The organism is Lacrimispora sphenoides JCM 1415 (assembly GCF_900105615.1).
Classification (GTDB): domain Bacteria; phylum Bacillota; class Clostridia; order Lachnospirales; family Lachnospiraceae; genus Lacrimispora; species Lacrimispora sphenoides.
Genome location: NZ_LT630003.1, coordinates 2,941,015 through 3,402,387 on the forward strand (window position 1 = coordinate 2,941,015; position 461,373 = coordinate 3,402,387).

Here is a 461,373-nt window from a genome sequence, read left to right on the forward strand (position 1 = left end):
ATATGATTATCATTATGTAGAAAATTGGCAATTAATAGCTCCATTCCCTGTTCTAGTCCTTTTTCAAGTCCCTTTTCCATACCTTGCTCCAGTCCCTTTTCTATTCCTTGCTCTATCCCTTGCTCTATCCCCTTTTCCAGTCCTTCTTTCCAGCCCCTTTCAATCGCTTCATCCACAATCGCTTCGCTTAAATTACACATAATATTGATCCTCCTTTCCAAATCAGGTTCCATTGGTATATTAAATTCTTCTGATAAAATCTTCCCTTTTTCTTTTGCTGATAAACGGGAGGAAAATAAAGTTCCTAAGAGTCTATGCAGCTTTGATCCGTCGTTTTCCCCTGCAAGTTCCTTCGGCAGACCCACGATTATAACGCAGAGCAGATCATACCTTCCCATATCACCAGACTTTCCTACAATCTCTCTCTTATTCATTCCAAACTCCGTAATGGTGTTGCCGACTCTTTCTGACGAGTTCATGCAAATCCAAATGGAGTACACCTTTTTAATATCTTCATAATTAGGAATTTTAAATTCTGTATCCAGCTGAGCTGAAATCATACGGGACGTATAGAAAACTCCTCTAGTGACAATTGGGTAACCTGGATAAAAATTTTTCTGAGCCTCAACATCCAGTATCATCTTCATCTTTCCCCTTTTTCCCGGGGCCCAGACAAAGAAATGAACATCATAATTAACCCTGCCTTCATAAGGAATCTGGCTCTCTGTGTTAATCCCGGAGATAGCAGGCATAACTCCCTTTTCTCCATTGCTCAACTTTTCTTTCAGAGAGTTTGTTTCTCCTGGATTTACGGGAACCATTGATACTTCCGGTACCCCTTCAATAAGAGGAACAACATGTTCAGGCTCCATTTCTGCAAATTCAGAAACCGTGCTTACAAGAATGTGAGCCAGTATAATCTTCTGAGCCAATAGTTTTTTCGCATGTTCATCATACTCTGCATTTATGCCGGCTGCATATAATTCTCTTATGAGACTTTCCTCCACTTGTAAAACCTCCTCTTATTGTTCTTAAAATTCTATATCAACAACAGGAGGCATTATTTATGATATCCTGCTGAAAAATGGATTCCGCAGAACATCACCTGTGAGGTCACAACGAAGCTTGTATTTTTGTTTTTGCACGTCAGATACTGTATAACCTGTACACACATAAATTCATAATGATATTGCCGCAAAGCAGATCAATACTAAAAGCCGGCTCATTACATATATCCGTGGGTACGGGTTATAAGAATTATAACATTTCAGGTATTTGGTTGCAAGAATGGAATACAGCGATGATGACTTGGAAATCAGATATTATATGATATGGGATTTTAAAATGATTTATTTGATATTTGAAAATGATAAAATAATGAATTAGAATAAAAGACAAGTACTTTAGAAAAAAATTATATCTGTCATTATAAACCAGGAAATCAAGGATGTAAATATAAAAATCAACCTTTCCATCAAAAATAATTTTCAACTTAATTTGACATGGAGCCAACGGCATTATGGCATTTATCCTTACCATGTAAGGTATGAATAGAAAAAAGAGGATGCAATTTAGCAGACACCCAATGAAGAAGTAAATTGGACAGTCGTCAAGCGGAAATACATTATTTCAAAGCAGCTTTATATTTCATTACGGTAAATAAGTCCTCCAACTGATACTCTTCGCTCATATCACAAATAAGTGGTATGAGTTTTCCGACCATGGCGGCATTTTGCAACTGCATTTTTAATTCTTCTGCGATCTCCAAATCCATTACGCCAGAGCATGTCTTCTCAGTGAAGAAAAAAGATAACTTGAAAAAGCCTTCCCAAACAGAAAGCCAAAATATAGTCTTTTTCCGTTTGCTGCCTTTGCAAAGCCATGCCTTTCCATCCTTGTAATACCGCCAGTCAAGTGACATTTCGGGAAAAGACACTGACAGCCTGTACAGAAACTGTTCATATGATACGGAGGCTTCCCCCAATGCTTCATGGATAACTTCAAAAGTAGGGAAAATATTTACATCTCTTAATAATTGCTTTGGCATAATATACATCCTTTCTCTAAGTGAACAAATCTTTTATTTGCTGATACCATTCACGATTATTGTGGTTCTCCAAGTCTGATGAGTAATCAAGAATGATTTTTCAGACCAACCTACGCGCAGGATATCAATGCCATGAGCACGGTTTTTAATGCCATGAATTTGTGTTTTGAAAGTAAATGAGATAAATGAATGTGATAAGTGAGATTATCCAAATGACCATTTGAGGCTTCAGTGCGTACATTTAAGCCTTGACGTACTTTTTTTGAGGATATACTCTACATCTATAGCGGAGTAACCGGGTCGCACCATACCAATTTATTTCTGCTGCTGCAAATATTTACTGACCGTCCTCTGAAAAATTTTCATACTGCTGTCAACATTTTTATTTTCCTGCAGAATCTTGGATACCTCCCCATCGGCCAGATTCATGATCTGCTGGTACTGCAATAGCTTAGACTCAATGATACCATCCTCAATGACATTATACAGCAGGGTACTGCTGATTACCTGTTCTCCCTCATCCATGTCCTCCTGTATGATATTTGCCCCTTCTTTAGAGGAAGCTACACTCTTTAAGGCTGGAACTCCCTGGGAATATAAGTATACATCCATCTGCATTTCCGGACTACAGGTCAGCTGTTTCAAAAATTCCCATGCCAGTCTTTCATGCTTTGTCTTGCTGTTGATCCCCATCAATAGTGCATCTACCTTCGATATGTTTTTTCCTTCCCTTCCCGCCGGGAACGTGATACAGTCCCACTGAAACCTGGTGTACTTTTTGATCCGGTAAGGATAGGTCTTATAGGTACGGTATTCCGCAAAGGTCAGTGGCATGAACGCAACCCTTCCTTCATTAAAATCTTCCTGGGTAACGCTCTGTCCCTGGTTTAGGTCATTCAGCCGTTTGATATATTTGATTGCGTCCAGGACCCGGCTGTCGGTAAAGGAAATCTGATCCTGGTTTTCGTCATACAGTTTTCCTCCGCTGGTGTAAAACGCATCCCGCCAGCTGTAATTATAAGTGCCGAACTGATCCAAAAGTCCGTCCTTATCCGTATCTTTTGTCACCTTCCTGCATATTTCGTACATATCCTCCCAGGTCCAGTCCTCCCTCGGCATCTGGATCTTCTCCTTTGCCAGCAGAGATTTATTTACAAACATGAGAGTTGGTACTATTTCATAGGGAAGAGCATACTGACGTCCATTGCGTTGCCCCGTATTCAAGGCCGTGGTAAAAAAATCCTCTTTATGAAAGGTATTATCTCCTGTCATCAGCTCGTCTAAATCCTTCATAACTCCCAGCGAAGTGAACTTGTCAAAGTCCGAATCCAGAACCATGAACACATCCGGCATCTCCCCTTCCAAAAGCTTGCGGGCGCACCATTCCGAATAATCCTCTTTCGCGATTCCGCTGTAATAATGGATCTTCACATTGGGGTGAGATTCCTCAAAGCGTTTCACCGCTTTGTCTATGATCTTAAAGCTGTTGGCACTGGCCACATCCCAGTTGCTCCCTGTAAACATGCCGAATTCCAGAACTGTTTCCCTATGCTGATCGCGGTAAATCAAGGCCGCTGCAGTCAGCACCCCTATGAAGGCACTCATGCAAAGGCGCTTTCTCCACTTCCCCATTCCTGTTTCCCCTTTGTTCTTCTATTTATATATTAAGTTTCTATCCGCTTCCTTACATTGGTCTGGACAGCCCAGATCGCCAGCTGGGTGCGGTCCCTTAAATCCAGCTTGTTTAAAATCGTACTCAAGTAATTGCGGACAGTTCCCTCAGAAAGGTTCAAGGCCTTTGCTATTTCCTTATTGCTGGCCCCCTTCTCCACCTGGGCAATGATCTTCCATTCCGTTCTGGTCAGTTCATCCATATTTTTCTCCCGGACAGAAATGGTATCATCCGCCTGGGCCATCTGAGAAAAGAAACGCAGTACTTTTGTTGCAATATCCGGATTGATCATTGCCCAGCCATTGTAAACCGTTGTAATGGCTCCTACCAGCTCATCCATGGAAACCCCTTTCAGCATGTACCCGCTAGCCCCGTATTTTAACGCGTTATACACGTATTCGTCATCATCAAAGGTGGTCAGTATAATGATCTTGATCTGGGGATAGCTTTCCTTAATGATCTTTGTGCACTGCACTCCGTCCATCTTTGGCATCCGCACATCCATTAAAATCACATCCGGCACGTTCTTCCTCACGCACCGGATCACCTCCTGGCCGTCTGCGGCCACATCGGTCACCGTCATGTCCTGCCTGCTGTTTAATACGATCTGCAGGCTCTGACGAATCAATTCCTGATCATCCGCAATCAATACTTTAATCATAAGTCTCTCCCCTCCGAATCGGTATTCTTGCATTGACGATGAACCCATCGCTTCCGTCAAACGTCACAACTCCGCTTAACATTCGGATCCGCTCTTTCATGTGCTTTGTTCCGAAACCGTTTTTCATTTCCTTACAGCCGATCCCATTGTCCTTAATCTGAATCAGGATGTCCTGATTTTCTCTTTTCATGGTGATCCAGATCTCCCTGGCATGTCCGTGGCGCATGGCATTGGTGATCCCTTCCTGAACCACACGGTAGATGGCATTTTCCTCATCTTCATCAAACTTTAGGTTCTGGACCCTGCAATCAAAATAGATCCTGGTTTCTGAGACTGCATTAATATCCGTAACCATTTTGTTAATCGCATATTCCAGGCTGAAACGCTCCAAGGCATCCGGCCTTAATTCGCTCACCGAACGGCGGATATCCTTTATCCCGTCTCTGGTGACCTTGGAGATCAGCTCCAGCTGCTTCTTTGTTTGCTCCGGGGAAGTCCCGATGATGGCAAGACAGGCATCGATCCCTGCTGCGATCCCGGTCAGAGTATGGCCCAGAGTATCATGTATTTCCCTGGCCAGACGGTTCCTCTCCCTTGTTTCAGCCATTTTTTCAGCCATAAGGGAATACTTTTGAAGCTGCTCATTGACCTCCTGAAGTTTTTCATTGAGTCCGTGAATCTCATCTAAGTTTCCCTGCTGTTCGTTGATGATATTAACACAGTATACAACAAACACAATGACATTTAAGGATATTAAAATGTTGTATGCACTTAAAAGGTACTGCTGCACCGATGCGCTGTAATAAGAGATGTAATCCTGTATGGAATACAGACGGTAGGAAATGGATAAAAGCTCATAGTCAGCCAATATAAAGCTTCCGATGGCAACGGCAGCCAGGATATATCTGGATTTCCCGTTCTTCACATACATGATGACATTGGAAAACACCAGAAGCAGGATTCCGTTATAGTTAAAATTTAAAAGAATGATGATCATAAAGCAAATGATGAATTCTGTAACCAGGCTGGTAAGGATGACCTTGCTGTTATTGGGAAACAAACGGTCGCGAATCACCATGCTTAAGGTCAGCAGTCCTAAAAGAAAGGCACAGAGCCAGATTTTTGCATAAGGATACCATACGATCGCCTGGATCCCGTTTAAGAATTCCCTTGCGGCGTACGCCCTGCGGATTTTTTCAATAGTCCGGTAAATAAATATGCTGATCCCCATGACCGATATCATGTTTAAGGCCAGAATCCCCACCTGAAGGAGGCCGATCCGGCTGTTAATTTTTTCTGCTTCCATCTCTTCTACCTACTGCCAACCGTCAATTTCGTAATTATCAAGATTGTCCTTTGTAATTAATGTGGTGGGCAGGCTTATGTATTTTTCCACCGGTTCTCCTGCCAGATACCGGTAAGCAGTTTCCGCCGCTACCCTGCCGATGGACTTAGGGCTTTGGGCGCTGGTTCCGGTTACATAGCCCATATCCAGGATCGATTTAAAATCAGGGGAACCGTCGATCCCGTAGATCAGGATTCCTTCCTCCCGCTTTGCCTGCTGCAAAGCCGCGAGAGCTCCCAGGGCCGTTGGATCGTTGCCGCCCAGGATGACATCAAAATCAATGTTTTTACGCAAAATTTCCTCCATCACTTTGGAAGACACCTCAATTTCCCCGGCAGCTGCATGACGGTATACCACCCGGTAATTGTCATTGCCTGCAATTGCATCGGTAAATCCCTGGGAACGGTAGGTGATGGACATTTGTATGGGGTTGTCCAGGATTATTATATTGGCGGATTTCTTCCTCTTCATCATATCCAGGGCGCAAATCTGCCCTGCCTGATAATTATCCGTTTCTATGATGGATATGACAGAATCCCGGTCCTTTACCGCGGTATCCACATTGATGACGGCAACTCCTGCTTCTTTGCAAGCGTCAAGAGCAGGGGTAACAGCCTCCCAGTCCACAGGATTTAAAAACAGCATACAGATTCCCTCATGAATCAATTCCAAAATCTGCTCATTCTGTTTTTCCTGGTCCTGTAGGGGGTCCCTGGTGAGAAGAATATCTCCGTTGGCTACAACCACTTCTTCGATTCCCTGGTTCAAGACGTCAAAATAAGGGTTGTTCCTTGTCATATAGGTCGCCCCAAAAAGGAGGGCCTCGTGTTGTCTGGGATCTATCTCATTTCTTCTGCATCCGGGCAAAAGGGCCAATATTGCCAATATTGCTATGATCAGAATGAATCGTCCTGTCCTCATCTTCATGTGTTTCACTCCTCAAATGCGGTTTTTTTCATTATATCATACATCCGCAGTGCAGCGAACGAATCCTGAGGATTCATTCGCTCACGGGCATTCGCCCTATGAAATAGGACAGGGAAAGATTTTCTTATGTGCAGGCAAAACAAAAATCTTTCCCTGTCCTATTTCGCACTGCTCATTGCTTTCGTGGATATCACAAAAAGCGTCTCTCCGTTAAGGAAACGCTTCTTGTAAGGATGTGGTTTCAATCCTTCTTTTTATTTCTTAAATAGTCGATGAATACAGCCAGGAGTATGACGATTCCTTTTACTACATATTGCCAGAAGGAATTGACATTCATCAGATTCAGCCCGTTGTTCAGAACACCGATAATAAGGCCGCCGATAATGGTTCCGCCGATCTTTCCGGAACCGCCTGCCATGGAAGTACCTCCTACCACTACTGCTGCAATGGCATCCATTTCCGCTCCGTCACCTGCAGTCGGCTGCCCGGAGTACATGCGGGAGGCCAATACCACGCCGGCAAGACCTGCCATAATACCGGAATATGTATGAACCAGAAGCTTTACCCTGGCTGTGCTGATGCCGGAAAATTTCGCCGCCTGGGCGTTGCCGCCCACTGCGTAGATATGGCGCCCCAGCTTTGTCTTGTTCATAATAACCGCAGTTATGATCAGGACAAATACCAGAAGTATGACTGGAGTTGGAACTCCTCCGATGTAACCGGCACCGAGGAACTGCCATTCCTTTGTAACCACCCGCACCGGTGAACCGCCGGTATAGACATATGCCAGACCCTTTGCCACGTTCATGGTAGCAAGAGTCACGATAAACGGCGGAATCGTGGTTTTGGATATGACCACACCATTCATCATGCCCACTGCCATGCCGATGAGGATGCCAATGATGACAGCAGCAAATATGGGAAGGTTATAGCGGGCCACACAGCCGGCAGCCACACAGCCGGACAAAGCGATGATAGAACCGACGGAAAGGTCGATGCCTCCCAAAATGATGACCATGGTCATGCCGCATGCCAGGAATAAGTTCGATGAAATCTGTCTCAGCACATTGAACATATTCTTATGTGTCAGGAAGGCTCCGCTGGTCTTTGGAAATACGGATAAGAAAATACACAGGATCAGCAATGCCCCGATGATACCGATATTGTCTTTTAAGTATTGTTTTATATTTTTTTGAAGTCTTGTTGTCATTTGATTTTCCCCTCTTTCCTACTTTGCTGCCAGCTTCATGATCTCTTCCTGAGTGACGCTCTCCTCATGGCTGAAACAGCCTGTGATCCTGCCGTCGCACATGACATAAACCCGGTCGCTCATGTTTAAGATCTCCGGCAGCTCGGAGGAAATCATGATGATCGACATGCCGTCTTTTACCAGCTCGTTCATGATCCCGTAGATTTCTGATTTTGCCCCAACGTCCACGCCTCTGGTAGGTTCGTCAAGAATCAGGATTTTAGGAGAAGTGGCAAGCCATCTGCCGATCATGACCTTCTGTTGGTTTCCGCCGGACAAGTTTCCCATTAACTGCTCCTGAGACGGAGTTCTGGTGTCCATCAAATCGATATATTCCTGAGTGATCTTTTCTTCCTTTTTTGAATCCACCCAGATTCCTTTTATAAAGGATTTAAGCACTTCAATGGTAGAGTTAAAGCGGACGGTCTGCACCTTGTAAATTCCCTCCTGCTTCCTGTCCTCCGGCACCAGAGCGATTCCGTATTTCATGGCATCAACGGGAGATTTGATTTTCACTTCCCTGCCTTCCACGTATATCGTTCCGGTAGAACCCGCGGTAAGGCCGAAGATGCATTTTATGGCTTCACTGCGCCCTGCCCCCACAAGTCCTGCAAATCCTATGATTTCTCCTTTGCGCAGCTCAAAGCTGGCTCCCTTTACCATGTTTCCGTCTGCAATATTTTCACATTTTAATACTACTTCGCCTGGTTCCAGATAATCACGGGTATAGTACTTGGTCAGCTCCCGGCCGACCATCATGGCGATCAGCTTATCTCTCGTCGTATCCTTAACAACTTCCGTTCCTACAAAAGCACCATCCCGCAATACGGTCACCCTGTCACAGATCTGCTCCAGTTCATCCATTTTGTGGGAAATGTAAATGATGCCTACGCCTTTCTTTGTCAGCGCCCGCATGGTCTTAAAAAGGAACTCCACTTCTTTATCCGAAATAGAAGAGGTCGGTTCATCCATAACCAGGATCTTTGAATGATAGGAGATCGCTTTTACGATCTCCACCATCTGCTGCTGGGCGATCGTCAAATTCTTAACGAGTGCATCTGCATGAATGTTCATATGATAGTCATCAAGTAATTCCTGGGCGTCCTTTTCCATGGCTTCATGGTTGATCCAGCCGCCCTTCCCCGGCTCCCGTCCCAGAAAGATATTTTCCGCTACGGTCATATGAGGTACCAGTACCAGCTCCTGATGAATGATGGAGATACCGTTTTCATGGGAGGTGTTTACCCCGTCAATAATCACCTTCTGGCCATCAATGAAAATCTCTCCCTCTTCCGCTATATAAATGCCGCCCAAAACCTTTATCAGCGTAGACTTTCCGGCTCCGTTCTCCCCAAGAAGCGCATGGACTTCACCGGTACGGAGTTCTAAATCCACTCCTAGAAGCGCCTTTACTCCCGGAAAGGATTTATGGATATTTTTCATCTGAAGCAGAATCTTTTCGCTCATAAATTCACCTGCCTGTTCTAATGATTGTTTTGTCTTCTGGGATTTACCGTTTTAAAGCGCCCGGAGGGCGTCCCAAACCCAATGTTTCTCCTGTTTTGAGACACCCTCCTACAGCACTTTCCATATTTCTTTTACTGCCAGCCGTCTGTTCCGAAATCCTTTACATTATCAGATGTGATCAGGAAGGTTTCTACCGGATAACGGTCATCTACTTTATCACCATTTAAATAGGAATACATAATATTGACTGCAGATTGTGCGATCTTAACCGGAGACTGTGCGCCGCTTCCTTCAATAAGGGAATCGCCGGAAGCCATCTCTGCCTTGATATCAGGAGAACCGTCTACGCCGTAGATCTTGCAGTCCTTGATTCCTGCTGCATTCGCTGCTGCCAGAGCTCCAAGTGCTGTCGGATCGTTGCCGCCGAAGATGGCAACTACATCGCCGTGTGCCTGGAGAAGGTCTTCTGCTATGCCCATGGCAACCTGTAAGTTGCCCTTTGCATCCTGCTGGGCTACGATGTTAAAGTTATGTCCTTTAATTGCTTCCAGGAAACCGTTGGTTCTGTCGGTTACAGAATTCATGGTAGGGGAATCAAGAACAATGATATCTCCGCCCTCCGGACATTTCTTAACCAGGTCTTCGCCGCATACGAAACCGGCATTATAGTTATCGGATCCTGTGTAGGAAATCAGATAAGACAAATCAGCCACTTCCGTATCAAAACCTACGATGGGAACATTTGCCGTCTTTAACTGATCCAGGGCCGGCAGTATGCCTTCCGCTTCCGCCGGGTTCATGAACATGGCATCAATACTCTGGGAAATCAAATCCTCCACCTGAGTGATCTGAAGGGTTACATCATTAGCAGGGTCCACAGAAATAAGCTCATCGCCCTGGGCCTCAACCATTTCCCGCATGGTCTTCTCAATGGTAACGAAAAAGGGGTTTGTACCATCCATACAGGTATATCCGAATTTGTAGTGTTTGCTAGAATCCTTTTTCTTCACATTGGCATCAGCCATATTGACGCCGGATTCGGATTTTACCGCTGCCTTTGTCTCTGCAGCTGCTTTTGTCTCTGCTGCCGTAGTGGCAGCTGCCGTAGTCTCAGGCGCTTTCGTCTCTGGCTCCCCATTGCTGCACCCTGCCAGAGAGATTCCTGCAAGAGCTGCACAAATCAACATTGCCGTTAATTTTTTTGTGCTTTTTTTCATGTTACTTCCTCCTTGTACACAATATGTTTGTTGTATTTGCTACATTTTTATCATATCATGAGTTTATTTTTAAAACATGTGCACAATGTAATGAGTTTTATATGACAAATGTAACATTCTTATGCTGCTCTCTTGAGAATCCGGGTTTTCCAACGCCTTATTCCGCTGCCGGATATTCGTTACAAAGAAGACGGTAGGGAGGCTCATCCTCTTCAATTTCCGGGAAACGCCCGGCAGGCAGGTAAAACCGGTTATCCCCGTTGTCGTCGTTGCACATGGAAACCTCTCCCAAAAGTACAGGACCGGTTCCCGGCTCCAGTTCAAAATCATGGTACAGTCCCGGATAGATGGTAATGCTTTCTCCCGGACACAGCTTTACCTGGGTCCCTGCAGCCACCTTGTATTCCCGCCCGTCACTGTGAACGGTCACATCCGTATCCGCAAATTCCCCATCTGATGTGGACTCATAGACACGGATGAGCACATTTCCTCCGCCCCGGTTGATAATGTCCTCCATTTTCGTCCAGTGAAAATGCATGGCTGCGGATTGCCCTTCCTTAATATAAAGCAGCTTTTCCGCATATGGCTTTGTATATTTCTCCATGTTCACATTTCCGTTTCGCAGTGTGATCAGAGAAAATCCCACCTTATCAAAGTCGCCCATTCCAAAATCCGTAATATCCCAGCCCAGCATGTTGTCACGGATCTCATCATAGTCATGGCCTGTTTTCTTCCACTCTTCCGGCGTAAAATGGCAAAATGGGGGAAGGGCAAAACCGCATGCCTTAGCCATCTCTTCCATATCCCTTAATGCTTTGTTAATTTCTGAACGTTTCATCGGAAACCTCCTTATTTCAAATTGGAAAATACTTTTATGGTATGAAGCACATCCTTCTTCATGGCTTCAATTCCCCATAAGGTCACATCATGATAATATACATATCCTTCCGACTCCATGGCCTTTTCTTTTACATGCATTCCGCCTGCCTTCGCTAAGTATGTATAATAATTGATCTTGCGGACGCCGTTATTGATGCACTTACGGAAGTCCTGGTCACTGACACCGGAGCCTCCATGCATGACAATGGGAAGTCCGATCCTGTTTTTTATCTGACTGATCCGGTCAAAATCCAGCTTTGGTTCCGTAATGTAAAGTCCGTGAACCGTTCCAAAGGAGCATGCCAGGGCATCGGTTCCCGTGGTTTTTACAAATCTCTCCGCCTGCTCCGGGTCCGTGTAGCAGCCTTCCGTTGCTTCTCCCTCTTCTCCCTCCCCTATACTGGAGAATTCCTGTCTTCCCATGGCGCCGATTTCCGCTTCCACAGATGCCCCGTATGTCCCTGCCATCTCGACTGCGATCCGTGTGTTGGCTGCATTCTCCTCAAAGGACAGGGCAGAGCCGTCATACATGACTGAAGTAAATCCCATATCCAGGGCCTTCTTCAGTATGCTTAAATCATCGCCGTGATCCAGATGCACTGCTACCGGTACGGAAGCTCTTTCTGCCATCATGAGCATAATAGGACCTATGACCTTCATGGGGATGATGGCCTCATGTACCGGGGCAAATTGCAGGATTACCGGCTGGTTTAATTCTTCCGAGGCTTCAAGCACCGCCTGGATCCCTTCCAGGGAAGTAATGTTAAATGCCCCAATTGCTATGTTTTTTACTTCCGCCAGCTCTAAAATTGCCTTCATTGTGATCAGCATATCTTTTTCCTCCTGTTTCATAATTTTTATTATGGGTGTATGATGTTCTGTTGTTCCCACCCGTTTTCAATCTTTTCCCTAAGAGCCTCAAAGGGCAGAAGTCCGCTGATGGCATCATAAGCCGTCACACAGGAGGCTCCTGTTGCCGCTGCAAGCTCCAGACATTCCTCCGGTCTTGATCCATCTAACATTGCCTTTATAAACGCAGCAATGCTCGTATCCCCTGCCCCGGTGGCTGAAAGGATCCGGTCAGGAACAAAGCTGTTCTGGAAACAGGCAATTGAACCCCAGCCTTCCAGAAAATGCTCCGGTGCGGTTTTTAAATACATGCCGGCCGCTCCACATTTTAGCAATACGGTTTTTGCTCCCAGATTAAGCGCCCGGTCCGCAAGGATCTCCACATCCTCGCTTAAGGAAAGTATGGATGTAACGTCTTCTCCGCCTGCCCTTTCCTGCCATTTGTCATACAACTTTTTATCCAGCATATACCCCAGCTCTTCAATGCTTGGAACAAAGAAATCCACGTAAGGAAGTACAGATGCCAGGATCCTCTCCCAGTCACAGCCAGCCGCCTCAGAATCAGGATCAACTGCCGTTAAATCCAGGGATGTGGTAAGGGAAAGCTCCTTGATCTTTCTAAAAAGGCTGACCAGTTCTTCCCCGTTGTTCTCGTAAAATCTGCGCATCAGCGTGGGATATCCAAAATGAAAATGGGAAGCCCCTGACACCTGCTCAAAATCCACGTCCATGCAGCAAAACGTATCATTGCACCCGGGATCGTGGATAAAAAACCGGTCAAAACCCTTTGGAGCTATCACCACCGTGTAGGATGTGGATTCCCCCTCCACTGCCGGAATGCTGCTCTCACATCCGCTCTGCCTGATCTTTTCTTTTAATATCAGGCCGAAGTCATCATTTCCGACCTTTGCCATCAAAAGCACGTCAGCTCCTAAGGCATGAAGACCCAGCCCCGTATTGGAAACAGCCCCGCCTGTGGATATCTGTGCCTTTCCCACACGCAAAAGCTTTCCCGGACGCAAAAGAGCAGAAAACTTCTGATCACCGCTGTTGTTAAATACCGGCGTAATGTCCAGGGAAATATGTCCGGCCACTATAACTTTTTTCTTCCCTTCCTGATATTTCATGTTTAACCCCCTTTCTCTGTAATCATCATAACAACTTCAAGGAAAAAGTCAATATTTTTTATGCATTAATTACTAATGTAATTAGATATATGACATTTGTCATGTGTATATTGCACAATTATTTTAAATAGTCAATCGGATATTCGCAATCCGCAGCGCTAAATTGCTCATCAAAATTAAATGTTCAAAATTTTATAAAAAATACCTTTTATTTTCCACGAAAATAATTTTATATTCTATCATTAATACTATTTTTCTTTAGATTGACAAACAATAATCTTGTATTATATAATGAACAATGTCGATATTTGTCTAAAAATGGATGGCAGAAATCTGGTAAAACCACTGCCATAGGATGTTCACAAAATATTGATTCATATTGTATACCGAAGACGGAGCCTCAGACGTTGTATGTATACACCAATACATGTTTTGAGGAACATATCAACCAAATGGAAACGATCATACATAAGAAAATGATGAAAAACTAGGAGGTATCAGTATGAAGAAATTCAAAGACTACAGTATTACCAAAAAATTGCTTACAGCCTTTCTCAGCATGGTATTTATTATGCTTGTAATCGGCATCACAGGGGTTTGGGGCATGTCCCAAATCAACAAGAAGGACACCTTTTTGTACAAAGAGCAGACGGTTCCCATGAAGGACTTAATCATTGCCACCAAAAATCTGTATCAGCTTCGTGCAGATGCCAACGCTATGGCCAGCCATGCCGGTGATACCATGGAACTGGAATCTCTGGAGAAAAGCTATGTGGAAGCAAAGAACAACTTTCTTAGTAGTTCCGCCGAGTACCGGACAAGTATCAAGAATTCAGAAGCTCTCGCTTTAATAGACGAGGCAACTCAATTATTTACGGATTCCTTTGATCCCTCCATCCAAAAATGCTTAAACGTAGCCAAACAAGGGTCTAAGGACACGGCATTACACGCTTTCGATAATGAGAAGGACAACATCCAAAGGATGTTTGATAACTTTGACAAGCTGGTGGATGTCCGGATGAGGGTGGCTAGCGAGACCAGTGAAAACAACGATTCTACTGCGTTCATCCTGACGGCTGTTCTTTGCCTCATCATTTTAGCAGGAACAGCCATTGCCATATACCTGGGCTTGAGAATTTCCCGTATGATCAGCCTGCCGATCGGACAGATTGTACAGGCTGCCGATAAAATCGCTCTTGGGCATGTGGCTGTTGACTTAAAGGATGTTAACTCCAAAGATGAGACCGGTCAGCTTGCCGCCTCTTTTACCACTATGCTGGCTGGCATCCGGGATCAGGTGCTCATTGCCGAAAAAATCAGCAACGGAGATTTTACACAGGAAGTTCCCCTTCGTTCTGAGGATGATGTGCTCGGACTTGCCCTCCGAAAGATCGAGAAGGATCTCAACCGGACTCTGCTTCTTATAAACACAGCAGCCGATCAGGTAAACTCCGGCGCAGGACAGGTATCCTCCGCAGCACAGGCCCTGGCTTCCGGTTCTACGGAACAAGCCGCAACCGTGGAAGAGCTTAACGCTGCCATAGCCACAGTAGCAAAACAGGCCAGCCAGAATGCGGATAATGTCCGTTTGGCATCTGAGTACGTAGAACAGAATGCAGCCGGAGTCAACGAAAGCAATATACGCATGCAAAGCCTGAATGCATCTATGAATAAGATCAACGCAACTTCCGAAGAAATTTCCAGCATCACAAAAGTGATTGAGGACATCGCCTTCCAGACAAATATTCTTGCATTAAATGCCGCCATTGAGGCCGCCCGTGCCGGCAGCGCCGGAAAGGGGTTTGCAGTGGTAGCGGATGAGGTTCGGAACCTTGCAACCAAATCTGCGGATGCGGCAAAGGAAACGGCAAACCTCATCGTTCATTCCGTAGAAGCAGTTACCGAGGGCAGACAGATGACAGCTGATTCCGCTAAAATCCTTCAGGAAGTAGAAGAAAAATCAAAGTTTTTGGAACAGGCGATCCGGGAAATTGAATCCGCTTCTTCCCAGCAGGTGGTGGCAATCGACCAGATCAACCAGGGCCTGTCACAGGTTTCTGCAGTCATACAGACAAATGCAGCAACCGCAGAAGAAAGCTCCGCTTCCAGTGAAGAGCTGGCCGCACAGTCTGAGACATTGCAGCAGGAAGTTGGAAAATTCAAATTAAACGGGGAACAAACGGATTTTCATAAGGAATACATTCCTTCCTTTGAGAGCGCAGAACCGGAATTTTATACTAACACTTCAACACTCTATGATTACTCCGGTAAATATTGATCAAGAATACATTCTCAGATTACATAGGGCACCATAAAATAGCCTCACAACAAAATTGTAAATAAAAAATGAGCTTTGATTGGTCTAATTGCCACACTCAAAGCTCATTTTTTTATTCCGACTCTTATGCAAACTTATATATTAACAGGCTTTTACATACCTTCTTCATATGCCGTATCAAACCATTCCAGGCACAGCTCATGCCAGTCCTCCCATGCTTTTTGCTGCTCTTCCTTTAGTCCCTCGTAGCGGCCGGACTCTTTCCACGTTTCTTCCTTCCAGAAATCTTCCGATCCCAGCCACCTTTCTTTCATCTCCTCCATGGCAGCCGTCAATTCCATCACCCTGTCTCTTGCCGGCAAAAGACGTTCCAGAACCAGGCCAAGCTTCCAGTCCATGTAGGCTTCTTCCGCCGGTATCTCTCTTAACCTGTGTTTTTCTGCCTTGGGGACTGCGCGCATTCCGGCAATCAGAGCCTGCTCCTCCGCCCTGATCTGTGCCGCAAGACCTTCCCCCTTCACTGCCCTTCTGCGACCTTCCAGATAATGCTCATAACCGAAAGGATAGTAAAAGGCGGACTGATTCTCAAAGATGAGAACCGATTCTGCCACCCGGCTTAAAAAATAACGGTCATGGGATACAAACAAAATGGTGCCCGTATAAGCCCGGAATGCAGATTCCAGGGTTTCTTTTGCCCTGATGTCCATGTGGTTGGTCGGCTCATCCAGGATCAGAAAATTCGGTCTGCTCTGCAAAAGCTCTGCCAGAACAAGCCTTGCCTTTTCTCCTCCCGAGAGGAGGCTCACCCGTTTTCCAGCCTCTTTTCCACCAAATAAATATGCCCCCAATATACTCCTGACCTCTTTTTCTGTCAGGGAAGGGAACAAATCATGAAAATGCTGGGCAACGGATTTATCAGAGTCTATCTCAGAAGAATGCTGGTCAAAATAGCCGATGGTAATCTGGTTTCCCAGAGAAAACTCCCCGGACACCGGGGGAATAAGGCCTGCCGCCGTTTTTAAAAAGGTACTTTTTCCGGCTCCGTTTGGACCCAGGATTCCTATCTTCTGTCCCCTTCGGATCCTCATGGTGAGTTCCATGAGAGGATGGTCATAACCGATTTTCAGGTGTTCCGCTTCAAAGACCCATTTACTCCCTAAAAAGGCCGGCTCCAAAGGCCCTGTGAACATGTGGATATCATCTTCCACCGGTTTCACTGCCGGACCCATCCGTTCCATCGCCTTCCTTTTTGCCCTGGCAAATGAGGCTTTCCGGGGCTTATTCTTAAACCGTTCCACCAAATCATTTAAGCGTTTGATCTCTTCCTGCTGCCGTTCATAGGCCTTCGTCTGTATCCTGACCGCTTTCCTCTTTTCTTCCCGGTAATGGGTATAGTTTCCAGGGTAACGGGTAAGCCTCTTTCCCGATAATTCATATACCACAGTTGCCGTCTGGTCCAGAAAAAAGCGGTCATGGGATACCATTACCACTGATTTTTCATACTGCTTCATATACTGCTCCAGCCATTCCGTAGCCTGAACATCCAGATGATTGGTCGGTTCATCCAGAAGCAGGATATCCGGTTTTAACAGCAGATAACGGATAAGGGCAATCTTTGTCTGTTCTCCGCCGGAGAACTGGGAAATCCTTTTTTTCTTATCTTCTTTTGTAAATCCAAACCCGGTAAACAGCGTATCATATTCCCGCTCATATTCAAACCGTTCCCTGGCAAAGGGATCCCAGGCAGGACAGGAGGACAGCAGTTCTTCCTCTACTGTCCTGTCCTTATCATCAAATGCCTGTTGCTTTAAGTATCCGACCGTCAGTTTTCTGGAACTGATGATTCCAGGGCCTTGCCGTTTATCATCCCGGTCCAGATCCACTTCCCCGGCTATCAGTTTTAAAAGTGTGGTTTTTCCAGCTCCATTATTACCTACCACCGCTATTTTTTCTCTGCCGTGTATTTCAAAGTCAATATGTGACAGAATCAGGCTGCCTCCGGCAATGACTGTCCCATCCTTTATCTGATACAACATCTTCAAATTTTCCTGTTCTTAAATTAATTTTATTCTGGCTTTCGTTTCTCATGAAGCTATAAGGAATCATGGACCTTAGCCCGCGCGCTTCTGTCCCGGACAGACTGGTACACCGGTACCAGGAAGGTGGCTATGAGACCTCCTGCAAAGCCATTGTTATAAAGGTTCATTCCGCCGTAAACAATGCCTACATTAAACGCAGCGGCAGAGTGTAAAAATCCGGCTATAATACCCGCTATAATGCCGAACTCACCGGCAATCGGTGCAAGGGTTGTAGACAATAAAAGTGCAAGAAGAGCGTTGGGATCCGTAATGCTCCAGTTCTGGATCGCTCCTCCAAGTACCACTCCCAACATGATAGGAAGAATGTTTCGCAGATGCTTTCCTGTTGCACTGAAGCCTACAATGGTGAATATTCCTCCAATCGTAGGTCCGTTTAACGCACCTCCTGACATAACAAGGAACAAGGTTGCTACAATTCCGTTAATTCCCATATTAAGGAGTGTAGGCCCAAATCCCTCACTCTTTACATAATCGGTTCCGCTGAGACCATAGGTTTTCAGTATTTCCAGATAACGCTTTCCAACATTCTCTGATAACAGGAATGCAAATATTATCATACCAAAAAACAAAAACAGAAGCAACCTTGCAAATAGCTCATTATTGCCCTCAGACCAGATCAGTCTTGACTCTATGGAAATTCCAAAGGATTTCATCAGTGATACAATCACCGTGGCTATGATGCCGGCGGAAAATCCCACATTATAGAGAGAATATCCCTTGTGGGCGTAGTGCGTATGAGTGGACAGGGGCGGAAGTACAAATCCAATTCCCAATCCAACAAAAATGCTCAAAATCAGCCTGGACGCCAAATGTAAATTTCCGATCTGCATGATCTGAGTGATGATCGGAGACAATGAGGTCCCGTAAAAGCCAATATAAATATAACGTGTAATGGAAGTTTTGTGATAATAAGAATACAGGCAGATGCCCAGCATGATAGCCCATATGTTCATGATATTTTTCCCAAACAAAGAAAAACCAAACATAAGAAAGCATGAGGTTATAGTATGGCCGCTCATCTCCATACCAAGAAAATATACAATTGCAATACTTAATAAGGTTAATACACCCGCATTAACAAAAGCAGCTCCTACGCCGCCAATGGCAAAATAATCCGTAATCAGGAAATCTGGCTCCCTGACAATCGTAATGATACCCCTCCAGATTTCATCGAACGGCTGCAGTAAGAGGCCTGCAACAATAAAATAAATCGGCACCAGGGCAAGAATTTGGAATTTCGTCCGCCTGGACAGCGGTCCGCAATTTCTCACTTTTAGTGAAAGTTGTCCTGTCATGTGTCGTTCCTTTCTCCTATATTTAATTTTATGTACTGAAATATTTTAACATTTTTAAAAAAGAGGTTCAACACTTTTTTTACGGTTGAACCTCTTTTTTAGAAGTAATTATTTCCTGTTTTCTTTTATGATTTTTGCAAACTGTATGATGATCGTAGGAATGACTGCAAGACCATATATGATGCCAATCTGGCTGGCTGTTAGAGGAGCTACGGAAAACAGCTTTTCAAGGACGGGCACAAACATAACAAGGCTTAACAGGAAAACTCCTGCAAGGAATGCTCCAAGACTGTACCAGTTGCTTGCAAAACCCAGCCGGAAAATAGACTGGCGGCTTCTGCAGTTAAATCCGTGGAACAACCGGGAAAGGGTCAGGGTACAAAAGGCCATGGTGCTGGCTGTGGCTGCACTGCCCTGCTTTAATCCGATATGGAAAGCCGTCATGGTACATACAGCAATCAGCGCACCCTGCACCAGTATCTTAAGCATAAATTCTTTGGACAGGATTCCCTCCTTTGGATCTCTTGGCTTCCTGTTAAGCAGTCCGTGCTCCGCAGGCTCCATGCCAATAGCGATTGCCGGAAGGGAATCAGTCAACAGGTTAATGAACAGCAGATGGACCGGTGCAAAGGGGACAGGAAGAGCCATAATCGATGTATACAGGACGGAAAGGATTCCCGCCATGTTTCCGGACAGCAAAAACTGAATGGCGTTTTTTATGTTCCGGTAAACATTACGGCCGTTGGCAACTGCCTTAATAATGGTTGCAAAGTTATCATCTGCCAGAATCATGGATGCAGCATCCTTGGAAACCTCCGTACCGGTGATTCCCATAGCCACTCCGATGTCGGCCTTCTTTAAGGCAGGCGCATCATTGACTCCGTCTCCTGTCATAGAAACAACATTTCCCCGCCTCTGCCATGCGTCCACAATTCGGATCTTATTTTCCGGCGAAACTCTGGCATATACGGAAGTCTTAGTAATATTTAAGTCAAGCTCTTCATCGGTCATAGCGTCTAATTCCGCGCCGGTAACAGCCATATCTCCCTTTTCGAAAATACCGATCTGTTTTGCTATGGCAGTTGCCGTGATCTTATGATCTCCGGTGATCATTACCGGCCGGATTCCTGCCCGTTTGGCATCGGCTACCGCATCCTTAGACTCTTCTCTCGGCGGGTCAACCATCGAGATAAGCCCAATAAAGATAAAGTCGTTTTCTGATTTTAAGGAAAGCACATGGTCTTCTTCCACTTCCTTATAGGCAAAAGCAAGCACCCGAAGTCCATTCTCTGAAAATCTCATATTCTGCTCCAGGATATTCTCCCGGTCTTTTTCTGTCAGTTCCCTGACTCCTTCCGAGGTACGGATGTGGGTGGTCCGGTACAGCAATACATCCACCGCACCCTTTGTCAGTATGGTAGGAACTCCATGAAGCTGGTATTTGGTGCTCATCAGCTTCCGGTCGGAATCAAAGGGAATCTCTTCCAGGCGGTGCATCATTTCCCTGATGAGATCATGACTTAAGCTGACTTTTCCTGCCATTTCAAGAAGGGCATACTCCGTAGGATCTCCGATCCCCTTTCCTTCTACAAGAGAGGAATCGTTGGTCAGCAGCGCATCGTAAAGAAGATACCTGTGGAGCTGGCTGCGAAGGTCTAACTCATCCGGCTGACAGACTTTGCCATCCACATAGATATCCTTTACTGTCATCTTATTTTGGGTCAGGGTTCCTGTCTTATCAGAACAGATGACGGAAACGCAGCCAAGGCTTTCCACCGCCTTTAATTCCTTAATAATGGCATTTTCTTTTGCCATCCGCTGTGTTCCCATTGCCTGTACAATAGTTACTATGGAGCTTAAGGCCTCCGGAATCGCAGCAACTGCAAGAGCCACAGCAAACATCAGGGAGTCTAAAAGTGGCATTTTACGGTAAATACTTAACAGGAACACCAGGCCGCAGATCACCATAATGACCATGGCAAGCCGGCTGGAAAACTGATCCAGACTGACCTGCAAAGGTGTTTTTTTCTCCTTTGTCGCATTCATCAGGCTGGCGATCTTTCCGATCTCCGTATCCATTCCTGTTCCGGTGACAGCGACTACCGCTCTGCCGTAAGTAACCAGGCTTCCGGAATAAACCATGTTGGTCCGGTCTGCCAGAGGTGCTTCTGTATCAAGAGTCCCTTCTTCCTTATCCACATTGGTAGATTCGCCGGTTAAGGAGCTTTCGTTTACCTGCAGGGAATAATTATTAAGGATTCGTCCATCAGCCACTACCATATCTCCGGCTTCCAGAAGCAGGATATCTCCGGGAACCACGCCTTTTGAAGCGATCTCAACCTTTTGTCCATCCCGGATCACCTTGGCAGTTGGTGACGATAAGGACTTTAAGCTTGCCAGAGACTTCTGGGCCTTTTCATGCTGCACGGTTCCAAGAACTGCATTCAGCACAATAACCGCTACGATAACGATGGTACTTTCTGCATTTCCTGAAAGCATGGAAATAACAGCCGCTGCAATCAGAATGACCACCAGCAGATCACGGAACTGCTCGGCAAATACTTGAAGGGTGCTTTTTTTCTTTCCCTCCTCCAGAATATTTTCTCCCTTGCTGGCAAGAAGTCCGGCTGCTTCTGTTGCACTTAAGCCTTCCTTTGATGTGTGAAGCGCTTCTAAAACTTCTTCTTCTGTTTTCTGATACCAGTCTTTCAAACTTTCCTCCGTTCTGCTGCCCATTCGGACAGCCTGCATCAACATGTACTGTTTGATCTCTCTGATTTATTATTGCCCCAAAAAGAAAAAGAAAAAGACTTTTAATGCACTTATTCTGAAAAATATTAAATGTTCAGAATAAATACATTAAAAGTCTGGTAACCATTGTCTGGCATGCACCACCAGACTGGCCTTTGTCAGTCAGGATGTTGATGATGCATTTAAACTACTCCCTCTTAATGAAGCATATTTAATTGTAAATCAGATACTTATATCTTCGATCCAGACAATTATACGTTCTAATGCTTTATTTGTCAATCATCATTTTTTCTGTATGACTTTTCGCCTGTCATCTGTTACAGAATTACGTTTACTTTCATATAGTTACCGGAATTCCGTTCAATATCAGCGATCACTGCCGGGGTTTCTTCCATCGTAACGGTTTTGGTCAGTATTTTTCTCACATCTACCCTGCCTGAATGGATCAGCTCAATGGCTTCTTCAAATTCATTGGCACTGGTACGGGCACCGCGGATATCAATTTCCTTTCTGGTGATCATATCGGTAGGAAGCGGAGTCTCTTTTTTCGGCCATCCGGTCAGCGTAATCCTGCCTGCGTTCGCTGTAATGTCAAGGGCAGAACGGACTGCCGGGTTTGCGCCGGAACATTCCATAACAAGCTCTGCCAAACGGCCATTGGTATATTCCAATACCTTTTCTGTCAGGTTTTCTTCTGCTGAATGAATGGTATATTTTACTCCCAGCTCTTTTGCAAAAGAAAGGCGCTCAGCAACAACGTCAATAACAATAGGCTCTGCCTCATAAGCCAGAGCTGACATGGCTGCCAGAAGACCGATGGGGCCTGCCCCTATGATCGCCACATGCTCCCCTTTCTTTAAACCGCCTCTGTGAATGCCATGTAAGGCAATGGTAAGAGGCTCTGCCATCGGTGCAATATCCCATGGCATATCTTCCGGAAGCTTCCAGAGCATATCTGCCGGATGTACCATATAGTCGGACATCCCTCCCTCCACATGGACGCCAAGTACCTTTAAATCGGTACAGCAATTGGTTCGTCCAATGGAACAGGGGTAGCACTCTCCGCAAAAGAGATAGGGATCTACGATCACATGGTCTCCTGCTTTAATTCCTTTCCCGTTGTCTTCCGGAATGGATATTACCTCTCCCACTACCTCATGGCCGATAATCCTTGGATAGGATACCAGAGGATTGGTACCCCGGTAAGCACCGATGTCACTTCCGCAGATACCTGCTGCCCGTACTTTTATAAGGGCCTGACCTTCCTTTGGCTCTGGTTTCTCGTTGTCAATACATGCAACCTTCCACGGTTCTTCTAAATAAATAGCGCGCAATTTCTTTTACCTCCATTCATTATGTAAACAGTGGGAGGCCGTCAGCCTCCCAGATAAGCTTTTTTAATTTCATCAGAATCCATCAGTGCCTTGCTTTCTCCATGGGTAACAAGGTTACCCACTTCCAATACATAGGTCCTGTCAGATATGGACATGGCCATAAATGCATTCTGCTCCACGATGGCGATCGGTATATTTCTCACCTTATTTACGCGGACAATTACATCAAACATGTCATCAACAATGACTGGGGCAAGACCAAGGCTTGGCTCATCAAGCATCAAAAGCTCCGGATCTGACATAAGCCCTCTTGCTATGGCTAACATCTGCTGCTCGCCTCCTGACATGGAACCGGCTTTTTGTTTTGCCCGTTCCTCAAGCCTCGGAAAAATATCGTACTGTTCTTCCAGATGACGCTCCATCTCCGCCTTTGATAACTTTACAGAATAAGCACCCATTTCCAGATTTTCCTGAACCGTCATATTGGGGAAAATTTCCCGGCCCTCAGGGATATAAACAATCTTTTTACTTACCACCTTATGGGGAGGGAGACCGCTTATAACCTGGCCGTTGTATTCGATCGTGCCGCTTTTCGGTTTATTGATTCCCATAATGGATTTCATCAGGGTAGTCTTTCCTGCTCCGTTGGCTCCGATGATGGATACGATTTCCCGGTCACCCACTTCAATGGATACGTCAAACAGAGCCTGAACCTTGCCATAATATACGTCAATGCCATTTACTTTAAGCATTTGAAGCCCCCCTTGCCATATTCTGTTTATACCGGTCGCCTAAATACGCCTTAATTACCAACGGATCCTGCTGTATCTCTTCCGGTGTGCCTTCGGCAATTTTAGCTCCAAAGTTAATAACGGTGATATAATTGCTGATATTCATGATAACATCCATATTGTGCTCAATGAGGAAAATATCGATGCCGGAATCAAATACCTTCAGCATAATATTTACGAATTCCACGCGCTCGGAGGGATTGAGTCCTGCGGCAGGTTCATCTAAGAACAGAAGTCTTGGATCTGACATGAGAGACCTGGCAAGCTCCGTAAGTTTCTGTTTTCCATAAGGCATATTGGACGGATACTCTTCTGCCAGATCCTTTAATCCCATAAACTCCAGGATCTGATCTGCTTTTTCATTCATAAGCTTCTCTTCCCTGTATGCGTTCTTAATATCAAACAGAAAAGGTACAAAGCCCTGCTTCCGGTCTGTCATATTTCCCATCATTAAGTTTTCTTTCACTGTCATGGAACGATATAACTTTAAATTCTGGAAGGTCCGGCTGCAGCTGGTCTGGGCGATCTGATGGGCACTCATACCGCTTATTTTCGTATCCTCATGGTAAATCTCACCCTCTGTTAACGGCAGAAGGCCGGTGATCATATTGATAGCAGTTGACTTGCCTGCTCCGTTTGGTCCGATCAAAGCATGAATGGTACGTTCTTTCATATCCAGAGACAGATCATTTACCGCAACCAGCCCGGAAAAGCGTTTTGTTACATGTTTCAGGGTTAAAATAGATTTTCCTTCTCTGTTATCTGCCATTTGCCTGCGCTCCTTTCCCTGCTTTTGCTGCCCTCTTCTTACCCTTAAATAGAGAAACGATCCCATTTGGCATAAAGATGACAAACAGCAGAGTGATGATTGAAAATACCAGCCAGTAGTAATTTTCCATGAATCTTAAAAATTCCGGCACTAAAGTAACCAGAATCGCCCCGAGCACATTGCCTGGCACAGAGCCGATTCCTCCGATAACCAACATGACAACGTAGTTAATGGAATACTCCAGGTTATATGCACTTGGATTGATGAAACCAACGTAATGGGCATAAAGGCTTCCTGCCACGGTTGCATAAACGGATGCAAGGGTAAACGCTAAAATCTTAATGGACGCAATGTTGATCCCTCCTGCTTCCACCGCATCCGGATTATCCTTAACTGCCAGGAAAGCCCGTCCCCATTTGGAGTTAACAATCCGGTACGCGTTAAAGATAAGAATGACCGCTATGACCAGATAGAGATAGTAAATCTCTTTATTGGTCTGGAACTTATGGCCCAGGATAGAAAATGGAGGAATTCCCGTTACGCCCAATGCTCCTCCTGTCAGGCCTGTTAAATTCGTCATCAGAATACGGACGATTTCAGAAAAACCAATGGTAGTAAGGGCCAGATATACTCCGGATACCCTTAAGGAAGGATAGCCAAGACCCATTCCGATTAAAAATCCCATGCCCACGGCTGCGATTAAGCAAATCCATGGATTGACCCCAAGTCTTGTTGCCAGCAGGGAAGACGTATATGCTCCCATAGAGAATATACCGGCAGTTCCCAGATTCATCTGACCGGTAAGGCCGGTTATGAAATTAAGACCCACTACTATAATGATATTAATTAATACCTGGATCATCAGATTCAGATGATAGTTATTGGAAATAAACATGGGTAGGATCGCTGCCAGAGCAATGGCTGCTGCTGCAATTAATGCCGATGTTTTGTTTATTTTCATTGCTTTCCTCCTCCCTTATCTCTTATTTCCCAGAATTCCTGACGGTCTCACCAACAAGAAGATGATTAACAGTACAAATGACAAACAGTCTTTATAAACAGACGGAATCAGCATACTTCCAAAGATTTCAACCACTCCAAGTAGGATACCGCCCACAATTGCCCCTGGAAGGTAGCCAAAGCCGCCGATGACACCGGAGGCAAATCCTTTTAATCCGATCATGGATGACATCTGAAGTTCCACATTGAAGATAGGAATTACCAGGATTCCGATGGTGGCGCAGACAATCGCCGATAAACCAATGGTAAAAGCGATGTTCATGGGAACATTGATTCCCATTAAGGATGCTGCCGTTTTATTTTCCGATACACAACGCATGGCTTTTCCGGTCTTGGTTGCTTTAAAGAAAACCTGAAGGCCAGCGGTAATTAAGGAACATACCACAATAATCACCAAATGAGCTTTTGAGACTACCACAGAACCAAAGTGAATGGATCCTCTCATGAAATTATCCAGTGTAAAGGGAAGAGGCCCCCAGATCAGGCGAACCGACTCTATCATAATCCTGCCAAGGATAACGGTTCCGATCACTGCGAATAAATTGGTGGAAAGCTTGCTTAGCGGATTAAAAATTACAAACGCGCTGACAATACCTAATAAAAACATGGTAAAAATTGTGAAAAGAATTGCTAGTATCGGCGGAAGCCCAAGACCCAGCACATAGGTACCGGCAAACATATAAGCTCCAAATAAGATGAACTTATCATGGCTGAAATTGAGTAATCCTGTTGCGTTCCAGATAAGAGTGTACTCAATACCTACCAGAGCATAGATAAAACCCATGGCAATACCGGTAATGAGCAGCTGTACAAATACCTGCATATGTAGTACCTCCTCGTTATTTGCACCCGGCAGCTGTTTTAAGCCGCCGGGTGCCGTTCATTCCCTTTTTATAATCAGTCTAAGGATACCTGTTTGGATACAGACATATTCTTTTCTCCGTTAAACTCCAGAATATAAAGGTTCGTATTCATCTCTCCCTGCTCAGAGCAGTTAAGCTTTCCAAATACAGCATTAAAATCTTTTGTTTCAGAAAGAGCCTTGCGAATATCTTCCGGTTTATCGGAGCCTGCCCGCTCAATGGCATCGGCTGTTAAATAAGCTGCAGTATAATACATCGCTGCATAACGTTCCACATCAGCTCCCCAGCGTGTCTTAAAATCATCTAAGAATTTCTTCATGGTCTCATTGGTCTGGTCTGCGTAGAAATCTGTAGATGCATAAGTACCTTCCAGCTGTTTTGCATCGCATAAATCATAGGTCTGGGACTGTGCCAGAGCATTAGGCCCAACATGAGGAAGATCTCCCATACCAAGCTCGTCCAGCTGACGTACAATCAAAGCCGCCTCTGCGTCATGGGAAAAATCAAAGATAACATCAGGTCCCCAGCCTTTTATTTTGGAAAGCTGTGATGTTAAGTCCTTATCACCGGATGTAAATCCTTCTGAGTAATATTCAATTCCATTCTTTTCGCAATACAGTTTTGTGGCATTGTCGGCCGCTACACCGTAATCATCTGTATCATAGAGAGCTCCAACCTTTGCAGCACCAAACTGGTCCTTGGCAAACTCCACCATAGCCGGTCCAACGGCTCCGTCAGAAACGGATATACGGAAAAAGTATGGATTCTGTGCTTCTAAAAGCTTTGGTGAGGTAGCAGCGCTGATGAACGGTACTCCTGCCTTCCGATATAATTCCTGAGTTGCAGATGCCATAGGAGAAGTATGAGGTCCGATTGACACCGAAACATTCTCACCCAGAATCTTATTGACTGCATTTACCGCACCTGTGGGAGTCCCTGTGTCATCAACCAGAACCATCTCCAAAGGTCTTCCCCCCAGCACTCCGCCTTTGGCGTTGATTTCTTCAAACGCCATGGTTACGGCCTGCTTCATACGAAGCCCACCGGCCGCCATAGGGCCGGTTACCATGTTGGATACTCCCACCTTGATCGGAGCACCGGTAGCCGTTGACTGGGCTCCTGCCTGCGTTTCACCTGAAGCCGGAGCTTTCGCTGCGCCTGATGTACTGCTGCCGCAGCCAGCCAGGGATGAGACAGTCATACCAACCGCCATTGCCATGCATAAAACTTTTTTCATCCTTCTCATGTTGTAATCCTCCTCTTACGAATTATGAGTTCAATTAAATTGTTTAAGAAATATATTAATTCAGCAGTAATATATTTTCATGGCGTTAGTATACTATAGCAGTGTTTGAAAAGCAATAATAAATATTTTTTTAACAAGGATTTTGTTTCTTTTATCCATTTAAAACCTCTATTTTTTGTGCACTTTAACGATAATAATCATTTTTCATGTGATAATTGTATAATTTTTTATTTATATTTATTATTTTCATCCATGGTAAAAACATTACTTGTACCGTATACTGTATCTATTGTGCTAATTTTTCTTGAAAGTAATATATTGATTACAATTAAAAATATCCATGTCCGAATCTTTCCGTGACATAGCTATAACACAAAGGAGCGCTGAAATGACTAAAAAGTTTACCCAAAACCCGGGAGAGTCCGCACGTGAATATGCCCTTCGGTTTCTTCTGGACCAGATTATTAACCTGGAATTCACGCCAGGACAAAAAATCTCTGATATAGAAATCTCAAAAGAATTAAACATCAGCCGGACTCCGGTCAGAGAAGCCATTCTTTCACTGACCAATGGCCATTTGATCGAAAGCTATCCTCAAAAGGGGATTTTTGTTTCTTTGATTGATAGTAATATCGTGGAACAGGTATGTACCATGAGGAAAATGATTGAGGGGCCGCTGGCAGAAATGAGCTGTGATTTTATCACCCAGGAGCACCTGGATAACTTATATGACTATATAACGCTCCAAAAAGATTACGCATCCAACGGACCGAGGGAGAACTTCGAGAAATTTCTGACTCTGGATATTGCTTTCCACAAAGAATTTTATGATATATGCGGTATGGCTTTTATCTATGACACCATGCAGACCATCATGCCTCACTTTGACAGGCAGCGAAAGCTGAGTTATCAGATCAATGTATCAGACCGTGTCATCAGCGATCACTCCGCCATCTGCAAAGCCATCATGGACAAGGATAAGAAAAAGGCTTCTGAAGCCATGATCCGGCACATATCCACCGCATTGGCAGATCAGACCATACTCAAAAAAGAATTTCCCGATTACTTCATTTAACGGATTGGTACCATATTTTGATACGATAAGGAGCCGTAAAACAGAACTGTTTTACGGCTGCTATCAATTGCCGGATCTTAATTATTTCTGCAGTTCGCCTGCCGGCACAGATTTTGTCACAATCACATCTGCATCATATCCAAGAATATTTTCCACGATAACCGTACCGGCTGTCACAGGTGCTGTCAGACTGCACTTCTTTATCTCTTCCATGGCATCAAAGATTCTGGCTTTTGGGATCGGGTTCGTCAGACGTACGCTGGCTAATGGCAGAATTCCTCCTTTTACCAGAACTGAAGTTGCAATATTACGGCGGGGATCAATCAGTTCCTGCTTCACATAAATCTCTCCTCTTGGACAGAGGGCGCCATCTATGGACCGTATCAAGCCGCCGCCTTCTTTTATTTCTATATCTGCACTTATTTCGCACCCGTTCGGGCAGATAATACAGGTAAATTCCTTCATCATTCTACGCACACCTCCAAATCTGAGCCGGATACCAGCTTTTCATGAGAAATGACAACGCGGATCATTTCTGCAGGTATTGCTTTTTTCATCTTTTTAGCTGCCACTTCCTTCCCGGCCTGGCGCACAACAATGCGGCAGTCCTTCATCGGTCTTTTTACCCTTAAGGACAACGTAAATTCTTTCGTTCCGCTGACTCTTTGAGGTACCGTATACCCGATATTGCAGTCGGTTTTAATCGCAATGGCAGCTGGTCTGAGACTTCCCTCTTTTACGTATTCCGCCACTGAATCGGCCAGACTCTCCGCCTCGATCGAGACAAAATCAACCAGGTCATGTACATGAAGGACGTTTCCTGCGGCAAAGATCCCTTCTGCGTCAGTCTGGAAATATTCGTCTACAAAAGCGCCCCTGGTCCGTTCATCTAAGATAACTCCCGCATCCAGGGATAGTTCATTCTCCGGAATCAGGCCGACGGAAAGAATGAGCGTATCACACTGGTACTCTTTTTCTGTTCCTGGGATGGGCATAAAATTCTCATCTACCTGAGAGACAGTGACGCCGGTAAGCCTGGTATTTCCATGAATTGCAGTTATTCCATGGCTTAAATACAGTGGTATGTCATAATCATTAAGACACTGTTGGATATTGCGCGGCAATCCGCTGGGATAAGGCTGGATATCAAATACAGCCTTTACATGAGCCCCTTCCAGAGTAAGCCGGCGGGCCATAATCATGCCGATATCTCCGGAGCCCAGTATTACCGCTTCCTTAGCCGGCATGGTATTAAACAGATTCATATAAGCCTGGGCAACACCTGCTGTAAATACGCCCGCAGGCCGCTCACCCGGAATCCCAATGGCTCCCCTTGTCCGCTCGCGGCAGCCCATGGTCAGGATCACTGCCTTTGCCTGCCAGGTTCTCATGCCTTCCCTGGAAACTGCCGTCACCTGTCTTTCACGGGTCACCTCCAGTACCGTTGCATCTGTTAGGTAAGGAATATTCAGCTCTTCTATTGTGTCAATGAAACGCTGTGCATATTCAGGACCGCTTAAGGCAGTCTGAAAGCGGGTCAATCCGAATCCGTCGTGAATGCATTGGCGCAGGATGCCTCCCAGCTGCTTTTCCCGCTCAATGATCAGCAGGTTACGAATTCCGCGGCGGTAAAGTTCTGCTGCTGCTGCAAGCCCGGCAGGTCCTCCGCCTATAATTACAACATCCACCTGTTCTACCTGGATCTCTTTTCGTTCTGCATTCATGACTCCACCTCCTGCCGTACTTTGCCAAAGAACATATTAGAACCTTTTCTGGCATATTGGATTTGATCTTCTTTTTTCCCCAGTTCCTGCTCTATCAGCTGTGCAATGCGCATCTGGCAGTAACCGCCCTGGCAGCGCCCCATCATCGAGCGTGTTCTATACTTAATCCCTGTTAAGGTGTCAACTCCCAGGGGATTATGGATTGCCTGTAGAATTTCTGCCTTAGTCACCTTTTCACAACGGCAGATCACCTCTCCGTATTCCGGATTTTCCAGGATTTTAAGGTTCTGCTCTTCGTTTGAAAGCTCCGCAAACCGCACCACGCCTTTGCGCATGGGATTAAAGGAGGAGTTAAGGGTAAGCGTTTCCCTCTCCGCCATGAGCCCGGCCGCATAACGGGCAATCGGGACAGCCGCAGTCAGTCCGGGAGATTCTATGCCCACCAGATTGATAGCTCTCGGCGCTGTCATATCCTGCACCTCAATTTTAAAATCCTGGATTGCTCCATTCTCATCTACCCATTTGGGAAGGATTCCGGAATAGTTACGGATATAATCCTTCTTATGGATACAGGGCCATAAGTCAGAGGCACTCCTTGCTAAATAGTCCATATTTTCCTGGGATACGCCATAATATGTAAAATTCTCTGTCAGATCCGCATTGGGCCCGACGATCACATTGCCATCTGTCGTGTTGGTCACGTGGATCCCCATATAGGTATTGCTGGGAACCGGATATACCGGCATGGGAAGCAAAGGACCGGTCCTTTTATCCAGAATGATGTAATCTCCCTTGGAACCTATGATCTTATAACTGCCCATACCAAGCAGCTCCGATATTTTTCCGCAGCCTAAGCCTGCACTGTTCACTACCCAGCGGCTGTAAAAGGTTCCGCCGGATGCGGTGATCACATAATTGGAATCCGCATCTCTTTCAATGGCTGTCACCTCCCGGTCAAAGAAATAATCCACACCATTTTCTGCTGCATTCTCAGCCAGGGCAATGGTATATCCGAAAGGATCTACGATTCCGCTTTCAGCGGAGTACATGGCAAAATCCCCAACCACAGCAGGAACCAGTTCATGAAGCCGTTCTTTTCCGATCAGCTCCATCCCGTTTACTCCATTGGCTTTGCCCTGCTTCATGGTCCGTTCCAGTGCTTCCTGATCTTCCGGTGTATTACCTACCAGAACCTTTCCGCAACGTTTAAAAGGAAAATCCAGTTCTTCAGAAAGTTGTCCCATGATTTGGTTGCCTTCTACACACAGTTTTGCTTTTAAAGAACCGGTGTCATACGCGAATCCTCCGTGGACCACCCCGGAATTTCGCCCGCTCGTCTCACAGCAGACATCCAGATTTTTTTCCAAAACGCCTATTTTTAAGCGATATCTGGACATTTCCCTCGCAATTGCGCTTCCAATGACCCCGCCTCCGATAATAAGTACATCATATAATTGTTTCAATATTTTTGACCTCCAGAAATAAATGAACACTATAGGGTGAATATTCATCCTATAAATATATTCTATTTTTATCACATTCGATGGAATAAGTCAAGAAAAAGTAAAAAATAAGGCATATACTCATCCCATGAATATATGCCTTATCTCTTCCTGCATGATTTCAGACCATGATTTAATCAGGTTCTATCCCGGTCTTCTTCCTTATAGCGGTTTTCGTTGTACATTAAGTGGAAATACATTGCCTGCTGTGCCTCTACAGGCTTCCGGTCCCTGATCGCCTCATAAATCCTGCGATGTGACAATAACGTCTGGGCATATTCAGTCTCCCGGACCGAACCGGCAAAGACCCTGACCCCGTCGGTAATGACAGGTACCAGGTTTGCTATGACCAGATTATGGCTGCAGTTGGCAATCTGGGCATGGAACTGGGAATCCTTTTCCGAATAATCCTCCCGGTTCTCCATCATCTTTTCTAACTCCAGAAGTATCTGTTCCAGGCAAAGGATTTCCTCCAAATCTGCGTTCTGGGCCGCCAGGGCTGCAATCGGGGGCTCCAGCATAACCCGGATCTGGATCAAATCCTCTGTCAGCTTTCTTCTGTCTTCTATCATGGTAAATCCCAGAGGATCATCGGCCACACCATTTTTATCCGACAGAAAGGTCCCCGATCCCTGGCGGATGGTGACAATATTCCGGGACATCAGGATCCTTAAGGCTTCACGGACCGTATTACGCCCTACCCCCAGAACTTCAGACAGTTCCGCCTCGGTGGGCAGTTTGTCTCCTGCAGTGTATCCTTCTTCCTGTATGATCTGCAATAATTTTTGGGCGGCAATTTCTGCCAGTGTCTGTTTTTCCATGATATACTCCTTCCCCGTTCCTAACCTGCATTTACATAATAAAACAGACAGCAGACGGATATTGGCCTATCTGCTGTCTGCCACAGGGCATAGCTGTTTTATTCTGTTTCTTTTGATCCTGTTTCTTTTTCAGCTTTTTTCTCTTCTGTCTTTCCAGCCAGATCTCCCGGCTTCATGCTTAAGTTGATTCTGCCCATTTTGTCGACTTCCATTACCTTAACGGTTACTTCGTCACCGATGTTGACAACATCCTCAACCTTTGCCACCCTCTTATCTGACAGCTTGGAAATGTGAACCATACCATCCTTGTTTGGAGCCAGTTCAACGAAAGCACCAAAGTTCATGATTCTGACAACCTTGCCTTTGAAAATCTGTCCTGCTTCGATTTCCGTAACAATGCTCTTAATGATCTGGATTGCACGGTCGATCATGGCCTGATCGGTTCCGCATACGGATACATTTCCGTCATCGTTAATATCGATCTTTACGCCGGTTTCTTCAATGATCTTATTGATCACTTTCCCCTGCTTGCCTACCACATCACCGATCTTCTGAGGATCAATGGAAATCTGGTCGATCTTCGGAGCATACTTGCCTACTTCCTTACGTGGCTCTGCAATGGCTTTTGCCATAACCTCATCAAGAATGTAAAGCCTTGCCTCTCTGGTGGTGCGGATGGCTTCCTCAATGATCGGTCTTGTAAGGCCGTGGATCTTAATATCCATCTGGATTGCAGTGATACCCTTGTGGGTGCCTCCTACCTTAAAGTCCATATCGCCGAAGAAATCTTCCAGACCCTGAATATCGGTTAAGACGATGTAATCATCATCGGAATCTCCGGTAACAAGTCCGCAGGAAATGCCTGCAACAGCCGATTTAATAGGAACACCGGCAGCCATTAAGGACATGGATGAGGAACAGATGCTTGCCTGGGAGGTAGATCCATTGGATTCCATGGTCTCGGAAACGGTACGGATCGCATATGGGAATTCTTCCTCAGACGGAAGAACCGGAATCAATGCTCTCTCTGCCAGGGCACCATGGCCGATTTCACGGCGTCCCGGTCCTCTGGAAGGTCTTGTCTCTCCTACGGAGAAGGACGGGAAATTATAGTGGTGCATGTATCTCTTGGAGGTTTCCATATCATCAATGCCGTCTAATCTCTGGCTTTCTGATAATGGAGCCAAGGTACAAATATTTAAAATCTGGGTCTGGCCGCGGGTGAACATGGCGGAACCATGAACTCTTGGAAGCATATCGATTTCTGCTGCCAGATGACGGATCTGATCCATGGCACGGCCATCAGGACGCTTATGGTCTTTTAAGATCATCTTGCGGACAGTCTTTTTCTGGTACTGGTAAATGGCTTCTCCAAGCACTGACAGCCATTCTTCCTTATCTGCAAAGGCTTCTTCCAGTTTTGCGGTGATATTACGGATGTTTTCTTCTCTTATCTGCTTTTCATCGGTAAATACGGCAACTTCCATCTCCTCAGGAGTAACGATTTCCCTGATGGCAGCAAATAATTCTTCCGGCACTGCACAGCTGGTGTACTGGTGCTTCGGCTTTCCGCACTCTGCTACGATGGTGTCAATGAATTTGATGATTTCCTGGTTTACTTCATGGGCCCTAAAAATGGCCTCGATCATCTTATCTTCCGGAACCTCATTGGCTCCGGCCTCGATCATGATCACTTTTTCTCTTGTAGATGCAACCGTAAGCGCCATGTCGGAAACCTGCTTCTGAGCCTGGGTAGGGTTGATGACGAATTCTCCGTCTACAAGTCCCACCTGGGTGGAAGCGCATGGTCCGTGAAAAGGAATATCGGAAATGCAGGTTGAAATGGCTGAGCCTAACATCGCTGTCAGCTCCGGACTGCAATCCTGGTCTACGGACATAACGATGTTATCTAAAGTCACATCGTTGCGGTAATCTTTTGGAAACAGAGGTCTCATTGGACGGTCAATGACACGGGAGGTCAAAATTGCATTCTCAGATGCTTTTCCTTCTCTTTTGTTGAAGCCGCCTGGGATCTTTCCTACGGCGTATAATTTTTCTTCGTATTCTACGCTCAGTGGGAAGAAATCGATTCCGTCTCTTGGTTTGTCAGAAGCAGTTGCGGTAGCTAATACTACGGTATCGCCATAGTGCATAAGTGCTGCGCCGTTTGCCTGCTTTGCTACTCTGCCGACATCAACGGTTAATGTTCTGCCGGCCAGTTCCATACTATAACTCTTGTACATACTGGTATCTCCTTTTACTGGATTGATATTTATATTAACAGTAGAAGACGCCGAAACTACTGATCTGCGCGCAATAATGAAAAAATGAGTTTGATTATGCGGCCCGCTGGGGGCATAAGCAGATTCTGCCTTGGGCAGAATCCGCAGCCGCAAATTCGGGACTTTCAGTCCCTCATTCGCGGTTACTCGCCAAGAGACTGGAAGGGGGCACGGATATGCTTGCATATCCGTGCCCCCTTCCCGCCTCTTGGCTCTGCTTATTACGCACACATCAGCGGTCTCGGGGAATGCTTCTACTTTTAATATTCTTTTCCTAATAGACAGATAGGGTGGAGATGTCCTCCACCCTAAATGGTTTATTATTTTCTGATTCCTAACTTCTCGATCAATGAACGATAGCCTTCTAAGTCTGACTTCTTTAAGTAATCAAGAAGACCCCTTCTCTGTCCAACCATCATCAGAAGTCCTCTTCTGGAATGATGATCTTTTGGGTTCTTCTGAAGATGATCCGTTAATTCTGTAATTCTTTCTGTCAGAATTGCGATCTGTACTTCCGGTGAACCTGTGTCTCCGGCTTTTCTGCCAAATTCAGCGATGATAGCTGCTTTCTTTTCCTTTGAAATCATGTTGATTTCCTCCTTTAGTCTTAAAGTCTCACCTCATACCAAGTATTGGTTGGAGTATCCGAAATACCAAGTATCGGCGCGTATTTGTACTGATACAGTTTACCACAGGGCAATATGGTTGTCAATTATTTCTAATAAATAACAACCGGCGAATTAATAATTAAAACCTCTGTTTATAATATACCTCAGATCGATTTATTATAATCACCCTGCAAACCCTTTCTTCAATAAATATTCCCCATTTTTTCCATATAAATTCCAAAATCCGTTTTTTTCATCTTCTTTATAAGCATTTTCTTTATTTCTGCCATATCTGCCTTTACAAGCTTCTTCTCCTTCACCACACATTCCCCTGCAACGTATACGGCCTCCACATTGGAAGGATTGGCGCTGTAAACAAGGGCAGAATAGGGATTGTAAACCGGAAACATGTTGGCAGAACAGGTTTCAACTAAAACAAGATCCGCCTGCTTTCCCGGTTCCAGGGAACCTGTATGGTCATAAAGGCCAAGGGCCTTTGTTCCCAGATCCGTAGCCATTGACACAATGGTTTCCGCCGGAAATGCGCTCCGGTCTCTGGTTTCATTTTTATGAAAATCGGCACAAAGCTTCATTTGCGTAAAAATATCAAGAGTGTTTCCGCTTGCAGGGCCATCCGTTCCAAGGCCTACCTGGATTCCCATCCGAAGCATGGAGCTTACCGGTGCCACGCCCTTTGCCGCCTTTGTATTGGAGCCGATGCAGTGAGCCACCCTTGCTTCCCGTTCCTTTAAAAGCAAAAGATCCTCTTCCTCCATATGAATGCAGTGGGCTGCCAGAGTCTCTTTTCCCAATACACCGATGCTGTCCAAATACTGAACCGGGGACATGCCGTATTCCTTCCGGAAATAATCCATTTCATAATCCATTTCCGCCGTATGTAAAGTAAAAGGAACCTTTAAAGACGAATCCAGACGGTAGGCTTCCAAAAGCAGTGTTTTCCCGCAGGTATTAGTTCCATGAGGAGCAATGCAGGCTGATATACGGGGATTGGACTGATATTTTTTTATCAATTCTTCCCCATAAGCCAATGCCTGATAAGGATCACTGAAATCGCAGGCACCTTCTTCCATCACTGTCTGCCCTGCAATCCCTCTCATTCCCATCTCATCCATGGCCCTTGCCGCTTCTTCCTCAAAATAATACATATCAAGGGCTGTGGTCACGCCGCCAAGGAGCATCTCCCCTGCCGCGTAGCGGGAAGACAGGTATACAAGCTCTTCATCCATGGCCTTTTGCTCCATTGGCAGCAAAAATACCCGGAGCCGGTCCTTGCAGTCATCCCCAAGACCACGGAAAGGAATCATCCCCATATGCGTGTGAAGATTCACCATTCCCGGCATCAGGATGCCGTTCTTTCCGTCCACTGTCACCGTATCCAAATGCCAGGCTTCTTCCGGTAAATCCTTCATGCCTCCTACCGCTGTGATGATATCATTTTCAAACATCACAAAACCCGGATCGTGAATTTCCCTCTGTTCATTCATTGTTACCACAGTTACATTAATGATTATTGTTCTCACATTTATCAACCTTTTCCTTATTACTGCCCGTTTTTTTGGCATAAAGGGATACCCGGCAGGTGTTTCCTGATTACTGCCCATGATTGTGGCATAAAGGTACATCCGACGGGTCTTCCTGATTACTGCCCATAATTTTGGTACAACGGTACACCCGACGGGTGATACCTTATTTTTGCCCAAATTGAGGAGACATAAAGGCACACCCATTGGCTGTCTCTGTATTATTTTTTAAGACTCGTATTTTTCTACCAAAGGAACCCTTTGCTTCGTCATTACATCAAACAGGCCCTTATCGCTTATCTTTAATTCCGGGGAAACCAGCAGTGTCAGGGTGGAAATGGACATGATGACATTGCTGTTCACATACCCCATGGCCTCGATTTCCTCCCGCACCTCAGCCAGTTCCTCTGAAAGCTTTGGGAGACTTCCGTCGGAGAGGATTCCTCCTACGGGAAGGGCTGCAGAAGCTGTGATTTTACCGCCCCGGGCTGTTACATAACCGCCCTGCATATGAACCACCCGGTTCTGGGCAAGCACCATATCCTCCACTGAATTTCCAAGCACAAGCAGATTATGGCTGTCATGACTCCAGGTGGTTGCCACCGCTCCGGGAGACTTTAAGGCATGCTCCACAAGCCCATAGGAAACATTTCCTGTCTTTCCGTAGCGTTCAAATACCATTGCCAGGGAAAGCCCTGCCTCCTGCCAGCATATGCAGCGGTTCCTGACAGGAATTTCCCTTTTCACATGCTTAACCCTTGTTCCAAAATCCTGAATCTCCATGACATTTACGGTTGCTGTTCCCTCCCGTATCTCGCACCGGTTCAGTTTAAAATCGGAAGCCAGAGCCAGGCGGCATTTTACAGACTGGTAAAAATGGTCCGGGAAAACTGCTTTTGGAGAATCCGGACTTTTTATATGCTGTTTTCCGTTTTTATAAACCGCAGAAGGGCAAAAGCTTACCAGATCATCAAGTACAACGAAATCCGCCAGCTTTCCGGGCGCAATCATTCCCCTGTCATCAAGGCCCATTCTCCGTGCAGGTGTAAGGGTCCCACAGTAAATAGCCTTCTCTGCCGGCATTCCCTGCTCCACAGCCAATTTAAGGATCTGGTTTAAATGGCCCTTTGCCAGATGATCCGGCATGGTATCATCTGTTACAAGAGCCACATTTTCATAAAGACCATGGGATACCACCGTTTCAACCACATCAGGTGTCAGGGATTTTGCCTGAAGTTCCAGAAACATGCCCATGTCCGTCTTTTCCAGAACTGACTCTGGGGTCTGCTGGGTATGGTCTGCATCCACACCGCCCCGGATAAAGCCTGCCAGCGCTTCTCCTGACAGGGCAGGGCAATGCCCCTCGATCTTCAGCCTGCGGTCCCCGTTTTGACACAGCCTGATAATGCGTTTGATCAGGGTATCTTCCCCGGAAACTAAGTCTGAATCATTCATCACCTCTCCAAGGCAGATGACTTTATCCTCTTTTAGAAGCTCCCGGACCTCTTCTTCCCTGATTTGCCCGCCTGAGGTTTCTAAGCTGCTTCCGGTGGAAGGAACACTTGATGGAATCCCGTAATAAATATCCAGCTCCGTATCCTGTTCCATAAAGCTTTTTATTCCTTCTAACCCGAATACATTGGCGATCTCGTGAGGGTCAGCCACCACACAGGTAACTCCCCAGGGCAGGGCCGCCCTGGAAAACTCTCCCGGATATGTCATGGAGCTTTCGATATGCATATGAATATCGATCAGTCCCGGTATAAAATATTTTCCTGTACCATCCACCACACATTCAGCCTCATAAGGAATTTTGTTCCCATAATAGGAGGAAGGGGAAATGTCGTAAAACCTTTCCCCTACAACCGCAATGTCCATTTTTTCAAAGCATTGCCTGTATGTCCGGTAGACCCATCCATTTTGAACAAGTAAGTCAACCTTCATTTTCCCTCTGTCCTTAATTATTGATTGTTCGGTTCCACTGATCAATCCAATCACTTAAGACCGGATTGACAAAGGAATAATCTAACACCTTTGCACTCTCTGCCGCAGGGCCATATGTCATATTTGCCGAATCTTCCTTGGAAACCTCCACCTGGTTATTGGTAGGTGCTTCATTTAAAGCCTTGGTGGTTTTATCCTGAAGCTCTTTGCTTAAACGGTAATTGATGTATGCGTAAGCCAGTTCCTTGTCTTTGCAGTTCTTGGTAATGCTGATGGTATTGAAATTTGCATAAGTAACGTCAGGAGTCACATACACCAGATCCGGGTTTGCCTCATTAATGGTAGGAACACCGAAGTCGCCTACGATGGCAGCCTTGATTTCCCCGGAAGTAAACATATTGATTAAGTCCGAAGACTTTGCATAGGTCTTTACAAGGTTTGGCTTTAATTCCTCCAATGCCTCAAATGCGGCCGCTCCATTGTCACTGGTCACATCAACGCCCTTGTAATCGCTTGCCATATAAACCATGGCAGGACCAAAGGTAGTCGTGATATCCGGAATGGCAACGCTTCCTTCCAGCTCTGCCTTCCATAAATCATCAAAGCTCTTAATCTCAAAGCCCACTGCTTCCGGATCATACATAATGCCGATGCTGTTGATGGTATAGGCAATTCCCTGTCCGGCGTCCGCCATGGTCTTTGCCGCTTTGATCAGATACTGGCTGTTCTCGATCTTACTTAAATCCAGAGGCTCAAATAAGTCCTCTTCGATTCCCTTTGCCGTCATGGCCTGGGACAGCTCGATTACGTCAATGGTGGTTTGTGCGTCAGCAGAAAGCTTTGTATAACGCTCATTGGTACTACCTGTCTCTGTAACGATCTTGCAGTTGTACTGGTCCTCAAAGGGCTTGTACACCTCTTCCTCAGAAATATCTTCGCTTAAACCGTAAGTGGATAACACCAGTTTCTTTTCTTCTGAACCGCTCTTTTTCTCTCCTGCCGTTCCCGTAGATCCGGCACCGCCGCAGCCCGTAAGTACAATGGCTGCACACAGGGATAATGCCAATACTTTCTTCATAATCATGATCCTCTCTTTTTTATAATTGACCGGCTGTATCAGCCGCAGTTACCTTATTACTGTCCATGTCCTCTGGCATATTGCTTTTAATTCACAAGAATCAGCTTTGATTCCGGCAGATAAAGGCGGATCCGGCTGCCCTCTTCATAAGCTTCTTCTGCCGGCCTGTTTACCAGGAACTTTCCGGCAGCGGTAAGAACCTCATACTGATAACCCTTACCAAGAAATGTGCGGACACCTACCGTACCTTCCAGGATATTGTTATCCTGTCCTTCTTCTGCCACCCGGATATCCTCCGGACGAATGGTGCCGGTACAGGTGCCATCCCTGTGTGTATTTTCTACGTTAAATACTGCGCCGGTCTCCGTTTTATATACATCTCCCTGTCTCTTTAAAGGAAGAAAATTCTCAAAACCAATAAATCTTGCAACAAATTCCGTATTTGGCCTTTGATAAATATTTTCCGGCGTGTCAAACTGTTCGATCACTCCCTGATTCATAACCGCCACCTTATCTGAGATGGAGAAGCACTCCTCCTGGTCATGGGTGACAAATAAGGTGGTAATGCCAAGCTTTTTCTGGATCCTCTTAATCTCCATACGCATATTGATGCGCAGCTTTGCATCTAAGTTGCTTAAAGGCTCATCAAGGAGAAGAAGCTTCGGTTCAATTACTAACGCCCTGGCAAGGGCCACCCTCTGTCTCTGCCCGCCGGACATCTGCTGGGGAAAGCGCCCGCGAAGTTCCGTAAGACCGCAGACCTCCAGGATCTGATCCACTTTTTTATCAATTTCCGCTTTATCAAGCTTTCTCATCTTAAGCCCAAATGCCACATTGTCATATACGCTTAAATGGGGAAACAGGGCATAGCTTTGAAATACAATTCCAAAATTCCTCTTGTGGACCGGAACCTTGGTAAGGTCCGCGCCATCCAGAGCGAAAACTCCATTCTGGGGCTCAATAAACCCTGCTACCACCCGAAGGGTCGTAGTCTTTCCGCAGCCGCTTGGCCCCAAAAGGGAAACCAGCTCCCCTTCCTGCACTTCCAAATTCAATCCCTTTAAAATCTGTTTCTTCTTATCATAGCAGACATCAATATCCTGCAGTGTCATATACGCCATGGTTTCTCCTCCTATTTTGCCAAAGCTGCAATTCCCAGTGTCTTATCAACAATTACCATAATAAGGACCGTTACGGCCATTAAAAGCACGGATACCGCCGATACGGTGGGATCATAATTATATTCGATGTAACCCATGAGAGTCGCCGGGAAGGTAGACACACCGGGACCGGAGAGAAACATGGAAACCGGAATGTTATTAAAGGAGTTAATAAAAGCCAGCATAAAGGCAGCGGAGATTCCCGATGTGATATTAGGCAGTACCACACGGAAAAATGCCCCCGTCTTTGTGCACCCCAGACTCCAGGCCGCCTCTTCCACCGAAAAATCGAACTGGTCCAGACTGGAGCCGACCACCCGGATCACATAGGGCAGTGTCACCATAAAATGCCCGGCCAAAAGTCCGGCAAACACTGGAACTCTTAAAGTCAGAACCAGAAACTGATAGAGCACGAAGCCGATTACGATTCCAGGCACAATGGTCGGGGAAAGGAACACGGATTTTAGAATCCCCTTTCCTTTTATGCCGGACCTTGCCAGCGCATAAGCAGCCGGAATCCCTGCAATCAGGGCGGCCACGGTCGCAAGCAGAGCGATTTCCAAACTGGTCAGGAAGGAAACCCGGAAGGACTTTAATGCAAATACATTGACAAACCACCGAAAAGAGAAAGAGTCAATGGGAAAGGTGATGGCACTGCCCTCCCCAAAAGCGGTCACAGTAATGATGACAAGCGGCAGAACCAAAAACAGAAACACGATCACAGCAAAAGCAGTCAGCATTTTATTCTTACGCATGATTTCCTCCTCTTCTGTCCAGTCTGGCTGACAGGGCATTTAAACCTTTGATCACAGCCAGGGTCGTGGCGATCATGATCAGGGAAATAACTGCGGCCCCATTCCAGTCTCCCACACTCATAGCCCTCTGGTAGATGAAGGTGGCAAGAACCATATGTTTATTGCCGCCAAGCAGCTGAGGCGTCGTATAGGCCGTCAAGGTTCCGGTAAATACCAGAATGCCTCCAACGATAATTCCTGGAAGACTTATGGGGAAAATCACCTTCATAAAGGCCTTGAACCGGTCCGCCCCCAGGCTGAGTGCCGCTTCCATCATGTCATCCTCAATATTTTCCATAATACCGGCCACTGTAACGATCATCAGGGGAAGAAATAAATAAACGGAACCAATGATAATGGCAAAATCCGTGTATAGCAGTTTCGCAGGCTTTTCCACAAGACCGGCCGCCATAAGAAACCGGTTAATAATACCGTTGCTTCCTAAAATATTAATCCAGGCAAAGCTTCTGATGACAGAATTGGTCATCAGGGGAAAAATGGAAACAGACAGCAAAATCCCTCTCCACTTCTTCTGGCACCGGCTGATAAAATATGCAGTCGGTACTCCTGCTGCCATGCAGACAGCCGTAGTGATGAACGCAACCTTAACCGTTCTCATAAAAATCTTAAGATAATACTCATCCTGAAAAAACTCCACATAGGCGCTGAACGGATAGTCTCCGGTATGAAAAGACGGAATCAGTACCCTTAAAAGCGGTAAAAACAGACACACTGCCAGCATTACAAGCCCTGGCACCACCATGATAAATGCACTACTTTTCTTCATCTGGACCTCCCCATGCTTTTTACGTCAATGATTATGAACTTATTATTACTTATAAGTTCTGTTAATTTATGTCTATACTTTTATTATAATTTATGATATACTGTACGTCAAATACATATAATCTATATTTTCTATGCATTAAAGCTATAAGAGAACGCCATCACCTGCACAAAGGGGGAATATTTATGGAATTAAAGGAAGCAAGATACATTCTGGCAATCGCCAGACAGAAAAACATCAGCAAAGCTGCAGAAACCCTTTTCATCTCCCAGCCATCCTTAAGCAAATATTTGAAAAACTTGGAGCATCAGCTTGGGGCCCGTCTTTTTGACCGTGTTGGAAGCTGCTATTCTCCGACCTATATCGGAGAACGTTACATCCACTATGCCGAACGGATCGTAGAATTCGGAATCGAATGGGACATGGAGTTTGACGATATTATGCACCAAAACCACGGACGTTTAAATATCGCCATTCCCATCATGCTTGGAAACAGCCTGATCGGTCCCACTCTTTCAAACTTCCACAAGCTATATCCCCATGTCACAGTCAACATGATGGAGGAAGTCAACTTTGTAGCAGAACATACCCTGACCGACCATACCGTGGACGTGACCATATACAATGTCCATGAATTTCCCACCGGCCTGGATTATCAGGTAATCGGAAAGGAAGAAATGGTTCTCGTCCTATCCGGATCTAATCCACTGGTAAAAATGGCTGAAAAAAAAGATGGCTTTCAATATCCCTGGATCGATCTTGGCCTTCTTGCAGACGAGCCCTTTATTCTTCTCTATCCTGACCAGAATACAGGCGGCCTTGCTTTAAAGCTCTTTAAGGATTACGGACTGGAACCAAATATTCTCCTTCATACCAGAAACAGCGAAATGTCGATCCGCCTCGCCATGGAAGGCCTGGGAGCCGCCTTTGCCCCTGAAAGCTACTATCATTATCTAAAAGACAGAGAACTTAAATCTTCAGTCTGCCTGTCCATTGGGAAAGAAAAGATTGAAAACACCCTTATAGCCGCCTATCAGAAAAACCGCTACCTGCCAAAATATGCCAAGGCTTATCTTGATATCCTGACAGAATATTATCAGACAAAGCAAACATAATAACCGGTCCCCTTCCTATTCTTTGCTTTTTTAGGAACTTATGGTAATATAGATTAAAAAAAGAGGTTTCCTATGAATAGAAAAATACAAAGAATCTTTTTCCTTTTTGTCATTCTTATCTTATCTCTTACCGCATGCCAAAGCCAGAAAAAAGAGGCAAAGAACCTTACCGGTATTCCTATTGACACAGAAAAAACCGAATCCGTTTCCATTTATTATGGTTCCATCTGTTATTCCTTCTATGACGAGAGCAAGGAAACCATAGAAAGGACCGCTGATCTCTTTCACGGCTTTTCTTTAGAAGAAGTCTCTGACGGAGCTCTTGACAGCGCCACCACCTACCAGATTTATTTTTCTAACACCAACGGTCAGACTGCCGCTATTAATGTGGACGAAAACAGCATGTTCTATCTGGCAGATACGAAAAAATTCTATAAAGTTTCTGAAGGAGTTTTTCATCTGGAGGAATTGAAAAAAATATATCAGGACAGCATGAATGCAGGAGGCTTTGATAAGAACCAGTGCCTCATTCCGTAGATAAGTCTTAGTTGAAAGGAAATTTTATGTGCGATCAAGCTAAAACAACTGCAATTGTAGGGCTGGCCTTTGAAACCAATTATGGCGGAGTACTTGCTCCCGGAGAGGCTTATGACGCCCTGATCGGGGCCATGAAGGAAGTGATCGGACCTTCCCAAAAAAAAGGGGTTGGCTTATCGGAAGAAGATATGGATTTTTACATAAATTTATTCAAAACTCTTTCTCCGGAAAGCGCTCCCTCCATGCGGCAGGATGGAATGGCCCGCCGGTATTCTGAAGTGGAAATGTTTTCCGGAGTTGTCCGCCGTCTGGCGGCAAAACACGGATTCATGATTCCGGTCAATGATATGCTTTACGAGAAGATCAAAGGAATAGAAGCAGCTTATCCTTCCCTGCCTAACGGTTAATAATGTTCATAATCAGATTCTCTCTGCATAAATATGTATAGCACCAGAATGCAAAGAGGGGGCTTGATTTTGGAAAGAATACTTGACAATAATTATTACGATCTGTTCGTAAATAATGTTCTCATTCCACAACATCAAAAGGACAGTGATATTACCTACCTCAATGAAAAACTTTCTTTGGAACATGTCCCGGCAGAATCTATGAACCCCTGTAATTTGGGGCTGTATTCTTACAACAGTTTTCCGTCACTTTACACTCTAAATTCACTAGTAAGCTTAGACATATCCGGAATTACAGCGGTTCAGAACAATCCTGATTTAAACCTGCTTGGAAAAGATGTATTAATAGGAATTATAGATACCGGTATTGACTACCGGCATCAGGCTTTTAAAAACACTGACGGAACCACCCGCATTCAGTCAATCTGGGATCAGAGCGAACAAAGCGGCGTCCCCCCGGATAGCTTTACTTTTGGTTCCGAATACGACACCGATCTGATAAACAAAGCCTTACAGTCGGATAACCCTTTATCGATTGTTCCCTCGGTTGATACCAATGGCCATGGTACGGCAATTTCCAGTATTGCGGCCGGTTCCCCAACCAATGACCAAAGTTTCCGCGGAGTTGCCCCGGAAGCTGATCTGGTAGTCGTAAAATTGAAAGATGCCAAAAAGAATTTAAAGGATCTTTTTTTTGTACCGGATGGACTTCTGTGTTTTCAGGAATCCGATATTATGCTTGCCGCACGTTACCTGGTTACTGTCTCCATAGAATTAAATAAGCCAATAGTTATTTGTATTGCCCTTGGTACAAGTATGGGAGGACATGACGGAAATGGGCCTTTAAGCAGCTATTTAGATAACCTGGCACAGCTTCCTGGTATTGGGGTTTCAGTCTCAGCAGGAAATGAAGGAAATAAAAAAAGACATTATTTTTATTCTACTTCACCCGAAGTCTTTTCTAGTGATTTTAGTTTAAATGCAGGAAACGATGACAGCATGTTCTTCATAGAAATTTGGGCCGCTTCCCCTGCTCAGCTGTCCATCAGCATAACCTCCCCTACCCGGGAGGTTACAAGATTAATCCCTCCATCAATCAATGGCTGCATAAATTATAATTTCAATATAAGCCTGACAAACGCCTGGATAAACAATATTATTTACGAGCAGAATACCGGGGACCAGCTTATCCTGCTGCGTTTCACAAACACATTTCCTGGAACCTGGCAATTTCACTTAGAAAATAGTAATAATGATTCATTCTCCTTTCATGCATGGCTCCCATCAGGAAATCTGATAACAGACGAAACATACTTTATAAATCCGGATCCAAACGTTACTATTACTTCTCCGGGAAACGCAGTAAGCCCGCTGACCGTTACTGCCTATAATCAGCTAGACAACAGCATCCTGGAAGAATCCAGCAGAGGCTACACAAGAATTGGAGTGGTTAAGCCTGACATTGCAGCTCCGGGCTATCTTATCCCGTGTGCGGTTCCGGGTGATAAATACGGCACTGCTACAGGAACGGGAGCCGCATCGGCTCATACGGCAGGAATCATGGCAATGATTTTTGAATGGGGGATTGTCAAAGAGAATTATATCCAGATGACTGGTGGTATTGTTAACCGGCAGCTGATTTTGTATGCAACCCGCGACAGCGCCTACACTTATCCAAATAATATATGGGGTTATGGCCAGGTGGAAATTAATAATTTTTTTAAAGCAGTTGATGATGCTTGATAAAACATTTTGATGATAAAAAAAGTGCGTTTCCCAATCATGGAACCGCACTTTTTTTATATCGCTAAATGGTACAAACGTTATGGCAGTATGGATCACTGCAATAAGCCTAATTTAAGCTTCCAGACCAGTATCCTGATTACGGAAGTGTCAATCTGTTCTTCTTTCAGGGTCCCCTTATTTATAGCATCTAAAACAGCCGGAATCTGTACGTCAAAGTCAGTCGCAACCAGTAAGTCATTCCCGGCGTCAATGGCCAGAACAGCCGCCTCCGATGTACTGTTCTTAATGGCATCCATACTTAGGTCATCCGTCATAATCACTCCCTTGAAGTTTAAGGATTCCCTTAATTTATCATGAACCACACGGGAAAGGGAGGCAGGATGTTTCTCATCCATGGAAGTTACGATATTATGAGAAACCAGAACACTGTCGGCTCCGGCTTTAATCCCAGCCTCAAATGGCAGGAAGTCACTCTGGACAAATTGTTGGTAATCTCTGGTATCAACCGCGGATCCCGTATGGGTATCCCCATTGCTGCCATAGCCGGGAAAATGTTTCAGTGTGCTGCCGATTCCCGCTTTTTCCATTTCCCGGACAACTGTCCTGACATAATCAGACGTCTCCCTGGCTTCCCGGCCAAAAGACCTGCGGTTAATAAAATCATCCGGATTAACAGAGATATCACAGACAGGAGCCAGATTAACATTGATCCCAAGTCCAAGCAGAAAGGCTGCCTTTTCCTTTGTATCTGCCTGAATGGCTTCAAAGCCGCCCTGTTTATACAAATCCTGAGGAGACTTAAACGGTTCAGAACGGAAAGCCGCGTATTTGCTGATACGGCACACCGTTCCGCCTTCCTCATCCACTCCCATGAGCAAGGGGATGGAGGAGGCATTCTGACAGCTCTTAATAAAATCCTGGATGCCGGTTTGCGTCTCATCCTTAAAATCGTCTCCGAACAGGATATAACCGCCTAAATGATACTTCTCAATATCCTGAAGGGCACTTGCTTTGCGCAGGCGGACAAAAAACATCTGACCCACCTTTTCCTCAAGGGACATGCTCAAGAGCAGCTCTCCTGCTTTAGCATTATAGGAATCACTGCCATGGGAAGAATCCGTCTGTCCGGCTGTATCTTCTATCGCCGAAGACTCTGTGGTTGAGATATGGATTGTGGGTTCTGTAGGATCTGCAATGTGATCATCTGTTTCGTTTGCAGCCGTTTTTGATTCCTCAGTGCCCGGACTGCCGGATTGACTGATATAATCCGGGTAATGCCTCCCGCAGCCTGATAAAAGAAGCGGCAGGAGTAAGAACACAAAGAAAAACATATATTTATTTGGTTTCATCAAAGTCCTTTCTGACCAGTCGGTAAAAGAATTTAATGACAATTATATCGTTCATGCCAGCAGCGGTCAAGAGTTACACAAAAAGAGATCGGTGCCAGGACTTAATTCCCGGCACCGATCTGCCTGCTTTGCAGTTTCTTTCTTACACCTTGCTGGTATTTTCGATATAGTGGAATTGCTGTTCTAAGTGACTGACGAATAACAGCAGTCTTTCATATAGCGGCTCTACCTTGTCACCATACGTTTCTTCAAGGCTTTTTCCAATTTCCCTAATGGTCTTACTGCCGTCAATTTGAAGAAAGACGCAGCTTCCATACTCATCCATTGCAATCCTTTTATATTCCGGAATTTTGAAACCGAGTTTTCTAAAAACCCGTTGAATCTTGTGATCCTGTTTTATAAGCATAGTCACAATGCCGTTTTTATCAACCTCGTATTCCAGTTTATCGGAAATCTTAAATATTAAATTTAAAACCTCATCCTTGTCATTTAGCATTCTTCACTTCACTCTTAAAAAGCGGTATAGCGGTCGCTACCACAAGAATGATCAATAAGATAAATGCCATTCCATTTGAATTTGCAAATCCGCTTGGGCCTTCACCACTGATAACTCCAGTTACCTGTAAAACGATTCCGATAAGTCCAATGATAGATCCGCCGGCAACAAGTCCTGATGACAGGCTTACACCGTTAGAAACTTTCGCTTCCTTTTCTTTTTCATTTTTGGAATATTTCTCAACTAAGAAACGAACCAGGGCTCCTATCAAAATAATAGAAGTTGTGGATATCGGCAAATAAAAACCGATTGCAACTGTCATTACAGGGAGTCCCAGCAAAAACAAAACGATTCCCATCATAATGCCGCAAATGATCATAACCCAGGGCAGCTGACCCGACATGATTCCGGCTGTCAATGTTGCCATTAAATTCGCCTGAGGCAATGCAAACGGAACATTATCTCCTGTCATTGAGAGCTGATTGGAAAGCAATAATATAACGCAGGTAACTACCACAACGCCTACCACAGAAGAAATTGCAAAATATTTCTGCATTTCATTCTTGCTTCCGCCAATGATAAAAGAAACTTTTTGTGATTGGCAGTAGCCGCCTGCTGCAGCGATTGCAGTAACAATAAAGGAACCGAATAACAACAGAGCCTTATTATCATCTACGCTCTTCCAGCCTAATCCCACAAACAGTAATGTGACGATAACGATGGAAGCAATTGTCATACCGGATACAGGAAGGTTTGAAGTTCCGATGGTACCGGTTAAGCGGCCGGAAACAATAACAAACATCAAAGAAAGTACCATGGATAAAACTGCACCCAGTACCGCCATGGCAATGTTGCCGCCAGATACCAGGAAACCTCCGATGAAGCCTACGATGATACCTGACAGTAAGATAACAGTTTCAACAGAAGATCCAGCGCCGCTGGAGCCTTTACCTCTGGCATTCATGGTTTCCTTTATGGAAGCGATAACCGTTGGAATCAGCTTTACCGCACCGATCAGACCGCCGGAAAGCATCATGCCTGCACCGATATATTTTACGTAGCTGCCTGCTATATCGCCGACTCCCATAGCGTTTACGCTGACAGAAGGATTATTCCATACGGCCGGGCCGCCACTTCCTAAAGTAGCAAAATAACCGATGAGAGGTGTAATGGCAAAGTTAGATAATATAGAACCGGCAAACATGGTCAAGGATACTTCCATCCCCACGATGAATCCAATTCCCAGCAGCAATGGGTTCACTTCCAGCTGGAATTTCCATTTGTAAAAGGGCTCATGCACAAAGCTGATCACGCTGTTGGTGATATTTAAGAATGAGCTGGTTACCGCGGTTATTAAACCGCCTATTCCAAATCCGATTCCCATAAACTTCAGAGAATCTTTGGCGCCTTCCGAAGCAACTAAGGTTTCCGAAATAGCCATTGACTCAGGATACATTAATTTTCCATGTTCTTCCACGATCAAATAATTGTAGACCAGGGAAGCTGCGCCTATACCAAATAATGCACCGCCGACACCGATCACAAGGCCTTCCAGAAATGTAACCTGGGAACCGATCAAGAGAATTGCCGGAAAAACAAATATCATACCGCTGGCAATGGATTCACCGCCGCTGGCCATTCCCTGAAGAAGTGTCTTTCCAAGGATTCCTTTTTCTCTTGCAAACATGGCAATAAATACAGAACCTAATATGGAGCCCGGTATTCCGGCTGCAACTGTAAGACCTGCTTTCATGCCTGAGTAAGCAGTTGATGCTGCAAACAATGCAGACAGAGCAATACCAATGATTAATACCGCAGCATTTCCACCCGATCCGGAGTTTTTAGGGACATATGGTACGTAGTCTTTGCCGGCTATACCGCCATATGCGCCTTTAGATAATTTCTGATTCATACATAGTACTCCCTTAAATTCATTATAGTTTGATCAATCATTGACACAAATTAAATATAAATTATCAGCGGTATTCCTGCTGCTATTTGAGGGCTTTCAACACTTCGGTCAAATATTTCCATGTCCTCTGGGTGGATGGGATGCTTAAATGCTCTTCTGCAGTATGTACCCCAACGATTGTCGGTCCAACGGATATCATATCCATCTTTCCTTCAAACTTTTTATCAAAAATTGCGCATTCTAATCCGGCATGAATTGCGCTTATCAGCGGCTTTTCGCCAAATAATTTCTCGTATAATTCTATAAACAGCAGTCTTACTTTTGAATCGGGATTGTATTTCCATTCCGGGTAATCCGATTCAGCGGTCACCTTCCCGTTTGTAAGTTCGGCAATGGTGGCTACGGTATGGAAAATATTATCCTTTATCGTACCAACAGAGCTTCTGATAGAACTTATGATTTCAATGCTTTCTTCCCCGGTCTCAACTACCCCCAGATTAAGGGAGCTCTCTACAAGGCCTTCAATATCCATGCTAACGCTCTGGACTCCGTTTGGAATCAGGTACATAAAATTAATGATATTATCCCTTGTGTCTTTCGACATGATTCGCTTCGGCATATTTTCCACAGGATTTAGTTCGACCTTTATATCCGGATCTGCAACTTTGAATTCATCCCTGAATATTTGTTCCAAACTGGAAATCTTCTCTTTCAGCATTGGGACAGCCTCTAAATTTACACACACAACAGCTCGTGCATCACGGGCAATGGCGTTGTGCTTGGAACCTCCGCTAATGGAGCATAAATTTAAATCTGTCTCTAAGCTTACACTTTTCAAAAACCGGGCCATCAATTTATTGGCGTTTGCCCTGCCCGTATGTATTTCCACTCCAGAGTGGCCGCCCTTTAAACCAGAAATATCAATGATATAAGCAGCCCTGCTGCTATCTGCATCTTCCCATGTGATGGGAATATTGATCTTGGAGGAGCATCCGCCTGCACAGCTTACCGTCAGGATTCCCTCTTCCTCTGAATCGATATTAATAAGGGTTTTACCTAATATGTTTTTTGGATCCAGCGCATGGGCGCCATCCATTCCGGTCTCTTCAGAGGTGGTAACCAACAATTCGACAGGAGGGTGTTCCAATGTATCCGATGCCAGAACCGCTAACCCCATGGCAACCGCAATGCCGTCGTCTCCCCCAAGAGTTGTTCCGTTTGCGTAAAGCATATCTCCAACGATTTTCATTTGGATGGGGTCAGTCATGAAATCATGCATTACATCAGGCCTTTTCTCACAGACCATATCCATATGCCCCTGAATTACGACACCTGGACTTTCTTCATAGCCCTTGGAACCTGGCTTCCTGATGATCACATTCAGCGCTTTATCCTGTATGACCTCCAGATTGTGTTCCTTTGCAAAAGAAACTAGATAATCGCTGATTCTTTTTTCATTCCCTGAACCTCTCGGAATACTGTTAATTTCCTCAAAATAGTGAAACACTTCCACCGGTTCCATGTTTTCCATTGCATTGTTACCCACGGTATATTTTCTCCTTTACTAATTTATTTGTCCTCCTTATGTTAAAAAACAGGATTACGGACAAAAAACCTAAATGTGTGTTTTCATATTAGCACAAACAAAGTCAAAATACAATAGACTTTATTGTACAATTTCACATAATATTTCTGTGCTAAATGTTTAATTCATATTCAAATATTATATTATTTTTTAATTAATATTCATTTTTTAGGTTATTGTTAATAAATCCACATTTGTCGTGTTGTCGAATCCTGACGGTACTGCGCTATCCCGCTCGACCGCTATCGGGGATTTGTTTATAGGGTCAGCGGAATATGCAGAAAAAGTGCGTTTCCTGTCGGGGAAACGCACTTTTTACGTATCGGTATGAATTTTTACTCAATGGGGTTGATCCCCACATCCATGCTTCCGGACCGGAATCCTTCCAGATCCATGGTGATATAGATAAAGCCCAATTCTTTTAAATAAGCAATGATCTCTCTGCTCTTCTCCACCAGATTTCCCATCGCTTCCTTGTCCACCTCGATTCGGACAATGTCTTTATGAAGTCTCAGGCGTACATTTCCTTTCACAAGAGAACTTACAAATTCCTCTCCTTTTCCAATAAGATTCAGGATATCATAATCAATTTCCGTACCATAGGGAAGACGGGTCGCCATACAGGGAGCGGAAGGCCTGGACGCCACAGAGATCCCGTACCATGAGGCCAGCTCTTTTACCTGGGCCTTTGTGATGTGAAGCTCTGCCAGAGGACTGATGATTCCCAGTTCTCTTAAGGCTTTGATTCCCGGACGGTAGACATGCAGGTCATCTTCGTTGGTTCCATCCATGATATAAGGGATGTCCATTTCCCCCGCATAATCCTTCAAAGACTGGAACAGCTTCTTTTTGCATAGATAACAACGGTTTACAGGATTAAAACGTATCTCCTCCTGTTCCAGTTCATTTACGGAAACCACCTTATGTATTCCTCCCAGCTCCTTTGCTACCCTGGCTGCGATTTCCAGATCACAGGAGGGATGAAGACGGCTGTCAAAAGTTACCGCATAAACAGTTTTTCCCGTCTTTCCTGCGGCATCTGCTGCTGCTTTCAGCAACAAACTGGAATCCACTCCTCCGGAAAAAGCCAGGCAGATATCCTCTTTGGCGTACTCTGCCATCATCTGTTCCAGTCTCATTTTTATTTCTAACATGTTCTGTTCCATTATTTCTCCACCTCCATGCGTATGATACTGTATACCGTCTGATAATCCAGTCCATTTTGTCTGCAAATACTTCTTACACTTTCAAATTCCGGGTAGCAGAAGGTCCTGTCTTTGTAGGTGCAGATTTTTACCTCCGCCTCCCCGAATTCCGTCATAACCTTCCTTTTTTTTCGGTTTAAAATGGTTCTGGCTACCGGGTATCTTCTCACTCCGATGGTAGTGGTTTGAATGAACAGGATATCTTCCATTCTGCTTATCTCTTCTTCCCGGCAGATCAGGCTAAGCATATAGGCTGGACGGTTCTTTTTCATGAATACAGGCGTATACCAGACATCAGCCGCTCCGGCTTCCAATAAGGATTCCATAGCAAAACCAAAGGATTCCCCGCTGCAATCGTCAATATTGGCCTCTAAAACCCACATATTTTCTCCTGCCCCTTCTTCCTCTTCCAGAAGCAGCATGGCCCGCAGAACGTTTGCCTGTTTAAAGTCCTTTTTCCCTGCACCAAGCCCTGTCTTTAAGATCTGAAAGGAGGAAGGAAGATTCGTTCTTGTCCCAAGGGCGGCAGCTATGGCAGCTCCGGTAGGAGTCACCATCTCCCCTTCATTGTCCGTAAGACGAAGCTTCAGACCATGGGCCGATACAATGTTAGCTGTTGCCGGAACAGGAACCGGGATAACACCATGCTGGCAGCGGATGCTGCCATACCCTTCTGACAAAGGAGATACCACGATCTCATCCACGCCCAGGCTGTCCACACAAACCGCCACACCGATGATGTCCACAATGGAATCAATGGCTCCAACCTCATGAAAATGGACCTCTTCCACAGGGATTCCATGAGCTTTTGACTCCGCCTCTGCCACGATATCAAACATCCGCTTCGCCATTGCCTTTACCCTGCTGTTGGAATCCAGCCGGTCAATGATTGCGTATATATCCTGGAGATTCCGGTGAACTTGGGGATGATCATGGCTTTGGTTATGGTCATGATCGTGGTCATGGCTGTGGTCGTGGTCATGGCTATGATCGTGATTATGCGCATGGTCGTGGCTTTGGTCATGGCTATAATCGAGATCATGGTCATTGTCGTGATCACGCTTATGGCCATGCTTTTCATTTTCCAAATGAACATCAAAATCATAAGCATCCAGTCCGCATTTCCTGGTCCTGCCAAAGTGTAAATGATAGCCGTCCACTCCCAGGCTTTGCAGAGCCTTTGTAAAAGCCTGCTTATCTGCTCCCAGGTCTAAAAGAGCGCCTACCGTCATATCACCGCTGATTCCTGAGTTACATTCCAAATACAGTATTTTTCCCATCTTATTTCACCGCCAGTCGATTGATTTGTGTCGCAAGATACCCCGCCCCATATCCATTATCAATATTTACAACAGAAATTCCATTTGCACAGGAATTAAGCATTGTAAGAAGAGCAGAGAGCCCATGAAAGCTGGCTCCGTAGCCTACCGAAGTAGGAACCGCGATGACCGGGCAGTCCGCCAGCCCTGCGATCACCGTTCCCAAAGCCCCCTCCATTCCTGCCACTGCAATAATGCAGCTGGCATTCCGGATCCTGTCTCTCTGGGACAGAAGACGGTGGATTCCGGCTACTCCCACATCGTATATCCGGTCCACGTGACAGCCGAAATATTCCGCAGTCTGTGCCGCCTCCTCCGCTACCGGGATGTCTGCCGTACCTCCTGTACAGACCGCCACGCATCCCTTCCTATCTTTTTCCGTCCGCTCTACCTTTAAGATCCTGGATATGGGATCATACTGAACCTCCGGCACAACAGATTTCACCAGTTCAAATTGCTCCTCTGAAGCCCTGGTTCCCAGCACTTCACCGTCTCTTTCATAGAATTTCCTATAAATCTCCACCAGGTATGGATCCGGCTTTCCCTGGCAAAAGACCGTCTCTCCAAAGCCGGAACGAAGCGCCCTGTGATGGTCCAGCTTTGCATAACCCAGGTCCTCATAGGGAAGATCCTTTAACAGCTGTTCTGCTTCCTGAATTTCCATTTCTCCTGATTTAACCAGGTTAAGCATATCTCTAATATCCATGATCCCGACTTCCTCCTCTTACGATGTTCCGTTTGTGCTAGGGAAAACACACTCTGTGCGTTTTAGTCTAGCTCATTGCCCGCGCAGATCAAGTCTCCTTGTGCATACACGTTCTAAAAGGCCCTGGGAATGACTGACTACCAAAAGGCCGATGTTACGTCTCTCCACTTCTGACATGAGAAAATTCCAGATCTGGCTCTGGGTGATCAAATCAAGCATGGTACTGATCTCATCCGCAAGGAGAAACATGGTTCCGCCGCCAAGCGCCCGGGCAATGCAGAAACGCTGAAGCTCACCTCCCGAAACCTCAGCCGGGTACCGGTTTAACCATTCCGGTTCGATACCCAGACCTTCGATCACCCGGTCTTCTACTCCATCTCCCTCCTTTAAAACCTCTTTAAGCTTAAGCCTTGGGTTTACAGAGTTTTCCGGATGCTGCCAGATCATCTGGACCGGACAATATCCCTTGCAGGAAGAAAGGGGCTTTCCGTCTAAAAGCACCTCTCCATGATCCGGTTTTTCATATCCGGCAAGAATTTTGCAGCAAGTGGTCTTCCCAAAACCGCTGGGAGCAATCAGCCCCACACGTTCCCCGCTGTCCATGTACATGGTCAGATTATTTAATATCTGCCTATTCCCATTATCATATCGGAATGATATGTCTTTTGCTTCCAGTCTCACTTATCTCTCCTCTGCTTTAACGCACCGGACCATTTCACCAGCCAGGCCGACGTAATCCACTTCCTTTAAACACCTTGCCTCCCGGTATTCACACCTGGGGGCATAGGGACAGCCTGAGGGGCGGTCCTTTAAATAAGGCTGGGCTCCCGGTGCAGCCCGGAATCCATGTTCCGGCATAGCCCTGTAAAGGGCCTTTGAGTATGGATGACGTAGGAGTCTTTCCTCTCTGAAATCAGCGGCATATGCTTCCTCAACGCTGGTACCGGCATAGAATACCACAATCCGGTCAGCGACCTCCAGCGCTAACTCCAGGTCATGGGTGATGAGAAGAACACCGGCTCCTTCATCGGCCATTTCCCTAAAATGGGACAGCACCCGTTTTGCCGCCTCCAGATGCAGGCCCGGTGTAGGCTCATCCGCTATCACCAGCTTAGGTTTTTCCATGACAGCAGTGGAAATTAAGATCCTTCTGGTCATTCCTCCTGACAGCTCAAAGGGATAAAGCTTTTCCACAGTCTCATCAAGCCCATACCGCTTAAGGATTTTATAGCTTTCGCCCATGCTTCCCTGATCCCGTTTCCCTTTCCTGATCTGAGCCCCCGCCTTCATTAGGGGATCCAGATAAGAAACGCTTTGAGGGACCAGAACGATCTCCTTCCCCCGAAGCTGTCCCAGCCGTTTTTCCGTAAGCTTCTCCCCATAATAAGATATCTCCCCGGACCATGCCGCATTATAAGGCAGGATTCCCAGCACTCCATGGGCCAGAAGGCTTTTTCCCGAACCGCTGGAACCCACCACTGCCACCAGTTCTCCTTCTCTTACGGTAAGGCTTACGTCCTTGACAGCCAAAAGAGTGGTTTTTTTGATCCATCGCTCATATTGGGTAAATGATACTGACAGGTTTTTTACCGCCAGAACCGTTTTCTTCTCTTCCAATCCATTCCCTCCTACTGATGCAGGGCGCCCGGGTCTATAAGCCTGCCCACCATCTCTCCAGTTAGATGAAACAGCATAACAACAGCAACCAGAAATGCTCCTGGAAACAGCGCCAGCCACCATTTCCCCATTGACAGATATTTCATGCTCTCTGACAGGATCACGCCGATGGCAGGCTGCTCTGAGGAAAGCCCGAAGCCCAGAAACGTGATGCTGGCCTCATGAAGGATGGCATGGGGAAATAACAGCACAAGCCCAACAAGAAGCTGAGGAATCAAATGAGGCGTCATATGCTTAAGGGCTGTTTCAAACCCGCCGCGGCCAAGCTTACGGGAGATTTTTATGTACTGGCTCTCCTTAAGCTGAAGAACCTCTCCCCTGATCAGCCTGGCAAGGGAAGTCCAGTGGGTCAAAGAAATTCCCACTACAACTCCTTTAAAGCCTTTCCCCAAGGCAAAGGAGATCAAAACCAGCAGGAGGATATGAGGGATCCCCATGACAAGATCAATGAGCCCGACCACAAACCCGTCCGCCACTCTTCCCATGGACGCCGCAAAAAGTCCCAGGAAAAAGGCAATCACTGTGCTGACCACTGCTGTGAGAAGGCCAATGCGGATGCTCATGGAAAGACCGGTCATGGTCCTGGCAAACATATCACGGCCCATCCAGTCCGTCCCAAAGGGATGAGAAAAGCAGGGCGGCATATTTTTTCTGGAAAAATCAGTAACAAGGGCCTCTGTCCTGTAAAGCTGCCCTGCTATGGTCACAGCTGCCAAAAGAGTGATGAAAAGCACCAGGAGGCATACCATGGACTTCCGGCCATTCCATTGTTTCATATGACCTTCCTCCCTTTCCTCATTCTTGGGTCCACCACGCCGTAAAGTACGTTAGCAATAAAATTTCCTGTAAATACAATAGCCGCACTGATGACCGTGATCCCCAGAAGCAACGGAATATCACCGCCAAGTCCGGCCGTCACAGCCGCCTGGCCCAGTCCCGGATAGGAAAATACCTGTTCCACCAAAACCGAACCTCCAAAGATTTCGCTGACCGAAGCCAGCTGAAGGGTCAGGGCAGGAAGGAGAATATTTCTGATTCCGTGACGAAAGACAATCTGGCTTTTGGACTCTCCCCTTGCTCTTGCAAAGAGGACATAATCACTTTCCATAACTTGGATCATCTTCTCTCTTGTATGGAGAAGGATATTGGACATTCCGGTAATGGAAAGGGTCAGGCAGGGCAAGATCCCATGCACTGCCCTGTCCTTAATAGTGACCTCTGCCGCTTCCATGCCAATGGGGACGCTTAGCCCAATGGGAAGTATCTTAAGCCAGACAGCAAATACCATCAAAAGCACCAGCGCCAGCCAGAAAGCCGGAGTGCTTGCGGTCATAAGAGCATAAGCGGAGATCAACTTATCCACCGCTTTTCCCCTGTTAGCACCAGCCAGGGTTCCCAGGGCAAAGCCGGCTCCTCCGGAAACCAGCCAGGAAACTGCCATCAGCCACAGGGAATTTGACAGCTTCAGTCCAATCACATGAGAAACCGGCTGTCGGTATAAAAGAGAGGTTCCCATATCCCCCTTTAGAAAATCGCCGGCCCAGGAAAGAAACCGTTCTGCCGGCGGTAAGCCGGTTCCCCAGTATTCCGAAAGCTTTGCGATCTGCTCCTGGCTCATAGAGCCAAGAGCTGCCTGGCCAATATTGACCTTTAACGGATCAATAGGGGAAACCGATACCAGAAAAAAAGCTGCTGCGCTTACCAGAAAAAGGAGGACAGCCATCCGTATGAGCTGTTTTAGTAAAAACCAAAAGACTTTCCTTTGGGGCCGGCCGCTATTCATTATTCCCAGCTCCACTGATCCACGTTATTTACAATGGACCAGCCGTGGCCATGAGGGTGAAGCTTCTGGTCCGCAACCTTTAACCCATCCCTTACCCAATACAAATGATCAATATTCACAAGCCAGATCCATGGAATATCCCCGTCTTGGGTAATGCCTGTTTCTCCATCCCACTGGGCTTTTTTCCACAGCTCATAGGATTTTTCCAGATCACTTTCTGCAAGAGCCTCATCCATGTACTGGTCCAGCGTTTGATTGGCATAAGGAGAATAGGCTGCAATCCCGGTTTCCTTCATGGTATGGTAAATATTATAAAGCTCCATGGGAGTATGAGCACCCCAGCCCCAGATCAAAGGCTGTGACAAGGCTCTGTCATAGGCAGTATCCCAGCTTGCACCTTCCATCTGTCCGTCAATTCCCAGCTTTTTAAGCTGATTGATGGTGTCTGCCGCAATGGCCTGCCTTACAGAATCTCCTGCCGGATAAAGGAACTGGAGCTCCGCCCGTTTGCCATCCTTTTCCCTGATTCCGTCGCTGCCCAGTTTCCAGCCTGCTTCGTCAAGCAATGCCTCTGCCCCTTCCGGGTCATATTCTGTCTTTGCCGAAGGCTCATACCATGGCATTTTATCACAAACGCTGTAAGCGGGACTGCCGTATCCGTTCAGCACGTTATTTATCATTTCTTCCCGGTCAATTCCAATGTTGATCGCTCTTCTGACCTTTACATCACTGGTAAAGTCATTTCCCAAAGGAATTCCCTCTTCCGATACGCTTCCGGAGGGAATAGCCGGAAGGTTAAATCCACGGTTATCCACGGTTTTGCAGTCTAAAAGGCCATATCCGGGTACCGTAAGGTCCGAGTAGGAAGCAGCCGTATATGCAATATCTGCCTGTCCGGACTGGACCGCTGCCAAAGCACCATCCTCTTCCATGAAGAGTACCGTAACCCGTTTCATCTTCGGCGCTTCTCCATAATAGTCCGGATTGGCTTCCAGGATCACCTGCTGCCCTCTGTCCCATTGCTTTAATATGTACCTGCCGGATCCGATGGGGTGTTCCCCGTAATCCGGTCCATACGCATGTTCCGGCACAATTCCTGTCACGGCCATGGTGTATGGCCAGATGGAATAGGGATGCTTCATATGGAATTCCACGGTCGTGTCATCCACTGCCTCTGCCCTGTCAAGCATTGTGAAATCATTCACAGAACTGGTATCTCTCAAGGTATTATAAGTAAATGCCACATCCTGCCCGGTCAGCTTTTTCCCATCCGTAAAGAACACGTCATCCCGGATCTTTGCGGTCCAGGTCATGCCGTCGCTGCTGACCTTTAAGTCCGTTGCCAGATCATAACCAATGTTTAAATCCTTATCAGTGACCGTAAGCGTACTTTGTATCAAAGGTTCATGGACATGCTCCCCGGCTCCCCAGCCATAAGCCGGATCGAATCCTGATTCAGGCTCTGAACTGACCCCCATTACCACAACGACTCTGTCGTTTTTCCCGGTATTGTCTGCATCGGCTGACTCCGAAACCGCCTGTGTCTGTGTCTCTCCGGCCTTTCCGCAGCCGTTCATAACCATGGCAGACAGTACCAATGCTGCGGCAATCCCCCATCTATACTTTCTCATCGTTTTTCCCCTCCATAAATGTTTTCATCGAGTCCGGTATTTCTGCAAAAAAACAGATACCAGAAACAGTCATACGTATTCCTTGGGAATACCCATACCTTCCTGGTATCTGTTTTTAAATATTGTTTATTTATGTATTCTTTCCGTTGGCGACTTCTGTCTGCCCTTAGGAAAAAGTATACGTAAAAATCACCCAAACGTCAACGACTTTTTAAGCAAACGTTTGTAAAACTCCGGCATTTTAAGAAAGCTTCTTTAATAAGATATCTCTTACATATCCGCCGTACTTTTCTTTGGTCAGGACAACCTCATAACCCTGTTTGATTATGTTGTTTTTGCTGTAACTGTTTTCCGGATGAACCGTACACATCAGATACCGATAGCCCTGTTTCCTAAGCTCTTCCTCAGCGGCCTTCATCATGGAATACTGAAGGCCGTTCCCCCGGTATTCAGGAAGAATGGCGATCGACTCCATATGGGCGACTTTTCCAAGTTCCATTTCGGGAAGGCCGATGTCCCGGCCAAGGTTTTCTGCACTGCTTCCCGGCAAAGCAGCAAGAAAAACACCTGCCAGGGCACCGGAATCCATATCAAAAGCCTTAAAACCGATTCCGTTTCCCTCTTTAAGCGTATGGCAGGTGTATTCCGAATCATCGGCAACAAACCAGTCCTTCTGCTGGATTTGCCGCCACACCGATTGTATCACGTCAGCAACAGTCTGATAATCCGCAGGGACCGCCCTTTCAATTAAAAATTGCATATTCCGCCTTCCTCCAAAATGACAGACTCCGGAAGCCTTTCCGGCTCCCGGAATTCAAATTGAAGGACCTGGACCTTTTCCCGGGGCACTTCCAATTCCGGTGCAGCACTCCCTTCATGGAACCAGCTGTACATACCGGCACAAAGCAAAATCATGATCAGACAAAGTACAATCAGCATGATCTTATTATATAAATTTTTATCCTCCATACCGTTTCCCCTTTCTTCCATTATGTAATAAGTCTATGCATCCTTCGGATGCCTGCATTCCTGCGCCCGGCTCATTGTTTGCAGAAATAACACTTCGAGCCTGCAGCTTAAACATTCCTTGTAAAACGGCACTGCGGAAAATTAGTACAGCCATAAAATTCCCCGAATTTTCCGCTGCGGCGCTTAAGCACTCCGCCGCATTGGGGGCAGATCTCGGCCTCTTCATTATGATGCAGCTTACCCATCTGCTCATAGCATCTCTGGTTCATGACACAATCATTAAGTGCCCGGTGGGCTCCATCTGTATCAATATGGAAATACGCCGAAATATCCGTCAGGCGGTAGCGGTTTAGCTGGGGTAAGCAGGCTTTTGCCATGAAAAGGGTGTCAACGTAATCATTTGCCACCTCTCTTCTCAAAAGTTCCTCTGCAGCCCTGTACAGGAAAAGCAGGTCAAAGGACTGAATATTATGCCCTACCAGAATTTCCCCTTCAATAAAGGAAAGAAACTCCGGTAAAACCTCCTTTAGTCCAGGTGCCGACCTTACCATATCATCTGTAATTCCATTAACATTGGTAGCACCGGCCGGAATATGGGTCCCAGGATTAACCAGTGTATTAAACTCGGCAACAGGCTCATGTCCCTTCACCTTGATCGCAGAAATCTCTATAATGGAATCTTCTTCGGCACTGATGCCTGTTGTTTCCAAATCAAATACCACGTAATTCTCTGCATATTCGTTTAAACGTCTGCCTGTGAACTGTCTGATGGACATAGATTCCTCCATTCTTTTGTATGTGAAAAAATATATGTAACACCTCCATTATACTCTCTGCCCCTTCATTCATCAAGCAAAAATCATCGAACGGCCACCATCTGCTCCGCTACAGTCTCCGCCTCTTGTGCAGAAAAATATCCGCACTTCTCCATTCTTTGAAGAACCTTCATCTGTCTTTTCTCTGCCAGAGCAGGATTTTTTGACGGAGCGTATTTGGAAGGGGCATTGGGAACACCGGCTAAGAGAGTACTCTCATACTCCGTCATTTCCTCCGGCCCTTTTTTAAAGTAGCCCTCACTGGCAGCGCCCACACTGTAATATCCGTCTCCAAAATAAATGCAGTTTACATACAGTTCAAAAATTTCATCCTTGGTATAGTTTTTCTCAATATTATAGGCCATGAACACCTCCGCCGCTTTTCTGGCGATCTCTTTGTCCTGGTCAAAATATAAGTTTTTAGCAAGCTGCTGGGTTATGGTGCTTCCGCCTTCCACAAACCGCCCGGCTCTGATATCGTTTACAGCGGCCCTGGCTATGGCAATAAAGTCGATCCCGTTATGGCGGTAAAAACGGTGATCCTCAACGGATATGACCGCATTCACATAAATCTGGGGCAGGTTTTCGTATTCCGTATACCCTTCTTTATCCCGAATCGCCTCCACCCGGTCCTGAAGCCCGGTTTCCAAAATAGCTTCCCGGTACATCTCATATCCTTTATATGCCACAGTGAATCCGGCTAAAAGACATACCGTCATCAGCAAAAACAAAATTCTTCTTATAAATGTACCAATTCTCATAGATTCACTGTCTCCTTTCCTCTTATCCGCCCATGCTTTTTGGGCATAAAGGTATACCCGCAGGGTGTTTCCTCTTATCCGCCCGTAGTCTTAGGGCATAAAGGTATCCCTCAATGGGGTTCTCGTTATATGATATGTTATAATTCTGATTAAATTGTATCATAGAGTTCCACTAAAAATAGGAATAATTCCTTATATTTCCCTAAAGCTTTCGGACAAGTTCTGACAAAACCCTTACCAGTTCTTACAAATTAATGAAAGGATGGAAAAAACCAGCACTCCCAGGCTGACAAAACGCCTGTAAAATGCTGATTTTTCCTTTTATTATCTCATATTATTCTTCCAGTCAAATACCGGACCATGATCTCCCCAGCCAACCTTCATCATATAAGTATGCCGATTGGGATCGTAGAGGGGGTCTCCGGTGATTTCATCGTACTGCCTAGCATGATATACCATGATATCCTGAAGACCGTCTTCATCTTTTACAAAACAATTATGTCCCGGACCAAATATTCCGGCTTCCCCCACGGACTTAAATACAGGCCCCCGGCCCTTTTTCCATGCATTCCGGTCCAGTAAATCTGCACCTGCATCTATGCTCAAAAGCCCCATGCAGTAGCAAGCCCCTGTAGCACCGGCAGAATAAGTGACATAGATCCTGTCTCCATGCTTTATAACCGCCGGTCCTTCATTGACCCAGAACCCTACTCTTTCCCAGGCATAGTCAGGAGTGGAAAGAGTCACCTGTTCCGATGAAAGCTTCCACGGCGTCTCCATTCTGGCTATGTACAGGTTTGAAATCTTCTTTCCCACGCTGACCTTTTCCGCCCAGATGCAGTACCAGTTCCCGTTCTGGTTAAAAACCGTCATATCCAGGGAAAAATCCTGAAATGAATAATCATCAAAGGGCTGCATCATGCCTAACTCCCTCCAGGTCCCTGTCATTGGGTCTTGTTCCCTGCATTCCAGTACATAAGGACGGATCGCCCAGACGTCATCCGAATCCCCTGCTGCAAAATAAACGTACCACCTGTCTTCCATATAATGAAGCTCCGGGGCCCAGATATGGGCGCTCATGATCCCTTTCTCATGCTTTTCCCAGATGGTCACTTCCTTTTCAGACTTTAATCCCAGGATCGTATCCGAACGGCGAAGGATGATCCGGTCGTATTCCGGCACTGATGCGGTAAAATAATAGCTTCCGTCTCCATGACGGTATACATAAGGATCTGCTCTCCGGGCAATGAAAGGTTCATTATAAGGGGTCTTAATAAAATTACGGCTGTCCATTTCCTGCCACCCCTACCCTTTCACAGCCCCTGCCATCATACCTTCAATAAAGTATTTCTGGAAAGTCACAAACAGGAGGAATATAGGTACTACAGAAAAAACAGAGCCCACGATTAAAAGGCTGTAATTGTCTCCATAAGGATTGATAAGTGTATTTAAGCCCAGGGTCAGGGGATACTTTTCAGAAGACCGGATCACCAGAAGAGGCCACAGGTAATTGTTCCAGGCATTCATTCCATTGAGAATGGCCATGGCGGAAAATGCAGGCTTCATCAGAGGAACGATCAGTCTGTAAAAAATCCCGTACTCGGTGGCGCCGTCGATCCTTCCTGCCTCTAAAAGAGACCCCGGAATGCTCACCAGATACTGCCGGAAGAAAAAGATCGTGGAGGCATGGGCAACAAAGGGAAGAATGATGGCGGCATAGCTGTCCATCATCTTCCAGCCGGACATCTGTTTATAAAGAGGAAGCATGACTACCTCCAAGGGAATGGAGAGGATCAGAAGAACGATGACGAACATAACCTTCTTCCCTTTGAATTCATAAGCCGCAAATCCGTATCCCACAAAGGAGCTAACAAGCAACGTGCTCACCACCGTGACAACGGTAAGGCAGATGCTGTTAAAGAACCATTTCCAGTAATCATGCTGCCCTGCAAACAAAAGGATATAGTTATCCAAGCTCATTCTTGAAAAGCGGATATCCAGGTTAAGGCCGTATTGCAGCAGATCACTGCCCGGTTTAAAGCTGGCTACAAACAGCACCCAGATGGGAAGAATGATCAATACGGCAAGGATGGCAAACAAAAGGATCAGTGCGGCGGTGGCCGCCTTTCTTCTGCCCTGCATGTTTGCTGTGTTTCTTTCATCCATATCATTCCCTCCCTTCTTCAAATGTACCTGTGATCTTCAGTTGAATGATATTTACCAGCATAACAACCAATAAAAGAATAAGGCCAACCGCACAGGCATAACCCAGAGCCCTTTTTTCAACCCCCTGCCTGTAAAGGTACCCGACGATGGTAAGACCGATGTTATTGGGGGAGTTATTCCCCTTAAACAGCATATTGCTTTCAAGAAACATGGAAAGGCCCGCATAGATACTGATCGTAAGAACGTAAACCGTGGTAGGTTTGACCAGCGGCACGGATATTTTAGAAAACTGCTGCCATTTGGAGGCACCGTCAATGGCAGCCGCTTCATATAGATCAGAAGGAATGCTCTGAAGACCTGAAAGGAAGTACAGGATATTCACTCCGGTCCATCTCCAGCAGGCCAAAAGCAGAAGGGCAAAATAACTCGTTCCTGCCCCCTTCAGCCATTTTATTGGGGCCGCTCCGAAAGAGCCCAGCACCTGGTTTAAAAGAGAGGTGGATGACTCCCCGAACATAAGACGGAAAATTGTACCTGCCACCACAACAGAAGTAAGCGCCGGTATAAAATAAACAGATTTAAAAAAATCTGCCTTTTTCATTAATCTGCTGTTTAACAGGGTCGCAAACAGCATTGGAAAAGGAATCAGAAGGAGCAACGTTCCTGCCATATACTTAAAGCTGTTCCACAACGCTTTCATAAATATTTTATCAGACAGCAGCCGCGTATAATTGTCAAATCCAACCCATTGCTCTTTTAATACATCCTGAAAGCTTAAAAGGACCCCATTGCAGATGGGCACAAGCCAGAACAATAATACCGTGATCACAAACGGGCAGATAAATACATAAGGAGCTATCTTTTTCGAGTAAAAGAATTTCTTCATTTCGCATACCCCTTTTCTCATAGGAACTTAGTTACCGGCTGCAGGAGATATGCCTTCCTCCTGCAGCCCGCATCCTTACCTATTCTTTAAATTCATTATTCAGGGTTTCCTGGGAGGATTGAAGAGCCTCTGTCACATCCACCCCATCTTCAAAGATACTGTTTAGAGTCACATTGCAGAATTCATTGTTGATAGAGGGATACTTTTCATCCGTATAAGCCCGTAAGGCTCCAATGCTGTCCTTTGTTTTAAGCAGGATATCAAAGGGATAATTGGTAAAATACTGGACAAACTGGTTATCCGGGTTCTGTGTCAGGGAGGTATCAGACCATACCGCAGTATTGACCGGATCAAAGCCCAGCACATTCCATACTTCCTTGTTGGCCTCCTCGGAAAGCTTGATATAAGCCATTACTTCCGCCGCAAGCTGTGCATGTTTCCCTGATTTTACAATGGCAGTACCAGTACCGCCTCCGCCGATGGTGGCTACCTCTTTGTCGCTTTCATTCCACACCGGTACCGTGGCAATGGCTACCTGCTTCTTTAAATCCTTCATATAATTTACGTATCTGGAAGTCTGCCAGAACGGCATAATCTGCACGGCATAATCTCCTGAGTTATAGAATGGGTATGCTTCTTCATTATCCGGCTGCCCGCCTGGTATCGTTGCAAATGCGCCGGTTTCCTGCAATCCCTTTATGTATTCCAGCACTTCCGCCATTTCCTTGCTTGCCAGATTGAGTTTCCCGTTTTCATCTACATAATCCCCGCCCTTCTGAGCCAGCATCAGATTGACCATCCACTGGGCAGAGGTTTCCACGCAAGCGAAATATTTTCCGGTAGTCTCATAGTATTTTACACCTGCTTCCTTAAACTGATCCCAGGTCTTAATATCTTCATAATTTATTCCTGCGTCACTTAACAGCTTTTCATTGTAGAATGCCACCGTTGTCCCTACATGGGTCGGAAAACCGTATTCCTTCCCGTCTTTCGTGTAAATATCCAGCCTCGATTTTACGATATTCTTCCTGTAAGGTTCAATCGCATCATTAAGCTCCATGAGGCCGATCTTTCCTGTCATAAATGCAGGGAATTTGCCGAGCTCGATATCCACAATATCCGGCGCCCCTTCCCCTGATTCCAGCGCGAGGGACAGTTTATTGTGCATGTCATCATAGGGCATATTGCTCAGCACAAGCTTCACCTTTTTATCGGGATGAGCTTCGTTCCACTTCTCCGCCATTGCTACATAGAAGTTCTGATGCAGTTCAATAAAGGTCCACACGTTCAAGGTGGTCACATCATTGCCGCCTACCTCCATCTCCTTTTTCCCTGCCGAAGATACGCCTTTGGTGGTTTCCCCGGAAACTCCCTTGGCGCTGTTGCATCCAGTGATCATGGATGCTGCCATCGCTACACACAGTAGCCCGGCTAATACCCGCTTTTTCATGATAAATCCTCCTTTTTATTATCCTGCTTTATCAAATCAGATGATACCATCTGTATGACTCCCACCGGATGAGCTTTTTTATCCATACCGTCATCTTTCCTGCTTTCCGGATCCCCCATTTACTGTACGGAACTGCTTTCTCCATCTGCTGGTCAATCGGATATTCGCAATCCACTTCGCTGCCTGATGAGATTAAATCGTTTAATATATCCATTGATAAGATATCACCACTTCCTTCACGGAAGTCATTTGCCGATTCCATGATTTATTATTGATAGTAACCGCTTTCAGCGGAATGCTCATAAACTTTATTATCCATCATGATTGTTTCAATTACTTTATTTTTTATTAAACGTTTAATTTAAAAAATATAAGGAAAGGCGATTTATCTGTTAATAATCGCCATCAATTCATATAATTTCATACTAGCACACGGGTTTTATTCTGTAAAGTACTTTTGCACAATTTTACAAATATTTAAATCGTTTAACTATGTGACTTTTACTTATTTTTTTGTTGTAAAATGTAGAACAATATCATTTTACCTGATTTTTCCTTACAATCATCTGAAAACAGCCGATATCAGGCAGCTCATTCTCCATTATTTCTCTACAAAAAAAGGAACATTTACACATCCTGTCCCATGTAAAATGTTCCTTTTCGTAATTTGATCTATGAACCGGCTCTATTCAATACTCTTTATCGATTTACGGATCAGAAGCCTGCATCCAACGGAGCAGACGTTTTCAGCATCAGTCTCAAGCTCCTGCCCGTTTATAAGGCCGATTACCAGCTCACTGGCTTTGTGTCCGATATCATGAAGAGGAAGCCTTACTGTGGTAAGCGGGGGCCGGTAATATCCTGATAATTCCCGGTCATCGTATCCTGCCACCGATAAGTCAGTACCCACGTTCATGCCAAGTTCCTCCAGGCGGTCATACACCCCTCCTGCCATTAAGTCATTCATGCAGAATATGGCAGTCACTCCCCTTTCAAGGAGCTGGCAGGCACACCGGTACCCGGATTCTCTGGTCCAGTCCCCTTCGATCACAAGGCTTGGATCGTACAAAATCCTGTTTTGAAAAAGAGCCTGCTGATATCCCACCAGTCTGGCTTGTGCATGAAGGCTGTCCGGCTTTCCTGTAATCACCCCGACTCTCTTATGGCCGTGGTTCAGCAGATACTGCATGATTTCAGCAGCGCCATGGACGTCATCCACCACAACAGAAGGTACCTTCATACTTTTGGAATATCCGTAAGCCATTACGGCAGGGATCGGCAGTGTATCAGGGATGCACCGGATGACCCGCTCATGGGCAGCCACATATATAATCCCTTCCACCTGTTTTTCCATCAGCTTTTTTATCTCAAGTCCTACCTGCCCATAATAATCGTCCCGGTTATAATAAGTATCATCGTATTTTTTAAACAGCCTTAGATTGGTAAGAAGTATCTGGTAATCCAGCTCCTGGCAGTAGTCCGTAATGCCGTCTATGACGTCAGGGATGCTGAATATGGTCATATCCTCCGCAATGACCCCAATACTTCTCGTCTTTTGCAGCTTTAAGTTCTTTGCAACAACGTTAGGGGTATAATCCAGCTTTTCAGCCATTTCTAAAACCAGTTTTCTAGTCTTATCACTTGCACCAGGTTTGTTGTTTAATATATTTGAAACTGTGGCCACTGATACACCGCAGCATTTTGCCACTTCCTTTATGGTTGCCATCGCCTGCCTCCAGAACCTTTTGATTTAATTAACTCAGATTTTTATGTAATTGTCAATAGGACAGGAGAAAATATTAAACGTTTCAGTTAATAACCTCTTTTTTCAAATGTTTTTTTCACAAACCCATGGAAGTTTCCTTTTTTATTTAGTATACTTATCGTAAAGCAAGCTTGGCTATCTAAGGGATAAAAACAACTGAGAAACGAGGTAAATTAAAATGCTGGTTACACTTCATGATTCCAAAACAACTGCTGTCATCGATTCCATCGGTGCCCAGCTCATTTCATTCAAAGATTCTGACGGTACAGAATACATATGGCAGAGAGATCCCCAGTTCTGGAGCAAATGCTCTCCTCTTCTTTTTCCCATTGTGGGAAACTGCCGCAACGACCGGACCATTCTGGAAGGCCAGACATGGGAAATCCCTAAGCACGGTTTTTGCCGTGAAGTGGATTTTTCCGCCACTGAACAGACAAGCACTTCCGTGACCTTTGAAATCCGGGATACAGAAGAAACAAAGAAGATTTATCCCTATTCCTTCCATTTAAGTCTTGTCTATACTCTCACAGACGGTACCATATTCATGGAATACCGGGTGACAAACACCGATGACCGGACCATACACTACTGTCTGGGCGCTCATCCTGGTTTTAACTGCCCGATGGAGGATAATGCCGTATTTGAGGATTATGATCTGGTGTTTGAAAAGGAGGAAACCATATCCAGCATGGTATATGATTCTGAACATCTGGAATTTAATCCTGGAAACCGGATCGATCAGCTGAATGGAAGCCGTTCCCTTTCTTTAACCCGTGAATTATTTAAAGATGATGCCATTTATTTTGATGATTTACAGTCCAGAAAAGTTTCAATCGTAAACAGAAATACCGGCCGGGGTGTGGAAGTTTCCTATCCAGGCTTTGAAACCGTAGCTTTCTGGACGCCATATCCTGCGAAAGCGCCCTTCGTCTGCGTGGAGCCATGGAATGGTTCTGCAATCTATGCAACGGAAGATGACGAATTCATTCATAAGAATCATGTGCAGACCTTAAGTCCCGGAAATACAAAAAGCTATGGCCTTTCCATAGGAGTTCTATAACCATAAGAAAACAGGCAGCGATATCGGCTGATTATCGCTGCCTGCCCTGATGTTACAGATGATAGAAATGTGTTTCGATGTGAACTGCCGATTAATGAAACATACAATACCATGGTCTTTTATCCAAGGCAAGCCAGTTTGCACTTTTTAACCTAATTATTGCGTTTTTTAAATCTTTAAAATATCATACTATGATCCTTTAGAAAATCCCTGTAACTCTTTTCAAACTTCTTTCTTCTCCCGCCATTTACATACAGAACCTCTCCGTTCTGCATTTCAACTGCTTCTCCTTTTACACTCCTTACATATTGCATATTGATGATGTTATGCCTGTTGATTCTGACAAACCGGTCTTTTGGAAGCTTTTCTTCCTCTTCATCTAGCCTTGCCCGGATCCGCATCCTGCCGCTGCCTGCCACCACGCTTGTTTTCCGGTAATAGGATTCCAGATAAAGAATATCCGTGATATCAAGAATGCAGTACTGGCCGTTAAAGAACACAGAATATTTTGCCTGGTATAAGGTTATATTCCCTTTTGGACTAATTACAATCATATCATATAAGGCACGTTCCAACGTAGAAAGACGTCCTTCCTTTATAGAAAAATAATCAATCTGTAAGCGGTTGTTCTGCCTGCACGGACAGGCCTTTATTAATTCCGGCATTTGTTCTTCATTTGTAAAAATGGCAATTCTCATTTCCAGTTCCCCCCTGTAATCAATCATACTCTTGGACGATGCTGTCCGGCATCTTATATAACGATTTTCAATAAAATTTATAACGCAAAAAGAGATCACACAGGCAACGAATAATTACGCTGTTTTTCCTCAAACTAAAAGAAACGGTTCCCATAAGAATTCCGGAAGGAGAAAATGAAATGAAATCAGAAAAAAAGGAAACAAAAAAAGGAACGACAGAATCAACAACCTCTAATAATAATTATGATATCGATATTCAGACTTGTTCCACCATGGACTGTACGGGACTTATTCCCGCGGCTCCGCAGTCAGAAGCTGAACTGGAAGCATATGAAGATCTTTATCCCTACATGCCCCATGCAAAGAATGTAGATAAAGAATGAGGAAATGAGTCAAAAAAAGAAGGCCCCTAAGAGACCTTCTTTTTTTCTTAAATCATCGGCAAATTTTAACGAAGCCGAAATCTGCTCATTAATTCCCGTAACCCTTCCGCCTGGCCAGAAAGTTCCTCGCTGGCCGCAGCACTTTCCTCTGCAGTCGCAGAGTTATTCTGAACTACGGAAGAAATCTGCTCAATTCCATAAGTTACCTGAGTAACCTTTTCACTTTGCTCTTTCAGTTCCTCTGCGGATCTGCGAATAGCGGAAACCATGTTCTTGGTTTCTGAAAGAACACCGTTTAATGTTTCCCCTGTAGATGCTGCAATACCGGTTCCCGTATTAACGGCTGCAATGGTATCTGCAACCAGACTGGAGGTATCCTTTGCTGCGTTGGCACTCTTTCCTGCCAGATTGCGGACCTCATCTGCAACAACTGCAAAGCCTTTTCCGGCCTCGCCTGCCCTGGCTGCCTCTACAGCGGCATTGAGCGCAAGAATGTTAGTTTGGAAGGCAATGTCTTCGATAAGCTTATTGACCTTCTCAATTTCCTTGGACTTTTTATTGATCTGATCCATGGACTGCATCATTTCATGCATCTGGGCATTGCCGCTTTCCATGGCTTCTCCTACCCGTCCTGCCTGCTTATTTACATCTTCCACAGCCTTAGCCGTGCTCATAAGGCTGCTGGATATCTCATTTACTGAGGAAGATAACTCTTCTACAGAAGCTGCCTGCTCCACAGCACCCTGGCTTAAATTCTGTGCTCCCTGAGACACCTGAGAACTGCCCTTTGCTACTTCATCTGCAGAAATGCTGATGGTATCCATGGTTTTTGAAAGTAAGTCTTCTGCAATGTCAATGGATTGCTGTATTACCTTAAAATCTCCCTGGAATTCCATTCCAACAGACCGGCTGAAATCTCCGGAAGCGATATTTTCCAATACCGCTGCGATTTCAGTGATATAGGATTTAACACTATGTACGGAACTGGTGATTTCATCGGCAAGCTGTCCGATCTCATCCCTGCGCTTTACAACCGGAACTTCGCTGGTTAAATCTCCTTCTGTAAAGAGCTTCATTCTTGCTGCAATGGCTGATACCGGACCTGCAATGGATCCTGCAAACCAGAATGCCAGGAAACAACCGATAACGATTGATACAATGGCAAACACACCCATTGCAAAAACTACTAAGTAGATGGAAACAGTGGTTTCCTTAACCGATGCTGCCACACCCAAAGCCCAGCCGTCACTGCCTGTTACCGGGCTGTAATAGCAAAAACGGTTATCTCCATTGTATTCGTAATTACCAGTTCCCGATTTTCCACCCAGCATGGTCTGGAACATACGGCCTACTGAAACATAGGATTTATCGGACTTTGAAAGCTCGATAAAGTTCTGGCGGTTATTAACCAGATCCGGTGATATATTGGCGATCATGGTCCCTGTATTGTCGATAATAAAGGCATTGCCGCTTTCCCCAATCCGGAGGTCACTGATCAGATCACTTAAAACGGAGCCATTATAAGTTCCCAAAAGAACTCCATATTCATAAGGAGCCGCAACGCGGATCACAAGTTCGTTGTTGTTATCATATTCCGTGGTGGAGATGGTGGTCTCACCATTTAAGGCTTTTTCCAGATAACCGGTGACTTCGTATTTCTCACCGATATTCTGTCCGCTTGCGCTGCGGGTAACGGTACCATCCATGCTGATTACTTCAAGTTCTTTGTATCCGTAAAGCTTACACTGGTTGGAAAGGTATTCCGTCACAACCCTGGAATTTATGGATTTCAAGCTTCCACCCTGTGAACTGGCTTCAATGCTTAGTTTCATCTGATTTAAGTTCTGTACTACCAGACTGTTCACAAGTTTACCCGTTGATTCCAAATCATTTTTCACAACATCTGTAATCCCTTTGTAACTGACTGTAATACTGATCACCATGTTGGTCACAGCCAATCCCAAAATAATTGCGATAATGAATGCCAGCATCTTCATCTTCAATGATTTCAGGAATGTACTCTTACTTCCGTTTTTTTCCGGCTTCACTTTCTTCGTCCCTAGTAATGCTTTCAGGTTTCGTTTCTTATCCCCCGATGTCTTCATTGCCTTATGCTCCTCGTCTCGTCTTTGGTAATTGTAAACCATAACACTTTGTTCATGGTTTTATCCATTATACAATATTTTGTAACCATTTGTCAACGCTTCCAGAAAATGGAAACGAATTTTGTCGAATTTTCTCTAAAAAGAAATTACAACTAGGTGTGTTTTCTATTTTCTTCTGTGAAAAATCCATTAAAAAACAGCCCCTTCCCGGTCTGAGTGCTGCTCACTGCAATCCCAAGGAAGTGGCTGATATTTATTAATATTCTGTTATACGCCGGAATAAGCTGAGAATCCGCCGTCAATAGGCAGAACCACGCCGGTGATGAAGCCTGCTGCTGCATGATTCAAAAGGAATAACAGAGCGCCATTTAATTCCTCTGCTTCCCCAAAACGTCCCATGGGAGTTGCAGACAGAATCTTGTTGGTTCTTGGTGTGGGAGAACCATCTTCGTTAAACAGGAGCTTCTCATTCTGCGCTGTAACGAAAAAGCCTGGTGCAATTGCATTCACACGGATACCCACCTTGGAAAAATGAACGGCAAGCCACTGGGTAAAGTTGCTGATCGCAGCTTTTGCACCGCTGTATGCCGGAATCTTCGTAAGTGGGGTAAAGGCATTCATGGAGGAAATATTCAAAATACTGCAGCCTTCCCTGCCAATCATATCCTTTGCAAAAATCTGGCATGGAAGCAGAGTTCCAAGGAAGTTTAAGTTAAAAACGAATTCAACGCCTGACTGGTCTAAATCAAAGAAGGTCTTTGTATCCGCCTCAATGTCACCCATCTCAAAATATTCCTTGTCCGTATTGGCTCTTGCGTTATTACCGCCTGCGCCGTTAATCAGGATGTCGCAGGGACCAAGCTCTGCCAAAACCTTTGCATGAACTTCCTCAAGGCTTGCCCGTTCCAGAACGTTTGCTTTGTAAGCCTTTGCCTTATAGCCTGCCTCATTAATAGAAGCTGCAATTCCCTCTGCAGCACTTTCGTTTAAATCCAGAACCGCAACCTTTGCGCCTGCTTCTGCAAGAGTCTTTGCGAACATACCGCATAATACTCCGCCTGCTCCTGTTACAACTGCTACCTTACCGCTTAAATCTGTACCAAATGTTAAAGCCATATGATTTCCCTCTTTCCTATTTGCTCGTTTTTTCAATCGCTTCCCAAAGACCGTTTAAATAGGTTGCGCCAAGTGCCCGGTCATAAAGTCCGTAACCGGCTCTGCCTGTTTCACCCCAGATCATACGGCCGTGGTCCGGACGCATATACCCGTCAAAACCATTGTCATGAAGAGCTTTTAAGATGGCAAACATGTCCAGGGAACCGCATGATGATAAATGAGCACGCTCTTCAAAGCCCTGGTTATCTTCCAAAACCGCCACATTTCTTGCATGGACAAAGTGAATACGTCCCATTGCCGCATATTTTGCAGCCATCTTCACTACGTCATTTTTATTGGAACAGCCTAAAGAACCGGTACAGAGAGTGATTCCATTGTGCTTATCATCCACGAGCTTTAAGAAACGGTCTAAGTTCTCCTCACAGGTAATGATTCTTGGAAGTCCAAAGATGCTCCAGCATGGGTCATCCTCATGGATCGCCATATTCACGTTACATTCTGCTGCAACAGGAATGATCGCCTCTAAGAAATATTTTAAATTATCCCAAAGGTCATCCTCTGACATGGTATTGTATTCGCTTACAATCTGCTTAAGCTCATCTCTTGTATAGCTGGAATCCCAGCCTGGAAGGGTTAAGTCGCTTTCGCTTTCCAGAGGATTCACCTTGTCTACCTGATCCTGATAATAAACCAGAGAGGTAGAGCCATCCTCCAGCACATGATCCAGCTGGGTCCTGGTCCAGTCAAACACCGGCATGAAGTTATAGCAGATGCACTTGATCCCTGCTTCCGCCACCCGCCTGATGTTCTCGCAATAATTTGCAATATACTTGTCTCTGGTTGGCTTTCCTAATTTAATATCCTCATGAACCGGAATGCTCTCAATCACTTCAAAGGCAAGTCCTGCCTTTTCTGTTTCCTCTTTTAAATGGGCGATGCTTTCTCTGCCCCACACTTCCCCTACGGGAACATCATAAACCGCCGTTACAATGGAATACATGCCTGGAATCTGGCGGATATTCTGTAAGGTTACTTTGTCATCGTCTCCGTACCATCTGAATGATAATTTCATAAAATACCTCCTTAGCAATCCTATAATAAGTTTCTTTTCCTACCTTGTGGACTCAGTATAAACAAAATGTCTCCTTATTACCATGGATTTATTTGCCGTTCACATTGCAAAACTTGCGGTCATGGCCTATAATACAACTAAAACCGTCCATCTGATTATCGAAAGTGCTCTTTACTTCCGATACTATTAAAAAGGCATAAGAAAACAGGAAAGGGGATTATCAAATGAGAAAAGAATTGTCCACCGGCTTTAATGAGCGGCAGTATATGAATTCAGGGGAATTTGAAGTGTTTTTTTATAAGGATCTGGACTTGAATCATGTAGTGGACCACAGCCATTCCTATTATGAAGTGTATTTTTTCTTAAACGGAGATGTGACATATGATGTGGAAGGGAAACAGTATTCTTTGCAATACGGGGATTACTTACTCATTCCTCCCGAGGTAAAGCATCACCCCATATTCCATTCCACCGGAAATACCTATCAGCGGATTGTCCTTTGGATCAGCCGGAGCTATTATGAGACCATGTGTTCCTGGTCAGAAGACTTTTCATACAGTTTTAGTTATGTATTAGAGAATAAGCATTACCATTTCCGCACAGATTTTGTCACATTTCAGAATATTCAGGGTCGTCTCCTGGACCTTTTGGAAGAAATCCATGGAAATAAGGCATTCCATAAGATGAATTCAGAGCTGCAGATCCATTCCTTTATGCTCCTGTTGAACCGGATCACTTATGATATGCTCCATCAGGTACCTGCTGCCTATGAAAACGTACTTTATCTGAACCTTTGTGATTATATTAACAACCACTTGGGAGAAAATCTGTCCCTGGACCATCTGGCATCCTTCTTTTATGCCAGCAAATATCACATTTCCCATGTATTTAAGGATAACATGGGGATTTCCCTTCACCAGTACATCCTGAAAAAACGGCTGCAGGCCAGTAAAAACGGAATCCTCTCCGGCATCCCTTTTGGAGAGCTGTACCATCAATACGGCTTTTCGGATTATACCAGCTTTTATAGGGCCTTTAAAAAAGAATTCGGCCTTTCCCCCAAAGAATTCCGGGAGCAGGCCGTTCTGCCAAAAGGGTATTAATACCGCGTCCTGTTACATTAGCGGAATACACCCTGAATGAGTGCCATATAAAGTATCGTTCCTGCACCAATGCTTAACAGGGAATTTCCCTTCCATAAATGAAGCCCTGTAATGGCGCAAATGGAGATAAGCTCTGGTAGTCCATGAGGATAAGAAAGAAATTGAAGCCCTCTTAAACAGTAGACCACCAAGAGACCAATGGTAGCATATGGAAGAGTCCGCCCCAGATAGAGAATGTATTTGGGGGTCTCTTTCCCTGCCGGAAACAAAAGAAAGGGAAGAAAACGGGTGATCACGGTAGCAAGTACCATGACTAATGCGATCAGGCTGTAAACTGCTATATTTTCGTTCAAGACTGTTCCTCCTTTTTCTTTTCCATGAAATAACCTGCTGTAATAATGATCAGAATGAGGATCATGGCCGGAACAATGAAAACACTCTGGCCAAAGACTGCTACGCAAAGGGCAGAGGAACACACGCCCACACATGCGGCCTGGTGTCCTTTTCCTGATTTCCACTGGTCGATAAAGATCACCACAAAAAGAGCCGTCAGCGCAAAGTCCATTCCAGCCGTGCTAAAGGTTATCATGGTTCCGGCTAATGCACCGATTACAGCTCCTGTCACCCAGTAAAGCTGATCCAGAATCGATATAAAAAAATACACCCAGTATTTTGGAAGTCCCTCAGGCGGCTCCTCATTACACAGAACGGAAAATGTTTCATCCGTCAGTGAAAATATCAGATAAGGCTTTAACTTCCCTGCATCCCTATATTTGTCCAGCATGGAAAGCCCGTAAAATAAATGTCTCGCATTGAGCATCAAGGACATAAAAAAGGCGTACCATGGATTCACTGCCGCCACAAAAAATGTGATTCCAAGGTACTGCAGGCTTCCGGCATAGACAAATACACTGATGAGCAGGGCCCACCAGATCCCATACCCGTTTACATTCATAAGTATCCCGTACGCTGCTCCTAAAACCAGATAGCCGGCCATCACCGGCATTGTTCTGGGAAATGCATAACAAAGAGCAGCAAGCTTTTTCTTTTTACTCATTGGCACCGTTCCTTTGTGTGTCATCTTTGTCTTGCAATTTTTCTGTATTTTGTTTAATATATTAATGCACAAAAGTGACTTTGTCAATATTAGGAGTTTCTCAAATGAACCTTGACCATATCTATGAATCCTGCAGCCTCTGTCCCAGGAACTGCAGGGTAAACCGCCATGTAAGTACCGGTTTCTGCGGTTGCAGCGATACCATAAAAGCAGCCCGGGCCGCACTTCATCACTGGGAGGAGCCCTGCATCAGCGGAAGCCGGGGAAGCGGTACCGTATTTTTTTCCGGCTGTACCCTGGGCTGCTGCTTTTGTCAGAATTATGCCATCAGCCAGGAGAATTTCGGAAAGGAACTTACAAGTAAAGAACTTGCCCAGATTTTCTTAAGGCTTCAGGAGGAAGGCGCCCACAACATTAATCTGGTCACAGCCACTCAGTATCTCCCCTCGGTTTTAAAGGCCCTGGATCTTACAAAACCAAAGCTTTCTATTCCTGTGGTTTATAACTGCGGTGGATATGAATCAGAAGATATCATAAAAGCGCTGGCCTCATACATTGATGTGTGGCTTCCTGATTTAAAATATTTCAGTTCTGATCTTTCCTCACGCTACAGCAAAGCTTCTGATTATTTTGATGCAGCTTCTAAGGCTGTAAAACAGATGATTCTCCAGACCGGAGCTCCTCAGTTTGATTCCGATGGGGTCCTTATGAAAAGGGGGGTCATCCTACGCCATATGGTGCTTCCGGGCGCTTACAAAGATTCTATCCGCCTGCTTCACTGGATGAAGGATGAACTGCCGGATGGAATGTATTACATCAGCCTTTTGAGCCAGTATACCCCATTCTACCGGAGTGAAAGTTTTCCGGAAATTAACCGGAGAATTACTTCTTATGAATACGGAAAAGTGGTGGATGAAGCCATCAGACTCGGGTTGGAACAGGGATTTATGCAGGAAAAAAGCAGCGCAAAAGAAGAATACACGCCGCCTTTTGATTTGGAAGGGATCTTTTAATAAAGGCTAAGTATGTAGATTATATTGGAGGAAAGATATGTATAATCATGAACCCGAAGGGTATGTTTGCCCTTTTTGCCTAATAGTTGATGGAGTAGAAAATGAACATATATATACGAAACAGAACGATATAATATACAAAGATGACTATGTTACTGCATTTATTTCTTCTTGTTGGTGGAAAAATAATAAAGGTCATGTCATTATTATTCCTAATAAACATATAGAGAACTTATATGATCTGCCATCTGAATTTTCTTACAGAATACATGATTTAGAAAAAGAAATCGCACTTGCATTAAAAGAAACGTACAAATGTGATGGAGTATCTTCCAGACAGCATAATGAACCTTGTGGAAATCAAGATGTGTGGCATTATCATCTTCATGTATTTCCAAGATATGAGGGTGACAATTTATATAAGACAGACAGGGAAAACTCAAAGCCAGAAGAACGTTTAGAGTACGTCCAAAAATTAAGAGATTATTTTATCAAGAAGAACAATATAAATTTATTTATTTAATTCATATATCAATATATGTGAATAAAGGGAAACTTTGAGAAAGGTTTCCTTTTTTTAATATATAAATTATCAACACCATTCTTAAACATGACCTTAATAAAAAACAGATAGAAACGGATACCGATTTTAAATTTTCATACCATCGATATCCGTTTCTATATTATTGAATCCATTGGTCTTGATACCTCGTTTCTCTCTCATGTCTGTTTCCTTGTACATAGTACACGATCTTCAGCATGATCTATGTTAATTTTTCCGCTCCCCGTTGTTATACACCAGATTCATGGGCTTTACTCTTTAACTGCTTCTCTCCTTACGTGTCCTAAATTTCTTAAGTTGGATCATTTGAATCTAATACAGTCTTTCCTTCTCATGAATTCACTCTTTTTCATAAATGACTTATCATTGCTTCAAAGATTGGCTTTTAACATCGGCAGATTGGTTTTTCTTTTGCTTCACATATTATATAAATGAAGCGTGGCTGCTCTTCCTGGTGGACTGTACCTCCTTCTTTTAGATTTGACTTTCTTTATTTAAATCTTTTTGTTATGGCTTTATTATAACGTACAAGTTTTCTATTGTCAATACTTTTTAATATATTTTTATATATTAATTGTTAATTTTCAAATTGTATATAATTATTTAGAATTTATATGCATTTTTATAATGTTATTATAAAACATCTTGTTGCCTTTATTCGAATATTATATAATGTTTGTATGTCTGCACAAAAAGAAACAGAGTTAAATATCTGTTCGATTTAACTCTGTTTCCACGATCCTTTATGAAATTCATTATGTATCTTTTAGTCTTCTCTTAAGCGGAAGCTCTTTACCAGTTCACGCAAAAGCTGCGCCTGTTGGGATAGTTCCTCACTGGAAGCCGCACTTTCTTCCGCTGCCGCGGCATTGTTCTGAACTACAGAGGATATCCTTCCAAGCTCCTTGGTCACATCTTCCACTGCTCTTGCTTCCTGGGAGGCTATGGTTGAAATGGTATCCACGGAATCCACTGCCAGAGCGGAATCCTCCAACACCTTCATCATGGACTGAACGGTTTCATCCAATATCTCATTGCCCTTTTCCACAGCATTTATGGAATCCCTGATTAATGCTGTGGTATTCTTCGCTGCTTCAGAGCTCTTCGCAGCCAGATTCCGTACCTCACCGGCAACCACTGCGAATCCTCTTCCAGACTCTCCTGCCCTTGCGGCCTCTATTGCAGCATTTAATGCCAGGATATTGGTCTGGAATGCAATATCTTCAATCACCTTGATAATCTTTCCGATCTCACCGGAAGAGACATGAATTTCATTCATGGCATTGGAAAGATTCTGCATGGACATATCGCAGTTTACCACCTCTGTACCGGTCATCTGAACCTGTAAGGAAACTTCTCCGGCTTTTTCTGCCAGACGTCTGACTTTTTCTGCAACCTGGCTGATGGAGCCGGATAGCATTTCAACGGTTCTTTCCTGCTCCTCCGCACCATTTGCTAAAAGCTGGGAACCGCTTGCAACCTGTCCGGAGCTTACCGCTACCTGGGCAGCTGCCTGATTGACTTCATTCATAACCGAATTTAAATTCAAGACGATCTGCTTTACCGCCTTTTCAAGCTGGGAAAAATCTCCCTTAAGGCCCAGTTCCACGTCTAAGTCCAAATGGTTGTTTGCAACTTCATTTAACGTAAAGGAAATTCGGTCTATTACCTCTTTTAAGTTCACTGTCATTCGTTCAAAGGAAGCTGCAACAAGGCCGATCTCATCGTTGGATTCCACATCAATAATGACACTTAAATCCCCTTCTGCGATCTGCCCGGCAGCCGCAACGATCTTATGGATCGGTTTTAACTGCCTTCTTATGATAAATGCAATGATAAAGAGAATAACGATCATGGCTGTGATGGAAATAACGATCATCATGGAAGACATCCGGTCCGCTTCCCGGTTCATATCCCCCGCCTCCACCGCTGTGACGGAATACCAGCTGGAACCATTTAACTGAATTGGCTCAAAGAAATAATAGGTATCTCCTTTTTTGCCTGGATCTACGGCATAAAAGTCGGAGCCAGAGGTAATTCCCGTATTTATCTTCTCTCTGCATGTCCCGCTGTTCACGAAATCAGAAACACTGGTTCCAACGAGACCGCTGCCTGTACTTTCTGAAATGATGGTTCCTGTTTCATTTAAAATGAAGGTTTGCATGCTTGGGTAGGAGGAACCTGCCGTTTTCATCTGGCTGAAGCGGTCCAGATCCACATCAATGGAAACCACACACAGCACCCTGTCGTTAACGATTACAGGCACCGCCATGGTAATGATCATCATTCCATTCGATTCATATGGCAGTGTGATGACCTGAGTCTTTTCTTCCATCACCTTCACAAAATAATCCGCGGAAGAATAATCCTCGTACAGCCCGCAGTCCTTAACCGTCCCATCCTTGCCTGCATACAGGCCATAGCTTCTGGCTGCAGAACTCATGGCATACTGCTCAAACAGAATACCGATTCCTACGATATCTTCGGAATAGAGAACTGAGGACTTGATGGTCGTCATCATATAATCCTCCATTCTCATGCCATAGCTGTCCAGGGTCATATTATCAAATACCTGGCTTTTATACAGCGGCTCAGCCGAAGGGCCTGACTTAATCCTCAGCCCCTGGAGAACCTTTCGGTTAGCCGCTGAATTCTCAAGATAGTACGTAATATTGTCTGATACCTGCCTTGCCTCATCAAGCGTCTGCTGGATCACCTTTCCGTTCTCGGATGCCAGAGTCTTTAACTCCCTGAAAGCGGACTGCTTCATGGCGTTTTTTGTCATTCTGGAGGTAACTCCGATCAAACCCGTAAAAACGACCACCAGCATAATTCCTGCGATGAGTGCAATCCTGGTTGAAAGCTGATATTTTCCTGCCCCTTTCTTCTTTAACCAGGACAACCCTTTGCTACTTAAATCACGACTCCTCCATTTTCTCAAAAACTGTACCTTCATTGCATAATCCCCCTCTGTAAGTTACAACCTTTACGGGAATTATACCATAATCTACCAAAAAGTAAAACGTATTTTCATTTTTTTTGTAACATTTTTACAATTTTTTTTAGCTTTCCTGGGTTCCGGCAGTCTCAAAACCTGCGATCCTCATGAACTCTTCCCCTGTTATGGTTTCCCGTTCCAGGAGATATTCTGCGATCTCATGCAGCTTTGTAACATTTTCCTTAAGAATATGAAAAGCCTTCTGATGCTGTTCCTTTACGATTCTGATCACGGTATCATCGATCTGCTTTGCCGTTTCAGGAGAACAGGCAAGAGTGGTGTCTCCGCCCAGATACTGGTTGGTTACAGTCTCAAGGGCCACCATATCAAACTCATCGCTCATGCCGTAACGGGTCACCATAGCCCTGGCAATTCTGGTAGCCTGTTCGATATCATTGGAAGCGCCGCTGGTGACTGTATCAAATATCAACTCTTCTGCCGCCCTTCCTCCGGTAAAGGTGGCAATCTTGCTTAAGGCAGCCTCCTTTGTCAATAAGTGACGTTCTTCTTCATCCACCTGCATGGTATAGCCGAGGGCGCCGGAAGTTCTTGGAATAATGGTGATCTTATGAACAGGCGCTGAATGGTTCTGGCAGGCAGCAACAAGCGCATGCCCTACCTCATGATAAGCAATGATCTTCCTTTCCCTGGAATTAACAGAAGCATCCTTTTTCTGGTATCCGGCGATTACTACCTCTACGCTTTCCTCCAAGTCTCTCTGAGTTACGGTTTTTCTGCCTAACCGGACTGCCCGGAGCGCCGCCTCATTCACAATATTGGCAAGCTCTGCACCGCTGGACCCGGCCGTGGCAAGTGCGATTCCATGAAAATCCACATCATCGGACAGTTTTACATTTTTACCGTGAACCTTTAATATGGCCTCCCTGCCATTAAGATCGGGAAGCTCCACAGGGATCCTGCGGTCAAAACGGCCCGGCCTTAAAAGAGCTTTATCAAGGGAATCCGGACGGTTGGTGGCTGCCAGTATGACAACGCCTTTTCTTCCGTCAAATCCATCCATCTCAGCCAAGAGCTGGTTTAAGGTCTGTTCCCGTTCGTCGTTTCCTGTGAAGCCGCCACCGTCACGTTTCTTGCCTATGGTATCAATTTCATCGATGAATACAATACAGGGGGCCTTTTCAGTGGCCTGCTTAAATAAGTCCCTGACCTTTGCCGCACCCATACCCACAAACATTTCCACGAATTCAGAGCCAGATATGGAGAAAAACGGCACATGTGCTTCACCTGCTACCGCCCTGGCAAGGAGTGTCTTACCGGTTCCGGGAGGGCCTACTAGAAGGGCACCTTTGGGAAGGGATGCACCGATATCCGCATACTTCTGGGGGTTATGAAGAAAATCCACAATCTCCGTTAAAGCTTCCTTTGCCTCCTCCTGGCCGGCCACATCCCGGAATGTTTTTCCTGTCTCGGATTCCGCATAGATTTTCGGATTGGATTTTCCAAAGCTCATGGCATTGCCGCCGCCCATCTTTTTTTGTATTTGCCCGGATAGAAAATTTCCCAGGAACACAAAGATCAAAATGGGAATGATCCAGGTAAGCAAAATGGAAAGCAAGGGGGACATTTGCTCTACAATCGCCTTTTCAAAAGAAACATCATGGGCTATCAGCCTTTCGGTAAGTGTATCATCCGGCCACAGTCCGGTCTTATATACATCGTACACAGGCTTGCCTTCCCAGTCCTTCTTTCCGGTATCTGATTTAAACTGGATCTCTGTTTCTGTCTTTGCAACTGCCTGAACTTTCCCCTGGTCTACCATCTCCAGAAACGTGCTGTAGGGAACCTCAGTCACGGATTTGGACTGAATCCATGGAACCGTCAATGCATTGAACAATATCATGACTAATAAAACGATTACATAGTAAAAAATAAACGGTTTTTTCTGCTTATTTTGTGTATTATCATCTTTCAAACCCATAATACTCCTCCTTTTCTTTTGTTACTCCTTAAGAACCGATTTTACAAATTCTTCCGCGTCCTTAAAATCCTGTTCATTGGGATGCAGCATCCCATCCTCATATGCGGATATCATGGCTCTGATCTGAGGAGTGTCGTGAATCGCCTGCATTTGCCTGTATTTTTCTAAAATCTGGGGAGCCATCTTTCCTCCGCACATAAAACAGCCAAGATATTCATTATCATCAGGAAGGAATACAGCCACCTGCTTTTCCACCTGTTTATAATATTCTTTATTTCCGGAAAGCCCGCAGGTTCCAAACAAGGCAACCCGTTTGCCGTGGAGATCCGAAAGAAAGTCAAGCACTTCCGTTTTACAGGTTCCCCGGTTATTCCAGAAACCTACAAAATACGTATCCGCTTCTTCTCCATGAAGTTCCTCCAGACTGACAATATCCTTGGATTTTCCAGGAAGGGTTTTAAAAATTTTCATGGCAACCTTCTGGGTATTTCCAGTATTACTTGTATATACAACTAAATAGTCCATACATTCAGCCTCCTATGAGATTAAAATATACCAAATCTAGCTATTTATCAAGAGATTGCGGAAAATGTTAATACAATTTATGTAACTTTTAGAATCTATATGGCAAAATGCACGGTTATTTCCTTAAAATTTGAAAAAGCTTTGGAACTGCTGACACCCAGCCATTCCAAAGCTATATTTTACCATTCTTAAGAAATAATTCCGGCTGCATCCTTTATGATGCTGCAGGTTTTTTCAATATCCTCATCTGTATGTGCCGCAGAAAGAAACAAAATTTCAAACTGGGAAGGAGCCGTGTAAATGCCGTGCTCCAAAAGATAATGAAAATAGGTTCCATACTTAACCGTGTCCGAAGCCAGAGCTGTATCAAAATCCACCACCTGGTCTTTTGTGAAAAATACGCTGAAAAGAGAGCCTGCCTGATTCACCCAGGTTTCCGGAAGCGTTTCCTTAAGAGTTTTCACAAGCTTTCCGGCCTTTTCTTCCAGAGAAGAATAGATTCCCGGCTGCTCCATTAAGGTCCTGATGGTAGCGATTCCAGCTGTCGTTGCAATGGGATTGCCGGAAAGGGTTCCTGCCTGATATACCTTCCCCAAAGGAGAAACCACCTCCATGATCTCTTTCCTTCCACCATACACTCCCATCGGCATTCCACCGCCTGCGATCTTTCCGAGGGCTGTCATATCAGGAGTAACACCGTAATATCCCTGTGCGCCTCCAAGCCCCATACGAAATCCGGTAATGACCTCATCAAAGATGAGAACCGCTCCATACTTTGCCGTAATTTCCCTTAAAAATCCCAAAAAGCCGGGCTTTGGCGGAACGAGCCCCATATTGGCTGCCACCGGCTCCACCACTAGTGCTCCGATGTCATCGGGAAATTCTGAAAACAGCTTTTTGACGGAATCCTCATCATTATATCTGGCTAACAATGTGTGCTGGGTATAGGAAGCCGGTACACCGGCACTGTCCGGTGCAGATTCTGTCAGGGCACCGGAACCAGCCTTAACTAAAAGTCCGTCGGAATGTCCATGATAGCAGCCAATAAACTTTATGATCTTATCCCTTCCCGTATAGCCTCTTGCCGCGCGGATCGCACTCATGACCGCTTCTGTTCCGGAGCTTACCATACGCATCATCTCCATGGAAGGAATACACTCCCTGATCAGTGTACCCAGAACCAGCTCCTTTCTGGTAGGCGCGCCAAAAGATAAGCCGTAAAGACAGGCCTCTCTCACTGCTTCCACCACAGGCCCGCAGGCATGCCCAAGAATGGATGGCCCCCATGAATTCACGTAATCAATGTATTCATTTCCATCCTCATCGAAAATATGAGAGCCTGACGCCCGTTTTACAAAGACCGGTACTCCTCCCACGGAGCCAAAAGCACGAACCGGGCTGTTGACCCCGCCCGGGAAATACTCTCTTGATTTTTCAAATAATGTTTTAGATTCTTCTATTTTCATTCTAACTGACTCCTTTTCAATCCGTAAGATAGCTTCCGTTTCTTGTTAAATTGATCATTTAATACCCAGGCGCATGCGATAACAGAAGTCCGCTTCCATCGTCTCACCGGCGAATACACACTGTATCGTCTCAATGTATTCATCCAGAGCACTCTTAATTAAATCCGGCTTATGTTTGATGATGCTTTGGAGTCCGCTTTGGCTTAACGTCATTCTGATAAATCTTTTGGCATCACAGGATTCCCTGTTTGCAAAAACAATTTCTCTTTGATAACGAAAGTAACCGCTATTTTTGATATTGGACAGATGTTTATTTTTATCCCATCTTATATAATCATCTTTCAAATCCTTATGTTCTTCCTCCAGGCAGCTGACTTTATAAAATAGCTGCTTGTGGGCAAGCTCCGCTTCCCATTTGCAGACAGGCGGCCAGTCGTAATCGACCGCAGCAAATATGCCGCCGGACTTTAGTATGCGGTTTACTTCTGCCAGAGTTAATGCAGGGTTCATCCAATGAAAAGACTGGGAACAGATAACAACATCAGCATAATCGCTGCTTAAACCTGTCTCATGGGCGAACGCTTTCTTAAATGAAATGTTTTTATCTGATTTCTTATTGGCAGCCAGGAACATATCATCACTTGGTTCAATACCGATTATGGCGTTGCAATGGTTTTTCCATGCAGTTGTTGATAAGCCCGAACCGCAGCCTAAGTCAACTACAATATTTGCCTTCTTATTTAAATATCTTGTTATGATCTCGATCGGATATTCTGGCATTTCCGGCCTTGTCTGATCATAGACATCCGCAAATCCTAAAAACCGATCCTTATTCTTCATTTCCACATTCTTTATTGATGGATCCAATGAATCATCTCCTATTCCTATTTCCAATCCCGGCAAATGGCTTCCGTTAACCCCTGGATGCTGTAAACCCCGGCGATGATATCTGCCTTTCTCCCATGCCCTAAAAGGGCTTTCGCTGTTATGTCCCCGATGCAGACCACTTTGAGGCCTGCCAGGGCTTCCTTTATTTCCTCATTTGCCTCCCGGAAAAAAGCCTCTACACCGGAAGCGCTTGAAAAGGTCAGATAGTCCAAATGCGTTAAGGCTTCCGTCCTTTTTTCCGTCTCCAGGCCTGCCAGGGCCACATCATAGAGCACGATGTCATCATAAGAGACTCCGGTTTCATCAAGAATCTCATTCAATTCCTTGGAGCCGCCTGAGGATCTGGGGATCAAAAGCCTGTCTTCACCGGAAATCAAGCCTTTTAAGCCTTCCGCCAGATCCTGTACCTGATATTTCTCTGGTAGGTAATCTGCAGAAAAGCCGTGCCTCAGCAGTTCATCGGCCGTTCCCCTTCCGACCGCGGCAAATTTCACATGACCCACCGACCGGAAATCATGCCCACATTCCAAAAGCCCATGGAAAAATTCTCTTACTCCATTGGCGCTGGTAAATACAATCCATGTGTAGGACGGCATCTTTTCATATGCTTCCATCATTTCTACTCCCTTTCGGTAGGACTCGATCAAAAGGCTCAGTATGCATTCCGAAGCTCCCCCAAGAGATTCCAGCTGTTTCCTCAGCCTTCCTGTAAAGGTGTCCGTTCCTGTTACTCCGATCCGGCACCCCATAAGGGGCTGTTTTGACGTAGAAGAAAAATCAAGGGAAGCCACTTCTCCAACCACAAGGATAGCAGGACTTTCTATTCCAGCCGCCAGCACCTTTTCCTCAATATTTTCTATGGTCCCGCGTATGGTTTTCTCTCCGGGAAGAGTTCCGTTTTGAATAACCGCAGCAGGTGTCTCCCCTGGTTTTCCCTGGTTTAAAAGGCCCTTTACGATGAGAGATAAGTTCCCAAGTCCCATAAGAAAAATCAATGTGCCGGAAAGCCTGGCAAATTCATCAAAATCAGGAGGAAGCGTTCCTTCCTTTGAGAGAGTGTGTCCGGTCATGACGTGAAAGCTTCTGCTAAGCGCCCGGTGGGTCACCGGGATCCCGGCACTTGCAAGGGCGGCGACCGCAGAGGTAACTCCAGAAACCACCTCATAAGGGATCCCTGCCTCAGAAAGAGCCATGATCTCTTCTCCACCCCGTCCAAATACAAAAGGATCACCGCCCTTTAGCCTCACAACTGCAAGACCTTCCCTTGCCAGCTCTACCAGAAGCTGATTAATCTCCTCCTGCTTCATGGAATGGCGCCCGGCCCGTTTTCCTACATAAATCTTCCGGCATTGGTCAGGTACCTCATCAAGAAGGCGTGGAGAAAGAAGGGAATCATAAACCACTGCGTTACACACCCGCAGCCTTGACAACCCTTTTTCCGTAATAAGCCCCGGGTCTCCCGGACCAGCCCCTACCAGATAGACGACTCCTGTTTCCTTCATAGCATCCTCCTTATTACGCAAGGCCATCGGCGGCCTGCCGCGCCAGCCTGTCAAGTTCCCCGGTTCCTCCCCAAAGATGGATCCGCTTGATTTCTTCCCCTCTCCTGCTGATTCCAAGAACCTCCATATCCCCGCCTCTCAGTCTGGAATACACGCCGATGGGTTCATGACAGCCGGCATTTAAATGCCTTAATATGTTCCGTTCTAAAGAAAGGCACATCCTGGCTTCTTCATCCTCAATATGCTTTACCACCGCTTCAAGACCGGAATCCAGCCGTCCTTCCACCGCAAGTATCCCCTGGCCTCCAGCCGGAATAAAGGTCTCACAATCAAAACAATGGTAATCATACCGGCTGTCTTCCCAAAGTCCCAGACGCTTTAATCCGGCAGCCGCCAATAGAATGCCGTCATAAGAGCCTTCCATGAGTTTTGAAAGTCTGGTCTGTACATTTCCCCTTAAATTCTCGCAGCGAACCAAAGCCCTCGGCCACATGGCCGTTCCAATCTCTTCTATCTGAATCTTCCTTCTTAAGCTGGAGGTTCCGATTATGATTTCCTTTTTTCCGGAAAGGTCACTTAAAGCAGGTGTCACCAGAACATCCCTGGGATCTCCCCGCTCCAGAACTGCCACAATTCCCAGCCCTTCTTCCAGCTCCATGGGCAGATCCTTGGCACTGTGAACTGCAAAATCAATCTCTCCCCGCAAAAGGGCCTGCTCAAATTCCGTCACAAATACGCCCTTTCCTCCAAATTCCAAAAGCGGCTTATCAAGAATCCAGTCCCCTTCCGTCTGCTTTAACACCAGTTCTGCCGATAAGCCGTTACCTGCCTTTTTAAGAGCCTCTGCTACCAGATTTGCCTGGGCCACGGCCAAAGCACTTCTTCTTGTTCCAATACGAATGGTATTACTTTTCATGCTCCGCCAGTTTCCTTTCTATCAGTTCATCTGCCTGTTCTCTGGTATAATCTCCCTGGCGGATTCCCTCCTCTGTCATAGTTTTAAATATTGACCTTCTGACAGGGAGGGAGTCCACCCCTTCTCTTACCATATCCCTGTATGAGCCAAGCTGCTTTGCCAGGCCGCCAAGTCCCCCAGGTATGGCTTCTTTAAGGGTTTCTTTTAAATACCGGGCAAGGGCCGGAGAGCTTCCGCCTGTGGTAATCCCCACCGTGATCTCTCCATCTTTAATAAGAGCCGGAAAAATAAAGCTGCATTCCTCCTGGTTGTCCGCCACATTGACCGGAATCTTCTCTTCCCTGCACCAGATGGATATCTGCCTGTTTAATTCTTCATCTGAAGTTGCCGCTATTACAAAATCCATTTTCTCCAGGTCAGATTCTGCAAATTCCCGGCACCACCATGTGAGTCTTCCCTTGCTTTCTTTTATCAGCCGTTCCAATTCGGGAATCACTTGCGGAGCCACAACTATCATATCAGGACCATAATCCATAAGTGTCAGAGCCTTGCGGCAGGCGACCGATCCTCCGCCTGCGATCAGGCATCTTTTCCCTTCAATATCAACAAAAAACGGGAAATAAGCCACGGTCATCCCTCCTTAATCCAGCGTTCTAAACCATCCAGGGTTTTAAGTACCACCTTTAATTCTTCACTGGTAACATGGTCCCTGACCTCAAAGAGAAGGGTATCCAGACGTTTTCCCGCAAATGCTTCCTTAAGTTCTTCCATTCTCCGGATGTATGGATGGAACACCACCTCCTTGATGGCCCCATCTAAGTCCTCTTCCATGATTACGTTTGCCCGGTCCAATTCCTTTCGTTTAATTTCCGTGTTGTTTTTTGAAAGTGTTTCAAAATAGTCGATGTTATAAAGAGTCAGCCCTTCCATTTCTTCAATCTCAGGGTCCATGTCCACAGGAACTGCCACATCCATGAACAGCCGTTTTTTCCCGGGAGTCACTTGCTCTGACAGTTCTTCACAGGTCACGGTGTAATGGGGGCCGGAAGTGGCACTGATGACAATATCCATCTCATCCATATACTGATAGCGGTCCCTGTAATCCACGACCTTCACCCTGTCCCCCTTTACCTCAAAAGTCAGATCGGACTTATGGCTTCTGACCGTGCCGGTGACATGGATTCCGGGCTTGCTTAAAATATTTTTTGTTATAATATTCCCCATTTTACCGGTCATGCCGATCACCATCACATTCTTATCACCGCCCTCTTTTTCAAAGCGGAACACCTCATTGGCTACAAGAGTTGCAACGGATAGGGGCGTTCTGGATAAATTGGTATCCGTCTTGATCCGTTTGGCACAGGCAAACGCCCTTTGGAACAGCACATTCATTTCGTAATCCACTGCCCCCTGGTCTTTCGACATCTCATAGGCGCCCTTTACCTGCCCTAAAATCTCGTCTTCTCCCAGCACCATGGAATCGAACCCACAGGCCACTTTAAACAAGTGCCCTATGGCGCTTTCCCCGCCATAGATATTTAGATATTTCAGCAGTTCTTCCAGTCTGATTCCTTTAAAATCAGCAGCCTCCCGCTGAAGTTCCCCAATTGCATGCTTTGTTCCTGAAACATAAACCTCACTGCGGTTACAGGTGCAAAGCACAACTACACCGGTCACCGCTTTCTTCTTCATAAGCCGTTCTATAAACTCCGTCTTCTCATTTTCATGAAAGGCGAATTGTTCCCGGATATTCACAGTAGCCTTTTTATGGCTTATACTCATACAATACATCATTTTTCCAGCTTTCTTAGCGTTAGAATCAGTTCATAAAAACTCCTATCTATTCTAACATAAGAAGACAGAAAAGAGCAACCGGACATTCCAGGGCTCATAGGATTAAGCGAAAATGCCCCCTTCCAGGCAAACGGGTGTTATTATTACACTCGTCTGCCTGGAAGGGGGCATATCAAAAATGGCAATACTTTTTATTCAAATGGGAACCGGTACTGGCTCAGTGCCAGTTCATCCCTGATCTTAATAAGCTCTTTCTGAACTGCATCATTGATCGGCACACCGCTGTTTTTGCGTTCCTGCCATACCAGATACTCTTTCTCACCTGCCGTATAAATGTGGTCTTCCCCTGGAGCTTTGACAGAACCGCGAAGATCCCGGAGAATATCGCCGCATGTCTTTTTAAAGGAATCCAGGCCCATAAAGGCTTCCGTATCAATGGCAATGAAGAAGTGGCCTAAGTGGAAGGGAATCTTTTCTCCCTGTTCTCCAATGCCGGTTAAGGCTCTTAAGAAATTTCCCTGCTGCAAAGCTGCGGAAAGAATTTCAACTACAGTGGCATAGCCATATCCCTTGTAGCCTGCCAGTTCTTCACCGATTCCGCCTAAAGGTGCAAGGGCTGCTTTTCCTGTATTTAAGTCAGAAAGAATCTGATCTGAATTCGTCTGAGGCTGCCCGTCCCGTCCGATTACCATACCGGAAGGAGTGGACTTTCCGATACGGGAATAGTATTCGATCCTGCCTCTCTGGGTAATGGAAGTCGCACAGTCCAGCACAAAGGGGAATTCCTCATCCGTAGGCATACCAAAGGTAAGAGGATTCGTTCCCAGCATATTTTCCACGCCAAAAGTAGGAGCAATGGAAGGCCTTGCGTTGGTTCCCGTAATTCCGATACAGCCTGCCTGGGAAGCCATGGTTGCATAATAGCCTGCAATGCCGTAATGGGTGGAATTGCGGGCAACCACCATGCCCATGCCATATTCTTTGGCTTTCTCGATGGCCATATTCATGGATTTTACACCGATTACCTGGCCCATGCCGTCATGGCCGTCCACAACCGCTGTGGTTCTTGTTTCCTTTACTATCTCAAAATTTGTCACCGGGTTCTGGATTCCCGCTTTGATACGGTCCAGATAAATGGGTTTAAAGCGGTTTACCCCATGAGATTCAATACCCCTCTTGTCAGACTCCAGCAATACATCCGCACAGACTTTTGCGTCTTCTTCCGGAATCCCATACCCCTTAAATGCATCCACTACAAAATCCGTAATTGTCTTCCAATCCACAATGTTTGTTTTGGTTCCCATAATTACCTCCTGTATTTTATAATTTATTTAAAAACATTGGCTCCCATTTGAGGAAACCGCTGCTTTTTCATCAAAAGGCTGCTGCGTTTCACTCCAATTACTTTCTTGACTTTAAATAAGCATTCTTCCCCTCTTCATAGAGATTATTTCCTTCGCAGTCGATAACAACCACCAAAGGCATTTCTTCTACGTAAAGTCTGCACAAAGCTTCTGCTCCCAAATCCTCATAAGCGATGGGTTCCAGCTTTTTGATGCATTTGGCAAGCAACGCTCCTGCTCCCCCGATGGCGCCAAAGTAAACACCGTCATACTTTTTTATGGCTTCCACCACATCCGGCTGCCTGGCTCCTTTTCCGATCATTCCCCTGGCTCCTACGGACATCATTGTGGGAGCATAGGCGTCCATCCGGCCGCTGGTAGTAGGTCCTGCAGACCCGATTACCTGGCCCGGCTTTGCAGGCGTGGGGCCCACATAGTAAATCGTGGCATCCATGGGATCAAAGGGCAGCTTTTCGCCTTTTGCCAGGGTCTCACACATACGCTTATGCCCGGCGTCCCTGGAAGTGTAGATATCACCGGTCAGATAAACCGTATCTCCTGCGTGAAGGGTTTTAGACAATTCTCTTGTCAAAGGCAGTGTAATATGCTTTATCATTTTTATCTCCAATCCGCCGCTGACGCATACGGCACGAAAAAGTAAGGAAAAGCGGCGTGCGTCTTTCACCGTTTGAGTCTTTCAAAGACATTAGACTACTTCCGTTTTATGGCGTGTCACATGACAGTTGATATTGATGGCACAGGGCATGCCTGCGATATGGGTAGGCATGGTTTCAATGTTCACCCCAATGGCAGTGGTCTTACCGCCAAAGCCCTGAGGGCCGATTCCCAGGAGGTTGATCTTCTCCAGCATTTCTTTTTCCAGATCTGCATAGTAAGGATCCGGATGAGAGGAATCCAAATCTCTCATCAAAGCCTTTTTCGCCAAGAGAGCTGCCTTGTCAAAGCTGCCTCCTATCCCTACACCCACTACGATGGGAGGACAGGGATTGGGGCCTGCTGCGGATACGGTTTCCAGAATAAAATCCTTGATTCCCTGGAGTCCTGCAGAGGGCTTAAACATGCGGAGTGCACTCATATTCTCGCTACCAAAGCCCTTGGGTCCCACCGTAATTTTCACCTGGTCTCCCGGAACGATTTCCGTATAGATTAAAGCCGGAGTGTTATCACCTGTATTTCCCCGCCTTACCGGATCTTTTACAACAGACTTTCTTAAAAATCCCTTTTCGTAGCCTCTGCGCACGCCTTCATTGATTGCTTCGGTCAAATCCCCGCCGGTCAAGTGGACATCCTGGCCGATCTCCAGAAAAACACAGGCCATGCCCGTATCCTGACAGATGGGAACATCTTCCCTTTCTGCGATTTCAAAGTTCTCGATAATATTGTCAAGAACCCCGGCGGCAATGTCCCAGTCCTCACAGGCGCGGCAGGTTTTGATCGCCTTCTTCACGTCTTCCGGTAAGTACTGATTTGCATCAATGCACAGCTTTTCTACTACGTCGATCAATGTCTTTACTGATATTTCTCTCATTTTTCCTCCTTCTTGCCCATGCTTTTTGGGCAGAGCCTGCCCAAGGGTAAGCGCCCCTCTAAAGCGCGAATCCCGAGGGCATATAGGTATCCCCGCAGGGGGCTTCCTCCTCCTTATAGCTGCCCCGCTGTTCTGGCATACTTTGGCAAAAGCAGCGGGGAAATATTATCCGTAACAATACCGGCCCTTCGACACTCCTCTTCCATCTCTCTTATATGTGACAAAGTCAGCTTCCCTGTTTGTATGTTTATCACGCGTCTGGCCGCACATATTCCGGCATTGCGGCCAAAAACAATAATATCCAGAAGAGAATTCCCCATCAGCCGGTTCCTGCCGTGAATCCCTCCCACCGCTTCTCCTGCCACATATAAGTTCTCTATGGTGCTCTGGCAATCCGCTCCGATCTCGATTCCGCCGTTTTGATAGTGGAGGGTAGGATAGATCAATATAGGGGTTTTCCTCATATCGATATCATATTTTAAATACATTCGCAGCATTCCGGGAAGACGCTTTTCCAGAGTTCCTTTCCCATGAATCAAATCGATCATGGGAGTATCCAGCCAGATCCCCTTCCCAAGAGGAGTGACAACCCCTTTCCCGTTTGCGCACTCTCTGATAATGGAGGCTGCGGACACATCTCTGGTCTCCAATGGGTGCATGAAAGCCTCTCCCCCCGCATTGACTAACATGGCGCCTAAGGAACGGACCTTTTCCGTGACCAAAGCCCCATAAATCTGCTCCGGAAAAGCAACCCCCGTGGGATGGTACTGAAGGGTGTCCTGATAGAGAAGCTTTGCCCCTGCCCGGTAAGCTAAAACCAGGCCGTCGGCCGTGGCCCCGTAGTGGTTGGAGGTGGGAAATCCCTGATAGTGGAGCCGTCCGGCTCCCCCTGTGGCCAGGATTACGGTTTTTGCCCTGGCTGTCAGAAGCTCTCCTGTTTCCATATTCATAAGAACTGCTCCCGCCGCTCTTCCCTCCTCATCTAAAATGAGTTCAATGGCAGAGGTATAATCAGCTAAGGAAACCGGGAGGTTTAATACTTCATCCCGGAGCACTCTCATGATTTCCGCACCCGTGTAGTCAGCCGCAGCGTGCATTCGCTTTCTGGAGGTACCGCCGCCGTGTGTGGTGATCATGTTTCCGTCTTTGTCCTTATCAAACATCACTCCCAGCTCATTTAACCATTTAAGGGCTCCCGGAGCTTCCATGACCAGCTTTTTCAAAAGCTGTGGCCGGTTGGCGAAATGTCCCCCTCCCAAGGCGTCTAAGTAGTGGATCTGTGGGGAATCATTCTCTTTGTCTGCAGCCTGGATCCCGCCTTCCGCCATCATGGTGTTGGCATCCCCCAGGCGGAGCTTCGTGACGATCAATACCTCTGCCCCTGCCTTGGAAGCCTCAATGGCAGCTGCACAGCCTGCTCCCCCTCCTCCGATGATCAGAACATCTGTATCGTAATCCGGAGATGATAAATCCACGTCAGTGTCTTTGATCCGGCTCCTGGCCTGCAAAAGGACTCCCAGTTCCCTGGGCACTTTTTCTCCCTTATTGGGGCCTGCCTTCAGTGTGACAAACTCTTCCTCTTTATAATCCGGGTGATAGGCTTTCAGCAGCTTTTCCTTTTCCTCGGCCGTCATTCTCCTGGGCTCAGTCTCCATCCGCTCTTTTCTGGTGGCCTCGACCTTTTTTACGGAATCCATCATCTTGGCTGTAAACATGTCTATTCCTCCTACTTTTCGATTTCCCTGGTATTATAAAGGTTTTTCAGTTCTTCCAGGGGTTTTGCCATGATCGCTTCGATCAGCTCCGTAAAATCACCAGCCTCTACCTCTCTTACCCGGTTGGTTAAGTGCCTTGCCTCCGGAGCCAGATATTTTCCGGTGATCCGTCTGGCTAAAAGTCCCACCTGGGGATGGGAAATTCCGGCCGGGCACCTGGAAGAACAGATTCCGCACATCACACAGTCAAAGGACTCTTCGGCACACTTTTCCAATTCCCCTCTCTGGGCATATGCGATGTACTGCATGGTATCAAGACCCTGGGGACAGCTCTTGGTACAGGCTGCACACCCGATACACTTGTAGATTTCCGGATACAGCTCCATCATGACCTGTTCGTTGACTGAAACCTTGCTTATGTCATAAACCTCTTTTACTAGAGGAAAAAAGGGAAGGGTTGCTACATACATATTTTCCCGGACCTGGGTCTGGCAGGCCAGGCAGGTCTTTAATTCCCTGTCTCCCTTGATACGGTAAATCGTTGCACAGGCTCCGCAGAAACCACACCTGCAGCCGCAACCCCGCACAAGCTGGTATCCTGCGTATTCCATTGCTCCCATTATGGTTAAATTGGACGGAACCATATATTTTTTACCGAACAGATAAACAGTAATCATATCATTCATTGGTCAACCTCCTAATATTCAGAGGGCAGGACGCCCAATTCATCATAACGGAACACCGGTCCATCCTTACAGACGTACTTAGAGCCTATGTTGCAGCGTCCGCATTTTCCCACTCCGCATTTCATCTTAAGTTCCATGGTCGTATAGATTTCAGTACTGGCAAATCCCATTTCTTCCAGTGCCTGAAGCACAAATTTTATCATAACAGGCGGGCCGCAGACCAAAGCGGTTCTGTCGTTTGAAAACTTCAGTTCCCTGACATAATCAGGCACAAAGGCCACGTTTCCTTCCCAGCCTTCTTCCGCACGGTCAATGGTCAGATGCACTCGGAAGCCCTCCACCTTTGACCAGTCTTTCCTCATTTCTTCTAAATCCACCAGATCCTCTGCCGAACGGGCTCCGTAAACAATGTCTACCAAGCCGTAATCCGCCCGGTTATCAATGACGTAATGAATCACAGACCGCAAGGGTGCGATTCCGATCCCTCCGGCGATAAAGAGCAGGTTCTTTCCTTTTAAATCCGTATCAACGGGAAAGTAATTGCCATATGGTCCACGCAGTGCAATTTCCTGCCCCTCTTCCATCTGGTGGAGCCAGTCGGTGAGGCAGCCGCACTTTTTAATGGAAAACTCCATGTAATCCCGGTTGGTTGGTGAGGAAGTGATGGAAAACATGGCTTCCCCAACTCCCGGAATAGAAAGCATGGCACATTGTCCCGGCATATGTTCAAAGGGTTTTCTGCCCTCTGACCCATTTACGCGGAAGGTTTTCACATCCGGTGTATCTCTTCTTACATCTGTAATCACGCCGATTCCCGGGATCAATACATTGGTTCTGTTACTCATCGTTTCCTCCTTCGGCGTCTGACTCTCCAAGAGCTTTTATCACTCTGACAATATTTAAGGAAGACGGACATTTGCGCAGACACCTTCCACAGCCCACACAGGAATATACTCCGCCGTTGTTTTCCGGAAAATATACCAGCTTATGCATGAATCTCTGACGGAACCGCTGCATTTGGCTGTTTCTGTTATTCCCATGGGACATCTCCGTAAAACCCGGATACATGCAGGAATCCCAACAGCGGAACTTCCTGATTTCATGGCCTGCGTCGTAGTCGCATATATCATAGCACTGGCAGGTAGGGCATACAAACGTGCAGATCCCGCAGCCCAGGCAGGTGTCGGATAAGGTTTCCCATTGTTCCGACTCAAACAAATCCATAGAGGAATCCGGATGCTCAAACCGTCCCAGACTCAAATTCTTAAGGGGCAGAGCTTCCAGCTTTTTCCGGATCTTTGCTTTCTGCTCTTCTGCTTTTTTACGGTCCCCCTCCTCAAACAAACCTTCGACTAATTCCGTTAATGCCTCTCCCTTTTCGGTCAGGCTTTTCCAGTAAATTTCTCCGTCTGCGATCCAGACGGACACATCCCCTCCCGGCCAGGCAGGATCGATGCCAAAGGTTTGGCAAAAGCAGGTATCTTCCGGATTCTCACAGGCCAGAGCCACCACATATCCATTCCTTCTTTTGGACTCATAGCAGGAATCGCAGGGCGAGCTTAGGAATACCCGGTCCAGGATCTCAAAGCTTCTCCGGTCGCAGGCTCTTACACCAAAATAAACAGAGCTTATTTCCTCCGCCTCTTCGGGAACGATGGAAAGACTACCCTCTTCTCTCCGGGAGCGGTATAAAGTTTCTGACTGGGGAAAGAAAAAGGACTTGGGGGCATGATCTGTCAAAAGAGTATCAAGACATACGGTATCTCCCTCTTTCCATGGAAAGAACGAGACACTTCCCGCCTTTTCCATGGGAGCAAATACCTGGTGCTCCTTTGAAAGTTCCAGTAAAAGCTGGTCAAGATGTTTCAATGGCATTTTTAACATTCAGACACACCGCCTTTCCCGTATACGGCCGAAACTTCCGGATCAGACTCCTTAAACTCCGTTAACGGAGACTTAGCTTCAGGATTTTCTCCTGCCTGATAGGTTCCGTACCGTTCATTAATTTCCTCTATCATTTTCCGGTTAAGCAGATAGAGAGGAATGTTCTGGGGACAGACCCGGCTGCATTCCCCGCAGTCCGTGCACCTTCCCGCCACGTGGAAGGCTCTTATGATATGAAACAGATTTTCTTCAAAAGCATCGGAATTGGCCTTTGCCTCTATTCCGGAATCCCGGTTGTCAAACACGCATTTGATGCAGCTGCAGGCAGGACATACGTTGCGGCAGGCATTGCAGCGGATGCATTTGGAAAGCTGTCCACGCCAGAATGCAAAACGTTCTTCTGCAGTCATCTGGTTTAATTTCTCTTCTTCACAGGAGGGAACCGGAGCCGGAACGGTCAGATCCGATTCTATGATCTGGTCGAAGGCTTTGAAATCATTGCCCTTGCAGGAAAGGCATTTAAAGAGAAGACCCTTTTCATCCCTCATTCCGCCGCAGGGAACGCCCAGAATGTAAACCTTTTCCCTGTTTACCCGATTCTCCGATAAAAGCTGGTTAAATCCATATGTATCGCAGGGCTTTAAAAGGACCAGTACCTTTCCTTCTTTTTCCATTTCTTTTATCAGGAATTTGCTTAGATTTACGCCGCAGTGCTCATTGTAAACAAGACGGGAAATACGTTCCCGGCTCCGGAACAGGGCGGGAGCCGCGTCATAGTCAAAGAGTCCTTTTTCCCATGCAAGAATCCGGTTTACCTCTCCATGATCCCAGAGCTTTTTACACGTTTCTTTTATGGTCTTTTCTATGGCATGCATCGTAAATCCCTCAGCTTTCTGTTTGGTCCCAGTTCTTTAATCGTCTGGGTGAAGGCATTCATGGTCGCAGAGAACTTGGCACCCTCTGCTGCGGAAATCCATTCCACCCTGGTTCTTTCCCTTTCGATTCCCAGGTAGTCCAACATGTCAAACAAAAGGGCCATCCTTCTTCTGGTATAGTAATTGCCTGTGGAATAATGGCAGTCACCCGGATGGCAGCCGGCTAAGATCACACCATCTGCCCCCTTTTCAAAGGCCCTTAACAGGAATATGGGATTCACCCTGCAGGAACAGGGGACCCGGATAATCTTTACTTCTGCCGGATAGGAAGAGCGGCTGGAACCCGCCAGATCGGCCCCTGCATAGCTGCACCAGTTGCAGCAAAATGCCAGGATGAGAGGCCGGAACTCCTTGTTGCTGTTATCTTCTATCTGCATATCGCATCTACCTCCGCCATAATCTGTTTTGCAGTAAATCCCTTTAAGTCCATGGCTCCGGATGGGCAGGTCACCGTACAGGCTCCGCAGCCCTGGCACACCGCCTCGTTTACCACAGCTATCCTCCGCGTTTGCCTGACCCCATGATCCCAGATCTCTCTCACTTCGTAGTCAATCGCTCCGTAAGGACAGACTTTGGAACAGCCCGAACATCCGCTGCACAAACGTTCCTCTGCCTTTGCCACCTGAGGGTTATTAAGAAGCTTCTTTCTGCTTAAAAGACCGATGACCTTGGCTGCGGCTGCTCCTGCCTGGGCCACTGTCTCCGGAATGTCTTTGGGACCCTGGCACGTTCCTGATAAAAATACTCCGGCAGTGGGACTTTCCACGGGCCTCAGCTTGGGATGGGCCTCCGTAAAAAAGTCATTGGTGTCCATACTGGCCGTGAGCATCGTAGCCAGAGCCCTGGCTGATTTATCCGGCTCTATGGCCGTTGCCAATACCACCATATCCGTATGTAACAGAAGCTGTTCTCCAGTCAGCAAGTCGGAGGCCTGTACTAACAGCTTACCGTCCTTTTGCTCCATGACCTTTCCCACCATTCCCTTCCGGTAATCAACGCCGTAATCTTCCACTGCCCTGCGGTAAAATTCGTCGAAATTCTTTCCCGGTGTGCGAACGTCAATGTAAAATACATGAACATGAATGTCCGGATATTTGTCACGGATCATCATGGCGTGTTTGGCCGTGTACATGCAGCAAATCTTGGAACAGTAGCTCTTTTCCCTGCAGGATTCCCCCCTGGAGCCGACGCACTGGACAAATACCATATCGTTTGGGTGCTTGCGGCTTGAAGGCTTTACCAGTTCTCCCTTTGTGGGGCCGGCGGCGTTCATCAGCCGTTCCAGTTCTAAGGAAGTGATGACGTCGGGACTTTTGGAATACTGGAATTCGTCAAACCGTTCCACGGATATGGGCTGAAACCCTGTGGCAGCCACAATGGCTCCGTATTTCCCGGTGATTATCTCATCCTGCTGGTCAAAGTCAATGGCTCCCACGCCGCAGGCCTTTTGGCATAAGCCGCATTTACCCGTCTTAAAATGAATGCAGGCTTCCCTGTCAATGGACGGTATGTTGGGGATTGCCTGGGCAAAGGGGATATAAATGGCAGGCCGGTTATCCAGTCTTTCATTAAATTCGTTTCCCGTTTTCTTAGAAGGGCATTTTTCCGTACACGCTCCGCAGCCCGTACACTTCTCTTCCCGTATGCTTCTGGCTTTTTTCCGGATATCAACGGTGAAATTCCCCACAAATCCTTTTACCTTCTCCACCTCACTATAGGTAAACAAACGGATCTTCTCGTGGGCTGCTGCGTCCACCATCTTAGGTGTGAGGATACAGGCCGCACAGTCCAAAGTGGGAAACGTCTTATCAAGCTGAGCCATTTTTCCGCCTATGGTAGGTGATTTCTCTACAATGTCAACTTCAAATCCTGCATCCGCAATATCAAGGGCCGTCTGGATTCCCGCAATTCCTCCCCCGATTACCAGAGCCCGTTTTGTCACCGGGGTTTCCCCCGCTGTCAGTGGTTCGTTGAAACGGACCTTGGCAATTGCCGCCTTTGCCAAAAGAATTGCTTTTTTCGTTCCTTCTTCTTTATCTTTATGGATCCAGGAGCATTGCTCCCTGATATTGGCGATTTCTACCATATAAGGATTCAGTCCCGCAGTCTGTGCTGCTTTGCGGAACGTAGCTTCATGCATGCGCGGGGAGCAGGAGCATACCACGATTCCTGTCAGCCCCTTTTCCTTTATGGCATTTTGGATCATAAGCTGGCCGGCTTCCGAACACATGTAGGAATAATCAGATGCAAAAACAACTCCCGGTTTTTCCTTTGCAGCTCCTACGACCTCATTTACATCCACAGTAGCCGCTATGTTGCTTCCGCACCAACAGACAAAAACTCCTATTTTCTGCAAATTCTTCCCCTCCTTTCTTTTGTCACCTGCTGTACTTTCTGAATGCTGCCATTAGGGCCTGCTGGGGAAGCGAAGGATCCAGCCGCTCCGCTATATCCTGGGGTTTCAGCCGGTTCCCCTCCGACGCCCTTAACTTTAAAACCTGGACGGCTTCTATGAGTTTCTGAGGCTTTACCCCTCTGGGGCACCGCTCCTCACAGACCAGACAGGACATACAGTAATACTGGGACTCCGATTCCAAAAGAGGGGTGATATGATTGTTTTGAACCATTTCCACAAATTGATGAGGGTGATATTCCATCTTTTCAAATGCAGGGCAGGAAGCGGTACATTTTCCGCATTTCATGCATTTTAAGGGGTTTACACCGCTGATCCTTAAAATTTCTTCCCTCACGTTTCTTCCTCCTGTTCTTTCACTCCCAAAGCTTCCGCAAAAAGTTCCGTAAAATAGTAGACCGGAATGCCATCTTTCAGACCGCCGTTTTCCAGATTGTATTTACATAGGGGACAGGCTGTAATCATGCCTTCCGCTCCCTGGTCCATAGCAGCTTCCATAATAGAGGAACTTTTTTTAGAAGCAAATTCCTCATCTTCCATGGTCACATATCCGCCGCAGCACTCGTTTTTTAAAGCGTAGTGAACCGGTTTTGCGCCGATTGCAAGGAGAAACTCTTCCATAACCGAAGGATTTTCCGGATCGTCAAATTTCATTACTTCAAAAGGCCTTAAAAGCAGGCAGCCATAATAGGGAGCTATCTTCTTTCCATTAAGAGGTTGTTTTACTTTTTCCCTGATCCGGTCAAAGCCTATCCGGTCGCGAAGCAGTTCTAAGTAGTGGATCACCTTTGTCTCACCTTCATAACCATTCTCAGGTTCCAGATAAGCGTTAATCTTCCTCCTTATTTCTCCGGAGGTCTTTACATCCTCATTCACTCTTTTTATCACGTGGTGACATGCAGAGCATACAGTCACCAGATCCTGCTTTTTATCCCCGGCCTCTCTTAATGCGCGCACAGGAGAAAGGCGTGTAGCCAGTTCGTCTGCCATCCCAGGGTAGACGCCTCCGCAGCATTGCCAGTCTTTTATCTCTTCCAGCTCAATCTCAAATATTTGGGCACAATCCCTGGCATAGCGGTCCAGCTTCTTCGCCTTTGCCTTCAATGTGCAGCCCGGATAATAGCTGTAAACCATTGTATAAAACCTCCCAACCTCTTACATTGATAATAATTTATCATATATCAGAAGTGAGCGGAATCATTGGAAAGTATTGAACACATTATGAAAGTAAAATAAATGGACTTGCGTTTCTTACTTACGTAATTCATTCTTTACTTTCTTATTCTTCTTTTTTCGCCAGGGTTCTCCTATAATGATTAAAAATTAAAGGAAAAGGAGATTTTTTATGGCAAAGTATGTAATGGCATTGGATGCGGGCACAACAAGTAACCGGTGTATTCTGTTCAATGAAAAAGGGGAAATATGCAGCGTTGCTCAAAAGGAATTTACTCAGTATTTTCCAAAACCCGGCTGGGTAGAGCACGATGCAAATGAGATTTGGTCCACGCAATTGGGGGTTGCAGTGGAGGCTATGTCCAAAATAGGTGCTTCTTCAGAAGACATTTCTGCAATCGGAATCACCAACCAGAGAGAAACTACTATCGTATGGGATAAGGCAACCGGCGATCCAGTTTATCACGCAATCGTATGGCAATGCCGCAGAACTTCTGAATATTGCGATTCCTTAAAGGCAAAAGGATTGGTCGACACCTTCCGCTCCAAAACCGGACTGGTCATTGATGCTTATTTTTCCGGAACCAAATTAAAATGGATTCTGGACAACGTAGAGGGGGCAAGAGAAAGGGCCGAAAGAGGAGAACTCTTATTCGGAACCGTAGAAACATGGCTGATTTGGAAACTGACGAAGGGACGGGTTCACGTAACCGATTACTCCAACGCTTCCCGGACCATGATGTTTAATATCAATACCTTAGAATGGGACGATGACATTCTTACAGAACTTAACATTCCAAAGTCCCTGCTGCCCCAGGCAAAACCCTCAAGCTGCATATACGGAGAATCCGACTCTCAGTTCTTTGGCGGTCCTATTCCGGTCAGCGGCGCGGCAGGGGATCAGCAGGCAGCACTTTTCGGGCAGACCTGCTTTACCGCAGGTGAGGCTAAAAATACATACGGAACCGGGTGCTTCTTACTGATGAACACCGGAGAAAAGCCTGTATTCTCCAGCAACGGCCTGGTAACTACCATTGCCTGGGGACTGGATGGAAAAGTGAATTATGCCCTGGAGGGCTCCATCTTCGTAGCAGGAGCCGCCGTCCAGTGGCTTCGGGACGAACTAAAATTCATTGATTCCGCTCAGGATTCCGAATATATGGCACGCAAGGTAAAAGATACCAACGGCTGTTACGTCGTTCCTGCTTTTACAGGACTGGGGGCTCCCCACTGGGATCAGTACGCCAGAGGCACTGTGGTAGGAATTACACGGGGCGTGAACAAGTGCCACATTATCCGCGCCACCCTGGATTCCCTGGCCTATCAGGTCAATGACGTGCTGCAGGCAATGAGATCGGATTCTGGAATCGAACTGGCCTCCTTAAAGGTTGACGGAGGAGCCAGTGCCAACAATTACCTTATGCAGACACAGGCAGATATCATAAATGCACCTGTAAACCGCCCTCAATGTGTGGAAACTACTGCAATGGGCGCCGCTTATCTGGCAGGCCTGGCAGTGGGATATTGGGAAAACAAGGAAGATGTTATAAAGAACTGGGCCATTGACAGGACCTTTGAGCCTGTTATCTGCGGGGAAGAAAGAACCAAGAGGATCAATGGCTGGAACAGAGCTGTGAAATATTCCTTTGATTGGGCAAAAGAAGATTAGAAAACTAAATAAAAGTTTCAGGGAGGAAACGTATGTTAATGTATATAGCAGAATTTTTAGGAACTATGATTTTGATTTTGCTTGGAGATGGCGTGGTCGCCAATGTTAACCTGGATAAGTCCGGTATGAAGGGTGGAGGCTCCGTCCAGGTCTCCTTTGCTTGGGGGTTAGCGGTTATGATACCTGCTTTCATCTTCGGCGCAGCTTCCGGAGCCCATTTTAATCCGGCTCTTACCATTGCCCTGGCGGCAGACGGAAGCCTTCCATGGGACCTTGTTCCGGGATATGTGATCGCACAATTTGCAGGAGCATTTACCGGTGCAATCCTGGTTTACTTATTGTTTAAGGATCAGCTTGATGCAACGGAGAGCCAGGCCACGAAACGAGGTGTTTTCTGTACTTCACCGGCGATTCCCAACACCGGCCGCAACCTGTTAAGTGAAATTATCGGAACATTTGTTCTTGTATTTGCCATTAAAGGCATCGGACAGACAGGAGCGGTTCCTGGACTAGGTAACTTCTTTGTGTTTGGAATCATCGTTTCCATCGGTATGTCCCTTGGAGGTTTGACCGGATACGCCATCAATCCTGCCAGAGATTTAGGCCCCCGGCTTGCTCACGCCGTTCTTCCTATCAAGGATAAAGGCAGCTCCAACTGGAAATATGCTCCCGTCGTGTTATTCGGGCCCCTGATCGGTGCCTTAGCTGCAGTACTTCTCTACAGCGCGATTCCCTGGGCATAAATATACCTTTACTATCCTGTTAATGTGACCAATAAGAAAAGAAAAAGGCCGGAACACCTGCCCAGTGTTTCCGGCACTTTTCTCACTCTGCCAGGCACTCCTCTTCGATTATGTAACGGTAAACAACACTGGGCCTTCCTCCGGTGTTATAATCAATGTCACTGATAACCCTCTGCTTTTCCAACAGATAGTTCATGTACCTTCTGACCGTCACACTGGACAACCGTACCTCTTTGGCTATCATATCGCTTGTCATTGGATCCAGCTGGTGCACTTTCATATAATCCAATATACTGCTTAAGGTAGCTTCCTGGATTCCCTTGCTGTTTTCTTCTGCCTGGGGCAGAGAAGAAATGTAAAAAAGCTTATCTAATTGGGACTGGGAGAAATTACGAGGTTTCAGAAGTTCCTGACTTTTCGTAAACTTCTCCAAAGCATGGTTAAACCTGGTATATTCAAATGGTTTTATCAGATAGTCGATAATTCCAAGCGAAAGAAACTTCTTAACATGCTTTACATCATTGGCGGAACTTACTACTATGACATCCAGATCCTTCTCCTGTCTCCGGATCTCCCGCAGAAGCTCCATTCCATCCATTTTCGGCATATACAGTTCCGTGATGGCCAAATCTACGGAATGCCCCTCTAAGTAGTTCAGAGCATCCTGTCCATTGCTAAAACAACCGCATACTTCCATATCTTTATTTAATTCTACAAAATGACGATTAATAGAAGCAACGATAGGGTCATCTTCAATGATGATTGTCTGATACATATTTTTCAACCCCTCCTGTAAATAATGGCTTCAAATAAGATACCTTTTTTTCATCCAACAAAAAAAGCGCACACAAAAGACAACTTTTCAGTTGTCCTGCTGCGCTCTCTTTCTCTCTGGACCGATATAAACTATTATAACATACCATAATCTCTATTTCAATAACCAATCAGACTGAGATCCTTATATTCCGGCCCTGACTGCCTGAAGCTGCCTGGTCAGTTCCGGAACGATTTTCTTCCAGTCACCGGTAATCCCGTAATCTGCGACCTCAAAAATGGGGGCGCTTTCATCCTTATTGATTGCAATGATCAGATCAGACTCTTCCATACCTGCCACATGCTGGATTGCCCCGGAAATTCCTACGGCAAAATACACATTGGGACGAACGGTCTTTCCGGTCTGCCCCACCTGTAAATCCTTGGGCTTCCAGCCCGCGTCCACAACGGCCCTTGAGCAGCTTACCTCTCCGCCCAGTGCACTTGCAAGTTCTTCCAGCAGGCGGAAGTTTTCCGGACAGCCTATGCCGCGCCCCCCTGACACCAGTATGTTAGCGTCCATAATGTCAGCGGTTTCATTTACAGCTTTCACAATCTCCAGAATCTCTGTATCGTACATGCTATGATGAAAGCCAGGATTTAATTCCTCGATCACAGCCTTTCTGCCCTGAATCTTCCCGGCGGTACGCATCACTCCCGGACGGACCGTAGCCATCTGAGGCCGATGATTGGGGCAGGCGATGGTCGCTATGGTATTGCCGCCGAAAGCGGGGCGCGTCATCAGAAGCTGATCATGCTTCTGCTCCTTACCCGAAACTGGATGTAACGGAAAATCTCCGATTTCCAGCTTTGTGCAATCCGCAGTAAGCCCTGTTGCAATTCTGGCGGACACTTTGGGCCCTAACTCTCTTCCCACAGCAGTTGCGCCTATGAGAACGATTTCAGGCTTGTATTCCCTGATTGCAGAAGCAAGTGCATGGGTATATGGCTCTGCACGGTACTCCTTAAACTCCGGTCCGTCCACGACGATCACCCTGTCGGCACCATATGCGGCAAGTTCATCCGTCAGCCCCATAATCCCATAACCAATGAGCACTGCGGTCACATCTGTATTTAAATCCTTTGCAAGTTCCTTACCTTTTCCAAGCAATTCAAATGCAATGCTGTTTAACCGGTTATCTGTCTGCTGTGCAAAAACGCAGATCCCTTTGTATTCTTCCAAATTCATATTGCCTGCCTCCCCTCTCTTCCGCTAAATAACATGTCTTTCCTTTAACTTTTCTACAATAAATGCTGCAGATTCCCCAGGGGTTCCGTTTATCATCTCTCCCGTCCCTTTTTTCACCTTATCGGAAGCCTTTGCGATCTGGGTGGGAGAGCCTTTTAATCCAATGTCCGTATCCGCTACGTCTTTTAAATCCCCTCTTCCCCATACCGTAATATCCGTATCATACGCATCAAAGATACCGCCCGGTGTCATGTAACGTGGCTCGTTAAGCTCTGAAAGCGCCGTGATCAGGCAGGGAAGCTTTGCCTTTAAAACGTGATACCGGTCCTCAAACTGACGTTCCACAACCACATTATCTCCCTCTACCCGGATCTTCTGGGCATAGGAAATCACCGGAATGCCTAAATGTTCGGAAAGCTGGGGGCCAACCTGGGCGGTATCTCCGTCAATGGCCTGACGTCCTGTTATAATCAGGTCGTATTCTAAGTTTCTGACTGCTCCGGCCAATGTGGAGGAAGTAGCCCAGGTATCGGCCCCTCCCAGCACCCGGTCCGTTATTAAGATTCCCTTATCCGCCCCCATGGCCAGAGCCTCCCGCAATACCTCTTCTGCTTTAGGAAGTCCCATAGTGACAGCAGTCACTTCCCCGCCATGCCGGTCCTTTAGACGAAGGGCTGCTTCCAACCCGGCTTTGTCGTCCGGGTTCATGACACTTGCCATGGCTCCCCGGTCCAAAGTGCCATCCGGCTTGAATTTCACCCCGTTTTTTGTATCAGGTACCTGTTTGATACAGACTACTATTTTCACAACAAGTCCTCCTTATTTTAAAATGTTCCCGGATATGACCATTCGCTGCACCTCCGAGGTTCCCTCGTATATCTCCGTGATTTTGGCATCCCGCATCATGCGTTCCACCTCGTATTCCCTGATATATCCGTAACCGCCATGGAGCTGTACCGCCTTTGTGGTCACATCCATGGCAGCCTCCGCCGCGTACAGCTTTGCCATGGCTGCTTCCACGCTGTAGGACTTTTGCGTGGCTTTTGCCATAGCAGCCTTATATACCAGAAGCCTGGCTGCTTCGATCCTGGCTGCCATATCTGCTAACTGAAACTGGGTATTCTGGAACTGGCCGATGCTGCGGCCAAACTGTTTTCTTTCCTTAACATATTTCACCGTGGAATCAAATGCTCCTTCTGCAATGCCCAGTGCCTGGGCAGCAATACCGATCCTTCCGCCGTCCAGGGTATGCATGGCGATCTGAAATCCCTTTCCCCTACTTCCAAGTAAGTTTTCGTCAGGGATGCGGCAATCCGTGAAAATCAATTCATAGGTAGAAGAACCTCTGATCCCCATTTTCTTTTCCTTTGTCCCGAAAGAAAAGCCCGGGGTTCCCTTTTCCACCAGAAAGGCGGAGATTTCCTTAATCTTTTTCCCACGCTTTTCCACCGTGCCGGTCACAGCAATAATTACATAAACATCGGCTTCTTTTCCATTGGTGATAAAGCATTTGGAGCCATTTATTACCCAGTAGTCTCCATCCAGTACTGCCTTTGTCTGCTGTCCCTGGGCATCGGTTCCTGCCCCGGCCTCCGTCAGTCCAAAGGCGCCAAGCTTCTTGCCGGAAGCCAGGTCAGGGATGTACTTTTGCTTCTGGGCTTCGCTCCCATAGTTAAGTATGGGATCAATACAAAGAGAAGTGTGGGCGGATACAATGACTGCAGTTGCCGCACATACCTTGGCAAGTTCCTCCACGCACATAACGTATGTAAGAGGATCACAGCCCTGGCCGCCGTATTCCTTTGGTACCGGAATACCAAGGAATCCGCATTTTGCCATTTGTTCAACGGTTGATTTTGGAAATTTTTCCGTCTCGTCGGTCTCCTGCGCCAGGGGCTTTGCTTCATTTTCGGCAAATTGCCGGAACAGGCTTCTTGCGAGAAGGTGTTTTTTCGATAAATTGAAATCCATGCTGGTGTTCCTCCATTTTTTTTAAAACCATAGTCCGCACTGCTCATTGCTTTTGTGGACATTGGCCTTCTAACATCTGCTGAAGCTGCTTTGCAGCCGAGCTTAAGGGCCGGCGGCTGTCGCTGACAATGCAGATACTTCGTTCCGGTATTTGTTCATGCAGCTTTATTTCTACGATCTCTCCCTTTTCAAGGGCCGGCCGGGCCAGCTCTTCGGGAACAAATCCAATGCCTAAGTTCTGCACGATTACCGGAAGAATCAAGTCAATTCCTGCCACTTCAATGGCCGGCTGCATGACCAGGCCGCAGGAATGGTAAAATTCCTGAAAAAAGGCAAAGGTAGTTGTGACATTTGACATGGTTATCAGCGGAAGGGTCGAAAGTTCCGAAAGGTAGCTGGTTTTTCCGCCGTATTCCTCATACTTCTTTCCTCCCGCCAGCAGGCTGCGGAAGGTCTTTACCTTGACTGCCTTTATGTTCTCATCACAGTAAAACGGCGTTGTAATAATTCCTAAATCTATTTTTCCTGCCTTCAGTTCGCTTAACGTCTGGGGCGTGTTATAGGTGAAGATGTTTAACCTGACCTGGGGAAATTGTTCTTTAAACTGATGAAGCCCAGTCAGCAGATAGGAATGCATAGCCATCTGTGTGGCTCCCACGTTGATCTGTTCAATCTGTTTGCCCAGTCTCTCCTTTAAGGCTTCCTCGCCCTGCATAAACTGCATACAGGCAGGTGCCACATAGCTGTAAAGCAGTTCCCCTTCACTGGTCAAAACAACGCCTTTTTTCGACCGTATAAACAGCTTACAGCCCAGCACATTTTCAAGGTTCTGTATATAGCAGGTCACAGAAGGCTGACTGGTTAAAAGAGCATTGGCAGCTCTTGTGAAGTTCTTATACTTAGCCACATAATAAAAAACTTTGTAATGTTCAAAATTGGCCGACATACCGATTCCCTCTTTTCTTTTATTGTTTTTTCCTATCTGTATTCATCAGATATTCGTATCAGTATCCGGATTGACAAAGGCTCCTTCCTGCTGTTACACTGTTTCAAAAGGAGGGTTTGCCATGATAGGAACAAGAGAGCAGATTGAAATGATTCTCAATAAGAAGGTGCGCCCGGCTTTGGCCAAACACGAAGGCAACGTCACGGTACTGAGCCTGGAAAACAACATTTTAAAAGTCCGGTTAACCGGCAAATGTTCCGGATGTCCCGCAGCCGGCCGCACCAGCGAAGAACTGATTGCGGCTGAAATCAAAGCCGCTTTTCCCTCTGTCACAGATGTAGTACTGGTAGAGGAAACCAGCCAGGAATTACTGGATGCGGCAAGGAGACTGCTGGGGCTCTCTTCTTAAAGACTAGTGATACCTTCCAGGTCCGGATGATATCTATCCGGACCTGGAACCGGGCATCTCTGCAGGACCCGGTATTTCTTACATACCATATATCCCGTGATAATACAAGGCTTTTCCGCATTAATACGGCTCCGAAAAACGCCTTTCAAATTCTTCTTTAAGTCCTTCTTTAAAATCCGGATGGGAAATCTTAACCAGCGCTCTGGCCCGTTCCCTTAACGTCTTTCCCTTCATACGGGCGATCCCTTGTTCCGTCACAATATAATCCACATCATTTCTGCTGGTCGTCACGGCTGCTCCTTCCGAAAGGAAAGGAACGATTTTCGATACACTTCCCCCTTTTGTGACAGAAGGGAATGCAATAATGGAGCGCCCGCCCTTAGACGCAGCTGCACCTCTCACAAAATCCACCTGTCCTCCCACTGCGGAATATTGCTTTAATCCAATGGCCTCTGCACATACCTGCCCCATCAAGTCGATCTGCAGCGCAGAATTGATGGATACCACGTTATCATTCTGGCTTATGACAAAGGGATCATTTACATAGCTCACAGGCATTAAGGACACGGCCGGATTGTCATTTACAAAGTCATACAGCCTTCTCGTTCCAAGCATAAAGGTAACCACCATTTTCCCTTTGTCAATGTTCTTCTTTTTTCCTGTAATGACTCCTTTCTCATACAAATCCACCACTCCGTCAGATACCATCTCGGAATGGATTCCCAAATCCTTTTTATCGTCCAGACATCTTAAAACCGCATCCGGTATGGCGCCGATTCCAAGCTGGAGGCAGTCTCCATCCCGTACAAGGGAAGCAATGTGCCTTCCGATGGAAGCTTCTGTTTCGCCTATCATGGAATTTCCATGTTCAAGAACCGGCTCGTTACTTTCCACAATGGCCGCCAGTCTGCTGACATGGATAAAATTGTCCCCCATGACCCTTGGCATATTGGGATTCACAGACCCGATCACCCTGGTCTTTGGGTTTTGTCCTGCTTCCTTTGCAAAATCACAGGAAATGCCATAGCTGCAAAAACCATGCTCATCCGGCGGAGATAAGGTGACTAAAAATACATCCGCAGGCTCCACATTTACCACATAATCTGGTATCTGATAAAAGAAGCAGGGCGTATAATCCCCTTTCCCCGCCGCGATGTGGTTTCTGCTGGCAGGGCCTACAAATAAGTTGTTAAAGCTGAAATGCCGCTCCATTCCAGGCCCTAAATACTTACAGGGCCCAAGATCGTGCTGCTGGACAATGCGTATGTTCCTCAAGTCCTGCTCAACCGCATAATCCACCATGGCATTTACAAGAATCCCTGGCTCTGAAGCCGCATGGGCGATCAGAACCGTATCACCGGAATGGATCTCCTTCACAGCCTCTTCCGGCGTTCTTAACTTTGAGGCATATATTTCTCTCCAATCCATATTCCTACACCTCCAGGTATTTTTCAGCAAAACGTTTTTCAAATTCCCTCGCAAGCTCCTCCCGGAACTGAGGAGCAGCGATCCGGATCAATTGACGGGCCCTGTCTCTTAGGGTATGCCCTTTCATCCTGGCAATCCCATATTCCGTCACAACATAGTCCACGTCATTTCTGCACGTGGTTACAGTCGCCCCATAAGTCAAATAGGGGACAATCCTGGAAATAGTACCCTTTTTGGCAGTGGATGAAAATGCAAGGATGGAACGCCCGCCTTTTGAGAACGCGGCTCCGCGGATAAAGTCCACCTGTCCGCCGATACCGGAAAACTGCTTTAGGCCCATAGCCTCAGAACAGGCCTCTCCCATTAGATTCACCTGCAGGGATGAATTGATGGATACCATGTTATCATTGCGTCCAATGATCCCGGGGTTATTGACATAATCCACCGGAGCCATGTAAATGCAGGGATTGTTATCTGCAAAATCATACAACCGCCTGGTTCCCATAAGGAAGGACACCACCATCTTATCCGGATTAAAATTCTTGGCACTGCAATTAACAACGCCTTTCTCATATAAATCCACAATGCCGTCAGAAAGCATTTCCGAATGGATCCCCAGATTTTTCTTGCCTCCCAGGAATTTTAAAACAGCATCAGGAATCCCCCCGATTCCAAGCTGTAAGCAGTCCCCATCCTTTATTAAAGAAGCAATATGCTCTCCAATGGCCAGCTCCACGTCACCGCTCTCGGGGATTAACAGCTCCGTCACCGGCGTATCGTCTTCCACGATCACGTCAATGTCCCTGATATGGATAAAGCAGTCTCCGTGTGTCCTTGGCATGGTTGGATTTAGTACCCCGATCACCTTTACCCCCTCGATCTCCGCAGCCGGCTTGGTATAATCACAGGCCACACCAAAGCTGCAGTAGCCGTGCTCATCCGGCAGGGAGAAGGTTGCTAAAAGCACATCCGGCTTTAAGAAAGAACGGAACAAATCCGGTATTTGGTAAAAGAAACAGGGTGTAAAATCTCCCCGGCCGCTGTTGACACAGTCTCTGGTATTGGCCCCCAGAAAAAAGCTGTTCTGCCTGAAATGTTTTTCCATTCCCGGCCGGGCATAAAGAGAGTGCCCCATATCGATCTGCTGGTTGATCTCAATGTCTCTCAAATCCATTTTTACAACATAGTCCACCATGGCATCCACCAGTTTCACCGGCTCTCCCACCGCATGGCTGATGACCACCCGGTCGCCGGACTTGATGATTTTTACTGCCTCTTCCATCGTCTTAAGCTTTGACGAATATAGTTCTTTCCAATTCACACTCCCAAACCTCCCTGTTGAAATCTATTTAAGCCCCTACTTAATCCCGGATCTTTGCAATTTCTTTCGCAAGCTCTTTCTTCTTTCCAATGTTACCCTGGCGGGAAATCATGATCCTCTGGGCCTGGGGAGAACCGGCTCCATGCATGGATTCTGTCCGGTAACCCACTGCTGCGGTTCCAAGGGTCAAATTCTCGATCAGGCGCAGAATCTTAAGGCGGTTTTCCGTAGAAACTCCAGCCGTTCCCTTTAAGTATTTCTCCACCATCGGGCCGACGACCGGGCTTCTTAAATCCTTTTCTGAAGGTGCTGTCACCATAAAGCCCCCAGCAATATCCTCCGCCAGCCGTGCAATCTCATAGGGATACCTGGTAACATTCTGCTTACAGACGTTGGCAAGCAAAAGGTCGATCAGATAATTTCCGGATTCTGTAGGCGTGCCTTCCGCGGAACAGGCAATTCCGCAGCAATAGAGGGTCTCATTTAAGTGAACCATTTCGATGAGTTTATCCTTAATATGGGAAGCTTTCGGCACTCCGTTATAATCTGCAGCCAGTGCGGCGGCACCGATTAAAACATCTCCCACTCCCACTTTGCATCCGCCATAGGACTGCCTGTGGTAGCCTGCAAAGCGTTCCACCAGCATGCCTGCAAACTCATGTTCCCCATTTAAGAAGATCCTGTCATTGGGCACAAATACATCGTCAAATACAACCAGGGCTTCCACGCCTCCGAATTCACTGTTTCCTACATCCATGGAAGAACCTTCCAGCTTTCTGGTATCGCAGGACTGCCTGCCGATTATCATGGTAATTCCTTCTGCGTCCGTGGGCACAGCAAATGATACGGCAAAATCCTTATCTTCCGGCCCCATGGCTACGGTAGGCATGACAATTACCTCCTGGGAATTGATGATACCAGTCTGATGGGCCTTTGCCCCTCTGACTACGATCCCATCCTCACGCTGCTCCACCACCCGAAGATATAAATCTAAATCCGGCTGGGCATGTGGAGCCAGACTTCTGTCACCCTTTGGGTCGGTCATTGCACCATCCACCGTAAAGTCGCGGTCCTGGACCATGCGGAGGTAACTTTTGAAATTTTCATGGTAATGGGTGGAATACTTCTTATCAATCTCATAGGTGGTGGACCATACTGCATTAAATGCGTCCATTCCCACACACCGCTGAAAACAGGATGCTGTCTTCTGGCCGCAGAGCCTCTGCATCTTTACTTTTTTTATTAAATCATCCGTATTCCTGTGTATGTTGGCAAAACGGTTGATCTTGCGGCCATCCTCCAAGGTCACGGTCATCAGATCCTCGTATTCCGGCATCTGTGCCAGATCATAGGTCGCTTTTACCGAATTAAGGGATGGACGCAAAACCGGGTTGTCAACCACATTGTCAATTTTCTCCCCGAACATATAAACGTTCAGTTTCATTTTGCGCATGCTTTCCACATATTCTTCCCCTGTCATCAATGCCATTGCTTTTTCCTCCTTTAAGATCCGAAATTAATATAATTCCCTATAAATTTTTAAAACCCGCGCTTCGTCCAGAGGTACAAAATTGTTGGCCATAAGCCTCCCCTGACGCTCCATAACGCTCTTTGCAAATACCGGAAGTTCCTCCGGCTTTACTCCGTATTCATGCAGGGATTTCTTAGGAAGGACCGTTCCCAGCAGTTCGTCAAGCTTTTCATAGACCTCTTCCTCCCCGCAACCCAAAAGGCCGGAAATGCACTGGTTTAAGACTGCGATTTCTCCGTCCCTGCGTATTTCCATATAGTTTTTCAGCACTCCGGTAAACATGGCATAATTGCTTTCCCCATGAGCCACATGATAACTCCCTCCCAGAGGATAACTGGTGGCATGAACCGCCGCACATCCGGCAGTCCCAAAAGCAATTCCCGCATAATTACTGGCGATCAGGAAATCTTTCATCAGAGGTTTTAACGCTTCTCTTCCGTCAGCCGCTATTTTCTGATACCCCTTAATGATCATTTCAATGGCTTTGTATCCGAACAGCTTTGAATAAGGCGTGGCCTTAGGAGATAAACTGGATTCCACGGCGTGAACCAGGGCATCAATGGAACTGGCTGCAAATACACCAAAGGGAAGTCCGTGTAAAAGCTCCGGGACCAGTACCGCATCATCCGCATACATAGCGGGCGATACAAGGCCCATTTTCGTTCCCAGCCTGGTCCTGTTGATAATGGAAATATTAGTCACCTCGCTGCCCGTTCCGCAGGTAGTCGGAAGAATCACCAGCTTCCTTCTTTTTATCGCAGAAGCCGGATCCTCGTACAGGGAATCTAAGGAATCTCCTGACGAGACAGCCAGCACTTTGGCTATATCGATCACCGTACCGCCTCCTATGGCAATAATCCTTTGGCACTCCCTTCTCTCCGCTGCCTCAAGGATCTGGTCTACCATAACGTCTGTAGGTTCTCCTCCGCCGTATTCTTCCTGGAAAATCGTCTGCACTTCCAGCCCCAGGGTTCCAAAACAGGGATTATATATGTATTCATTGGTCAATACCAGATCGCCTCTTCCGAGTTTAAATTCCTTTGCAAACTCGGCGCAGGTATCGTAGTAAGAGATTTGTGTTTTTAATATTAATTCTGTCATGACTGCTCTCCCTATAAAAAGATCTCTTCATCCGACGGCTGCTTCCAGTTCTTCTTAACCAGAACGATCCTGCTCTTATTCATCAGATGGGTAAAAAACAGGTTTTCACTGATGGCGTTATTGCCCCAGCTTCCGCAGCCCAGAGTCGTGGTGGGATTTAACGAATTAGCAAACGCCCCGCCTGCCATGCTGGAACTGGTCTGGTTGACCATTACCCGGCTTACTGGAAGCTTTACCCCTGCATATTCGATGTGCCCTCGATTGTCCGACTGAATATCTGCAGAATGGCCTTCCCCTTCCACCAACAGGTTTTGGTAAGCAATCTCAACGGCTTCCTCCCAGGTTTTGTAGCTGTAAGCAGCCATTATGGGACACATTTTCTCTTTGCTCCACACAATCCCCGCTCCATATGTTTCCGGTTTGACAACAATTACCTTCCTGTCCTCAGGAATAGAAATCCCTGCCATTCCAGCTATGGCCTGCACGGACTGGCCCACTACATACTTACTGATGGTTCCACCCGGGAACACCACTTCCGCCAGCTTAGAAGTCACGTTTGGATCATCGATCACATATGCTCCCTGATCCTCGAATTCCTTCATGATCTTTTCATAATCCTTCTCCGGGGCGATAATGCTCTGGGTACCGGAACAGATGATGCCATTGTCAAAGATACGGCTGGCAATCATACGGCCTGCCGCCTCTTTGTAATTGATTCCTTCGTCAATCAATCCCTGCACATTGCCAGGGCCAACGCCATAGCTGGGCTTTCCGCTGGAATATGCGGATTTCACCATAGCCATACCACCGGTTGCAATCACTGCGTCACAGGCTGCCATAAGTTCTGTGGTCAGTTCTACACTGGGTTCCTCCATAACAAGAAAGATATCCCTTGGCACTCCCATCCGGTCTAATTCCTTATAATACAGATCTGCTACTGCAGCCGCGCATTTCCTGCCTCTGGGGTGAGGAGCGATGATAATGGTATTTTGACATTTGATAGCGAACATGGCATTGCACATGGGTGTAACCACCGGATTTGTACAGGGAGTTGCTGCCGCAATGATGCCCATCGGCTTTGCCATCTCAATAATTCCTGCCTCCTCGTCCCTTCCGATGATCCCAACCGATTTCCTGCCTTTCATCGCATTCCAGATAATTCTGGACTTTCCTTTGTTTTTCAAAATCTTGTCTTCATAAACTCCCATGCGGCTTTCCTCCACAGCCAGCTTTGCCAATGGCTCTGCATGGTCGAAAACCACCTTTGCGAACATCTTTACAATCTCATCTGTTTTAGCCTGGTCATAGGTGGCCAGTATCTCCTGCGCTTTTCTGGACCGCTCCACCAATGTTTGAACATACGAACCCATCCTTTGTTACTCCCTTCTAGTTATTTTTTTAACATTCTTGTTTTTATTTTAACACATTTTACATTTGTTGAAAAATACCAATAGTTGATTGCTTATGATAGGATTTTTGAATGAAAAAGCATAATAAAAAAACCGCCACTTTCGTGACGGTTTTAGACTGAACCAGTATTACCTATCCAACCACCCGATAGAATCAGGGGCAGACTCTCATCTGTCTTTTTTTTTAATCAAAAAATGTTTAAAGCACCTTACTCAAAAAAAGCTTCAATCTTTCATTTTGAGGATTGGCAAAGAACTCATTTGGTTCATTTTCTTCCAGGAAATAACCGCCGTCCATGAACATGACCCGGGTCGCCACTTCTCTGGCAAACCCCATTTCGTGAGTAACCACGACCATGGTCATCTTCTCGTCAGCCAACTCCCGCATTACATTTAACACCTCGCCTACCATCTCAGGATCAAGAGCGGAGGTTGGTTCGTCAAACAGCATGACATCCGGATTCATGCACAGGGCCCGAACAATGGCAATACGCTGTTTCTGCCCGCCGGATAACTGATTGGGATAGGAATCTGCCCGGTCTGCAAGGCCCACCTTATGAAGCAGTCCTAATGCCTGCTCTTCCGCTTCCTTCCTGCTGCGTCCCTGAAGTTTCATGGGAGCAAGAGTCAAATTCTTGAGAATCGTCATATGGGGAAACAGATTAAATTGCTGGAACACCATTCCCATCTTCTGACGGTGCTTATCAATGTCGGTTTTCTTATCTACAATGTCCACGCCTTCAAACAGGATATGTCCTCCGGTAGGTTCCTCCAGACGGTTTAAACAGCGGAGAAATGTACTCTTTCCTGAACCCGAAGGCCCGATCACGCATACCACATCGCCTTTATAAATATCAACGGAAATGTCCTTAAGCACTTCTACGTCACCAAACTTTTTCCCCAGATTCTGTACCTGAATCAGGGGATTTTCCATTCTATTAATGCTCACTTCTGTGCAGCCTCCTCTCCAGTAATTTTACGAGATATGAAAATACCATAACCATAACCAGATAAATAACGGCCACTGCAATAAGGGGCATAAACGCAGAATACGTACGGCTCTTAATGATATCGCCGCCCTTGGTCAAATCCTGCAGCCCTATGTATCCTGCTACAGAAGTCTCCTTTAAAAGGACGATAAATTCATTCGCAAGAGTAGGCACCACGTTTTTAAAGGCCTGGGGCATAACGATGAACCACATGGTCTGGGCGTAATTAAAGCCCAGGCTGCGGCCGGCCTCAAACTGACCTTTTTCAATGGAACTGATACCGCTCCGGAAGATTTCTGCCACATAGGCGCCAGAGTTGATTCCAAATGCCAGAATCGCTGTTGGCACCTGGCCCGGATCCGTGGATGCAAAGATGACAAAATACATGATCATCAACTGTACAACCACCGGTGTCCCGCGGATCACCGTCAGATAAACGCTGCAAACCGCATTTAATAGTTTCAGCTTATGGGTATTTTCATAGGTTGAACGTATGATTGCAACCAGAAATCCCAGCACAATACCGATTAAAACTGCAAAAAACGTGATTTTTAACGTGTTTTGCAGGCCGCCGGTAATGTATTTCCAACGGTCATCTACGATAAAATTCTGATAAAAATCATCTCTTAGCTTTTCCCACATAGCACTCTTCCTTTTTCTTATTCTGCGGTGATATATTTATCTACGATCTTCTTTAATTCACCGGATTCCTTTAATTCCTTAATGGCACTGTTCATCTTGTCTAACAGCTCTGCATTGCCCTTTTTAATAGCGATTGCATATTCTTCTTCGGTAAATGCTTCATCAAGGATCGCCAATCCTGCATTTTCCTTTACAAATACCTTAGCCGGCTCACGGTCAATGATAACTGCATCAATTTTATCCTGGGAAAGGGCCATAACTGCTTCCATTCCCTTATTAAAGCGCTGTACGCTTGCTTCCTCAATGTCATCTGCATAAATATCACCTGTAGTTCCGGTCTGTACTCCGATCTTCTTACCCGTTAAATCATCCGGTGTTTTAATCTCACTGCCTTCTTTTACAATGATGACCTGGGCTGCTTCTGCATAGGTATCGGTAAAGTCAACATTTTTCATTCTGTCTTCGTTAACAGTCATACCTGCGGCAGTAAAGTCCGCCTTTCCGGACTGAACAGCCGGGATTAATGAATCAAAGGCCATATCCTGTACATCCAGCTCCACGCCCATCTTATCAGCGATTGCCTTTGCGATATCCACATCGATTCCAACGATTTTATTATTGTCATAATATTCATAGGGCGGAAATTCTGCATTGGTTACCATAACCAGTTTTCCTGCAGCTTCTTTCTGCTCTGCAGCAGTTGTCTCTGTCTTTGTTCCGGAACCTGCACAAGCAGTTAATAAAGCTGCCATACATGCAACACCCACCATAGCAATTACTTTCTTTTTCATAATGATTCCTCCTCTTATATACACAAATATGCATAATTATTAAATAAAGTGCTAGTTATACATTATATAGCATTTTCGGAATTAATCAAGTACTTAATAAGAAGAAGATTCTTATTTTTCCGAAGAATTTTCATTTATCTTGCATGATTTCAGGCAATCCTATATAATATGGTTTATCGGAACTTGCAGAGCAAGCTTCAAAAAAAGGGCTGCTTTTTTGCCCATCAATCCGATTATCGAAAATGCTATTTACGATAATGCAGCTTAATCAGAAGTAAGAAAGGAAGGTCGGTAATCGCTATGAAGGAACTCCTTGAAAAAACAGCATGGCCCATGAATCCACCGGCTCCTTATTCTCTGTTCCACATCATATTTATTGCCGTAGGGCTTGCATCTGTGGTTTTTCTGGCTTATTACACCACCAGAAAAATAAACAGCTCCAGACTTCCGCGGCTGCTTTTTTTCTGCGGCCTTCTTCTGGCTGCCTCCGAATGCTGGAAACAGCTTTTTTTATATTATGTGGTAAATGAACAGACCTACAACTGGTGGTATTTTCCATTTCAGCTTTGCAGCCTTCCCATGTATCTCTGCCTCATTCTTCCGCTGGTCCCATCTAAGAACATTCAAAGAGTGCTATGCACCTTTATGCAGGATTTCAACCTTTTAGGAGGCATCATGGCATTGGCAGAACCATCCGGGCTTTTTCATCCTTACTGGTTCTTAACCCTTCACGGTTTGATCTGGCACCTGCTTTTGATTTTTATAGGGCTGGTCATCGCATTTTCCCGTCTTTCCGATACTTCGATTTTGGGATTCGTGCGGACACTCCCCCTGTTTTTCATCTGCTGCATCATAGCTTCTATTATCAATCGGACGGCAAAGCCTTTGGGTCAGGCAGATATGTTCTACATTTCCCCCTATTACCCGTCGGCTCAGATCGTTTTTCATGAAATTGCGTTAAAATACGGCATATCCATAGGGAATGCTGTTTATCTGTTTGCCACCTGCCTGGGCGGCTTTCTGTTTCACGTAATATTTTTAAAATTTCACTTGTTTTCTGCCCAGACCGAAGCGTAACCGGGCAATACAGTGGATATCATAACTTCAGGAGGAAACATTACATGCCAGACACAACATCAAAAAGAGTGGAAGAAGCTCTAAACAAGCATGCAAAGGGGTATAATTGCGCACAGGCTGTCTCCTGTGCCTTCTGTGATAAAACAAGCATTGACGAGGAAACCATGTTCCGCGTTACGGAAGGCATGGGCCTTGGTATGGGCGGTATGGAAGGTACCTGCGGGGCCATCAGCGCTGCTGCCGTACTTTCCGGACTAAAGAACAGTTCCGTCCACCTGGACCGGCCGGATTCCAAGAGGACCTCTCACGAAGCGTCCAAAAATTGCTTGTCCGAATTTAAGGAGCAAAACAAAAGCGTGATCTGCAAGGATTTAAAGGGCGTGGAAACCGGAAAGGTCCTCCGTTCCTGCAATGACTGCATCGCAGATGCCGTAAGAATCATAGACCATGAATTATTTGGAGAAGAATAATGTACATTGGGAGAATCTCCAATAAGCCTGACACGGCCTATTGGAGGTTCTTTATCTTTATCCTTATCTTTCCCCTTCATCCGGCAGCTTTCGGGCCGCTTTCACATCTGAAAGGAACTTCTTCCACGCATCCTCATGAGCTACAAAGTACCTTGGACAGTCCTTACCTGTGGCATCATAATGCCTTATCACGTCTTTTTCCGTCAATCCCAGATTCCTGCAAAGCCAGGCCGTCAGCTTTACCAGGGAATCATAAGTTTCATCATTAAATTTCCCTGTCTCATCAGGATGGCAGCATTCAATGGATACCGTATCCACATTTTTTTCCTTGGATGTGGCATAAGCTACCTCATAAATAGGAATTCCCTGAAGGATTTCTCCTTCCAGCCCAATCATGAAATGGCTGCTTGCCGAAATCTTCTTGTCTCCTGTCTGGTCCTTCAGACTGTCAAAATAATTCAAGTTCTGTTTGGCCGTAGTACCTGGATTGGCCACATAATGAACCACAATTCCATCCGCTCTTTTCATCTCTGTCCCAGGTCTTGAATAAGGATTTGGCTCAATAAAGTCCTCCTTCACCCAGTCAGGCATGGTAACCCTCTTTAGATCCACATAATTTTTAAAAAACAGCAGACTGATCCCCCATGCAATCCCTGCCAGGGCTATGGACAGAATGATTACTCTGACCACTATGTAGATGATCCGCCTTCTTTTTTGCTGCTTCTTTTGCTTCTGCCGCCTTATTCTGGCGCGGCGGCGGCGTTCCAGTTCGTCATAGCTTTCTTTTGTCTGATTTGTCATATCTCAAACTCCTGATTTTCCCTTTTACTAAGTTTACGTCTTTCCTTAGGATAAAGTCAATCAGAAACAGGCTAAAACTGCAAATTAAATCTCTTGTTGGATTAAACATTATCAAACCGGGTCTTGCCTGGCAGACTGCAGACCGATGTCATGGCAATGGACAGGGAAACAAACAGGGAAAGCCGGTCCCCTTTTCCTTTAAAAGATGGGACCGGCTTCTTCTTTTCTGTTCCTGCCTGATGTTTTAATATTCCAGTATTTAGGCGGCATGGCCTACTAATTCTTCAGGAGAAGCTGCTGCATTATGGCAAACGATCTCAACCTGTTTACCAATGCCGATGAGCATAACTCCCATCAGCGATTTTCCGTCAATAACCAGCTGGTTGTAAATGACATCAATATCAAAGCTGCACCTTTCCGCTCTTACTACAAATGCAATCAGATCTTCCACCGTAGAAAATGTATGTTTCAGATTTCTCATCTCTTGCACCTCCTTTTTTGATATTTTTTTGTGTGTCTTTTTAACAAAAACAAATAGGTTTTTCACAAAAAAAATATGCACTTTTTCATATATGTTCCTATTATTTCCATAGCATTGGTGCTTATACGGGAAAAAATGAAAAATTTACTAAAAGTACTACACAAAATAAGATTTCTCGTGTATAATTGTATCGTTCGTCTTTTTCATAAGGCGGAGCATATACGAAGCGGCTATTACGGACCTGATTTGATATCACGTAATCTCCGCATGCAAACAGCATATTTTCTACATGGAAGCGTATCGAAGTGGTCATAACGAGCCGCACTCGAAATGCGGTTGTCCGCAAGGGCACGTGGGTTCGAATCCCACCGCTTCCGCTAAAAGATTGGTCAAATAGAAACACCCTGCTATTTAGTAAAAAGCAGGGTGTTTCTCATTTTTAGCTGGAGCTACATTAAGTCGTTTTTAGGGGCGTAACTTCTTCATAAGCCTTATCAAATAAGTGGCGGGTTTTGTCCAACCGATCATCTGGCTTTCTTGCCTGAATAAAAATTTCTCCGGTATTTTGCTGGTATCCTGCATGTTCTGTTAAAAAAACTCCACAGCCTTTTGTTAACTCTGAAAGCTGCTCTTTGTAAATTTGTGATGTGCGGGCCGGAATTTTTCCAGTCACTACAATTTCATTATGCCGTGTTTTTATTGACTCAATCATTGCATGATATTTTTTTAAGTCATTATAAACACGAGCATTGCAATCTTGGGGGACATAAAGTTTGAATGACAAACACGGTTCCAATAACTCTGTGCCTGACTGTTTTAAAGCTTGTTCAAGCACGATAGGAGCCAGATGCCTGAAATCAGCCGGTGTACTTACTGGACTATAATACAATCCATATACAAAACAAATTTTAAGATCCGTCAATTCCCATCCGTATAACCCTTGTTCGCAGCCAGACCGAATACCTTCTTCAACGGCATTCTGGAATGACTTATTTAAATACCCATATGACACTTTACTTTCATATTGTACTCCTGCTCCAATAGGAAGAGGTTCTATTGACAATCCGATGGAGGCCCAAAAAGGATTTGGTGGAACTTCAATATGAGCGGTAAAAGCCGCTTTTTTTAAAGGACGTTCTTTATAAATAGTTGTTACATTTTTAATTTTAGCCTGAAGATGGTATCTACTCTGCAATAGAGCAACAATGATTTCCATTTGTACCTTACCAAGAAACTCCATTGTGATATCACTGCTTCTGGAATCCAGTTTATATTGTAAAAGAGGATCTGTTTCAGTCAGTTCCGACAAAGCTTCCAGTAGAATTGCTCTATCGGAAGAAAACATGGGGGAAATATTAGCCTGCATGATCAGGCTGTTATCATGTAAGGCCAAGTTGTTCCGTGGTATTGTACCAATGGTGTCTCCTATTTTTAGCCGGGCTTCATTTGGTAAAATAGCGATATCACCGCATTCAATTTTGTCTGCTTCTACAATTTTGCCATTGCTTGCGGTTTCCAGCTTTTTAATTTTCATACTGTCAGAATGGCCTTCGGGGGTTAGTACATCACGGGTTTTAATTGAGCCTCCAAAAATACGCATATATGTGCGCTTATTCCGATTATCATCTCTTTCAATTTTATAAACCAAAGCAACGAGTTTGGAGTCTGCCGGTAATATAATCGGATTGAATTCTATAAGAATAGCATCCATCAGTTCTTTTGTTCCTATATGTTTCAGAGCACTGCCATGATAAATAGGCAAAAGCTTACCGCTGTTTATATTTTTTCTTCTGCTATTTAACAGCTCCTCCGTTGTAATAGGCTGATCTAGCATATATTTCTTCAGTAAAGTATCATCCATCTCAATCATCGTATCTCTAAACTCTTCTGACAATTCATCAATTTCCGTGGGTAAAAGAGTATTATCATTTGTAATTCTCTGCATTACAAGAATATGGGAAGTTAATTTGTCTTTGATATCTTTATATATTAATTCAAGATCGATATCTGGCTGATCAATTTTATTAATAAAAATCAAAGCAGGAAGCTTCCTTTTTCTTATTGCATCGAAAAGAATACGTGTTTGTGCCTGAATACCGTCTTTGGCTGAGATCAGTAAAACAATACCATCTAATACATTTAAGGAGCGCTCTACTTCTGCATAAAAATCGATATGCCCTGGGGTATCAATTAAATTGATTTTCACATGATTCCATTCATAAGATGCTATTGACGCCTGTATCGTAATTCCTCTCTGTTTTTCAAGTGTCATAGAATCTGTAATAGTCGAACCGCGATCAACACGCCCTGATTCAGCAATTGTACCGCTGGTATAGAGCATGCTCTCTGTTAATGTTGTTTTTCCTGCATCTACGTGAGCCAGGATGCCTATATTCATTATTTTCATAAGTCACACCTCATACAATCGTTATAATACAAAGTCCCCTGTGATTGAAATACTTTCATCACAGGGGACTGCTATCATAACAATTATGAGCACGACTTAAAAAACTGTTAGAAAGAAGATCCTACAGCGCAGCGGCATCAATAAAATATGAAAGTATTCTTAAATTAAGGTACAAAAAACCAAGCCCATTACACCTGTAATAAGGCTAAATCATTCATACCTGCCATCATTCAATTGATTGTTATTTAAGAATACCTTGCCGCATAGTAGTTTATCTCCTTATATTGCTTTTCTCATATTACCTTATAAATACCAGAGTTGTCAAGCTCGCTTGGAGTTATTTGAGCTTCGGCAGGCGATGGAATGTTCTTCTGTTGCATCATATGTTCAATCCCTCATCATTAAAAGAAGATCGTCAGGTTTTTCTAAGTAATAATCTGCCTTTATTTCTCTGGAAAGGCTGCCCCAGCCCGCCAAAGCAAAATCAACCTTGGCACTTTTGGCACATTCCCAGTCATATACACTGTCCCCAATATAAATCAATTCGTTATTGTTCGCATTTGAGACTTCCATGTATTTGAAAAGAGGGTCTGGATCTGGCTTGTGCTCCACCGTATCATCAGCGCAAATAATCGCTGTGAAATATTTGCTAATATCAAATGGTTCAAAATCCTGTTTAAATTCTTCTCTTGTTTTTGATGTGACAATCCCTAATTCACAGCCGTATTGTACAAGGACGTCCAACAACTCACTTATGCCCTGGAAAACACATACCGTATTGCTGTAATTGGACATACATTTTTCCCAATGCCCCAGAATAAGCGAAATTGAACGTTCCGGGACGTTAAGTTTTTTCAATGCGTTCTTTCCGGGAATCCCCAATGCAAATGTCAGCTCGTTGATTTCTCTGTTAATCCCGGTTACGGCAATTAAGGTGTCTTGTAAAGAGTGCAGAACTGCATATTCCGTATCTATTAATGTTCCGTCTATGTCAAAGACAATATGCTTATACCTCATATATGACCTCCTCCGCGCTTCATTCCTATCCTATGTGCAAAAGCATCTCATACTGACTCACAGTAGTTTCAAACCCTAATTTAATCAGAAAATCCTTCATACATTTCGATTCGTCGTCTACGTTAAGGGCATTTATTTTTTGAGATTCCGTATTTTCGATTAAATCAGTAACAATGCTTCTTCCAATTCCTTTCCCTCTATAAACTTTTTTTACTGCAATTTGAGGGATATCTCCTGTCTTTTTATTAATAATACCGTATCCAGCAATTGTATTATCATAATGTACAATAGAATATAGAAATTCTTTTGATACCGCATTCACCGAATTAATCGAATTTTGCCATGAAGGTTCAAAATCCCAGAATTCTCTTAATTGTTCCCACGCCATCTGATCCGTGTGCTCAACTTTATGGTTTTTCACAGGAGCATAACTTTTTTTGTCTATTTTAAAGCAGGAAAAATTCCTTCGAATCTTGAATCCCTCTTTTTTGTACAATTGAAGTGCAGACGTATTGGATTGAATAACCTCAAGTAAATACTGTTCTATTTGATTTTGTTTAAGTACTTCTTTGACATTCAAAAGCATGTTACTTGTGACACCTTGTCTTCTGTAATCAATGATAACGCCTGTTCCAATATCATACACCGTTGTTTTTCCGTTTAAATTTCGAAGTCCATTTAGAACGAAACCAACCAACCGATCATCTTTAAACGCACCTATGGATATCTCCGGAGCATACCCTCTTCTTTGCAGCATTTGTTTGAATGTTTCAATGGGTAAATCCATTTCAACCTGATAATCGGAAAATGCATTCTGAAATGCTTCGTGAAGTGTTTCTATACTTGCATCATTTAAAGTTCTATAAGCTAACATTTGCCCTCCTCAGCTAATTGTTTCACTAATTAAATAAGATGATTACTTTTTTGCTTTTATAACCAGAAACGTAGGCTTAATAAATTCTTTCACCAAATCCGGCTTTTCCTTTATAGCCCATGGCTCAGGTGCCGGCTCTACCATATCTTTAAGAATAAAGCCTGTATGGGCTATTGTTGATATGATTTCTCCCATGGAACGATGGTAGTTGATTACACCATCCACAAACCATGGGCCAACACGCTGGCCGCTTTTCCCATAGTCAGAGAAAGTATAAGAAATAAAGTTTCCGTTCTCATCCATGTTATGATGACCATTACAATCCATGGTGGCTGTTACAATGGGATGTTCCTGTGAATAGATCAAGTACCCGCCCTCATTTAAGAGCGAGTAAATATCTTCCATAAGTTTTTGAAAATTTTCTGCGTAATGAAAGGCAAGTGAACTGTACACCAAATCAAATTTCTGTGTTAAAGCAGATAATTCTGACATGTCCATACGACAGTATTCAACGTTCGGGTGAGAGAATTCCTTTTCTGCTATTTCAAGCATCTTTTGTGAAAGATCAATGCCAACTACTTTTTTAGCCCCATTTTGTGCGAATGAAAAGCTATTATGTCCATATCCGCATCCTATGTCTAAAATTGTTTTCCCCTTGATATCCGGCAATAATTTGTTCATTGCAGGTTGTTCCAATAAATCATTATAGCTTTTTTCGCCCCTTAATTTCATATACTCTTTAAAAAACACTTCATTATCGTATATATTTTGGCTCATGTAAGATTCTCCTTTGTTCTTTCAATTAGTTACATCTCATAATTCCCTATGATACATCATCGTTGCTCTTGCTTTGATTTAATTATGCATGTGATAAAACAGGAAACATCATTTGATGATTCACAAACCAATTGTCCTTTCCTTTAAGAACAAAAAGAGTTGTATCCTCTTCTTCGAGAATACGTGAATGAAAGGCTGCATGTTCTGCAGGAGTGAAGCCAAAAACTACAGTGCGTATTTGAGACTCTGCTGCTCTGGATACCATTTCAATCATAGCATGATTCCCGTCACTAAAAATATCATAACAAGTTAAAATCTCATTTTTATTTGAAGCTATTATTACAGCATCAAAATCTTCCAGAAAGTACACACAATCTTTCATCGATGAAGTACAATAAAACATAAGCAATTCATAGTTATCCTTTATTGCAAGCGCGGAGTATGGGTTGGATTTCGAGTAATACCGCTTTAAGAGCTCACGATCACTTGCAAGGCTCATGTCAAGTTTCCTTAAGCGCCCTTTTGTTGGAGTGATAGGACTGCTGCATTGGTATTCAACGGCTTTTACAAAACCAAATTTGGGGTAAAAATCAAGAACACTGTCATTGGCAAACAGACACATGGTATCGCATGTTTCTTTCCATTCACTTAAAATTCTTTCTATTAAATATCTGGATAACCCCTGGTTTCTATAATCGGAGTCCGTCATAACAGTGCCAATCTGGATGCATCGTTTTTCCTGCCCTTTATAAAGGGATTTTAAAATATTCACAGATGCATTAGCAATTACCTTTCCATCATCAATCAAGGAATATGGAATATATTTATCTGTCCAATATCCATTCTGATAAAATTCTTCAAAAGACAGTCCAAAGGTTTTTTCAGCTAAACTGTTATAACTGCGCCGTAATGCATTATCCTCTTTCATGCTGTTGGTAAAGATATAATTCATATAACCGACTTCCTTCTCTTCCTACTTAAGCTATCATGTTTTTTCAGCATACAAGCTGGTGATTTTTTTACACATCATTGAAAATGCCTGTACTTCCTCTGGCGTTAATGCTTCTTCAATTAAGTTCATGATTTCATTACCAAAATCATCGACACGGTTTAAAAAGGCTTTTCCTTCACTGGTCAGTATAATTTTATAGGAACGGCGGTCATTAAGCTGCCTTTCCTGTACGATATACTTTTTTTCCAACAGCCGTTTCGTTAATTTTGAAATGCCCGACTGCGAGATTCCTTTCATTTCAGCAAGCTCTTTCGTTGTTTTTGGTCCTTGATTGCTCAACGTATCAAGGATATAGTACTGTGCAGTTGAAACACCTTCTACGTTAAATTTGTTTGAATCAGATACAATCATACACTGAAAAGGGACATAATTTTCTTCTAATTCTTTTACTGCCATAAAGCCGATCTCCTATATTTTATTCATATATTTTTTCAGGGATTTTCCTGTCAGGGAATCTTTACAATTCATTAAATCTTCCGGCAGCCCAGTAAACATAATTTTACCGCCATGCTGTCCGGCATATGGGCCTAAGTCAATAATCCAGTCTGCCTGGCAAATAATATCCAAATTATGCTCTATTACAATAAGGGTGGAATTTTGTTCTACAAGACGATTCATGATACCAATCAACTGCTTTATGTCAGCCATATGCAGGCCTGTTGAGGGTTCATCCAAAACATAAGCTTTCCCTCCGTTTAAAAGCTCGGAAGCCAGTTTGATCCGCTGCAATTCCCCTCCTGACAGTGTGTTCAAGGGCTGCCCCAAAGAAATATAGGTAATTCCAACATCTGAAAGCCTGTTCAGTACTGTTCTTATTTCTTCTTCCTGAAAAAATTCCAAGGCCTCCGATACGGTCATTTTAAGTATTTCACCAATATTTTTACCTCTTAGCTTATACCCGAGCACTTCGTCGGTATAACGGTTCCCGTGACATTCTTCACATACTGTAACAATGGTATCCATAAACGCTAAATCTGTATAGGTAACACCTAAGCCTTTACAAGCAGGACATGCGCCTTGGGAATTGAAACTGAACAGGGAGGCGCTGACACCGTTGCTTTTTGCAAATAGTTTTCTGATCATATCAAAGATACCTGTAAAGGTTGCTAAGTTGGAACGCTTTGATGCTTGTATTCCCTTTTGGTCGATAAAAACAGTATCGGGATAAAATCGAGGCAGCACCTGATTAATAAGCGTACTTTTTCCTGAACCGGCAACCCCTGTCACAACCGTCATTACTCCTTTGGGTATTTCAACTGAAAGGTTCTTCAAATTGTGAAGCGTTGCATTGTGAATGGAAAGCCAGCCTTTCGGGGTACGAGTGCCAGCTTTTAATTCCGGCCGGTAAGACAGATACTTCCCTGTCAATGTACCCGATGCTTTTAACCCTTGTAAGCTCCCCTGATATACGATTTCGCCCCCATGGATTCCCGCGCCGGGCCCCATATCAATCACTTGGTCTGCAATTTTTATTATATCAGGGTCATGCTCCACGATAAGTACGGTATTGCCTTTGTCACGCAAAAGTTTCATAAGGTCATTGATCTTGCTTATATCATGAGGGTGAAGTCCTATACTGGGCTCGTCAAAAATATAAGTAAGGTCTGTTAAGCTGCTGCCCAGCTGGCAAACTATTTTGATTCTTTGAGATTCTCCGCCCGATAGAGTGGATGTCTGTCTGCTTAAACTTAAATAGTCCAATCCAATGGATACCATTTGCTGCAGACGATTCACCAATTCTGAAACGATTGCGGCCGCCACTGGAGCATTGATTAACTGGATAAATTCTAATAGTTCGTTTATCTGCATATCCGCGCATTCCGCTATATTTTTACCGTTCACTTTGCAGGATAAAACTCTGTCATTCAGGCGTGTCCCATGGCAGTGGGGACAATCCTGCTTTATGATAAAGCCCTCAATTTCTTTGCTGTATCTAACTTTTTCGCCATCCTCTTTTTTGAGAAAGCTCCGCTCGATCCGTGGAACCACCCCCTCATACAATGATGTTTTAGGCCATTCGGGAAGAGGATCTTTCACCTTAATGCCGTCAGCGTAAAGAAGCAGATCCAGTTCTTCAGCGGAATAGTCTTTTATTTTTTTATCATTATCAAAAAATCCAGAATAGATATATCGGGTCAGCCGCCAGCCGCCGGGTTCAAAAGTAGGGAAACGGATTGCTCCCTCATTTAAAGATTTATTTTTATCTAACAGACGTTCAATATCAACTGCTTCTATCTTTCCTAAGCCCTGACATAAGCTGCACATTCCAGCCGGATTATTGAATGAAAAAACATCGGAATATCCGACAAAAGGTTTTCCAATTCGTGAAAACAACAGACGCAACAAAGAATAAATATCTGTAATCGTGCCGACCGTTGACCGTGCATTACCGCCTAACCGTTTTTGATTGATTATAAAAGCTACCGATAAATTTTCGATCATATCCACATCAGGTTTTCCGTAATGGGGCATACGGTGACGGATAAAACTTGTGTAGGTTTCATTTAATTGCCTTTGGGATTCTGCTGCTATTGTATCAAACACGAGTGACGATTTACCAGAACCGGATACTCCGGTAAAAACCGTAATTTCTTTTTTGGGTATCAGGACATCAATATTTTTTAGATTCCGATCCCTTGCGCCAGATACCCGAATATAATTATCAGACATAATTTTACCTTTCCACTATATATAGTTGACACAGTTAATATATGAGTGTGTCAACTATATCTTATCACCATTTTTACTTCTTTGCAATGATATAGAATAGAACTTTATGGAAATATAGTTACATAATGCTGTTGAATTATAAATCAGATATTAGGCAAAAAAGGCGATCCCCTGCATGGTTCTTCGCCTTTTTCTTATCAACCTGTTACTATTTAACCGTCACTTAATTTAAGATGAAGTATTGGAAATGGTCTGCCTTGTTCATCAAGCTCTGACCTGCTAATGACATGAAAACCCATGTGTTTATAAAATCCTATGCCCTGATCATTCTGTTCATTTACATCAACATATTTTGCATCTAAATTATCAACAGCATAGCGGATAAGCTTCTTTCCAATTCCTTTTCCTCTGGCCTCATCATGGATAAACAGCATCTCAACTTTATCACCGGCTGTACCTATGAAACCATGAGGAGTATCATCTTCAAAATAACAATACAAATGTTCAATTTCTTTTAATCCCTTTATTACTTCCGGTTTGATCGCCTGGATGTCATCTTCTGATAAAAACGTATGAGTAGCTGCAACTGCAGATTCCCATATATTTAGTAAATCATTTATTTCTTTATCATTCCTGTTCTTTACAGTATGAATATTTGACATTTCATTACCTCCTGTTCTTTATTGAGGCACGACAATCAAGGCATTATACGCCTTTCATTCCGGTTGTCGATGAAACTGATATATACGATATGCCTCAAACAATGTTTCATCTACCTTTTCCTTGCTTGAGGCGGAGAAATCATCTTTGTATTTAGTATAAAGCTTCGCACTTAATATCACCGCCCTTTATCTTGCTCTCATTATATTGACTATTTGAGTTCCTGTCAAATAAATACGGAGGTATTGGGTACGTGTCTGATCAGAGCAGTTGCCTCCATTTTTTTCCAGACTGCTATATTGTATTCTGGCGGATTTCTGTTAAAATAAGGTTATAAAAAGTCGTAAAATAGGGGGAATAAAAATGGCAGAGATTATTAACGTCTATAAAGAGCATTTACCCTCATTGCGTTTTATTGGGAAATGCTATACCAACGCTGACAGATCTGGCGGATTTGGCCACAAATGGATGGAATGGTTTCGAAACGGCTGGTTTGAGGAGCTTGAAACGCTTAACCGTGACCCGAATATTGAAAACAGTTATCTGGGTTTTATGCGCTGCAACAGCAACGATATTGAAAACACTTTTGAATACTGGATTGGCATGTTCCTTCCACCTGATACATCTGTCCCCGATGGCTATGATTTTATAGATTTGAATGAGGGCAGCATCGGTGTATGCTGGATAAAAGGCAAAGAGGATGACGGCAGCATCTATGGCATGCACGATGAGTGTATTGCTAAATTCCAGGAACATGGTATGGGTAACTTTCAGGACGATAATGATAAAAGGATTTATTTTTTCGAAAGGTATAACTGTCCGAGATTTTCCGAGAAGGATGAGCATGGCAATGTTATTTTAGACTACTGCATTTACTTGTCAGAACTATAGGCTAACTCTTTTGCTGTTACTTGTCAAAATATAACAAGAGCCATTGCATCTTCTTTCCGATGCAACGGCTCTTGTTCGCTATATTCTTAACTTCTTTCCGGACAGCATTTAATCATTTATAAAAACCTGAGCCATATGAATGAGAAAACTCAATGTACGCAGGATAAACACACATCCTGCAATCACATATACCCAGGGAATGCGCAAAGTTCCAAGCAACCATAAAAGCAGCATTACAACTGCCACATCCCGCATATACCGTCCAAACATTAAACCGATTCTTTCTTCCCTCAGGGACAGGGGCTGGTCAGCGCTCATCAGCCAGCGGCACTTGGGAGAAGTAAAAACAAAGGATAGAAAAGCAAAAAACAGAATCCCATAAATCATGATATCAATCCATTCTCTTTCAGGAAATCCTGGGCGACTGCAGCAGGTGTCTGCTGTAATTCATCCACTTTGTAGTTCAGTTCAATCATAACTTCATTGGTTAAAAACGGTGCCAATTCTTCCATGATTCCGGCAATTTCCGGGTATTTCTCCAAAGCTTCCGCCCGAATAACCGGAATGGCAAAATAGGGCGGGAAAAAGTTTTTATCATCTTCCAGCGTTTTTAAGTCGAATTTTTTTAATAATCCGTCAGTGGAGAAGGCATCAATGATATCCACCTCACCACTTCCCAAAGCCGTATAACGGGGAGCTGAATCTAAGGTAAGGCGTTTTCCTATTTGGAAACCATATGCTTTCTGAAGTCCGGACAGTCCATCCTCCCGGTTGGAGAATTCAAACGTAGTACCGGATGTTAAGGTATCGCTTATTTTGGCAAGATCACTTATTTTATCCAAATGATACTTCTCAGCCATTTCTTTTGTTACAGCCAATGTATAAGTATTATTAAAGCTCATCTGCTTAAGCACTTCCAGATTAAGCTGCTCCTTATACTCTTCCTTTACCGTCTGATACACCTGCTCCATATCACTGATCGGCGGATGTTTGAGGATATCAGTGTATGAGGTACCGCTGTAGTCAATATAAAGATCAATATCTCCAGTCTTCATTGCGGCAAAGCATACCTGTGACCCTCCCAGACTCAGCTTTCTGTTTACTGTGATATCCGTTCTGTCTTCTATTAAATCTGCCACCATATTCCCAAGAATCTCTTGTTCTGTAAAATCTTTTGAGCCAACTGACAGAGTACGGGCATCCCCTGATACACTGCCAACGGATGTGAAAAGAAATATAGCCGCAACCAGCATTGCAGCCGCTCCCAGCATTGCCTTTTGGATATTTCTGCTTTTTTTCTTAACCGAGGCATCTCCCTTTTGAAGGCTGACCGGAGTTACCAGCTTTTCTGTAAGACCAATCAGAAAGTCTACCATCAGTGCCAACAAACAGGCAGGAATGGCACCAGCCAGAATTTGATTGTTGTTCACCGTACGTATGCCGGAAAATACCAGGTATCCCAGGCCCCCGGCACCAATAAACGCAGCCATGGTCATCAGCCCTACTGCTGTTACAGAAGCGATCCGCACTCCTGCCATAATAACAGGAAGAGCAAGGGGAATCTGCACCTTTGTCAGCACCTGAAAGGGCGTCAATCCGATTCCTTTGGCAGCCTCCAGCGTCTGGGGATTAATATTATCAATTCCAGTATAGGTATTCTTAATAATGGGAAGAAGAGAATATAGAACGACTGCAACAATTGCAGGAATGACACCGATTCCCAATAGGGGGATCATGAAACCAAGCAGCGCCATACTGGGAATTGCCTGAATCACATTTGCAACCGCTAATATCGGTTTACTGGCTTTCGCCGCAAAGGATATAAATATGCCAAGGGGCACCCCGATCAGGATAGCCAGACCCACCGATATGGCAGTCAGCTTCAGATGTTCGATCAACAATGAAAGAATCTGGGGATAATTACTGATTATATAATTCCAAAAGTTCATTCTGACTCTCCTCCTTCATAATCAAAGTATTGCTGACTCAGGGTCGTCACCAGACTGCTCCGTGTAATGAGCCCCTTAAGACGCCTTTGATCATCAACCACCGGAACCGTCGACACTTGGTTTTCGGTCACTATTTTCAGTGCATCCAGTATGCATTGATCCGGTAAAAGGGTAGGAAAGTCCTCATACATAAATTGCTCTGCCAACTGGGTTCTGTCCTCAATGCCTCTTAATTTACTGGCCTTGACAATCCCGATCAGGCGCCTGCTGTCCCGATCCACCATGAGCAGGCTGTCGACCTTGTTCCTGCGCATTTTTTCAATGCATTTTAAGACAGATAAGTCTTTGGTTGCAGTGACAGGCTGTTCGATCATAATGTCAGAAACCTTGATGTATTCCGGTGAAGACCAGATCCTGTTTTTTCCTACAAAGTTTGAAACAAACTCATCCACAGGGTTGTTTAAGATATTCTCCGGCGTGTCATATTGCAGAATATCGCCATCCTTCATGATGCAGATCATATCCGCGATCTTAATGGCCTCATCCATGTCATGTGTTACAAAAACGATCGTCTTCTTTAACTTAGCATGCAGCTGCACTAACTCATCCTGAAGATCTGACCGTGTCATGGGATCCAGGGCCGAAAAAGGCTCATCCATCAGGATAATATCCGGATCCGTGGCAAAAGCTCTGGCAACACCGACACGCTGCTGCTGTCCACCGCTAAGCTCCGTCGGATAACGATTCAAAAACTCATCACAGTCAAGTCCTACCATCTGCATCAGCTTCTTTGTATTGTCTTCAACGTCCTTGGGCGGCATCTTTTCAAGCTTTGGAATCAGCTCAATATTTTCCTTAACTGTCATATGGGGAAACAGTCCCGTCTGCTGGATCACATATCCGATTTTCCGCCGCAGGGCTACTTCATCCATGCTGCCGATATTTTTCCCGTCAATGGAGATCGTACCCGATGTGGGCTTGATCAGCCGGTTGATCATTTTTAAGAGTGTGGTCTTTCCGCAACCACTCTCACCAATAATAGCAACCAGACTACCGCTATTTATCGTAAATGTAATTTGATTCAGAACCTGCTTTGTCTTATAACGTTTGGAAATACGTTCAAATTGTATCATATATCTCCCTCCTTTTTAGCAAAGTAACAACTTAATTATATTATAGAGTTGTCACTTTGTCAAATTTCAAAAAAAACGCCTGAAGCGAAATGGCTTCAAGCGTTATGATAAAATTATTATTTGGATGGATATAAAAATTCTCTTACACGATCAGGAGTGTCATCCTGAGTTATGAAGTATATGGTATCATTTTCCGAAAGAGCAACGTATGGTCCGGGGGATTTCATGACAGTATCATTCCTGCTTACTGCAATCACCGTTGCCCCGGTCCGCTGCCAAAATTGGATTTCCGTTACCGTCTTATTTAAATGAACACAGTTGCTGGTGATCCGTATCTCAAACGGCATAAACGGATTCATTGACCGGAAATGAACGGAGGCCTCTATCAGATCCTTCAGGCAGTCATTTAAATTCTCCATTTCCTGTTTTTGGCGGCTGACACTCTTTAAAAGATTCTCTTTGATTGTATCGATGGTCTGCCGCTTACTGTTTTGCTGGATGTACTCTGCTGCTTTTTTCTGGGACCTAATGATGATCCCATTCCCCTTTTCCGAGGTTACGATCCCCAGATCGCTGAGTATGCAGATCGCCCGCCGTGCTGTCTCCGGAGATACGCTGTACTGGCTGGCCAGGGATGAACGGGCGTATATCTTCTCACCTACCTCATATTCCCCATTGGCGATCCGGGCCGCCACCTCTACGGCAATTTGCTGATAGCGGGGAATTGCTGTTTTATGCTTAACCTCTATGTCCATGTAAATCACGTTTCCTTTGCCTGTTATAGTATAAAGCAACACCAGTATAGCCTAAAACGTGATACAAAGCAAGATGAGGTTAATTCCATCCCCTCTTTCCTTTTATGATCTTTTTATAATCATTTTCCTTTTTCAGCATAAGACAAATCATTCACCGTTTCAACTGTATATATGCCGTCTTTGACAACCACTTTCGATACACTGGCATTTTTAAGCCCTGATGTCGGCACTTTAGCATTTGCATCGACTGTAGAAAGAAAAGTTCCGATGCTTAGTCCGTGAGAAACTACAAGAACATCCGCATTGCCTTTGTCCATGGATTCCTTTACGATATCGCTAAATGCCGCATGTAAACGGTCCTGGATTGTGGCAATATCTTCCGCAGGCCAATTGCCCTCTTCCGCTGCCTTATCCTTATCCAGCTGTGCCAGAGTATCTGCAAAAGGTGCAACCGTATCCATGAAGCTTCCTGTCTGCATGGAAGCCATCATATCCTCCAATGACATACCCTGCGCTGCTGCAATTGCTCCCCACATTTCATCATTTGGCATACCTTCGTAAGTACCAAAGTTAAATTCCCTGAGCCTTTTGTCTTTATGAATCTCAAGATTCTGGCCCTTCTCTTTCAGAACAATTTCTGCCGTTTCAATAGCCCGCCCGCTATCGCTTGTATACACAGCGTCAAATTCAATTCCCTCTAATTTTAAGCCTCGTCCCAAAGCGCTTGCCACTTCTATACCGGCGGGTGTGAGCGGTGCATCGATCCAGCCTTGTGATCGGTCTGCAGTATTTAACATGGTCTTGCCGTGACGTGTAATATAAAGTGTCACCGTATCAATCGCTTCCTCAGACTCTTCTGCAGATGCTTTCTCTGTTTCATTCTTTGTTTCTGCCGTTTCATTCTTCGTTACTGCCGTCTCCGGCTTCTTCACAGATGACGTCTGGCAGCCTGTTAAAAGCATGGTTCCCAGTAAAAACGCTGATATATATCCGGTAAATTTTTTCATTCTTTATTCCTCTCCTTATTATTATATACTCCTTTCGATCATTCCCGCCGGATCGCTGCCGGTCCGCCCCCTCTTGACGGGCATGGCAGCATTCCATCCGGTTTTAATAGGTCAGATCCTCCCCATTAGCAGCAATAACTTTCTTATACCAATAAAAAGATTTTTTCCTGAATCGTTTTCCGGTTCCATTTCCCGAATCATCCAGGTCTACATAAATAAAGCCATAGCGTTTGCTCATTTCTCCGGTGGAAGCACTTACTAAATCAATACAGCCCCAGGGCGTATATCCCATTAAATCCACACCATCGATTTCAACCGCATCTTTCATGGCCTCAATGTGGGATTTTAAATAGTCAATGCGGTAGTCGTCTTCCACATATCCATTTACATCAGCCACATCCTTCGCACCTAAACCATTTTCCACGATAAACAGTGGTTTTTGGTAACGGTCATACAAAGCATTGAGAGTAATGCGAAGTCCCAGAGGATCGATCTGCCAGCCCCACTGGCTGGCTTCCAGATAAGGATTTTTCAGGGAAGCAAATACATTGCCTTCGGTAGTCCCTGCAGCCGTTGGATCCCCGCTGGCTACTCTTGACGAATAATAAGAAAAGGAAATGAAGTCAACAGGCGATTCTTTCAATATCTCCAGATCATCTTCTGTAATATCCAGCTTAATTTTCTCTCTTTCAAAGCGCTTCCAGGCATAATCAGGATACTCGCCTCTAGCCTGTACATCAACGAAGAAATATCCCTCTCTGTCGCTTTCAAATGCCGCCCATACATCCTGAGGCTTGCAGGTGAAGGGATAATATTGTCCCGCCGCCAGCATACAGCCCACCTTGTTCTGCGGATCGATCCCGTGAGCCATTCTGACTGCCAAAGCACTGGCAACCAGTTCATGATGGGCTGCCTGGTACTGAATCTGGGTTCTGTCCTCCCCCTCTTCAAAAAATAATCCTGCTGCCATAAAAGGACCATGGAGAATCATGTTGATTTCATTAAAAGTAAGCCAATACTTTACCAGCCCTTTGTAACGGGTAAATACAGTCTTACAGTAATTTACAAAAAAGCCGATGACCTTTCTGTTCCTCCAGCCGCCGTATTCTGTGATCAAGTGCATGGGACAATCAAAATGTACCAAAGTAACTAGCGGTTCAATGCCATACTTGCGGCATTCTTTGAAAATAGCTTCGTAAAATTTCAATCCTTCCTCATTGGGAAATTCGTCGTCCCCGTTAGGAAAGATTCTGCTCCATGCGATGGAAAGACGATAAGTTTTAAAGCCCATTTCTCCAAATAATTTTATATCATCAAGATAATGGTGATACATATCAATCGACTTTTTTGCCGGGTAATAGTGTTCCTCATCAAAGTCGAACATTTTCTTCGCTCCGGTAACGACAGCCCAGCGGTCTTTGCCATGCGGAACCACGTCCACATTGGCAAGTCCCCTGCCTCCCTCTGCATATCCTCCTTCGCATTGGTTGGCAGCAGTTGCACCGCCCCATAAAAAATCCTCTCTAAACGCCATATAATAACTCCTTTCCTATATATTTATCTGCCCATGGTATCTGGACACAAAGATCATGAAAGGGCAGCTGCTCTCTCAATTCCTATCAGACAATCCTCTGTAGTGACCTTCTTGTCTTTCCACAAAATCATACCGTCATGTTCACTTAAATTTGTAATCAATACCGGCGTCACCAATGAATATCCCTTAGAATGTATAAAATCCATATCAAACTCCAATAAGACCTGGCCTTTTTTTACTCTCTGGCCCTGCTCGGCCTTCGCAGTGAAGCCTACGCCCTCTAATCTTGTGGTGTCCATTCCAACGTGAATCAGAATCTCCAAACCATTGTCAGCTTTAATTCCCAACGCATGTTTTGTATGAAAAAAGGCACTGATCACACCGTCTGCCGGAGAAACAACAACTCCTTTTGATGGCTTTACCGCGATCCCCTTTCCCAAAGTACCGCTGGAAAATGCAGCATCTTCCAGATTTTCCAATGGAATAATATCACCTTCTACCGGAGAAAGTACCTCTATGGAAAGAAGCTTTGCAGGACTATCTTGTGTCCCTGCCGATGCATCAGTTCCCTCACCATCCTCTGCCGGAGTCTCCTTATCGTTCCAGAAGAAGAAAGTAAGTAAAAATCCAACCAGGGATGAAACAGCGATACAGATAAAGGAAGTAACCATTCCGCTTGCATCTCCTGTTGCAGTATTAATATAGTTTACCACCCCAAAGATTCCAAGGCCGCCCATGGTATAAGAAGCTGCATTCATAGTAGTCATAATAGCTCCGCCTACCGCACCACCGATCATGGAGTAAATAAAGGGAAGTTTTTTCGGAAGGGTAATACCATAAATCGCAGGCTCCGTCACACCGCAGATACCGGAAACAACGGCAGGAATACAAAGTGATTTTGTTTTCTTATCCTTGAGTTTAAAGTACATGGCAAGCACACAGGCAGTCTGCGCAAAGCTTGCACCATACATTCCGCTTAATACGTTGATATATCCCAGTTCAGCCAACTGAATGAACGCCAAAGGAATCAAAGCCCAATGGAGGCCAAAAATAACCAATACCTGCCAGAAGAATCCCGTCAGAATACCAAATAGGATCGGAGAAGCTGCAAAGAGGGCAGAAAATCCTGAGTTTAAGAAACTTGTCAGGATGGATATTACCGGCCCTATGACCAAAAATCCTGCAACCATGGATACAAGCATAACAACAAACGGAACGAAAAAGTTTTGAAGCATCTCCGGAATTATTTTTTTTGCGAACCTCTGTACATAGCTTGCAAACCAGACCACAATAATAACCGGAATTACACTGCTTAAATAGTCATTCGCTACCCATGGCACCCCAAACGCCTTTAAGTAATAAGCGCTGTGGAAAACGCTTCCCTCAAACAGCACGCCAAGGACGTCTCCTCCTGACAGGGCAGATAACTGGATGCCCGGATAACACAGGGCCGCACCTAGGGCCATGCCCGTCATTCGGTTTACATTAAATTTTCCCGCTGCAGTAAAGCCAATGATGATGGGCATAAACTGGAACACAGAATCACCAATGGCATTAAGCATTGCATAGGTACCTGACGTAGTGGAAAAAACGCCGAGAAATACCAAAAGTGCGCATATACCCTTTATGATACCGCCTGCTGAGAGAATCCCTAAGAATGGCTGGAAGCAGCCACTGATCGTATCAATCAGCTTATCAAACAGCTTTTTACTTCCCGCATCCGCTGCTGCCCCTCCTTCGCTGCTGATTCCCGCCGCCTGGCAAACCTCTTCGTACACGGCAGGCACATGATTGCCGATAACCACCTGGTATTGTCCGCCGCTTTTCATAACCGTAACGACTCCATCCATATTCTTTAAGACTTCATCGTGTGCCTTGCTCTCATCCTTTAACTGAAAACGAAGGCGGGTAATACAATGGGTCAAAGACGCAATGTTTTCTTTCCCTCCTACTTCTTTGACAATTTTCTTTGCCAGTTCCTCATATTTTCCCATGGCAAATCTCCCCTTTCTAGTCTATTTTTATATTGTCATCAAGGATCTTAATGATATGGATCGCCAGATATAATCCTTCCTGCTCTGTAAAGCAATATTGATAATGGATCCAAAAAAAATCCCTGATTTTTTTTACACACTGAAACGTAGCTTCGTACCGTTCGCTTAAGTGGTCTTTTAATATCTCACTCATATCGGCATCATTTAATTGAGACCCCTGGAATATCCGTTGGGCAAGAACACGCAAGTGAGTTACAAAGCGGTAATAGGCATAACTTTCTTCGTCATAATCAATTAAAAAATGATATTTCACTATGTTTAAAATCTCACCAATGAGTTTTGTTATCTTCCCTGCATGTTCCATCCCGGATTCCAATTCTGCATTGACAAAATGCATGGCAAGGGTTGCTGCTTCATGATCGTCATACAAGGTATCATAAATATTATTAAATTCCGCCACCAGCTCCCTGCTTAGCCGGAATTCATCCTGATACATCTTCTTTATATCCCAAAGCATTCTGTTCTCCAGATAAGCCCCCAGTTTCCCACGCGCAACCATGCTGTTTAAATGGTCTGCCAGTGATATGACAAGAGAATTCTGCAAGGTACGGTTCAAGTCCTCTTTGGCTTTTGTAACAAAACGGCCGGCCAATTCAAAAATCGCACCCGGTATTTCCGAAAATAGCTGAGTATACTGAGCAAGCTGAGAGCGATCATCTAAAATGAATATTTTATCAATCATTTCACGTGATATCTCCTCATTTTTATTGGATAAATGAGCGATTCCCTTCCCCATGACAACCAGTTCCCGCTCCTGTCCGTCTAAGACCAGTGCGGCATTATTGTTTAAAAATTTGACAATCTTCATCTTCCTGATCCCCCCAAAAAAGAAAACCCACCTGATTCCGGGGATAAAAATCCCCGGAACCAAGCAGGTTTCGTATATGTTCAAGCCATATTCACGATCCAGCTGTGCTTCCTGATATAATAGTAACTAGATTTCTTCTTTTCACTTTTTGATTTGGGTTTACTGTCTGTTAGCACCCCCTTACTTTTGAATAAATATTAACATGTCATTTTTTTAAAGTCAACAATTTTTTTGCGTTTTTCTTGTTCATTATATTAGTTTTATTTATCTTTTTACGAAACATCATCATCATTTTAACTATTAAACTAGTTTTTTTATGTACTTTTTCATGCGAATTGACTTTTACTATACTGATACAAGTTAAAGTACTTCTCTGTTTATTGTTTGATAGATCCTCATAATTTTTATAAACTTACAATAAAAAATAATTTCAACAAAAAAATTCTCTTTTTAGTTGACAAACCAAAAAACCGTGCATATAATGTTCTGTAATCTCTTTGCACTGCATTACATCCGATTGTGGATGCGAGATCAACGGTACAAACTGAGCAGGCGATGAACCTTTTTGTAAAGGTCATGGGGCCGGGCCGCCTAATAAGTGGCAACAGATTGCAATATTGCACATCTGTGGGACAGTAGTATGGTTTATGAGAAGTTTCTTTCTAACTCCTTATAAAAAGACGCAGCTTTTGCGTCGTCCATCCGGTTATGAGAACAACTTTTTGTTTTCATAATATGTTCCATAGGTGTATTTTTTTACACAAAAATGGAACAGAGACCCCGAAAATGGAGTGCCATAGAGCTATCAAACGAACGCCGAAAGGCTAAAACGGAGGTAACTTTTATGACAAACAACAAAGGTCACATGGCAGGTTTGACATCTGCCGAAGCAAAGCGATTGCAGGAACAATTTGGCAAAAACGAATTGACGCCGCAGAAAATGGAGAGTTTTTTTAAGAAGGTCTTTCACATTATCTGTGAGCCCATGTTTTTGCTGCTGATTGTTGCTGCAATCATCTATTTTATTCTGGGAGAACCCAGAGACGGTGCCATCATGCTTGTTTTTGTAGTGGGTGTCATCAGCATTGATGTTATACAGGAATGGAAAACAGACAAGACGCTACATGCGCTGAAGGATTTATCAGCACCTCATGTAACGGTAATCCGCGATGGCATTGAACAGATCATTGCCAGTATTGATCTTGTTCCCGGCGACTTAATGACGATCTGTGAGGGCGTCAAAATACCTGCAGACGGTATGATAGTTAAGTGCAACGACTTATGCGTAGATGAATCCTCCCTCACCGGCGAAGCTGAGGGTGTTTGGAAGTTATGCGCTGATGAATCCTCCTTTATCTGCGAAGCTGAGGGTGTTTGGAAATTTTCTGCTGATTGTGCTGATTCCGCTGATGACTACTGGCGCCGGGACTATTGTTATGCAGGTACCCTGGTCACCCAGGGCACGGCAACTGTTTATGTCGATAAAATCGGTGCTGCCACGGAATACGGCAAGATCGGTGCAAATGTGGCCGCAGCTCCTGATGAAGATACTCCTTTGCAAAAACAAACCCGAAGTCTTGTTAAGCTATGCGCAGGAATCGCTGCGGTACTGTTTGCCCTTGTGGCCATATTTACATGGTTCAATATTCCGGACCATACGTTTCAGGACCGGTTGATTGAAAGCATTCTATCCGGCATTACCCTTGCTATGGCAATGATACCAGAGGAATTTCCGGTTATTCTTACCGTATTTCTTTCCATGGGCGCCTGGAGGCTTGCAAAAAAACAGTCTTTGGTGCGTAAGCTGCCTTCCGTGGAAACCTTGGGTGCGGTATCAGTCCTTTGCGTAGATAAAACCGGTACCATTACCATGAATCAAATGACAGTGCAGGATGTGTGGGCACTGGATGGAAATGATTATGCATTATGTGAAACCATGGGACTTGGCTGTGAAACAGACGTTTATGATCCCATGGAAAAAGCTATGCTTTCCCATTGCAGCAATCTTGGCATCACCAGGGAACATCTTTTTAACGGAGAGCTGGTCAGCGAGTACGCGTTTACCAATGAGCTGAAAATGATGGGTCATATCTGGCGCAGAAACGGTGAGTTAGTCATTGCTGCGAAAGGTTCCCCTGAACGGATTCTGACCATCTGCAATCTTAAGGAGGAAGAAAGAGAAACCGTCGACAATAAGATCATGGAAATGTCCATGGAAGGTCTTCGTGTCATTGCAGTCGCTGCTGCGAAACTCCAAAGCGAAGCAGAGATACCGGCTGAGATCACGGGCTGCTCCTTGACACTCTGCGGCTTGATCGGGCTTGCCGATCCTCCCCGGGAAAGTGTGAAAGCAGACATTGCCGTCTGCAGCAAGGCCGGTATTCGTGTAGTGATGATTACAGGTGATAATGGCATTACCGCTTCTTCCATTGCTAAAAAAATCAATATGCCCAACAGCGATCATATTATTACAGGCGATATGCTAAACGAAATGAGTGATGAAGAGCTCCGCGATAAAGTAAAAGATGTTTCCATCTTCTCCCGTGTTATACCGGAACACAAAATGCGGATCGTTAAGGCATTTAAGGAAAACGGCGAAATTGTTGCCATGACAGGCGATGGGGTAAATGATGCCCCTGCAATGAAATACGCCGATATTGGTATTGCCATGGGAAAGCGGGGCAGCGAAGTTTCCCGTGAAGCCGCCGGTCTGATCCTGATGGATGACAATTTTACCACGATTGTGGAGACCGTAAAGGATGGCAGACGTATTTATGATAACATCCGCAAGGCGGTAGGCTATGTATTTACCATCCACATCCCGATTGCATTTGCTTCCTTGCTTGCCCCTATGCTTGGCATCGGGCCCACTGCGCTTTTACTGATGCCGCTGCATGTTGTGCTGATGGAGCTGTTCATTGACCCGACCTGTTCCATTGTACTGGAGCGGCAGCCTGCCGAAATGGATATCATGAATCGAAAACCACGTGATCCGAACGAAAAGATGCTCACTCCAACCCTTCTTTTTAAAAGCGTCCTGCAGGGTCTCATTATATTTGCCGTTTCATTCGGCACCTATTATACCTTACTTGACGGAAATGAAGCAAATGCACCCACAGCCCGAGCCATGGGGCTTACCATCATCATGCTTTCCAATCTGTTCCTGGTACAGGTAAACAGCTCTGACCACGATTTTGCAGTACAGTCCATAAAACGTCTTGCAAAAGACAAGGTGATGTGGGCAGCGAACTTTGGAACATTTGCAATGCTTGGAATCATTTTGTATTCTCCGTTAAATACGTTTTTAAAGCTGGCTCCGCTGTCTGCAACCATGCTTTTCACTGCTATAGGCATTGCTGCATTCGCAGTATTCTGGTATGAAGCAGTAAAGCTGATAAAAAAGATGCAAAAAAGTAATGTAACATTAGACCATTAGTGTTAAAATATACAATGCAAAGATAAAAACACAGTTCCGGTTGGTAGTCCGGACGCAGTGAAAGCTGTCAGTAACCTGCCTCCTTGGTTGTCCGTTCTTTGTAAGGCATTTAAAAGGAGGATTTAATCATGAGAAAGACTGGTACCAGGCTGACTGTATTCTTTGAGGAGCCCTTTTGGGTGGGCATCTGTGAGCGTGAATTTGATGGAAGATATGAAGCTTGCAAAATCACCTTTGGAGCAGAACCAAAGGACTACGAAATCTACGATTTCATACTCAAAAACTATAACAGGCTGCGGTTTAGTCCATCTCTGGAAGCGTCACCAATGACTGAACGGCGCATCAACCCCAAGAAAATGCAGAGGGACATCGAAAAGCATCTGCAAAATACCGGGGTTGGAACAAAGGCGCAGCAGGCTTTGAAGCTTCAACAAGAGCAGGTAAAATCGGAGCGCAAATCCCGTTCCCGTGAACAGCGGGAAGCTGAGAAAGAACGCCAATTTGAACTGCGGCAGGAAAAACGCAAGGAAAAGCACAGGGGGCATTGAGTGATATGCCCCCTGTCAAGTAGACAGGATAAATATCTAAAATGAAGTGCCGAAAAACGATCACACATATTTGTGTGGTCGTTTTTCTATGCACACCATTTCTCTTTATATTTCTCAATTCGTTTGTTTTCGGGAATCGGGTATTCTTTTGGCCTTTCGGAAGATAGCGCTTCGGTTCTTACTTCCAACGGTGTTTTACAATGATATCTATCTTGAGGACGCTCTTTCCTATAAAACCTTATATAATCCTTTATTGCATATCTCAATGATGCTTCATCCATGATTTCATACATTTGGTACATCTCTGTTTTAATGATACCCCAAAAGCCTTCTGTAGGACCATTATCAATACAGTGACCAACTCTGGACATTGATTGTTCCATTTCCTGAACTTTTAGTTTATTTTGGAATACTTTACTTGTATATTGAAAGCCTCTATCACTATGAAAAATAGGTTTTGCATGGGGATTTGAAGAGATTGCTTTATCAAATGTTTTAAATACCAGCTTGCTATCATTCCTGCTACTGATTACATATGAAACAGGATACCTGTCATACAGATCTATGATTGCACTTAAATACAATTTCTTTCTTTCGCCGGGTACTTTGAATTCGGTTACATCTGTTGTCCACTTCTCATTTGGAGCTGTTGCATAGAAATCTCTATTAAGCTTATTCTCAGATATTGTTTCAGGTGTAGATGAATTATATTTCTTCTTTTTCTTCCTGATGACTGAATGTATGCTTAACTTCTTCATAATCCTGTGTACTCTGTTTTGGCTATAGTTGGTATGATTGAAGTTATTAATCCATGAAGTCATTCTACGATAGCCCAGGATATGGCGAAAGCGTTCGTCGTATTCTTTGATAAGTTCTGCAAGCTCAATATTTCCTAATTCCTGTTCCGGAGTCTTACGATGTAACCATTTATAATAAGCTGCCCGGGATATTCCAAGCTGTTTACACATCCATTCGATACTCCATTTCTTTGTTTCATGAAAATATCCAACAGCTAAATATTTTGTTTCGTAGCGCAGTTTGCCAAGTCTCACATCCCTTCGAATTCTTTCACTTTTTTTAACAATTCAACTACCATATCTTTTTCTTCAAGTTGGCGTTTGAGCCTGAGATTTTCCCGACGCAAACGTTCTAATTCACCTACCTCATCATCGGTTTTATGGCGACCACGTTTATCTGATAATCCCTCTTCTCCATTAGCGTCGTACTTTTTCACCCAGGAATAGACCTGACTGTATGAAACATCATAGATGCTTGCAGATTCTTTATAATCACGATTATGTTTAAGACAGTATTCAACGATTTCTTTACGTTCTTCAATAGATGTTCTTCTTCTTGCTTCTGCCATATAGACCTCCTTTTTAGGATTATAATCCTTAAGTTCTCTATTGGCATTATAACGCTTTATCCAGTTTCTGAGTACCTCTCTGGAAGATATATTGTATTTAGCAACGATATCATCTACACTTCCTTCGCCTGATAAAACAGCTTTAACACATATAATTTTAAAATCAGATGAATAGGAAGTGTTACCTGATTTGTGAGCGAATGCTGCAATTCCATAAATCGTATATTTTGAAATCCATTGTCTTAAGGTTTTACTTCCAATGTTATATTTAGCAGATATATAATCGTAGGAACCAACTCCATCAAGATACTCCTGTGAAACCTTTGCACGGAATTCAGGAGTATGTGGTGATTTTGCCATAAAATAATCCTCCATAAGTAGATTTTGGTTATTTACCATGTCTACTTATGGAGGATCATATCAGAGCCTCCCTGTGCTTTTCTTCTGCTTTTATTATAAGCGATACGCTGTTTAAACGGTATGCCGACAGTGCTGCCGCTGCCTGCTATGCCGCTTATTTTAACAACTGGTACCGTAATCCATAATCCGTACTGTACCATATCAGCATTCCATATTCTCTTCTGGGAATGCGCACATTTAAATTCCATTCAGGATATTGCTTGATGATCTGGAGGCGGTCGCCGGATGCCAAAGCTACAAAGGAAATGTAATGCTCTTTATCCATAGGGTGTTCACTGGTGATATACCAGTCATCTTCCACCAAGTGTACGGTCAGCCTTTCGCCTTCTTCGGCCTTTTTCAAAGTCTGAGCTGCTAATTTTTTACCGCAGCAAGAGACTTCCGCCTCTCCCGTGCAGAACGTTATATTCTGGCATGTGGGACAAACGAAATATTTTGTATTTTTCATATTACCTCCTGTAAAATCGTTGGGAGTCAAATCTCCGGCCAGTAAATTCATAATATCAATCTCTAAAATACTGGAAAGCTCCGGTATAAGAGAAATATCAGGAAGACCCAGGCCCCTCTCCCACTTGGATATGGTTTTATCGCTAAGGTTCATCTTATCCGCAAGTTCCCTTTGTGTCATACGGTGTTCCTGGCGTAAGGTGCGGATTATGCTGCTTACTCTACTGTTTTCCATGCTTAACCTCCATATCAGGAATTAAGGATCAAGGTTTTGATTCTTTTCCAGCCATAATTCCAGAAGTGTATTAACATCGTCAGAAAATTCACGATCCGTCTGTGTTTCATTTCTTTCTATTTCCTCGATAACTTCAAAGGAAAATCCGGATGCCCCGGACTCCTTCCACGCATCCATCATACTTGGTTCAGGGCATGAATCCGTTGACACAAAAAATTTGAAACGGTTTTTTGCCCCCTGTATATCTTCAGTTGCCCGAAACCATGCTTCATCCCTGTCCTTGCATCTAATACAATATACGCCCCCGACTATTTTTCTATTTTGATACTGCTCTTTTAAAGCTTTCCTTGATGACTTATCCATTTTGTTTCACCATCTTTCTTAAATTCAGAGTTTCTTCTCCGCATATCATTGTAGTTGTTCGTCGTGGGGTTTTCAATCTACGCTCCGTAGAGTTTCTTCTATCAAAATTTCTTCATCACGTAATTTGTCAGAATAACGCCTTTTCGTTCTACCTGCTGTTCCTTGATAACCCTATATCCGCGGGATTCAAAAAACGGCTTTGCAGTTATGGAAGCATGTGTTGTCACCGGACCTGCAGGGAAATCTGCTTCCAGCCGGTTACAAAGGGCGGTTGCAATCCCCTGCCCCTGATAGTCCTTATGGATATAGAGGCGGTCAAGATAACCGGTATTATCCATATCTCCAAATCCGACAATCATACCGTTTTTCTCGGCTACAAGCGTATGATGCTCCAAGAATGAACGGTCCCAGGCAGCCCTGTCAATATCTTTTGATGACCACGCATCAAGCTGCTCCTTTGTATAGTCTCTGGAGCATATTTTATGGACCGTATCATAAAATAATTCTGCCATTTCCTCAATATCTTTTGAATGATATTCCCTGATTGTCATTTTCTCTCCCAATTTATGCCGTTCCTTTGTCTCGATTAGACGCCCGCAGTACCAAAAGAGGCTGCCGCTGTCTTATGGGTATTTTACCATAAACAAGTTCAGTCTGCTATCCAAAAGAAAAAAATGAGGGTATCCCAAAAGACATTCATTGACTTTTGAGATACCCTCGTTTATTTCATTATAACTATCTGAAAAACTGCATGAACTGTTGTACGATTCCCTGTGTCATGACATCGGCCATTTCCAGGGCTCCTCTTTCAATGTCTGCAAATATATCGATGCTGTCTTCATAATTCTGTGTCAGAATATCCGTAGCTTCCGTTTTTGTCATTGCCAGGTGATTATAAAGCATTTCCTGCCATTCATCGACCGACCAATTGGGATTGATATTGGAAAGGAATGTTGCAATCTGGTCTGCATTTTCATACCAGCGTTTTTCCGCATCGGAGGCAGCATCAACGTTGCCTTCCTTCGCTGCTATAACAAGATCATTGGCAATAGTAAGGTGAGTTGTCAGCAGCTCTGCAAATCTTGCGGCTGTATCCTGCCCATAAAACGTAACCAATACTTCTTCGAAATCCTTTGGATTCTGCAGAAGGCGATCTGTTGTAACTTTCAAACTCGGAAGATCAAAAGCTATGCCTTCAATAACCATTCTCGTCCAGTATACATGCTGTAACCATAAAAGCCTCAAATAGTTAGATACGTTTTGCTCTGCCTCGGTGATACACATGGTGATAGGGGGTTGAGGCTGCGGCATTGGTATTGGCTGCGGAGTCGGCATTGGCTGCGGAGCCGGCATTGGCTGCGGAGTCGGCATTGGTCGCGGAGTCGGCATTGGCTGCGGAGTCGGCATTGGCCGCGGAGTCGGCATTGGCTGTGGAGTCGGCATTGGCCGCGGAGTCGGCATTGGCTGCGGAGTCGGCATTGGCTGCGGAGTCGGGCAGATTGGTGGCTGTCTCTGTCCAAATGGGATACAAATCACCTGACCAACAAACAGATTTGTTGGATTAACACCTGGATTTACAGAGATGATCGCTTCAACTGTAGTCTGAAAACGTTGTGCAATAATCCAAAGGGTATCGCCAGCCTCTATGATATAAGAATGTAATCCTCCTGGGCAGAGATTCTCGGTGCGTCCCCTTCGACCTTCTTCAGGGCGCTCTCTTCTGCGTTCTTCTTCAGGACGTTCCCTTCTGCGTTCTTCTTCAGGGCGTTCCCTTCTGCCTTCTTCTTCAGGGCGTTCCCTTCTGCGTTCTTCTTCAGGGCGTTCCCTTCTGCGTTCTTCTTCAGGGCGTTCCCTTCTACGTTCTTCCTCCATGCGTCCCCTTCGACCTTCCTCCTCCATGCGTTCCCTTCTGCGCTCTTCTACCGTGCGTTCCTCTCTCCGTCCTTCTTCATTGCGTGGCCGGTTTTGCGGTCTTTCAGGCGCAGCGCATTCTGCTGACCGAGGAATGCAGATTTCCTGGCCAACAAACAGATTACCAGGAGTTATGCCCGGATTAGACTCCATAATTGCTTCAACTGTAGTGCAATGGCGCTGTGAAATAAGCCATAAGGTATCACCGGCCTGAACTGTATAGGGATGTAAACCTTCCGGACACCTGGTCCTTATGTTTCTGCGCCTCCGGTCTTCCTCTATAAAAGCTTGGGACATAGGCTGATTCATAGGCTGTGTCTGAGGCTGAGTCTGAGGCTGAGTCTGAGGCTGAGTCATCGGCTGAGCTTGTGAAGGCATATTACGATTTCCGCCCGCCTGTGGAATACAGATAACCTGACCAATGAACAGACGATTCGGATTTAGGCCTGGATTCGCCTCCATAATTTCGTCAATGGATATGGAATGACGCCGCGAAATAAGCCACAGGTTATCTCCGGCTTGAATTGTATAAGATTGCATCGTTCCCGAACAATTATTCATACCGCTTTCCGGAACAGATGTCTGTGGCTGAGTCTGGGTCCTGCGCTGAGGCTGAGTCATTGGACCAGTCGTCGGCTGAGTCTGGGGACCAGTCATTGGTTGAGTCTGGGGTTGTGTCATCGGCTGGGTCTGTGGCCCGGTCATCGGCTGGGTCCGGGGCTGAGTCGTAGGCTGTGTCTGTGGTCCGGTCATCGGTTGTGTCTGTGGTCCGGTCATCGGTTGTGTCTGTGGCCCGGTCATAGGTTGTGTCTGTGGCCCGGTCATAGGTTGTGTCTGTGGCCCGGTCATCGGCTGGGTCTGAGGTCCGGTCATCGGCTGGGTCCGGGGCTGAGTCGCAGGCTGTGTCTGTGGCCCAGTCATCGGCTGCGTCTGTGATGGCATATTGCGGTTCCTGCTTCCTTGGGGAACGCAGATCACCTGCCCAATCATCAGATTATTGGGGGTTATTCCAGGATTTACAACCATAATTTCCTCTACGGTAGTACGAAAGCGCTGTGAAATAAGCCATAGTGTATCACCGGATTGAATCGTGTAGGAGAGCAATCCTTCAGGGCAAGGAGTCATAAGATTACTGCCTTTCAATTAAGCAATTTTCCATATTTTATGATTTATAAATCAAAATAGTACCTGTCAGCCCATAAAAAATATATTTTTGTAAAATATTGACAAAACAAAACGCTGGAAAGCAGCATACTCCGGATCTTGGATTCCCCTCCTGTTCATGGCATTTCCCTCTCCCGCTTAACCAAAATCCTGCCGGCAAATTCTGTTAATAAAATTCAGATAAATTAGGCTTTATATGACAAAAGTGAAAATTCTTTCAAGAAAATATAAAATATGAATTGCTTAATAAAAAAACTTTTGATATTATTTTATACATATAGGTGTATTTTAACACCTTACCTATAAAATTGCGTAAAGGGGGTCCTGTTATGGCAAAAGAGGAAAAAGAAAAAATTTTCATGCAGATGCCGTTAGGCTATGCCTACTATGAAATTATCTTTGGAAGTACGAAACACACACGGGAATATGTTCTTTCAGAAGCAAATGATGCCTTTTTTGATCTCTGGGGCCTTGACAAAGAAAAAGCGCTGCAAAAAAACGTATCCCTGCTTTTGAAGAATAAAGCAGAAGCCCCCGCATGGCGTACGTTTCATGAACGCTTAGAAAATGCAGAAAAAGACAAGCATTTCATCGTGATCATTGGGGAGCGCAGCTTTAAGGTTACTATCTACAATCCTACATCAGACGGACTGACGGCTATTTTTGATGATATTACGGAAATCAATGGGGAGCTTGAGTCTCAAAGAGCGAAAAATGAAAGACTAAACCGGGATATTGATGTTTTTTTTAACAGCACCCAGGATGGTTTGTTTTTTCTGGAATATAAAAACGGAGAATTCCGTTATATCCGGAACAATATGGTCCATCAAAGATTGACCGGATTGACCATTCCTCTTATGGAAGGAAAAACGCCCATAGAAGCAATGGGTGATGATGTGGGGAGTATATTGCAGGTGGGATATAAGAAATGTATCGCTTCCGGAGAAACCATAATGTACGAGGAAACCGTAGAGTTTAAGGGAACCCCCAGGAATTGGCTGGTTCGGCTTACCCCTGTTAAGGAAAATCGGAAGGTCTCCTATATTATCGGATCACGAATTGATGTTACAGAATTAAAAAAGCTGCAGGAAGATAAGGAACAGCTTCTTGAAAACTTAAATTCCATGTTTACGGAGCACTCTGCAGTCATGCTGATCATTGATATGAATACCGGGAAAATACTTAATGCCAACCCAGCCGCCCGCAGCTTTTATGGCTATACCAGGGAAGAAATTTTAACCATGCACATACAGGATATCAGTCAAACTCCTAATGACGCCATCAAACTTATGCGTGTTCAGGCCCTCAATAATGAAAGGCCCTACTCCCAGTTTTCCCACCGCTTAAAGGACGGGACTGTCAAAATGGTAGACGTATATTCCAGCCAAATCACCTATGAAGGAAAAAGTCAGCTCTTCTCCATAATCTTTGACGTATCAGACCGGGAAAAATTCAGATACGACCTTTATTGGGACAAAGAATTGTTAAGCGTTACCCTTAACTCCATTGGTGATGGCGTCGTTACCACTGATAACGAAGGAAAAATTACCTATTTAAATCAGGCCGCTCAGGAAATCACCAGCTGGAATAATGAGACTGCAATCGGAAGGCCTTTTGAGGAAATCTTTGATTTAAGAAATGAAACCTCCGGAGAAGCCATCTCAAACCCGATCCGTGCCGTTCTTAAAACGGGAAAGATCGTGGAATTTGCCAATCATACCGTTCTTTTAAACAGGCAGGGAGATTTTATTCCCATTACAGACAGCGCCGCGCCCATTAAGGATCAAACAGGGCATATGTACGGCGTTGTCATGGTCTTTCACGATGTAAGCCACGAAAAAAAGCAGCAAAGAAGGATTATGTACTTAAGCTATCATGATTCATTGACTGAAATCTTCAACCGCAGGTACGTGGAGGAGGAAATGATCCGGATCGACAGGGCCTCTATGCTGCCTATTACGGTAATCATGGGGGATGTAAATGGCCTAAAGGTGACCAATGACGTCTTTGGCCACAAAACAGGGGATCTCCTTTTAAGGGAAGTTGCGAAAATATTGAAACATGCCTTACCGAAAAACGGGATCGCAGGCAGATGGGGCGGAGACGAATTCCTGATCCTGCTGCCGAAAACCGATACCGCTTCTGCCCAGGATCTCATACAGAAGCTAGAGGAGGAATTTAAGCAAAATGACCGCCTTCCCCTGCAGATCAGCATATCCCTGGGATTTGATGTTAAATACAGCGTGTATGAAAATCTTCATCAGGTTCTGCAAAAAGCGGAAGAACAAATGTACCATAAAAAGCTTTTAGAAGGAAAAAGCTACCGCAACCGAATCATAAATACCCTTTTGGCCACTCTGCATGAAAAGAGCATGGAAACGGAAGAACATACCTTAAGGATTGAAACCTACTGTATCGCAATGGCCCAAAAGCTGGACCTGGCTCCTGAAGAAAAAAATGATTTATCCCTTCTGTCCATGCTTCACGATATCGGAAAAGTCGGAATCAGTATGGAGATCTTAAAGAAACCCGGCCCCTTAAGCGATGAGGAATGGAAAGAGATGAAACGCCATCCGGAAATCGGCTACCGCATCGCCCAAAACACTCCTGAGCTCTCTACTGTATCTGATTATATCCTCTCCCATCATGAGAGATGGGATGGGTCCGGCTATCCCAGAGGCTTAAAAGAAACTGAAATTCCACTGCTATGCCGCATTCTTGCAGTTGCCGATGCATTTGATGCCATGACAAGCAATCTGACTTACCGCAAGGCTATGGACAGCCTGGATGCAATGGAAGAAATCAGACGCTGTTCCGGAACACAGTTTGACCCAGAGATCGCCAAACTGTTTCTGGATCTTAACAAAATTTACTGATAAGCTGAGCCCGAACCAAATGTCCTCCTTTTTAATAACATGTTATTAGGAAAGGAGGCAATCCTCATGAACACCTGTAATTTTAACGGGCTTACCGGTCGTGTTGTAACTCCAGACGACCCTTGTTATCATGAACTAAGACAAGTATATAACAGAGCAGTCCAAAAATTCCCCCTGGCCATTGTCTACTGCCAGAATCAGGAAGATGTCAGCAATGCTGTTTTGTGGTCCCGAAGAAACCACATCTGCCTGCGGATCCGAAACGGAGGCCATAATTATGAAGGCTACTCCACCGGAGATGATATACTTGACATTGATATAAGTGAAATGAACCAGCTTGCCATAGATGAAAACGCCCATTTACTTCACGTTCAGGGAGGCGTAACTAACAAACAGCTATACGAATTCGTCTCATCAAAAGGTTACCCCTTCCCTGGCGGGACCTGCCCCACGGTTGGGGTAGGCGGATATGCCTTAGGCGGAGGCTTCGGACTCTCCTGCCGCTACTTTGGACTTGGCTGTGACAATCTTTTGGAAATCCGTATGGTCAATTACGAAGGCTGCATTATAAAAGCCAATTTACAGGAAAATTCCGATTTATTTTGGGCCTGCCGGGGAGCGGGGGGAGGAAACTTTGGCGTAATCGTTTCCATGACATTCCGCCTTCCTCAGAAGGTAAATAAAGTTACACTCATTGACATAAGATATCCCCATGCAAACCAGGAAAAGCAGTCTTCGTTTCTGCTGACCTGGCAGGACTGGCTGAAAGATGCCGATCAGAGAGTAACCTTAATCTCAAGAATTTACAATGACCTAATGGAGGGACTTGCAATTATCGCAAGAGGTATCTTTTATGGACCTCCTGAAGTGGCCCTTGGAATCATTGCTCCCCTCCTTGAGCTTGGAGGTGTAAAATACAGTTTAAAATACGTGACCTTCTTAGAAGCTGTTACAATTATCGGGGATTTTTATCCACCCTTTGAAGCGTTCAAATCAGCAAGCCGTTTTGCTGTGCGGGACTTTAGCAGCTGTGAAAGCTTTAATATTGCCGGGCTTATAAAAGAACGGGCCGAAGGCTCCGTCTATGCCAGCATTTCCTTTTATGCCCTGGGAGGCAGGGTGGCGGAGGTGGATGTGGATGAAACCGCGTTTTTCTTCCGCGATGCCCACTTTATTGTCTGGCTTGACACCGTATTTGAAGACCATCGATGCAAAAATGCTGCCTGGGTAGCTGATAGATTCAGCTATTTGGAATCAGTTACCGACGGCTCCTATGTAAATTTCCCCTATGCATGCCTTCCCTGCTATCTTGAAGAATATTATGGTACCCATGTTTGCAGATTAAAAGAGGTAAAGAAGAAATATGATCCGCTCAACACTTTTACCTTTCCTCAGGGGATCGGCGAGTTTTTCAACATGGACTATACAGCTTCTAAATGCTGTAACCTTTCCTGGTAACCCTTTTAAATGGCAAAGGCATGAATGCAAAAGCACCCTCGCGCAAATCAGGATTCACGCGGGGGTGCTTTTGTGGGGTCGGCCTGGCCTAAAATCTGGTACAGAAGCCGGTATAAGGTTTTAAACTCGTCCTTATTTACAGGTACACATTGAGAGATCCGGTCAGGGATGGTTACAGCCTTGTCTTTTAGCTGTTCTCCCTTTTCCGTCAGTTCAACGATCACACTTCTCTCGTCTTCCTTGGCACGGCTCCGTTTGAGCAGGCCGGCAGCTTCCATTTTTTTTAACAAAGGAGTCAGGGTGCCGCTGTCCAGATACAAAAGCTCTCCCATTTTTTTTATGGTGACCTGTCTTCTCTCCCATAATACCATCATGGCGATATACTGGGTATAGGTCAGACCGATCTCATCAAGGAATGGTTTATACCATTTGATGATCTCACGGGAGCAGGCATAAAGCGGAAAACATAGCTGGTTCTCCAATTTTAATTTTTCATAGTCCATAACTTCTATCCTCTCTCCCATTGCGATCCTCTCTGCATTTTTTTATAATAAACTCTTTACAACTTCTTTTACATACTTCATATCCGCAGTCGGCTCAAAGCGCCTGACCACATTCCCCTGGCGATCCACAAGGAATTTGGTGAAATTCCACTTAATATCCGGTTCATCTTTATAATTGGGATTAAGCGCTTCAAACTTCTGTTCCAGGCGGGACGTCAGCTCGTGTCCCGGGTCAAAGCCTTCAAAGCCCTTTTCATTCACCAGGTAATGGTACAGAGGAATCGCATTCTCTCCATTTACGTCAATCTTTGCAAACTGGGGGAAGGTGACTCCAAAGCGTCCGGTACAAAAGGAATGAATTTCTTCGTTATCGCCAGGCGCCTGGTTTCCAAACTGGTTGCAGGGAAAATCAAGAATCTCAAATCCTTTGACACCATACTCGTCATACATGGCCTGAAGGTCCGTATACTGGGGAGTAAATCCACAAACCGTTGCCGTATTGACGATCAGTAACACTTTGCCTGCAAAATCGGATAAAGGTTTCTCTGTGCCATCCATCTCTTTCACTGTAAAATCATAAACAGACATTTCATGGTCCTCCTTTTTATATTATGCAAAATTATATTTATTAAAATCATACTTATCATAAAACTTTATTTGTCATTTGTCAATGGTGTTATAAAATTAAATTGTGCAAAATCAAAAATTCGCAGGTTTACTTAAATAATACAGCCAGAAAAACGAATGATCCATATCACGAACTGTTATGTGACTCAATCACAGACATCTTTTAAATTCTTGTTTATACTTAACGAAGCAACATGTGACCATTCGTTAATTTAAAAATATAGCAGGAGGCATATTATGAAGAAAATTGTAATTATCGGCGGAGTAGCCGGAGGAGCCAGCTGTGCAGCCAGGCTGCGCAGGCTTGACGAGGAGGCAAATATCATTATGTTTGAACGGGGAGAATACATTTCCTACGCCAACTGCGGCCTTCCTTATCATGTAGGAGATTTGATCAAATCCAGAGATGCATTGCTGCTGCAGTCGCCGGAAGCAATGAAAAATAAATATAATATTGATGTCAGAGTAAAAAATGAAGTCACCTCCATTGACCGGGAGAATAAAAAAGTTACGGTCCGCAGGCTGGATTCCGGAGAAACCTATGAGGAAACCTATGACACCTTAGTCATTTCCACTGGTTCTTCACCGGTCCGCCCGCCCATTCCGGGAATCGGATCTTCCCGTATCCGGACTCTTTGGACGGTTCCTGATACCGACCGCATCCGCGCTCTTATTAAAGAAAACAAAATTAAAACAGCCGCTGTCATCGGCGGAGGCTTTATTGGCCTTGAAATGGCTGAAAACCTCCGTCACGCAGGTCTTTCTGTTTCCCTCATTGAGATGCTGGACCAGGTTATGACGCCTGTTGACTACGAAATGGCTCAGCTGCTCCACGAGCACATCCTGCAAAACGGGGTAGACCTCCATTTAAGTGACGGTGTTGCTGCATTTGAAGATCAGGATGGATCTGTTGCCATTACTTTAAAAAGCGGGAAAACCATTTCTTCAGAACTGGTCATCCTCTCCATCGGTGTACGGCCCAACAGCGAACTGGCAAAGGCAGCCGGCCTTTCTGTCAATGAGCGCGGCGGTATTGTGGTAGATGAATATCTAAGAACTTCGGATCCGGATATCTATGCCGTAGGCGATGTGATTCAGGTCGATGACCTTATATTCCAGGAACCGGCTATGGTCCCACTTGCAGGACCTGCCAATAAACAGGGACGCATTGCAGCCGATAATATTGCAGGAGCCCAGGAAACCTATAAAAAAACCCAGGGAACATCGGTTGCAAAAGTATTTGATTTAGCTGCAGCTTCCACCGGTGCAAATGAAAAGGCACTGATCAAGAGGGGGCTTCAAAAGGGAAGGGACTATGAAAGCATCATCATTACCCAGAATTCCCATGCAGGCTATTATCCCGGCGCCGTGCCCATAACGCTGAAGCTTCTTTTCTCCACCGATGGGAAAAAGATCTTCGGAGCACAGATTGTGGGCCGTGACGGAGTTGATAAGCGGATTGATACTCTGGCGGTGTCCATCCGCCTTGGTGCAGGAATCTCTGATTTAAAGAGCCTGGAGCTTGCTTATGCTCCTCCTTTCTCCTCAGCAAAGGATCCGGTCAACATGGCTGGTTTTGTGGCTGAAAACCTGATTACCGGTAAGGTCGCATTTTCCTCCTGGGATGCTGTGGAGCAAAACCCGGAGACCGTACTGCTTGATGTCAGAGAGGATGCAGAGCTAATGGCCTTTTCCCTGCCAAATGCAAAGCATATTCCTTTAGGACAGTTAAGAAACCGCTTAAAAGAACTGGATCCTTCAAAGAAAATCATCGTCTTCTGCGCCATTGGAGTCCGGGCTTACAATGCTGCCCGCCTCCTGATGCAGAACGGCTTTCATAATGTCAAGCTTTATCCCGGCGGAGCCAGATTCTATCAGTCGACCCATTATACGGCGGAAGGGGTTCTTCCTTCCGAACAAACCGTTTATTCCGACAGCGGCCAGATGGAAACGAAAAATATCCCCACCTCTGCCATGCGCTTAGACTGCAGCGGCATGCAGTGCCCCGGCCCCATCATGAAGGTGTTTGAAACCATGAAGGAGATGCCGGATGGAGCAGTCATGGAAGTGTCTGCCTCTGATCCCGGTTTTACCCGCGACATCGGCGCCTGGTGCAGACGAACCGGTAATGAGCTTATGGCCTGTGAACTCCGCGGAAAAGATTACGTTGCCCTGGTAAAGAAAGGAACCCCTGCTGCCCCTGTAAAAACGGAAGCAGCCGAAGGAAAGACCATCATCGTATTTTCCGGCGATCTTGACAAGGTTTTGGCAAGCTTTATCATTGCTAATGGCGCTGCCGCCATGGGCAGACCTGTTACCATGTTCTTTACCTTCTGGGGATTGACGGCATTAAGAAAGTCAGAAAAACAGCCGGTCCGCAAATCACTGGTGGAATCCATGTTTGGATTCATGCTTCCCAGAGGAAGTAAAAAATTAAAATTATCTAAAATGAATATGGGCGGCATGGGAACCGCCATGATGAAAAAGATTATGAACGATAAAAATGTGGATTCACTGGAAACCCTGATCCAGAAGGCCATGAAATCCGGAGTGAAAATTGTTGCCTGTACCATGAGCATGGATGTCATGGGAATCCGGTCCGAGGAGTTGATCGACGGAGTGGAACTTGGAGGCGTAGGCGCTTATCTGGGGGATGCGGAAGAATCCAATGTGAATTTATTTATTTAGAAAAGATTGCTATGGAATAGATACTGGCAGAAAATGATGAGATTAGTTAATAGGCGGGTCCGGGATATGTACGGGTACCCGCCTATAGTTTTTCTAATAAAGTACTCTTTCCATCTGGTACTGAAAGGTAAGTGAAGGCAAATCTATCACCTCTACAATTGTATGTGAATCACTTATCATATTTTAAGATAATAAAAAACCGCCAGAAATAAACGCTTGACATATTACCTATTATACCTTATTATTACTTTTATAAAGTATTTTAAGGAATAACAAGGAGTGATTAATATGGAGGAAAAATATTATTCAGTGGAGCAAATATCAGAAATGCTCAATATCCACCCAAAGACAATCCAGCGCTACATCAGGGAAGGCAAGCTGAGAGCAGGAAAGATCGGAAAAAGCTGGAGGGTGACCGGACATGACTTAAGTGTTTTTATGGAAAGCACAAAATTACAAAGCGGGAAGGAAACCAGCCATTCTTTTAAAAAATCCGACTATGAAATAAAGGTGTCTTCTGTAATTGATATCGACGTCGAGGGTATGGATGATGCCATTCGTATTATGAATACTGTTACTGCCGCGCTGAATACCAATCTCCCGGAATATGGCCATCCGACCATGCATGCACAATTTCTGGAATCAGAATGCAAAGTTCGTGTCACCATATGGGGGAACATCCAATTTGCACAGGCAATCATTCAGTTAATTATGGAATTGGTTGAAACCATTAGACAGGAGGATTATTAATGAAGCCCATACAAAATAAGGTATAACAGAACCATTTCAGAGAAAGAAGGATTTAGATGAGATGAATATAAAAACAATAAGAAACCAGAATATTGTAATTCTTAATAAGGACGAAAAGATATCCACGGCTCAAGATATACTTGATATAATGGCTTCGTCCCAATACCAATGTGATTGCATCGGCATGACCCTGTATAAAGAAAGCCTTTATGAAAGCTTCTTTGATCTTAAAACAGGTTTAGCAGGGGAAATCCTGCAGAAATTTTCAAACTACCGTTTTAAGCTCGCAATCATAGGGGATTTTTCAAACTATACCAGCAAAAGTCTAAGGGACTTTATTTATGAATGCAACAAAGGAAACCAGATTTACTTTAAGAATGACTTAGATAGCGCCTTATCGGCGCTGGTACCGGAAAAATCCATGGAACGTTAAAACTGGTTCCATGATATACCGTTAGGCATGGAAACGGCGGCTTTGAAATCACAATCAAAGCCGCCGTTTTATGCGTTCCTTTATAGCTCAATTCCTCTAAGCTTAATATAATCCTTAATCAGCTTCGCGGTCTGCTCTAAGTCAATGCTGCTGGTATTGATAATCAGATCATAATTGTTCCAATTTTCCCAGTTTTCGCCGGTATAGTAGCGGTAATACTCCTTCCGCTCCCGGTTAATCTTCTTTACCCGCTTAGCCGCTTCCTTTTCATCAACCTTATCCACTTCCATGGTGCGCTTGATGAGGGTTTCCGTGTCTGCGTAAACAAAGATTTTTACCAGGCCCGGAAATTCTTCCTTTTCACGGCCTAAGATATAATCCCCGCACCGTCCGGCAATAATGCAGGACTCCTCCGAAGCCAGCTCTTTTATGACCTGGGACTGGAAACGGAACAGATTCTCCGGTTTCACAATGTCCGCATCCGTAGAGGGTTTCCCAAGCTGGGGCTTTAAACCGCTTACGATCTTATAAAGCAGATTACTTCCCGCCTTTTCATCCGCCAGACGGAAAAATACCTCTCCAACTGCGCTTTGCTCCGAAGTTATGGACAAAATCTCTTCATCATAAAAATGAATTCCCAGCTCCTCTGCAAGGGCTTTTCCCACGATTCGGCCGCCGCTGCCGTACTGCCTTCCTATGGTGATGACCAGATTTTTCTTTTCTTTCATAATGCCTCCTTCTGCCCACGTTCTTTTCTAACGTTTCTTAATTATATTTTACTCCAATTTGGCAGAATTTACAATTATTATTGATTGATTATCTCATTAAAGCAGATGGCTCCATATGGCCTGATGCTCATTCGGTAAGCATTGCCCTCTCCCATTGCTTTCTCGATATAGGAAATATATTCTTCTACCAGCTCATTAGGCAGCATGGTCATGATAACACCGGCAAATCCGCCTCCATGTATTCTGCATGCACCTGTATTTTTCTCTTTCAGGAAAAGTTCCGTAAGAGCCAGGGCAATGGTGATTCCCTGCTCCTGGAAACTGGTGTTGGTAAAGCAGTTCTGCAGCCATTTCCAGGAGGAATTTCCAGATTCGGTAATTTTCTTTAAAAAGTCCTCAAACCGGTTTTCTTTTAAAGCTGCCACTTCTTCCTCTACTCTCTTATTCTCTTCAAAGAAATGGAGGGCGCGAAGGACAGAACGGTCACCGGCAAAATCCCTGATTTCCTGTAAATTGTCAATGACCTCTTTTTCCGTGATTTCAGCACATACTTCTTTTCCGAAGAATTCTGCGACCTTTTTCATTTCTGCCGGAACCGAGGAATAATCTGCGCTTAAATCCGCATGGCCTTTTCCTGTATTGACAATAATAAGGCTGTGATTCTTAGAGCCAAAATCAAAATCAATCTTCTCTACAACCGGAACTGCCGGGTCCTTAAAATCAATGGTAATAAGTCCCCCTACTGCACATGCCATCTGATCCAAAAGGCCGGAAGCCTTGTCCCAGTACACGTTTTCAGAAAACTTGCCGATATGGGCATATGCCACGGCATCCATGGCGCTATTGTTAAAGAATGTATTTAAAATAGAGCAAAGCAGCATCTCAAAGGAAGCAGAGGAGCTGACACCTGCCGCACTGATGACATTGCTTGTTACGCAGGCATCAAAGCCGCCGATCTCATACCCTTCCTCTAAGAAGCCCTTTAAAAGACCTTTTACCAGGTCAATGGTTCCTGCCTTCTTATCGCTTGGAGCTAAGTCATCCAGATCGATCTCAAAGCTCTGGTTATAAGTTTCACTGATAATATTCACTTTTCTGCTGTTGTTTTTTGCAGCTACTCCCACACAATCCAGATTAATGCTTCCAGCCAGCACTTTTCCATGGTTATGATCGGTATGGTTTCCGCTGATCTCCGTGCGCCCTGGTGAGGAAAACAGCATCACATCATCCTCCGGAAATTTCTTCTGGAAGTTTCCTATAAGGCTCTGATAACGTTCAATGTTCTCCCTGACTGCCTCTTTTCCATATAAAGCAGTCATAAGCTTTTCAGACTCCTTAGACTCCAGCAGCTGAATCGTATCACTTATCTTCATGTCACTTGTTCTCCTTTTCCGATTTACTGCCCATGCTTTTGGGCTGGGCACGCCCAATTTATATAGTAACCTGGAAGGTTTCCCCCATTCATTGACAAAGCATTGTCATTGCTACGAGTATATCATAAATGCCAAAGATTTCACAATATAATATTTTACGAAAACCTATAAAATAATTTGACAGGTCATCCGGGAGACCCGTATAATGAAACAAGCAAAATAAGTGCGAAGGAAATACCCCATTGGCATACCTTCATGCCCAAAAACGTGGGCGGAAAAGAGGAAACCATGTTCTGGAACGAAAAACCTTACCATTCCCTGGACTATGAAATGAAAAAACAATACGGACAAAAAGTCTATAAACTGGCTCTTGACGGCGGCATGACCTGTCCTAACCGGGATGGGACCCTGGGAACCGGGGGATGCATTTTCTGCAGCGGCGGGGGATCAGGAGAATTTGCGGAATCCTTAAACCTCCATCCCTCCGTCACGGAACAGATTGAATCTGCCCGCAAAAGGATCCAGGCTAAAATAAAGACCGAAGAAGGCCTTTTCATCGCCTATTTTCAGTCTTATACCAACACCTATGCTCCCGTTCCCTATCTGGAAGAGCTGTTTACCCAGGCCATCTGCCATCCGGATGTGGCGGTCCTCTCCATTGCCACCCGTCCCGACTGCCTTCCGCCTGATGTCATAAATCTGTTAAAAAGATTAAATAAAATAAAGCCTGTCTGGGTAGAGCTGGGGCTTCAGACCATCCATGAATCCACAGCAGATTATATCCGCAGAGGATATTCCCTTCATACGTTCTATGAAGCCTACCAGAATTTAAAGGAAGCCGGTCTTACGGTCATCGCTCATGTCATTTTAGGGCTTCCAGGAGAAACCAGGGATATGATTTTGGAAACTGTAAACTATCTGGGTCATCTGGGAGAACATGGAATCGATGGAATTAAGCTTCAGCTTCTTCATGTGTTAAAAGGAACTGATCTTGCCTCAGAATATGATAAAGGCCTGGTTCCTGTCTATACCCTGGAAGAATACACAGATCTGGTGATCGACTGCATCGCCCTCCTTCCGACCGGGGTGGTCATACACCGGATCAGCGGAGACGGACCGAAAAAACTTCTTCTTTCGCCTTTATGGAGCGGAAATAAAAAGCTGGTCCTCGGCACTCTGGCTAAACGGCTAAAAGAACGAGGCATCTGCCAGGGTGACAGATACCTCGTCTGAGTTTAATTGTTATGATTGTGAATAACGCCGTTTTCATCAATTGATACATCAAAGGATAAGCTCTGGAAATACTGGTAAAATTCCCGGATCTCGTCTTCCTGGGTCAGCTTCCTGGTATATCCTGCCTTTGATGTCCCCGGGACTAAGGACAATGTGGTGCTTCCCTGGGCAAAATCCACCTGTGCCCTTATAAGGGCTGTCTTTGGGATGCTGCTTCCAAAGATGAAATTTCCCAGGCTGTAGCAGATAGGCTTGCCGTTGTAATATTCAATTCCCTGAAGAACATGAGGATGGCTTCCCATCACTAAGTCAGCTCCTGCGTCGATGATCTGCTTTCCCAAAGCCCTCTGATATTCCTGAGGCTTCTCATCACGCTCCACACCCCAGTGAACATAAACTACCAGATAATCACAGATTTCTTTTGCCTTTTTTATTTCTTCCAGAAGGATGGTGGGATCATAACCGCTTACCATGCCTGGTTTTTTGCTGTTCGCCACCCAGTCAGGATCGGGATAGACCCTGGACGCTCCCAGAAAGCCTATGGCCTTTCCATTCACTTCTATCTTCTCAAGCTGTTTGGCACGGTTCATATCAGGGCCTGCCCCCACGTACTTAATACCGGCTCCATCCAGGGCCGTGCAGGTATCCACAAGGGCATCTGTTCCATAGTCAAGGGAATGGTTATTGGCCAGAGTAACGATGTCAACTCCGATTTCATTCATCAGGGAGACTTTGGAAGGCGGCAGTCGGAATGTAAACTGCTTATCCGGTGCAGCAGAGCCCCTGTCGCTGAAAGGAAACTCCTGGTTGGCCATAAAGATATCCGTATTGCTGATTTCACTTCGATATCCTTCGTCCAGGACACCATTCATGTCCCCCACCTTATCATAAGCTGCCATCACATGACTAGATAGTAATATATCACCTGCAAAGAGGAGCTGAACGGCTGATTTTTGCTCTGTTTCTTCCTCAATTGGAGCGGTTTCTTCCTGAGACTGGGATTCTTCCACCGTCAGGACTTCCGTTTCCCCTGATGTCTCAGGCTCAGAATGGGTCAGGCTTTCCCTTGGAACGGCCTGCTTTCCATTCCATTCACCTACCCCGATCCACCCGACAAGCAAAATAAACAGCACTATGGGTAGGAAAATCAGAATCTTCATCAGCCCATTTTTTTTCTTCATCTACTCCTCCTGATTGTTGACTATTTCCACATGAGTTTTCATTTTTCATTACTTTTTCCACAAAAACCATGGGTTTTTCCATAACTTTTCTTTCATATTTCTCTGGATTATATTCCATTTTTTTATCTTACACTGGTTCCATGGATTTGTCAAATATTCCCTTTTACTTGCATGCCTGAATGGTAGAAACTTTTTATATATTCTCTATTCGATTGAAATTTCATGAAACCTGTTTTCCATATTGAGTTTTTTAATTTTGAAGAGAGTCAAAAAATAACTTGAAATTTAGATAGGAATTGATTATAATAAAGGTGAAAAGAAAGCACTCACTCCAAAAGTGGATGCTCTCGGTTATTGGCTTAAAATGTCCTTACGGACACCGCCCATCCCGTGTGCTGACAGGATGGGCATTTTTTATTTTCTCTTGTTTCTCTTATCGAGAAAGGTGAGAACCGCTATCGTCAGGCCACCAAAGGATATTAGCAAAGCTAATATTCCAATGAATGTCGAAATAATTTCGTATACTGTCATTGGCGTTTCCTCCTTTCTTATGTATTCCGATATCATATATCGGTTTTACAAATCCGGGAGGCTTAGCCACTCCTGTCATGAGTGCTTTCCAATATTTATTTTATCATGAGAACATATGTTTTTCAATCAAATATTTTTGAATCTTTCTGAATGAAAATGGGCTATATTCTTATCTCTGTCAATAGTTTAAAAAATCTTTACGGTCACAGCCCAGCCTGTTGGCAAACAAGATGGACTGTGTCTATTTTCTCTTGTTTCTATAATCGGGAAAGATGAGAACCGCCATAATCAGGACACCAAAGGATATTAAGAAAGCGCCCCACCTTATTCTATTCCTTATTTTGAACGCGTAATACATACCGGAACCTGCAGTCTTCCTGGCACCACATGGAAAAATTAGTTCCCCATTTATTGTTAAACAGGCAATAGGAAAATCCCTTTTTCATATCCGGAAGCTCCAGACAACCGCCATACAGCCGCCTTCCTCCCACACTTACCAGAGGAGAATCAGTATTATGTATTTCTATGGTCCCATCCGCCCCGTCATAGACCAGCTTTTCTATGCAGTGCTGCCTCCGGTTTCCTCCTTTTACTACCTTAAGAGGAGAGATTTCCTGATCCATGATCTTCATCTTCCAGAGATAAGGATTTTCAACATCAAGATTAACATCAAACCAAAGGGCTTCGGGCATTTTATTGGCATCTTTATTTTCCCATAAAAGATCACACAATAATTCTTCTCCAAACCTGTAGGTAATCCACGCCCGCTCAGGGCATCCATATTCCCTTACAGCCGCCGGGTTCCCTGCCAGACAGATCCTCACTACAGAATCAGACCTTCTCATCTCCCGCACTCCAAAGGTATAATTCCGGTTAGTAAGTCCCTCCACAGTTTCCAGTCCGGGCTTTGAAAAATCTGCTTCTGACCAGGCCATATTTTCCTTAAATGCATGATTGTACTCATAATATTCCGATGTCGTATCCGTAGCTCCATAGGTTTCATAAGAAAAACGGCCAAAGCAGCCTGACTGGATCCAGACCTTTCCCTCCTTTTCCAGATATACCATTGAGCCGTTACCATCAAACGCCGCTTTCCAGTCCTGTATGGAAACGATCTCAAACGGATGGACCTCTCCTCCCTCTTCCCATGTCTCCACTTCTGTAACCGGAGTCCAGGTTAGCGCCTGCCTGGCTTCCTCTTTAAGCTCCTCCGGCAGCAGCCGGACCGCTTCGAGTAAGTAGGCCCGCTGTTCCTCATAGGAGCTTTCGTACCGGTCATAGGTGCTCTCCAGATGATCCACACCTTTCTCCTTATATATGGCATGTAATAGAGCTGCATTTCTTTCCGTAAACATATCCTCCGTTACATGATTTTCTTTTCTGGCTCTCTTAAAATCTTCCTTTTCCCAGTTTTTAAAATCAAACAGGTGCTTCTTATAATCCAGCCCCCACGTATGTTCGCATACCATCAGAAGGTTTTCCATAAAACCATGGAATTCCGGCCCTTCATAATCAAACTTCCCCTGTCTTTTCCATTGATCCTTAAGGCCCAGAAGCCGTCTGAAGCCGCTGACCTTGACCGGATCTGAGGCAATGCCGTGAATCCAGGTGTCCCCGATTTCCTCCGTTATTACGGGAAGCTCTTCCCTTCTTTCCCAAAGCTTTCCTGCATAAGCATCCAAAGTGGAGGCTTCCACTGCTGCACCTGGATATTTCTTTTCCAATTCCTCTAATTGACTTAAAACATCTTCCCTGGTGGGAAGGCCCAGATTATCTCCTAAAAAAACAAACTCCAGAACATCCTCCATACCCTCCATATAACAGGTCGAGCCATAAACAGGGGAATACTGGACAAGAATCTCGCTGGTTCCTGACCGCCATACAAAGCTTTTGGGAACCATTGGGTTCATGGATGAGGCATTTACTCCGATATGCAGATATCGCTTCCCATGGCGGGCCATGATTGGCACCATGGCTTTCGTATGACCAGGCACGTCAGTAAGTTTTGCAGCCATGGTCTTTCTTCCAAACTCTCTGTCCAGTCTGTCCCCATAGCTTAAGTTAAAATTCATCAGGTCAGCATCCATCAGTTCCGTATGAGTAGTAAAGGCCAGTCCATGCCAGCTGATATCTCCTCTCATCAATGCATCTTTCAGTTTCTGCGCTTCCGCCTGAGGCGATTTTTTTAAATACCGGTCAATTAAGAATGCCCCTAAGGTCCAGATAAACCGTTTCCTTCCATCCTGGTTTAAATCCATGGCAAGCCTGATGGCTTCAGGAATAAAATCCTGGATATAGCTGGAAAGAACACGGTCTGCAAGATCCGTAAATCCCATATCAAAATGGGTCATGAATACTACATGTACCCTTTTAATTGTTTCATTTGTCACTATTTCATTCTTTGTCATTTTTTTCACCTGTTATATAGTAAGGATTGGAAAGGAGCACCGGAATATAAGGATACCCCTTAAGAAAGCTCCGCCTGATCTCAGCCCTGAGATATCCGGCTTTTCCGGCAGTTCTCTGAATGGAAAGCCGGCCCGATCCGCAGGGGATTTCTTCCCTGCCGTCCTGGGAAACCAGGAACAGGATATCGCCCTCGCGTAAGTTTCCGAAATTAAACATGATTTCGCTTTCTTCCGGGATCTCATCTCCCATGAGAGCCTCCCCGGCCCAGGTTTCCATCATGGGACCTTCCGGAGATATGGTCAGAAAGGAATGGCCTTTTTTAAGTCCTTCTAATATATCCTCGGCGGAATTTGAAAGGGCGTACACGCAGGTACAAGGAGAAGCCGGCATTCTTCCCGGTTCATATTTATGAAAATCGCTGCCCCCTGTTATTGGGATCCTTTTCCCCTCCTTAAGCCTTTCATCCCACCAGGCCAGGCAGGCCTGGTTGCTCTCCGTCATCAAGCCTCCGTTCCAAACCTCCACCCCGTCAAAGGGAACCTTCTCCAGCCCCCACTGCCAGCCGCACCAGGGACAGAAGGGATGGTTTAATACCGTAAAGGCACCGTTTTCCCTTGCTTCCTCTACGATTTCTACGGTCCTTTCCAGGGAATTGGAGAGAAAGCTTTTATATGGACGATTCCTTCCCAGCATTCCCATATGTCCTTTGTAATGGGTCCACTCCACTCCCGGAATCATGGTTACCTGGTCCGTAGAACGAAGCTGGTAATTGTGGGCATAATTGTTATGATCCGTAACAAACAGGAAATCCAGCCCTTCTCTTCCGGCAGCAAGTGCCAGTTCTTCCGGAGTCATATTTCCGTCGGAGCCGCTGGAATGAAGGTGGGTATCTCCCTTATATAGCCGCAGGCCTTTTAAATGGAACGTAATTTTATATGTAATTACCGTTTCCTGTTCTTCTACCTTGTAGGCTCCCAGTAGTATGCTCCATTGTCCCTGCTTTACAGGAACCGACGCAAAGCCAGCCATGCTCCTGTGATCTGAAATAACGATCCGGCTCCGGTCAGAGCCGGACCAGCCGATCAATTCTCCCGTATCATTTAACAGGCCGAAATCAATGATAGTTCCGTTCCTGTCGTAATCGTACGATAGTTCCATGGCCTCAGCCTGATCCGGCACGAAAAACGGTACCTCTAAATACAGCCCTTCTTCCTCTTTTAATACTGTCCTTTGAAATGTGATTGTCTTTTCCTTCATTTCGGTCCTCCTTTAACCCTTAACGGCCCCCATGTTTATGCCCTCCATGAGAAATCTCTGAGCAAACATATAGATGATCAGCAGCGGTATGGTTGAAATCACGATCGCCGCCATTATCGCATTGTCCGGAGTTGCCGCCGTTCCCGATGTGGAATCCACAGACATGATCATCTGCTTTAACATCAGAGGAAGAGTATACTTTTTCTCGTCCGTGATCAAGGTCGCGGGAAGCATGATAGAATTCCATCTGGCTACATACTCCATGAAGAACACAGTCGCAAATCCAGGAAGGGATATGGGCATATAGATACTTCCGAATATTTTCAACTCTCCTGCCCCGTCCATTCTGGCTGATTCCGCAAGAGAATAAGGGACCGTCTCAAAGTAATTTCTCATCATCATGATGCTGAAACCGGACACCAGTCCGTTTAGTACCAACCCCTGATAAGTATTTAACAATGACAGCTGCTTATTGAGCTGGTAAACGGATATCAAAGTTAAGTCCCCCGGCACCATCATGGTGAGCATGATGAAGGAGGAAATAAAATTTTTAAAAGGAAGGCTCTTTTGTATCAGAACATAGCCTGCAAGGGCTGACAAAAGAACCTGGATCACAGTACCCAAGGTGGTTATAAAAAGGGAATTTAGGAACGGTCTTGCCATCTTGGTCACCCGGAACACATAGAAAAAGCCTTCCAAACTGAATGTTGTCCACCACAGCTTGATCCCGCTTTGTGAGGAATCAAGGGCTGTTGAAGTGGAGACTACAAATACATTCCACATGGGAAGAAACATGGTAAGAAAAATGGCGGCCGTCAAAAACAAAAACAGTACTCTCCAGAAACCTGTTAAACCTTTTTTATCTAGATTATTTTTCATATCTCTGCCCTTTCCATCAGGAATAAATCTCATCATATTTCAGCACTTTTCTGACCGCCGAGGTAATCAGCAGGGTTGCGAATAATACGACGGTCGCAGCCGCCGTAGCAGTCCCCACATTAAACTGGATAATGCCCTGTTCGTAAATTAATACCAGCAGGTTTTTTACCTTATCGCTGATGGAGGCATTCATCATAACAAAAATCTGGTCAAAGTTCCGCAGGATTCCCATGACCGACAACACTGCTACCACCTTCATGGTGGGCACAATGACCGGCAGAGTGATGTATCGGATCTGCTTGATTCTTGTAGCACCATCCATTCTGGCGGATTCATACAGGGCCGAATCGATTCCGACCATGGCGGCCAGGAACAGGGCCGCAAAATAGCCGGCCCCTTTCCATGCACCTGTAAAAATCATGATGGATCTGGCGAAACGTCCCTCCGACATAAATACCATGGGAGAATAACTGGTTCCCATGAAAGCCCTCATAATGCCGTTTACCATGCCTGCAGGCGATAAAATGGAGATCCACAAACCTCCTACCACAGACCAGGACAGAAGATACGGTATGTAAGTAACCGTCTGGAACAGGGATTTGGGTGCCTTGCTTCTGATCTCATTCAACAATACAGCGATTAATAGTCCCCAGACAAACTGCAGGAGAAAGGTTCCGCCTCCTACTGTAAGACTGTTAATAAACGCCTGTCTGTACTGCCTATCCCCAAAAATCTCCTTGTAATTGCTAAACCCTACTATTTCATAGCCGCCTAAAAGCTTTACCTTTTGAAAGCTTTTTATGATTCCCAGTACCAGCGGATAATAGGAAAATACAAGGAAGTAGATGAGAACTGGTATCAGCAGCAGATAGATCTCCTTATACCGCAATATCCTTTTCTTAAGCTGTCCTTTCAAACCGATACCTCCTGTCTTTTTTGGGGATTGTGATTACCGGTCAGTCACTTTCCGGTCAACAAGCTCTTTTCTCATGCCGCTAAGCCCCTCCTGGGTGGTAACTTCTCCTTTGATGATCTTGATCCCCCATTTGCCCACGATTTCCTTGTAATCCGCTTCATTAGGAATGATCCTGTCAATGGTTGCATAGCTGCTGTAGCTTAACGCCTCTTCAACTCCGGGATTGAACCCGAAAATCGGCTTGAAATCCTTATAGATCGGGAATGGAGCGCCATGGTCATTGCCGTGCTGAGCTCCTGTTTCCGTCAATTCAAATTTCCCATCTGAGCCAGTATAATCATAGCCTGAAATTCCGGTTGAAAGAAGATTTCCGCCTTCCTGCGTTGCAAAATACTCTAAAACCTTCATGGCTCCGTCTGGATTCTTTGCATTGGCAGGAACTGCAAACAAACTGGCGCTTCCTTTGACCAGCATATAGCTTCCGTCAGGGGTCTTAAGTCCAGGAAGAGAAACGATCTCAAAATCTTCGGGAGAAATCCCCCCTGCCTTAGCATTTGCATTATGTAAACCAACCCATGCTGCCCAGTCTACCGTCAGAGCCGTCTTCTGAGAGGAGGCCCCCATTTTGGCTCTCATATCCTTTGTCTTATCTACAAAGGAGGATGGATCCAGCAGACCATCGTCATACAGCTTTTTAAACCATTCCCATACAGGTGCTGCTCCATCTTCTGAGTATGGCGCAAACCGTTTCCCGGAATCGTCCAGGACCACGCCGTTCTTTAAGCCTGCCGCCGCCATCCAGGGCTGTAAATCATAGGTTTCAGATAAAATGGAATCAAAGGGATAAAAGTCCGGGTCCTGGCTGCTTTCTTTTAATTTTTTCATCACATCATAATATCCATCCATGGTGGGCTCGATCTTCTTATAATCGATTCCGGCCTTTTTAAGAAGCGTGTTGTTTAAAGCCACTACCCTGTGGATCTCCTTTTTGTTGAAACCGGCGTAGATTTTACCGTCAATGGTGATGTCCTTCCACTCAGCCGGATCCACATTGCCGGTGAGAATCTCCGAACCATTTACCCGGTCCGTAATATCCATTAAGGCCCCCTGAGCTACCAGATTGGCATACTGGCTGGCAGTGATATAAATCAGGTCATAGGTCTCGCCGCCGCTTAATTTCTGCATCAGTACCTTGTCATAATCCGATGCCGGCTTTTCAAATTCAACCGTAAGACCTGTAGCCTGAGAAAGGGCTTCTGCAAAAAGCTTCATTTCCGCTTCATCCTTGCCTCCTGTATTGGCTGTCATGATCTTTACGGTGCCCCCTGCTTCTTTCCCCGGCTTGCTGGCTGCTTCTGTCTTACTTTCGTCTGTCTTACTTTCTTCTGCCTTACTTTCCTCTGTCTGGCTGGCTTTTGTGCTGGCGCTCTCCTGTTTTCCGCAGGCGCTTATGGAACACACCATAAGTGCTGCCGCGAGCAGTGACATGACTCTTCTTTTTTTCATTTTTTCTCCTTTCAATCCAACACTCTTTGGGACTACAAAATCATACTATATTATATTTTTGATTTTGTAAACCATATTTACGCAACTTTTACATATATTTTAATTAAAATATATGTTTTATTTATTTATAATACCATATCACACTTTTACTTTCAACTATGTATCGGTATTTTGTTACTAAAACACATAATCAATCAATATTTTTTATGCAATATTTACAAGAAATAAAAAAAGGGTACAGAACAATTATAATCATTGTTCTGTACCCTAATTATCACAGGAGCAAAATATATGTTTTAGTATTCGCAAAATATTCCAGGAACAAGACAATCCATCTGGCTGTAGGACGGATCTTTTTCTATCTGTTTTAACAGGATCCTGATGGCTTCAAAGGCAATTTTCTTTTCATTCTGCTTTATATGAGTGAAATGAGGACCTCCGGGTGATAAATAATCTTCGTCAATGCAGCATACGGTAATTCCCTTCCATTTTCCAAGCCATCTGGCAATTCCATATTCGGCGCAGATTACCGCATCCAAGTCCTTATTATCATCAAGATACCGTTCAATCTTCCCGCTGAGGCCAATATCAAGATCATCTGAATAAATATTTATTTTTTCAGCCCCTTCCAGACAGCATTCCTCCATATTCTCGACCCCGGCAGCCCTTATGGCCTCACGGAATCCCTTTCTTCTGTCCTTAATAGATGAAGTGCCGTTTTCTGAAAATGTAATGAAGCCGATCTTTTTATTTCCTTTATGAACCAGATAATCCACCAGCTCTTTCATGGCAATATAGTTGTCTGTTCTTACGGATGGAACCGGAATCCCCTCCATTTTTTTATCAATCAGTATCATAGGAAATTCTTCAACCACAAGCTTTAAAATTGCCGTATTATAATAAATTCCATGACAGGGCATGACTATGATCCCACTGACGCCAAGCTCCTTTAAAAACTCTATTTCCTCTGTTTCTTTCTCTCTCTCTCCGTAGGAAAACCGGACGCAAAGCTTATAACCGGCCTCAGCCGCCATGGCATCCATTGCATACATCATGTCAAGCCCAAAACAGGAGGATACATGCTCCAGGACCAGGCCCAGCATCTTATCCCGGTCCGGGTTCTCATATCGTTCCGATGCAGCATCAAGGCAGTTTGTTAAAGTCCCTGCGCTCTTTACCGGAAGCTGTATAAAGCTTCCTTTCCCCTTGATCCGGTTTAAGTAGCCTTCCCCTTTCAGGGCATTTAAGGCATTGGTAATGGTTATGGTACTCACTCCATACTCAGCCGCTAATTCTCCTGTCTGGGGCAGACATGTTCCTTCCTCCAGCTCTCCGGCAAGGATCTTATTTTTTAAATCCAGATAAATTTTTTTATATAAAAATTGTTCTTTTTCCATCGGGCCCCTCAAACTTTAGTATTTTTATATATTATATCTTTTACTCTTACTATTTTCAACAAAAATATGTTTTTCCTTTTAATTTTAATAAAATCCATCAAAAAAAGCACCTTTTTAAGTCTGTCCGATCCCAAAAGGTGCTTCTCTTCCTCCACGTATGCTATTTTGCTATCAAGATCCGCTTTCCTTCAAAACAGCACCATTGCTTGCGATTACATTTTTATACCAATCAAAGGATTTTTTCCTGCTGCGTTTTAAGCTTCCATTTCCTTCATTGTCCTTATCAACATAGATAAATCCGTATCGCTTTTTCATTTCACCTGTAGATGCACTGACCAGGTCAATACAGCCCCAGGGGGTATATCCCAATAAATCTACTCCATCCTCATCCACAGCCTCGATCATTGCTTTTATATGCTCTTCCAGATAATTTATCCGGTAGTCGTCTATGATGCTTCCATCCTCTTCCAGCCGGTCCACTGCACCAAGGCCGTTTTCCACGATAAATAACGGTTTCTGGTAACGGTCATACAGAGTATTCAAAGTAACCCTAAGTCCAAGAGGATCGATCTGCCAGCCCCATTCCGATTCCTTTAAGTAGGGATTCTTAACGCTCTTCATCACATTGCCTGATGTGGATTCTGTGATAGCTTCCTCTGCCGTGCTGACACACCGGGATGAGTAATAGCTGAAGGAAATAAAGTCCACCGTGTGCTCTTTTAAGATTTCATCGTCCTCCGGACCTGTTTCAAGCTTTATTCCTTCCCTCTCAAACATTTTCTTTGCATAGGCAGGGTACTCTCCCCTGGCCTGTACATCAATAAAGAAATAATTATCCCTGTCTTTCTTTATGCTTTCCCAGACATCCTTAGGATTGCAGCTAAAGGGGTAGAAATTTCCTGCGGCAAGCATGCAGCCTATTTTAAAATCCGGATTAATCTGATGCGCCAGTCTGGTTGCCATGGCAGAAGCCACTAATTCGTTATGGGCAGCCTGATATTTCACCTGCATTTCATTTTCTCCTTCAGAGAACCGGATTCCTGCACCCATAAACGGCAGGTGAAGAAGCATATTGATCTCATTAAATGTGATCCAGTAAGTCACCTTATCCCTGAAACGGCGGAAAATAGCATCGCAGTATTTTACAAAACAATCAATGACCTTTCGGTTTTTCCAGGAATCATATTTTTCAACAAGAGCCAGCGGCATATCAAAATGGCAGATGGTCACTACCGGTTCGATCCCATACTTTAAAAGCTCATCAATGAAATCCTCATAAAACTTCAGCCCTTCTTCATTCGCCTTCTCTTCTTCCCCAGTTGGAAAAATACGGGACCAGGAAAAGGAAAAGCGATAGCATTTAAATCCCATTTCTGCAAATAAGGCGATGTCCTCCTTATAATGATTGTACATATCAATGGCTTCCCTGGAGGGATAATAGGAATCTTCCGGCAGCTGCCTGTAATCCTTCTCCCCCTGCATAACCGGAAGACGATTCTCTCCCCATGGGATCATATCCACAGTTCCTATTCCCCGGTTTCCTTCCTTCCAGCCGCCTTCGCACTGGTTTGCCGCAGTGGCTCCTCCCCACAAAAAGTTTTCTCTCATAGTTCCCATCCTTTCTTTTTATAATACAGCTTTTGAGAGACTGATTTTCGGCCTCTCATAAAACGTACTGTCTTTGAACCTTATCAGGCAGAAAAGCGGATTACGAATATCCCGTTGACTGCTGTATTCCAGATTCTTTAAAATAAAAAACTGGTCATATTTACGCCTTGCCTGAGCAAAAGTATAAATATAACCAGTTATGCCTGCACATTAATTACAGTTACACCTAGTCAAACTCTCTATTTGTGAGCATTTTAACATATTTTTCCAAACTTGTAAAGTATTTATCAAATATCGCTATAGCGTCAAGATGATTCCGCCGTCATTGGCATATACCGTAGCAACTCCGGCTGTTTCTACAATGAGCACATCCTTAAATACGGCCTGCTTGAGCATCTCCTGCTTTACATGCTCTGCCCGTCCCGGATTATTACAATGAGCAATTGTCAGAACCTTATCTCTGGTTTCTCCTCCGTCCTTAATGGCAATCTCCACCATGCGGGCCAGCGCTTTATTGATTCCCCTTGCCTGGTCCAGCTTGATGATTACGCCTGAGTTAGCACCCATAACCGGCTTAATGTTTAAGGCAGTGGCAAAAAATGCCTGAAGACCGGTAAGTCGTCCATTTTTTCGTAAAGTATCCAGACTTTCCAATACAAAATAGGTCTTCATATTCTTGATGAAGGTCCTTGCCTTCTCTTCAATTTCTTCAAAGGGCAGAGATGCCTGGCAAAGGGACTGGACGTAAAGAGCGATATTTAACTGTCCGGCTGAGGCTGAATCCGAGCCAAGCACAGCGATCTTTTTCCCGTCATTCCCGTGTTCTTCTTCATAGAGCCTTTTTCCCAGAACCGCACTGTTATAGCTGCCGCTTAAATGCTCGGACAGAGTGATAACAAAAATCTGATCCACGTCGCATTCAAAGGCTTCTTTATAAAACTCCGGTGACGGACATGCTGTTTTAGGACACTCGCTGCTGCTTTTTACCAGCTCTAAAAAACTCTTCTGGTCAAAGGTCTCGTCATCGATTACGTGAGTATTTCCCACTTGCAAAGTAAGGGGAATTATCTGAAAGTGAGGATCTTTCTTTAGATCTGCCGTAAGATCCAGGCAGCTGTCCCCAATGATTTTATAGCTCATATCTCTATCCTTCCTCCTGGCGAAAAACTTATCATGTAGTATTCATTACCATATATTATAGAGAAACCAGACTCGGATGTCAATAGAATAATTTTACATGATCCGGCTGTTATGAGAATGAATCTTAATGATGCAAAAATAAATTTTTTTCATAAAAAAGGACTTATACCAGGAAACTTCCAAGGTACAAGTCCTTATCTTATCATCAGATATTATTCCTCTTCCTGCGCATCAAATACTCCTACTGCGCTTATGCTGGAACAAACGACCACTACGACAACAAACAGGATCAGAAGCGTAATTCCCCCGAAAAACCATATGAAAAAGGTCACTCCAAAGTCCTCAGATGTTCCTTCTGCCGGTAGGTTGGCCTCTGAAGCAGCAACTGTCTCTGCGTGAGACACCAGTGCGGCTCCAGGTGCAGCTCCTGCGAATATGCCCAGCATGAGAGCGATCATCAGACGCAGCATCGCCTTTCTCATCTTCATAGTCTTTTCCTTCATTAAAGTTTCTCCTTTCCATGCCCATGCTATCTGGGTATTAGATACATGCCCAATACAGCGGGGGCAGGTTCCCCCCTAAGGTATTTTCCCCTGCCAATTTTAAATCGCTGTATCTAATATAGCACAATCGGACGAAAAAAGATATCCCTAAATCCAAGGATTCCCGTTCTATTCCTCTGCCATCACAAGCATCAGTTCATTGCTTCTGGCAATAAATTTCGTCATGCGCTCCGGTGTCAGAGAACCATGGCTGAGAGCCGCCAGATCATAAAGCTGTTCGCAGATAGAATTTGTGTGGGCTCCGTCTTTGTGTCCCAGTATATATTGCACCAGCTTATTGCTGTAGTTAAGAACCAGGGTCTCACCGCCTGCGCCAAACATGGAAGGATCCATTCCTGGCATGGTATACATCTTCATCATTTCCTGCATGCGGCGGGATTCCTCAGATACGGTAATCATGGATGATACATTTCCGTTCTTTAACTTCTCCACCTTTACTTCCAGATGTTCTTTGTTTAATGCTTTGCGGAACAGTTCGGTCAGGGTCTCTGCATCTGCCTTCATGGCTTCCTTATCTTCTTCCTTTACCTCTTCTTTAAAGATGTCGGATAAGTCAGAATTGATGCATAAGAACTTAACATTCTCATTCTTTTGTTCCAGATAGCCTACAAACGGACTGTCAATATTATGGGTTAAATAAACCGCATCTAAGCCTGCCTCTTTAAACATGTTGATGTACTGGCTCTGCTCTTTTTCATCGGAGATATAGAATACGCTGTTTTCATGCTTCTCCTTATTCTCCTCCAGACAATCGGAAAGAGTTAAATACTTGCCGTCCAGATTCTTAAACAGGAGGGAATCATTGATCTTCTCCGCAAACTTCTCGTCTTTTAAACAGCCGAATTTAATAAATGGATTAATGTCATCCCAGTATTTTTCATAATTTTCACGGTCTGTCTTAAACATACCGGTTAATTTATCCGCAACCTTCTTTGTGATATAGTCAGAAATCTTCTTCACAAAACCATCGTTCTGAAGAGCGCTTCTGGATACGTTAAGCGGCAGATCCGGGCAATCGATCACTCCCTTTAACAGCATCAGGAATTCCGGAATAACTTCCTTGATATTGTCAGCAATAAATACCTGGCTGTTATACAGCTTAATGGTTCCCTCCAGGCTGTCATAATTTAAATTCAGCTTGGGGAAGTAAAGGATTCCTTTTAGGTTAAAAGGATAATCCATATTTAAGTGAATCCAGAATAAAGGTTCCTTGTAGTCATTAAATACCTTGCGGTAGAAGGACTTGTACTCCTCCTCTGTGCAGTCGTTTGGATGCTTGTTCCACAGGGGATTGATATCATTGACAGGTACCGGACGCTTTTTAATCTTATATTTTTCTTTGGCAGGAGATACCTCTACGACTTCCTTCTCACCATTTTCGTTCTCTTTTTCCTCGGTCTCTGCTTCCTCGAGGATGGTTTCGATCACAGTGTCCTTATCGGTCAGCTCATCCTTTTCAATGGTCTCATACTGAGGCTCTGAAGATGAACTGGATAAATAGATTGCCACCGGCATAAAGGAACAGTATTTATCAAGAACCTCTTTTGCTCGGTACTCGTTGCAGAATTCCAGGCTTTCTTCATTGAGATACAGCTTAATGGTAGTACCAAACTCTGCCTTGTCCCCTTCTTCCATCTCATATTCCGTACCGCCGTCAGACTCCCAGTGAACCGCAGAAGCGCCTTCCTTATAGGATAAGGTATCAATCGTAACTCTGTCAGCTACCATGAATGCGGAATAAAAACCAAGTCCGAAATGACCGATGATCTGATCTTCATTGGCCTTGTCCTTATACTTTTCAAGGAAATCCTGGGCGCCTGAGAAAGCGATCTGGTTGATGTACTCATCGACTTCCTCCATGGTCATTCCAAGGCCGTTATCCTTAAAGGTAATGGACTTTTCATTGGAATCTGTAATGATCTCGATCTTAAAATCCAGATCCTCCGGCTTCTGCCATTCTCCCATGATTTCCAGCTTCTTAAGCTTTGTAATAGCATCGCAGCCATTGGAAACAAGCTCGCGGTAGAAAATATCATGGTCGGAATACAACCATTTCTTGATAATCGGGAAAATATTCTCGCTGTTAATTGTTAAACTTCCTGTCTTTGCCATATTAGAACACTCCTTACTCTTTTTTCTATTTCAGTTCCATGTTTCCATGGAATTTTCACAAATTTGTAAACTTATGGATCATACCTGCAAAGAATATTTTAATACGCTGTAATGGAAATGTCAATAGAAAATCAGCACTCAATTAAACTGAGTGCTAATAATTCTATTCCTCCAGAAACGGAATCTCATTTTGTTTTAAAAATCCTTTAAACGCCTGATCCCATTCCTCATCTAAGGTCTTATCAAGGGTAAAGACAGAAACCGAGGTTCCTGTCACGCAGGAAAGCTTATCTTCCTCATAGCGGATATTGAGGTACAGCCCCTTCACCTGATCGGGTGTAAAGGCAATCTGGCGGGAGGCAAGAAAGCGCTCGGTACCTTCCTTTGACATCTGCAGGATGATCCGGAAACTGACAGGAAGTCTTTTTCCTTTAATTAATGAAAAACAAAAGGGCTTCATCATAGCCCAGGTAGAAAGCTGTCCCGTATTCATTTCCTCCAGTTCCTCTTTGGAGTAATAAGCGGAACGGATATTTCCATCGATGGTAAATGTATTAAAGGTAACAATAACAGCTTCCTTTGCAAGGAACTGGTCAAACACTTCCCCTACGAACAGCTTGGAGGTAAAGAGCTTGAGGTCCTCAATTTTCAGTGCGATCATGGCAATTTCTCCCCATTTTATAATCTCTATCCGTTAACTATACACCGGATCCTCCCAGACTGTCAACGCAGGAATTCCCACGATCTTCGCTATTCCAAACAGTTTTTTTCTGTGGTATACTATTTTCACATAAGCAATGAGCAGTGCAAAACAGGGTACAAAAAAATTTTCGTCGTGCCCGCACGTAAGAAAATTTATTTGCACCCTGTTTTATAGGGCGAATGCCCGTGAGCCAGGGAATCCGCAGGATTCCCTGGCTTGCACTGCGGACTTAACCAAACAGCCCGATGCCCTTAAAAACACAGGCAGAAAAGAAGAGCTCCCTTCGGCTATACCATTATACCGAAAAAACACAGTCAGAAAAGAGGAAGCGCCCTTCGGCCATACCATTAAAGCATGGGCAGAAAAGAGGAAACCATATGAATCATATCAAACAGTTAGAGACACTGATCGCCGCATCCGTTTCTCCATACCACTGCATCATGGCGGCAGCGGACCAGTTATTGTCCGCAGGATTTAAGGAACTGTCCCTGGCCGAGCCCTGGAAGTTACAACAGGGCGGGTCATACTACATAAATGTCTTTGATTCCACCCTGGTTGCATTTAGCGTAGGGGAAGAGTTAGGTGAAATACCGGCCCTTAAACTGGCAGCGTCCCATACGGACTGGCCATGTCTGAAGGTAAAACCCTCCCCCGAGGTCACTTCTCTGAAATATGGAAAACTTAACGTGGAGGTATACGGAGGTCCTTTACTGGGAACCTGGTTTGACCGTCCCCTATCCATGGCGGGTAAGGTCTGCGTAGCCGGAACATCTCCCATGAAGCCTGAGACCATTTTTGTGAATTTTTCACGTCCCCTCCTTACGGTCCCCAACCTGGCGATCCACATGAACCGGGACGCCAACGATGGAGTTTCCATCAATGCACAGATAGACATGCTTCCCCTCATAACCCGGATCACGGATGAGTTAAGTAAAGAAGACTTTTTCTTAGAAGCTCTGGCAAAAGAGGCAGGTGTGAAAAAGGAAGATATTCTGGATTATGAAATCTGCATCTATAACTGGGAGCAGGGGACTCTCTTAGGCTTGCAGAATGAGTTCTATTCTTCTCCCCGGCTGGATAACTTAACATCCGTACAGGCCTGCTTAAGCGGGATCATGGCCGGACCATGCAAAAACGGCATTCATGCCATTGCCCTCTACGATAATGAGGAAATCGGAAGCCATACCAAGCAGGGAGCTGCTTCCGCCCTGATGGAACGCATTCTTGAAAAGATCTGCTTATCTCTGGGTTATACCAGGGAAACCTTCCTAAATGTTCTTCTCAGCGGCTTTTTGCTGTCCCTGGACGTGGCTCATGCCATTCACCCCAACCATGGGGAAAAATGTGATATTAAGAACCAGATCCTCATGGGAGACGGAGTTGCCATTAAGCTTGCATCCAGCCAGGCCTACGCAACCGACGCTTCCAGCACCGGGGTCATTGAAGGAATCTGCCGGACAAATAATATTCCTTATAAAAAGTTCTCCAACCGCTCCGATATGAAAGGCGGTTCCACCTTGGGAAGCATTTCTTCTGCCCTTCTTACCATGCGGACGGTAGATGCAGGCGTGCCCATCCTGGCCATGCACTCCGCAAGGGAAGTCATGGGCACGAAAGACCAGGAAGCCCTTGTTCGACTGGCAGAGGCCTTTTTCCAGGCATAATTTTACCGGTCCTGCTTCCAATAGAGAATATCCACCATATCCCCCGGCGAAATAACCGAACCCTGTTTCTGGTCAATGATGCAGTTTGAACGGAGCATTTCGGATAAAACGGAGGAATGGTGGTTTCTGTCAAAGATATGGACGCCCATCTCATCGCTGAATGCCTGGACAAACCGCCTCCTTTTTGCCGCATTGGCGTTTCCCTCTACTACCATACGTCTTATTTTTTTCCAGGAAAGAGAATCATCGCCAACCATCCTGGCCATGACAGGCCAGAAGAACAGCCGGAAATTGACCATGGCTGCAAAGGGATAACCGGATAAGCTGAGGATGAGCTTCTCCTTGTACCGGTTAGCCATGACAGGCGTACCCGGCCGCATATTCACTCCATGAAAAAGCCGCTCGGCACCCATTGTTTCCAATGCCTCCGGAAGAAAATCCTTTTTTCCCACGGAAAGTGCGCCGGTGGTGATAATCACATCTGCCTGGCTGATTCTCTCATCCAGCATACAGGAAAAACCCCTGGCATCGTCAGGGCAGATTTCCATAAAAGGAACCTGGACTCCCTGAGCTTTCAACTGGGCGGCGATGGCATAGGCACTGCTGGGATATACCCCTACCTCTCCCAAGGGACTGGTGAGCGGTACGAGCTCATTTCCCGTTGAGATTATACCCACCTTCGGCTCTTTAAGCACTTCAATTTCCCGGATTCCCATACTGGCTAAAACGCCGATATGCCCTGCTCCCAAGCGGACCCGCCGGGGGATCATGCACGTTCCTGCCTGGAAGTCCTCTCCGATCCTGCAATAGTTCTGCCAGGGTCTTCCCTCCACATAGATCTCCGCCTGTTCCTGGCCATAGTCCGTATCTTCCTGGCGTATCACACAGTCATAGCCTTCCGGCACCACGGCACCGGTCATCACCCGAACCGCTGTACAGGGTTTTGCCTTGATGAAAAGATAATCCCCTGCACATATTTCACCAGCCACTTGAAATTGGATTGGTGTTTCCCTTGAAGCACCTTTTGTATCCTGACTTCTGACTGCATACCCATCCATACCTGATTTGGGGAAATGGGGGACAGAGAAAGGGGCTGTCACATCCTCTGCGCAAATTCTTCCATAGGCTGATAAAATGTCCAGTTTTTCTGTCTTTGTTTCTATTTTAATGCTGTTCACCAATAGGCTAACGGCTTCTTCTAATTCGATCAATCAGGCTCCTCCCTCCTAATATAAAAATAAAGGATAAAGGGGCTGCTGCAAACTAACAGATTTTGCAGCCCCTTTTCTTAAATGACAGGATTAAGCTCGTGTTACAGACACCGCACAAACCTTGTATTCCGGAATGCGGGCGATATCATCGATCACAAAATTCGTGATTTTATTAACATTTCCGTCTGCAAAATGGAAGGTCATAAATACTTCGGAAGGCATCATCTTATCTCCTACCACCGCCCTGGATTCAATTTCACCCCGGCGGGAGGATACTTTGACTTTGTCCCCGTCCTTAATTCCCAGCATGGCTGCATCTCCCTGGTTGATCTCAATATAGGAATCTCCGCAGATTTCATTTAAGCCTTCGGTTCTGCCTGTCATGGCTCTGGTGTTATAATGGTAGAGCATGCGGCCTGTGACCATCATAAACGGATAATCATTGTCAGGAAGCTCCTTGGACGGCCGGTACTTTGCCGGATAAAAATATCCAAGGCCCCGTGAAAATTTTCCAACGTGCATGATATACGTGCCTTTGCTCTCTTTGTCCAGGCAGGGCCACTGAAGTGTCTCCCCCCGGTCCAGCCTCTCAAAGCTGATGCCTCCAAAGGCAGGGGTTACGCTGGCGATTTCATCCATGATCTCAGCCGCTGTTTTTTTCTCGCAGGGATAACCCATACGGTTCATGACATCATAAAAGATGTCCGTATCCAGGCGCATCTCTCCTTCCAGAGTCACCGCTTTGCGTACTCTCTGCACCCGGCGTTCCGTATTGCTGAAGGTTCCCTCCTTTTCCCCATAGCTGGTTCCGGGCAGAATCACATCGGCATACCGGGCCGTTTCTGTCATAAACAGCTCCTGCACCACAAGAAAGTCCAGACTTTCCAGGGACTTGGCAACATGGCCCGTATCCGGATCCGTGACCATGGGGTCTTCTCCGAAAATATAGAGTCCTTTGATCTTCCCTTCTATGGCTTCCGGCAGCACCTGGGTGGACATGAGTCCCGTGGTTTCACTTAAAGGAACTCCCCATGCCCTTTCGAATTTTTCCCGAACCTCTTTGTTTGCCACCTTTTGGTATCCCGGGAAATCATAGGGCATACAACCCATGTCACAGGCGCCCTGTACATTATTTTGCCCTCTGAGCGGGTTGATGCCGCAGCCTGATTTTCCTATTTTCCCGACCACCATGGCAAGATTTGACAGGCTCATAACGCCCTCTGTCCCCGTGGTATGCTCTGTGACTCCCAGGCAGTAAATGATAGGCGCTTTTTTCGCCCTGGCGTACATCCTTGCGGCTTTGCGGATATCCTCTGCATCAATATGGCAGATCTCTGCGACCTTTTCCGGCGTATAATCTTTCACGATTTCCGCCAGCTCCTCAAACCCTTCGGTCCGCTCCCGTATATAGTCCATGTCCGCAAGGCCTTCCTTGATAATGACATGGATCATCGCGTTTGCAAACGCAATATTGGTTCCAGCCTTGATTGGCATATGGATGACCGCATCTTTAACCAGATCGATCTTACGCGGGTCCACCACAATAATCTGCGTGCCCCTCTTAATTGCCTGCCGGATCTGTGTGCCGACCACGGGGTGGGCCTCGGTTGGATTGGAGCCTATGAGTAAAATCAGGTCAACATCCTCCGTAATGTCCCGGATGGGATTTGTCATGGCTCCGGAACCCAGGGTCATAGCAAGGCCATGGACGGAGGCGGAGTGACAGACTCTTGCGCAGTTATCTACATTGTTGGTTCCAAAAGCGGCCCTCATCATTTTCTGGAAAACATAATTGTCCTCATTGGGAGCCCGGGAGCAGGAAAAGCCGGCATTGGCATCCGCTCCATACTTCTTTTTAATTTCTGTAAACCGGCGGGCGATTAAATCCAGGGCTTCATCCCAGCTTGCTTTCTCAAATTTCCCGTCCCGTTTGATAAGCGGATGGGTAAGACGGTCTCCGGAATGAATGAACTTATAGGAACCGAATTTGCCCTTTACACACAAAAGCCCTCTGTTTGACGGTCCGTAAGCCGGGTCAACCCCCACGATCCGGTTATTCTTCACCAAAAGATCCATCTGGCAGCCTGTGGCGCAATGGGGGCAGGTCGTCCGTACCTTTTTAACCTCCCAGGCCCTGTAATGCCTCTGCTGATCCTTAGAGGAAAGAGCTCCTGTGGGACAGTTTGACACACAATTTCCGCAGGATTCACAAATGGACTCTCTCCACGGAAGCTGATAGCTGGGGCTCATGCGGGTATCAAAACCGCGGTTGGAAACGCTGATAACATCACGTCCCTGCAGCTGCTGACATACCCTGGTGCAGCGCCGGCACATAATACATTTTTCAGGATGGAAGGAAAAGAAAGGATTGCTGCTGTCCGTTTCATTGGTCCCTACTCTCTTTCCATAGGGGAAGCTGGTTTTTTCCACACCGTATTCCAGACAGTAATCCTGGAGTCTGCATTCCCCGTTGGAAGCACAGTCAAAGCAGCTGAGCACATGATTACTCAAAAGCAGATCCAGGATAAACCGCCGGGATTCCACCACCCGATCCGACCTGGTGGATACTTTCATTCCAGGAGCACAGTGCTCGGAGCAGGAAGGGACCAGCCCTCCTTTTCGCCCGCCTTCGATTTCCACCACGCACATCCGGCAGGAACCGTCCGGTGCCAGTTCTTTCATATGGCAGAGAGTTGGAATCTCAATATCCAGTGTTTTACAGGCCTCCAGAATGGTGGTTCCCTTTTGTACGGCAATGGCGTGCCCGTCGATTTCCAGTTCAATCATAGAGTTGTTTTTCTCTGTTTCTAACACAGTATCCTCCTCCTTCTCCATTAACAGATACAGGCTTCGAATTCATCTCTGTAGCCGGCTAAGGCAGAATTCACAGAAACTGATACCGATTGGCCAAGTCCGCATGCGGACAAATAAGTAATATGTTCCAGCATCTTTTCAAGTCTTTCCAGATCCCCCGGCCTGCCTTTATGATGCTGAAAATTCTGAAGCAGCTCTAAAAGCCGAGTGGTTCCCAGCCGGCAGGGCGTACATTTGCCGCAGGACTCATGGACAAAAAATTCCATGACACTTGTGATATAGTCCACAACGCTTACGCTGTCATCCAATACCACGATGGCACCGGATCCCACTGCCAGCTTATGGGTCCAGAAATCTCCGTAATCATACAGGCAGCCCTTGATCTGCCCGCTGGTTCCGATGGGGCCGGACTGACCTCCAAAATGGCAGAATTTAATGGGCCTCCCTGTGGAAGTGCCGCCTCCGTATTCCTCGCTGTAGAGAATCTCTTCAAGGGGCGTACCGAGCTGAATCTCATAAATTCCTCTATTTTTAATATGCCCGGATAAACAGATGAGTTTCGTGCCGCCCCCATCCTTTGTGCCAAGCTGTAAAAAAGCTTCTCCGCCCATATTGATAACAGCCGGAACACAGGCGAAGGATTCCACATTGTTTACAAGCGTTGGCTTTAGATAAAGTCCCACATCAGCCAGATGGGGAGGTTTCACCCTTGGACGCCCGGTTTTGCCCTCCACCGAATTAAGAAGCGCCGAGTTCTCACCGCAGACATAAGCACCGCCGCCGGAAACAATGTGGAGCTGAAAGTCAAACCCGTCAATCCCCATAATCTTATTTCCCAGATATCCGGCAGCCAGAGCGTTGCTTACCGCCTGATGGAACACTGCCTGGATGTGGCGGTATTCCCCCCTGATATATATGTAACCGTCGTTGGAACCGAAGACATACCCCGCGATCAGCATGCCTTCCATAATGCTGAGAGGATCCTTTTCTAACAGCAGCTTATCTTTAAAGGTGCCGGGTTCCCCTTCGTCTGCATTGCAGACAATGTATTTGGGAGCATCGGTGCTGCCGTATAAATGGCGCCATTTACGGCCTAATGGATAGGCTGCTCCGCCTCTTCCGCGAAGCAAAGCGGTATCCAGTTCTCCTAAAATATCCTCCCTGTCCATTGTTACGGCTTTTTGCAGTGCCGTAAAGCCGCCGTATTTTATATATTCCTCAACGGAAGTGGAATCCGTCATTTTTCCCAATCGTTTTAAAAGGACCGGTTCTTTCATTGCCATTGTGTTTCCCCCTTTCAGCCTAAACGGCTATTTTGCCTCTGCGCAGGTCATCAATCAAAGCAGATATTTTTTCGTCGCTGAGATTTCCGAATACCGTATCCTTGATCTTAATGACCGGACCAATGTCGCAGGCGCCCACGCACGGAATATAGTGGTAAGCAAAAAGACCGTCATCTGTCGTCTTACCCATGGGTACGCCAAGCTTTTTCTCCAGGGATAAACACACCTCTTCCGAACGGGAGAAATGACAGGGCGAACTGTTGCAGATCTTAAGGACATATTTGGCCTGAGGTTTATCCTTTAGCATCGCATAATAGCTGACAATCTCATACACCCTGGTTTCGGTCATATGCAGCTCTTCTGCAACCATGGCCGCAGTTTCTTTGTCAATACAGCCTTCTTCCGAAGCAAATTGAAGATCAATTAAAATTTCCAAAATGTTTTCCTGCTTAGCTCCATCCTGCCGGATGATCCTCAGCTTTTCTTCCCTTACCCTTGTATCCATTGCAATGATCCTTTCTTTCATTTAATTTTACTTCACATTCCGTTTTGACATTCTCTTTCTGCCCATACATACAGAAGCAGGGTAGGGCGAAAACCAGCACTCCGCCAATGGCGTTGCCGATAAAGACAAACACCGTATTCTGCAGGTAATTAAGCCACGTGATCGAAGACTCACCGGAAAAGATTGCTGCCGGAATGACAAAAGCGTTTGCCACCACATGCTGGAATCCCAAGACCACAAAAATCATAATAGGAAACCACATTCCCGCCATCTTTGCGGTAAAACCCTTTGCGCTGGTCGCAAACCATACAGCCATGCAGACAAAGATGTTGCAGCCGATGGCAGAAACCAGTGCCACCATAGGCGGATCGCTGATCTTAGAGTTAGCTACAGCCATGGTTTTGGCCAAAAAGGCTCCTTCCGTCAGACCCACAAAATGCCCGAACGAATAGGCAACGATTATACTTCCAACCATATTTCCTGCCATGACCACTACCCAGTTATAAGTTAAATCCCAAAATGAGATCTTTTTCTGGAACAAACCGATGGCCATGGTCATCATATTTCCGGTGGCTAATTCTCCCCCAACCAGCACAATCGCCATGAGTCCCATGGGGAAAAGGCAGCCTCCGAGAAATGTTGCAAAGCTCCCCCACTGGGCAGGCATAGTTCCCTGTACACGTATGCAGGCCAAAAAGCCTTCTGCGATAAATGAACCGCCAAGAATAGAAAGTAAAAACAATTTCATAAAAGACAACTTCTTTTTTATTTGGGCCTTATCTCCCAAAATATCCAAAACTTCTGCCGGACTAAAAAATCCCATGTTCCCCCCTATGTAACTTCATTCATTTTTTGTTGTTTTCAGGTTCCAATTTTGCACATCTTCCGGTGTGTTTAAATTTACGATAGCATTTATTTCCGTATCGCTTAAGCAATACAGCCCCACATTCAGGGCCGGAAAAGCACTGCGAGGCTTAAGTTCTCCTATCTCCATTTGCTTTTTAAAAACAGGAAGGCAGGACTTATGGTAAAAGGCGAGCAAAGGCTCTAATTTCCCCTGATGACTGCAGACCAAAACCTGTTCCTCTTTAAGCTTCCGGTACATTCGGCCGATCAGCCCAATATCCGGTAAAGGCATATCGCAGGCCATAATAAAAACGTATTCCGTCTGAACCTGCTCTAAAGCAGTGCTTATCCCGCCCATAGGACCCTTTTCCATGTAGTGATCCTCTAATATGCGAAACTCCGTAAAATCCGTCCGGCCGGCAAACTTGGCTTTTGTATTGCTGACCAAAACCACCTGTTCAAAACGGCTTTGCAGCCTCCCCGCTGTCTGCAGCAGCAAATACTGCTCATCCTCCATCAAAAATGCTTTATCAAAACCCATTCTCCTGCTTTTGCCTCCGCATAAAATGGCGGCTGTTACATTTTCGATTTTTTTATCTGCGCTTTCGAAAGAAATCACCTCCTGTTTTTGTTTTTTATGAAACTCTCCGGACATTGATACCTAAAAAAATTTTTTAGGCAATAAAATATTTTTAGGTTGTTTTTTTATATTAACACTCCATTGGTCATGTGTCAATATGTACAAATTAGTATAACGGTTGTATCTTATTTTGTTTATAATACATAAATGTATATTATTTTAGTTTTTTATCGTTATGTTTTTCTCAATTTCTTCCCGTCGTTTCCAGGACTTTTTTCAGGTAATATTTATAATTGTGTCATTGAAGCGCAGAATGCCTGGCTTTTTACTGGTTCAATAATAAAAATTAAGAAAAAGTTTTCTGCAAAGGCGTAAGCCAAAGGGATGCCGTCCTGAATATCAAAAAGTTTTTTTGTTAAATATATCACGCATTTTCGACGATTTTCCCCGTGTTTTCCATGTTGTGCCCATGTTAGGAACGTGTTATAATAAAAATAATTTTGCACAGAATGATATTGGTTTTACCAAAAAAGTGCAGCAATTTATGAAAACGGAGCATATATGAGTACAGAAAACAAAACGCTTCTGCAAGCCATACATATGGTACTAATCGGATCAACGGGACGGAACAGCGGAAAAACAACCCTGGCACTTCAGATTATCCATGCCTTTAAGGATACATTACCGGTTGTTGCATTCAAGCTGATAACCATAAGAAATCATGGGGATATATGCCCCAGAGGAGGACAGGGCTGCGGGATCTGCCAAGGACTGAAAGGTTCCTTTGACATCACGCTGGAGACCGGTACCGGAACAAAAGATACCATGCTTTTAAAAAAGGCCGGGGCAAATCAGGTTTATCTCATCCGTGCCTATAAGGAGAATTTAAGAGAGGCGTTAGAGGAAGCGCTGAAACTGGTTCCAAAGGACGCCCTTATTCTTTGTGAATCCAACAGCGTACGACTGGTGGCTGAACCTGCTCTCTTTGTTATGATTCAAAGTACTTCTTCCAGCATAAAGCCTACCGCTGAGGCAGTAATGGAGTACGCAGATGTAATTCTTCCACAAGATGAAGTTTGCTTTGATAATTTTGTTCAGGGGGAAATGTATCAGAAAATAAAATCGAATTTTTCAGAACTGAACCAATGAAATGGAGCCGGGCTTTAAAAAGCCCGGCTCCTAAACGTTTTAAATTGAGACCAGCCATAGAACAGGCTCCAAGTCCCAACTTCTCTTAATTGTCCCATACATAACTATTTATTCAAGCAGCTCAGAAATCATTTTTTTATAGTTATTTGTAAAAGCTTTTGTAATAATGTAATGCTCCGTTTCTTCCAGTTTAACAGTTTTAAACCCCTTATCATCAATCTGGTATATCGTTGCATTGGGAAATGCCATTAAAATAGGAGAATGTGTTGCAATGATAAATTGTGAATTTCTCTCAACCAATTGATCGATCAGGCATATCAAACTCATCTGTCTGGAAGGCGAAAGTGCTGCTTCCGGTTCATCCAAAATATAAAGTCCATTTCCGCCAAATCGATTCTTTATTAACGAAAGAAAACCTTCTCCATGGGACTGTTTGTGTAAAGATATTCCTCCATAACTATCTAATAATTGAACATCGCTGTCAAGCTCATCAATATTTGTAGATACATTATAAAAGCTCTCTGCCCGGTAAAAGAAACCATCTCTTGCTTTAACATGGCTTTTTGATAAAACTAAATAATCTGATAATTGAGAATGTGTATCCTTCGTCGAGAAATTAAAGTTCCTTGTTCCACCTTCCGGATTAAATCCAGAAGCAATGGCCAGGCTTTCTAAAAGAGTCGACTTACCTACTCCGTTCTCACCCACAAAAAAAGTAACATCTGTAGAAAATTTCAATTCCTTTTGTTCAATAAGTTGTTTTATTGCAGGTATATTAAACTCATATTTAGAATCATTATATTCCTTTTTCTTATTAAAATAAACAGATTTAATGTATATCATAGTCAACTCACCTATATCGAAACAGAAGATCCTCTGGCAGCTTTCCTAAGTATCCTTTTTCCTCCCCTAACAGTCCAAAAAAGGGAAATCATCTCCCTGATTTCCCCTTCCCTTTAATGCGATTCCCCCATGGTTTCCGGCGCCACTGTCCGGCTGGTTTCCAAAGGAGATTCAGAGGTCTTACTTCCCTCCCAGTACCGGTAGCCAAACACGCCCCCAACCGTAAGGCAAACCAGTAGAAACAAGGCAAGCAGAATCCTGAGAACCCCTATAAGGATCTCCCGTCCCTGGTTTCTTCTGCGCCTCCGGCTGCGGCTGCGTCCTCTCATCCTATCATATTCTTCCGGTTTCATCTGTAGTTTTCCCCATCCTTCCCCTATGGTTAGTCAGAAAAATACTTCTTATAGATTTCAAAAAAGTTCGTGGTAGTTGTCTTGTCATCTTTGGAGAATTTTACATCTTTCCATATCTCATTGCTGAAAGTAATCGGATTATCTTTCTTAAACTGGGAATAGATCTGATCAAAAGATTCCTTTTTCCGTTTGCGGTACAGCCCGGCTTTCCTCTCCTGGGTGGCGTCTTGATCATAATCATTTACACACCGGATTATATAATATTTGCCATTATCTTCCACTACCTGACTGATCTGACCTGCAGAAAGAGAAAAGGCAGCATCTTCATAGGAGCCAGGATTCTCCCCTCTGCCGATTTTGTATGTGGTAACAGGATTCTCAGAATATTCCCTGGCAAGTACAGAAAAATCAGCCCCCTCGGCCTCGGCCTTTAAAAGCACAGCCGAAGCTGCATCCGCATCAGACATAACGATCTGATCCACCTGGATCACTTTGGCCTCGCTGTCGCTGATCTCCAGATTCATATCCTTTGTCAGTTCATCCACTACCTTATTGGACAGGTAATATTCCTCATACATCGTCCGCACATCCGTTTCCGTGGCTCCCATGTAGGAAATATCTTCCTTTGTCAGGGAAGAAAAGTATTCTTCCGACGCTTTACGGACTTCTTCCTTCTCCGCACTAGTCAGGGTGACTCCCTTATTCCTGGCAAGGAGATTCATCATTTTCATTTCCTGAAGAAATTCCTTCACCTGATCCACCAGATAGGTTTCAAAGGTCTGGCCTCCTGGCAGGTCCACTCCCCAGATCTGATTGGTATAAATCTGCTGATACCGGTTCCTCTCCGTAGCCACGATCACCATGGATTGGGACAGCGTATACGCCTTTGTCTCCAAAGATTCAGAAACAAGGGGGATATTAGCCCTGCAACCGGACAGCAGGGCAATTGCCGCTGCAGCAGCGAGAAGGACTTTTCCCATAATCTTAAATTCTCCTTTCATGAGCATCCCTCTTTTCACGCTGCTTAAAGCAGCTTCAGTATTTTCAGGACCCCGTCGTTTACGTTCGTGTCCGTCCGAAATCTGGCTGCCGCCTTTACCTCTTCCCTGGCGTTTCCTACGGCAAAGCTATAATATGCCTGCTTTAACATCTCAATGTCATTTAACTGATCGCCAAATGCCATAGTCTCCTCCGGTTTGATCCCAAGACTATCCTGAAGAAGCTTCACTGCCTGCCCTTTGTTAATTCCCGGTCTCATACAGTCCAGCCACATATCTCCTGCTATGGTCATCTTAAGGCGGTCCGCATATTTTTGCCGTAAGGTTCTGGTATGGGCCTCCACATCGGTCTTGCGGTACACGGAGACCTTGATGAATTCAGATTCCACCTTAGTTATATCCTCTACCTGCTTCACATGGAACTTGTAGCCGTTTATCATCCAGTCCAGGAACTCCTGGTTGTCAGTCTCTGTATAAATCACATCGGGTCCGCAGATCATGATATCAAGTCCAGCCATATTCCTCACATCCTGTACCATATCCATAACCGTCTTACGCTCAATGGGGTTGACGTACAGGCTTCTGCCATGACAGCCCACATAGGCGCCGTTATCCGAAAGATAGAATACCTTTTCCTTGATGGGTTCAAATATGGATTCAATGCTGAGCCACTGGCGTCCGCTGGCCGCGGCGAACTGGATCCCCTTTGCCCGCAGCTTTAAAATCACATCATAAAGCTCAGGATTCAGCTCGTTGCCTCCATCCGGCACAAGAGTTCCGTCAATATCCGATGCAATCAGTTTAATCATTCCTTATCCTCCTGTTCAAACATCTGCTTTATCTCCTGGTACACACGTCCTACAGGCAATCCTACTACATTATTATAATCGCCGTCAATCCCTTTAATAAAAGCTGCGAATATTCCCTGTATCCCATAGGCCCCGGCTTTGTCCATAGGATCTGCACTGTCTGCATAGGCCCTTATCTCCCCGTCAGACATGGGATAGAGATGAACGTCGGTCTTTTCCACAAATGTCCTGACTTTATTTCCACGGTCTCCACAATACACCAGGGTAACCCCTGTGTATACCTGATGGGTCCTTCCTTCCATCAGGGAAATCATCCGGTAAGCGTCCTCGTGGCTGACTGGCTTGCCCAGAATCTCACCGCCTGCAGCAACTACGGTGTCCGCTCCGATGACATAAGTCCCCGGCTGCATGCGGCTGGCCACATCTTCTGCCTTCTGGCGGGACAATTCCATCACCGCCTCCTCAGGCACACTTGTGGTAATCTTCTCCGCTATGGTGCTGGGCACGATTTCCGGCGTTATTCCGATCTGAGCCAGAAGCTCTTTCCTTCTTGGTGAAGCGGAAGCCAATACAAGCCTTTCTATCTTATTCATCCCTAACCTCCAGTCACTTTTTCTGATTAATATATATAGAATAGACACAAGCGTCTATTCTTGTACTGCATTCTCCAAAAGACTCGAAAGCGAATTGGGCCCATTGCTTTTATGCTATAAAATAGCAAATAAGCGGGACCCATATCGAATCCCGCCAATCATCAATAAACCTTCAATCGTCCGATCATGGACGTATCATCATCGTCATAGTCATCCCGAAGCTGCATCCTCATGGTGTATATGAAATCTGCCATATAAAAAATCAAAAGGCCCATTGCCACCAATCGTTCAAAATCATCCGGTATCATCCCTGCCATCTGATTGACAAATCCGTTTAGGAAGCGGAAATAAAAAATTCCCAGGAACCCCCATGCAATGCTGCTTTCCAGACAGATGATCCCTTTGTAATTAAACAGCTTCCGGCTATAATCCCACCAGAAGGAACCGAACAGCCTAATCATCATGTGAGCTGTTAAAAGCTCCATAAAGGTTGCCATAGCCATAGAGGCGAAATAAAGATGAACCGGATTGCCTGCAAGAGGCTTAAGCAGGATCATCGCTCCCGTGGCACCAAATCCATAGATGATACAGAACGGTCCATGTCCGAATCCTCGATTCAGCACAGGCCTTTTATTCTCAAAACTGAGTACGGAACATTCAAGAAGGTATCCAAGTAAACTGAATAGGAAAAAACAGTTTATCCTATGATAAATTGACATATCCATTTTACCTCCAATTTTAACAATTTTTGAACTTGTTAAAGTATATAATGGATATCTTAAGAAATCAAGGACTATTTTCTTACGATTCCCAGAAAATTTTCTTCTTTATTCCCGTAGATGCAACGTATTTGATTAATAGTACTGAGAGATAAACAGCGCCAGCAAGATTCCTAAAATTGCACCTGCCGCCACCTGAAGCGGGGTATGTCCTACATATTCCTTTAATCGTTCCTGTAATATCTCTCCGCTAAGCTCAAATGGGTTTTCCAGCAGGATGCTGTTTAACAGCTTGGCCTGTTTTCCGGTTTCCCTGCGCACCCCCATGGCATCATACATGACAATCATGGATAGGACAAAGCAGACCGCAAACTCAAAAGAACCGACGCCATAGCGGTAAATGGCGGCGGTCGTCAACGCACAGACCGTTGAGGAATGGGAACTGGGCATTCCCCCAGATCCCACAAGCCTCTCCGGATTAAAGTTTTTGTTAAGGGCCAGGTCAATGATCGTTTTTAAAACCTGTGCCACCAGCCAACCGGCAACTGCAGTAATCAAAACCTGATTCCCAAGTATATCTTCCCAAAATGTCATGGTTTCCTCCGTATTATGCAGCGCTTTTCTTTCCAAATCCAAATAAGATCCAACGCTTGATCCTGGCCATTGTTTCAATCAGTCCGCAAAATTTATCAGAATAAATGATCACCATTCCCTCCCGGCTCTTTGGGGGGATGGGTGTCAGCGGCCACATATGGCGTAAAATCATATCTTTTTCTTTTTCTGTTAAATCAAAATATTTTACTGCATTATTGAGTGCAGTCCGGGGATGAGTAAAACCATGGAAATGTTCCCCCGTTTCCTTTGCATGGGTATGCCAATCATACAAAAACAAATCATGAAGCAGACCGGCTCTTGCGACCTCAGCATAATCCCAGCCCATCTTCCTGCAAATACAGTAGCCCATATAGGATACCTTAATGCAATGAGCCTTGCAGCTTGTGTCTCCGTGCTGCATATAATTATCCATGGACTGGAATACCGGACTATCTATAATGTCCCTGACGCAGTCCATATAATCTGTATCTTCACAATAATCTTCCCGTTCTACCCAGGAAGAATCTTCTGCCCATCGAATTGCTTCTTCTTTTTCTTCTCGGGTTAAATGCATGCTGTCCATCCTTATTCAAACGCTTCTTTCCTGATCCATGGCCGGCTTAATCGCCAATCAGCCAATCATAAAGTTCCTGATATTTCATGGCTGAAGTTTTCCATGAGTAATCCTTTGCCATGGCGCGGTCTATGATCTTGTTCCACTCACGCTTCTTATCATAGTAGACCCCCTCCGCGTACCGGATAATCCCTAACATCTCGTGAGCATTATAATTAGAGAACGAGAAACCGGTTCCCCGGTTCTCATATTCATTATACGGCTCAACCGTATCTTTTAAACCACCCGTTTCCCGTACAATGGGTACGGTGCCGTACCGGAGAGCCATAAGCTGGCTCAGACCGCATGGTTCAAACAGGGACGGCATAAGGAATGCATCACAGGCAGCGTAAATCTTATGGGACATTGCCTCTGAATAATAGATATTGGCTGAAACCTTATCCTGGTATTTCCACGCATAATGGCGGAACATATTCTCATACCGTTCTTCTCCGGTACCAAGGACTACCAGCTGGATATCATCACTGCACAGCTCATCAATCACGCACTGGACCAGATCCAGACCTTTTTGGTCTGTCAGTCTGGAAACAATACCGATTACAAACTTCTTCTCATCCTGATTCAGTCCAAGCTCCTGCTGCAAAGCCCGCTTGTTCTTCACCTTTTCCTTACGGAAATTTTTTAAATTATAATTCTTTTCAATATGCGGATCGGTTTCCGGATCGAACTCCTCATAATCAATGCCATTGACAATTCCCCGGAGGCTGCCTGCACGTGCACGCATCAGGCCATCTAACCCTTCCCCGTAAAACGGCATCTTAATTTCTTCCGCATAAGTATCGCTTACCGTAGTTATGGCATCGGCATAAACAATGCCGCCCTTTAACAGATTGCCATCTTTATATGCTTCCAGCTTATCCGGAGTAAAATAATAATCCGGCAGACAGGTAAGCTTCTGTATCGTCTTTGCATCCCATACGCCCTGGAACTTTAAGTTGTGAATCGTGATTACGGATTTCATGTTCCTGTAAAAATCTCCATCATGAAACCGGTCCTTTAATAAAACAGGAATAAGGGCGGTCTGCCAGTCATGACAGTGAACCACATCCGGCTGGAATCCGATAACCGGAAGCGCTGACAAGGCTGCTCTGGAGAAAAAACAAAACTTTTCCAGGTCATGATACCAGTCCCCATAGGGCTTGGAACCATTATAATATTCTTCGTTATCAATAAAGTAAAAGGTAATGCCTTCATGAGCATACTGAAGAATTCCCACATACCTGTTTTGGCCCAGATAGTCCATATAAAAATGGTCAATATAGGTCATCTGGTTCCTCAGCTCTTCTTTGATACATAGGTATTTGGGAATCATGACTCTAACATCGAAATACTTTTTATCGAAACACTTGGGAAGGGATCCCACAACATCTGCGAGACCACCTGTCTTAATAAAAGGTACTGCCTCTGATGCAACAAATAAAATCTTCTTCATCCAAAAACCTCCCTTATCCTTTTCCCGCTGGGGTATTGTCGGTTTTTATTTAGTATACTGCATTTTAAAGAAATAAGGAAGTATCAAAAGTTACAAATTAGGAAAGTTTTTTGTAATCCAGTCTTATCTTATCAGCAATTAAAGCAATAAATTCAGAATTCGTAGGTTTTCCTTTGCCGGTGCTTACCGTATATCCAAACAATTCATTGATGGTATCCATCTTTCCCCTGCTCCAGGCCACCTCTATGGCATGGCGGATCGCACGTTCCACCCTGCTGGGAGTTGTCTGATGTTTCTTTGCAATGGAAGGGTAAAGTATCTTAGTGACAGAGGTGAGCATTTCCTGATCCTGTACGGAGATAACAATGGCATCTCTCAAATACTGGTAACCTTTAATATGCGCAGGAATGCCTATTTCATGAAGCATCTGTGTTACATCATTTTCCAGGTTCTGCTCCATGTATTCCGTTTTATTGACATAAGGTTTTACTTTTTTCATCCCCTGTAAGCTGGGAGTCTTCGACTTTCTCTGTCCTACCCTTCGTACCTTATCGACGATAATATCCTTATTAAACGGCTTCATTATGTAGTAATTTGCTCCCATTCGGAAAGCATCTTCAGTAATATTCTCGCTTCCTGCTGCAGTTACCATAATAAATGACGGAATCTTTGTAACAGCACCATTTCCGCGCACCCGTTCCATAACTGTTATTCCGTCCATTCTCGGCATAATCACATCCAATAAGACAACATCAGGATTTGTTTTGAGGATCATGTTATAAGCGTCTTCGCCATTATCCGCTCTTCCTACTACGTGAAAATCCTCCTCTCCCTCCAGTATATCGTTCAGCAGATTCAATGTCTGCAGGTTATCATCCGCAATCGCAATACTAATTTCTGACATATTGATACTCTCCTTCTGATTCTTCAAAAATAGATTAAAACTAGTGTAAAGCCATTATAGTCTTGCCCTAGCTCATGCCGCAACGGGATTCTATCGCATTATTCGACAAAAGGAACTGATTTTTAAGTTGATTTTAAAAGTATTTTTTTCCTTTGTTACGTCGAAGGTCGAAAAGGCTTACCCCGGTCCAAAACCTTAAAGGTCCTTTGATTCTCCACCGGTGTTGAAAATTGAAACTCCTTGTCGTCAAAAAATTTCCGAAAATTTCCATCCCATGAATCTTATATTAGCACATAATAATTACCTTGAAAAGCACATTCTATAAAACATTCTATTTTTGTAACTTCATTTTCTATATTTCGACTATTAAGAAAAAATATTTAAATGCACTTATTGTGAAATACTTCTGAAAATATTCTCTTTTAGCCAAAATCCGTTGTAATTATTATTATTTAATCAAAAATGTGAAAAGAAAAGAAAAGAACGGCGCCGTAAATTTTTACGATTCTGTTCTTTTCTCTCCTGGCCTTAGGACTCAGTGATTGATCATGTTTTCGATGAATATCCCATACCCTCTTGTTGAGTCCTGGATAAACACATGGGTTACAGCTCCTATCAACTTTCCATCCTGTATAATCGGGCTTCCTGACATGCCCTGCACGATTCCGCCGGTCAAAGCCAAAAGATCCGGGTCTGTGACCTTAATCACCATTCCCTTACTTTTATGAGTGGTGGAATAATCCACACGCTGTATTTCAATCTCATAATCCCTCACCTTTCCGGAAACATCGCTTCGGATGTAGGCCGTTCCCTTCTTCACATCCTGCCTGTAGCCAATGGGAATGGCATCCTGCACCATGCTCTGTTTAAACCTGTCATTCACGTTTCCAAATATTCCTTCTTCTGTATTGGCGGTAATCGTTCCCAGGGTCGATCCTGGTCCATAATAGATGATCCCGCTCATCACTCCCGGCTTTCCAAAGGTTCCCTTTTCAATTCCTAGAATCGCTGTCTCATAAAGGGCTCCATTGGTAATCTGGACCACATTGCCGGTATCACTGTCGCTGATTCCATGACCCAATGCACCGAACTGTCCGTTCATGTCCACATAAGTCATGGTACCAATTCCCTGAGTGTCATCTCTGACCCAGACTCCCAGCTTGTAGGTTCCGTCTTCTGCTTCCGTGGGATTCATTTTTACATCAATGGATTCCCCGTTCCGTCTGATTTTGAGCATTGCTTCTGAGGCGCCTATTTTGCTCAGCTCATTCATCAGAGTTTCTTTGTCCTTAAGAGGTGTTCCATTGATGGCTTCAATATAATCCCCTGATTGCAGTATCCCGAAAGCAGGCTCTACAACCATTCCGTCCTTTTTTGTTACATCTCCGGTACCGATTACCATGATACCGTCGGATTTTAAGTAGATACCAATGGGTGTGCCGCAAGGAATGGCATATTTGGTATCTACTACATTCACCTGTATGTCCTTTAATTGGATCCATCCAAACAGCTTAAGCCCCAGCTTATAGCTTCCCTGGTTTTCCGAATATAAGGAAAATGGCTCATTTACCTGAAGATGGATCTTGTCGGAAGGAATATTTGATCCATTATTTAAGACCACTTCCTCGCTGTCAGAAGACAGCGTCACATCAAAAGGCATGGAGAAATGAAACTGCTCTTCTTCTTGTGCAACGATATTTAACTTGTCGGGAATTACCCGCTTCATATAGAACCAGGAAAATCCGATGCAAAAGATCAGGCTGATCCAGAACGCTCTTACTATAAATTTATGAAATTTATTTTTTCCCATCTCGCATACCTCCTTAGGTGAATGAAAGGAGACAATTTTTTTGCTCCTCTCTTAGTATGTGAGAAATTAACTAAATCACACTGTCATATTTTAGTTGTAACTATTTTCTTTCGGTGGCAGCTATTGCAATAAAATGGATATCTCTATTAGCTTTATCATCAGTCTGAACGATCAATTCAAATTCAATAATTATTTAAAAAAGATGTGATGCATATTCTTTATTTATTCTTATCATCTCCGTTTTTTCATTGATTAAACAATAAAAAATGATTAATAAGCATGCATAACACATTGATGAAGATGGCTAGGATAGAGGACTTTTTGCTGATTTTATTTGTTTTCCTTCCCTTGTTTCCCGAGAGGTATCCCTTAACCCCTATTACTTTTCTGCAAATAGATATTCATTATAAAATTGTGTGGAATTATTGCAGGAATTATTGTATAATTTTATAATAAATAAGAAACTGATACGGAGTGATTTTGTATTTTGCGGTTTTAAAAATAACTGAAAGATGGGATAATTAAGATAGTATGAATGCAGAACAGATGTGGGATAAATTTGTATTGAAAAATCAAATCGAAGGAACGGAATATCAATCATGGGCGTTTGGTGCTGTACCTGATGAACTGGCAGAATTAGTATTAAGAGGCATTAAAACAGGGACAGCTTCTGCGTATCCCATATATGAAGCAGAAAACGAAGCACTGCCAAAAGTAGGAGACTATAGCGTTATCCTCGACTCAAAGGATGATGCGGTTTGTATTATTAAAACAACGAAAATTTCCATCGTCCCATTTCGGGAGGTAAGCGAGGAACATGCCGGGAAAGAAGGCGAAGGCGATGGTTCTTTGGAATACTGGAGAAACGTGCATGTTGAATTTTTCAGCAAAGAGATGTCTGAAACCGGAAAAATTTTTGATGAAGATATGCCAGTCGTATGTGAGGAATTCGAATTAGTGTATAGACCTTAACGTTTGGGTGCTTGAAAAACTAATAAGCGGAATAACTGTTGTGGAGGACTATAAAATGGCGGTGGAAAATCAATACTTATCAGATGTGGAAGCAATATTATCTCACAGGCATGACAATGGGGCTGACCTTTGGGCAACTCCCGACAAACGGCTTTTGAAAGGATCTCCGTTTTCGACTTTTGACAGCGTGCTTTTTTTATCGGAACTTGGAGTGCCGCCGGAAGATCCTGTTTTAAAAGCTGCTGCTGATTTAATTTTCAGCGTATGGCAGGATGACGGGCGTTTTAAAATTTATCCCAAAGGTAGTATTTTACCATGTCAAACGGCAATAGCTGCCAATGTATTGTGTCATTTGGGGTATGTTTCCGATAGCAGAATTCAAACAACCTTTCGCCATTTTTTGGATACACAATACAAAGACGGAGGCTGGCGCTGCAATAAGTTTTCATATGGCCATGGGGAAGAAACGGAGTATTCCAATCCGAAACCTACACTGAATGTGCTTGATGCCTTTCGTTTCAGCGACTATTTAAATAAAGAACAGGCGCTTCATAAAGCAGTAGAATTTCTGCTTGAACATTGGGTCATTCGTAAACCCATCGGTCCTTGTCATTATGGTATTGGAACTCTGTTTATGCAGGTTGAATACCCATTCCGCAATTATAATTTATTTGAATATGTCTATATTCTATCTTTTTATGACCGTGCAAAAAATGATAGCCGTTTCCTGGAAGCATTTGATTGTTTGAAATCAAAAACAGTTGACGGTCAGATCATCGTTGAGCGAGTGGTCCCTAAGTTGGCAAAACTCTCTTTCTGCAAAAAGGGAGCTCCAAGCGCATTGGCAACAAAACGTTATCATGAAATTTTAGAAAACCTCAATAAAAAATAATCATTACAGGCTGTTATTCTGAAAAAAGAGTGTAAGCGAATAAAAAAATGCCGCAATCCTGCAAAAACATAGTGTTCATGCAGTTTACGGCATTACATGTCTGACGATGAAGAAAAATTCGAAAGCGGAAAATGAGCAGGCGAATAGAAAATCTCAGAAAATCATCTTGCTGACGCATACAAAGGATCCGCTGCCCGAACCATATCAGCGTATTCTTTTTTCAAACCCTCAAAAGCATTCTCAACTTCTTTATGTATATCCACATGGGCAATAAACCCTTTTCCTTTCGGTCCATATCCGTCTGCATTGTCTGACAATCGGGGAATCTCGCCCATTAACAGGGTTATATACCTGTCCATATCCCACATTCCCCATATCTCTTCTTCAAAAGCAAGTTCCGAATCCCTCACAATTACATGTGCGCGGTAAATGGCATAATTAATGATAGTCACATCTTCAGCGACATATTTCCGGAGTCCTGCTTCCATTCGATGCTGCATGGATGCATCTTGTGCAAGTATGATACTGTTGAAAGAAATGTTGTTTTCCTTTAGCAGTTCCAGAAGATATGTTATATTGTTTCCGCAATTTGTAGAATTACATTCCAGAAAATCTGCCTTTAATCCATAACTGTGTTCGATATATGCTTCAAATATCTTTGCTTCCGGCAGACCGGCTGTTTCTATATCAGGGAATTCTTCATGCATCTTAAGACGCAGGGTTTCCGTTGTATGACCTGCCCCGCCTGCAATGATGTATTTTTTTGCTATTCCCCTTTTCATTGCATGAGCCAGGATATCCCCGCCGCAGAGAATGCTGCCGCCGAAAAGGACCATTACGTCTGCCTGTTCTATTCCATATTTTTTTCTCAGATACTCTGATGTCAATGCAGGAACATCCCTCTTCCCACAAAAATCACCTAAAATATTTACACATTCCGCAATATATTCTTTCAATGATTTTTCCTTTCAATGCATCAATGGACAGGTTCTAAGGAACAAAAGCAAAAGCCACTGCCAAAAATATGGCCGGTAGCAGATTGGCAACTTTTATCATCTTTCCCCAGATAAGATTCATGCCCACGCAAAAGATCAGGACGGAGCCGGTTAATGACAAATTAGACAGAGCCTGGGCCGTCATAATGGGTTCAATGAGTCTTGCCAGAAGGGTTATGGTTCCCTGAAACAGGGCTACCGGTATAGCCGAAAAGATGCATCCTTTTCCCAGGGAAACAGTCATGACCAGAATAATGATCAAATCAAGGAGAGCCTTTGCAGCTAGAATTGTATAATCACCGGAAATCCCATCCTTGATGGCACCTACCACTGCCATGGCTCCGATGCAGACCGTAAGAGAGGCCGTTACAAATCCGTCTACAAATTTTGCATCGCCGCTGCTGTTTGTTATTCTTTTAAGCCACTCTCCAAACCGCTCCATGGCTGATTCAATGTTCATCCACTCTCCAAGAAGGGATCCTATGAAAAACGATAGGATGAGCATCATTGTTCCCCTGCCGGCAAGCTCTCCCTGCCGGATGACCAGCATTTCTTCCATAACGCCTTCAATGCCAAGAAACAGCACACATATTCCCGCTCCGCTCATCAGCGTGCGCTGGTAACGCTCCTCCATCTTCTTCCCGAAGAGAAGGCCTCCCAAGCCTCCTGCCGCAATCCCCGCCACATTTATCAGTGTTCCAAGTCCAATCATGTTCTCATACTCCCGGGCGTCTGCCTTCTTTTGCCAGCCGCTTCATCTCTCTTGCATTCGCTCTCACTGCCTCGGTTATCTCTGCGCCTCCTAAAAGCCTTGCCAGCTCCTCTACTACCTCTTCCCCGCTTAAAGGGTGTATGGAAGTGGTTGTACGGCCCTCTTCCACCGCCTTTGCAATCTCGTAATGGCTGTCAGCCATGGCAGCGATCTGGGGCAGATGGGTGATGCAGATGACCTGATGGTTCCCGGCAATATAGGCCAGCTTTTCCGATACCTTCTGAGCCGTACGGCCGCTGATTCCGGTATCAATCTCATCAAAAATTAAAGTAGGAATGTCATCGGTATCCGCAAGCACAGTTTTAATGGCCAGCATGATTCTGGACAGCTCGCCGCCGGAAGCTACCATGCCCAAAGGCTTTAAAGGCTCTCCCGGGTTCGTGGAAATCAAAAATTCCGCTTCGTCATAGCCATTGGCTGTATAGTGGCCAAGGCGTGAAAATTCCATGGAAAATTCCACATCAATAAAATTTAAGTCCTTAAGCCCTTCCATTATTTTTTTTGTCAGTTCCTTGGCTGTATTCTTTCTCATTTCGGATAATTGACCGGAAAGAAGCTCCAGACGGTCCAAAACCTTTTGGAGTTCTTCTGCCGTCCTTTTTCTGGCTCCGTCATAATCCTCCAACTCTTCCAGGCGTTTCTGCTTTTCTTCCAGATTAATAAATATCTGACTTAGGCTTCCTCCATATTTTGCTTCAAGATTATGTAAAACATCAAGCCTCTCTTCCATCTGCCTGTATTCATCTTCGTCAAAGGACATATCATCCATGTATGAGGTTATTTCCCGGCTGATATCACTTAAAATGGAATCGGCATCAAATAACTGATCCCTTATGACAGAGAGCCTGTCATCATAGGAGGCTACCGTTTCCACCTCTTTTAAAGCACGGCTGATGAAATCCGTATCCACGGCGGAATAAGCCATGGAAAGGCTTTCGGATATCTTTTTTGCATTCAAAAAAAGACGGTATCTGGAGGTCAGTTCTTCCTTTTCCCCTTCTTTTAGCCCGGCATTTTCGATCTCTTCTATCTCATAGCGGATAAAGTCCATTTCCCTGAGCCTGGCTTCTTCGTCAAGCTGGAAGGCGGAAAGCCGGTCCTTTAACCGGACGTATTCCCGATAAGTGTCTGCAATATTCTCTTTTAGCTTATGGGACTTTTTCTCCTGGTAGCGGTCCAGAATCTCAAGATGTTTTGATTTGTAGAGTAAAGACTGATGTTCATGCTGTCCATGAATATCGATGAGAAGGCCCGTGATTTCCCGCAGCTTTCCTGCGGTTACGGTTTCATCATTGATTTTGCTTAAACTTCTGGAGGGCATGATCTTCTTTGAGATGATCACCGTGCCGTCTCCATCCGGATAGACATCAAACGCCTTTAACAGGCGGACTTTCCCCGGGTCACTGACCGTAAAGATCAGCTCAATATAGGCGTATTCTGTGCCCTTTCGAATGATATCCTTTGGTGTTTTTCCCCCCAGGGCAATGGTAACCGAACCGATAATAATAGATTTACCGGCTCCGGTCTCACCGGTCAGGACATTAAAGCCCTGTCCAAATTCCACATCGGCTTTTTCGATCAGGGCTAAGTTCTTTACGTGTAATTCTGAAAGCATGGCGGCCTCCTTTATCCCGTAATGAGTTTCTTTAGTTTGTCCATCATAAGTATGGTATCATCGGCACTTCGAATGGCACACATGATGGTGTCGTCACCTGCGATGCAGCCCACCATCTCACCGAAATGAAGGGCATCAAGTGCCGCCGCCACTGCCATGGCCATGCCGGATACCGTCTTAATAACCAGAATATTCTGCGCCATGTCCATTGATAAAAAGCCATCCCGCAGGATCCGGATGTATTTGTCACTGAAAGAGCCCTGGTTTTGAAGTACCACATACCTCTGCTTTCCTGACTCAGACTGAACCTTTGTAAGCTTCAGCTCCCTGATGTCTCTGGAAACCGTCGCCTGAGTGACCGCAAAGCCTGCCTGATTCAAATAATCTGCCAGCTCCTCCTGGGTTTCAATCTCGTGTTTTCCAATAAGTTCCACAATTTTGCTGTGTCGTTCCAGTTTCATAGTGCCCCTCCCTATATACCAGCCATCTTGTTGCGCAGGTTATCTAAAAATGATATGTTTTTCAGCTTTATCAGAATGGTTTTAATATCCGACCGGCGTATCTCGATGCAATCGCCTGGATAAAGCTCCGTGGTCGTATCTCCGTCAAATACAGCCGCCTGGCTTATGCCCTTCTTCCCCGTCATTTCGATCTGGATCCAGTCATCTGCGGAAAGGACGATACTCCTTGTTCCCAGGGCATGGGAACAGATGGGAGTCAGGACCACCATTTTGGAATCCGGGACAATGATGGGGCCTCCTGCAGAAAGATTGTAAGCGGTGGAGCCGGTGGGTGTTGCCGCAATAAGCCCATCAGCCCGGTATTCATTTAAAAACTCTTGGTTTACATAAACCTTAAACTGAAGCATCTTTAACTGTTCGCTCCTGGTTATAACGATTTCATTTAAGGCAATATCCTGGCAGACAGCCGTTCCCTTGCGGTAAATACAGCCGTCTAACATCATCCGTTCTTCCAGCTTATAATCATTGGCAAGAAGGGCAGAAAGAGCATCATTGATATCCTCCGTGCGGGATACCTGGGTTAAGTACCCAAGGGTTCCCCGATTGATCCCGATCATGGGGATATTTCGTCCTGCCAAGTCTCTTGCCGCCTGGATCAGGGTCCCGTCGCCTCCCAGGGTGATCAGACACTCCGTCTCTTCCGGTACCATGGAAGCATCGGTATAATGGCTTTTCCCCTGCCGCTTCTCCTGGTCTTCTCCCCCGATCAGACAGACCGCCCCATGACCGGTAAGATAGTCACGAATGGCTTTCGCAGTCTCTCTGGCCCCTTCTTTGTCAGGGTTCATGATTACATAAAAATATTTCATATTAAAACTCCTTACCTGCAAGGATACTTTTAATCCGCTTTGCTGCCTGTTGTAACAGGCCGCTTTTAGTTTCCTGTTAAATTCCCATGGGCCTCTTCCACGATCTGTTCCGGATTAAGACCGCATTCCGGGCAGGCCTCTCCTGATTGATGATTTTTCAAGTGAAGGAGATACTCGATGTTCCCTTCCGGCCCCTTAATGGGGGAGTATTCCAGATGAAGTGCTTCAAAGCCAATGCTTACTGCATGGGAAATGACCATCCGGATCACTTCCAGATGGACGGATTTTTCCCTTACCACGCCCTTTTTCCCCACTTTTTCCCGGCCGGCTTCAAACTGGGGCTTTATAAGGCAGACGACCTCTCCTTCATCCGTAAGAAGGGCTTTTACAGGTCCTAATACCTTTGTCAGGGAAATAAAGGAAACATCAATAGAGGAAAATTCGATTGGGTCGGCCAGATCTCCAGGAGTGACATAGCGGATATTGGTCTTTTCCATACACACCACACGTTCATCGTTCCTCAGCTTCCATGCAAGCTGACCGTGGCCTACATCCACTGCATAAACCTTAACGGCTCCGTTCTGAAGCATGCAGTCTGTAAAACCGCCTGTGGAAGAGCCTACATCCATGCACACTTTTCCTTCCAGAGTCACGTCAAAATGAGTCATGGCTTTTTCAAGCTTTAAACCGCCCCGGCTCACATACCGCAGAGTGCTTCCTCTTACCTCGATGTTCGAAGTTTCCTCAAATGTGGTACCGGCTTTGTCTTCTTTATCCCCGTCTACATAGACGATCCCGGACATAATGACAGCCTTGGCCTTTTCCCTGGATTCAGCCAGTCCCCGTTTTACTAAAAGCACATCCAAACGTTCTTTCATGCCTTTTCCATTTCCCTTGTTTTATCTTTATATTTTTTCCATTCTGCATTCTGGCGCTCCGTATCAAGATATTCCTTTTTGAGCCGCCATATGATAGAATTGCTGTCAATCCCAAGCCCCTTCCGGAGCAGGGATACGTTGCCATGCTCCACATAGGCATCCGGCAAGGCGATATTTATAACCTTTACATGCGGATAGTGCTCGTGGATATAAGCGGTGACCCCGGGGCCAAAACCTCCCTGAAGGACATTTTCTTCCATGACCGCGATAAGCCAGTGCTTCTTTGCCAAACGGTCCACCAAATCCCGGTCAAAAGGCTTCACAAACCGGCCGTTGGCCAAAGAACAGTTCCAGCCTTCTGCCTTCAGTTTTTGCCTTACATGCTCCCCTGTGCTCACCATGCTTCCTACTGCTAAAAGAGCAATATCCTTTTCCTCATAGAGCATCTCTCCCTTGCCATATTCAATGGGAGCACGAAAACTCTTTAAGCCCTGGTAAGCCTCTCCTCTTGGATAGCGCACCGCAAACGGGCCATTGTAGGACAGGGCAAACTCCATCCCATCCATAAGCTCCCATAAGTTTTTCGGCGCAAACACGCTCATATTAGGGATAGCAGTTAAATAGGATAAGTCAAAAATTCCCTGATGGGTCTCCCCATCACTTCCCACAAGCCCTGCCCGGTCTATGGCAAAGACCACAGGCAGATTCTGAATGCAAACATCATGGAGGATCTGATCAAAGCCGCGCTGTAAAAAAGACGAATAAACGGCCACAACCGGCTTTAAGCCGCCTGCCGCCATTCCAGCCGCCGAAGTCACCGCATGCTCTTCTGCAATTCCCACATCAAAAAAACGGTCAGGATACAGACGGGAAAACCGCTTTAAACCTGTTCCATCCGGCATGGCTGCCGTTACCGCAACGATTCGTTTATCCTGCTCAGCCAGACGGCAGATGGTTTTGGAAAACACATCCGTATAGCTGGGATTATTCTTCTTTTTCTTCGGTTCCCCGGTGATGATATCAAAAGGATCAACTCCATGGAATTTAGAAGGATTCCTCTCCGCCAGGGCATATCCCTTGCCTTTCTGGGTGATCACATGGACCAGCACGGTATGGGGAAGCTTCTTTGCTTCCCGCAGGGCCCTGGAAAGGGCCTTTATATTATGGCCATCCACCGGACCAAGATAGGTGATCCCCATATTCTCAAATAGCATTCCAGGTATGAGCAGCTGCTTAATGCCGTTCTTTGTCCTGCTGATCTTATCAATGATCTGATCTCCTACAACCGGAATCCGGGAAAGCACGTTGGTCACGTGTTTCTTTAAGTCCAGATACCCTTCTCCGGTACGGATGCTGTTTAAATAAGTAGACATGCCACCTACATTTTCTGAGATGGACATGTTGTTATCGTTGAGAATAATAATGAAATTCTTGTTCATCCTGGCCGCATTATTTAAAGCTTCATAGGCCATGCCGCCTGTTAAGGCGCCGTCTCCGATTACGGATACCACAAAATGATCCTCTCCCAGCACATCTCTTGCCTGGGCCAGTCCTAGTCCGGCTGAAATGGAAGTAGAGCTGTGACCGGTATCAAAGGCATCACAAGGACTTTCCTTTCTCTTTGGGAAGCCGCTCATGCCGCCGTATTGCCGCAGGTCGTCAAATTCATCTCTCCTGCCGCTTAATATCTTATGGGTGTAGGACTGATGCCCAACATCCCAGATAACCTTATCCTTTGGAAGGTCAAAAGCAAGGTAGATCGCCATGGTTAACTCCACCACTCCTAAATTGGAAGCCAGATGGCCGCCTGTCATGCTTATTTTTCCTACCAAAAAGTCACGGATTTCCTGACTTAAATTATCAAGCTCCTGTTTTGACAGTTTTTTGATATCCTCAGGCCCGTTTATTAATTCCAGCATCATATTCTTATCAGATCCTTTTTTAGCCTTATCGTTAAACGGCTTACTTTTCCCGGTTCACAAGTATCCGAATCAGCGCTTCCAGGAATTCATTCTTCCCTGGGAGCTTATGGAGACAGGAAATCGCCTCTTCTGAAATCCTCTCCACATCCTGCTTCGCCTTTTCAATTCCCTCCAGGGTTACATAGGTAGTCTTATGGTTCTTTTCATCACTGAGCACAGGCTTTCCAAGAACCTCCGCACTGCTGGTTAAATCCAGGATATCATCCTGTATCTGAAATGAAAGTCCCAGACAGGAGGCCATCTTCTCCACCAGCTTCAGCTGTTCTTCATCTGCTCCGCCGAGAACGGCTCCGATCATCATAGCGGCCTCTAAAAGCGCTCCGGTCTTCAACCGGTAAATGAAATCAAGCTTTTCCCTTGGTACAGGCTTTCCTGCCAGCTCCACATCAACGGTCTGACCGCCTATCATCCCAAAAATTCCTGTTTTTTCTGCTAAAATCCCCATGCACCTGGCAACCAGGTCCGGCCGATCCGTCATGGAAAGAGCTTTTGCAGCTGTCTCCATGGAATAAATCAGCAAACCGTCTCCCGCCAGAACCGCCATGTCATAACCGAATTTAACCCATGCTGTAGGAAGTCCCCGTCGCAGGGTATCATTATCCATGCAGGGAAGGTCATCGTGAATCAGGGAGGAGGTGTGAATCATCTCAATCGCCGCCATAAAAGGCTCGATCTCTTTCCCCTTACCGCCGAATAAGCGGTAGGTCTCCTCCATCAGCATAGGACGAAGCCTCTTTCCTCCAGCGCGAACGCTGTAATCCATTGCCGCCAGAACTGTACTCTGATGGCCCTCCACAGGAGGCAGGTATGTTTCTACAACATGCCTTACTTCCTCTGTACGGGCTGAAAACATTTCTTTATCATTCATGTTCCTCACCATTTTCCTCTAACACGATAATCTTTTTTTCCACTTTATCTATTTTTTCATTGCAGAACTTTACCAGCTTCATGCCGGTCTCATAATACTGAAAGGATTCCTCCAGGGAGCATTCTCCGCTTTCCAGTTTTTTAATGAGCTCTTCCAGCTCTCCAAATGTCTCTTCAATCGTTTTTTCTTTTTTTGCCGCCATAAATCCGTTTCTCCTTATTACCTGTCTCCACGAACTTCCTCCCGCTGGCTGCCAAATAAGCCGGATTCCGCCGGGGCAACACGGGAAACCACCGCCTCCATGCTTCCATCCCTAAGCCTCAGCCCAATTTTGTCACCGGCTTTTACCTGCTTCACGGAATCAATCCGCCTGTCTTTTCCATCAGTTACAAAACCATAGCCGCCTCCCATCCTCTTAAGAGGGGATTCTGCTTCCAGGCGGCTGATGAAAATCTCCAGCCTGTGTCTGTCCCTGACCGCCTGCTTTTCTATCAGCTGTTTTATGTGAAGCTTTTCTTCTTCCGCCCTTGCCCGGTATGAGGCCGTTCTGGACAGAATCAGGTTTTTTAGCTTGTCCTCTATGTCCACAAGCCTTTGCCGGCATTCATGGATGCTGCGCTTTGGGTCATGCAGTTTCAGCTTTAAGGCGTACTGGTTTCCATGAAACCGGTAGCGTTCCAGCTTTCTTTCCACGGTCCTTAAGAGCGTATGACCGTACATTTCCACCTGCTCCTCAAACTTGCTGTAATCAAATACAGCAAGCTCTGCGGCTGCAGAAGGTGTGGGGGCACGCATGTCCGCCACATAATCTGCGATTGTCACATCGGTTTCATGGCCTACCGCAGAGATCACAGGAGTGGTGCAGTTAAAAACAGCCCTTGCCACAACTTCCTCATTAAATGCCCATAAATCCTCAATGGAACCGCCGCCCCTCCCAACGATCAGGACATCAAGTCCCATCTGGTCCAGGGTTTCGATCCCCTTTACAATGCTTTCCTTTGCGCTCTCTCCCTGGACAAGAGCAGGGTAGAGATAAAGCTGCACATAAGGATTGCGTCTGGTCGATATATTTATAATATCCTGGATGGCAGCTCCGGTAGGAGCCGTCACGATTCCTACGGTTGTTCCGTACTTTGGAATCGGTTTCTTATATTCAGGAGAAAACATCCCCATTTCTTCCAGTTCATCACGCAGTTTTTGGAACCTTTCAAACAGATCACCGATTCCTTCTTTTGTGATCTCCTGAGCATAGAGCTGGTATCTTCCGTCCCGCTCATAAACCTCCACGCTGCCCTTTACCACCACCTGCTGCCCTTCCTCCAGCTTAAAAGCAAGACCCTTCCTGTGCCCGGCAAACATCACTGACGCCATAGACGATTTCCCGTCCTTTAAGGTAAAGTAAATATGACCGGAGGTATGGTATTTACAGTTGGACACTTCACCCTTAACGGATATCCGGTTCAGGGCGAAATCCTGGGCAAACATATTCTTAATATAGGCATTGACCTGAGTAACGGAATACACACTTGCCATATCTTACACCAGCTTTGCCAGGACTCCGTTAATAAATGCCGGAGCTTCATTCCCGCCGTACTTTTTAGCCAGTTCCACAGCCTCATTGATGGCTACTTTTTCCGGCACATCTTCATCAAATAATATCTCATACAGAGCCAGGCGTAGTATTGTAAGTTCAGCCTTACCCATACGTTTTGTCTTCCAGCCTTCGGCTACTTCGTTGATCTTTGAATCCAGTTCAGGGATTCTGACCATAACGGACTCTGCCCTTTCTCTTAAATAAGCAGCATTTTCTTCACTCATATCCACATCATGGATGATCTCTTCTATGCCCTCGGCGTTTAAATCATCCTCTTTTGGTTCCTCAAAATATTGAATAAGCTGCCCTGTCTTCTCCTCTGCTGGATAAAAATCCGCACAAAAGAGCATTTTAAAGCAGTGTTCGCGCATTTTACTTCTGGTCATTTCCCATGGTCCTCCTATTGGTGATTTTCTGGACATTTGGAATTATTATACCTTACCAGGGTTTTTTATACAATAGAAACTTTGCTATTCGCCAAAAACCTCTGAATATTATCAAGCACTTTTTCGCTTAAAATTCCAAAGGCCTGCCTGGTTCTCCCTGCCGAAGCATTGACACAAAACACCATGGGATGTTTTAAAAGCTCCCCGTCTCCTGCTGCTCCTGCCGTATCGCAGGCAAACCGGTTGTCCCCGGCATCCAGCCAGTTTTTTAAATCTTCCGGTTCAAAGGCAGGTCCAATGGACGTATTAAACAGGATCTTTCCATTTCCCAGCTTCTGGAACTCTTCTTCATGCAAAAGGATCACATTCTTATTTAAGCAGGTAAATACCACTTCGCTGCTCTCTAAAAGCTCTCCTAATGGACGATATCCGATTCCTTTTTCCTCATACTGCGGCTTTCTGCTCCTGCTGTAATAGGAAACATCTGCCCCAAGAAACTTCAAAGCATTGGCGATCATGCCTCCGGAAACACCCATTCCAACGATTCCTATCTTTAATCCGGTAATCTCTACCGGCATATCCTTCCACATGGGCCTGTCATATCCATGAAGAAAGCGCACCAGTTCACAGATCGCATATTCCACCACTCCAACATCGCCGTAATCACGGATTCCCATAACTGTAATCCCATGCTGTTCTGCGTAAGCAATGTCTACATTTGCGCTCTCCTTTGAATAAAGGCTGCAGCACATCCCCACATATTTGATTTTAGGACATCGTTCAAAGACATATTGACTGATCTTTGATGTATAGCTTAAAAGCACTCCATCCGCATCTCCGATCCTCCTTATGATCTCTTCGTCATCACAGGGAATATCCTCGTACATCACCACCTGTTTTGCATATTGGAAAAGCTCTTTCTCTGCTTCTTCTACCAGACTCACCGGCTCTATGGCAACCAACTTCTCAAACATCTTCTTATCCTCCTGTCAAGCTATATTCACAATCCGCGACCCTGCTGCTCACAGTGTGCCCCGCTCTGCCGGGCATAACCGTATAACAGCTATCGTTTAAAATACGATTGGTGACACAATATTCTGCAGGACAGCCACTACACTCCAGCCGGCAATGGCGCTGGTGCTTGAATAAATATCCACAACAGCCTTTACGCCTTCAATTTCCGCAGTGATCTTATGGTCATCCCCAATCATTCCCGGAACGCTGTGAATGTTCACCCTGGTTTTATCCGGTCCCACAGTTGCCAGGGATGACGCTACCGCAACATTCACCTTTGTAGGAAGTAGTCCGATTGCCTCTTTTGCATTGCCGTCAAACACCATGGTGCTTTCCTTATCGGTCATTAAATGTTCCTCAAAAAGAGGTGTATACATTAAGGATTCCGGACCTTTTCTTGTCTCAATCCCTGCTTTCGCCTCTCCCATGAGAGAAACCGTACGAAGCACGTCAAAGCCGCCCACCGCTCCTGAGGCGATGTATACCCTGGTATTATGTTTTACAGCCGTTGCCTTCACTCTCTCATAAAATTCTTTATCCGCAAAGGCGCCAATGGACAGCACGATGAGATTACATCCATTTGCCAGAATCTTCTCCGCCATGTCTCTGACGGAATCCCCAGATGCCGCCTCAGCGATGTAATCCGGTTTTAATTCCAGCAGTTCATCGATCCCTGCGCAGGAGCTGCAGCCACTTTTCTCTGCCAGGGCTTCTGTCTTTTCCTTTGTCCTCCCAACGATTCCCACCAACTCATACTCAGGCAGTAACCCATCGTTCCATGCTCCGGCAATAATTTCTCCAAGATAACCGTTTCCAATAATTCCAAGTCTAAGCTTATTCATGCTTTTCTCCTTTTAGTAGTTTTAAAAACATTAAATTTCATTATACCTGAAATCAAAAGGACTTTCAAGGAGTGCAGGACTCCAAGACTCAAAGCTGGAATGCAAACTGATTTTTCCCTTTTCCCTTTGCCAGATATAATGCCTGATCCGCCCGTCTTAATATGGCATCGTATTCCGTCTCCTGTTCTCCTACCAGGGTGATTCCGATGCTTGCATGTATGGTTCCGGAGGCGTGAAATGCATTTAATATCCGTTTTGCAATGGCTTCCGGATGTTTCCTTCCGCTTAAGCCGTACAGCCAGATGCAGAACTCATCTCCGCCAAAACGGACAATCACATCCTCTTTTCTTGTACAGGCGCTTAAAATCTGTCCTGCCTGGGTTAGAACCAGATCTCCCTTATGATGGCCGAAGGTGTCATTAATTTTCTTGAAATCGTCAATATCAAGGAACATACAGGCATAAAACCTCTTTTTTCCTCCGCCTTTCAGTCTCTGTTCCACCAGCTTTCTAGCTGTTTCTCTGGTATAAACGCCTGTTAAATAATCCTTTTGCGCACGCTTCGCTTCCTTTTTCCGTAAATAAATAATACAAATAATAAGAAGAACGGTACAGGACACCATAGCCGTTGAACCTGCAATAAAGACTTTTGACAGTTTACTGATCTTGTAAAGAGCGCCATCATAGCTTTCTGTTTTCACCATGGAAGCCACCATCCAGTCTTCAACTCCCGCAGGCTGATAATAAAGAAGCTCCCTGCTGCCCTTGGAATAAAAGGAGACATATCCAAAGCCCCCGCTCTCCGCGGTCTTTTTCATCTGTTCCAAAGATTGTCCGTCTCTAAATTCCATGGTTTTGAGTATATCATAAACATTGGCATAAGATTCATACCCAGGGCACGTGGCCACCAGCTCTCCGGACCTTGTGAAAACCAGGCTGGCACCATATGGGCTTAACTCTGTACTGTTTAAATACTTCCCCAGTTCTTCAGCGGTATACTCCATACAGACCGACCCCTTTGCTTGTCCCTCCCTAACCACCGGAACGGACAGAGCGATCCCTGACTGACCGTTAAAGCCATTGGAGGGCAGCCTGGAAATGCTGTTTCCTCCCTTTAACCCCTGGGATTCATGGATCCCGTAATACGTAATTCCCTGCCCGCCTAAAACTCCAATTTCCGATCCTTCCGGCAGATCACCATAAGCAGAGAATGCCTCAAGCACTTCAAACCTTTCCCGGATCATTCCCCGAAAATAGGTAAGTGCTTCGTCATTCTCCCTTTTTAAATCCTGGTAAGTCTGTTCTATCAGACTTTTTTCCACCTCTTTGAAGTAATAAATGTTTAAAGCGAATATCCCTATAATTACCGATACCACCAGACCAAACAATGTCATCACCCTCAGCGAGTAGCGGTCTTTCTCCTTATCAGCCATCATATATGAAAACACCTGTCCCTTTATAAATCCCGAATCATATCCTTACAGCATTTATTCTTTTGTACACAAAGAAAAGCGGGGGCATGAACCTTTTCCCGGTTCGCCCCCGCGATAGACCTTTTCATCTATTTATTCTCTTCCAATGCTACACCGGCAATCCGGATGTTTACATCCAGAACCGTTAAGCCTGTCATGTTCTCAATGGCGTTCTGTACCTTCTCCTGAACCTTCTCACTGACGGCAGGTATGCTGTAACCGTATTTGATGTTTAAGGATAAATCCACCGATACATGTTCTTCTGTCAGCTCCACCTTAACACCCTTGGATAAATTTTTCATGCCCAGCTTTGACACCAACTCATTGGTGATGTTGCCAGCCATGGAATCTACGCCTTCTACCTCGGTTGCTGCAAGACCTGCAATGATGGCCACCACATCGTCCGCAATCTGTACTTCGCCAATTTTATCTTTTTCATATACCTTGTGAGTATTTCTGCTTTCCATTTCTGCCACAGCAATTCCCTCCTGTACTAATATTTATATACTAATGAATCAACTGGATATGCAGGCATATCCGCCTGATTCAAAAGCGGGGGGTTGAAAGATGTTTTTTCTTCCGACCCTTTAGGTTCTGGAATCATTATAGCAAAACTGTCCACAGTTTGCAAAGGCTTTTTACTCTTCCAATTTCATAAGAGTGATTACGATGCTTTCCGCTCCCACTTCTGTTTTTCTCTTTACGATGTCCTCAATTTGAGCCCGCTGAGGATCTGTAATGCTGGAGGCATTGATAACAACATCCACTTTTCCGCTGGAAATGCTGACCACCGGATCTGCAAATCCTTTGGCAAGCAGAAGAGTTTCCGCTGCATTTTCTTTTTCAGCAATAGCCGTCATATCAATCATTTCCTGAATGGCCTGCTGTTTTGCTGCTTCTTCAATGTTTGGATTGTTGATCAGGTTCATTAAGGTTTCCTTATTCTTTGCCCTTACCTGCTCCCGATTTAACTGTACGCTGGATATGTATTCTGATACGTTCATTCCGCTGGTAAGCACCGCTTCTCCAGGGTTGTCAAGGCCGGTTTTTGCCGCCTGTGTCTCATTTGCCGCTAAGTCTACCGATCCATCGCTTTGTAAAGCCGCATCGGTTTCTCCTGCCGCCAGTTTATCAATATCCTCTGCATCCTGGTCAAGGCTTGCAATATCCTGATTTGTATCACTGCCGGTAAGGGACTGGTTTTCCGCTAAAATATCTTCTTCAGAAATATCAGTCATTCCAGCTTCATAGACGTCTTTCCCGGAAGCGGCCTCCTGCTTTCCTGCATAGTTTAAATATCCAGCAGCTGCTATCATAACGGCTAAGGTGGTGATAATAATCTGGTTTCTTCGGAACAGTTTCTTCATATCCATTTTCTTTGGGGTTCTAGGGACTTTGGGCTCATTGCTTGTTTTCCAACTTCTCATACATGACACTCCTTTTTATTCCACCCTCTTTAATACTTTAATTTTATGTGGGGGCAGGTTAAATAATGCTTCCATGGCACCGGAAATTTCAGCTTTTACCGTAGGACTGCCACCGCCCTGGGCACTGATGATGATTCCTTCTATTTCCGGACGTATCTCTTTCTCCACAATGGGAGCTGTATTTTCTCCTGAACCAGTCAGAATAGTGTTTTCCTTGCGATCTGCGCTGGTGATCTTTCTGATTCCCCCGGAGCTGTCCTTTTCCTCAGTAGATGAATCCGAACTGTCTTTATCGACTCGGAGTACCTTCTCCTCTGAGGATTTCAGTACGATCATTACTTCTACCTGACCGACCCCATCCACGGTTTTTAGGATTCTCTTCACCCTCGCCTCCAGTTGTTCCTCATAGGTCCGGTCTGCTCCTGCCGCAACAGCCGCTTCCCCATCTGCCGGCTCTGTCACAATCCCTTTTTGCAGTGCCGTCTGGTTTTTGCTTTCTGCTGTCTTCTCTACCCTGGCAGCCATGCCCGAACCGGAGGGAAATGTAAGGATCAGGATAATCATTCCAACCGCCAGCAGGATCAGCCATTTATCCTTTCCCATCTTCCATTTGAATTTCAATATCCTGTTCCTCCAAATCATAATATTCCGCAATCCGCCTTCTAAGACCAGAAAGCCGTGAATTTTCTTCCTGCTTCTGTTTTCTCACATCCTCCAGTCCCTTATCATCAGTCTTTTCCGGTTCAGAACCGGCTATTTTCACTTCTTCCACTTCCTGTACCTTTTTTACCGGCAGATTTCCATTACCGGAAACTGCAATATCTGTTCCCTCATCTCCGGTTTTTCCCGGTGACAGAAGCAAGGACACCCGCACGACATGGCCAAAGGTACCGCTTGCCTGATCCTGGTTAATCTCCGCCCTGGATTCTCTGCAGGTAAAGCCTTCGGTCTCAGCCATGGATTTTAAATCCGTTCCAACCGCCTCTTCATATCTGGCAATCATGCTTTCCAGCCTTTTCCCTTCCATTTCTGAAAGCTTTCCTGTTAACTCCCCGGCTTCCTTTTTAAGGCTTATTGACTCAAAATAGTAAGCCAGCGTATCATCAAGCCTCAAGCCCCCTGTAATGGGCTTTAATACCAGAAGGATCAGTACCATGCCGGCAAATAATTTTATGTATTTTTCATATTTTTTATTTGGCAGGAGGTTTCCCACCACAGTTATAAAAATCAGGTAATAGGTTATATTGCGTATCCAGCTAAACAATTCTTCCATGCCACTCACCCGGTATAATAGGTCACATTGGTAGAAGCGCATACAAGCGCTATAGTAACAACAAAGAGAATCACTGCAGAAGCCGCTACAGACAGCAGCATTTTGTGGCCTTTGGCCATTTCTGAAATACAGGAAACAATCCTTTTATCACAAACCGGCTGCAATAGGGCTGCAACACATTGGTATAAAACCATCAGCACTGCCAGTTTAATCAGGGGAATCACGGAAAGGATAAGAAGTACGATAATGCCGGCTGCACCAATGGTATTTTTTATAAGTACCCCGGAGCCTAAAACCATTTGGGCAACCGAGTTGACGCCCTGGCCGATTCCCGGAATGGCTCCGATCAGCTTCTGAATGGCTCCCGTTTTCATGGAATCCACGTAGGGCAGAACCATGGACTGTATGAGATGAAACCCAAGCACAACTCCCACCAGGGTCTTTAAGCTCCAGGAAACTACCTGTTCCAACAGTTCCGTAAGCTTTGAAAGCATTTCTTCCTTTGCAATATGGCCTGCCATGACCAAAAGAGCATAGACTCTTATGAGTGCTAAAAGTACCTGTCCAAGAAGCCACTGGGCGGCAACGATGACAAGCAGTGTGAATTCATAGGAAGCCGCCGCCGATGCACTGCTTCCCGCAAATGCCGCCGCCAGGAAATAGGCAGGCATCAATACCTTGGTAAAATCCAGAATCTGCCCCACCACATTTCCCGTAATGGTCACGCTTGTAAAAAAGCTGGCCGCCAGATAGGTAAACAGAAGCAAATAGGTGACAAAAAACCCGGTTTCTGAAATCTGGCTTCCGGTAAATACACTGGAAAAGTTGGAAAACACCGCTCCAATGATTCCCAGCACCATGATTTGCCCCATCATATGCCCGCTGTTTCTTACCTCCCCCACCAATAGATCTTTTAACGCTTTTCCGACTTGTCCCATGACCTCGTTTAATTTTCCATCCATCAGATCTTTCATAAGTTTTTTAAAAGAAAGATTCATGCCCTGGTTCTCCTTCGACCGGTCCAGAAAATTCTGGATATCCGTTAAATCATACTGATCCAGGTCTAAATTTTCCGCCGGGATGGATGCTTCCTTACCTGATGATGTTTCCGCTCCCAGGCTGTCCTTGCAAAAAAGAAGCAGCATTAAACTAATAAGGCACAGCAGGAAAAAGGCGGTTCTTTTCATAGTCCTTAACCCTCCCGTCATGATAAAAATACCTGCAGTGTCTCGATCAGCGCAAGGAGAATGGGCATGCTGACCGCCAGAACGGAAAGCTTTCCAAATATTTCGATCTGAGTCCCTACGGCTCCATATCCGGCATCCTTGCATATCCCAGCGGCAAATTCTGCGATGTAGGTAATTCCTATCATCTTTACCAATGTGGTTAAATAGACGCTGTTAATCTTAATATAGGTCTGGATCTCCTTCATCGTATCCAGAATGGTGGTGAGCTTTCCCATGCCGTAAAAGAAGATAAAAAAGCCCGCCGCCATGACCAGATAGGTCCCATATTCCCCCTTCATCCCCTTTAACGAAACCGCTAAAAGCACTGCAACGATTCCTGTTATGGCTATGGTCACTACGGTCATACACTCACCTACAATGCAAACAGATTTTTAATGGATTCAAATAACTGATAAATATAAGGCACCAGCCAGAACAGTACCAGGATCAGCCCCGCAAGGCTTGTTAAGAATGCCTGTTCTTCCCGTCCGCTGTGTTTTAAAACCTGGCAGATGACGGAAACCAGGATTCCAACTGCTGCAATTTTAAAAATCAAATTGACTCCCATGCGATCCTCCTTAATACATTACGATTGTTAGGAATAAACCGCCCATGATACCCAGACTGGTATAAAGGCGGCTTTTTTCCTGCTTATGTTTTCTCAGATAACCGATTGTTAAGTCCAGCTGTTCCAGATATAAAAGGATATTCCGCTCCTGCATGTCCATGTCCAGGTAACCCAGATGCTCCCCCAGACCTTTTAAATTCTGTTTGTCCTCTTTGGACAAGCAGACCTCCCTGGGAAGCTTGTCAATCTCCTCCTGCCAAATGGTATAAAAGGTCTCTCCCTGTTGTCCGGAAAGTCTTTCCGACACGCTCTCAAACAAAACACCGATCTCGCCCCCAGCCTTTCTGCCGGTCCGTTCAAAGGCCTCAGTCAGCGGGGAATTGGCATAAACAATCTCGCCTTTCAATAAAAAAATCATTTTTCTAAGCTTTTCTACCGTTCTTAAATGCTCGTTCCATTGGGCCGCCATAAAAAATCCAAGGCCTGAGCATGATATAATGACCAGAATAGCTCCTATTATCCGCAGCCATGTATTATCCATAAGCTATGCACTCCTGCCTGTCCCACCGTATTCCCATCTGATGTACCTGCGCCTTGTAGAGCTGCGTTCCCCTGGAATCATAGATCTGGTCGATGTTTCCGATCCTTCCTAAGTTGTTTAAGACCACATACCTCTCAAAGATCCGCTCCTCCACCAACTTTCTAAGAATCGGCTTCTGCTTTAAATCATCTATAGAGTTTCCGTGAACCGTGGCAATCAGCTTGCAGCCGCAGTTCATTACGTATTCCATTGCTTCCAGATCCTCCCGGCTCCCGATCTCGTCCACGGCGATCACTCTTGGGGACATGGTCCGTATCAGCATCATCATTCCTCTTGCCTTGGGACAGCAGTCCAAAATATCGGTACGGATTCCAAGTTCATTCTGAGGGATCCCCTGATAACAGGCCCCAATCTCAGAACGCTCATCAACCACGCCCACGGTAAGGCCTGCATGCTCCTCAGAACCGTTGGAGACCTGACGGATCAAATCTCTCAGCAAAGTGGTCTTTCCGCACCTGGGAGGGGAAATGATCAGCGTGTGATAGATTTCTCTCCCTTCCTCATAAAGATAGGGCAAAACCTCAGAGGCGCAGCCCTTTACCTGATGGGACAGCCTGACGTTGACAAAGGATATGTATTTCATGGCCTTAATTCCAGATTCGTCTAAAATGGTCTTTCCTGCGATTCCGATCCGGTGTCCTCCCTGAATGGTAATGAACCCCTGCTTCATCTCTTCTTCAAAAGCATAAAGAGAATAGTTACTCATGTACTCCATGGTTTCCTTAAGCTCATTTTTCGAGACGATATAGGCATCCTTTCCTTCCTTATTCAGAGAACCCTTAAGAGTCACATAATACTCCTCATTCCGGTATACCATTAAAAGAGGAGCTCCTACCCGGAGCCTGATTTCCTGAACCTCGTCAAAGTTAATTGTTACCCGGTTTAAAATTTCTCTTATGCTCCTGGAAAATATATTGATAAGCTCGTCTTTCCTCTCCACCTTCATCCCTCCTCTTACCTCAATATATGTGTGGTGGGACAAATTATGACTGAAAAACTTCTGACTTCCTGAAAGGCATTCCGGCACGCTGCTGCATAAAAAAAGAGCTTATTCCCGATGATTCTGACGAAGCATCTGAATAAGCTCAAAGATAATCTTATTATTATTTAATTCCCTAATATTCTTCTGACTGAAACAATTGTCATAAAATCCACAGAGGATATTTTAATCCCATCCTTTGGGCCGCTTGCATGGATCAACTGATTCTGCCCTATGTAAATACCGGTATGTCCTATGTAATATACTATATCGCCGGGCCGGGCATTTTCGATTCCGCCCACATCAAATCCAGCTTCTCCCTGGGCTTCAGAGGTCCTTGGGAGGCTTATGCCAAATTGATTATAAACGCTTAGCACAAATCCGGAACAGTCGGCACCTGATGTAAGGCTTGTCCCTCCATATACATAGGGGTTTCCAAGAAACTGTTTTGCAAAAGCCACAACCTGTTCTCCTGTACCTGTGTAAACTTCCGGCGCTGACTGGGAAAAGTCTTTCCCCCCGCCGGCTCCAGGGCCAATCTGCTGCTCAAAGGGCGGCGGAGCCACAATGGGAATTACCGCGTTGGCGGCCATATCTGCTTTGGCAGTAAAACTATTCGCGGCCATAAATACCAGACCTGTAAACAGGGTTGCGATCCACCTTTTTCTCTGCATTGTTTTTTCTCCTGATATGATATCGTTATATGCCCATATCCGCTGCATCTTCGGATAAGAACCTGTGGTATGTGGCGTGATTTCCATGAAATTTAATATAGTACCGGTAATTATCCATTGAGGAATCCTCAAAAAATATAATGTAATCGAAATCTTCTTCCTGGGATTTTATACAGATAACCTTGCCGTCGGCGAATTTATGAAAAACTTTCAGGATCTCCTCCAGGGTCGTATTGGGTTTTTCTACGGTTTCAATGAATTCTTTTAAGAAGCCATTGTCTTTTTTATGGTGATATACGTATTCTATGCCTTCCTGGGGAATCTCAAAGCAAAAGCGTTCCTGACTTTTTGTGATCCTGATGTCTCCCAGACGCTCCTTCACATATTCCTTAAAACCTTCCATGGCTGCTCTTGTTTCCTGTGGAGAGCCTTCGTGGATTTTCAGGATGTTCACCAGAGCACGTTCGGGGTAATAGAAGCGAATAGGTTCTTTTTCGTATCCTAATTTTATCTGTACTTCTTTTATTGAATTAATGAGCATCTGCTCCAGTGCACGATATTGCATTTTTATCACTCCAGTCATTTTCCAATCATGTCCATATAAAATTATACTGTTACAGATGGGACATGTCAAGGTTTCGGGTAGTAACTTTAAACCAACCTGCCCGCTTGACAGGGTTTGGCTTAGGTGCTTCCAATTCCAAGGGCGGGCTTCCGGACAAGCACTCTGATAATATAATATGCGACGGCTAGGCTTAATCCAGCTTTCGGCTCTATGTTTAAGTATATTATATGTCTTCCTGTAACATTTATCAAAAAGCTATTAACCGCAGTGCTAAGCAGTCAAAATGTAACCAGAGAGTAAAATGAAACCCATGAAACACACATAAAAAGTGGGTTTCATGGGTTTCACCTTACTCAAAGTCAATTTCGAATCAAATAATCAAAAGCACTTAAAGCTGCGCTCGCTCCGGATCCCATTGAGATCACTATCTGCTTATAAACGCTGTCCGTGCAGTCTCCTGCTGCAAAAACTCCTGGTAAGCTGGTTGCATTGTGGTTATCAACAATAATCTCACCAATGCGGTTGCGTTCAATCGTATCCCCCAGCCAGTCTGTATTGGCTATAAGACCGATCTGAACAAATACTCCTTGCAAATCCATATGATGGACTGCTCCGGATTCGCGCTCCATATAGGTGATGCCGTTTACCTTATCAGTACCGGTAATTTCTTTCGTTTGTACATTCTTTAATACTGTTACATTAGGAAGACTGTAAAGGCGCTTCTGCAGGATCGCATCTGCCTTCAGCTCAGGCATAAATTCAAACACCGTTACATGACTGGCAATTCCCGCAAGGTCAATAGCGGCTTCTATGCCGGAATTACCGCCTCCGATTACTGCCACCTGCTTTCCTTTATAAAGAGGTCCGTCACAATGGGGACAATAAGCAACCCCCTTGTTCTTAAATTCCTCCTCACCCGGTATCCCGACATTTCTCCAACGGGCACCTGTGGAAAGGATCACTGCCTTGCTTTTTAAGACAGCGCCGTTTTCCAGTTCCACCTCAATGAGTTCTTTTCTTTCCAGGCGCCTGGCGCGCTGTGCACTCATAATATCCACATCATAATTACTAACATGCTGCTCCAGGATTTCTGCTAATCTGGGACCTTCGGTATATCCGACGCTGATCAGATTCTCAATTCCCAGCGTCTCTCTTACCTGACCGCCGAAGCGTTCCGCAACAATCCCTGTGCGTATGCCTTTGCGCGCCGCGTAAATGGCTGCACTGGCTCCCGCGGGACCGCCTCCGATTACAAGTATATCATACGGCTCTTTCTTCTCAAACTCTGACATATCAGGCCCGCTGCCTAATTTTCCAAGAATCTCTTCCAGTGTCATGCGCCCGCTGCCAAAAAACTCACCATTTAGTAAAACCGTTGGTACAGCCATAATATTTTTGCTCTCCGCCTCTTCTTTAAAGGCGGCACCGTCAATCATCGTATGGGTAATGCCAGGATTTAAAATGCTCATTAGGTTAAGGGCCTGAACCACCTCCGGGCAATTATGACAGCTTAAGCTGATGTAGGTTTCAAAATGGTACTCGCCCTTGATACTCTTCACCTGGTCAATTAGTTTACCGTCAACTTTGGGGGCTCTTCCGCTTACCTGTAAAAGAGCCAGTACAAGAGAAGTAAATTCATGGCCCAAAGGGATGCCTGCAAAAGTGACCCCAAAGTCTTCTTCCATTCGGTTAATGGTAAAGCTGGGTGTTCTGGGCAGTTTTACCTGTTCTGTCTTTATTCTCGGTGACAGTGCGGTCAGCTCATCGATCAGAGCCGTCATGTCCTTTGATATACTGTCAGATCCTGCACTGATTTTGATCAGCACATCGTTTTCCAGAAGCTGGAGATACTCAGCCAGTTGTTTCTTTATTTCAGTATCCAGCATCATAATCTTTACTCCTTAAATTTTTCCTACCAGATCAAGGCTTGGTTTCAGTGTGGCTCCGCCCTCTTTCCATTTTGCCGGGCAAACTTCACCGGGATTCTTTCTAACGTACTGGGCAGCCTTGATCTTATCAATAAGAATATTTGCATCACGGCCAATGTTTCCGGCATTGATCTCTACCGACTGAATGATGCCGTCCGGGTCAACGATAAAAGTACCGCGGTCTGCAAGTCCATCTGCTTCGATCAGTACATCAAAATTGCGGGAAATTGTATGAGAAGGGTCTCCAATCATAACATAAGTCAGCTTACGTATAGCCTCTGAATTGTCATGCCAAGCCTTGTGGGTATAATGAGTATCCGTAGATACGGAATAAACTTCCGCTCCCAGATTCTTAAATGTCTCATAATTGTTCTGCAGATCTTCCAGTTCTGTCGGGCAAACAAACGTGAAATCCGCAGGATAAAAGCAGATGATGCTCCACTTGCCCTTAAAATCTTCCTCTGTGACCTCTACAAATTTTCCGTTGTGATAAGCCTGCGCCTTGAATGGTTTTACTTCGGTTCCGATTAATGACATAATGAATTACCTCCTATGATTTTTATATTTTGATTTTATGTTAACTTATCAGGATTTTCCGCTGTTTCTATGGGCGGAAATTGTACTTTTTTCCGTGGAGGCCAGGCCCCCGCGAAAACAGCTGTATGGCTGCGTGTTGGTTCTGATATATGGAAAGCGAAATAAGAATATCCGCTTCACCTTATTGATAAATAATATCAGTAATAATTATCATTATCAACTACGTTTATAATATAATATTATTCCCTGATTGTCAAGAGGCTTTTCCAAAAATATCAATTCTTTTTAATTCTTTAATCAATACATAGGATATGTAATTGCGAAACTTATAAGACCTTTCTTGTTTTATACTTAATTTCTGCTTGACGTTACACACTCTGTAATGTTACAATACATGTAATGATATCACAGGGATAAGGAGAAAAAAGAATATGGAGAAAATTACATTATCTACAAAAAAGGAACTGGAAATCTACATGAATCCTGTTAGGCAGAAGCTTCTTAGATTATTGGGACGGTCCAAAATCCCCATGACACCCAAGCAGCTTTCAGAAAAACTGGAGATATCCCCTTCCAGTGTCCAGCATCATATTAAAAAACTAAGCTCGCTGGGAGTCGTGGAATTGGATCATACAGAAATGATCAACGGAATTACCGCCAGATATTACAAACCTACCTATGTCAATGTCCAGATTGGACTGGATCATCCCGATGAGAACAATATGCAGAAGGAAGTTCTGGTACAGGAACAGATTGCCGGAACCTATGAGGGATTTCTGGCTCAGAAAAAGAAGTATCTGGAACGGTATGATTCTACCGATCCGGAAAGTACATGGAATTTAGGAGATATCTTAACCGGTGTCATACATCTGTCTGAGGGAGAAGGCAAAGAGCTTTTGATGATGATCACGGATTATTTAGACCGGCACGCCTTTCCTTCTGCAGAAAAATCCCCCTGGGAATATGCGTTTATTCTATACAATGCAGAGGAGAATCATTATGAGTAATGGAAAGCAGCTGACTATTTTTCTCAATTATGTATCCTTGGGAATCCTTCTGCCGGTGCTTAATTTAATTCTTTTAAACCGGGGAGCCGATCTAAAGACTCTGCCGCTTTTGATCGCTTCCTATTCTGCTGCGGTACTTTGCTTTGAACTGCCCAGCGGAATCTGCGCAGATTTGTACGGACGGAAGACTGTTTTCCTTATTTCCGGCGCATGCCAGATCCTGTCCCTGATCCTGCTTCTGTTTGCTGACAACTGGATTTGGCTGCTGTTTTACATTCTTCTTAATGGGATCAGCAGAGCCTTTTCTACCGGAAGCCTGGATGCCCTCATCGTGGATCAGGCTCTGCAGGAAAAGGGAGAAGCTTGTCTTCCTGCAATCGCTGCCCGCCTTGGGATTCTGGAAGAAGCCGGGCTTGCGGCCGGCTGTATCCTTGGCGGCTTTCTTTCCTGTATAGGAGATTCTTTCACCGGAAATATATTGACCCGCGGCGTATTTACAGCAGTTACCTTCATGCTCTGTCTGTTTTGCATCCGGGAAGATAAAATCTGCGGCCGCCGGGGAGAAAGGATTCCCCTCACGAAGCATGTAAAGAGAGGCGTAAAAATAGTCCTGTCAAAACAGGACTTCCCTTTGATTCTGGCAGGTATGCTGTTTACCGGTTTTTTCCTTATCTCCATTGAAACCTACTGGCAGCCGGCTTATCTTAAGATTTCAAATCATACGGAAAGAACCTGGGTTCTGGGTATACTGTCCTTTGCCGGATTCTTACTGGCAGCGATGGGAAATTCCTTCTGTCAAAGGCTGCTGAAGAAATTTCCCGGCCGCCAATGGCGGATTTACAGCATCAGCCGGTTATTCCTTGGCTGTGCCCTCCTTGTTCTGGCTCTTCATAAAAATGTATGGCTCTTTATCCTGGGATACGGAAGTATTTATCTCCTCCTCGGAACCGGAAGTGTAGCTGAAAACACCCTGATCAACCAATATACTCCAGGATATTTCAGAGCAAGTGTTCTTTCTCTCGGTTCTTTTCTTCTGCAGGCAGGCTCCATGTGTGCGTCCTTTTTTTGCAGTCTGTTTGTAGACCGGATTGCTATATCTGGGTTATGGCTGACTGCAGGAGTATTATTGATCGGATATACCATTTTTATGACTTTGTTTCTTCTGGCAAAAAGGACCGGATCAGGCGAGAAAAGGCTGGAAAAGCAGGACTTTAAATCATATGATACTGAATCATCTTAAACGCTTCCTCCTGTTCCGAACGGCAGGCTTCCTTTCTTATCTGCAGAAGCATCCTGTCCTTGATTTTTCCTTTGGGAGACAATACCTGTCCGCCGCTTAGAATCAGCCCGTCCTCACACCATTTCTTTATCCTGCTTCTGGATACGGATAACTGCTGCATTAAAAAAATATCTGCCCTCAAATCAAATCCAGGCGGAATCCTTATCTCGATCTCCATGGCATGATCCTCCCCGCAGGGTAATGCAGTATCAACGGCAGTCACGTGATATTCCGCCTTTGAGGCAGCAGCTTCTGCCTTATTTCTCGCAAATAAATCCCTGTCATTCCCGTATTTTACCGCCAGATCAGGATCATTATTTAAAAATCCTTCATATTCTTCTTTCTCCAGGCGGCCGGCCTCCGCTCTCTCCCATATGGTCATATTCCAGGAGGTATTACATTGTCCGCACCGGTAAATCAGCCAGACATCTATGAGGCGGCCATTGGCATTGACCCTGAATTTTCCGCTGTTTATAAATTCCGTTTTTTTTCCGCATTTCGGACATCTTCTTATGATGGTTGGAAGCTGGTCCGGCGTGACGATCCATTGTTTTCGTAAATTTCGATTCATGTTCTTTCTCCATTTATACAATTGTTTCTTTCAACAACTGTAACACGCCCTCTTTCTTTATCCCACCTCATACTCTCTTATGGAACAAAGAAAAGGCGGCGCACCGTTTTCTTACAGATGCGCCGCCTTATTCTAATTTCATATTTTTCTTTTCCTGAAGTACGATCCTCTGGATGCTTTTCTCGGACAGATAATAGCGCTCCGCCAAAAGCTTCACGCATATGCCGGAAAGGTAATCCTCATAGATGGATAAGTCCCGGAGCTTTCTTTCCTCCCTGGCACCTGTCCTCTGCCCCCAGGTTCGTTTATTTTCCTGTTTTCTGGGGATATAAACATACTCCCCGTCTATATAATTCTGAATTAATTCCACCAGCTCTTCCGGTAAAATCTCATTCGCTTTCTGATAGCGCATCGCTGCCTCCCAAACATATTTTTACTGTCAGGAATAGCAAAGGCTATACAATTACTTATTCATTTTAACTGCATAACCCGTGCTACGCAGCTTTTGAAGGTTCCATCATAAAAAAGCTCGCCTCCTTAAATAAACGCTTATCTTGTAACATAATTATAACCATTCTATCACATAAAGGATCATTGTAAACCTCATATTTGATCCAGAAACGTGTTAGAGCATCAGATGGTCAGTTTTTTATGACAATGCCAAGATACTTTGCCAGTTCCGCCGCCTGGTATAGATCCACCACAGCGCCCTTTATCTCCGTACAGTTATCAGACATTACCAGCCCCTGTATGGTGCTGCTGGTAAAATCCATTCCTTTCATCATGGTCTTAAAAAAACTGGCATTTTCCAGATTTGCCCGGTTCCATTCAAATGCCTTGCAGCGGCACTGGGTCAGGGATCCGCCCCGGACCTGGGAATCGGTAACGCGGATGTGCTCCAGTCTGGAAGAATCGAAATTGGCATAATTGAAATTACAGTCTTTTATTACGGTATGGAGCATGGTATTCCCGCAGAACTTTGTTCCCATACCCTTTGAGGAGGAAAATTCCGCCCGGTTAATATAGCTGTCCTCGAAATTGCAGTTGGATATGTCGCAGGCCCGGAATGCTACGTCAGTAAATTCTCCTTTTTCAAAGCTGCAATCCTGAAATATGCAGTTTTCAAATATGACGGCAGAAAAACGCATGTGGGAAAGATCTTCCTCCGTTACATGAAGATTTCTTATGAGAACATCGCTTACCGCTTCCTCCTGTTCTTTCCTGCGGTATAATTCATCCACATCTTCCAGAACAAAATCCATCGCCTCCGGAAGGATGGGGGTAAGAAGTTTCTGGCTCATATGCCCTTTCCTTTCATATCTTTATTTATCCTGGGCATACCCGGCTGTTATTCCTTTCCATGCCAGGCTGCCTCTTTTACTTCAGCCTCTTTATCATTTGACGGCTGCAAACAAAATGATCTGTTCCTAATATTACCAGACTAACAAGAGACTTTCAAGTTCATACGGATCAAAACATCAATATAAAACCCGCCAGCAAAAGTACACAGGCTGGCAGGTAAAAACCATTTCGTTATAGGTTAATAATCTCTGATTTTTTAGAAAAGGATACAATCATGCTGTTAAAGATCATACCAAACACAATAAACGATATGCCGAGAATTCCCAAGCCATCAGGCCGGGAATCCCCAAGAAGCCAGATGCCTCCCAGCAAGGTAAAAATGACCTCGCCCGACTGTGTGGATTCTATCACAGCAAGCTGCTTATGGTTCGACTTAACCATATCGGTGGCTTTAAAAAACAGCAACGTTGCGATCACTCCGGAAAAAACCGCAACACAGAAGGATTGTACCGTCTGACTTACAGAAGGTACCCCGGCATTAACCAGACCAAGTACAGATAAAATGAACCAGAAGGGAAGGCTGCATAACGTCATACCGTAAGTTCGCTGGATTGTAGAAAGCTGGTCTCCGCTTGCCTCCATGATTTTTCTGTTTCCCAAAGGATAGGAGACAGCCCCTATAAGAATAGGAAGCAGCGTCATAAGGGTTATTTTAATATCCAAATCTGCAATATTATGTACCTGTAAAAGAAAAACTCCGATTAAAATAAATCCTGATATACATAAATTTTTTATGGGTACACGCTTGTGGAATACAGGAGATAGTAAAATTCCCATTACGATTGTTACCTGCCAAGATGCCGCAATCAACCAGGATTCCCCATAATCGGCCGCATAAGAGATCGGTGCATAAAAAAGGCCAAATCCTACGGTACTCCATATAAACCAATTTAAAAAATTCTTTCTTATAACTTTATGGACTTGTTGAAACCCGTGCTGTTTCCCCACGATCAAAGCAAGAATTGGAAAGGTAAACAGGTATCGGAGGCTTGCACTCCATATCCAGCTTCCTCCGGACAGATGCATGCTACGGTTCAGCACAAATGTAAATGCAAAAAAGAAAGATCCGATAATACCAAATATAAGTGCTTTTTTCATGTTTTTATACTCCATTATGTCATCATCAGGTTCTTATCCTGTCTGGCTCAAATTTGATATAAAGCATCTACAAGTTCTGTGCACGATCATAAATTATTCATGCTGCTTTCCATCTAATATGACGAGTTTTTTCATCATAGCAAACACCTTAAGCAAAGGCTTATTTATGATACGGTTCCCCGCTGATAATCCGATAACTCCGATAAACCTGCTCCAGCAAAACTACTCTCATCAGCTGATGAGGAAACGTCATCCTGGAAAAGCTCAGCTTATAATCCGCCCGCCTTAAAACAGCATCAGAAAGCCCCAAAGATCCACCGATCACAAAAACAATATGGCTCACTCCTCCGATCCCAAGGCCGTTTATTTTCTCCGACAGTTCAACCGAATTAAGCATTTCCCCGTCAATTGCCAACGCGATCACATAAGCCCCGTCCTTAATCGAAGAAAGGATTCTTTCCCCTTCTTTATCCTTTATCTGCCTTTCGACTGCCTCGCTGGCCGAGTCCGGTGTCTTTTCGTCAGCCACCTGTACGATATCCAGTTTGCAGTAGCGGCTCAATCGTTTGCTGTATTCCCCGATGGCATCTGTATAAAACTTCTCCTTTATTTTTCCCACAGTTACCAGCGTAATCTTCATTGGTGTCTCCTTTATGCGTCCAGTTCTTTCTTCATCATGGCAATGAGAAGCTTAACCATATCTCTTGCCGGCTTTGTGTGCTCTGTTTTCACCTTTCGCACCACTTTTCCATCGGGTTTTACATTGATATGAAAAATGATCCGTAAAAACGACTCCACTTCATCCCATGCCTCCCGGCTCTCGGGGATCAAATCCAGCCCCATCTGAAATACATGAAACATTCCCTCATAAACGGAAACCCGCCGCTTCACTCCTGCATTTTTAAGCTTATCAGCCACAGTCAGCGTATCGCTTAAAAGCACCTCATAGCTTCCCACCTGCATGAGAACAGGAGGAAAACCTTCATATTCCCCAAATACCGGAGAAATATAAGGAATGCCAGGGTCCTCTCCGCCGATATATTCCGAATTGTAAAGCATATTATCCGTAGAATTTCCAAACAGCGGATCGATCTCGTAATTAGACACACGGCTTTCCCCGCTGTTGGTTAGATCTGTCCAGGCAGACATGGTGATAAACCCTCCGGGAAGGGCAATTCCATGATCTTTCAAATACAGCCCTAATGCCAGGCTCAATCCGCCTCCGGCAGAATCCCCGGCCACCGCAATATGCTCCGGCCGGTACCCTTTTTCCTCAATTAGCCACTGATAAGCAGCCACTGCATCCTCCAAAGCTGCCGGATATGGATGTTCCGGTGCCACCCGGTAATCAAGGGTCAAAACGTCCCCGCCGAAGCTTAGCTTGGAATACCGGACCGCAAATCTCCGGTAAATGTTCTTCATAGGCCCGATGTATCCGCCGCCGTGAAGCTGTAAGATCACCCGGTCCGTCACCACTCCCACTGGGCGCAGATACTCCATTTTCAAATGTTCCAGCTCTATGATTTCATATTCATAACCCGCCGGTCGGACCCAGGCAGGCTCCACCGGATTTTTCCTTAGTTCTCCGGTCCGGATGGGCTGTTTTAACGAAGTTTCCATTACATTCTGCATCATATCCCTCACAAGATTTCCTCTTACGCTCACTTTTTTCCGGCTCATCAACAATCCCCTCCTTTTCCGGCATCTTTTTACACATGAAACCGCCTTTTCAGTTCCGTTTTCACACTTCGATCACCAAGCACAATCGTAACGGCAAGAATGATCACTGTCACCGTCACAGTAAACAAGGCAAGAAACGGTCTGGTTAGAAGACCGGTCGCCCATAAAATCAAAGGAATAAAGCTGAACACTGTAACAGCAATCTGATACATAAAATAGCTCTGCCAGTTCATCCGATTCACCAGAATCAAAAAAACAATGGAAAGGTCCGCAAACAAAATGGTGCTTGGAATTCCGTAATTCACGGACCAACCATTATAACCCGTAGAATGATCCAGGGCCACTAAAAGTATTTGCGCAGCCACCGTCTGCAAAAGGATCTTAGATGCCAGATTCGCATGGCGCAAAACAGAATATTCAACGGTAAGAGCTGTATATGCCATAAGCCCGATGGCAATGATGGACCACAGAGAACCGGAATAGGTGGCATAATTGATCATCCCCAAAACAGCCCCTACAAAAAACAGCAATCCATAAAAGACAGTAACCAGCTTCTTAAGACGTTTCCTGTCATAACGGATCTGGGGATACATACCAAGATCATCCCGGTGATCCGGAACGCCGTTGCTCTCAAGACTCACCGGAATACTCATTTCTCTAAGAAAACCGAAAAAACGATCCTGAAGCCTGGTGTCCTGAAATACGGAAGTAAAGGTCACAATGACCTCTTCTCCATAGGAGCAGACCGCACATTTCATAGGCTGCCTCTTGGAAACGCCGATCATGATGGAAAACCGCTCGATTTCCTTTCTGTAATCCTCTTCAATATCAATCGGACCGATATTGGAAAGAGTCATGGTGTAGGCCTTCTCATTTTTCCGGAAAACCAGGTTTAATGCACACCATTTTACTAAAAGGGGCGCGGCCCGCAGATACCACTTCTTTTCATTGGAAACATTATAGGAGATGATTTGCTCCATCTTTTCCTTTGTGATCTTTGAATCCATCTGGCTGCTTACCGCTTCCAGTACCTCGGTAAAGGTATGCTCCTCACTGGTGGATAAAAAGTCAATAAGCGTCACCGCAAAAAAATTAGCGGTTGTCTCCGAGCCGAAAAAGGTCCGCAGGTTAATGGGGATACTGATGCCGATGGATTCCTCACAAGGCTTTCCGTCTAGATATTCCTGATAGATCGTAAAGATCAAAGCCGCCGTCAAAAATCTGGTGATGCTGACCCCGTAACTTTTTGCGGCTGTTTTTAACATCTTTAAATCCACATAGCCGTGAAGAACATTTTCCTCATCAAGAGGAAGGGCTTCTCCTGCCAGGTGGTAAGCTCTTCTTGAGCTATATTTACGTTTTTCGGTCTTTTTATAATGGCGGACGTAACTATCCTCTACATTCATGGAAACATCCGATGATATCTTCTGAGAGGCCCGGTGGCCGGTCCTTGAATTTTTCTTAAGATCCAGATACCGGTAAACAAGGGCCTTTAAAAAGTTCACCGCTCCCAGGCCGTCTGTAACCGCATGGAATACCTCCAGATTGATCCGCCTGTCAAAATATGTGACCCGGAACAAATAAAGCTGATTGCTGTGAGGATCAATGAATTTGCAGGGGTAAGTCGTTTCCCGTTCAATGACCGGCATCCTCTTGTTGTCCTCAAAATAATACCAGAAAAATCCCCTCCGCAGCCTCACCGAAAATCCCTCAAACTGAGGAAGGATCTCTTCCAGTGCACGCTGTAAGGTGCCCGGATCCACCTCTTCCTTTAAAACCGCGGAAATCCGGAATACATTGCTTAAATTTTCACTGGCTATGACCGGAAATATCTTTGCCGTATTGTCAAGCCGTCTCCACCGCTCTCCCTGGGGGCTTCTCTTCATACTGACGGTGCCTCACTTCCCTGTATCCATAAAATCGAGCCGCATGTCATACCAGACGGCTCCTCCGTGCACAGATCCGGACACTCCCATGTTACGGTATCCGAATTTTTCGTAATAGTGAATCAGCCTGTCCTTGCAGGTGAGTATCATTCCTTTCCTGCCACTTTTCCCTGCTTCTTCAATAAAACGTTTCATAAGCGCAGCGGCAACTCCCTGTCCCCGCCATTCTTTTATCACATCAAGTCCAAACACGCTTTGGTAAGCACCATCTGGGTTATGAAAATCTGCTTTTTCAAACATTTCGTCACAGATCGTATTCCCATCTGTAACACAGCCATTAATAAAACCGATGATCATCCCATCGGAAAGCTCCGCCACAAGAAAGCTTTCTGGAAAATGATCGATCCTCTGCAAAATGGCTTCTCTCCCTGCCGCCTCTTCCGGCGGAAAACAGAGGGCCTCCACTTCCACCACCCGGTCCAAATCCTCTTTTCTTACTTTTCTAATGCTGTAATCCATCCTATCGTTTCCCCGTTTCCAAAATTGATTCTTATCTAAGGAATTTTCTCTCCCAAAATTTAAAGAAAAGGCGGATTTCCCCGGTCTCCCGTCAGAAATCCTCCTCTTTCATTTACTAGACGCGGAAATAATATCCTACGCCCCACTTGGTATGCACATATTTAGGATCGCTGGGACTGGGTTCGATCTTTTCCCGGAGACGCCTTACATGAACGTCTACCGTCCGTACATCCCCCGTATCCATAGCTTTATTTCCCCATACATAAGTAAGAAGCTGTTCCCTGCTGTAAACCTTACCCGGATTGCAGGTAAGAAGCTCCAATAGGTCAAACTCCTTTGCCGTTAAATTGATCTCTTTCTCAGCAATAAACACTCTCCTGCTGTCCCGGTCCAGCTTCAAATCGCCTTCTTTTATCACCTGGCTGTCTTCCTGGTTATCCCGCTTGTTCTTCTTGGCATTCCGGCGCAGGATAGCTTTGATCCTTGCCTTTACCTCAAGAATGTTAAAAGGCTTTGTAATATAATCGTCGGCACCGTATTCCAGACCCAGGATCTTATCCATATCATTGCCCTTTGCCGTCAGCATGATAATGGGCATCTCGGAAAATTCCCGGATGGCCTGACACACTTCATATCCGTCATATTTGGGAAGCATGACATCCAACAGGACCACATCATACTCTTTCTGTTTTGCCAGATTAATGGCTTCCTCTCCGTCATAGGCACAGTCCACTTCCATACCGTCCTGTTCCAGACTGAATCTCATTCCTTTTACGATGAGTTTTTCATCATCAACTACTAAAACGCTTGCCATACTACACCTCTATCCTCTATTTCAAACCGTTATATCATCTTTTATTTTTTGAAACGCCGCATCTTTGATGCCGGATATCTTCATGATATCCTCGATCTTTTGAAATCCGCCGTGGCTATCCCGATACTTAAGGATATCAGCTGCCTTGGCTTCTCCGATTCCCCGAAGGGTCATCAGTTCCTCTTTGGTGGCTGTATTTAAATTTACCTTGTTTTTTTGTACGTTAGATGAAGCCTCTGCCTGTAAGGATATCTCTCCCCTGGCCTTTGCCGCTTCCACCTCTTCCTTGCCAGGGACCACGATCTTCATGCCGTCCTTGACCTGCTCCGCCATATTTAAATATTCTGCCGCAGCCTGGTTTGTGACTCCGCCTGCTTTCTCGATTGCCTGAAAAACCCGGCTTCCTTCTTTAAGCTCATAAACACCGGGAGAAACAACTTCTCCGCAGATATGTATATAGAAAGGCAGGGCTGATTCCTCTCCTGCACTTCCTAAGCTGGTCTCTTCTGCCGTTAAAGCCGCCGGGCCATCACCTGCTCCAATTCCGGTAACCGTTTCCCCGGAAGATAAAGCCGATTCCTCTGACAGAGAAATCCCTGGCCTGCGAACCTCCTGGCTTCTGCTCAAGCCGTAACATACACCCGCCCCTAAGACACACAGGGCGATAAGGATGATTTTAACTTTCTTGTAATCCATGATATCCCTCCTCTTACAAAAATCTCCAAAAAAGGATACCATCTTCAGCCTATGTTACTATTCTACCTAAAGAAATAAGTAAATACAAGCACTATTTCCAAATTAATTAAATATCATGATTCCGATAATGGCAACAACCGCGCCGATCAGCTTCTTCCATTCAAATCCTACCTTTTCAACACCGAACAAGCCAAACAACTCGATGGCGTAGGCAACAATGAACTGGGAAATTACAATAATCAGAGCCGCTTTGGCCGGCCCCAGGGTTCCCATACTCCTTACTACGGTATAGGTAATGAATGCACCCAAAACGCCGCCAATCAATAAGTACTTTGGCTGTACGTCAAATAGACCGGTAATGTTCTCCCTTCCGGAAAAATACCACAGAATGAGGCAGGTCAAAAATGCAGTCAGTTGTACCCAGCCTGTAGAAACCCACATGCTGGTCTGCTTTGTCACTCCCGTATTAAAAACTCCCTGTATGCTCATAAGCGCTCCGGATATAAGAGCAATAATAAAGCCTGTCATTAAAACAACCTCCGTATCTCCAATTTGTTAATAATAAATCAAGCGGATCTTATTTCAACTTTACTGCTTTTACTAGGTTGTGCTTAATTTGCATTTTTATACTGAATTTACAATTTGGTTATGGATCAGACATGCAAAAACATGACTTGATAAGGCTTGACAAGCCTGTGTATTTGCGCTATACTCACAGCAAAATTGTATAAATTACACACGCTAGGGGAGCCATTGGCTGAGATTGGTAGAAACCAAACCCTCACTACTTGAACCGGATAATGCCGGCGTAAGGAAGCAATAGTAGTCCCCTCCTGCGCACACAAAGGAGGATTTTTTATGTCATTTTTTCTAACTTACTCTGCAGAAAGTGAAGAGTATTTATTAAAGCCGGCAGGATACTTGCTGGTGATCGTTCTATTTGCTGCAATCTTTTTTGCCCTGCATCTTCTTGGCAGATCGTCTTCTAAATCTCAAAAGCTGCAGACCCGCCAGCTGGTTTACTGCGCAGGCGCAATGGCGCTTGCAACGGTAACTTCCTTTATCAAAGTAGCCTCCCTTCCTTTTGGCGGCTCCGTCACTCTGTTTTCCATGATGTTCATCTGCCTCATCGGTTATGTTTACGGTGTAAAGGCCGGGATCACGACCGGTGTAGCCTACGGAATTTTACAGTTTATCACGAACCCCTATATATTCGCTCCGATCCAGGTTCTTCTTGACTATCCCTTGGCATTCGGTGCTTTGGGGCTTTCCGGTCTGTTCAGTAATAAAAAGCACGGCCTTGTAGCCGGATATATTGTGGGAGTTACAGGTCGGTACTTATTCCATGTTATCTCCGGTTATATATTCTTTGCATCCTATACACCGGAGGGCATACCCCCATTGGTTTATACTCTGGGTTATAATGCCACTTATATCCTGCCAGAGTTGGTGTTAACCGTATTAATCCTGTATTTCCCACCAGTACTGGGAGCTATCGGACAGGTGAAGCGGCAGGCATTAAACGGATAAAAAACAGAGGCACTGCTTTTTCTGCAGCGCCTCTGTTTTATTTTTTCAATAAAAAAGAGTTTTATTTTTTAAGGGCAGCCAACACCAGATGCCTGGCCAGCACAGCCGTTGTCACCGCTCCTACACCTCCTGGTACAGGAGTTGCCATGGAGGCAGTTCCTTCTAAAGAATCAAAATCCACATCTCCGCAGAGCTTTCCGTCTTCGTCCACATTGATTCCCACATCAACCACTATGGCATCCGTACCTACAAAAGATGCATCCACCATCCTTGCACGTCCGGCAGCAGCCACAAGGATCTGAGCATTTTTACAGGTTTCCTTTAAATCTTCCGTACGGGTGTGGCAGATGGTAACCGTAGCGTTCTCTTTCAGCATCAGCATGGATAAGGGGCGGCCAACTACCATACTTCTGCCCACGATGGCTACTCTTTTTCCTGTCAGGGCAATATCATTGGCTTTTAGGACTTCCACCACCGCTTCCGCCGTACAGGGTGCAAATCCGGTATCGTCCCCGGCAAATACCCTGGCGATATTTTCTGGTGATATGCCATCCAAATCTTTTCCCGGGTCAATCATATGCTCAATATCCTTTTCCTTTATCTGCTTTGGCAGGGGACGAAGGAGAAGGATGCCATCGATGTCCGGGTTCTCATTGATCTTTGCGAATTCTTCTTTAAATGCTTCATCAGTGATGTCCTGGGGAAATGCAAAGCTTTCCCCTATAAGGCCGAAGCTTTCCATCTTCTTTAAAGCTCCCCGCTCGTAGGATAAGTCATCCGGCCGTTCTCCTACCCGCACAATGGCAAGCTTTGGCGTTTTTCCCTTTAAATCAATCAAAAGCGTTTCTACCTGTTCCTTTATTTTTGCAGATACGGCTGCACCCTTTAAGGTTATCACGTCTGTTTTCCTCCTCCTTATTATGCCTTTAACGCAGCTTCCACCTTCACATAGATGGCATCTGCCTTTCTGATTCCTTCTTCTGCCAGGTGATCCGCCTGAACCTGAAGCTGTCCGGCCTTTTCCCGATCCTTCATGGACTTTGTATTGATGGAAACATTCATCTTGGCTCCCAGCAGTGCGGAACGGATAAACTGAACTCCCACGCCTACGTCACTGACAGCCAGACGACTTCCCTTTTCTGCCAGGAACTCCATGATATCAAGAGTTTCCATGGAACGCTCCATGACCATGAGAGGAACCAGAGTGGCTGCAAGAAGGTGGGTTTCTAAGATTTCCGCCTTATGGAGTTTTTCTTCCTCCGTGCCGGAGGGAAGGCCGTATGCAGCCGCCAAAGGAACAAATACAACTTCGTCTTCATCCGCAAGCCTTAAAAATTCGCTTTTTAAAACTTCCAGCTTTTCAAGGATTGACTGCATTTCTTCTTCTACATCGGCATACCGCTTCTTGCCAAGAGTTAAGTTTACCACCATCTCTCCCAAAGCCGCTCCCATGGCACCGCCAAGACCTGCTGCTCCGCCACCGCCCGGCGTTGGGCTTTTTGAGGATAGTTTTTCAAGGAATGTGTGAATTGTAAAGTCCTGTATCATAATATTGATCCGCCTTTCCAACCGCATTTTATTTTCCATTATTATATAAGGCTTTCTATAAAAAAACAAGTTTAACTTGTCAAGTGAAACAGTCAATGCTAAGATTGTCAAAAATAATTAAGTCCCTGGTTAATCTTTGTTTTTGAATGAAAAGGAGCATGAAATGAAATATCCTCCCTTGACCCTTGGATGGTTTATATATGAAACCCCCATAGATAATCTGGAATTCATTGGAGAAGATGAAGCTCTTCATAAAACCATCACCGGCATCAGCGTGCTTGATAATCCTGACGGTGTAAAGTGGATAAAAAAGAATGAAATCGTTCTTACAACGGGTTACATTTTTTATAATGATTTTGAAATCCAGAAAAAAATAATTGCGGACCTCCATGCCATTGACTGTACCGCATTCTGCATTAAAGTGAAACGTTTTTTTGACAGGATTCCCGACTCCATGATCGAAGAGGCCGCCAAGTATGGACTTGCGCTTGTTTCGGTGCCTTTTTATCATGGTTATACAAACATTATAAATATAATAAACGAAAATCTTATTGAGCAGAAAATTTTAAGGCAGCAATTCATCCTCAGCGAGGCGGAAAAATTTCATGAATCCTTTTTTAACAGAGAAGGAATCATGAAAATGCTTGAGCGGATATCTAATTATACCAATTCCATGACAATGATAACCACAACTACTGATTTCCCCATCTATTACCGCATTCCGCCCAAAGAATACGGGGATTTTTCCAGAATTCACAAATTGCAGATCCAGCCGTTCCATTCCCTGCCGGAGAAAACACCAAAAGAGCTCGTCAGAAAACGTAACTTTTACTGCAATGACACACTCCTTACCTTTCATACCTTTCTGCTTCCCGACAACAAGCATTACTTATGTATTGATATCACCAAAAAAGAGATCGACACCACCATCATGGAAGTCCTTAAGCAGATATTCTCCGTACTCGCGCTGGAACTTACCTCCATTCAGATTCAAAACAGAGCCTTTTCCCAGGAAAATTACTATGATTCTTTTTTCTATATGCTTTCGGACATTAAAAATAAATCCATTGAGGAAATACGGGTGATCTGCGATGCCTATTCCTTTCCAAACGACTTAAAAAAGGTATGCATCACCCTGGAATGCCAGTCAAAAGAAAGCAAGCTTTTCCGCAGCCTCTACAATGCCGCAAACCAGGGACTGATCCATTTGGGCCATAAATACTTCTTATGCCACAACGAAAACCGTATTGTTATTTTTCTCCTGTATCCGAAACAAAAACCTAATGTGGAGGCGGTCTCACTGTCCAACCAGGCTGCCCTGCAGCTGTCGGATTATTTAAAGGATTATCAAACCTTTTTCAGACTTGGGATCAGCCGCTGCCATACTACCTGCACTTCCGTCGCAAAGGCATATGAAGAAAGCCTGCAGACATTGCACCTGCAGACCTCCGACCGCCAAACCACCCACATTCATTCTTATACCAGGCAATTTGCTTTTCATCTTCTAAACCAGCTGACCACTTATGAAAGAGAAAAAATATATGAAGATACCGTCAGCAGCCTTGCTATCTATGATTCCGAGAATAAAAGCGAGCTTCTTGTGACCCTTAAGGCATATTTGGAAAACTCTATGAATTTAACTGAAACCGCTCAGAAGCTTTTCATCCACAGGAATACCCTGACCGCCCGGCTATCCACCATCAAAAAGCTTCTGTGCAGCGATATCACTGCCATTGAGGACATCTTCCGTCTGTATTTGGGAATCTGCGCCTGGGAGCTGTTAAAAAACACTTAAATCCTAAGCGTCGTCGTCACATTCGTTTCCCGTTCCCAGGGTTTGAAAATGTCCCATGGTTCCATACAAATACTGGATCCTCTCAAACTCCATTTCATCATAGAAACTGCATTCTCCCCTGCCGTAAGCCTTAGCAACCTCCAGCATGAACCTTGCCGCCTCTTCACAATCCGTGATATGGGTTGCACCGGTTGCGCATCCTGCGACCGGCGCCTCCGTTGTTATGGCAACTCCGATCACGGGTGCTTTTGTGGCGGTTGCTGGCTGAAGAATGCTGTTTAAGTGATACAGTCCGTTTCCATAAGGCGTGATATCCTGCTGGGAAAGGGCGTATACATAAGGCAGTTTTCCTGTTGTTGTCTGCATCAGATCCAAAATGCTCTCGGAAACCCGCAATATGTATCCTTCCTTTACAGTAGGAGAAACGGCAAAGCCTCTGTTGTTGATGATCCTGTTTCCCTTTGTGGTATCTACGGATAAAATGGCATCCAGCTCCACTGTTACCTCTTCCTGATTCACCTGCGCCATATTCACCGGGGAATCCATAAACGGAACCGGCTTGTGCTCTCTGGTGGGCGCATCCGGGCAGATATGGGTGGATATAAAAACATCGCCATCCAGATAGTCCCCCTTGTTCTGCATGTCCAGCAGTTTCGCCGCTAAGGATAAGGCGATAAGGGCCCCATCCCCGTCAGAGACAAAACCAATTCTCTCCGGTCTGGCTCCCAGGCCTCCCAATCTTCCAAGCAGGCCGATGGTCGGGGCATCTAAACCTTTTGCCTTTCCTTTCGCTCCGGGAATCCTTACCTTAATCATATCGGTTTTTCCCTTTTGTCCCTCCAAGGTATATACTTCCACGTCAGCATCCGGCCTGATGGTTTTTAAATACTCCATTGCCCCCTTTCCGTTTGCATAGCTGCTGTCAAGCAGGTCATGTACCTCTATCAATTGTTTCATCAACATTGCGAATCCTCCAAAAATTTATTCTCGCGAAAGCAGCGGTCAGGCGCCAGGCGGCCTGACCTTGGTGACTGCCTGCGGGGTGTTTTACAAAACCTCCATAAGATCACAAATAGCACCTATATAAGTTTTGGCAGCCGTGACCACGTCCTGGATCTGGACCGTTTCATTATAGGAATGAATCCCAACCGTATTGGAAGGGCCGAACTGGATGGTGGGGATTCCAAGCAGCCGGTAATCCCTGGCATCACTTGATGCCCACTGGTAGGCAGGTATGACCTCTCTTCCCAATAATTCTTCTGTATTTTTCTTAAATGCCAGGACAATGGGGGCTTCATGGTCGGTGAAGTTGGCTTCGCTCTTATAATGAAGCTCATACTCCACCCCCTCTGCTCCGCTGGCCTCCATGATCTGCTCTAATACCTCTTCAATCTCTTCTTTGCGGACTCCGATGGGCAGCCGCACATCAACAATTGCCTCACAATAATCAGGAACCATATTGTGCCTGGTTCCTCCTTTTATAAGGCCTACATTTGTGGTCACATGATCAATGGCCCTTCCTAGTCCGGGAATATTATTTTCTTTCTCCGCCAGCATCTGGGAGTCCTTTAATGGCTTTTGCTGCCTGTCTGTAAAATGGCCCTTTATTTCCGTGAGCATGGAGATATGGGGAAGAACCCTGGATAATTTCAAAATAGCATTCTCTCCCTTAAAATTTCCAAGACTTCCATGGGCCGATTTCCCAAAGGCCTTCAAGGTCAGAAGAAGACCTCCCTTTTGTCCGATCTCAATGGTATTCATAGATGTTGGCTCCGCCACCAGACAGGCATCGGCATGGTCCGCATAGCCATTGGCACACAGCCACTGGGTTCCGAACTGCCCTCCGCTTTCCTCATCGGAAACTATGTGGAGCCTGATGTTCCCGTTTAACGGAACATGCTCTCTTTTCAAAAGGGAAAGGGCAAATAAAACGCCTGCAACGCCTGCCTTCATATCAGAGGTCCCTCTGCCTAAGATCTGGGTCTCTGTGATCTCACCGGAAAAGGGATCAAAATCCCACTGGCTCAAATCACCGGCCGGCACCACATCCACATGACCGTTTATAATCATGGAAAATCCTGTTTCACTTCCGATCCCTGCTACAATGCAGGGATAATCCGGATTGCAGCCGGTTTCTTTAAACTCAATCCCTGCTTCCCCAAGAAATGTTTCCACATAATCAATCACACCTCTCTGGGTGCCCGTAGGATTTTCGCTTTTTATCTGAATCAGTTCCGATACAAGCTGTATTAATTCTTCCCTATGCTCATCCACATAGTGCAGAAGTTTCTTTTTTGTCATCCCATAATCCTCCGTTTCCGGTTTACTTTTTTTCGTATAGGAAGCAGGCCACCTGATGTCCCTCTTCTCCCTGTTGTTTCAGCCTCGGCATTTCGTTTTTGCACCGTTCCATGCACTGAGGGCACCGTCCAGCCAGGGGGCAGCCCTTTCGTTCTCCAATGGGGCTTGGAACCTCTCCCTGAAGTACGATCCGCTTTTTTTCCTCATCAGGGCATTCCGGAGGAATCGCCGATAACAGCGCCTGGGTATACGGATGAAGGGGATTTTTATAGATATCTCCTCCGTTGCAGATTTCCACGATCCGCCCAAGATACATGATCACGATTCTGTCGCTGACATATTTTACAACGCTTAAATCATGGGATATGAACACATAAGTAAGATTGTATTCCTTTTGAAGCTTCTTTAAAAGATTGATTACCTGGGCCTGAATGGATACATCAAGAGCCGATACCGGCTCATCACAGATGATCATCCTGGGATTTATGGATATGGCACGGGCCACGTTCAGACGCTGCCTCTGCCCGCCTGAAAACTCATGGGGATACCGGTTCATATGCTGCACATCCAGCCCTACCTGTTTCAAAAGCTCCAAAACCCTTTGCTCCATCGCTGCCCTGCCCTTTACGGTTTTATGAACCACCATGGGTTCGGAAACAGAATCAGCCGCAGTATGCCTGGGATCCAGAGAAGAATAGGGATCCTGGAATATCATTTGAATGTTCCTGCACATTTCCAGCTTATCTTTTGCTCTGACTCCCAATATGCTTTTTCCTTCAAACAGGATTTCCCCTTCTGTCGGTTTATGTAAGCCTACCAGGCACCTTCCAAGGGTGGATTTCCCGCACCCTGATTCTCCTATGACACCAAGCACCTCTCCCTCATGAATTTCTAAGTCGATTTCCTGCAGCGCATGAAGAACCGCTTTTTTGCTCCCCAGATTCTTTCCTTTTATCTGGAAATCCTTAGACAATCCTTTCACTTGTAAAATCACCTTTTTCTCACTCATGTTGTTTCACACCTCCCCGAAAAAGACGGCTTTCCTTCCTTTGCCTGTGACAGGCAACGAAATGCCCCGGCTCAAGCTCCTTTAAGTCAGGCACCTGGTTTCTGCACAGTTCCTCTGCATATGGGCAACGGTTGGAAAAATTACAGCAGGTTCCCGTCAATCTTAAATCCGGCGGGGTTCCCTGGATCGTTGCCAGCTCTTCCCCGGAATTGCTGCTCAGCTTCGGCATGGAATCCAACAGTCCCCAGGTGTAAGGATGAAGGGGATTGTGATGCAATTCCTTACAGGACGTATACTCAACGGTCTTTCCCGCATACATCACCATGACGCTGTCACACATCTGCCATACCACGCCAAGATTATGGGTAATCAGCAGGATTGCCATCCCGTTTTTCTCCCGCATATCCTTTAACAGCTCCAGCACCTGTGCCTGAACCGTCACATCCAGGGCTGTCGTGGGCTCATCCGCAATGATCAGTTTCGGATTGCTGCACAGGGACATTGCTATGATTACCCGCTGGCACATGCCGCCTGATAATTCATAGGGATAGGAATCCATCCGCCGCCCGGCATCCGGTATTCCCACCTTTCTTAAAGCTTCTTCTCCCATGCGGTAAGCCTCCTGCCTGCTGACCTTGTGATGGGCGCAGATCATTTCCACCATCTGATGGCCTACCTTAAATACCGGTGAAAGGGAAGTCATGGGATTTTGAAAGATCATGGAAACGTCCCGACCCCGGAAGGACAAAAGCTCCCTTTTTCCCAGCTTCAATACATCTGTTCCGTCAAAGTCTATGCTGCCGCTTACAATTTTTCCGGTTCTGGCCGGCAGCAGCCGGATGATCGAGGAGGAGGCAACGCTTTTTCCTGACCCTGACTCTCCCACAATTCCCATGATTTCTCCCCGGTTTATGTGAAAGCTCACTCCATCGACTGCTTTGCTCACGCCGCTTGCCGTATAAAAATATGTTTTTAAGTCATTCACTGTTAATAATACTTCTCCCACAGCAGCACCTCCTTTACTCATATTTTTTCTTCATTTCCGCAAAGCTTTGCTTTACCTTTTCCATTGCTTCAGGTGAGGACAGAAGATCCGCCGCAGTAAAAGCCATGGCTTTGGCTCCCACCAACACTGCCCTTCTGCCGGACATACTTCCGCAGGCCTCCTCAAATTCCTTCGTATGGCCCCTTAAGCCGGGAACCACCTGGATATAGGACTGGAGGCCTGGAATGACATGAGTGAGATTCCCCACATCGGTACAGCCGATTCCAAGTTCTTTTCTCCTTGGCATTACCTTTTCTCCAAGGTCTTCTAAGTTTCTTAAAAGAAGCTTTTCAAGCTGGCTGTTATTGCGGATATCTTCATAGGTATATCCATCCCATTCATACCGGAACCTGGTCCCTGTCATAGTCCCAAGGGACTGTCCTGCCTCCAGAAATTCCTTCAATATCTGTTCTTTAAATCTCTTGTCAAAAGACCTGACCGTAAATTTTGCCTGGCAAAAATCAGGAATATGGATAGGAACCTTTCCTCCGTTTGTAATAACCCCAAGGATCGTTCCCCTGCCGTTCCAGCGCAGGCGCTGTCCGCCAATATACTGGAATAACTGAAGCAAGGGATCCAGGGCACTGTTTCCTTCTTCCGGCCAGGTGGCTCCGTGAGCGCTCTTGCCGTGATATTCAACGGTCAGATCTGTCTTTGAATAGGAAATATCATTGACTACCGTTTCATTGGCAGAATGAAGGATCATTGCCGCGTCAAGGCCCTGGAATGCTCCTTTCTCCAGCAAAATGACCTTTCCCCCTCCTCCCTCTTCCGCAGGGGTTCCAAACACAGAGATCTTCCCTCCAAGACGGTGGATGACAGACTTTACTCCAAAACCGGCTCCCACAGCCATTGCTGCCATCAGGTTGTGACCGCAGGCATGTCCCATTCCGGGAACCGCATCATATTCTGCCAGAAAGCCGATATGAGGTCCGGGCTTTCCGCTGTCATATTCCCCGCGAAAGGCCGTATTCAGACCGCAGATTTCTTTTTCCACTTTAAATCCATCGTTCTCCAAAAGTTCCCATATGGTTCTGCTGGATTTAAACTCGTTAAAATTATATTCAGGATTTTCCCAGAGGTATCTGGCAAGTCCCCACAAATCTTCTCCTTTTTCCTCAATGCTCTGTTCCACATCTTTTTTTATCCTGTTAATATCCATATTCATTACCTACTTTTTCATTTTTGGATCCAGCACATCCCGGATTCCGTCTCCCAGCAGATTAAAGCCGATCACAGTGATCAATATGAAGGTACCTGATACGGCTGCAATATGAGGAGCCGTATTTAAGCAGTTTCTTCCGGAACGGAGAATACTTCCCCATGAGGCGGTAGGCAGTTCAATGCCAAGCCCCAGAAAGCTTAATGCCGCTTCCGAAATAATGGCACTGGCTATATTAAGAGTCCCATACACGATAACCTCTGAAACAGTATTTGGCAGGATATGGTGTGTCAGCATACGGAAATGAGATATTCCGATCACCCTTCCGGCATTGCAGTATTCTTCCTTTTTTACGATCAGCACCTGTCCCCTTACGACTCTTGCAAACCGTGGAATCTCAGCTATGCCTATGGCAAGGATCACATTGATAATACCGGACCCCAGGACCGTCATAAGAACAATGGAAAGCAGAATAAAGGGAAAGGCAAGGACTCCATCCATGATTCTCATCAGGACGGCATCCACAATTCCTCCCATATAGCCTGCAATTAGGCCCAGAATCACTCCGGTCACTCCGCCGACAGCGGTAGCACCGACAGCAACCAGCAAGGATACTCTGGCGCCGTAACAGATCCTGGTAAATAAATCCCTTCCGAACTCATCGGTACCCAGCAGATGGCCCTTTTCAAAAAATTTCAGATAAGCATCGATGGGATGAATCTCATTTGGTTTCCCGTTTGTAATTACCGGAGCCAGAATGGCAAGAGCGACCATAACGCTGACAGCAAACAATCCAAGAAGCGCAGTTTTATTTCTCTTTAGTTTGCTCCAGGCACTGTTGGATTTTCTTTCTTTTTTTAATATCTCTTCGTGGGACTGCTGATCCAATCCAAGTGATTTCGCCATTTAATTTCCTCCTTCATAATTGACATTTGGATTGATGATCATGTAAATCACATCCACAAACATATTGATCATTACAAAGGCCAGGGCAATGACTAAAACTGCCCCCTGGATCAAAACATAGTCCCTGTTGTCAATGGCTCCGACGATCAGCGTCCCCATGCCCGGCCAGGAAAATATGGTTTCCGTAAGGATTGCACCGGCAAAACAGCCGGCAAGCTGTAATCCCAGAACCGTTATTAAGGGAGGAAGGGCACTTTTTAAGGCATACTTCCAGATCACCACAGACTCTTTGATTCCTCTGGCCCGAAGTGCACGGATGGAATCCCCATGAATGGATTCCAGAATGCTGGAACGTGTGATTCTGGAAAATGTGGCCGTAGGGATGGTGGCAAGGCAAAAGCAGGGAAGTACCATGTGGCGGATCACATCACCCAGCCCCTTGGAAATATCTCCCATGCCAAGAACCGGCAGCCAGCCCAAATTTACACTGAACATTAAAACCAGCAAAAGCCCCAGCCAGAAAATCGGCATGGAGACTCCTACCAGAGCCAGTATCATGAATACGTAATCAAAGAGTGTGCCTTGATGTACGGCAGAGGTAACCCCTACTAACATTCCTGCGATCAGCGCGATCAAAACCGCCGGCAGAGCGATCAGCAGCGTACTTGGAATACGCCTTGCAATTAATGAAAACACTGGCTGATTGTAGGAATAAGATGTTCCAAAATCCCCTTTTACGATGTTTATCATATAATCCTTATATTGAGCTGCCAGAGGCTGGTTAAGTCCCATGGTTTCCCGCATTTTCTCCACATCTTCTACGGATGCCTGAGGTCCCAGTACCGCTCTGGCCGGATCACCCGGTATCATTCTGGTCAGTACAAAAGTCAGCGTGACAACCACAAAAAGAGACGGAATAATCTGCAGGCATCTGATTAGAATTGTCTTTAACATATATCTCCTCCTGTGTCTTTAAATCAGGGATATTGCTTAGCAATATCCCTATCCGCCAAATGATGAATGGCATGACTAAACGGTAACCTTATCTGGATAACCAGACATTTATATCCGGAGTACAGATCTTAACCTTGCCGTCGGCCCGCAGTTCCAGCCCCTGAACCTTTGGACTTACGCCCCAGTTTACATTCTCATTTGCATAGAAGATGCCCGGATTTTGCTTAACGATTACCGCAAGGGCCTTCTTATAAGCTTCCGCCCTCTTTTCCTGGTCTGTGGACAGCAGCGCATCATTCAGATATTGGTCCACTTCCTTGTTGCTGAAGCCCTGTCCGTTTCCAAGGGAGCCGATGGAGCTTGTATGGAATATTTTATTTAAAAAGAAATAGGGATCAGGATACCAGGTCCATGACATTGCAAATACATCTGCTTTCCCCGACGATGCGATTTCGCTGAAGGTACCCCATTCGCTGGTATTAATGTTCACATTGATATTTAAGTTTTCTTTTAAGTACGCCTGGAATAAGGTTGCCATCTTAATTCTGGCTTCTGTGTTGGAAATATAAATATTCATATCAAACCCATCAGGATATCCGGCTTCTGCAAGAAGCTTTTTTGCCCCTTCCGGATCATAAGCGGGAACTTCTGATTCCAGACTGGAATCGTATCCCCAGGAGCCTGGAGGCAGAGGCAGACTGGCCGGCTGTGCTTCCTGGTACTGGTACACACCTGCCGTAAGCTCTTTAATATTAACCGCCTTGATAATCGCTTCTCTGACCTTGATATCTGCAGTTGGTCCATTTACCTGATTAAAATAAATGTAAGCAACGTGAAGGCCCGGCATCTCCATGAGTTCTACAGTCGGATCCTCTCTCGCTATTTTTACAGCCTCACCGCTAAGACTGGTGGCTAAATTTACCTCTCCGGTGCGAAGGGCATTTACTGCCTGGTTTCCGTCACTGACCGGCTTAAAGATAACTCCATCCAGATAAGGGGTTGCAGCCCAGTATTTATCATTGCGCACAAGGACAGCCTGCTGATCCAGCTCAAAGGACTGAAGAGCAAAGGGGCCTGTACCTACAAGGTGGGAACCAAAATCCTCTCCCCAGCCTTCTGCCTCTTCCTTTGGAATAATCACATTGCCTGCATCAGTCAGTGCAGTCAGAAATACGGCATTTGGCTCAGGCAAATAGCAGACCACCTCCGTATCGCTGACAACCTCACAGTGATCCAGCATGTCCAGCCTTTGCAATGCAGAAAGCTCATGGGAGCGCTCCAGGGAGTATTTCACATCCTCTGCTGTCAATTTTCTTCCTTCCTGATACTTACCAGGCTGGAAGTATACATCGTCACGCAGCGTGAAAGTATAAGCAAGCCCGTCATCGCTTACGGTCCAGGATTTTGCCAGGGCTGGCTGGATTTCCGTAAGATCCGTATTATATTCCACAAGTGTATCACAGACTGTGCCGATGATCTGAGATTCATAGGTTCCCGTATACTTGACAGGATCCAGGTTTTTGGGTGAGGAAGAAAGGGAAATAGTCATAACACCGCCGGAGACCGGCTCCCCCGCAGGAACTTTCGTTTCTTCCGTTGTTCCCTGAGCTGACGCTGTTGTTTCAGCCGTTGTGGCCGAAGAACCGGAACCGCATGCGCTTAATCCGGCTGAGACAGCTACCGTTAAAATTGCCGCTAAAAATCTTTTTTTCATAATGATTCCTCTTTTCCTTGTATATTAATAAAACGACAGTCAAAGGAAACATAGTCGCCTTTAACTATCGTTATATCCGAAACATATGATATTTTCTTTCCCTGGTTATCAGGAGTGATCTCTCAGCCAGCAGATGGCTGTATTGGCATAGATGGCAGCCATTTTGTGAAGGCTTTCCTCGTTAAATGTGACTCTTGGATCGTGAACGCCGTAAGGGTATCCTTCCTCCTCTGAACCGGTTCCCACCCAATAAAGAACAGAGGGAACCATCTGAGATATTATGGAGAAATCCTCCGAACCGGTCATTCTGGGCAGTTCCTTACAGGTTCCTTCTCCCAGAAGGACGTCGATATAACCGATGGAAGCATCCAGAAGATCCCCGTTATTTTCCATGGGCGGAACACCCTCATGAAGAAATTTCACTTCTGCTTCTCCCCGGAATGTGCCGGCAGTCTGTTCTGCAATCTGGACCAGACGTTCTCTGGCAAAGCTTCTCACCTTTCCATTCATGGTGCGTATGGTTCCTTTTAATACCGCCGTCTCCGGAAATACGTTGGTGGCTGTTCCACCGTTTATCTGACAGATACTGCATACCAGCATCTCATCAGGATTTACCTCGCGGCTGTTAAGGGCCTGCAGTGCCAAATGAATGTGGACAGCTATATGAATCGGATCAACGCAGAGATGAGGTGCGGCTCCATGACCGCCCTTTCCCTTTACCGTAATGGTAAAGATATCGCTGGAAGCGCAAGCTGTACCCCGGGAATATCCAACGATTCCGGACTTCTCGTGGAGCACGTGGAGAGCCATTGCACCATCCACGGAAGGGCATTCAAGAACGCCTGCCTTTACCATGTCCAAAGCGCCTCCTACCCCTTCCTCACAGGGCTGGAACATGAGTTTCACCGTTCCTTTCAATTCCCCTTCTCTCTCTTTCAATATCCGTGCAGCCAGCAGCAATGCACTGGTGTGCATATCATGGCCGCAGGCATGCATGAAACCATTCTCCGCTGCAAAAGGAAGTCCTGTTTCCTCTTTCATGGGCAGGGCATCCATATCAGCTCTTAGTAAAAAAGTCTTTCCAGGCTTTCCGGCCAGCGCCGTGATTCCTGCAGTTCCGCAGGCGGCAGGCTCAAAACCAATGGACTTAAGCTCTTCCCTGACAAGCTTTACGGTCTCCTGAAGGTCAAAGCCGATTTCCGGTTTTTTATGTATCCTGCGCCTGATATCAATTCCATAATCCTCAAGTTCTTTAGCTCTGGATAACAGGTCACTCATCCAATCAATCCTCTCTGTTCCTGTTAGCGAATATTTGATAAGTATTTTATCAGGGTGGATTTTTTTTGTAAATAACAGTTTGCACGGTTTTTCGTACACAATTTAAACATCATGCACAGTGATAGGGTCAAATTTAAATATATACCGTTTTTTCTTTTATTTAAACATCTGTTAATTCAGAAACAAGGCGGGCCAATAAGGTCCTGGGAAGAATTACCGGCTTTCCGGTCTCTTCCGCGAACAGCCGTTTCATATCCCGGCTGAAGCCAATGCAGTCCAGAATCACCAGATCCGCTTTTGTATCCTTCACAAGCCTGGCTGTTTCTTCCAGCTCCTTCCATTCTCCATAAGGGGAGCCGGAGACAACTTTAACCTTCCTTACGATCCTGGACCATTTTTTCTTACTTTGAACTATTTGCAAAGGAGATGGCGTCACTACAAGAATTGAGGAGGCGGCTGTCAGAAGAGGAACGGTTCTGTCTAAAATTTCACAAGGATAAATCATGGGAACCTTTGCTTTTAAGGTGTCCGGAAATTTTCCTGTACAAAACATCATAATAAAGGCCGCTCCCTGCTCTTCCAATTCCTTAATTGCATGTTGAATCCTTGGGATGATATGACGTTCTCCAAACGTAACAGAGGTTCCGTCATTTAATCTGGAAACCAGCACATAATCACCCTCCTCTGGGCTAAATTTCTCTATCTGCTCTCTTGTCAGGCCATCCAGTCCTCCCTTTTCCAGGACTTCAGCCTTGCCTTTAAAAATATCCATGATATCTTCGGTAACATCAGTTCTCGGACTCTGACCCACCGTTATGGCACCAATCTTCATTTTAATCGCTCCTTCCTTATAATACTGTTATACCGCCCATTGGTTGCTTAGAAAGATAAAATAATTTTTTTGATTTTAACAGGGACTTTTCCCGCTGTCAACCTTACATGAAAAAAACGCAGCCATTCCGCTTCTCGTACGGGTATGGCTGCGTGCAGCAGTTGATATAATTGCATTTAAAGGAACTTCATGGAAAGTTCGTCTAATTCTGACCGAAGCCTGATATCTCCGTATTTTGCAGCTATGGGAGAAAATATTTTCATCGTATCTTCCGCCCGCCATTTCCAGGTAGATGGATCCACAAATTCTATGGTGCGCATATTGTGGAGCCGGTCGGCCAGAGCAATCAATGCCCCTCTCTCATCCGGACATTCATGCCTGCATTCAAACTCCCGGTACGCCAGAAGGACATCCAAAATCCTTTCTCCGGCTTTCTCTTCCTTTAATCCTTCTTCCCAGATTCCTGATTCTGCATCGTGCAGAAGTCCGGCACATACAGTATCCTCATCGGCTCCCATATCTGCAAGAATCATAGCAACATTTAAGGGATGAGTGATATAGTCTTCCCCCGAATACCGTTTCCGTCCCTTGTGGCAGAATGATGCCAGCTCATAGATTCTTTTTAAATTCTCCTGATCATGTTCTGTTCCATTTTCAATAAGTGTCCGGCAAAGAATTTCCCACAACTCCTCCGGTTTTTTATAAGGCTCCATTGACTTTATATATAATTCCAAGTGATCCCGTTCTCCTTCCATAGAAGCATCACGAATATAGAGCGCTCTTAAGAGAACAGGGGCATACCCGAACTGACCGCAAAAAGCTTTGGTAAAACCGCTGTGAGTCTCCCAGCCATACTCCAAGGCTGCATCTATGATCCTCTTTCCCCTTCGGATTTCTCCGGCCGCCGCAAAAAGACGCCGTTGTTTTACGAACTCCATGGGCGAAACTCCCATTTCCGCCTTAAAGCGTCTGGAAAAATACCAGGGAGAATATCCTGCCCATGCGGAAATGTGTTCCACTGACAGTTCTTCCTTTAAATGTTCGTCTATATAGACAGCGCATGCTAGTACCCAGTTCTCCTTTTCCATCCTGACCGCTTCCTTTATTTTATTTTCCACGTGGTAATTTGATTATAATTGAAAAAGAAATATCCCGCTATTCCAAAAATGTCCTATTTCCCTTTGGGTTTGCATCTTCTTCATCTAGCGGTTAAAACTGCCTAAACAAAACTGGCATGTATAATTTTATCCAAATTGGATATTTATAAAATGCCAGTTTTTCTATATGATAAGTTTAATATAAATATAAAATAACCTGCAAGAGAGGAGAAGACATGAATAATAACAGAACAAAAAAGATCGTTTTCAGCGCTTTGATGGCAGCTCTTACCACTGCAGCCACTATGGTAATACATATACCATCTGCATTCAGCGGCTATATTCATCTGGGGGACGGGATGGTATTGCTAAGCGGCATGCTCTTAGGACCTATGGCAGGTGCCGCCGCAGGAGGGATAGGCTCTATGATGGCGGATTTGCTGTCCGGTTACGCTTTTTATGCACCCGCTACCCTGATCATTAAGGCATTGGCGGCATTTTTAAGTGGATATTTGTATAAACATCTGCCTTCCCGTGGACCGGCGAGGGGCTTTCGGGTACTGCCTTTTTTAGCCGCCGGAGTGGTTTGCAGCACAGTGGTTACAGGCGGATATTTCATTTTTGAACTTGCAGTATACAGCTGGCCGTCTGCCTTATCTAATGTTCCGTTCAATTTGGTGCAGAATTTATTCAGTTTGATTGCAGCTGGAGTTTTGCTTCCTATTCTTTTGCGTGTCCGTGAGATCCGGGAGCTGAATCAAGAGACAGCCTTGTAACAGAATGGAAGCCCTCCTGGGGCTTCTTCTTTTTGCATTTAAATCCATACCTTTCGATCCCTCGTTTTCATCACTTCCATGACTTCCAGAGTTATGTCGTCTATCTTAGATTTGAATAAAATGTTTAAAAGCTATATTTGTGAAGGATTCATTCTGTTTCAGAATTAATAATCGGTAATCGATCCAACTGTTTGAATAAGTAGGTTTCTCCATCCATCTTAATTATATATGTCTGCTTTTTTCCATTATAGAGTACTTTAGTATTTTGAAACTTAGAACTATTGATAAAATGTTCATTATCTGTTCCCTTAGAATAAGTCCCTTTATCCATTTCATCATAATCATAATAATAAAATGTATAGTTATTATTGAGATCAAATACCATTGATGCAAAGGGAAGCTCGTCACATGTGTAAGTTCCTTGCAAAATTGGAGATTCTTTCACTGAATATAGGGATAATATGCGAATAAGAAAAATACCAGTTATACATATAAATATAAAAGAAAGAAGTCCAACCAAACTTTTTTTATTTACTTTCATGCTTTCACCTCCTACTACAATAATTTTATAGGTTATGGTACATGACAAACCAGCCATGTCCATATTCCTTCTTGTTGCTTAAGCTGTTAGAATGTAGAGAGCAATTGGTCCGGCGGTCACCTCCTTGGGCTTCACGTCCGTAATTTAGTCTGCCAACCAGCTCCTCATTCGCAGCGTTCGTTTTATGCAGGTTGAACTGCTTTCCCAGCACGTTCGTGTCACACCACAGTAGATTGAATCGGCAATGAGTAAACCTGGATCCATTGCTACTATCATTTTTTAAGGAGTGACATATTTATGAATGCTGTCGGTGTTGATGTTTCCAAAGGTAAGAGTATGATTGCCATCCTTCGCCCCTTCGGTGAAATTGTTTCCAGTCCCTTTGAGGTCCTGCATACATCCAGTGGGATTAATGAACTTATCTCCCATATCCTGTCCCTGGACGGTGACACCAGAATCGTTATGGAGCACACCGGACGCTACTATGAGCCAATGGCTCACTGGCTTTCCGGTGCCGGACTGTTTGTCAGTGCTGTTAATCCAAAACTCATCAAAGATTTTGGCAACAACTCTCTCCGTAAAGTCAAGACGGATAAAGCAGATGCTATAAAAATTGCCCGTTATACTCTTGACAACTGGACCGATTTGAAACAGTATAGTCTTATGGATGAAATACGCACTCAACTCAAAACCATGAATCGGCAGTTTGATTTCTACATGAAGCAGAAGACCTCCTTCAAAAACAACTTAATCTCTTTACTTGATCAGACCTATCCTGGTGCCAATGATTTTTTTGACAGCCCTGTTCGCAGTGACGGCAGCCAGAAATGGGTTGATTTTGCATCTGCTTATTGGCATGTAGACTGTGTTCGCAAGATGTCCCTCCCTGCGTTTACAGAGCATTATCAGAAATGGTGTAGGCGCAAAGGCTATAACTTCCAGCCTGATAAACCAGGAGAAATTTACACTGCTTCAGAAAACCTTATAGCAGTTCTTTCAAAAGATCCAATGACCAAAATGCTCATAAAACAGGCGATAGACCAACTAGACACTGCCTCCAAAATCGTAGAAGAACTTCGCAGCAAGATGAACCAGACTGCGGCCAAACTTCCGGAATACCCGATTGTTATGGCTATGAAAGGTGTCGGCCCATCTCTTGGTCCCCAGCTCATGGCTGAAATCGGCGATGTAGCCCGTTTTTCTCACCGGGGAGCGATTACAGCATTTGCCGGAGTTGATCCAGGGGCAAACCAGTCAGGGGCTTACGAGCAGCAAAGTGTCCGCACTTCAAAACGTGGCTCTGCCCAACTCCGCAAGACTTTATTTCAGGTCATGGACGTATTAATTAAGACATCCCCAGCAGATGATCCAGTCTACGAGTTTATGTCAAAAAAACGCTCTCAGGGGAAATCCTACTATGTCTACATGACTGCCGGTGCCAACAAGTTTCTGCGAATCTACTACGGACGGGTGAAAGAATACTTAGATTCCCTTCCCCAGTCAGAATAACTCTGGCTTCATAGCTTTTTCAGACCAGCGTTTAGCGGTGGTCTGTTTGTGATACAAAAAACACTGCATAAAACTTTTTCTGCAAATCTTATTAATTTCCTATTGACTTTTTATTTGCAGGCTAATATAATGCCAGTTTTATATTTGCAGTTATAGGCCTATATCTATATAACGTACAAGCGAAAAAAACGTGACAGTTTTTTTATATTATATATCTTTTCATTGTGAAAAGTAAGTAGGCTTTCACCGTTCCGCTCAAACATTCTTCTCTGCAGCCAGGCCGACCCATTATTCGCTTTGTCACTTATTTAACACAATAGCCGGAGCCTTCAGAATTCCTTCTGAAAGCTCCGGCAAAAATATTAATGCGAATAACATTCGTCCCAGTGCTGATGAGCACTAGTTTCGGATACATTCTGCTTTTCCTCTGCTTTAATAATCCAGCAAAGATGCGGCCTCCTCGTCCATGATGACCGTATAATTAGGATGCAGCTGGAACACACTGGCAGGAACCTCTGGCGTAACCGGGCCGAACAAGGCTTTTTTTGCGATTTCTGCTTTGTGGCTGCCATTAATGATCATGATGAGATGACGGGCATTCATTACAGTTTTCGGCCCAAATGTCACATAATGATCCGGACTCGTCTCTCTTTCAAAATATGAAATAGGATATTTCTCTTTCGTTACCATACGGGTCTCCATGCCGAAATGTTCTACCGTACCTGCAAGATTTCCGCAGAAATGTCCATCCGTACCGAGCCCCATGATGAGCATATCTAATCCGCCATCTTCTTTAAGCTTCTTATCGTAATCTTTCCAGTTCTTTGTATCCAGAACGTGAATCAGCTCCCCGGGTACCTCGGCCGGGTCAAAAAACATACGGATTAAATCATTCATGGTTACACCGGTTTCCTCCCCCTCCCTGGGTATCTCATCAAAGTTATAAAAATGGACATGTTTAAAACAGGGATTTCCTTTGTACTCCTCTGTAAGCAGCTGATACAGCCGTTCCGGGGTTTTTCCTGCCGTAATGGAAAGGTTGACCCTTCGGTTATCTCCTGTGTACATATGAGCCTGTACATGAGTAAGGGCCATCTGGCTCATGGTTTCATAATCCTTTGTAATAATTAATTGCATATTAAAATACTCTCCTTTTTTTATAATTTCTCTCCGTTAGTCTCGATTACCTTTTTATACCAGTAAAACGATTTCTTGGGTTTTCTTTCAAGAGTCCCTTCATTGTTATCATCCAAATCAATATAAATGAACCCATAACGCTTTGCCATTTCAGAAGTTCCAGAAGAAATACAATCCATGGAAGACCAGGATGTATATCCAATCACATTGGCCCCATCACGTATGGATTCCTTGATCTGCTCAATATGGCGGCGAAGATAATCAATGCGGTAATCATCCTGGATGCTGCCGTCTGCTTCTACAATATCCTGAGCGCCAAGGCCGTTTTCGACCACCATCATTTCTACTCCCGGATACCGGTCAGCAAAGCAGCTAAGCTGATAGCGCAGTCCCATGGGATCAATCTGCCAGCCCCATTCAGAAGCTTCCAGGTAGGGATTTTTAAGCTGTTGGCTTAAGTTCCCGTCTGTTGTTTCCCAGCCCTCCTGCTCTACGCTGGATATGCTGGTGGAATAATAGCTGAAAGTCAGGTAATCGACCGTATATGTTTTTATCAGTTCAAAATCCCTATCCTCCGTCTCAAGTTGGATCTGATGGTCATCAAAGTAACGGAGCGCATATCCAGGATACTCTCCCCTCATATAAATATCCGTATAAAAATAGCAGTCCAGATGCATGTCATGCTGCATCTTCATCACATCCTCCGGCTTGCATGTACCTGGATAACGGGTAAAAGGAACCACCATGCAGCCCATTCTGGCATTAGACCATTTCTCTCTTAAATATTTGACAGCTTTAGCGGAAGCGACAAACTGGTTATGAGCAGCCTGGTAGGTAGCCTGCTCAAACTTATCTCCCCAATCCTCCCGGACGATGCCGGTTGAATAAAAAGTATTAAAGCGGGTACCGTTCATTTCATTAAAATTGATCCAATAAGTGACATAGCTCCCATATTCGTCAAAGCAAACTTTGCAGTAACGAACAAACATATCAATCAGCTTACGATCAGCCCAGCCTCCATATTGGGTGACCAGATGAAGAGGCATCTCAAAGTGGGAAAGAGTCACAATGGGTTCCATTTTATATTTCTTCAGTTCTTTAAACACCTCATGGTAGAATCCCAATCCCTCAGGATTAGGCTCTAGCTCATCACCATTTGGAAAAAGCCGGCTCCAGGCAATCGACATTCGAAAGGCAGTGAATCCCATTTGGGCACACAAGGCAATATCCTCCTTGAATCGGTGATAATAATCCACACCATGTCTCTTGGGATACAGTTCCTCCCCAACGTAGCCTTCAGCTGCATTTATCTGCTCTTTTGTAACGTTTTTATACTCTATTCGCGGAACTTCCTTATCCTGCTTCATTGCCACATCTGCTACGCTCAGGCCCTTCCCTCCTTCGCTGCAGCCACCTTCTATCTGGCATGCTGCGGACGCACTTCCCCATAGAAATCCTATTGGAAAGCCGTTAGGTGCATGTTTTAACATATCCATTCTCCTCTCCTTATTACTGTCCATGCTTTTTGGGACATAGAGGTATACCCGTAGGGTGTTTCCTTATTACTGTCCATGCTTTTAGGATATAAAGGTATACCCGTAGGGTGTTTCCTTATCACTTCTCACACTTTTGGGACACAAAGGTATACCAATGCTTCTATCTGACAGTTAATATCTTCTCACCTGCAAAAATAGGCCCATTTTCAAATTCAGGCTGGATATTCCCATAAGCCGGGGTATTGGAAATTACTACAATAACCGTGGTATCATAACCAGCTGCTGCAATCTGTTCCCGGTTAAACTCAATAAGAGCATCCCCTTTTTTCACCTTATCCCCTGCCTTACATCTGGCAGTAAAGAATTCCCCTTCCAGTTTTACCGTATCAAGTCCAATATGAATAAGTACCTCCGTACCAGCCTCCGTAATCAGACCAAGTGCATGGTTGGTATGGAAAACTGTATTGACCGTACCATCCCCGGGAGCGACAACCAAGTTTTCACTCGGAACGATACCGATACCTTCACCTAATAATTTGCTGGAGAATGTTTCGTCATTAATATCCTCCAGTTTACAGATCTGCCCACTGACAGGGCTGAACACCAGATGCCCTGGTTCTGCTTTCCCCTTAGCCGTTTCGACTTCAGATATTCCATTGGTTAAGACCACGTTATCATTCAGCTTAAACACAGTTTTTCCAAGAAACCACGTAATTCCGAATGTAGACACAAACATTACAATCAGGCCGAAAACTATGGAGAGGGGCTTGTCCCCCATGAATATCGGGGTTGTCAATAGACTGGGCAGCCCTGATGAAAAGGCCTTCGCCCCCATCATGGTACTTACCATACCCCCAAGGCCGCCGCCTAAGATACAGCCCACCAGAGCTGCCCGATATTTAAAGATAATTCCATACAGAGCAGGCTCGGTAATACCTAAATAGCCTGAAATGGTGGAAGAAGTTGCAATCTGCTTACTCTTCCGGTCTTTAACAAGTACAGCAACGGCAAATGCGGCGGTTGCCTGGGACATGGTGGATATAAATGTAGCCGGGGCAATTATGGTATATCCAAGGGTTTCTAACTGCATATACTGAAGAGGGCGGACAGCATGATGCAAACCTACCAATACCAGCAGCGGGCGGGTCGAACCGATCACAAAACCTGCGATTCCAAGATTCAAGTTTATCAGCCACTCAAGGCCATTTGACACATAAGTTGTCAGGTAAGTAGCCAGAGGTGCGATTAATATTAAGTTTATTGGAATAACAATCAAAAAAGTCAGCAGAGGAACAAATATAACGGTAATCATTGAAGGCAGATGGTCATCCAGCCAGCCATATACCTTGCTCATGAACCATACCGCCAGGATAATTGGTATAACACTGCTTCCATAATTAATCATAGGAATAGGTATTGCCCCAAAAAGCATTACCGGATCTTCCCCAACCTTTGCTATGATATTGGGATCCAACATGGCAGCAGCTATCCCCATAGCCATGTAAATGTTGGTATTGAAGCGTTTGGCAGCCGAAACTGCAAGCAGAAATGGGAAAAAATAAAGGGAAGAATTACCGATTACCGTAAGCAGGAAAATAAGTGAGCTGTCACCCGGCAAAATGTGCAGGGTAGTAAACATATACCGGATACCCAATATCAAACCGCCGCCGATAATAGCGGAAAGCGGTGCAACCAATATGGCAGTCAGTGTTGCAAGCATACGGTTAAAAATACTTCCTTTCTTCTCTCCGGCGTTATCCGGGACATTTTCTCCTCCGGCAATCCCCGGATACTGCTTCATGATTTCCTTATATACCTTGGATACGTCATTTCCGACGATAACCTGGTACTGGCCTCCCTGCTTCTGGACACCAAGTATGGAAAGTTTCTTTAATTCCTCTTCATTGGCTTTATTGTCATCCAATAAGAAAAACCGAAGCCGTGTCATGCAATGGGACAAAGACTTGATATTTCCTACCCCTCCTACATGCTCTATAATTTTTCTTGCTAATTCTTCTCGTTCCATTTTTCTCCTCCTTTTACATCATAAAATTGCAATTTTCCATCTGCCTGGCTGGTGCGCGCTTTCACAGCCAAATAGCAGATTTTCAGTTCCATCAAAACCTCATCGGAGCACGGTGCCTTCTGCAGCCGCACTTCCTCTGCGCAGAGCAGGAGATAATGGCAGAACATAATATAAACAAAAGACCCAGACCTGCCTGACAGTAATCCACTGTCAGGCAGGTTTGGGTCTTGCCAGCCGAACTGTAACGAATCCCTTATTTATTTACCTTTTTTACTAGATTAATAATATGCAGCATTAAGTACATTTTCTCTGTTTCGGAAGTTTCCCATCTCTGCCTCTCATAAATATACTGGGCAATCTTGTTCGCACATTCATAAGCCTGGGAATCTGCTTTGCGGACCGAGTCAATAATCTCCCTTTCTGTAGGGGCGACCTCCTCACCTTTTAACCGTCTCATCAGATAATACCTTACATGAGTTATAAAACGGTGAAAGAACACGCTGTCCTCATCAAACTCGCACTGATAAAAATACTTGACCAGCTTTAAAATAGAATTTGTCATTTCGGTGATCCCAAAAATCTCCTCACCCGTTACACTATCTATCTGTGCATTAACAATGTGAAGGGCAAAAAATGCGGCTTCGCTGTCAGGAAGCTGCGTCCCTAAATCAGCCTTTATAATTTCTAATGCCTTGATGCCCATCTGGTATTCTCTGGAGTAGAACTTCTTTATCTCCCATTCCAGCGGATTTACTATATCCATCTGGATTTCCCGACGCTTAAGGGCAAAGGATAAATGATCAAGTAAGGAAAAGAACATATTGTCATTTAATTCTTTAAATGTTTCCTTTGCCATATTTACAATTTTAAAAACTGCCCTTAACTCATTTGGACCACACCCCGTCATAAGGGCTGCCATTTGAGTGAACGTCATGTTGTTTGTAGGATAAAAGGTTTTCTCAACCCTGCTTTTATCTATTTTATTACCAGGATAAGCCTGAAAACCAATGCCTTTCCCCACCAGAACCATCTGCTGTCCATCCTCTGACGCCAAAAGTACATTATTATTGATACGCTTTTCTACATACAAAAAGTTCACCTTCTCAAATAAAAAAGGCCAAGATCATGTAAAACCGCAGCTAAACAATATTAGCTGCAACCTTACATCATCCTGGCCAGGCCTGCCGAACAGTAACACTTCCAGTAAATCGTATTTCTTTCACTTATTATACTAAATTAAATATATTTCGTCAAGATTTTTAATACAGATTTCTAATTTTATTTTATGTGGTACATTTTTTTTGTGCATTTAGCACAGTTCTGTGTCGTTTTTCTTATCATAAGTACACAAGAAATCTCTGTATCATTTAGCGCATTAAAAAGGAAGCCCTGGGATCTGATCCCCCAGGTGCTTCCTCTTTTTGCGTTTAGCTTTAATATCCATTTAAAACTTCATCCCTCGTGGGTATCGAAGGTGCAGCACCTGCTCTGGATACTGCAATAGAAGCAGCCTTTGCCGCATGATCCAAAGCCTGTCCGGGAGTTTCTCCCAGAGCAAGTCCGCCTATAAAATAGCCGGTAAAGGTATCCCCGGCCCCTGTTGTATCAACCACCTGTACCTCATAGATTTCCTGCTCAAACACCTGATCGCCGTCTTTGTATAAAGAACCATCTTGCCCCAGTGTCAAAAGAATCTTTGCGCCCGGGAATTTTTCTGCCAGCTGACCCAGGAGCTCTCTGCCGCTACCGGATTTTTGACAGATATCCCCGGCTTCAATCTCATTCAATATAAAAAACTCCACATAATGAAGAGGGTAACTCCATATTTTGCGGTTCATGGGGGAAGGATTCAAAACGATTCTCATTCCTTTCCCGTATGCCTGCTCCATAATATATCCAACTTCGTTGATTTCGTTTTGAAGAATGAGAAAATCCCCTTCCCAAAACTCATTTAAAACATGGTCCACCTGATCCTTTGTTATTTCCTGATTCGCTCCGCCATATAAAAGGATGCCATTTTGTCCTTCCTGATTCTTTTGTATTATGGCATGGCCTGTCTTATTTTTTACCCGCTTAATATTACTTGTATCTATGCCGAACTGCTCCAGCTGCTGGGTCAATATTTCACCGTCCAGTTCCCCAACCGCTCCTGCATGCCAGACTTTGACGCCGCTTTTGCTCAGTGCCAGAGACTGGTTGAGGCCTTTTCCTCCGCAAAATATCTCCAATGAATCAGAGGATATGGTTTCTCCCTCTCTGACAAAATGATCCATCTGGTAAACATAATCAATATTCAAAGAACCAAAATTTAATATTTTCATATATTGTACTCCTGTCCAATTTCCATTGTACTGCTTCTTATAATCAATTTCGGTTCAAATACCGCTTGTCTTTTTTCTAATTTTTTCTTTTTTATCAGGGAGATCAGCCGTTTGACTGACTCTACGCCCATCTCATATACAGGCTGTCTGACCGTTGTAAGAGGAACCGCCATCATTTCCGCATACAAAACATCATCATATCCTACCACCGATATATCTACAGGTACTTTCTTATGGTATTGGGACAGCTGCCTGCACACTCCAAAAGCTGATAGGTCGTTGCAGGCAAATACCGCCGTATATCCATACTGCATCAGCGCCGATACAGCACGTTCCCCGCATTCCATGGTATAATCACCTTCATAAACCAGCCTTTCATCAAAAGGAATATGAAATTCCTGCAGCGCTCGGGCATATCCGTTCAATCTTCTTTCTGAATCCGCCAAATTTGCAGGACCTGTTACACAGGCTATCTTCTTATGGCCAAGCTCTGCCAGATGTCTCGCTGCCAGATACCCTCCCATTTCATGATCCAGGATAACTTCTGCGCAGTCCACATCCGTAAGAAAGCGGTCCAGAAGCACAAACGGCAGCTGCAGCTGTTCCAATAAGCGAACCGATTCTTTACCGGCTGTCTCATCGCTTTCTCTGGACATGACATAGATGATTCCGTCTACCCCCTGGTCAGCCAGAAAACGGATATATTCCATGTCCCTCTTATGGAGATCGTTGGTGTTGCACAAGACCAGTGTTCTGCCATACTCCCTGCAACACTCCTCAATCCCCTTTACCATATTGGCGTAAAAGATATTTCCGATATCAGGAATAATTAGACCTATGGTTTTGCTTCTCTTTTTAACCAGACTGACTGCCAGCTGATTCGGCCGATAGTTAAGCTTTTGTGCCGATTCCATAATCCGTTTTTTGGTTTCCTCCGGTATCTTATGAGCCTTCCCATTTAATACCAGAGATACCGTCGTCACAGATAGTCCTGTGTCATTCGCAATGTCCTTAATTGTCGCTCTCATCCTCACTCCTCGCTGCTGCCATATTTGCCAATGCCCGTACTGCCTTAAGGTAATCCGCGATGCATACACATTCATTGGGCTTGTGCGCCATATCTGCGGAGCCTGGTCCAAATAAGACGGTCGTCAGCCCTTCTTTTCCTTCGGCCAGTATGGAGGCATCCGTAAAGTAGGAAATTCCTGAATAGGCTTCCTTAATTCCGGCAGCCTCCATACTCTTAACCAGCTGGGAAACTCCCCAGGAAGCCTTGTCCGCTTCAATGCTTATTCTGTGATTTTTAATTGTAGTAGTCAGACTGGGGATACCTCCTGAATTCCGGCTGATGTCCTGAAATACCGTCTCCAGCCGGCAGAGGATCTTTTCATAAGTAAGTCCCGGCACGGTCCGGATATCTAATAAAACAGTACACACATCCGGTGTCATGTTCGGTTGTATCCCTCCCTGGATTTCTGTAATCTGGGCAGTAGCGCTGCCTAGTACCGGGTGGTCATGTCCACGGATCCAGTCTGCCAGACCCTCGGCCGCCTCATATGCACAGGTAACTGCATTGCAGCCTTCTTCCGGATATGCCCCGTGGCTGGTCTTACCTCTTACTTCCAATTCTAGCCAGATACAGCCTTTTTGTCCGATTCCAACGGTACAGCCCGTCGGTTCTCCGATCAGTAGAGTCGATGCTTCCATCATATATCCGCCGGAAATAATGGCCTTTGCTCCGGTCCCTCCCCGCTCTTCGTCACATGTCCCCAGAAATTGGATAGAAGTTTTCGGCTTCTTCCCAGCCTCCCCCAGCATACCGAGAACATATACCAGGGCAGCCAGTCCGCTCTTCATGTCACTGGCTCCCCGCCCAAAGAGGAAACCGTTATGTATCACCGGGGTCCATGGCGGCCGGTCCCAGCTCTCAAGCTGACCGTAGTCCACCGTGTCCAAATGTCCATTCCAGATCATTCCCTTATCCGCATCATCTCCCGGAAGCAGGGCAATCACGTTTCCCTTTTCTTCTCCAATATCCTGAACAAAGGCGTTCACTCCACGGCTATTTAAGTATTGGCAGATATATTCTGCTGCCGGTTTCTCTCCGTCTTTTCCGTTGACTGTTCTGATTCCCATCAAATCCTTTAAAAGCTGTACCGCTTCCTCTTCCCAGCCTGCCTTCTTCATTCCAATCCCTCTATTTCTCCGTCAGCCAGTCAAGGATCCCCTTCCAAAGCTGATCGTAATATTCCCACTCACAAAATTCCGGCGGAGCCCAGTGAGGGGCGCAATCTGTGGTAAATGCTGCACTTCTTCCTTTTCCATAGGTTCCCAGTGCCAGGAACGGATCATTTTCTATGGTAACGGGTACAATTGCTTCCGGCTTTGCCACTGTTTTATTGTACCCCAAAACCTCCGGCCAGTCCGACGGAAGTCCGGATATGGCTTCATGGGCTTCTCCTACAACAGGCTTTGCACCATCGCAGTGTTCCATTCTGTCATCCACAGTCAGAACCTCCACAGGAAGAACTTCCTGGACAGCGGTATCATGCCACTTTCCCTTTGCATCTACGCCGGAAAATGTCATATATCCTCCGATCATCAAAAGTGCGCCTCCATCCAGAACATAATCCCGGATCAGCTTACAACGGTCCGGCATCTTACGGCTGTGTGTAAAGGTCGCAACAGGAAGAAGCAGGGTATTTGCTCCGATATCGGACAGAATGACCCCGTCATACTGCTTTAATTCTTCCATGGTGAATGGAAATTCGTCCGATGCCAGGTGATTTGGAAGGAACGTTACCTCGTAACCAGCTTTCTCCAGTGCCTTTTTCAGCCACTTTTCTCCCGTCTCATAAGAAGAGGTATAAAAAGAATCAAACCCCTTTACATGTGTAGTATAACTCATCCAGGATTCTCCTGCCAATAATATTTTCTTATTCATCTGTCCTGTCTTCCTTTCCCCATTCTAAAATCAATTGTGCATAAATATGAATTGCCTTAAGATATTCTTCTATCTGAATATACTCATTTACGGAATGGCATTGTTCCAGATTTCCGGGTCCAAACTGTATGGTTGGACAACCGGCTATATTCCTCCACAACCTGGAGTCACAGCCAGCCGGAGAGCCCTTTATGGCCACTGACTTACCCTCCGCTTTTTCAAATGCTCTTTCAAAGCTGTCTACAAACGGCCCCTTTTCCATCTCAAAAGGACCTCCTGCCTGATATATACTGATTTCCGGCATATGCTCCCGCAGCCATAAATCACTTTCTGCCAGACGCCTGATCTCGTCTGTGACCTCAGCTACGACCTGCTCATGGCTCATCAGGCCTGGAAGATAGTGGATGCACATCTCAAATTCACAATTCCCGGCAACCGTGGATCCTGCACTTCCTCCATGAATGGTCCCTACATTTAAATTAGGGGCAGGAAGAAGGGGGTGCTTAAGGCCAAGCAGCCAGCCATGCTCCAGTTCATTCAGTCTTTCTATGATCTTTATTGCCTTTTCAATGGCGCTCACACCCAGCCATTTTGCGCCGGAATGATTGGATTTCCCTGCGACCTGAACTTTCATAAATACAAATCCCATATGAGCCAGAATCAGTTCTCCGGATGTTGGCTCGCAGACCACCACTCCATCTGCCCGTTTTCCTCTCATAACCGCCTGAATGGAGCCGTTGCCGCCTCCCTCTTCATCACACACCGAGCAGATGTGGACGTTAAGAGGAAGAGGAATACCGGCATCCTTTAAAAGCTTTACTGCCATGACGGAAGCCATAAGGCCCCCTTTCATATCCGCAGCCCCCAGGCCGAACAGCTTGCCATCTGCGATTTCCGGAGCATGGGGAGGTACATTCCACAGGGACTCATCCCCCGGAGGCATGGTATCCATGTGACCGTTAAACATCAGGCTCTTGCTTCCCTGCCCTTTAAAAACGGCATAGACGTTATAACGGTCCTTATAGTCATGACCAGGATTGCCTTCCCCATATGTTTCTATGGAGGCTGCGACCGTCTCTTCGGTCATGGGATCTCTTTCTATCTGATCCGCTCCCATCTCTTCCAATAGTCGGATTAAATATTCCTGCCCCTCTTTTTCTCTTCCTCCGGCAATCCCATGTCCAAGATCCTGGGTATCTATGGCAATCAGTTCTGATAAATATTTAACATATTCTTCCCTGTTGCTTTCCAGTACTTCTTTTAACCGTTCCATCATCCACCTCACGAACCATAAGCCCGGATTCCCGTTTCGATCAGATCCCAGAAACGATCCACATCAATATCCACGGCCACATCCACATTGGCTTCTCTATGACTGTAGCCAAAGAAGTCACAATTGGTCCTTCCGTAGCTTTGTACGCTTCTGATATCCACTTCCGTAAACATAGGTTTTGTCACCAGAAGCTCTGGATCAATGATGGAAGCAATGGTCACCGGGTCATGGAGAGGCCCGCCATTCCAGCCAAACACTTCCTTCTGGCTCTTGTTAAAATGTCCCATCAGCTCTGTAAACAGGCGGGCTGCCGGAGTGCCGATCTCTTCCATCCGTTTTACTACCTGGGGATAACAAAGCACTTTCCTGGTCACATCAAGCCCTACCATAGTAATGGGGCGGCCGCTGGAAAATACCACATGGGCCGCATCTGCATCGGCGATAATATTAAACTCAGCCGCCGGAGTTACATTCCCCAGCTGATAGCAGCCTCCCATGAGAACAATTCTTTTTATCTTCGGTATAATGCGGGGCTCCATTCTCATGGCCATGGCAATATTGGTCAGGGGACCTGTTGGCACCAGAATAATGTCACCTTCCGATTCCATCAGCGTTTTGACGAGAAACATTACCCCATGCTCCGCCTCTTCCTTTCTCTTTAATGGTTCAAAAACCGGACCGTCAAGTCCGCTTTCTCCATGGATATCTCCTGCAAGAAGCTGCTTATCCCGGATCATGGGCTGTCCGCATCCGGCATAGACGGGGATATTAAGTCCCAGGTACTGACAGATATTCAGGGCATTTCTTGTGGTTTTTTCAAGGGACTGGTTTCCTGCCACCACTGTAATACCCAGCACCTCTATCCCACTGTTTTTTCCTGCCAGTAATATGTTCACCGCATCATCGTGTCCCGGATCGCAGTCCAGGATAACTTTCTGTTTTTCCATTGATTATTCTCCTTTTTAAGCTTTTACTAATGCACTCTTTTTCTTCTTTTCCCTTGCCAGTTTAGATGCCATGGATACTGCCAGGGTGGCTATAGTCACCACATAAGGCATCAAAAGTACCAGCTGGGACGGCACTCCGTAAGCCTGAAGCCTGGCACCTATGGAATCTGTTAACCCGAACACCAGACATCCAGCTGCTGTCAGGATTGGGTGGGCACCTCCGAAATACATAGCCGCCACTCCCATAAATCCTCTGGCATTTGTCATATTCTCCGTAAACATTTTGCTGTATCCCAGGGATAAATGGGCTCCTGCCAGGCCTCCGATCAGGCCCGATATGGCTATTGCCCGGTATTTCATGGAATTTACATTAATTCCTGCCGTCTGCGCTGCCATTGGAAACTGGCCGACTGCCCTTAAACGAAGGCCCCAGACCGTTTTATAAAATATAAACCAGACCAGTATAATCAGTACAATAACAAACCACTCGGTGATGCACCAGTTATCAAAAATCTCTTTCAAAAATGGGACTTTAGCCAGAAATGGAAGACTGACTCTTGGAATCGCAATGATCCCCGGTTCTGAAAACGTACCGCTTTTTCCCAAGACGCTGTTTAAAAGAAACTTGGTGATCGCCAGTGCAAATAAATTGATGCCCATGCCGATGGCACAGATCTCCGCTTTATAACGGATATGGCCTACTGCCATGATCATGGCCATAATAAGCCCTGCAATCATGGCAACTACGACTCCCAAAAGCCAGCTTCCGGTTAGATAGCTGACCGCTACTGCCGCAAATGCACCGGTCAGCATGATTCCTTCCGTTCCGATATTTAATATATCTGCCTGCTGAGTGATGGCTGCACACAATGCCGCATAAATAATAGGCGTGGCAGAACGAAAGGTTGCATATATCAAAGATACGCTGAAAATTTTTCCTAAATCCATAGTTCTGCCTCCTTCTATTTGCTCTTTTCCTTTTTAGTTTTCTTATTCTTAAACTGAAACAGAAGCTCCATGGTTGCCACAATAATGAATACTGCTGTTATGGTGTCAACAATCGATTTTGGTACACCGGTACTCTGCTGCATCCCCATGGCTCCTGATTTTAACACCGCAAGGAAGAAGGACATAAAGGGTGCAAAAGCCAGATTGTTTTTAACGATCAGAGAGGCCAGCATGCCATTGGAACCAAGCCCCGCCGCAAAATTATTCAGGAAATAACCGTGAACCCCCAAAACTTCAATGCAGCCGGCCATACCGCCCAATGCCCCGCTAAGCATCATGGATTGTATAAATATCTTCTTGGGACTGATGCCCACATACTCCGCATGAGATGGATTGGTTCCCACTGTTTTTACCTTATATCCAAAAGTAGTCTTGTTTAAGACCCAGATCATAAGAACCACTGTGATAAGGGCTATGAAAAGTCCCGCATTGACACTGCTCGGCTTCATAAACTGAGGCAGGTTCACCGTCACCGGCAGAGACTGGGCATTGGCCACGCCTGCACTCATGGGGCCGCTGACCAGATAAGAGGTTATGTACAGGGCTACGCTGTTCATGAGAATGGTCACACAAACCTCACTCACACGGTAGTAAGCCTTTAGTACCGCTGGAATCAGTGCCCACAATGCCGCCACTGCCATGGCTCCCAGAAAGCAGACGATTAAGAGGACAGGAGCCGGAAGAAATGTCCAGTTAATTCCGATATATGCGGCAGTAATACCTCCAAGAAACACCTCACCTTCCACTCCCACGTTGAATGCTCCCGCTTTTGCCGCGACCGCAAACGCACAAGAGGTGAGGAGAAGGGGCGTAAAGCTGGCCAGGGTGGTTCCTATCTTGAGCTTCCCGTTAAATGCACCGCGCAGCAATGCCCCATAGGCTTCCAGGGGATTTTCCCCTATAGACAGGATAAATAAGGCACCGATTGCCAATGCAAGCAGCATGGTAAGTAAAATTTTCTGTATGCTCTTTACCGCTACATTCATGTTGTACTTCCCCTTTCTTCAGCCGTTGCAGTTCCGCCCATCATCAGTAATCCCAGATTATCCTCGTTGGCTTCCTCTGCTTTCAGCCTTCCTGTTATCCTGCCTTCGTGCATGACAACGATCCGGTCTGAAAGGGACAAGATTTCCTCCAAGTCAGCAGAAACCAGTAAAACTCCCATTCCTTTGGCTTTGACCTCCTGCAGAATTTTCCGGATGGATTCAATGGCTCCGATATCAACCCCTCTGGTAGGCTGGGAGGCAACCAGAAGCTTCCCCCCAATAGAAACTTCCCTTGCAACCACGACCTTTTGTGCATTTCCACCTGACAGGGACTGGGTAGATATTTCAGGATCTCTGGGACGGATGTCAAAAACCTCAGACAACCTTTTAGCATATTCCAGGGTTTCCTTATCATTTCGTACGATGCCCCGGCAAAATGGAGTTTCCTCTACCTGTACGGCTATGAGGTTCTCCTTGATGCTCATGGACCGGTTTAAGCCCCTTGTATTGCGGTCTTCCGGAATATGGGACAATCCGGCTCTCCTGATCTGCTTTGGACTAAGGCCCGCTATCTCTTTTCCGTCTAAAAGCACGTTTCCTTTCTCAACCTGCCGGAGACCTGCGATTGCCTCAATCAGCTCACTCTGTCCGTTTCCATCGATTCCCGCTATACCAACGATCTCTCCCTCCCGGACATCCAGTGATACTCCCCTGATCTTTGAGATCTCCTTTTCTCCGGAAACCCATACATCCTTTACTTCCAGAACCTTTTCCCCCGGCTTTGCCTGGGTTTTTTCAATATTTAAAAATACTTCCCTGCCGATCATCATTTTTGCAAGCTCTGCCGGGGAAGTCTCTTCCTTATTTACGCTTCCAATATAATTTCCCTGACGCATTACGCTGATGCGGTCAGAAATCTCCATGACCTCATTCAATTTATGAGAGATAAACACCAGGGATTTTCCATCTTTTCTTAAATTTTGGAGAATTACAAAAAGCTGTCTCGTTTCCTGGGGCGTCAGGACTGCCGTAGGCTCATCCAGAATGATTACATTGGCTCCCCTGGTTAAGGTTTTGATGATCTCTACCCTTTGTGCTTCACCTACTGATATCTGATTAATCTTCTTCCCCAGCTGGATATCCATTCCATACTGACTGATATACTGTTCCACCGTCTTTCTGGCCTTATCAAAATCAATGGTGATACCATGCCGGGGCTCAAAACCCAGAATGATGTTTTCTAATACTGTCAGCTCATTGACCAGCATAAATTCCTGATGCACCATTCCGATGCCTTTTTCAATGGCAATTTTAGGAGAGATGGATGGAATATGATCTCCATGGATCCGGATGCTTCCGTCATCAATGGGATACATACCGTAAAGCAGCTTCATCATGGTGGACTTTCCGGCTCCGTTTTCTCCGATCAGAGAATGGATCTCACCCTTTTTTAAGGTAAACTGCCCGTTCCTTACTGCATGAACGTTTCCGAATGATTTTACAATATCCTTCATTTCAATTACATATTCGCTCAAACTTTCACCCTCTTCTTTATGTTAGTAGCCGTCTCCCGCACCTTATGATTGTAAAATGGTTTGGAAACCCGAGGGGAATCAGGAAATCCAAACCATTCTGCATTCATTTCAGTTCCTGCTATTTATTTGCACCGAAACCGGTATAATTCTCTACAACAATTTCTCCGGAAACGATCTTCTCTTCCAGTTCTTTTACTTTTTCTACGATGTCTTCAGGGAATTTATCTCCCAGGTGCTCTTTCATCACACTGAAATCGGTCAGGCCGACGCCTTCTTCCTTTATGGTCAGATAAGAAGTGGAATTTCCCTTAAATGTATCTTCAACCACTGACTGGATCGCCAGATAGCAGGCTGTATCCACACGCTTTACCATAGAGGTCAGCACGCTTCCCGGCTGGTCATTATCCTGGTTTAGATCCACACCTATGGCATATTTTCCTGCTTCCTTTGCTCCTTCCAGAATTCCAGGGCCTGTGCCGGATGCTACGTTCATTACGATATCCGCTCCCTGATCAAACTGCGCCAGAGTCAGCTCCTTGCCCTTTAACGGATCGTTCCACGTTCCTGCAAAAGACTGAAGAACCTTAATATCCGGGTCTATGTATTTTGCTCCCTGCTCATATCCGGTAAAGAAATCATGAAGAACCGGAATATCCATTCCTCCTACCCAGCCAATGATCTTGTCCGGGTTTACCCCTTCAATATCTGTTTTCTGGGTAAACATGGCTGCTGCCGCACCTGCCAGGAAAGAACCCTGATTCTGTGCAAAGCTGATGGATACGATATTATCGCCTTCCACCGTGGTGTCAATAATGGCAAATTTCACATTCGGATAGCTGGCACAATGCTCTTTCATGTACTCTTCAAAGTTAGAGGAAGAGCAGATAACAAGATCATAACCGTCCTCGCAAGCAGATAAAAAGTTTGCCTCCCATTCTTCTGCAGAAGTGCCCTCCAGATTTTTAATTTCCACTCCATAATCTGCGGCAGCCTCTTTTGCCCCCTCATTGCAGGAATCATTATAGGACTTGTCCCCTAAATTTCCGGAATACACGATACATACCCTTTTTCCGGCTCCTGCCTTTTCTGTTCCTTCCCCGTTCTCTGATGCTGCCTCTGCAGTTGTCCCTGCGGTTGCCTCCACCGTCTTACCGGCCTCCTTCGCTGCTCCTGCCCCGCCGGAACAGCCGGTCAGCGATACCGCCAGTGCTGCCGTCATAAGAATGCTCAAAACTCTTTTTTTCATTGAAATACCTCCTTTAAAAATATAGTGTAAAAGGATATCATTTTACTTTTTCTCTAGGTAAAACGTTTTTCCTTTTTGCCAAAAAATAAAACAGCTTTATTATCTGTATATCTTAAGCCAATGCTACCATCCTTAGAATAAGATGTCAAGTATTTTTGCACAAAAAAATCATTTTATTAAACCGTTTTCTTATACCTATCTGTCAGCCTCATTCATAATACTTACTAGAGAATACGCATATCTGCTATATAATCATCTTTACATCATTCATTACTTGTTATAATTAATAAATAAAAGGTGGAATCCAGGTAAAACTATTGTGTCCGGTTATTACTGATGCGGAAGGGAAAGCTGAGGATTGAGCCGGAATTATTTAAGATGTGAAAGCAGATTAAAAAAACCGGAGCCTTCAGAATTCCTTCCGAAAGCTCCGGCAAAAATGTTAAGGCTGACTCTTCAGTACCGCCTCCAGTTTCTCCACCATTTCATTCACATGCTCTTTTTCGATCACCAGCGGAGGAACAAAGCGAATAACATTCGCCCCGGCACTGATGAGCACCAGATTTTGTTCTAACAGTACCTGGCTCACAATGGGAGCAACCGGCACAGAAAACTCCAGGCCCTGGATCAGCCCGATACCTCTTTGGGAACTTACGATATCATACCGGTCCGCCAGGGATTTAAGCTTCTTTGTAAGATACTCTCCCATTTCCTTTACATGGTCCACGATCTTTCTCTTTTCAAACAGTTCCAGCACCTTGAACGCCGCAGCTGTCACAAAGGGGTTTCCGCCGTAGGTAGTTCCATGGTCGCCGGGGGACATGGCTGTCGCGGCTTTTCCTGCTGCCAGGAATGCACCCACTGGCACGCCGTTTCCCAAAGCTTTTGCCACGGTCATCACATCCGGCTTTACACCGTACTTCTGCCAGGCGAACATGGTACCGGTCCGCCCCATTCCGCACTGGATCTCATCAAGAATCAGCAGCATGTCATGCTCATCACAAAGTGCTCTTACACCCTTTAAAAATTCCTCGCTGGCCGGATAGATTCCCCCTTCTCCCTGAACGGTTTCCATGATTATGGCGCAGGTCTTTTCATTCAGCAGGTCTTTTACACTGTCCAGATCATTAAAATCCGCAAATTTTATTCCCGGAAGCAATGGCTTAAAAGGTTCCTGGTAATGATCATTACCTGTTACGGAAAGAGCTCCAAAGCTCCTGCCGTGAAAAGAATGTTTCATGGCAATGATTTCATGGTCATGGCCTCCATCCTTATTGTAAGCGTATCTTCTGGCTATCTTTAATGCGCCTTCCACCGCTTCCGTTCCGCTGTTGGTAAAAAACACCTTATCCATGCCCGAGGCCTTTAAAATCATCTCTCCCGCTTCCACGGCCGGGACATTATAAAATAAATTAGAGGTATGAAGCAGCTTATCCACCTGCTCCTTTAAGGCTTCATTAAATTCCGGGTCATTATAGCCCAACCCCATGACAGCGATCCCGGCTCCAAAATCCAGATATTCCTCTCCATCCGTATCATAAAGACGGACACCATCCCCATGGTCAAAAACAATAGGAAAACGGTTGTAGGTCTTATAAATTTCCGCTTCTGCTTTCTCAATGTATTCCTGCTTGCTTCGCATGATAAAAACGCTCCTCTCCTGCACTCATTATGGCCGTTCCGATCCCCCTGTTCGTGAATATTTCCAAAAGCAGGCAATGGGGAATCCGTCCATCCATGATATGTACCCTGGATACTCCCTGCTTCATGGCATCGATGCAGTTTTGAAGCTTAGGGAGCATACCTCCTCCCAGCATCCCGCTTTCCACAAATTCCTGGGCTTCAGCCATGGACATTTCCGAAATAAGGGATTCCTTATTCTGAAAATCCTTATAGACGCCCTCAACATCTGTCAAAAAAGCCAGCTTCTCCGCTTCCATAGCCGTGGCAATGGCACAGGCTGCATCATCAGCATTGATATTATAGGTTTCAAAATTCTCGTCAAAGCCCACAGGGCATATGATGGGAAGAAAATCCTTTTCCAGTAAATCATATATGATTTGAGGATCCACCTCTGTAATATCTCCTACAAAACCAATGTCCTCTCCGTTTGAATAGCGTTTCTGGCATTTTAACATCATACCGTCTTTTCCGCTGATTCCCACGGCTTTTACCCCCAGCTCATTAACCATCTGCACCAGGCTTTTATTGACCCGGTTAAGTACCATCTCTGCGATCTCCATAGTGGGTTCATCGGTTACCCGGAGGCCATTGACAAAATGAGGCTCCATGCCTGACTTTTCTACCCACCTGCTGATTTCCTTTCCCCCGCCGTGAACAATGATAGGCTTGAAGCCCACCAGTTTTAAAAGCACTACATCCTGGATGACCTGCTTTTTCAATTCCTCATCCACCATGGCGCTGCCGCCGTATTTCACTACAATGATTTTGCGGTTGAAACGCTGTATATACGGGAGTGCTTCTATCAGTACCTCTGCTTTTTCCATAATGCTATGATCCAGTTGCATATAAATTTCTCCTTTCCTCTTTCCTGCCTGTTTTCTGGCAGAGCCCCCCCCGATTTACAGGGCGTGAAGGGATACCAGTATGGTGTTTCCAGACTACGTTTTTGATATACAGGTATTGCCCTTCTTATGAACGGTAATCCGCATTGATCTTCACATAATCAAAGGTCAGGTCGCATCCCCAGGCCGTAGCTGTGGCTTCTCCCAATTTAATATCCGCAGTTGCTGTCACTTCCGGTTCTGATAAGATCCTGGTGGCTTCCTCTTCACTGTAGGAAAGGGCGACTCCGTTTTCAATGATTTTTAACTTTCCCGCTGCGCTCTCAAAATATAGGTCCACCTTTTCCGGATCAAACACGGCCCCGGAATAACCCATGGCGCAAAGGATCCTGCCCCAGTTGGCATCATGGCCGAAAATAGCAGCCTTGGTCAGGCTGGAGGTGATGACTGATTTTGAAAGGGTCACCGCCTGTTCCTTTGTTTCCGCTCCAACGATCTTTACCTCAAACAATGCAGTACAGCCTTCCCCATCGCCTGCCATTTTCTTAGCAAGAACTTCATTAATGAAATTAAGCGCCATGCAAAATGCTTCATAATCCTCGTTCTTTGTCCGGATCTCTTCATTCCCCGCCATACCGTTTGCAAGAAGGAGCACGGTGTCATTCGTGGAGGTGTCCCCATCCACGGAAATCATGTTGTAGGTATCTTTGATGTCCTCTCTTAAGGCTTCCTGCAAAAGCTCTTTGGAAATAGCCGCATCCGTGGTAACAAAGCTTAACATGGTACACATGTCGGGATGGATCATTCCGGAGCCCTTGCACATGCCGCCCATGGTAATGGTCTTTCCTCCGGTTTCAAATTGAACTGCAACTTCTTTCTTTACCGTATCCGTAGTCATAATGGCTATGGCCGCTGCCGTCCCGCTTTCCTCACTGCCGTCAAGAGCAGGCACCATGGCTTTCACTCCTGCCACAATCCGGTCCATAGGAAGCTGCTTCCCGATCACACCGGTAGACGCCACCAGTACGGAACTGACAGGGATAGATAGGCTATCCGCCGCCGCCTCTGCTGTTTCCATACAGTAACGAAGCCCTTCCTCTCCGGTACAGGCATTGGCGATACCCGCATTGACAACAACTGCCTGAGCGCATGGGGAATTTTCCACAATGACCTTATCCCATTTTACAGGGGCTGCTTTTACAATATTGGTGGTAAAGGTTCCTGCTGCCTTACAGGGCACCTCGCTGTAAATCATCGCCATGTCTTTTCTGTCTTTATATTTAATTCCCGCTGCTGTAGATGCTGCCTTAAATCCTTTTGCCGCGGTTACTCCGCCGTCTATCTGTTTCATATCAGTTTTCCTCCTTTGTTCCTGTGACCGTATACCCTGCGGCCTCCAGATGATTCAAAGCCTTTTCGTAATTTTCCTTTTTCACAAGAATGTAATCTGTATTAAATGTAGAAACTGCAAAAATTCCGATTCCATGATCTGCCAGTACCGTTGATATTTTTGATAAAATTCCGATAAGGGAAAAATCCAGGATTCCTTCTATTCGGAATGCCAAAAAACCATCCTCCCGCTCCGCGGCATTTTGGGGAACTGAGGAAGTTTCGCATACCAGCGACAGCTCCTCGTCTGTCTTTCCCAGAAACCAGAATCCGGAGGTTATGTCAAGTGTTCCTATGTCCGCTGGACCAGACAGCTTACACACGGAAAATTCTGCAGATATTTTTTTTAAATTCATCTCATTTCCCTCACTTAATCAACAAAATTTACGGAGTTAACCTCATTTAGGTTAAAATCGTAATAATTAATATCATTGCGGTATGTCCAGCCGGACTTGCTCCAGAATTCATTTCCCACAGTATTGGACTTAAAAGCAATTAGGTTTACCTTGCTGATCCCTTCTTTTTGCAGCCGTTTCATTGCTTCCAGAGCCATTTTATGTCCTACTCCATTCTGTCGGTATTCCTCTGCCACACAAACATGATACATACAGCCCCGCCGCCCGTCATGCCCGCATAGGATGGATCCTATGATAATTCCGTCCTCTTCTGCCACCACGCTGGTTTGGGGATTTCTCTTCAAAAACTTTTCCACGCCTTCTCTTGAATCGTCTACCGTACGGATTCCAAATCCTTTGATTCCTGTCCACAGCTTATGCACCTGGTAATAATCCTCCAATGTCATGGTACGAAGTATCATATATACTCTCCTTATCCCCTTTTATTATCGCGCCTATTGAATTATGCGGCTGTTTCTTTCCTGACTCAGCCTTCACTCATACCCCTTACGGGAACAGAGGAATGAGCTTAAGCCCTTTATTCTCCGGCAGTCCAAACAGGATATTCATGTTTTGCACCGCCTGTCCTGCGGCTCCCTTTACCAGATTATCCATAGCACCCATCATGATTACCCGGTTAGTTCTTGGATCAATCTTGAAATTCACATCCACAAAATTGCTTCCTTCCACCCATTTGGTCTGGGGGACCACATCCTTTTCCAGAACCCGGATAAAGTATTCTTTAGAATAATATTTATCATAGACCGCTTTTACTTCCTCATAAGAAACTGACTTGGTGAGGGCCGCATAGGACGTTATGAGAATGCCCCGGTTCATGGGAACCAGATGAGGGGTAAAGCTTATGGTGACCGGACGGTCCGCCCCATAGGATAACTGCTCCTCAATTTCCGGAGTGTGTCTGTGAACGCCTATGCCGTAAGCCTTTATGTTTTCATTGACCTCACAGTATAAGTTATCCACCTTGGCTCCTCTTCCGGCACCGGAGGTTCCTGACTTGGCATCAATGATGATTGTGCTGGGGTCAATGAGCCCTTCCTTTACCAGAGGATAAATGGATAGAGTGGAGCAGGTAGGATAACAGCCTGGATTGGCGATGAGTCTGGCATTCTTAATTTTCTCCCGGTTGATTTCCGGTAGTCCGTATACTGCTTCCTTTATAAACTGAGGTGTCTTGTGCTCCATCTTATACCATTCTTCATAGACAGCCACATCCTTGATCCGGTAATCTGCGCTTAAATCAATCACCTTTGTCTTACTTAAAATCTCCTCATTCATAAGAGATGCGCAAAAACCCTGAGGCGTCGCCGTAAAAATTACATCTGCGATTTCAGCCAGGGCCTCCACATTATCATCCCGGCAGGAATCGTCCACAATCTGAAACATGTTTTGGTAAATAGAAGCGTATTTCTGATCTACATAGCTTTTTGATCCGTACCACAGGATCTCTATATCGTCTCTCTGTAGCAAAAGTCTTGCAAGCTCGCCGCCTGCATATCCGGTGGATCCTATTATTCCTGCCTTAATCATATTCATCTCTCCTTATATTTTTTCATAGGTTATCTGTTTTTTATTTCTGCCGGTTTTTGGCATTTTATACCTTATTTATACAGGCTCTTCCGTTAAAAAGAACGTCTTTCCAGATTTTTCTATAACTGATAGTTCATAATTATACATTAATAGCGTATAATATGCAAGTTTTTTTTATATTTTTTATTTTACCCTTGCATTTTTCATGGTTTAGGTGTATATTTATGAAAGTTCAATGAAAAAAATCCATTTAAAATCGAGGAGGATCTATAAATGAAAGAGAAAGTTATTTTAGCCTATTCCGGCGGTCTTGATACCACAGCCATTATCCCGTGGTTAAAGGAAAATTTTGATTATGAGGTAATCTGCTGCTGCATCGACTGCGGTCAGGGAAATGAATTAGACGGTTTAGAGGAACGAGCAAAATTATCCGGTGCTACCAAATTATATGTTGAAAATCTGGTTGATGACTTCTGCGACAATTACATCATTCCATGTGTGCAGGCAAATGCGGTTTATGAAAACAAATACTTATTAGGAACATCCATGGCACGTCCGGCCATTGCAAAGAGGCTGGTGGAAATCGCAAGGAAAGAAGGCGCTACCGCCATCTGTCACGGCGCTACGGGTAAAGGAAACGACCAGATCCGTTTTGAGTTGGGAATCAAGGCTCTGGCTCCTGATTTAAAGATCATTGCTCCATGGCGTATGACCGATGTATGGACCATGCAGTCCCGCGAGGATGAGATTGAATACTGCAAGCAGCACGGAATCGACCTTCCTTTCTCTGCTGACAACAGCTACAGCCGTGACCGTAACTTATGGCACATCAGCCATGAAGGCCTGGAGCTTGAAGATCCGGCAAACGAACCTAACTATGACCATTTATTAGTACTGGGTGTATCTCCTGAAAAGGCTCCGAATGAGGGAGAATATGTGACCATGACCTTTGAAAAGGGTATCCCTACCAGCGTCAATGGGGAAAAGATGAAAGTTTCTGATATCATTACCAAGTTAAATGAATTGGGCGGCAAGCATGGTGTCGGCATCGTGGATATCGTGGAAAACCGGGTTGTGGGAATGAAATCCCGCGGCGTTTATGAAACTCCCGGCGGAACCATTCTTCTTGAGGCTCATCAGCAATTAGAGGAATTGGTCTTAGACCGTGCTACGATGGAAGTGAAGAAAGATATGGGCAATAAATTTGCGCAGATCGTTTATGAAGGAAAATGGTTTACCCCCCTGCGTGAAGCAGTTCAGGCATTTGTGGAATCCACACAGAAGTATGTGACCGGAGAAGTAAAGCTGAAGCTTTATAAGGGTAATATCATTAAGGCCGGAACCACTTCTCCTTATTCCCTGTACAGCGAGTCCCTGGCTTCCTTTACAACAGGCGACTTATACGACCACCACGACGCAGATGGCTTCATTACTCTTTTCGGGCTTCCGTTAAAGGTTCGTGCGATGAAGATGCAGGAAATTGAAAAAACAAACAAATAAATAAATAAATAAGAAAAAGGACGTACACAGATACTTGTTTTGTGTACGTCCTTTTATAGGCTATGAAGCAAATATTTAAAGTTAGTCCGCCAGCTCTTTTAAAGCATTGCCTGTTATCCGGTAAACCGTCCAGTCCTCCATAGGCTCCGCTCCCATGGAACGGTAAAAATCAATGCTGGGTTTATTCCAATCCAGGCACCACCATTCCAGCCTGCCGCAGCCCCGTTCCATCGTGATCTCCCCCAGCTTCTTTAATAATGCCTTTCCAATCCCACAGCCTCTGTACTCTGTATTTACGTACAAATCTTCCAGATAGATTCCGGCTCTCCCTAAAAATGTGGAAAAGTTATGGAAGAACAATGCGAATCCAACCTCTTTCCCGTCAGCCAGGGCAAAGATCACCTCAGCTTTCTGCCTGTTAAAAATCCAGTCTTCTAACAGTTCCTCTGTGGCCACCACCTCATCAAGCATCTTTTCGTATTCTGCAAGTTCTTTAATAAATTTTAATATCAGAGCCGTATCTTTTCTTTCGGCGTATCTGAATGTCAATTCCATTTCTCTTCCTCCTCATCGCAATCTGTTTTTATAGAATACTATAAATCCTATCTCATTTCCAGTACCCGCTTGATCCTTGGGATCATTTTTTTTGTGTAAAGGTAACCATTTTCCATACACTCTTCCATGCATTCAAAGGTCAAAAGCCCTGCACCTTTTGGCATGGGCGGCTTTAACAGAAGGATCTCACCTCTGGAACGGCAATCCTTAAGCTCCCTGCTCATAATGGAAAAGGAATGGAATGCAGTCTCAATGATGGAATAATCGTGAGGCATTTCATATTCTTCTCCAATGTCCACCGCAATGACTCTTCTTTCCCCCGCTGCGATCAAAAGGTCTACAGGAAGATTATTCGTCACACCCCCATCCACTAACAGAAAGCCGTTCATCTGCCTTGGCCGGAATACGGCAGGAACTGAGGAACTTGACATCATGATATCACAAAGAAGTCCGCTCCGCTCCCATTTCACGTGCTCCTGTCTTAATGCGGAAAGGGGAATTTCTTCTGCAAACATGTTTGTAAAGGCTACCGTATCCCCGCTGTTAATATCCACAGCCGGAATCAGCAGGCCTTTGCAGCAGTTCCCCTGTATCTCCATCCCATCCGTTAAATCGCAGAGAAAACGCTGAAGCCGGTTCCCTTTTATGAGCCCTTGAAGCGTTGTCTCCCTTCCCATCAGGAACTGGGGAAGAAATAGGGCAATTCCTAAAATATCCGGATCAATCATGCTTCTGCCATGTTTTATCAGCCACCGCACCGTTTCCCTCATATCTCCGATTGTCATGCCTGCTGCATAAAGCCCTGCGACAATGCTTCCGGCACTGGCCCCTGCTACCCTGTCGGGAAGAAGTCCTGCTTCTTCCAGCGCCGATAATACTCCCACATGAGCTGCTCCTCTGGTTCCGCCACCTGCCATCGCCAGTCCATAATCTGCCATGCTTCCATTCTCCTTGTTGCTCAGCCGCATTTCAGGAAAATGTATGCCATTTCTTTTTCATTTATGCCTAGTCCGGTAAATGCAAAAAAGAACAGGCTTTGAGTCAGGCTCAAAACAACTGTTCTTCTTTGAATTTATTTATAATATGCATCAATTCCGTCGGCAATTCCTTTTACGATCTTATCGCGGTATTCCTCAGTAGCCATCTTCTTATCTTCATCCGCATTGCTCATGAATCCCATTTCCACAATGGTAACCGGTATATTACACCAGTTGATGCCGCTCATGGAATCCGTCTCCTGCACTCCTCGGTTCTTAAATCCGGTCTGATTGCAGATTCCATTCACAACGGCCTTGGAAAGAGCCTGGCTCTTGCTGTATAAGTTTCCGTTGTAAGGATTCTTAGCCGTCTGGCACATGGTAAGTGCCCCCTGAACGCTGCTGTCATTTAAGGAATTGGCATGGACCCGAACGAAGATATCTGCTCCGCTTTTATCCGCCATCTGGGCACGTTCTGCATTGCTGATGTTTACATCATGGGTTTCCCGGATCATATAAACCTGATAGCCCCTGTTTATAAGCTCCTGCTTTAGTTTTAAAGAAACCGCAAGAGTGAGCTGGTATTCCGGAATACCGGTTGCCGTTCCCTGAGTTCCGGAAGCTACCTTTGCCTTCATCTCAGAAGAGCCTGGCCCGATGGGCTCCTTTTCGGAATTGCCCTTTGCCTGATGGCCTGCGTCTATGGCAATGATCTTCCCCGTCCCGTTTCCGGAAACAGAAGGAGCAGCACTCGCCGTCTCCTGAACCGGCTTGTCTTTTGATACATACCGGGAGGAAATATAGCATTCCTTGTCCTTATAAACTACCCGGCTCCAGCTCTCGCTTGATCCGGTCCGTTTAAGGACTGCACCCTTTTCAAGTTTGTCCAGAATCTCTCCGTCAGCAGAAGGAAACTTTCTTATATTTACCTGGGATCCGGTAACATAAACGGTCTCATCGGCTGCCTCAAAAGAAGGAGCTGTCTCCATGGTTACAGTTGCTTCATGGGAGCTTGTCTCCGCTGATTTTCCGGTCTCAGTTTCTCCGGTTCTATCCTCTGCAATGGACACGGGAGCCGTTTCTTCTCCCTCCTCCTGGCCTAAACCGCCCTGGGCTTCTTCCAGAGCAGGTGCTTTTACTGCTTCATATTTCCTGGCGCAGCCTGCTAGCATAAATGCGCAAAGAAGGATAGAGGCCAATAACAGCCAACCGCGGCCTTTTCTTACATTCCTCAAAGTATGGTTCCTCCTCCGACAACATAGTCTCCATCATAGAATACCACGGCCTGCCCAGGAGTGATGGCACGCTGAGGTTCGTCAAATTTGCATTCCACCACTCCCTCCTCCACTTCCTGTATGGTACACATGGCACCCTTATGGCTGTAGCGGATCTTTGCCGATACCCGCATGGTTTCTCCTTGAAGTCCGGGAACCGCCATCCAGTTAATATGGTTGGCCCGCAGGGTATGGTCATAAACGTCATCGCCTGTTCCGATTACTACTTCATTGGTTTCAGGCCGTATCTCCACCACAAAAACCGGGTGGCCCATGGATAAGTTAAGCCCTTTTCTCTGGCCTACGGTGTAATGGGTAATTCCCTTGTGTCTGCCGATCACCTGGCCGGAAAGATCCACAAAGTTCCCCTCCGGTGCTTTTTCCCCTGCACTTTCTTCAATGAAACCTGCATAATCATTATCCGGAATAAAGCAGATCTCCTGACTGTCCGGCTTATGGGCTACCATTAAGTTGATCCTGTCCGCGATCTCACGGATCTGGTCTTTGGAATAAGCTCCTACCGGCATTAAGGTATGGGCCAGCTGGTTCTGCGTCAGATTGTAAAGGGCATACGTCTGATCCTTTGCCGCTGTCACGGACTTCTTTAATGCATATCTTCCGCTTGGGAGCTTATCGATCTGGGCATAATGGCCTGTGGCAATAAAATCCGCCCCGATATCCAGGCTTCGCTTTAAAAGAGACTCCCACTTGACATAACGGTTGCAGGCAATGCAGGGATTGGGCGTACGCCCCTTCTGGTATTCTCCTACAAAATAATCAATGACCTGGGATTTGAATTCTTCTTTAAAATTCATGACATAATAAGGAATCTCCAGGTCCCAGGCCACCCGTCTGGCATCGTCCACGGCACTTAAGCCGCAGCAGCCTCCGTTTTCCTCCTGGGTCCCGGTATCCTCATCCTGCCATATCTGCATGGTAACACCTATGACTTCATACCCCTGTTCTTTTAAGAGCCATGCCGCCACAGAAGAATCCACACCTCCAGACATTCCTACTACTACTTTCCCTTTGCTCATAGCTTTATGTTTCCACTTTCTAGCCGGATAAGCAAAAGCCCGGCATCTTAATATTCTTCTTCCACTTCTTCCTCACCGATATCAGACTTGGGTTTCTTTAAGCCCTCAATCTCAAGTCCGTTTTTCTTTGCATAGTCCCATAAGGCAGCGTGAATTGCTTCCTCTGCCAGCAGGGAACAGTGAACCTTAACCGGAGGTAATCCATCAAGCGCTTCACAGACAGCCATATTCGTCACAGCCATGGCCTCCTGAACGGATTTTCCCTTAACCATCTCTGTAGCCATGCTGCTGGTAGCAACCGCAGCTCCGCAGCCAAAGGTTTTAAATTTCACATCACGGATAATCTGATTTTCATCAATATCCAAATAGATTCTCATAATATCGCCGCACTTGGCATTACCTACGGTACCCATACCGCTGGGGTTATCAATTTCCCCTACATTTCTTGGATGCTCAAAATGATCCATAACTTTTTCTGTATACATAATTTACTTTCTCCATTTCAAGGTAATCAATCTGCTTTGTTTCCAGCCGCTAATAGGCGGCGCTTTGAATTATTTCGCCTGATGCTTAATATAATCCTCATAAAGCGGGGACATACTGCGCAGTTTTTCCACGATCTCCTTAATGGATTCCACAACATAGTCCATCTCTTCCTTTGTGTTGTTCTCATCTAAGGTCAGGCGAAGGGAACCATGGGCGATTTCGTGAGGAAGGCCAATGGCAAGCAGCACATGAGATGGGTCCAAGGAGCCTGAAGTACAGGCAGAACCGCTGGAGCCGCATATACCTTTCATATCCAGCATGATCAGCAGGGACTCTCCTTCAATAAACTGGAAAGCAAAATTTACGTTGTTGGACAGCCTGTTTTTCCTATGTCCGTTAATTCTTGTAAAAGGAACCTCTGCCATAACCCGGTCCATCAGATAATTCCGAAGCTCACATTCCTTATTTGCTCTATCAGCCATACCTGCAACCGCAAGCTCCACAGCCTTGCCAAAGCCTACGATACCCGGTACATTCTCCGTACCTGCACGGCGTTTTCTCTCCTGAGCGCCTCCATGAATGAAGGAACGGGATTTAATGCCGCTTCTGATATAGAGAAAGCCAATGCCCTTGGGTCCGTTGATCTTATGGCCGCTGGCACTGAGCATATCGATATGGTATTCATCTACATTAATGGGAACATGACCAAATGCCTGGACCGCATCTGTGTGGAATAATATTCCCCGTTCTTTTGCAATCTCTCCGATTTCTTTGATCGGTTCTATGGTTCCTATCTCATTATTAGCAAACATGATGGAAATAAGGATGGTGTCTGGGCGTATCGCTTTTTTAAGCTCCTCCAGCTTTATAACCCCATTCTCATCTACATTTAAATAGGTTACCTCAAAGCCCTGCTTCTCCAAATACTCACAGGTGTGAAGCACGGCGTGGTGTTCAATATTACTGGTGATGATGTGTTTTCCTTTTGAAGCATAAGCCTCCGCAGTTGCAATCAGTGCCCAGTTATCAGACTCTGAACCACCTGCCGTAAAATAGATCTCATTAGCCTTGGCTCCCAAAGTGTTCGCAATGGTTTCTCTGGCTCCTGAGACGGCCTTTTTTGAGATGCCGGAAAACTCGTATACGGAGGATGGATTTCCATAAAACTCCGTAAAATAAGGCAGCATGGCTTCCACGACCTCGGGCCGCGTTTGGGTAGTTGCTGCATTGTCAAGATAAATCAATTGCTTCATATTGTTAGTTCCGCCTTTCTGTAGTCCTAAAGTTAAAAGCTTCATCTACAAATTCTATTATACACACATTTCCTAGAATTTCAATAGGAATGATTCTCATTATAGTTACAGTTCAGCCATGCATAAAAATTTATACAATCGGAGCTGGTATAACTGAACTGCAACAGATGTCATGAAGAAGAAGCCCATTCCATATATTTATAATAATTCTCATTTTCAGGAGATTGCATGAATGATTCTCTGAAATTTCCCCGAAAACTTTCGCCAAGAAAATATGCGCTTCTTACCGGCACCCTTCTTTTGACTTCTGCCGGGCTGATCACCCGGTTGTTAGGCTTTTTTTACCGGATTTTTCTCTCACGGACCATTGGCGCAGAAGGACTTGGAATCTTTAACCTGATCCATCCGGTGTTTGGCGTATGCTTTGCCTTATGCGCCGGTTCTATTCAGACCGCCATATCCCAGTCCGTAGCCGCTAATGTGAGAAAAGGCCGTTCCATTTTCCGAACCGGCCTTATTATTTCAGTGGCTATTTCCTTGATCCTGGCATACGCCATCATCCGGTTTAAGGATTTCCTGGCCGTCAATATCCTGATGGAACCCCGCTGTGCCCCTCTTCTTCTCTTTATTGCGGTATCCGTCCCCTGTGCGGCCATTCACGCCTGTATCAATGGTTACTATTATGGTATGCAGCGCCCTCATGTCCCGGCATCTGCTCAGGTGATCGAACAGTTCATAAGAATCGGAGCCGTGTTCCTCATTGCAGATATCATGATAGAATCCGGGATTAAAATCACTGTCCAGCTGGCAGCCATGGGACATCTGATAGGGGAAATTGTTTCTTCTCTTTATACGATCACGGCCTATCGCTTTTTTTCACCAAAAATGCCCGAAGGCGTCACAGCGGTTGCCTCTTCCTTCCATGAAACTGCTCCCGGGCTTATGCACCTGGCAATGCCTCTTATGGGGAACCGCCTGGTCTTAAATGTCCTTGCAAGCGCAGAAGCCATCCTGATTCCCAGCAGACTGCAGATGTCAGGGCTTTCCGATTCAGGAGCATTTTCCGTATACGGTGTTTTAACCGGAATGGCTTTGCCCTTTATTCTGTTCCCTTCCACCATATTTAATTCCCTGGCCGTCCTTTTGCTTCCAACGGTAGCTGAGGCCCAGTCAGAGGGAAATGACCGGAGGATCGGTGATGCCATTTCCATGTCACTTCGTTACTGCCTGTACGTGGGAATCCTTTGCATCGGTATCTTCACCCTGTTTGGTAATGACTTGGGTGTCAGCGTATTTAAGGATAATAGCGCCGGAACCTATATGACCATATTAGCATGGCTTTGTCCCTTCCTCTATCTGGTAACTACTATGGGAAGTATTTTAAACGGCCTGGGAAAAACCTCTGTCACCTTTGTCCAGAACGCCATTGCATTGTTATTGCGCTTAGGATTTGTTCTCTTTGGAATTCCCAAATATGGGATCTTAGCCTATCTGGTAGGAATGCTGGCCAGTGAACTGCTTCTGGCCATGATGCATGTGCTGACCCTGCGGAAAAAGGTGGATTTTGTGTGGAACGCTTGGGATATGATCCTAAAGCCGGCGGCCCTGATGGTGCTCGCCATCGGTATCTACTTTGCGCTGTTTTCCGTGGCGGATCCATTTAAGAGTATGCCATTATTTATAAAAACTGCATTCCATATTACTATATTAAGCATATTCTATCTGGTACTCCTCCTTGGCGCTCATATTATGAAAGGGGATAAATCCAGGGAACTTTAAGGATTAGATTATTCCTTTTATGAGGATTTACATGTACATAATTAAAAAGTAAAAACGGACTGTCAAATGGCAGTCCTTCGTATAACAGTATTTTATCCGTTTTGAAAGTGTGGCGTAGCGCAAAGCTACGCCATATTTTTATCTGTTGACGTTTCCCAATGTCTTAGAGATAAATCAATAACTATCTTTCTTTAATGAATAGACAGCTGCAATAAAACTAATTGCACCTAATACAAGGAGAAGTCCCACTACGGAAAAAAATTGAAACCAATCAATCATTGTTCCTTGTACCAGCATTCTAAGACTATTAACAACATGGGTGAACGGGTTAATCATTGCTGCAATTCGGAATCCACCATGAAGTTGCTCAAAAGGTATTAATGCTGAACTGACAAAGAACAACGGCAAAGTGAACGTATTTATAAGTGCAATAAAAGAATTTTCATCTGGCAGCGTAAGGCTGATGGCATAAGACACAGCTGCTACAAATGCCACCGACAGAAACAGCAATACAGCCATGGAAAGCATTCCACTTATTCCTAAAGCAATTCGTACGGACATTAGAAAAGCGATGCCCATTAAAATTGCAATTTGGATAAATGATAGAACAGCGGCATCTAAAATATGAGCAAGTATAACAGAGCTCCTTCTCACGGGGGAAATCATAATCCGGTAGAAACTGCCTCCTGTTTTCAATGAATAATTGGCGATTCCGCTTACCCCGGAGCTGGACAGTACCCCCATGACCAGTATGCCGGGCAGAATAAAAGCAGTGTAATTTTCTTCTGCTTTACCGCCGCTAAATATAGTGCTGAACAATAAAAGCCAAATGAGAGGCTGAACCAATGTCATAATAATAGTTACCGGATTTTGAAAGCGCCATTTTACGCTTCTCCAAAAAAGATTATAAGTTTGCATTTCGAACGCTCCCATCATTTTTTTGTGTAAGAGACAGAAAGATATCATCAAGGCTGGGTGTTACAACTCCAATTGCGGAGTAATGAATTCGTTTATCTGACATGAATTGATTCAGAGCGTAAAAGTCCTTTTTGGCGTCATACGTATTTGCATAAATGGTATTCTGCTCTTTTCGTATTCCTTTCACAAATGGCAGGGCTGAAATCTGCGCTGCTAATTCCTGTTGCCTTTCTGGATCATCCAAATCAATACGAACAATATTTTTGCGGGTATGTTCTCGTAAATGTTCCGGTGTATCCTGCACCAGTTCATGCCCTTCCTTCATAATACATACCGTATCACTTAACATATCGGCTTCTTCTAAATAATGAGTTGTCAGAAAAACGGTTGTGCCAAACTGGGTTTTGATTGTTTTAACGACTTCCCACATGGCTTTACGTGATTCAATATCCATTCCTACAGTTGGTTCGTCAAGGAATAGAATCTTGGGATATGACATCATACTCATGGCAATATCCAAACGCCGTTTTACACCTCCGGAATATGCTGTTACCCTGTACTTTTCATATTCTTTTAAGCTAAATGTGTCAATAAGAGCGTCCATGCGCTTGTTTGCAGTCATTCTGTCCAGCTTGTGAAGTCGGCTTTGGAACAGCATGTTTTCCCGCAGGGACAAGTGATCGTCAATGGATACCTTTTGAGCAACGCAGGAAATATCAGCTCTAACAAATTTCTGCTCTGTAATTGCATCATGACCTAGAACCGATACCCGCCCGCTTGTAGGTTTCAGAAACGTTGTCAGGATATTAATTAATGTCGTTTTACCCGCTCCATTCGGCCCCAGCAAAGAAAATATTTCTCCTGTTGAAACTGTAATGCTTACATTGTCAAGCGCCATTTTACCGCTTGCGTATTCTTTTGATAGATTACTAACTGAAATAGCCTCCAAATTTATACCTCCTTTTCTCTTTGTACTAAGCGTACAGTATCGTACGGTGCTAGAGTCAATAGGCATAAAAAAATTTATGTAACAAAAAAATCGCTGCTTATTCAGCAACGATAATAATGAACACGCTATTTGCTTCTAATTGGGAAACATACTTCTGTAATCAGATTGGCCGGGTCAGGTTCAGTTTCAGGAGAGACATGATAGATATTGAAGATTGGACCATCAAATTCATAACCATTTTCTGAAATCCAATTTGCAATTGCTTCATTTGCTTCGACAAGTTGAATGTAACCACCCTTGTAAGTTAATGTCGCGGCGGTAATCACAGGAACGTTTTTGAATTTTACAATATCTGTACTTCTATAATTTCCAACAACAGCTCTCTGAACTTCTACATCAATTTCATGTTCTACAAATCCTTCATTATGGAAGATTGCAATGTTGTAGCTTGGATTAGCAAACTGTATGTTTTGTTCCTCAATATTCTCCGACAATTCCTTCCACAAAATACCCTCCTGATTGTATGCGGCAATTGTACTGCGATAACTTATGACATTTCTTTTAGGAATTTCCTTAATTGCTATGTTAAATCTGGAAAGTGAGGAACTCTTGTTAAGACCCTTTATAGTTGTTTGAAGCAACAGTAATTGCTTTTGCATTATCTCAATTTCTTCTTGTTTTTGAGCGGCTTGAAGAGTCAAATATCGTTTTAGGCTATCCTCATTATTGTACTCCGATAGGATATCCTTAATAATGGATAACCCAAACCCCATATTTTTTAGCGCCTGTATGCGATTGGCAATAGGGAGCTGTTCTTCGCTGTAATAGCGGTAACCTGTAAACTCATCAACATATACCGGAATGAGCAATCCTATTTCATTGTAGTGCCGGAGCATAAAAATACTTATCTTTGATAATGCTGAAAAATCTCCAATTTTAAGCATAAATACCACCTCCATGTAATTAATCCAACTGTATCTATTTATCATAAACTATAGCACTATGCTAGAGTCAATAGTTCTACAATACATTTCATAAATTCTCTGTTTGTTTGATTTCTATCTCATTGTATTGGTGTTTCAATTACTTCCTATCTTTTCCTGGCCATATAGCAGATAAGTCCAATCAAGCTAAAACAACAATAAATTATCGTACAAATTGAAAGGAAGCGTATCATTCGGATTGAACGATACGCTTCCTTTCTTACACATCTTACTTGGCAGTGCCCATAAACAGTTTTTAATTTATACTGTCTTATATAGGACCGTCAGTTTTTTAGAAAATATACTTTTAATCAATCCCAACCATTACAGAAGTCGCTTTAATGATGGCATAGGCATCCTTTCCGACTTCCAGTTCTAAGTCCTTCACCGCCGCCATGGAAACTGTGGACGATACGATATTGCCGCCGCCGATATCAATGGTTACAATGGCGTTTACCGCACCTGTTTCAATTCCTACAACTTTTCCCTTAAACTGATTTCTTGCACTGAGTTTCATCTCATATGCCTCCTCTCATCCAATCCTGGCCTGTGGAAATATACTTCGGTATACCTTTACACCCGGTAAAACGAGGCGTGTTCTGCCAAAAAAGCATGGCAGGAAAGTGGAAATATATAGAAGTAATTATGAATTGTAAGCCAGAAGATTATACTGCTTTTTCATAAAATGATTGTAAGCATTTCTATACTCATTGTCAACCGGTTCTCACAAACACTAAAGCAAAAGCAGGAGGTCTTCCTTGGGAAACTTAATAAATGGCGGAATATTTTGAAGCTTTCCTTCCTCAAAGTCCATTTTATCCTGGACCCACCAGATCTTTGAGGAGGTTTTATCGTCTGAGTTCTGGAACAGGTACTGCCTTTGGAAAGGCGTATCGGCAAACCCAGCCAATTCAATTCCCATGACATTTTCCTCCGACCGTTCCTGAACCGGAATCAGGTTATGGCCCCGGATTCCTACGTACCTGACGGAATCTCCGATTTTCTCCTCTGTTTTAAGCTTTATCTTCCATTCACAGGCATAAAGCTCATAATCACTTATTTTCTCTATGGATGATATATTTTTGCAGCCGGTCAGCTTTGCTGCTTCCATTCTTTCCGGTCTGCGGAAAATATCTTTTGTGCAGCCTTTTAATATGGTTTTTCCTTCTGAAAGGAGCATCATATGATCACAGAATTTGTAGATTTCATCTCTGGAATGGGATACCATGAGTACATCGCCGTTATATTCCCTGATCAGTTCCAGCATTTCCATCTGAAGCGTATCCTTTAAAAAGCCATCCAATGCAGAAAACGGCTCATCTAACATAATAATATCCGGCTTGTATAAAAGCATGCGGGCAAGGGCCACTCTTTGCTGCTGCCCTCCCGACAGCTGGGAGGGATATCTTTTTTCCAGGCCTTCCAGCTGAAAGCGCCTTAGCTGTTCAGCGACAAGGGGAAGCTTATCCCGTTTTTTTCCCGGAATCACGATACTTAAGTTTTCTTCTACCGTCATGGTGGGAAACAGGGCATAGTTCTGAAACAGGTAGCCGGTACGGCGTTCTCTGGCAGGCAGATTGATCCCCTTTTCCGAATCAAACAATACCTTCCCGTTTAAAACGATCCGGCCTTGATCCGGTTTTTCAATTCCTGCCACACATTTTAAAGTCATGCTTTTCCCGCAGCCTGAGGCTCCTAAGATCCCCATGCAGCCAGCCTCAGTTTCAAATTCCACATTTAATTCAAATCCTGAAAACTTTTTTCGGATGTTTACCTGCAATGCCATATTAAATCCACCTGTTCACATGTTTCATATTTTTTCCGGATATATAATTTATAACAGCAACAATAAAAAAAGACAAGATTACAATGACACATACCCAGAATCCAGCCGTATCCCAGTTTCCTGCCGCAACTTCGGAAGCAATTGCAACGGAAACCGTTCTGGTCTTTCCCAGGATGTTTCCTGCCAGCATGGCGGTCGCCCCGTATTCTCCGATGGCTCTGGCAAAGGCGAGTACGGTTCCGGAAGCCAGCCCAGGAGCTGCAATGGGAACGATGATTTTCCAGAAAATCTTCCTCTCCGACAGCCCCAGGGTCCTTCCCGCATGGATCATGTCAACGTCCACCTGCTCAAAAGCTGCCCTCGCATTCCGGTACATCAAGGGAAATGCGATAACAAAAGCAGCTATGACACAGCCTGGCCATGTCTGTACCATCTTTATATTAAATTCCTCAAAAAGAAATTTGCCGAAGGGTCTCCGAAGGCTGAAGATCAACAGAAGAAAGAACCCGGCCACAGTAGGCGGGAGTACCAATGGCAATGTTAAGATACCATCTACAATGGATTTTGCCGTGTTGTTCAGCTTCATAATCAGCCTTGCGGCGCTTATCCCCAGAAAAAATGTCAGCACCGTTGCCAGAATCCCCGTTTTAAAAGAAATAAAAAGGGGACTCCAATCTATTGTTTTCATCAGTTCAAGCATAGATTTTCACCCCCTTTTTTATGTATTATTTATTTAGAAGATTTTGCGAATCCGGCATCCGTAAACAGCTTCATAACCCCTTCATCGTTTACCAGAAACTCTTTAAAATCAGCGGCTGCCTTTGCCTGCCCTTCTGATGCCTCATTGTCAATGATCAGGCCTACCGGATAAACAGCAGGATCGATCATGGTATTATCTGCTTCAGCAATGATTTCAACCTTGTCCGCCATAGAAGCCGCATCAGTTGCATAAACAACTCCAACTTCGTTGCTTCCTTCTGCAACAGCTGTCAGAACAGCAGTAACATTGGCGCCTTCGTTAATTTCCATCTTCATTACCTGATCAAGGGTTCCCAGATTGGTGAACAGCTTTCTTGCATACTGGCCTACAGGCACATCCTCTCCTGCGAGAGCAAGGCTTGATGCCTTAGTAATATTGTCAAAGCCGGTTACTTCAGTTTTCCCATCCTTTGGCTTAATGAGAACAATCTTATTCTCAAGAAGGTTGCTGATGGAGCCGTCTACTACAAATCCGCCATCCTTTAACGCATCCATCTGCTTTGTTGCCGCAGAAAAGAAAATGTCACACTGGGCGCCTTCTTCGATCTGAGTCTGAAGAGTGCCTGAGCTGTCTGCATTGTATATTATGTTTACATTTGGATGATCTTTTTCATAAGTTTCCTTGATCTTTTCCATTGCGTTTTTTAAGCTGGCTGCAATAAAGACATAAAGGTCTTCCTTCTCTGCCTTTGCCTCGGTGGTTTCTTCTGCCTTCGTAGTTTCCTCAGCTTTACTGGTATCCTCCGCTGCAGTTGTCTGATCCGCCTGCGTAGCCTTTGTACCGGTTGAACCGCACCCCGCAACCGTACCGGCAGCAAACATTGCTGCCAACATTACTGCCAGTAATTTCTTTCCTTGTTTCATAATACTTCCTCCTGGTTTTGAACAACAAGTTGTTCATTTTAATTATGTTTTGTTGGGTTTTGTCCCGTTTGGTAATTACCAATTCATTTTAGATGAAATTTTAAGGAATGTCAATGCCAATCTAATTATATAATAACATCGGGATTTAAACCGGCTTTTACAGCTTTGATTGACATTGAAATGAAATATGCTATAACTAAATATAACTGATGGAAGCCAAAAGAAATAAAGAGGAAACCGTATGGAAAAAATATATACCACCCAGGAAGTCGCCGATCAGCTTAAAATCAAAAAATCTACTGTTTATGAATTGATAAAAAGAGGAGAATTAAGGGCAAATAAGGTAGGCAAGCAGATAAGGATCAGCCAGGAACAGCTGGATGAATACTTAAAGGTTCCAAACTGCAGCTCTTTCCAGGCAGATGAGCCTCTTCCCGGGATCATGGATATCCCTCTGTTTACCGCTGATTCCGCGATCCGGCAGATGGATTACCTTCTTAACGCCAGCGGCCTGATCATAAGCAGTCAGGAATCCAGAGTTGTGGAATTGCTTCGCAGTCAGCTGAGCCTGCGTCCGGACAGCCTTCCCATCCTGCATTCCTATATGAATGAATATAACAGCCTGTATTCCCTGTACTATGAAAAGACCCATATGGCCCTCACCTCTTTCTGCACCAGCCGGGAAGGACAGGAAATCCAGCAGATCCAAAGCCTGCTGCCAGGAAAGGAAGCAGTAATCATCCATATCTGCAGCCTTCAGGCAGGTTTTTATATCAGAAAAGGAAATCCAAAGGGCATACACACCTTAAAGGATATATGCCGGCCGGATATCCGGTTCATAAACAGGGAGAAAGGAAACGGGTACCGGATCTATCTGGACTCCAGCCTTTCAGCCCAAAGCATTGAAAAAACCGATATTCCCGGATACAAGAAAGAATGCCTCTCCCATATGTCAGCCGCAAATGCAGTCGCATCGGGAGCCGCTGATGCGGGCATCGGCGATATCTCCCACCTGGCTGCATACCCGCAGCTTGATTATATCCCGTTGTCCTCTGCCTCCATGGACTTAGTCTTTTCTAAAGAAGTCCTGAACCATCCGGCCTTTCAAAGGATTGCCGATACGATAAGTTCCCAGGAATTTAAAAACAGTCTCCTTCCATTTAAGGGATATGAAATTGGTAAGACAGGTAATTGTACATTTGTGAATCGCTGACAACTTTTTCCAGGATATAAACTTTTCATAAAGATTTTAGTTGCACTCGCAACTAATTATGTGTTAAACTAGTCATGATCTAAAAAGAGTCTGCAGGCTCATGCACAATTCTGTGCAAATTATCATTCTTAAGAATCCCTATCATTAAAAACGGACAACAGGAGGTATCTCTTTGAATCAAAAATTAAAAGAAAAAATAGTAGAATCCCTATCATCTGTCCTGCCCGTTACATGTATCGTGTTGATCCTGTGCATAACCATCACTCCCATGCCACTTGACCCACTGATGCTGTTTCTGGTAGGTGCAACCCTTTTAACCGTTGGAATGGGCTTTTTTACACTTGGTGTCGACATGTCCATGATGATCATCGGGGAAAAAGCGGGTGCCCACCTGGCAAAATCAAAAAAGCTGCCGCTTATTGTTTTTGCCTGTTTTGTCATTGGTTTTATCATTACCATCGCAGAACCGGATCTTCAGGTCCTGGCGGGGCAGACGCCCGCAGTTCCTGACATGGTCCTGATCCTTTCTGTGGCCGGAGGAGTAGGGGTATTCCTGGCAATTGCATTTTTAAGAACCCTGTTTGGCTGGAGCTTATCCCATATCCTTATGATCTGCTATGCCATACTCTTTATTACATCTACTTTTGTACCAAAAGAATTTCTGGCTGTGGCCTTTGACTCCGGCGGAGTTACAACAGGCCCTATTACGGTGCCCTTTATCATGGCACTTGGCGTAGGTCTCTCAACCATCGGGCGGGGTAAGAATTCGGATAGCGACAGCTTCGGCCTGGTCGCCCTTTGTTCCATAGGACCGATTCTTTCCGTTATGATACTGGGTCTGGTCTATAAATCCTCTGCCACTGATTATGAACCCTTGATGATCCCTTCCATAAACAATTCACAGGATCTTTGGCTGGCTTTTCAGCATGAACTTCCTGATTATGCCTGGGAGGTCTTCTTGGCTCTTTTCCCCGTTTTGCTGTTCTTTATCGTATTCCAGATCTTCTTTCTGAAGCTTCGAAAAAGACAGTTAATCAAAATCCTGGTAGGACTCATCTACTCCTACATCGGACTGACGCTTTTCCTTACCGGTGTAAACGTAGGCTTTATGCCTGCCGGTAATTATCTGGGACAGCAGCTTGCCTCACTCCCTTATAATTGGGTCATGGTTCCCATCGGAATGCTTATTGGATACTATATCGTAAAAGCCGAACCGGCCGTACAGGTTTTAAATAAGCAGGTAGAGGACATTACGGGAGGCTCCATTTCGGAAAAAACCATGATGACCGGATTATCCATCGGCATGGCTATCTCCCTTGGATTATCAATAATAAGGGTCATGACAGGCCTGCCCTTACTGGCACTCCTGCTTCCCGGCTACGCCCTGGCCCTTGGCCTTTCCTTTGTAGTCCCGCCGATTTTTACATCCATTGCCTTTGATTCAGGCGGTGTGGCTTCCGGTCCTATGACGGCTACCTTCCTCCTTCCCTTCGCTATGGGAGCCTGTGAGGCTTTGGGTGGAAATATTGTGACCGATGCCTTTGGTATCGTAGCCATGGTCGCTATGACGCCCCTGATCATCATACAGCTTATCGGCGTCTCTTATAACTACAAAACGAAAAAAGCGAACGTTCCGGCGAATGCGCCGCTTCTTAATATGGAACTTGAATTTATTGACTTAGGAAAGGAGGAGGCTGATGACTTCCAATCGTAAAATAAACTGGATAACGATTATCGTTGCCAGAGGAAAGGGCGAAAAGGCAGCTTCCGTTTTTAGAGAGCATCATCAGGAACTGCTTCTCATTACCAGAGGACATGGGACCGCAAGCTCTGCAATCAGGGATTGTCTTGGATTTGATGAGCCGGAAAAAGATCTGGTTATCGGAATTGTGGAAGAAGCGGCTACCAAGCGCTTATTATCTGCTCTGCATGAAAAATTAGAGCTTGAAAAACCAGGCTATGGCATTGTATTTACCATCCCCCTGTCAGGGATCAGCGCCGCAGCTTCCAATATATTAGAAAATGCCCCGTCAGCTGGGGATATGCCCTCATCCACAGATTATCACAAGGAGGATCGCTCTATGTCAGATACGATCAGATACGAACTAATTGCTGCTGTCATCAATACCGACCTTTCCGCTCCTATTATGGAAGCTGCCAGAAACGCCGGTTGTAAGGGAGGAACCCTGGTCAAAGCCAGAGAAGCTCTTGCTGATGATTCAAAAAAGCTTTTTGGTCTGACTCTTTCCAGTGAGAAGGAAATTCTCCTCATCCTGGTTCCCTTCACGGATAAACAGGCGGTTCTTAAATCCATCTGCGAAACAGTGTTGAAGGAAACCGGAGAACATGCCATTGCTTTTTCTCTTCCCGTAGATGAAGTTGCAGGACTCAGCACCCTGGAAAAATAATAAAATCCTTATATGGACCGTCTGGAATAAAAAAGGCGTCAGTCCCATATTCCCTGTTGGGATATGGGGCAGACGCCTTCTTTTATTGTTTCAGTCCATGATACAGTGCGTTTAAAAGTTCTCCCTTCGAATCCTGACTCAGCTCCCAAACCATAGCGCCGCCTAACTTCTTTGATTTGATATAATCAGTTTTAAAGCCTATGGACTTCGGATCCTCATAGCTTATAAAGACCGTACCATTAAATAGCCATGGAACCTTTGACTGGGTATGGAAATGACTGGTATAGCCTGATTTATTTAAATAGTTTTCTTTAATATCCTGATATCCGATGGAATTGGAACCGCCAAAGGTCTGGTACAATCCATTGTTTGAATTATTTACAGAAGAATATAAATATCCGTAAAACGGAATACCCATTACCAGCTTTTCTGCCGGAAAAGAGGCTCCAAGCCAGGCATTAACAGCTCTATCCACACTCGCCTTATACTGGGGAGAAGAATCATCGTTGTCATATAAAGGAGCAAGGAGATCTGTATTAGAATCCCAGTATCCATGCAGATCATAGGTCATGATATTTGCATAATCCAGATACTGAGCCAGCTTTGACAGCTCCACATTGTTTATGTAAGAAGTATCCGCTCCTCCTGCAATGGTCAGTAAGTAATGCTTATTGTCAGCAGCACCTTTCGCATCCAGTTTTTCCCGAATCTTTTTAAGAAGCAGAGTAAAATTATGTTTATCTTCCCCGCGCCTGGAATTTGCCGCCATACCTCCGCTGACCGGATACTCCCAGTCTAAGTCAACTCCGTCAAATCCGTATTTTTTAATGAAATCAACGCAGCTGTCTGCAAATGCAATTCTGGTCTCCTCTGTCAGGGCCGCATCCGAGAACTTCCCGGACCAATTCCAGCCTCCGACGGAAATCATTGTTTTTAAATCCGGATTGGTCTGTTTTAAGGAATTTAAAAGCTTTATGTTAGAGGCATCCACGTCAGGATATCCCAGGGTTATCTTTAAGTCAGAACCAATGTTGGCAAAAGCATAATTAATATGGGTCAGCTTCCTTGCATCGATCTGGTTTGGATAGTAATTATAATAGGCCGCCCATGCTGCATAATAACCAACTAATTTACCAATCTGCAGGTTAGAGGATTCTGCTGCGGGCAGAGCAGATGATTCCGCTGCAGGCGAAGCAGGCGGTTCTGTTGCGGGTGGTGTATATGATTCCTCTGTGGCAAGGACAGCAGCCGTTTCAGGATTATCTGCAATCGTTTTCGGGGAAAGAGGTACCGGCGTGTCTGCAACCGCAACGGTTGAGGAGTTTTGGGTAGGTTCTGAGGAAATTCTGTTAGGTTTTTCAGCAAATGCCCCCCTGCCTAAATAACAACTCAGTACGATCACCATAAAAACGGAAACAGACAGAAATAGTTTCTTCATAATACTTTTGTTCATCACATGATCCTTTTCTCTCTTAGTTTTTCACAAGTATAACATGCTGGTTATTCTTTGAACAACGCGCAAAAAATGGCTCAATTGCATATATATGGATATTCGCAATCCACTTCCCTGCTTGCATACAGCGTGCTACGCTTTATCGGGCATAATAATGATTTTGCCTAAATAATTTAAGGGAATGATTGAGTTTAATGCTTTTAATGATTCCCAATCTAATTAATATTGTTTGCTTAAATAATACCAACTTTTTTAAGAAGATATTGTGCGTTGGTTGTTTTCGACACTCCTTTTTTCATTTTATAATCAAAGAGAATATCGTTATTAGAATATCGTTCATTAAAACAATAATTTTTAATACGCCGGTATGTGCTTTCTAATTTACAAACCTCTAAATCATGTGTCGTAATGATACCGCATATTCCAAGTATATGAAGTTTTTGAAGTACTCCTTCTGCACCTTTCAACCTGTCAACAGAGTTTGTTCCTCGAAATATTTCATCAATCAGGAATAGTAGATTCTCATTCACCTGCGCTGTATCTATAATTTCTTTAATTCGCTTTAGTTCCGCATAGAATGTGGAAATTTCTTCTGTTAACGCATCTGCTATACGCATAGAAGTCATAACTTTCATCATGGAAAATGTCATTTGATCTGCACATACATAACTTCCAGTACTCGCTAAAATCATATTGATTCCCACAGTTCTCATAAATGTGGTTTTTCCAGACATATTGGAGCCGGAAATAATTAGAATATTATTGTTTAGTTCCAAATCATTACTAACCCTATTTTTATTGTTTAAAAGGGGGTGTCCTAAATTTTTAGCCCTTATGGTATTCGATTGCGCGGAAATTATAGGAAGGCTAGTAACAGTGCAATTACGGGGCAGATTTGCCAAGCTCAGCAAGCTTTCCAATTCTCCTATAGCTGAAAACCACATAGCCACTGAATCACCATGCTTTCGTTTCCAGATATCTAAATCCACGGCATTTTTATAATCCCATAGCCATACAGCATTCAAAAAGATGCAAGCAATTCCATTTTGTCGTTGACTGATGTTACTTGATATTTTTGATAAATCTTGTATTGCCTCTTTAGCCGAGTGTAAAATTGATTTGATTTTCTTTAACCGAGAAGAACAAAATTCTTTTTCCACAATTTCCTGAAAAACATCATCATATTTTAATATTTTATAAGGGATTTTCCTCATTATTCCTATATATCTATTTGCTTTAAGAAAGCCAATTCCCCAAAGTATAAGTTGAAACAAAATCAAAGAGCTTGCAACAAGTATACCGTATCTACTCTTTGTTAATATAGAAAAAATGATTGACCCACAAGTGAGTACACGGAAAATATCCAACAAGAGTTGTAAAAGCTTACTTTTGATGAAAGTGTTTTTACACTGCAATTCTGAAATAAGCGTGGGAAATGACCTATCTATACCGATTTTTGAAAAGTAATATTCTAAGTGACTACTCCAAGGATAATCATTGCTCAATTCAGAAATAGACTCTTGCCTCATTTGTATATCTTTTTGTGAATAATTAGGATTCAACAAGTCTTGTGCAAACCTTAATCTTCCATAATAAGTATTTGTACTGTTCAAAAACTGAAACAAAGAATACCTGCCCACAATATCTAAATCCATTGCATAGTTATGGTTGCAATCAATAAACTCTTCCCCAATGTCATCGAATGTTCTCCATTCTCCTGACATGCGGCACAAGTTCCTTTTTGCAATAGCGATAAGACCCTCCTCATATGCGATTCGTTGAAATAGTTTTCTATGATAGATGCAAGCAATAATAAAAATAACCGCTTCTACTAACAACAATACAATAAATTTTAATGGGAAATGATTTGTCCATGCATTATAAATGGTATACCCTAACATAACTATCCAAATCAATTTGAATCTTCCTACTATATTAGCTAAATTATCGCATTCTTCGTGCGCTGATTTTCTTTGTCGTATTTCAAGTTCGTATTTTTGATACATAAGTAATGGTCTCCATTATAATAATTCAAATATTATATTTTATTATACGAGATAACAAGTGAATATATCCATTTTTCCTGCCATGTTTGCCCTGTCCTTTTTGCACGCTCCCCTATGTTCTCTTGCCCATTATAGTAATATCCATTGCATTCGTTGCATATATCAGGCGTCTGACCGCTTCCGGATACTTGAAATAGGTAGATAGATTTACACAGTTTTCTCTCCACGATTTTCCGGTTTTCGGATATTTACCTCCCCATTTTTCTTCAAAGCTATCTAACTCCAATATAGCCGTTTCTTCGGTCGGAGCCCCGTATACACGCTTTAAATCAGCCATTAAAGGGTTGATTTCTTTGTATGATATAAATTTAGTGGTATTGCGGATCTGGTGAATGATGCATTGCTGTATCTCAGTTTCTGGATAAACAGCCTCTATCGCCTGAGGGAATCCTGTCAGCCCATCCACGCAGGCAATCAAAATATCACGGATATGGTTAGAATATCTTATACATGAAATATGACTTTACGGTTTTACCATATAAATAAGCCCTCCATCAATTGTGCCATTACAATTAATAAAGAACTTATTTATATGATAAAACATTACTGAATTGATCTTGAAAATCTACCCCCATTTTACAAGTGAATCTATCCCTATTTCTACTCCCATTTTCATGATAAATGCTGTTATCCTGCAATAATTTACGACATTTTTCAAATTACAATAAACTAATTAAAAATGCTAAAAACCTTGTAAAATAAAGGATTCTTATTCCTCCGCCTCAAGTAAATAAGGCGTGATCTGATATACATAGAAATTCAGCCAGTTCCCATACATGGTGTTTGCCCCATTTCTCCAATTAAGAACCGGCACCGTATCAGGATCATCATTCTCATAATAATTGCATGGAATCTCAGGCTCCAATCCCTTATCCAGATCCCGGTGATATTCCCCGTCTAAAGTCATACGGTCGTATTCCGGATGTCCCTGGACAAATACCTGCTTTCCGTCCCGGCTCATTACCAGAAGTATCCCGGCCTCTTTTGATTCCGCAAGAATCACCAGCTCCGGCTGCTTTTCAATATCCTCTCTCCTTACTTCTGTGAAGCGGGAATGAGGCGCCATCATATAATCATCCAGACTGCGGACAAGGGGAACCTTCCGGTCCAGAACCTTATGCCGGTAGATGCCTGACAGTTTACTCTCTCTCTTGTATTTCTGTATGCCATAATGGTAATAAAGCCCTGCCTGGGCTCCCCAGCAGATATGAAGGGTACTGGTCACATGGGTTTTGCTCCATTCCATGATCTTCTTTAATTCTTCCCAGTAGTTCACCTCTTCGAATTCCATGTTCTCCACCGGCGCACCGGTGATGATCATGCCATCGAATTTTCTTTTCTTTACCTCATCAAAATAAACGTAGAATTTATTTAAATGGCTGGCTGACGTATTCTTGGAGGTATGGCTTTCCAGCATCAAAAAGGTACAGTCTACCTGCAGCGGAGTGTTGGATAGGGCCCGGAGAAGCTGAGTCTCTGTCTCTTCCTTTACAGGCATGAGATTAATGATCAAGATCTGAAGAGGACGGATGTCCTGGCTTAAGGCACGGTCCTCATCCATCATAAAAATGTTCTCTTTTTCCAGTATGGCTTTAGCAGGTAAATCCTTTTGTACTTTAATCGGCATATTTTATTCCTCCAGCATTTTTATGAAATCCTCTTCTGAAATAATGGGCACTCCAAGTTCCTTTGCCTTTTTATTCTTGGAAGAATTGGACGTAGTATCATTGTTGATCAAATAGGTGGTCTTAGAGGTCACCGAACCGGTAGCCTTGCCTCCGTGGGCTTCTATGGCCTCCTGGAGGGCCTTACGGTTTTCATAGTGGTTCACGGAACCGGTAATAACAAATACCATACCTTCAAAGATTCCGTCCCCCCTGACCTCCATATCACCCTCAAAGCTTACCTCAGACAGCAGGCGGTCCACCATCTCATTATTCTTCTCTTCCTTAAAATAAGTGATCCAGGCATCCGCTAACACCTTTCCGATTCCTGGAACTGCGGTCAGTTCCTCTTCTCCTGCTGCGCGCATCTTCTCAAAATCAAACTTAAATTCCCGGCACAGCATCTTGGCATTTGCCAATCCGATACCTGCGATTCCCAGGCCATAGATCAGCCTTGGAAGGGTGGTATGGGAAGCTTTCTCTATTGCTTTTATCAGGTTGTCGTAGGACTTTTTTCCAAAGCCTTCCATCTGGGTAATAACTTCCTCATGCTGCTCCAGGTGGAAAATATCCGCAAATTCCCGGATGAAACCGGCTCCGATAAATTTTTCCAGGGTCGCCTCTGATAAACCGTCAATGTTTAATGCATCCCTGCTCGTAAAAAGGGTGAAACCTTTCAGCCGTTTGGCCTGACAGTCCGGGTTGGTGCAGTATAAACTCTTGACATCATTCACCTTGCGGATCTCCGTTTTTCCGCCGCAGACTGGACATTGTTCAGGGATCCGTATCTTTTTGCTTCTTGTCAGGTTATCGGCAATCTGGGGAATGATCATGTTAGCCTTATAAACCGTAATTTCATCTCCCTCTCCCAGCTCCAATGCCTCCATAATGCTTAGATTGTGAACGCTGGCCCGGCTCACCGTAGTTCCTTCCAGTTCCACCGGATCAAAGATTGCCACCGGGTTAATGAGCCCGGTTCTGGATGGGCTCCATTCGATGTGGTCTAGTTTTGTTTCCTTGATTTCATCGGCCCATTTAAAGGCAATGGCATTACGGGGGAATTTGGATGTACGACCAAGGGATTCTCCGTAAGCGATATCATCTAACAAAAGCACCAGGCCGTCTGAAGGAATATCATAGTTGGTAATGGCTTTGGAAAACTCTTCTACCGCCTCAGGCAGGGTATCTCTGGTCACCATTTTAAAATCCACCACATCGAAGCCCTGTCTCTTTAACCATTCAAACTGCTCTTTTCTGGAGTTTTTAAAGTCAACGCCCTCCGCCGTTACCAGGCCAAATGCCTTAAAATTCACATTTCTCTTAGCAGTGATCTGGTTGTTTAACTGCCTTACGGATCCGCTGCATAAATTCCTTGGATTCTTGTATTTGGCAGCAACCTCTTCGATCTCTTCATTGATCCGGTTAAAATCCGAATACTTGATCACTGCCTCTCCGCGTAAAACCAGTTCTCCCTGATGGGTTATATTTAAAGGAATGTTAGAAAATACTTTTGCATTATTTGTGATAACTTCGCCGATCTCTCCGTTTCCTCTGGTTACGGCCTTTTGAAGGGTTCCGTGGTTATAGGAAAGAACAACGGTCAGACCGTCAAGCTTCCAGGACAGCACTCCGGTCTGGCCGCCCAGCCACTCCTGCAGACTCTCCGTGCTCTTGGTCTTATCAAGGGAAAGCATGGGAGTTTCGTGGGCCTCTTTTGGAAGCTCGCTTAACGCCTGGTATCCTACATACTGCGTGGGGCTTTGAGAAAGTATGATTCCAGTCTCCTCTTCCAGCTCCTTTAACTCATCATAAAGCCTGTCATACTCAAAATTGCTCATGATTTCCCGGCTTTCCTGATAGTAAGCCTTTCCTGCTGCCGTCAAAACGGCAATCAATTCTTTCATTCTGCTTATGTTAGCGTCCATCAGATATCTCCTTTTTCTGTTCTTTATAGGAACGATTCGTCGAGCCTTTTAAGGCCTCTTTCATCTGGTGGTACTCCCTTTTCGAAAGCTCCCGGTAAGCTCCGGGTTTTAACTCTCCCAGTTCAACATTCATAATTCGCAATCGTTTCAGCATCCGTACTTCAAAGCCAAGCTGTCCGCACATTCGGCGGATCTGGCGGTTTAACCCCTGGGTCAAAATGATACGGAACGCTTTTTCACCGGCCTTCTTTACAACGCAGGGCCTTGTGGTCACATTTAGCTCCGGTAAGAATACTCCCTTTTTCATATTCCGGATAAATTCATCGGTTATCGGGCGGTTGACCTTTACTAAATATTCTTTTTCATGAGCATTTCCGCTGCGCATCATCTTATTCACCAGAGTGCCCTGGTTGGTCATGAGAATCAGCCCCTCCGAATCCTTGTCCAGGCGGCCGATGGGGTAAATTCTTACAGGATAATCCACCATATCCACAATGTTGGGGGCACGGTCTTTATCCGATGTTGTGCATACGATACCTTTGGGTTTATGAACTGCCAGAAGGACCGGTTCTTCCTTATGGCTATTATCTCCTTTTCCTGCGTGAATGGTGCGTCCGTTTACTGTAACTGACTGACCAGGTAAAACTCTCTGGCCGGGCTTAGCCGCCTGTCCGTTTATACAGACTTTCCCAGCCTCAATGAAGCGATCCGCCTCCCTTCGGGAACATACCCCGGCTTCACTTAAAAATTTGTTCAGACGGATTCCTTCTGTCTCCATGTTTCCTCTTTCCTGCCCATACTTTTGGGCATAATGGCATCCCCATAGGCTTCTATATTTTTACTATATACTAAGTAAAAATTATAGCATTACCGGGAAGTTACGTCAATTCATCTGCTTATTTTGAACGTGGTTTTCCCCTGCTATCTTTGGATCCGTATTTTATAATAAAAATGTCCGCATTTTATCTGAAATCTCCTTTCTGCCTATATCTACGGTTGAACTTTTGGAAATTCTAGTATAGAATGGAAGAAGATGTAAATTTATAAAAACATTAGGAGGAATTGTTATGCCGTGGACACCGAATTTATCCGTAGGGATATCAATGATTGATGATCAGCATAAAATGTGGTTTGAAAAAGCAGAAGCGCTGTTTGAAGCAGGGAAAAACAACCGCGCAAAGGAGTACGTTGGAGAGCTTCTTGATTTTTTGGATGATTATACGAAAAAGCATTTTGCAGACGAAGAAAAATACATGATGAGCATTCATTATCCCGGTTATGCAGAGCAAAAGCAGGCTCATACCGCTTTCATTGCGCAGCTGGAGAAATTAAGGAGTGAATATAAATCTTCCGGGGGCAATCTTCTGGTGATTTTAAACGCCAATCAAATGGTAGTGGATTGGCTCACAAAACATATTTCTAACATGGATAAAAAAATTGGTGATTATGCAAAGAATGCTCACTAATTTTTACCGATGAAAAAGGGCGGCCCCGTTGGCCGCCTTTTTCAATGTCCATTTTAAATAAACTTATATTTTACTTCACAGCCGTTGGATATCCGGCTGCAGATGTTTACCACCCGCTCCATGACAGCGGATATTTTTCCTTTGTCCATATCAATTTTCATTTCTTTTAAGTCTTCCGAGATTCTGATATCTTTCACCCCGTCAACCTTGGCAATCTCGCCCTCGATTTTTCTGGCTTTCAACCGGTCTGACAGGGAGTAAACGTGATAGATCCTGCTCACGCTTCACCCTCCTTTCCCATTCGGTATTCTACTCCTATTGTAGACAATCACAGGGAAATTTAAACATCAGAGGAAAACCTTTGCAATAGTTGTGAATAAAAAGCATACCACAAATCCGGTTACAGTTGGGACCAACCAGGAAACAGCCGTCCATTTCATGCTCTGTGTCTCTTTCCGGATGGTAAGACAGGTAGTGGAGCAAGGCCAGTGCATCAGGGAGAACAGCATGGTGCTTACTGCAGTAATCCAGGTCCATCCATTGGCTACAAGAAGATCTTTTAAGACGGAAAGATCGCTGATATCCCGAATGCTTCCCTCTGCCATATAAGACATGATGATGATGGGAACCACGATTTCATTGGCCGGAAAACCCAGGATAAAAGCCAGAAGGATAACTCCGTCTAAGCCCATGAGCCTGGCTAAAGGATCCAGAAAGCCGGAACAGTGGGCCAGCAGGGTCGCATTACCAACCGAAATATTGGCCAGAAGCCAGATGACCAGCCCGGCCGGAGCCGCTACGGAAACAGCACGGCCTAATACAAACAGGGTACGGTCAAATATGGAACGCACGATGACCTTGCCGATCTGAGGCCTCCGGTAAGGCGGCAGCTCCAAGGTAAAGGAGGAGGGAACCCCCTTTAGTATGGTAGCCGATAACAGCTTTGATATGATAAGCGTCATGATAATCCCAAGGATAATCACACCTGACAGGATAGCCGCAGACAATATGGAGGAAAAAGCACCCGTGGCCCCTCCCACGAAGAACATGGTTATAATGGCGATCATGGTGGGGAATCGTCCGTTGCACGGCACAAAATTATTGGTAATCATGGCAATCAGCCGCTCTCTCGGAGAATCGATGATCCGGCAGCCGATAATTCCTGCCGCATTGCATCCAAACCCCATGCACATGACAGCGGAAATTTATGCTAAACCGTTCCTATCTTCTATAGGAGCCACTTTGTAATAGATTCGTATCGTCTGGTATTTACGCCCTGCTTTCCCCTCTCCCCCTTCACTGCTTTGGTAAATCTCAATTCTATCTATAAATTTTCCCAGCAAATCGGAAGAAAGCCCTTTTTCCTGGCTCATATCTTCTAACAGGCTGGACAGCAGGCCGTCAGAAGCAGGCTCACTTTCCTGAACCAAAGAACAGGGTCTTTCCATCATGGCCAGGCTTTCTGCAATCTTCTTTTCCTCTTTTTCAAAGGAATCCAGCATTATATAAAACCGATCCTCACTAATCCTTTCATTTACCCGGTCTTCATAGAGTTTTTCAATTATGTGGCCAAGCTCTTTTTTTCTATTTTTCAGTGAAAACACTGCCTTTTCTTCCCCCTGCATTTCTCCAGGGCTAACAGGCTCACGAAGGGTTTCTTCAATTTCTTCTTTTTCACTTTCTGTAAATGATAGCAGGCTGCGGATTTCCTGAAGAACCACATAATAAAGAAGTTCGTAATCCATAAAGTGATTTGTACATTCTTTCCTTCCGTAAAGCTTATACCCTCCGCATACCAGCTTGCGGGATTTCGCTTTTCCACCGGCTCCTGTGGATGACATGTTTCTGCCGCAGTCCCCACACTTGGCAAGTCCGGAAAAAACATTGGTAAAACCGGTTACCGCTGTGCTTTTGCGGGAAACGCTCCGTCTTCTTACCCGTTCATAAGTCTCCCCGGAAATGAGTGGCTCATGCTTATCCTTAACAACCACCCACTCGTTTCTGGGCTTCCGAAGGGTCATACTGCTTTTAAAGGAAACCTTTACAGTCTTTCCCTGAACAATGTGGCCTAAGTATACGGGATTGCTTAACAGCTTACAGACCGTGCCTGATGTCCATTCCTTTCTCCTGGAATAATCATCCAGGTTTAAATAAGGCCGTTCGGCGCAGCGGTACATGGCCGGTGTCAACACCTTTCTCTTATTTAAAATCTCAGCAATTTGGGATGGAGCCGCTCCCTGCTCCGCCCATTCAAAGATCTCCCGGACAATGGAAGCTGCCACTGGATCAACGAGAAGGTGGTTTTTATTTTGCGGATCTTTCTGGTAGCCGTAGGGCGCAAAATTCCCGATAAATGCCCCCTCATTTATTTTGGTCTGGAATGCACTGCGGATCTTTTTTGATGTATCTCTGGCATACATCTCATTTACAATGTTCTTAAACGGCGCAATATCACTCCACGGACTATCGGAATCATAGCCATCATTGACCGCTATGTACCGGATCCCTCTGGAAGGGAAATAAATTTCAGTAAGCTGTCCTGTCATGATATAATCCCTTCCAAGGCGGGATAAATCCTTGGTAATCACCAGGTTTACCTTCCTTGCATCTATATCTTTCAACAGCCGTTTCCAGGACGGGCGGTCAAAATTGGTTCCGCTGTAACCGTCATCCACATATTCCCCGTAAATTTCAAAGTCATTTTCTATCGCATAGGAACGAAGCATTTTCCGCTGAGTGCCAATGCTGGAGCTTTCCCCTGTACCATCGTCGTCTTTTGACAGGCGCATGTAAAGTGCCGCCTTGTAGCAGGCTGACGCCCTTGCAAAGACGTTCTTTTTCTCATAAGCTGCCTGAGTTAATCGATCCATCTCTTACACCTCCTGGAAAATCTTATTCCAGGAGGTTTGTACCATATACTATAGGTGCTGCTTCCTACCGTACTGCTTCCTAAAGTACTGCTTTCTAAAGTTCACCATTCTCCTAATCAGCATTCTTTCCTGTGAGGTTCTCCCGGTATTCATTGGGAGAAACACCCGTTACACGCTTAAACTGTGTGTAAAAAGATGAAAGACTCCCAAAGCCGCTTTGTAAAGCAATCTGCAGAATATTATCCGGGGTATTTGCCAGAAGCTTTTTTGCATTGTCTATGCGTAAACCATTTAAATACTCCGTCGGGGTCTTTTCATATTGATTCTGAAACAGCTGGAGGATTCTGTTTCTGCTGAGCCCAAGATTTTTCAATTCCTCCCTTAAGCGATCATTGTCTGAATAATAAAGGTCATAAACTACCTTTATTTTTTCCGCATTCTCTCTCTGCGGGTGAAATTCCAGCAAATCAGGACGGCAGCGTTTACAGGGGCGAAGCCCGTTTTCACGCGCCTGCTCCGCTGTATCAAAGAATTCAACGTTTTCACGTTTAGGGCTTTTTGATTTACAGGAAGGACGGCAGAAAATTCCTGTTGTTTTTACTCCGTAATAAAATCTGCCGTCATAAGACGCATCACATTCCAGTGCAGCCTTCCATTTTTCTTCCTCTGTCAGCATGGCAGTACACCTCCTTTCATATATTTGCCGTACTATGGATATGCTTCCGTTCCATTGCCATGTTATCCTACCTTATAAAATGGAAATCTTCCACAAATAAATGGAAGCTACCGAGCCATAGGGTGAATACCGGCTCTTGCACACTTCGAATTGGTCCTTTGTCAGCTTAGGAAAATCATACAGTTTTTCCATTCCCCTGCGAATGGCGATGTCACCCCAGCTAACCACATCAGGACGTTCCAGGCAATTAATGAGAAGCATTTCAGCTGTCCAAAGCCCAACCCCTTTTATCGTCGTTAAGTACCGGATGATCTCCTGGTCCGGCAGTTGCCGCAAATTATTCAGACATACCTTACCCTGTAAAATGTCCTTTGACAGCTCAGAGATGGATATAGCCTTTTTCATGATCATGCCGCAGCGCTGAATTTCATCCGCTGAAACGGCTGATAAGTTTTCCGGGGAAATATCTCCGAGACTTTCCTGCATTCGACTCCATACGGTTTTGGCAGAACTTACAGATATAAGCTGGCCTATAATTGCATTGATCAGAGCAGCAAAGGGATCAGGTATTACCTCCCTCTCCACCCGTCCGAACCGTGCCATCGCATCACCAAGCACCGGGTCTGAATTGGAGAGGTATTCTATTTCCTTTCTGCCGTAATCAAAGAACTTCGTCTCAACGGCCGCCATATGTCAGTTCCAATTCCAGTAGTTGTTCCTTGATTTCAAGGCCTGCCGCATAGCCTGTCAATTTGCCATCTGAACCTACTACACGGTGACACGGTGTCAGGATCAGTATGGGATTTTTACCATTTGCCATACCAACCGCCCGGGATGCGTCCGGCCTTCCGATCATTTCCGCAACCTGCTTATAGCTTCGCGTCTCTCCATACGGAATCTTATACAGGGCTTCCCATACGGTCTTTTGAAACTCCGTCCCTTTTGCAGCAAGCGGCAAATCAAATCTCCTGCTTGTCCCGTCCAGATATTCCTTAATCTGCTCTTCTGCTTTCTCCAACAAAGGGGTCTTCTGCTCTCCAGGAATATCATGGGTATCTTTTACAAAAAGCAACTCAGTAATAAAACCATCCACTTCGGATATTTTAATCGGACCCAAGACAGTTTTAATATATGCTGTATGTTTCATAAGATTTGCCTCCTTTTCTATTACTAATATATCCGAAATCAGTTCGCGTGTCCTCCTATTTTGCACCATTTAATTTTAAATTTACTCTTCCTTACCTGAAAACCTAACAATGGGTATAAAAAAACAGGGCTTTCCAGTCCCCCTCCTCTATTAAGGGGCTGATTAAGTCCTGTTTTAACACCATTATACACATACTTCCAGCAATATTCAAAGCGACTTCCCTATACAGAAGTGCAATGCATCCTGAGCCGGGCTACGGAACGATCATAACTGACTCTGATCATGTCCGTATCTCTCCGGCATCCCGGCGTTTTTTCAATAATTCCAAAACCCGCTCCTTAGCTGTTTTTTCACCAATAAAAACCCGCTCCACCTTTATGGTCATGTTTTTTTCCTCATAAGTCACCTGATCTGATGAATCCATTTCATCCACCTCCTGAGAAATCCTATTCAGGCAGGTTTGTACCATATACCGCGCCCCTCCAACATAGGTTAATCTCATACTATATCCTGAGAAATAGAAAAAGGCATGGCAGCTCCCCTGCCATACCCATTTTCTCTTCCTTTTATTACTCCATATATCCGCCCTTCATTGGCGATACTGCACGTTCACTGAATATTTTCAATACTCCCGACTGGTATTTTGAAGGTCTTGGCTGCCATTGCTCCCGCCGTTCCTTAAGAATCTTTTCCATCTCATCTTCGGTCTTTCGCTGGCCCTTTACGCCTACAATTGCAAGGATCCGGTTAGGAATATCAATTTGGATCATATCCCCTTCCTCCACCAGCGCAATTGGACCGCCATCCGCTGCTTCCGGAGAAACATGCCCGATGGAAGGACCGGTGGAAGCTCCGGAAAAACGCCCGTCTGTGATCAGGGCAATGGTGCGTCCAAGCTCTTTGTCCGATGAGATTGCCTCAGAGGTGTAGAACATTTCCGGCATTCCGCTTCCCTTTGGACCTTCATACCGGATGAATACAGCATCTCCAGGTTTTACACGGTGTTTCAAAACTTCATCAATCGCCTCTTCCTCGCTGTCAAAGGGGCGTGCATTTAACACCGCCTCAAACATCTCCTTTGGACATGCCGTATGCTTAATGACCGCACCTTCCGGTGCCAAATTTCCTTTTAAGATGGCAATTGCCCCATCTGTTCCGATGGCATCATGAAACGGCCGGATTATTTCTTCTTTTTTCACACCGACATTTGCACAATATTCATCACATTTATCATAAAAGCCATTTTGTTTCAGTATTTCGAGATTTTCACCCAGAGTCTTTCCTGTCACAGTCATTGCATCCAGGTGAAGCACTGATTTGATCTCTTCCATGATCCTGGGCACTCCGCCTGCATAGTAGAAGTACTGGGCCGGCCATTTTCCGGCTGGCCGGATATCAAGAAGATAATGGGCGCCTCTATGCAGTCGGTCAAATATCTCAGAATCTATTTCCAAACCAAATTCATGGGCAATCGCCGGCAGATGGATCAGGGAATTGGTTGATCCGGATATGGCGGCATGTACCATGATCGCATTTTCGAAGGATTCCATGGTAACTATATCTCTTGGTTTTATTCCCTTTTTTGCAAGCTCCATGATCTGATGTCCGGCTCTTTCAGCCATATCCTTTAAATCCGGGCAGGTTGCCGGCATAAGAGCGGATCCTGGAAGCATAAGGCCAAGGGCCTCTCCCATGACCTGCATGGTTGATGCCGTTCCCATAAAAGAGCAGGCTCCGCAGGAAGGACATGCATGCTGCTTATAATATTCCAGCTTTTCCGGCTCCAGCTCCCCTCTCTGGCACATGGCGCTGTACTTACCGATCTGTTCCAGGGTAAGAAGATCCGGGCCGGCATCCATAACACCGCCGGTAACCAGAATGGAAGGCATATTCACCCGGCCGATTGCCATAAGATGAGCAGGCACCCCCTTATCACAGCTTGAAATATATACTCCGCCGTCAAATGGAGTCGCGCCCGCATGAATTTCAATCATATTGCAGATCGTATCACGGGAGACCAGAGAATAGTTAATGCCGTCATGTCCCTGAGCCATTCCATCACAGATATCCGTTGTAAAATATCTGGCAGCCTTTCCTCCATTATCTTTTACCCCATCCACTGTCTTATTTACCAGTTCCATCAGATGGGCGCTTCCCGGATGGCTGTCTCCGAAGGTACTCTCCACCATGATCTGCATTTTGGAAAGATCCTCTACCTTCCAGCCCATACCCATCCGAAGCGGGTCTATTTCCGGAGCTAGTTTCCGTATATCCTGACTAACCATAATAATGCTCCTTTCCTGTCTATCTTGAATTTTTCATTTTACATTTATATCTTGATTATAATAATTCATCATATGATTGTCAACTATTCTTCATGATTCATTTCATTATTTCATGAATTTTCCTATATTTTTCATACATACTATCATATACCATCTATTTCTTTTATGTATTCATCAGACCAATATTTCATATGCTCTTGACTCATCTGATTCATTTGTACTTGAAGGAATCAGAAATTACATTTATAATCAGATAAGACTATTGTTCACCTGAAAGGAATTTGCCATGACACCATCACATAAATCTCTTGCCGATACAACAGCGGAAGGAATCATCAAATATATCATTGATAATAAATTAAAAGAAGGTGCACAGCTCCCCAACGAAACCACCCTCTCCTCTCTTATGGGAGTTGGGCGTAGCACTCTGCGGGAAGCCATACGGGCTCTTGTTTCACGCAATATTCTGACTGTTCAGCAAGGGTCCGGTATCTACGTCTGCCACAATACAGGTGTGGCTGATGATCCACTTGGATTCACCTTTATAGAAAATAAGGAAAAGCTGGTGACTGATCTTTTAGAATTCCGCATGATGATCGAGCCAAGGGTCGCCGCTATGGCTGCCTCAAAGGCCACACCGGAGCAGGCCGAGGAGCTTCTCCACCTGGCGGAACGGGTGGCGGAATGTTACGTTTTAGGAAAATCCCACTCAGAAGCCGATGCCATTTTCCATGCTAAGATTGCAGAGATCAGCGGAAATGTCATCGTACCGCAGCTTGAGCCTCTTATTATGCATGCCATTGATATGCTTATTGACATTACCCATTCCGAGTTAAAAGAAGAAACCATAAGAACACATATGTCAATTGTAAATGCCATACGAAAAAACGATGCCATTGCCGCACAGGATGCCATGACTCTTCATCTCATTTACAACCGGGACCGTTTGCGCAAGGCTCATGAAGAAAAATCCTCCAGTAATTTCAACCAATAAAAATGGCATTCCAAAGATTCTTTTCCCCTTTGGAATGCCATAATTGCTCTGTTTTAACGATATCGGCAGATTATTTCCGCTGCCCCTTCATAGTCTGTTCTATAATACTGCGCATTGTATCTTCCGAAAGCTGGCCGCTTGCATAACCAAATACATTGCCATCCTTATCAATCATAAATGTGGTCGGATAAGAGAATACTCCATAAGCCTCAAACAGTTCCGCATTCGTGTCCATCAGAACCGGATAGGTATATCCGTTTTCATTCAGGAATTGTTTAATTCCCTCTTCGTCTTTTTCACTTCCATAATTAGGTGCTGCCACACCAAGAATGATCAGTGCATTATCCCCTTCTGTATCGGCGGTTTCATATATTTTCTGTATGTCCGGCATCTCCGCCCTGCATGGTGGACACCAGGTCGCCCAGAAGTTTAAAAAGATCGTCTTTCCTTTATAATCAGAAAGAGAATGGGTATTGCCATACTGATCGGTTAACGTAAAGTCAACTGCCGGAAGAGGCTGATTGGCTTCATCTGACTCACCAGTATTCCCCGATTCTGATGCAAATTCTTCTTCTGATGCAGACTCTTCTTCCGATGCTTCTGCAGTCGTTTCCGGCTGCGGCGTCTCTCTTGATTCTGTGACCGTAGGTGACGGAATGGATGAAAGGTATCCGGTCACCGCATTCATCTTTCCGGTGAACATTAAAATTCCCATAAATACCATGAGAACTCCTCCGACCTTTACCCCGTTCTTTGCAATATTGCCATGAGTCTTAAAAAATTCAAGCACTGTGGTGGTAAAGAATCCCACTGCCAGAAACGGCAGAACAAACCCCAGGGTATATACTCCGATCAGGACAAAACCCATTGCCTTTGTGGAGGCTGAGGCGGCCATAAGCAGGACACTGGCAAGGGCCGGTCCCACACAAGGGGTCCAGGCAAAGCTGAAGGTGAAGCCCATGATTAGCGCAGTTAATGGAGACATAGCCAGGGTATTAAGGGAAAATGGCAGTCTGCGTTCCCTTCCCAATACTGTAGAGGTCCCAAAAACTCCCAGTTGGTATAAACCGAATAAAACTACCAGGATACCTCCCACTCTTGCAAAAAGAAGCTGGTTTGTTTTAAAAAAGCTTCCAAGAGCTGAGAAGCCCAGCCCCAACAGGAAGAATGCGAAGCTGACCCCGATAACAAAGCAGACAGTGTGAACCATAACCTTGCTGCGTTTATAATAAATACGCCCGTCCTCCCCGCGGACTCCCGTCCCTCCCGACAGATACCCTATGTAAAGCGGGATGAGTGGCAGCACACAGGGAGAAAAGAAGCTGATAATCCCCTGAAGAAACACGGTCATAACTGGAATACTTACGTCGATAGAAAAGCCCAAATACTGTACCTCCTTTTTGGTTGTGCCATATGTTACTGATTTCCGGCGTTTTTAGTTGTGATTCTGTATTATTTTCAGTTACAGTTTGCGTGTAAATAAATATACCATTTCTAAGAAAAAGTGTCAAGTTAAACATGGGAGAATCTAAAAAAAGCATAGATTTCCTTTGTCACATGGTAAGCGCCTGCTTTCCGCAGGCAGAACATTTTTTAAAGCATCTGTCTAAATTAAAAGCCACTCTGGGAAGGTATCCAAAATCCTCCAGAAGAGTAAATAATGGGAAAAATATTGCCATAGGAGGCAGCATAACTGCTACTACCCAGGCCAGAACCCGGTAAACGCCATGAAACAGCAGTTCAGTGATAATCACCGGCACACCGGCAGCGTCAGCCAGCCCGATCAGCCAAGCTTCTATCTTAAACAGCACGGTGCTTATTAACTCTGACGGATAATTGGCTCCTGTTATGGTAATCCAGAAGATTCCAAGTAAAACCAGGAACATAATGGGAAAGCCCGTAGCCTTACTGGTAAAAATCCAATCCAGCTTCCGGTCCTTCCGGTTATAGGTCTGGTTTTCATATTCCACGATATCCATGCATAAATTTTCTGCCTTATTTATGAAAACAGTAGCCATGTCGTCGCTTACCTGCTCCTGGCTGATCCCGGCTGCCTTCCATTCTTCCCAGATTTCAGCAAGACAGGAAGCCACTTCTTCGGAATCAGCTACCGGCTTTCGGTATCTTCTTACGGCTTCCATCAGATTCTCATTGGCATCCAACAGTCTGGCACAAAGCCATCGGGCCTCTGCCTTTCCCTTGGCCAATTGTTCCACTGCGGGCAGGAGCCTGGCAATGGCATCTTCAATATATTGGGGATATTGGATGAGAGCAGGCTTTTCCTCTACCTCCTCTTTTTGTTCCAGGCAGCGTTTTAAACCGGTGTAGATCTGATCCAGTCCCTTATTGCTCCTGGCTGCAGTTCCGGCAACCGGGACCCCCAGGCGCTGTTCCAAGATATCAAGGTTTAAGAAAATTTTCTTCTTTTTAGCCTCATCCATAAGGTTTACACATACCACCACATTGGTCGTGGCCTCCATGATCTGCAGCACCAGGTTTAAGTTTCTCTCCAGGCATGTGGCATCACAGACTACGACTACTGCATCCGGGTTTTCAAAGCAAATAAAATCTCTGGCAACCTCTTCTTCCGTGGAATGGGCCATCAGGGAATAGCAGCCGGGAATATCCACCATAACATATCCCTGCTGACCATCCGAGCACCAGCCCTGGGCATTGGCAACGGTCTTTCCCGGCCAATTTCCTGTATGCTGATTCATCCCAGTAAGCTGATTAAATACTGTACTCTTACCTACATTGGGATTTCCGGCCAGTGCAATGACCTTATCCTCTTCCTTCCGTTTCTTAATTTCCAGACCGCAGTCCACAGACTTTATTCCCATCGATTCCCTGCTTAATCCCATACCTAATCCTCCAGCGAAAGGTTCGCAGCCACCATTTCTTCCCCATAGTGGCGGTTTGCTTTTTCCTCTATATTTGACTGCACCAAGACGCGGCCGGAATCCTCGCTTCTAAGAGCGATCACCGCACCCCGTATTAAAAATGCCGTAGGATCTCCCAAAGGGCTCTTTCCCAGGCACTCCACAGTAGTACCCTCTATAATGCCAATATCCTGTAAGCGTCTTCTCATATCATCATAGGCGGCCAGCTTTGCAATCACTGCTTTCTGACCTCTTTTTAAATCTGTTAAGCATATATTTTCAGACATCCTTCTGCCTCCATACATCTAAAAAAAGTTTCCATATCCTAACATATGCAGTAAATAAAAAACAGGTTCCATTTTATTTACACTGCTTTTTCTCTTCTTAAATAAGGAGGCCCAAAAGTCGATTACCAACTTTTGGGCCTCCCTGTTTCTATCCTAACATCTTATGTATCTTGCTCCATTTCCTTTCGTCCTTTTCTCCTTCCACTTCAATCACGATACAGTCCCCATCTACAGAAAAGTTTACATTCCTGATCAGACAAGGCCCATTGCTGCTGGTAATCACATGGGCAAATACAAGATCCGGTCCATACCCGCGTTCGATCTGGTAATTGATATCGGATATGGAGGGGTTATCCGGCCCCATCCCATCATACAATTCCAACCCCTGGTTCCAGGTAAATACCCGGGTATGTATGCCTCCATCCTCATAATCATGGATCACACTGGTTTGATCTTCTGACAGTTTGGCCTTTTTCATGTGATGAAGATAACTATATGGCTTCCTGTCAGAAAACTTTTCTATTTCCATTCCCTCAGGCTGCTTGATCCGGTTTCCTGAAAAATGCATGACCCAGTCCACAGGCAGATCCTTCCCTGCCCCCTTTACCTGGAATACTTCCGCAAAATAATCTTCCTCCCATGCGATTTTCCTAACCATTTTCACTGGCCGGTAAGTTTCTTCCTTCCACTGAACGATGGTAAAGCTGTCCGGCATTTCATAGGGTTTGGTCCAGTCCGCTTCTGCTTCCACATATATGCCCCCATCTTTTTCTTCATAACGGGTTAGCCTTGCATTGACCGGCGCCTGATTATCTCCGTCAATGTTTACTGTATTGTGGGAACCTGTATTCTTATAAAAATCATAGTGCATAACCGCACCGTATCCGGTAGTCCCAAGATCAGGAGATATCCTCTTTCCATGAGCCAGATAACTGATGCCAAGACGATCATAATGATCATGCTCCCCGCCATAGCGGTCATGCTTTATCAGAAGATATCTTTCATCCTTCCCTCTTAAAATCGTGCTCCCAGACTGCCCTGCTTCCACATGGTAATTCCCTGGCTCCATACTGCACTTAGGCAGTTCCTCTGCCCCATAAATAAAGGCTTCCAGATTATCTCTCTTTTCTTCTTCATACAACTGGTTCAGTATAAATAGAAGCTTTTCTCCTCCCAGTTCCCGGTATGCAAATTCATATAAATAAAGGCTCGAGGAGGTATGTCCGTAATTGGTATCGTTTAGCATGGGAATACGGAATCCCGGTTCCAGATAGGATGCCAGCAGCTCCATCATGGCTTTATAATTTGGATGACCGATATGGCTGTGAGGCGTATGAAGGGCAAACTTTTCATAGGCAAAGAAACTGGTAAGGGCATAAAAGTGATAGCCCAGTGCTCCTTCGAACCACATGTGATCCGGGAGTACCCCATTCTCCAGCTGATATAGAATCCCATAAGGCTCATAAACGGCAAACTGGATATACCGGTCAATACCAAAGATCAGTCCAATGACCGCAATGGCTGAGCTTATGATCACTTCATGATTGTGCAGTTGGTTATGGCGGTGTTCCATCAAAAATTCAGCTCCAGGGATGAGCATTTCCTTTCCAATAAACTCTTTTTCCTCCTCCGTCATGAAATCAGACAGAAGATCATAGCTCATGGCAAAGCTTCTGAGGAAATTAGCCTCATCAAGAGTCTGAGCGCCTGACTTACCGGGCCCATTATAAGGAATATTGCCGTGGACCTCATAGTCCTTATAGTATCTGGAATATTCCATCATGATTTCTACGGCCTTTCTGGCATAGTCAGCTTCCCCTGTGATCAGATGGATCAGTCCCATCTGAAATACCGCCGTGTAATTCCTGCTGTTAATAATTCCCCACCAGGTGCTGTCATAGGGCTCACCGGAATACACCCTCCCGCAGGAGGGGCAGCTGTGATGATACTTATCGTCCCTGTCAAACGTCAGCCGCACAGAACAATCCGGGCAGTAATAATAAAGGGTCCAGTTGGCGATCCCTGTTTTGGGAACCAAAACTGGCTCTGCCATGATTTCCTTTACATCTTCTATGATACGATTAACAGCTGACCGCTGCTTTAGGTACTTTTCTCTTAAGTGCCGGATTTCCTGTTCTGTAAATTGAATCATTATCCTACCCCTCCTAATATAAATTCTCTTCTTCCACTAATTTTTTAAATTCCGTGGGAGTGCAGCCATAAAATTTCTTAAAGCTGCTGGCAAAGTACCGCTGGTTTTCATACCCGCATTGGTCTGCCACCTCCTGGATTTTCATGCTTGTCTTCTGGAGCAGACTCCCGGCTCGTTCCATGCGCTTTCGGATTAAATATTCACCAAAACACTCTCCTGCGTACTGTTTGAAAATCTGCCTGACATAGCTGGAGCTGAAATGCACCTTTAAAGCCACTCCCTCCAGGTCCAGCTCCGTCTTATGCAGATCATTTTCAATGATCTGCTTCATTTGCTTCACCACTGCATCTGCCCTGGTTTCCTCTGAATTTTCCCGTACCACCCGGCAGCACTTTTCAATATAGGTGGCCAGCATATGGTTCATATCCATCAGGCTTCCGTAATTGATCCGATCCTGCATGGAGGATAGAGGCTCCGTATCCGCCCGGTCATATCCATCCTGCTCCATATCATTCTGAATGGCATAAACCAGTTCTCCCACAGATACGCCCACATAATCATTCTTCCTGTTGGACATGGAGGCATAACACTTCATCAGGCCCGACAGCCCAGCAAGAGCCCCTGCCTCCTGTCCTGCACGTACAGAAAGCCGGATCTGGTTTTTCCACTCCCGGATCTGGCTGCTGCTGATTTCCTCTTTCCGGCTGCTTTCCTCACCATAAAACAGGAATCGCTTTTCTGCGTCTAAGTTTCCCCTCCACACAGCCATAGCTTCCCGGTAGGAATCCACCAGCTTTGTCTGACTCCGGTAAGCACGGCCAAGGGCGCTGTTCATCTGAATATGGTAATATTTCTCCAGGCTCATACTTACTTTTTCCAGACTTTCCCCAATCTTTTTAAGGAAGTGCTCCTCGTTTTCCCCGTCACCGCACCAGATGGACGCCAGCTGGATCCCGTCAAAGCTGACCGCATACAGGCAGATCCCGGCAGAAAGGTAACCGTTCCGTATCAGCATCAGAAATTCCTCCACATGCTCTTGCTTGCCAAAATCCCATGCTCCGCCTTCCATGCGGATCACTCCTGCCGCGTAAAAACTGCCTTCCAGTATGAAGTCCGGTTCCTCTCCCCACTCCTTCCCTCTTATGAGAGCCTTCAGCGCCTTTTCCCTGGCAAGTCCGGCCCGGCTCACGGCCTGTTCCTTTAACAGGCTCATATTTTGCAAAAGCGCCTTCTGGCTGTCCAGCTCCTGTATCACCTTTGTTAAAACATCAATCATTTCCCTTGGCAAAAAGGGCTTTAGTAAATAATCCTTGACTCCAAGTGAAATGGCCTGCTTTGCATAGTCAAATTCATCGTAACCGCTTATGACCACATTTTTACTGTAAAGCCCGGCTTCCTGAATCCTGCGGATCAATTCCAGGCCATTCATAAAAGGCATGGCTATGTCCGTAATGATAATATCAGGCTTATTTAACAGAGCTTCTCTAAGCCCTTCCTCTCCGTCACCTGCCACCGCAACCACATCCACTTCCAGGGCGGAATTTTGGATGTTTCTGACCAGTAAGTCTCTTACATAGTCTTCGTCATCTACGATCAATATGCGGTACATCATTCCACCTCCTCTGTCATTGCCGGAATCCTAAGAACCGCTTTTGTCCAATGGCCGAAGCTGCTTTCATAATACAGCCCATATTCTTTTCCGTAAAACAGCCGGATCCTTTCATTGACATTGTAAATGCCATAGCCTGCTTCACAGTCCGTTCCGCCCTTTTTTAAGGTTTCATTGATGAATGCAAGCTTTTCTTCCGGAATCCCTGCCCCATTATCCCATACTACAAGCTCCGTGACCGTCTCTTTGCCGGATCTGTCTTCACTGACGGAGATCTTTATGATACCGGCCCCCTGTTTCTCTTTGATTCCATGATAAATGGAATTTTCAGCTAGAGGCTGCAGGATCAGTTTGATCATCCGGAAATCCAGGCATTTGTCATCCGCATGAATTTCATAGCTTAAACGGGAATGATAGCGGATGCTCTGGATATCTAAATAGCTTGACACATGTTCCAGTTCTTCCCGAAGGGTGATCACCTCTGCTCCCTTACTTAGGCCGATCCTGAAAAACTTACCAAGAGAATTAGAAAGGATGCTGATTTCTTCTGCTCCCTGATCGGCGGCCTGCCAGGTGATGGCATTTAAGGTATTATAGAGAAAATGAGGATTGATCTGAGCCTGCAGGGCCTTTAATTCCGCTTTCCGCTTCTGCTTCTGAACCTCAGCCACATAATCCCGTTCCCGTTTCAGTTCTTCAATGGTCTCCTCCTGTTTCCGGACCAGGCTCTGGATCTCTCCGATCATATAGTTAAAAGATTTTGCAAGGCTTCCTACTTCATCCTTATAGGGGTAGAAAAACCGAACTCCCAGGTCACCTTTTTCCACGCAGCTCATACGCTTTTCCAACCGTCTTAAAGAATTGGTCAGCTGGTGGGACAACCACAGGATCACCGCTACTCCCAGTAAGAAAACAACGCCCATGATCTCAAATATCGTATTTCTAAGGATTTTCAGACTTCCAAGCAGGCTCTGCCTTGATTTCAGCCCATAGATCTGCCAGCCATTTTCCTTAAGACGTTCATAGGTGACCAGATAGGAATCTCCCTCGTACTGAAAGTCGCTGGTGATGACATTGCTTCTCCCTTCCCTGGATTCCGAAAGCTTCCTAAGTTCTCCCGGATCCATATCATGGGAACCTATCATTACATTTCCTGCCCCATCCAGTATGAGTATTTTGTCAAAAAATTCATATTTTCCTTCTAAAAGACGCTCCAATTCGGTTTTCTTTAACTGGATTACCAGATATTCCTTTCCCACATAGCCCTGAACGCTGAACTGCCAGACACAGGGAATCACCTGGTCATTGTCCTGAAATATCTCATCTTTCCACATCGGGAACCAGCGGATGGCATCGCCTCCGCCTGCCTGATAGCTTTTGTAAAAAACAGACTCTTTAAAATCAAACTCCCAATTTCTCATTCGGACAAAATTATCGAAGCTCCCTTTATCCGTATAAATATAGGTGGAGTGGATCAGCCCCTCCCCGGTCTCAAAGTCTCTCATGAAATCCGGAATGGTCCCTAAGGCCTTTACCAGATTGATGTCATTAGGATTATTCAAATAATCGGAAAGGGTTACCATAAAGGTATAATTAGCAAGCATTCCCTTGGCCCTCTGATTGATGACACCCAGCCGCTGGCCTAAGGTATTCACAATCTGAGCCAGGACGTCCTCTGACCCCACCTTGAAATTCTCTTCAATATCATTGGAGGCGTACTGGTAATAGGATAATCCACTGATGGCGGTAGTAAAGAAAAACATGATTCCGAACAGCCAGATGATTTTACTACGGAATCTTAAATTGTTTATAAACTTCTTCATGTTTTCCCCCCGTTTTCCTGCTCTTAAGTTTTTTACCAGTATATCACAGGACCCGCCCTTTTTCCTATCCTTTTACTGCACCTGCCGTAAGGCCTGCAATGAACTGCTTGTTGGCAAACAAATAGACAATCAGGATCGGGATGATAGCGATGGACGCTCCCGCCAGCATGATGTGCCACTCGGCCGCGGCATTGACAGAATATTTTAGCTGGACGACCGCTACAGTAAGAGTCTGAAGCTTCGGCATGGAAATCGTCATGATCAGACTAGTGATATAATCATTCCAGGCATTCCGGAAAGAAAATAGGGCTACTACCGCCAGGATTGGCTTACTTAAGGGCAAAATGACACGGGAATAAACTCCATAAATGCTGCAGCCGTCAATGATGGCAGCTTCATCAAGCTCTTTTGGAATCCCCTTGGTAAAACCCATGACCAGAAAAACATTGGTGGCCTGCCCTCCCGTAAGAGCCACAATAAGGGCAATTATGGACTTATTTAATTTTAATGCCCGAAGTAATTCGTAGATTGGATACAGGGTAACTGACCCTAAGGAAACGAACATCATGGATAAGTAAAGTGCTAAGAGCACCTTTTTCCCGGCAAACTCTCTTCTGGCCAGAATAAAACCGGCCAGCGAGCAGGTAACCACAGCGAGAAGTGTAACGGAAACGCTGACCACGATGCTGTTGAGCGTATATTTTGTAAAGTCTGCCTGGACAAAGGCCTGGTAATAATTCTCAAAATGCCATTTCTCCGGAAAAAAACCGCCGCCCTGGGTCAGCTCAGCATTGGTTTTCAAAGATCCCAGCACTGTATAAATGACCGGATAAAGTGTAAATAAAATCATAATGCCCAGAAATACCCATTTTGCGGCCAGAGAAAGCCAGGCGGCTTTTGATAGATGTTTTCCATTCCAGTTTTTCATGCTGCCGCCTCCTTAATAAATTTCATCCAGTTTTTTAGATATTCGCAGATAACCTACGGTTACCATACCAGCAATTACTGCGGATATGACGCTGACCGCAGCACCGTAGCCATATTGGGGAACCGTGGCTTCAGCCGCTGAAATGGGGAAGAAGTATCGGTATCCGTACAGGGACATGACCATGGTAGCATTGGTAGGGCCGCCCTCAGTTAATACCATCACATTGGTAATGTCGTGAAACGCAGAGGTAATCGCCAGCATAAGTATAATCTTTAATATGGGTCCCAGCATTGGAATGATGATGTACCAGATGGTCTGGAGCCTGCCGGCCCCATCGATCCTGGCACTTTCGATTGCTTCCCCGGATACCTGCTGGATTCCGGCTATAAAATATACCATGTAATTCCCCACACCGCCCCAGACCGCTGTCAGAATCAGAGTTTTCATGGCATGTTCTTTCCCCAGCCAGTTTATGGGTTTTTGTATCAGACCTGCCGTCATTAAATACTTGTTGACCTCACCATTGTAGGCATTGAACAGCAGATAAAACACCAGACCCATGACCGCAGAGCTCATAATGGTAGGCAAAAATACAATGCTCTGGGCCGCGCCATTCCCCCGTTTTTGCTGATTTAAGAGAAATGCCAGAAAAAAGGCCAGAGGAATGATAAAAACCACCTTCCCGAAACCGTATGTAAAAGTATGGATCACACTTTCCCAATAAACTTTATCCCGGAACACCCGGGCAAAATTTGCAAGGCCGACAAATCTCGGTACTCCTGTTCCATATCCCCCATACTGGAAAAATACATATTTCAAAGTCCACACCACCGGATATAAGGAACAGACGGTGAACAAAATCAAGTTGGGAAGCATAAATGTATAGGCCTGCAGGTTTTTTTTCACAATCTTGCTACCCCGCAAGGCACTTTTGCTATTCCAGTCTTTCATCTGCATACTCCTTTCTTTTCAAAGAAAGAGGGGCCTCGCTGATTTTGCGCCCCTCTTTCAATATTACTGTAAAGTTGGATTCATCGGGTCATAGTTTTCAATCTTTACTTCATGACCGCTTCCATTTTTCACTGCTTCCTGATACGCTTTATTGTAACGGTCTGTCAGATCCTTTAAGGTAGAATCTATATCCGCGTCTCCATAATAAATAGATTCGCAGGTTTTAAACATATCTTCACCTTCCACCACCATACCAGATGCGAAGGCAGTGTGAGGAGGCTTAGGAAGGAGGGCATCAATATCACTGATGAGCAGCCATTTTTTATCCTGGAAATCTTTGCCTGGCTTTGCCTTTTCAATAACGCTTGGAAGAATGCTTACGCCAAATCCGCCTTCGTAGTATCCGATTAAATAATCTTCATTTGCAAAGATATCCTTATAAACCTTAAATGCTTTATCCACGTTAGGACTTTTTGCATTTAAAACATAACTTCCTGTACCGGTAAAATACTGTTTTCCGGTGGCTTTTCCGCCAACGGTTGGAATGGGTACGCAGTCCCATTTAGAGGAATCCATAGGGAACTGATTCTGGTATACCCCTGGCTCTGCATGGCTGTAAGACATATACATACCAATCTTGCCGGCTGCAAACTGAGTTCTTAAGGGATCGATATCCAGTGATTCACATCCAGGAAACGCACATTCATCAGATAACAGTTCCTTCCAAAGCTTCAAAGTATCTGCCCACTGTGAAAAGTCGTATTCTCCCTTTACGAAGTCATATCCACGTACCAGACCGGTCTCTCGATCCAGGCCGACCAATATGGAACGCTGCAAGCCGGAGCTGGCACTTTTCATATTTTCTGCAAATCCATAAATTCCTTCTTTGGATAATTCCGTATTGATTTTTTTAGCATACTCCACCACTTCTTCCAGAGTTTTAGGCGGTTCCGAAATCCCTACACGGTCAAAGATTTCTTTGTTATAGAAAAGACGGCAGGTTGTTCCGGTGGTTGGGATAAAATACAGCTTTCCATCCAGTTCGTTGTAACCGGGATAAACCACAGATTTAAAATATTCTTTCATATCAGAATCCATGTAATCATAAAAATCTGCCCACTGCCCCTCGTTTACATATTTATCAAACATCTGGTCCTGCTGTACCAAAATATCAGGGAGCTCGCCGCTTTGTACCGCCATATCAATGGCCTGCACATAATTATCCGTGTAAAGCTGATAATCTACCTGAATGTTATCCGTGTTACTTGCATTGTATTCGTCTACCTTTTTCTGAACATATGTAGCGTCGTGCCGGTCTTTGGACCAGACCTTAATGACGGTTTTTTCCCCACTCGCTGGCTGAGTCTTTTCCGCTTCTGTCTGTGCAGCTGTCTGTCCGCCTGCTGCCGCTGTTGTGGTATCTGTCTTGGACCCTGAACACCCGGCCAGCGTTCCAGCCGCCATCAGCCCTGCCAAAAGTATGCCGCTTAATCTCCTTAATTTCATCCCTTAAACCTCCCTTGTTTGTTTATGGTTTCATTTTACGGAAAAATGGCTGTTAAGTAAATGCAATATCCGACGGTCCCATGTTTAAAATCTGTTTATATTTTAATATTACGCTGATTGCAAACTGACAGAGTCATAGAACTCATTGACATGCCGGTATCGTGCTCTTATAATAGTATTATTACAAATGTAAGAACAGGAGACCGCATATGAATCAACTGCCGCAAATATCCGAAGCAGAATATGAGGTAATGAAGGTGCTATGGAATGATGCCCCCATCAGTACCAACGAAGTGACGGACAAACTGGTGAATACCACCAACTGGAACCCAAAGACCATTCACACACTCTTAAAAAGACTGGTCCAAAAGGGTGCTGCCACCTATCGGAAGGAAGGCCGTGTTTTCGTCTATACCCCGCTCGTGGAAAAAAAGGAATATTTAACGAAAGAAAATGATCATTTTTTAAACCGCTTCTACAACGGAAAGATATCAAGCATGGTGACCAACTATTTAAATAGTGATTATGTATCAAGCGAAGACCTGGCAGAGCTGAGAAAGCTTCTTCTGGGCGGACAAGAGGAGGAACGCTGATTATGCCCGATTCTTTTATCACACGCCTTTGTCTTAACAGCGTGGTTCTGGTCATTTTGCTTGCCGCAATCCTGCTGGTCAGAAAATTATTAAACCAACAGCTGACTGCAAGAATCCGGTACAATCTTTGGTTCCTGTTTCTGTTTGTGCTGGCTGTCCCTTTTATGCCATGCTCTTTTCTTTTTCCTGGATATGCGTTTAAGCTGCTGCGGTTTTTGGGTGGCTCCTTTTCGCCTGAGCATGCAGGTACTTTAGGGGCTGCTTATAAAACCGCGGCAGCCACCGAATATTTTCTCCAGGATTTTTCTGTTTCCGTAAGCCGTGCAGCGCATCCGGGCCTTCCTACTGTTTTAACTGGTATCTGGATCACCGGCATGGTATTAATGGCTGGTTTTCATATCCATTCCAGTAGGAAAATCAGGCAGCTGAAAAGGTCTTCTCTTCCACTTCAGAATAAGGAGATACGGGAACTATTTGCAACATGTATGGAAGAATCTGGTGTAAAAAAAGAAATACCGATTTATAGCAGCGCTTATATTTCCTCTCCTATTGCGGCCGGATTATGGAATCCTTGTATCATTGTTCCTATTAATATGCTTTCTGAGCTTTCCAAAAAGGAAATCCGGTATATTCTTCTCCATGAGCTTTTACACTGCAAACACAAGGACCTTCTAGTAAACAGGCTTATGGCTCTGGTACAGATCATTTACTGGTTCCATCCCATTGTCTGGTTTGCTTTTAAGGAAATGAGAAGCGACCGGGAGATTGCCTGCGATTCATCAGTCCTGTCCCTGCTGGATTCGGACAGCTATCTGGATTATGGAAGCACGCTGATAAATTTTGCGGAAAAGATATCCCTATTTTCCTATTCCGCCGCCAGTATCAGCGGCTCAAGGAAAGAGATAAAAAGGCGCATTCTGAACATTGCCGGTTACCGCAAAGAATCCAGGTGGCGTGTGGTGAAAGGCAGAATTCTTTTTACTGTGATTGCAGCACTGGTGCTGGGCTGTATTCCGGTATTGTCTGCAGATGCCTACACTGGTACAGAATACGACTTTACGGCTGAAAATGTAACCACTCTGGATTTATCCTCTTATTTCAAAGGATACGATGGCTGCTTTGTTCTGTATTGCTTAGATTCGGGACAGTACTGCATCTATAACCGGGAAGCCGGAACAAGAAGGGTTTCCCCGGATTCCACTTATAAGATTTACAGCGCCTTAGCCGCTCTGGAAATTGGAACCATAACGCCGGAAGCCTCCCTGCTTTCCTGGGATGGGACCAGTTACCCTTTTGAAGCCTGGAACCAGGACCAGACTCTTGATACTGCCATGAAGCGTTCGGTTAACTGGTATTTCACTTCCCTGGATGAAAAGACCGGGCTGCCTAGGTTAAGGCAATACTTAGATACCATCGGATATGGTAACAGGGACTTATCCGGTGGAATAGGGCGTTACTGGATCCAATCCTCGTTAAAGATTTCACCGGTTGAGCAGGTGGAGCTTTTAGCCCGGTTCTATCAGGATGAGCTTCCATTCCGGTCGGAAAATATAAAGGCGGTAAAAAAGTCCTTACTCCTTTCTTCTTCCAATGGTGCTTCACTATATGGGAAAACCGGGACCGGGACTGTGGAAGGGGAGAATGTAAATGGATGGTTTATCGGCTTTGTGGAGAACGGAGAGGAAACCTATGTGTTTGCGACAAATATTCAGGGTGGGGCTCAGGCGAATGGAAGTATGGCAGGAAAAATTACATTGGATATTTTAAATGATGAAGAAATTTATGTCCAATCACCATAGAAAGGCGGGCGGACAGGACGCTAACTGTAGATGCCTAACTCCTATCATCATATCACATCAAAGATAATTTTTTTTATGATTCATGAAGATGGATTCGCAGCCCAAGATGGGATTTTATCAATTCGATCATAGACGAAGATTTTGGGTACGCAATTGATATTTGATCATGCAAGCCATTTTTTAAACGGATGCCATCTTTCACAAGAATATCACGGCGGTTCACAAGCTGTGACAGCGTCCAATGGCTATCCTCAGGCTTTGCGTCAGGCAGAGTATTTAACTGGTTTATCAAAACCGTAGCAACAGCATACGCATCGTATTCATCATTTTTCTGAAATGTTGGCGCACTTTTACGCTGGTCATAGGCTAACGCCGGGTTAATATCCTTAACCGCATAACCTTTTTCTATCAGCCATACTGCAAGGCTTCTGCCATGAGAATAGGCATTTTCCAAACTATAAATAGGGGATATCCCCAATCCATTTGCCTTTTTATTATATTGAACTCACTGGGTTTATTTTCAATCGTAATAACGTCTAACTTTTCATTCCAGCAATTCACCAAAAAGCTGTATGGGATTCCTTGTGCAAATCCATACAAACATAAAGGTAATTCTCTCTTCTTTGCATAGCACTCTCCTCTTTTTTCTTATCTTCCACCTAAAAACCAGCGTACCGGTAATTCTCTTAAATGAAGTTGAAAAAGAACTGTTCCAATGTTTTTCAGATGCCCATGGTAACATGAGCCGGATTGCCACTGCTGACGGGTTTGTTGATGGATTCTGTTTGGGAATGAGGATTGCCATCGAAGTCATGCAGAAGCGATATTAGGAGAACAAGCCCAAAATCCAAAAGATTGAGGGCTTGTTTTTCATGATGCTATACAGAATATTTTGCTTTTTGTTCGTTTAAGAAGTCTTTCCAATTGTTAAACAGTCGTTCTATATTAGCCTCCACAGTGCCAAGCAAAGGTTGAGCAGAGGGCTTATATCTAACAAAACTATCTATTGATTTTGGAAAGTCAAAATCATCATAAATGAATTCGACTACTTTTAATGGATCTTCGTAACATTCTTTATGTTCAAACACCCAATTTAGTACGGCATACATTATTTTGTCATTTGTTGCACTTTTTTTATCTTCCGACTCAATGTTTGCTAAATCATCAATATAGGGATGAATAGAATGCGGATACATCGCCTCTTCTGGTGATAAGCACACCAAATCAAGAACTGCCTGAGGGTAATTTTCGTTATTTTCAAGTTCAATCATAGCGTGTTCAACAGTAGCCTGATGCGATAAAAAGCCATTTTCAACTGCAAACAGAACATCATGCCAATTTAAGTTAATAAGTTTTGAGATATATGGATATGGCATTGAGATCCGTAATGAATTCATTGGCAAACCACTTTCAATGGCTAATTTATCCAATTGTGCATTAGTTATTTTGCTAATTTGATATTCCATTAATAATGCCTCCTGGTTTAAATAGTTGATGGGAAACTGTCCCATTGGGTTCAATGATATACTCAAATATACCTGTTTTACCGTTAAGCCCACCCTCAACTTGTAACAATGTTCGCTGAATACTATCTCCACCTGTAATGTTAAAGGTTTTTCCAGCAGCAAGTTGACTCTCTGACAAATAGCTTGCAGATGTATGATATACGTCTGTCTTGGTCAATGCTGTCCCCATTCGCTCCGCATTCACTATCTTACTCGCAACATCAGAAGGGTTCATTACTTTTCCAGCGCCCTCGACAGCTCTCATTTGTTGTGACTGCAGTAACTGCCGAGCCTGCTCAAAACCAGTTGCTCCAGAAGGCCCCACAGTTGCTGCACCAAATCCAAGACCTGACGTAACTGCACCAGTTGATGCAAGAGCACTGCCAGTAACACCATATGCAAGGCCAGCTCCTCCAGTTAGACCGACCGTACTTCCGATTGCAGCACCTTGAACTATTGCTTCCCAGGATAATTTGCCCTGAATGGCCGATGATATTCCGCCTGCAATCGCTCCAGCCGCGAAACCAACTAGCCCTGCAACAACCAAGAAAGGATGTGCAATATGCCCGGTTGGATCAGAGTAAAATACTGGATTGTTGTGACAATAAGTATACAGGTTAAGTGATAATGGGTCAAACACTTCTTGCTTATTTGGTAATTGATTTTTAACACATGCTCAAAACCAGTTGCTCCAGCAGGCCCCACGGTTAATCCAAGACCTGACGCAACTGCAAAAAGAAGGATTATCCTTAAAGGACCCTGTTCCTTTTTCTGTTGTAGTGGGTAAATATTGAATTTCACTTTCATCATCTACAAAATATTCGCAAAAGATCATATTTGCTCTACCACCTATATTGAGTAAAACTCCAGCCATGTATTTCCTCCAATCTTTTATTTCTTTTCAATCCACTGTTTCATGGCCTGATGAAGTCCCGTACTTGCCAGACCGCTTATCATTCCGCTTAGCATAATCTGTGGTGTGACAGCCCAGTTATTTAACCATGAGGATAAAATAATACCTAGACAAGCACAAATAGTTGGGATATATTTATTATCTACATCTTTAATCCAGTTCTTTAAGACATACCCGAAACATAAAGATATTCCTAAAACCACTATTAAAAAATTCCATAATATAAACTCCTTTTATTTTAAAAGAAAAGTCGAATTTTATAACAACTTAATTTGAATTCTATTTGTGAATGAGGATTGCCATCGAGGTCATTGAAAAACAATACTAGACTAACAGCAAAAAAGCCCATAGCATTGGGCTTTTTGTGCTGTTTCTTGTTGCTCAATTACTAATCTTGACTAAAAGAAAAGTTTGAGACAGTCATAAAATCTGTCTCAAGACAAGGCAAAATTTTCTCTAAATACCAATTGAAATCAGTAATATTGCTTTGTAATTTTTTTCTGTTAATTGTAAGGCTAAACGATAATTGATAGTTCGTATAGATTAATAAAATAACACCTATGTCGGTATTTCCCCATGTTAGCCCTACGCCTATTATTTCGCCAGCCTGTTCTTTTTGCTCTACTATTTCAGCAAAAGCATCCTTGTTTATTTGGTTTTCTTGCCAGTCAAAATCATCATCATCCCCTAGTGGTAGATAATAAATTTTGTTATTCTTTTCTAAGTACCAACCGTTATTTAAAAGACTATTAATTATTTTTATAGAAGATAAAGATTGATTACATCTATTGGCAAGTGTAATACTTAACGAAGCTGATATGGACATTAATGCACCTCCAAATTTATTTGAGAATTTCTGTAAACGGTATTCCTTTTTTAGTTAACCAGTCTTTGATTGTTTGTGGTATGGAGGTATTCGAGAACAGTTCATAAGTAGCACCATTATCGATAGCAATTTTAAGTCTATCTCCCATGTCACTTTTGAATTTAAGTACATTATTAGGATTGCTTTCTAACATATTCCAATATTGTCCTGATTTAGCTTCCCACCATCTATTTCCAAGGCCGCCGTCAAAATCTCGTCCACCTATACTAAATGAACCATAACCACCTATCTTTTTCGTTAAAAAGTCTTCAAAGTCTTTTCCAATAAGCCCTTTTGCAGTCCCAGCGCCCTCAATAGCTCTCATTTGTTGTGACTGCAATAATTGTCGAGCCTGCTCAAAACCAGTTGCTACACCAAATCCAAGACCTGACGCAACTGCACCAGTTGATGCAAGAGCACTGCCAGTAACACCATATGCAAGGCCCGCTCCTCCGGTTAGACCGACCGTACTTCCGATTGCAGCACCTTGAACTGTTGCTTCCAAGGAAAATTTACCCTGAATGGCCGATGATATTCCCCCTGCAATCGCTCCAGCTGCTAAACCGGCTAGTCCTGCAAGAACCAAAAATGGAAGATGTCCAGTTGGATCATTATATACAATCGGATTATTGTGACAATAAGTATACTTATTCAGACTGAGTGGGTCTGTAATCTCTTGATCATTCGGCATCTTCCTTGTCGTTTTTTCAATACTGTCCTCAGCGAGGAATCGGCCTGTCGAAGATCTATAATCTCTGGCACGAAGATAATATGTACTACTGCTTAGATCGAAATACTCCCCACAATATCGGAAAGGATTCTCATCCTCCTTATCGGGGGTTCTCTCAACTCCAAAAGCATCATACTCATATAAGGCTTTGCACGTTCCGCTTTGACTCCAAAGCTGGGTTACATCCCCATGCTCATTCAATATATAGTAGTATACCACACGATCGATTTCTCTGGCAATCAAATTGATTCCTCTTATATAGGTTTTAATCTTTTCGCCGTCAGTCTGTTCCGCTACGATATCGCTTCTATCCCAGCAATACAAATTCGTTTTCCCCTGGCTTTCGTTCAGTTTCCTTACCAGGGTGCTGTGGCGCAGGCCATCTCCACGGTACTGATATAGAATCTCTTTCTCATCCTGATTGATCAGACTCAGTTGGTTGAATCCATTATAATGTCTCCACTCATAAACAGTCGGAGTCTCTAATTGGTAATAACCCGATAACTTGACATTTCCCGGATAATCTGGCGTAGGAGATGTTTTTTCCCAAATCCGGAAGATTTCATTCCCATTATCATCATAACGGTATCGATACGTTTCCGTTGTTTTCCCTTGCTTTTTTGTTTCTTTTTCCAGCCGATTGTTCAAACCATACTCATAATTGGTAACACTGACCAGTTCATCCTTTGTTCTTCCTTCCACCATCATTTTCACACGGTTGGAATAGACATCATAGGTATAAAATGTCCGCTTCCAGTCGGAATAATCTTCTTCAGTCAGACGACCCAGTCGGTCATATTGATAGGATATGGCGACTGGAGCAGAACCGGCTTTGTTAATCTTGTTTAGAATGTTCCCATCCACATCATAGCCGTATTCCCATGCAGAAATCACGGTTCCCTGCCGTTTATTCTCTAGAGATATAACCCTGTTGCCATCATTATACTGATAGATGGTTTCCATACCGGACTGCGGATAGCGGAGGGTTTTACGGTTGCCCTTTTCATCGTATTCGTACTCGGCCAGTATCACCCCGGCAGCATTGTTTTTTCTTACCTGCTTCAATCGGTATAAATCATCATACGCGTAATACAGACTGAGATCCGCGCTTGCATTTCCTTCACGGGTTAGTTGAAAGGACTGGCGGTTTCCATATATATCATAAGTATATTCTTTCTTTATATTTCCTGGATCGTCCTGGCGGATCAGCTGTCCTTTAGGATTGTAGCGGTACTTCGCCTCCAATAAGACAGTTTGTTTTCCTCCCACGGATTCCCGGCTGACTTCTCGAATCCGCTTGCCATTCTTTCCATAGGCGTACTCCCGCTCACTGACTGCCATTCCATCAGGAGTTTTCTTTTGCACGGTTTCTTTTATCAGACGGCCCAGAGCATCATGCTGATAAACGGTCTGATCCTTGTTCCTGTCCGTTTTTTTCTGCAGTCTTCCGACTTTGTCATACTCATAGTATTCCTTACAGCCTCGGGCATCCGTCATTGCCGTGACATTTCCAAAGCAGTCATAGATGTATTTTGTCACCTCCCGCCCTTCGCCGGATGGGGTGTCCCCGGTTCTCCTCAGAATGACCTGATTCATCGCATCATACCGGCAGGTGGTCTTAATCCAGTTGCCGGGGCTTAAGTACTGGTAGGTATCAGTCAAACGGTTCCTGGCATCATACACATACTGAGTCTCCTGCCAGGCATCCTTTTGAGCTTTCTTTTCCCATATGATATTACCGGCTCCATCATAGTAATATTTTACAGTCTGACTGCGGTTATCAAACGGCGCTATGGTTTTAACCAGACGGCCTGCTTTATCGTATTGGAATTCGGTCTTCTTTCCAGCTTCATCCCATTGGAACCGTTTATTGCCTAATGCATCATATTGAATGCTGGTAATTCTATTTTGACCGAAGTCTGTCCGTATGGATTTTACTACACGACCTGCATAATCGTACTCAAAGCGTTCTGTTTTGTTCCTGGCATCAATTTTACTGATATTGTTTCCTGCATTGTCATATTCGTAGGTAAACAACCTTTCTCCGGCTAAAAATTCCTTCCTGACCTGGTCTTTTTGGTCTTTATAACATTCTGTCACGATATCCGGAGAGGAAGCGTCTCCTATGACTTTTTTTACCTCGCGGTGGTACTTCATCTTACTGCTATCCCGCGGATCGGTAAATACCTCATTGTATTCATACGTTTCTTCATAGCCCACCTGGGGAATCCTGCGAGACAGTACCCGGCCAAAAGAATCGTAAGTATAACGCTCGGTCTTTCTTATATTAGCCGGTGCTGTGCCGTTACCATCATATGTAATCGCTTCTGTAAGCTCTCCCCATGAATTATATCGGAAATCCTGGAGCACTACATCACCGGAGGCCGGTTCCTTGGATACGGCCAGGCAAACCTGCTGAATCTGTCCAAAGGGGGTGTATTGAATCCGCTTTTTCTGGTGGTTTCCATCGGTTGTCGTGATATAGTTTAAGTTGTCATTATAATCGGTTTCATTTACTGTCTGCTTACCGTCTATCGGAGGGAGCTTCTCTTCAACCATCCGTCCCAGCTGGTCATAGCAGTAGGTAGTTACCTGATTCCTGGAATCTTTTTTGTAAATGAGCCGTCCCCAATTGTCATATTGGAATTCTTCCTTGATTGGATCGTAGAGCTTGCCGTCTGCATCGCGGATGTCGGTCTGTTCTTTTGATATAGCCTTATGTGTATATCTGCTGGAAGTACTGGCGGGAGAGCTGTATTTATAAATGGTTTCCGCATACTCACCGGACTGTTCCAGGTTCCCACTGTCTGCCAGGAAATATTTTCTTTCGTTGGTCACACAATAGGGATTTATTACATTATCCTTATAATCATATTCTGTCTTTTCTTTTAAGACTCCATTTTCATAGACCTTATGATATTTTATTACCCTATTTCCCAAATCCTTATGAAGTTTATTTTTTTCTATGATCTGGTCAGTGCCGTCTATTCTTTCTGTTTTAAGAATAGTACTGTAGTCTCCATACTCTGTAATGATTTCCTGATCACTGGAAGGGTCATCCATATAGGTTTCCTTATGCTTAATGACATTTGCTTTTTTATCTTCGGAATATTCCCAAGTGGTTTCCTTTTGCAGAAATTTTGATTGATCGTTTCTGTCAAATATCTTGTCAGTGGCTAACACGATTAGCTTATTGCTATATGTATAATCGCTCGTTGATATAAGGGATTCCTGATGCCGGATTTCCTTTTTCTTTAGTTGTCCTTCCGAATTAAACTGATGGGTTTCCTCAATGTCCTGGTGATTTGTTACTTCTGCAAATTTAATATACTTGCCTTTGCTGCTATCGACTCCGGAATCAAGCGTGTATTTATATTCTCCTCGGTTGTATTCGGCTCCATTAAAGATATCAACTTTCATTGTCAAAACAAAATGGGTGATTATTCCACCGGCTTCACTTTCAATACCAATTTTCCTGCCATATGTAAACTGCGTGGATGCATGATTTGGGTATGTGACACTCTTTAGTAGCAAATATTTACGCGGCATATTTGCGGTAGTGTTTCCTGCCACCTCCTTGGAGGCATAACTCATACTGCCACTGAACTCTTCCTGATTATAGTAGTTATAATTGGTCTTACGTCCCTCAGGATCTGTGACTGCGGTGAGCTTAAGCGGCTGTGCCTGATCGATATGGTAGGAAAGTTCGCATGCTTTTCCAGCCGTACTTTCCGGCAATTTCCAGATAAGTCCATCATCGGTCTTCTCCAGGTTGATTGAACGCCCCCAGGTGTCCACAATCTTCATACCGCCGTAACTCCTTAGATCGTAGAAAATAGTATTTCCAAACTTATCCTGCCGAGCGGTTAGTGTAAACTTTTGCGGCAACAGCCCATTTCGATCGTCAACAGTTTCACATAAATTTTTAAAATAGTCCTTGTTTCCATTCTTGTATTCAATGATGATATCATAACTTTTTGCAATATTGGCATAGGGGTGTTTAATGGTTCCTGAGCTGGTAAGGATACTGACATCTTTTAGGCCATAACCAAGAAATCTGTCTGAAGATCGGCTTATTTTTAAACTTCTACCGTCTTCCAGATGCAGAACATAATCAAAACCGGGAGTTCCCATTAAAGTTGAAATTGGAGGATCATAAGATATTATCAGTTTAGAACATTTAAGATACGGCACAGTCTCAATGGACGGCAGGATAAAGGACCAGCCGTATCCCAGTCCATATGTCGAAGTATAAAAACTGTTATCTTTCGAACCTGTTTTTAGTTTTTCACTTTTGACATATGGATCCATATCCACCAAATTTGCACATCCAGAATCATAACGTCTGGCAATGGAAACGTCAAAGCCATCCCTGCCGGGCAGTACAAAATCGGTTGTTTCATATTGAACAGTGCCAGTGTTCAACTTAACATTTACCTGGTTTGTTTCGAAGTAGGTAAATGGGGATTCCGGATACTCTTTTATATCAGAAAATTCTTCCTCCTCCGCAGGCAGCGCTGCCCGACTAAACAGGGTTTCCCGGCCTTTTGCTTCATTCTCTACTCCGCCTGATACATCCTCCGCTGCCTTTGTATCAGTCTCTTCCCATTCATTTTTATCAATGTAATCTTCTATATTTTTATTATCGTTCATCTAATCCCTTCTTCATCTTAAATTAATGATACTGCTGCGCTTCCAGTTCCCTTGGCGATAAATTCTACCAATGCAATGGAACCGCTAAAGCACTTATTCTGACTTAACTGTCTGGTTGATTGAAACCACAGCTTTCCCGGAGTACTGGAATATATTCTTAAATTTTCTTCCGGATAATTTCCTGGTTCTGCTATGCTTCTTAGGCTGCCGGCTGCGAGACTGGTTAATTCCAGTAAGTATGGATCATACCGGAGGTTCATGCGGATCTTGTCCAGACCGCTGACCTCCTGGGCTTTCAGCAGGACTGCGTAACGCTTGCCGGTCTTTACCGGGTATTCCATGTTGCTGTTGCGGTAAAATATAGGAATAACCGGCAATTGTACTGTTGCTAAATAATCAGACTCATCACCGTTTGAATCATATGCTTTGATCCGGTACATTGCGTTTAATGCCCCAATTGAGATGAAATCTGTCATTCCCCGGTGTTCTTCAATCTGTTTCTGTGTATCCAGTTCACGGAAGGTCAATTCTTTTCCTTCCCATTCGTTAAACGTCAGCCATCTGGAGTCAATACTCTCCCATGAGAGGCCAGGCAGCGTCATCTTCTCTCCTTCCTCCCATGAATTTCCGTAGCTTTCCAGGCTAGTCCAGGTTTTATTAAGCTCGTCCAGTTCCAGCCAGGTACATCCCTGCTCAATGCCGGGCCGTTCATCGCCGGGACCTTTAAATATTTCAAAACTGATTTCCTGACTTTCTAACTGCTGCCAGGTATGCGAATGGTTCTCAAGCTGCGACCAGCTTAACTGCTCATAATCCAGGCGTTCCCAGTGCTGACCTTTGCCTGTTCTGGTTTCGATTTTGTGCCAGGTGAGGGCATCCTCATCATACATGCTCCATGGATCATTGGTGCTGTCAATATTATCCCAGGTGTATCCGGACAGGGCCTGTAAAAAAGATTCATTAAATACCCGTTCTACAATATAATTTTTATCTGCTTCCACCGTTCCCCAGCTGATTTGTGCTTGTTCTCCCTCGTGGAGGGTAGGGATATGTAAACATTCTGGTCGGTTCATAATTAATAGGTTTCTCCTTTCATTTTCTATTTGTTATTTTAGTTTTGTTTCATAATTGATTGCATTTGGAGTTTTTCGTCTAGTACTCCGCACTTGTATTTTGTCGTGATTATGATATTTGTATCATGCGATTTTTTGCTGTATTTCGTTTTTTGGCAATTGACTTAACTAAATAGTGATTTACACTTTAATTCAAAGATTTTCACTTGAAATAACGTATGGATAACGATAAGGAAAAGCTTGTAAACATATTCTATGGTACTGCTCCAGGACATTTTCGTGAATTAGTTAATATACATGGTCTGGTCTGGTTGAGGGCTTTAAATATGCTGATGGAAAATATGGTGGTTAAGCTTTTTTGGAGTATATGGCATATATTTTTAAGTATGACGACGGCCATAACTAGCTACAGTATTGATTATATCTTAACGATTTAAATTAAATGATCATTTATATGCTAAACCATACGCTCGCTGATATCCAAACGATAAACTGTAGTTTCCGCAGTAATGTATTAAGGTCAACGTGGTACCTTACTATTGATATGTGCATGATATGTCTGTCCTTACTCATATTGTGTAATGTACCATCTCTTATTGGTCCTATGAGATTATTTAATATTATTGTTCCGTCTGTGAAATATCGCAGCCAAGGCAAAATTGCCGGACACATAAAGAAGTTATTACCACATCATATAATGATAAAGTGCATCACCATACAATTCAGATATTCCAGTACCCATATTAAATTTTGCTTAGTAGTAAATCACTATATTATTAAGCCATCTCTCATATCTCCTTATTACTTCATTCCCAGCTTTTGTATGGAAAAAGGGTAAACTTAATAAAGCAACCGTTTCCAGCTGCTTAAAATCAATCCATTCCAGCTATTTATGCAAACTTTCGGTGAGACTCTTTCACATTTTCCTCCTGAACAGTGCAGTAGATCATTGTCGTATCTAATTTTTCATGTCCCAGAAGTTTTGACACCTGCTCCACCGGCATCCCTCTATTCAGTAGATCAGTAGCTATAGTCCTCCGGAAACGATGCGGATGGACCTTCTTCACACCTGCACGCCGCCCAAGCTGCCTAAACATATATTGGATTCCGGCAACAGTCAGGCGAGCATGAGGCTGATCTAGTGTTGCAAATAAAGGCTTATTTACCAATTCTTCCTCGGTTATCCCCTCCTCCTTCATGCGCTCTTTAAGGTATCTCTTTAAGTAAAACCTAGCATTATCCGTCAAATACACCTTTCTTTCCTTACTTCCCTTACCAAATACAATCAACTCCTGCCGCCCCATTTCTATATCACAAACATTCAGTAACGCCAGCTCTGACACCCTGACACCTGTACTGTATAAAAACTCCATTAAGGCACGGTCCCTCAGTACCGTACAATTAACCCTAAGTGCTTCCATTTCTTCCTGGGAAAACGGCTTTTTGATGGTCTTGGCCAGCTTCAGGATCCCTACCCGTTTAACCGGGTTACTGGTCACTAGCTCCTCTGTAGTGAGGAAATCCCAGAAGCTGGATAAATAATGCAGCCTTGTCTGCATGGTGGTCATTTTAATGCCGTGCTGCTCCCTCATGACCCCATAATAATATCGGAGATCCATGGCGGTAATGTCCTCAATCCGTTTCCCCAGGAAATCCAGCATCTTGCAGATCTCCATTGTATATTGCTTTAAGGTATTTTCCTGTCGGTTAACCGCCTTTTTGCTTGCCACGAACATCTTGACCTTTAAGGCATCGCCGTCAATGCCCGTTTCTGCTACCTCGTAACATTCTTCCCTTACTTCCACGCCATGAAAATTAATATACAGTGCATTATGCAACTGCTCCATCTGTCCACTATCCAGGTGCGGCAGCATAGTATTGATCACTTTTTCCAAAATCTGCTCTATCATTTGTTAAGCCCTCCTTCCACATTATTGTAAAAGATAGGGCCGTTTTGGTCCACTACTCAATAATATAGTGATTTACTATAACAAAATAAGCTTAATTGACAGGTATCTGAATCAAAGATGTTCCACTTTGAAATATGTATAGATCTGATAAGGGAAATTCGAAAAATGTCAGGCAGCTGCTCCGGAATTTCCGGAAATAGTTAATATATTCTGGAAATGGTGGCTAAATATCTGATAAGAATGGTATCTAAGCTGATAAGTTGGTTAATATAGGTGCCAGAATAGTTATGTTGATATAGCAAGTTTACTTAAATGATCATTATACAAATAAGCACTATATCCAAAATACTGTATTTCTGGCCTCTTGATATTAATCACATTCCATTTAAAATTGTATTAGCATATTGTCCATAACATATATTTTATGCTCATGTCGATTCTTCACGCATGAATATAAACAGTTCCGAAAAAGAAATGGGCTTGTACCAATGAAGTATGTACAATCAATCGGCTAACACATTGTACTATAAATTTTTATCATTACCTATTGATTATTTGCTGTGTATTAAATCACTATTTAACTTAGTAATCTTCTCATCAATAATAACATTATCATTGACAAAATCCTGTCTTACCGGTTTATCCGATGCTTCCCACATATTTAATCCTAATGATGTTTTATTTGTACTTGACATATTATTTCTCCTTTTTTAATTTGAATTTTTTTTCTTTGATTTCTTTAGCTATTTTACCGCTAATCACGTTAACTCTGATCATTAAACTGTTTCAAACATTGCCACGAACCAATCTCTGATCTTACGTTATTCTTCTTACTTTTTCGAACACATGTTCTATTTTGCCGACATCTGGATTATAATACCATCGAATCCAGTTGTCAATACCTTTTTCGAACATATGTTCTATTGTTATAAATTTAAGATTACATTTCCTCCCCAACCTGACAGAAAAACTGCATAAACATACACAAAAAAATCCCTAATTTTGTTCTTAGGGATTTTTTGTGTATATCTATGCATAATTTCTTAATATCATATTTATAATAAAAACGTTTTTTAATTAAAGAAAAGAAATAGCATATTAAATTCAAACCATATCGGCAGCCCTCTATTTACTGCCCCCCTGGAATATAAGACTTCATTATAGCTTTGTCCTTTCTCACCACATACCCACTCCCTCCCCGGTCCTTCACATCTTCCGTCATACTGACAAGAAGAATAGGAGTTTCCAGATTTGGATCTGTTGTATAAATAGCAAACCAGCCAAGCTCCGTACCCGTTCTATCGTCTTTTGATGCCTTAATCTCAGCCGTTCCCGTCTTTCCCGCAAGCTCAATATCATTTCGGTAAGCCGCATGCCCGGTCCCGTGTTCGGAACTGATCACCTTGCCGAGAGCAGTCTGAATCCTGTCTGCAATCTCCGGGGAACTAGCACCCGGCAGCCAGACTTCCGGCTTTGGTTCCGCTTTGTACTGTAGATACGGCTTTATGACGTTTCCATGATTGGCAAACATGGTATAAAGCGACGCCAAGTGTATGGGATTCACTAACATCTGACCCTGTCCGTATCCGCTGTCAGCCAGCTGAACCTCTGTTTCGATCCGTTCCGTATTGGAGTATTGAGACTTTGTTACAGAAATATCAAAAGGAATCTCCTGATTAAATCCCAGCTTATCAAGACCGGACATGAAATCATCATAACCGATTTTTAAGGCAGCCTTTGCAAAATAAATGTTATCCGAATAAATAAATGCATTTTCCAGTATCGCTGGGCTGTAATCATGAAGGGTGGTGACATAGTAATTCCCCCAGCTTTCATCCTTTCTCCAGCTTAACCCTTCTCTACCAAAATCCTCGTTAGGATCAATCGCTCCGGTGGTAAGCCCGATAGCACCGGTTATGGGCTTAAAGGAAGATCCCGGAGCAAATCTCTGGCGGAACCGGTTGAACATGGGCTTTCTTTCGTCTTCATTTAAAGAAGCCCATTTTTCTTCAGACATTCCAAGGATAAAATCATTGTCATCGTAGGATGGCGTGCTGACAAGGGCCAGCACTTCGCCGGTAAAAGGATTCATGGCGACCGTACAGCTCTTATCCTCTTTGAATGCTTGATAAATCTCATCCTGAAGGTTACTGTCAATGGTCAGGGTGATATCCTTTCCATCTACCCTCGGCTTTGCAGCCAGGGTTTTCTTAACGGTCCCGCCGGAGTCAGTAATGGTAATTGTCCGTCCATTGGTTCCTTTCAGTTCCTTCTCAAACAAGGCCTCCATCCCGTTCCTTCCAATCACGCTGTCCGAAAGATAATCCTCACCCGGATGCTTTTCTAGATCCTCAGCTGTCACATTCTGGACATATCCCACCAGATGGGCTCCACTCTCTCCCAACGGGTAATAGCGTACTTCCGTGTCTGTGATCAAGACTCCTGGAACAGCCAGAAGTTCATCCTGGAATTCCTTATTTTTAACATTGTCCTCCCGGGGCTCCATGGAATTCAAATTTAATTCATCTACTTTTTTAATGGTCTTCAGCGGTACAAAAGAATCTTCTTTCACCCATTTGGCTGATAGTTTCTTCCCGATTGCATCCGCAGATATCCCAAGAAGGTTCTCAAGGGTCTCCAGATTTCCGGCAGAATCCTCACTCATTTTTCCGGGAACCAGGCCTACGGAAGAAGCGGTACCTTTTCCTGCCAGAAGCAGTCCGTTCCTATCAAAAACACTTCCTCTCTTTGCCTTGTCTGTTGATACTCTCACCTTATCGGAACGACCCAGCTCCGGAAAGATCACACTGTCGTCCCACGCCATCTGATAGCCTTTTTTCTTTTCCTTCCGGAACTTTACCTGATTGCTGAAATTTATTTCTCCTGCTATACTGTCAAGGCTCATATTGTAGCTGACCGCCGCTACCCCGTCTTTTTCCACTACCTGACCGATCTGGGCGGTTATTCCGGAAGCCTCGATTCCCTCGTAGATATTTTTATGCCTTGTGATAAAATCCTCTTCACTGATATTTAAATGACTCTGATCATCTAACATCCGATACATATCCGTATAGTCTGCCTTAGAAAGGCATTCCACATATTCCAGAAACAACTCATCAGGCTTTTTCCTTGACGCTTCGATTTTCTCCTGAATCCAAAAGAACAGAGCAGCCCCTGCCAAACCGGTCAGCAAAATACCAAGTGTGCAAACAGTACTGAATAAAAATCTCCTTTTCCTATGCCTCATCGCATACCTCCTGTTAATCCGTCCGCAGATTATTGGAAACGCCGGAAGCAGTCCCGGTAAGGATATCAGCGGGATCTTCCAGATGAAAGTAATAGTTGAATATCTCTTTTCCTACCCCGACCACATTGCCGGAACTGTAGCCGTTGGCGACCCGCACAGTTACGGCTATCTGCGGGTCCTCAAACGGAGCATATCCTATGAAAAGCCCGTGGTTTGGCCGGCTTTTGGATTCCTCTGCCGTTCCGGTCTTTCCGGCTGCATTCACTTTTAAGTCTTTTAAGGTTGCATTGGTTTTTGCCAGTTCATTCATACCCTTTGCCACGTCATTCCATATGTAGTCCGGAATTGAAACATTGGACTGAAGCACAGGCGTAAAGGACTGGATCGTATTGCCATCTGAATCTGTCACTTTATAAATCAGGGAAAGGTCATAGCTATTCCCATGGTTAGCTAGTGTTGAGGTATAACGCGCAATCTGTGTCGTCGTATAGTTATGGGTTCCCTGTCCAATGGAAGAAGGTATGGCAAACCGATCCGTTACATGAGGTTCCGCTTCCCCGATTTCAATGCCTGTTTTTTTATCCAGGTCAAGCAAGCCGGCATATTCCCGAAGCTTATTGAGTCCTTTCTCTTCCGAAAACAACCCATCCTCGACCGTTCCCAGCCGGTATGTGATTTCGGACAGATAAACATTACAGGAATTTTTAAGGGCATCAGCACTGGAGAGAATCGGACCGTGTCCTGACCGTTTCCAGCAGCGCAGAGGAGGCTCTATCTTATCAAATACGCCGGTACATACGATACTGGTATCTGTACTGATGGCCCCTTCATTCAATCCTGCAATTACCGTTACCGGCTTAAAGGTGGAACCAGGAGCCGTCAGCTGGCTGGTAGCCCGGTTAAACAGGGGCAGGGATAAATCTGCTGCAAGCCTCTGATAGTATTCCGTATCCATCTGATTTGCCAGCCGGTTATTATCATAGCCCGGGTAGCTTACGCAGGCGAGCACCTGTCCGTCCTTGGGGCTAACCACTACAGCCGATCCGGAACAGGGGTTTAACGCCAGCTGGGCCGGGGTAATCTCCAGATTTTTTATTTTCTTACGTATAAACTGCCAGGCATTCAGCTGCCCATTGGTAAGAAGGGCATAATCCGGGTCCTCTTTTGATAGGATTCCCTGATCATAAAGGAGTTTTTCTACATCCTCCCCAGTTAAAGTACCTTCTGTTAACATTGTCTGAAATATCAGTAAATCAAAACCGGAATCTTTCTTTAAACTGTCCAGGATCATTTCTTCCGTCAGGCGTCTGCTGTTTTCAAGTGTCATATATTTTTCAGAGGATTCCACCTGGCCTAAATCAATCCAGCCATTTGCAATACAATCGGAAAGATACTGGCGGAAACTTTTTTCCTTCCGGTCCCAATCCCCGCTTTTATCCGAAAGTATTTTTTTCTTCTTTACTACATCCAGAAGATAATCATAATAACCTTTCACCTCACCGCTTAAAGAGTCATACCCGGAGTCTGAAACATCAAAGGAATCAGAAAACTCCCTAAAAACCTGCTCTTTCTTATTTGTAAACCTTTCATAGACAGCCTTCTCAAGATCCGTTGCATCCGCTTCCTGCAGCCGTCCGGTATCAATGACATGATTCTTTATTAATGCAAAATACACTTCATCCGATGAAATCCGGATCTGGGAGGCGTCGGCTGCTTTTGGCATGTCCGCCCTTTTGCTCTCTGACATGTTGGCAAGGAGGATTCCGGCAATCTGCTGTTCCAGCATCTGATAAACCGCATTCTGTAAATCCTTGTCAATGGTTAAGTAAATATCGTTTCCAGACTGGGGTACCCTGGTAATTTCGGGATCCGATTTCCGGTTTCCTACAACGTCCGTATAAAACTGTTCCATGCCATCCTGGCCACGAAGCCGGTCTTCCATCGATTTCTCAATTCCGCCTTTTCCTATCGTGGACTGGTTCGTGTACACGGTACCTTCCCGATTCCCTGCTTCCAGTTCATCGGCGGAAATAGGTCCGGTATACCCCAATATGGATGAAAGGCTTTCTCCTCCGTCGTAAACACGGATGCTGCCTTCCTGGATATCCGCCCCAGGCAGGCTGCGTTTCATTTCCAACACCGCCACCATCGCTTCCTCCGAAACATCTGATGCGACCAGATATGGAAGGTACTTTCTGTATGAATTTAAGGAAAGGCCGTAACGGATGTTTGCTATCTGCAAAATATCCTTAGCAGTAAGGGTATGAGGCAGTCCGTATTGATCCTGTTCTTCCTCTGTGTAAGCATCCTCAATCAGGAACTTTTCCTTGCCGCATAATTTTTTCATGAGTTCTTCTGCTGTTACAGATTTTTGTTCTTCCGTCAGCTCATCTACCGTACTTTTTCCATAAAAATCGGCTTTGAAACGGCTGAGCTTCCACCCTTCTTCTGTATACCCATAGTTTCCCTGTTCGTCCACAGATATAGGCAAAACTGTATTCAGCTTGTTCTCATCCTGAACCAGGCGGATCAGCTGATAGGCAATTCCGTTCAAGGACCGCTGACGTTCTTTGTTGGATCTGTAATTCTGGGAGTCTTCCAGGGTTATATCATAGGAAAGCCGGTTTGAAGCCAGTAAATTCCCATTCCTGTCATAGATGTTTCCCCGGCTTCCGGCTAGTCTCTGAGTCTTCATTATGGAACTCATAAATTCTTCCTGATTAGCTGCCCCCTCCAGGATCTGAAGACGGTACAGCCGTGAAATAAGAGCCAGAAACAGAAATCCGAATAAAACACCCAGGATTGCCAGCCTTGGAATCCGGTCCAGTAATTGAAGTCCGGAAAGATTCTCTTTTTTCCATAATTTATGATTGCGCAAAATAGTTCTCCTTTAATCTTACACTTGTAAGACTTCATTATACACGGATTTGGTTCTGATGTAAACTTTTTTTTATAAAATCACATCTGATAATTTATCAGGAAACATCTCAAGGTCCGCTCCTTAATCCGTACATGCTTTAATAAGCGAAGCAACATGGATACTATGCAGTTTCGATACAATTATCATAGAATTGTATTGAGAATTTTTAAGTATTTTGTTAGAATTTAATTGATAAATAATCTAAATGGATTAAATCCACAGACATCTTATTAAAGTTTAAAATGGGGGTAGAATCATGAAAAAAGTGAAACTTTTATTTGCCGCAGCCGTTCTTTCTATTACAATGAGTTTTTCCGCGTTTGCCGGACAATGGAACCAGGATGCCAAAGGCTGGTGGTACCAAAATGATGATGGTACCTATCCGGTAAGCAGTTGGCAATGGATTGATGGAAATTCAGACGGCGTATCAGAATGCTATTATTTCAATGAAAGCGGCTATTGCCTGACCGATACCACGACTCCCGACGGAAAAACGGTGGATGCTAACGGAGCATTGGTCATATCCGGCACAGTACAGATAAAAACCGCCGCCAATTCTCCGACAAACACCACAGCGTCAAACAGTAATACAGAAACTGCCCCGCAGCCGGCCCGGGATACCTCTCAAAGTACTGCTGTAAGCAATAATAAGGAAAGAATGGTATGGGTGTCAAGAACCGGCACAAAATATCATTCAAATCCAAACTGCAGTAATATGAAAGGCCCAGCTCACATGACACAATCAGATGCAGAAGCCCTGGGCAGAACTCCCTGTTCAAAATGCTATTAGGCTAGCGTGAAACGAATCATCCCTCCTTTTACCCTCCCCACTCATAGATCTCCCTATGTGAGAATAAATATAAGTAATATTCAAAGGTTAAAAGAAAGGATCGAACCATGGCCCAAACCGATAATTTCTATACCCTGAAGGGTTACTCCCTCTTGGAGCATACGCAAATCACTTCCTCCATGGAAGATTATCTGGAAATGATATGCAGGATTCATCGTGACGGCCAGCCTGTCCGCATCAAGGAGCTGGCGGAATGCCTGCATGTAAAGCCTTCTTCCGCATCAAAAATGGTGGGAAATTTAAGGAAACAGGGACTGGTATGCTTTGAGAAATACGGCACCGTATCCCTGACAGAGGACGGCTTAGAGCTGGGAGAATATTTATTATTCCGCCATGAGGTCCTCCACCGTTTTTTCTGCTACATCAATCAAAATTCTGATGAGTTAGAGCAGGTGGAAAAGGTGGAACATTTCATCGAGCCGAAAACTGTGTATAATATTGAAAAATGGCTGGATAAGTTTACATAGAAACGCTTGTGTGATTTTATAATTCATCGTATACTATAGCATAACACGAACATTTCTAAGGAGGACAAACACATGGATAAGATTAAGATGACAACCCCTATCGTCGAAATGGATGGCGATGAAATGACCAGGATTCTCTGGCAGATGATCAAAGACCACCTTCTGCTGCCATATATTGATTTAAATACAGAATACTACGACCTGGGCCTGGAATACCGTGACAAGACAAACGACCAGGTGACCATTGACTCCGCCAATGCCACCAAAAAATATAAGGTCGCTGTCAAGTGTGCCACCATCACTCCCAACGCAGACCGTGTAAAGGAATATAGCCTAAAAGAGATGTGGAAAAGTCCAAACGGCACCATTCGGGCAATCTTAGACGGAACCGTGTTCCGCGCTCCCATTGTTGTAAAGGGAATCGAACCATGTGTGATGAACTGGAAAAAACCTATTACCATAGCAAGGCATGCTTACGGTGATGTTTATAAAGGATCTGAAATGAAGATCCCCGGAACCGGTAAAGTAGAACTTGTCTATACCGCAGAGGATGGAAGCGAAACACGGGAGCTGGTCCATTCCTTTAACGGTCCTGGAATCGTACAGGGAATGCACAACTTAAACGATTCCATTGAAAGCTTTGCAAGAAGCTGTTTTAATTACGCTCTTGACACCCGTCAGGATGTATGGTTTGCCACCAAGGATACCATTTCAAAGAAATACGACCATACCTTCAAGGATATTTTCCAGGATATCTTTGAGGCTGATTACGAGGACAAATTTAAAGAGGCCGGCATCACCTATTTCTACACCCTGATCGATGATGCAGTCGCCCGCGTCATGAAATCAGAAGGGGGCTATATCTGGGCCTGCAAAAACTATGACGGCGATGTAATGAGCGATATGATATCATCTGCTTTCGGATCTCTGGCTATGATGACCTCTGTCCTGGTATCTCCGGATGGGGATTATGAATACGAGGCCGCCCACGGAACCGTACAGCGCCATTACTACAAGCACTTAAAGGGGGAGGAAACCTCCACGAACTCCGTTGCCACCATCTTTGCATGGACCGGTGCACTGAGAAAGCGGGGAGAACTGGATGGAAACGCAGAACTGGCCGCATTTGCTGATAAACTGGAGCAGGCGACCATTGATACCATCGAAGCCGGTGAAATGACAAAAGATCTGGCACTCATTACTACCATTCCTAATCCAACAACTTTAAACAGTGAGGAATTTATAAAGGCCATTGCAAAACGGCTGTAAAGATACCTGGTTCCAAATAAACTAAGACAGAAAAAGAAAGCCGCAAAATCAGCTGCTTTCTTTTTCCTTTCAGGAGGTAATTCAATTATGGAATACAAACCAAAAGAAGTCCTGTTAAAAAACGGGACCCCATGCCTCTTAAAAAGTCCCGGCCCTGGTGACGCAGCCGCTATCTTAAGACTCATGAGCCAGACTTCAGAGGAGACCAGGTATATGTCCCGGTACGCAGATGAGATCAACATTTCTCTCCACCATGAACAGGATTTTCTTTCTTCCCTCCTTAAAAGCCAGAAGGATTTGATGATCTGCGCCGTAGTTAACGGGAAGATTATTGCAAATGCCGGAATCAACCCCATTGCATTATTTGACCGTTATGCCCACCGGGCCACCTTTGGCATCTCCATATGCAAGCCATACTGGGGGCTTGGGATCGGTTCCCATCTCCTTGGAGCCATCATAAGGGGAGCTCGGGAAATGGGCTATGAGCAGTTGGAGCTGGAAGTGGTAAGTGAAAATGAACGGGGTCTGGCTCTTTATAAAAAGTACGGTTTTGAGATTTACGGCACCAGGGAGTATTGCTTTAAATACCGGGATGGAAGTTATGCGGCCGCCCATCTGATGATGGTGAGGCTTTAAATATTTTTGACATTTTTTTCTAAATCTCTGTTCATACCATTATCAAAATGATATAATGAAGATTGTTATATAACATCTTGGTAATGGAAGGATCCCTGATATGAACTTAAGACATCTTACTATCTTTAAAACGGTGTGTGAAGAAGGCAGCATCACCGGAGCGGCCAAAGCGCTGTCCATGACCCAGCCTGCCATCTCTCACGCCATCAACGAACTGGAAGAATCCGTCGGTTCTCCTCTGTTTAACCGTGTGTCCCGAAGAGTGGTCATCAATGAAAACGGAAAATTTTATTTGTCTAAGGTCATTCCTCTCCTGGAATTGTATCAGGATCTGGAAAACTACTCCGGCTCCCTGCATCTGCAGGCTCCTTTACGGATCGGCTCCTGTGTAACCCTTGCCAGCTACTTACTTCCCAAAGTGGTATCCCGCTTTACCCTGACAAACCCAGATACCCAGCTAAAGGTGACCGTTAACAATTCTCTTGAAGTCACAAGTAAGCTTTTAAAAAACGAATTGGATATCGGTCTGATCGAGGGTGTTATAGCGGATGAACAGTTGGAGAAGATTCCTTTTTCCTCCTATCCTATGGCAGTTATCTGCGCTCCCGGCCATCCTTTTGCAGAACGCCTTGCACAGCCGGTGGCTCTGGACCGGCTTATGGAAGAGCCCCTGCTTTTGAGAGAACAGGGCTGTACCATCCGGGATACCTTTGACTGTGCCCTGGCATTAAACAATTTATCGGCCGAGCCGCAATGGGTAAGCACCAACTCGGATGTGATCCTGCAGGCGGTGAAGGAAAATATCGGAATCGGCATTGTTCCCAGGATTTTAGCCGATGAGTCTATAAAAAGAGGGGAAGTCACTGAAATAGAGGTGAAAAACTTGGATATCAGCTGTATGAATCATGTGGTGTTTCATAAAGACAAATTTCAGACAGAAGCATTCCAGGCATTTATCAACCTGGTGCTGTTCGAATAGAAGGCGCTCCATAGGGGATTTCCCTCTATGGAGCATCATATATAATTCTTCACAAAATCCAGAAACACTTCATCAGGAAGTGATAATGGCTGATCCTTATGATACAGCGCATATATTTTTCTGGTAAGATTTATGGGATCCTTAAGCTTTAATTCTTTTATTACTCCGTATTTACGTTCTGTCTCAATAGCAAGGACCGATAATATGCCGATTCCCTTATTATCTACCACGCATTTTTTTACCGCTTCAATGTTTCCAATGGCCTGGATGTTCCTCTTCGGGAAATTTAGGCTTCCAGCTGATTCTAAGTATTTCACAATGGATGAACGGTGATTGGTGGTCATTAGGGTTTCTCCTACCAGATCTTCCAGCGTAACCTCATCTTTCCGGCATAATGGATTTTCTACGGATGCAAAAAAAACCAGCGGATCGTCCATCAGCTCCTCATACAGCAGTGACTCTCTTTGCGGTGGGAAAGGCTGGCTCACAAAACCCAGAGGAAAAACCTTGGCTTCAATATCCTCAAAAACATTCTGAGTGTATTCTACGTGGTTTACCACGGTCACAGACGGATATTTGGCGGAAAAGGCATGAATGATCGGCGGAAAGATATAAGTTCCGGGCGTACCGGAGCATGCGAAGCGTATTTCCCTGTTTTTCAGATTCTGGGAGGCGTATATCTCCTTTTCCGCCCCTCTCATGGTTTCCATGACCGTCTCCACGTAAGGCAGAAGCAGCTTCCCTTCCTTTGTCAATCCTATCCTGTTATTATCCCTTTCAAATAATGTAGTATCAAAATGTTTTTCCAGGCTTTTCATGCGTATGGAAACAGCCGCCTGGGAGCAGAACATCTCTGAAGCAGTCTGGGTAAAACTATGGTTTCCGGCAACTTTTATAAAGGTTTCCAAGGTTTCCAGATTCATGATCATTCTCCTTAACGTCTTTTGCATAAAATATATTTATGGAGATTATAGCAAATTCACAAAATCATGTCAAATATTCTATTCTTAATAAACATTTTCCCCAACCCTATAAGATTAATTTATAAAGTCATGGAATTCTCCCCTAAGAACGAAATAAATATAAAAATCTATCGTTGTACTTTTCTTTACAAAAAAATTACACTTAGGCTACAATAAGATATTGTAAGAAAGGAGATGCTGCCATGAATGAAGCAAAAGCAACATTGTCAGCACCAGAAATCAAAGTAAAAAAAGTCAAAAGCCCTTTTGAACTGAAAATGCAATTCTTCGGGCTTCCGGCCGCACTGATTGTATTCGGCCTATTCTATTCCACCCCGGTCCCTGTAGGACTGTCCTATGCAGGAAAGATGGCTCTGGGGGTATTCTTAACTGCCCTTATTTTATGGGTCTCGGAAAGCATTCCTAATTACACGGTCTCCCTTCTTGTCATTGTGGCCCTTCCCATCCTTGGCGTCTGGGAAGAAGAAAAAGCCATGGGCGTGTTGGGCTATGAGGTTATCTGGCTGACATTTGCAGCCTTTATCATCGCCTCAGGCATGGAAAAAAGCGGCCTTGCTAAACGGCTTGCCTTAAATCTCATAACCAGGTTCGGAAAAAGCGCAAACAGCATTCTGCTTCTACTGATGGCAACCAACTTCCTGATTGCTTTTGTCGTACCCTCCACCACGGCCCGGGCGGCAATGATGTTTCCCATTGTTCTGCTGGTAATCGAAGCATTCGGAACTACTATGAACGACCCTAAGAATAATCTGGGAAAACTTCTTGCCTTACAGGGAATTCAGTCCAATAACCTGTCCACAGGAGCCATCGTAACCGCAACCAGCGCCCAGATCATGGCCATCGGCTTTATTAAGGATTTAACCGGGCAGAACATTTCATGGACCTACTGGTTCATTGCATCCGCCCCGGTCACCATACTCACATTGCTGGCATCATTTTTCATAGGAAAACTATTGTTTAAAATTCCTGCTTCCAATGCAAAGATTAACTTAAGCCTTCTGGAAGAGGAACGCAAAAATCTTGGTAAAATGAGTCTGGTGGAAAAGAAAGCATTGGTCATCTTTGGCATCACCATTGCCTTATGGGCCATTGATACCAGGCAGATTCATTTATTCGGATTCCAGCTCAGCCTTGTAATGGTAGCTATTTTATCAGCGGCATTATTCTTCATGCCCTATCTTGGCATACTGAAATGGAAAGAGGCCAAAATTTCCTGGAATCTTCTGATTTTCGCCTGCGGGGCTTATGCTGCAGGAGTGGCTTTGGATGAAACCGGTGTGGCTGCATGGGGGCTTAACGCTCTGTTCGCCCACTTAGGCATTGAGAATATGAGCTTTACTGTAATATTTGCTGTCATCATGCTGATCGCCAGCTTTAGCCACTTTATCTTCACCTCCAAGACAGTGCGGACCATTATTCTTATTCCCACAATCATCGGCATCGCCAATGCAACCGGGATCAATCCTGTTGCCCTGGCCCTTCCGGCTGCATTTTGCATTTCCGATACCATTACTTTGCCGCCTCACAGCAAAGTCAATTTAATCTATTACAATACCGGCTTTTTCAATGTCCTTGAACAAATGCTTTACGGCACACTGGTGCTGCTTGCCAAATGGGGCTTAATGATCATCGCCTCCCTGACCTGGTTCCGATTCATTGGACTGGTATAACAGAAAGGAAAAAACTATATGAACAGAATAAAAAAATTATCATATATCTCATGCCTCTGCCTGTTTGTCTCATTGGCGGCGGTACAGACCTCCTACGCAGGAGATGCCGGTAAAGTAGTATCCATGGAAGACCGGATAACGCCTGATGGGCAAGATGGAATCATTACCCAGACCATAAATGCCAAAACCAATGAATCCGGGGAAGTCATCTTTCCCATTTGGAAGGATGCTGCCATAGAATCCATGAAAGCTATCTCCGGTACTCTGACAGCAGATGAAGTTACTGAAAAAACAGATGGCGACCTGTCTTATTATCTGGCGGTGTTTGCTGAAAATGAAAAGGAGGTTTCCTTTCAGGTGGTTTTACGGGGAAAAGGATTTTACGCAGGAGAAGCTGCGGATTTGGGCGATACCTATCCCGGCAATGCAAAGGAACTCTCATTTAAGGCCAAAAACACCACCCCAATATCCATCGGTTCTTACCAGATGAAAATTGCCGTCCCAAAGGGAAAAGAGCTTCTTAATATCGTGGATTATTCCGATAAAAAGCCTTTCACCATCACCAGCGAGGACGGATATACGTTCGGAGGATTTGATTTCGGAAAGGTTTCCCCGGGAAAAGAATCAAAGCTTGCCATTAACGTGTTTGACAAGAAAAGCGGTTCCTCTGTTTTCCTATGGATCATCATTATCCTGCTGTCAGCCGGATTCATGTACCGCAATTTAGACCTGCTTAAAAAGCCGGTCAATGAATAAATCGAAAAAAGGATGAGTGATCATATGAGGAAAAGACAGGGAATACTGATTATTTCAGATGGGCTGGGAGACCGGCCAATAAAAGCGCTGGGCGGTTTAACCCCGTTAGAATATGCAAATACGCCAAACCTGGACCGCCTGGCAAGGGAAGGCTGCACAGGGAACGTCTATCCTATCGCCCCAGGGATACCCGTTGGCACCGATGTGGGCCATATGGAGATCTTTGGCTGCGATTCCGATAAGTACTACCCCGGCAGAGGCCCTCTGGAAGCTTTAAGCGGAGGAATCGAAATCCTGGAAGGAGATGTTGCCTTTCGGGGGAATTTTGGAACCATTGACGAGGAATATACAGTGATCGACCGGAGAGCCGGACGGATTCAGGAGGGGACCAGGGAACTTGCCGAAGCCTTATCCGGAATGAAGCTTAGAGACGGCACAACAGTTCTCGTGAAAGAGCTGACCCAGCACAGGGTCGCAGTGGTACTTCGAGGGAAGGGACTGTCTGCGGCTATTGTACCCACAGATGTAGGTACTGCAAACGAAGGAGCAAAGCTGGTAATCCCCTGTCCAGAGGATCCGGCCTGTAAAGAGGCTGCAAAAACTGCTGAAAACCTGTGGGAATTCACCAGGAATGCTATAGAGATCCTAAAAAACCATCCTGTCAACCAGGAACGGATCAGGAAGGGCCTGCTGCCGGCTAACGTAATCATAACCAGGGGGCCGGGGCAGCTAAGCACCATACCGAGTACGGCCCGGCAGCTGGGCATCCGCGCCCTCTGCATTGCAGGCGATATCACAGTAGGAGGGATCGCCCGGCTGGTTGGATTCGATTATTACATACAGGATTCCTTTACCGGGGGATTTCGCACAGACATCATGGGAAAAGCCAGGAAGGCTGTGGAATCGATAAAGGAAGGCTACGACTGGGTCATCGTCCATATAAAGGGCACCGATCTGGCAGGTCATGACAACCAGCCTCTGGAAAAGGTCCGGATCATAGAAGAGATCGACGGCATGGCAGGCTATATCATGGATCACATTAACGGAGAACAATGTTACATCGCTTTCACAGCAGACCATTCCACCCCCTGTGAAGCAAGAGACCATACAGGAGACGGTGTCCCCACCATTCTCTGGGGTTGGGACGTAAGACGGGATAAGACAGAAAAGGCGGGAGAAACCTTTTTTATGGAAGGAGCCTTACAAAGCCTTAAGGCAAGGGATATATTTACCATGCAAATGGACCTGATGGGCTTTACCAAAAAAAGAGGAGCCTGATCCAGAAAAATAAAAGAAAGCGCCGGAAAATGATGAAACTGCTGTTATTTTCCGGCGTTTTTGTTTTATGATTCCTTTAGAATCTTATCAATGCTTACGATCTTCACACAAAGGGCGAATAATTCCATCGCAAGGATCAGATCAGATAAGGGAGGATAAGAAGGCGCAATACGGATATTGTTATCCCTTGGATCTTTACCATATGGGTAAGTGGCTCCTGCTCCGGTCATGACGAGACCTGATTTCTTGCACCTTGCCACAATGGCCTTTGCACATCCGTCAAGAGAATCAAAGGAAATGAAATAGCCGCCTTTGGGACTGGTCCATTCTCCGATTCCAAGTCCGCCAAGCTCTCTTTCCAGGATCTGGTTCACTGCTTCGAATTTCGGTCTCATGATATCTGCATGCTTTCTCATATGCTCTACCATGCCGTGAATATCTCCAAAGAAGCGTACATGGCGCAGCTGGTTTACCTTATCATGGCCGATGGTCTGAATCTTTAACTGTTTCATTATGTCAACCAGGTTGTTCTGGCTGGCCGCGATGGTTGCGATACCGGAACCTGGGAAGCTGACTTTTGAAGTGGAGGCGAATTTATAAACCATATCCGGATTACCGGCTCTCTTGCACTCTGCAAGGATTTCAATGAGATGATCCTGGTCCCTGTCGTATAAATGATGAATGGTATACGCATTGTCCCAGTAGATACGGAAGTCTTTTGCAGCCGGTTTTAACCGGGCAAAACGGCGTACCGTATCATCGGAATAGGAAATTCCCTGAGGATTGGAATACTTCGGAACACACCAGATCCCTTTAATGGAGTCATCGTTTGCCACCAGCTCTTCCACCATATCCATATCCGGACCGGTTGGGGTCATGGGAACATTCACCATCTCAATCCCAAAGTATTCGGTTATGGAGAAATGTCTGTCGTATCCAGGAACAGGGCATAAGAATTTCACTTTATCCAGCTTGCTCCAGGGAGTACTTCCCATAACGCCGTGAGTCATGGAGCGTGAAACCGTATCATACATGACATTTAAGCTGGAGTTTCCGTAAATAATGATATGGTCAGGCGCAACCTCCATCATATCGGCAAGAAGCTCCTTTGCCTCCTTGATTCCGTCAAGCACCCCATAGTTACGGCAGTCGGTACCGTCATCACAGGTTAAATCGTCGTTGCTGCTCAATACATCCATCATTCCCATGGATATATCCAGCTGTTCTGTGCTGGGCTTTCCTCTGGACATATCAAGCCTTAAGTCCTTGCCCTGAAACTCCTTATACTGCACGTGAAGCTGTTTTCTCAGTTCCTGTAACTCTTCCTTTGTCATCTCAACATATGGCTTCATAGATTTCTTTTTCCTCCTCATATAGACTCCTTTAACCTAATAGTTCCTTAAGAATCCTGTTGACCGCTCCCGGATCGGCTTTTCCCTTCATAGACCGCATGGTCTGGCCTACCAAAAATCCAAAAGCTTTCTCTTTCCCACTATGATAATCCTCCACGGACTGTGGATTAGCGGAAACGATTCCCTCAATTACCCTGTGCAGCTCCTCTTCGTCATTTACTACCCTTAATCCTTTTTCTTCCACATACTGTTCCGGATCAATGTTTTCTGAGAAGATCTTTTCAAAGACTTCCTTGCCCACGGTACGGTTAATGGTACCATTATCTACTAAAAGAATTAATTTTGCAAGGTTTTCCGCGGAAAATGTCATTTTTTCAGGATCCGTGTCATGCTCTTTTAAAAGCCGCATGGCCTCTACCATCAGCCAGTTTGCAGCCTCTTTCGGCTTACCGCAGATTACGGTGACCGCTTCAAAAATATCTGCCATATGCTTAGAGCCGGTGATGATATCCGCATCATATTCAGAAAGCTTAAACTCCTCCTGATAGCGGGCCATCTTCTCGGTCCGAAGCTCCGGCTGTCTGGCCCTTATGCTCCTGATCCATTCATCACTTATGGCCACTGGAGGCAGATCCGGGTCCGGGAAATAACGGTAATCCCTGGCATCCTCTTTGGAGCGCATGGCATAGGAGGATTCCTTGTTGTCATCCCACCGCCTTGTTTCCTGAACCACCGGTTTCCCTTCTTCAAGCAATTCGATCTGGCGCTTCCGCTCTCCTTCAATGGCACGGGCAATGGCCTTAAAGGAGTTTAAATTTTTCATCTCCGTTCTGGTTCCCAGTTCGGAGGAACCGGCCTCACGGACAGATAAGTTCACATCGGCTCTCATGGAGCCTTCCTGAAGCTTACAGTCGGAGGCACCCAGATACTGAATGATGAGTCTCAGCTTTTCCAGATAGGCGATCACCTCATCCCCGCTTCTCATATCAGGTTCTGAAACGATTTCAATGAGGGGAACCCCGCTCCGGTTAAAATCTACCAGGGAACAATCCTCCCATTCGTCATGGATAAGCTTCCCAGCATCTTCTTCCATATGGATCTCATGGATTCCGATTTTTTTCTTTCCTGCAGGTGTGTCAATCTCCACGCAGCCATCGTGGCAGATGGGGAGATAAAGCTGGGATATCTGATAGTTCTGTGGATTATCGGGATAAAAGTAATTCTTCCGGTCAAACTTGCAGTACTGGTTGATCTGACAGTTTACCGCAAGGCCTACTGCAAGGGCATATTCCACTACCTGCTTATTAAGGACTGGAAGGGAACCGGGCATACCAGAGCATACCGGGCAGGTGTGGGTATTGGGTGCTCCGCCGAATTCCGTAGAGCAGGCACAGAAGATTTTCGTGTTTGTGGCAAGTTCCACATGGACCTCCAGTCCTATAACTGTCTCATACTGTTTGCTCATTTACCTCTCCTCCCTTCCCGCGGGTCTTATAATAGCATCTGCCGCCATAGGGGGCATCTCATAGCTTCTGCTCTGCTCAAAAGCAAAGCCTGCCCGGATGATGTCCTTTTCCTTAAAACAATCCCCAATAAACTGAACTCCAATGGGCAGTCCTTTAGAATCCTTGCCACAGGGAACCGTAAGACCTGGAAGTCCGGCAAGGTTTACGGAAATGGTATAGATATCGCCCAGATACATCTTTAAGGGGTCGCTTAAGCTCTCTCCAAGCTTTGGTGCCGTGGACGGGGAAGCAGGCCCTAAAATCACATCGTATTTTGAAAATGCCTCGTCAAATGCTTTCTTGATCAAAGCCTTTGTCTTTAATGCCTTCAGATAATAGGCGTCATAATAACCGGAGCTTAAGACAAAGGAACCAAGCATGATGCGCCGTTTTACCTCCGGGCCAAAGCCCTGGGAACGGCTCTTTTTATACATGCCGTGAAGTCCATTGTATTCTTTTGCACGATAGCCATATTTCACCCCGTCAAACCTGGATAAGTTGGAGCTGGCCTCTGCGGAAGCGATCACATAATATGCCGGAATCGCATATTCCACCATACCCAGATCAAAAGTCTCCAGAATAGCTCCTTTTTCCTCCAGGACTCCTGCGGCTTTTAAAACCGCCTCCTTTACCTCCGGATCAAGGCCTTCCCCCAGATAATCCGCCGGTATGCCGATCCTCATTCCCTTCACATCATCTCTTAAAGCCTCAGTAAAGTCACAGTCTTTCCGCTCCACGGATGTGCTGTCCTTTTCATCATGGGAAGCCAGAACCTCAAGAACCGCGGCGCAGTCCGTCACGTCCTTTGCAACAGGGCCGATCTGGTCTAAGGAAGACCCATAGGCAATCAGCCCGTACCTGGAAATGGTTCCGTAAGTAGGCTTTAACCCGGTAACTCCGCAAAAAGAAGCCGGCTGTCTTATGGAACCTCCTGTATCCGAGCCCAAGGCATAAAAGCATTCCGCCGCCGCTACTGCCGCACAGGAACCGCCGGAGGAACCGCCGGGAACGTGGTCCGGGTTCCATGGGTTTCTTGTAACTCCGTATGCCGAAGTTTCCGTGGTGCTTCCCATGGCAAACTCATCCATATTGGTTTTTCCAAGAATTACTGCTCCGGCCTTTTTTAAATTCTCCACTGCTGTGGCTGTATAAGCAGGAACGAAGTCCCAGAGGATTTTGGAGCTGCAGGTGGTCTTCATTCCATCGATGCAGATGTTATCCTTTACCGCTACCGGTACACCTGCCAGAGGACCGGTCAGTTCACCGGCTGCGATCTGCTTCTGCACCTCCTCTGCCTGTTTCAGTGCACGTTCTTCCTCTATGGTCACAAAGCTGTTAAGCACCGGCTCCATGGCCTTTATCTGACCCAGTACTGCTTTTACTGCTTCTACGGAAGTAACCTCTCCGTCTTTTATTTTTTTCCCCAACTGTACCGCCGTGAGGGATAATATTTCTTTCGCTGTCATACGAGTCTCCCCCCTATTCCACTGTTTTTGGCACCTTAAAGGCTCCATCCTTACTTTCCGGAGCATTTTTTAAGATGTTCTCTCTGTCGTCACCGTTTTCCACCACATCCTCACGGAAAATGTTGTGTACCGGGAATACATGGGACATGGGTTCCACGCCGTCGGTATTCAGTTCATTTAATTTATCAATATAATCCAGCATACGGCCCATATCATTCTTTGCAGCTTCCCTTTCTGTCTGGTCAAGTTCAAGCTGTGCCAGGATTCCTACATATTCGATTGTAGCATCATCGATCATGTGTGCCATCTTTTTCTTCCTCCTTTCATATTTCCAGCCCACGTTTTCTGGGCAGGACCCACCCATTTTCCCGGGCGTAAAGGGATACCCGCAGGGTGATTCCTCTTTATTATGGTTCCAGTCTCGTTACATCTCTTGGAAAAAGGGTGGTCTCCCTAATATTTCCTTCATCAAGAAGACGCATGGTAAGGCGCTCCAGACCGATTCCAAGGCCTCCGTGAGGCGGCATACCATATTGGAATATCATTAAATAGGAAGAAATATCCTCCGGATTCATGCCTCTGGCCTCCATTTTCTTGAGGATCGCTGCATAATCATGGATTCTCTGGCCACCGGTAGTCACTTCCAGTCCCTTAAATAACAAATCAAAGCTTAAGGTAAACTTAGGGTCTGCCGGATCGTCCATGGCATAGAAAGGACGCTTCTTTGACGGATAATGGGTAACAAATACAAAATCACTGCCATACTCTTCCTTAAAGTACCGGCCGATAAGCACTTCCTCCTCCGGTTCCAGATCATAGGGGTTTCTGATCTTGCGGTTGTATTTCCCCGAAACCAGCTCCTTTGCTTCTGCAAAACGGACTGTTGGGATACTAGTCACATCGGGGAGTGTGACCTTAAGCATCTTAAGCTCTGTTTCATATTCCTCGCATAGAAGTCCAAAGGTATACTGGAGCATGGCTGTCTCCATTTCCATGATCTCCTCAAAGCTGTCAATGTATCCCATTTCAAAGTCCATACTGGTATATTCATTTAAATGTCTTGTTGTATTATGCTTTTCCGCACGGAAGACGGGAGCGACCTCAAATACCCGGTCGTATACGCCTACCATGGTCTGCTTATAAAACTGGGGACTTTGACCCAGTTCTGCTTTTTTATTAAAATAATCCAGTTTAAATACGTTGGAGCCGCCTTCTGCTCCGCGGGCTACGATCTTTGGTGTACGGATCTCCGTAAAACCCTGGCTGTGAAGGAAGTCCCTGAAGCCTCTTACAATGCCTTCCTGAATACGGAACTTTGCCCTCTCCATGGGATTGCGAAGGGTAATGGGGCGCAGCGTCAGCTTTGTCTCAAGGGAAGTGTTTAATTTCCACTTGCTGATTGCCACAGGAAGGGCCTCTGCCGGCTGGGACAAACGTTCAATCTCCAAAAGGCGGATTTCAAACCCATGGGGAGCCCTCTCTTCCTTTGATACGATTCCAGTGACCCGGACCGTTGACTCTTCTTTTAAAAGACTTAAGTCAAAATCCGTTTTCCCTTCCTCGTACACACACTGTACCAGTCCTTCTGCTTTCCGAAGGATCACAAAAGCAACCTCTCCCATATCCCTTATGGTATGGACGCTTCCTTCCATTTTTACGGTCCGGCCTTCATAACCGCCGGATTTGATGCGGTCCACAGGGACCGTCTCCTTTTCTTTAACACCACTGATAAATTCCATATCTGCATTCTCCTTACCTGAATGTAATTGTTTTGATTCCGGCAAAGGGTATTTGATCGTTTAGCCGTGCTAAGCATAAAAATATCCCGTCCCGGAATACAGTTACATATTCCGGGACGGGATTTATATGGCTATAAGTTCCCGCGGTACCACCCGCATTGAGACAGCTGCTTCTTCCTCCGGCCGCAGATATGACAGCCGGATAAGCAAATGTCCCCACTCAAACATTTAACGCATGTGTACGGATACGCCTACTCATGTCACAGTCAATCACTTTTAAGAATTGACTGCCGCTTCGGCATATCGGCTCCGGAGTGTTCCCTTAGCCAAGTCCCACGTGACGGCGCTCTCAGTCGGTGACGCCCTCTTCCTGTTGAGGTCCATAGGCCAGAGTCTCCTTCTCTGCCTTTTTCGATATAACGGAAGTCCGGTTTGCCTTTGGCTCACCGAATGTATTTAAACTCCTGTTGGTTCATGATTCCCTGCACAGGCCTGTTTTATAACAGTTCATCACTTCACTACAATGAATTTCACTTATAATATCATAATCCATTTTAACCTGCAATATTTATTTTTCACAAATTATCCCCAGCATTGGGAAAAAGAACCTAATAAATCATACAATATTGACTTTTCCTGTCGTAACAGTTACAATTATGAACACGCTTACTAAAGAATCAGGAGGGCCTTTTTTTATGTCTGGAACAATGGATGCTATAAGACCTGAAGAAAATAAAATGGGAACCATGCCGGTGAACAAGCTTTTACTGACCATGTCTCTTCCCATGGTTATTTCCATGCTGATACAGGCACTTTATAACGTAGTCGACAGTATTTTCGTGGCACAGATCAGCGAAACAGCTCTTACTGCTGTCTCCCTGGCATTTCCCATTCAAAATTTAATCATCGCCATCGCCGTAGGAACCGGTGTGGGAGTCAATGCTCTCCTTTCCCGCTCCTTAGGGGAAAAGAATCCGGAAAAGGCAAATCTGGCCGCAGTTAATGGAATTTTTGTTTTTATTCTCAGCTATCTTGTCTCCGCCCTGTTTGGAATTTTCTTTTCCCGGTTTTATTTTACGGTGCAGACAGGCAATGAAGAGATCATCAACCAGGGAACCATCTATCTTTCTATCTGCACCATCTTTTCCTTTGGCGTTTATCTGCAAATTGCTTTTGAACGGATCATGCAGTCCACCGGACGCACCATCTATAATATGATCACCCAGGGACTGGGAGCCATCATCAATATCATTCTGGACCCAATCCTCATATTCGGGCTCTTTGGATTTCCACGCCTTGGCATTGCCGGAGCCGCTATTGCAACTATTATCGGCCAGATCATTGCCATGATGCTCCTGCTGTATTTTAATTTAACCAGGAATCCTGATGTAAATTTAAACATGCGGAGTTTTCGCCCGCATAAAGAAACGATCATTGATATTTATAAGGTAGGACTTCCCTCCATTATCATGCAGTCCATCGGTTCTGTCATGACCTTTGGTGTCAATAAGATCCTCCTTTTGTTCTCCGAAACCGCAGTCTCCGTATTCGGCATTTTCTTTAAGCTGCAAAGTTTCATCTTTATGCCCGTGTTCGGACTTAATAACGGTATGGTGCCCATTGTTGCTTATAACTGGGGTGCAAAAAACAGGGACCGTATCATGAAAACCATACGCTCCAGCGTCATAGGATCTGTCTCCATTATGTTCCTGGGAGTTATCATCTTCCAGGTGTTCCCGAAGCAGCTTTTACTCCTGTTTGATGCCTCCGAGCACATGATTTCCATTGGGGTACCCGCTCTTCGCACCATCAGCTTAGGGTTCCTCTTTGCCGGCTACAGCATCATTATCGGTTCTGTTTTCCAGGCTCTTGGAAACGGCATCTACAGCCTGATCGTATCCATCGCAAGGCAGCTTGTTTGTATTTTGCCAATTGCATATATATTCGCGAAAGTCTTTGGTCTTCATGCAATTTGGTTTGCCTTCCCTCTGGCTGAAATCATGTCTCTTGTTTTAACCACCATACTGTTTAAACGAATTTATGAAAACTGCATCAAGAAACTATAGGTTTTCCGCGCAACTGAATATGCAAGCAATCTGCTTGCTTCACTAGGAGGCAAACAATGAGTTCCGAATATCTTTTAATAGACGGCTACAACATCATATTTGCCTGGCCTGAGCTAAAGGAACTGGCGGAGACCAATATGGACTCCGCCAGAACGAAACTTCAGGATATTCTATGCAATTACCAGGGTTATAAAAAATGCAACGTCATTCTGGTTTTTGACGGCTACAAGGTCAAGGGAAACCCAGGCACAATCATAAAATACCACAACATTCATGTGATTTTTACCAAGGAAGCGGAAACCGCAGACCAGTACATCGAAAAGGTCTCCCAACAGATCGGCAGGCAGTATCAGGTGCGGGTAGCCACCTCGGACAAGTTAGAACAGATCATCATCCTGGGAACAGGCAGCACACGCCTCTCTGCCAGGGATTTAAAAAAAGAAATCGAAGAAACGAATACTGAGATTAAAAAGGAACATCTGGAGAGGATTCCCTCAAAGAAAAACCGCCTCTTCGATAATGTAGACCCGGAGCTGTTTGAATATCTGGAGAAAATACGGTTGAATAAAAAGGATTAATTCTATCCTTTTTTTCCGGGGCATATATTTATTAAGCCTATACTTAGGAGGAATATCACATGTCATTACTAGAATTGTTCATCATCGCGGTAGCCTTATCCATGGATGCCTTTGCCGTCTCCATCTGCAAAGGATTATGCATGCCAAAGATGAACTGGAACAATGCAGTCATCGCAGGCCTGTATTTCGGTGGATTCCAATCCGGGATGCCGCTTTTGGGCTACCTTCTGGGATCGCAGTTTAAGGAGGCCATCACTTCCATTGACCACTGGATCGCTTTTATTTTGCTTGGAGCCATTGGCATCAGCATGATAAAGGAATCCTATAGCAATGAAATGGAAGAATGTGAGGTTTCCCCCATGTCTCCCCAAAACATGATCCCGCTGGCGATAGCAACCAGCATTGATGCCCTGGCAGTGGGGGTTACCTTTGCTTTCCTGCAGGTACAGATCGTTCCGGCTGTTTCCTTTATCGGAGCCACCACCTTTACCCTGTCTGTCCTGGGAATTAAAGTAGGAAATGTTTTTGGTACACGCTATAAATCAAAAGCAGAATTTGCCGGCGGACTGATCCTGATCCTTATGGGATTCAAAATTCTGGTGCAGCATCTGACGGAGGTTTAAGCCTTTCCACAGGAATGCAGCATGACTGCGCCGAAGGGGTCCAGTACTAACTTTTTCCCATTGACCTTTGGAGTGCAGTCATTGGATAACAGGATCTCCCAGTTGTCCAAGGCTTCCCTTCCTTCTATTTCCTGGTGCTTTCCGGTAAAATTTGCAAAGACCAGCAGTTTTTCTTTCTGCCAGCTTCTCTGATAGGCAAAAATTCCTTCCTGCTTAAGTGGAACAGGCTCATAGCTTCCTTCACTGATCACGTTGCAGCGTTTCCTCAGTTCAATCAGCTTCTGATAGTAACAAAAGACGGAATCAGGATCAGCAAGACTTTCCCTCACATTGATCTCCTCACAATTTTCATTGACACCGATCCATGGGGTGCCTGTAGTAAATCCGGCCTGCTCTCCTGCTTCCCACTGCATGGGGGTCCTGCTGTTATCTCTGGACCGCTCTCTTAATACCCGGTAAATTTCTTCTTCTTTTCTTCCCTGTTCCTTTAAAATTTCAAAGTAATGAAGGCTTTCCACATCACGGTACTGGGAAATATGGGTGAAATTCGCATTGGTCATGCCGATTTCTTCTCCCTGGTAAATGTAGGGCGTGCCCCGCATCCCGTGTATGACAGTGGCAAGCATCTTTGCGGTGCGCTTTCTGTATATTCCATCATCGCCAAACCTGGACACAGCCCTTGGCTGGTCATGATTGCACCAGAACACCGCATTCCAACCGTTCTCTTCGGCCATGGAAGTCTGCCATGTGTGGAAAATCTTTTTCAGTTTTTTAAAATCAAAGGGCATCAAAGACCATTTATCTCCGTCCTTATAATCCACCTTTAAATGATGAAAATTAAAACACATCTTAAACTGCTTTTCATCGGGATTGGTATATCGGATGCAGTGATCAATGGTGGTTGAGGACATCTCTCCCACCGTAATGATATCATCGGCATCTAACCCAGTATCCACCACAATTTCCCTCAGATACTCATGAATCCGGGGGCCGTCCGTGTAAAACCGGCGGCCGTCTCCCTCCTCATCATCCTCCCAGGCGGAAGGCTTTGAAACCAGATTAATCACATCAAACCGGAATCCCTTGATCCCTTTTTCCTTCCAGAACCGGATTACCTTTTTTATCTCTTCCCGTACCATGGGATTTTCCCAGTTTAGATCTGCCTGGGTCTTGTCATATAAATGAAGGTAATATTTCCCCACTTCCTCCGAATATTCCCATGCACTGCCGCCAAACTTTGACTGCCAGTTAGTCGGCGGATTACCCGGAGTCCCTTCCTTAAAGAAATAGTAGTCCTGAAATTTCTTATCGCCGTTAAGAGCCTTTTGAAACCATTCATGACTTGTGGAGGTATGGTTAAAAACCATATCAAACATCAGCCCCATACCCAGCTCTCCGGCCTTTGTGGTCAGCCGATCCAAATCCTCCATGGTTCCAAACAGAGGATCGATCTGGCAGTAATCCTGGATATCATACCCATTGTCATTCTGAGGAGACAGGAAAAACGGGGTCAGCCAGAGGTAATCCACTCCCAGCGTTTTTAAGTAATCCAGTTTTTCCATCACTCCCTTTAAATCTCCGATCCCGTCACCATTGCTATCCCGGAAGGACTTGGGATAGATCTGATAAACACATGATTTCTTAAAGCTCTCCATTTATACAATTCCTTTCTTTTTTCCAACCATAACCGTCAGTGCAAAGGGCACTGCAATGGCAATGAGCATGCACAAGCCAAAGATTCCCATATACTGAGGCTGGATAGACAGGATACCTGGAATACCCCCCACGCCGATGGAATTTGCCATAACATTCATTCCCACAGAAACCGTAGCGGCTATGGCGGAACCGATCATGGCAGAAAGAAACGGAAAGCCCCTCTTTAAGTTCACACCAAACATTGCCGGCTCCGTAACTCCCAGATAGCAGGAAATACAGGCAGGAATGGAGATCTGCTTTGCTTCCTCATCCTTTTTCTGGAGGTACATCATGCCAAGAACAGCTGAGCCCTGGGCAATATTGGATAATGCAATCATAGGCCACAGCATCGTTCCTCCAAACTCTGCCATGAGCTGTAAGTCAATGGCATTGGTCATATGATGAAGGCCGGTAATAACAAGTGGAGCATATATAAAGCCAAATAAGGTTGCAAACAGCCAGCGGAAGCTGGAAGTGAGCCCTGCATAAACGACTTTTGATATCCAGGATCCAATCGCCCAGCCAATCGGACCTACCACTGCGTGAGCAGCAATTACCGCCAGAAGCAGGGAACAGAATGGAACCACGATCATAGAGATTGTCTGAGGCGTAATTTTCTTAAAGAACCTCTCCAGATAGACTAATACAAAGCCAGCTAAAATGGCCGGAATGACCTGAGCCTGGTAGCCGATCATCTCCATTTTTACAAAACCAAAGTCCCAGACCGGTACCTCAGCGCCTGATGCCATGGCATAGGCATTTAAAAGCTGGGGAGATACAAGGGTAAGCCCCAGAACAATTCCAAGGATCTGGGTGGTTCCCATTTTTCTTGTAACAGACCAGGTGATGCCAACCGGCAGGAAATGGAAGATCGCCTCTCCGAGGAGCCAAAGAAAGCTATGAACACCTGCCCAGAACTGTGACACCTGAATGAGAGTCTGGGTTCCCCCATTCATGAGGTTGATCTCTCCTATTATGTTACGGAATCCAAGAATCAGACCGCCTACGATGATCGCCGGAATCAATGGTGCAAAAATCTCCGCGATATCTGCCACCGCACGCTGCAAAAGGTTTAAATTCCCTTTAGCCTCTTTCTTTACTTCGTCCTTGGATACTCCTTCCACACCGGATACGGATACAAAGTCATTGTAAAAGGACTGTACATCATTTCCAATGATTACCTGAAACTGTCCGGCCTGTGTAAAGGTACCTTTGACACTTGAAAGCGCTTCAATCTGCTTGGTATCCGCTTTTGCCGGATCAACCAGGGCAAAACGCATTCTCGTCATACAGTGGGTCACCGCCCCTATATTTTCCTTTCCCCCCACATACTCTAATAGTTTCCTGGCATCGCTCTCATACTTACCCATATTCATACTCCCTTCATACATGTTTTTGGCGCTCCCAAACTTATACGTTTATTTTGTGATTACACTATAACATATACGTATATCTTTGTCAATATACAGAAAAGATAAATTAACTTGTCCGTCTGCAGACAGGCGACGCCCCATGCGGTATTTGTACGGACCTGATAAGATAGAGTTAAACCGTTATGTCTGGAGTATGTGAGAAGCGCGTTCTTCTCTTCTTTTTATTACAACTTCCGACGGGCAAAATCCACGAACTTAAACTTGTCCGGCCTGTGGCGCGATTCCGTGTACTGGAACAAAGTAGAGTCTTCCAGATACGTATAACTCTTCACCACCACCACCATATCATAACGTCCCATATCAAGGAGCCGGTAATCCTCATCCGTTGCCGTATGGACTGTGATCTCCTTCATGGCAAAGCCGATTTTAAGCCCCTGTTCATTCTCCAGATATTCATAAACAGAATCCTGAGCAGCGCGCAAAGGCAGATTCTCCACGACTTTCCTTGAAAAATAATCCTTATCAATAATGATCTTTTCCCCATCGATTTCCCGGACCCGTTCCAATACAAAGGCCTCATCCTCCGGGCCGATCTGAAGGGCTTCCATCAGCTTTTTATCATTTTTTACAATTTCTAAATTCTCCACAAAGGTTCTGGGCCTGGAATCTGAATAACGGTAGATTTCCTTAAAGCTTGCTATCTCCGATACCGGGAAATTAAACTTGCTCTTATCCAACACCTCAGCGGCCTTTCCCCTGGCTTTGCGGATGCAGCCATCTTCCTCCAAAAGCCCCAGGGCTTTGCGGACAGTATCACGGGATGCACCGTATATCTCCATCAGCTCTCCTTCCGCCGGAAGCTTGTCTCCCGGACGGTATTCCCGCTTTTCTATTTTTTCTAGCAGCTCCTTATAAAGACGCCTGTATTTACTTTCCATAGGCCAATATCCTCACTTTACCTGTCTTTTCCATTGATTTACATATCAGTTTTTATTTTAACATATACGTATACCTTAGTCAAATAATTCGGATTCATACAAAAAATGAGCATACATCCATTTATTTTTTTCACATACACCTTTTCCTATAATAAGTAGAATTAATTATGTAATGGCCCTCTTTCTTTTCTTTCCATATATGGATTGATATGGTAAACTGATTTGAGAGCAACGACAACACAGGAGGACTCAAGTATGCAAATACAATATACAAAAAATTTAAATAACAAAGGCGTCTTAGGCATAATCCGGCGCTTCTGTAATTATATTGATCCACGGCTGACGGAACACGGTTCCCACGTGGCGTACATCATTTCCCGTATGCTGCAGGATACCGGGCAGTATTCCAAGCAGGAGCTTCGGGATATCTGCTTTCTGGCCCAGCTTCATGATATCGGAGCATACAAGACAGAGGAAATCTCCAGGATGCTTCAATTTGAAACCGACGATATTTGGGATCATTCCTTCTACGGATATCTTTTCATACGATATTTTTCTCCCCTTAAGGAATTAGCTCCTGCAGTACTCTTACACCACATCACCTGGAATTTTCTGGAGCAGGGAGATGAACCAAGCACGAAATTAAAAGATCTATCACAAATCCTTCACGTTGCAGATCGCATTGATGTCTCCATGTCACTGGAAAAGCGTTCCTGGGAGGAAACCCTCCAACTGATCATCCAGGGAGCGAATAACGTATTTGCCCCTCACATTGTAGATCTTGCTGCCAGGCTTAACTTTAAAGATTCCATTGAAAATGAATGGAGAAAAGATTCAGAATACTTCGATTTTTTAACCAGCATTCCACTTTCCGAAGAAGAGACTACGGAATATTTGAAAATGCTGGTCTTTATCATTGATTTCAGAAGCCATTACACCGTAACCCATACCATAACCACCACCAGCATCAGCTATGAGCTTGGTAAACTCCTGTCCTTAAATGAGAATCAATTAAACCTGGTACTTTGCGGCTCGCTGCTGCACGATCTGGGTAAAATCGCCATTCCTGTAGAAATTCTTGAGTATCCGGGAAAATTAAGCCAAAAGGCCATGGGAATCATGCGGACCCATGTAAACTTCACGGAGAAAATATTCGGAGGCAGCATTGATAAAACCATTGAGCGCATCGCACTGCGTCATCATGAAAAGCTAAATGGATCCGGATATCCGAAAAAGCTGAAAGCTGAGGATTTAACTACGGAAGAACGCCTCGTGGCCATTGCCGATATCATCAGCGCCTTAACTGGTGCCAGGAGCTATAAGGCTTCCTTTCCAACAGATGACATCCTGTCCATCCTCACCCGGATGAAGAATGACGGCCTCCTGGATGAATCCATCGTTGATCTGGCAACGGAACATCTTTATGATATCCTTGATACCACCTCCATCCGGTGCCAGCCCATATTAAGCATTTATGAAAAGCTGAGAAAAGAATATGAAACTCTGCCTCAATTTGAATCCTACGATGAAAAGCTTCACTTTGCGCTTACCTTAAGAGATCCGGAGCTTATGCCGTCCTGGCCATGAAGCATAAAAAATCCGGCTGGTTCCAGCCGGATTAAAATCATAGACAAATCCAGGGGGAGGATAACAAATAGCTTCAAGCATAATATTTCAAGCTTGAAGCTAACTTCTGCTGCAATCTTTATCCTTCCACCGGGCCGGTTTCTATTTGATACATAGTCTTTTTCTTCTCTTTTAACCATTTACTGTAATCTGAAAAGTTCTTTCCAACGGCGTATACCCATTGGCATAGACCGTATACCCATCACAGTTTATCTCCTCGCCTGAATAATGCCCCTGGAATTCATGCTCACCAAAGCCCGGACCAAGTACCAGTACCTTTTGTTCATCACGTACCGTCAGAAAGCCATCTCTCAGAATCAGACCTTCACCCACTCCCGCCTTAAGACTGAAGGCCGGATGCTCCAGGGTAGTTCCTGCGGGGATGCAAACCTCCAGCCGCATGGGAAGACGGTCCAGCCCCTCCGTCTTAACGGAAAGCTCCAGGCCATGTTCCAACTCACGGATCTCAACCGTGGTTTTCAGCTGGCTGCTTATCTGCTTTTCCCTTTTTGTATGATCCATGTTCCACCAGTCGGAGGTGTCCTGCTTCTCTTTAAACGGCAGGTAATACCAGCCATTTGCCACGGCTTCTACCCTGCATCCGTTCTTCAGCTCCTCTATCTTCTGAGGAATAAAATTGCGAATGTCACAATAGCTCTCTCCAATCTTTACATAAACCATGGTACTTTCGCATTTAAAATACAAAAATGCACTCTTTCCGTTCAGCACCGTATAGGTGTAGGTCTTTTTCTTTACGCGTAATACTCCGGCATGACGGAAAAATTTCCTGTACTCCTCTAAAAAGCCGCATTCTTTAAAGCAATGCTCAAGCATTTCATCATGGTTCATGACAACATGCAGACAGTCCGGAGCCAGGTTTCCCCGCTCCATATTGTCTCGGATGATCTTATGGGCCGCTCCGTCAAACACTGGATTCTCGGCATAACTACATAGAAACAGGTACTGATAAAAATATTTATCCAAATATTCAAGCTTTCCCTTGTCCTGTCTGGTGGAATTCTGGGTAAATATGGTATCGTCCGGATCGATATAAGTCAACATCATGGCCAGATTCCGCTCCATATAACCTAAGAAGTCCTCATCTTTGCTCTCCTCATACATAGCCATCATTGCGCTATTCACCACCGCATTGTAATTACCAGTGGAACGTTCTGCATATTCACCGTCTTCATCCCCATCAATCCCCTCAGACAGATACTGCTGGGCCCGGGCCTTAAGCTTCCTAGAGAATTCCTTCTCTTCAGCAAACAGATTGGCTCCCTGAAGCAAGGCCGCCACTATGGCCCAGCGGTGGTTTGGCGTATGGAAGCCTCCTGTCAGGATCGCCTCCAGTGCACGGTGCATGATGGTCAGATATTTTTTCCGAAGGATTAGGAGCTTCGAATCCCTCTCCACATCATATTTTACCAGCAGCCGGTAGGCTGCGATCAGACGCTTGAAACAGAAAGAGGTATCTGCAGCGGATTTGAAATTACAGGATGGATAATCAAAGCTCCCATCCTCTCTCTGGGTTCTTTCCGCAAAATCCAGTGCCAAATCAATAGAATCATAAAGAGCCTCATGACGGTAAAAGCTGCTATTTCCGTTTAGATATACAGCCACTGCCGTGGTCAACGCATAAATAGTTGGCTTTGCCTCCCAGATATCTCCCCGGATTCCTCCGTACTGCAGGTTTTCCGGATCTTTTACCTGCCCGTCCATAAACTGCCTCGTCCTATATTCTGCACCCTTTAGCAGATGTGCTATATATCGCTTCATAGTCTTCCTCCATCATATTTTGCTTTACTGATTTACTTGTTTATTCTATATTGACCGCTTCAGGAACACCGGTATAATTATGCTGCCGGATCACCATCTTTTATAGTTGATTTTTTAATTTCGGTTATTTTGACGCTTCTAACAGGAACAGGATTGCCATTGCCTGTCCATATGGCATTGGGCGAAGTTCAACATCCTTATAAAACTGTACACTTTCTCTACCCATGGGCGTTCCATAAGATACCTGATGCACCACGCCTTCTGCATCAATGCATTGAAGAACCGGCAAAAGAGCCTTTCTGGCATTTTCTTCATATGACGGATCAATAAGTCCCAGATGGACCGCTTTCAATATTCCATAAGCAAACCCGCAAGTTGCACTTGCCTCCACATAAGACGTACTGTCATTGATTACCGTATGCCACATACCGCTTTCATTCTGGTAGGAGACCAGCGCCTCAATCTGATTTTTCAACACTTCTGTCAAATAATGCTTCACAGCTCCGCTGCATGGAATGATGCCGAATAGCTCCGGAATCGCCATAGTGATCCAGCTGTTTCCTCTTCCCCAGAATGCATTTGAGAAATTATGCCGGCCATGAAATGTCCAGCCATGATACCAGAGACCGCTTTTTCTGTCAGCCAGATATTTCGCATGAAGGAGAAACTGGTATTCCGCTTCATTAATCCATTTTTTATTATCAAGCAGAACTCCCATACGGGCCAGAAATAAAACAGCCATAAACAACGTGTCATCCCACAGCTCCTGCTCGTTTAAAGTATCGGAGGTCAGATGCTGGAATCCGCCTTCCTCTGTCATGGGCAGCTCTTCCACAAGCCACTGCGCCCAGTCCCTGCAGATTTCCATATAGGTCTCATTTCTACTTTTTTCTGCAAGATAGGATAAGGCCAGAAGAGGAGCTGTTGTATTAATGTTGCGTGAAGGCAAACCAATGGAAAGCTGTCTTTCATAATACTTTTCCAGTTTCTCTAAAAGCTCTTTCTCACCGGTTTCTTCATATATTTTCCATAAACCGTACAGTCCTACTCCCTGCGTCCATTCCCAATACCGGTAGAGCTCTGTATTGTCCCCGGATAAGTTATTTTTTTCCATATTTTTTAAGAAGATATCATCTTCATCATAAAGAATCTTTTCAAAGCTTGAAACCAGTAAATCTATTTTTTCTTTTAATTTTTCCATTCCTTTGTCAATCCCTTTCTGCTGCCAGCCAACTTATCGGTCGGTGCACTTTGCAATCTCTACCATATTTTTCCTTTTTTTCAGCTAATGTATTGCATATCTTGTGACCTCTCTGTTATAATACATATCCGAAACATGACCATTTCCCAGAAAGAATAAAGGCGGCTCCTATGACAAATCAAGGTGATACACTGCTTTATAAGAAAAAACATAATATTACCATCAACGATATCCAGCATTCCCTTTATTATTACTTTGACTATGATGAACGTTCCTTCGATATCAACATGCCATTCCAACATTTTCATTCCTTTTTTGAAATCATGATATTAATCAGTCCTCAGGCATGCCATCTGATAGAGGGTCTCCCTTATTCTATCCGTGCAGGTGACCTGGTTCTTCTGCGCCCATCGGTTCTTCACCAGACGGAATATCTGAAAGGAGCCCCCAGCAAACGGCTTATCATCGGATTTTTGTACCCTCCCGAGCTCTGGGGTATGCCGGAAACTTATCAAAAGCTTTTCGAACCATTTTATTCTCCTCTTCCCATATACCGCTTCCCCTCCAAACAACAGCAGCTGATCAACGAAAAGTTAAACCGGATCTACCGCTACTCCTTTCAGAATGAGGAACCGGAATTAAAATCCCTAATTATTCACGGAATGTTTGTAGAGTTTCTTTATACGATTAGGCAGCTGGCACCTTCTAACATCTACATCAATGAACCATTGATGAATGAAGCCTCAAAAAAAATATATACCATTGCCAACTACATTCATAATCATTATTCGGAAGAATTGACTCTGGACTCCCTTTCCAGGGAGTTTTATATCAGTCCTTACTATTTGTCCCATCAGTTTAAAGATGTGACAGGGTACACCCTCACCCAGTACATACAGATGACACGGATCCGAAATGTACAATACCTGCTGTTAAACACCAAAAAGAAGATTTCTGAACTGGCGGAAGAGTGCGGTTTTACAAGCTTCTCTCAATTTAACCGTATCTTTCAAAAATATTGCAGCCAGTCTCCATCTGAATTTCGAAAAGATGGTGGCGGAAACAGTCTTCCAACCATTCTTTAAAATACCATATGGACAGAAAAAGCCCGTTACAGCTTCCCGGCATCATCATTATTCCGATGAAAAAGAGCTGTAACGAGCTTCTTATAGCCTTCCGCCCCGTAAAAGGAATTACTTTATGCTGTCATAATATTCTGCTCTTGCATCAAGAATCTTCTGCAGCCCTGCATTTACAAGGTTGTTGTATTCTGTCTGCTGCATACTGTCGAACTGATCCGGTGAGCAGCTTATCAGTTTGTAAACATATTCAATCATCATGTTTACTACATTCTGTCCGTAATCCGCCTCTGCCTGTGAAATATTAGAGTATACCGGGTAGCGGAATTTGCCTTCAGAGCGTACATCATAGTAATTGGAGAACCAATCCGGAGTTTCCCAATCAACGGACTGATCATTTGCCCATTTGGATACGATAGCATCTTTACTCTTCGTCCATTCCATAGCAAGATTTACAATATTTAAGTCATCACAGGTTCCCGGATACCCTTTACTGGAAAGTTCTTCGCTGGATAATTTAATCGGGACTCCGTTTTCGTCTCTCTTATGCTCTATCGTGTATACAATATTCTCGGCAACTTCCGGATCTGCCTGCCAGTTTAGATATTTCATGCAGGCATCAACCTTTTTCTCACTTGACTTTGGAACCATTACAAACATACCATATCTCGGTTCAAACGGAGTTCGGTAGGAACCGTCGGCCAATTCAAAGCACTGTACCGGTACAAACGTTCTTCCACCTGTACTCTGGTTTAAGATCGTGATGTAATCCCATGGACGCTCTGTGTCATCTAAGAAGAATCCTGCATTGCCTGCAGTTACCTGGGCTTTGTAGATATCTTCAGCCGTATCAGTAGCAAAATCCTTTGCAATAAGTCCCTTGTTGTACAGTTCATTTAATTTTTTCAGACCTGTTACAGTGCCTGGAGCAACTGTCATATAAGACTCGCTGTAAACATAAGCATCCTTGTCGCTTTCAAGGTTTACATAAGAACCCAAGAAATTTAAATAACCCTTCTCCGTATCATTGCGACCGCTCATTGCCCACGGAACTACATTGTCAACACCGCCTGGATTCTTATCCTTTACTGCTTGTAAGTACGCAGTCAATTCCTCTTTTGTCTTCGGAATTTCCATTCCCAGCTTATCCAGCCAGTCCTGACGGATATACGCAGTATGGCGGGGGGCTTCCACACCTCTTTGCTTCATAATTGCAAACTGTTTTCCGTCAATCTGTCCCATATTCTGAGCATCAGAAACAAACTTCTTAATATCTGAGCCATAGGTTTCATACGCCTGTGATAAGTCAGCCAGACCGCCATTCTGTGCAAAGTTATAGTAAATGCTCTGATTGTATGTAAATACGATATCAGGAGCGCTTCCACCGGACATCATGATGTTCAGCTTATCATCCGAAGATGATCTTGGAACAGAAACATATTCCACATTGATATTATACGTTTCCTTCATCTGCTGTTTGATCCATTCCGTCTGGGTGTTGTTTTCTACAGTCGTACCAGGAGCTGCATCACCTCTGTCCCAAACCATAACTTTGATGGTCACTTCCTCTCCATTCTCTCCCGCTGCCGTTGCCCCAGCCTTTGTTTCTGCAGCACCTGCTGCTTTCGCTGCGTCCTTGCCAGTATTGGAACCGCATCCGGTAGCCAGAACTGCTGCTGCAAAAACAGCCATACAGATTTTCAATCCTCTTGCTTTTCTCATGAAAAAACCTCCCTCTCTTCTATTCCCATATTTATTAGTTAATTGGATATTTACAATCGACCCTGCTTGATGAGGTTAAATAATAATCAGCCTTTTACTGCACCAAGCATAATGCCCTTTGTAAAATATTTCTGAATAAACGGATAGGCAATAATCATTGGTGTCATAGAAATCGCGATGCTTGCCGATTTAATGTTATCAGCAACCAGCTGTGATGCAATTCCTTCTTCCTGGGATATCTTAACCGATTCAATCAGCTGTTTTAATACCATCTGAACTGTGTAAAGCTTAGAAGTATTTACATAGTAAAGAACGTCACTCAAACGGTTCCATCTGCCGACTGCATAAAACAGAGCAAGTGTAGCCAATGTGGGGTAAACCAAAGGAATCGCAATTCTGAATAAGGTCTGAATCTCATTGCAGCCATCAATCTTTGCCGCTTCATAAAGTGAGGAGTCTAATCCTTTGAAAGCGGTACACATAATAATCATATTATACGCGCTGAGTGCCTCCGGGATAATCAGAGCCCATACGGTATCAATCAACTTAAAATCTTTCACATTCAAATATTTTGGGATGATTCCCGGATCCAAATACATCGTCAATACAAACAGGGTCATAATGATTGTTCCGCCTTTTAAATTCTTCTTCGAAAGCGGGTATGCCGCCATGATTGTCATGATGACGCACACAACCGTGGATCCCAGCATCAGAAAAACGGAATAAATAAAGGATGAGACGAAACTTCCGCTTCGAAATGCCCTGACGTAAGCTTCCGTTGTAAACTGTACCGGATACAAAAAAACCTTTCCACTCAGAATTGCATCCTTGGAACTGAGGGACATGGATATCACACGGAGGATCGGTATCATCGCAATAATACTGATTGCTACAAAAAAAGTATTCCAGAAAATCTGAAACCTGCGTTCTGTCTTGCTCTTTAATTCCCCCATTACATAATTCCCTCCTCTCCCATTTTTTTGGAAACTTTATTAACCGATAGAATCAGGATAATTCCCACCACTGACTGGAACAATCCAACTGCAGTGGCAAAATCAAAACGTCCTGACTGAAGGCCAACGTTATAAACATAGGTACTAATAACATCTGAAGCACTCTTTACTAAAGTATTTCCCATCATATAAGGACGGTCAAAATCAATTGATACAATTTTTCCAAGCTGCATGATGAGCATGATAGAAATCGTTGGCCTGATCTGAGGTATCGTTACATGAGCAATTCTCTGAAGCCTTGTTGCGCCGTCTATATACGCTGCTTCACCCAAAGACGGATCCGTCGCTGTCAGTGCTGCCAGATAAATGATCAAGGAATAACCCGCTGACTGCCAGACACCTGAAAACCAATACACAAAACGCCAGACAAAGGTCGAACTTAAGAAGTTCACTTCTGCAAATCCTGTTCTACGGATCAGATCATTGACAAGACCACTTACGGAAAAGAGCTGTGTAATAATACCTGAAATAATAACCCAGGAAAGAAAGTTGGGAAGATACAAAATTGTCTGCGTAGCTTTCCTGATATGCGTGTTTCTGATTTCAAACAGGAATACAGCAATAAATACCGGAATCGGAAATCCAATTATTAAATCACCTGCGTTTAATATCAGGGTATTTTTCAATGCATTCCAGAAATCCTTTGAACCGAAGGCCTCCCTAAAGTTCGCAAGTCCAACCCACGGACTGTTCCAGATGCCGGCAAATACATTGAATTTCTTAAATGCAATGATGCCTCCGATCATTGGCTTATAACGGAACAGAAGCATATAAATTACCGGGATCAAAAGCATTAAGTAAAGCTGCCAGGTATTGCGCATATATACTTTAAACGGGATCTTGCGCTCTTTTCCCTTTGCTGTTTTTTCTTTCACAATATCCACCCCCTCTTTCTATTCGTTCCCGTCTTTACCAATTTCTGCCTCCAGTCTTTCTACCAGAGCCAGAAGTTCTTTTGGTTCATGGACGGTATAGTCCGGCGTTTCCCATTCATCAGCCGGAATCATATCATAGCGGGGAGACCAGTCAATGAGAATAGAAGTAATTCCAAAGCGGTTGGCTCCTGCAACATCCTTTTTCACATTGTTTCCTATCATAACCACCCTCTTTTTGTCCTCATCCGTCAGGTGATTCTTCTCCATGGCATCCTGAAACATCCGCCCTGATGGTTTCTGGATCCCGACTATCTCGGAAATTGTCCTGGTATGGAAACAATAACCAAGGCCGTTTTTTTCATAAACATTGGTAAAGGACTGTTCTTCTCCATCTGCCACCATTGCAATGACATAACCTGCTTCGTAAAGGGCTTTTAGAGTCTCCCCTGCACCGGGTATCAGTTCTGCTTGAACTACAATACCATCTTCATTGTGAATTTCGGTGCTTTCGTTAATAATTGTATCTCCACTGTCTGTAAAAATGATTAGTTTTTTGGGCATTTTTGTTAACTCCGTATCATGTTTTGGTGTTTTCTTATTAAAGTTGATAAATTCATTATAATATTTTGGTTACATTGTTGCTATGCGTAATTTGTTTTTATCGAAACTGCCTTAATCGCATTTTTTGCGTTTATGGAATCAGCCGAAGGGTTTTAATCTCAAAAGGAGTAAAATGTAAGAGCATCTCACTGCTATTTTCAAACAGATGAACCGGAACCAATATTCCGCCTTCCAGATTCTCCTCCATGGTTGTTCCCCACGCCTTGCTGATTTTAAAGCCAGCTGTCAGCAAACAGGAGGTATGTTTTCCGAAGGCTTCATAGCATCTTATAACCATATGGTTTTGGCCGTCTTCTGCCATCTTCACCGTCTCCAAAATCACATTTCCTGCTGAGATCCGGAAAAATTCTTTTTCTCCGGTACCTTTCCCCCAAAATGCCAGGGGGCAATTTAACTGCATCCCTTCCCGTACAACTCCGCTTTCTGAAAAATTCCTGCTTTCTATATAGAAAGAATAAGTAAATTCCTGTATACCTTTATCTGCATGCATATCCGGCCATACCGGAGATTTTAACAGAGTCAGTTCTATGGAATTACCATTGGTGCTGACTCCATATTTGGAATCATTGAGTACTGCTGCGGTCCTTCCCGGTTCCGTCATAGCAGTATACCGGTGATTGCACACCTCATAACGGTCTGCATCATAACGACGGTTTTGATGGGTTGGGCGTTTAACATACCCAAACTGGATTTCTTCCAAAGCTTCTTCCGTTCGGATATTAACCGGGAACGCTGCCTTCAGCAGCTTATGAGTTTCCTGCCAGTCAATGACCGTAACAAAATCAATCCGCCTGCTGTTATAAGATAATGTAATTCTCTGCATCAGAGAGGATTGGTGAATCATACGCTTTACCAGAAGCACCACTTTAAGCGGTCCTCTCTCCTCAATGGTGAGCTCCGCCGTATTCCCCAACTCTACCGGTACATTCTTATAGAAGGAACTTATTTCCCAAGCATCATAATCCACATTAATATCCTGATACAGGAAAAACTGGTTTGCAATCCCATCGACATAGTCGGTTTTTGTTTCCTGATCGAAAACACTCCTCACCTGACCAAAACCGTCGACAATAGCCTTAACCAGCCCGTTTTCCAGAACAAACGAACCATCTTTTTCATAGATCCGGCATACCTCTTCTTCTGAAATTCCGGTATAGCCACAGGCAATTTGGTTCTGCCCGCCAAGATCGGTATAGCCGCAGGAAGGAATCTTCACAGGGATCAGCAGCCTGTCTCCGATTTTCTGGGTCACAGGGAATCTTCCGCTCCGAACCAGACGCTCTCCATCTTTGGCCGGAATCTCCGCCAGTTCCTCCCGCTCCCAGGATAAAGAATTGAATATTAAGACACCGTCATCCTCTGATCCTGCAATCTTCGTTCTTGCTTCTCCGTAAAAACCAAGGGCTTTTTCTTTGATAGATTTTAGCGCTTCCCTGGCATCCTCATATACCCTGGTTATGGAGGTTCCGGGAATGATGTCATGGAACTGATGAAAGAGTAGTACTTTCCATAAAGATTCCAGTTCTTTCCTCCGGTTTTCTCCGTTTTCTGCGAAGCATGCAATGGAATTTAAAAGTTCTGCTTCCCGGAGCCGTCGTTCCGTCAGCCGGTTTTCTTTCTTGATCCATGCCTGGGATGTGTAGGTTCCCCTATGCCAGGGCAGGTAGAGTTCCCCTTTGTAAACCTCCGTTACTGAGCCTTCCTCCTCCAGCCTTTGAAAAAACTTAACAGGGCTTTCCATGTAGGTGCGGGGGGCTCCTTCTAAATCCTTTACACGTCCTGCTGCTTCTACCATTTCTCTGGTGGCACCGCCCCCGCCGTCACCGAAACCTAAAGGATAGAGAAAGGAATCAATATTCTCCTGCTGAACACGATCCTCCCGCCATCTCGTGATTAAATCAAGAGGATCCAGCCTGGAATTATTCTCTTTATAAAAATGAGTCAGAATTCTGGTTCCGTCAATTCCTTCCCACCAGAAATTATTATAAGGAAATACATCACAGCCTTTTAATGCCCTGGCTATCTTCTGAGTAGTAAAATAGCGGATTCCACATCCTTTCATGATCTGAGGCAGCTGTCCGTTAAAACCAAAGCAGTCCGGAAGCCAAACCATGACACTTTCTTTTCCCAGCTCTTCCAAAAACCATTTTCTTCCGTATAGGCACTGACGGATCAGGCTCTCTCCAGATACCAGATTCGTATCCGACTCCACATACATCCCGCCTTCCGGTATAAAAGATCCATCCTCAACCTTCTGGAGAAGACGTCCGTACAACTCTGGGTAATTTTCTTTTACATTTTCCATAATGGGGGGTTCACATAAAAGAAATTTGTAATCTTCATATTCATCAGACAAAGCAATTTGTGTAGACAGGGTTCTGGCACATTTTCGTTTCGTTTCCTCCCAGGGCCAGAGCCAGGCAAGATCCAGATGGGATTGTCCAAATATGGTAAACTCCGGTGCAGTTGACCCATTGACACAGGAAAGCAGCGGCGCCAGTTCCTCTCTTGCATTACGAAAGGATTCATCCCGTGCTTCCCGTTCCAGCTCAAAATCTGCCAGAAAGGTAAATTCCAAAAGTCCCTGGTTTACTTTCATAGCTCTTAAAGACTTGGGATCAAGTCCTTCGGAAAGCTTGTAAAGGGTATGTACATCCATGAGAAGCTGAAATGCATCTTCATTCCAGATACCGAAATCCGAAACGCCTATCATTACCTGAAACGGCGGAGGTTCGGGAACTGCTATACGCCAAGAAGGGCATGGTCCGCCTTTTTCCAGTCTTGGCCCATGCCCTGCATAGCTTTCTGCTACCACAAAAAAACGCTCACCTGCTTTCCCACAGCGGGTCAGTGTAATTCCATCATGTTTTAAATCTTTTGAACCTGCTGTTTTTCCATTCACCCAGATCAACATCTCCCCACCTACCTCAGGATGAAGAAAAATCCGTTTTCCCTCCGCCTCTCTGGGCAATACAATCTCTGTCCGAAACCAGCCGTATTCCCATTTGGCTCCCCAGGAAGTGCCCTGTGGCATAGGATAAAACTCCTGCTTTATTGCTTCCTCATAAGTAAAATGCTGTTTCGTCGTAAAGCCGGTAAATGTCACATCATCAAGCTTATGAAACAAGTGGTTTTTCAATTCCTCAATCCATATATTTATCCGTCCCTTTCGTTCTGCTGCAAGTACCATCTACCTATCTCTCCCTTTTATAGTTCAATCATTTTTCCTCATTATACGTTAACTCATTGGCGGGTGACTACGCAATGTTTGTCAAGTTGTCGCAAAACTTTTGCAATTCTTGCAATTTTTCAGCACAAAAAAACAGGGCATGCATTTGTGCATGCCCTGTTCCATCTAGATAAGGTACAAAGTCTTAACTGAATGTCATTGATATTTCAACAGCCACTTATTTATTACTTTACAACTATTCTTACAAATTTTTTCTTACCGCGTTTTACGATCATCCCATCTCCGGAAAACTGTTCTTTTGCAAAAACAGCTTTCACATCGGAAACAGTTTCGCCTTCTACGGTTACTCCTCCCTGTTCCACATTGCGTCTTGCTTCGGAACGGGTAGGAGCCAGACCGGATTTCTGAAGAATGGCCAGGATGTCAATGTTTCCGTCCGTAAAATCTGCCTCTTCCAGCTCACAGGTCGGCATATCTGCCGCATTGCCGCCGGTAAACAGCGCTCTGGCACTCTCTCTTGCTCTTTCCGCTTCTTCTTCCCCATGAACCAGATTGGTCAGCTCATAGGCAAGGATTTCTTTTGCTTCATTTAACTGGCTGCCTTCCCAGCTGTCCATCTCGTTAATCTGCTCGATGGGAAGGAAGGTAAGCATACGCAGGCATTTTAACACATCTGCATCGGCAATGTTTCTCCAGTACTGGAAAAAGTCAAAAGGAGTCGTCTTTTCCGGATCAAGCCATACAGCGCCGGACTGGGTTTTACCCATCTTGTTTCCCTCGGAATTTAATAACAGGGTGATGGTCATTGCATGAGCATCTTTTCCCAGCTTACGGCGGATCAGCTCTGTACCGCCAAGCATATTGCTCCACTGGTCATCTCCTCCAAACTGCATGTTGCAGCCGTAACGGTTGAACAGCTCATAGAAGTCAAAGCTCTGCATGATCATGTAGTTGAATTCCAGGAAGCTTAAGCCTTTTTCCATACGCTGCTTATAGCATTCCGCGGTCAGCATGCGGTTGACGGAAAAATGGGGACCAACCTCTCTGAGGAAATCAATGTAATTTAAGTTAAGAAGCCAGTCTGCATTATTAACCATAAGAGCCTTTCCTTCGGAAAAATCGATAAAACGGCTCATCTGCTTTTTAAAGCAGTCACAGTTATGCTGAATCGTTTCCACTGTCATCACCTGCCGAAGGTCGCTTCTTCCGGAAGGATCTCCAACCATACCGGTTCCGCCTCCGATCAGGGCGATGGGCTTATTGCCTGCCTCCTGAAGGCGCTTCATTAAGCACAGGGCCATAAAATGACCTACGTGAAGGCTGTCGGCCGTGGGATCAAATCCGATGTAGAATATGGCTTTTCCTTCATTTACCATTTTGCTGATTTCTTCTTCATTCGTCACCTGGGCAATCAGGCCGCGGGCTTTCAATTCGTCATAAATTTTCATCATTATTCTCCTTTTTCATAAAAATAAGCCCCGTCCTATCAAAAGGACGAGGCTGAAGTCTCGTGTTACCACCTTAAGTTTATAAACAGCTCACGCTGTTTACCTCTTTGAGTACCTGATGCGATACTCTAGCACAATAACGGGTGCGGGAATCCGTCGCAGCCTACTTGGCATCTTAGCCGTTTGGTGCGAAGCTCAAAGATGTATTCGCAATCCGTATTCCACGCGCCTCTCATCTGCCGGCTGCTTTCTGTGTGGTACATCGTACTGCTACTTGTTCTTATCAACGCTTTTACTTGTTTATGAAGTTATTGACTAGTATATGTTGTTTTGTTTTATTTGTCAAGAGTGGTTTTTTTATTTTTTATCTGTCCGGACATGATCCTATTTTACCCAGGCTCCATTCTCATTAACCCGGTATCCGTCTGGCGTAATCGTATTCATCAGGCATTCTCCTGACTGATTCAGATAATACCATTTGTCATGGACTTTGATCCAGCCCACCGCCATAGATCCGTCAAGGTTCATGTAATACCATGTTCCGTTCCACATCACCCAGTCTGTTTTCATTGCACCGTTCTGGTCCATAAAATACCAGATTCCGCCGACTACATTCCAGCCGGTAGCCATGTGGCCGGTCAGTCCAAAATAGTACCATGTTCCGTTTACCTTTACCCACTCTTCCTTCGGATACGATCCATCCTGTCTTTGGAAGCGCCAGCCTTCTCCATCCTTTTTCCAGCTTCCCTTTGTCTCATCAGACCGGTCTTTTATGCCATAGTCTCTGTCTGAGTCAGAACCGCCGCCGGTATTCTTTCCCGGCTCTGGTTTTGGCTCCGGCTCCGGTTTTGGCTCCGGCTCCGGTTTTGGCTCCGGTTCAGGCTTAGGTTCCGGTTCTGGCTCCGGTTCCGGATCGTTGATTCCCGGCAGATCCGCACCTGCACCTGCCATCCTTATGACACTACCCTCTGCCGGACGAAGGAAATCGCCGAATACGATTCTTCCATTAACTCTGCTAAAGCACTCCGCCGGATTTAGGGAAAGGAAGTTATCGGCTGTTATGGCATTCATTCCTTTCTGATAAAAATAATTATTGCTTATTTCTCTGGCTGCAATTTTATCATCGTATACTTTATCAAGGGAGGCACTGTAGGATGCGGTACGATATGATACATTATTTACCACAGTGCCGTCGGCTGTTAAATTTCCGTCTGAATCTGTCTTATAAGGACTTGGGCGCATGATGATGTTAAAACGCCGGTTATCAAAGGAGGTATTATTTTCGATGGTCAGTTCTCCCGGATTAAAATTATCTGTAATTCCATCCAGATTATTGTGGAATGCCACACTGTTTCTTAAGATGCTACTGACCTCCCGGCCTTCTCCTCCCAGCTTGAATCCATTGTTCCCATTATTGTATGCCACACAATTTTCAATAATGGTCCTTCCGTTGGGGCCGTCGGACAAGGTATTGTACAGATCCCAGCCATCATCCGCATTATCATGAGACACGCAGTTTATAAAGCGGTTATCATCGCCGGAACAGGATTTTGAGGCAAATCCGTCGGCATTGATCCTTGAGCCGTCAATGTTTTCATAAGACTCACAGTTTTCAATCAGGTTATAGGAGGGCCACAATGTCCTGCTGCCCCGTGACTTTGTGATCGTAAGGCCTGCATCACTGGAAGTGTTGTGGATCAGGGAATCTTTCATCACATTGTGACTTCCGTGAATCATCACGCCTCTGCTTCCTTCCACATTCTTACCGTCCACATCAAGACCTGTTACATCCCAGTAATCGGAATCCAGAACAAAGATCTTTCCGCTTCCTGCTATTTTTACCGCGCCTCTTGCAGTCAGTGCTTTCCTGGCATTTTTATTTCCGGACGAACTCATGGGAATCTGGAACGGTCCGTACGTTCCTTCTGCCATGTAGATCGTTCCGCCGGGAACCAGTCTGCTTATCGCTGACTCCATAGACATGGGCGCCTCCATAGTTCCGGCTCCGTATTCACTTCCGTCAGGAGCTGCATATAAATCATTCCCATAGCTTTCCTTTTTCACGCGGAAGGTCTGCACCTTCTCTTTTCCCGCATCAGCACCTTCGTTTGGTACAAAGCCCAACTTGAATTCTGCCTCATCTCCTGTGATAACAGCCGGGCAATTGAACTGGACCCCTCCTGTGACTTCCTTATTTGCCGCAATGACCGCTCCGTCCTGGCTTACAGTCATACGGCCGGACTGATTGGTAAGAGCCTGAACCGTATAAGCAGAGCGATTGGTATAGGCGGCAGATGCCACATAAAGTGACGCAGATTCATCGTCTGGAGCAATATAAGCCGGTGACTCATCTGCCTTTTCTACATCGCTTAACACCAAGGAGATATTTTTCACCGACATACGGGCATTTCTTGCGGCAAAGAATCCCACGTACATGATATCTTTATCCAGATGAGCCACAATGTTGGGGGTAACATTTTTATCCGTAAAGGTATAGGTGCTGACCACATTTCCCTCTTCATCAAGATGAGAAGCCTTAAACCCTTCATCCGTCCGCTCCAGACGTAGCATCATCTGGGTCCCATAGAAATTGGACGAATAGGGGGCATCTTCCGGCGCATATTTTTTATCTGCTTTTGATACGGACTTTTCAAAGGTTGCCGTTGTTTTTACGGACTTAAGATTTCCTGCCGGGCTATTGACACCATAGCGGGCTGCCGCCAGTAAGTTTAAATCCGCATTCAGGGTTTTTCCCGCTGATCCTGCATGAAGTATTACCATATTTGAAGCAGCCGGATATTCCTCATAACCTTCTTCTAAGGGGTCCTTTCTGGGAGAGCCGTTTATATCGCGGACCATAAGGCCTGCGCCCTCCTGCTGGTTTGGATTGGTCCCATTCTCCGGTCCCATTTGCTCTACGATGACATCTGCGGTCAGACTGAAATTCTTATTGGCAGGTACCTCTGCATAATAAAAGGTTAAACCGTCATGTCCTGCCTGCAGCTTTCCGCCTCTTGATTCAATGACAACATCCTGTACCGGTCTTCCTTCCATACCCAGGGGTTCACCGGAACCTACCGGCCAGGTGCAGTTGACTCCCACTTTATTGTCCAGTACATTGGAACTGAAGTTCAAATCTGTGGATTGTCCAAATGCCGAGGATCTCCAGAGAACTTCCTCTTCCGGTCCGTTCCAGCTTCCTGCCGGGCCGCTGTTGGTCCAATGGAACGGGCCGCTTCCATTCAGGGCTTTCCACCAGCCGTCTGCTGCTTCTACACGGAATGTGTGATGCTCCGCCGGATCCAGTCCTGACACCGCAAAGGACGTATCCTTCGTGGTATAAGCGCCGTTGACATGATTAAAGTAATCCCCTTCAGTTGTATAAACGGGCTTTCCATCTGCATAAACACGGTATGCGTAAATACCTGATTCGTCCTCCGGTTCGTTCCATGAAAGGATGAAATCATTGCCGGATAAGGATACCTTTAATCCACTGCTTTTCCATACCGGCGCAAGGTAATCGTAAGCCCTGGTTGTTTTTACGGTTTCTTCCTCGTACTCATAAATCTGCTCCGAGTCCGTAAACGCCTCCAGATATACATCGTTTCTGTCCTCCAGCATACGGCCGACGGTCATGCTGATCTCTTCCGCTTCTGGTTTCTCAAGCTGGTAATTATAAACGGTAGCCGCAAGTTCGCCGTTTACATAGGCACGATAACCCCGTATTCTGGAATCCGCTGCCTTCGCGGATTTGAATTTGGCAGTTCCCCAGGTGTACCCAATTCCGCTGAAGGCGATTTTACCATCTGCCGGTTCTTTGACTTCCGGGTCTTCTCCTCCTGATGTGGTCCAGTCATATAGGAGCCCCAGCACCTTATTTCCCGGAGCATCGACTGCATATACTTTAAACACATAAGTCATGTCAGGGGAAAGTCCACCCAATTCACAGGAAGTACCGGTCACAGGCTTGGTTACATCGATCAATTCATCATTTAAGTACGTCTCAACAATATAGCCTGTGATACCACCGATGCCGGTCTCCTGTTCCCCGTCTTCAGCCGCAGGCCATTTTAGTTTCACTCTTCGTTCCGATCCGTTTCTTGAGGCCTCGGACGCACTGGCGACCGTCAGAACATCATCCGACCATACCGGCTTTGCCATGGCATCGTAGGAAACAGTGGACTGAGTCGTGGTTCCCGTAAAGCTTAAGTCATTGCAGAATTTTACGGATCCCCATGCCTTGTAATCAGAAGCTGCCGCGTCATTGTCTTTTTTCTCAATTCCCCTCCAGTTCATGGCCACATTGTGGAAGACGGCATTGGAAACACCCGCCAGCGATTCCGAGCTTTTTGCCAGCGACGGTTCAATGTTAGTAAACGTAATATCCTGGAAATACAAATCATGGTGGGTATGCCATGGCTGGAACATCTTACCATAATCCACAGATGCCGTTATTTCGAACGTATTCTTTGTAATGGTATCAGCCGTAATATTGTACGCGTCAATCTCATGGAACTCCGCCGGTTTGTCTGCCGGTTCTACCGTTACGGCCTGATTGGCGTCGGAGTAGGAGGTACTAAACGTAAATACCTGTTGGGCATCCCCTACGGCGCAGTCGCGGATCAGAATATCAGATACCCCGCCGCCGTTTACAGGAGCGCTTTTGAAGCGGAATGGCATATCACTGTGGTTTAATACATTGTCCTCCACCAGGATCTTACCAATGCCTGCACCAGTGTGGCTGCCTGCCGCAATGGCACCTCCATGGCATTCACGGAGGAAATTATTAAAGGTCCAGATATTGCTTGAAGGCCTCTGATCCGTATCCTGCACGCCCTTGCCCATACCGGTGGCAAAATTAACCGCATCATCGCCTGTGTCGAAGAAATTGTTAAAAACCATTGCATCCTGGGTATTGCCAAGCTCAATTCCATCCCCATTGTTTGCATCGTATGTAATGTACTTTACATTTTCAGAAACTACATGTTCACTGTCAAGGACCGCAATGGTATGGTTTGCAGGATTTTCTACTGTGATTCCTTCGATATAGACTCCATTCACTCCCCGGAGAACGATCAGATTTGGCCTCATGGCATAAGCTTCACTGTCGTTAAGTCCCTTTCCTTTTCCCATATCATAGGCACTCTTTGCCAATATACCAAAATTGCTGCTTCCGGAAACCTTGCTGTTGCTTCCTGCCACCCAGTTCTTCAGCGCATATTTTTGAAGCTCTGCTTTTGTCCAGTCAGGATCACCGCTTTGTCTTTTCTGAAACGCCGGGGAATAGCCGTCTCCGCTAATGGTGCTGCCGGAACCATATTTCCACCCGTTTCCATAAACCGTACCTTTTCCCACAATACGGATATTTTCAAACAAACCGTTTTCATCTGCGCTGTAGGCATTGATCAGGGCCCAGGACCTGGTATCGGTAGAATAAGGGTATAAAAGATAATTCTGGTCATAGTGGCCCACATTAGGCGAACCAAAGAGAACCGCTCCCTCTTCCAGTTCCAGAGTCATGTTGCTCTTTAAATACAGAGAACCGGACATATAGATCCCTGACGGAATCACTACCTTTCCGCCTTCATTGCAAGCATCAATGGCGCTCTGGATTGCCTTTGTATTATTTACTATAAAGGCATCTGTTTCCTCACCGCTGGAGGTGAAGCCTGATTCTACCGGCTCCGCTCCATAATCCCGGATATCGAATACTTCCGGCGTACCAGTCGTAGACCAGACGACAGAGGCCTTGTCCCCAAGCTCTGTCCCAGCTGCATCCACAGCCACAACGGAAAAAGTATAACTGGTATCCGGTGAGAGACCGTCCGCCCGGAAGGTATGGATATCTGTCTTTACCATATCTATCCCCTGGGCATCGTAATAACCATAAAATGCGTTCATATATGTATGGGCCCAGTCCGCATGCTCCGCGAAATTACTTCTTGCGTCTCCTATCTTTACCTCATCACAATATACATTGTAATTTGCCACATCCCCGTAATTCTCCGGCTTGTCCCAAACCAGAGTCATGGATGTATCATCATAAGCCAGCTTAAGTACTCTTACATTTGTTACATCATAGCTTCCTTCCGATCTGCTGTAACGGCTCTCACCCGTCAGTGAAAGCTCTGCATTGGATGGAGAGGCAGCCGCAACCGATGGCGTAGCCACAGTCTCCAGCACGGAGACCTCCCCGTATGCCTGGGAAGCATCGGCACTAGATGGCGTGGCCGCCGCGTTGGACGGCGTTGCTTCCTTAATGCCATCCAGAGCTGAGGACAACTCTGCATAAGCAGTCCCCCCACCGGATGCTCCAAACTGGGGCAGCATTGCCACGGCAAGGAATACAGCTAATGCCTTCCTGTACCGCTTTAATAAAGCATTCATATTTGTTCCCTCCCAAATGGTAGTGTAAGCGCTTACACATAAATATTACAGCGAAGAAAATTATTAATCAACTACTTCTTTCCTATCATTCCAAACTTTGTAAATAAATCCCAACTTATATTAGTATTTATCACTAAAATATCTAGGTTTAACCAAAATTTTGCTAATGCTTTTTTATATATTTCTCAATTTCTTTTGGTTATTATTATGGGTTTAATACATGGTTAAGCGCTTACATCATTCGACATTTTTTTTATTTTAAAGATGACCGTTCCGATTTTCTGCGACCGCCCGACTAAATCCACCACGATGTCAAATATATAAAAAAAGACTAAAAGACGAGGCTTCTCATTATCTTCACAATTATGGTATAATCATTTTATAAGGTATGGATAATATCAAGTTATGGATAATATTGTTTTCGGAGGTCTTTATATGATAGAAAAATTGGCCTGCAAGCTGGGACGCAATGATGAAATACCAAATATTGAATTGGCTGAATATCTGTGTCATCACAATGATTCTGCCGGAATTAGGGAAATAGTTGACGGATTCAAAGGTACAGATAGAGCAGTTGCCAATGACTGTATTAAGGTATTGTATGAAATAGGTGAAAGAAACCCAAAATTGATTTCTGATTACGCAAATGAATTTATTTCCTGTCTGTGCTCAAAAAACAATCGATTGGTATGGGGAAGTATGATGGCATTAGCTAAGATAGCGGAGTATGCTTCTCAACCTATTTTTGAAAAATTATCAGAAATTAAATCGGCTTATGAAGAAGGAAGCGTTATCACTGTTGACAACAGCATAAGCGTATTTGCAAAATTGTGCAAAGCTAACGGCAGCTATGCGGAAACAGTCTTCCCAATAATCATAAACCATTTTCAAAAATGCAAACCCAGAGAGGTGCCCCAACATGCTGAACGGGCGGCAATCTGCTTTAATAGTGAAAATGCAAGTGATTTTATTAAAGTTTTAGAAGAACGGAGATCCGGCTTAACACCGCCTCAGCAAGCTCGTATCAATAAATTGCTGAAAAAACTTCATGCCCTGCAGCAATAACACACTGCTCCGTAAAAAAAGGAAGTTTAAACATTACTATATCAAAAAAGAGTATCATTATGAAACTGGTAATTTACCGGGAGGAAACCTATGATCACTTTAACTAACAAACAGGCAAGGCATTTTATGCTTCTCAAACACGGGCTGCTGGGCGATTACAAATTTAACGGGAAACAGGGCACCTTTGATTTTGTGCGCCAGACAGGCTGTATTCAATTTGATCCGGTTGATTCCTGCGGAAAGAATGCGGAACTTACCCTGCAGTCCCGTGTCAAAGGCTTTACAAAGCAAACACTTTACGAGCTGTTGTATAATGACCGAATGCTTGTGGATTATCCTGATAAAAATCTTTCCATCATTCCCACAGAAGACTGGCCGTATTTCGAACGTTATCGGAATGCTGCACGAGAAGGCGGACGGCGTTTCAAAGAACTGAAGGAGTTGGAGGCAAACACGAAAGATTACATCCAGGCAAACGGAGCGGTCGGCTCTGACAGCCTGCCCATAAAGGGCAGTATACACTGGCACTCTTCCATTCATTGGAGCGGTAATTGGAGCGGCGATACCAATGCGTCACGGGCGGTACTGGAGCAGTTATATTCTACCGGTGAGCTGATCATTCATCATAAGAAAGGTTCAAGAAAGTATTACGACCTCACCCATAAGTATTTGCCTGCCGAACTCCTCGACATTCCTGACCCGCTGCCGGATGAATTTGAACATCAAAAATGGCGTATTCTTCGGCGGATAGGCGCAGTAGGGCTTCTATGGAATCGTCCTTCCGATGCTTGGTTAAATATTTGGGGGCTTAAGACTCCTCAAAGAACTGAAATGTTCAAAGAATTGCTTGACGAAGGGAAAATTCTGCAAGTCAGTGTAGAAGGCATAAAGGATATTCTTTTCTGCCAGGCAGAGGATTTTTTACTTATAGAAACGGTATTAAAAGCCGATACCTTTAAACCCCGCTGTGAACTGATTGCACCGCTTGACTGCATGATGTGGGACAGAAAGCTGATCCGTGCATTATTTGGCTTTGAATACACCTGGGAAATCTATACTCCGGCTGACAAACGTAAATATGGCTTTTATGTTTTACCGATGCTTTATGGCAGCAGTTTTATCGGACGTGTGGAAGCAGTCGCTGACATAAAGAAGAGTACACTGGTTGTAAAAAACATCTGGTATGAAGATGGAATCAGGCAAACAAAGAAGCTTCAGGCAGCCGTTAACGGCTGTATGAAACGGTTCGCTAAATTTAATGAGTGTGATGTGATTGATTATGCATATCTGGAGGCATGACAGACAACATTTATATCTCAATGCCGGCGTCTGGATACCTGGCAAAGAAATCGTAGATTACCAAAAATGAGGATGCATGCAAAGGACCCCGTTGCATGTATCCTCATTTTTATTATTAAGTATCATATGGCTGATAAGCTTAAAATCTATTAAACATCTTTATATCTTTTATAAGTTTTTATAGAAAAAATTGCCAAACCCATCAAAGTGGCAAAATACGGTATTGTTTTTACCAAATCAGACGGTAACCCCATGGATGCAGCTACATTGGAAAACGCATCTGCTATACCAAATAATACAGAAACAGCCGCAGAACCTATAGCAGTCTGTCTGCCCATTGCTTCTGCCGCCAGGGCAATCCAGCCTCTGCCACTCACCATATCTCTGGAAAACCATGATACATATCCCATAGACATGAATGCGCCGCCAAATCCACACATGATACCGCTTAGCAGTAAGGCGGTTGCCTGTGTTTTAACCACACTGATGCCAACGGATTCCGCTGCTGTTTTCTTCTCACCGACCGCACGTATATGGTAACCAAGAGCGGTTCCTTTTAATAGAAAATAAGTAAAAATAACAGAGAATATGGAAAGATAAGTCAAAACATTATGTCCTGAAAGAATACTTCCTAAAACAGGAATATTCTCAATGACCGGAATTCGAAGAACAGGCAGGGTCTTACTGGCTAATGCCACACTGGTTCCTTTATCATGAGCTGTCAGATAAAGGAAAAACACGGTTCCGCCGCTGGCCAGACTATTAATTGCTATGCCCCCTAATATAATATTTGTTTTATAATACAGTGTAAAAAAAGCTAATATTCCGGTAAAAAAAACAGCTGCGGCCAAGGCCATTAATAAACCGATAAAAGCACTTTGAGTTAAAAAGCTAAAATACATTCCTGCAAATGCTGCAATCAGCATTAAACCCTCCAGGGCAATATTGGGTACCCCCGCCACATCGGAAATAACCGCTCCCATTGACGCAAAGAGCAAAGGAGTTGTAACTCTGAAAACTGAATATACAAAATCACTTGTGAATATTGAATTAGAAAACTCCCTCATTTTTAACCTCCCCGATTTTCACATCCTTTTCAATCCAGGCTTGCTTATACTTATGCAAAAATTTTTCGGCAGATATTAACAGAATAATCAGGCTCTGTAAAATTGCAATCATTTCTGTGGGCACATCTGCAAAACGATTTACCAGATCCGCTCCGACCCTTAAATATCCCACAAATAGAGCTGCACCAACGACTCCGAAGGGATTGTTATTTGCCAGCATTGCAATCATAGCTCCATCAAACCCATAACCAGGAAGTGCGGTCCATTCGAACCTCTTATGCAATCCCAGACATTCCACAATCCCACCGCATCCGGCGACCGCACCTGCAATTACGTGTACGAGAATAATTACCTTTGTTACGCGAATACCTGAATATTTCGCAAAACGGATGTTAGTTCCCGTAGCCCGCACTTCGTATCCGCCTTTTGTTTTATACAGAAAGATATAAATAATGACGACACACAAGATTGCTATTATAAGGCCCAGATGGACTCTTGTTCCGCTTATGACCGTCGGCAGCAATGCCGCTTTACGATACTTATAGGATACCAGCGATGACACGGAAGGATCACGCATAATATTGTTTAAAATATAACAACCGATTCCGTAAGCAATATTATTCATCATCAGGGAAGTGACCATTTCATTTGCACCGTATTTTGCTTTTAGAACGCCAGGTACCAGCATGACCAAAATTCCGGTAGCCGCCCCTGCGGCTATACAGACAAACGGAAATATATAAAAGGGAAGCTGGAACCAGATAGCGACCAGAGAGCCTGCAATTCCGGACATAAAGAATACTCCTTCGCCCCCAAGATTAAATAAACCTGCTTGAAACAGCAGCGCCATAGAAAGTCCTGAAAAAATAAGAGGAATTGCAGTTTCTACTATATTCCCCAAATATCTTCTGGAAGAAAGTGGTTGTACGAGAAATATTTTAATGGATTCAACGGGTTGATCGCTTACAAATAGGATGATGATGAACGCAACCAGCATTGCAGCAATCATGGAAACCGCTGTTCTTAGCATGTTAAAGGTTCTTTCTCTGCTCATTCCTGGTTTACCGCCTTTCTGACCTGTTCCGCCCCGTGTCTTTTGATTCCCAGCATATAAAGGCCCAGCTTTTCTTCATCCAGTCCCTCTGTATGATCAAAGTAAGCGACGATTTCTCCTTCATACATGACAGCGACAACATCTGATAATTTCAATACCTCACTTAAATCCGCTGATATTAAAAGTACTGCACAGCCCTTTTCGCTGAGTTCCACTATTTTCTTATGAATAATGTGTGCGGCGCCAATGTCCACTCCTCTAGTCGGCTGTTCAGCAATCAGTATATTAGGCTCATCTCCACATTCCCTTGCAACTACTACCTTCTGCATATTTCCGCCTGAAAGCATTCCTACTGGCTGGTGCCCGCCGGTACATCGTATTTCATAGCTCTTAATGTTTCTTTCAACAAATGCGTGAATATTCTTGAAATTTAAAAAACCGTGATTGCTGAATATCTTTGAACTCAAACGATTGGATATCATATTTTCCCTGATGGATTCACTTGCTGATACTCCCTGATCAAGCCTGTCTTCCGGAATATAACCGAACTTTGTTTTTCTGATGTCAGAAACCTCATAGTTTTCTATATTTCTCCCCTCAAACAGAATCTTTCCTTCCTGAATGCGTTTGCGCTTTGTCATTAAATCCACCAATTCTGCCTGACCGTTTCCCTGAACTCCTGCTATGCCAAAAATCATGCCGCTTTTGACTCCAAAGGAAATATCTTTAAGGACCTGTACGCCGCTTTTATCTCTATAGGAAATTTCGTCTGCATTAATATATATTTTTCCAAAATCTCTTTTTTCCTTTGCTATCGATGTATCCATTTCACATCCTATGATCAGATTCGAGATTTCCTGTTCTGTAACATGTTCACATTCATAGGTTCCTATCGTCTTTCCGCTTCTCATTACGGTAATCCGATCTGATATCTGCTTGATCTCCGGTATTTTATGTGATATGAAAACAATCGTATGCCCTTGCTGCTTCAAATTTTCCAACTCATCAAATAACTGCTTTGTTTCCTGCGGTGCCAAAACTGCTGTCGGCTCGTCTAAAATGAGTATTTCGGCGCCTCGTGCCAATGCTTTTAATATTTCCACTTTTTGCTTCACGCCTACCGGAAGATTCTTTGTTATTTCTTTTGGATTAACCTTAAGATTGTATTTCTGACTTATTTCATCGGTAAACCGCTCCGCCTCCTCCTTATTTACGAACAGATATTTCTGGGGTTCCATTCCTAAAACAATGTTTTGAGCAACAGAAAAGGAATCCACCAGCATAAAATGCTGATGTACCATTCCAATCCCTTCCCCAATGGCCTCCTTTGAACTGGAAAAGCTTACCGGTTTCCCTTTTAAGATCATACTCCCCCGGGATGGAGCCTCCATCCCGAACAGGATTTTCATTAATGTGGACTTTCCCGCACCGTTTTCTCCCACTAATGCATGTATTTCCCCCTTTTTTAAATTAAAAGACACATCAGAATTCGCCACAACGCCATTCCCATACACTTTGGCAATGTTATTCATCTCTAATATATAATCACCCATATTGTTCACCTTTTCTTTATCCGAACGCTTTTATCGCAATCCGCCCGCTGCTTGCTCATAAGCAAATGCTGCTTTACGGTTCAAATACTACGGGCGCACATCATCCCTTATCTTGCTCACTTCTTCTGTTGTCAGTCCGGTCGGATCGGTCAGTTTGACTTCTCCATTTATTACTTTATTTTTTAACTCCTTTATCTGCTCTCTTGCAGCTTGTGTCATTAACTTTTCATAGAACTCATTTTCTGCAATTCCCACTGCCCCTTCTTTAATTCCGTAAAAACCTTTGCTTCCATATTTCACTTCGGCATCCATGGCCTGCCGTACGATTGTAACCGCATTTTCAGGAATGTTTTTGATCGCAGACGTGATGATTACATTCGCCATATCCGGACGGGAATCTTTTAACGACTCTGCTTGGTCGGAATCAACTCCAATGACAAATTTCCCTTTCTCTACTGCCCCGTCAATGACTCCAATACCTGACTGTCCCGCCGCCGCAAAAATAACTGATATTCCTGAATTGTAGAGAATCAGTGCATTTTCTTTTCCTTTTGCAGTATCTGTAAAATTGCCCACATAGGATGCAGCAACCTTTATATCCGGATTAATTTCTAAAGCCCCTTCAATATATCCCACTAAGAATTCATTGATTCCCGGGATATCCATTCCTCCCACAAAGCCAATGAACCCTTCATTCAGTTCTTTTGCTTTTAATGCCGCTGCTGCGCCAGCCAGATAGCTCATCTCATTATTCTTCGGAGCCATAATATATACGTTGGAAGGGATCTCTTCCATTTGTCCGTCTAAATTGATAAACTTTTGTTCCGGATACTCTTCTGCCGCCTGTGTCAGTGCATCATCCCCGTTACTGGATACGGTAAGTATGAGATCATACCCCTTCTCACATAAATCCACATAAGCTGAATAATATTTCGAGGCATCACGTCCGGCTTCCACATAGTCTACCTTCATGCCAAACTCTTTTTCTAAAAGGCCGATTGCTTCAAAGGATGCGTCAAAAAAGGATTTATCACCTAAATTACCCGGTATCATCAAAGCCACCTTATAATCGGCTGAAGTTCCATCAAACGTTTCACCGGTCGTTTTCGCAGAATTGTTACCAGCCTCCTTTTCCGGTTCCGGTGCAGAGCAGCCCGTAAATAATGTACTCATCGATAAACACATTGCCAAAATCAAAGCTATTTTCTTTTTCATGATCGTACCTCCTGATTTTAATAAATTCTCTCTTTTACAATGCTTCTAAATTTTTCTACATCAATCAATTCCGCATATTTAAAATCCTTCTCAACTTCCACATGCAGGTCATAGGCATTTGTTTTAAATACGATTGCACCTCTTGTATTTTCTCCGGAAAGTTCCACATTAAAATCATTCTGCCTTAAGCTCACAACCGTCGGATCCAAAAGATATGCTATCAGCAATGCATCATGAAAGGTGACGGGATATCCCGTCTTTTCCCGGAAGATTTCTGCTCCTCTCCTGTAATATTGCATCCTTTCGTTTCCCGGCGGGCATAACTTCTCCAAAAGCTCTTCTGAGATTCTGCAGTATTTTGTGACATCAAGTCCAAACATTGTCAGATGCTCTGCGTAGTCCATAACAATTCTTGCCGCCTCCGGATCACATCGGATGTTCCATTCCGGGGCGCTGCTTGAGAAAACACCTCCCATGGCTATGATATTTGTCTGCTTCATGATGTCCGGAGCTTCATAAAAAGCCTTTGCAAGATTGGTCATGGCACCCATTTCTACAATTGTAAGATCAGGGTTTTCTTTTACCTTCTGAATTATGAATTCCGCTCCGTTCATCTCCTGATATACCGGATACTTCCTCCCTTTTCTCAGAATCTCATATTGAATTGGATCTTCTTCAAAATCAGGTCTTTCTATAAGGGGGATACTGTAACCTGCACATACTTCAATTCCTTTTTTTCCATATTGCTCACATAGATCCAGTACCATTTCCGCCCTTTTATAGGTGTTGTGATAAACAGTTGTAATTCCGACAATCTCAAATTCCGTTGAATTCAGCGCCATGATCAGCGCAGCGGCATCATCTGTATCATCGCCCAGGTCTGTATCAATCAGAATTCTTTTTCCAGTATTATTGGACATACCTCATACTCCTCATTAATTTACAAAAATATTTTTGTTTCGTACTGTACGTGATGATTATATGGTAAATTTGCTATTTCAGTAAAGGTCATATGGCTTTTCCTTTCCGGATTCCAATAAAAAAATTGCCACAAATCGCTTTTCATTCCAAGCAATTTGCGGCAATTTTACCGAATCCACAAGTTATCAAATAAGATATCATACTTTTCTTTTGTAATAATTAACTTTTTACGTATTGAATTTATTTCTTCTCTGTCCTTCAGCTTACGGAGGCTTCTTCCCACAGTCCGGAGGCTGATGCCCACACTATTTGCAATATCCTGGTATTCTGCTTCTACAGTTACTGTATCAGTTGTTTCTTTTTTATGTGCATCATAATAATTAACTAAATAGTACCGTACCCGGTCCAATCCATCTAAATAATAAAAGATACCGTCATTCCCCGATCGTTTATATAAATCATCTGATACCAATGCCAGGCAGCGTCTTAACATATCGATATGATTCATTACATATGCATAGATAGCCGCAGACTCCATTCTGACGGCTTTAACCTCCGTCATACTGATAATAGTTGCAACATATGCATCTTTACGCGCAAAAAGTTCAAGCAAACCGATACTTCCATTATTTTTATCTATCTGGAAATAGTTATATTCATTACCATCAGAATAATTTCTCGTTCCTAAAGCAATTCCCTCTTTAATAAAATAGATATATTGGGGAAATTCTCCTTGGGATACGATAAATTGTTTTGGCGCATAGGTGATCAATTCTCCTCTGCTCTTCATCTCATCTGGCAGTACAGAATAATTGAACTCTATTTCCTTCTCGTATTTCTCCCACTCCTTCTTCAAGTCCATGAAATTACCTCTGAATTACTCTACATATATTTAGTTAGCAGATGGAGCTTCATATAACCCATTATAACCTCACAAAAGTTGATGGCTACGTAGGTTTTAACGTATTCCACCCTTATAAGTCTACGTGAATTATTATAGCTGATACGCAAATTGGTGTCAACTTTAGGAAATTTTGATCTTACCCTCTTGTTGTTGAAATGCTTCTTTCTTTTTATCATCTGTAGCTTCGGCACAAACATTCAACGTCACTTCAAAAGGGGGTGTTTTAGACCTTTCCGAATTCACCTAGATATTTTGGAATTTATTTTTATTATTTTTGTCGAAAAATTTGAGCTGTTAAAATTAAACTAGTTACATTAAATGATAAAGTAAACAGACACACTGTAGTATTATAGTTAATTGAAAATGGTGTCAACATCATAAGGCTTGTTGCAATATAACTGATAGGCACTGAAAATAATGATAGAAGTACATGCGGTAAATATTTTTTCATTTTACCAACCTCTAACGCCGCCCGAAGCATAATATTCTACATACTTCGTAACATCGTAATTATGATAGTTTCCACTAATTTCTTTAATTGAAACAATAAAGGAAGTGTTTACAGCAACAGTGCGATTGCTGTCCAAGTATTCGTACTGCCAATGTACATTATTGACACCAGTATAGTTAACATGTGGAGTAACTAAGAAATCATGCACTTTCGAAAAACGTAGCGCCTCAAACTCTTCTTGAGAATCTACTTCCAATACTATTCCTTCTGGCTCAGCAGTGATTGAATGTGTTTCAAAATTTGGCATCTCTTTGGCAAAAGCTACGTTAAATAGAGAAAAAGATAATATGACAGATAAAAATACTGCACTAATTTTATACATTAATTCTCCTTTCCAACATCGTTATTTATTCTATACGTAAACTTGAAAGTTTTTCAAGTTCTCTTTTCATAGAACCTATTTTAGCTACTAATTCATTGTAAGAATCCTATCTTATAAATCTAAATAGTGACATCTTTGGATTTTTACAGTGCCCCAAATAGTCCAATGGAATCACCTCTTTCTACTAAAACAGTTAATAATATATAATTGCCCTATTTCTTCGAACATAAAATTCACTATCCCAAAAGACAATCATACTCCATCAACAAAACCAGCTTTTATTGTTTAATCAAATAAAAAAGCGACCATTGGTGTATTGGAAAATTAGCACTTGTAATAAGACCACAAGCACATATCCAATCAACTACCAACGACCGCTTACTGCTATCGAATTTCATTGATGTTAAAATTAATCACAGTTTAAATGATAAACAAGGATAATTAATATTCATTATTCTATGCATAACGTTAATAATAACGCTCCTTAATTATCATTCTTTACTTGACACTTATATTATACCAAAATATTTCCCCAATAAATGTTTTTGTAATTGACGTTGCATTTTTCTGCCTAAGCGTTGATTATTTTTATTTATTAAAATTCCGACTCTAATACTACAATTTCCGTCATTTTATAACTGATCTTTATTACCACAATGGCGGCGGCACGTTTTTCCGGATTGCCGGACTTAAAAATACCAGAACCCACAAACACACCTTCCGCTCCCAACTGCATCATCAGTGCGGCATCAGCAGGAGCCGCCACGCCTCCGGCGGCAAAGTTCACAACAGGAAGTTTGCCGTTTTGTGCCACCCATTTCACCAGATCCAATGGGGAAGCCAGTTGCTTAGCGGCTTCAAATAATTCTTCCGACGGAGAAAGCACTTCGCTTTCGTCTATGGGCAGATTCATATCCCATCCTATCCGACAATGCCACAACCAGCCCATCTACTACAGCAATGGGGGCAGACATGGAATGGTATTCCTTTTCCTCACCCTGGTAAACATACAGCTGTATATCAGCTTTTTGCTTATCCGGTACATATAGCCTGCTGGTAAAAGCCAGCGTATGGTATGCAGCTATTTTCTGATACTTAAGAATCATATTCCCCTCCCGGGAAACTCTGGAAATATTAAACATGATGACAAGGTCTCCTGCTCCTGCCTGTGCCAAACCCTCAAGCACCTCTGCGCCACCGGATGGGAGAAGCACCACAGAAAGCCCAAGGCGGCGCAGGCGGAAAAACAAAAGCTGTCCCAGAGAGAATGAGGCATTTTTAGCATAAATAAAGATGCACTTTGCCTCCTGAATCGACCTAATAGCACACTCAAACTCCGATGGATCCAGCTGCTCCAGGGTCTTTTGTAAGCAATGCAGCTGCCTTAAGAGCCAATTTTGCAGTGTAAATTCCGTCTCCTGCAAAAGCGGTGCAGCTATTTTTTGTACCGGCCTATGTTCCGTACTCTGCTGTATTACTACATGCTTAAGCTCCTTAAAATCCTTACAGCCCACATGACGTGCAAAACGGGAAACCGTTGCATCCGACAGTCCTAAAGAGGCTGACAGCTGCCCGATGGTCATAAACAAAAATACGTCGGTATGGCTGCTGATATATTCTATAATTTTTTGGTCTGCACTGGTCAGTTCTTCCGGCAAAACTGGAAAATGCAGCTGCATAAAGCCACCTCCTTTGCACTGCAGTCTTCTTAATCATGCAGCCTTATTGTTTTACTTCCAGTATAAATGCACTATGTAAATTTATCTATCAAACTGCAGTAAAATGAAAGTAAACTTTCTCAAAACGCCAATATGAAGGACAATTCATGTAAACGTTAATACATGTCTGCTTCTTATTGTTTAAGTGGCTATGTGGGATACGAAAAGAAAGAAGAATGGAGAAAGGGGACTAGATATGATAGAAGATATAAATGAAGGAAGGGGCAGTTATTCCCCGTTATGGAATATGAAATAAACTTTGTCAAATACGCCATAAAAGCTGTTATGTGCTATCCGAAACCAAAATGGTTTGATGAGAAATTTTGAGTTAATTAAATTGGGGGTTAATACGGGAGTATAAATATTTTCTGCACTTACAATATCGTGCGAAAAAAACATGTAGATATAGCTTTGCCAGGCTACAGTTTTTATTATATACCACCACTGTAGCCCAGCTTTTTTTAGAAATAATTGGTTGAGATGAACGTGTAAATTTCCTTTGCCGCAATCCCTTTTATTCAGCAATCACCAATTCAATACCACTATCTTCTATGCTTTCTTTATATGCCTTACTGATCGCCCCATCCGTAATGATCACATCAATCTGATTGCTTTCCGCAAAGGTCACAAACGAATTCCGGCCGATTTTATCACTGCTTCCCAGGATGAAAACCTTATCCGATATAGATACAAGCAGCTTTTTCATCTCCGCCTGTCCTACATCCGGGGTTGTCGCTCCCTTTGCCAGAGTAAAACTGTTTGTACCCATAATTGCCTTATCCACAACCAGATCCTGAAACGGTGCGGTACCAAAGCTGCCTATGGTACAATTATAATGCTTGCGGATGACACCTCCGATGAAGTAAACCGTAACATCCTCAAACTGGTCAAGCAGAGCGGCAATGCTTAAGTCGTTGGTCACGACGCGAAGATCCTTTTTCGTACCCAGATGCTTGGCAAATGCATAACAGGTACTGCCCGTATCCACCGCAATCGTATCCCCGTCGTCAATGAACGTTACCGCCGCCCTGGCTATCGCCTCCTTGCATTCGGTGGCTTCTCCCCGCTTTTGCGGTTCTATCTCAAATGCCGACTTGGATATCCGCATTGCCCCGCCATGGGTCCTGAGCAGAAGCTTTTCGTTCTCCAGATCTCTTAAGTCGCTTCGGATTGTTGCACCTGATACATTGAACAGTTCACTTAAATAGGCTACCGTCACCTTCTCGGTCTCCTGCAGTAAATTCAAAATCATCTGCTTTCGTTCTTCCATAAATACGGTTTCTTTTTCATTCATTTGGCTTCACCCCTGTTTTTACTATATCTAATATACTATAAATAACCGAAAAAATAAAGTAAGGAGAAGGCCAATTGTCAATCGGATATCCCCAATCCGCTTCGCTTCTTGCTTGATGAGGTTAAAATCGGATCACATGCTTGAGCCCGCTGGATTTTACCGCTTCAGTAAATGCCTTCTGATAGTCCCCGATCTCATAGACATGGGTAACCAGTTGCTTTAAGTCGATGACACCGTCTGCCGCAAAATCCAGGACTTTGCGGTACTGGCTTAAGCTGGCTCTGGTGCTTCCATGGATACTGATCTGCTTATAGTGGATCAAGTTTGAATTGATTGAAACCATCTCCCGGTCTTTTGGCAGGCCTCCAAAGAATAAAACTCTGCCGAATAAGCCAGCCAGTTCGATGGCCATGGACTGCATTTCTCCAGACGGGCAGGCAACAATAATCACGTCCGCCCCCCGGTTTTTCGTGAGATGCATCACCGTCTCACGCAGGGAATCTGCCTCTATGGTATGCATATACGGATACAGTGACTTGCAGTAAGCCAGGCGTTCTGCGGACAGGTCATTCATCATGACCAGCCCTGCTCCCTGCATCTTTGCCAGCATTCCATGCATCAGACCGATCGGCCCTGCTCCGATAACCAGCACTTTATCCCCTGGTTGAATTCCTGCCTGCTCCTGTCCGTTATACACACAGGAAAGCGGTTCTGCCACAGCCGCTTCGTCAAAGCCCATGTGGTCCTCCAGTATTTTTATATTTCCCTGGATAACCGCAGCTTTCGGAATCCTGACATATTCGGCAAATCCCCCGTCTAAGTTGATTCCAAGCGCCTGATAATCCGCGCACAGATGGGTATTGCCGGACACACAGCTGTCACAGGTTCCGCAGCCCATATTAGGGGCTACGGCAACCCTCATGCCGGGACGATAGCCCCGTACATGCTTACCGACTTGTTCAATGATCCCGCTGATCTCATGTCCGATGATCAGCGGATGATCCTTATCGATTCCTGATGCACCGTTTTTGTACATCCGGATATCGGTTCCGCAAAGCGCTGCACTCTTTGTCTTTATCAGAACTTCATCCCCGGATATTTCAGGTACTTTTACGTCCTCCAGACGCAGATCCTCTTTTCCATATAATCTTATCGCTTTCATAAATACTCCCTTATATTTCTACACTCTCTGCTTCTGCAGTACGTTCCCTGGGGTACAATTCCTGCAGCATGCACCTTACAGTTTCACAATCTCTCCGGTGACAATGGATTCATTTCCGGCATTGACCACCTTTACAGCCATCAAGCCGTCCTTTCCTGTCACTTCCGGTTCCCGGTCATTTAAAATCGCCTGGATAAAGCTGATGTCTTCATTGATATAAGCCTCCCGGAACAGGTGGGTCCAGCTGTTCACAACATCCATTCTGCCAACCTTATTTTTGGTATATATGACTGTGGTCTTATCCTTTAGCTCCCCTAATGTAATCAGTCCTCTGGTTCCCAGTATTTCCACGCGCGCATCGTACCCATAGCCCACTCCCTGGGCGCCGTCAATGCTTCCCAGAATGCCATTGTCAAACTTTGCATTCAGTATGACGTTATCATAGAAATCAGGGAACTCCTCTTTCGCCTCCATGCACCGGTAATTTCCCGCCACAGCGTATACGGTTTGAAATTCTCCCTTTGTAAACCAGCGGAGCGTGTCGATGTCATGGCTGTTTACTTCTGCGAGGGGGCCATTGCTCTTTTTAATATCATACATCCATGGCTTGGGTATGCTGGGGCCCCTTGTGAGAGATTTAACAAGCACCACATCACCGATCTCCCCTTCCTCCACAAGCTTCTTCCCGTAGACGAAGCTGTCATCAAATCTCCGCATGAACCCGATTTGAAGCTTGACGCCGTTTGCCTTTGCGGCACCGATCATCTCCTCGCACTCTTTCTCATTCATTGCCATTGGCTTTTCGCAGAGAATGTGTTTCTTGGCATTTGCGGCCGCGATCACAATCTCACGGTGAAACACCGTGGGCGTGACAACGACTACGGCATCGATCTCTTCATTTTTCAGTGCTTCCTTATAATCTGTGTAATACAGTGAAATCTCCAGCTCCTTCACCGCCGCCTGACACGCAGCTTCCGAAGGATCACAGACTGCCGCCATTTTCGCATACGGTACACGGGATACGAAATTTCTTGCATGAATCATTCCTGCACGCCCTGCGCCTATTAAACAGATATTTATTATGTCTCTCATCCTTATTTCCCCTCACCGCTGTTCAATCAGCGTTTCTTTAAAAAGCTTACCAAAACTCCGGATATGATGGTTCCCACGATAATTGCCACAAGGTAGAACGGCAGATTGGAAACTGCCCCCGGAATAACAAATACAAAGGCCCCGCCATGAGGAACCGCCAGCCCGCAGTTAAAGATCATGGATAACGCTCCGGTAACCGCTGCTCCAATGGTAACAGAAGGTAGTACACGGACCGGATCGGCTGCCGCAAAGGGGATTGCCCCCTCGCTGATAAAAGAAGCTCCCAGGATCCAGGCCGTCTTTCCCGACTCAATTTGGTCTGTGGTATAACGATCCTTCGCAATGATGGTGGAAAGTGCCATTGCTAACGGTGGAACCATACCCGAGGCCATAACCGCCGCCATAACCGGTGCCGTCTCTCCCGGAGACAAGGTTGTTAAAGACGCAACTCCAAAGAAATAAGCTGCTTTTCCGATGGGCCCAGCTAAATCGACCGCCATCATTGCCCCAAGAATCAATCCCAGAAGGGCGGAATTCACACCGGATAAGCTGTTTAAAAACTCTGTGATCCAAACATTGAGCGCCTTAAAAGGAGTACCGATGATAAAAATCATGGTAAGCCCTACAATCACAGATGATAAAAACGGTACGATCAGAACAGGCATCAGGCCTTCCAGACCCTTTGGCATTTTAATCACCTTTTTTAAGAATAATGCCGCGTATCCGCCTAAAAATCCACCGATCAGCGCACCTAAAAATCCAGCATTCAATGTGCTGGCAAGCATACCACCCACCATACCGGGCAGAAGGCCGGGCCGGTCTGAGATGGAGTGTCCGATAAATCCTCCCAGAATTGGGAACATGAGAGCCATGCAGACTCCGCCTCCAATCATGCTGAAGGCCTGTGCAATCGGCCCCTCCGAATGGATGCCGCCGAATGCAAAAGAAAGGGCAATACAGATGCCTCCCGCCACAACAAAGGGAATCATATAGGAAACACCTGCCATCAGATGTTTGTAGACACTAACCTTTTGTTTCGTATTTTGCACTGCACTTGTGTCCATACCTGCCTCAGCGTTCTTGTAAATATATGTACTTGCCAGCGCCTTCTCAATGATCTCACCGGCCTTGTTGATGCCGTCCTCCACATTGGTCTCATACAGACGTTTTCCATGAAACCGTTCCTTGTTGACACCGGTATTGGCTGCGATAAGCACTGCATCTGCTGCGGCAATGTCTTCCGCTGTAAGTACATTTTCTGCACCAATGGATCCCTGTGTTTCAACCTTGATCTCGTGCCCCATAGATTTAGCTTCCATCATAAGTTTCTCTGCAGCCATATAAGTATGTGCGATTCCTGTGGAGCAGGAAGTAATTGCTACTAATTTCATAAAGAAACCCCCTCTTCTAAAATAGTGAACAGTTGTCTTTTATCCTCACATGTCAGTAAACGGCTTCTGAATTCTTCATGCATCAGGCTTCTTGCAAGCTTTGCCAATATCTTTAAATGCAGATCATCCGTTGTGTCCGGAACTGCAATCAGAAAGATCAGGGATGCAAGGCTCCCATCTGGGGCATTGAAATTCACACCGTCTTTGCTTTTCGCAAAAACCAGGGCCGGACTCTTCACCGTGTGGCTCTTACCATGAGGAATTGCCACCTGCATGCCGATTCCTGTAGGTCCGATTGCCTCCCGCTCCATCACGGTCTCCAGAAAGACCGCTTCGTCTTCAATCCGGCCTTCTGCCTTTAGCAGGGCAATCATATCCGTCAGACATTTCTCCTTATGGTCTGCCGATAAATCTGTAATCATTAAATCTTCATTGATTAAAGCTGAAATTTTTAACATGTTTGTTCCCCACCCTCATCTTTTAGTAGCCGGACTTCAAAGCTTCACGGTAGCCTTCCAGTATCCTAAAGCTGCTGCTGGTGCCGATGCGCTCAGCTCCTGCTTCAATCATCTGCCTGCAGGTTTCCCAGTCACGTATTCCTCCTGCTGCCTTCACTTTGATTTCTTCTCCTACGACCTCTTTCATCAGCCTCACATCTTCCGCAGTTGCCCCGCTTGTTCCAAACCCGGTAGAGGTCTTGACAAAATCCGGTTTTACTTTTTTGGCAATCTCCGCGGCTTTACGGATCTCATCTTTTTCGAGATAGCAGTTTTCAAAGATAACTTTACTTAAAACACCTGCTTTCCGGCAGATATCACAGATCTGCCTCATCTCTTCTTCTATGTAATCATAATTTCCGTTTTTCAGTTCTCCGATATTGATTACATAATCAATTTCATCCGCCCCATGTAAAATCGCATCCTGCGTCTCGAAGCACTTTGTCTCGATGGTTGTCTGCCCCAAAGGAAATCCAATAGCGGCCCCCACATGGACCGGAGTATCCTTTAACAGGGATCTGCAATAGGCAACCGGTGAGGAGTTGATCGCAACCATCTTAAAACCATTCTCTTTTGCCTCCCTGCACAGCTGATCAAAATCAGCTTTTACCGCACCGGCTTTTAAGCAGGTATGGTCAAACAGATTTGCCAGCTTTGCTTCCGTTAACTCACTTAGTTTCATTCTTTCATTTCCTTTCTCTTTATTTTTGTTTAGTTTCATATCTCAATTTTATATTATCATAATTTTTGTATTTGTCAACATTTTGCTTTCATATATTTTTGATTTCTTTGTTTTGATTTTACTTCAAACAATTTTATTGCTGTGTATTGACAGAATTAAATGTTAATATATAAACAAAAAAATACCCCGTCCTATCAAAAGGACGGGGCTAAAGTCTCCCTAAGAGCTTTATTATTTAACTAATTGCGATAATCTTACTTTAATTCCGGCCAATATTCTTTATTGGCCTCTATCAGATCATCTAAAATCTGTTTTGCAACAGAGGCGCTTGGCACAGTCTTTGATAAGGTCAGGGCCTGCCACAGCTTTAAATAGCTTCCCTCGATCCAGGCTTCTACCACCAGACGTTCCACTGCAAGCTGCTCTTCCATCATGCCCTTTTCAAAGGTTGGAATGTTTCCCTGGCACAAAGGCTCAGGCCCTTCATTCCCCACCAGGCAAGGAACTTCTACCATGGCGGTAGGGTCAAAATTAGAGATAGCTCCTTTATTTTCCACGATGCAGAGCATCTGCTCACGGGTATTGAATCCAATCGCGCAGGCCAGATCCACAATAAAGGAAGCGTGATTGTCTATGGAGAACTCTCCGCCTTTTGCGGTCCCTGCCTGAATGATGGCTCTTGCGGCGCTAAACACTTCTTTTTCTCTTCCCTCTATCACCTCATTGGCTCTGGTATGATTGGGATCGGTGTGTTCCACCACATAATCCGGGTAAAGGTAGTATTTTAAATAGGTATTAGGAAGAAAATCTGGTTCCAGCTTTAATAAATCTGCCGCCTTTTTATGGGTCAGCTGCCAGCTTTCATCCATATGCTGAGTCTCCACAGCCTTTTCAGTCAGATACCCGTTTTTAGACACATAATCCAAAAGCTGCGGCATCAAGTCTGTCCCATCCTTATCCTTTACGCTGGTCCACCAGCCAAAATGGTTCAGTCCGAAATACTTTACATCCATGTCCTTGGGATCCCTGCCTACAATATAGCCCATACGTCTCTTGGTTCCCACCGGCATGTCGCAGATATTTAATACCTTGGAATTAGGCTTTAACACACGGCAGGCCTCTGCTACGATAGAAGCAGGATTGGAGTAATTAAGCATCCAGCAGTCCGGAGAATATTTTTCCATAAAATCAATTAACTCCATCATACCGCCAATGCTTCTCATCCCATATGCGATTCCACCGGGACCGCAGGTCTCCTGTCCAACCACATGGTATTTCATTGGAATTTTTTCATCCAGCTCCCGCATGGCATATTTGCCCACACGGATATGAGCCATACAGAAATCCACATCAGTAAAGGCTTCCTTAGGATCCGTTGTATAGGAAAATTCCACCTCCGGTGCAATTTCCTTCATAACGATTCCTATGGCCTTTGCCAAGGTTTCCTGACGCTCTCCGTCATTGTCGTAAAGCTTTAAAGAACGTATAGGAAAACGATGCAGGTTATCCATCATCATCATTACAATACCTGGCGTATAAGTACTCCCGCCTCCTGCGATTACGATTGAGAATTTTTTCACTTTATTTTACCTCCTTGCTTTGTCTGGTTTATCACTTAGTTACTCTCGCCGTTTCCCAGCTCCTCATCGACAGCCCTTCTTACAGCAGTAACCTTTAACCCATAAATTACCTGAACGTTATTGCCCTTTTTCACCACACCATTGGCTCCGGTGCCGTTTTTCAGCACATCCTCCAGTACCAGGTCCGGATCTGTAAGGATCAGGCGAAGACGGGTGAAGCAGTTATCCACTTTTTCAATATTACCTGCTCCGCCCAGGGCTTTTATAATCAACGCGGCATCCACATCATCGGCGTCTTTTCCCTCTTTTTCAGAAGCAACCTTTTCTTTATATTCCGCCTTGGTGTGAAGCTTCATTTCCATTCCTTCTGTTTCCCGTCCCAGAGTCTTTAAATTCAGTTTTGTAATGAGAAGGCGGAATATGGCATAATAGACTACAAAAAATATAAGGCCTGTAACGATATACATGGGCCATCCGGTTTTTTGAATTCCCAGAGGTACATTGAAAAGCAGGAAATCCAAAAAGCCGTTAGGACCGATGGCACGGACATTCAATATATTAAGAACTACCATGCTGAGTCCGCTTAACCCCGCATGAACAATAAACAGGACCGGAGCCACGAACATAAAGGAAAATTCAATAGGCTCTGTAACACCTGCAATGAAAGAAGTGAATGCAGCAGGAATCAGAATGGCTTTTATCTTATTACGGTTTTCCGGTCTAGCCGTATGATACATGGCAAGACAGGCACCCATAAGGCCGAACATTTTGGAAATACCTCTTGCATCCCATATCACTGACCGGGACAGTACCTGAATGGAAGGGTCTGCGATTTCTGCATAATAAATGTTCCTTGCACCCTCAAACACCTGCCCCCCTATGGTTTCAATGCCTCCAAGAGAGGTATATAAAAACGGGGTATAGACCAGATGATGAAGGCCTGTTGGTATTAAAAGACGTTCCAGGGCACCGTAAATAAAGATCCCGAAGTTTCCGGAACGATTAATGAATCCTCCAAGGCTGGTGATTCCCATCTGGACAAAAGGCCATACATAAGTAAGGAGCACAGCCAGTAAAACGGTCACTGGAATCAATACGATGAATACAAACCTGGAACCACCGTAAATCTGGAACGCATTTTGAAATTCTGTTTCACAAAACCGGTTATGGACCATGGCCGTTACGATTCCCAGAATAATTCCAAGGAACACGCCCATGTCCAGGATCTGTACGCCAAGGACCATGGCCTGACCCGTTCCCCTTAAAGATTCCCCTGTAAACAGGATCCCCGTCAGGGTCATGAACTTGTTCATGGCGTTAATGAATACCAGAAATCCTAAAAGACCGGTAAAACCAGCCTCATATTTCTTCTTATTGGCAAGCCCGGCTGCAAGTCCCACACAGAAAATCAGCCCCAGGTTGTTTAAGATCGAAACCAGGGAACCGGACAAAATGGTGCCAAAGCCCTTTGTCACCGGATTGTCCATAAAGGGCAGAAGCTCCAGCAATTTTGCATTGGTAAATAAGTTTCCCACAGCGATTAAAATACCTGCGATGGGCAGGATCAAAACCGGGATGAACATTGCTTTTGAAAAGCGCTGCAACTGATCCATCACTTTATCTTTCATTCTCTTTTCCTCCAACTATCAATGAATGGTTTTCTGTTTTTCATTTCACGTGAAATTCATACCCGTATTATAGCGGCCGTCTCCCCCTTTGTATATACTTTGGTAAAGAATAGGAACCTGTTATTCCAAGTGGTAACAGGTTTCAAAAAAAATCCGGATGCCGCTATTTTAAACGTCATCCGGAACCTTTATTCTTCTTTTTTATCCATATTTTGAAGTACCTTATGATATTCGTAGATTAAAAGCTCCATCAGCATGAACACATTTGGGAAAAATGTGTTTGCCATCATATTTCTGTCATCCAGCTTATTGCTATCCTCTATGCGAAACTGCATATCTGTTATGGAACTGACCCGGTTTTCCGCCTCATTGGTAAAGGACACGGTAAAAATGCCGTTCTCTCTGGCAGTTTTCACCCGGTCTGCTACCCAGTCCGTTTCTCCTGACCTGGAAACTACAATAAGCATTTTCATATTCTCCAGATTGTTTTCAAAAACACCGATGGAATCCATCCCATTGGAGTAAATGCATTTTATCCCAAGGACAAGAAGTTTTTTTGTTAAATATTCCACAGGAATGGCGGAAAAGCCGGTTGCGTACAAAAATACGTAACCTACATCCAGTTGGCCCAGGCGCCTGGCAAATTCCCGGATGTCTTCATAGGAATTATACTTTAAAAGAGAGTTAGAGCAAAAGCTGTTGATAAACTGCATTCCGGCATCCTCATTGTCCCTGGCCCGGTTTACAAGCGGCAGCAGCTTGTAATACATGTCCACAAACCCGCTGTAGCCCAGCTTTTTTGTCAGGCGCATAATGGTTGAGGTGGAGGTGTAATTTTCCTTTGCAACTCCCCTCACCCCCATTTTAAGCATGGAATCCATGTGTTCAATGATATAACGGAGAACACTGTCCTCCACCTCAGTCAGGTTCTTTCCCGCTGTCAGTTTGCTTAAATCCACCATTCCTGCTATCCTTCTTTCCTCATTCTCGTCTCTCATCCATTATAAAAAATCTTCATACCCCTGAATCATGGGATAAGGGGCGCAGTCCTTTAAGGCCGCGGTTATGGTTCCCTTCACATAGGTGCTGAACCCCTGGCGGCGAAAATCTTCCTTGTTCTTATTTTTTATCAGCCGGCCGCCTCTGCCCAGTTCTCCGATGTAATTCCCATTCTGGTCGTAGATTTCTTTTCCATAGAATTTCCCAAGAATCCTTCCGTCACAAGCAGCCAGGTAATCCCTCTGCCTTACTCCGATATAGTTTCCCTGCCAATTCCAGTATCGTTCCATTGAAATCCATCCTTCCTCTTATCATTCTCTGCAATCATACACCATTTTTCCTCAAAAAGAAACACTTTAGGGTGGCACATTGCTAAATTTTCAATGAATGCTGGATTTTTCACGGGTTCTGTTATATAATCAACAGAAAAAACACAGATTAATCACATACACAGGAGGATGCCATGGGATTTCAATACGTAAACAATCTGCCAAGCCCGGAAGAAATTAAGGAACGCTTTCCACTTCCAGCAGAATTTAAAGCCCTTAAAATAGAACGCGATCAAGCCATCAGCGATGTACTCACAGGAAAAAGCGATAAATTCCTTGTTATTATCGGTCCTTGCTCCGCTGACAATGAGGAGTCTGTTTCTGATTATGTAAACCGGCTTGTGAAGGTACAGGAAAAGACAAAAGACCGTCTGATCCTCATCCCGAGAATTTATACCAATAAACCCAGAACCACGGGAGAAGGATACAAGGGAATGCTTCACCAGCCTGATCCGGAAAAAAAACCGGACATGCACGAAGGTCTCATTGCCATCCGCAGGATGCACATGAATGTGTTCCTTGAAACCGGTTTATCCACAGCAGATGAGATGCTGTATCCGGAAAACCTGGGATATCTTGATGATATTATGTCTTACATTGCCATTGGTGCCCGTTCCGTGGAAAACCAGCAGCACCGTCTGACTTCCAGTGCCTGTGACGTTGCCGTGGGCATGAAAAATCCTACCAGCGGAGACATGTCCGTTATGCTTAACTCCGTAGTGGCCGCACAGCAGGCCCATGATTTCACCTACAGAGGTTGGGAAGTGAGAAGCAAGGGCAATCCATTGGCCCACACCATCCTAAGAGGTGCGGTCAACAAGCACGGCCAGTGCATCCCCAACTACCATTTTGAAGATTTATTCCTTCTTCATGAGATGTACAGCCGCCGCAATCTCCAGAACCCGGCCTGCATCGTGGACACCAACCACTCCAATTCCAACAAGAAATATAAGGAGCAGTTCCGTATTTCCAAGGAAGTCCTGCACAGCAGAAAGCATTCCCCGGAAATCCGTTCCCTGGTAAAAGGCCTGATGATTGAAAGCTACATTGAGCCGGGCAGCCAGAAAGTTGGAGAAGGCATTTACGGAAAATCCATCACCGATCCCTGTCTGGGATGGGAAGATTCCGAGCGTCTGATCTATGAAATTGCTGAAAATGCATAATATAATATTTTAATTCAAGTCATGCCAGAGGCATTTTTACTGTCTCCGGCATGTTTCTTTTTACTGATTACTATCCGTATTCTCCGATTGTTATTAGTAATTAACCTTTTTTTTAATTATTTTTCAATTTTCTCTTGTTTTTCTAATAAGAGATGATAAAATAAAATTGAAGTCATTCATATGACTCTTCATCCTGTTGATATCTATATACCCCTCTATGTTGTTGGCACGCTCATGCCGGGTTTATCCGGCTATCAGGAAAAGGAGGTATGGGTATGCGGACCATTGAAGTCGATATCCAGCTGCGTTACACCCCCATTCCCCTCGCGCTTTTAATCAACACCGCTAATGCCTTTGACTGTGATATCTATATTGACTACGGTTTAACAAAGGTGAATGTCAAGAACTACGACGAGATGAAAAAAGGGCTTAACACGCAGAACCGGAACTTACAATTTAATTTCGACGGCATTGATGAGCTGGCCGCCGAAGGACGGATCGAGATGCTGTTTCAACCGTAATCCGTCAGAAAGGAACCTTTATGAACTATCATAAAAAAGAGAGTTGATATTAGCATAACGCTGATCATCAACTCTCTTTTCTATATTTCCTTAACCAAGGAAAGCAGTAATGGTAAAATACAAAAGCACCACTGCTCCCAATACAATTCTGTAATATCCGAAGAATTTAAAATCATGCTGTCTGATATATCCCATTAAGAACTTAATCGAATAAACAGAAACTACAAAAGCAATCACCATGCCTAAAATCAGATAGAAGACCTGAGGTCCGGTAAAATTCATTCCATATTTCACAACCTTTAAAAGGCTGGCTCCAAACATCACCGGTATTCCCAGGAAAAAGGAAAACTCTGCGGAAGCCGCCCGGGAACAGCCCAGGATCATGGCGCCGAGAATGGTGGCACCGGAACGTGAGGTACCCGGAATCAGGGCCAGAAGCTGAAACAGTCCGATCCAAAGAGCTGTCTGGTAAGAGATATCTCCCACCTTCTGAACTTCAAAGCTCCGGTACTGGTTCCTGTTCTCAATGATGATAAACAGCACACCATAAAGGATCAGGGTCGCCGCCACTACATAGCCGTTCATCAGATACTCATCAAGGATATCATCCACCAGGAACCCGATCACTGCTGCGGGAATACAGGCTAAGATGATCTTTGACCATAGAACCAGAGTGGCCTGCTTCTGCGCCGGTTTTTTCCTGACGGAAAAGGGGTTAAGCTTGTCAAAATACAAAACCAGCACCGCCAGAATCGCCCCCAGCTGAATGACAACCAAAAACATATTTTTAAATGCACTCGGCTGATTTAAGTGTATAATCTCATCTACCAGGATCATGTGGCCCGTACTGCTTATGGGCAGCCACTCTGTAAAGCCCTCCACAATTCCAAGAACAATTACTTTTAAAATCTCAATGATATTCATTCCTTTTCCCCTGTCTTTTTAAATATTTTCAATCTGCCAGTCAATAGGCTCCAACCCATTTTCCTTTAAATAGGCATTGGTTCTGCTAAAGTGTTTACAGCCAAAGAATCCCCTGTAAGCGGAAAGAGGGCTGGGATGAGGCGCCTCCAGAATGAGGTGCCTTGGGTTTGTTAACATGACCTTCTTATTCTGGGCCGGGCGTCCCCATAAAAGGAATACCATAGGCCGGTCCTGTTTATTTAAAATTTTAATGGCTGCATCCGTAAAGGTCTCCCAGCCGATCCCCTGGTGGGAATTGGCTGCATGGGCACGCACCGTAAGCACCGTATTTAGGAGCATGACCCCCTGATCTGCCCACTTTTTTAAATATCCGTTATTTGGAACCTCACAGCCAAGATCTTCCCGAAGCTCCTGATAAATATTAACAAGGGACGGAGGAATATCCACATCTGGCTTTACGGAAAAACAAAGCCCGTGGGCCTGCCCATTATTATGATAAGGATCCTGACCTAAAATCACTACCTTTGCATTGGAAAGAGGCGTGAACTGAAACGCGTTAAAAATGTCGTTTGGGTCAGGAAAGACCTGGGTCTTTTCATATTCATGCTTCACTTTCTGATAAAGTTCCCTGTAATATGGCTTTTTAAACTCTTCGCTTAAGGGTTCCAGCCAGTCGTTCTCAATTGCTCCCATTCTTTCTCCTTTGCATCTTTCGGGAAAACCCCATTTGTATAAAATTAAACCTTAAATCCTCACCGGTACTCCCATGACTTCCAAATACCGTTTTAATTCCATGATCTCCAGCTCCTTGTAATGAAACAGGGAGGCCGCTAAAGCAGCATCTGCCTTTCCTTCCGTCAGTGCGTGATGGAAATGCTCCATCGTGCCTGCACCTCCTGAAGCGATCACCGGCACGGAAACATGCTCTGCTATGATGCGGTTTAACTCATCATCATATCCTGCCTTCGTTCCGTCACAGTCCATGCTGGTGAGGAGGATCTCTCCTGCACCAAGGCTGTCTGCCTTCATGGCCCATTCTACCGCATCCAGTCCGGTATCGATCCGGCCGCCGTTCTTAAATACGTTCCAGCCACTTCCATCCTTCCGCCTTCTGGCATCAATGGCAACCACCACGCATTGGCGTCCGAATTTGCCTGCTGCGTCGGAGATCAGCTGAGGAGTATTGATGGCTGAGGAATTAATGGATATCTTATCCGCACCTTCTCTTAAAAGCATTCTAAAATCCTCCACCGTGCGGATCCCGCCGCCAACAGTAAAGGGGATAAATACCTTTTCCGCCACCCGGCGCACCATATCCACCACCGTATTCCGGTTGTCAGAGGACGCGGTGATATCAAGGAACACCAGCTCATCGGCGCCGGCCCTGTCATAAGCCGCTGCAATCTCCACCGGATCCCCGGCATCCTGTAAATTTACGAAATTAACACCCTTTACTACTCTTCCGTCCTTCACATCCAAACATGGAATGATCCTCTTCGTAAGCATCCTGTACCTCCTTAAGTCAATTCAATGAAATTTTTCAGAATAGTAAGGCCAGTATCACCGCTCTTCTCGGGATGGAACTGGCAGGCAAAAAGATTATCATGTTCCACCGATGCCCCAAACTTTATTCCATAGGTTGCAGAAGCAGCTACATCAGATTCCCGTCCCGCTTCTAAATAATATGAATGGACAAAATACACATATGCCCCGGAATCAATTCCTTTAAAAAGTCTTGTACCAGGCTTTATATCCAGACGGTTCCAGCCCATATGAGGGACTTTAAGCCCCGGTGTCTCCGGAAATTTCACGATCTTACCAGGAAGCAGGGAAAGTCCCCTGACCCCTTCGCATTCTCCGCTGCTTTCAAAGAAAAGCTGAAGCCCAAGGCATATCCCGAGAAAAGGCGTTCCTTTTGAAATCACCTGATGGATCACATCCACCAGCTCATACTGATGAAGCTTTTCCATCGCATCGCCAAAAGAACCAACACCCGGAAGAATCACCTTGTCCGCAGAAAGGAGGATCTCCTTTTCCCGGCTTACCACAGGCTTTTCTCCCAATGCGGTCAGTGCTTTCTCCACACTTTTTAAGTTTCCAGCATCGTAGTCGATTATCGCTATCATGGCCGTCACCTCTTTACGTCTTTTTTCAACATTTTAACACAGTAACGTGTAATGTACAACGCAAAATAAGCCTATAATTTCCGAAAGAATTTCGTTGAATTTTCTAAAACAGCATCAGCCTTTCCCTTTACCGTTTCCGGCAATTGGGCCAGCGTTTCATGAATCCTATACATGTGGGCCTTTTTATTAATGGAAACTGTCTTCTCAAAAGGCCAGCGGATGACCGTAGGAGTCTTAAAACCTACCCCAAGTTCCAAGACCAGCAGCTTTTTATTAAGGGTTCCTGCCAGCCACGCGGTATAAGCCTTCCACTGGGGAAGGTAGCCCTCTTCTATGTAATTCTCCGCCTCTATGGTATTGCCTGTCAGAGGTTCCCCGCAATGAGGACAGACATCCTTTGGGATCTCTCCCGGCTCCCAGATATCCTTTGTACAGGTTTTGGAGCACTGCCTCCATGTCACGTTCCCGCAGGGTGCTACCATCCGGCTCTTATCCAGGGGAGTTTTAAATATTTCTCCATCGGTCACTGTAGTTACAAGAAAGAAATCCTTATCCTTTATGAGTTCATTCATTTTCTCATAAAGGTTTCCCATATCCGGAATTCCCTCTGCTTTCCATTCCTCTCCGATTCCGATCAAAAGCTTTTCACAAGCTGCTATTTCTTCTAAAATCTGTTCATTCACAGTCATCTATCCACCTTCTTTTTCAAACAATACCCATATATTATACATCAAAGGGGATTTTAAGAAAAGAAGGAAATTCTGTTCTTGCGGCGTGCCATGGATATATGCTATACTAATCCATGCATTTAGTCAAATAATGAAAAAGGAAGTCAGCAGATCATGAATAAGTTTAAGAGGCTTTCTCCCTTTTTGGGAGGCTGCGCCGCCATTGCGGTCCTGGCACTGCTTTTAGTCGTATATACTCTGACAAAACCGGTTCCCATGGCGGGGACAAAAAGCATTTCCATTGATGTGGTATATGAAAACGGAGTAACGGACCACTATCAGATCACTACAGAAGCGCAGTTTCTGTTAGAAGCGCTTAAATCTATACCGAATCTTCAAATTGAAGGAACCACTTCCGAAGAATTTGGCCTCATGGTCAATACAATTAACGGAAAACGGGCAGACTACCAAAAGGACGGCGCTTACTGGGCTCTTCTCTGCAACGGGGAAACTTGCACCTACGGAGTGAGCCAGCAGGCCATCAAGGATGGAGAGCGCTATACCTTTCAGTACACATTGACCTCTGAGGAAATAAAAAAATCATGAAAAATAATCCCCTGATTACCACCAGGGAACTGGTATTAGACGCACTGCTTTCAGCCCTTTTATTTGTAAGCCAGGTAAGCTTGTCCTGGCTTCCCAACGTAGAACTGGTATCCCTGCTTCTAATTTTATACACCCTCGTATTCCGCAAACACGTATGGATCATCCTATACGTGTTTGTTATATTGGAAGGGTTGGTCTACGGCTTCGGCCTCTGGTGGTTTTCCTATCTCTATGTGTGGCCCATACTCCCGGCCGCCGTATTTTTGATTTACAAAAACAATACGCCAAGGCTCTTTGGCATATCCCTGCTTTCCGGAATCTTTGGAATGCTGTTTGGATTCTTCTGTTCGGGGTTCTACTTAATTTCCGGAGGCCCCGGCGCAGCTTTTACCTGGTGGGCGGCAGGAATCCCATATGATATCGTCCACGGAACAGGCAATTTCTTACTGTCCCTCATTTTATTCCAGCCGTTATACCGGCTGCTCACCTCATTAAAACAGGGGCAATCTCATCAATAAAGGAGTGTATGCTTATGGAATCAGCAACCGTAAGATTAAAAAAAGGAGAAGGACGCTCATTAAAAGCCGGCGGTCCTTGGATCTATGACAATGAAATCGATACCATCACCGGGGATTATACCAACGGTGATATCGTATCCGTGGAGGACTTTGATGGCTATTTCCTGGGGCATGGCTTCATCAATACCAATTCCAGGCTCACCGTCCGCATCATGTCCAGGAAAAAGAACAATGAAGTAAACGAAAGCTTTCTGGAAATGCGGGTCCGCAACGCCTGGGAATACCGCAAAGCCACTGTGGACACTTCCAGCTGCCGCCTCATCTTCGGAGAGGCAGACTTCCTTCCCGGCATTGTAGTAGACAAGTTTGGGGATATCCTTGTGGTGGAATCCCTTGCCCTTGGCATTGACCGGCTAAAGCCTGTAATCCTGGAAAAGTTAAAAAAGGTTCTGGAAGAGGACGGCATTAAAATCCGCGGCATTTACGAGCGAAGCGACGCAAAGGTCCGCCTCCAGGAAGGCATGGAACGCTATAAGGGCTTCATCGGTCCTTCCTTTGACACCAAGGTGGAAATCACAGAAAACGGGGTTAAATACCAGGTGGATGTCCAGGATGGGCAGAAAACCGGCTTTTTCCTTGACCAAAAATACAACCGCCTTGCCATTCAGCGCTTATGTAAGGATAAGCGGGTCTTAGACTGCTTTACCCATACCGGCTCCTTTGCCTTAAATGCCGGTATTGCCGGAGCAAGAGAAGTTCTAGGGGTGGATGCCTCTGAGCTTGGCATCGCACAGGCAAAAGAAAACGCCGCATTAAACGGCTTATCTGACCGGGTAGCCTTTCAGTGCGCCGATGTTTTTGAACTCCTTCCCCAGCTGGAGAAAAGCGGGGAAACCTTCGATGTGGTCATCCTGGACCCTCCTGCCTTCACCAAATCCAGGAACTCGGTGAAAAACGCAGTAAAAGGCTACCGTGAGATCAATCTCCGCGGCATGAAGCTGGTAAAGGACGGTGGCTATTTAGCCACCTGCTCCTGTTCCCATTTCATGACCCCCGAGCTTTTCACAAAGACCATCCGGGAAGCTGCAGCAAACGTCCACAAACGCCTCCGTCAGGTAGAATACCGGACTCAGGCAGCAGATCATCCGATCTTATGGGCGGGAGATGAAACCTCCTATTACTTAAAATTTTACATCTTTCAGGTTTGCGACGAGAAATAAAATTAAGGGTTAATCGGATATTCCCAATCCGCCTACCTGCCTGATGAGGTTAAAAGGGGGTGTCCAAAAAGTGATTTATAAGTCGGCTCCCCCCTTACCTTGGTAAACAATAATTCAAGTTAGGCATTTCATACATCCAATAAGATATAAAATTGCAATATGAACTGGATAAAATACATAGAAAAAGTATTTATATCCTCTTCCCTTCTTTCCATCATACAGTAAAAGGATAGGTAAGGCTGCCAGCATCATCCATTGATAGTTGTTAAATAGTATGTACTCCAGATTAACTTTTGGAATTGAAAATTCTATTTGAATAATATTATCACATACATATTTCAAAAATTCATATGTACGCTGATATCCCCAAAAATCTATACGATATAGAACTCTGGTTGTAAACCCTGAAGCGAAAAGTATAAAATGCAAAAAGCAAAATACAATATAAAATACAGAAAAAAGTTTTTTATTAAAACAGCAGTAATATATTCCAATCCCTAATATAACAAATATAATTCCACCTTCTAGAAATAAAATGCTTCCACAGATTGGTGTCAGGATCAAATCAAAAAATGTTGAATATACAACATTTGGGATAATCACAATTGCACTAACAATTTGCCATAAGACATAATATAGTAGAAAGCGATAGCCTTTCTTCTTATTTTCTATAATCTTATCAATAATGGAAATTAAGATTGCTATTGTAAAGATTACTCTAAATATATTATTTGTTATGTAATATAAATAATGACTTTTTGACAAGGTATCTATCTCAATTAATATAACATCAATAAATCCCATAATAATACTGGAAACATATAATTTTAATAGATATTTTTTTCTGTCTTTTGTATAATGTATTGCTAATGCACTACAATAAAAAAAATGGGTGCTGATATTCTCCCAAACCATCGTAAATATATAGGCATACCAGGTATGAATTCCCCTATATGATCTATTAACATTAATATAGCCGCCAATATTTTTAAAGATGTGCTTGACATTATGCCTCTTTCTTGGAGTTGTATTTATATAAATTTTGATTATTCTACAAAAAATCAGAAGCCAGTAAAGACCAAAAACTTTTTATCCAAACAAACTTCTGATTTTTTGCTAGATGATCAAGATACCTGCATTGAAATTATCATAGCTAAATTACACGATTACAGCTATTTTTCCTTATTTTACCGTCCCATCAAAGTTTGATGGAGCTAAAAATGATATATAAAATGTATCTTCTGCTTTTTTTGTGGTAACTGTAAATGTAACCGATTTACCACTTTTTACTGTTTTAGAACCCTTAGCACCGATACACTTAACTTTTAAAGCTTTGTTATGATAGTTGTTTACTGTAATTGTGTAGGAAGTTTTACCTTTGAATTTGTAGTTTGTATAAAGGGTTGAATTACCGGCTTCCCCGTCAAAACCATATGGCTTATTTGAGATATCCCATACTTCAGTTGGTTTATCAATGCTACGCCCTACTGCTCCAGCACCTGGTTCTTTGAATCCCACACCATAATTTCCTGCTGATGTCACTATGGCTTTATCGTTCGCTACACCAATATTTGTACTTGCATAGACAGGAATAGCAAACATCATTACAGATAACCCTACTGCTACTAATTTCATTACACTTTTTTTCATTTCTCTTTCTCCTTTGTAGTTAAAATTTTAGAACATCCTAAATTAATTCAAAACTGCTTAGTCCATTGGAATCACCCCCACTTTCGTTAAAATAAATAACATATCTTCTTGAATAGAAATTCTACTACCCAAAGAGATAAATCTTGCTTATTCATAAAATTAGCTTATTTGAACAAAATAATTAGTAAATTTCCATTAGAATTAAAAAACGGTCATTGGTGTATTGGAAACTAAGTACTCATGTTAAGAACACAAGCACATATCCAATCAACTACCAACGACCGCTTAATGCAATCAAATTTCATTGATGTTAAAATTAATTACAATATAAATGATAAACAAGGATAATCAGTATTATTTGTTCTATGCATAATGTTAATAATAACGTTCCTTAATTATCATTCTTTACTTGACACTTGTATTATACCAAAATATTTCCCCCATAAATGTTTTTGTAATTATCGTCGCATTTTTCTTCCTAAACGTAACTTATTCTTATTTATATGCTTTGGAATCTTATTCTTATATTTAGCAGCCATTACTAAAATATCAGCTTGTTTCATCATCTTATATTCTGCAAATGCTTCTTCTGATGTATCCCGATAGGCTAATTTTATTACATTATTGGTTCCACGTAGCTTAATCACACTATAATACTTTTTCATGCTTACATTATGACGAACACCTAACGGAAGGTCTTCTTTTTGTCCGCTCCATTTGGAATGATTCGTGTATTTCTTCTTACAATTTGACAGCATAGTATTTAGGGTTTGCGGAAGGATACAAAAGGCACTAAAATAAGCCCACATACTCATATTTTTCATACAAGCATATCGACTTATTTAGATGTCCAAATTTATTATATTTTAATAGTGTTACATACCAAGGCTCTTATGGTGTCAAATTATAAAATTGGTGTCAAATCACTGGTTTTATCCGATTCACTTTCAGAAAGCCTAGTAAATACAAGGGCTGTAGGGTTTTTCTTTAAAAAGGACTGCTAAAAGTAATTTGGGGCATCCTCTTCTGCTCACTCATTCCATCCTTCAGCCAAGCAGCGAATCAGCTTCTATCATATTTTTAATGATCGGTACCCCAAATGGGCAACGGCTTTCGCAGCTGCCGCAGGCAATACACTCATCACCGCCATGAGACAGGCTTTGATAATGAGAACGTATGGATGGAGGTATTGCTTCTTTATCCAGCCGTGCGATGTCTAAGTATTTGTTGACAGCGGCAATATCTATTTCAGAGGGACATGGCTGGCAATGTCCGCAGTACACGCAGTTTCCATCAAAAGCGCTGTGCACTTCGTTATAAATCCATGTGTAATCCCTATCAGAGTCAGATGCCGAAAGATAACTCATGGTGTCCTTCATTTCAGCCCGGGTTTTACAGCCTGTCAGGACGCTGGCAACCGCTGGCCTTGAGAGTGCATAATGGACGCACTGCTGCGAAGTCATCGGCCTGCTGTAAGGCGTATGTTCCGGAGAAAGCAGTTTGCCGCCGCCAAAGGTTTTCATCACAGTAATACCAACTTGTTTTTGCGTACACAGCTTGTATAATTCCGCACGTTTGGGATCAATTCCGTTATAAGCCCCTGCCTGGAAGCCATTATCAAGACAATCGAAAATACTAGCTTTCGATGAGAGCATATCAAATGCAGGATTAATGCTGAACATCATCATCTCCGGCACTCCTGTCTCAATGACCTTCATAGCAGTTTCAGGGTTATGGGAGCTAAAACCAATGTGCCGGATGTCCCCTTGTTGTTTTAAACGCTCCACATATGTAACAAAATCTGTCTCGAAAACATTTTTATAGTCCTGCTCCGAATCAATAAAAAACATCATGCCAAAATCTATGTAGCCGAAGACCCGCAGCAGTTCTTCAAAATACTGCTTGACCACTGGCATATCCCGGCTGATATCGTACTGCATATTTACATTCGTGGATCCGATATGCCCCTGTAACATCACCTGATCCCGCTTACTGCCCAGTGCTTTTGCGATGTTTTCACGCACTTCCGTGCCGGGCATAAAAACATCCATGAGATTAACGCCAAACTCAAGTGCGGCATCAATCGTCTCCTTCACCTGCTCGTATGGCTTGCCGTCAAGGTGTTCGCAGCCAAGGCCAATAATACTTGCATGCTTGCCGGTTTTTCCGACCTCTCTGTATTCCATCTTATTCCCTCCTGAATATATATCTTTTAATTTTTGCCCCGTAATATATCCGCCTTCTCCTATGTCTTTAACTGCCAGTCTCCAGTCTGGACAGCAGCTTTTTAGTGGCAGAATCTTCCGTTATTTCCTCCGTTTGCCCTATTATAACTGTTATATCAGCACTTGTAAACAGAGAAGTCAAGATATGGTCTGGGATTCCAATTTAAAAAATACCTCGCAATTAATTAATCTATCATCAATTGCGAGGTATCATTTTTTGATTGTTTTATAAGCCTTGTTTTATACTTTATTCCAGATTAAGACGCTTGGACAGGATACGCTCAGTGCCGAAAAAGAATATCGCTAGCTGAATTGCGTTGTATATAACCGAACCGATGAAAGTTAAGTGAATGACCAGGGAAATCCCTTGTGTATCAGGCATCGTTTCAATCATGCGGAAGAACGATTGGAAAGACGGTACGTTTCCCAGAATAATCATTGCAAGGCCGTTGATAAAGCTAAACAGCATAGATATTGCAATAAAGGCGATAACGGACATCATCACGCGGTTTTTGCTGGCCAGATGGCCAAGTGCCATAGAAAAGTACATGTGGTAAAGCTGGACCAGTCCGCTTACGATGATCAGAACAATCACCTCAAACACCAGCAGCGGCCAGGACGAAACATGAGCAATCGCGCGGCTGATGGCATTCCATAACTGGGGATCGGTAATTGCTGTAAAAACTTTGGCAGTACCTGCAGTGCCCAGCACCAGAATAAAAACAGATGCAAAAGCCACCAGAGAGCTGGCCAGCGACATCACAAATGCCACCACGCCCTTTGCTGCGATCAGCTGCCAGGGCTTTACCGGCAGGGTAAACATCAGGTAACCTTCATCGCACAGAAGGCCCTTATAAAACCGCTGAATAACAACGATCAGCGTCAGGACACTCATTGCGACCAGAACGCCGAAATAAGCGATGATGGAGAGCGTCTGGATCAGGCTGAGAAGGCCGCGGCCAAAGCTTAAACCAGACATCAGGCCGTTATAATAACCGTTGGCCAGCGAGCCTAAGCCCATAAATGCATTAAGAATGGATATGGCGATAATCGCCAGGTAAATAGGCACAAGCGTGCGCCCAATGGATTTAAATTCATATTTGCAAAGTTTGCCAAACATCTTATTTCCTCCTTATTCTAGCTGCTATACGCGAAGATTTCGCGGAACAGCTGATCGACTGACTTGCCTTCCTGCTCACGGATGTTATCCACGGTATCATGGCGGACAACCTTGCCGTTTTGCAGGAAAATGGCCTCATCCAACACGCGCTCGATATCAGAAATAAGATGCGTGGACAACATGACCGTGCCATTTTCGTTATAGTTGGTCAGAATCGTGTTCAAGATAAAGTCACGTGCTGCCGGGTCAACCCCGCCGATCGGTTCATCAAGCAGATAAAGCTGCGCCTTACGGCTCATAATAAGCGCAAGCTGCACCTTTTCTTTGGTACCCTTTGACATGGTTTTAAGCCGGTCATTCGGCTGAATACCAAGAGCCGAGAACATCTCCATTGCCTTTGGCCGGTCAAAATCCAAATAAAAGTCGGCGAAGAAGTCTGTTAAGTCACAGGCCTTCATCCAGTCGGCAAAGTACATGCGATCCGGCAGGTAAGAGATGACTGACTTGGTTTCCACGCCAGGCGCATTGCCGTTTACCTCCAGAGTACCGGAGGTGGGCTGCAAGAGTCCGCACAAAAGCTTAATAAAGGTGGTCTTGCCTGAGCCGTTTGGACCCAGAAGACCTACGATGCGGCCGCGGCCTACCGCCAGATCAATATGGTCAAGCGCGGGCTTTGTTCCATAATTCTTAGTCAGACCACGCGCAGTGATAAGTTCCTGATTCATACATGTTCCTCCTTTTTATCCCACGCGGCAAACAGCTCGCGGATTTGTTCATCGGTGTAGCCCAGGGCACGCATGGACGCAAGAAATTCATCCATCCGCGCATAGGCAAGCTCCTTCCGCACGTTGTGGATGAGTGACAGATCCTCAGTGACGATCCGTCCGGCTGTGCGGCGGGTTTCTGCTAACCCCCTGCTTTCCAGCTCCGCCAGGGCACGCTGCATTGTATTCGGGTTGACCCCCGCCTCACTGGCCAGCGCGCGTACCGTTGGCACAGCCGAGCCAGGTGCATATAAGCCGGACACGATGCGCAAAGTGAGCTGTTCGACAAGTTGTATCCAGATCGGCCGGTCATCGGTCAGTTTCCAGATCATAATACTGCCTCCTTTTGTATTGCTGTATCATTTTATTGTAATATTAAGGATTATTGTACCATTGTATTGTTGTACTAATTCCTTAATACAAGAATACAATTATTCTGATTATTTGTCAATAGGTATTTTTAAATTATAGTTTTTCAAACTATTGCCAAAACTTGTTTCTCTCATACTCTCTTCATTCATCTTACTGATAACCTGGCGGATTTTACAATGATCAATCGGATATTCGCTATCTGCTTTGCCACATGATAAGGTTAAATTGGGCATGATGACAGCGGTCAGCGCAAATAAAAAAGTTTGAGCCCCCAGCAATGAGAGGCTCAAACACGTTCCGTTCTTTATTAGATTCTGTACACTTTCTTCATCCTTTATGGATAAAAGTGAAAATAAACTCCGCCTGGGGCAGCTCCTCCCCGGAGCGCGGCCATCTCACTTACCGTAACCAGCTGGTAGCCTGCCTCTGTAAGTCTGGGGATCATTTCAAGGGCTGCTGCTCCGGTCTGGGAATAAAGCTCATGCATCAGAACGATGTCCCCATCCCGTACCTGGCTCATTACCGCATTTACCGTTTTACCGGCATTTCGCGTCTTCCAGTCCCTTGTATCTATACTCCACATAATCACGGGAGCTTGTACATTTGCAAGGACCGTACCGTTTTTTGCTCCTCCCGGTGGTCTTATCAGGGAAGGTCTGACGCCGCAGGCAGCTTGTACCGCATCATTGCATTGGTTTATCTGGCTCTGGATCTGGGTACCGCTTAACTTGGTCAGATTTTTGTGCTCATACGTGTGATTGCCGATTTCATGTCCTTCCGCAACCATGCGCTGCAGTTCTGCCCCATAAGAAGAAACACGGCTTCCCACCACGAAAAACGTGGCTTTTCCACCGTACTGTGCCAGACAATCCATAATCTGATTTCCCACGGGTGCAAACGGTCCGTCATCAAAGGTCAGAGCCACCATGGGCCTTTTAGGGTCTATCTGGCGTCCTGCGGCTGCCTGTTCCTGGCTCTCCTGTGTATCGGCCTCCTGCTGCCCTTCTCCTGCAGACCCGGCATTTAAATCCTGGCCCTCTGCGCTGCTCTGGCTCTCGCCACCGGCTCCATCTTCCGTATGCTTTCCCGGTTGTTCTGAAATATTACCGTTCCCATCTACCCACCTGGCCACACCTGGTCCCAGGTTTTCATCTATCCAGTCATTCCGTACTTCCGATGCCTCGTGGCCTGATGCTGTTTCATCCGCCATGGAAGAAAACGGTGTTGCCGGTACGAACGCTGTCACAAGTGCAACGGTCATCAGACCGAAGCCCAATTGTAATAGTTTTTTCATGTTACATCTCTCCTTTCCCCTCTTTTTGCCCGTGCTTTCCGGACAAACAGGTATACTACCTGCAGGGTGTTTTCCTGTTACTAACCACTACTATACAGGAAATAGGAGGAAATTGGAAGAAAATTTCCAAACTTAAATAAAAAGGCCTAGTGGCGCAGGAGCGCACGAACCACTGCTTCCATGCTTTTTTCCTCTGCTTCGATCGTTAACCTTGGCTCATGAATGTCCTCCAGATAATGTGCATCGGAATTGCTGATGATCCGGCAGCCCTCCAGATAAGGGTTCTTTTTCCTAAGCTCATGAAGCCTTGTAAGGTCCTTTACCTCCGCCGTTGCAAACTGACTGTCAGGAGGCACAAAGCCTAAATTCGAGAGCAGGCTGTTGGCAGACTTATCGATATGGGCCGGGAACATGACGCCTCCATAGGACCGGACCAGGCCCCACAACTGGTCAAAAGAGATATCCACGCTGTTAATGAGAAGATTGGGCACTGTTCCGCATAGGACATCTTCCTTATTATATATCTGCTGCTTTCCAAATATTTCCTCATTGTTTGGAAATGCCATCAACCGTTCATACACGTACTTATCAAACTCCATAGCCTTATCAAGATGGTCAAACAGGCATACTGCATGTACCTCCTCCGATGTACAGACTTCCATTCCCGGCAAAGCAACAATCCCATATTCCCTTGCAAAATGTAACACAGCCGGACAATTTTTACAGGAATTGTGATCCGTTACTGCGATCACGTCAAGCCCCTTTAAGGCAGCCATCCCCACAATATTTGCCGGAGTCATATCATCATCCCCGCACGGTGATAAGCAGGAATGGATGTGAAGGTCATAAGTTAAGTTCATCATGGGGCAGCCTTTGATAGATCAGCAGGGCGGCCTCAAAGATGGGCAGCTCTGTTTTTAAAACCGTAATTTTCTGGTCCGCCGCCTTTTTCACGGCCGCTTCGTCAAGAGCAGTACCCTCTGCCATGACTACGCAGGCAGCGTCGGCAAGTGAGGCTACCGCAAGGGTATTTACATTACCCATCACCGTTACCCATGCACACCCCTCTGCCGCTCTTCCCATTGCAATACTCAATAAATCACAGCAAAACGGTTTTTTAATCTCACGGTCAAGCTCTTCTCCTTCATTGATAACATTAAATAAATTGCTGTCAATCAGTTCTCTTACTGTCATTGCGCTTCCTTCTCCCTTCTTTTCTGTCAAGCTGAGTCATTTCATCAGAAATTCTCTCGATATATTTTGTCATGACCTTGAATTTCTCATAGCTGTCTCTGTCGCCTTCCACAATATCGGCCGCCAGCCTGGAAACTTCCTCCGCCAGCTTATGCACATTGTCCCGTAGGAAATAAACGCAGTCGGATTCCACTGCTTCTCCACGCACAATGTCCTCGGCCAGGGCTTTGCAGGTAGGTGCACCGCAGGAACCGCAGTCTAAGCCGGGAAGCTTCTTTAACAGCCGTTCCACCTGATTAAGCCTTGCAAAGCTTTCCATCATGGTTTCGCCTAAATTAAACACCGGCTCATAGTGAACCTCCTTGGTCCACTTTACCAGTTCCTCTGCTCCCGCCTGCATATGGCTCCTTGCCACAGGCATGTACTTTCGAAGCCGTTTGAGCTTTACCTCCGCTACATATGGATTTTCTACCGTGAGCACGCCGCCCACGCAGCCGCCGTTGCAGGCACTGAGCTCTACAAATTTCAGGTTCGTGAATTTCTGATCCTCCATATCTTCCAGAACCCTTATGACATTTTCAATGCCATCTGCTGCCAGGTAATCCTCGGTAAAGAGGCCGCTTGCCTCTCCTCCGCTGCGCCCCCAGCTGACTCCGATTTTACCTGAAGTCCCAATTTCAGGCGGATCATCACCCACCGCCTTCATACAGGATAAAAGCTGGGGATATAAGTCCTTTATGGCAAGCACCTTATTCACTTCACTGCGTTCCGTTCCCAGAGGGGATTTCACATAGGTCACCTTGGATGGACAGGGAGAGATGAATATGATTCCGATCTTATCCCTCTCAAGTCCGGTTTTTTCCATTGCTTTTTGGGCTGCAAGGATGGCTGCCACCTCCACCGGAGGATTTAATGGCAGGAGGTTTGGGATTAAGTTTGGGAACTTGACTCTTATGAGCCGCACCACGGAAGGACAGGCGGTGCTGATGGCCGGAAGCTTATCCGGATTTTCACTTAAATATTCCCTGGTAGCCTCGCTTACCAGCTCCGCTGCCGCGCTTACTTCAAATACATCATCAAACCCCATCATAAGAAGAGCATTTAAGACGATATTCACATCATCCAGATTGTTAAACTGGCTGTATAGGGATGGCGGCGGCAATGCTACCGTATATTCATACTGTTTCAAAACCTCCAGCTTGTCATATGTAGCATGTTTTGCATGGTGAGGACATACCCGGATGCACTCCCCGCAGTCAATGCAGAATTTACTGTTGATCTGTGCCTTGCCGTTTCTCACCCTGATGGCCTGAGTAGGGCACCGTTTGATACAGTTGATACACCCCATGCAAAGCTCTTCATCAAGTCTTACTGAATGATAAAATTTATCCACCTTTTTACCTCATTTCCTCTTTATCGCCCACAGCCTTTGGGCATAAAAGTATACCGAAGGATGTTTCCGCGTTTCGCCCACGTCCTCTGGGCATAAAGGTATATCCCCGAAGGGTGTTTCCACATTATCGCCCAGCTTCCTATATATTCACCATCATACGAATGGTCGTTCCTTTTCCTATTACCGTATCGATCTCCATCTCATCCGAATACTTTTTCATATTCGGAAGCCCCATTCCGGCTCCAAAGCCCAGGGAACGCACTGCATCCGGCGCAGTGGAATATCCTGCCTGCATGGCCAGTCCGACATCTGGTATTCCTGGGCCCACATCAGCCAGGATCATCTCGATCCTGTCCGTAGTTATGTTAACGGTTATCTCTCCCCCCTGCGCGTGGATCACCATATTGATCTCCCCTTCATACATGGCAATTGCCACCTTGCGCACTGCTTCCGGGGTGACCCCCATCTTTTTCAGCTTGCTTTTCACATCACTGCTGGCTTCCCCTGCTCTTGTAAAATCATCAGGTGAAATCCTGTAGTGAAACGTTATCATATCCGTCATCAGATCGCACCTCCGTGAAGTCCTGCCTCATAAAGCAGGCCGCAGGCCGAGAACATACGATGCCCGGTGGACAGGATAATGATTCCCCGCTCCTCTGCCATCAAAAGCATGGACTCATCCGGCTTCTTGCCTCTGACAAATACAATACAGACAATGTCAAGCATCTCCGCCGTACGGATTACCTGGGGGTTGCATAGTCCCGTAAGAAGGACCGAATGATCCTTGGAAAACGCCAGCACATCGCTCATCATATCAGAACCGCAGGCACTCTTTACCTCCTCATCCAGGTGGTCCTCTCCTGCAAGCACCTTGGCACCCAGTTTATCTCTTACATCTCTCACTGTCATATTGATGCTCCCCTTTCCTTCTTCCTTCCAGCTTTTGGGCAACTTGATTCGCACTATTCACACAATTCGTATCATTATTAACTATTATAACATAAATAGGGCGCCAGGTATAGAAAGATTCCACGGAAGGATTGTTATTTTTTTATCGAATGTTGCCGAAACTATAGATTTTTCATTCATAACATGTTAAAATATCATGTACATTGCATAAGCAACATATAAGGAGGTTATAAAATGGCTTGTAAAACACAAGGCGTCCAATTTAACGGGACCAAGGAGCAGGAAGCTGCTTTAAAGGAAGCAATCGCCCTGCTCAAAGACACAAAAGGATCTCTCATGCCTATCATGCAAAAGGCACAGGAGATTTACGGCTATCTTCCAATCGAAGTCCAGACCATAATTTCTGACGAAGCGGGTATTCCCCTTGAGAAGATTTATGGCGTTGCAACTTTTTATGCCCAGTTCGCACTTCAGCCAAAGGGCAAGTACCAGGTATCTGTCTGTCTAGGAACTGCTTGTTATGTTAAAGGTTCCGGAGACATCTTCCATAAGCTCGAGGAAATCCTTGGGATTACCAACGGCGAATGTACACCGGATGGAAAGTTCTCCCTTGATTCCTGCCGCTGCGTAGGTGCCTGCGGCCTGGCTCCCGTCATGATGGTGAACGGGGATGTTTACGGTAGGCTGACCACTGATGATGTTCAAGACATACTTGCAAAGTACGAATAGAAAGTCACGCTTATGATGACAGAGATTTCTTTAAATATCCTGGATGTGGCGGAAAACTCCACGCGGGCAGGGGCTACCCTGGTTACCATTCTTGTTTCCGTCGAAACGGCTGCAGACAAACTGATTGTCACCATTGAGGACAACGGCTGCGGCATGACAAAGGAGCAGGCACTTCAAGTGACTGATCCCTTTTTTACCACCAGGGAAACCAGAAAAGTGGGCCTTGGCGTTCCGTTTTTTAAATATGCGGCGGAAAGCACAGGCGGAAGTTTTTCCATTGAGTCAGAGCTGGGTAACGGCACGGTAGTAACCGCTGTTTTCGGACTATCCCATATCGACCGTATGCCCCTTGGTGATATAAACAGTACCATTGAAACCCTTATCACCTGTCATCCGGACACAGACTTTCTCTATATCTATCGTTACAACCAAGCGTCGTTTGAGCTGGATACCAGAGCTTTCCGCGAAATTTTAGGGGATATCCCCTTTGATACCCCGGAGGTATCGGCTTATATTAAGGAATATCTCAGTGAAAACAAATTGGAAACAGATGGAGGCGCGGCCATTTAGGTCCGTCGGATCAAAGTTGAATTGGAGGATTAACATGAAGACTCTTGAAGAATTAAAAGCAATTCGGGAAAAGATGCAGGGTCAGGTCAGCATGCGTGGCGAAGATCACGGACGTACCCGGATTCTGGTCGGCATGGCTACATGCGGAATAGCCAGCGGAGCAAGACCTGTACTTAATACATTATCAAACCTGGTTCAGGAAAACAATATGACAGATCGTTTTTCTGTTACCCAGACCGGATGCATCGGTTTATGTCAATATGAACCGATCGTTGAAATTCTGGAACCCGGTAAAGAAAAAGTTACTTATATCAATATGACCCCGGAAAAAGCAGAAGAAGTTTATAAAGAGCATTTACTGAGTGGCCACGTTGTTCAAAACTATACGTTAGCTTCTGCTGACATTAAATAAGGAGGAAATAAGATGTATCGTTCACATGTATTAGTTTGCGGCGGCACAGGATGTACTTCCTCTGGAAGCCAGCAGATTATGGTAAAATTAAGAGATGAATTAAAGAATCAGGGTCTGGATCAGGAAGTATCCGTTGTACAGACCGGCTGCCACGGCCTTTGTGCATTAGGCCCGATCATGATCGTTTACCCGGATGCCACCTTCTATGCAATGGTTAAGGAAGATGATATTTCTGAAATTGTAACCGAGCACTTATTAAAAGGACGTCCGGTGGAAAGACTACTTTATGATGAGACTGTGACTCCGGCAGGCATCAAGGCTTTAAGTGATACCGATTTCTATAAAAAACAGCACAGGATCGCTCTGCGCAACTGTGGTGTCATCAATCCGGAAGAGATTGAAGAATACATTGGTACCGGCGGATATCAGGCTCTTGGTAAGGTTCTTACTGAGATGACTCCTGACGAAGTGATCCAGACTCTCCTAGACAGCGGATTAAGAGGACGAGGCGGCGCAGGTTTCCCAACCGGCCTCAAATGGAAGCTGGCCAAGCAAAACGACGCAGATCAGAAGTATGTCTGTTGTAACGCAGACGAAGGCGACCCAGGCGCATTCATGGACCGTTCCGTATTAGAGGGTGATCCTCATGCTCTTTTGGAGGCCATGACCATTGCCGGCTATGCCATCGGTGCTTCCCAGGGTTACATCTACGTACGTGCTGAGTATCCCATCGCAGTACAGCGTTTAAAGATCGCCATTGACCAGGCCAAAGAGATGGAGCTTTTAGGCGACGATATCTTTGGATCCGGTTTCTCCTTTAACATTGACCTTCGTTTGGGTGCTGGTGCCTTCGTTTGCGGCGAAGAGACCGCACTTATGGTTTCCATCGAAGGCAACCGCGGTGAGCCAAGACCTCGTCCTCCGTTCCCGGCACAGAAAGGTTTATTCGGCAAGCCAACCATCTTAAATAATGTTGAAACTTATGCAAATATCCCGCAGATCATCTTAAACGGATCCGAATGGTTTGCTTCCATGGGTACTGAGAAATCCAAGGGAACAAAGGTATTCGCTTTAGGCGGAAAAATCCATAACACCGGACTGGTAGAAGTTCCTATGGGAACTACTCTCCGTGAGATCATCGAAGAAATCGGCGGCGGCATTCCAAACGGCAAAAAGTTCAAGGCTGCCCAGACCGGCGGACCATCCGGCGGCTGTATCCCTGTGGAACATTACGATATTCCTATTGATTACGACAACCTGATTGCAATCGGCTCCATGATGGGTTCCGGCGGTCTGATTGTTATGGATGAAACCGACTGTATGGTTGATATCGCAAAATTCTTCCTGGAATTCACCGTAGAAGAATCCTGCGGAAAATGTACGCCATGCCGTATCGGGACAAAGCGTATGCTGGAGATCCTCGATAAGATCACCAAGGGACAGGCAAAGCTGGAAGATTTAGACCGTCTGGAAGAGTTGTGCTACTATGTAAAAGAAAACTCTGCCTGCGGCCTTGGACAGACAGCACCAAACCCGGTTCTGTCAACCCTTAAGTTCTTCCGCGACGAATACAATGCCCATATTGTCGATAAGACATGTCCGTCTGGTGTGTGCAAAGCGCTGCTCTCCTATCATATTGATGCAGAGAAATGTAAGGGCTGTACCCTTTGTGCAAGAAACTGTCCGGTTAACGCTATCTCCGGTTCCGTTAAGAACCCACATGTCATTGATCCTGAGAAGTGTATCAAGTGCGGCGTATGTATGGAGAAATGTAAGTTTGACGCTGTTTACAAGAAATAATGGAGGGAAATTGGATCATGGAGAATATCACAATAAAAATCAATGGCATGGACGTAAGCGCTCCGGCAGGCTCCACCATCCTGGAAGCTGCCAGACTGGCCCATGTTGAGATACCGACTTTATGCTTTTTAAAAGATATGAATGAAATCGCTGCCTGCCGTATCTGTACCGTTGAAATTAACGGCGGCAAAATGGCCGCTTCCTGCGTTTACCCCATTAATCCGGGCATGGAAGTAAAGACCAATACACCTAAACTTCGTGACTACAGAAAGAAAACGCTTCAGCTGATCCTTTCCAATCACGACCGTTCCTGTCTCTCCTGTGTCCGCAGCGGAAACTGCGAATTACAGACCTTATGTAAGGAACTGGGAGTTGATGTGGATGATTATTACGATGGGGCAAAAACACCTTCTACCCCAGATGAAAGTGCAGCCCATATGGTACGGGATAACAGCAAATGTATCCTTTGCCGCCGCTGTTCCGCTGTCTGTGAAAAAGTTCAGGGAATCGGGGTGATCGGACCGAATGAACGTGGATTCGCTACCGTCATCGGCTCTGCCTTTGACAAGGGACTTGGTGAAACAAGCTGCGTATCCTGCGGACAGTGTATCGCTGTCTGTCCTACCGGCGCTCTTTATGAGAAGAGCAGCATTGACGAAGTGGCTGCTGCCATTGCAGATCCGTCAAAGCTCGTGATCGTCCAGACCGCTCCGGCTGTACGTGCAGCCCTGGGAGAAGAATTCGGTTATTCCATCGGAACCAATGTGGAAGGCCAGATGGTTGCCGCTTTAAGAAGACTGGGCTTTGACAAGGTATTTGATACCAACTTCAGCGCCGATTTAACCATTATGGAAGAAGCACATGAATTCATTGACCGCGTGCAAAACGGCGGCGTCCTTCCATTAATCACCTCCTGCTCCCCAGGATGGATCAAATATTGTGAGCACTACTTCCCGGATATGACAGAGAACTTATCATCCTGCAAATCCCCGCAGCAGATGTTCGGCGCCATTGCCAAATCCTACTATGCGGAAAAGATGGGCCTGAAGCCAGAGGATATTGTATCTGTCAGCGTAATGCCATGTACCGCTAAGAAATTTGAAATCGGAAGAGATGACCAGGATGCCAACGGCTCTCCTGACGTAGATTATTCCATGACCACCAGAGAGCTGGCCAGAATGATCAAACAGTCAGGAATCCGGTTCACAGAGCTTCCTGACGAAGATTTCGACACACCTTTAGGCCTTGGTACCGGAGCAGCTGTTATCTTTGGAGCCACCGGCGGCGTTATGGAAGCAGCTTTAAGAACGGCTGTAGAAAGCCTGACCGGGGAAGAGCTTGAAAGACCTGACTTCACCGATGTTCGTGGAACAGAGGGTATCAAGGAAGCTACCTACCGTGTAGGCGATCTGGATGTAAATGTTGCAGTCGCTTCCGGTCTCGGCAATGCAAGGGAACTCCTTAACCGGGTGAAATCCGGAGAGGCAAATTATCACTTCATCGAGATCATGGGATGCCCCGGCGGATGTGTAAACGGCGGCGGACAGCCTCAGCAGCCTGGCTTTGTACACAATACAACGGATATCCGCGGCCTGCGCGCTAAGGTTCTTTATGATGTAGATGCTGCAAAGACCATTCGTAAGTCTCACGAGAACCCTGCAATCAAGGAACTTTATGAGACCTACCTTGGAGAGCCGGGAAGTGAAAAGGCTCATCACCTGCTTCATACAACTTATGTAAAGAGAAAAATAAACGAAATTTAAACTGTGATATAAAAAGAACTGCTGTAAATAAGTGTACAAAAATGAGCTTTGATTGGTCCCAAAACCATGATCAAAGCTCATTTTTTATACCTTAAATATTAAGTTCCTATACTCCTATTCTCCTATTCACCTAAAGACATACGAACCCGTCGATCCCTGTAAAGTCAACCCTTTCTCTTCCGCCAAATGCAGATAATTCCTCCGGGCTAAAGTCTGAATCCGCGTCTTTCGTCAGATATAGAGCGATTAAGTATTCTGATTTATCATAGAATTTTTCTCTTGTATACGAAGCATATATTAGACAGGAATTTTTAGACACCGCATTGACATCCTCCCTGATACAATAGGAAAGCTTCTGCCAACCCGAATATAATACGATTGCTGTCTGAAGATTTTTCGCTTTTGCGATTATGTAAGGAAGGCTTCGCTTTTCATATTCAACGATTCCTTCCTTTACTTCCAAAATCCCATCTTCTATGGGAAGTCCGAAATGCCCTAAAGTCAACGTAAAAGGCCTGTCATTTACCCTTACCCTGTCCACCCGAAGCGTACCGAAAGGAACTTCTATATCCGCCATATCGACTTTTTTCGCCCTGCTTTTCATTATATCAAAGAAAGCTGTCCGGTACAAAATACCCATCTCATCTTTACAAAAAGCAAAGGATGTGGGCACTTCCTTTCCATTTAATTTATATGCCATCGCTTCCGCCGGGGTTTTTGCCATCTTCTCCCAAGGAAGCGAAGAAGAAAATGCAGCTCTTGCATATGCGGGAAGGTAATCTGAAGACCCATCAAACATAAATTTAGACGTTTTTATTTCTGTAATGCCGCTTTCCTTGTGATTTACGAACCGGATGCCCGGTGCCCCCAGCGTACATACAAAGTCCTTTGTCTGGTCCCAGGGATTCTCCTCTTTTTCAGTCCAGAAAGGATGTTCTTTTTCAAGGATCAGGCACAAAAAGGCTTTGCTGCACCAAAAAGGACTGCTCACACAGGAATACGACTGTACCATAGGCAAAAACGGACCATAAAAGCCGAGACAGGGAACCGAATTTACAAACATTTCTTCTTTCGTGATAAATTGCAAAAGATTTCCGGACATAAGACGGCGGGCAGAAGGAAATGTGAAATCAGGAGAGCTGTCATATTTCTTTAAAAATCCGCCTGCACAAAGGGCGGACGATACACAGAAACGGTAGATTCCGCTCCGCCCCCAAAGGATGCTTTCGCCCTTTTCACTGAACATTCTCCAATAAGACGATAAAAATAAACCGATATTCTTTTCAAATACAGCTGCTGCTTCCTTTTCGTATTTGTAGCCGTAATATTTACACCAAAGCGAGGCATCTAATATAAATTCCCAGGCACTATAATAATCAAAGAGATTTCCGTCCCTATACCAGCCTTCGCCCGCATACAAAGAAAGCAGATACTCCAGGTGGTCTTTATATAACACTTCATCCACCTTATAGCCTTCTAGCTTTAAAAACGTAAGTGCCAGTAAATTAAAAAATCGCCAATTGGTATCATGGGTCTGATAATGTCCATATTCGGATAAGAATCCTGCCACAACATCCTTTTCTTCCTGCGTAAATCTGTCCCAGATCACAGGTTTGGAAATGAGAAGGTTGATCCCCATGATCCCGCATTCCACAGTTTGCTGAAAAGGGCCCGGGCCAACCTTTTCTTCTATAAGTTCGTTCAAAGTCCCAAACCCTGTTTCAGCACCTGCAGTCATTCCCCGAACGATTTGATATGCGTAGTAATCACGAACATTGATTCCGTTCAGAGTCAGGTTTTCGTCTTCCAGTATCAGAGGGACCGCCATACACAAGGATCTTGCCAGTCCTTCAAATCGTGCCGCGCCTATGCGCCCCCTCTGATCGCCGGGAGACGGGTAACTTATTTTTTCTTCGTTTCTTGGGGGAGATACCGGATCGTCTATGGATTTTATATGGGAAAACAGCCCCCCAAGCAGAAACTTCCCCGCCTCTATCCAATGGCTCCGGTCCATTCCGCTGAAAGGGCTTTGTTCATAATTGGGATTTACAACTTCAAATTTCATAAAAACCCCTCAACCTTCTTTTTCTTCATCAACCAATGATCTCTTTTATGAAAATAAGATTGTTTTTTAGCTTTTCATCCGAGCTTTCTTTGCCTGAAAAATCCTCAAACGTCACATAGCCATCATAGCCTACGGCTTTTAATGCATTAAAAAATTTTGGAAAGTCCGCATATCCGTCGGAAAAAGACGCCCAGTCTGCTCCGTATTTCTCTCCTTTTTTCAGCCAGCAGGCATTTTTAATATGTATATGGTCTAAATATTCCCCCAGGATTTCCAGAGCCATCTGGTATTCTTCCAGACCTTCGTATATGATATTTCCTGTATCATAGATAACACCGATATATTCTGGATCAAAGTTTTTAGCAAGTGCGTAAGCCGCGGACGCGGAAGGAGTAATTGTTCCGTGGTGCATTTCAAAATGCGCCTTTATTCCTGTTTCCTTTGCTTTTTCTTCCACTCTCTGAAAGCCGCAGAGCGCTTCTTCAAACACCTGCTTATAGCCCTTTTCAGCATCATATTTAGGGGCGTTCACACGGATCCTCCCGGCTCCCATCTTTTTTGCAGCCCGCATAACAGAAGTGATTTTATCAATATCATCGGTACAGGTAAGATAAGAAGCAAGGGCATTGACCTCTAAACCGTATTTATCCGCCAAAGCCTTTAACTCCTCCGCCTTTTCTTCCACCGTGTTTATATCCACGGTGCAGTAATTATTTCTCCAGTAAGACGGTTGTTCCTTGGCAAACTCCTCTTTTATTTCTGCTACCCTGAAATCCACACCGTCATAACCATACTCTTTCATTTTTTTAAGAGCTTCCTCTATTGTCATTTCAGGAAGGCCCACAGTAAACACAGAATATTTCATATTTCTCTCCTTTCTCCTAACCCTTCAGCCCGCTGGTAGCTACCCCCTGTACAAAATACTTCTGCAGCGCAATAAAAATAATAAACACCGGAATAAGCGCAATCACTGCTGCCGCCATCATCCAGGCGTAATTTGTGGAGTACATCGTATTAAAGAGCCTTATCATAAGTTGTATCGTCTTTTTCTCGGTCGAACTTAAATAAATGAGTGGACCCATAAAGTCATTCCATTCAAAAACAAAAGAAGTAATCGCCATGGTAGCAATTGCAGGTTTCGAAAGGGGTAGCATGATCCGGGCTAAAATCCCGTATTCACTGAGTCCGTCGATTCTGGCTGCCTCTAAAAGCTCATTGGGGATCCCCATATAAAACTGCCGGATTAAGAAAACGCCCATGGCCGTAAATGCATGCATTAATATAATACCTATATGACTGTCTACCAGGTGAAATTTACTCATCATGATGTATTGCGGAACCATATAGACCTGCCACGGAATCGCAATCGTAGTAACATAAGCCATAAAGAGTGTGTTGCGCCCCTTAAAATCAAGCTTTGCAAACGCGTAAGCCGCAGCTGAAGATGTGGTGATCTGCAGGATCATCGTTGCAAACGTAAGTTTAAAGGAATTGATAAAGCCTATGGACAGAGGGAATTTTTCCCAGATCACGGTGTAGTTTGACCATACGGGATTTCTCGGTATCCATTTAATCGGATAAGCAAATACGTCCTTTTCCAGCTTTAAAGAAGCAGAAATCATCCAGGCAAAAGGCGTAAGCATTATGAGGGCACAGAATATCATAAGGCCATAAATTATGATCAGTTTTATCGTACCTGTGTGTTTTTTCATAATTCCACCTCCTATAAGTCGTTGGTGAACTTTTTCTCTACCTTAAATTGCAGCAGGGTAAAGGCAAGTACGATCAGAAACAGAACGATGGAAAGTGCGGAAGCATATCCGAATGCGTTATCTTTAAACGCTTTGTTGTATATGTGATAGGCCAGGACCTTTGTTGCCGTACCGGGACCGCCCTGAGTTGTGATATACATAATGTCATATGATTTAAAAGTGGAAATTGTAAGCATCATAACAACAAAGAATGTGGTGGGGGTAACCGTAGGCCAGGTAATATTCGTAAACTGCTGGAATTTAGAAGCCCCATCAATCCTGGCCGCCTCGTAAAGTTCCCCGGGGACGCCCTGCAAAGCCGCAAGGTAAACGATCATATAATATCCCACTCCCTTCCAGACCGTAAGACCGATGATCGTGGGCATAGCCCAGTGTTTATCCGCCGCCCAGCGCGGAGGATTCGCGATTCCTATGGAGCGAAGCACAGAATTTACCGGACCTGACTGTGGGGAAAACAGAGCCATCCACACAATAGCAATCGCCACTAAGGACGCCACATATGGAAAGAAAAGGACAGAGCGGAAAAACACCCTTCCTTTCAGATTCGAATTCATGAGCATGGCCAAAAGCAAAGAAAACAGCATAGTTACAGGGACTGTAACTACTGTATAATAAATGGTATTTATAAGAACCAAAGAAAACTGGGAATCCTTCGTGAACATCTGTATAAAATTCTTAAAGCCTACAAAGTTTACAGTCTGACCAAAATTCCATTCACATAAACTCATGACAAAAGTCAGAATGATCGGGATAAATGTCAAAATAAAATAGCCTATGAAATTCGGCAGAATAAAAGAATAAGCGATCAGGCTTTTCTTACGTCTATAACTTTTTTTAAGCATAAGCGATACCTCCGTCCGTATTTGAAACCATAAGAAACAATTTTTGAAAATGGCGGTCAGGTTTTGACCGCCATTTCATGATTTCTAACTTTACTTCGCTCCGGCCTCTTTTGCCCTTTCAATCGCCGTTTTAATTCCTTCGTCAATGGAGACGCTATTGGTCATGATATCAGAATGCATCTCTTCTATTACCGTATTGATCGCTTTTGCATTGGGATCCATAGGCTGTTCCACAATATAATTGGGAGGTGTCAGGAATTTTGAAAGCCCTTCCGGTGCATTGGGGAACTGTTCTGGTAATTTGTCGAATATATCTAATATGGATTGGCCCTTCCAGCCGGGGACGATCCCGCGCTCCGCAATTACTTTAGCCCCTTCTTCCCCGCAAACATAGCTCAAAAATTCCCAGGCCTCTTCCGGGTGTTCCGAATATGCGCCGATGGAACAGGGGGTAATCCCGCCTACCATATTTTCGTATGTATTACCTTTGGAATTAGGCAAGGTCACTGCGCCCCATTTAAAATAGTGTTCGCTTTGAGGTGTTACATTGCCGGTAAGCATTTCAATATACCAGGATCCGATTTGAAGCATTGCAACCTGCTCATTGTAAAAAACACCTGAATAATGGATATTTCCTGTCTTTAATTCACCGTAATCCTGAACAGACTTATCTTCATTCTGCATTCCGAGAATCGTCTCATAATAAGGCTTTAGTTTTTCATAGGTGGATGTATCCAGATAATTGAATTCGTCAATGAATCTGGAATACTGATAAACGTTTGACGGCCATGTATGCACATGGGATCCATATACTTTTTCCGCGCCTTCACCCGAAGTCATCTTCTTTGCAAGTTCCCTGTATTCCTCCATCGTCATACCATCTTTTGGATATTGGACTCCTGCTTTATCAAATAAATCTTTATTGTAGAAAATCATATTGTTATCTGTCCGGAAAGGAAGGCCGTAGACAACGCCGTTCAGACTCAGGGACTTTTCCGCACCGCCGTATGGCTTCATATCGAAACCGGTGATTCTGTCTGTTAAAGGCTGCAGATGCCCTCCTGCGATCAAAGCGCTCATTTCAGGCAGACCCTTCATAAAAACCACATCATACTTTTCTTTTGCACCCATCTTGACAACGATCGTATCCGAATATTCTGCGGCCGAAAATTCAACAATATCAACCTTGATATTCGGATGAGACTTTTCAAACGCTTCCACCATGATCGGATAATACGCGGTGTTTGAATAATCCCAAAGCGAAACTTTGATTGTCACCGGTTCAGTACTTGCTGCCGTATTCGTCTGCGCTGCAGCTGCCGTAGTTCCCGCCGCTGTAGTTCCTGCTGCCGTAGCACTGCCAGAACCTGAACTGCCCCCGCAAGCTGCCAGACTGGCTGCCGTAATGCCTGCAAGTCCCAATGCTGCAATCTTTCTCAACTTCATATAACTCCTCCTTTGATTTTTATTGCATTATGTATGCTATTTAACTGATTGTTAATGATATATTAGTATTTTTTCACAATACATACAAGGGAATATCTTACGATTTTGTGTAATATCTTACCAGGGCAACCTGGTTATGCTTGACTTTTTTTATTACAATCATATAATTAATGTATGAAAAAGAATAATTTATTTTATAAAACCCTTACATTTAAATTACTGCTGTATTGTTTTTGTTTTGTCTTGCTTCTTACTTCTGTTTTTACCTGGATATTTTATTCTTCCGCAAAAGAAAAATACGAAAGGGATGCAGAGGAAAGCGCTCTTATGCTTCATACGAATGCCAATTATGGCATAGAAAATAACTTAGCCCAGGTTTCTGCTTTAAATACCGTCCTTTCCGCTAATACAAAAATCACCGCTTTTCTTTCCGACAACGGAAAAGACAGCATACGCAATATGTCTTATGCGCTCTCGGCAGTTACCGAAGCAAAAATGCTGTTAAACACAACATCCATCTCCGGTTACGTTCCTAAAATGCTCCTTACTTCAGACCGGAACCAGAGGTATATACAAATCGGCCTTTTTTACGGTCAGATTTCCGACAAGGCGACTTTTGAGAAATTATGCCCCGAAGAATTGGCCGGCCCCTCCTTTTCTTATCCCATAACAGTGAATCCCTTTAATCCGGAATTTTACGGTCAGTACAAGCCGGAACAGATACTTCCCCTACGTTTTCCCGTAAGCAGCTATGCAACAAACCAAAAAATAGGAAATTTTTATATAGCCTTAGATACCGCCATACTTGCGGATCCCCTAAAAGGCCTGGAAGAATCCTTTATTCTTCTTGGCGACCAGCTTTATAAAATTGAAAACACACATTTTTCACCTCTGGATTTTGATGTGAAGCAATTTGATGCTTTAGCTCCTAACTCTCATATTGTGTCAAAGGAATACAAAGACCTTTATAACGGAACGGTATTCCTTACAAAATCCAAGTCGGGCGTCGTTTTAATAAGCCCTTTAAAAGCTCTTCATGAGGATATATTCGTACCTGATTTTAATTTTATATTCCCCGCTTTTTCTTTACTTTTCCTTCAGGTGTTTTTCTGGTATCTTTTATTAAACAAGCTTGTCAATAAGCCGGTAAAGATCATTTACAATCAGGTGTCAAGAATGATAAAAGCGGATTATGAGGTCTCACCTGCATTTACGGGCATCTCGGAATTTGAAGAAATAAGCACCCATATCAACGAACTGGCCGGAGCGTTTCAATTGGCACTGAATCAGTTAAAGGAGGAAGAAACACTGAAAAGGAATTATAAATTCCGCCTTTTGCAGAACCAGATCCATCCTCATTTCATTTACAACACTCTAAATTCCATCCGATGGCTGGGACAGATGAACTCTGTCTTGCCGATCGTGGACATGACAACCTCTCTTTCCAATATGATGAGAGCCGTTTTTAAGAACAATTCCGAATGGTTCCGCGTGGAAGAAGAACTGGACTTTATAAAAGAATACATCCATTTGCAGTCTTACCGTTATGCAGATATGTTTACTCCGGTATTTGACATTCCGGATCCGGAAGTTTTAAGCGCTTCTGTTTTAAGATTCACCTTGCAGCCCTTAGTGGAGAATGCACTTTTTCACGGCATAGGTCCTGCAGGCAGGAAATGTGAATTGCTGATAGGGGTATACAGGGAGCGTGAAGATCTGATTTTCGTGGTAAAAGACAACGGAGTCGGTCTTACCGACCGGTCTTTGGATGAAATCGCAAGGGAAACAGCAAAGGCAGACAGGCTTTCCGGCATAGGAATCCAAAACATACACCAGAGAATACAAATGGAGTTCGGCGACCAATATGGGCTGAACATAGAAAGCATTCTCGGTGAATTTACTAAAGTTACCGTAAAAATGCCTCTGATCTATAAAAAGCCGTAAAAGAATATGATTCGTTTATGAAAGAGGTAAAATATGAAATATAAGGTCCTGATTGTTGACGATGAACCCTTAGCCCGTATAGGGCTTTCAGGTCTTGTTTGTGAGAACTTCCCTGAATTTGAGATAGGCTCTACTGCCGCAAACGGCAATGAAGCAATCGAAATCTTAAAAAAAGAGACCTTTGACCTGGTCATAACAGACATAAAAATGCCTGCAGCGGACGGATTTGACATTTTAACATACATACAAAACACAGAGGATAAAAACGCTCCTTTGTGTATCCTTTTATCCAGCTTTGAAGAATTTGAATATGCCCGGACTGCCATGAAGCTAAATGCCTTTGACTATCTTGTAAAAATGGAGCTGAACAAAGAAACCCTTGAAAAAACATTAAACAAGGCTAAAAAAGTACTGGCTGAGAGAAAAACAGAAACCAGCAGGTATGGGCAGGAAATCAATCTGTTCACGAACCGGTTTCTCTACCACCTGGTAAGCGGCGGCTACACTTCCGAGGAAGAAATCTTGGATTTCATAAAAATGTACGATCTGGATTTAAAAGCGAAGTTTTATCAGCCCCTGACCGTAGACATTCTTTTTGAAAAGGAAAACTTAAATACCGGAACTTACTCCACCTATTTAAACATTTTAAGTACCGTAAAGGAGTGCATCGGCCGTTATACAAAAAGTACGGTAATCGCGTACAACCATCAAAGGATTGCATGTATCCTTCTCTTTCATAAAGCAGATGAAATCGATGTGCTGACCAATACAGTCTCAGAAGACATCCGACAGCTTATTAAAATTTTTTTCAATATCTGTGTCTCTATAAAACCGGGAAAAACCACCTCTTCCCTCAATGAGATCCACCTGTGTTTTGAATTTAATAAGGAAGAAGCCCCTTCCCCTAATAAAACCTTTGATCTGAATGTTTTCAACAAAAGACTGATAGAATCCCTGGAAAACTTCAATCTTACTCTTTTTGACCAGACAGTCAGAGCGATTGAAGCCGCCATAGATACCCTTGCATTTGAAGAACTGATCAATATTGTGTCCTTTATGATACATTTGGTCATGAACTGCATCTATGACGGAGAAACTATACTTTCGGAGAGCTACAAAAATGAGGCAAAATCTTATCAGGTTTTATATACCTATCATAAGAAAACTGAAATCATCAGATATCTGGATGTATTTAAAACCGCGGTAAAAAGCGCAATGCAAAACCAATTAAACGATCCGAAATACAATCTGGTCATACAGGCAAAAGATTATATCAAAAATCATATTTTTATGAAAATCAGTTTAGCGGATACCGCTTCTTTTATAAATGTCAGCCCTAATTATTTATCCGCTCTTTTCAGACAATATTCCGATCTTGGCTTTTCTGAATATATCAATAAAATGAAAGTTAAAAAAGCGCAGGAGCTGCTTGCAAAAAGCAACTTGAAGATTTATCAGATCAGTGAAGAACTGGGATTTGACAACCCGCAGTATTTTTCAAGAGTCTTTAAAAAATATACGGGACACACCCCTACGGATATGGGGAGATGTGCCCTGAAACAGGAGGAAAATTAAATGATACGTACCTTTCAAACAAATACAATCAGAAAAATATCAGAACTTTCCGGTAAACTTTGGGATTTCACCCCCTTAGACGGAAAAGATAAGACGTTCCCGGTACCTGTCCCAAGTGCCTGGGAGACTTATCCAGGATATGAAGCTTACAGGGGAGAAGGGAAATATTCCACTACTTTTACGGCAGAGGGGAATGTACGGCTTCTGCTGAAAGGCGTGAGCCACACAGCAAAAGTTTTCGTAGACGGGACCATGATAGGAACCCATTACAACGCCTACACACCTTTTGAGATTTTCCTGAAAGGATTGCCTGGAGGAGAACATCTGCTTGAGGTCATAGCGGATAACCGGTTTTCAGAAGAAAGCTCGCTGCATATACCCAACGATTATATGAGTTACGGCGGCATTACCAGAGGTGTCGTTTTAGAGCAGCTTAACTGTGCATACATAAAATGGATCCATATCACACCTGAAAAAAAGGGCGATACCTGGAAGGCCGGCCTCACACTTTGCATTTCCAATATTTCAGATGAAGATATCACCTTTGATGCAACGGTAACGATAAATAAAGCAGATTTAAAACTTCCGGACATTACCATAAAAGCAAATACGGAATCTTTGATACAAACAGAGGCGGCCGTATCAGATGCAAAAGAATGGAGCATGGAACATCCAAACTTATACACAGTAGAAGTCACGCTCTTCAAAGACGGTACAGCCATAGACGACTTAGCAGAGAGAATCGGCTTCCGGGAAGTGAAAATAGAAAACAGCTCTGTCTTCTTAAACGGCAAAGCTCTCCTTATAAAGGGAATCTGCCGTCACGAAGACCATCCCGCATTCGGCTGTGCTATCCCATTTTCTCAGATTGCCTCAGATTTGCAGACTATCAAAGATATGGGTGTGAATTCTATAAGATGCGTTCATTATCCCAATGATGAAATTTTCCTGGATTTATGCGACGAACTGGGGATTTTGATCTGGGAAGAAAACCACGCAAGAGGGCTTTCCGAAGAACATATGAGGAATCCTAATTTTGAAAGGCAGGCAGAAGAAGTGATCCGTGAAATGATCGTGAATCACTATAATCATCCGAGCATCTATATTTGGGGTATCTTAAATGAATGTGCCAGTGAAACTCCCTACGGCAGGGAATGTTATAAAAAACAGTATGAACTCATCAGGCAGCTGGATTCTTCCCGCCCCCGTTCCAGTGCAAGCTGTAAGTTTAAAACAGATATCTGCCTAGACTTTCCGGAAGTAGTTTCCTACAACATTTATCCGAGATGGTACCACAACACACCTGTCCGGGAATATTTAGATGATCTGTATCAATGGGTACAAACAGAAACACCTGGAAAAGATAAACCATTCCTTATTACGGAAGTGGGCGCAGGAGCCATTTACGGTTACAGAAGCCAAGCAAAGGTCAAGTGGTCAGAAGAGTATCAGGCGGACACGCTGGGAGAACAGCTTACTGCCATCCTGGAACACCCCGGTTCGTCGGGACTGTATATCTGGCAGTTCTGCGATGTCAGAATCAGTGAAGAATGGTTCCTTAACCGCCCAAGGACAATGAATAATAAGGGAATTGTCGACGAATACAGAAGACACAAACTTTCTTATGAGGTTGTGAAAGAAATTTATACAAGTTATGGAAATTATAAGAAATCATAAAAAATATCAAGGATTTCCGTTGTTATGCATGGATTTCCATAAAACGTCCATATTAATACTGTCTTCCGGGAAAACACACCGGAGGATAGTATAACAATGGAGGGAATATCATATGAGCCCAAAAGAATTAAATTATATTGAAGATGCTCTTGGCCATGAGCAGTTTTTAAAAACCCAATGCCAGCAAGCAGCGCAGAATCTTCAGGATCCTGAATTAAAAGCTTGTGCCCAGCAGCTTATGCAGAAGCACCAGCAGATTTTTGACAGCTTCTATAACTTAGTGTAAGGAGGAATCACATATGGATGACAAGAGTATTATGGAAAACCTGCTCCACACCACAAAAGGAGTGTGCGACTTATACCTGCATGGAACCATCGAATCCCCTACCATGAACGTACATCAGGCATTTGACACCGCATTAAGCGACAGCCTGTGCATGCAGGGCGATATCTACAAGAAAATGTCCGCAAAGGGATGGTATACCACAGATCAGGCAGAACAGCAGAAACTTACGAAAGTTAAGAGCCAGTACGCAGGAATGTAAATAAAAAAGCTATGGGTGTTCCCGATAATAAAGGGAACATCCATAGCCTTTTTGTTAATGTCTGTGCATCGCTACTTCTTCAAGGCCCTGGTTTCGTAGGTTCTCGTGAACTTCTCTTCCATCCGCCTGTTTGATCAGCAAATCACGGGCTTTCTTTGCTTCATTCTCACTCTTATGCCTGCTGGGGCCGCCTACACAGCCTCCCACACATGCCATTCCTTCTATGAAGTCTCCTGGAAGCCTTCCAATCTTAAGAAGCATCAGAGCCTTCTTGCACTCAGCCGCTCCATTGCATTTAAGGACTTCGATATCCGTACTTTCTCCCGTCTCCTTTAAGCATTCCAGAACAGCCGCAGTCACACCGCCGCCATTTCCAAAACGCTTACCAAATACGGATCCTGCCTGGTAGGTGTTTTCTTCCGGCAAAAGCTCTACGCCCTTTGATGCCATCATTGCCTGAATTTCTCCCAGGGTCAGGGCATAATCCGCGTTGTCTTTAATATTTAAATCCAGGGTTTCGCTTTTCTTAGCAATACACGGCCCGATGAATACGGTGATCGTCTCCGGGTCCTTTTCCTTCAGCATTCTTGATACAGCGCACATAGGAGATACGGTGGTTGACATATTCTCAAGGAGCATAGGATAATGCTGTTTAATCATGTTCACAAATGCCGGACAGCAGGAGGTCGTCATCTTCTTGCCTTCCTTATAAGCTTCTGCCCATTCCGCCGCTTCTGCTGCAGCGGTCAGATCGCCGCCAAGGGCAACCTCAACCATATCCTGGAAACCGATTTTCTTTAAAGCGGTTCTCCAGCTTGCCATGGTGATTTCCGGGCCGAACTGGCCTTCTGTCGCCGGAGCGACCATGGCAACCACCCGTTTCCCGGCGTTAATAAGATTAATCACATCCACCAGGAATGTCTTGGAATCAATGGCGCCAAAGGGGCAGCCATGAATGCAGGCTCCGCACTGGATGCATTTGCTCTCGTCAATGACTACAATGCCGTTCTCGTCCATGGTGATGGCATCCACCGGACAGCTTTTCTTACAGGGACGGGTCAGATCTGCAATGGCGTTATAAGGACATGCCTGGGAACACTTGCCGCATTCCTTGCATTTATCAGGATCAATATAAGCACGATCACGTCCCATGCTGATAGCGCCAAAATTACAGGAACCCTGGCACGCCTTACCCATACACAGCTGGCAGTTATCGGTTACCACATACCGGGCGATGGGACAGTCTTCACAGGCAGAGCTGATTACCTGAACGACGTTCTTCGTATCCCTTCCGCTGGGGCAGAGACCTTCCGCCAGGCGGATTCTCTCTCTGATGATTTCCCGTTCCCTGTAAATGCAGCAGCGGAACTGGGCCTTGGGACCTGGAATGATATCATAGGGAATCTCATTTCTTTTCTCCTCCAGCTTTCCCTCCCATGCAAGTTTCGCCACTTCATTTAAAACCTGATGCTTTATGCGAAGTAATGTCGCATCATTTGTTGCCATATTCTTCCTCCTTGTAACTTCCACGTATCGTGGCTCTGTGAATATCTATCCAAATTCAATAATAGGTTACCGTAACCCTTTTCCCCATTTCTTCCACTACGTGCTTTAACTGCTCCACAAGATTCTGGCGGATGCCCAAATCAAAGGGCAGGCCAGGATTCTGATAAGCGCTGTTAATTGCCATTCCCACGTATAACTTAAGCTCCGTACAATCCTCAATGATCATCTTCGCCACCATGGAAGCTCCATTTGGCTTATCTAACTCCAGGAAAAAATCCTCTGTGACAGATTCATTCATTACATAACGCCTTAAAAGCTTTAAAACTTTATTTAATGTCAAAACACCTTCCGTAACCAGCTCAATACCGTCAATATAAGCGATTGGCGGAATGTCCGGGTCATCGTAATCCAGGGAAACAGACAGCTCCCTTTCAGTTATCCTGGAAACAATATTTGCACTGGTTCCTCCGCAAACGACTTTCTTAGCGGTTTCATCTCCTGACAGGAAATCATTCACCATCACGCAGTCGTCCTCCGTCTTCCTGGGTGGGCCTGTCATCAAATGCACCGGCTTGCGGTCAATGATCCTCATAACGGCAACCGTGGTATCATCGCCGGGCCGGTACTGATACAGTTCATCACAGGCACTGGTTAGCGCAGTAGCAAGACGAGCAGCAGATATGGTCAGGCGGTACTGCTTCACCGCATAAGAAGCAACATCCTCCCACAGCCAGCCAAAATTCAGGAGCTTCCCCACTCCTGCATGGATGGTCCCGTCACTCATCAGGATCAGCGCGTCCCCTTTTCTCACCTTAAAACGGTACTCATTGATTTTTTTATCCCTGATAACCCTGGTGTTTCGCGGTATGGAAACCAGGCTCCCATCCCTGATGAAGATACAGCCGGGATTATCAAATTCTACCAGATAAGCTTCACCGTCATGAAACACCTGAAGGATGCTGAAGGTGGAATAGGCTACCTGGCGCACCTGACATACCGGAAGAGTCTCCACAATGGTTTCCACACACTCTTCCAGGGTCGCACCGTTTAGAAACATGGTTCCTAAAATCTTAGAGGTCATGGTGGCGAGAATGTTGGCCTTTACCCCGCTGCCCATACCGTCGGCGAGTATCATAATATTGGAATCCTCGGTCTGCAATAGTTCAACCTTATCTCCGCACAATACTTCCTTGAATTTATTCAGGCTTGTGTATGCAACATCTACGGTAACCCCCATCACTTAACCTCACCTTCACTTCCCTCATCCAGTAAGGATCTGCAAAGCTTCGTCAAGGTAGTCTTGGTCTCCGCCGTAGTTTCCCCTAAGAGGCCAGCAATTTCCTGGGCCACCATCATCTGCTTGTGAATGACCTTCTGTGCCAGGGCAATGGTTTCCAGTTTCTGTTCGTAGTCCTGTTTTGCCTGTTCTTCCTCTTTGGTGATATCTATGAAGGTGGCTAATACCACATCTTCTTTTTCAATGTAGAGAATATTCTGAAGAGTGGAAATATGGTATTCCCCATAAGTCACCTTTTTTCCATGGATCTTCTGGTGGGTATTATAAACCCACTGGAAATCCGAAGGATCAATGAGTTCATATAAATACATGGTCAAAGCTTCCTGCCTTGTTTTTCCAAAATACTTTTCTCCCACTGCAGAATACTCTAAAATTTTCATATCTTTATCCACGATCAGAACAATATTGGGAGAGGTTTGCATCACGAGATTGGATAATGACTCTGATTTTTCATGCATAAATGGAATGCACATATTAAGCTCTGCCTTTTTCTGGAATACCGCTATGGCCTTTTCCCGGCAGGTGGAATAACCGCAGGCGCCGCAGTTTAATTCATCCTCCGGCCTGGTCTTTCCGGTCATTTTTAATATCTCCTGAATCTGGGCCTCTGTTGGCATGGCATCTTTGGGTGCACGGTCCAGGAACAGCTTCCGAAAGGAGAGTCGTTCCATAACAGGGGCCAGCTCCTCCCTTGGTACCGGATCCTTTTCAATGGATTCCTCCATATCCAGCTTGATCTTAAATCTGGATACATTCTCGTCCTCTACGGTGGGTCCCTTGATGCAGCCGCCGGAGCACATATTCATCTCAATAAAGCAGCCCTTAATTCCTCCCCGCAGCATGCTTTCACACAAATCCATGCAGTTAAGGCAGCCATGGACATAAAATTTCCGGTATCCATCCCGTTCCTCTTCTGTAGCCAGAACAGAATTTACCACTCCATTGGTAACCGGATAAAGGCGGTTGATTCTGGGGTTCCTTTCAAACGGGATATCCTCGCAGTCTTCAATGGTGATTTCCTCTTCAGAAAGCCACCTGGAAATATCATTGAAATTCAGGACAGCATCAATATAGCCATCATGACGGGGGTCTCCAGCTTCCTTTTTCTTTGCGATGCACGGTCCAAGGAAAACCACCTTTACCTCAGTTCCCAATTCTTTTTTTAACATCTTTCCATGGGCAATCATAGGAGATACCACAGGAGCCATATATGGAATCAGCTGGGGGTAATAAATCTCGATCAGATCATTGACGCTGGGACAGCAGGTGGTGATGATGTTCTCCATCTTCCCTTCACTTAAAAGCCTGGCATATTCCGCTGTTACAACAGCCGCCCCTTCCGAAGTCTCCCTTACGTCATAAAATCCCAGCTTCCGCAGCGCACCGTTAACCTGGCCGATGGTCTTATAGTTTAACAATCCCATATAAGACGGTGCCAGGGAGATAACCGTCCGGATCCCAGCGTCAATGTAACTCTTTACCAGATCCAGATCACTTATGAGAGTTTTTGCTGACTGAGGACATACCTGCATGCATTTTCCGCATAAAATGCACTTATCCGGCATAATTTCAGCCCGCTCATCTTTAATCATGACTGCCTTGACTTCGCAATTACGAATACATTTATAGCAATGTTTGCATTTAGTAGCCTTGAAATCAATGATTCCCATGATTACAGCCTCCCCATGATCTCTTTGTCAAAAAACTCCTTTGTATCTTCTGGTTTTAAAGAGTATAACTGACCTTCCACAGTCACACAGACGCCATTTACGCAATCGCCGCAGCAAAAAGACCCGTTTAGATCCACCTTATCCTCCAGGTGGTTCTCCTTCACAAGGGTCTGCAGCTGTGCGATGATTTCTCTGGAACCCTTTAAATGGCATGCGCTCCCTATACATATTGTTACTCTCATGAATATTCTCCCTCCAAATTTATTACCTTACATTCAATTGCCCTTTTGGAATATTATCGCACATCGTTATATCTCTATCAATAATTTTTTATCGATTTCCTGTTCTTTTTCACATACAGGAAATAATTGTCTCTAAAATCTCCTGTTTCTCTACGTCAATAAGGCCATATGTATTCAGCCGCAGCTCAGGAATTACCGGAAGGCTTGCAAAAGCAAGGGTCATGAAAGGATCGATGCTGTCACCGATTCCAAGACTTCTTGTCTGGGACTTTAGTTCTTCCAGCTTTTCATCCACCCATTCAGCCGGCTCCTCGCTCATAAGACCTGCGATGGGAAGAGGCAGTTCACCCAAAAGCTTCCCATCGGCCACGACCGCCAGGCCGCCCCGGTTCTTCCTCACAATGTTGGCAGCAAGAGCCATATCTTCATCATTGGTCCCTGTAACAATCAGGTTATGGGAATCGTGGGCAATGCTGGTGGCCACTGCACCCCGTTTTAAGCCATACCCCCCTAAAAAGCCGAGTCCCATATGGCCGGTATTATGATGGCGTTCCAGCACTGCCATTTTCACGATGTCCTGCTCAATGTTGACGCCGGGAGCGACCCCCACCTTTTCTACCCATGGGGCCAGAAGGGATTTGGTGGTAAGCTCTCCGGGAGTGAGACAAATTACCCGGATGGTATTGCCTTTTTTCTTTATATGGAAATCTTCCGGACGAATCTCGTCTAAATGGAAGGAATCTCCCACTCTGACAGGCGTTTCCACGCGACCTTCTTCAGCTGCAAGGATTTCCTCCTTCATTGCACCGTTTTCCGCCACCAGCTTTCCATTTTTATATACCTGCTTTACCTCAAATTCATTGAGATCGGAAACGACAATGAAGTTTGCCTTATATCCCGGTGCAACGGCTCCTACATCCCGAAGCCCGAAATACACAGCCGGATGAAGGGATGCCATCATGACCGCATGAATCGGATCAGCACCCAGGCTAATGGCCTTCTTAATGATATAGTCTAAATGCCCCAGCCGGATCAAATCCCCTGGATGCTTGTCATCGGTAACCAGCATGCAGCGGTGGTAATACGGCTCCTTAAACAGGGGCATAAGGGCATTTAAATTCCTGGCTGCCGTGCCCTCCCGGATCATGATCCACTGGCCTCTCTTAAGCTTTTCCACGGCCTCTTCCCAATCGGAGCATTCATGGTCCGACTGCACTCCGGCTGTCACATAGGCATTAAGTTCCCTGCCGGAAAGCCCGGGAGCATGACCGTCGATTAAGAGATTCCTGTTCCTGGCCTCCTCTACCTTATCAAGGATTCCACGGTCAGCCCTTACGGTTCCGTAGGAGTTCATAAGCTCGGCAAGGCCCAGAACCCGCTCCTCTTCATAGAGAGGGGAAAGATTCTCAGCCGCCAGGACAGCCCCCGATTCATCAAGTCCTGTTGCCGGTACACAGGAGGGAAGCATGAAATACACATCAAGGGTAAGTCCCTTCGTCCGCTCCATCATAAAGCGGATCCCTTCCGCTCCCGCCACATTGGCGATCTCGTGAGGATCCGTAATAACCGCCTGAGTCCCATGAGGCACCACAGAGCGTTCAAATTCTCCTGGTGCAACCATGGAGCTTTCCAGGTGAATATGGCCGTCAATCAGTCCCGGGCAAACCACCGCGCCCCCCAGCTCGATCTCTGTCTGTCCCTCATATTCTCCAACTCCTACTATGTAACCTTCCTCGATGGCAATATCTCCGTTTTCCAGCTCAGCCGTAAAAACATTGACCACCCTGGCATTCTTTAGCACCAGGGACGCCTTTTTCGCCCCTGATGCTGCCAAAACCCGTTCTGCTAACAACCGATCCATAAGAAAACTCCTCCTTTTATTTACGCGCGATCTTTGTAATAGAAGCTGTAATCAGCCTTTTAAACAAAGGTGCAACCCGGTCTGCTGTCTCTTGTACCTCTCCATGGCTTAAAGGCTGATCCGTAATGCCGCAGGCCATATTGGTGATACAGGAAATGCCGCAAACCTTCATCCCCATGTGGTTTGCTGCAACTGCTTCACAGGCTGTGCTCATTCCTACCGCATCAGCTCCCAGAATGCGGCACATCTGTACCTCTGCCGGAGATTCATATGCCGGGCCGGAAAGCTGCATGTAAATACCCTCTCTAAGGCCGATTTCTTCTTCTCCTGCAGCCTCTCTGATGGTCTGCTGAAGCTCTCTGCTGTAAACATCACTCATATCCGGGAATCTGGGTCCCAGCTCTTCTAAATTTTCCCCGATTAACGGAGACGGAACAAAGCTCGCAATATGATCCCTTATGAGCATGAAATCCCCCGCCTTAAACTCTTTGTTAACACCGCCGCAGGCATTGGTTAAAAACAGGACCTTGGCTCCTAAAAGTCCCATAAGCCTGGCCGGAAGCACCACATCCGTCATTGGATATCCCTCATAAAAATGAACCCGTCCCTGCATGATAACCACCGGAACATCATTTACATATCCGAATACAAACCTTCCTTTATGGCCTGCCACCGTTGAAATCGGAAATCCTTCAATGTCTTTATAATCAATGGATGTCTCTACCTTTATCTCCTCTGCATATTCCCCAAGGCCGGACCCCAGGATCAGAGCTATCTCCGGGACAAAGTCAGTCTTCTCCCGCACACTTTCCAAACAATTTTTAAGCTTTGCATATACTTCATTCATATACCATTTTCTCCTTTCATAGTTACCATCAGATTTGATCGTCATAGGTATATACAGTATACCACATCTGCCAATATATCTGTATCTATATTTTGACAAATATGGGGGAATAATGATATACTGAAGGTGTTCGTACTAACCCGGAAGGATCCCTGACGGCGAAGGCGAGGAGAATACGTAAACCGGAAATCCCATGCCTTTTGGTGTGGGATTTTTTGATGGACGTAAAGAAAAAAGAACCATAACAGGTACGGACAGAAAGCGAGGATCATTATGAAAAAAGCATTATCCCTATTGATGGCATTTGCTGCAACGGCTGCCGTACTCTCTGGCTGTGCAAAGGGCGGCGCTGAACCCCCCCAGGCAACATCAGTCTCTGAAAAGGAATCCACCTCTGAGACAGCAGAAGAAACGTCAAAAGCCCAAGAACCTGCTGATCGTTATACCTTAAAGATCGGTTCCTTAAAAGGGCCTACCTCTATGGGCCTTGTAAAGCTGATGGACCAGTCTGAAAAAGGCAATGCAGAAGGCTCCTATGATTTTACCATGGTAACCGCTGCTGACGAACTCCTTGGAAAAATAGTAAGCAAAGAATTGGATGTCGCTCTTGTACCCGCCAATATGGCCTCCATTATTTATAACAAAACCAATCATGAGGTGACCGTCCTGGATATTAACACCCTGGGTGTTCTCTACGGGGTATCCGCCGATGATTCCATTAAAACAGCCTCAGACTTAAAGGGTAAGACCGTCTACTTGACCGGCAAAGGAACCACACCGGACTATGCCCTTCAGCACGTGCTTAAAGCCAGCGGCTTAACCGCTGACGACATAACCCTGGAATATAAATCCGAAGCCGCTGAGGTCGTTTCTATCCTGAAGGAAAAGCCTGATGCAGTAGGTCTTCTTCCCCAGCCCTTTGTAACAGCTGCCATGGCTCAGAATGACTCCCTTAAAATGGTTCTTGACTTAACAAAGGAGTGGGATGCCACAGCCGGTGAAAACGGCGGCAGTCTGGTGACCGGAGTTACCATCTGCCGGAATGACGTGATCAAAGACCATGGGGATGCCATTGCCACCTTTATGGCGGAACATAAGGAATCCGCGGAATTTGCCAATGCCAATGTAGCTGAAACCGCAGCTCTGGTGGCTGCTGCCGGAATCATTGAAAAAGCCCCGGTTGCTGAAAAGGCCATCCCATACTGCAGCATCACCTATGTAGACGGAGACCAGATGAAATCTCTGTTAAGCGGATACTTAAAAGTTCTTTTCGATATGGAGCCGTCTTCCGTAGGCGGAACACTGCCAGCCGATGACTTCTACTATATGCCATAATTAAGGTAAAGCTTTGTAAGGAGAATCCCATTATGAAACCAACAGCCCTCCCGGCTAAAAAGGCCGGTATCATCTTTCTCTGGCTTCTTGCGTGGCAGGCAGTAAGCCTGTCCGTGCACAACAGCATTATACTGGTAGGCCCTTTGGAGGTGATCCAGGCTTTATGGGGCCAGGGGGCCAAGTCCGGCTTCTGGTTAACCATTGCCCTCTCCTTTGGAAAGATAAGCCTTGGATTCCTTATGGCCTTTGGCTCAGGAATCCTGGCCGGGGGAGCCGCATGGCGTTTCCCCCTCTTAAGGGATTTGCTGGAACCGCTTATGTCCCTGATAAAGTCGGTTCCGGTGGCTTCCTTTGTCATACTGGCCCTGATCTGGGTAGGTTCTGAAAATTTGTCCGTTTTTATCGCCTTTCTTGTGGTATTCCCCATCATTTACATAAATACCATAGCAGGATTTATGAGTACCGATCCAAAGCTTTTGGAAATGGCCTGGGTGTTCCGTATGCAAGGCAAAAAGAAGCTCCTTTATATATACCGCCCCGCCCTTCTTCCCTACCTCATAAGCGGCTGCAGGGTGGCTTTGGGCATGGGCTGGAAATCCGGGGTTGCCGCCGAGGTGATCGGCGTCCCAAGCAATTCCATCGGCGAAAAACTCTATATGGCAAAAATTTATTTAAGTACTGCGGACCTTTTTGCCTGGACCCTGGTTATTATCGTCATCAGCGCCCTTTTTGAAAAATTCTTTTTATGGCTTTTAAGCCTTGCAAGTCCCGGCCGGAAATCCCATAAAAGAAAGGAGGTCTGATCCATGGAACTAAAGGTAAACCATCTGTCCAAATCCTTTGGGACTCTTAAAGTATTTATGCAGGTAAATCTTTCCCTTCATTCCGGCCAGGTCTACTGCCTCATGGGACCCTCAGGATCCGGAAAAACCACATTCTTCCGGATCCTTCTGGGACTTGAAGAGGCCGACTCCGGATCCATGGAAGGACTTCAGGGCACAAGAGCCTCCGCCGTGTTTCAGGAGAACCGTCTGTGCGAATCATTTACCCCGGTAGACAACATTACCATGGTAATCCCCGGTCGTTCCTCCCGAAGCAGAAAACAGGCCAGAGAAGAGCTTTTAAGGCTTCTTCCGGAAGAGGCCTTGTCCCGCCCCGTGTCTACCTTAAGCGGAGGAATGAAGCGCCGGGTTGCCATTGTAAGAGCCTTGTCGGTCCCTTGTGATATGATTTTAATGGACGAACCCTTTACCGGTCTTGATGAGAAAACAAAACGAACCGTAATTCAATATATCAAAGAAAAGACCCGTGACAAGCTTGTCATCATAAGCACCCACCAGGAGGAGGATGTGGCACTCCTTAACGGCACCCTTATAAAACTGTAAAAACAGGGGCAAAAGCAGATATTCCTGCTTTTGCCCCTGTTTAATTCCTATCTTATTTTCAGTTTTATTTCAGTTTTAAAGTATCCAGTGCTGCTTCAATCTGACCTTCTACCGCAGTGTCCGGTGATTCAATCGTTCCTGCTGCACTGATGTACTTCTTTGTAGCAGCATTGTAGGAACCGGAAATTGCATAATAACGGACTCCATCCTGATTCGTCTTATACCGGATTGCATAGCGGAACGTCTGGCTTCCGTCGCTGCCGTTTTCAACATTATAGCGGACAAATTCCATATCCTCGCCACGGCTGACAAATTCCTTGTATTCTTCCATGGTAGCCGGATAAACTTCTCTGGCTCCGTCGGCGTCTTCTCCTTCTACATAGACAACTTCCAGCAGATCGTTGCCATTGGGAGAAGTGAATGCGACTGAGCTTTCATCTCCATCGTCTTCAATGGTCCAGCCCTGGGGCGGTGTAATCTGATATTTTCCAGATTTAGATGTAAAGACGCCGGAAGTTAAATCTCCTGCATCAGAAGCAGTGGTTTCGGTGGTTTCGTCTGTTCCGTCTTCCTCACTATCAGATTCATCCTCACCTAACGTAGTCTCATCTGTACCAGCTACTTTCGTTTCGGCAGCACTTACTTCTGTAGGATTATCCTGCGAGGATTTCCCATTATCTTTTGATCCACAGCCCGTAGCCGCCATCATAACTGCCATGGCGATGGCTATTACTGCCAACATTTTGTTTTTTCTCATTTTAATCACTCCTCATCATCATCAATCTCATTCCTGGTGACGATGAGGATTATAACATTATCTGCATCAAATGTATAGGGGATTAAAGGAACTGAAAGAATCACCAAAAATTCTTAATAATTTTAATGGGAAGCTTCCGGGCGCTCCAGATCCAGTAACTTCACTTTAATATCCAGGCCTCCGCCATATCCTATGAGGCTTCCGTTGGCCCCTATTACCCGGTGACAAGGAATGATGACAGGTATGGGATTGCGGTTATTTGCCATGCCAACCGCACGGCAGCCTTTGGGATTATCAATCATGACCGCAATATCCTTATAGCTTTTCGTCTCTCCGTATGGAATCAGCAGCAACGCATTCCAAACCTTTTTTTGAAATTCCGTTCCCTCCGGCTTAAGTGGCAGATCAAACACCGTTCTCTTTCCAGCCATATATTCCTCCAATTGGCCTTCTGCTCTCCGGATCAGCTCTGTCCGCTCCCTTACGGCATTCAAAGGCTCCGTCCTCCCAAAATCAATTCTTAGAAGCGCTTCATCATCACATAAAATGGTAAGAGGTCCTATTTTGCTCTCATAAACTTCCCAGTACTTCATATAAAATTCCTTCTTTCTCTTATGAACGGTACCATGTTTTCATCTAATTACATTATATCATATACAAAGCTAAGAGACGACCTCTTCTTTCATTCCTTGTTCCAGGGCCGAAAGTAGTAAGCTATCTGTTTTTTCAAATATTTCTCATAATTCTTTTAGTCTTTTTATGAAATGTTTATGGCTTAGTCAAACTTCGGTCATATTTTCCGCGTATACTAAATATTGAAAAGGAACCCCACCCTTTTAACATTGACTTTTTATTTTTCATACTCAACCGGCAGGAACATTTTATGTACCTGCCGGTTCCTCCCATTTCAGGGCTATTTTTTCCTTAAAAACCGCATAAATACAGGCTTAATAATGAATTTGAAATTTTTTCTAAAATAATGTTGACAAAATGATATCCATCATATATAATAACTCTTGCGTTGCGGAAAAGCAACCAAGCGAAAGATGGAAAATGCTTTCACTATCGGGGTGTGGCTCAGTTTGGCTAGAGTACCTGGTTTGGGACCAGGGGGTCGCAGGTTCGAATCCTGTCACCCCGATTCAAGAGAAAAACCGTCAATGGTAGTTTTAGTTTCTCTTACCTTTTGCGGGTGTAGTTCAATGGTAGAACACCAGCCTTCCAAGCTGGATACGTGGGTTCGATTCCCATCACCCGCTTTTGAGTCTGTAGCTCAGTTGGATAGAGCAACGGCCTTCTAAGCCGTG

Annotated in this window: 417 protein-coding genes, 4 tRNA genes, 4 pseudogenes, 2 riboswitches and 1 other annotated feature (2 of these 428 cut by a window edge); of the genes and pseudogenes, 82 read left to right on the top strand and 343 right to left on the bottom strand. The window is 44.7% G+C overall.

Annotation, left to right across the window (positions count from 1 at the left end):
• The 12 genes from BMX69_RS13245 to BMX69_RS13305 all read right to left on the bottom strand — a co-directional run.
• On the bottom strand, positions 1-1,007 hold the 5' portion of the coding sequence (locus BMX69_RS13245; RefSeq protein ID WP_100042593.1) for a FliH/SctL family protein. The gene continues 85 nt to the left of window position 1, outside the view; only the first 1,007 of its 1,092 coding nucleotides appear in the window; it begins with the start codon at positions 1,005-1,007; the stop codon falls past the left edge of the window.
• A 617-nt stretch (positions 1,008-1,624) separates the two neighbouring features.
• A complete protein-coding gene (locus tag BMX69_RS13255) occupies positions 1,625-2,047 on the bottom strand; it encodes a DUF3788 family protein (RefSeq protein ID WP_197678650.1) in 423 nt (140 codons plus the stop codon).
• Between the two features lie 315 nt (positions 2,048-2,362).
• The gene (locus BMX69_RS13260) at positions 2,363-3,652 is read right to left on the bottom strand and encodes an ABC transporter substrate-binding protein (protein WP_408610343.1); all 1,290 of its coding nucleotides are present in this window, start codon (positions 3,650-3,652) and stop codon (positions 2,363-2,365) included.
• A gap of 59 nt (positions 3,653-3,711) precedes the next feature.
• Positions 3,712-4,380, bottom strand: coding sequence for a response regulator transcription factor (locus BMX69_RS13265; protein WP_100042596.1), 669 nt, complete (start codon positions 4,378-4,380; stop codon positions 3,712-3,714).
• Complete coding sequence (locus BMX69_RS13270; RefSeq protein ID WP_100042597.1) at positions 4,373-5,686, bottom strand: sensor histidine kinase; 1,314 nt, start codon at positions 5,684-5,686, stop codon at positions 4,373-4,375. Before BMX69_RS13270 ends, BMX69_RS13265 begins: the two co-directional genes overlap by 8 nt.
• 9 nt (positions 5,687-5,695) lie before the next feature.
• Positions 5,696-6,646, bottom strand: coding sequence for a sugar ABC transporter substrate-binding protein (locus BMX69_RS13275; RefSeq protein ID WP_408610344.1), 951 nt, complete (start codon positions 6,644-6,646; stop codon positions 5,696-5,698).
• A 247-nt stretch (positions 6,647-6,893) separates the two neighbouring features.
• A complete protein-coding gene (locus tag BMX69_RS13280; RefSeq protein WP_100042598.1) occupies positions 6,894-7,862 on the bottom strand; it encodes an ABC transporter permease in 969 nt (322 codons plus the stop codon).
• A gap of 18 nt (positions 7,863-7,880) precedes the next feature.
• The gene (locus tag BMX69_RS13285) at positions 7,881-9,368 is read right to left on the bottom strand and encodes a sugar ABC transporter ATP-binding protein (RefSeq protein ID WP_100042599.1); all 1,488 of its coding nucleotides are present in this window, start codon (positions 9,366-9,368) and stop codon (positions 7,881-7,883) included.
• Positions 9,369-9,499: 131 nt separating this feature from the next.
• A complete protein-coding gene (locus BMX69_RS13290) occupies positions 9,500-10,585 on the bottom strand; it encodes a sugar ABC transporter substrate-binding protein (protein ID WP_100042600.1) in 1,086 nt (361 codons plus the stop codon).
• Between the two features lie 157 nt (positions 10,586-10,742).
• Positions 10,743-11,423: a D-lyxose/D-mannose family sugar isomerase gene (locus tag BMX69_RS13295; RefSeq protein ID WP_054790333.1), complete on the bottom strand. Its 681-nt coding sequence runs from the start codon at positions 11,421-11,423 to the stop codon at positions 10,743-10,745.
• Positions 11,424-11,434: 11 nt separating this feature from the next.
• Positions 11,435-12,295: a class II fructose-bisphosphate aldolase gene (locus BMX69_RS13300; RefSeq protein WP_100042601.1), complete on the bottom strand. Its 861-nt coding sequence runs from the start codon at positions 12,293-12,295 to the stop codon at positions 11,435-11,437.
• 29 nt (positions 12,296-12,324) lie between these two features.
• The gene (locus BMX69_RS13305; RefSeq protein ID WP_100042602.1) at positions 12,325-13,440 is read right to left on the bottom strand and encodes a carbohydrate kinase family protein; all 1,116 of its coding nucleotides are present in this window, start codon (positions 13,438-13,440) and stop codon (positions 12,325-12,327) included.
• A 502-nt stretch (positions 13,441-13,942) separates the two neighbouring features.
• Here BMX69_RS13305 and BMX69_RS13310 point away from each other — a divergent pair.
• Positions 13,943-15,718, top strand: coding sequence for a methyl-accepting chemotaxis protein (locus BMX69_RS13310; protein ID WP_100042603.1), 1,776 nt, complete (start codon positions 13,943-13,945; stop codon positions 15,716-15,718).
• Between the two features lie 152 nt (positions 15,719-15,870).
• On the opposite strand, the gene abc-f is transcribed toward BMX69_RS13310, so the two are convergent.
• The 9 genes from abc-f to BMX69_RS13355 all read right to left on the bottom strand — a co-directional run bounded on the left by abc-f (position 15,871) and on the right by BMX69_RS13355 (position 27,886).
• Positions 15,871-17,754 (bottom strand): ribosomal protection-like ABC-F family protein, encoded by a 1,884-nt coding sequence (gene abc-f, locus BMX69_RS13315; RefSeq protein WP_100042604.1) that lies wholly within the window; start codon positions 17,752-17,754, stop codon positions 15,871-15,873.
• A 56-nt stretch (positions 17,755-17,810) separates the two neighbouring features.
• Positions 17,811-19,112, bottom strand: coding sequence for a DUF1576 domain-containing protein (locus BMX69_RS13320; protein WP_100042605.1), 1,302 nt, complete (start codon positions 19,110-19,112; stop codon positions 17,811-17,813).
• A gap of 108 nt (positions 19,113-19,220) precedes the next feature.
• Positions 19,221-21,824: a cation-translocating P-type ATPase gene (locus tag BMX69_RS13325; protein WP_100043852.1), complete on the bottom strand. Its 2,604-nt coding sequence runs from the start codon at positions 21,822-21,824 to the stop codon at positions 19,221-19,223.
• Between the two features lie 356 nt (positions 21,825-22,180).
• The gene (locus tag BMX69_RS13330; protein ID WP_100042606.1) at positions 22,181-23,197 is read right to left on the bottom strand and encodes a zinc-dependent alcohol dehydrogenase; all 1,017 of its coding nucleotides are present in this window, start codon (positions 23,195-23,197) and stop codon (positions 22,181-22,183) included.
• 41 nt (positions 23,198-23,238) lie between these two features.
• On the bottom strand, positions 23,239-23,949 hold the full coding sequence (locus BMX69_RS13335; protein WP_100042607.1) for an ABC transporter ATP-binding protein: 711 nt from the start codon (positions 23,947-23,949) through the stop codon (positions 23,239-23,241).
• Complete coding sequence (locus BMX69_RS13340) at positions 23,942-24,757, bottom strand: ABC transporter ATP-binding protein (RefSeq protein WP_025234425.1); 816 nt, start codon at positions 24,755-24,757, stop codon at positions 23,942-23,944. Before BMX69_RS13340 ends, BMX69_RS13335 begins: the two co-directional genes overlap by 8 nt.
• A complete protein-coding gene (locus BMX69_RS13345; protein ID WP_054790334.1) occupies positions 24,747-25,718 on the bottom strand; it encodes a branched-chain amino acid ABC transporter permease in 972 nt (323 codons plus the stop codon). Before BMX69_RS13345 ends, BMX69_RS13340 begins: the two co-directional genes overlap by 11 nt.
• Before the next feature lie 15 nt (positions 25,719-25,733).
• Positions 25,734-26,600 carry a branched-chain amino acid ABC transporter permease gene (locus tag BMX69_RS13350; protein WP_054790335.1) on the bottom strand — a complete coding sequence of 289 codons (867 nt, stop codon included), beginning with the start codon at positions 26,598-26,600 and terminating at the stop codon, positions 25,734-25,736.
• A gap of 74 nt (positions 26,601-26,674) precedes the next feature.
• Complete coding sequence (locus tag BMX69_RS13355) at positions 26,675-27,886, bottom strand: ABC transporter substrate-binding protein (protein ID WP_242941257.1); 1,212 nt, start codon at positions 27,884-27,886, stop codon at positions 26,675-26,677.
• Between the two features lie 388 nt (positions 27,887-28,274).
• On the opposite strand from BMX69_RS13355, the gene BMX69_RS13360 reads away from it, so the two are divergent.
• On the top strand, positions 28,275-28,961 hold the full coding sequence (locus BMX69_RS13360; protein WP_100042608.1) for a GntR family transcriptional regulator: 687 nt from the start codon (positions 28,275-28,277) through the stop codon (positions 28,959-28,961).
• Between the two features lie 81 nt (positions 28,962-29,042).
• Here BMX69_RS13360 and BMX69_RS13365 read toward each other — a convergent pair whose 3' ends face one another.
• The 12 genes from BMX69_RS13365 to BMX69_RS13420 all read right to left on the bottom strand — a co-directional run bounded on the left by BMX69_RS13365 (position 29,043) and on the right by BMX69_RS13420 (position 43,202).
• On the bottom strand, positions 29,043-29,429 hold the full coding sequence (locus BMX69_RS13365) for a DUF1667 domain-containing protein (protein ID WP_054790337.1): 387 nt from the start codon (positions 29,427-29,429) through the stop codon (positions 29,043-29,045).
• Positions 29,426-30,685 (bottom strand): NAD(P)/FAD-dependent oxidoreductase, encoded by a 1,260-nt coding sequence (locus BMX69_RS13370; protein ID WP_100042609.1) that lies wholly within the window; start codon positions 30,683-30,685, stop codon positions 29,426-29,428. Before BMX69_RS13370 ends, BMX69_RS13365 begins: the two co-directional genes overlap by 4 nt.
• The gene (locus BMX69_RS13375) at positions 30,682-32,148 is read right to left on the bottom strand and encodes an NAD(P)/FAD-dependent oxidoreductase (protein ID WP_100042610.1); all 1,467 of its coding nucleotides are present in this window, start codon (positions 32,146-32,148) and stop codon (positions 30,682-30,684) included. Before BMX69_RS13375 ends, BMX69_RS13370 begins: the two co-directional genes overlap by 4 nt.
• Positions 32,149-32,324: 176 nt before the next feature.
• Entirely contained in the window at positions 32,325-33,008 is a 684-nt protein-coding gene (locus tag BMX69_RS13380) for a FadR/GntR family transcriptional regulator (protein ID WP_054790338.1), read from the bottom strand.
• 98 nt (positions 33,009-33,106) lie between these two features.
• Positions 33,107-35,251, bottom strand: a complete 2,145-nt coding sequence (locus BMX69_RS13385) for a polyribonucleotide nucleotidyltransferase (RefSeq protein ID WP_100042611.1) — start codon at positions 35,249-35,251, stop codon at positions 33,107-33,109.
• Positions 35,252-35,610: 359 nt separating this feature from the next.
• Entirely contained in the window at positions 35,611-35,877 is a 267-nt protein-coding gene (gene rpsO, locus BMX69_RS13390; protein ID WP_054790339.1) for a 30S ribosomal protein S15, read from the bottom strand.
• A gap of 224 nt (positions 35,878-36,101) precedes the next feature.
• Entirely contained in the window at positions 36,102-37,439 is a 1,338-nt protein-coding gene (locus BMX69_RS13395; protein ID WP_100043853.1) for an amidohydrolase, read from the bottom strand.
• A 228-nt stretch (positions 37,440-37,667) separates the two neighbouring features.
• Positions 37,668-39,383 (bottom strand): adenine deaminase C-terminal domain-containing protein, encoded by a 1,716-nt coding sequence (locus BMX69_RS13400; RefSeq protein ID WP_100042612.1) that lies wholly within the window; start codon positions 39,381-39,383, stop codon positions 37,668-37,670.
• 13 nt (positions 39,384-39,396) lie between these two features.
• On the bottom strand, positions 39,397-40,461 hold the full coding sequence (locus tag BMX69_RS13405) for an ABC transporter substrate-binding protein (protein ID WP_100043854.1): 1,065 nt from the start codon (positions 40,459-40,461) through the stop codon (positions 39,397-39,399).
• 86 nt (positions 40,462-40,547) lie between these two features.
• Positions 40,548-41,582 (bottom strand): ABC transporter ATP-binding protein, encoded by a 1,035-nt coding sequence (locus tag BMX69_RS13410; RefSeq protein ID WP_100042613.1) that lies wholly within the window; start codon positions 41,580-41,582, stop codon positions 40,548-40,550.
• A gap of 11 nt (positions 41,583-41,593) precedes the next feature.
• A complete protein-coding gene (locus BMX69_RS13415) occupies positions 41,594-42,376 on the bottom strand; it encodes an ABC transporter permease (protein ID WP_025234440.1) in 783 nt (260 codons plus the stop codon).
• The gene (locus BMX69_RS13420) at positions 42,369-43,202 is read right to left on the bottom strand and encodes an ABC transporter permease (protein ID WP_100042614.1); all 834 of its coding nucleotides are present in this window, start codon (positions 43,200-43,202) and stop codon (positions 42,369-42,371) included. Before BMX69_RS13420 ends, BMX69_RS13415 begins: the two co-directional genes overlap by 8 nt.
• 185 nt (positions 43,203-43,387) lie before the next feature.
• Here BMX69_RS13420 and BMX69_RS13425 point away from each other — a divergent pair, with 185 nt between their 5' ends.
• The 4 genes from BMX69_RS13425 to BMX69_RS13440 all read left to right on the top strand — a co-directional run bounded on the left by BMX69_RS13425 (position 43,388) and on the right by BMX69_RS13440 (position 47,004).
• Positions 43,388-44,317, top strand: coding sequence for a LysR family transcriptional regulator (locus BMX69_RS13425; RefSeq protein ID WP_025234442.1), 930 nt, complete (start codon positions 43,388-43,390; stop codon positions 44,315-44,317).
• A gap of 72 nt (positions 44,318-44,389) precedes the next feature.
• A complete protein-coding gene (locus BMX69_RS13430; RefSeq protein ID WP_100042615.1) occupies positions 44,390-44,854 on the top strand; it encodes a hypothetical protein in 465 nt (154 codons plus the stop codon).
• Between the two features lie 26 nt (positions 44,855-44,880).
• Positions 44,881-45,261: a ketopantoate reductase family protein gene (locus BMX69_RS13435; protein WP_242941258.1), complete on the top strand. Its 381-nt coding sequence runs from the start codon at positions 44,881-44,883 to the stop codon at positions 45,259-45,261.
• Positions 45,262-45,330: 69 nt separating this feature from the next.
• Complete coding sequence (locus BMX69_RS13440; RefSeq protein ID WP_174715222.1) at positions 45,331-47,004, top strand: S8 family peptidase; 1,674 nt, start codon at positions 45,331-45,333, stop codon at positions 47,002-47,004.
• A 95-nt stretch (positions 47,005-47,099) separates the two neighbouring features.
• Here BMX69_RS13440 and BMX69_RS13445 read toward each other — a convergent pair whose 3' ends face one another.
• The 22 genes from BMX69_RS13445 to BMX69_RS13545 form a co-directional block, all read right to left on the bottom strand.
• Positions 47,100-48,356: a glycoside hydrolase family 3 protein gene (locus BMX69_RS13445; RefSeq protein ID WP_242941259.1), complete on the bottom strand. Its 1,257-nt coding sequence runs from the start codon at positions 48,354-48,356 to the stop codon at positions 47,100-47,102.
• 142 nt (positions 48,357-48,498) lie between these two features.
• A complete protein-coding gene (locus BMX69_RS13450; protein WP_054790345.1) occupies positions 48,499-48,852 on the bottom strand; it encodes a PqqD family protein in 354 nt (117 codons plus the stop codon).
• Positions 48,842-50,764, bottom strand: a complete 1,923-nt coding sequence (locus tag BMX69_RS13455) for an OPT family oligopeptide transporter (protein ID WP_100042617.1) — start codon at positions 50,762-50,764, stop codon at positions 48,842-48,844. The genes BMX69_RS13450 and BMX69_RS13455 overlap by 11 nt, the downstream gene beginning before the upstream one ends.
• An 82-nt stretch (positions 50,765-50,846) precedes the next feature.
• The gene (locus BMX69_RS13460) at positions 50,847-52,310 is read right to left on the bottom strand and encodes an aminoacyl-histidine dipeptidase (RefSeq protein ID WP_025234449.1); all 1,464 of its coding nucleotides are present in this window, start codon (positions 52,308-52,310) and stop codon (positions 50,847-50,849) included.
• A gap of 374 nt (positions 52,311-52,684) precedes the next feature.
• Complete coding sequence (larE, locus tag BMX69_RS13465; RefSeq protein ID WP_054790346.1) at positions 52,685-53,515, bottom strand: ATP-dependent sacrificial sulfur transferase LarE; 831 nt, start codon at positions 53,513-53,515, stop codon at positions 52,685-52,687.
• The gene (gene larC / locus BMX69_RS13470) at positions 53,515-54,834 is read right to left on the bottom strand and encodes a nickel pincer cofactor biosynthesis protein LarC (RefSeq protein WP_054790347.1); all 1,320 of its coding nucleotides are present in this window, start codon (positions 54,832-54,834) and stop codon (positions 53,515-53,517) included. Before larC ends, larE begins: the two co-directional genes overlap by 1 nt.
• Position 54,835: 1 nt before the next feature.
• Positions 54,836-55,579: a nickel pincer cofactor biosynthesis protein LarB gene (gene larB, locus BMX69_RS13475; protein WP_054790348.1), complete on the bottom strand. Its 744-nt coding sequence runs from the start codon at positions 55,577-55,579 to the stop codon at positions 54,836-54,838.
• A gap of 72 nt (positions 55,580-55,651) precedes the next feature.
• Positions 55,652-56,260 carry an ABC transporter ATP-binding protein gene (locus BMX69_RS13480; protein ID WP_054790349.1) on the bottom strand — a complete coding sequence of 203 codons (609 nt, stop codon included), beginning with the start codon at positions 56,258-56,260 and terminating at the stop codon, positions 55,652-55,654.
• Positions 56,261-57,196: an ABC transporter ATP-binding protein gene (locus BMX69_RS13485; RefSeq protein WP_100042618.1), complete on the bottom strand. Its 936-nt coding sequence runs from the start codon at positions 57,194-57,196 to the stop codon at positions 56,261-56,263.
• An 11-nt stretch (positions 57,197-57,207) separates the two neighbouring features.
• Positions 57,208-58,032, bottom strand: coding sequence for an ABC transporter permease (locus BMX69_RS13490; protein WP_100042619.1), 825 nt, complete (start codon positions 58,030-58,032; stop codon positions 57,208-57,210).
• On the bottom strand, positions 58,029-59,039 hold the full coding sequence (locus tag BMX69_RS13495; RefSeq protein WP_054790350.1) for an ABC transporter permease: 1,011 nt from the start codon (positions 59,037-59,039) through the stop codon (positions 58,029-58,031). The genes BMX69_RS13490 and BMX69_RS13495 overlap by 4 nt, the downstream gene beginning before the upstream one ends.
• The gene (locus tag BMX69_RS13500; RefSeq protein WP_054790351.1) at positions 59,039-60,670 is read right to left on the bottom strand and encodes an ABC transporter substrate-binding protein; all 1,632 of its coding nucleotides are present in this window, start codon (positions 60,668-60,670) and stop codon (positions 59,039-59,041) included. The genes BMX69_RS13495 and BMX69_RS13500 overlap by 1 nt, the downstream gene beginning before the upstream one ends.
• 241 nt (positions 60,671-60,911) lie before the next feature.
• The gene (locus BMX69_RS13505) at positions 60,912-61,430 is read right to left on the bottom strand and encodes a GNAT family N-acetyltransferase (RefSeq protein ID WP_054790352.1); all 519 of its coding nucleotides are present in this window, start codon (positions 61,428-61,430) and stop codon (positions 60,912-60,914) included.
• A complete protein-coding gene (locus BMX69_RS13510; RefSeq protein WP_054790353.1) occupies positions 61,418-61,660 on the bottom strand; it encodes a hypothetical protein in 243 nt (80 codons plus the stop codon). The genes BMX69_RS13505 and BMX69_RS13510 overlap by 13 nt, the downstream gene beginning before the upstream one ends.
• 86 nt (positions 61,661-61,746) lie before the next feature.
• Positions 61,747-62,427 carry an exonuclease domain-containing protein gene (locus BMX69_RS13515; protein ID WP_242941260.1) on the bottom strand — a complete coding sequence of 227 codons (681 nt, stop codon included), beginning with the start codon at positions 62,425-62,427 and terminating at the stop codon, positions 61,747-61,749.
• Between the two features lie 71 nt (positions 62,428-62,498).
• Positions 62,499-63,215 (bottom strand): transglycosylase domain-containing protein, encoded by a 717-nt coding sequence (locus tag BMX69_RS13520; protein WP_092244323.1) that lies wholly within the window; start codon positions 63,213-63,215, stop codon positions 62,499-62,501.
• A 324-nt stretch (positions 63,216-63,539) separates the two neighbouring features.
• The gene (locus tag BMX69_RS13525; protein WP_054790354.1) at positions 63,540-64,508 is read right to left on the bottom strand and encodes a glycoside hydrolase family 43 protein; all 969 of its coding nucleotides are present in this window, start codon (positions 64,506-64,508) and stop codon (positions 63,540-63,542) included.
• A gap of 12 nt (positions 64,509-64,520) precedes the next feature.
• On the bottom strand, positions 64,521-65,381 hold the full coding sequence (locus tag BMX69_RS13530) for a carbohydrate ABC transporter permease (RefSeq protein WP_100042620.1): 861 nt from the start codon (positions 65,379-65,381) through the stop codon (positions 64,521-64,523).
• A gap of 1 nt (position 65,382) precedes the next feature.
• Entirely contained in the window at positions 65,383-66,288 is a 906-nt protein-coding gene (locus tag BMX69_RS13535) for a carbohydrate ABC transporter permease (RefSeq protein ID WP_242941261.1), read from the bottom strand.
• 58 nt (positions 66,289-66,346) lie between these two features.
• On the bottom strand, positions 66,347-67,717 hold the full coding sequence (locus BMX69_RS13540; RefSeq protein ID WP_054790355.1) for an ABC transporter substrate-binding protein: 1,371 nt from the start codon (positions 67,715-67,717) through the stop codon (positions 66,347-66,349).
• Between the two features lie 31 nt (positions 67,718-67,748).
• Positions 67,749-67,979 carry a hypothetical protein gene (locus BMX69_RS24145; RefSeq protein WP_166433195.1) on the bottom strand — a complete coding sequence of 77 codons (231 nt, stop codon included), beginning with the start codon at positions 67,977-67,979 and terminating at the stop codon, positions 67,749-67,751.
• 423 nt (positions 67,980-68,402) lie between these two features.
• Entirely contained in the window at positions 68,403-69,443 is a 1,041-nt protein-coding gene (locus BMX69_RS13545; protein ID WP_054790357.1) for a LacI family DNA-binding transcriptional regulator, read from the bottom strand.
• 217 nt (positions 69,444-69,660) lie between these two features.
• Between BMX69_RS13545 and BMX69_RS13550 the strand changes: the two genes are divergently transcribed.
• Entirely contained in the window at positions 69,661-70,542 is an 882-nt protein-coding gene (locus BMX69_RS13550) for an aldose 1-epimerase family protein (protein ID WP_054790358.1), read from the top strand.
• A gap of 176 nt (positions 70,543-70,718) precedes the next feature.
• Here BMX69_RS13550 and BMX69_RS13555 read toward each other — a convergent pair whose 3' ends face one another.
• The gene (locus BMX69_RS13555; protein WP_054790359.1) at positions 70,719-71,267 is read right to left on the bottom strand and encodes a LytR/AlgR family response regulator transcription factor; all 549 of its coding nucleotides are present in this window, start codon (positions 71,265-71,267) and stop codon (positions 70,719-70,721) included.
• Between the two features lie 152 nt (positions 71,268-71,419).
• Here BMX69_RS13555 and BMX69_RS13560 point away from each other — a divergent pair, with 152 nt between their 5' ends.
• On the top strand, positions 71,420-71,623 hold the full coding sequence (locus tag BMX69_RS13560) for a hypothetical protein (RefSeq protein WP_054790360.1): 204 nt from the start codon (positions 71,420-71,422) through the stop codon (positions 71,621-71,623).
• A gap of 65 nt (positions 71,624-71,688) precedes the next feature.
• Here BMX69_RS13560 and BMX69_RS13565 read toward each other — a convergent pair whose 3' ends face one another.
• The 3 genes from BMX69_RS13565 to uxuA form a co-directional block, all read right to left on the bottom strand.
• A complete protein-coding gene (locus BMX69_RS13565; RefSeq protein ID WP_025234470.1) occupies positions 71,689-73,728 on the bottom strand; it encodes a methyl-accepting chemotaxis protein in 2,040 nt (679 codons plus the stop codon).
• 267 nt (positions 73,729-73,995) lie between these two features.
• Positions 73,996-74,844: an SDR family oxidoreductase gene (locus BMX69_RS13570; protein WP_054790364.1), complete on the bottom strand. Its 849-nt coding sequence runs from the start codon at positions 74,842-74,844 to the stop codon at positions 73,996-73,998.
• 16 nt (positions 74,845-74,860) lie between these two features.
• Positions 74,861-75,916, bottom strand: coding sequence for a mannonate dehydratase (gene uxuA / locus BMX69_RS13575; protein WP_054790365.1), 1,056 nt, complete (start codon positions 75,914-75,916; stop codon positions 74,861-74,863).
• A 224-nt stretch (positions 75,917-76,140) separates the two neighbouring features.
• Here uxuA and BMX69_RS13580 point away from each other — a divergent pair, with 224 nt between their 5' ends.
• Positions 76,141-77,019, top strand: coding sequence for an AraC family transcriptional regulator (locus tag BMX69_RS13580; RefSeq protein WP_100042621.1), 879 nt, complete (start codon positions 76,141-76,143; stop codon positions 77,017-77,019).
• Between the two features lie 17 nt (positions 77,020-77,036).
• Here the strand turns inward: BMX69_RS13580 and BMX69_RS13585 are convergent, their stop codons facing one another.
• Both BMX69_RS13585 and BMX69_RS13590 read right to left on the bottom strand, forming a co-directional pair.
• Positions 77,037-77,372: a branched-chain amino acid transporter permease gene (locus BMX69_RS13585; RefSeq protein WP_278280620.1), complete on the bottom strand. Its 336-nt coding sequence runs from the start codon at positions 77,370-77,372 to the stop codon at positions 77,037-77,039.
• Entirely contained in the window at positions 77,369-78,076 is a 708-nt protein-coding gene (locus BMX69_RS13590) for an AzlC family ABC transporter permease (protein WP_100042622.1), read from the bottom strand. The genes BMX69_RS13585 and BMX69_RS13590 overlap by 4 nt, the downstream gene beginning before the upstream one ends.
• 104 nt (positions 78,077-78,180) lie before the next feature.
• On the opposite strand from BMX69_RS13590, the gene BMX69_RS13595 reads away from it, so the two are divergent.
• Positions 78,181-79,089 (top strand): radical SAM protein, encoded by a 909-nt coding sequence (locus BMX69_RS13595; protein WP_054790366.1) that lies wholly within the window; start codon positions 78,181-78,183, stop codon positions 79,087-79,089.
• Between the two features lie 37 nt (positions 79,090-79,126).
• Entirely contained in the window at positions 79,127-79,612 is a 486-nt protein-coding gene (locus BMX69_RS13600) for an HIT family protein (RefSeq protein WP_100042623.1), read from the top strand.
• An 805-nt stretch (positions 79,613-80,417) separates the two neighbouring features.
• On the opposite strand, the gene BMX69_RS13605 is transcribed toward BMX69_RS13600, so the two are convergent.
• The 21 genes from BMX69_RS13605 to BMX69_RS13705 form a co-directional block, all read right to left on the bottom strand.
• Positions 80,418-82,607, bottom strand: a complete 2,190-nt coding sequence (locus tag BMX69_RS13605; protein WP_100042624.1) for a methyl-accepting chemotaxis protein — start codon at positions 82,605-82,607, stop codon at positions 80,418-80,420.
• A 106-nt stretch (positions 82,608-82,713) separates the two neighbouring features.
• Positions 82,714-84,588 carry an ATP-dependent zinc metalloprotease FtsH gene (ftsH, locus tag BMX69_RS13610; protein ID WP_100042625.1) on the bottom strand — a complete coding sequence of 625 codons (1,875 nt, stop codon included), beginning with the start codon at positions 84,586-84,588 and terminating at the stop codon, positions 82,714-82,716.
• Positions 84,589-84,609: 21 nt separating this feature from the next.
• A complete protein-coding gene (bilS, locus tag BMX69_RS13615; protein WP_054790372.1) occupies positions 84,610-85,113 on the bottom strand; it encodes a flavodoxin family protein BilS in 504 nt (167 codons plus the stop codon).
• Positions 85,114-85,301: 188 nt separating this feature from the next.
• A complete protein-coding gene (hemL, locus tag BMX69_RS13620; protein ID WP_100042626.1) occupies positions 85,302-86,579 on the bottom strand; it encodes a glutamate-1-semialdehyde 2,1-aminomutase in 1,278 nt (425 codons plus the stop codon).
• A 54-nt stretch (positions 86,580-86,633) separates the two neighbouring features.
• Positions 86,634-87,446 carry a class I SAM-dependent methyltransferase gene (locus tag BMX69_RS13625; protein ID WP_242941262.1) on the bottom strand — a complete coding sequence of 271 codons (813 nt, stop codon included), beginning with the start codon at positions 87,444-87,446 and terminating at the stop codon, positions 86,634-86,636.
• A gap of 17 nt (positions 87,447-87,463) precedes the next feature.
• Entirely contained in the window at positions 87,464-88,969 is a 1,506-nt protein-coding gene (gene cobA, locus BMX69_RS13630) for a uroporphyrinogen-III C-methyltransferase (protein ID WP_100042627.1), read from the bottom strand.
• A 13-nt stretch (positions 88,970-88,982) separates the two neighbouring features.
• Positions 88,983-89,885: a hydroxymethylbilane synthase gene (gene hemC, locus BMX69_RS13635; RefSeq protein ID WP_100042628.1), complete on the bottom strand. Its 903-nt coding sequence runs from the start codon at positions 89,883-89,885 to the stop codon at positions 88,983-88,985.
• On the bottom strand, positions 89,875-90,519 hold the full coding sequence (locus tag BMX69_RS13640; protein WP_242941263.1) for a precorrin-2 dehydrogenase/sirohydrochlorin ferrochelatase family protein: 645 nt from the start codon (positions 90,517-90,519) through the stop codon (positions 89,875-89,877). Before BMX69_RS13640 ends, hemC begins: the two co-directional genes overlap by 11 nt.
• Positions 90,516-91,667, bottom strand: coding sequence for a glutamyl-tRNA reductase (hemA, locus tag BMX69_RS13645; RefSeq protein ID WP_242941264.1), 1,152 nt, complete (start codon positions 91,665-91,667; stop codon positions 90,516-90,518). The genes BMX69_RS13640 and hemA overlap by 4 nt, the downstream gene beginning before the upstream one ends.
• 203 nt (positions 91,668-91,870) lie before the next feature.
• Positions 91,871-92,983: an Ldh family oxidoreductase gene (locus tag BMX69_RS13650; RefSeq protein ID WP_054790376.1), complete on the bottom strand. Its 1,113-nt coding sequence runs from the start codon at positions 92,981-92,983 to the stop codon at positions 91,871-91,873.
• Between the two features lie 97 nt (positions 92,984-93,080).
• Complete coding sequence (locus tag BMX69_RS13655; protein WP_054790403.1) at positions 93,081-93,638, bottom strand: Fe-S-containing hydro-lyase; 558 nt, start codon at positions 93,636-93,638, stop codon at positions 93,081-93,083.
• A 90-nt stretch (positions 93,639-93,728) separates the two neighbouring features.
• The gene (locus BMX69_RS13660) at positions 93,729-94,571 is read right to left on the bottom strand and encodes a fumarate hydratase (RefSeq protein WP_100042630.1); all 843 of its coding nucleotides are present in this window, start codon (positions 94,569-94,571) and stop codon (positions 93,729-93,731) included.
• Positions 94,572-94,684: 113 nt separating this feature from the next.
• Positions 94,685-96,286 carry an FAD-dependent oxidoreductase gene (locus BMX69_RS13665; protein WP_100042631.1) on the bottom strand — a complete coding sequence of 534 codons (1,602 nt, stop codon included), beginning with the start codon at positions 96,284-96,286 and terminating at the stop codon, positions 94,685-94,687.
• A gap of 11 nt (positions 96,287-96,297) precedes the next feature.
• Entirely contained in the window at positions 96,298-96,972 is a 675-nt protein-coding gene (locus BMX69_RS13670; RefSeq protein ID WP_100042632.1) for a 4Fe-4S dicluster domain-containing protein, read from the bottom strand.
• 11 nt (positions 96,973-96,983) lie between these two features.
• Positions 96,984-97,817 (bottom strand): FAD/NAD(P)-binding protein, encoded by an 834-nt coding sequence (locus BMX69_RS13675; RefSeq protein ID WP_054790377.1) that lies wholly within the window; start codon positions 97,815-97,817, stop codon positions 96,984-96,986.
• Positions 97,810-98,847, bottom strand: coding sequence for a 4Fe-4S dicluster domain-containing protein (locus BMX69_RS13680; protein ID WP_330387430.1), 1,038 nt, complete (start codon positions 98,845-98,847; stop codon positions 97,810-97,812). The genes BMX69_RS13675 and BMX69_RS13680 overlap by 8 nt, the downstream gene beginning before the upstream one ends.
• Positions 98,848-98,849: 2 nt before the next feature.
• Positions 98,850-99,731, bottom strand: coding sequence for a 4Fe-4S dicluster domain-containing protein (locus BMX69_RS13685; protein WP_100042634.1), 882 nt, complete (start codon positions 99,729-99,731; stop codon positions 98,850-98,852).
• Positions 99,719-100,168: a hydrogenase iron-sulfur subunit gene (locus tag BMX69_RS13690; protein WP_054790380.1), complete on the bottom strand. Its 450-nt coding sequence runs from the start codon at positions 100,166-100,168 to the stop codon at positions 99,719-99,721. Before BMX69_RS13690 ends, BMX69_RS13685 begins: the two co-directional genes overlap by 13 nt.
• Positions 100,159-102,147 carry a CoB--CoM heterodisulfide reductase iron-sulfur subunit A family protein gene (locus tag BMX69_RS13695; protein WP_100042635.1) on the bottom strand — a complete coding sequence of 663 codons (1,989 nt, stop codon included), beginning with the start codon at positions 102,145-102,147 and terminating at the stop codon, positions 100,159-100,161. The genes BMX69_RS13690 and BMX69_RS13695 overlap by 10 nt, the downstream gene beginning before the upstream one ends.
• Positions 102,148-102,169: 22 nt before the next feature.
• Positions 102,170-102,541, bottom strand: coding sequence for a 4Fe-4S dicluster domain-containing protein (locus BMX69_RS13700; RefSeq protein ID WP_025234496.1), 372 nt, complete (start codon positions 102,539-102,541; stop codon positions 102,170-102,172).
• Positions 102,538-103,338, bottom strand: coding sequence for a CoB--CoM heterodisulfide reductase iron-sulfur subunit B family protein (locus tag BMX69_RS13705; protein ID WP_100042636.1), 801 nt, complete (start codon positions 103,336-103,338; stop codon positions 102,538-102,540). The genes BMX69_RS13700 and BMX69_RS13705 overlap by 4 nt, the downstream gene beginning before the upstream one ends.
• Positions 103,339-103,549: 211 nt before the next feature.
• Between BMX69_RS13705 and glpK the strand changes: the two genes are divergently transcribed.
• On the top strand, positions 103,550-105,046 hold the full coding sequence (gene glpK / locus BMX69_RS13710) for a glycerol kinase GlpK (RefSeq protein WP_100042637.1): 1,497 nt from the start codon (positions 103,550-103,552) through the stop codon (positions 105,044-105,046).
• 32 nt (positions 105,047-105,078) lie between these two features.
• Positions 105,079-105,789, top strand: coding sequence for an MIP/aquaporin family protein (locus BMX69_RS13715; protein ID WP_054790381.1), 711 nt, complete (start codon positions 105,079-105,081; stop codon positions 105,787-105,789).
• A gap of 82 nt (positions 105,790-105,871) precedes the next feature.
• Here BMX69_RS13715 and BMX69_RS13720 read toward each other — a convergent pair whose 3' ends face one another.
• The 5 genes from BMX69_RS13720 to BMX69_RS13740 all read right to left on the bottom strand — a co-directional run bounded on the left by BMX69_RS13720 (position 105,872) and on the right by BMX69_RS13740 (position 110,708).
• Positions 105,872-106,564 (bottom strand): response regulator, encoded by a 693-nt coding sequence (locus tag BMX69_RS13720; protein ID WP_100042638.1) that lies wholly within the window; start codon positions 106,562-106,564, stop codon positions 105,872-105,874.
• Positions 106,565-106,747: 183 nt separating this feature from the next.
• Entirely contained in the window at positions 106,748-107,791 is a 1,044-nt protein-coding gene (locus BMX69_RS13725; RefSeq protein ID WP_054790383.1) for an electron transfer flavoprotein subunit alpha/FixB family protein, read from the bottom strand.
• Between the two features lie 24 nt (positions 107,792-107,815).
• On the bottom strand, positions 107,816-108,598 hold the full coding sequence (locus BMX69_RS13730) for an electron transfer flavoprotein subunit beta/FixA family protein (protein WP_054790384.1): 783 nt from the start codon (positions 108,596-108,598) through the stop codon (positions 107,816-107,818).
• 12 nt (positions 108,599-108,610) lie between these two features.
• Positions 108,611-109,762 (bottom strand): acyl-CoA dehydrogenase, encoded by a 1,152-nt coding sequence (locus BMX69_RS13735; protein WP_100042639.1) that lies wholly within the window; start codon positions 109,760-109,762, stop codon positions 108,611-108,613.
• A gap of 43 nt (positions 109,763-109,805) precedes the next feature.
• Positions 109,806-110,708 (bottom strand): LysR family transcriptional regulator, encoded by a 903-nt coding sequence (locus tag BMX69_RS13740; protein WP_092244239.1) that lies wholly within the window; start codon positions 110,706-110,708, stop codon positions 109,806-109,808.
• Between the two features lie 121 nt (positions 110,709-110,829).
• Here BMX69_RS13740 and BMX69_RS13745 point away from each other — a divergent pair, with 121 nt between their 5' ends.
• The gene (locus tag BMX69_RS13745; RefSeq protein WP_025234505.1) at positions 110,830-111,117 is read left to right on the top strand and encodes a NifU family protein; all 288 of its coding nucleotides are present in this window, start codon (positions 110,830-110,832) and stop codon (positions 111,115-111,117) included.
• A 120-nt stretch (positions 111,118-111,237) separates the two neighbouring features.
• Here the strand turns inward: BMX69_RS13745 and BMX69_RS13750 are convergent, their stop codons facing one another.
• The 8 genes from BMX69_RS13750 to BMX69_RS13785 form a co-directional block, all read right to left on the bottom strand.
• Positions 111,238-112,545, bottom strand: coding sequence for an acetyl-CoA hydrolase/transferase family protein (locus tag BMX69_RS13750; protein ID WP_100042640.1), 1,308 nt, complete (start codon positions 112,543-112,545; stop codon positions 111,238-111,240).
• Positions 112,546-112,549: 4 nt separating this feature from the next.
• Positions 112,550-113,866 carry an acetyl-CoA hydrolase/transferase family protein gene (locus BMX69_RS13755; RefSeq protein WP_100042641.1) on the bottom strand — a complete coding sequence of 439 codons (1,317 nt, stop codon included), beginning with the start codon at positions 113,864-113,866 and terminating at the stop codon, positions 112,550-112,552.
• Positions 113,867-113,906: 40 nt separating this feature from the next.
• On the bottom strand, positions 113,907-115,355 hold the full coding sequence (locus BMX69_RS13760; protein WP_025234508.1) for a 4-hydroxyphenylacetate 3-hydroxylase family protein: 1,449 nt from the start codon (positions 115,353-115,355) through the stop codon (positions 113,907-113,909).
• 27 nt (positions 115,356-115,382) lie between these two features.
• Positions 115,383-116,498: a 4-hydroxybutyrate dehydrogenase gene (locus BMX69_RS13765; protein WP_054790386.1), complete on the bottom strand. Its 1,116-nt coding sequence runs from the start codon at positions 116,496-116,498 to the stop codon at positions 115,383-115,385.
• 11 nt (positions 116,499-116,509) lie between these two features.
• A complete protein-coding gene (locus BMX69_RS13770; protein WP_054790387.1) occupies positions 116,510-117,868 on the bottom strand; it encodes an aldehyde dehydrogenase family protein in 1,359 nt (452 codons plus the stop codon).
• Positions 117,869-118,106: 238 nt separating this feature from the next.
• Entirely contained in the window at positions 118,107-118,841 is a 735-nt protein-coding gene (locus BMX69_RS13775; RefSeq protein WP_054790405.1) for an amino acid ABC transporter ATP-binding protein, read from the bottom strand.
• 4 nt (positions 118,842-118,845) lie between these two features.
• Positions 118,846-119,538, bottom strand: a complete 693-nt coding sequence (locus tag BMX69_RS13780) for an amino acid ABC transporter permease (RefSeq protein ID WP_038277200.1) — start codon at positions 119,536-119,538, stop codon at positions 118,846-118,848.
• Between the two features lie 17 nt (positions 119,539-119,555).
• Positions 119,556-120,329 carry a basic amino acid ABC transporter substrate-binding protein gene (locus tag BMX69_RS13785; RefSeq protein WP_054790388.1) on the bottom strand — a complete coding sequence of 258 codons (774 nt, stop codon included), beginning with the start codon at positions 120,327-120,329 and terminating at the stop codon, positions 119,556-119,558.
• A 300-nt stretch (positions 120,330-120,629) separates the two neighbouring features.
• Here BMX69_RS13785 and BMX69_RS13790 point away from each other — a divergent pair, with 300 nt between their 5' ends.
• Together BMX69_RS13790 and BMX69_RS13795 are read left to right on the top strand one after the other, a co-directional pair.
• The gene (locus BMX69_RS13790) at positions 120,630-121,406 is read left to right on the top strand and encodes a TMEM164 family acyltransferase (RefSeq protein ID WP_100042642.1); all 777 of its coding nucleotides are present in this window, start codon (positions 120,630-120,632) and stop codon (positions 121,404-121,406) included.
• 44 nt (positions 121,407-121,450) lie between these two features.
• Complete coding sequence (locus BMX69_RS13795; protein WP_054790389.1) at positions 121,451-121,876, top strand: C-GCAxxG-C-C family protein; 426 nt, start codon at positions 121,451-121,453, stop codon at positions 121,874-121,876.
• 63 nt (positions 121,877-121,939) lie between these two features.
• Here the strand turns inward: BMX69_RS13795 and BMX69_RS13800 are convergent, their stop codons facing one another.
• Positions 121,940-122,677, bottom strand: a complete 738-nt coding sequence (locus BMX69_RS13800) for a peptidoglycan recognition protein family protein (protein WP_100042643.1) — start codon at positions 122,675-122,677, stop codon at positions 121,940-121,942.
• Positions 122,678-122,936: 259 nt separating this feature from the next.
• Positions 122,937-123,158, bottom strand: a complete 222-nt coding sequence (locus tag BMX69_RS13805) for an HPr family phosphocarrier protein (RefSeq protein WP_054790391.1) — start codon at positions 123,156-123,158, stop codon at positions 122,937-122,939.
• Positions 123,159-123,449: 291 nt separating this feature from the next.
• On the opposite strand from BMX69_RS13805, the gene BMX69_RS13810 reads away from it, so the two are divergent.
• A tRNA-Ser gene (locus tag BMX69_RS13810) sits at positions 123,450-123,535 on the top strand.
• A gap of 77 nt (positions 123,536-123,612) precedes the next feature.
• On the opposite strand, the gene tet is transcribed toward BMX69_RS13810, so the two are convergent.
• The 8 genes from tet to BMX69_RS13850 form a co-directional block, all read right to left on the bottom strand.
• Positions 123,613-125,565, bottom strand: coding sequence for a tetracycline resistance ribosomal protection protein (tet, locus tag BMX69_RS13815; RefSeq protein WP_100042644.1), 1,953 nt, complete (start codon positions 125,563-125,565; stop codon positions 123,613-123,615).
• A gap of 387 nt (positions 125,566-125,952) precedes the next feature.
• On the bottom strand, positions 125,953-126,582 hold the full coding sequence (locus BMX69_RS13820) for an HAD family hydrolase (protein ID WP_100042645.1): 630 nt from the start codon (positions 126,580-126,582) through the stop codon (positions 125,953-125,955).
• A 25-nt stretch (positions 126,583-126,607) separates the two neighbouring features.
• On the bottom strand, positions 126,608-127,456 hold the full coding sequence (locus BMX69_RS13825) for a GNAT family N-acetyltransferase (protein WP_100042646.1): 849 nt from the start codon (positions 127,454-127,456) through the stop codon (positions 126,608-126,610).
• Positions 127,457-127,498: 42 nt separating this feature from the next.
• A complete protein-coding gene (locus tag BMX69_RS13830; RefSeq protein WP_100042647.1) occupies positions 127,499-128,233 on the bottom strand; it encodes a class I SAM-dependent methyltransferase in 735 nt (244 codons plus the stop codon).
• A gap of 82 nt (positions 128,234-128,315) precedes the next feature.
• On the bottom strand, positions 128,316-129,161 hold the full coding sequence (locus tag BMX69_RS13835) for a GNAT family N-acetyltransferase (RefSeq protein ID WP_197678651.1): 846 nt from the start codon (positions 129,159-129,161) through the stop codon (positions 128,316-128,318).
• A gap of 57 nt (positions 129,162-129,218) precedes the next feature.
• Positions 129,219-129,641, bottom strand: a complete 423-nt coding sequence (locus BMX69_RS13840; protein ID WP_100042648.1) for a MarR family winged helix-turn-helix transcriptional regulator — start codon at positions 129,639-129,641, stop codon at positions 129,219-129,221.
• A gap of 12 nt (positions 129,642-129,653) precedes the next feature.
• The gene (locus tag BMX69_RS13845; RefSeq protein WP_100042649.1) at positions 129,654-131,915 is read right to left on the bottom strand and encodes an ATP-binding cassette domain-containing protein; all 2,262 of its coding nucleotides are present in this window, start codon (positions 131,913-131,915) and stop codon (positions 129,654-129,656) included.
• Between the two features lie 212 nt (positions 131,916-132,127).
• Positions 132,128-132,577: an acetyltransferase gene (locus BMX69_RS13850; protein WP_054790393.1), complete on the bottom strand. Its 450-nt coding sequence runs from the start codon at positions 132,575-132,577 to the stop codon at positions 132,128-132,130.
• Positions 132,578-132,938: 361 nt separating this feature from the next.
• On the opposite strand from BMX69_RS13850, the gene BMX69_RS13855 reads away from it, so the two are divergent.
• Positions 132,939-133,466 (top strand): hypothetical protein, encoded by a 528-nt coding sequence (locus tag BMX69_RS13855; protein ID WP_100042650.1) that lies wholly within the window; start codon positions 132,939-132,941, stop codon positions 133,464-133,466.
• A 108-nt stretch (positions 133,467-133,574) separates the two neighbouring features.
• On the opposite strand, the gene BMX69_RS13860 is transcribed toward BMX69_RS13855, so the two are convergent.
• The 8 genes from BMX69_RS13860 to BMX69_RS13895 all read right to left on the bottom strand — a co-directional run bounded on the left by BMX69_RS13860 (position 133,575) and on the right by BMX69_RS13895 (position 142,706).
• A complete protein-coding gene (locus BMX69_RS13860; RefSeq protein WP_054790394.1) occupies positions 133,575-133,853 on the bottom strand; it encodes a hypothetical protein in 279 nt (92 codons plus the stop codon).
• Positions 133,850-135,415 carry an ABC transporter permease/substrate-binding protein gene (locus BMX69_RS13865; protein ID WP_100042651.1) on the bottom strand — a complete coding sequence of 522 codons (1,566 nt, stop codon included), beginning with the start codon at positions 135,413-135,415 and terminating at the stop codon, positions 133,850-133,852. Before BMX69_RS13865 ends, BMX69_RS13860 begins: the two co-directional genes overlap by 4 nt.
• Positions 135,412-136,548: an ABC transporter ATP-binding protein gene (locus BMX69_RS13870; protein ID WP_100042652.1), complete on the bottom strand. Its 1,137-nt coding sequence runs from the start codon at positions 136,546-136,548 to the stop codon at positions 135,412-135,414. The genes BMX69_RS13865 and BMX69_RS13870 overlap by 4 nt, the downstream gene beginning before the upstream one ends.
• A 116-nt stretch (positions 136,549-136,664) precedes the next feature.
• Positions 136,665-137,303, bottom strand: coding sequence for a GntR family transcriptional regulator (locus BMX69_RS13875; protein ID WP_100042653.1), 639 nt, complete (start codon positions 137,301-137,303; stop codon positions 136,665-136,667).
• Positions 137,304-137,422: 119 nt separating this feature from the next.
• The gene (locus BMX69_RS13880; protein ID WP_100042654.1) at positions 137,423-138,310 is read right to left on the bottom strand and encodes a histidine phosphatase family protein; all 888 of its coding nucleotides are present in this window, start codon (positions 138,308-138,310) and stop codon (positions 137,423-137,425) included.
• A gap of 103 nt (positions 138,311-138,413) precedes the next feature.
• Positions 138,414-139,844 carry a 6-phospho-beta-glucosidase gene (locus BMX69_RS13885; protein ID WP_100042655.1) on the bottom strand — a complete coding sequence of 477 codons (1,431 nt, stop codon included), beginning with the start codon at positions 139,842-139,844 and terminating at the stop codon, positions 138,414-138,416.
• A 53-nt stretch (positions 139,845-139,897) separates the two neighbouring features.
• The gene (locus BMX69_RS13890) at positions 139,898-141,838 is read right to left on the bottom strand and encodes a beta-glucoside-specific PTS transporter subunit IIABC (protein ID WP_100042656.1); all 1,941 of its coding nucleotides are present in this window, start codon (positions 141,836-141,838) and stop codon (positions 139,898-139,900) included.
• Between the two features lie 16 nt (positions 141,839-141,854).
• Positions 141,855-142,706 (bottom strand): PRD domain-containing protein, encoded by an 852-nt coding sequence (locus BMX69_RS13895; protein WP_147297065.1) that lies wholly within the window; start codon positions 142,704-142,706, stop codon positions 141,855-141,857.
• Positions 142,707-143,240: 534 nt separating this feature from the next.
• Positions 143,241-143,344: riboswitch (NiCo riboswitch) on the top strand.
• 206 nt (positions 143,345-143,550) lie between these two features.
• Between BMX69_RS13895 and BMX69_RS13900 the strand changes: the two genes are divergently transcribed.
• Positions 143,551-146,142, top strand: a complete 2,592-nt coding sequence (locus tag BMX69_RS13900) for a cation-translocating P-type ATPase (protein ID WP_100042658.1) — start codon at positions 143,551-143,553, stop codon at positions 146,140-146,142.
• Between the two features lie 128 nt (positions 146,143-146,270).
• Positions 146,271-146,690, top strand: a complete 420-nt coding sequence (locus BMX69_RS13905) for a YjdF family protein (RefSeq protein WP_054790398.1) — start codon at positions 146,271-146,273, stop codon at positions 146,688-146,690.
• Positions 146,691-146,776: 86 nt separating this feature from the next.
• Here the strand turns inward: BMX69_RS13905 and BMX69_RS13910 are convergent, their stop codons facing one another.
• The 6 genes from BMX69_RS13910 to BMX69_RS24720 all read right to left on the bottom strand — a co-directional run bounded on the left by BMX69_RS13910 (position 146,777) and on the right by BMX69_RS24720 (position 152,458).
• Complete coding sequence (locus tag BMX69_RS13910; protein ID WP_054792199.1) at positions 146,777-147,742, bottom strand: IS3 family transposase; 966 nt, start codon at positions 147,740-147,742, stop codon at positions 146,777-146,779.
• On the bottom strand, positions 147,739-148,416 hold the full coding sequence (locus tag BMX69_RS13915; protein ID WP_054792198.1) for a helix-turn-helix domain-containing protein: 678 nt from the start codon (positions 148,414-148,416) through the stop codon (positions 147,739-147,741). Before BMX69_RS13915 ends, BMX69_RS13910 begins: the two co-directional genes overlap by 4 nt.
• Positions 148,417-148,570: 154 nt before the next feature.
• A complete protein-coding gene (locus BMX69_RS13920; RefSeq protein ID WP_100042659.1) occupies positions 148,571-149,158 on the bottom strand; it encodes a helix-turn-helix domain-containing protein in 588 nt (195 codons plus the stop codon).
• A gap of 21 nt (positions 149,159-149,179) precedes the next feature.
• Complete coding sequence (locus tag BMX69_RS13925) at positions 149,180-149,521, bottom strand: GIY-YIG nuclease family protein (RefSeq protein WP_100042660.1); 342 nt, start codon at positions 149,519-149,521, stop codon at positions 149,180-149,182.
• Positions 149,522-149,622: 101 nt separating this feature from the next.
• Positions 149,623-150,072, bottom strand: a complete 450-nt coding sequence (locus BMX69_RS13930) for a GNAT family N-acetyltransferase (protein WP_054792196.1) — start codon at positions 150,070-150,072, stop codon at positions 149,623-149,625.
• A 184-nt stretch (positions 150,073-150,256) separates the two neighbouring features.
• Complete coding sequence (locus BMX69_RS24720; protein WP_408610330.1) at positions 150,257-152,458, bottom strand: LysM peptidoglycan-binding domain-containing protein; 2,202 nt, start codon at positions 152,456-152,458, stop codon at positions 150,257-150,259.
• Between the two features lie 467 nt (positions 152,459-152,925).
• Between BMX69_RS24720 and BMX69_RS13960 the strand changes: the two genes are divergently transcribed.
• Together BMX69_RS13960 and BMX69_RS13965 are read left to right on the top strand one after the other, a co-directional pair.
• The gene (locus BMX69_RS13960) at positions 152,926-155,472 is read left to right on the top strand and encodes a PAS domain S-box protein (RefSeq protein ID WP_100042661.1); all 2,547 of its coding nucleotides are present in this window, start codon (positions 152,926-152,928) and stop codon (positions 155,470-155,472) included.
• A 66-nt stretch (positions 155,473-155,538) separates the two neighbouring features.
• Positions 155,539-156,930 carry an FAD-binding oxidoreductase gene (locus tag BMX69_RS13965; RefSeq protein ID WP_100042662.1) on the top strand — a complete coding sequence of 464 codons (1,392 nt, stop codon included), beginning with the start codon at positions 155,539-155,541 and terminating at the stop codon, positions 156,928-156,930.
• A gap of 47 nt (positions 156,931-156,977) precedes the next feature.
• On the opposite strand, the gene BMX69_RS13970 is transcribed toward BMX69_RS13965, so the two are convergent.
• The gene (locus BMX69_RS13970; protein WP_278280628.1) at positions 156,978-157,454 is read right to left on the bottom strand and encodes a MarR family winged helix-turn-helix transcriptional regulator; all 477 of its coding nucleotides are present in this window, start codon (positions 157,452-157,454) and stop codon (positions 156,978-156,980) included.
• A 21-nt stretch (positions 157,455-157,475) separates the two neighbouring features.
• Positions 157,476-158,021, bottom strand: coding sequence for a glutathione peroxidase (locus BMX69_RS13975; protein ID WP_025234543.1), 546 nt, complete (start codon positions 158,019-158,021; stop codon positions 157,476-157,478).
• A 276-nt stretch (positions 158,022-158,297) separates the two neighbouring features.
• Here BMX69_RS13975 and BMX69_RS13980 point away from each other — a divergent pair, with 276 nt between their 5' ends.
• The 3 genes from BMX69_RS13980 (at position 158,298) to BMX69_RS13990 (ending at position 161,931) form a co-directional block, all read left to right on the top strand.
• Complete coding sequence (locus BMX69_RS13980; RefSeq protein ID WP_100042663.1) at positions 158,298-160,748, top strand: FAD-dependent oxidoreductase; 2,451 nt, start codon at positions 158,298-158,300, stop codon at positions 160,746-160,748.
• Between the two features lie 288 nt (positions 160,749-161,036).
• Positions 161,037-161,498 carry a helix-turn-helix domain-containing protein gene (locus tag BMX69_RS13985; RefSeq protein WP_100042664.1) on the top strand — a complete coding sequence of 154 codons (462 nt, stop codon included), beginning with the start codon at positions 161,037-161,039 and terminating at the stop codon, positions 161,496-161,498.
• A gap of 61 nt (positions 161,499-161,559) precedes the next feature.
• On the top strand, positions 161,560-161,931 hold the full coding sequence (locus BMX69_RS13990; RefSeq protein WP_054791501.1) for a DUF4180 domain-containing protein: 372 nt from the start codon (positions 161,560-161,562) through the stop codon (positions 161,929-161,931).
• An 80-nt stretch (positions 161,932-162,011) separates the two neighbouring features.
• Here the strand turns inward: BMX69_RS13990 and BMX69_RS13995 are convergent, their stop codons facing one another.
• Together BMX69_RS13995 and BMX69_RS14000 are read right to left on the bottom strand one after the other, a co-directional pair.
• Entirely contained in the window at positions 162,012-162,659 is a 648-nt protein-coding gene (locus BMX69_RS13995; RefSeq protein WP_025234549.1) for a cytidylate kinase-like family protein, read from the bottom strand.
• A gap of 77 nt (positions 162,660-162,736) precedes the next feature.
• On the bottom strand, positions 162,737-164,032 hold the full coding sequence (locus BMX69_RS14000) for a galactokinase (protein ID WP_100042665.1): 1,296 nt from the start codon (positions 164,030-164,032) through the stop codon (positions 162,737-162,739).
• A 288-nt stretch (positions 164,033-164,320) separates the two neighbouring features.
• Here BMX69_RS14000 and mnmL point away from each other — a divergent pair, with 288 nt between their 5' ends.
• Positions 164,321-165,265 carry a tRNA modification radical SAM protein MnmL/YtqA gene (gene mnmL / locus BMX69_RS14005; RefSeq protein WP_100043859.1) on the top strand — a complete coding sequence of 315 codons (945 nt, stop codon included), beginning with the start codon at positions 164,321-164,323 and terminating at the stop codon, positions 165,263-165,265.
• Between the two features lie 2 nt (positions 165,266-165,267).
• Here mnmL and BMX69_RS14010 read toward each other — a convergent pair whose 3' ends face one another.
• From BMX69_RS14010 to BMX69_RS14065, 14 genes are all read right to left on the bottom strand, one after another.
• Positions 165,268-166,446, bottom strand: a complete 1,179-nt coding sequence (locus tag BMX69_RS14010) for a CapA family protein (protein WP_100042666.1) — start codon at positions 166,444-166,446, stop codon at positions 165,268-165,270.
• Positions 166,358-166,564 carry a hypothetical protein gene (locus BMX69_RS24480; protein ID WP_166433196.1) on the bottom strand — a complete coding sequence of 69 codons (207 nt, stop codon included), beginning with the start codon at positions 166,562-166,564 and terminating at the stop codon, positions 166,358-166,360. Before BMX69_RS24480 ends, BMX69_RS14010 begins: the two co-directional genes overlap by 89 nt.
• A 296-nt stretch (positions 166,565-166,860) precedes the next feature.
• On the bottom strand, positions 166,861-166,977 hold the full coding sequence (locus BMX69_RS25040) for a putative holin-like toxin (protein ID WP_330387433.1): 117 nt from the start codon (positions 166,975-166,977) through the stop codon (positions 166,861-166,863).
• A 329-nt stretch (positions 166,978-167,306) separates the two neighbouring features.
• Positions 167,307-169,385 (bottom strand): DUF5054 domain-containing protein, encoded by a 2,079-nt coding sequence (locus tag BMX69_RS14015; RefSeq protein WP_100042667.1) that lies wholly within the window; start codon positions 169,383-169,385, stop codon positions 167,307-167,309.
• Entirely contained in the window at positions 169,372-170,643 is a 1,272-nt protein-coding gene (locus tag BMX69_RS14020) for a CehA/McbA family metallohydrolase (RefSeq protein ID WP_100042668.1), read from the bottom strand. The genes BMX69_RS14015 and BMX69_RS14020 overlap by 14 nt, the downstream gene beginning before the upstream one ends.
• Before the next feature lie 12 nt (positions 170,644-170,655).
• On the bottom strand, positions 170,656-171,522 hold the full coding sequence (locus tag BMX69_RS14025; RefSeq protein WP_025234555.1) for a carbohydrate ABC transporter permease: 867 nt from the start codon (positions 171,520-171,522) through the stop codon (positions 170,656-170,658).
• 16 nt (positions 171,523-171,538) lie between these two features.
• Entirely contained in the window at positions 171,539-172,438 is a 900-nt protein-coding gene (locus BMX69_RS14030) for an ABC transporter permease subunit (protein ID WP_100042669.1), read from the bottom strand.
• Positions 172,439-172,471: 33 nt separating this feature from the next.
• Positions 172,472-173,944, bottom strand: a complete 1,473-nt coding sequence (locus tag BMX69_RS14035; RefSeq protein WP_100042670.1) for an ABC transporter substrate-binding protein — start codon at positions 173,942-173,944, stop codon at positions 172,472-172,474.
• Between the two features lie 296 nt (positions 173,945-174,240).
• Positions 174,241-175,341 carry a GntR family transcriptional regulator gene (locus BMX69_RS14040; RefSeq protein WP_054791495.1) on the bottom strand — a complete coding sequence of 367 codons (1,101 nt, stop codon included), beginning with the start codon at positions 175,339-175,341 and terminating at the stop codon, positions 174,241-174,243.
• A gap of 171 nt (positions 175,342-175,512) precedes the next feature.
• Entirely contained in the window at positions 175,513-176,958 is a 1,446-nt protein-coding gene (locus tag BMX69_RS14045) for a 6-phospho-beta-glucosidase (protein WP_100042671.1), read from the bottom strand.
• A 288-nt stretch (positions 176,959-177,246) separates the two neighbouring features.
• A complete protein-coding gene (locus BMX69_RS14050) occupies positions 177,247-178,089 on the bottom strand; it encodes a DegV family protein (protein WP_100042672.1) in 843 nt (280 codons plus the stop codon).
• Between the two features lie 212 nt (positions 178,090-178,301).
• Complete coding sequence (locus BMX69_RS14055; RefSeq protein WP_054791494.1) at positions 178,302-178,592, bottom strand: hypothetical protein; 291 nt, start codon at positions 178,590-178,592, stop codon at positions 178,302-178,304.
• Between the two features lie 168 nt (positions 178,593-178,760).
• A complete protein-coding gene (htpG, locus tag BMX69_RS14060; protein WP_054791493.1) occupies positions 178,761-180,764 on the bottom strand; it encodes a molecular chaperone HtpG in 2,004 nt (667 codons plus the stop codon).
• A 163-nt stretch (positions 180,765-180,927) separates the two neighbouring features.
• Positions 180,928-181,425: a DUF5721 family protein gene (locus tag BMX69_RS14065; protein ID WP_054791492.1), complete on the bottom strand. Its 498-nt coding sequence runs from the start codon at positions 181,423-181,425 to the stop codon at positions 180,928-180,930.
• Positions 181,426-181,844: 419 nt separating this feature from the next.
• Here BMX69_RS14065 and BMX69_RS14070 point away from each other — a divergent pair, with 419 nt between their 5' ends.
• Entirely contained in the window at positions 181,845-183,131 is a 1,287-nt protein-coding gene (locus tag BMX69_RS14070) for a M18 family aminopeptidase (protein WP_100042673.1), read from the top strand.
• 2 nt (positions 183,132-183,133) lie between these two features.
• On the opposite strand, the gene BMX69_RS14075 is transcribed toward BMX69_RS14070, so the two are convergent.
• The 6 genes from BMX69_RS14075 to BMX69_RS14100 form a co-directional block, all read right to left on the bottom strand.
• Positions 183,134-184,342 (bottom strand): molybdopterin molybdotransferase MoeA, encoded by a 1,209-nt coding sequence (locus BMX69_RS14075; protein ID WP_100042674.1) that lies wholly within the window; start codon positions 184,340-184,342, stop codon positions 183,134-183,136.
• A 90-nt stretch (positions 184,343-184,432) separates the two neighbouring features.
• On the bottom strand, positions 184,433-187,156 hold the full coding sequence (gene fdhF / locus BMX69_RS14080; RefSeq protein WP_465220357.1) for a formate dehydrogenase subunit alpha: 2,724 nt from the start codon (positions 187,154-187,156) through the stop codon (positions 184,433-184,435).
• A gap of 20 nt (positions 187,157-187,176) precedes the next feature.
• On the bottom strand, positions 187,177-188,439 hold the full coding sequence (locus tag BMX69_RS14085) for a complex I 51 kDa subunit family protein (RefSeq protein ID WP_166433198.1): 1,263 nt from the start codon (positions 188,437-188,439) through the stop codon (positions 187,177-187,179).
• 19 nt (positions 188,440-188,458) lie between these two features.
• On the bottom strand, positions 188,459-188,944 hold the full coding sequence (locus tag BMX69_RS14090; RefSeq protein WP_100042676.1) for an NADH-quinone oxidoreductase subunit NuoE family protein: 486 nt from the start codon (positions 188,942-188,944) through the stop codon (positions 188,459-188,461).
• Entirely contained in the window at positions 188,889-189,767 is an 879-nt protein-coding gene (locus tag BMX69_RS14095; protein ID WP_100042677.1) for a formate/nitrite transporter family protein, read from the bottom strand. The genes BMX69_RS14090 and BMX69_RS14095 overlap by 56 nt, the downstream gene beginning before the upstream one ends.
• Before the next feature lie 18 nt (positions 189,768-189,785).
• Positions 189,786-190,445, bottom strand: a complete 660-nt coding sequence (locus BMX69_RS14100; protein ID WP_100042678.1) for a molybdenum cofactor guanylyltransferase — start codon at positions 190,443-190,445, stop codon at positions 189,786-189,788.
• A 486-nt stretch (positions 190,446-190,931) separates the two neighbouring features.
• Here BMX69_RS14100 and BMX69_RS14105 point away from each other — a divergent pair, with 486 nt between their 5' ends.
• Positions 190,932-191,519, top strand: coding sequence for a hypothetical protein (locus BMX69_RS14105; RefSeq protein WP_100042679.1), 588 nt, complete (start codon positions 190,932-190,934; stop codon positions 191,517-191,519).
• 108 nt (positions 191,520-191,627) lie between these two features.
• On the opposite strand, the gene BMX69_RS14110 is transcribed toward BMX69_RS14105, so the two are convergent.
• The 11 genes from BMX69_RS14110 to spoIVB all read right to left on the bottom strand — a co-directional run bounded on the left by BMX69_RS14110 (position 191,628) and on the right by spoIVB (position 201,208).
• Positions 191,628-192,362 (bottom strand): AAA family ATPase, encoded by a 735-nt coding sequence (locus BMX69_RS14110; RefSeq protein WP_100042680.1) that lies wholly within the window; start codon positions 192,360-192,362, stop codon positions 191,628-191,630.
• A gap of 113 nt (positions 192,363-192,475) precedes the next feature.
• A complete protein-coding gene (locus tag BMX69_RS14115; protein ID WP_054791483.1) occupies positions 192,476-192,715 on the bottom strand; it encodes a hypothetical protein in 240 nt (79 codons plus the stop codon).
• A gap of 29 nt (positions 192,716-192,744) precedes the next feature.
• On the bottom strand, positions 192,745-193,716 hold the full coding sequence (locus BMX69_RS14120; protein ID WP_100042681.1) for a peptidylprolyl isomerase: 972 nt from the start codon (positions 193,714-193,716) through the stop codon (positions 192,745-192,747).
• A 23-nt stretch (positions 193,717-193,739) separates the two neighbouring features.
• The gene (locus BMX69_RS14125; protein ID WP_054791482.1) at positions 193,740-194,522 is read right to left on the bottom strand and encodes an HAD family hydrolase; all 783 of its coding nucleotides are present in this window, start codon (positions 194,520-194,522) and stop codon (positions 193,740-193,742) included.
• The gene (locus BMX69_RS14130; RefSeq protein WP_054791481.1) at positions 194,519-195,115 is read right to left on the bottom strand and encodes a Maf family protein; all 597 of its coding nucleotides are present in this window, start codon (positions 195,113-195,115) and stop codon (positions 194,519-194,521) included. Before BMX69_RS14130 ends, BMX69_RS14125 begins: the two co-directional genes overlap by 4 nt.
• A 161-nt stretch (positions 195,116-195,276) precedes the next feature.
• Positions 195,277-195,834, bottom strand: coding sequence for a putative ABC transporter permease (locus tag BMX69_RS14135; protein WP_100043861.1), 558 nt, complete (start codon positions 195,832-195,834; stop codon positions 195,277-195,279).
• Positions 195,835-195,969: 135 nt separating this feature from the next.
• Positions 195,970-196,428: a divergent PAP2 family protein gene (locus BMX69_RS14140; protein WP_035286794.1), complete on the bottom strand. Its 459-nt coding sequence runs from the start codon at positions 196,426-196,428 to the stop codon at positions 195,970-195,972.
• A gap of 13 nt (positions 196,429-196,441) precedes the next feature.
• Positions 196,442-197,011: an HD domain-containing protein gene (locus tag BMX69_RS14145; RefSeq protein WP_100042682.1), complete on the bottom strand. Its 570-nt coding sequence runs from the start codon at positions 197,009-197,011 to the stop codon at positions 196,442-196,444.
• A gap of 37 nt (positions 197,012-197,048) precedes the next feature.
• The gene (gene glgA / locus BMX69_RS14150; RefSeq protein WP_100042683.1) at positions 197,049-198,494 is read right to left on the bottom strand and encodes a glycogen synthase GlgA; all 1,446 of its coding nucleotides are present in this window, start codon (positions 198,492-198,494) and stop codon (positions 197,049-197,051) included.
• A 97-nt stretch (positions 198,495-198,591) separates the two neighbouring features.
• Positions 198,592-199,398, bottom strand: coding sequence for a sporulation transcription factor Spo0A (spo0A, locus tag BMX69_RS14155; RefSeq protein WP_025234581.1), 807 nt, complete (start codon positions 199,396-199,398; stop codon positions 198,592-198,594).
• A 535-nt stretch (positions 199,399-199,933) separates the two neighbouring features.
• Positions 199,934-201,208: a SpoIVB peptidase gene (spoIVB, locus tag BMX69_RS14160; protein ID WP_100042684.1), complete on the bottom strand. Its 1,275-nt coding sequence runs from the start codon at positions 201,206-201,208 to the stop codon at positions 199,934-199,936.
• Between the two features lie 531 nt (positions 201,209-201,739).
• Here spoIVB and BMX69_RS14165 point away from each other — a divergent pair.
• Positions 201,740-202,180: an ASCH domain-containing protein gene (locus BMX69_RS14165; protein WP_054791480.1), complete on the top strand. Its 441-nt coding sequence runs from the start codon at positions 201,740-201,742 to the stop codon at positions 202,178-202,180.
• Positions 202,181-202,235: 55 nt separating this feature from the next.
• Positions 202,236-203,072, top strand: coding sequence for a prenyltransferase (locus BMX69_RS14170; protein WP_100042685.1), 837 nt, complete (start codon positions 202,236-202,238; stop codon positions 203,070-203,072).
• A 161-nt stretch (positions 203,073-203,233) separates the two neighbouring features.
• On the opposite strand, the gene BMX69_RS14175 is transcribed toward BMX69_RS14170, so the two are convergent.
• From BMX69_RS14175 to ahpC, 27 genes are all read right to left on the bottom strand, one after another.
• On the bottom strand, positions 203,234-204,028 hold the full coding sequence (locus tag BMX69_RS14175; RefSeq protein ID WP_100042686.1) for a hypothetical protein: 795 nt from the start codon (positions 204,026-204,028) through the stop codon (positions 203,234-203,236).
• Between the two features lie 34 nt (positions 204,029-204,062).
• A complete protein-coding gene (locus BMX69_RS14180) occupies positions 204,063-204,779 on the bottom strand; it encodes a DUF554 domain-containing protein (RefSeq protein WP_054791479.1) in 717 nt (238 codons plus the stop codon).
• A 4-nt stretch (positions 204,780-204,783) separates the two neighbouring features.
• Entirely contained in the window at positions 204,784-206,454 is a 1,671-nt protein-coding gene (recN, locus tag BMX69_RS14185) for a DNA repair protein RecN (RefSeq protein WP_100042687.1), read from the bottom strand.
• Between the two features lie 11 nt (positions 206,455-206,465).
• The gene (gene argR / locus BMX69_RS14190; protein WP_038277094.1) at positions 206,466-206,915 is read right to left on the bottom strand and encodes an arginine repressor; all 450 of its coding nucleotides are present in this window, start codon (positions 206,913-206,915) and stop codon (positions 206,466-206,468) included.
• A gap of 11 nt (positions 206,916-206,926) precedes the next feature.
• A complete protein-coding gene (locus tag BMX69_RS14195; protein WP_054791478.1) occupies positions 206,927-207,784 on the bottom strand; it encodes an NAD(+)/NADH kinase in 858 nt (285 codons plus the stop codon).
• Between the two features lie 65 nt (positions 207,785-207,849).
• Positions 207,850-208,662 (bottom strand): TlyA family RNA methyltransferase, encoded by an 813-nt coding sequence (locus tag BMX69_RS14200; RefSeq protein ID WP_100042688.1) that lies wholly within the window; start codon positions 208,660-208,662, stop codon positions 207,850-207,852.
• Complete coding sequence (gene dxs, locus BMX69_RS14205) at positions 208,659-210,584, bottom strand: 1-deoxy-D-xylulose-5-phosphate synthase (protein WP_100042689.1); 1,926 nt, start codon at positions 210,582-210,584, stop codon at positions 208,659-208,661. The genes BMX69_RS14200 and dxs overlap by 4 nt, the downstream gene beginning before the upstream one ends.
• Before the next feature lie 40 nt (positions 210,585-210,624).
• Positions 210,625-211,512 carry a polyprenyl synthetase family protein gene (locus tag BMX69_RS14210; RefSeq protein ID WP_054791477.1) on the bottom strand — a complete coding sequence of 296 codons (888 nt, stop codon included), beginning with the start codon at positions 211,510-211,512 and terminating at the stop codon, positions 210,625-210,627.
• On the bottom strand, positions 211,505-211,714 hold the full coding sequence (gene xseB, locus BMX69_RS14215) for an exodeoxyribonuclease VII small subunit (RefSeq protein ID WP_100042690.1): 210 nt from the start codon (positions 211,712-211,714) through the stop codon (positions 211,505-211,507). The genes BMX69_RS14210 and xseB overlap by 8 nt, the downstream gene beginning before the upstream one ends.
• 17 nt (positions 211,715-211,731) lie before the next feature.
• The gene (gene xseA, locus BMX69_RS14220) at positions 211,732-213,045 is read right to left on the bottom strand and encodes an exodeoxyribonuclease VII large subunit (RefSeq protein ID WP_100042691.1); all 1,314 of its coding nucleotides are present in this window, start codon (positions 213,043-213,045) and stop codon (positions 211,732-211,734) included.
• A gap of 3 nt (positions 213,046-213,048) precedes the next feature.
• Positions 213,049-213,492, bottom strand: a complete 444-nt coding sequence (gene nusB, locus BMX69_RS14225) for a transcription antitermination factor NusB (protein ID WP_054791476.1) — start codon at positions 213,490-213,492, stop codon at positions 213,049-213,051.
• A 65-nt stretch (positions 213,493-213,557) separates the two neighbouring features.
• A complete protein-coding gene (locus BMX69_RS14230) occupies positions 213,558-214,466 on the bottom strand; it encodes a D-isomer specific 2-hydroxyacid dehydrogenase family protein (protein ID WP_100042692.1) in 909 nt (302 codons plus the stop codon).
• Positions 214,467-214,562: 96 nt separating this feature from the next.
• The gene (locus BMX69_RS14235) at positions 214,563-215,348 is read right to left on the bottom strand and encodes an aspartate dehydrogenase domain-containing protein (RefSeq protein WP_025234597.1); all 786 of its coding nucleotides are present in this window, start codon (positions 215,346-215,348) and stop codon (positions 214,563-214,565) included.
• An 88-nt stretch (positions 215,349-215,436) separates the two neighbouring features.
• Positions 215,437-216,783 carry a sensor domain-containing diguanylate cyclase gene (locus tag BMX69_RS14240; RefSeq protein ID WP_054791475.1) on the bottom strand — a complete coding sequence of 449 codons (1,347 nt, stop codon included), beginning with the start codon at positions 216,781-216,783 and terminating at the stop codon, positions 215,437-215,439.
• A gap of 125 nt (positions 216,784-216,908) precedes the next feature.
• A complete protein-coding gene (locus tag BMX69_RS14245; RefSeq protein ID WP_029702046.1) occupies positions 216,909-217,286 on the bottom strand; it encodes an Asp23/Gls24 family envelope stress response protein in 378 nt (125 codons plus the stop codon).
• 171 nt (positions 217,287-217,457) lie between these two features.
• Positions 217,458-218,246, bottom strand: a complete 789-nt coding sequence (locus BMX69_RS14250; RefSeq protein WP_242941265.1) for a SpoIIIAH-like family protein — start codon at positions 218,244-218,246, stop codon at positions 217,458-217,460.
• 15 nt (positions 218,247-218,261) lie between these two features.
• Positions 218,262-218,888 (bottom strand): stage III sporulation protein AG, encoded by a 627-nt coding sequence (locus BMX69_RS14255; protein ID WP_100042693.1) that lies wholly within the window; start codon positions 218,886-218,888, stop codon positions 218,262-218,264.
• Complete coding sequence (locus BMX69_RS14260) at positions 218,836-219,519, bottom strand: stage III sporulation protein AF (RefSeq protein WP_242941266.1); 684 nt, start codon at positions 219,517-219,519, stop codon at positions 218,836-218,838. The genes BMX69_RS14255 and BMX69_RS14260 overlap by 53 nt, the downstream gene beginning before the upstream one ends.
• Before the next feature lie 5 nt (positions 219,520-219,524).
• On the bottom strand, positions 219,525-220,706 hold the full coding sequence (locus BMX69_RS14265; protein WP_100042695.1) for a stage III sporulation protein AE: 1,182 nt from the start codon (positions 220,704-220,706) through the stop codon (positions 219,525-219,527).
• A gap of 17 nt (positions 220,707-220,723) precedes the next feature.
• Positions 220,724-221,110, bottom strand: coding sequence for a stage III sporulation protein AD (spoIIIAD, locus tag BMX69_RS14270; RefSeq protein ID WP_092244014.1), 387 nt, complete (start codon positions 221,108-221,110; stop codon positions 220,724-220,726).
• An 8-nt stretch (positions 221,111-221,118) separates the two neighbouring features.
• Positions 221,119-221,313: a stage III sporulation protein AC gene (gene spoIIIAC, locus BMX69_RS14275; RefSeq protein ID WP_013273849.1), complete on the bottom strand. Its 195-nt coding sequence runs from the start codon at positions 221,311-221,313 to the stop codon at positions 221,119-221,121.
• A gap of 10 nt (positions 221,314-221,323) precedes the next feature.
• On the bottom strand, positions 221,324-221,854 hold the full coding sequence (locus BMX69_RS14280) for a stage III sporulation protein AB (protein WP_100042696.1): 531 nt from the start codon (positions 221,852-221,854) through the stop codon (positions 221,324-221,326).
• A complete protein-coding gene (gene spoIIIAA / locus BMX69_RS14285) occupies positions 221,847-222,854 on the bottom strand; it encodes a stage III sporulation protein AA (RefSeq protein ID WP_100043862.1) in 1,008 nt (335 codons plus the stop codon). The genes BMX69_RS14280 and spoIIIAA overlap by 8 nt, the downstream gene beginning before the upstream one ends.
• A gap of 167 nt (positions 222,855-223,021) precedes the next feature.
• Positions 223,022-223,567 carry a C40 family peptidase gene (locus BMX69_RS14290; protein ID WP_242941267.1) on the bottom strand — a complete coding sequence of 182 codons (546 nt, stop codon included), beginning with the start codon at positions 223,565-223,567 and terminating at the stop codon, positions 223,022-223,024.
• A gap of 25 nt (positions 223,568-223,592) precedes the next feature.
• Entirely contained in the window at positions 223,593-224,132 is a 540-nt protein-coding gene (locus tag BMX69_RS14295) for a DUF3877 family protein (RefSeq protein ID WP_157724417.1), read from the bottom strand.
• A 359-nt stretch (positions 224,133-224,491) separates the two neighbouring features.
• Positions 224,492-226,021 (bottom strand): alkyl hydroperoxide reductase subunit F, encoded by a 1,530-nt coding sequence (ahpF, locus tag BMX69_RS14300; RefSeq protein WP_054791471.1) that lies wholly within the window; start codon positions 226,019-226,021, stop codon positions 224,492-224,494.
• Between the two features lie 12 nt (positions 226,022-226,033).
• Entirely contained in the window at positions 226,034-226,597 is a 564-nt protein-coding gene (ahpC, locus tag BMX69_RS14305; RefSeq protein WP_054791470.1) for an alkyl hydroperoxide reductase subunit C, read from the bottom strand.
• Positions 226,598-227,028: 431 nt separating this feature from the next.
• Between ahpC and BMX69_RS14310 the strand changes: the two genes are divergently transcribed.
• Positions 227,029-227,604, top strand: coding sequence for an ArsR/SmtB family transcription factor (locus BMX69_RS14310; protein WP_054791469.1), 576 nt, complete (start codon positions 227,029-227,031; stop codon positions 227,602-227,604).
• A complete protein-coding gene (locus BMX69_RS14315) occupies positions 227,597-228,844 on the top strand; it encodes an MFS transporter (protein WP_157724418.1) in 1,248 nt (415 codons plus the stop codon). Before BMX69_RS14310 ends, BMX69_RS14315 begins: the two co-directional genes overlap by 8 nt.
• On the opposite strand, the gene BMX69_RS14320 is transcribed toward BMX69_RS14315, so the two are convergent.
• The 11 genes from BMX69_RS14320 to BMX69_RS14370 all read right to left on the bottom strand — a co-directional run bounded on the left by BMX69_RS14320 (position 228,816) and on the right by BMX69_RS14370 (position 238,037).
• Positions 228,816-229,454, bottom strand: a complete 639-nt coding sequence (locus BMX69_RS14320) for a DUF1062 domain-containing protein (RefSeq protein WP_100042700.1) — start codon at positions 229,452-229,454, stop codon at positions 228,816-228,818. The genes BMX69_RS14315 and BMX69_RS14320 overlap by 29 nt on opposite strands.
• A gap of 127 nt (positions 229,455-229,581) precedes the next feature.
• Positions 229,582-229,866, bottom strand: a complete 285-nt coding sequence (locus tag BMX69_RS14325; RefSeq protein WP_025234614.1) for a CD3324 family protein — start codon at positions 229,864-229,866, stop codon at positions 229,582-229,584.
• Positions 229,867-230,095: 229 nt separating this feature from the next.
• Positions 230,096-230,755 carry a pentapeptide repeat-containing protein gene (locus BMX69_RS14330; protein ID WP_100042701.1) on the bottom strand — a complete coding sequence of 220 codons (660 nt, stop codon included), beginning with the start codon at positions 230,753-230,755 and terminating at the stop codon, positions 230,096-230,098.
• 232 nt (positions 230,756-230,987) lie between these two features.
• The gene (locus BMX69_RS14335) at positions 230,988-231,914 is read right to left on the bottom strand and encodes a DMT family transporter (RefSeq protein ID WP_100042702.1); all 927 of its coding nucleotides are present in this window, start codon (positions 231,912-231,914) and stop codon (positions 230,988-230,990) included.
• Between the two features lie 160 nt (positions 231,915-232,074).
• Positions 232,075-232,554, bottom strand: coding sequence for a 23S rRNA (pseudouridine(1915)-N(3))-methyltransferase RlmH (rlmH, locus tag BMX69_RS14340; protein WP_092243959.1), 480 nt, complete (start codon positions 232,552-232,554; stop codon positions 232,075-232,077).
• Between the two features lie 11 nt (positions 232,555-232,565).
• Entirely contained in the window at positions 232,566-233,594 is a 1,029-nt protein-coding gene (locus tag BMX69_RS14345) for an alpha/beta hydrolase (protein ID WP_100042703.1), read from the bottom strand.
• Positions 233,595-233,623: 29 nt separating this feature from the next.
• Complete coding sequence (locus BMX69_RS14350) at positions 233,624-235,480, bottom strand: DUF6320 domain-containing protein (RefSeq protein WP_100042704.1); 1,857 nt, start codon at positions 235,478-235,480, stop codon at positions 233,624-233,626.
• Positions 235,481-235,492: 12 nt separating this feature from the next.
• Positions 235,493-235,999, bottom strand: a complete 507-nt coding sequence (locus BMX69_RS14355) for a GNAT family N-acetyltransferase (protein WP_054791465.1) — start codon at positions 235,997-235,999, stop codon at positions 235,493-235,495.
• 115 nt (positions 236,000-236,114) lie between these two features.
• A complete protein-coding gene (locus BMX69_RS14360; RefSeq protein ID WP_025234634.1) occupies positions 236,115-236,813 on the bottom strand; it encodes a response regulator transcription factor in 699 nt (232 codons plus the stop codon).
• A gap of 21 nt (positions 236,814-236,834) precedes the next feature.
• On the bottom strand, positions 236,835-237,509 hold the full coding sequence (locus BMX69_RS14365; protein WP_100042705.1) for a helix-hairpin-helix domain-containing protein: 675 nt from the start codon (positions 237,507-237,509) through the stop codon (positions 236,835-236,837).
• Between the two features lie 102 nt (positions 237,510-237,611).
• Complete coding sequence (locus tag BMX69_RS14370; RefSeq protein ID WP_054791463.1) at positions 237,612-238,037, bottom strand: DMT family transporter; 426 nt, start codon at positions 238,035-238,037, stop codon at positions 237,612-237,614.
• Between the two features lie 205 nt (positions 238,038-238,242).
• A riboswitch (TPP riboswitch) is annotated at positions 238,243-238,341 on the top strand.
• A gap of 26 nt (positions 238,342-238,367) precedes the next feature.
• On the opposite strand from BMX69_RS14370, the gene thiT reads away from it, so the two are divergent.
• A complete protein-coding gene (gene thiT / locus BMX69_RS14375) occupies positions 238,368-239,039 on the top strand; it encodes an energy-coupled thiamine transporter ThiT (RefSeq protein WP_092243944.1) in 672 nt (223 codons plus the stop codon).
• A 61-nt stretch (positions 239,040-239,100) separates the two neighbouring features.
• Here thiT and BMX69_RS14380 read toward each other — a convergent pair whose 3' ends face one another.
• Complete coding sequence (locus tag BMX69_RS14380; protein ID WP_100042706.1) at positions 239,101-239,937, bottom strand: bifunctional 5,10-methylenetetrahydrofolate dehydrogenase/5,10-methenyltetrahydrofolate cyclohydrolase; 837 nt, start codon at positions 239,935-239,937, stop codon at positions 239,101-239,103.
• Positions 239,938-239,957: 20 nt separating this feature from the next.
• Positions 239,958-240,587: a cyclodeaminase/cyclohydrolase family protein gene (locus BMX69_RS14385; protein WP_054791462.1), complete on the bottom strand. Its 630-nt coding sequence runs from the start codon at positions 240,585-240,587 to the stop codon at positions 239,958-239,960.
• Positions 240,588-240,750: 163 nt separating this feature from the next.
• Between BMX69_RS14385 and BMX69_RS14390 the strand changes: the two genes are divergently transcribed.
• On the top strand, positions 240,751-242,382 hold the full coding sequence (locus BMX69_RS14390) for a PucR family transcriptional regulator (protein WP_100042707.1): 1,632 nt from the start codon (positions 240,751-240,753) through the stop codon (positions 242,380-242,382).
• A 3-nt stretch (positions 242,383-242,385) separates the two neighbouring features.
• Here BMX69_RS14390 and BMX69_RS14395 read toward each other — a convergent pair whose 3' ends face one another.
• From BMX69_RS14395 to BMX69_RS14445, 11 genes are all read right to left on the bottom strand, one after another.
• The gene (locus BMX69_RS14395) at positions 242,386-243,345 is read right to left on the bottom strand and encodes a DUF1177 domain-containing protein (RefSeq protein ID WP_100042708.1); all 960 of its coding nucleotides are present in this window, start codon (positions 243,343-243,345) and stop codon (positions 242,386-242,388) included.
• An 84-nt stretch (positions 243,346-243,429) separates the two neighbouring features.
• Positions 243,430-244,683, bottom strand: coding sequence for a M20 family metallopeptidase (locus tag BMX69_RS14400; protein ID WP_100042709.1), 1,254 nt, complete (start codon positions 244,681-244,683; stop codon positions 243,430-243,432).
• 22 nt (positions 244,684-244,705) lie between these two features.
• Positions 244,706-245,692: an ABC transporter ATP-binding protein gene (locus BMX69_RS14405; protein ID WP_100042710.1), complete on the bottom strand. Its 987-nt coding sequence runs from the start codon at positions 245,690-245,692 to the stop codon at positions 244,706-244,708.
• The gene (locus BMX69_RS14410) at positions 245,685-246,698 is read right to left on the bottom strand and encodes an ABC transporter ATP-binding protein (protein ID WP_054791455.1); all 1,014 of its coding nucleotides are present in this window, start codon (positions 246,696-246,698) and stop codon (positions 245,685-245,687) included. Before BMX69_RS14410 ends, BMX69_RS14405 begins: the two co-directional genes overlap by 8 nt.
• Before the next feature lie 13 nt (positions 246,699-246,711).
• Complete coding sequence (locus BMX69_RS14415; RefSeq protein ID WP_100042711.1) at positions 246,712-247,899, bottom strand: M20 family metallopeptidase; 1,188 nt, start codon at positions 247,897-247,899, stop codon at positions 246,712-246,714.
• Positions 247,900-247,908: 9 nt separating this feature from the next.
• Positions 247,909-248,805, bottom strand: a complete 897-nt coding sequence (locus tag BMX69_RS14420; RefSeq protein ID WP_100042712.1) for an ABC transporter permease — start codon at positions 248,803-248,805, stop codon at positions 247,909-247,911.
• Positions 248,806-249,759: an ABC transporter permease gene (locus BMX69_RS14425; RefSeq protein WP_054791454.1), complete on the bottom strand. Its 954-nt coding sequence runs from the start codon at positions 249,757-249,759 to the stop codon at positions 248,806-248,808.
• A gap of 88 nt (positions 249,760-249,847) precedes the next feature.
• On the bottom strand, positions 249,848-251,473 hold the full coding sequence (locus BMX69_RS14430; protein ID WP_100042713.1) for an ABC transporter substrate-binding protein: 1,626 nt from the start codon (positions 251,471-251,473) through the stop codon (positions 249,848-249,850).
• Positions 251,474-251,581: 108 nt separating this feature from the next.
• A complete protein-coding gene (locus BMX69_RS14435; protein ID WP_100042714.1) occupies positions 251,582-252,751 on the bottom strand; it encodes a M20 metallopeptidase family protein in 1,170 nt (389 codons plus the stop codon).
• 160 nt (positions 252,752-252,911) lie between these two features.
• The gene (locus BMX69_RS14440; protein WP_054791453.1) at positions 252,912-253,583 is read right to left on the bottom strand and encodes an AroM family protein; all 672 of its coding nucleotides are present in this window, start codon (positions 253,581-253,583) and stop codon (positions 252,912-252,914) included.
• A gap of 176 nt (positions 253,584-253,759) precedes the next feature.
• Complete coding sequence (locus BMX69_RS14445) at positions 253,760-254,671, bottom strand: helix-turn-helix domain-containing protein (protein WP_054791507.1); 912 nt, start codon at positions 254,669-254,671, stop codon at positions 253,760-253,762.
• Positions 254,672-254,916: 245 nt separating this feature from the next.
• Here BMX69_RS14445 and BMX69_RS14450 point away from each other — a divergent pair, with 245 nt between their 5' ends.
• The gene (locus BMX69_RS14450) at positions 254,917-255,456 is read left to right on the top strand and encodes an ECF transporter S component (protein ID WP_100042715.1); all 540 of its coding nucleotides are present in this window, start codon (positions 254,917-254,919) and stop codon (positions 255,454-255,456) included.
• Positions 255,457-255,604: 148 nt separating this feature from the next.
• On the opposite strand, the gene BMX69_RS14455 is transcribed toward BMX69_RS14450, so the two are convergent.
• Complete coding sequence (locus tag BMX69_RS14455) at positions 255,605-255,997, bottom strand: hypothetical protein (protein WP_100042716.1); 393 nt, start codon at positions 255,995-255,997, stop codon at positions 255,605-255,607.
• Positions 255,998-256,294: 297 nt separating this feature from the next.
• Between BMX69_RS14455 and BMX69_RS14460 the strand changes: the two genes are divergently transcribed.
• Positions 256,295-257,506 (top strand): IS110 family RNA-guided transposase, encoded by a 1,212-nt coding sequence (locus BMX69_RS14460; protein ID WP_166433199.1) that lies wholly within the window; start codon positions 256,295-256,297, stop codon positions 257,504-257,506.
• A 432-nt stretch (positions 257,507-257,938) separates the two neighbouring features.
• Here BMX69_RS14460 and BMX69_RS14465 read toward each other — a convergent pair whose 3' ends face one another.
• The 20 genes from BMX69_RS14465 to argC all read right to left on the bottom strand — a co-directional run bounded on the left by BMX69_RS14465 (position 257,939) and on the right by argC (position 280,282).
• Entirely contained in the window at positions 257,939-258,643 is a 705-nt protein-coding gene (locus tag BMX69_RS14465; RefSeq protein WP_054791874.1) for a glucosamine-6-phosphate deaminase, read from the bottom strand.
• 20 nt (positions 258,644-258,663) lie between these two features.
• Positions 258,664-260,163: a glycoside hydrolase family 1 protein gene (locus tag BMX69_RS14470; protein WP_330387437.1), complete on the bottom strand. Its 1,500-nt coding sequence runs from the start codon at positions 260,161-260,163 to the stop codon at positions 258,664-258,666.
• Between the two features lie 136 nt (positions 260,164-260,299).
• Positions 260,300-262,165, bottom strand: coding sequence for a glucose PTS transporter subunit IIA (locus BMX69_RS14475; protein WP_100042718.1), 1,866 nt, complete (start codon positions 262,163-262,165; stop codon positions 260,300-260,302).
• A gap of 253 nt (positions 262,166-262,418) precedes the next feature.
• On the bottom strand, positions 262,419-263,255 hold the full coding sequence (locus BMX69_RS14485) for a PRD domain-containing protein (RefSeq protein WP_160117914.1): 837 nt from the start codon (positions 263,253-263,255) through the stop codon (positions 262,419-262,421).
• 343 nt (positions 263,256-263,598) lie between these two features.
• A complete protein-coding gene (locus BMX69_RS14490; protein WP_100042720.1) occupies positions 263,599-264,486 on the bottom strand; it encodes a ribokinase in 888 nt (295 codons plus the stop codon).
• Positions 264,483-265,514 carry a LacI family DNA-binding transcriptional regulator gene (locus tag BMX69_RS14495; protein WP_100042721.1) on the bottom strand — a complete coding sequence of 344 codons (1,032 nt, stop codon included), beginning with the start codon at positions 265,512-265,514 and terminating at the stop codon, positions 264,483-264,485. The genes BMX69_RS14490 and BMX69_RS14495 overlap by 4 nt, the downstream gene beginning before the upstream one ends.
• Positions 265,498-266,673: a M20 family metallopeptidase gene (locus BMX69_RS14500; protein ID WP_054791866.1), complete on the bottom strand. Its 1,176-nt coding sequence runs from the start codon at positions 266,671-266,673 to the stop codon at positions 265,498-265,500. The genes BMX69_RS14495 and BMX69_RS14500 overlap by 17 nt, the downstream gene beginning before the upstream one ends.
• A 10-nt stretch (positions 266,674-266,683) precedes the next feature.
• Positions 266,684-267,430 carry a glutamine amidotransferase gene (locus tag BMX69_RS14505; protein WP_100042722.1) on the bottom strand — a complete coding sequence of 249 codons (747 nt, stop codon included), beginning with the start codon at positions 267,428-267,430 and terminating at the stop codon, positions 266,684-266,686.
• Positions 267,423-268,706, bottom strand: a complete 1,284-nt coding sequence (locus BMX69_RS14510) for a M20 family metallopeptidase (RefSeq protein WP_100042723.1) — start codon at positions 268,704-268,706, stop codon at positions 267,423-267,425. Before BMX69_RS14510 ends, BMX69_RS14505 begins: the two co-directional genes overlap by 8 nt.
• Before the next feature lie 5 nt (positions 268,707-268,711).
• Positions 268,712-269,650: a nucleoside hydrolase gene (locus tag BMX69_RS14515; protein WP_100042724.1), complete on the bottom strand. Its 939-nt coding sequence runs from the start codon at positions 269,648-269,650 to the stop codon at positions 268,712-268,714.
• Positions 269,651-269,665: 15 nt separating this feature from the next.
• Complete coding sequence (locus BMX69_RS14520; protein ID WP_100042725.1) at positions 269,666-270,598, bottom strand: ABC transporter permease; 933 nt, start codon at positions 270,596-270,598, stop codon at positions 269,666-269,668.
• Between the two features lie 14 nt (positions 270,599-270,612).
• Positions 270,613-271,644, bottom strand: a complete 1,032-nt coding sequence (locus BMX69_RS14525; RefSeq protein WP_054791865.1) for an ABC transporter permease — start codon at positions 271,642-271,644, stop codon at positions 270,613-270,615.
• Entirely contained in the window at positions 271,641-273,158 is a 1,518-nt protein-coding gene (locus tag BMX69_RS14530) for an ABC transporter ATP-binding protein (RefSeq protein ID WP_166433236.1), read from the bottom strand. The genes BMX69_RS14525 and BMX69_RS14530 overlap by 4 nt, the downstream gene beginning before the upstream one ends.
• Before the next feature lie 139 nt (positions 273,159-273,297).
• Entirely contained in the window at positions 273,298-274,425 is a 1,128-nt protein-coding gene (locus BMX69_RS14535) for a BMP family lipoprotein (RefSeq protein WP_100042727.1), read from the bottom strand.
• A gap of 442 nt (positions 274,426-274,867) precedes the next feature.
• The gene (locus BMX69_RS14540) at positions 274,868-276,067 is read right to left on the bottom strand and encodes an aspartate aminotransferase family protein (RefSeq protein WP_100042728.1); all 1,200 of its coding nucleotides are present in this window, start codon (positions 276,065-276,067) and stop codon (positions 274,868-274,870) included.
• Positions 276,042-276,953, bottom strand: coding sequence for an acetylglutamate kinase (argB, locus tag BMX69_RS14545; protein ID WP_100042729.1), 912 nt, complete (start codon positions 276,951-276,953; stop codon positions 276,042-276,044). Before argB ends, BMX69_RS14540 begins: the two co-directional genes overlap by 26 nt.
• Positions 276,954-277,077: 124 nt before the next feature.
• The gene (gene argJ / locus BMX69_RS14550) at positions 277,078-278,301 is read right to left on the bottom strand and encodes a bifunctional glutamate N-acetyltransferase/amino-acid acetyltransferase ArgJ (RefSeq protein WP_100042730.1); all 1,224 of its coding nucleotides are present in this window, start codon (positions 278,299-278,301) and stop codon (positions 277,078-277,080) included.
• Between the two features lies 1 nt (position 278,302).
• On the bottom strand, positions 278,303-278,695 hold the full coding sequence (locus tag BMX69_RS14555; RefSeq protein WP_054791864.1) for an ACT domain-containing protein: 393 nt from the start codon (positions 278,693-278,695) through the stop codon (positions 278,303-278,305).
• A gap of 14 nt (positions 278,696-278,709) precedes the next feature.
• Positions 278,710-279,156, bottom strand: a complete 447-nt coding sequence (locus tag BMX69_RS14560) for a GNAT family N-acetyltransferase (RefSeq protein WP_029702058.1) — start codon at positions 279,154-279,156, stop codon at positions 278,710-278,712.
• An 85-nt stretch (positions 279,157-279,241) separates the two neighbouring features.
• A complete protein-coding gene (gene argC / locus BMX69_RS14565; RefSeq protein ID WP_100042731.1) occupies positions 279,242-280,282 on the bottom strand; it encodes an N-acetyl-gamma-glutamyl-phosphate reductase in 1,041 nt (346 codons plus the stop codon).
• Positions 280,283-280,555: 273 nt separating this feature from the next.
• On the opposite strand from argC, the gene BMX69_RS14570 reads away from it, so the two are divergent.
• Positions 280,556-281,782, top strand: coding sequence for an argininosuccinate synthase (locus BMX69_RS14570; protein ID WP_025234667.1), 1,227 nt, complete (start codon positions 280,556-280,558; stop codon positions 281,780-281,782).
• Between the two features lie 81 nt (positions 281,783-281,863).
• Here the strand turns inward: BMX69_RS14570 and BMX69_RS14575 are convergent, their stop codons facing one another.
• The 6 genes from BMX69_RS14575 to nifS all read right to left on the bottom strand — a co-directional run bounded on the left by BMX69_RS14575 (position 281,864) and on the right by nifS (position 287,364).
• Positions 281,864-282,337, bottom strand: coding sequence for a GNAT family N-acetyltransferase (locus BMX69_RS14575; protein ID WP_054791863.1), 474 nt, complete (start codon positions 282,335-282,337; stop codon positions 281,864-281,866).
• Between the two features lie 47 nt (positions 282,338-282,384).
• Entirely contained in the window at positions 282,385-283,275 is an 891-nt protein-coding gene (locus BMX69_RS14580; protein ID WP_100042732.1) for a patatin-like phospholipase family protein, read from the bottom strand.
• A gap of 134 nt (positions 283,276-283,409) precedes the next feature.
• Positions 283,410-284,549 carry an N-acetylmuramoyl-L-alanine amidase gene (locus BMX69_RS14585; protein ID WP_054791862.1) on the bottom strand — a complete coding sequence of 380 codons (1,140 nt, stop codon included), beginning with the start codon at positions 284,547-284,549 and terminating at the stop codon, positions 283,410-283,412.
• Positions 284,546-285,625, bottom strand: a complete 1,080-nt coding sequence (mnmA, locus tag BMX69_RS14590) for a tRNA 2-thiouridine(34) synthase MnmA (protein ID WP_054791861.1) — start codon at positions 285,623-285,625, stop codon at positions 284,546-284,548. Before mnmA ends, BMX69_RS14585 begins: the two co-directional genes overlap by 4 nt.
• A 47-nt stretch (positions 285,626-285,672) precedes the next feature.
• Positions 285,673-286,110, bottom strand: coding sequence for a Fe-S cluster assembly scaffold protein NifU (gene nifU / locus BMX69_RS14595; RefSeq protein ID WP_025234672.1), 438 nt, complete (start codon positions 286,108-286,110; stop codon positions 285,673-285,675).
• Positions 286,111-286,179: 69 nt separating this feature from the next.
• Entirely contained in the window at positions 286,180-287,364 is a 1,185-nt protein-coding gene (gene nifS / locus BMX69_RS14600; RefSeq protein ID WP_100042733.1) for a cysteine desulfurase NifS, read from the bottom strand.
• Between the two features lie 228 nt (positions 287,365-287,592).
• On the opposite strand from nifS, the gene BMX69_RS14605 reads away from it, so the two are divergent.
• Complete coding sequence (locus BMX69_RS14605; RefSeq protein WP_100042734.1) at positions 287,593-289,143, top strand: polysaccharide biosynthesis protein; 1,551 nt, start codon at positions 287,593-287,595, stop codon at positions 289,141-289,143.
• Positions 289,144-289,317: 174 nt separating this feature from the next.
• Here BMX69_RS14605 and BMX69_RS14610 read toward each other — a convergent pair whose 3' ends face one another.
• The 7 genes from BMX69_RS14610 to modA all read right to left on the bottom strand — a co-directional run bounded on the left by BMX69_RS14610 (position 289,318) and on the right by modA (position 295,402).
• Entirely contained in the window at positions 289,318-290,061 is a 744-nt protein-coding gene (locus BMX69_RS14610) for an ABC transporter permease (RefSeq protein ID WP_100042735.1), read from the bottom strand.
• On the bottom strand, positions 290,048-291,010 hold the full coding sequence (locus BMX69_RS14615; protein WP_054791859.1) for an ABC transporter ATP-binding protein: 963 nt from the start codon (positions 291,008-291,010) through the stop codon (positions 290,048-290,050). Before BMX69_RS14615 ends, BMX69_RS14610 begins: the two co-directional genes overlap by 14 nt.
• 125 nt (positions 291,011-291,135) lie before the next feature.
• Positions 291,136-291,954 (bottom strand): MerR family transcriptional regulator, encoded by an 819-nt coding sequence (locus tag BMX69_RS14620; protein ID WP_100042736.1) that lies wholly within the window; start codon positions 291,952-291,954, stop codon positions 291,136-291,138.
• A gap of 346 nt (positions 291,955-292,300) precedes the next feature.
• Positions 292,301-292,510 (bottom strand): TOBE domain-containing protein, encoded by a 210-nt coding sequence (locus tag BMX69_RS14625; protein WP_054791858.1) that lies wholly within the window; start codon positions 292,508-292,510, stop codon positions 292,301-292,303.
• 216 nt (positions 292,511-292,726) lie between these two features.
• Complete coding sequence (locus BMX69_RS14630; RefSeq protein ID WP_100042737.1) at positions 292,727-293,779, bottom strand: sulfate/molybdate ABC transporter ATP-binding protein; 1,053 nt, start codon at positions 293,777-293,779, stop codon at positions 292,727-292,729.
• Position 293,780: 1 nt separating this feature from the next.
• Positions 293,781-294,479, bottom strand: coding sequence for a molybdate ABC transporter permease subunit (gene modB / locus BMX69_RS14635; protein ID WP_100042738.1), 699 nt, complete (start codon positions 294,477-294,479; stop codon positions 293,781-293,783).
• A gap of 29 nt (positions 294,480-294,508) precedes the next feature.
• Positions 294,509-295,402, bottom strand: coding sequence for a molybdate ABC transporter substrate-binding protein (gene modA, locus BMX69_RS14640; RefSeq protein ID WP_100042739.1), 894 nt, complete (start codon positions 295,400-295,402; stop codon positions 294,509-294,511).
• A 241-nt stretch (positions 295,403-295,643) separates the two neighbouring features.
• On the opposite strand from modA, the gene BMX69_RS14645 reads away from it, so the two are divergent.
• The 3 genes from BMX69_RS14645 to BMX69_RS14655 all read left to right on the top strand — a co-directional run bounded on the left by BMX69_RS14645 (position 295,644) and on the right by BMX69_RS14655 (position 299,023).
• A complete protein-coding gene (locus BMX69_RS14645) occupies positions 295,644-296,615 on the top strand; it encodes a helix-turn-helix transcriptional regulator (protein ID WP_100042740.1) in 972 nt (323 codons plus the stop codon).
• Between the two features lie 172 nt (positions 296,616-296,787).
• Positions 296,788-298,329: a DUF1538 domain-containing protein gene (locus tag BMX69_RS14650; RefSeq protein WP_100042741.1), complete on the top strand. Its 1,542-nt coding sequence runs from the start codon at positions 296,788-296,790 to the stop codon at positions 298,327-298,329.
• On the top strand, positions 298,313-299,023 hold the full coding sequence (locus BMX69_RS14655; RefSeq protein WP_100042742.1) for a hypothetical protein: 711 nt from the start codon (positions 298,313-298,315) through the stop codon (positions 299,021-299,023). Before BMX69_RS14650 ends, BMX69_RS14655 begins: the two co-directional genes overlap by 17 nt.
• A gap of 82 nt (positions 299,024-299,105) precedes the next feature.
• Here the strand turns inward: BMX69_RS14655 and BMX69_RS14660 are convergent, their stop codons facing one another.
• From BMX69_RS14660 to BMX69_RS14685, 6 genes and pseudogenes are all read right to left on the bottom strand, one after another.
• Entirely contained in the window at positions 299,106-300,476 is a 1,371-nt protein-coding gene (locus tag BMX69_RS14660) for a glycoside hydrolase family 18 protein (RefSeq protein ID WP_100042743.1), read from the bottom strand.
• Between the two features lie 233 nt (positions 300,477-300,709).
• The gene (locus tag BMX69_RS14665; RefSeq protein WP_100042744.1) at positions 300,710-302,482 is read right to left on the bottom strand and encodes a MutS family DNA mismatch repair protein; all 1,773 of its coding nucleotides are present in this window, start codon (positions 302,480-302,482) and stop codon (positions 300,710-300,712) included.
• Positions 302,483-302,621: 139 nt separating this feature from the next.
• A pseudogene (locus BMX69_RS14670) lies at positions 302,622-302,972 on the bottom strand (transposase); the annotation flags it as partial.
• A 279-nt stretch (positions 302,973-303,251) separates the two neighbouring features.
• Entirely contained in the window at positions 303,252-304,169 is a 918-nt protein-coding gene (metA, locus tag BMX69_RS14675; RefSeq protein WP_054791849.1) for a homoserine O-acetyltransferase MetA, read from the bottom strand.
• Between the two features lie 3 nt (positions 304,170-304,172).
• Positions 304,173-306,131 carry an NAD-dependent DNA ligase LigA gene (gene ligA / locus BMX69_RS14680; RefSeq protein WP_100042745.1) on the bottom strand — a complete coding sequence of 653 codons (1,959 nt, stop codon included), beginning with the start codon at positions 306,129-306,131 and terminating at the stop codon, positions 304,173-304,175.
• A complete protein-coding gene (locus BMX69_RS14685) occupies positions 306,121-306,909 on the bottom strand; it encodes a pseudouridine synthase (protein WP_025234702.1) in 789 nt (262 codons plus the stop codon). The genes ligA and BMX69_RS14685 overlap by 11 nt, the downstream gene beginning before the upstream one ends.
• Positions 306,910-307,198: 289 nt before the next feature.
• On the opposite strand from BMX69_RS14685, the gene BMX69_RS14690 reads away from it, so the two are divergent.
• Complete coding sequence (locus BMX69_RS14690) at positions 307,199-307,597, top strand: bacteriohemerythrin (RefSeq protein ID WP_100042746.1); 399 nt, start codon at positions 307,199-307,201, stop codon at positions 307,595-307,597.
• A 53-nt stretch (positions 307,598-307,650) separates the two neighbouring features.
• Here BMX69_RS14690 and BMX69_RS14695 read toward each other — a convergent pair whose 3' ends face one another.
• The 8 genes and pseudogenes from BMX69_RS14695 to ilvD all read right to left on the bottom strand — a co-directional run bounded on the left by BMX69_RS14695 (position 307,651) and on the right by ilvD (position 314,575).
• Positions 307,651-307,878: a hypothetical protein gene (locus BMX69_RS14695; RefSeq protein ID WP_054791848.1), complete on the bottom strand. Its 228-nt coding sequence runs from the start codon at positions 307,876-307,878 to the stop codon at positions 307,651-307,653.
• Between the two features lie 66 nt (positions 307,879-307,944).
• Positions 307,945-308,790: pseudogene (locus BMX69_RS14700) on the bottom strand (nucleoside recognition domain-containing protein); the annotation flags it as partial.
• Positions 308,791-308,802: 12 nt separating this feature from the next.
• Positions 308,803-310,467 (bottom strand): recombinase family protein, encoded by a 1,665-nt coding sequence (locus BMX69_RS14705; RefSeq protein WP_100042748.1) that lies wholly within the window; start codon positions 310,465-310,467, stop codon positions 308,803-308,805.
• Between the two features lie 112 nt (positions 310,468-310,579).
• Complete coding sequence (locus BMX69_RS14710) at positions 310,580-311,143, bottom strand: bifunctional transcriptional activator/DNA repair enzyme AdaA (protein ID WP_054792172.1); 564 nt, start codon at positions 311,141-311,143, stop codon at positions 310,580-310,582.
• 72 nt (positions 311,144-311,215) lie between these two features.
• Positions 311,216-311,833 carry a DNA-3-methyladenine glycosylase family protein gene (locus BMX69_RS14715; RefSeq protein WP_054792171.1) on the bottom strand — a complete coding sequence of 206 codons (618 nt, stop codon included), beginning with the start codon at positions 311,831-311,833 and terminating at the stop codon, positions 311,216-311,218.
• Entirely contained in the window at positions 311,820-312,290 is a 471-nt protein-coding gene (locus BMX69_RS14720) for a methylated-DNA--[protein]-cysteine S-methyltransferase (protein WP_054792170.1), read from the bottom strand. Before BMX69_RS14720 ends, BMX69_RS14715 begins: the two co-directional genes overlap by 14 nt.
• Before the next feature lie 280 nt (positions 312,291-312,570).
• Positions 312,571-312,714, bottom strand: coding sequence for a hypothetical protein (locus BMX69_RS14725; RefSeq protein WP_157724419.1), 144 nt, complete (start codon positions 312,712-312,714; stop codon positions 312,571-312,573).
• Between the two features lie 145 nt (positions 312,715-312,859).
• The gene (gene ilvD / locus BMX69_RS14730) at positions 312,860-314,575 is read right to left on the bottom strand and encodes a dihydroxy-acid dehydratase (protein ID WP_100042750.1); all 1,716 of its coding nucleotides are present in this window, start codon (positions 314,573-314,575) and stop codon (positions 312,860-312,862) included.
• Positions 314,576-314,861: 286 nt separating this feature from the next.
• Here ilvD and BMX69_RS14735 point away from each other — a divergent pair, with 286 nt between their 5' ends.
• Positions 314,862-315,569, top strand: a complete 708-nt coding sequence (locus BMX69_RS14735; protein WP_100042751.1) for a FadR/GntR family transcriptional regulator — start codon at positions 314,862-314,864, stop codon at positions 315,567-315,569.
• Between the two features lie 70 nt (positions 315,570-315,639).
• Here BMX69_RS14735 and BMX69_RS14740 read toward each other — a convergent pair whose 3' ends face one another.
• From BMX69_RS14740 to BMX69_RS14780, 9 genes and pseudogenes are all read right to left on the bottom strand, one after another.
• A complete protein-coding gene (locus tag BMX69_RS14740) occupies positions 315,640-316,953 on the bottom strand; it encodes a redoxin family protein (RefSeq protein WP_100042752.1) in 1,314 nt (437 codons plus the stop codon).
• Positions 316,954-317,125: 172 nt separating this feature from the next.
• A pseudogene (locus BMX69_RS14745) lies at positions 317,126-318,430 on the bottom strand (FeoB small GTPase domain-containing protein); the annotation flags it as partial.
• Positions 318,431-318,432: 2 nt separating this feature from the next.
• Positions 318,433-318,735, bottom strand: a complete 303-nt coding sequence (locus BMX69_RS14750; protein ID WP_100042754.1) for a FeoA family protein — start codon at positions 318,733-318,735, stop codon at positions 318,433-318,435.
• A 148-nt stretch (positions 318,736-318,883) separates the two neighbouring features.
• Complete coding sequence (locus tag BMX69_RS14755; RefSeq protein ID WP_100042755.1) at positions 318,884-320,887, bottom strand: heparinase II/III domain-containing protein; 2,004 nt, start codon at positions 320,885-320,887, stop codon at positions 318,884-318,886.
• A 13-nt stretch (positions 320,888-320,900) separates the two neighbouring features.
• Positions 320,901-322,499, bottom strand: a complete 1,599-nt coding sequence (locus BMX69_RS14760) for a response regulator transcription factor (protein ID WP_100042756.1) — start codon at positions 322,497-322,499, stop codon at positions 320,901-320,903.
• Positions 322,496-324,319 (bottom strand): histidine kinase, encoded by a 1,824-nt coding sequence (locus tag BMX69_RS14765; protein ID WP_100042757.1) that lies wholly within the window; start codon positions 324,317-324,319, stop codon positions 322,496-322,498. The genes BMX69_RS14760 and BMX69_RS14765 overlap by 4 nt, the downstream gene beginning before the upstream one ends.
• A 64-nt stretch (positions 324,320-324,383) precedes the next feature.
• A complete protein-coding gene (locus tag BMX69_RS14770; RefSeq protein ID WP_100042758.1) occupies positions 324,384-325,247 on the bottom strand; it encodes a carbohydrate ABC transporter permease in 864 nt (287 codons plus the stop codon).
• A 12-nt stretch (positions 325,248-325,259) separates the two neighbouring features.
• Positions 325,260-326,198: a carbohydrate ABC transporter permease gene (locus BMX69_RS14775; protein WP_100042759.1), complete on the bottom strand. Its 939-nt coding sequence runs from the start codon at positions 326,196-326,198 to the stop codon at positions 325,260-325,262.
• Positions 326,199-326,261: 63 nt separating this feature from the next.
• Complete coding sequence (locus BMX69_RS14780; RefSeq protein ID WP_100042760.1) at positions 326,262-327,704, bottom strand: ABC transporter substrate-binding protein; 1,443 nt, start codon at positions 327,702-327,704, stop codon at positions 326,262-326,264.
• A 209-nt stretch (positions 327,705-327,913) separates the two neighbouring features.
• On the opposite strand from BMX69_RS14780, the gene BMX69_RS14785 reads away from it, so the two are divergent.
• Positions 327,914-328,297: a BlaI/MecI/CopY family transcriptional regulator gene (locus tag BMX69_RS14785; RefSeq protein ID WP_100042761.1), complete on the top strand. Its 384-nt coding sequence runs from the start codon at positions 327,914-327,916 to the stop codon at positions 328,295-328,297.
• 2 nt (positions 328,298-328,299) lie between these two features.
• Entirely contained in the window at positions 328,300-330,096 is a 1,797-nt protein-coding gene (locus BMX69_RS14790; RefSeq protein ID WP_100042762.1) for a BlaR1 family beta-lactam sensor/signal transducer, read from the top strand.
• A 73-nt stretch (positions 330,097-330,169) separates the two neighbouring features.
• Here BMX69_RS14790 and BMX69_RS14795 read toward each other — a convergent pair whose 3' ends face one another.
• Positions 330,170-330,550 (bottom strand): IS110 family transposase, encoded by a 381-nt coding sequence (locus BMX69_RS14795; RefSeq protein WP_242941268.1) that lies wholly within the window; start codon positions 330,548-330,550, stop codon positions 330,170-330,172.
• 118 nt (positions 330,551-330,668) lie between these two features.
• Here BMX69_RS14795 and BMX69_RS25245 point away from each other — a divergent pair, with 118 nt between their 5' ends.
• Complete coding sequence (locus BMX69_RS25245) at positions 330,669-330,926, top strand: DUF6809 family protein (RefSeq protein WP_100042763.1); 258 nt, start codon at positions 330,669-330,671, stop codon at positions 330,924-330,926.
• Between the two features lie 48 nt (positions 330,927-330,974).
• Here BMX69_RS25245 and BMX69_RS14805 read toward each other — a convergent pair whose 3' ends face one another.
• The 11 genes from BMX69_RS14805 to BMX69_RS14855 all read right to left on the bottom strand — a co-directional run bounded on the left by BMX69_RS14805 (position 330,975) and on the right by BMX69_RS14855 (position 347,870).
• Entirely contained in the window at positions 330,975-331,562 is a 588-nt protein-coding gene (locus BMX69_RS14805) for a DUF2247 family protein (protein ID WP_157724420.1), read from the bottom strand.
• Complete coding sequence (locus tag BMX69_RS14810; RefSeq protein ID WP_054792090.1) at positions 331,546-332,241, bottom strand: RHS repeat-associated core domain-containing protein; 696 nt, start codon at positions 332,239-332,241, stop codon at positions 331,546-331,548. Before BMX69_RS14810 ends, BMX69_RS14805 begins: the two co-directional genes overlap by 17 nt.
• 36 nt (positions 332,242-332,277) lie before the next feature.
• A complete protein-coding gene (locus tag BMX69_RS14815) occupies positions 332,278-332,475 on the bottom strand; it encodes a hypothetical protein (RefSeq protein ID WP_054792091.1) in 198 nt (65 codons plus the stop codon).
• Positions 332,476-332,492: 17 nt separating this feature from the next.
• Positions 332,493-332,717 carry a phage holin family protein gene (locus tag BMX69_RS25130; protein WP_334292465.1) on the bottom strand — a complete coding sequence of 75 codons (225 nt, stop codon included), beginning with the start codon at positions 332,715-332,717 and terminating at the stop codon, positions 332,493-332,495.
• A gap of 185 nt (positions 332,718-332,902) precedes the next feature.
• Positions 332,903-333,340 carry a hypothetical protein gene (locus BMX69_RS14825; RefSeq protein ID WP_100042766.1) on the bottom strand — a complete coding sequence of 146 codons (438 nt, stop codon included), beginning with the start codon at positions 333,338-333,340 and terminating at the stop codon, positions 332,903-332,905.
• A gap of 16 nt (positions 333,341-333,356) precedes the next feature.
• Positions 333,357-338,762, bottom strand: coding sequence for an RHS repeat domain-containing protein (locus BMX69_RS14830; RefSeq protein WP_100042767.1), 5,406 nt, complete (start codon positions 338,760-338,762; stop codon positions 333,357-333,359).
• Positions 338,763-338,779: 17 nt separating this feature from the next.
• Positions 338,780-339,835: a cohesin domain-containing protein gene (locus tag BMX69_RS14835; RefSeq protein ID WP_100042768.1), complete on the bottom strand. Its 1,056-nt coding sequence runs from the start codon at positions 339,833-339,835 to the stop codon at positions 338,780-338,782.
• A gap of 890 nt (positions 339,836-340,725) precedes the next feature.
• Positions 340,726-341,745, bottom strand: a complete 1,020-nt coding sequence (locus tag BMX69_RS14845; RefSeq protein WP_100042770.1) for a tyrosine-type recombinase/integrase — start codon at positions 341,743-341,745, stop codon at positions 340,726-340,728.
• Between the two features lie 551 nt (positions 341,746-342,296).
• Positions 342,297-342,440, bottom strand: coding sequence for a hypothetical protein (locus tag BMX69_RS24160; protein ID WP_157724421.1), 144 nt, complete (start codon positions 342,438-342,440; stop codon positions 342,297-342,299).
• 434 nt (positions 342,441-342,874) lie between these two features.
• Entirely contained in the window at positions 342,875-344,992 is a 2,118-nt protein-coding gene (locus tag BMX69_RS14850; RefSeq protein ID WP_100042771.1) for a penicillin-binding transpeptidase domain-containing protein, read from the bottom strand.
• Positions 344,993-345,005: 13 nt separating this feature from the next.
• Complete coding sequence (locus BMX69_RS14855) at positions 345,006-347,870, bottom strand: penicillin-binding transpeptidase domain-containing protein (protein ID WP_100042772.1); 2,865 nt, start codon at positions 347,868-347,870, stop codon at positions 345,006-345,008.
• 298 nt (positions 347,871-348,168) lie between these two features.
• Here BMX69_RS14855 and BMX69_RS14860 point away from each other — a divergent pair, with 298 nt between their 5' ends.
• The 5 genes from BMX69_RS14860 to BMX69_RS14880 all read left to right on the top strand — a co-directional run bounded on the left by BMX69_RS14860 (position 348,169) and on the right by BMX69_RS14880 (position 352,113).
• The gene (locus tag BMX69_RS14860; protein WP_100042773.1) at positions 348,169-348,702 is read left to right on the top strand and encodes a hypothetical protein; all 534 of its coding nucleotides are present in this window, start codon (positions 348,169-348,171) and stop codon (positions 348,700-348,702) included.
• Positions 348,703-348,809: 107 nt separating this feature from the next.
• A complete protein-coding gene (locus BMX69_RS14865) occupies positions 348,810-349,229 on the top strand; it encodes a metal-dependent transcriptional regulator (RefSeq protein ID WP_025234729.1) in 420 nt (139 codons plus the stop codon).
• A gap of 72 nt (positions 349,230-349,301) precedes the next feature.
• On the top strand, positions 349,302-350,498 hold the full coding sequence (locus BMX69_RS14870; protein WP_100042774.1) for an NADP-dependent isocitrate dehydrogenase: 1,197 nt from the start codon (positions 349,302-349,304) through the stop codon (positions 350,496-350,498).
• 87 nt (positions 350,499-350,585) lie between these two features.
• Entirely contained in the window at positions 350,586-351,134 is a 549-nt protein-coding gene (locus BMX69_RS14875) for a GNAT family N-acetyltransferase (protein ID WP_025234731.1), read from the top strand.
• A 100-nt stretch (positions 351,135-351,234) separates the two neighbouring features.
• Positions 351,235-352,113, top strand: coding sequence for a LysR family transcriptional regulator (locus BMX69_RS14880; protein ID WP_100042775.1), 879 nt, complete (start codon positions 351,235-351,237; stop codon positions 352,111-352,113).
• A 35-nt stretch (positions 352,114-352,148) separates the two neighbouring features.
• On the opposite strand, the gene BMX69_RS14885 is transcribed toward BMX69_RS14880, so the two are convergent.
• Entirely contained in the window at positions 352,149-353,036 is an 888-nt protein-coding gene (locus BMX69_RS14885) for a LysR family transcriptional regulator (protein ID WP_160117916.1), read from the bottom strand.
• A 242-nt stretch (positions 353,037-353,278) separates the two neighbouring features.
• On the opposite strand from BMX69_RS14885, the gene BMX69_RS14890 reads away from it, so the two are divergent.
• Genes BMX69_RS14890 through apgM form a run of 3 tightly spaced genes read left to right on the top strand, consistent with a single transcriptional unit; the run spans position 353,279 to position 356,800 of the window.
• The gene (locus BMX69_RS14890; protein ID WP_092243705.1) at positions 353,279-354,766 is read left to right on the top strand and encodes an SLC13 family permease; all 1,488 of its coding nucleotides are present in this window, start codon (positions 353,279-353,281) and stop codon (positions 354,764-354,766) included.
• A gap of 18 nt (positions 354,767-354,784) precedes the next feature.
• Positions 354,785-355,522: a hypothetical protein gene (locus BMX69_RS14895; RefSeq protein ID WP_054791139.1), complete on the top strand. Its 738-nt coding sequence runs from the start codon at positions 354,785-354,787 to the stop codon at positions 355,520-355,522.
• Positions 355,523-355,546: 24 nt separating this feature from the next.
• Complete coding sequence (gene apgM / locus BMX69_RS14900; protein ID WP_100042777.1) at positions 355,547-356,800, top strand: 2,3-bisphosphoglycerate-independent phosphoglycerate mutase; 1,254 nt, start codon at positions 355,547-355,549, stop codon at positions 356,798-356,800.
• A gap of 65 nt (positions 356,801-356,865) precedes the next feature.
• On the opposite strand, the gene BMX69_RS14905 is transcribed toward apgM, so the two are convergent.
• The 5 genes from BMX69_RS14905 to aspS form a co-directional block, all read right to left on the bottom strand.
• Positions 356,866-358,152 carry an aspartate aminotransferase type Ic gene (locus BMX69_RS14905; RefSeq protein ID WP_025234737.1) on the bottom strand — a complete coding sequence of 429 codons (1,287 nt, stop codon included), beginning with the start codon at positions 358,150-358,152 and terminating at the stop codon, positions 356,866-356,868.
• 31 nt (positions 358,153-358,183) lie between these two features.
• Positions 358,184-359,617: an Asp-tRNA(Asn)/Glu-tRNA(Gln) amidotransferase subunit GatB gene (gatB, locus tag BMX69_RS14910; RefSeq protein ID WP_100042778.1), complete on the bottom strand. Its 1,434-nt coding sequence runs from the start codon at positions 359,615-359,617 to the stop codon at positions 358,184-358,186.
• Positions 359,618-361,123, bottom strand: coding sequence for an Asp-tRNA(Asn)/Glu-tRNA(Gln) amidotransferase subunit GatA (gatA, locus tag BMX69_RS14915; protein ID WP_100042779.1), 1,506 nt, complete (start codon positions 361,121-361,123; stop codon positions 359,618-359,620).
• A gap of 13 nt (positions 361,124-361,136) precedes the next feature.
• Positions 361,137-361,430, bottom strand: a complete 294-nt coding sequence (gene gatC / locus BMX69_RS14920) for an Asp-tRNA(Asn)/Glu-tRNA(Gln) amidotransferase subunit GatC (protein ID WP_054791148.1) — start codon at positions 361,428-361,430, stop codon at positions 361,137-361,139.
• Between the two features lie 100 nt (positions 361,431-361,530).
• Positions 361,531-362,862 (bottom strand): aspartate--tRNA(Asn) ligase, encoded by a 1,332-nt coding sequence (gene aspS / locus BMX69_RS14925; RefSeq protein ID WP_054791138.1) that lies wholly within the window; start codon positions 362,860-362,862, stop codon positions 361,531-361,533.
• Between the two features lie 695 nt (positions 362,863-363,557).
• On the opposite strand from aspS, the gene BMX69_RS14930 reads away from it, so the two are divergent.
• The 3 genes from BMX69_RS14930 to BMX69_RS14940 are packed head-to-tail and all read left to right on the top strand — an operon-like array spanning position 363,558 to position 366,129.
• Positions 363,558-364,928, top strand: a complete 1,371-nt coding sequence (locus BMX69_RS14930; RefSeq protein ID WP_054791136.1) for an MATE family efflux transporter — start codon at positions 363,558-363,560, stop codon at positions 364,926-364,928.
• Between the two features lie 56 nt (positions 364,929-364,984).
• Positions 364,985-365,506: an NYN domain-containing protein gene (locus BMX69_RS14935; RefSeq protein WP_100042780.1), complete on the top strand. Its 522-nt coding sequence runs from the start codon at positions 364,985-364,987 to the stop codon at positions 365,504-365,506.
• A gap of 59 nt (positions 365,507-365,565) precedes the next feature.
• Positions 365,566-366,129, top strand: a complete 564-nt coding sequence (locus BMX69_RS14940; protein WP_054791135.1) for a manganese efflux pump MntP — start codon at positions 365,566-365,568, stop codon at positions 366,127-366,129.
• On the opposite strand, the gene treC is transcribed toward BMX69_RS14940, so the two are convergent.
• The 3 genes from treC to treR form a co-directional block, all read right to left on the bottom strand.
• Complete coding sequence (gene treC, locus BMX69_RS14945) at positions 366,126-367,784, bottom strand: alpha,alpha-phosphotrehalase (RefSeq protein WP_100042781.1); 1,659 nt, start codon at positions 367,782-367,784, stop codon at positions 366,126-366,128. The two genes, BMX69_RS14940 and treC, sit on opposite strands and share 4 nt — an antisense overlap.
• Positions 367,785-369,194 (bottom strand): PTS system trehalose-specific EIIBC component, encoded by a 1,410-nt coding sequence (treP, locus tag BMX69_RS14950; protein ID WP_100043865.1) that lies wholly within the window; start codon positions 369,192-369,194, stop codon positions 367,785-367,787.
• 227 nt (positions 369,195-369,421) lie between these two features.
• Entirely contained in the window at positions 369,422-370,135 is a 714-nt protein-coding gene (gene treR, locus BMX69_RS14955; RefSeq protein WP_100042782.1) for a trehalose operon repressor, read from the bottom strand.
• Positions 370,136-370,390: 255 nt separating this feature from the next.
• On the opposite strand from treR, the gene BMX69_RS14960 reads away from it, so the two are divergent.
• Positions 370,391-371,722 (top strand): HD-GYP domain-containing protein, encoded by a 1,332-nt coding sequence (locus tag BMX69_RS14960; protein WP_174715224.1) that lies wholly within the window; start codon positions 370,391-370,393, stop codon positions 371,720-371,722.
• Positions 371,723-371,893: 171 nt separating this feature from the next.
• On the opposite strand, the gene BMX69_RS14965 is transcribed toward BMX69_RS14960, so the two are convergent.
• The gene (locus BMX69_RS14965; protein ID WP_100042783.1) at positions 371,894-373,540 is read right to left on the bottom strand and encodes a hypothetical protein; all 1,647 of its coding nucleotides are present in this window, start codon (positions 373,538-373,540) and stop codon (positions 371,894-371,896) included.
• Positions 373,541-373,664: 124 nt separating this feature from the next.
• Positions 373,665-374,741, bottom strand: a complete 1,077-nt coding sequence (bglB, locus tag BMX69_RS14970) for a beta-galactosidase BglB (RefSeq protein WP_100042784.1) — start codon at positions 374,739-374,741, stop codon at positions 373,665-373,667.
• Between the two features lie 170 nt (positions 374,742-374,911).
• On the opposite strand from bglB, the gene BMX69_RS14975 reads away from it, so the two are divergent.
• Positions 374,912-375,826: an AraC family transcriptional regulator gene (locus BMX69_RS14975; protein ID WP_100042785.1), complete on the top strand. Its 915-nt coding sequence runs from the start codon at positions 374,912-374,914 to the stop codon at positions 375,824-375,826.
• A 108-nt stretch (positions 375,827-375,934) separates the two neighbouring features.
• On the opposite strand, the gene BMX69_RS14980 is transcribed toward BMX69_RS14975, so the two are convergent.
• From BMX69_RS14980 to BMX69_RS15010, 7 genes are all read right to left on the bottom strand, one after another.
• Positions 375,935-377,542 carry an extracellular solute-binding protein gene (locus BMX69_RS14980; RefSeq protein WP_100042786.1) on the bottom strand — a complete coding sequence of 536 codons (1,608 nt, stop codon included), beginning with the start codon at positions 377,540-377,542 and terminating at the stop codon, positions 375,935-375,937.
• Between the two features lie 86 nt (positions 377,543-377,628).
• Positions 377,629-378,495 carry a carbohydrate ABC transporter permease gene (locus BMX69_RS14985; protein ID WP_054791130.1) on the bottom strand — a complete coding sequence of 289 codons (867 nt, stop codon included), beginning with the start codon at positions 378,493-378,495 and terminating at the stop codon, positions 377,629-377,631.
• On the bottom strand, positions 378,495-379,430 hold the full coding sequence (locus BMX69_RS14990; protein WP_242941269.1) for an ABC transporter permease: 936 nt from the start codon (positions 379,428-379,430) through the stop codon (positions 378,495-378,497). The genes BMX69_RS14985 and BMX69_RS14990 overlap by 1 nt, the downstream gene beginning before the upstream one ends.
• 18 nt (positions 379,431-379,448) lie before the next feature.
• Entirely contained in the window at positions 379,449-379,991 is a 543-nt protein-coding gene (locus tag BMX69_RS14995) for an HAD family hydrolase (RefSeq protein WP_100042787.1), read from the bottom strand.
• Between the two features lie 130 nt (positions 379,992-380,121).
• The gene (locus BMX69_RS15000; protein WP_100042788.1) at positions 380,122-383,241 is read right to left on the bottom strand and encodes an alpha-mannosidase; all 3,120 of its coding nucleotides are present in this window, start codon (positions 383,239-383,241) and stop codon (positions 380,122-380,124) included.
• Positions 383,242-383,465: 224 nt separating this feature from the next.
• Positions 383,466-384,689, bottom strand: a complete 1,224-nt coding sequence (gene tyrS, locus BMX69_RS15005) for a tyrosine--tRNA ligase (protein ID WP_100042789.1) — start codon at positions 384,687-384,689, stop codon at positions 383,466-383,468.
• A gap of 39 nt (positions 384,690-384,728) precedes the next feature.
• Positions 384,729-384,985, bottom strand: a binding site (T-box leader).
• An 88-nt stretch (positions 384,986-385,073) separates the two neighbouring features.
• On the bottom strand, positions 385,074-391,076 hold the full coding sequence (locus BMX69_RS15010) for a fibronectin type III domain-containing protein (RefSeq protein WP_100042790.1): 6,003 nt from the start codon (positions 391,074-391,076) through the stop codon (positions 385,074-385,076).
• Positions 391,077-391,511: 435 nt separating this feature from the next.
• On the opposite strand from BMX69_RS15010, the gene BMX69_RS15015 reads away from it, so the two are divergent.
• Positions 391,512-392,141: a hypothetical protein gene (locus tag BMX69_RS15015; RefSeq protein WP_100042791.1), complete on the top strand. Its 630-nt coding sequence runs from the start codon at positions 391,512-391,514 to the stop codon at positions 392,139-392,141.
• 90 nt (positions 392,142-392,231) lie between these two features.
• Positions 392,232-393,440: a winged helix-turn-helix domain-containing protein gene (locus tag BMX69_RS15020; RefSeq protein WP_100042792.1), complete on the top strand. Its 1,209-nt coding sequence runs from the start codon at positions 392,232-392,234 to the stop codon at positions 393,438-393,440.
• Positions 393,441-393,589: 149 nt separating this feature from the next.
• Here BMX69_RS15020 and BMX69_RS15025 read toward each other — a convergent pair whose 3' ends face one another.
• The 19 genes and pseudogenes from BMX69_RS15025 to BMX69_RS15120 form a co-directional block, all read right to left on the bottom strand.
• Entirely contained in the window at positions 393,590-394,507 is a 918-nt protein-coding gene (locus BMX69_RS15025) for an ABC transporter permease (protein WP_100042793.1), read from the bottom strand.
• Positions 394,491-395,561: an ABC transporter permease gene (locus BMX69_RS15030; protein WP_100042794.1), complete on the bottom strand. Its 1,071-nt coding sequence runs from the start codon at positions 395,559-395,561 to the stop codon at positions 394,491-394,493. Before BMX69_RS15030 ends, BMX69_RS15025 begins: the two co-directional genes overlap by 17 nt.
• The gene (locus BMX69_RS15035) at positions 395,558-397,114 is read right to left on the bottom strand and encodes an ABC transporter ATP-binding protein (RefSeq protein ID WP_100042795.1); all 1,557 of its coding nucleotides are present in this window, start codon (positions 397,112-397,114) and stop codon (positions 395,558-395,560) included. Before BMX69_RS15035 ends, BMX69_RS15030 begins: the two co-directional genes overlap by 4 nt.
• A gap of 87 nt (positions 397,115-397,201) precedes the next feature.
• Positions 397,202-398,329, bottom strand: coding sequence for a BMP family ABC transporter substrate-binding protein (locus BMX69_RS15040; RefSeq protein ID WP_100042796.1), 1,128 nt, complete (start codon positions 398,327-398,329; stop codon positions 397,202-397,204).
• Between the two features lie 17 nt (positions 398,330-398,346).
• Complete coding sequence (locus tag BMX69_RS15045) at positions 398,347-399,249, bottom strand: nucleoside hydrolase (protein ID WP_054791124.1); 903 nt, start codon at positions 399,247-399,249, stop codon at positions 398,347-398,349.
• 167 nt (positions 399,250-399,416) lie between these two features.
• The gene (locus tag BMX69_RS15050) at positions 399,417-400,112 is read right to left on the bottom strand and encodes a Crp/Fnr family transcriptional regulator (RefSeq protein WP_100042797.1); all 696 of its coding nucleotides are present in this window, start codon (positions 400,110-400,112) and stop codon (positions 399,417-399,419) included.
• Between the two features lie 494 nt (positions 400,113-400,606).
• Positions 400,607-400,987 carry a hypothetical protein gene (locus BMX69_RS15060; protein WP_054791120.1) on the bottom strand — a complete coding sequence of 127 codons (381 nt, stop codon included), beginning with the start codon at positions 400,985-400,987 and terminating at the stop codon, positions 400,607-400,609.
• 616 nt (positions 400,988-401,603) lie between these two features.
• Positions 401,604-401,858 (bottom strand): annotated as a pseudogene (locus tag BMX69_RS15065) (pyridoxal 5'-phosphate synthase lyase subunit PdxS); the annotation flags it as partial.
• Positions 401,845-402,666, bottom strand: coding sequence for a MurR/RpiR family transcriptional regulator (locus tag BMX69_RS15070; protein ID WP_100042798.1), 822 nt, complete (start codon positions 402,664-402,666; stop codon positions 401,845-401,847). The gene BMX69_RS15070 and the pseudogene BMX69_RS15065, both read right to left, overlap by 14 nt.
• Before the next feature lie 553 nt (positions 402,667-403,219).
• Positions 403,220-403,999 carry a DeoR/GlpR family DNA-binding transcription regulator gene (locus BMX69_RS15075; protein WP_025234765.1) on the bottom strand — a complete coding sequence of 260 codons (780 nt, stop codon included), beginning with the start codon at positions 403,997-403,999 and terminating at the stop codon, positions 403,220-403,222.
• A 121-nt stretch (positions 404,000-404,120) separates the two neighbouring features.
• Positions 404,121-405,161 (bottom strand): alcohol dehydrogenase catalytic domain-containing protein, encoded by a 1,041-nt coding sequence (locus tag BMX69_RS15080; protein WP_054791116.1) that lies wholly within the window; start codon positions 405,159-405,161, stop codon positions 404,121-404,123.
• A 75-nt stretch (positions 405,162-405,236) separates the two neighbouring features.
• On the bottom strand, positions 405,237-406,253 hold the full coding sequence (locus tag BMX69_RS15085) for a Gfo/Idh/MocA family oxidoreductase (protein ID WP_100042799.1): 1,017 nt from the start codon (positions 406,251-406,253) through the stop codon (positions 405,237-405,239).
• Positions 406,254-406,279: 26 nt separating this feature from the next.
• Entirely contained in the window at positions 406,280-407,644 is a 1,365-nt protein-coding gene (locus BMX69_RS15090; protein WP_100042800.1) for a PTS fructose transporter subunit IIC, read from the bottom strand.
• On the bottom strand, positions 407,641-408,102 hold the full coding sequence (locus BMX69_RS15095; protein WP_054791115.1) for a PTS sugar transporter subunit IIA: 462 nt from the start codon (positions 408,100-408,102) through the stop codon (positions 407,641-407,643). Before BMX69_RS15095 ends, BMX69_RS15090 begins: the two co-directional genes overlap by 4 nt.
• A 22-nt stretch (positions 408,103-408,124) precedes the next feature.
• Positions 408,125-408,823, bottom strand: a complete 699-nt coding sequence (deoC, locus tag BMX69_RS15100) for a deoxyribose-phosphate aldolase (protein ID WP_100042801.1) — start codon at positions 408,821-408,823, stop codon at positions 408,125-408,127.
• Between the two features lie 254 nt (positions 408,824-409,077).
• Positions 409,078-410,403: a 6-phospho-alpha-glucosidase gene (locus BMX69_RS15105; RefSeq protein WP_092243620.1), complete on the bottom strand. Its 1,326-nt coding sequence runs from the start codon at positions 410,401-410,403 to the stop codon at positions 409,078-409,080.
• A 35-nt stretch (positions 410,404-410,438) separates the two neighbouring features.
• On the bottom strand, positions 410,439-412,031 hold the full coding sequence (locus BMX69_RS15110; protein WP_100042802.1) for a PTS transporter subunit EIIC: 1,593 nt from the start codon (positions 412,029-412,031) through the stop codon (positions 410,439-410,441).
• 188 nt (positions 412,032-412,219) lie between these two features.
• Positions 412,220-413,029: a MurR/RpiR family transcriptional regulator gene (locus BMX69_RS15115; protein WP_330387441.1), complete on the bottom strand. Its 810-nt coding sequence runs from the start codon at positions 413,027-413,029 to the stop codon at positions 412,220-412,222.
• 3 nt (positions 413,030-413,032) lie between these two features.
• Positions 413,033-413,320, bottom strand: coding sequence for a hypothetical protein (locus tag BMX69_RS15120; protein WP_025234774.1), 288 nt, complete (start codon positions 413,318-413,320; stop codon positions 413,033-413,035).
• 173 nt (positions 413,321-413,493) lie between these two features.
• Here BMX69_RS15120 and BMX69_RS15125 point away from each other — a divergent pair, with 173 nt between their 5' ends.
• Together BMX69_RS15125 and BMX69_RS15130 are read left to right on the top strand one after the other, a co-directional pair.
• Entirely contained in the window at positions 413,494-414,522 is a 1,029-nt protein-coding gene (locus BMX69_RS15125; protein WP_054791114.1) for a 3-deoxy-7-phosphoheptulonate synthase, read from the top strand.
• A gap of 275 nt (positions 414,523-414,797) precedes the next feature.
• A complete protein-coding gene (locus tag BMX69_RS15130) occupies positions 414,798-415,043 on the top strand; it encodes an HPr family phosphocarrier protein (RefSeq protein WP_025234776.1) in 246 nt (81 codons plus the stop codon).
• A 90-nt stretch (positions 415,044-415,133) separates the two neighbouring features.
• Here the strand turns inward: BMX69_RS15130 and BMX69_RS15135 are convergent, their stop codons facing one another.
• From BMX69_RS15135 to BMX69_RS15155, 5 genes are all read right to left on the bottom strand, one after another.
• The gene (locus BMX69_RS15135) at positions 415,134-415,967 is read right to left on the bottom strand and encodes an undecaprenyl-diphosphate phosphatase (RefSeq protein WP_100042803.1); all 834 of its coding nucleotides are present in this window, start codon (positions 415,965-415,967) and stop codon (positions 415,134-415,136) included.
• An 18-nt stretch (positions 415,968-415,985) separates the two neighbouring features.
• On the bottom strand, positions 415,986-416,660 hold the full coding sequence (gene ung, locus BMX69_RS15140) for a uracil-DNA glycosylase (protein ID WP_100042804.1): 675 nt from the start codon (positions 416,658-416,660) through the stop codon (positions 415,986-415,988).
• A gap of 51 nt (positions 416,661-416,711) precedes the next feature.
• Positions 416,712-417,473 (bottom strand): imidazole glycerol phosphate synthase subunit HisF, encoded by a 762-nt coding sequence (gene hisF / locus BMX69_RS15145; protein ID WP_100042805.1) that lies wholly within the window; start codon positions 417,471-417,473, stop codon positions 416,712-416,714.
• An 11-nt stretch (positions 417,474-417,484) separates the two neighbouring features.
• Positions 417,485-418,093, bottom strand: coding sequence for an imidazole glycerol phosphate synthase subunit HisH (gene hisH, locus BMX69_RS15150; RefSeq protein WP_054791113.1), 609 nt, complete (start codon positions 418,091-418,093; stop codon positions 417,485-417,487).
• Between the two features lie 71 nt (positions 418,094-418,164).
• Positions 418,165-418,782 carry a hypothetical protein gene (locus BMX69_RS15155; RefSeq protein WP_054791112.1) on the bottom strand — a complete coding sequence of 206 codons (618 nt, stop codon included), beginning with the start codon at positions 418,780-418,782 and terminating at the stop codon, positions 418,165-418,167.
• Positions 418,783-418,935: 153 nt separating this feature from the next.
• Here BMX69_RS15155 and BMX69_RS15160 point away from each other — a divergent pair, with 153 nt between their 5' ends.
• From BMX69_RS15160 to BMX69_RS15170, 3 genes are read left to right on the top strand one after another with little or no spacing between them, the layout of a single operon-like run.
• Positions 418,936-419,367, top strand: coding sequence for a DUF4430 domain-containing protein (locus tag BMX69_RS15160; protein ID WP_054791111.1), 432 nt, complete (start codon positions 418,936-418,938; stop codon positions 419,365-419,367).
• Positions 419,364-419,885 (top strand): hypothetical protein, encoded by a 522-nt coding sequence (locus BMX69_RS15165; RefSeq protein ID WP_242941270.1) that lies wholly within the window; start codon positions 419,364-419,366, stop codon positions 419,883-419,885. Before BMX69_RS15160 ends, BMX69_RS15165 begins: the two co-directional genes overlap by 4 nt.
• A 14-nt stretch (positions 419,886-419,899) precedes the next feature.
• Entirely contained in the window at positions 419,900-421,105 is a 1,206-nt protein-coding gene (locus BMX69_RS15170; RefSeq protein ID WP_100042806.1) for a class I SAM-dependent rRNA methyltransferase, read from the top strand.
• 114 nt (positions 421,106-421,219) lie between these two features.
• Here the strand turns inward: BMX69_RS15170 and BMX69_RS15175 are convergent, their stop codons facing one another.
• The 14 genes from BMX69_RS15175 to BMX69_RS15240 all read right to left on the bottom strand — a co-directional run bounded on the left by BMX69_RS15175 (position 421,220) and on the right by BMX69_RS15240 (position 432,026).
• Positions 421,220-422,020 carry a hypothetical protein gene (locus tag BMX69_RS15175; protein ID WP_100042807.1) on the bottom strand — a complete coding sequence of 267 codons (801 nt, stop codon included), beginning with the start codon at positions 422,018-422,020 and terminating at the stop codon, positions 421,220-421,222.
• Complete coding sequence (locus BMX69_RS25250; protein ID WP_100042808.1) at positions 421,972-422,112, bottom strand: TraX family protein; 141 nt, start codon at positions 422,110-422,112, stop codon at positions 421,972-421,974. Before BMX69_RS25250 ends, BMX69_RS15175 begins: the two co-directional genes overlap by 49 nt.
• A gap of 175 nt (positions 422,113-422,287) precedes the next feature.
• Entirely contained in the window at positions 422,288-422,755 is a 468-nt protein-coding gene (locus BMX69_RS15185; RefSeq protein WP_100042809.1) for a hypothetical protein, read from the bottom strand.
• A 458-nt stretch (positions 422,756-423,213) separates the two neighbouring features.
• Positions 423,214-423,579 carry a hypothetical protein gene (locus BMX69_RS15190; RefSeq protein WP_147297067.1) on the bottom strand — a complete coding sequence of 122 codons (366 nt, stop codon included), beginning with the start codon at positions 423,577-423,579 and terminating at the stop codon, positions 423,214-423,216.
• 222 nt (positions 423,580-423,801) lie between these two features.
• On the bottom strand, positions 423,802-424,941 hold the full coding sequence (locus BMX69_RS15195) for an aldo/keto reductase (protein WP_100042811.1): 1,140 nt from the start codon (positions 424,939-424,941) through the stop codon (positions 423,802-423,804).
• 286 nt (positions 424,942-425,227) lie between these two features.
• Positions 425,228-426,100: a hypothetical protein gene (locus tag BMX69_RS15200; RefSeq protein ID WP_054791107.1), complete on the bottom strand. Its 873-nt coding sequence runs from the start codon at positions 426,098-426,100 to the stop codon at positions 425,228-425,230.
• Between the two features lie 17 nt (positions 426,101-426,117).
• Positions 426,118-426,825 carry an ABC transporter ATP-binding protein gene (locus tag BMX69_RS15205; protein ID WP_054791106.1) on the bottom strand — a complete coding sequence of 236 codons (708 nt, stop codon included), beginning with the start codon at positions 426,823-426,825 and terminating at the stop codon, positions 426,118-426,120.
• Positions 426,822-427,196 (bottom strand): GntR family transcriptional regulator, encoded by a 375-nt coding sequence (locus tag BMX69_RS15210; protein WP_054791105.1) that lies wholly within the window; start codon positions 427,194-427,196, stop codon positions 426,822-426,824. Before BMX69_RS15210 ends, BMX69_RS15205 begins: the two co-directional genes overlap by 4 nt.
• Before the next feature lie 374 nt (positions 427,197-427,570).
• On the bottom strand, positions 427,571-428,530 hold the full coding sequence (locus tag BMX69_RS15215) for a polysaccharide deacetylase family protein (protein ID WP_242941271.1): 960 nt from the start codon (positions 428,528-428,530) through the stop codon (positions 427,571-427,573).
• Between the two features lie 146 nt (positions 428,531-428,676).
• Complete coding sequence (locus BMX69_RS15220; protein WP_100042812.1) at positions 428,677-429,393, bottom strand: PHP domain-containing protein; 717 nt, start codon at positions 429,391-429,393, stop codon at positions 428,677-428,679.
• Positions 429,374-429,724, bottom strand: a complete 351-nt coding sequence (locus BMX69_RS15225) for a hypothetical protein (RefSeq protein WP_054791102.1) — start codon at positions 429,722-429,724, stop codon at positions 429,374-429,376. The genes BMX69_RS15220 and BMX69_RS15225 overlap by 20 nt, the downstream gene beginning before the upstream one ends.
• On the bottom strand, positions 429,702-431,117 hold the full coding sequence (locus BMX69_RS15230) for a [Fe-Fe] hydrogenase large subunit C-terminal domain-containing protein (RefSeq protein ID WP_054791101.1): 1,416 nt from the start codon (positions 431,115-431,117) through the stop codon (positions 429,702-429,704). Before BMX69_RS15230 ends, BMX69_RS15225 begins: the two co-directional genes overlap by 23 nt.
• Before the next feature lie 139 nt (positions 431,118-431,256).
• Entirely contained in the window at positions 431,257-431,679 is a 423-nt protein-coding gene (locus BMX69_RS15235) for an ATP-binding protein (RefSeq protein WP_054791100.1), read from the bottom strand.
• Positions 431,679-432,026, bottom strand: a complete 348-nt coding sequence (locus BMX69_RS15240; RefSeq protein ID WP_025234794.1) for a DRTGG domain-containing protein — start codon at positions 432,024-432,026, stop codon at positions 431,679-431,681. Before BMX69_RS15240 ends, BMX69_RS15235 begins: the two co-directional genes overlap by 1 nt.
• Positions 432,027-432,260: 234 nt before the next feature.
• On the opposite strand from BMX69_RS15240, the gene BMX69_RS15245 reads away from it, so the two are divergent.
• From BMX69_RS15245 to BMX69_RS15265, 5 genes are read left to right on the top strand one after another with little or no spacing between them, the layout of a single operon-like run.
• On the top strand, positions 432,261-432,755 hold the full coding sequence (locus BMX69_RS15245; RefSeq protein WP_100042813.1) for an NADH-quinone oxidoreductase subunit NuoE family protein: 495 nt from the start codon (positions 432,261-432,263) through the stop codon (positions 432,753-432,755).
• A 12-nt stretch (positions 432,756-432,767) separates the two neighbouring features.
• The gene (locus BMX69_RS15250) at positions 432,768-433,325 is read left to right on the top strand and encodes an ATP-binding protein (protein ID WP_100042814.1); all 558 of its coding nucleotides are present in this window, start codon (positions 432,768-432,770) and stop codon (positions 433,323-433,325) included.
• Between the two features lie 34 nt (positions 433,326-433,359).
• Entirely contained in the window at positions 433,360-433,737 is a 378-nt protein-coding gene (locus BMX69_RS15255) for a (2Fe-2S) ferredoxin domain-containing protein (RefSeq protein ID WP_025234797.1), read from the top strand.
• 12 nt (positions 433,738-433,749) lie between these two features.
• The gene (nuoF, locus tag BMX69_RS15260; RefSeq protein WP_025234798.1) at positions 433,750-435,537 is read left to right on the top strand and encodes an NADH-quinone oxidoreductase subunit NuoF; all 1,788 of its coding nucleotides are present in this window, start codon (positions 433,750-433,752) and stop codon (positions 435,535-435,537) included.
• 17 nt (positions 435,538-435,554) lie between these two features.
• A complete protein-coding gene (locus BMX69_RS15265; protein ID WP_054791145.1) occupies positions 435,555-437,300 on the top strand; it encodes an NADH-dependent [FeFe] hydrogenase, group A6 in 1,746 nt (581 codons plus the stop codon).
• Between the two features lie 130 nt (positions 437,301-437,430).
• On the opposite strand, the gene BMX69_RS15270 is transcribed toward BMX69_RS15265, so the two are convergent.
• The 5 genes from BMX69_RS15270 to BMX69_RS15290 form a co-directional block, all read right to left on the bottom strand.
• Positions 437,431-439,365 (bottom strand): DUF2264 domain-containing protein, encoded by a 1,935-nt coding sequence (locus BMX69_RS15270; protein WP_100042815.1) that lies wholly within the window; start codon positions 439,363-439,365, stop codon positions 437,431-437,433.
• Positions 439,366-439,393: 28 nt separating this feature from the next.
• The gene (locus BMX69_RS15275; protein ID WP_100042816.1) at positions 439,394-440,230 is read right to left on the bottom strand and encodes a sugar phosphate isomerase/epimerase family protein; all 837 of its coding nucleotides are present in this window, start codon (positions 440,228-440,230) and stop codon (positions 439,394-439,396) included.
• Positions 440,231-440,246: 16 nt separating this feature from the next.
• Positions 440,247-441,077 (bottom strand): carbohydrate ABC transporter permease, encoded by an 831-nt coding sequence (locus BMX69_RS15280; protein WP_100042817.1) that lies wholly within the window; start codon positions 441,075-441,077, stop codon positions 440,247-440,249.
• 11 nt (positions 441,078-441,088) lie between these two features.
• Positions 441,089-441,979 (bottom strand): carbohydrate ABC transporter permease, encoded by an 891-nt coding sequence (locus BMX69_RS15285; RefSeq protein WP_100042818.1) that lies wholly within the window; start codon positions 441,977-441,979, stop codon positions 441,089-441,091.
• A gap of 90 nt (positions 441,980-442,069) precedes the next feature.
• Entirely contained in the window at positions 442,070-443,425 is a 1,356-nt protein-coding gene (locus tag BMX69_RS15290; protein ID WP_100042819.1) for an ABC transporter substrate-binding protein, read from the bottom strand.
• Positions 443,426-443,752: 327 nt separating this feature from the next.
• Between BMX69_RS15290 and BMX69_RS15295 the strand changes: the two genes are divergently transcribed.
• From BMX69_RS15295 to BMX69_RS15310, 5 genes are all read left to right on the top strand, one after another.
• Positions 443,753-445,369: a sensor histidine kinase gene (locus BMX69_RS15295; protein ID WP_157724422.1), complete on the top strand. Its 1,617-nt coding sequence runs from the start codon at positions 443,753-443,755 to the stop codon at positions 445,367-445,369.
• 33 nt (positions 445,370-445,402) lie between these two features.
• A complete protein-coding gene (locus BMX69_RS15300; protein WP_100042821.1) occupies positions 445,403-446,944 on the top strand; it encodes a response regulator transcription factor in 1,542 nt (513 codons plus the stop codon).
• Positions 446,945-448,621, top strand: a complete 1,677-nt coding sequence (locus BMX69_RS15305) for a glycoside hydrolase family 2 protein (protein WP_054791088.1) — start codon at positions 446,945-446,947, stop codon at positions 448,619-448,621.
• A gap of 112 nt (positions 448,622-448,733) precedes the next feature.
• A complete protein-coding gene (locus tag BMX69_RS24485; RefSeq protein ID WP_166433200.1) occupies positions 448,734-448,907 on the top strand; it encodes a hypothetical protein in 174 nt (57 codons plus the stop codon).
• Between the two features lie 13 nt (positions 448,908-448,920).
• On the top strand, positions 448,921-449,166 hold the full coding sequence (locus tag BMX69_RS15310) for a spore coat protein (RefSeq protein WP_054791087.1): 246 nt from the start codon (positions 448,921-448,923) through the stop codon (positions 449,164-449,166).
• A 54-nt stretch (positions 449,167-449,220) separates the two neighbouring features.
• Here the strand turns inward: BMX69_RS15310 and BMX69_RS15315 are convergent, their stop codons facing one another.
• The 6 genes from BMX69_RS15315 to BMX69_RS15340 all read right to left on the bottom strand — a co-directional run bounded on the left by BMX69_RS15315 (position 449,221) and on the right by BMX69_RS15340 (position 456,589).
• The gene (locus BMX69_RS15315; RefSeq protein WP_054791086.1) at positions 449,221-450,672 is read right to left on the bottom strand and encodes a 4Fe-4S dicluster domain-containing protein; all 1,452 of its coding nucleotides are present in this window, start codon (positions 450,670-450,672) and stop codon (positions 449,221-449,223) included.
• 55 nt (positions 450,673-450,727) lie between these two features.
• Entirely contained in the window at positions 450,728-451,909 is a 1,182-nt protein-coding gene (locus BMX69_RS15320; protein ID WP_100042822.1) for a SpoIIE family protein phosphatase, read from the bottom strand.
• Positions 451,909-453,639, bottom strand: coding sequence for a [Fe-Fe] hydrogenase large subunit C-terminal domain-containing protein (locus BMX69_RS15325; protein ID WP_100042823.1), 1,731 nt, complete (start codon positions 453,637-453,639; stop codon positions 451,909-451,911). Before BMX69_RS15325 ends, BMX69_RS15320 begins: the two co-directional genes overlap by 1 nt.
• Before the next feature lie 2 nt (positions 453,640-453,641).
• Positions 453,642-453,881 carry a (2Fe-2S) ferredoxin domain-containing protein gene (locus tag BMX69_RS15330; RefSeq protein WP_100042824.1) on the bottom strand — a complete coding sequence of 80 codons (240 nt, stop codon included), beginning with the start codon at positions 453,879-453,881 and terminating at the stop codon, positions 453,642-453,644.
• A 109-nt stretch (positions 453,882-453,990) separates the two neighbouring features.
• Complete coding sequence (gene ade / locus BMX69_RS15335) at positions 453,991-455,742, bottom strand: adenine deaminase (RefSeq protein WP_100042825.1); 1,752 nt, start codon at positions 455,740-455,742, stop codon at positions 453,991-453,993.
• A 16-nt stretch (positions 455,743-455,758) separates the two neighbouring features.
• Positions 455,759-456,589 (bottom strand): purine-nucleoside phosphorylase, encoded by an 831-nt coding sequence (locus BMX69_RS15340; RefSeq protein ID WP_054791084.1) that lies wholly within the window; start codon positions 456,587-456,589, stop codon positions 455,759-455,761.
• A gap of 273 nt (positions 456,590-456,862) precedes the next feature.
• On the opposite strand from BMX69_RS15340, the gene BMX69_RS15345 reads away from it, so the two are divergent.
• The 3 genes from BMX69_RS15345 to BMX69_RS15355 are packed head-to-tail and all read left to right on the top strand — an operon-like array spanning position 456,863 to position 459,309.
• Complete coding sequence (locus tag BMX69_RS15345) at positions 456,863-457,924, top strand: ABC transporter substrate-binding protein (protein WP_100042826.1); 1,062 nt, start codon at positions 456,863-456,865, stop codon at positions 457,922-457,924.
• A gap of 32 nt (positions 457,925-457,956) precedes the next feature.
• Positions 457,957-458,727 carry an ABC transporter permease gene (locus BMX69_RS15350; protein WP_100042827.1) on the top strand — a complete coding sequence of 257 codons (771 nt, stop codon included), beginning with the start codon at positions 457,957-457,959 and terminating at the stop codon, positions 458,725-458,727.
• Positions 458,728-458,730: 3 nt separating this feature from the next.
• The gene (locus BMX69_RS15355) at positions 458,731-459,309 is read left to right on the top strand and encodes an ATP-binding cassette domain-containing protein (protein WP_100042828.1); all 579 of its coding nucleotides are present in this window, start codon (positions 458,731-458,733) and stop codon (positions 459,307-459,309) included.
• Positions 459,310-459,373: 64 nt separating this feature from the next.
• Here the strand turns inward: BMX69_RS15355 and BMX69_RS15360 are convergent, their stop codons facing one another.
• Positions 459,374-460,066, bottom strand: a complete 693-nt coding sequence (locus BMX69_RS15360; RefSeq protein ID WP_100042829.1) for a hypothetical protein — start codon at positions 460,064-460,066, stop codon at positions 459,374-459,376.
• Between the two features lie 122 nt (positions 460,067-460,188).
• On the bottom strand, positions 460,189-460,659 hold the full coding sequence (locus BMX69_RS15365; protein ID WP_100042830.1) for a methylated-DNA--[protein]-cysteine S-methyltransferase: 471 nt from the start codon (positions 460,657-460,659) through the stop codon (positions 460,189-460,191).
• 473 nt (positions 460,660-461,132) lie between these two features.
• Here BMX69_RS15365 and BMX69_RS15370 point away from each other — a divergent pair.
• From BMX69_RS15370 to BMX69_RS15380, 3 genes are all read left to right on the top strand, one after another.
• Positions 461,133-461,207: transfer RNA gene (locus tag BMX69_RS15370), tRNA-Pro, on the top strand.
• A 47-nt stretch (positions 461,208-461,254) separates the two neighbouring features.
• Positions 461,255-461,325, top strand: a tRNA-Gly gene (locus BMX69_RS15375).
• Between the two features lie 3 nt (positions 461,326-461,328).
• Positions 461,329-461,373, top strand: a tRNA-Arg gene (locus BMX69_RS15380); it runs 29 nt beyond the window's last position.

Bases quoted from the DNA above. Each gene is read 5' to 3' on its own strand.
- BMX69_RS13255 (WP_197678650.1), bottom strand. From the start codon at position 2,047: ATGCCAAAGCAATTATTAAGAGATGTAAATATTTTCCCTACTTTTGAA.
- BMX69_RS13260 (WP_408610343.1), bottom strand. From the start codon at position 3,652: ATGAGTGCCTTCATAGGGGTGCTGACTGCAGCGGCCTTGATTTACCGC.
- BMX69_RS13265 (WP_100042596.1), bottom strand. From the start codon at position 4,380: ATGATTAAAGTATTGATTGCGGATGATCAGGAATTGATTCGTCAGAGC.
- BMX69_RS13270 (WP_100042597.1), bottom strand. From the start codon at position 5,686: ATGGAAGCAGAAAAAATTAACAGCCGGATCGGCCTCCTTCAGGTGGGG.
- BMX69_RS13275 (WP_408610344.1), bottom strand. From the start codon at position 6,646: ATGAGGACAGGACGATTCATTCTGATCATAGCAATATTGGCAATATTG.
- BMX69_RS13280 (WP_100042598.1), bottom strand. From the start codon at position 7,862: ATGACAACAAGACTTCAAAAAAATATAAAACAATACTTAAAAGACAAT.
- BMX69_RS13285 (WP_100042599.1), bottom strand. From the start codon at position 9,368: ATGAGCGAAAAGATTCTGCTTCAGATGAAAAATATCCATAAATCCTTT.
- BMX69_RS13290 (WP_100042600.1), bottom strand. From the start codon at position 10,585: ATGAAAAAAAGCACAAAAAAATTAACGGCAATGTTGATTTGTGCAGCT.
- BMX69_RS13295 (WP_054790333.1), bottom strand. From the start codon at position 11,423: ATGAAACGTTCAGAAATTAACAAAGCATTAAGGGATATGGAAGAGATG.
- BMX69_RS13300 (WP_100042601.1), bottom strand. From the start codon at position 12,295: ATGCTGATCACAATGAAGGCAATTTTAGAGCTGGCGGAAGTAAAAAAC.
- BMX69_RS13305 (WP_100042602.1), bottom strand. From the start codon at position 13,440: ATGAAATATCAGGAAGGGAAGAAAAAAGTTATAGTGGCCGGACATATT.
- BMX69_RS13310 (WP_100042603.1), top strand. From the start codon at position 13,943: ATGAAGAAATTCAAAGACTACAGTATTACCAAAAAATTGCTTACAGCC.
- abc-f (WP_100042604.1), bottom strand. From the start codon at position 17,754: ATGTTGTATCAGATAAAGGATGGGACAGTCATTGCCGGAGGCAGCCTG.
- BMX69_RS13320 (WP_100042605.1), bottom strand. From the start codon at position 19,112: ATGACAGGACAACTTTCACTAAAAGTGAGAAATTGCGGACCGCTGTCC.
- BMX69_RS13335 (WP_100042607.1), bottom strand. From the start codon at position 23,949: ATGCTTAAAGTAAATGGCATTGACGTATATTATGGCAAGGTTCAGGCT.
- BMX69_RS13340 (WP_025234425.1), bottom strand. From the start codon at position 24,757: ATGGCAGATAACAGAGAAGGAAAATCTATTTTAACCCTGAAACATGTA.
- BMX69_RS13345 (WP_054790334.1), bottom strand. From the start codon at position 25,718: ATGAAAATAAACAAAACATCGGCATTAATTGCAGCAGCAGCCATTGCT.
- BMX69_RS13350 (WP_054790335.1), bottom strand. From the start codon at position 26,600: ATGCAGGTATTTGTACAGCTGCTCATTACCGGTATTGCCATGGGTTTT.
- BMX69_RS13355 (WP_242941257.1), bottom strand. From the start codon at position 27,886: ATGAGAAGGATGAAAAAAGTTTTATGCATGGCAATGGCGGTTGGTATG.
- BMX69_RS13360 (WP_100042608.1), top strand. From the start codon at position 28,275: ATGACTAAAAAGTTTACCCAAAACCCGGGAGAGTCCGCACGTGAATAT.
- BMX69_RS13365 (WP_054790337.1), bottom strand. From the start codon at position 29,429: ATGATGAAGGAATTTACCTGTATTATCTGCCCGAACGGGTGCGAAATA.
- BMX69_RS13370 (WP_100042609.1), bottom strand. From the start codon at position 30,685: ATGAATGCAGAACGAAAAGAGATCCAGGTAGAACAGGTGGATGTTGTA.
- BMX69_RS13380 (WP_054790338.1), bottom strand. From the start codon at position 33,008: ATGGAAAAACAGACACTGGCAGAAATTGCCGCCCAAAAATTATTGCAG.
- BMX69_RS13385 (WP_100042611.1), bottom strand. From the start codon at position 35,251: ATGTACAAGAGTTATAGTATGGAACTGGCCGGCAGAACATTAACCGTT.
- rpsO (WP_054790339.1), bottom strand. From the start codon at position 35,877: ATGATTTCAAAGGAAAAGAAAGCAGCTATCATCGCTGAATTTGGCAGA.
- BMX69_RS13400 (WP_100042612.1), bottom strand. From the start codon at position 39,383: ATGAAGGTTGACTTACTTGTTCAAAATGGATGGGTCTACCGGACATAC.
- BMX69_RS13405 (WP_100043854.1), bottom strand. From the start codon at position 40,461: ATGAAGAAAGTATTGGCATTATCCCTGTGTGCAGCCATTGTACTTACG.
- BMX69_RS13410 (WP_100042613.1), bottom strand. From the start codon at position 41,582: ATGGCGTATATGACACTGCAGGATATTGATGTCTGCTATGATAAGAAG.
- BMX69_RS13415 (WP_025234440.1), bottom strand. From the start codon at position 42,376: ATGCGTAAGAATAAAATGCTGACTGCTTTTGCTGTGATCGTGTTTCTG.
- BMX69_RS13420 (WP_100042614.1), bottom strand. From the start codon at position 43,202: ATGAAGAAAAGTAGTGCATTTATCATGGTGGTGCCAGGGCTTGTAATG.
- BMX69_RS13425 (WP_025234442.1), top strand. From the start codon at position 43,388: ATGGAATTAAAGGAAGCAAGATACATTCTGGCAATCGCCAGACAGAAA.
- BMX69_RS13430 (WP_100042615.1), top strand. From the start codon at position 44,390: ATGAATAGAAAAATACAAAGAATCTTTTTCCTTTTTGTCATTCTTATC.
- BMX69_RS13435 (WP_242941258.1), top strand. From the start codon at position 44,881: ATGTGCGATCAAGCTAAAACAACTGCAATTGTAGGGCTGGCCTTTGAA.
- BMX69_RS13445 (WP_242941259.1), bottom strand. From the start codon at position 48,356: ATGAAACCAAATAAATATATGTTTTTCTTTGTGTTCTTACTCCTGCCG.
- BMX69_RS13450 (WP_054790345.1), bottom strand. From the start codon at position 48,852: ATGCTAAATGACAAGGATGAGGTTTTAAATTTAATATTTAAGATTTCC.
- BMX69_RS13455 (WP_100042617.1), bottom strand. From the start codon at position 50,764: ATGAATCAGAAATTATCTAAAGGCGCATATGGCGGTATAGCCGGCAAA.
- larE (WP_054790346.1), bottom strand. From the start codon at position 53,515: ATGGAACAGAACATGTTAGAAATAAAAATGAGACTGGAACAGATGATG.
- larC (WP_054790347.1), bottom strand. From the start codon at position 54,834: ATGGGAAAAATACTGTATTTGGAATGTAACTCAGGAATCAGCGGTGAT.
- larB (WP_054790348.1), bottom strand. From the start codon at position 55,579: ATGGATATTAGAGATATGCTTAACCTGGTTAAATCAGGAGAAATGGAA.
- BMX69_RS13490 (WP_100042619.1), bottom strand. From the start codon at position 58,032: ATGAAACAATGGAATGGCCGGAAGTCCATGGTATGCCTCCTGGTGCTT.
- BMX69_RS13495 (WP_054790350.1), bottom strand. From the start codon at position 59,039: ATGAATAGCGGCCGGCCCCAAAGGAAAGTCTTTTGGTTTTTACTAAAA.
- BMX69_RS13500 (WP_054790351.1), bottom strand. From the start codon at position 60,670: ATGAGAAAGTATAGATGGGGGATTGCCGCAGCATTGGTACTGTCTGCC.
- BMX69_RS13505 (WP_054790352.1), bottom strand. From the start codon at position 61,430: ATGCAATTTTTAATTGAAAGGGCGGTCCCTGCGGATTATCAGACTGTT.
- BMX69_RS13510 (WP_054790353.1), bottom strand. From the start codon at position 61,660: ATGGAAGAAAGGGGAAACGGTATGGAGGATAAAAATTTATATAATAAG.
- BMX69_RS13515 (WP_242941260.1), bottom strand. From the start codon at position 62,427: ATGGAGGAATCTATGTCCATCAGACAGTTCACAGGCAGACGTTTAAAC.
- BMX69_RS13520 (WP_092244323.1), bottom strand. From the start codon at position 63,215: ATGAGAATTGGTACATTTATAAGAAGAATTTTGTTTTTGCTGATGACG.
- BMX69_RS13525 (WP_054790354.1), bottom strand. From the start codon at position 64,508: ATGGACAGCCGTAATTTTATTAAGACCCCTTATAATGAACCTTTCATT.
- BMX69_RS13530 (WP_100042620.1), bottom strand. From the start codon at position 65,381: ATGGATGAAAGAAACACAGCAAACATGCAGGGCAGAAGAAAGGCGGCC.
- BMX69_RS13535 (WP_242941261.1), bottom strand. From the start codon at position 66,288: ATGAGAAAAGGGGTATGCGAAATGAAGAAATTCTTTTACTCGAAAAAG.
- BMX69_RS13540 (WP_054790355.1), bottom strand. From the start codon at position 67,717: ATGAAAAAGCGGGTATTAGCCGGGCTACTGTGTGTAGCGATGGCAGCA.
- BMX69_RS24145 (WP_166433195.1), bottom strand. From the start codon at position 67,979: ATGGAATCGGCAAATGACTTCCGTGAAGGAAGTGGTGATATCTTATCA.
- BMX69_RS13545 (WP_054790357.1), bottom strand. From the start codon at position 69,443: ATGGCAACCATAAAGGAAGTGGCAAAATGCTGCGGTGTATCAGTGGCC.
- BMX69_RS13550 (WP_054790358.1), top strand. From the start codon at position 69,661: ATGCTGGTTACACTTCATGATTCCAAAACAACTGCTGTCATCGATTCC.
- BMX69_RS13555 (WP_054790359.1), bottom strand. From the start codon at position 71,267: ATGATTGATTACAGGGGGGAACTGGAAATGAGAATTGCCATTTTTACA.
- BMX69_RS13560 (WP_054790360.1), top strand. From the start codon at position 71,420: ATGAAATCAGAAAAAAAGGAAACAAAAAAAGGAACGACAGAATCAACA.
- BMX69_RS13565 (WP_025234470.1), bottom strand. From the start codon at position 73,728: ATGAAGACATCGGGGGATAAGAAACGAAACCTGAAAGCATTACTAGGG.
- BMX69_RS13570 (WP_054790364.1), bottom strand. From the start codon at position 74,844: ATGGCTTTAACATTTGGTACAGATTTAAGCGGTAAGGTAGCAGTTGTA.
- uxuA (WP_054790365.1), bottom strand. From the start codon at position 75,916: ATGAAATTATCATTCAGATGGTACGGAGACGATGACAAAGTAACCTTA.
- BMX69_RS13580 (WP_100042621.1), top strand. From the start codon at position 76,141: ATGAGAAAAGAATTGTCCACCGGCTTTAATGAGCGGCAGTATATGAAT.
- BMX69_RS13590 (WP_100042622.1), bottom strand. From the start codon at position 78,076: ATGAGTAAAAAGAAAAAGCTTGCTGCTCTTTGTTATGCATTTCCCAGA.
- BMX69_RS13595 (WP_054790366.1), top strand. From the start codon at position 78,181: ATGAACCTTGACCATATCTATGAATCCTGCAGCCTCTGTCCCAGGAAC.
- BMX69_RS13600 (WP_100042623.1), top strand. From the start codon at position 79,127: ATGTATAATCATGAACCCGAAGGGTATGTTTGCCCTTTTTGCCTAATA.
- BMX69_RS13605 (WP_100042624.1), bottom strand. From the start codon at position 82,607: ATGAAGGTACAGTTTTTGAGAAAATGGAGGAGTCGTGATTTAAGTAGC.
- ftsH (WP_100042625.1), bottom strand. From the start codon at position 84,588: ATGGGTTTGAAAGATGATAATACACAAAATAAGCAGAAAAAACCGTTT.
- bilS (WP_054790372.1), bottom strand. From the start codon at position 85,113: ATGGACTATTTAGTTGTATATACAAGTAATACTGGAAATACCCAGAAG.
- hemL (WP_100042626.1), bottom strand. From the start codon at position 86,579: ATGAAAATAGAAGAATCTAAAACATTATTTGAAAAATCAAGAGAGTAT.
- cobA (WP_100042627.1), bottom strand. From the start codon at position 88,969: ATGAAGGAAACAGGAGTCGTCTATCTGGTAGGGGCTGGTCCGGGAGAC.
- hemC (WP_100042628.1), bottom strand. From the start codon at position 89,885: ATGAAAAGTAATACCATTCGTATTGGAACAAGAAGAAGTGCTTTGGCC.
- BMX69_RS13640 (WP_242941263.1), bottom strand. From the start codon at position 90,519: ATGACCGTGGCTTATTTCCCGTTTTTTGTTGATATTGAAGGGAAAAGA.
- hemA (WP_242941264.1), bottom strand. From the start codon at position 91,667: ATGAGTATAAGCCATAAAAAGGCTACTGTGAATATCCGGGAACAATTC.
- BMX69_RS13650 (WP_054790376.1), bottom strand. From the start codon at position 92,983: ATGGGAACCAAAACAAACATTGTGGATTGGAAGACAATTACGGATTTT.
- BMX69_RS13655 (WP_054790403.1), bottom strand. From the start codon at position 93,638: ATGATAAAGCATATTACACTGCCTTTGACAAGAGAATTGTCTAAAACC.
- BMX69_RS13660 (WP_100042630.1), bottom strand. From the start codon at position 94,571: ATGAGAGAAATATCAGTAAAGACATTGATCGACGTAGTAGAAAAGCTG.
- BMX69_RS13665 (WP_100042631.1), bottom strand. From the start codon at position 96,286: ATGTTTACAGCCAAGATGATGGATTCCGTAAAAAAGGTCGAGGCCACC.
- BMX69_RS13670 (WP_100042632.1), bottom strand. From the start codon at position 96,972: ATGAATGATATGATTACTGTTTATCTGTTCGGTAAAAAATATATGGTT.
- BMX69_RS13675 (WP_054790377.1), bottom strand. From the start codon at position 97,817: ATGAGTAACAGAACCAATGTATTGATCCCGGGAATCGGCGTGATTACA.
- BMX69_RS13680 (WP_330387430.1), bottom strand. From the start codon at position 98,847: ATGCCATTGAAACATCTTGACCAGCTTTTACTGGAACTTTCAAAGGAG.
- BMX69_RS13685 (WP_100042634.1), bottom strand. From the start codon at position 99,731: ATGCATGCCATAGAAAAGACCATAAAAGAAACGTGTAAAAAGCTCTGG.
- BMX69_RS13690 (WP_054790380.1), bottom strand. From the start codon at position 100,168: ATGCAGATAGAAGATAACAGCAACAAGGAGTTCCGGCCTCTCATCCTG.
- BMX69_RS13705 (WP_100042636.1), bottom strand. From the start codon at position 103,338: ATGGTTTACAGCTATTATCCGGGCTGCACATTGAAGGCAAAGGCGAAG.
- glpK (WP_100042637.1), top strand. From the start codon at position 103,550: ATGGCAAAGTATGTAATGGCATTGGATGCGGGCACAACAAGTAACCGG.
- BMX69_RS13715 (WP_054790381.1), top strand. From the start codon at position 105,079: ATGTTAATGTATATAGCAGAATTTTTAGGAACTATGATTTTGATTTTG.
- BMX69_RS13720 (WP_100042638.1), bottom strand. From the start codon at position 106,564: ATGTATCAGACAATCATCATTGAAGATGACCCTATCGTTGCTTCTATT.
- BMX69_RS13725 (WP_054790383.1), bottom strand. From the start codon at position 107,791: ATGAATTTGGAAGAATACAAAGGGATCTGCGTTTTTGCACAGCAGACA.
- BMX69_RS13735 (WP_100042639.1), bottom strand. From the start codon at position 109,762: ATGGATTTCAATTTATCGAAAAAACACCTTCTCGCAAGAAGCCTGTTC.
- BMX69_RS13740 (WP_092244239.1), bottom strand. From the start codon at position 110,708: ATGTCGGCCAATTTTGAACATTACAAAGTTTTTTATTATGTGGCTAAG.
- BMX69_RS13745 (WP_025234505.1), top strand. From the start codon at position 110,830: ATGATAGGAACAAGAGAGCAGATTGAAATGATTCTCAATAAGAAGGTG.
- BMX69_RS13750 (WP_100042640.1), bottom strand. From the start codon at position 112,545: ATGGATTGGAGAGAAATATATGCCTCAAAGTTAAGAACGCCGGAAGAG.
- BMX69_RS13760 (WP_025234508.1), bottom strand. From the start codon at position 115,355: ATGGCATTGATGACAGGGGAAGAATATGTGGAAAGCATGCGCAAAATG.
- BMX69_RS13765 (WP_054790386.1), bottom strand. From the start codon at position 116,498: ATGACAGAATTAATATTAAAAACACAAATCTCTTACTACGATACCTGC.
- BMX69_RS13770 (WP_054790387.1), bottom strand. From the start codon at position 117,868: ATGGGTTCGTATGTTCAAACATTGGTGGAGCGGTCCAGAAAAGCGCAG.
- BMX69_RS13775 (WP_054790405.1), bottom strand. From the start codon at position 118,841: ATGGAAAATCCCCTGATTCAGGTACAGAATCTGGGGAAAAAGTTTGGT.
- BMX69_RS13780 (WP_038277200.1), bottom strand. From the start codon at position 119,538: ATGTGGGAAAAGCTAAGAGATGATTTTTATCAGAATTTTATCGTAGAT.
- BMX69_RS13785 (WP_054790388.1), bottom strand. From the start codon at position 120,329: ATGAAAAAGAAAGTAATTGCTATGGTGGGTGTTGCATGTATGGCAGCT.
- BMX69_RS13790 (WP_100042642.1), top strand. From the start codon at position 120,630: ATGAAGGAACTCCTTGAAAAAACAGCATGGCCCATGAATCCACCGGCT.
- BMX69_RS13795 (WP_054790389.1), top strand. From the start codon at position 121,451: ATGCCAGACACAACATCAAAAAGAGTGGAAGAAGCTCTAAACAAGCAT.
- BMX69_RS13800 (WP_100042643.1), bottom strand. From the start codon at position 122,677: ATGACAAATCAGACAAAAGAAAGCTATGACGAACTGGAACGCCGCCGC.
- BMX69_RS13805 (WP_054790391.1), bottom strand. From the start codon at position 123,158: ATGAGAAATCTGAAACATACATTTTCTACGGTGGAAGATCTGATTGCA.
- tet (WP_100042644.1), bottom strand. From the start codon at position 125,565: ATGAAAATAATGAATATAGGCATCCTGGCTCACGTAGATGCAGGAAAA.
- BMX69_RS13820 (WP_100042645.1), bottom strand. From the start codon at position 126,582: ATGAGGTATAAGCATATTGTCTTTGACATAGACGGAACATTAATAGAT.
- BMX69_RS13825 (WP_100042646.1), bottom strand. From the start codon at position 127,456: ATGTTAGCTTATAGAACTTTAAATGATGCAAGTATAGAAACACTTCAC.
- BMX69_RS13830 (WP_100042647.1), bottom strand. From the start codon at position 128,233: ATGAGCCAAAATATATACGATAATGAAGTGTTTTTTAAAGAGTATATG.
- BMX69_RS13835 (WP_197678651.1), bottom strand. From the start codon at position 129,161: ATGAAAGAGGATAATGCATTACGGCGCAGTTATAACAGTTTAGCTGAA.
- BMX69_RS13840 (WP_100042648.1), bottom strand. From the start codon at position 129,641: ATGGCAGTAAAAGAATTAGAAGAAAATTATGTCCCTTTTCAGTGTATG.
- BMX69_RS13845 (WP_100042649.1), bottom strand. From the start codon at position 131,915: ATGTCTGATAATTATATTCGGGTATCTGGCGCAAGGGATCGGAATCTA.
- BMX69_RS13850 (WP_054790393.1), bottom strand. From the start codon at position 132,577: ATGTCAAATATTCATACTGTAAAGAACAGGAATGATAAAGAAATAAAT.
- BMX69_RS13855 (WP_100042650.1), top strand. From the start codon at position 132,939: ATGGCAGAGATTATTAACGTCTATAAAGAGCATTTACCCTCATTGCGT.
- BMX69_RS13860 (WP_054790394.1), bottom strand. From the start codon at position 133,853: ATGATTTATGGGATTCTGTTTTTTGCTTTTCTATCCTTTGTTTTTACT.
- BMX69_RS13865 (WP_100042651.1), bottom strand. From the start codon at position 135,415: ATGAACTTTTGGAATTATATAATCAGTAATTATCCCCAGATTCTTTCA.
- BMX69_RS13870 (WP_100042652.1), bottom strand. From the start codon at position 136,548: ATGATACAATTTGAACGTATTTCCAAACGTTATAAGACAAAGCAGGTT.
- BMX69_RS13875 (WP_100042653.1), bottom strand. From the start codon at position 137,303: ATGGACATAGAGGTTAAGCATAAAACAGCAATTCCCCGCTATCAGCAA.
- BMX69_RS13880 (WP_100042654.1), bottom strand. From the start codon at position 138,310: ATGAAAAAATTTACCGGATATATATCAGCGTTTTTACTGGGAACCATG.
- BMX69_RS13885 (WP_100042655.1), bottom strand. From the start codon at position 139,844: ATGGCGTTTAGAGAGGATTTTTTATGGGGCGGTGCAACTGCTGCCAAC.
- BMX69_RS13890 (WP_100042656.1), bottom strand. From the start codon at position 141,838: ATGGGAAAATATGAGGAACTGGCAAAGAAAATTGTCAAAGAAGTAGGA.
- BMX69_RS13895 (WP_147297065.1), bottom strand. From the start codon at position 142,706: ATGAAGATTGTCAAATTTTTAAACAATAATGCCGCACTGGTCTTAGAC.
- BMX69_RS13900 (WP_100042658.1), top strand. From the start codon at position 143,551: ATGACAAACAACAAAGGTCACATGGCAGGTTTGACATCTGCCGAAGCA.
- BMX69_RS13905 (WP_054790398.1), top strand. From the start codon at position 146,271: ATGAGAAAGACTGGTACCAGGCTGACTGTATTCTTTGAGGAGCCCTTT.
- BMX69_RS13915 (WP_054792198.1), bottom strand. From the start codon at position 148,416: ATGGCAAAATCACCACATACTCCTGAATTCCGTGCAAAGGTTTCACAG.
- BMX69_RS13920 (WP_100042659.1), bottom strand. From the start codon at position 149,158: ATGGAAAACAGTAGAGTAAGCAGCATAATCCGCACCTTACGCCAGGAA.
- BMX69_RS13925 (WP_100042660.1), bottom strand. From the start codon at position 149,521: ATGGATAAGTCATCAAGGAAAGCTTTAAAAGAGCAGTATCAAAATAGA.
- BMX69_RS13930 (WP_054792196.1), bottom strand. From the start codon at position 150,072: ATGACAATCAGGGAATATCATTCAAAAGATATTGAGGAAATGGCAGAA.
- BMX69_RS24720 (WP_408610330.1), bottom strand. From the start codon at position 152,458: ATGGTTGTAAATCCTGGAATAACCCCCAATAATCTGATGATTGGGCAG.
- BMX69_RS13960 (WP_100042661.1), top strand. From the start codon at position 152,926: ATGGCAAAAGAGGAAAAAGAAAAAATTTTCATGCAGATGCCGTTAGGC.
- BMX69_RS13965 (WP_100042662.1), top strand. From the start codon at position 155,539: ATGAACACCTGTAATTTTAACGGGCTTACCGGTCGTGTTGTAACTCCA.
- BMX69_RS13970 (WP_278280628.1), bottom strand. From the start codon at position 157,454: ATGGGAGAGAGGATAGAAGTTATGGACTATGAAAAATTAAAATTGGAG.
- BMX69_RS13975 (WP_025234543.1), bottom strand. From the start codon at position 158,021: ATGTCTGTTTATGATTTTACAGTGAAAGAGATGGATGGCACAGAGAAA.
- BMX69_RS13980 (WP_100042663.1), top strand. From the start codon at position 158,298: ATGAAGAAAATTGTAATTATCGGCGGAGTAGCCGGAGGAGCCAGCTGT.
- BMX69_RS13985 (WP_100042664.1), top strand. From the start codon at position 161,037: ATGGAGGAAAAATATTATTCAGTGGAGCAAATATCAGAAATGCTCAAT.
- BMX69_RS13990 (WP_054791501.1), top strand. From the start codon at position 161,560: ATGAATATAAAAACAATAAGAAACCAGAATATTGTAATTCTTAATAAG.
- BMX69_RS13995 (WP_025234549.1), bottom strand. From the start codon at position 162,659: ATGAAAGAAAAGAAAAATCTGGTCATCACCATAGGAAGGCAGTACGGC.
- BMX69_RS14000 (WP_100042665.1), bottom strand. From the start codon at position 164,032: ATGAAGATAAGTGATACGATTCAGCTGCTGGAGTCTAAGGAGTCTGAA.
- mnmL (WP_100043859.1), top strand. From the start codon at position 164,321: ATGTTCTGGAACGAAAAACCTTACCATTCCCTGGACTATGAAATGAAA.
- BMX69_RS14010 (WP_100042666.1), bottom strand. From the start codon at position 166,446: ATGAAGAAAAAAAATGGGCTGATGAAGATTCTGATTTTCCTACCCATA.
- BMX69_RS24480 (WP_166433196.1), bottom strand. From the start codon at position 166,564: ATGGAATATAATCCAGAGAAATATGAAAGAAAAGTTATGGAAAAACCC.
- BMX69_RS25040 (WP_330387433.1), bottom strand. From the start codon at position 166,977: ATGACAGTATACGAAATTATTTCGACATTCATTGGAATATTAGCTTTG.
- BMX69_RS14015 (WP_100042667.1), bottom strand. From the start codon at position 169,385: ATGACAAAGAATGAAATAGTGACAAATGAAACAATTAAAAGGGTACAT.
- BMX69_RS14020 (WP_100042668.1), bottom strand. From the start codon at position 170,643: ATGAAGGAAAAGACAATCACATTTCAAAGGACAGTATTAAAAGAGGAA.
- BMX69_RS14025 (WP_025234555.1), bottom strand. From the start codon at position 171,522: ATGAAAAATAATCTAGATAAAAAAGGTTTAACAGGTTTCTGGAGAGTA.
- BMX69_RS14035 (WP_100042670.1), bottom strand. From the start codon at position 173,944: ATGAAAAAAAGAAGAGTCATGTCACTGCTCGCGGCAGCACTTATGGTG.
- BMX69_RS14040 (WP_054791495.1), bottom strand. From the start codon at position 175,341: ATGGAAAAAGAACAATTTTTATATAAAAAAATTTATCTGGATTTAAAA.
- BMX69_RS14045 (WP_100042671.1), bottom strand. From the start codon at position 176,958: ATGGGAACTATGAGAGAAAACTTTTTGTGGGGAGGAGCCACTGCGGCA.
- BMX69_RS14050 (WP_100042672.1), bottom strand. From the start codon at position 178,089: ATGAGCTATAAAATCATTGGGGACAGCTGCCTGGATCTTACGGCAGAT.
- BMX69_RS14055 (WP_054791494.1), bottom strand. From the start codon at position 178,592: ATGAAGGAAAAGACTATGAAGATGAGAAAGGCGATGCTGCGTCTGATG.
- htpG (WP_054791493.1), bottom strand. From the start codon at position 180,764: ATGGCAAAGACAGGAAGTTTAACAATTAACAGCGAGAATATTTTCCCG.
- BMX69_RS14065 (WP_054791492.1), bottom strand. From the start codon at position 181,425: ATGATCGCACTGAAAATTGAGGACCTCAAGCTCTTTACCTCCAAGCTG.
- BMX69_RS14070 (WP_100042673.1), top strand. From the start codon at position 181,845: ATGAATCATATCAAACAGTTAGAGACACTGATCGCCGCATCCGTTTCT.
- BMX69_RS14085 (WP_166433198.1), bottom strand. From the start codon at position 188,439: ATGGCAATGAAAGAACCGGTCCTTTTAAAACGATTGGGAAAAATGACG.
- BMX69_RS14090 (WP_100042676.1), bottom strand. From the start codon at position 188,944: ATGGATACAAGGGTAAGGGAAGAAAAGCTGAGGATCATCCGGCAGGAT.
- BMX69_RS14095 (WP_100042677.1), bottom strand. From the start codon at position 189,767: ATGGGATTTTTTAGTCCGGCAGAAGTTTTGGATATTTTGGGAGATAAG.
- BMX69_RS14100 (WP_100042678.1), bottom strand. From the start codon at position 190,445: ATGTCCGGAGAGTTTCATAAAAAACAAAAACAGGAGGTGATTTCTTTC.
- BMX69_RS14105 (WP_100042679.1), top strand. From the start codon at position 190,932: ATGAGTACAGAAAACAAAACGCTTCTGCAAGCCATACATATGGTACTA.
- BMX69_RS14110 (WP_100042680.1), bottom strand. From the start codon at position 192,362: ATGATATACATTAAATCTGTTTATTTTAATAAGAAAAAGGAATATAAT.
- BMX69_RS14115 (WP_054791483.1), bottom strand. From the start codon at position 192,715: ATGAAACCGGAAGAATATGATAGGATGAGAGGACGCAGCCGCAGCCGG.
- BMX69_RS14120 (WP_100042681.1), bottom strand. From the start codon at position 193,716: ATGAAAGGAGAATTTAAGATTATGGGAAAAGTCCTTCTCGCTGCTGCA.
- BMX69_RS14125 (WP_054791482.1), bottom strand. From the start codon at position 194,522: ATGATTAAACTGATTGCATCGGATATTGACGGAACTCTTGTGCCGGAT.
- BMX69_RS14130 (WP_054791481.1), bottom strand. From the start codon at position 195,115: ATGAATAAGATAGAAAGGCTTGTATTGGCTTCCGCTTCACCAAGAAGG.
- BMX69_RS14135 (WP_100043861.1), bottom strand. From the start codon at position 195,834: ATGTCAATTTATCATAGGATAAACTGTTTTTTCCTATTCAGTTTACTT.
- BMX69_RS14140 (WP_035286794.1), bottom strand. From the start codon at position 196,428: ATGACATTTTGGGAAGATATACTTGGGAATCAGGTTTTGATTACTGCA.
- BMX69_RS14145 (WP_100042682.1), bottom strand. From the start codon at position 197,011: ATGGACAGCATGCATTTAACCCGAGAAGAAAAAGAAGAAGCAATTCGA.
- glgA (WP_100042683.1), bottom strand. From the start codon at position 198,494: ATGAAGAAGATTTTATTTGTTGCATCAGAGGCAGTACCTTTTATTAAG.
- spo0A (WP_025234581.1), bottom strand. From the start codon at position 199,398: ATGTCAGAAATTAGTATTGCGATTGCGGATGATAACCTGCAGACATTG.
- spoIVB (WP_100042684.1), bottom strand. From the start codon at position 201,208: ATGGGAAAAAATAAATTTCATAAATTTATAGTAAGAGCGTTCTGGATC.
- BMX69_RS14165 (WP_054791480.1), top strand. From the start codon at position 201,740: ATGAATGCAGAACAGATGTGGGATAAATTTGTATTGAAAAATCAAATC.
- BMX69_RS14170 (WP_100042685.1), top strand. From the start codon at position 202,236: ATGGCGGTGGAAAATCAATACTTATCAGATGTGGAAGCAATATTATCT.
- BMX69_RS14180 (WP_054791479.1), bottom strand. From the start codon at position 204,779: ATGATTGGACTTGGAACACTGATAAATGTGGCGGGGATTGCGGCAGGA.
- recN (WP_100042687.1), bottom strand. From the start codon at position 206,454: ATGCTTTCAGAATTACACGTAAAGAACTTAGCCCTGATCGAAAAAGCC.
- argR (WP_038277094.1), bottom strand. From the start codon at position 206,915: ATGAAACTGGAACGACACAGCAAAATTGTGGAACTTATTGGAAAACAC.
- BMX69_RS14195 (WP_054791478.1), bottom strand. From the start codon at position 207,784: ATGAAATATTTTTATGTAATCATGAACCCTGACAAAGAAGGGGCCAGA.
- BMX69_RS14200 (WP_100042688.1), bottom strand. From the start codon at position 208,662: ATGAAAGAACGTTTGGATGTGCTTTTAGTAAAACGGGGACTGGCTGAA.
- dxs (WP_100042689.1), bottom strand. From the start codon at position 210,584: ATGATGCTGGAATTAATAAACGGGCCTGAGGATATCAAAAAACTGTCA.
- BMX69_RS14210 (WP_054791477.1), bottom strand. From the start codon at position 211,512: ATGAATGATAAAGAAATGTTTTCAGCCCGTACAGAGGAAGTAAGGCAT.
- xseB (WP_100042690.1), bottom strand. From the start codon at position 211,714: ATGGCGGCAAAAAAAGAAAAAACGATTGAAGAGACATTTGGAGAGCTG.
- xseA (WP_100042691.1), bottom strand. From the start codon at position 213,045: ATGGCAAGTGTGTATTCCGTTACTCAGGTCAATGCCTATATTAAGAAT.
- nusB (WP_054791476.1), bottom strand. From the start codon at position 213,492: ATGACCAGAAGTAAAATGCGCGAACACTGCTTTAAAATGCTCTTTTGT.
- BMX69_RS14230 (WP_100042692.1), bottom strand. From the start codon at position 214,466: ATGTTTGAGAAGTTGGTTGCCATAGAGCCGGTGAGTCTGGTAGAAGAA.
- BMX69_RS14235 (WP_025234597.1), bottom strand. From the start codon at position 215,348: ATGAATAAGCTTAGACTTGGAATTATTGGAAACGGTTATCTTGGAGAA.
- BMX69_RS14240 (WP_054791475.1), bottom strand. From the start codon at position 216,783: ATGATGGCTGATAAGGAGAAAGACCGCTACTCGCTGAGGGTGATGACA.
- BMX69_RS14245 (WP_029702046.1), bottom strand. From the start codon at position 217,286: ATGGAAAGCAGAAATACTCACAAGGTATATGAAAAAGATAAAATTGGC.
- BMX69_RS14250 (WP_242941265.1), bottom strand. From the start codon at position 218,246: ATGAGAAGTTGGAAAACAAGCAATGAGCCCAAAGTCCCTAGAACCCCA.
- BMX69_RS14255 (WP_100042693.1), bottom strand. From the start codon at position 218,888: ATGATTTGGAGGAACAGGATATTGAAATTCAAATGGAAGATGGGAAAG.
- BMX69_RS14260 (WP_242941266.1), bottom strand. From the start codon at position 219,519: ATGGAAGAATTGTTTAGCTGGATACGCAATATAACCTATTACCTGATT.
- BMX69_RS14265 (WP_100042695.1), bottom strand. From the start codon at position 220,706: ATGAAAAGAACCGCCTTTTTCCTGCTGTGCCTTATTAGTTTAATGCTG.
- spoIIIAD (WP_092244014.1), bottom strand. From the start codon at position 221,110: ATGACCGTAGTGACCATAGCCATAACAGGAATCGTTGCAGTGCTTTTA.
- spoIIIAC (WP_013273849.1), bottom strand. From the start codon at position 221,313: ATGGGAGTCAATTTGATTTTTAAAATTGCAGCAGTTGGAATCCTGGTT.
- BMX69_RS14280 (WP_100042696.1), bottom strand. From the start codon at position 221,854: ATGGATAATACATGGCTGCGGATAATAGGAGCTATTCTGGTCATTATA.
- BMX69_RS14290 (WP_242941267.1), bottom strand. From the start codon at position 223,567: ATGCAGAGAAAAAGGTGGATCGCAACCCTGTTTACAGGTCTGGTATTT.
- BMX69_RS14295 (WP_157724417.1), bottom strand. From the start codon at position 224,132: ATGCAATATCGTGCACTGGAGCAGATGCTCATTAATTCAATAAAAGAA.
- ahpF (WP_054791471.1), bottom strand. From the start codon at position 226,021: ATGATGCTGGATACTGAAATAAAGAAACAACTGGCTGAGTATCTCCAG.
- ahpC (WP_054791470.1), bottom strand. From the start codon at position 226,597: ATGTCATTAATCGGAACCGAAGTAAAACCATTCAAGGCGCAGGCTTAT.
- BMX69_RS14310 (WP_054791469.1), top strand. From the start codon at position 227,029: ATGGAGAAAATTACATTATCTACAAAAAAGGAACTGGAAATCTACATG.
- BMX69_RS14315 (WP_157724418.1), top strand. From the start codon at position 227,597: ATGAGTAATGGAAAGCAGCTGACTATTTTTCTCAATTATGTATCCTTG.
- BMX69_RS14320 (WP_100042700.1), bottom strand. From the start codon at position 229,454: ATGAATCGAAATTTACGAAAACAATGGATCGTCACGCCGGACCAGCTT.
- BMX69_RS14325 (WP_025234614.1), bottom strand. From the start codon at position 229,866: ATGCGCTATCAGAAAGCGAATGAGATTTTACCGGAAGAGCTGGTGGAA.
- BMX69_RS14330 (WP_100042701.1), bottom strand. From the start codon at position 230,755: ATGAGCCAGAAACTTCTTACCCCCATCCTTCCGGAGGCGATGGATTTT.
- BMX69_RS14335 (WP_100042702.1), bottom strand. From the start codon at position 231,914: ATGAAAAAAGCACTTATATTTGGTATTATCGGATCTTTCTTTTTTGCA.
- rlmH (WP_092243959.1), bottom strand. From the start codon at position 232,554: ATGAAGATTACGCTGGTAACTGTGGGAAAAATAAAGGAGAAGTTTTAT.
- BMX69_RS14345 (WP_100042703.1), bottom strand. From the start codon at position 233,594: ATGAGCCGGAAAAAAGTGAGCGTAAGAGGAAATCTTGTGAGGGATATG.
- BMX69_RS14350 (WP_100042704.1), bottom strand. From the start codon at position 235,480: ATGAAGAGAAGCCCCCAGGGAGAGCGGTGGAGACGGCTTGACAATACG.
- BMX69_RS14355 (WP_054791465.1), bottom strand. From the start codon at position 235,999: ATGGATTACAGCATTAGAAAAGTAAGAAAAGAGGATTTGGACCGGGTG.
- BMX69_RS14360 (WP_025234634.1), bottom strand. From the start codon at position 236,813: ATGGCAAGCGTTTTAGTAGTTGATGATGAAAAACTCATCGTAAAAGGA.
- BMX69_RS14365 (WP_100042705.1), bottom strand. From the start codon at position 237,509: ATGGATTACAAGAAAGTTAAAATCATCCTTATCGCCCTGTGTGTCTTA.
- BMX69_RS14370 (WP_054791463.1), bottom strand. From the start codon at position 238,037: ATGACAGGCTTTATTATTGCTCTTATATCCGGAGCGCTTATGAGCATA.
- thiT (WP_092243944.1), top strand. From the start codon at position 238,368: ATGTCATTTTTTCTAACTTACTCTGCAGAAAGTGAAGAGTATTTATTA.
- BMX69_RS14385 (WP_054791462.1), bottom strand. From the start codon at position 240,587: ATGATACAGGACTTTACAATTCACACATTCCTTGAAAAACTATCCTCA.
- BMX69_RS14390 (WP_100042707.1), top strand. From the start codon at position 240,751: ATGAAATATCCTCCCTTGACCCTTGGATGGTTTATATATGAAACCCCC.
- BMX69_RS14395 (WP_100042708.1), bottom strand. From the start codon at position 243,345: ATGTTGATGAAACAATTGATAGAGGTACATGACCTGCTTGACAGCAGC.
- BMX69_RS14400 (WP_100042709.1), bottom strand. From the start codon at position 244,683: ATGACAAAAAAGAAACTTCTGCACTATGTGGATGAGCATAGGGAAGAA.
- BMX69_RS14405 (WP_100042710.1), bottom strand. From the start codon at position 245,692: ATGAGTGAGAAAAAGGTGATTTTACAAGTGAAAGGATTGTCTAAGGAT.
- BMX69_RS14415 (WP_100042711.1), bottom strand. From the start codon at position 247,899: ATGGATATTAACAGGATAAAAAAAGATGTGGAACAGAGCATTGAGGAA.
- BMX69_RS14420 (WP_100042712.1), bottom strand. From the start codon at position 248,805: ATGGCGAAATCACTTGGATTGGATCAGCAGTCCCACGAAGAGATATTA.
- BMX69_RS14425 (WP_054791454.1), bottom strand. From the start codon at position 249,759: ATGTTAAAGACAATTCTAATCAGATGCCTGCAGATTATTCCGTCTCTT.
- BMX69_RS14430 (WP_100042713.1), bottom strand. From the start codon at position 251,473: ATGAAAAAAAGATTTTTAGCGGCAATTTTAACGGTAGCTGTCTCAGCC.
- BMX69_RS14435 (WP_100042714.1), bottom strand. From the start codon at position 252,751: ATGAGTGACCTGTTATCCAGAGCTAAAGAACTTGAGGATTATGGAATT.
- BMX69_RS14440 (WP_054791453.1), bottom strand. From the start codon at position 253,583: ATGAAGATTGGTGCCATAACGGTGGGTCAGAGTCCGAGAACTGATGTT.
- BMX69_RS14445 (WP_054791507.1), bottom strand. From the start codon at position 254,671: ATGGAAAAGGAGAACTGGGTACTAGCATGCGCTGTCTATATAGACGAA.
- BMX69_RS14450 (WP_100042715.1), top strand. From the start codon at position 254,917: ATGAATAATAACAGAACAAAAAAGATCGTTTTCAGCGCTTTGATGGCA.
- BMX69_RS14455 (WP_100042716.1), bottom strand. From the start codon at position 255,997: ATGAAAGTAAATAAAAAAAGTTTGGTTGGACTTCTTTCTTTTATATTT.
- BMX69_RS14460 (WP_166433199.1), top strand. From the start codon at position 256,295: ATGAATGCTGTCGGTGTTGATGTTTCCAAAGGTAAGAGTATGATTGCC.
- BMX69_RS14465 (WP_054791874.1), bottom strand. From the start codon at position 258,643: ATGCAATTAATTATTACAAAGGATTATGAAACCATGAGCCAGATGGCC.
- BMX69_RS14470 (WP_330387437.1), bottom strand. From the start codon at position 260,163: ATGGACAGTAATAAGGAGAGGAGAATGGATATGTTAAAACATGCACCT.
- BMX69_RS14475 (WP_100042718.1), bottom strand. From the start codon at position 262,165: ATGGAACGAGAAGAATTAGCAAGAAAAATTATAGAGCATGTAGGAGGG.
- BMX69_RS14490 (WP_100042720.1), bottom strand. From the start codon at position 264,486: ATGAAAATATTAAATTTTGGTTCTTTGAATATTGATTATGTTTACCAG.
- BMX69_RS14495 (WP_100042721.1), bottom strand. From the start codon at position 265,514: ATGAGAGCGACAATTAAGGACATTGCGAATGACACAGGACTATCTGTG.
- BMX69_RS14500 (WP_054791866.1), bottom strand. From the start codon at position 266,673: ATGAAGAAGGCAGGCTGGGAAGAGGAAGCGGTACAGCTTTTAAAGGAT.
- BMX69_RS14505 (WP_100042722.1), bottom strand. From the start codon at position 267,430: ATGAATAAGAAAATATTATTGGCAGGAGAATCCTGGATGAGTTATACT.
- BMX69_RS14510 (WP_100042723.1), bottom strand. From the start codon at position 268,706: ATGATGGAACGGTTAAAAGAAGTACTGGAAAGCAACAGGGAAGAATAT.
- BMX69_RS14515 (WP_100042724.1), bottom strand. From the start codon at position 269,650: ATGGAAAAACAGAAAGTTATCCTGGACTGCGATCCGGGACACGATGAT.
- BMX69_RS14520 (WP_100042725.1), bottom strand. From the start codon at position 270,598: ATGGATTTAGGAAAAATTTTCAGCGTATCTTTGATATATGCAACCTTT.
- BMX69_RS14525 (WP_054791865.1), bottom strand. From the start codon at position 271,644: ATGAATGTAGCGGTAAAGAGCATACAGAAAATTTTACTTACCATGCTG.
- BMX69_RS14530 (WP_166433236.1), bottom strand. From the start codon at position 273,158: ATGAAGGATATTGTAAAATCATTCGGAAACGTTCATGCAGTAAGGAAC.
- BMX69_RS14535 (WP_100042727.1), bottom strand. From the start codon at position 274,425: ATGAAAAAAAGAGTTTTGAGCATTCTTATGACGGCAGCACTGGCGGTA.
- BMX69_RS14540 (WP_100042728.1), bottom strand. From the start codon at position 276,067: ATGCGAAGCAAGCAGGAATACATTGAGAAAGCAGAAGCGGAAATTTAT.
- argB (WP_100042729.1), bottom strand. From the start codon at position 276,953: ATGCAACTGGATCATAGCATTATGGAAAAAGCAGAGGTACTGATAGAA.
- argJ (WP_100042730.1), bottom strand. From the start codon at position 278,301: ATGAAACAGATAGACGGCGGAGTAACCGCGGCAAAAGGATTTAAGGCA.
- BMX69_RS14555 (WP_054791864.1), bottom strand. From the start codon at position 278,695: ATGAATTTAAAAAAAATATCTGCAGAATTTTCCGTGTGTAAGCTGTCT.
- BMX69_RS14560 (WP_029702058.1), bottom strand. From the start codon at position 279,156: ATGATACTTCGTACCATGACATTGGAGGATTATTACCAGGTGCATAAG.
- argC (WP_100042731.1), bottom strand. From the start codon at position 280,282: ATGATTAAGGCAGGAATAATAGGATCCACCGGATATGCAGGCGGCGAG.
- BMX69_RS14570 (WP_025234667.1), top strand. From the start codon at position 280,556: ATGAAAGAGAAAGTTATTTTAGCCTATTCCGGCGGTCTTGATACCACA.
- BMX69_RS14575 (WP_054791863.1), bottom strand. From the start codon at position 282,337: ATGGAATTGACATTCAGATACGCCGAAAGAAAAGATACGGCTCTGATA.
- BMX69_RS14580 (WP_100042732.1), bottom strand. From the start codon at position 283,275: ATGGCAGATTATGGACTGGCGATGGCAGGTGGCGGAACCAGAGGAGCA.
- mnmA (WP_054791861.1), bottom strand. From the start codon at position 285,625: ATGAGCAAAGGGAAAGTAGTAGTAGGAATGTCTGGAGGTGTGGATTCT.
- nifU (WP_025234672.1), bottom strand. From the start codon at position 286,110: ATGTATACAGAAAAAGTTATGGATCATTTTGAGCATCCAAGAAATGTA.
- nifS (WP_100042733.1), bottom strand. From the start codon at position 287,364: ATGAAGCAATTGATTTATCTTGACAATGCAGCAACTACCCAAACGCGG.
- BMX69_RS14605 (WP_100042734.1), top strand. From the start codon at position 287,593: ATGAATGATTCTCTGAAATTTCCCCGAAAACTTTCGCCAAGAAAATAT.
- BMX69_RS14610 (WP_100042735.1), bottom strand. From the start codon at position 290,061: ATGCAAACTTATAATCTTTTTTGGAGAAGCGTAAAATGGCGCTTTCAA.
- BMX69_RS14620 (WP_100042736.1), bottom strand. From the start codon at position 291,954: ATGCTTAAAATTGGAGATTTTTCAGCATTATCAAAGATAAGTATTTTT.
- BMX69_RS14625 (WP_054791858.1), bottom strand. From the start codon at position 292,510: ATGAAACTCAGTGCAAGAAATCAGTTTAAGGGAAAAGTTGTAGGAATT.
- BMX69_RS14630 (WP_100042737.1), bottom strand. From the start codon at position 293,779: ATGGCATTGCAGGTAAACATCCGAAAAAAGTTTTCAGGATTTGAATTA.
- modB (WP_100042738.1), bottom strand. From the start codon at position 294,479: ATGCTTGAACTGATGAAAACAATAGATTGGAGTCCCCTTTTTATTTCT.
- modA (WP_100042739.1), bottom strand. From the start codon at position 295,402: ATGAAACAAGGAAAGAAATTACTGGCAGTAATGTTGGCAGCAATGTTT.
- BMX69_RS14645 (WP_100042740.1), top strand. From the start codon at position 295,644: ATGGAAAAAATATATACCACCCAGGAAGTCGCCGATCAGCTTAAAATC.
- BMX69_RS14655 (WP_100042742.1), top strand. From the start codon at position 298,313: ATGACTTCCAATCGTAAAATAAACTGGATAACGATTATCGTTGCCAGA.
- BMX69_RS14660 (WP_100042743.1), bottom strand. From the start codon at position 300,476: ATGAACAAAAGTATTATGAAGAAACTATTTCTGTCTGTTTCCGTTTTT.
- BMX69_RS14665 (WP_100042744.1), bottom strand. From the start codon at position 302,482: ATGTATCAAAAATACGAACTTGAAATACGACAAAGAAAATCAGCGCAC.
- metA (WP_054791849.1), bottom strand. From the start codon at position 304,169: ATGCCGATTAAAGTACAAAAGGATTTACCTGCTAAAGCCATACTGGAA.
- ligA (WP_100042745.1), bottom strand. From the start codon at position 306,131: ATGGACGCTAACATAAGCAGAATGAAAGAATTGATTGCCGTTTTGACG.
- BMX69_RS14685 (WP_025234702.1), bottom strand. From the start codon at position 306,909: ATGGAGACAGAAGGAATCCGTCTGAACAAATTTTTAAGTGAAGCCGGG.
- BMX69_RS14690 (WP_100042746.1), top strand. From the start codon at position 307,199: ATGCCGTGGACACCGAATTTATCCGTAGGGATATCAATGATTGATGAT.
- BMX69_RS14705 (WP_100042748.1), bottom strand. From the start codon at position 310,467: ATGGATCGATTAACTCAGGCAGCTTATGAGAAAAAGAACGTCTTTGCA.
- BMX69_RS14710 (WP_054792172.1), bottom strand. From the start codon at position 311,143: ATGCTGACAGAGGAAGAAAAATGGAAGGCTGCACTGGAATGTGATGCG.
- BMX69_RS14715 (WP_054792171.1), bottom strand. From the start codon at position 311,833: ATGGCGGCCGTTGAGACGAAGTTCTTTGATTACGGCAGAAAGGAAATA.
- BMX69_RS14720 (WP_054792170.1), bottom strand. From the start codon at position 312,290: ATGAAACATACAGCATATATTAAAACTGTCTTGGGTCCGATTAAAATA.
- BMX69_RS14725 (WP_157724419.1), bottom strand. From the start codon at position 312,714: ATGGATTCATCAGATCAGGTGACTTATGAGGAAAAAAACATGACCATA.
- ilvD (WP_100042750.1), bottom strand. From the start codon at position 314,575: ATGGTTAGTCAGGATATACGGAAACTAGCTCCGGAAATAGACCCGCTT.
- BMX69_RS14735 (WP_100042751.1), top strand. From the start codon at position 314,862: ATGACACCATCACATAAATCTCTTGCCGATACAACAGCGGAAGGAATC.
- BMX69_RS14750 (WP_100042754.1), bottom strand. From the start codon at position 318,735: ATGTCTGAAAATATATGCTTAACAGATTTAAAAAGAGGTCAGAAAGCA.
- BMX69_RS14755 (WP_100042755.1), bottom strand. From the start codon at position 320,887: ATGATTCAATTTACAGAACAGGAAATCCGGCACTTAAGAGAAAAGTAC.
- BMX69_RS14760 (WP_100042756.1), bottom strand. From the start codon at position 322,499: ATGATGTACCGCATATTGATCGTAGATGACGAAGACTATGTAAGAGAC.
- BMX69_RS14765 (WP_100042757.1), bottom strand. From the start codon at position 324,319: ATGAAGAAGTTTATAAACAATTTAAGATTCCGTAGTAAAATCATCTGG.
- BMX69_RS14770 (WP_100042758.1), bottom strand. From the start codon at position 325,247: ATGAAAAACTGGAATGGAAAACATCTATCAAAAGCCGCCTGGCTTTCT.
- BMX69_RS14775 (WP_100042759.1), bottom strand. From the start codon at position 326,198: ATGAAAGACTGGAATAGCAAAAGTGCCTTGCGGGGTAGCAAGATTGTG.
- BMX69_RS14780 (WP_100042760.1), bottom strand. From the start codon at position 327,704: ATGAAATTAAGGAGATTAAGCGGCATACTTTTGGCAGGGCTGATGGCG.
- BMX69_RS14785 (WP_100042761.1), top strand. From the start codon at position 327,914: ATGAATCAACTGCCGCAAATATCCGAAGCAGAATATGAGGTAATGAAG.
- BMX69_RS14790 (WP_100042762.1), top strand. From the start codon at position 328,300: ATGCCCGATTCTTTTATCACACGCCTTTGTCTTAACAGCGTGGTTCTG.
- BMX69_RS25245 (WP_100042763.1), top strand. From the start codon at position 330,669: ATGGGATTCCTTGTGCAAATCCATACAAACATAAAGGTAATTCTCTCT.
- BMX69_RS14805 (WP_157724420.1), bottom strand. From the start codon at position 331,562: ATGGAATATCAAATTAGCAAAATAACTAATGCACAATTGGATAAATTA.
- BMX69_RS14815 (WP_054792091.1), bottom strand. From the start codon at position 332,475: ATGGCTGGAGTTTTACTCAATATAGGTGGTAGAGCAAATATGATCTTT.
- BMX69_RS14825 (WP_100042766.1), bottom strand. From the start codon at position 333,340: ATGTCCATATCAGCTTCGTTAAGTATTACACTTGCCAATAGATGTAAT.
- BMX69_RS14830 (WP_100042767.1), bottom strand. From the start codon at position 338,762: ATGAACGATAATAAAAATATAGAAGATTACATTGATAAAAATGAATGG.
- BMX69_RS14835 (WP_100042768.1), bottom strand. From the start codon at position 339,835: ATGAACCGACCAGAATGTTTACATATCCCTACCCTCCACGAGGGAGAA.
- BMX69_RS14845 (WP_100042770.1), bottom strand. From the start codon at position 341,745: ATGATAGAGCAGATTTTGGAAAAAGTGATCAATACTATGCTGCCGCAC.
- BMX69_RS24160 (WP_157724421.1), bottom strand. From the start codon at position 342,440: ATGTCAAGTACAAATAAAACATCATTAGGATTAAATATGTGGGAAGCA.
- BMX69_RS14850 (WP_100042771.1), bottom strand. From the start codon at position 344,992: ATGAGGCATAGGAAAAGGAGATTTTTATTCAGTACTGTTTGCACACTT.
- BMX69_RS14860 (WP_100042773.1), top strand. From the start codon at position 348,169: ATGAAAAAAGTGAAACTTTTATTTGCCGCAGCCGTTCTTTCTATTACA.
- BMX69_RS14865 (WP_025234729.1), top strand. From the start codon at position 348,810: ATGGCCCAAACCGATAATTTCTATACCCTGAAGGGTTACTCCCTCTTG.
- BMX69_RS14870 (WP_100042774.1), top strand. From the start codon at position 349,302: ATGGATAAGATTAAGATGACAACCCCTATCGTCGAAATGGATGGCGAT.
- BMX69_RS14875 (WP_025234731.1), top strand. From the start codon at position 350,586: ATGGAATACAAACCAAAAGAAGTCCTGTTAAAAAACGGGACCCCATGC.
- BMX69_RS14880 (WP_100042775.1), top strand. From the start codon at position 351,235: ATGAACTTAAGACATCTTACTATCTTTAAAACGGTGTGTGAAGAAGGC.
- BMX69_RS14885 (WP_160117916.1), bottom strand. From the start codon at position 353,036: ATGAATCTGGAAACCTTGGAAACCTTTATAAAAGTTGCCGGAAACCAT.
- BMX69_RS14890 (WP_092243705.1), top strand. From the start codon at position 353,279: ATGAATGAAGCAAAAGCAACATTGTCAGCACCAGAAATCAAAGTAAAA.
- BMX69_RS14895 (WP_054791139.1), top strand. From the start codon at position 354,785: ATGAACAGAATAAAAAAATTATCATATATCTCATGCCTCTGCCTGTTT.
- apgM (WP_100042777.1), top strand. From the start codon at position 355,547: ATGAGGAAAAGACAGGGAATACTGATTATTTCAGATGGGCTGGGAGAC.
- BMX69_RS14905 (WP_025234737.1), bottom strand. From the start codon at position 358,152: ATGAAGCCATATGTTGAGATGACAAAGGAAGAGTTACAGGAACTGAGA.
- gatB (WP_100042778.1), bottom strand. From the start codon at position 359,617: ATGAGCAAACAGTATGAGACAGTTATAGGACTGGAGGTCCATGTGGAA.
- gatA (WP_100042779.1), bottom strand. From the start codon at position 361,123: ATGACAGCGAAAGAAATATTATCCCTCACGGCGGTACAGTTGGGGAAA.
- gatC (WP_054791148.1), bottom strand. From the start codon at position 361,430: ATGGCACACATGATCGATGATGCTACAATCGAATATGTAGGAATCCTG.
- aspS (WP_054791138.1), bottom strand. From the start codon at position 362,862: ATGGAATTTATCAGTGGTGTTAAAGAAAAGGAGACGGTCCCTGTGGAC.
- BMX69_RS14930 (WP_054791136.1), top strand. From the start codon at position 363,558: ATGTCTGGAACAATGGATGCTATAAGACCTGAAGAAAATAAAATGGGA.
- BMX69_RS14935 (WP_100042780.1), top strand. From the start codon at position 364,985: ATGAGTTCCGAATATCTTTTAATAGACGGCTACAACATCATATTTGCC.
- BMX69_RS14940 (WP_054791135.1), top strand. From the start codon at position 365,566: ATGTCATTACTAGAATTGTTCATCATCGCGGTAGCCTTATCCATGGAT.
- treC (WP_100042781.1), bottom strand. From the start codon at position 367,784: ATGGAGAGCTTTAAGAAATCATGTGTTTATCAGATCTATCCCAAGTCC.
- treP (WP_100043865.1), bottom strand. From the start codon at position 369,194: ATGGGTAAGTATGAGAGCGATGCCAGGAAACTATTAGAGTATGTGGGG.
- treR (WP_100042782.1), bottom strand. From the start codon at position 370,135: ATGGAAAGTAAATACAGGCGTCTTTATAAGGAGCTGCTAGAAAAAATA.
- BMX69_RS14960 (WP_174715224.1), top strand. From the start codon at position 370,391: ATGCAAATACAATATACAAAAAATTTAAATAACAAAGGCGTCTTAGGC.
- BMX69_RS14965 (WP_100042783.1), bottom strand. From the start codon at position 373,540: ATGAAGCGATATATAGCACATCTGCTAAAGGGTGCAGAATATAGGACG.
- bglB (WP_100042784.1), bottom strand. From the start codon at position 374,741: ATGGAAAAATTAAAAGAAAAAATAGATTTACTGGTTTCAAGCTTTGAA.
- BMX69_RS14975 (WP_100042785.1), top strand. From the start codon at position 374,912: ATGACAAATCAAGGTGATACACTGCTTTATAAGAAAAAACATAATATT.
- BMX69_RS14980 (WP_100042786.1), bottom strand. From the start codon at position 377,542: ATGAGAAAAGCAAGAGGATTGAAAATCTGTATGGCTGTTTTTGCAGCA.
- BMX69_RS14985 (WP_054791130.1), bottom strand. From the start codon at position 378,495: ATGGGGGAATTAAAGAGCAAGACAGAACGCAGGTTTCAGATTTTCTGG.
- BMX69_RS14995 (WP_100042787.1), bottom strand. From the start codon at position 379,991: ATGCCCAAAAAACTAATCATTTTTACAGACAGTGGAGATACAATTATT.
- BMX69_RS15000 (WP_100042788.1), bottom strand. From the start codon at position 383,241: ATGGTACTTGCAGCAGAACGAAAGGGACGGATAAATATATGGATTGAG.
- tyrS (WP_100042789.1), bottom strand. From the start codon at position 384,689: ATGAAAATTTATGACGAATTGAAAGCCCGCGGCCTGATTGCCCAGGTG.
- BMX69_RS15010 (WP_100042790.1), bottom strand. From the start codon at position 391,076: ATGAATGCTTTATTAAAGCGGTACAGGAAGGCATTAGCTGTATTCCTT.
- BMX69_RS15015 (WP_100042791.1), top strand. From the start codon at position 391,512: ATGATAGAAAAATTGGCCTGCAAGCTGGGACGCAATGATGAAATACCA.
- BMX69_RS15020 (WP_100042792.1), top strand. From the start codon at position 392,232: ATGATCACTTTAACTAACAAACAGGCAAGGCATTTTATGCTTCTCAAA.
- BMX69_RS15025 (WP_100042793.1), bottom strand. From the start codon at position 394,507: ATGAGGGAGTTTTCTAATTCAATATTCACAAGTGATTTTGTATATTCA.
- BMX69_RS15030 (WP_100042794.1), bottom strand. From the start codon at position 395,561: ATGAGCAGAGAAAGAACCTTTAACATGCTAAGAACAGCGGTTTCCATG.
- BMX69_RS15035 (WP_100042795.1), bottom strand. From the start codon at position 397,114: ATGGGTGATTATATATTAGAGATGAATAACATTGCCAAAGTGTATGGG.
- BMX69_RS15040 (WP_100042796.1), bottom strand. From the start codon at position 398,329: ATGAAAAAGAAAATAGCTTTGATTTTGGCAATGTGTTTATCGATGAGT.
- BMX69_RS15045 (WP_054791124.1), bottom strand. From the start codon at position 399,249: ATGTCCAATAATACTGGAAAAAGAATTCTGATTGATACAGACCTGGGC.
- BMX69_RS15050 (WP_100042797.1), bottom strand. From the start codon at position 400,112: ATGGACTTGAAGAAGGAGTGGGAGAAATACGAGAAGGAAATAGAGTTC.
- BMX69_RS15060 (WP_054791120.1), bottom strand. From the start codon at position 400,987: ATGTATAAAATTAGTGCAGTATTTTTATCTGTCATATTATCTTTTTCT.
- BMX69_RS15070 (WP_100042798.1), bottom strand. From the start codon at position 402,666: ATGCAGCTGCATTTTCCAGTTTTGCCGGAAGAACTGACCAGTGCAGAC.
- BMX69_RS15075 (WP_025234765.1), bottom strand. From the start codon at position 403,999: ATGAATGAAAAAGAAACCGTATTTATGGAAGAACGAAAGCAGATGATT.
- BMX69_RS15080 (WP_054791116.1), bottom strand. From the start codon at position 405,161: ATGAAAGCGATAAGATTATATGGAAAAGAGGATCTGCGTCTGGAGGAC.
- BMX69_RS15085 (WP_100042799.1), bottom strand. From the start codon at position 406,253: ATGAGAGACATAATAAATATCTGTTTAATAGGCGCAGGGCGTGCAGGA.
- BMX69_RS15090 (WP_100042800.1), bottom strand. From the start codon at position 407,644: ATGAAATTAGTAGCAATTACTTCCTGCTCCACAGGAATCGCACATACT.
- BMX69_RS15095 (WP_054791115.1), bottom strand. From the start codon at position 408,102: ATGTTAAAAATTTCAGCTTTAATCAATGAAGATTTAATGATTACAGAT.
- deoC (WP_100042801.1), bottom strand. From the start codon at position 408,823: ATGAAACTAAGTGAGTTAACGGAAGCAAAGCTGGCAAATCTGTTTGAC.
- BMX69_RS15110 (WP_100042802.1), bottom strand. From the start codon at position 412,031: ATGAAAGATAAAGTGATGGATCAGTTGCAGCGCTTTTCAAAAGCAATG.
- BMX69_RS15115 (WP_330387441.1), bottom strand. From the start codon at position 413,029: ATGAGAGACGAGAATGAGGAAAGAAGGATAGCAGGAATGGTGGATTTA.
- BMX69_RS15120 (WP_025234774.1), bottom strand. From the start codon at position 413,320: ATGGAACGATACTGGAATTGGCAGGGAAACTATATCGGAGTAAGGCAG.
- BMX69_RS15125 (WP_054791114.1), top strand. From the start codon at position 413,494: ATGGGATTTCAATACGTAAACAATCTGCCAAGCCCGGAAGAAATTAAG.
- BMX69_RS15130 (WP_025234776.1), top strand. From the start codon at position 414,798: ATGCGGACCATTGAAGTCGATATCCAGCTGCGTTACACCCCCATTCCC.
- BMX69_RS15135 (WP_100042803.1), bottom strand. From the start codon at position 415,967: ATGAATATCATTGAGATTTTAAAAGTAATTGTTCTTGGAATTGTGGAG.
- ung (WP_100042804.1), bottom strand. From the start codon at position 416,660: ATGGGAGCAATTGAGAACGACTGGCTGGAACCCTTAAGCGAAGAGTTT.
- hisF (WP_100042805.1), bottom strand. From the start codon at position 417,473: ATGCTTACGAAGAGGATCATTCCATGTTTGGATGTGAAGGACGGAAGA.
- hisH (WP_054791113.1), bottom strand. From the start codon at position 418,093: ATGATAGCGATAATCGACTACGATGCTGGAAACTTAAAAAGTGTGGAG.
- BMX69_RS15155 (WP_054791112.1), bottom strand. From the start codon at position 418,782: ATGACTGTGAATGAACAGATTTTAGAAGAAATAGCAGCTTGTGAAAAG.
- BMX69_RS15160 (WP_054791111.1), top strand. From the start codon at position 418,936: ATGAATAAGTTTAAGAGGCTTTCTCCCTTTTTGGGAGGCTGCGCCGCC.
- BMX69_RS15165 (WP_242941270.1), top strand. From the start codon at position 419,364: ATGAAAAATAATCCCCTGATTACCACCAGGGAACTGGTATTAGACGCA.
- BMX69_RS15170 (WP_100042806.1), top strand. From the start codon at position 419,900: ATGGAATCAGCAACCGTAAGATTAAAAAAAGGAGAAGGACGCTCATTA.
- BMX69_RS15175 (WP_100042807.1), bottom strand. From the start codon at position 422,020: ATGGTTTGGGAGAATATCAGCACCCATTTTTTTTATTGTAGTGCATTA.
- BMX69_RS25250 (WP_100042808.1), bottom strand. From the start codon at position 422,112: ATGTCAAGCACATCTTTAAAAATATTGGCGGCTATATTAATGTTAATA.
- BMX69_RS15185 (WP_100042809.1), bottom strand. From the start codon at position 422,755: ATGAAAAAAAGTGTAATGAAATTAGTAGCAGTAGGGTTATCTGTAATG.
- BMX69_RS15190 (WP_147297067.1), bottom strand. From the start codon at position 423,579: ATGAAAAATATGAGTATGTGGGCTTATTTTAGTGCCTTTTGTATCCTT.
- BMX69_RS15195 (WP_100042811.1), bottom strand. From the start codon at position 424,941: ATGGAATACAGAGAGGTCGGAAAAACCGGCAAGCATGCAAGTATTATT.
- BMX69_RS15200 (WP_054791107.1), bottom strand. From the start codon at position 426,100: ATGTTTGGCAAACTTTGCAAATATGAATTTAAATCCATTGGGCGCACG.
- BMX69_RS15205 (WP_054791106.1), bottom strand. From the start codon at position 426,825: ATGAATCAGGAACTTATCACTGCGCGTGGTCTGACTAAGAATTATGGA.
- BMX69_RS15210 (WP_054791105.1), bottom strand. From the start codon at position 427,196: ATGATCTGGAAACTGACCGATGACCGGCCGATCTGGATACAACTTGTC.
- BMX69_RS15215 (WP_242941271.1), bottom strand. From the start codon at position 428,530: ATGAAAAAACTATTACAATTGGGCTTCGGTCTGATGACCGTTGCACTT.
- BMX69_RS15220 (WP_100042812.1), bottom strand. From the start codon at position 429,393: ATGATGAACTTAACTTATGACCTTCACATCCATTCCTGCTTATCACCG.
- BMX69_RS15225 (WP_054791102.1), bottom strand. From the start codon at position 429,724: ATGACAGTAAGAGAACTGATTGACAGCAATTTATTTAATGTTATCAAT.
- BMX69_RS15235 (WP_054791100.1), bottom strand. From the start codon at position 431,679: ATGACGGATATGATAACGTTTCACTACAGGATTTCACCTGATGATTTT.
- BMX69_RS15240 (WP_025234794.1), bottom strand. From the start codon at position 432,026: ATGACAGTGAGAGATGTAAGAGATAAACTGGGTGCCAAGGTGCTTGCA.
- BMX69_RS15245 (WP_100042813.1), top strand. From the start codon at position 432,261: ATGGCTTGTAAAACACAAGGCGTCCAATTTAACGGGACCAAGGAGCAG.
- BMX69_RS15250 (WP_100042814.1), top strand. From the start codon at position 432,768: ATGATGACAGAGATTTCTTTAAATATCCTGGATGTGGCGGAAAACTCC.
- BMX69_RS15255 (WP_025234797.1), top strand. From the start codon at position 433,360: ATGAAGACTCTTGAAGAATTAAAAGCAATTCGGGAAAAGATGCAGGGT.
- nuoF (WP_025234798.1), top strand. From the start codon at position 433,750: ATGTATCGTTCACATGTATTAGTTTGCGGCGGCACAGGATGTACTTCC.
- BMX69_RS15265 (WP_054791145.1), top strand. From the start codon at position 435,555: ATGGAGAATATCACAATAAAAATCAATGGCATGGACGTAAGCGCTCCG.
- BMX69_RS15270 (WP_100042815.1), bottom strand. From the start codon at position 439,365: ATGAAATTTGAAGTTGTAAATCCCAATTATGAACAAAGCCCTTTCAGC.
- BMX69_RS15275 (WP_100042816.1), bottom strand. From the start codon at position 440,230: ATGAAATATTCTGTGTTTACTGTGGGCCTTCCTGAAATGACAATAGAG.
- BMX69_RS15280 (WP_100042817.1), bottom strand. From the start codon at position 441,077: ATGAAAAAACACACAGGTACGATAAAACTGATCATAATTTATGGCCTT.
- BMX69_RS15285 (WP_100042818.1), bottom strand. From the start codon at position 441,979: ATGCTTAAAAAAAGTTATAGACGTAAGAAAAGCCTGATCGCTTATTCT.
- BMX69_RS15290 (WP_100042819.1), bottom strand. From the start codon at position 443,425: ATGAAGTTGAGAAAGATTGCAGCATTGGGACTTGCAGGCATTACGGCA.
- BMX69_RS15295 (WP_157724422.1), top strand. From the start codon at position 443,753: ATGCTTCATACGAATGCCAATTATGGCATAGAAAATAACTTAGCCCAG.
- BMX69_RS15300 (WP_100042821.1), top strand. From the start codon at position 445,403: ATGAAATATAAGGTCCTGATTGTTGACGATGAACCCTTAGCCCGTATA.
- BMX69_RS15305 (WP_054791088.1), top strand. From the start codon at position 446,945: ATGATACGTACCTTTCAAACAAATACAATCAGAAAAATATCAGAACTT.
- BMX69_RS24485 (WP_166433200.1), top strand. From the start codon at position 448,734: ATGAGCCCAAAAGAATTAAATTATATTGAAGATGCTCTTGGCCATGAG.
- BMX69_RS15310 (WP_054791087.1), top strand. From the start codon at position 448,921: ATGGATGACAAGAGTATTATGGAAAACCTGCTCCACACCACAAAAGGA.
- BMX69_RS15315 (WP_054791086.1), bottom strand. From the start codon at position 450,672: ATGGCAACAAATGATGCGACATTACTTCGCATAAAGCATCAGGTTTTA.
- BMX69_RS15320 (WP_100042822.1), bottom strand. From the start codon at position 451,909: ATGGGGGTTACCGTAGATGTTGCATACACAAGCCTGAATAAATTCAAG.
- BMX69_RS15325 (WP_100042823.1), bottom strand. From the start codon at position 453,639: ATGGGAATCATTGATTTCAAGGCTACTAAATGCAAACATTGCTATAAA.
- BMX69_RS15330 (WP_100042824.1), bottom strand. From the start codon at position 453,881: ATGAGAGTAACAATATGTATAGGGAGCGCATGCCATTTAAAGGGTTCC.
- ade (WP_100042825.1), bottom strand. From the start codon at position 455,742: ATGGATCGGTTGTTAGCAGAACGGGTTTTGGCAGCATCAGGGGCGAAA.
- BMX69_RS15340 (WP_054791084.1), bottom strand. From the start codon at position 456,589: ATGAATGAAGTATATGCAAAGCTTAAAAATTGTTTGGAAAGTGTGCGG.
- BMX69_RS15345 (WP_100042826.1), top strand. From the start codon at position 456,863: ATGAAAAAAGCATTATCCCTATTGATGGCATTTGCTGCAACGGCTGCC.
- BMX69_RS15350 (WP_100042827.1), top strand. From the start codon at position 457,957: ATGAAACCAACAGCCCTCCCGGCTAAAAAGGCCGGTATCATCTTTCTC.
- BMX69_RS15355 (WP_100042828.1), top strand. From the start codon at position 458,731: ATGGAACTAAAGGTAAACCATCTGTCCAAATCCTTTGGGACTCTTAAA.
- BMX69_RS15360 (WP_100042829.1), bottom strand. From the start codon at position 460,066: ATGAGAAAAAACAAAATGTTGGCAGTAATAGCCATCGCCATGGCAGTT.
- BMX69_RS15365 (WP_100042830.1), bottom strand. From the start codon at position 460,659: ATGAAGTACTGGGAAGTTTATGAGAGCAAAATAGGACCTCTTACCATT.